Raw genomic sequence first — 457,784 nt, 5'->3', positions numbered from 1 at the left:
TTGTTCATGACCGCCCTGATGATGGCCACGGTGGCTTACTTTGCCCGGCGCAACGGCTGGGGCGGCGACGTGGCGTTCCACTGGGGGCGCCTGGGTGGCGCAACACTGGAAATCCTGCTGGTTCTGGCCTTCCCTATGGCAGTGTGGTTGGCGGTGAAAGCCGGAGCCTCGGTCAACATGGCTACCGGAACAGCCTTTGTCGCGCTCATGGTGCTGGACTGGCGCTTTAACTTCTCGGCGGTACTGGCGCTGATGGCGCCTGTGATCCTGATCGGCGGCATGACCATGGGCTGGTTCACGCCGACTGAAGCGGCAGTGGCCGCGGTGATCTGGGCGCTGTTTCTGGGTCTGGTGCGCTACCGGTCCATGACCCTTCGCACCCTCGCTCAAGCCACTTTCGAGACGATTGAAACCACCTCCTCGGTACTCTTCATCGTGACGGCTGCGTCCATCTTTGCCTGGCTGCTGACCACCACGCAAGCCGCGCAGGCTTTGGCAGACTGGATTCTGTCCATCACCAGCAACAAGTGGGTATTCCTTCTGCTGGCGAACTTGCTGATTTTGTTTGTGGGTTGCTTCATCGACACGATTGCCGCCATCACCATTCTCGTGCCCATCCTGATCCCCATCGTGCTGAAACTGGGCATTGACCCTATCCAGTTCGGCATCATCATGACGCTGAACCTGATGATCGGGCTGCTGCATCCGCCGCTGGGCATGGTGTTGTTTGTGCTGGCTCGTATTTCCAAGCTCTCGGTCGAGCGGACCACCATGGCCATCCTGCCTTGGCTGGTTCCGTTGATCGTGGCGCTCATAGCCATCACTTACGTTCCCGCCATCACCCTGTGGTTGCCGCACCAGATGGGCCTGCTGAAATGAACCCGGTCATTCGCATTCACCCGGCGGACGATGTGGTGATCGCCCGGCAGCAGTTGCTGGGCGGCACCCGCATAGCCACGGAAGGCATCACCATCTCCGGCCTGATTCCGCCGGGCCACAAGGTGGCGGTGCGTGCCATTGCGGCGGGCGAACCGGTGCGGCGCTACAACCAGATCATCGGCACTGCCACGCAGCCCATCGCTGCGGGCCAGCATGTGCACACCCACAACCTCGCATTCAGCCGTTTTGACCGCGGCCACGCCGTGGGGGGTGATGTGCGGCCCGTGACCTATGTGGACACCCCGGCCAAGTTTGAAGGCATAAAGCGCGGTGATGGGCGTGTGGCCACCCGCAACTACATAGGCGTGCTGACCAGCGTGAACTGCTCGGCCACCGTGGCCCGCGCCATTGCCGACCACTTCCGCCGCGACATCCACCCCGAAGCACTGGCGGCATTTCCGAATGTGGATGGCATCGTGGCCTTGACCCACGGCGCCGGTTGCGCCACCGACAGCGAGGGCGAAGGCCTTCAGGTGCTGCGTCGTACCCTGGCCGGCTACGCCCGTCACGCCAACTTTGCGGCCGTGATCGTGGTGGGCCTGGGCTGCGAGACCAACCAGATTCAGGGCCTGCTGGCGCAAGAAGGCTTGCGCGAGGGCGCCAAGCTGGTGACCTTCAGCATCCAAGACACCGGCGGCACTGCCAAAAGCGTGGCCCGGGGCATCGAGGTCGTCAAAGGCCTGCTGGCCGAGGCCAACGCTGTCAAGCGCGAGCCAGTGCCCGCCAGCCACCTCATCGTGGGCCTGCAGTGCGGCGGCTCGGACGGCTACTCCGGCATCAGCGCCAACCCCGGCTTGGGCGCGGCGGTAGACCTGCTGGTGCACTATGGCGGCACGGCCGTCTTGTCTGAAACGCCAGAAATCTATGGCGGCGAACACCTGCTGCTGCAGCGCGCGGTGTCGCAAGCCGTGGCCGACAAGCTCGAAGCCCGCTTGCAGTGGTGGACTGACTACTGCGCCCGCCACCACGCCGAGATGGACAACAACCCCTCGGCGGGCAACAAGGCAGGCGGCCTCACCACCATTCTGGAAAAGTCTTTGGGCGCCATCGCCAAAGGCGGCACCACACCCATGGTCGATGTGTACGAATACGCGCAACCCATCACTGCCAAAGGCTTTGTCTATATGGACACACCGGGCTACGACCCCGTGTCGGCCACCGGACAGGTGGCGGGTGGTGCGAACCTGATTTGCTTTACCACCGGCCGGGGCTCGGCCTACGGCTGCGCACCTTCGCCCTCACTCAAGTTGGCCACCAACAACGCGCTGTGGGCCAAGCAGGAAGAAGACATGGACATCAACTGCGGCACTGTGATCGACGGCAGCGAGACCGTGGAGCAGTTGGGCGAGCGCATTTTTCAGGAGATGCTGGCCGCAGCCTCGGGCCGCAAGACCAAGAGCGAGCTGCATGGCTACGGCCAGAACGAATTTGTACCCTGGGCGCTAGGCGCCGTGATGTAAACCTCATTCCCGAACCCCATGAAAATCATTTCCGCCAAAGTCATCATTTGCGCACCGAGCCGCAACTTTGTCACCCTGAAAATCGAAACCGATGAGGGCCTGACCGGCATCGGCGATGCGACGCTCAACGGTCGCGAGCTGGCCGTAGCCAGCTACCTGACTGAGCACGTCATTCCCTGCCTGATAGGCCGTGACCCACAGCAGATTGAAGACATCTGGCAGTACCTCTACAAAGGTGCCTACTGGCGCCGCGGCCCTGTCACCATGAGCGCCATTGCCGGCGTGGACACCGCGCTCTGGGACATCAAAGCCAAGGCCGCCAACATGCCGCTGTACCAGTTGCTGGGTGGCAAGAGCCGCACCGGCGTCATGGTCTACGGCCACGCCAATGGCAAAGACATCAGCCAAACCGTGGAAGAAGTGCTGCGCTACAAGGAGATGGGCTACAAGGCCATTCGCGCCCAGAGCGGCGTGCCCGGCCTGGAGAAGGTGTATGGCGTGGGCCGCGGCACCATGTTCTACGAACCTGCCGATGCCGACCTGCCCAGCGAGCACGACTGGTCCACCGAGAAGTACCTGCGCCACACGCCCGAGCTGTTTGACAAGGTGCGCGCTGCCGTGGGCCCGGACATCCACCTGCTGCACGATGTGCACCACCGGCTCACCCCCATCGAAGCCGGCCGCTTGGGCAAGGACCTGGAGCCCTACCGCCTGTTCTGGATGGAAGACGCCACACCTGCCGAGAACCAGGAGGCCTTCCGCCTGATCCGCCAGCACACCACCACGCCGCTGGCGGTGGGCGAGATTTTCAACACCATCTGGGACTGCAAGGACCTGATCGAGAACCAGCTGATCGACTACATCCGCACCACCGTAGTCCACGCCGGTGGCATCACCCACCTGCGCCGCATTGCGGACTTGGCGGCGCTTTACCAGGTGCGCACCGGTTCACACGGCGCCACCGATTTGTCGCCGGTGTGCATGGGCGCTGCGCTCAACTTTGACCTCTGGGTCCCCAACTTCGGTATCCAGGAATACATGCGCCACACCGACGAAACGGATGCCGTGTTCCCCCACGCCTACAGCTTCAAGGACGGTTTCATGCACCCCGGCGAAGCGCCCGGCCATGGTGTGACGATTGACGAGGAACTGGCGGCCAAGTACCCCTACCAGCGTGCCTATCTGCCGGTCAACCGGCTGCAACACGACGGTACGCTGACCAACTGGTGATGCGGGATATGAACCGATTGAATGACACCACGCTCGCAGCCCTGCCAGCCGCCGTGGACCGCCCGGCCTACGACCGCCGGGCGCTGAAAACCGGCATCGTCCATCTGGGCATAGGCGCGTTCATGCGCGCCCACATGGCGGCGGCCACTGAGGCTGCCATTGCTGCGGGTGATTTGCGCTGGGGCATCACCGGCGTGTCGCTTCGCCAGCCCGATACGCGCGATGCCCTTGCACCTCAGGACGGGCTCTACACACTGGCCATTCGGGATGCGGACGCCCAGGGCCAGCCCCGCCAGCGCCTGCAGGTGATTGGCGCGGTGCTGCGCATGCTGGTGGCCCCCGAGAACCCACAGGCGGTGCTGGATGCGATTGCCGCCCCCGACACGCGCATCGTGAGCCTGACGGTGACCGAAAAGGGCTACTGCCATGACCCGGCCACCGGTACCTTGCGGTTGGACCATCCGGATATCGTCCATGACCTGGCCCACCCGAAAACACCCCGCTCCGCCGTGGGCATGCTGGTCTATGGTTTGCAGCTGCGCCACACACTGGGCCACGGCCCGTTGACGCTGATGTCACTGGACAACCTGCCGGCCAACGGGCGTGTGCTGCGTGCTGCCGTGCTGCGGTTTGCTGAAGAAATTGATAGCAAACTATCCTTATGGATAGAGCGCCAGTGCTGTTTTCCATGCTCCATGGTGGACCGCATCGTGCCCAAAACCACCGATGCCGATCGTGCCGCGGTGAGCGCTGCGCTGGGCTGCGCTGATGCCTGGCCCGTGCTGGGCGAGCCGTTTTTTGACTGGGCGATTGAAGACGAGTTTGCGGCAGACCGCCCGGACTGGACATTGGGCGGTGCGCGCTTTGTGCCCGATGCCGAGCCCTTTGAGCGACTCAAGCTGCGCATGGTGAACGGCACCCATTCCAGCCTCGCCTACCTGGGCGCGATGGCTGGCTGGCAGACGGTGGACAAGGCCATTGCACAGCCCGCCCTGAGCAGCCACATCGAAGCGCTGATGCGTGACGAGATTGAACCCACCCTGCCCGCTTTGCCCGGCTTGGATGTAGCCACCTACCGCCACAATCTGTTGGCCCGCTATGCCAACCCCGCCTTGGCCCACCGTACCCACCAGATCGCCATGGACGGCTCACAAAAGCTACCCCAGCGCCTGCTGGGCACGCTGCGCGATCGCCTTGCACGTCAACTACCCGTCACACGCATGGCCTTAGGTCTAGCCGCCTGGATGCACTATCTTCGAGGTGTGGACGAACAGGGTCAGGCCTACCGCATTGACGACCCGCATGCGGAGGCACTCTACACTCTCTACCAACAGAACCTCAGTCAGGGCGTGAACACGCAATCGGTAGACGCCATGCTGGCCTATGCGCCGGTGTTCGGCGACTTGGCTGGTAACGCCACGCTCACCGCCGCCTTGATTCCGCTGTTGCAATCGCTACAAACGGTCGGCGTCGCAGCCACCCTGGAAGCGGTCAATCGTGGGGAGCTCACAGCGTGAGCACTAAGCCTGAAGCACTGGACGTGCTGTCCATGGGCGAAACCATGGCGCTGCTGGTCGCCCAAGAGCCCGGCCCACTGGCCGGGGTGCAGAGTTTCACCAAACGCATTGCGGGGGCCGACACCAATGTGGCCATCGGCCTGGCCCGTCTGGGTTTCAAAGTCGGTTGGGTCAGCCGCCTGGGGGCCGATTCGTTTGGCAGCTATGTGCGCACGACCGTCGAGGCCGAAGGTGTGGACACGTCCCAGGTCGAGATTGACCTTCAACGCTCCACCGGTTTCATGCTCAAGTCGCGCAGCGTGGATGGCAGCGACCCATCCATCGAGTACTACCGGCGGGGCTCAGCGGCCAGCCAACTCAGCATGGGGCACCTCAGCACCGACTACGCCCTGCGCGCGCGGCATGTGCACACTACGGGCATTACACCGGCCCTGTCACCGGCCGCCCGTGAGCTCGTGGCCCACGCCATGCAAACCCTGCGCGCCGCTGGGCGCAGCGTGTCGTTTGACCCCAACCTGCGCCCCAGCTTGTGGCCTGATACCGCCACCATGCGCGACACCCTCAACGACCTGGCCCGCCATGCGGATTGGGTGCTGCCGGGAATCGACGAAGGCAAACTGCTGACCGGTCAAAACACCCCGGCCGACATTGCGGCGTGGTACCTGGACCGGGACGCAAAAGTAGTAGTGATCAAGCAGGGGGCGCAAGGCGCCTACTTCCGCACCGCTGCCGGCGAGCAAGGCCACGTGCCCGGCGTGCCCGTGCCCGTGGTAGTCGACACCGTGGGTGCCGGTGATGCCTTTGCCGTGGGCATCATCAGCGCACAGCTGGAAGGCTTGAGCTGGCAACGCGCTTTGCGTCGCGCCAATTGGATTGCTTCACGCGCCCTGCAAGTGGTCGGGGACATGGAAGGCCTGCCCACCCGTGCTGAACTCATTGCACAGAATCTGGAATAAACCCGAGGAAATCGACATGTTGACCGTTGTTTGCGAAACCCCCGGCACCCTGCGTGCCCATGACACCCCCAAGCCAGAGCGTGCAGAAGGAGATGTACTGCTGCGCGTGAAACGCGTGGGCGTATGCGGCACCGACCTGCATATCTTCACCGGCAACCAGCCCTATCTGAACTACCCCCGCGTGATGGGGCATGAGCTCTCAGGGATTGTGGAGGAAGCGCCCGAAGGCGGCTCGCTGCAAGCCGGCGACACCGTGTACGTGATGCCCTACCTGTCCTGCGGAACCTGCATTGCGTGCCGCGCAGGCAAGACCAACTGCTGCACCCGCATCCAGGTGCTGGGCGTACACCGCGACGGTGCCTTCACGGAGTACTTGAGCGTGCCGCAGCAATTTGTGCACAAGGCCAATGGTGTCACGCTGGACCAGGCTGCGATGGTGGAGTTTCTCGCCATCGGTGCTCATGCAGTACGCAGGGCTCAGGTCCAAAAAGGGCAGCGTGTGCTGGTCGTGGGCGCAGGCCCCATTGGCATGGCCGCCATGATTTTTACCAAGTTGCGCGGGGCTGTGGTGACGGCCCTCGACAGCCGGCAGGACCGGCTGAACTTCTGCACCAGCGCATTGGGCGTCAGTGCCGGTGTCACCTTGGGCGATAGTGACGAGGCTGAACTGGCCACGCTCACCAACCAGGAGTTCTTTGACGTGGTGTTTGATGCCACTGGCAACCCCAAGGCCATGGAGCGCGGGTTTAAATTTGTGGCCCACGGTGGCACGTACACATTAATCTCCGTCGTAGCCTCCAACATTACCTTCTCCGACCCGGAGTTCCACAAACGGGAGATGACGCTGATGGGCAGTCGTAACGCCACCACCGAAGACTTCCAGACCGTATTGGAAGCCATGCGTGCGGGTCTGATCCCGACCGCATTGAACACCCACCGCATGCCCCTGGCCGACGTTCCTGAAAAGTTCAAAGACCTGTTGAACCCTGCAGCAGGTGTCATCAAAGCCATCGTGGAGTGCTAACGCAGATGCGCAAGCCTGGCTACCTGTTGGGGCTGCTGGCCACCCTGGGGCTCTGGGCGTGCAGCTCACAGCCTGAGCGCGTGCCAGGCCCTCAACCTGTCCCTGCAGAAGCCACGTCAGCAAGGCCCTCGACGCCACCCACGCCCCCAACAATTGCCAATCTAAAGAGCTATCGCATAGAACCGGCTGAGTCCAGCTTGCGCATTCTGGTGTACCGGGGCGGCACCATGGCGCGACTGGGGCACAACCATGTCATCAGCTCTGCCGACTTGCAAGGGCAAATATGGCGCGGAGCCACTGCAGAGAGCTCCGGGTTTGAGATGGAGGTCCCGGTCAACACCCTGATCGTCGATGACAACGCTGCCCGGTCCGAAGAGGGAGAAGACTTTCCCCTCAACGTGAGTGAAGATGCCAAAGCGGGCACCAAGGCCAACATGCTGCGCCCCACCCTGCTGGATGGTGAGCATTTCCCGAAGATCAGTTTCCGCGCCATCCGCATCACCGGAAGCGCTGCCAGCCCCGACGTCGTGGCCAGCATGCGTATCAAGGACCAGACGCGCGAGATACGGCTGCCCGTCTCGCTGAAAGCGCCTTGGCAATTCAGGGCAGTTTTGAGATCCGCCAGTCGGATTTCGGCATCACCCCCTTGAGCATCGCCATGGGAGCGCTGACGGTGCAGGACACGGTCAAGATCAAGTTCCGGCTGGTGGCCAAGGCGACCCCCACATCGCCCTGAAACTCTAGATTTGCAACTTGTCCCGGAGGTCGTAATACCAGGCGCCCAGCGCGGTGAGCGGCACCCTGAACCACCGCCCGCCCGGGAAGGGGTAATGCGGCAGATTGGCAAAGGCATCGAAGCGGTTGGCTTGGCCTTGAATCACCTCGCTGATTACCCGTCCGATCAAATGGGTGAAGGTAACCCCGTGCCCTGAGCAGCCTTGCGAGTAGTAAATATTGGAACTCAGGCGCCCCACTTCCGGCAGACGCGACAGGGTCAGCAGGAAGTTGCCCGTCCAGCCATAGTCGATGCGAACATCTTTCAATTGAGGAAATGTTTTCAGCAGCTTGGGCCGGATGATGGACTCCACATGCTGCGGGTCCCGGGCGCCGTAAATCACGCCACCGCCATACAGAAGGCGCCGGTCACCGGAGAGGCGGAAATAGTCCAGCAGAAAGTTGCTGTCCTCGACGCAGTAGTCGCTGGGCAGGATTTCAGGGAAGCGATCTCCCAAGGGCTCCGTCGCAATCACCTGGGTACCACAAGGCATGGACCGCGAGGCCAGCTGAGGCTCCAGCCCGCCGATATAGGCGTTGCAGGCTACGATGACAAAGCGGGCTTTTACCTGACCTTGTGCGGTGTGCACCACGGCAGGGTCGCCGCGCTCAATGCGCAGCACCGGCGAGCCCTCGTGCACGACACCCCCCAGTGACTCGAATGCAGCAGCTTCGCCTTGAGCCAAGCGCAGTGGATGCATGTGTCCGGCACTGTGATCGAGCAAAGTGGCGCGGTAGCGCCCGGTGCCGATGGCGACTTCGCTTTCAGTCGCGTCCAAAAGGCTCAGCTGCTGGTGACCGTAGCGCTCCCAGAGCTGTTTGTGGTGCTCCAACTGCTTGACCTGCTTGGCAGTGATGGCGGCAAACATGCCACCCGGTTTGAAGTGACAGTCAATCTGGTACTTGTCAATCCGCTCGCGGATGATTTTGGCACCCTCGAAGGCCATGCTGCCCAGGACTTGCGCGGTGGTGCTGCCATAGCGAGCCTCAATCACATCCATGTCCCGCGAGTAGCTGTGCACCAACTGGCCACCATTGCGGCCTGAAGCGCCCCAACCCACTTTGGCCGCTTCCAGAACCACCACTTTGAATCCGGCTTCGGCTAAATGCAATGCTGACGACAAGCCGGTGTAGCCGGCACCGATGACGACGACATCGGCTTCGACACTCCCCCTCAAGGGAGCACGCTCCGGTTGGGGCAGACCGCTGGCGGCGTAATAAGAAGGGGCGTGCGCGGCCGACGCCGCCGCTTGGACAGACTGGGACATAAACAACCTCAATGTGGGGATCAGGCGTCGATCCGGAGCCAGGTGGTCTTCAGCTCGGTGTACTTGTCAAAGGCGTGCAAGGATTTGTCACGCCCGTTACCGGACTGCTTGTAGCCACCGAAGGGCACCGTAATGTCGTCTTCGTCGTACTGGTTCACATGCACAGTGCCGGCCTTCAGGCCGCGGGCTACCCGATGCGCGCGGTCAATCTGGCTGCTCCAGACACTGGCCTGCAAGCCATACACACTGTCATTGGCCAAAGCCAGCGCCTCCGCCTCGTTGGCAAAAGGAATCACGCCAAGCACCGGACCGAAGATCTCTTCGCGTGCAATCTTCATGTCGTTACGCACACCCTCGAAGATCGTGGGCTCCACAAAATAGCCACCCGTCTCGGACCGCACACGCCGGCCGCCGAAAGCAATGTTGGCACCCTCAGCCTGACCTTGATGGATGTAACCCAACACGGTGCTCATTTGCCCCGCGTCTACCAAGGCACCCATTTCCGTGGACTCCTGTAGCGGGTCACCAGGCAGGTATTTGCGGGCTTCGTCCTGCAAGGCCGCCATGAACTCGGGCACCACATCCTGTTGCACCAACAGGCGGGTAGGCGCATTACAAGACTCGCCCTGGTTGTAGAACACAGAGCCTGCTGCAGCCCGGGCAGCAGCGGCCACGTCTTTGGCATCATTGAAAACCACAAAGGCGGATTTGCCACCCAGCTCGTTGTACACCCTCTTGAGGTTGGACTCAGCAGAACACGCCAGCATGCGCCGGCCAATGCGGGTGGAGCCGGTGAAACCAATAGCATCCACATCCATGTGTAGCGCAAGGGCCTCGCCCGCCTCATGGCCATAACCGGTCACCACATTGAAGACGCCTGCGGGCAAACCTGCCTCCAGCGCCAATTCGGCCAATCGCAGGGCGGTATAGGGGGACTTTTCGCTGGGCTTGAGCACCACGCTGTTTCCCGCAGCCAAAGCAGGGCCCAGTTTCCAGGCGGCCATGATGAGCGGGTAGTTCCATGGGACGATGGCACCGATGACACCCATGGCCTCCCGGGTGATGAGTGCCAAGGCAGTGTCTGCCGTGGGTGCAATTTCGTCGTACAGCTTGTCGACTGCCTCACCGTACCAAGCGATGCAGTTGGCCGTGGCAGGCACGTCAACCGCCAGGCTGTGAGAGATAGGCTTGCCCATATCCATGGTCTCCAGCAATGCCAACTCATCACGGGCCGTCATCACCAGCTCCGACCAACGCTGGAGAACCTTTTTGCGGGCCTTGGGCGACTGCCCTGCCCAACGCCGATCAGCAAACGCCGCGCGGGCTGCCGCCACAGCGGCATCAATGTCAGCTTTTTGTCCACGGGCGACGGTGCCCAAACCCAATCCGTTCAACGGCGAGTGCTTCTCAAAGGTTTGGCCGTCCTTGGCGGGAACACGCTCGCCATTGATAAAGAGCCGCCCATCGGTGACCAGTGAAGCGGCACGCGCATGCCAAGGGGAAGTGGAATCGGGTGTAGTCATGGCAATACCAACTCTGTGAAAGTGGCCTCTACGATACTTTCGACAAGAAGCTACTGAAGGAGCCACTTTGCGTTTGTCGGGCAGACCACTTCCACTACATCCCTTGGGATGATGGAACTAGGAGCGAGGCACCAAACAGAAGGTATCTACCAGCCGCCAAGTGGCCTTATTGACACCCGGAGCCTCAGTCCAGGCCGGCCGTACATCACCGGCGGGGCCGGCCTGATCTGAGGAGTTACGTTGCCATTGCTTGGGGACGTTGTCGCACCCGAAAAAGTAACCCGTCAAGGTGCCTTCAGCATCAATACGGAAGCGCAGAAATCCCTTGTAGTCCTCGCAGGCAAGCGGGGAAAAGGCGTTGTTCCACATCCATCCCGCACGCGCCATCACCCACAAGTAGACCCCCGTAATCAGCCCGCCGCCGATGCTGCCTGCAATCAGGTAAACGAACCCTGCCAAGATCGCATGCATCGGACTTCCTACCGTTGCAGGGACCATGGCAACGAGCCCATGAATACCCAACAGTGCGAGAGTGTGTCCAGCAAAGTGCAGGACCGGTGAGACCCATTTTGCGAACAAGCCTGATTCTTCTCGCGCCAAACCCAGGCACAGGCCCAGCAACGCGAGGTAAGCCATCGATGTAAACGGACCGCCAAAAACTGTCACTACGTAGATCGCACCGAGCAGCAGGGAAAAAAGAACATTCCCGCGCCAGATCCCGCTCATCAAGCTCCCGTCCCGAATGGACAAAGAGTTCCATGCGAACTTGAACAGAGACAACACATTGCCCCGGCTCAGGGCCCGTGAATCTGCCGGATCAGGGTAGGCACACTGGCGCACATAGCTCGCGCCGGCACCGCCCGTAGACCCGACCGTGCCGATATGGGTGGCAGTACGCAACTCACTGCTGATGGCATCAGGATCTGACGCTTGGCACTTGAGTTTGGCTTGTGTCAGCGCCCTCGCATGGGTGGGGTGAAGAAAGGCACCACCCGATCCGCATGTCAGGAGCATGTCGTCCTGACGCGCATCCAGGGGTTCGCTGGACTCCCGGCTGTAATGGTGCACGTCACCGGCCAATCGCATGCGGATGTGTATTCCTTTGGCCTCCAACATGGCCTCGAGGCGCTGGTAGCGTTTGGGGTAGCCCTGCAGGGCGGAGTCGCCGATCGGACGGGTCCAGTAAGGTTCGGGATAAATCAGAACGAGTTGATCGCCGGCTTGAATTTGTTGGGAGGGGTTGTCCTCTCCGCCGATGGCATCCCCAGCCAGGCGTCTGAATGCCTCGTACTGGCCACGATCAATGTCACCCGCCAATGCGAAGTCCAGCCCCAGTACCCACCAACGGTGTGGCAGACGGGTGGCGAAGTAAGAACGTGTTTGCGGCGTTTTCAGCCCGCACACTTCGCCGTTGTTGCGATGAACAAAATAGCGCTTGAACGTGGAGATGCTGTCAAACCAATCATGGTTCTGCGGGATGGCATATGCGCTGCGACCATCCGGGTCAGCCCCTTGCGCGCTACGCGCACCCTCAAACATTTCAAGGAACCGGTATTGGTACTCCTGAACATTTGCACTGGGATAGCAGAGATCACCACCGAGGTACAAAATCTTCCCTCTGGGAAAAACCACGGTCCCGGATGCGCCTGTTTCTTGTGGCGCAAGCTCTTCCGCCAACAGAGCTCGCGCCACCGTGAACGTCGCATTGCCGCCATCCCCTGTGTCCGACACGAAGTCAAACCAGAAGTTGCCGTCGGGCCCCGTCTCGTGGGCGTGGTCTACGGGTTTGAACGTACCGGACCAGAGGTCTCTGGGGTCTGCATTCCGGATGACGTCTGAGGACGACAAAAGCTCCCTCGCGGACTGCAGCAACACAAAGGGATTGAACCAAGCAACAGGCCACCGTTTGTGTGGCTCGACGCCGACGCCGAATTTGTAATTGCCCATGCACTGACTCCCTCTTTGTGGTCACACCGCTCTTGATGGCGGCTGTATTCAACCACAGGGCCCCACAACGGGCAATGTGAACTCAGGACTCAGGGGGGCTGGGCCTTAGCGATCAAACGAATCATGGGCACCCGCACTGCCTTTGCGCCAGTAGCCTGAGGCCTTGATCCACCGCGGATTGACGCGGCACTCAATCATGAGGTACTCACGCAGAGCCTTCGCCTGCACCGACTCACATGCCACCCAAGAGTAGAAAACACCGGGTAGCAAGGTCATTTCCCGCAAGGCAGCCAGCAATGGTTGGCTGCCTGCGGCGCTGCTGCCACGATGGACCCATTGAACCTTAAGATCCGCCGCACTCGACAGTTCCATCTGCCCCTCCGGACCTTCCACCTCGAGCAAGACGAGGGCCTTGGTAGCCGGGGGCAGCTCTTCCAGTCTTCTTGCTATGGCAGGGAGTGCCGTATCGTCACCGATGAGCAAATGCCAATCAAAAGCTGTAGGCACGATGAACGACCCTTTGGGACCGCCCACTCCAATTTTTTGGCCGACCCGGGCTTGCTCGGCCCACCGAGTTGCAGGACCACCCGGAGTGTGAAGTGCGAAATCAATTGCCAGCGTCCGGCCTTCTGCATCGAAATGCCGAGGGGTGTAGTCCCGCATCACGGGACGGGCACCTTCCCCCCAAACTGGCCCCTCAGGTCCCACTTCCGGCAGGTTAAGAATACCGGTGTCCGGGTCTGGAAAAAACAACTTCACGTGATCATCAAAGCCCGAACTGATGAAACCGTCGAGATCAGCACCCCCCAAGGTCACACGGGTCAAGAAAGGAGTTAGCCGGTCTACTGTGACAACGTCCAACAGCCTGAATCGAAGGGGATACCGAACCCGCTGTGGATGCAATTCAGGGCCATTGGAGGGGAGGTGTAGCTCGAGGGGCGCAAGTTGCGAATTCATCAGATTTTCTCCACTTGCTGTGCTGCTTGATCCAAGACAGCGGCAAAGGCATTGGCTTGCTCCACATTGAGTGGCTCTGAGGACAGTCGCATACGGATAGCCATTTTCAGATTCTCAAGGGCCCGGGTGACCTGAGGCGGGCGTCCTGCCCTAGCACCAGCACCATCCACAGATCCATTCAATCAGGCCAACATGGCATCTGCCAGTGTGCGGTTGTCTTCCAAATACGCTTTGCCATCTTCGGTGATGCGGTAGCTTTTGCGTCCACCCGCGTCTGCGCTTTGTCCCACAAGATAGCCCTGTTCTTCCAACATGGTCAGAGTCGGGTACACCGTACCGGGACTGGGGCTGTAGCTACCACTGAGCTTGTCCTCAATGGACTTGATGAGTTCGTAACCGTGGCTGGGCTTTTCGCAGACCAAGTGCAGGAGCACAAACTTCAGGCCTCCGTGACTGAACAAGCGCCCACCGCCACGACGTCCATCGAGCTCACCGTCGCCTGAACGGCCCCGCCCACGCCCTGAGCCTCCACCCATGTCTAAGGAGCGGATATGCAAAGCGTGGTGTTGAAAATGAAATCTCATGAAGAATCTCTCAGTTTTAATTTAGACTGTATTACGATATATCTAAATACAATCTATATCAAGACTTGCAAGTGACCTTTGCCAAACCTTTACACATTGAATTTAGCTTTGCCCAAACAAAAAAACCGCCGGGTCCTGACAGTGCAGGAAGCCGGCGGCCGTGTGGGCTAGGGCAATTCGCCCTGCTCTTTACTCTTTGCGTTCAATCAAGCGGTTGATGCGCAATGCGGCCAAAGTGCAAATGGCACCTGACAACAAATAGAGTGAAACGGCACCCAGACCGAAACGCGCTGACAAGCCAAGCGCGACCAGAGGGGCAAAGCCCGCACCCATCAGCCATGCCAGATCAGCGGACAAGGCCGCACCCGTGTAGCGGAAACGGGGCGAAAAGTTGGAAGTCACGGTTCCCGATGCCTGTCCGTAGGAGAGGCCGAGAAGGATAAAACTGGTCAACAGAAAGATGTTATTTCCCACCGTACCCGCGCCCAGCAACCAGGGAGTCGCGAAGCTAAACAAACCGATTAACACAGCCATAGTGCCAAGCAGAATGCGGCGCCCCACGCGGTCAGCCAACCAGCCGGAAAACATGATGGCAATGGCCGCCAGCATGGCACCAATAATCTGCACCTCCAGCACATCCCCAATAGATTGCTCTGAGTACATGGCAATCCACGAAAGCGGGAACACGGTGGCCAGGTGGAAAAGTGCAAAGCTCGCCAAAGCTGCAAAGGCACCCAACAGCACGTTGCCGCCCTCTTCCCGCATGACTTTCGTCACGCTCACAGGCTGGAGCTCCAACTCCTGCAAACGCTCAGCGTAGGACTGGCCGACCACCAAACGCAGCCGGGCAAACAGGGCCACCACATTAATGGCAAACGCAACGAAGAAGGGGTAACGCCAGCCGAAACTCAGAAATTCAGCAGAAGTCAGATTGCTGTGCAGATAGGCAAACAGGCCAGCCGCCAACACAAAACCGATGGGTGCGCCCAATTGGCCGACCATGGAAAACCAACCACGGCGGTCCTTGGGGGCACTCATGGCGAGCAGAGATGGCAATCCATCCCAGGAACCGCCCAGGCCCAAGCCCTGGCCGATGCGCAGAATGATCATCGCCACGATGGCGGTCGTTCCCGCCGCCGCATAGCTGGGCAGGAAGGCCATGCCGGCAGTACTGGCTCCTAACATGAAAAGCGCCAAGGTAAGTTTGGTGCCACGACCCCAGCGCCTTTGGACGGCCATGGAAATGGCGGTTCCGACCGGGCGGGCTACAAACGCCAGCGAAAAGATGGCAAAAGCCATCAACGTACCGTCCAAACGCGACAAAAAGGGAAAAAGCAGGCCCGGAAACACCAGAACACACGCGATTCCGAACACGAAAAAGTCGAAATATTCTGACGAGCGACCAATGATGACCCCGACGGCGATTTCGCCCGGCGTCACATCTTCATCGGTGTGGGCACCAGCCAGGGACACAGAACTCTCGTAACCTGACCCGGCAAGGGCCGCAGAAGCTGGTTGGTACATAAAGGCAGATTTCTCAAACAACAGACACGCCACCGTTGTACACCCAAGCGATGCGGGTTTCCGTCCTTTCCCGCCAAGTTAAGGGTCAGGAAAACCCTGATTGCCAGCACCCCGTCAAACACTTTGATCTTGGACAAAATGTCCAATGGACAAATTTGCTAGCGAAATTACAGTCGGAAGCCCATTCCTTTGTACCCAACCAAGGCGCTCTGTCCAAGGGCGCAGCAAGCATGTTCAAACTCAAGGCTTTCCGCAAGCTCAGCTGGCTCGCCGCCATGGCCATGGCGGCCGGACTTACCGGCTGCAGCAAGGCTGTTGTACTCAATCCTGCAGGCGATATCGCTGCGCAGCAAGGTCAAATGGTGATCACCGCGACCTTGTTGATGCTGATCATCATCGTCCCCGTGATTGCATTGACACTGTTTTTTGCCTGGAAATACCGCCAGAGCAATACGGAAGCCGAATACGACCCTGAATGGCACCACTCGACCTCCCTGGAACTGGTGATCTGGACAGTCCCGCTCCTCATCATCATTGCCCTGGGCGCCCTGACCTGGATCGGCACCCACAAACTCGACCCTTACCGCCCCTTGGACCGCATTGATGCACAGCGCCCATTGCCCGCTGACGCCAAGCCCATGGAAGTGCAAGTGGTGGCGATGGACTGGAAATGGCTGTTCTTTTACCCCGAGCAAGGTATTGCCACGGTGAATGAACTGGCAGCACCGGTGGACCGCCCCATTTTGTTCAAGCTGACCGCAACATCGACCATGAACGCGTTTTATGTGCCGGACCTCGCCGGCATGATTTACGCGATGCCTGGCATGCAAACCGAGCTGAACGCCGTGATCAACCGCCCGGGTGTGTTCAAGGGCATGTCCTCCCACTACAGCGGCGCAGGCTTCTCCGGCATGACCTTCAAGTTCCACGGACTGAGCAACGAAGACTTCGCTGCCTGGGTCAACAAGGCCAAGACCGAAGGCAAGACGCTGGACAAAGCCACTTACACAAACCTGGTGAAACCCAGTGAGCGTGATCCGGTGCAACGCTTCAGCACCGTGGAAGCCGGTCTGTACGACAAGGTGCTTAACCGCTGCGTGGAAGACGGAAAGATGTGTATGCACCACATGATGGCCATTGATGCACGGGGCGGTAACGCTTACGTGAAAGCCATGGGTTTGAGCATGCCGCAAGACGTTTGCACCGTGCAAAACGCCGACCAGGTCATCGCTGCCCTGGAAACCCGCAACGCTAACCGCGCCGTCGTCCAACAATGATTTTCCGCACCGGCTGCCTATCGTGGCAGCCGGCGCTTTGCCAAAGAGACTATCTATGTCCTCCCAAACTCTCACTGATACCCACTGGGCCCTAGGCCGGCTGAGCTGGGATGTTGTGCCCATGGCGCACGAGCCCATCATCCTCTGGACATTCATCATGGTGTCCCTGGGTGGTCTTGCCGTCCTGGCAGCCATGACCAAGTTCCGCCTCTGGGGCCCGTTCTGGCGCGACTGGGTGTGCAGCATCGACCACAAGAAGATCGGCATCATGTACATGGTGCTGGGCTTGGTCATGTTGCTGCGTGGCTTTGCCGACGCCGTGATGATGCGCCTGCAGCAAGCCATGGCCTTCGGCGACAACATGGGCTACCTGCCACCCCACCACTACGACCAGGTGTTTACCGCGCACGGGGTGATCATGATCTTCTTCGTGGCCATGCCTTTGGTCACGGGCCTGATGAACTATCTGGTTCCGCTGCAGATCGGTGCACGCGACGTGTCCTTCCCGTTCCTGAACAACTTCAGCTTCTGGATGACCACCGCCGGTGGTGTACTGGTGATGTTTTCTTTGTTCCTGGGCGAGTTCTCCACCTCCGGCTGGTTGGCTCTGTCCAATCTCGGCGCACAGAGCCCCAGCACCGGGCTGGATTACTACATCTGGGCCTTGCAGATCGCCGGGGTAGGTACCACGCTCTCGGGCATTAACCTGATCGTCACCATCATCAAGATGCGTGCGCCCGGCATGAGCCTGATGAAAATGCCGGTGTTCACCTGGACCGCCTTGTGCACCAACGCGCTGATCGTGGCCTCTTTCCCGGTACTCACGGCTGCTCTGGTTTTGATGTCCCTCGACCGCTACGTCGGCACCAACTTCTTCACCAACGAGCTCGGCGGCAACCCCATGCTCTACGTGAACCTGATCTGGATCTGGGGCCACCCTGAGGTGTACATCCTGATCCTGCCGGCCTTCGGCGTGTTTTCTGAGATCGTGGCCACCTTCAGCCGTAAGCGCCTGTTCGGCTACACCTCCATGGTGTATGCCACCGTCTGTATCACCATCTTGTCGTACCTGGTGTGGTTGCACCACTTCTTCACCATGGGATCAGGCGCCAGTGTGAATACCTTCTTTGGTATCACCACCATGATCATCTCCATCCCCACAGGAGCGAAGATCTTCAACTGGCTGTTCACCATGTACAAGGGCCGCATCCGCTTTGAGCTGCCCATGATGTGGACCGTGGCCTTCATGATCACCTTCGCCATCGGCGGCATGACCGGCGTTTTGCTGGCAGTGCCTCCGGCTGACTTTGTGCTGCACAACAGCCTGTTCCTGATCGCCCACTTCCACAACGTGATCATCGGCGGCGTGGTGTTTGCCATGTTTGCCGGTATCAACTACTGGTTTCCCAAGGCCTTCGGCTACAAGCTGGATCGAACCTGGGGCGTGCGCTCCTTCTGGCTGTGGGTGGTGGGCTTCTGGGTAGCGTTCACACCGCTCTACATCCTGGGCTTGATGGGCGTGACCCGCCGCGCCAACCACTTTGAAGATCAATCCCTGCAAATCTGGTTTGTCATCGCAGCAATCGGCGCTGCCCTGATCGCCGCCGGTATCGGCTGCTTCCTGATCCAGTTGCTGGTGAGCTACCTCAAACGCGAAGAACTGCGCGACTGGACCGGCGACCCATGGGGTGGCCGCACGCTGGAATGGGCGACTTCGTCCCCTCCGCCGGACTACAACTTTGCCTTTACGCCCGTGGTTCACGAAATTGACGCCTGGTGGGACATGAAGAAGCATTCCTACCAACGCCCTTTGACTGGCTTTGAATCCATCCATATGCCTTCCAACACGGCAGCCGGTGTGGTGATTTCCGGCTTGTCTCTGGTATTCGGTTTCGCGCTGATCTGGCACATGTGGCTGCTGGCCGGCGTGTCGTTTGCCGCCCTCCTGATTGCAGCCATCGTTCACACCTTCAATTACCACCGTGACTTCTACATTCCCGCAGCCCAAGTGACTGCCACCGAAGAAGCCCGCACACTTCAATTGGCCCGCCATGTCTGATATCCGTACCTCCCACGGCGCCGCAGCCGGCGCGCTCAGCTCCCGCGAGTACCACCTCGCCCATGAGCCACATCCAGAGAACGGCACCCTGCTGGGCTTCTGGCTCTACCTGATGAGCGACTGTCTCATCTTTGCAGCCCTGTTTGCAACTTACGGCGTGCTGGGCCGCAGCTACGCCGCCGGCCCCAACGGCGCGGAACTGTTCGACCTGACACTGGTGGCCATCAACACCGGCTTCCTGCTGTTTTCCTCCATTACCTTCGGCTTTGCCATGCTGCGCAAGCAACTGGGCGATGTGAAGGGAACATTGATCTGGCTGGCGGTGACGGGTTTGCTCGGACTGTGCTTTCTGGGCCTGGAGCTGTACGAGTTCCACCACCTGATCCAGGAAGGTGCCGGACCCCAGCGCAGTGCGTTCCTCTCGGCGTTTTTCACGCTGGTCGGTACCCACGGCTTGCACGTCACCTTCGGCCTGATCTGGCTGGTAGTACTGATGCTGCAGATCAAGCAGCACGGCCTGACCCCGGCCAACAACCGTCGCCTGATGTGCCTGTCCATGTTCTGGCACTTTCTGGACGTAATCTGGATCGGCGTTTTCACCTTTGTGTACCTGATGGGAGTGCTGTAAATGAGCGCACATAACTCACACGCTTCGGACAATCACGGCGACGCCCACGGGGACGACGGGCACCACGCTGCCAATGAACCCCACAGCACCTTCTCGGGCTACATGACCGGTTTTGTGCTGTCGATCATCCTGACCGCCATCCCCTTCTGGCTGGTCATGGCCAAAGTGATTACGGATCGCCCCACCGCCGTGCTGGTGCTGGGTGGCTTTGCGGTCGTCCAGATCCTGGTACACATGGTGTACTTCCTGCACATGAACGGCAAGATTGAAGGCGGCTGGACGCTGCTGTCCACCATCTTCACCGTGGTGTTTGTGGCCATTGCGATCACCGGCACTTTGTGGGTCATGTTCCACATGAATGCCAACATGATGCCCACCCACACGGACATGCCCGCCGCCATAGAGCACAGCGCCCAGCCCGAAGCTGCGACCAAAGCCGCTCCCTGATTCCCCAGGGCAGCACCGTGACAGACCACGACTCTGCGCCTGAGCGCCCCCACAGAAAGTGGCAATTGGCGGTGCTCACCCTGGTGGGCATGGCCCTCTTTGCGGGCTTTATGGGGCTCGGGGTCTGGCAAATGCAACGCCGTGCCTGGAAGCTGGATTTGATTGAACGGGTCACGGAGCGCTTGAAAGCCCCGCCAGCAGATTTGCCTGCAGGAGCGGAATGGCCGGGCCTCCAGCCTGCGGACTTCGAATACCGGCACGTGCAGGTGCAAGGCCGCTGGCTCCAGAGCAAAACAGTGCTGACACAAGCCACTACCGCCCTGGGGCAAGGCTTCTGGGTCATCACCCCTCTGCAGCAAAAAGATGGAACAGTGGTACTGGTCAACCGCGGGTTCATTCCGGCCAAGCTACGCAGCCAGTGGCTGGAGGCGCCAGAGGCAAGCAATACCGCGGACGAATTAGCGCAGGTCCGAGGCCTGCTGCGCAAAACAGAGCCTGAAGGAGGCTTTTTGCGTCATAACGATCCGCAGGGTCAAAAATGGTATTCCCGCGATGTGGCCGCTATTGCGGCCGCCCGGCAACTGCCTGCGACCGCACCCTTTTTTATCGATGCCGGCCTGCCGGATGCCACATTGCATGCGAACCCGGAAGCCGTCTCCGTCAGCACCGGCCCATGGCCGCGTGAGGGCCTGACTATCGTGAAGTTCAGCAATAGCCACTTGGTCTATGCATTGACCTGGTTCGGTTTGGCAATGATGGTCGTAGGGTCCGGGGTGTTTGTGGCACGCTACGAGCGCCGTCTGCGCGCGGCAAGCAACAATACCCCCCCCCATGGACACCAGCCTTAAAGCCCCTCCCGGTCCCCAGCCTGCCAAGGCACGGCTGGCGGACGCCTCAGCGGGGCTGAAAAACCTGCACCAGCTTATCCAGCTGCGCTGGATTGCAGTGGTCGGACAGCTGCTCACCATTGAAGCCACGCACTACAGCCTGAGCATGCACCTGCCCTTGCAGCCCATGCTGGCCATCGTAGGCGGCATGGTGCTGTTCAATCTGGCCTGCTTGTTGCGCTGGCGCGCCCGCAAGCCCGTGCATGAGGTCGAGTTGTTTATCGGCCTGCTCGTGGACGTGGCCGCCCTGACCGCCCAGCTTTACCTGAGCGGGGGCATCAGCAACCCCTTTGTGTTTTTGTACCTGTTGCAGATCGCCGTCGGAGCCATGCTGCTGCGCGGCGGGTACATAGGCTCCATCGTGGTCGTGACCTCGGCCTGCGTGGCCTTGCTGGCCAATTTCAGCATTCCTCTGCCACTTGCCCCCAACCTGCATGAGGGCCTGGCCAGCCCCTACGTCATGGGTCTGCTGGTGTGCTTTCTGCTCAATGCCATTCTGGTGGTGATTTTCATCACCCGCATCAACCACAACCTGCGCCGTCGCGATGCGCGCTTGGCCGCGGTGCGCCAGCGCGCGGCAGAAGAAGAACACATCGTGCGCATGGGCTTGCTGGCTTCAGGCGCTGCGCATGAACTGGGCACCCCACTAGCCACCCTGGCAGTCATTCTGGGCGACTGGAAACACATGCCTGCCTTGGTGCGTGACCCGTCACTCAAAGAAGATATCGCGGAAATGGAGGCCCAGGTCCAACGCTGCAAAAGCATCGTGAGCGGCATTCTGCTGTCGGCCGGCGAGGCACGCGGCGAACACTCCAGCCAGACCACCGTGCGTGCGTTCCTGGACACCTTGGTCCAGGAATGGCGGAGCACACGATCGGTGGACACCTTCCTGTATGACAACCAGGTCGACGAAAACACTGCGATGGTGGCCGACACCACCTTGGAACAAATGGTGTTTAACGTGCTGGACAACGCGCGGGATGCCTCACCGCATTGGGTCAGCCTGGAAGCCAGCCGGGATGGGGATGCACTGCGCATCGTCGTGACAGACCGCGGTCCGGGCTTTACGCCGGAGGTGCTGAGCCACATAGGGGTGCCCTACCAATCCACCAAGGGACGTCCGGGCGGCGGGCTGGGGCTTTTCTTGTCCATGAATGTCGCGCGCACACTGGGGGGAAGCCTGAGCGCCGAAAATAGGGTGGAAGGCGGTGCCAGAGTCACCATTACCTTGTCCCTGCCCGATATTTCCCTGCCGGAACCTGAAAAGAACAACACCCATGGACACTGAACGCCTCTTGCTCATCGTGGAAGACGACGAAGCGTTTGCCCGCACCCTCACCCGCTCCTTCGAGCGACGGGGCTACCGTGTGCTGCATGCCGATGGACTGGCCGGCGTGGAAGCCCTTTTGCCCGGCCATACGCCCGCCTATGCAGTGGTCGACCTCAAGCTCAAGGGTGAAGCCAGCGGCCTGGCGTGCGTGCGGGCACTGCACGCCCATAGTGCGGATATGCGCATCGTAGTGCTCACCGGCTTTGCGAGCATTGCCACCGCGGTGGAAGCAATCAAGCTGGGCGCCAGCCATTACCTGGCCAAGCCCTCCAACACCGATGACATCGAAGCCGCATTCGGCCAGGAAGAAGGAAACACCGAGGTAGCGCTGACCAACCGCTCCAGTTCCATCAAAACGCTGGAATGGGAACGCATTCACCAGGTGCTTGCCGAAAGTGACTTCAATATTTCTGAAGCAGCCCGCCGACTGGGAATGCACCGCCGAACCCTGAGCCGCAAGCTCGACAAGCAGCGGGTGTGAGGCTCATTCAGGCATACAAAAAGCCGCGCAGCGCCCGTGGGATCTGCGCGGCCAGCTACTGAAACAGTAGCGCTTCAGCCCAACTTCAGACGCGTGGAACCGGTGTACCCGAGTTCACACACAAGGCCATGTTGAGTGCCTTGACCGCGGTTTTGTAGTCGCCGCGCTCAATCACGAACTGCATGTTCACCTGGCGCAGGGTTTGCGACACGCAGTTCACGTTGACTTGCGCGTCCGCCAATGCCTGAGCGGCCTTGGCTAGGACACCGGGAATGCCGATATTGGAGCCGATGGTGCACACAATGGCGCTGGGCTTGACGGTAACCACCTGGTACAGCTCTTCCAGTTCGGCCACGAGTGCGTCTGTCACCTGGTTGTCCCACACCAAGTGGGCAATCGAGTTGGCATTGGTGGCCTTCAGGATGTAGCTGATGTCGTGCTTGCAGAACACTTGCATCAAGCTGGCGTCAAAGCCCACGGTGCCCACCATGCTGGGGTCGTGGATCTCAATCAGGGTGACCTTGTCGGTACCGGTCACAATTTCCACGCGGGCGCGCTCGCCCACGAAGTCCTTAGTGATCAGGGTGCCGGGGTGGTCCGGCTCAAACGTATTCTTCAGGCGGATGGGGATGCCCGCCAACTCCATGGGCTTGGCCGCCTTGGGGTGGATAGCTTCCATGCCCACGTCGGCCAACTGATCGGCCACGTCGTAGTTGGTAGCGCCCACCACGATGGCATTTTCCAGGCCCACGAGGTTGGGGTCGGCAGATGACAGGTGGAATTCTTTGTGAATCACGGCCTCGGCAGGGCGCACTTCGACAGCGATCTTGCTGAAGGTGACTTCGGAGTAGCCGCGGTCGAACTCGCGCATGATGCCTTCAGTCCCCTTGGTGTAGCCGGTGGCCACGATCACGCTGTTGGCCAGGTCCAGATCCTTGAAGCTGTTGGCAATACGCTCGTCGATGCTCCAGGCTTCGTTGTCATCGAAGCCGGCCAGGTCCATCAGGACCGCATTTACACCGTTGGCCTTGAGGATTTCCACCGAGTTGAACGCGCTGTGCGACTCTCCGATGGAGGCAAGCACCTCGCGGGCTGCCAAGAGCACATCCTTGCGGCTCAGGTAGCCGCTGGCCAATACGTGGTGCATGGCACCCAGATATTCGCGGGCTTGGGCGATGCGCTGATCAATAAAGGCGTCGGCCACGGCCAGTGGCAAACCGATGTCGGCATAGCCGGCGTTCAGCTTTTTCAGGCTGGCGGCCAAGCCGGTCAGGGCGTCCTGGTAGCCCTTTCCCTCCGCAAACAGGGCGTAAATACCGCGTTCACCCGTCTTTTTGTGCTCCAGCAACTGGTTGGTCACGCCGGAGTAGGCAGACACCACGTAAATGCGGCCGTAAATGCGTTTCGGGTCATGCAGAACGATGTGGCGCAGCACATCACCAAAAGCGGTCATCGAGGTGCCGCCGATTTTCTCGACAGAGATCTTGGAAGAATTTACGTCTGACATGGACAAGCTGGGAAGAGCAAAAAGGGATTGGAGAGCCGGCAAGGAGCTTCTGCCGTGAGTTTGTCAACGGCTGAAAACCCTCTATTTTCCACCACTTTGGGTGGGAGCCCGATTTGCAAACCGGTATTGCGCCGCAAACCTTACCCGTCACTTCAACTTTGTGTACCGAATCGGCACCCAGCGCCCATGGAATATGCGCGAGCAGCTATTAAATGAATAGCACCTCTTCTCCTGACTACGGAGCCCTAAGACCGACCTCATCAAGCGATTGGCCCCGGGCAGGCTCAGCCCGCGTGTTTACGGACCCATGCCACATACGCATCCATCCAAGCTTGCAAAAACTTCTTGCTGCCCTCGCCGAGACCACCGGTGGAATTGAACAGGTCGTCTTTGGCCTGAATAAACGCCTCCGGCTGCCCCATGGTGGGCACATCCAAGTAGGCCAGCACATTGCGCAGGTGTTGCTGCGCCATCGCCGTGCCCGCTGCGCCGGGTGACAGACCGATCACTGCGGCTGGCTTGCCCGCCCATGTGCTCTGGCCGTAGGGGCGCGAGGCATGGTCAATGGCATTTTTGAGTACCCCGGGAATGGAACGGTTGTACTCCGGCGTCACAAACAGCAGGCCTTGCGCCCGGGCGATTTCCGACTTGAGGCGCAGTACCGACTCGGTCTGGTAAGAGTCGTCGTCCTGATCGTAGAGCGGCAGGTCGTCAAGCGGCACCTGCTCGAAGGTGAAATCCGCAGGCGCCAGTGCCGCCAGAGCGTGGGCCAGTTTGCGGTTCATGGATTCGTGGCGAAGGCTGCCCACGATCACCGAAATCAGATATGTGCTCACAGCATGCTCCCAAAAAACACCATGCTGCGCGCCGCCAACCCGTACGTCCGTGCTCTAGCAGACACAGTTTGCTGCCTATCGCACTTTGACTTTGGCACCGTCCAACAACTTGATGTCGGGGTAGACCACCACCCGGGCGTTGACCGCCAGCCCTTCGGGCACCCAAGCCTGAATACCGTTGCGCGCTTTGACGGTGACCTCCTGCAAACGCACATGGCCTGCGTCCAACACAAACACCCCGGAGCGTGCCCCCACCGGAAACAAGGCACTCACCGGCACCATGACCGCGCCCTCCTCCACTTGCACGAGCAAACGCACATCCACCTTGAATCCGTCGCCTAAGCCTTTCCAGACCTCTGGCGGGCTGGTGATGTCTGTAATCACATTCACCCGCTGTTCTTCGACCCCCAGTGCAGACACTTTGGTGAATGCCGCCGGCTCCACGTAGCGCACCTTGCCCTGCAGCACGCCGGGGCCGCCCCAGTTCAACAACTGCACGGGGGTGCCTGGCTGCACTTGGGCAGCCTCTTCGGTCAGGATGTCCACCACCACCTCCAAACGGCCCGGGTCACCAATTTCGACCAGGCCCGCGCCCGCCTGCACCACGCCTTCACTTTGCAGCAGCACTTTGAGCACACTGCCTGCTACCGGCGAACGGACCGTCACCTCGCCCTTGCCACCTGACCTCGCACCCGCCAAGCCGTACGCCTGCAAAGGCGCACGGGCCTGCTCCAGGTTAAATCGCGCAGCTTGCTCCGCCTGCTGCGCAGCCGCCAGTTCGCTCCCCCGCAGTTGTTCGGCCAAACGAATGCTTTCACCTTGCGCGGCAGACACAAAGCCTTGCCGCACCAGCGCGTTGTTGCGCAGCACGTCCTGCCTGCCCTGGTTGAGGGCAGCCGCAGCGGCAGCCACCTGCGCTTGGGCTTGCGCCAAGGCCGCCTGCGCGCCACCCACACGGGCGGCTTGCTCCGCTTGGCTGCGTGCGTCCAGCAAGGCGGGTGCTGAGGGCGACACCACGGCCACAACGTCCCCCGCCTGCACGCGATCGCCCTGCGCCAGCAGAATGCGCGCCAGGCGGCCTGCCACGGTGGTGGACACCACATAGCGCGCGCGCACCCGGGTCTTGCCGTCCTCCTGCACTGCGCGTTCGAACCGGCCTTGCATCACCTGCGCCACCTCCACCTCCATCGCGCTGGGCCAAAAAGCCCAGACCAGACCGGCCAGAAACAGGGCGATGACGGCGCCCCAAAGAAGCTTTTTTTCATGATGGTGGGTAGTTGGGTTGGCCGCGCTATTCGCGGGTTTTGAGGACACTGACCAGGTCCAGCTGGTCGATCCGCCTGCGCACAATCAGCGCACTGATGACACCTGCCACCACTACGCACACCACTGCAAAAGCATAGGTAGCGGGCTGAATGGCGAAGGGAAACGAAAACTCATCGCTGCGGATCATGGTGACAATGCCCAGTGCCAGCAGGTAGCCCAGCCCCATGCCCAGAGGCAGCGCCAAGACGATTTCAATGCCCAGTTCGCCCAGCAAAATGGCAGACACCTCGGTGCGGGTGAAGCCCAGCACCCGCAAACTGGCCAGCTCCCAGGCACGCTCTGCCAAGGCAATGCGCGCGTTGTTGTAGACCACACCGACCGCGATGATGGTCGCGAACACCGTGAGCACCAGGCTGAAAACCAGAATGTTGCGCGCCGTCACGTCATTGATATTGCGGGCCATCACCCGCTTGCTGATGGCCACGCCCACCTTAGGCAACTCTTTCAAACGGTTGAGCAGCTCGGGTTCATGGCCACGCTCCACGGACACCATGATTTGGTTGACGAGGTCCCCCTCACGCAGCACCGAGTTCAGCGACGTGCGCTCCATGTAGGCGTTCATGCCCAGCAGTTCGTGGACCGTGCCGGTCACCGGCAAATGCACCACTTCACGGCGACCTTCTTGCAGTTCCACGCGGAGCATGTCGCCCGGCTTGACGCCTAGCTTGGTGGCCAGGCGGTCGGTCAGCAGCAGGCCTTTCCTGGGTGCGTTCAAGGCTTGCTTGTCGAGGTTGACGATGCGAAACAAGTCCGGCACCTCCGGCTTGCCCTGAATGGCGCCACGGTGATGCCGGTTGCCATTCACCAAGCGCACTGCCACATTGCGTCCGCCCTCCACCGCCGTCACAAAAGGCAAATGGGCTGTGGCTTGCAGCGCACGCGCGGGCGTGGCTTCCAGCAGATTGATGGACACATCCCCGCGTAACACTTGACCGAACTGGGTGTCCATCAACACCGCCACCGCATCCCGCATGAAGGCGCCGGTGATGACGGTGGCCATGGCCATCGCCACCCCCACCGTAGTGAGCAGCGTGCGCAGCCGGTGGCGCTCCATGGTGCGCAAGATCATGCGCAGCGGCGGTGAAAACCAGGCCTTCATGCCCCAGCGCTCCAGCAGCATGGGCTGGTAGCGGCCGGGCGATGGAGAGCGCATAGCCTCTGCAGGTGCCAGCAGCACCGTGGCGCGGATGGCACCCAGCGTGGCCAGCACTGCGGCTGCCAATGCCACCCCGACAGCCACCAGAATAAGCGCAGGTGCCAAGCGGTAATGCAGCGTCGGGAAGCGGAAGGTCTTGGCATACAAGCCCACAAAACCCTGCCCCAAAGCAGCACCGAGTGCCAGCCCCAAGAGCAGACCCAGCACCACAATCACCAGCACCAGCTTGAGGTAGTGCCCGCCGATAGCGAGGTTGCCGTAGCCCAAGGCTTTCAGCGCGGCCACCTGTTCGCGCTGGCTGGCAATCTGCCGGCCCACCACCACATTGAGCAAAAACGCAGCGACCGCCAGAAAGATGCTGGGCAACACCGTGCCCATCACCCGCTGCTGCTTGATCTCGGAATTCAGAATCACATCCGACATCTGCTGGTCCCGCCCATGCGCGTTGATGCCGCCATAGGGGGCAAGCAGCCGGTCCAACTGGTCAATGACTGCCCCCTCACTGGCGCCCGGCCCTAGCCGCACCGTCACCTGGTTAAAGGCACCTTCCATGTTGTAGGCCATGGCCAGCGCTTTGCGGTCTATCCAAAAAATGCCGAAGCCCCGCTGGTCCGGCGAGCCACCGAGGCCGGCAAAAATGTACTCCGGCGACAGGCCTATGCCGACCAGCCGCAGCCGCTCGCGCTTGCCGTTGATCAATGCCGTCACTTCATCCCCGGTCTTGAGCTGGTGAGCCACTGCAAAGGCCTCAGACACCAAGGCATCCATGGCACCACTACCGTGGCTGGCCACCATGCGCCCGCTGCGCAGGCTCACCAGGTTCAAGCGCTGGGGCTCGGCCGGATCCAGCCCGATGATCTGCCCGGCAATCGGGTCCGACACCCCCGGAATGGTGATGGGCACCACCTGCGCCAGCCCGGTCTGTACATGGGCCGCACCGTCGATGGCTTCGAGCTGGCGCTGCAATGCCAAGGGCGCACTTTTGAGGCTGCTGAACACATCTGCAAACCGCGACTCCGCGTAATACACATCGCGCGACCACGACAGTGAGTCAAACGCGCTGAAACTGGTAATAAAGCCCCCTACCCCACTCGCCACCACCAAGGCGATGGTGAGAGCCTGGCTCCACATCAGGCGCAAGTCGCGCAGCAGTTTGCGGTCCAGGGTTTTCATGGCGAGGCACTCACCATGCAAGCTCGGAGGGCGCGACCTTGTGCTCGTTCTGCACGATCTTCTCTATACGCCCGCCGCTCAGGTACAGCACGCGGTCTGCCATCCCGGCAATCGCTGCGTTGTGGGTGATCACGATGGCGGTGGTGCCCATTTCGCGGTTAATGCGCGCAATCACTTCGAGCACCAGCTTGCCCGTCTGATAGTCCAGCGCACCGGTAGGCTCATCGCACAACAGCACCTCCGGTTTTTTGACAATGGCACGCGCAATGGCCACGCGCTGCTGCTCCCCGCCCGAGAGCTGCGAGGGGAAGTGATCCACCCGCTCTGCCAGCCCCACCCGTGTCAGCGCCTCCAGGGCCGGCATCGGGTCTTTGGCAATGTCAGTGACCAGTTCCACGTTTTCACGCACGGTCAGGCTGGGGATCAGGTTGTAAAACTGGAAGACAAAGCCCACATGGTCCCGGCGGTACAGGGTGAGTTCGTCGTCGCTGGCATGGGTCAGGTCATGGTCGGCAAACTGCGCGGTCCCGCTGCTGGGGCGGTCCAGCCCGCCAAGGATGTTGAGCAAGGTGGATTTGCCACTGCCCGAGGCGCCCAACAATACGATGAACTCACCTTTGTAGATGGTCAGGTCTACGTCCATCAAGGCGTGAACCTGAACCTCCCCATGTCATAGGTTTTGGCAAGTCCTTTGGCAGTAAAAACAGCTGCGCGTTCATCGGCAGGTGCGCTTTCGGCAGGAGCAGCGGGGACAGTCGCAGCAGGCTTTGCTGCCACAGGAGTCGTAGCCAAGGCATTCGGCATGGAACCCCCATTGGGAATGTGACGGAATGTAGGCAGTCTGGGCCGCGGCTACCCTCACGTCGGTTCGATGCCGCACGGTTTGCTTAACGTGCAGCCTGCTTCATGGCATACATTCTTTGGTCTGCAATACCCAATAGTGCTTCGACAGTGCTTCCGTCCTCCGGAAAACTGGCGAGACCAAAGCTGAATTCGGGCACCAACAGGGCTCCACTGCCAGTCAGGATCGGGTTCAGACGCAGCTGCTTACGGATCTCCTGGATGGTGTGCTCTATCGCTGGAGCCTTGGCCATTGGATAACAAGCGACGAACTCATCCCCGCCCAGGCGACCCACGATGTCGGAATTGCGGGCTGACTTGCGCAACACTTGCGCAATGTGGGCGATCAATTGATCGCCTGCCAAATGACCCTGCGTATCGTTGACTTGCTTCAGACCATCCACATCAAAAAGACCGATCACCACATGCTCCTGGTATCGCGCAGCACGCTCCAAGGCCACAGCCAACTGATCTTCAAAATAATGGCGGGTCGCTAGGCCACTCAGTGCATCCACCTGATAGCGCTTGATGTTGGCGGAATAGCGCTCTCTGGCCAATAGCACCACCTCAATCTGTGCGCGAAAGCGCTCCACAATTTCAAGGTCTTTTTGGTCGTAGGTACTCGCAATCGACGAGTCCAGATTCAACAAACCGAACAAGCGATCACCGACAAAAATCGGCGCACTGATGACCGATTGGTACCTCCAATCGTCGGGCTTGATGACGGTGGCCACGTCCTCAAAATCCGAGGCTGTGATCAAGCGCGCTTCCTTGAAGTTACCGTGCGTTACTTGGTACAAAAAGCTGTCTTCCAACCGGAGCCTGAACTTGCCAACAAACTCGTCTGAGAAGCCTTTGGATGCAACAAAGGCCAGGTGCCCATCGTCGCCCAACTTGAGTATCGAACCGGTTGTTGCTTCATTGAAAATCCGGAACAGGTAGCCAAGAATGTTGGCGTAAATCAGCCCCAGATCTTCATTGAGCAGGATGTCCCGGTTGACTTGGACATTCATTGCGGCAATGAGGCCCAACTTCCGGGACGACTCATTCACATCCCGCAAGCGCAACACGAGAAAAGTAAGCACCCCGCACAGCAAACCAACAAGGAGTGCCACCTCGATGGCCAGTGGCTTGGAAGCGCCGTCATGCCAAGAAAAAACAAAGAAGCAAGCCAGTCCAGCGGCGGCGAAGGCCGATCCTGTCCAAACCACAGCTTTGTGCCCTTGCACTGCATGCTCCAACGGTTGCTTTTTTTGCAGTATGGCACACCGTGCGGCAACTTACGAGTCGCTTTGTCGGCGCCCCAGAACGGCAAAACAACTACTGCTGCATAGCAATCAGTCGGGCATCTGCCAGCCCGGCGGACCGGTGGTGAACAAAAGCTTGGTACCCGGGTGAACGCACCATGTCCATGAATGCGGCGGCATTCGGGTATTGCACCAGCAGGACATCATCCCAGACCTCGTCGGCAGGAGCCACCAGGGCATGGCAAGCGCGGCCCTGCCATAGCACCATGCCGCCTGCAGCTTGCACCGCTTTCAGGGCATTCGCCGTATAGCGTGCATAAGCCTCACGCCCGGTGCATGGCGTCTCCTTGCGCTCAGGGGTGTACTCGGCCCGCTCTTTAAAGCGCAGCAGGTTCAGCATGGTGACTGGTTTGTCCGGCGCAGTCTTCACAAAGAGCTGGCTGAAACTCTCGCGGCTGGGATCGATAGTAGCCATGTCGTCACTCCTGGGCTTGTTGGGGAAATCGTGAGCGGTGCACCCTGCAAAAATTATTTAGCGGGCGCTGCACCCTCATCGTCGACGGCCTTTTGTACCTCCCGGTAGAAGGCCTCACGCGCGTTGGATGCCTCTAGGTCACGCGCACCCCCTGCCCAGTTGGCGTTGGACACGATGACCAACTTACGCTTGGGGTCGATGAAGATGCCTTGCCCGAAAATGCCGCGAGCAGAAAAACTGCCGTCGTCATACGTCCACCATTGGTAGCCATACCCACGGCCTGGTTGGCGGATGTCTGTGCGCTTGGTGGTAGCATCCGCCCACCAGCCATCGGGCACGATACTTTTGCCACCTGCCATGGCGCCACTCAAAATGAATTGGCCCATGCGGGCGTAATCACGTGGCGACGCCTGGATGCAGCAGCCCCCGATTTCCTGACCGGTTTTGCTCAATATCCAGGTGCCTTGCTGCTCCATACCTGCCGGCCCCCACACTTTTTCGGCCAGATAGGTGGCCAAGGGCTTGCCAGTAGCTTGCTGCACAAGGGTGCCGACCAGATTGGTCTCGCCAGTGCTATAGAGCCAACGGGTTCCCGCTGGCACATCACGTGGGAGCTTGCGCATGTAGCTCACCAACGCATCCACGCCTTCTTCCGGCTTGTGGTTGTTGAACTTTGCAACATCCGACTGGGGGTCAGAATAATCTTCGTTCCACTTTACGCCGGAGGTCATGGTGAGCAAATGGCGCACGCTCACCGCATCGTAGGCCGAGCCTTTGAGGTCCGGAATGTAGAGGCTGACTTTGTCGTCCAGACTCTTGATGAAGCCGTCCTTCACTGCGGCGCCGACCAAAGTGGAAGTAAACGACTTGGCCACCGAAAAGCTGGTCCAACGCCCTGTTGCGTCAAAAGCCAGGCCGTAACGCTCCAGGCGCAATTTGCCGTCATGCAAGATCAAGAGCGCAGCACTGCGCTGGGCGGTCATATATGCGTCGACATCGCTTGTGAGTTTCAGCGGCGCACCCGCGGGCAATGCAGAAGGTGTGCCGCCAGCTTGCACCACCCGTGATTTGGCGAGAAAAGGCAGCCGGTCCAGCGCGCGAAAGGCAGCATCTCTCTGGGCTTGAGTCCAGAACAGCAGATCGCGGTTGGTCGGCACCGTCGCCAACAACCCGCGGGTTTCCTTGTCCAGACTGAACCAAGCGCCCACGCCGGCCACCCCCAGAACTACCAAAGTGCCGAGCACCATTTTCTTAAAGGCCAAAACAAAACTCCCGGAACGCGCGATCACGCGAATAAGGGAAATGTTGCACTGGCCTTAGACATCTGACCTTGAGACAAACCCTTGCCGAGTCCTGCTGGTGACAGGCACTACCCGGCAACAGAGCCCTGCAGATGCCCTCGCAAGGCGTGGGGTTCCGACCTTACGTGCGCTACGTTTTTTTCCAGACCGAATGCACAATTCTGCCCTCCACTCTTACCTGAATCGCTATGAAAGACTCTGCGTTGTTGATCGGTATCTCGGATGCCATCGGATTTGTAGCAGGCGCCCAAATAGGCTTATGGCTGGGCCAATCGATGGGGTTTGATGCCTTTGCGGGAGGGTTTGGCAACAACGCGTTGGTGGGTATGGTTTTGTTGGGCTTGGGTGGCGGTCTGGGCTTGCAACTGGCGAGCCGTTGGCGAAGCTGGCGCGCAGCCAGAAAGAGCGAATAACCCTTCGTGATTGATGTTTCCGAGCGGCGGCGTACCCAAAAATCGCCAGTAAAAGGCCCCACTTTTTCCAAGCCTTAACCTTCGTGGGGGAGTAAGAAATCCGTCAGACGCGGTTTTGACACTGCAGCCGTCCATGGCATCGCCGTGGATGCTGAGAACCGCCCTAACTAAACAAAACGGAGACTCCCCATGAGCATCAGCCCTGCCAGTGCCGCGTCGATTGAAGACCGCAAGCGACCCATGACGCGCGATGAAAAACGCGTCATCCTCGCGTCTTCAGCCGGAACCATTTTTGAGTGGTACGACTTCTACCTCTATGGCTCGCTTGCAGCGATCATCGGGGCCCAGTTTTTCTCATCCTTTCCGGAAGCCACACGCAACGTGTTTGCCTTGTTGGCGTTTGCCGCCGGCTTTCTGGTGCGCCCCTTCGGCGCGCTTTTCTTCGGCCGATTGGGTGACATGATCGGGCGCAAACAAACCTTCCTCATGACGATTTTGATCATGGGGATCTCGACCTTTGTGGTCGGCTTGCTTCCGGGCTACAACACCATCGGTTGGGCCGCGCCCGTCATCCTGATCCTGCTACGCATGCTGCAAGGCCTTGCCTTGGGTGGCGAGTACGGCGGTGCGGTGGTGTATGTCGCCGAGCACGCGCCGCCCGGACGTCGTGGCTTCTTCACCAGCTGGATTCAGACCACCGCTACCTTGGGCCTTCTGCTGTCCCTAATGGTGATCCTCACGGTGCGCACCATTGTTGGCGAAAAAGAATTCGCCGAGTGGGGCTGGCGCATTCCATTCCTGCTGTCGATCTTCCTGCTGGGCATCTCGGTATGGATCCGCTTGCAGATGGAAGAGTCGCCTGCGTTCAAGAAAATGAAAGCGGAAGGAACCAGCTCCAAAGCACCCATTGCCGAAGCTTTCGGTCAGTGGAGCAACGGCAAGTTTGCGCTGATCGCCTTGTTCGGTTTGGTCGCAGGTCAGGCCGTGGTCTGGTACACCGGCCAGTTCTATGCCTTGTTCTTCCTGCAAACCATTTTGCGGATTGACATGTTTACCGCCAACGTGCTGATCGCCTGGTCACTGATTCTGGGTACAGCCGGGTTCGTAATTTTTGGTTCTCTGTCCGACAAAATCGGCCGCAAGAAAATCATTCTGGCGGGTTGCTTCCTGGCGATCGTGACCTACTTCCCGGTGTTCAAAACCATCACGCAAATCGCCAATCCGGCATTGCATGCTGCGCAGCAGAACACCAAGGTCACCATCATCGCTGACCCCAACGACTGCTCGTTCCAGTTCAACCCCACCGGCACTGCCAAGTTCACCAGCTCTTGCGATGTGACCAAAGCGCTGCTGGCCCGCAGTTCCGTGAACTACTCGGTGCAGTACACCGCTGGAGCGATTCCCGCCAAGGTGCAAATCGGTACTGCTGAAGTGGTGGGCTATGAAATCGCCAAGCTCACTGGCGATGACGTCAAGGCCACGCCTGCTGCCTTTGCAAAGTCGGTGAACGAAGCATTGGCCGCCGCGGGCTACCCTGTGCCCGGCAAGCCAGCACCCGGCATTCTCAAGATGGAAGGCTTCTTTGACATCTTCAATGCCCAGGTGTTCCCGCTGGTGCTGATCCTTACCTACCTCGTGCTGTTGGTCACCATGGTGTACGGCCCGATTGCTGCTGCCTTGGTAGAGCTGTTCCCCACCCGCATCCGGTATACGGGCATGTCATTGCCGTACCACATCGGCAATGGCTGGTTTGGTGGATTGATGCCAGCAACCGCGTTTGCCATGATCGCGCAAACCGGTGACCCCTATTACGGCTTGTGGTACCCCGTGGTGGTGGCCGGCATGACCGTGGTGATTGGCCTGCTGTTTGTTCCAGAGAACAAAGACAAGGACATCTTCGCCGAGGACAGCCGCCGGTAAGACAAAGATCTGGCGGCTATCAATGAAGCCCCGGACAAACCAGGATCCGTCCGGGGTTCTTCAGGCGACATGGACAGAAAAAAGCCCGAGCCGTTGCCGGTTCGGGCTTTTTTTGCTGACTACCCTTTTTTATTTACTTCTTCGCTGGCGGCACATCCGTGCAGCTGCCGTGCGCAATCTCCGCCGCCATGCCGATGCTTTCGCCTAGCGTGGGGTGCGGGTGGATGGTCTTGCCGATATCCACGGCGTCTGCGCCCATTTCAATAGCCAGTGCGATTTCACCGATCATGTCGCCCGCGTGAGTGCCGACCATGCCGCCGCCCAAGATCTTGCCGTGGCCGTGCGCTTCCGGAGAGTCATCAAACAGCAGTTTGGTGACGCCTTCGTCGCGGCCATTAGCAATCGCGCGGCCGGAGGCGGTCCAGGGGAACAAGCCCTTCTTGACCTTGATGCCTTGGGCCTTGGCCTGGTCTTCGGTGAGGCCGACCCACGCCACTTCGGGGTCGGTGTAGGCCACGCTAGGAATGACGCGGGCGTTGAATGCAGCAGCGGCCAATTCTTTGTTGCCTTGCAGTTCACCGGCAATCACTTCAGCTGCCACGTGGGCTTCATGCACCGCCTTGTGCGCCAGCATGGGCTGGCCCACGATGTCACCGATGGCGAAGATGTGCGGCACGTTGGTGCGCATTTGGATGTCGACGTTGATGAAGCCACGGTCGGTCACCGCCACACCGGCTTTCTCGGCGCTGATCTTCTTGCCGTTGGGCGTGCGGCCCACGGCTTGCAGCACCAAGTCATACACCTGCGGCGCGGGGGCCGTGCCACCCTCCTCTGCCGGCGCAAACGTCACTTCGATGCCTTCAGGCAAGGCGCGTGCAGACACGGTCTTGGTCTTGAGCATGATGTTGTCGAAGCGCTTGGCATTCATCTTTTGCCAGATCTTGACCAGATCGCGGTCGGCACCTTGCATCAGGCCGTCCATCATTTCCACCACGTCCAGGCGGGCGCCCAGCGTGCTGTAGACGGTGCCCATCTCCAGGCCGATGATGCCGCCACCCAAAATCAACATGCGCTTGGGCACTTCCTTGAGCGCCAAGGCGCCGGTGGAGTCCACCACGCGCGGGTCGTTGGGCATAAAGGGCAGGCGCACAGCTTGGCTACCGGCCGCGATGATGGCGTTTTTGAAGGCGATGACCTTCTTTGAGCCGGTCTTCTCTTGGGCTGTGCCGCTGGTTTCTTCCACTTCGAGGTGGTTGGCACCCACGAAGTTGCCGTAGCCTCGCACGGTGGTGACCTTGCGCATCTTGGCCATGGCAGCCAAGCCACCGGTCAACTTGCCGATGACCTTTTCTTTGTGGCCGCGCAGCTTGTCAATGTTGACCACGGGCGCGCCGAAGTCCACACCCAGGTCCGCCATGTGGCTGACTTCGTCCATGACGGCTGCCACGTGCAGCAAGGCCTTGGAGGGGATGCAACCCACGTTCAGGCACACGCCGCCCAGGGTGGCGTAACGCTCAACCACAATGACCTTGAGGCCCAAATCCGCAGCGCGGAAGGCCGCGGAGTAACCGCCGGGGCCGCCACCGATGACGACCACGTCGCACTCCAGATCTGCACTGCCGCCGAAGCTGCTGGCCGCGGGAGCCGGCGCAGCAGGAGCCGCTACAGAAACAGGAGCTGCTGGCGCAGATGTGGCGGGCGCTGCAGCTGGTTTTGCATCGGGAGCTGCGCCTGCAGCTTCGAGCAACACGACCACAGAGCCCTCTTTGACCTTGTCGCCCAGCTTGACTTTGAGTTCGGTAACCACACCACCGGCGCTGGACGGAATTTCCATGGAGGCCTTGTCGGACTCCACGGTGATCAGGCTTTGCTCAGGCTTGATGGTGTCGCCCACTTTGACCAGCAGCTCGATGACCGCGACTTCGTCGAAGTCTCCGATGTCCGGAACCTTGATTTCTACGATTGCCATATTCAGGTTCCTGTCTTAGAGCAGCACGCGGCGGAAGTCACCCAGGATCTGGCCCAGGTACACGTTGAAGCGCGCCGCAGCTGCGCCGTCGATCACGCGGTGGTCCCAGGTCAGCGACAAGGGCAACATCAGGCGTGGCTGGAAGGCCTTGCCGTCCCACACAGGTTCCATCTGGCTCTTGCAGACGCCAAGGATGGCGACTTCAGGCGCGTTGATGATGGGCGTGAAGTAACGGCCACCGATACCACCCAATGAAGAGATGGTGAAGGTCGCGCCACTCATATCGGCAGGGCCGAGCTTGCCGTCACGAGCCTTCTTGGCCAGCTCACCCATTTCCTGGCTGATCTGGAAGATGCCTTTCTTGTCGGCGTCCTTGATCACGGGCACCACCAGGCCGTTAGGCGTATCGGCCGCAAAACCGATGTGGTAGTACTGCTTGTAGATCAGCGCATCGCCGTCTAGCGAGCTGTTGAATTCGGGGAACTTCTTGAGCGCAGCCACGCAGGCCTTGATCAGGAAAGCAAGCATGGTGACCTTGATGCCGGACTTCTCGTTCTCTTTGTTGGTCGAGACGCGGAAAGCTTCGAGGTCGGTGATGTCGGCGTCGTCGTGGTTGGTGACGGCAGGAATCATGACCGCGTTGCGCAACAGGTTGGCACCGCTGATCTTCTTGATGCGGGACATTTCCTTGCGCTCGATCGGGCCGAACTTGGCAAAGTCCACCTTGGGCCATGGGATCAGGCCCAGGCCGGCGCCGTCGTTGCTGCCGGACGCCTTGGCTTGCGCAGCAATCGCCAAGGTCTGCACTGCGCCGCTCATGACGGAGCGGGTGAAACCCTGCACGTCCGCCTCGGTGATGCGGCCCTTGAGACCGGAACCCTTGACTTCGTTCAAAGGCACGCCCAGTTCCCGGGCGAACTTGCGCACGGAAGGGGATGCATGGGGCAAACCGAGGGTGGTGCCACCGGGCAAATGCGCAGGCACGGCCAAAGCTGCAGGTGCTGCAACGGCAGCAGCTACTGGAGCGGTTGCTGCTGAGGCAGCTAGCGCAGCTGCGGGAACTGCCGCCGGCGCAGGTGCTGCGCCAGCCACTCCTTCGAGCACAACGACCAAGTCACCGATGTTCACGGTGTCACCCAGCTTGACCTTGATTTCCTTGACCACACCGGCGGTGCTGGAAGGAATCTCCATGGAGGCCTTGTCAGACTCCACGGTGATCAGGCTCTGTTCCACCTTCACGGTGTCGCCGACCTTGACCAGCAGTTCGATAACAGCCACGTCCTTGAAGTCGCCAATGTCGGGCACGCGCACCTCTACCGGGCCGGAGGCTGCAGGCGCTGCCACCGGAGCTGCTACAGAAACAGGAGCTGCTGGCGCAGATGCTGCGGGCGCTGGCGCCGCTTTTGGCTCTGCAACCGGAGCTGCAGCAGCACCAGCAGCTTCCACCATCACGACCACAGAGCCTTCCTTGACCTTGTCGCCCAGGGCGACCTTGATTTCCTTCACCACACCGGCGGTGCTGGAAGGAATCTCCATGGAAGCCTTGTCGCTCTCCACGGTAATCAGACTTTGCTCCACCTTCACGGTGTCGCCCACTTTGACCAGCAGTTCGATGACCGCGACTTCGTCGAAGTCACCGATATCCGGGACTTTTACTTCTACCAATGCCATGTTGTTGTCTCCGGAGTTCTTAGGCGTACAGGGGGTTGACCTTGTCGGTATTGATGCCGTACTTGGTGATGGCTTCTGCCACCTTGGCCACAGGCACGGTTCCGTCTTCGCTCAGCGCCTTCAGGGCGGCAACCACGATGTAGTGGCGGTTCACCTCAAAGTGCTCACGCAGCTTGCTGCGGAAGTCGGAGCGACCGAAACCGTCGGTGCCCAGCACCTTGTACGTACGGCCCTTGGGCACGAACGGACGGATTTGCTCGGCGTACGCTTTCATGTAGTCGGTCGACGCGATCACGGGGCCGGTGGACTTGTTCAGCTGCTCTGCCACGAAAGGCACGCGTGGCGTTTCCAGCGGGTGCAGCAGGTTCCAGCGGTCAGCGTCCTGGCCGTCGCGGGTCAGTTCGTTAAAGCTCGGGCAGCTCCACACGTCAGCGCCAATGCCCCAGTCTTGTTCCAGCAATTCTTGCGCCGCAATGCTTTCGCGCAGGATGGTGCCGGAGCCCAAAAGTTGCACGCGAGGTGCCTTCTTGGTGAGAGCAGGGCCCGCCTTGCACTGGTACATGCCCTTGATGATTTGCTCTTCCGTGCCGGGCTGCAGGCCGGGCATGGGGTAGTTTTCATTCAACAGGGTCAGGTAGTAGAAGACGTTATCTTGCTTCTCGACCATGCGCTTCAAACCGTGGTGCAGGATCACGCCGACTTCGTGGGCGAAGGTCGGGTCGTAAGAGATGCAGTTCGGGATGGTGCCGGCCATGATGTGGCTGTGGCCGTCTTCGTGCTGCAAGCCTTCACCGTTCAGGGTGGTACGGCCTGAGGTGCCGCCCAACAAGAAGCCACGCGCTTGCATGTCGCCAGCCGCCCAGGCGAGGTCGCCGATACGCTGGAAGCCGAACATCGAGTAGTACACGTAGAACGGCACCATGATGCGGTTGCTGGTGGAGTAGCTGGTGGCAGCGGCAATCCAGCTGCTCATGCCGCCGGCTTCGTTGATGCCTTCCTGCAGGATCTGACCGGCCTTGTCTTCCTTGTAGTACATGACCTGGTCTTTATCGACCGGGGTGTACTGCTGGCCCGCGGGGTTGTAGATACCCACTTGGCGGAACAAGCCTTCCATACCGAAGGTACGGGCCTCATCCACCAGAATCGGCACCACGCGGGGGCCCAAAGCCTGGTCGCGCAGCAACTGGGTCAGGAAACGCACATAGGCTTGGGTGGTGGAAATCTCACGGCCTTCGGCAGTGGGTTCGATCACAGCCTTGAAGGTTTCTAAGGACGGCACGGTGAAGCTCTCGTCCGCCTTGGTACGACGGTGCGGCAAGTAGCCGCCCAAGGCCTTGCGGCGCTCGTGCAGGTATTTCATTTCCGGGGTGTCGTCTGCAGGCTTGTAGAACGGCACCTTGGGCAACTCGCTGTCAGGCACGGGGATGTTGAAACGGTCGCGGAAGGCCTTGATGTCTTCGTCGGTCAGCTTCTTGGTCTGGTGAACGGTGTTCTTGCCTTCACCAGCCTTGCCCATGCCGAAGCCCTTGACGGTCTTGATCAACAAGACAGTCGGTTCGCCCTTGTGGTTCACAGCCTTGTGGAAGGCGGCGTACACCTTCTTGGAGTCGTGGCCGCCACGACGCAGATCGAAGATTTCTTCGTCCGACATCTTGGACACCATTTCCAGGGTGCGGGGGTCTTTGCCGAAGAAATGCTTGCGGACGTAGGCACCATCATTGGCCTTCATGGCCTGGTAGTCGCCGTCCAGCGTTTCCATCATGATCTTCTTGAGCGCGCCATCTTTGTCGCGTGCCAGCAAGGGGTCCCAGCCGGAGCCCCACAGAAGCTTGATCACGTTCCAGCCGGCACCGCGGAACTCGCCTTCGAGTTCTTGCACGATCTTGCCGTTGCCGCGCACTGGGCCGTCCAAGCGCTGCAAGTTGCAGTTGATCACGAAGACCAGGTTGTCCAAGCCTTCACGGGCAGCCAAGCCGATGGCGCCCAGGGATTCCACTTCGTCCATTTCGCCGTCGCCGCAGAACACCCAGACCTTGCGGTTTTCTGTGTTGGCAATGCCACGGGCGTGCAGGTATTTCAGGAAACGGGCCTGGTAAATCGCCATCAATGGGCCCAAGCCCATGGACACAGTGGGGAACTGCCAGAACTCGGGCATCAACTTGGGGTGCGGGTAGCTCGACAGACCCTTGCCATCCACTTCCTGGCGGAAGTTGAGCAATTGCTCTTCGGTCAGGCGGCCTTCCAGGTAGGCGCGGGCATACACACCGGGGGACACGTGACCCTGGATGTAGAGGCAGTCGCCACCGTGGTTTTCGCTTTCTGCGTGCCAGAAGTGGTTGAAGCCGGCGCCGAACAGGCTGGCTAGCGATGCGAAAGAACCGATGTGACCACCCAAGTCCCCACCATCTGCGGGGTTGTGGCGGTTGGCCTTCACAACCATGGCCATGGCATTCCAGCGCATGTAGGCGCGCAGGCGCTCTTCAATTTCCAGATTGCCGGGGGAGCGTTCTTCGTCTTGGGGCTCAATCGTGTTCACGTAGCCGGTGGTGGCTGAGAAAGGCATGTCGATGCTCTTCTGGCGTGCGTGCTCGAGCAGTTGCTCCAGCAGAAAGTGCGCGCGCTCGGGGCCTTCGGCCTCGATCACAGCGCTGAGCGCGTCCATCCATTCGCGGGTTTCCTGGCTGTCCATGTCGGACGTGCCCAAGGGATTCTGGGGAACTGCTGCCATCGAAGTCTCCTATTTACTTTGGCGTAATTTAGTGCGGTACGCCTAGTTTCTCATATTTGTTTTGAAATTTCAAATCATGCTTATTCATTTCACATATTGAAATATTTATGCTGCTTTGCAGCACTTGGAAACAGTGCGCCACCAGACCCTCCTCTACACTCGGGCAATGCCTTTTTACAAAGTGATCTCATTGCCCAAGCCGCTGGCAATTCCAACGGTGGATGGCGCCAAACGCTGGTGGCACCGGCTGACCCCGCACCGCCAGGACCGGGTAGCCATGTTGGCCCCACTGGCCGCGGTGTTATTGTTTTTTGCGGCCATCGTGGCCGCCTTGGGTTACCTGCGGCTGGAAGAAATGGACCGCGAGCAGGAAGCCGTGCAGCGCGACGTCGAGTACACCCAGCAACGCCTGCGCCTGCGCCTGCTCGAGCGGCAGGAACAGATCACCCGCATCGCCCGCGAACTCGCCAACCGTGAAATTGATACCAACGACTTCAAGTTACGCGCAGCTAACTTGCTGGATCAGTACCCCGAAGTCCAGGCCATGGCGTGGGTAGATGAGAAAAAGCGCACCCGCGCCAGCCAGGGCATGGGAGCCAATGCGATCGGGCCGTACCACATTCCGGGTGATGTGCTGCTCAAGGATGACCGCGATACCGGTTACTCCCTTACCCGCCAGCTCAACCAGCTCCTGTACATCCAACCTCCTTTGGCCAAAGATGAAGCGCCGCTGCTGCAAATGTTCATTCCCCTTAACAACAAGGGGCGTTTCTCGGGTGTTCTGATCACTGAGTATTCCATCGACGGGCTGTACCGCTATGGCGTACCGTCTGAGGTGTCTGCCCGTTATGCGATTTCGCTGCAGGACTCCGCCGGGCGGCTGCTGGCCGGTACCAGCATTCCGGGCCGCAAGCTGGTCAGCCGCTTCCTGCCTTGGGCCAGCCCGGGCAATGAGTACTCCATGCCCGTCTCGCCGGTCGGCTCGGGCCTGGTCATTCGCGCTCAGGCTTACCGTGCGTCTTTGGGCGTGATTGGCAGCGGCTTGTTCTGGCTGGTGAGTGCCTTGAGCGTCTTGACAGCCTGGATGCTGATTGCCAACTGGCGCCACACCCGCAGGCGTTTGCAGGCTCAGCAAGCGCTCATGTCGGAAACCAATTTCCGCCGTGCCATGGAGAATTCCATGCTCACCGGCATGCGAGCCATGGACTTGCAGGGACGCATCACCTACGTGAATGCGGCCTTCTGCCAGATGACGGGCTGGACCGAGTCCGACCTGGTGGGGCGAACAGCCCCCTTCCCCTATTGGCCTGACAGCGAACGTGAACACGTGGCTGCAAGGCTGGAGGAGGAGCTGACCGGCAACGCTACCCCCGGCGGGATACAGGTGCGCGTGAAGCGAAAAGACGGCAGCCTGTTCGACGCCCGCTTGTATGTCTCTCCGCTGATTGACGCCATGGGCACCCAAACCGGCTGGGTGACCTCCATGACCGACATCACCGAGCCCAACCGGGTTCGGGAACAGCTCACTGCTTCGCACCAGCGATTCACCACCGTGCTGGAGGCACTGGACGCGTCCATCTCCGTGGCCCCTTTGGGCAGCGACGAACTGCTGTTTGCCAACAAACTCTACCGGCAGTGGTTCGGCGTACAAGCCGGCGGCCACTTGCAGCTGGTGGCGGAGGCGGGCATGCCCAACAGCCCGACCAACGACGACTCGGATGACAGCGTCGACTCCTTCGCCGGCCTGCCGACCACTACCTTGCCTGACAGCGATCCTGAAAGTGCAGAGATTTTTATTGAGGCGTTAGGCAAGTGGCTCGAAGTGCGCACCCGTTACCTGAGCTGGGTGGACGGCCGCTTGGCCCAGATGGTGATTGCCACCGACATCACCACCCGTCGCCTTGCCGAAGAGCAGGCCGCCACCCAAGCCGAGCGAGCCCAAACCGCCAGCCGCTTGATCACCATGGGCGAAATGGCCTCCAGCGTGGCGCATGAGTTGAACCAACCTCTCACCGCGATCAACAACTACTGCAACGGCATGGTGTCGCGCATCAAAGACAAGCAGATCACCGAGCCGGACTTGCTGGTCGCGCTGGAAAAGACTGCAAAGCAGGCACAGCGCGCGGGTCAGATCATTCAGCGCATCCGCAGTTTCGTAAAACGCAGTGAGCCCAACCGCACGCTGTCTGAGGTGTCCACCATGGTGGCCGAAGCGGTGGAGTTGGCTGAAATAGAGTTGCGGCGCTTCAACGTGCGTCTGAACCACTACGTCGCGGCCCGCATTCCGCAGGTCATGGTGGACCCGATCCTGATTGAGCAAGTGCTGGTCAACCTGCTGCGCAATGCGGCTGAATCCATAGACTCTGCGCTGCGTCAAACCTCGGACCGTATCGTGGAGCTGCGCGTATTGCCAAAGCGCATAGACGATAAACCTGTTGTGGAATTTTCGGTGCAGGACACCGGCAAGGGACTGGCGCCCGAAGTCATGGCCCGCCTGTATGAAGCGTTCTATTCCACCAAGGCTGATGGCATGGGCATAGGACTATCCCTATGCCGATCCATCGTCGAGTCCCACCTGGGGCGGATGACCGCTGAGAACATCTACAATGGAGATGACGTTGTGGGCTGCCGGTTTTCATTCTGGGTGCCCTTGAACGACACCGGTACGCTGACCTACTCGGAGCCACCGGCCCCCCAACCCAACCTCGGATAACTGAATGAGCTTGATCCCCAAAAAAGGAACGGTTTACGTCGTAGACGATGACGAAGCAGTGCGCGATTCGCTGCAATGGTTGCTGGAGGGCAAGGGGTACCGGGTTCGGTGTTTTGATTCTGCTGAGTCTTTCCTGAGTCGCTATGACGCGCGTGAGGTTGCCTGCTTGATCGTCGACATCCGAATGGGTGGCATGACGGGCTTGGAACTGCAGACCCGCCTAATCGAAGCCAAGTCTCCCCTGCCTATCGTCTTCATCACCGGTCACGGCGACGTGCCCATGGCCGTGGACAGCATGAAAAAAGGCGCCATGGATTTCATCCAGAAGCCCTTCAAGGAAGACCAACTGGTCAGCCTCGTGGAGCGCACGCTCGACCACGCCAAGGACACCTTTGCCGACTACCAGTTGGCCGTCAACCGTGACGCCCTGCTCTCCAAGTTGACCTTGCGTGAAAGCCAAGTGCTGGAGCGCATCGTCGCGGGCCGCCTGAACAAGCAAATTGCGGATGACCTGGGCATCAGCATCAAGACGGTGGAGGCGCACCGCGCCAACATCATGGAAAAGCTCAGTGCCAACACGGTGGCCGACCTGCTGAAAATTGCACTCGGCCAGAACGCCCCGAAAACCTGACGCTACAAACTTTATCGCTACCCGCGCCCGCTCTGCCTCCGCTGCGGGCGTTTTTACTTCAAGATCAAGAATGACTGCTTCCACTACCGCCCAGATCATCGACGGCAATGCCCTCGCCGCCCAACTCCGCTCCGACGTCGCCCGCCGCACCGAAGCACTAAAGGCCCGTGGCCTGACGCCGGGTCTGGCTGTGGTTCTGGTTGGCGACAACCCTGCTTCTCAGGTCTATGTGCGCAACAAGGTGAAGGCGTGCTCGGACGCGGGCTTGCATTCGGTGCTGGAGAAGTACGACGCCAGCATGACCGAAGCCGAGTTACTGGCCCGGGTGGAGGCACTCAATAACGACCCGTCCATCCACGGCATCCTGGTACAGCTGCCCTTGCCCGCACACATTGATGCCAACAAGGTCATCGAATCCATCGCCCCGACCAAAGACGTGGACGGCTTTCACATCGCCAGCGCCGGCGCGCTGATGGTCGGACAACCCGGTTTCTGGCCCTGCACCCCTTACGGCTGCATGAAGATGCTGGAGAGCATCGGTTATGACTTGCGTGGCAAGCATGCCGTGGTGATCGGCCGCTCCAATATCGTGGGCAAACCCATGGCCATGATGTTGCTGCAAAAAAGCGCCACGGTCACCATGTGCCACAGCGCAACACCCGACCTCAAAGCAATGACCTTGCAAGCCGATGTGATTGTGGCGGCGGTGGGCAAGCGCAATGTGCTGACAGCCGACATGGTCAAGCCAGGTGCCGTGGTCATCGATGTGGGCATGAACCGCAACGACGAAGGCAAACTTTGCGGCGATGTGGACTACGCGGGCGTCAGCCAGGTGGCCGGGTACATCACCCCGGTGCCCGGCGGCGTGGGCCCCATGACCATCACCATGCTACTGGTCAACACCATGGAATCTGCAGAGCGCGACGCCGCCGCGCGTGGCCTTGTTTAATCACGCTTCGCCCGCATCTGCACAGTTCTGAATCGCACACCTCCGGCACCATGAATCCACTGCTCCAAAACGCCCCGCTCCCTCTTTTCGACCGCATCACACCAGCTGACGTCGGCCCGGCGGTAGACGAACTCCTTGCCAAAGCCGATGCTGCTCTGGAGCAAGTAACGGCAGCATCTTTTCCGGCAGAGTGGACGGCCATCGCGTCGGTGCTGGATGTGGCAACCGAACGCTTGGGTTTAGCTTGGGGTGCCGTAAGTCACTTGAACAGCGTGGCAGACAGCCCCGAGCTGCGTGCCGCGTACAACGCGGCCCTGCCCAAGGTGACTGAGTTCTGGACCCGTCTCGGTGCCGACGAACGCCTGTTTGCCAAGTACAAAGCCATCGACACAGCCCGGCTGAACGCAGAGCAGTTGCAAGCACACAAAAATGCCGTACGCAACTTCGTACTGGGCGGCGCCGACCTGCAGGGCGCAGAGCGCGAACGGTTTGCCGAGATCCAGGAAAAGCAGGCTGAACTGGGGCAAAAATTCAGCGAAAACACGCTCGACGCCACGGACGCCTTCAGCTACTACGCCACTCTGGCTGAACTGGACGGTGTACCTGCCGATGTGGTGCAAGCTGCCCGCAGCGCTGCAGAAGCTGAGGGTAAAGAAGGCTACAAACTCACGCTCAAAATGCCGTGCTACCTGCCGGTAATGCAGTTCGCTACCAGCAGCACCCTGCGCGGCATGCTCTACAGGGCCTATGCGACCCGCGCATCCCAAGAAGCTGCCGAAGAGTTCCGTAAATTCGACAACACCGAGGTCATCAACGGCATTCTGGCCCTGCGTAAAGAAGAAGCCCAGCTGCTGGGTTACCCCGACTTCGCAACGCTGTCGGTGGTGCCCAAGATGGCAGACTCTCCTGACACCGTCATCCGCTTCCTGCGGGACCTGGCCCGCAAAGCACGCCCCTTCGCAGAGAAGGACGTGGCCGACCTGCGCGCGTTTGCCAAGGATGAATTGCAGCTCAACGACCCGCAGCCATGGGACTGGCCGTACATCTCCGAAAAGCTCAAAGAGGCCCGTTACGCCTTCAGCGAGCAAGAGGTCAAACAGTACTTCACCGCCCCCAAGGTGTTGGCCGGCTTGTTCAAAATCATCGAAACCCTGTTCGATGTGGAAATCAGCCCGGACTACGCACCGGTCTGGAACCCCGGCGTGTCGTTCTACCGCATTGAGCGGGTCGGCCCTCAAGGCCGCAACCTGATCGGACAGTTTTACCTGGACCCGACCGCCCGCAGCGGCAAGCGTGGTGGCGCCTGGATGGACGATGTGCGCACCCGTTGGCTGCGTCCGGACACCGGCACCCTGCAAACTCCGGTCGCCCACTTGGTCTGCAACTTTGCCGACGGCGTCGAAGTAGACGGCGTCAAAAAACCGGCCCTGCTCTCTCACGATGATGTGACGACACTGTTCCACGAGTTCGGCCACGGCCTGCACCACATGCTGACCCAGGTGAACGAGCGGGATGTATCCGGCATCAGCGGCGTGGAGTGGGATGCAGTGGAGCTGCCCAGCCAGTTCATGGAAAACTTCTGCTGGGAGTGGAATGTGCTCCAACACATGACCGCCCACGTGGATACCGGAGAACCCTTGCCACGCGCACTGTTCGACAAGATGCTGGCCGCCAAGAACTTCCAGAGCGGCATGCAAACCCTGCGCCAAATTGAGTTTGCTTTGTTTGACATGCTGTTGCACTCCCAGCACACGCCCGGCCACGACATCATGCCGCTGTTGAAACAAGTGAGGGATGAAGTTGCCGTGCTGCAATCGCCGGCTTGGAGCCGCACCGCGCATACGTTCAGCCACATTTTTGCCGGAGGCTACGCGGCAGGCTATTACAGTTACAAGTGGGCAGAGGTACTGAGCGCAGATGCCTACGCGGCCTTTGAAGAGACCGTGGGAGCTGATGGCAGCGCAAATCCGGAAACCGGTAAACGCTACCGCACAGCCATTCTCGAAGCCGGGGGCAGCCGGCCCGCCATGGAGTCCTTCAAGGCTTTCCGCGGCCGTGAACCCTCCATGGACGCTCTATTGCGCCACCAAGGCATGTCTGTCCAATAATCGGGCTGATGCAACCGACTCCATCGCTTCAAACCTTAAGGATCACGACCATGGCTTCACGCACTTCAATGGCACTGGGCTTGGCACTGCTGGTGATGGCAGGTGTCACACAGGCTCAAGGCGTCTACAAAATCGTAGGGCCGGATGGCAAAGTCACGTTTTCCGACAAACCTCCTACCGCGGCCCAAAGCGCAGCCGGCACTGCAACACCAGTCACACCGGGTGGCAATGCCGCAGGTGCAGATCTGCCATTTGAATTGCGGCAGGTCGTTTCCAAATACCCGTTCACCTTGTACACATCGGCCCAGTGCGCCCCCTGCGACTCAGCACGCACGTTGCTGAAATCCCGCGGTGTGCCCTTTAGCGAAAAGACAATTGCAACCGCAGAGGACAGCGAAGCCCTGCAACGCCTTTCTGGCGAGTCCACCTTGCCTTATGCCACCATAGGCGCACAAAAGCTTAAAGGATTCTCCGATACAGAGTGGACCCAGTACCTGGATGCGGCTGGCTACCCCAAGAATCCGATGCTGCCCAAGTCCTACCGTTACCCGGCAGCCACGCCGTTGGTCGCCGTGCAGAAAGCCCCCACCCCCAAAGCGGAACCTGTGGCCAAGCCTGCTGAAGTTGCACCACCACCAGCCCCGTCGGCGCCATCACCGTCCAATCCGGCCGGTATTACGTTCTAGGCGAAAAATTGCAAAAAAAAGCCCGATACCAGTCGGGCTTTTTTTTGGGCGATAAGCCCCTGGATGCAGGCAAAGAAAAAGCCCCAAGCAGTGAACTGCATGGGGCTCTGACTTGGCGGAAACGGAGGGATTCGAACCCTCGATGAGGCTCTACACCCCATACTCCCTTAGCAGGGGAGCACCTTCGGCCACTCGGTCACGTTTCCTGACAGCCAATATTATCTCACGACTCAGACCCGTTTTTTTTAACTCAGGGCTGAAAGTCATGCCTTCACGGCAAGATCCCCCCCAGTTCGATGTCTGCAATGGTCTTTATTGTCCGGAATGAAATGAAGCCACTTGCCATTCGAGCGTAGCGCCTCGCCGCGTCACGAATCCATTTCCCACTTTAAGGTGAATGCGGTGACCCCGCGTCGTGCACGCTTGCACCTGCTTACGCAACTCCAACAACTGGGAAGCCTGGGGAATCACGCCATGCCCGAGTTTCAGCCAGCGCCGCAGTACATTCGACTGCCGCGCAGGCGAGAGCGCTTGCAGACTGCGAATGTTAGGCCGACCCGGCGCCTCACGCTCCACCGCGCGCCAATCCTCATCGGCCATTTCAGCCAAAAGAGCTTCCGCCTCCGCAGCGTGGCGGGCACTCCGGGCAAAAGTCTCCAGAAACTGTGGAAAAACCCGCTGCAATGCGGGCAACAACTCAGAGCGGATATGGTTGCGGGTATAGCGATGGTCAGCGTTAGTGGGGTCCGAGACCCAGGGCTCATTGTTGGCTACCAGCCATCGTTTGAGCGCGTCACCGGCGACCTGTAGCAATGGACGGAAGAAATGGACCTTGCCGCGCTGCCATTGAGCGGGCATACCGCTAAGGCCAGCCAGACCTGCGCCTCTGCCAAGAGCCAGCAACATTGTCTCTACCTGATCATCAGCATGCTGGGCAATTGCTATAGATTTAATAGCTACTCCCGCACATTCCATCTGCGCCAGGGCATCAAATGCTTTGTAACGTGCAATGCGGGCAGCATCCTCAGGGCTTTGCCCGGGAACGGCATGGGCATGCACTGCCTCCACATGCAGCGGAATACCGAGACGACTGCACACGCTTCGGCAATGGGCTTCAAAGTCAGCAGCCGCCGCTTGCAGCCCATGATTGACGTGAATGGCCACCACCTGCCCCGGCCATTGCCGGGCACAAGCCACCAGCAAGGCCGACGAATCCGCGCCACCGCTGTAGGCCACCCCCAAAGGCAAAGCGGGCTCAAAGGCCCGCATCGCTTGGTCAAATGACTGTGTCATGCAACACGGTCTGGCATTTACTTACCGGCAGCCTTGGTATCTGTAAAGCGGCCGTAACTCTGTAAACGCTCATAGCGACGATCGACCAATTCTTTGACTTTGAGATCGCTAATCTGGCGATAAGCATCCGACAACGCGCGCTTGAGGAAGGCAGCAGCTTGCTTGGTGTCGCGATGTGCGCCACCTACCGGCTCGTTCACGATCTTGTCGACCAGCCCCAAAGCCTTCAAACGGTGGGCGGTGATGCCCAATGCATCGGCAGCTTCCTGCGCTTTGTCGGAGGTTTTCCAGAGAATAGAAGCGCAGCCTTCCGGGCTGATCACCGAGTAGACCGAGTACTGCAACATGATGACCTGATCGGCCACCGAAATCGCCAATGCGCCACCGGAACCACCTTCGCCGATGATGGTAGTGATGATGGGTACTTCCAGCTGTGCCATCTCAAAAATGTTGCGGCCAATAGCTTCTGACTGACCGCGCTCTTCGGCGTCAATGCCGGGGTACGCACCAGGAGTATCCACGAAGGTGAACACCGGCAATTTGAACTTTTCGGCCAGCTTCATCAAGCGCAGGGCTTTGCGGTAGCCCTCGGGCTTGCTCATGCCGAAGTTGCGCAGACCGCGCTCTTTGGTGTCACGGCCTTTTTGTTGGCCGATGACCATGCAAGGCGTGCCATTGAAACGAGCCAAGCCGCCCACGATGCTCAAATCGTCTGCAAAGTGGCGGTCTCCGTGCAGTTCGACGAAATGGGTGAAGATTTCGCCAACGTAGTCGAGGGTGTAGGGGCGCTCAGCGTGACGAGCGATTTTGGTGATCTGCCAAGGGGTCAGGTCACTGTAAATGTCTTTGGTGAGCTGCTGGCTCTTCTTGCTCAGCTGATCGATTTCGGCAGAGATATCCACTGCCGATTCATTCTGGACGTAGCGCAATTCTTCAATCTTGCCTTCAAGCTCCGCAATGGGCTGCTCGAAATCGAGGAAAGTCTTTTTTGCCAACGTTTTTCTCCTTCTTGCGGTGCTGGCACAGCCTGTGCCGGCACCCGTTAGTACGCGACCGGTAACGGGTCGAGAGACCGCCAAATATACCAAGTTGCAACGCTGCAATATGGCGCCCAGGCGGCGGCGACCTCGCGCGCATCGCTGCGGCTCACCACATCGCCCGAAAAATAGTTTTGGCTGATGCCGGTGATCAAACCGTCGTCATCCAAGGGCAGCACGTTCGGACGCATCAAATGGAAGATCAAAAACATTTCCGCCGTCCAGCGGCCGATACCGCGAATGGACACCAGCTCGGCGATGATTTCCTCATCTTCCATGCTGTCCCAGTCTTTGACGTGCAAGGCTCCGTTGTCGAAATGCAAGGCCAAATCCACCAGATACTCCACCTTGCGGGCACTCAAACCAGCGGCGCGCATGTCGTCCACTTTTAGCTTAAGCACGTTGGCCGGTGTCAGCTTTTTGGGCAAGACGGCGAATCGATCCCACACGGTTTGGGCCGCCTTGACGGAAATCTGCTGCCCGATGATGCTACGTGCCAAGGTCACGAATGCATCACCGCGGGTCTGCAAACACGCGTCCCCGAACTGGGGGATCAAGCGCTTCATCACCCGGTCTTTCTTCATCAGGTGCTTGCAGGCTTCTTCCCAGAAATAGGGCGTAGTAACCACGTCAGCAGCGGCTGTGGGGGCAACGGCCATTACTGCGCTACCTCCCATGTGGTACCGGCCGCAGAATCCTTCAACACAATGCCCTGGGCAAGCAAGTCTTTGCGAATCGCGTCAGCTAGAGCGAAGTCCTTGGCCGCTTTGGCTGCAGCACGGTCAGCAATACGTTGCTGGATTGTGGCTTCATCCAGCCCCGCACCCGATTGCAAATAGGCATTGGCATCAGCCTGCAGTAGCCCGAGACAAGCGCCAAGTGCCTTTAACAAGGACGCTGCCTCCACAGATTTGGAGCGGTTTACCTCCCCTGCAAGGTCAAACAACACAGCCACCGCCTCAGGGGTGCCGAAATCCTCATCCATCGCGGCCTTGAAACGGGCGGCAAACGGGTTACTCCAATCAATACTGATGTCTGTTGCTTGTACTTGACTGAGCGCTGTGTAAAGGCGCTTTAAAGCCTGACGTGCGTCGTCCAGATGGGCGTCGCTGTAATTCAAAGCGCTACGGTAATGGGCCCGCACAATGAAAAAGCGCACAGTTTCTGCGTCGTATTGGCGAAGCACATCGCGAATGGTGAAGAAATTCCCCAGCGACTTGCTCATCTTCTCGTTGTCGACCCGCACAAAGCCGTTGTGCATCCAGAAGTTCGCCAAGGCTTGCCCGTGAGCCCCTTCACTCTGGGCAATTTCGTTTTCATGGTGTGGAAATTGCAGGTCTGCACCACCACCATGAATATCAAAAGTTGTACCCAAGGTTGCGCAACTCATGGCCGAGCATTCGATGTGCCAGCCCGGACGACCGGTACCGAACACACTTTCCCATTTGGCTTCCGGGGGCTCTTCCGGCTTAGCCGACTTCCACAGCACAAAATCCAGCGGGTCTTCCTTGCCATCCAGCACAGCTACACGCTCGCCTGCACGCAGTTCGTCGAGCGACTTGCCGGAAAGCTTCCCGTAACCCTCGAACTTGCGGACCGAGTAATTGACATCGCCATTGCTGGCGCGGTAGGCCAGCCCTTTGGCCTCCAGCTCGCCGATCAAGGACAACATTTGAGGCACATATTCAGTGGCACGGGGCTCCACCGACGGTGGTTCGATGTGCAAGGCACCAATATCCGCGTGCATGGCGGCAATCATCTCGTCGGTCAGTTGGCGGATGGTGATGCCACGTTCCACCGCTCGCCGGATGATTTTGTCGTCAATGTCAGTGATATTGCGCACGTAGGTCACTTGCATGCCGCTGGCCTTCAGCCACCGCTGAACCACATCAAACGCCATCATCATCCTTGCGTGGCCGATATGACAGAGGTCGTAAATGGTCATACCGCAGACGTACATCCGCACATGGCCGGGCTCAATCGGGGTAAATGGCTGCAACGAACGCGTCAGCGTGTTGAAAATGCGCAAACTCATGGGCTTCAAAGACCTGAACACAAAAACAGCGAGCCCGCTACAACACCAAGTGTCATATAGGGGCTCGTTAGGAATCTAAACGGGGGGTTGCCGCGGGGCGGGACGCAAACCCCTCAGCTACAATGCAGCGCAGTATAAAGCCCCACGACGAGGGCTTCTCCCAGCGCAAGAATTCAAAGGCAATATGAAGCACGCCCCCACCAAGGTTTTTACCGCAATCCGTTGGATCGCACTGGCTGCCACACTCTCTTTTGGAGTTGCACACGCCGATGACTACTCCGACGTAGCGCAACTGGTCCGCAACGGGAAATTGCCGGAAGCCATGACCAAGGTGGACCAGTTTTTAGTCGCGAAGCCGAGGGATCCCCAGATGCGCTTCCTCAAAGGCGTCATCCAGCGCGATTCAGGCAAAACATCTGAGGCGATTGCAACATTCACCCGCCTGACCGAAGACTACCCTGAGCTCCCTGAGCCCTACAACAATTTGGCAGTGCTGACGCGGGCCAGAGTCAGTACGACAAGGCACGCACGGCCTTGGAAATGGCTATCCGCACCAACCCCAGCTACACCACTGCCCATGAAAACCTGGGTGACGTGTACGCCAAGCTGGCCAGCCAAGCCTACGGCAAAGCATTGCAACTAGACAGCAGCAACGCTGCGGTCGCCCCGAAATTGGCCCTGATCCGCGAGCTCTTCAATCCCGCAGCAGCCAAAGGACAGCGTCCCACAACAGCGGCAACCTTGCCTGCAACGCCAGCTACCACCGGCAACGTACCTTCTGCGCCAGCTGTGACTAAACCGGCCCCTTCCCTGCCTGATACCCCGGTCGCCAAGGCACCTCCCACCTTGCCGGCGACAGTGACCAACAACAAACCAGCGGCCGTACCAGCAGCGGCACCGGCTCCTGTTGCCTCATCCACTCCTGCATCCGCGGCTGCACCTGCAGCGCCAGCACCGGCCAAACCCGCTCCGGCGGAATCCAACAGCAATGCAAACGCCCAGAAGGACGTGGAAAATGCGGTCCGGAATTGGGCCAAAGCTTGGGCCGCACGTGATGTAAAGGGCTATCTTGCTGCGTACGGCAAAGACTTCGCCACACCATCCGGTACCAGCCGCGCTGCCTGGGAAGACGAGCGCCGCCAGCGAATAACCAGCAAGTCCAAAATCAGCGTGAAGCTGGAAAACCTGAACATCAGCGTAAACGGGAACAAAGCGACAGCCAAGTTCCGTCAGGATTACAAGGCCAACGAATTGGCGGTGTCCAGCCGCAAATCCCTGGATCTGGTCAAGGCCGGTGACCGCTGGGTCATCGTGCGTGAATCCGTGAACTGAAGTCCAGACTTCCCTGACCAAGGTGTTCATGAGTCCTTTTCTTGCGCTGCGCAGCAGCTGCTTGTCGCGTCTGGCCTTGCCGCTGGCGACGATGGCGTTCTTTGGCCTTTCCGCTGACATGGCAGCGGCCAACGGCCGCAACGACAAAAGGGAAGCCAAGGCAACCGTAGTCAAACAGGCGCCCCAATCGTTGGACGCGGGTGGTGTAGCGGAAGCCAGACTCATTGAAATCTACAACCTCATTGGCCAGGGAGCAGGCAAAGATGCCTTCTTGAAGGCTGAACAGCTGGCCACCGATTTGCCGAACTTCCAGTTGGCACAATTGGTATACGGCGATTTATTGGTTGCAAGAACACGCCCTGTCAGCACCCTGGGCGATGTACCTTCTGCGATGGCCAAAGATGGCAGCAATACGCTGAAGGAACTCCGCGAAGAATCGCTGAAACGCGTCAAGGCACTCAAAGAGCGCCCCGTGCCCGGAACCATTCCTGTCCAGTTCCTGCAACTTGCCCCCAGCACGCGCCATGCTATTGCCGTGGATGCCTCCCGCTCGCGTTTGTATCTGTTTGAGAACACTCCCACCGGCTTGGCGCTGATGGCTGATTACTACATTTCTGTAGGCAAGGCCGGCACATCCAAAACTGTGGAGGGTGACCAAAGAACTCCATTGGGCGTGTATTACATCACCAGCAACCTCGACCCGAAGTCGCTAAAAGATTTTTACGGCTCCGGGGCTTTGCCTATCAGTTATCCCAACGTACTGGATGCAAAGCGCGGAAAAACCGGCAGCGGTATCTGGCTGCACGGTACACCACCCACCCAATTTTCACGCCCGCCCCTCGCCACTGACGGTTGTGTGGTTCTCGCAAACCCGGATCTGGACCACATCATCCGGACTGTCGCAGTCCGCGCAACTCCTGTGGTGATTGCTCAACAACTGGAATGGGTGACCCCGTCCAAGGCAAAAGCAGCAAGCAATGGCTTTGAAGAGGCGCTTTTTGCCTGGCGAAATGCCAAAACGGCGGGGGATGTGAACCAGGTTCTCTCTCATTACACCCAGGACTTCAATAGCAACGGCAAGTCACTTTCTCAATGGACCCCTCTGCTCCGTGGCGAGATGGAAAAAACCAAAGGACGAACCATTCAGCTCAAGGATGTGTCTTATCTACACTGGGTAGACAGCTCCGAGACCATGGTTGCCACGTTTGGCGAAGTCGCTGAAGGGTCCCGCATCGGTTGGACCAAGCGCCAGTACTGGACGCGGCAAAACGGTCAATGGAAGATTTTTTACGAAGGAGTCCTTTGATGGCCTATCGATTGCAAGCATTCGCTCGTTCTTTATTCGTTTTACTCGCCATGGGAGTGGCATGCGTTTCGTATGCACAGGAACAAACCACCAAAGTCGTATTTCAGACCACGGCCGGAAACTTCACCGTGGAGCTCTATCCTGACAGAGCGCCCAAAACGGTTGAAAACTTTGTGCAATATGTGAAAGACAAGCATTACAACGGCACCATCTTCCACCGCGTGATTCCCAACTTCATGGTCCAGGGTGGAGGGTTCACCTCCGCGATGCAGCAAAAGGCGACCCGCGCGCCTGTTCCGCTTGAAGCGAATAACAAACTAAAAAATGACCGTGGCACCATCGCCATGGCACGTACCTCAGACCCCAACAGCGCAACGGCACAGTTCTTCATCAATGTGGTGGACAACCAGAACTTGAATGCACCACGTCCGGATGGTTACGGGTACACCGTATTCGGAAAGGTGATTCAAGGCATGGACACCATCGACAAAATCCGTACAGTGCCCACGACCAGTGCCGGCATGTTCCAAGACGTCCCTCAAACCCCCATCGTTATCAACTCAGCCACATTGGCTCCCTAAATCATGAGCAATCCTCAAGTCGAACTCCATATCGCCGGCTACGGTGTCATCACCCTTGAGCTGGACCAAGACAAAGCACCCAAGTCCACCGCCAACTTTCTGGCCTACGTGAACAAAGGGCACTACAACAACACCATCTTCCACCGTGTGATCCCCGGATTCATGATCCAAGGCGGCGGCATGGAGCCCGGCATGGCCCAAAAGACCACGGATGCTCCCATCGAAAACGAAGCCAACAACGGCCTCAAAAACGCCATCTACACCGTGGCAATGGCCCGCACTGGCGATCCGCACTCCGCAACTGCCCAGTTCTTCATCAACGTGGCAGACAACGGATTTTTGAACCACACCGCCCCCAGCATGCAAGGTTGGGGCTACGCAGTCTTCGGAAAAGTAGTGTCCGGCACCGATGTGGTCGACAAAATCAAGGCCGTCAAAACCGGTCGCAAGGGTTTCCATGATGACGTGCCCAAAGAAGACGTCATCATCGAAAAAGCCGTCGCGCTGCAAACCTCATGCCGCCAGTGGAACTGAACGCCCCGCTCCACTGGCGGCAAGTGGATTTCATTTCTGATCTCCACCTCCAAGCATCCGAGCCCGGCACCCATGCGCTATGGGTGCAGTTCATGCAAAACACCACCGCAGATGCCCTGTTTATTCTTGGCGACCTGTTTGAAGTCTGGGTGGGTGACGATGTTTTAGATAACCCGGAAACCTTTGAAGCCGCTTGCGCAGAGACGATCAGGCTGACGGCAACTCGCCTGCCTGTCTACTTACTGCACGGCAATCGGGATTTCTTGATGGGCGCACGGCTCGCACAGGCCGCTAACGCCACACTGCTGCGAGACCCAACCACCTTGCACTTTGCAGGCAAACGGACGGTTTTGACTCACGGCGATGCTTTGTGCCTGGACGACAAAGACTACCAAGTCTTCCGCAGCATGGTGCGCTCTGACGCATGGCAGCGGGAATTTCTATCCAAACCTCTGTCGGAACGGCAGCACATTGCGGCTGACATCCGCGCACGCAGCGAAGCACAAAAGACCTCTGGGTTTGAATATGCCGATGTGGACGATCTCGCCGCTTGCGAACTGCTGAACTCGGCGTTTGCAGACGTCATGATCCACGGCCACACCCACCGGCCCGCAACCCACACTCTGGCTGGTGGGCATGCCCGTTGGGTGCTCAGTGATTGGCATATCCATGGTGCGCACCACCGGGCGGAAGTTCTGCGCTTGCAAGTTCCAGCGACCGGAGGTGACGCGGTGTTCGGCCGACTGCCACCCGGAGATTGCGGGCCCATGTCCTAGCCGGCTGCCGGCTCTACTTCGTCGATCTGCCACGGGTCCAGGAACTGCTCGGCATAACGCAAATAAACGCGCTCCTGCACAAATACGTCGAACAAATCGGGGTCGATATGCCCGGTATCCCGAAACTTGGTCATGATCTGCATGGCCTGTGAGAGCTTCATCCCCGGCTTGTAGGGTCGGTCTTTGGCGGTCAGTGCTTCAAAAATATCGGCGATGCCCATGATGCGGGCCTGGACAGACATCTGGTCCCGCGTCAGGCCCTTGGGGTAGCCTTTGCCATCCATACGCTCATGGTGGCCGCCTGCATATTCCGGCACATTGCGCAGGTGCTTGGGCCATGGCAGCTGCTCCAGCATTTTGATGGTGGCCACTATATGGTGATTGATGATCTCCCTTTCGGCGGCCGTCAGCGTGCCGCCACGGATGCTGAGGTTTTCCATCTCATCTGCAGAGAGGAACTCGGACTCCAACCCGTCCGGATTTCGCCAAGTTGTCTGCGTGCCAATCGAGCGAACACGCTGTACCGCAGCATCGCTCATGTACTCGGTTCCACGATTGGCCTGGCGGAGGAATTCACGGTCAGCGTCCCAGGCGTCGATATCGGCACGTGCTTGGGCCAACAGGGCTGCCTCAGCGGCGGGGTCTTTGACGTCGCGCAGCGCCAGTTGGGCGCGCAAGGCCTCCAGCTCACGATCTCTTTTGATGACCTCAAACCGCGTATCCACCAGCGCAATGCGGTCAAACAGGGTTTGCAGTTTGGTGGCTTTATCCACCACGTGCACCGGCGTGGTGACTTTGCCGCAATCGTGCAACAAACCTGCAATCTTGAGTTCGTAGCGATCCCGCTCCCCCATCTGGAAGCCGGCTAAAGGCCCATCACGGGTCTGATCCACCGCTTGAGCCAACATCATGGTCAGCGCGGGTACGCGCTCACAATGGCCTCCGGTGTAATGAGACTTTTCATCGATCGCCACGTTGATCAAGCTGATAAACGACTCAAACAGCGACTCCAGCTGCGTCATCAGCCCCCGATTGGTAATGGCAATGGCTGCTTGGGACGCCAAAGACTCTGCCAGGCTCTGGTCTGAGGTGCTGAAGCTGCGCACCTGTCCGTTGACAGGATCCGTAGCATTAATCAACTGCAGAACCCCGATCACGTCCCCCTCATGGTCTTTCATTGGTACCGTTAAGAAGGACTGGGAGCGATAGCCGGTGCGCTCATCAAAGCGCCGTGTGCCGGAAAAGTCGAACTCGGCAGCGGTGTAAGCATCAGCGATGTTCACCGTCTGGTTATGCAGCGCCGAATAGGCCGCCACGAGGGAGTCGTTCGGGCGCCCGTCCACATCATGCAAAGGCAGATCGGGAAAATCAATCGGCTTGCCGGAAACCCCGCCCATCGCCATATTGAGAGAGGCCGTCCGGATGATTTCAAAGCGAAGCGCGGCGCGGTCGTCCGTGACACGGTACAAGGTCCCGGCATCCGCATGGGTGATGGATTTGGCCGCCAGCAGAATGCTGTCCAACAAACGGGCAATATCCCGCTCGCGGGACAGCGCCGTACCGATCTCGTTGAGCTGCTCCAATCGGCGCAGCAGGTCATCTACAGAGTCCACACAACCCCCTCTCAAGAGTGCCCTCCCTCGGGGGCCGGACTGATTGTTTCACAAGCAGCCCGGTTATCCAACCGCCGGAATCAGCGTTTGAGCAGCACTTTGAGTACGTTTTGCAAGCGGCATGCCTGCGCAGCGTCAAACTCGGCAGAAAACACCTTGGACGTGTCTTCAGCCCAAGTTTGTGCAGGCGCAGGATCGTTACGGCGGGTCAGCAATTGCAGCTGCAAACCGCGGCGAGCATCCAGATGCTCCGCCGGTGTGGGGACCTCTGCTGCCATTTCCAGGCGCAACAGGTGTTGTGCTGCAGCTTCGGCCTTGACCGAAGCCCCGGCACCCAATGCCTTGGACCATGCTGTACGGGCCTGCGCTGCCGCACGACCACCCAACTCTTGAGCCGGGGGCAACAAGGCCGCGTCACGCTTTTCCCAGGCGGTGAGAACCTGTACCAAGGCCTCACCATGCGCTTGTGCAGCCAGCTTTTTGAGCGCCTGTTGGGCGTTTTCAAGCGCATCCCGTTGGGCGCGGAACGCTGTATCGCCCAAACGGGGGGCGCTGGACTGGGGCGCACGGCTGCGATCGCCAAAGCCAGCGCGGTCATCGCGGCGGGGGCCACGGTCACCGAAACCGGGCTTTCCGCCGTCACGCGCATCACGCCCACCCCGGCCTGCGTCTTTGCGGTCACCCCACTTGGAAGCGCGTGGATCCACCGGCGTTTCTTTCTTCATACCGGGACGATCGTCGCCACGCACCGCCACCACAGGCTTGGGTGCGGGCTTGGGCGCAGCAGCCGGGGCAGCGGGTGCGGCATCTTCAGCTGACTCCACTTCAGCTGCTGAATCTGCTACGTTTTCTGTAGCTGCTTGCGCAGTATCCACGCGCGCTAGAGCCTGATTTTCCACTTGTGCAAGGGCTTGGGCAGCCTGCTCATTCGCACCCGCAGCGGCGACGTCGGCCTGGGCTTGTGCTTGTCCATGGAGCGCGGCATCCAATGCCGCCATGGCCGCACGGATGGCGTGCGCATCGCCGGACGCATTGGCGGCTTCCAGCGCCTTGGCGGCTTCCAGCACCACGCGGTCGCGGGCGCCCAGTGCAGCTTCCGCCTTCTCACGCTCCGCGCTCTTGCGGTTGAAGGCTTCGTCAATCGGCTTGCGGAACGCATCCCAGAGCTTTTGCTCCTGACGGCGATCCACAGGAATGGCGTGCGCCTGCGCTTGCCAGCGTTGCTGCAGGGATTTGACTGCATCAATCCGCAACACCGGCATGGCGCCCAGTTGCTTGGCCTCTTCAATCATGGCCTGACGGGCAGCCAGGCTTTGGGCCTGCACAGCCTCCAGCGGAGCTGCAGCCTCGGCAAAAGCGGCCTTCCACAAGGGTTGCAGCTCTGCAAACATTTTTTCACCCACGTGCCCGGCATCACGCCAGCGGTCGGAGAACTGATGCAGGATGCGGTTAAAGCCCTTCCAGTCATCGTCCAAGGCGGTGCGGTTGGCCGCCGCCCAGCCTTTGATTTCTTCAATCAGGGACAAACGCTGGGCACGGTGTTCGGCAGATTCGGCCTTGACCTTTTCCAACCAGCCTTCCACCACTTTGTAGGCTTCGTTGCAAGCTTCATCAAAGCGTTTCCACAGTGCGTGGTTGGGCACGCCGCCCTGGTCGGTTTGCTTCCATTGGTCGCGCAGGGAACGCAAGGTTTCCTGCAACTTGCGCCCACCGATGGCCTGGCCTTCGGGACGCTTGAGCAGGCCCTCGGCCTTACCCACCAGCTCTTCGCGGATCTGGTCGGCACGCCAGCGCTGCCAACCTTCGAGCTCGCCGGCGGCTGCCAATGCGGCATGGGCCTGGTTCTCGAGCTTGGTATCAATCAGCTTGCCGAATTCCTTGAGCGCATTGCGCAAGGCACCTGCAGCGCCGGCGCTGGCCTTGCCATGGCCCTCGCCAACTTCTTGTTCTACCGTGGCCAGTGCGGCTTTGACGGCAGCATTGGCGCGGGCGCGCAGCTCGGGGTCCACTTTGGGCTTGGCCACTTTGGGCTCGGCCACGAGGGGAACACCGCGGGCTACGCGGATTTCATCCGCCCAAACGGGGACGGGTGGCAGAGGTGCCGCAGCATCTTGGGCTGCAGCCATAGCCACGGCGAGTGCCGCCTGAAAGGCATCCCACACCACCAGGAGCTGGCCTTTGGAAGCATCCAGCAAGGCCGGGAATTTGACATCTACGCTCACCCAGTTGGTGTTGGACACCAGTCCGTCGGCCTGACCCTGCCAATGCTGCACATCGGTGCGCAAGGCGTCCAGTGCGGTTTGTGCATCGGCCAGAGGCTTGGTGGACAACACTTCTATGCGCTGGGCGAGCAATACCGCTGCCTCGCGCTGCACTTGTACCTGATGTTGGAGGTCTTCAATTCCCCGCACGCGCTCGGCGAGCTGGGCCTTGAGAGTCAACAGAGGCTCTTTGCTCAACGGGGCACCGGCTTTGGCTGCGTCACGCTGCCAAGCCAATGCATCCGCAATATTCAGTTTGCCCGTGTCAATCAAGGCTTGCGCCTTAGCTGCCCACTCAGCGCCTAGCACTTCTTGGCCCTTGGCCCGGCGGGCTTCGTCCAACTTCTCGCGCACGAGCTTGGCTGCGCCCTTGTCTTTGACACTGAGTTCTTTGAACACATCGGCCAGTTGCTCAGGTGCGGGTTGGGTCAGCAACCACTCCCGGATACGGGATGCCCGTTCCCCCGCCGTGGCGGCGGTAAATGCACCGCCGGTCAGGCGGTCCAGGGTAGCGGTATCAATGGGTTTGGCAGTTTGGTTCGACGTCACAGCGGGCTCAGAAAGTAATTGGTGTGGAATAAGCAACCGCGTATTTTCGCTGGGTTTTGCTTGCTTGCCCGATGTTTTTGCCCAGACGGCTGCGGGAGCATGCTTATGCCCGGGGCTGAAGTCATAGCATTCAAACACTTTACAGCTGTAGCGCTCATGGAATATGAGCAAACAGCTACATTTTTAATAGCAAACATCTAGACTGAAGGACTGGAGTTCCTATGCAGGCACAGATGAACTTTCCTTGGAAGACAGAAGTGTCTCCATATATAAGTGCACGTACAAGATGAGCGCTAGTCAAAGAGCGGCTTTGGGGAGGGTTCGTTTCAAGACCGTATTGCCCAAAAGAAAGCCCAGCGCATGGACTCCAAGTCCTCTGCACCGGGCTCGATGGCGACCCCAAGGGCCATGCCATCCGGTTTGCCGCGGATGAGTTGGATGTCAACCAGCGGACTTGAAGGCAATCGATTGCCTCCGACAAAGGCCGGGGCCGCTTTATCACACACGATGAGTGGACTGGCTACTGCCGGCATTCCACCTGCAACTGCAGGCTATGGAACGATAGGCACACCGTGAGACGAATGCAAAAATGAAAATCTATGCGCAGAAGCTTTCCGATTGTCTGGTTAAGCAGCGCCCACCAAAAGCCTCTAAATCGCCTTCCCCAGAGGGAAAAAGGCATTTTTACAAACTGTCAAGCATATAGATTTCATTTGATATGGTTGACTTGACATATAAAGCCCTCCTAGAATCCGCCCATTCTTAAATCCCGACTAGGGATTACCCGCCCCGCTGCCGAACCCGGCATATTCAAATCGCTGCACATGTCGAGACGACGCCGCAGGATATTGATAGCGTACCAACCCAAACGAGGTGACTGAACTGCCAGCGCTCCGAAGAGCCTTGCAGCCAAGCCTCCCCGCCAAAGAAGGAAGAGCTATGACAGCGACTACCCGACTGACCAAAGGCATTCGCACTGTTGCGAACGATATTGCCCAAGGCTTTTTTGAGATTTCCCACAACGGCTTCGCCCTCCTCGGCTTGGCTGTGATGTTTGCCATCATTGCACTGACCGTTCGCCCAGAACTCCGCCAGGAAGGCGAAGTCCGCCTGATGGGCTGGCTGCAAGACCGCCACATCCAAGCTACAGGCCTGGAAGTAGAAGCCGACGCAGTAGAGCGTGCAACAGCCAGCAACCCCCAAGACTTGCCCAAACAGCAAGCGGCGGTGGCCTACTGGCTGAGCAAGAAGTACAACGTCGCGCCAGAACCACTGAGCGCCCTGGTGGCTGAAGCCTATGAAACTGGCCAACGCTCCAAACTGGACCCCACTCTGATTCTTGCCGTGATGGCCGTGGAATCCGGTTTCAACCCTTTTGCCCAAAGCCACGTAGGCGCGCAAGGCCTGATGCAGGTGATGACCAAGGTGCACAGCGACAAGTACGAAGGCTTTGGCGGCAAGATGGCCGCCTTTGACCCGGTTACCAACTTGCGCGTGGGCGCCAAAGTGCTCAAAGAGTGTATTGCCCGCGCTGGCTCCATCGAGGGTGGACTGAAGTTCTATGTGGGCGCAGCCAACATGGAAGCAGATGGTGGCTATGCTGCCAAAGTGCTGGCTGAGCACACCCGATTGCTGAGCGTGGCCGCCGGAAAACCTGTTCCGATGATCGCCCCCACACCTGTTAAGGCTCCTGCAACTCCTGCGCCCGATGCGGCTCCCGCTGTGGAAAACGTGGCGAGCCTGATCCATTCGTCCTGATCAATCGCCGGGCCTTGCCCGGCTCGGTTAAACTCTCACCCGCACGCGACTGGCGATAGGCGCCGACTTCTTCAGGAAGCCGGTTGCTGACGTGGGACACCACTGGGAAGCGTGCCGCATGACCTGCGCGGTTTGTGCGATCAGCCGTTCGCCTGGGCAGCCCTGTTGTCACCATTGACCCACAGGCCCGATCTCCTCAAAGGACTGCCATGTACGACCGCAACATTCTTGTTGAACAAGCCGACCCCGAACTCTGGACCGCCATCCTTGCCGAAAACGCGCGCCAAGAACACCACATCGAGCTGATTGCCAGCGAAAACTACGCCTCGCCTGCCGTCATGGCAGCCCAAGGCAGCCAGCTGACCAACAAATACGCCGAAGGTTACCCCGGCCGTCGCTACTACGGTGGCTGCGAGCATGTGGATGTGGCCGAGCAACTGGCCATCGACCGTATCAAGCAAATCTTTGGCGCTGAAGCGGCCAACGTACAGCCCCATTGCGGTGCATCGGCCAACGAAGCGGTGTTCCTCGCCTTCCTGAAACCCGGCGACACCATCATGGGCATGAGCCTGGCTGAAGGCGGTCACTTGACCCACGGCATGCCTCTGAACATGAGCGGTAAGTGGTTCAACGTGGTTTCCTACGGTTTGGACGCCAATGAAGCCATCGATTACGAAGCTATGGAGCGCAAGGCACACGAAACCAAGCCCAAACTGATCATTGCCGGTGCATCGGCCTATTCTTTGGCCATCGACTTCGCCCGCTTTGCAAAGGTTGCAAAAGACGTTGGCGCCATCTTTATGGTGGATATGGCCCACTACGCCGGCTTGATCGCTGCAGGCGTCTACCCCAACCCCGTCCCCCATGCCGACGTGGTGACCTCCACCACCCACAAAAGCCTGCGAGGCCCTCGTGGCGGTATCATCTTGATGAAGGCCGAGCACGAGAAAGCCATCAACAGCGCCATCTTCCCCGGCCTGCAGGGCGGCCCCTTGATGCACGTGATCGCCGCCAAGGCAGTCGCTTTCAAAGAAGCACTCACCCCCGAGTTCAAGGCGTACCAAGCCCAGGTGGTGCGTAACGCCAAGATCGTGGCAGAAACCCTGACAGCACGCGGCCTGCGTATCGTCAGCGGTGGCACTGAAAGCCATGTGATGCTGGTGGACCTGCGCTCCAAGGGCATTACCGGCAAAGAAGCGGAAGCCGTTTTGGGCGCCGCCCACATGACCATCAACAAGAACGCCATCCCCAACGACCCTGAGAAGCCCATGGTGACCAGCGGTATCCGGGTGGGCACTCCGGCCATGACCACACGCGGTTTCAAAGACGAGGAAGCCCGTGCCACGGCCAACCTGATTGCCGATGTGCTGGACAACCCACGCGACGAAGCCAACATTGCTGCCGTTCGCGCCAAAGTCCATGCCCTGACCTCGCGCTTCCCGGTTTACAAGTAAGTAAGGTCAATTCACAATGAAGTGCCCATTCTGCAGTCATTCCGAAACCCAAGTGGTGGAGACGCGGATTTCTGAAGATGGGGACTTCATCCGCCGCCGGCGCCAGTGCGGCGCTTGTGACAAACGCTTCACCACCTACGAGCGGCCGGACGTCAATTTTCCGGCCATCGTCAAAAAAGACGGCCGTCGCATCGAATTCGAACGCGCCAAACTGCTTGCTTCCATGAACCTGGCCCTGCGCAAAAGGCCGGTAAGCACCGAGCAGATAGACAGCGCCATCGAGCGCATCGAAGAAAAACTCCTGAATCTGGGCCTGCGCGAAGTCCAGAGCACCCGCATCGGCGAACTGGTGATGCGCGAACTCAAAAAACTGGACAAGGTCGCCTACGTGCGCTTTGCCAGTGTCTACCGCAGCTTTGAGGACATTGATGAATTCAAGACGCTGGTGGATGAAGTGAGCAAGTAAACCTTAATTATTCAGCATCACATCCAAGAACCCACTTTAGCGCCGGTATTGTCGAGTCCTTGATTACCGTCTCCTACTTGCGAACTACCTGTTTTGGGACTCGCTTGAATATAGTAGGTTCCATTTCCACATCCAGCGGTCCCGAGCGTACTGTCGGTATACACCGCAATATCGTAAAACTGACTCGTCTGCGTCAACGCTGCACCGCAGGTATTCCCTCCAGCAACAGTTACATACCTTCCGTTGCTTGAATAATATCGCTCAAGTGCCTGGCTGTACGTTAGGATTATTCGTTGAACATCGACCCGTCTACCCTTCTGAATGCTCTTTTGATAAGAAGGCAAAGCTATCGCAGAAAGTAGTCCAATAATTGCCACAACAATCATTAACTCAATCAAAGTGAAGCCGTATTCATTTAGTGTCTTCGTTTTCATGACTAACACCCATTAATCAGCAGGACAAATATAAACTATTGTTTGAAGCAATACTGTTGTGTTTGAATTCAATCCAACACCACGTCCCATTATGCTATAGGGTGAGCAATTAACTTTTGCAAATGCGGCATTTGTCAATGCATTAACTAAAAATTTCGCTGTAGTCTTTTGCTCCGTGGCCGTTGTAGCTGTGGCAGCATTAGTGTCAGACCATGTATTCGGAAGTGTGTTTCCGGAATAAGCAGCTGCTGTACCAGCCAGCGATGTATTACTGCACACGGTCTCTAAGCACGTGGTCGCGTTCGCGCGGAGAAGAGCCTGCCCCTGCGTCAGTGCCTGCTCTGCAGCTAAAAAAGCTTGGTTCCGTTCCCGATAGTTACCCAGTATACGTTCACCCATTGTTGCGCCACGCATGCTACCTAACGCGAAAATACTCATTGCAACCATTAAAATCATGGCCACAATCAAGACAAAACCATCTTGCTTAGCTTTCAATTTACTTTGCATAAATCTATTTATTCCTCATTGAAATAGTGGTGTTAAATAGCCTATACAGACGTTTGTCGGTTTGAGAATTTGCAATATCCCCCCCCGCGCAATTCTTCACATTATCAGATCTAGAGATAGAGGCATCTGTAGCTTGCGTCCTTAACACATAGCAGACCCTGACAGCCATAATCTGCTCAGATGTTTCCCCAACAGCGAGCGCTGAAGCATACTTATCAACTACGCAATCTCTCGGCCTAGTACCTGTATCGGCACCACACCCATAATCAGAATTTGTAACGGGCCCGGTGTCGATACCGAGTGACACGTTAAAGTCGATCAACTCAGTACCTGTACCGCTTCCAGATGTTGCTGGTGCGATCCAATTGGTCGAACCACCTCCTGTAACTGAACATTGCATGGCCGAAGAGGAATTTTGAATCGTGAGGGTTTGAGCAGAGTCTGCAGCGGGCACGCTGCCATCACACAAAATTTGGTTAGCACCGTCAGCAGTGAACTTCAACGTGATAACGTTATTTGCAACTGAAATACGATCGTTAGCTAGAGACGTAAGCGGGGAAGTGCGATACCCCGCTTGTGAAATAGTTCGCTGCAGCATACTCAAAGCAAATCTTCCATCTTCAGTTAGACGGTTTTGCATAGATTGAATTCTATTCGTCTGTTTGGAGCTTATATAAGCTTCTGACGCTGCCAGCACAGCAACAAATGAAATAGCTACAGCGATGAGCAACTCAACAATCGAAAACCCAAGATTTTTATTCATATCACTCAATCACTACGGTGTAGCTCGATGAAACGTTAGATTTACTATCATCAAGCCAAGTTAGCGTGAGGGTATAACGGAAAAATGAAGATGTACCGCTTTGCACTGCCGTGAGTGTGTAAGTTGAATCAGGTGGGAGCTGAGAAACACGCAAACTGTTCCAAGAGGTCATCTCTGAGTTCATTAGAGTTTGATAAGTGGCTCTATCAGAATCTTGATTGCTACAAGTCGGAGCGCTGTCATCATTTTGAATACACTTCGAAAAATCTGGCGGCATAACTGGCTGGGTGATGGCATCAGACGTAGCCAAATATGGTGTCCTTAGAGCTTTCACTCTCTCGGCTAGATCAACACCTAAATCAACGGCCACACCACGGTAATAAGAACTACCGGTCATTGCAATCGATGTGGCCTGCATACCGACTATCCCCAGTAAGCTAAATCCTACAATTACAACAGCGATCAATACTTCAATTAATGAAGCACCTCTTTCAAAAGAATTTTTCATTTTACTATGTACACCTAAGCGCAGTATTAATGAACTTACCAACACTGCCAGACAGGTTAACATCGATCTGTTGTTGATACTGTCCTGGGATACAAAACTTAAAAGTCGTAGCGGCCGATGAACTACCCAGAGTTCCAGAAAACACAAGCTGTGTAGGCGCCACCGAACTGTCTATGGTTAAATTTGATGGCGCTACGACTCTATCTATTATTGTGGTACCAGTTATAACCAACCAACCTTTAGCCCAATATGTTTTCGCCGCTGCAATGTCGGAAACGTTTACAGCCGGTGCACAGACTGTAGCTGTTGATGGGCTTTGGGCCGGGCAGATCGTTACATCAGCGCGCCTTTTCACGGCTTCGGATCGGGCTTGTGCAATGCTAGTAATCAATGAATCAGTTTGAGAAGACAAACGCGAACTTTGAATCAGCGATGTCATATTGGGGACTGCGACTACCAAAAGCACCCCCGCGATTGCGATAGTTACCAGTAGCTCTACAAGAGTAAATCCACTGCTATATTTTAGGTTAGTCATATAGCTACTTTATCTCACGCCACAAGGTAGGTGACATCCGAGCAGCAGGACTAGGTGCACCTAGCAGCTTCTCACATTCAAGAGAATCATTTCCCACCGTACCGGAGCAGCTTAAACCTTTGCCGGAGGATGATTGCTTCTTAATCACGGAACCTTTGCTAGCAGTGCCATTACCTGTATAAACACTTTGTGAGTTCGACTCTCGCAAAGCAATCACTGAACCTGCATCCCCGTAAGTATTATCCGCAGAAGATGGATCGCTTGGTCCAACTAAAACAGAGGTTGAAGATACATAACTTATTTCAGTTGGAATACCATTCTTGGAGTAACCACTTACAAATGAAGTACCGCTAGAGAAGGGCAGTTTATCAGCGGAAGTTGATCGATTATCTCCATTCAAATCAATGAAACTATACTCCGTTCCATTGGATTTATTATCTTTTCGAGTTACCGATCCCGTCAGGGGATTCAGTCCAATAATCCAACCTGAGCCACCAGGAAGGCACTTCTCGGCAGAAATTGGAATTCCAGTACCAAAGAGAACTTTATCGTCGAATACTAGCGGCGTAGATACCAAGCGTTCACTGGATGTTGGCAATTTAATTGCCCATCCCAAATTGGTATTTGTCTGTGAAGTTAAATCAATAGTGTTCTGACTTACCTTACGATAGGTTCCATCACGGATGGTATTTGTAGAAGAATCCGTATAGACATCGGTGAAACTTTGCTGCACCAGGGAGGTTGAGGAAAAAGTAAATGGAACAGTGATTGGTTCCGCCTCCATCTTATCGAGTATTCCGAAAAGATACTGCTCAGTTGTATCAGTACGATCAGTATTCGTCAGAAGCTGCCCAGTGCCAAACAGGATCATATTTCCAATGGGCGCACTATCAGATGCCCTGTAAACAGGAAGGATTGCAGGACGTACAGTTATTGGCCGCCCAGATCCTGCATTAAATATTGGAGTTGTCACTACCTTAAAGCTTGCTGGATCAGTGGCAGTAAGATCGAATCTCCAGAGTTTTCCGTCCACGTCTCCTGCATAGACATAATCCAAAATTCCATCCTGTCCCACATCGACACCAGAGGGGCCAGACAATCCCCTGCTGCTTGGAACTTTTATCTCCTTGATTAGAGCTCCGGTATCAGCGTTCAAGATAAAAAGAGCCGATTCTTTCGAACTGGTTTTTTGGCCACCAGTGGCGACGTCGTCATAGTCACTCTGATATCCATTTGAAAGAATAACAGCTGGCACAACAGTATTTTGTGTCGTTCGCACATTATATATAATTGGCGCCCCGAAAGAGTAACCCATATTGGACGCCTGAATATCACTCCACTCCCATTTCACTGCTGCAGAGGTACCTAGAGCCGCTGAATTTGTTGAATCGATGGCAAAATAACCTTGCCCCCCCTGACCAAGACCGCCCACTAGAATCGTCTTCCAAGAGTTATTCAACTTTACATCAGCAAATTTCAAAGCACCGTTGACACTATAGACATGGGGTGTGCCTGTGCCATAGTCGCTTTTTGTCAACGAGGCAAGACTTGGATAAACCGTAGACGGTACATATCCAAAAACTTCGCGCATGTTATCTCCTGCGCCTGCACTTGATTCATCTATAGCAAAACCATGGAGCATTCCATCATTGGCTCCCACGTATACTAAATTCCGATTGGCATTAGTAGAAGTGAAACTGTTATAAGTTGAGTCGTTTGTTGCACCAAACGGTTTGGACACTACTACGGGTTGGCCATCAATGATGTCCCCTAGCCTTACCACACCGCCAGCTGTAATACTGTTTCGACTGCGAAAACCAGCAATTCCTTCAACACCTCTTACGAAGTTGATTACGTCGTTTCTCTCGGCAGCAGTAGAACCTAAACTTGCTAACTGTCCCGCCGTCATCAAACCAGTGTTTGAAGCCTTGAATTCAAAAGCCGTTGTTTCATTGTCATTGAGGGCAGAAGTAACGATTGTCTTTGATGTATATAAATTTCTTCCAGTTGTTGCCGTAGGCACAGGAATGGTAGCCTTGGGATTCGGCGAACAAGAAAGTCCTAATCCGGTAAGTGGATCCAAATTAAAGCAGCGCAATTCGCCATACCAACCATTTGGGTTGAAGACAGGTTGGAATACTTTATTCCCAGATTGACTTGTTTCAGATTGCGTTGCCACCCCGCCAGCGTTGGATGTTGAGGAAACAATATCATCAACTGCATTTTGAAGAGACCTTGCAAGCGCGACGTTATCACCAGCAGTATAGTATTTCCCTTTTCCAACAGTTGCTGCCGCCTTCAAAACGGGCACATTGATAGCGAAGCCAACGGTGTATGTTTGTAGATTTTGTTTTCTAAACTTAGGGTCATCAAAACTCTTACCATCTAAATCAACACCGCCGACTTTAAAGTCTTTGTCGTAGGCATACATAGCTACATCCCTAAGCCCCCGAGGGAACTGTCCGCCCGACACAAAAGCGTTATTTACAGTTGAACCCTCTAATTTCGCTGGACATGTCAAATAGGAGGAGACATTGTTTGTATTTGTGCAAATACCAAATGAACGAGTTTCTGCTACGTTTTGCGCATCATAAGACGTGTAATCAAATCGTGCTCGAACTCCATCACCAGGCAATTCATCATCACCAAAAGGCTCGCCGTCAGTGATAACTATCGCGAAATTCTTCTGACATCTATACTGTATTGGGCTGGTGTAGTTGCCAATGATTTTTCCATAGTAGGATGGCTCTCCTGCAAAATACCTAGTCAACTCCAGCATTGCTTCAGCGAGCGGTGTATTTGTGTTAGCTCCCAATGCATTAATAGAAGCTTCTAATACGGCTTGAGAAGAACCAACGGGAGCTTGAAGTCTTCCACCACGCGCGCCGGCATTTCTATCGAATGCAAATACCCCCCACCTCAAATCAGGGTTTGCCGCAATTAGCGCCTTACCAACATTTCGAGCAGTTTGGATTTTAGGTACCCCACCAACAGAGTCGGCCATACTGCCAGAGTTATCAATGTGCAACATCACATTTGGCGTGACCGATGTTGACAATGAAGGAGGGAGTGAGGGATAAGCCTGCGCAAATGCACGCCCGTAAAGTACCACAGGCAACAAAACCACTAACTTGTAAACTCTATATTTGGCGAACATTAGACTACTCCGACATGGCGCAATTGACCGACGATGAGATGCTAGCGGTTTTACTCTCGACAAAGTCTCTTGAATGACCAACGGAACCGGCTAGCTGGATAGCCGGTATCAACAGCACGTCTTTACAAAGTCCCATTCAAGATGCAACCTTCAATTTCAATGGCTGCTTTATTTGCTCTGTCTGAGGGCTTGAGGCGATGCTCCTATGAAGCGAACCCCAACCCAAATGTCTATTGTGTTGTTTTCAAAGATGAATACTGCTTAGGGCTGGGGCATACCCAAAAAGCAGGTGGCCCCCACGCCGAGGTCATGGCCCTGCGCGATGCGGCAGAAAAAGGCCTCTCCGTAGTTGGCGCCACGGCTTACGTTACCCTGGAGCCCTGCTCTCACCACGGCCGCACCGGTCCCTGCTGCGATGCTCTGATTCAAGCGGGCATCAAAAAGGTGGTGGCGACCAACCTCGACCCCAACCCACTGGTGGCCGGCAATGGCTTTGCCAAGCTGCGGGCGGCGGGCGTGGAAGTCGAGGTACTGCCATCGGAGCACCCGCTGGCTATTGAATCCCGCGAACTGAACATCGGTTTTTTCAGCCGCATGATCCGCAAGACGCCATGGGTGCGTATGAAAGTGGCGGCGTCGTTAGACGGTACGACCGCTTTGGACAACGGCGTCAGCCAATGGATCACCGGGCCTGCTGCGCGGGCGGATGGGCACGCGTGGCGCGCACGGTCTTGCGCCATCCTCACGGGCATTGGCACCGTGTTGGCAGACCGGCCCAGGTTGGATGTCCGTCTGGTAGAGACTCCACGGCAGCCGCATTTGGTGGTAGTGGACAGCAAGTTGGAAACGCCGCTGGATGCTCCTTTTTTTATAGCTGGTCGCGCCGTATTCATCTACGCTGCAGCCCCAAATGATGCCAAACGTGCCGCGTTGGAGGCAGTGGGGGCCACCGTCATAATCATGCCCGGAATAGACGCCAATGGACAACCCACCGGCAAGGTGGACCTGGCGGCCATGATGCAGGACTTGGGCCGCCGCGAGATCAACGAGCTGCATGTGGAGGCCGGCTTCAAGCTCAATGGCTCGCTGGTCCGTGAAGGGTTAGTGGACGAGTTTGTGGTGTATGTCGCCCCCAGGCTGCTGGGCCAAGGCGCAGGCATGTTCCAACTGGGCCCTCTCACCGAATTGAGCCAAGGCGTAGAGCTGGAGTTCAAATCCACCGAGATGCTCGGCCCGGACCTGCGCGTCGTGGCGCGCGTGCAGGGGCGCGACCGGTTCTAGGGTTTTGCGGGCGGGGGGCGTTCTGCCCTGCCCTTTCCCTGCGAAAATCAGCGGATGTTCACAGGCATCATCACCGGCGTAGGCCGCATTTCCGCCGTCCAGGCACTGGGCGAATCCTCAACTCACGGCAAGCGCCTCACCATTCAGGCCCCTGCGGGTTATCTGGACGATGTGGGCTTGGGCGACAGCATTGCGCTCAATGGCGCCTGCATGACGGTCACCACCTTTGATGTGGCCGCGCAAAAATTCACGATCGACATTTCTGCGGAGTCCCTCAATAGAACAGCCGGCTTGGACGGACTTGGCACCGTTAACCTCGAGAAAGCGTTGCGCGCCAACGATCGCTTGGGCGGGCACATCGTGTCCGGTCATGTGGATGGCATCGGCAGCATCAGCCACTTTGCCCAAGTAGGTGAAAGCTGGGAGCTTCGGGTGATGGCGCCCCCTAGTTTGGCGAAGTTCCTTGCCTACAAAGGCTCCATCACTATCAATGGTGTGAGCCTGACGGTGAACCGCGTGGCGGATCTACCCGGCGGCTGCGAGATAAGTATCAATCTGATACCCCACACGGTTGAAAACACCGCCTTGGGCACTTTGGCCCAAGGCAGCCGCGTCAACTTGGAGATTGATACGGTGGCCCGCTATGTAGAGCGCATGATGTCTGCGCCTGCGGTTTAAAACGTCAGTGCTTTACTGAAACGCAAGCGTTTTATTGAAACGCCAGCGTTTTCACACCACTGGCGGTGCCCAGCAAGCACACCTGGGCGCGCTGGTAGGCGAACACACCCACCGTCACCACGCCAGGCCACTGGCTCACCTCAGCTTCGAAGGCCTGTGGGTCGGTGATCTGCAGGCCGGTTACGTCCACGATGTACTGGCCGTTGTCGGTCACTAGGGGTTTGCCGTCCTTCAGGCGGATGGAACCTTTGCCACCTTTAGCTGCAAACTGGGCGATGACGCGCTGCGTCGCCATGGGGATGACCTCCACCGGCAAGGGAAACTTGCCCAGTGTTTGCACCAGCTTGGACTCATCCGCAATGCACACGAACTTGGCGCTTTGGGCGGCTACGATTTTTTCGCGGGTCAGCGCGGCACCGCCGCCCTTGACCATGTTGCCAGCGCCATCAATCTCGTCGGCACCGTCGATATAGACCGAGAGCTTGTCCACCTCGTTGCTGTCAAACACCTGGATGCCCAGCGCCTGCAGGCGCTCAGTGCTCGCGACTGAGCTGGACACAGCGCCCTTGATCTGGTCCTTGATGGTGGCCAGCGCGTCAATGAATTTGTTCACGGTGGAGCCGGTGCCCACGCCCACGATCTCGCCGGGCACCACGTACTGCAGGGCGGCCTGGCCGACCAGGGTTTTGAGTTCATCTTGGGAGAGTGCAGGTGTGGTCATGAGGAAAGCCTGAAAGGTCCTGAGGGACAATGGAGGGAGTTGAAATCTGAAAGCAGGAATTATCCGATGTCTCTGGTGCCCTACGCCCTCGCCCGCCGCGTTTTGTTCAATCTGGACCCCGAAGTCGCCCACGACATCACCATGGCAGGCCTTGCTGCCAGCCAGGGCAACCCGCTCAAACTGGCCTACTGCAACAGCCGGGTGGACGACCCGGTCACCATCGCCGGCTTGCAGTTTCCCAACCGCGTGGGCATGGCCGCCGGCCTGGACAAAAACGCCCGCTGCATTGACGGCTTGGGCGCCATGGGCTTTGGCTTTGTGGAGGTCGGCACCGTCACCCCATTGGCCCAGCCGGGCAACCCCAAGCCCCGAATGTTCCGCCTGCCCGAAGCCAATGCACTGATAAACCGCCTTGGCTTTAACAACCATGGCCTGGATGCCTTCATTGCCAATGTGCAGCGCTCCGCACTGCGCCAGAGCAAAAATCCGTCTCTTCTGTTGGGCCTGAACATCGGCAAAAACGCGGCCACGCCCATCGAGAAGGCCACCGACGATTACCTGATCTGTCTGGACGGTGTGTACCCGCATGCGGACTACATCACCGTCAACATCTCCAGCCCCAACACCAAGAACCTGCGTAGCCTGCAAAGCGACGATGCGCTGGACGCCCTGCTGGGTGCCATTGCCGAGCGACGTGAGCAACTGGCCCAGAAGCATGGCCAGCGCAAACCCGTCTTTTTGAAAATTGCCCCGGATCTGGAAGCTGACCAGGTCGCCGTGATTGCCGCCACACTCAAGCGTTACGGCACCGATAGCAGCGGCAAGGTCAACAACGCCTGGGGCGTGATCGGCACGAACACCACTTTGTCTCGTGGAGCTGTCAAGGGCATGCCACATGCGGAAGAGATGGGCGGTCTGTCAGGCGCGCCGGTGCTTGAGAAAAGCAATGCCGTCATTGGCCAACTGCGTGCAGCGCTGGGTAAAGACTTCCCCATCATCGGCGTGGGCGGCATCATGAGCGCAGCCGATGCGGTGAGCAAAATCAAAGCGGGTGCGGATGCAGTGCAGATTTACACCGGTTTGATTTACTCGGGCCCACAGCTGGTGAAAGGCGCAGCCGTGGCCATCAAAAACTTAAAGAAATAAGCTGCTAGCGCACGTTCCGTTTGCGCGAGCAGCTCCTGATTTCATAGCAATCAGGGTTCAACGGCCATACCCAGTACCTTGGCACCGTCACCGATGGTGCCGATAAAGGTGCCTTTGCCGGTCTGCAGGTCCAGGCTGTAGAGCCGCGTAGTCGCGTGAGACTTCAGCCGGATGGCGGCAAACGCAGCGCCCGACACATCCGCAATGTCCATGCTGGCGTCCACCATGTCGGCCACACCGATCGCCCCCACGGTGAACAACTGGCCGGTATTGAACGACACCACCGGCTGTACGCCCTCCGCCGAGCCCATGGTGACCAAATAGCCGCCATTGCGGTCAATGGCAAAGTTGGTGGTGAGCTTGTCGTCCTTCTTGTTGTAGGTGTAAGCGGCAGCAACCACTTCGGGCTTGGTGCCCGCGCGCTTGTCGGTGGGCGCATAGGCCGGCGCGGGGTCGGTGGCAGCCAGAGCACCGGTGTCGGGGTGCAGGCGCAGGTTCTGGCCGCTAGCCCCCATCACCCGCACCCGGTCAGCCACCGGGTTGAAGTCCATACCGAAGGCATCCCCTTGCAGCGCCACCGCGGGCGCACTTCCGACCGCCTTCATGGCGCCGCTGGCGGTATCCACGGTGTAGAGGCGCCCGGACTTGCTCAGCGCAAACAGCACGCCCTTGGAGATGCGGTAATCCACACCCACCAGGGTGTCACCCGCAGCCAAGCCAGACAGCAAGACGCGGCTCAGCACCTTGGTCGGCTGGCCGGGGTTAATGGTGAGCAGCTCCAGTTTGTCAGTGACAACGTGCAGGGTTTCTTTGCGGGGCGCACCGGCCTGCTCTTGCATGCCAGCACATCCTGCCAAAACAACAAGGGCACACGCAGCTACAGCGCGTATCGAATGAGAAATGGTGAATGACATGTTTTGCTTTCCTTCCTTTTTCGACAATTCAGAACTGCGCACTCGCAAGCCACTTATTCCACGCTGACCAGGCGCTCTACATACGCACCGATAGCCATGGCACTGGTCAGCCCCGGCGACTCGATACCCAGCAGATTGACCCAACCCGGCACACCATGTTCTCCGACCCCTTGGATCAGAAAATCCGCTGCCGGTTCACCGGGCCCCGAAATCTTGGGCCGCATGCCGGCGTAGGCGGCTTGCAAAGCGCCATCCGGCAGCGCAGGCCAGTATTTGCGTATTTCACCGTAAAACACCTCGCCACGTGCAGGATCAACCTCCAGGTCCTCGGGGTTATCTACCCACTCCACATCAGGCCCGAAGCGGGCTTGTCCGCCCATGTCCAGCGTCAGGTGCACACCCAAGCCGGCCGCTTCAGGAACCGGGTAAATGAGGCGACTGAAGGGGCTGCGTGAGGACAACGCAAAGTAACTGCCCTTGGCGTAATGCGCTCTCGGTATCGCCTCCTGCCGCATCCCGCGGCAACGCCGCGCTACCTCACAAGCGTGCAAGCCGGCCGCATTCACCACCGTTTTCGCACGCAACTCCGTGCCGTCCTCCGCTACTAATTCAATAGCACCTCCCGCATATTCGGCGTGCGCCAGCACCGAATTCACGGCCAGAATGCCTCCGGACGCTTCCAGATCCCCCAGCAAGGAGACCATCAGGGCGTGGCTGTCCACGATTCCTGTGGAAGGCGACAGCAAAGCGCCTACGCAGTGCAATGCAGGCTCAAGGCTTCGCGCCTCGGCCTTGTCCAACAGCCGCAGGTCACCGACGCCGTTCGCCGCAGCTTTTGCCTTTAACACCTCAAGTTGGGCAAGTTGGTCGGTCCGCGTGGCTACCAGCAATTTCCCGCACTGTTGATACGGGAGATGCCGCTCCTTCAGGTAGGCGTAAAGCAGTTGTTTGCCCTCCACGCACAAACGGGCCTTCAGGGAATCTTTCGGGTAGTAGATGCCTGCGTGAATCACCTCGCTATTGCGCGCACTTGTCTGGGTGCCAAAACTCTCGCACGCCTCAAGAACCAGCACCTCGCGTCCGGCCAAAGCCAGACTGCGCGCGACTGCCAGCCCCACGACGCCCGCACCGATCACTACGCAATCAACGATATCCATTTCGCTTCAAGGAGTTACCGGTGCTGCACCCACAGTGGCTTTTTCAGACGCTCGGGCCAGGTACGCCTGGGCCTCTGGGGCGTCCATCCCGAAAGTCAGCGCCACCGTGGCTTCCTGGTAGGTGCCGAAGGCGTAGCCCTTCACTTCATTCACCAGGGCGAATCGCAGGTCAAACATGCCGCCATCGCTGCAGCGCATGTCCATGGCCCCCGAATTCACTGCCGTGAAGCGCAAGGAGCCTGCACAACTGGCAATGCTGCCCTCCCCCGCCATCCGGATCGCCCCGGTGCGGTCCGGCCTCAACTGCACATCGCCCTCGAGGCGTTGGCCAGCGATCTGCATCAAGGCAGGTTTGGTGCTTGAGGCCAGATGCCAGCCGACGTGCTCCATGTCTGCGCAGCCTGAGATCAACCCGGCGCACAACAGACTTATGGCCGGCAAACTGCTCCAGCTCCCGGGGACCACCGCTTGTAGTTTCATACCCACTCCTGCATGCCCGCAAAGCGCGAGCCGGTGTACCATCTTAGCGAGGGAGGCGAACGCCAGAGCATCAAACAGTGCGCTTCCTACGGGCCATTTCAACCACAGGGAGCCATTGACTTGTCGACCATTGCATCCAACTCTGTAAAGGCCACCGGGAGCCGCTGGTTCAAGGTTCTGACAGGCCTGCTGGCCACATTGGCTATCGCAGCCGCGGTGTTCTTTGCCGGCCCCCGCAACGCATTCGGCCCTGATAGCCCGTTGCCACGCGCGCAAGCGCCTCAAAACGTGGCTGAGCTGGACACATGGATAAGTGCTCAAGAAGCCAAGGTGAACGGCATCAAGCCCGGCAATGCAAAAGGCATCGTGTGGGCAGGTGAAGCCGGGCAGCGCACACCCTGGTCAGTGGTGTACATCCATGGCTTTTCCGCAAGCCGTCTGGAAACTGCCCCCTTGACCGAACAGGTTGCCAAAGCACTCGGCGCCAATGTGTTCTACACCCGCCTGAGCGGCCATGGTCTTCCCGGTGCTGCCATGGGCCAGGTATCCGTACAAGACTGGCTGGCAGATGCCGACGAAGCGCTTCGTATCGGTCAGCAACTGGGCGAAAAGGTATTGATCATCAGCTGCTCGACCGGAGCGACTTTATCCACTTGGTTGGGCACCCATGACCGCAACGCACAGGTGGCGGGCCACGTGTTCGTATCGCCCAATTTCGGCCCCAAGGACACCCGGGCAGACCTCATCAACGGCCCATGGGGCCACCAGATTGCCTTCGGCATTCTGGGTGAGCAGCGCAACTGGACTCCTGCCAGCGACGCGGAGGCAAATGCCTGGACCAGCAGCTACCCGACCCAAGCACTTTTCCCCATGATGGCACTGGTCAAAGGCGTGCGCGAAGGTGCATTGGAGCGCTTCAGCACGCCGGTTCTGGTGTTTTACAGCGCTGCGGACGAAACGGTAGAGCCCGAGCAAACCAAGGCAGCGATTGCACGCTTCAGTTCCAAAACCAAACAACTGGTGCAGGTCGACTACAGCGAGTCCAAGGGCCAACACGTGCTGGCGGGCGCCATCAAAGCGCCCAATGCCGTTGCCCCCATGGCGAAGACGATTATTGAATGGGCACAAGCATTGCCAGCACCCGCCCTGTGATACCGGCGAAATACCCATGACCAACACCCACGACGACGCTGCCCATCCTGCCGATGCGGTTTTGCGCCTGCCGCTCAAAGCGCTGGGCCTGCGCTCCGGCATGGCTTTGCAGACCCGGCGTCTCGCAGAAGGTGCCACCAAAATTGAAGCCCAGTTTTTCGGAGCGATCGAAGGCAAGGGAGTAATGGTGGGCCCCGCAGGCTCAGACGCGACCCAAACCGAAATGACGCAGGGTGACGTGTGTGTTGTTCGGGGATTTACCGGCCAGCACGAGTTCTCCTTCATCAGCAAAGTGCTGCAGACCTTCGAGAAGCCTTTCGCGTATGCCCTGCTGGCCTACCCGGCACTGGTCGACGCCAAACAGGTCCGACAATCCATGCGCACCAAAGTGTCCTGGCCAGCCCGCGTGCAGTTGGAAGGATCGGATGACAAACGTGACGTAATCCTCGTGGACCTCAGCCCGCAAGGCGCCATGGTTCGATGTGCGACACCACTGGGCGCCGTTGGAGCAGCCCTCAGCCTCAGTCTGGAAGGTCGTATCGATGGCGCGCCCTTGTCACTCGAGATCAGCGCGACGGTATGCCACCACAGCCGCCCACCAGGGCTTGAAAGCTACATCGCGGGTATGGCCTTCAAAAACCTCAGCCGGGAAGACAAACTGGCATTGCACTACCTTACCCAGCCGTCACCCACTGCGCCCGGCTGAAGTAATATTCTGCCGGCGACCCAGCACAGCGTCAGGCAGAAGTGAAAGAGCAAAGAAAAAAGCCTTCTAAGCAGAACTTAGAAGGCTTTTTATTGGTGGGCGATACATGGATCGAACATGTGACCCCTGCAGTGTGAATGCAGTGCTCTACCCCTGAGCTAATCGCCCTTGAAACTTTGATTCCGTATCAAGGAAGCCTCAAATTATATACCAAATTTTCAGGCCATCAGCTTCCAGACGGTTTTTCCTCCGCTGGACTTGTCGAGCTGACTGAGGACATCCTCGTGGGCAGCCATTTCCTGCGCATTGGCTTCGAGCACCGGGAGTTGGATGCTGCGCAAGTCGAGCTGCTCGACCACAATGCCGGCTTCCTGAGGCGCACTGCTCTCCATGATCAGGGCATCCTGCCCGCGCGTCATGTTGATGTAGACATCCGCCAGCAACTCGGCATCCAGCAAAGCGCCGTGCAATGTGCGGCCGGAGTTGTCAACTTCCAAGCGGTCGCACAAGGCATCCAGGCTGTTGCGTTTGCCTGGAAACATTTCCTTGGCCATGACCAAGGTGTCCAGCACGCCTGCTACGCAAGTCTTGAAGGGTTTACGGCCGGTGCGCCCCAGTTCCATGTCAAGAAATGACAAGTCAAAAGGCGCGTTGTGAATGATGATTTCAGCGCCGCCAACGTAGTCCACCAGTTGCTGTGCAATCTCTTCAAAACGCGGCTTGTCGCTCAGAAACTGTGTGGTCAAACCGTGGACGCGCAGCGCTCCCTCGTCACTATCCCGCCCCGGGTTCAAGTAGAAATGGAGGTTGTTGCCAGTCAGCTTGCGGTTGACCAATTCCACGCAGCCAATTTCCACCATGCGATCCGGGTTGTCCGGATGGTTGGCATAGAAGCCGGTGGTTTCGGTGTCCAGAACAATTTGGCGCATGGCTGGCCTCAGTGGTTCTCTTTGGCGTGATTGATCGAGTACTTGGGAATCTGCACCACCAGATCCTGCTGCGCCAGATAAGCCTGGCAGCTCAGACGGGATTGGGGCTCCAAGCCCCATGCCCGGTCCAGGAGATCTTCTTCTGTCTCTTCGGCTTCATTCAAAGAGCCCAAACCCTCGCGCACGATGACATGGCAGGTCGTGCAGGCACAGCTCATGTCGCAGGCGTGCTCGATAGCGATACCGTTTTCCAGCAGCGCTTCACAAATGGAAGTGCCTGGTGCAGCTTTCACTTCCGCGCCGTCCGGGCAGTACTCTGGGTGTGGAAGAATCTTGATGATAGGCATAGGGGTCAATTCGTTCAGATGGATTCGATGTTTTTGCCAGCCAACGCTTTGGTAATCCCGCGATTCATGCGCATGGCCGCAAAGGGTTCAGTCACATCGGCGAGGGCCTTCACAGCTGCTTCGATGACAGCAGGTCCTGTCGCTGCAATGGCTTGCGTCAACTGGAGCATGGCTTGGTCCACCGATGCGCGCTCAGTCTCGTCCAACAAGTCACCGTCAATGTCCAACGCACTGCGCGTGGCCAGCAACAAACGGTCGGCATCTACCCTCGCCTCCACCAGTGCGCGGGCACGCATGTCAGCCTCGGCAGTGCTGAAGCTGTCTTTGAGCATGGCAGCGATCTGGTCATCCGTCAGACCATAAGAAGGCTTCACGTCAATGCGTGCCTCCACGCCACTGACCTGCTCTTTGGCAGACACGTTCAGCAAACCATCCGCATCCACCGTGAAGGTCACCCGGATACGGGCTGCGCCAGCCGCCATGGGGGGAATGCCACGCAATTCAAAGCGGGCCAGGCTGCGGCAATCCGCGACCAAATCCCGCTCGCCCTGGACCACATGCAAAGCCAGCGCTGTTTGGCCATCCTTGTAGGTCGTGAAATCCTGGGCCATGGCCGTAGGGATGGTCTGGTTGCGGGGAACAATGCGCTCCACCAGACCGCCCATGGTCTCTACACCGAGCGACAAAGGGATCACATCAAGCAAAAGCAGTTCACCAGACGGGTTATTGCCCGCCAGTTGATTCGCCTGGATGGCGGCACCCAAAGCGACCACCTCGTCCGGATTCAAATTGGTCAGGGGCTCCTGGCCGAAAAATGCGCCCACTGCGTGCTTGATCTGCGGCATGCGGGTCGAGCCACCAACCAAAACGACGCCTTTGACTTCTTCTTTGCCCAAACCTGCATCACGCAGCGCCTTGCGCACCGCTTGCAAGGTACGGGCGGTGAGTGACTGCGTAGCTGCTTCAAACTCTTCGCGATTCAATGACAAGTCGATCTCGCCGCCGGACAGCTCCACTTCCACAGTGGCAATGTCCTCGCTGGACAAGCTTTCTTTGCACGCTCTGGCTGCTGCCATCAGGACGGCCTGATCCTCGGCGGTATCGGCGGTGAAGCCGCTTCGAACAAGAATGGCTTCTGCCAGCGCACGGTCATAGTCATCACCGCCCAAGGCGGAATCGCCTCCCGTGGACAGCACTTCAAATACACCTTGGGACAAGCGGAGAATGGAGATATCGAATGTGCCCCCCCCCAGGTCATAGATGGCGTAAACACCTTCTGCTGCGTTGTCCAAACCGTATGCAATGGCAGCCGCCGTGGGCTCATTGATAAGCCTCAGGACATTGAGACCCGCCAGCTGGGCCGCGTCTTTGGTCGCTTGGCGCTGGGCATCATCAAAATACGCAGGTACGGTGATCACCGCACCAAAAATGTCATCGTTAAAGCTGTCTTCCGCCCGGAATCGCAAAGTGGCCAGAATCTCCGCGCTGATTTCTACCGGGCTTTTGATGCCGGCAATGGTGCGGATGCGGGCCATGCCCGGCTCATCTACCAATGCATAGGGCAACTTTTCGATATGCGCCACATCCGCTACGCCGCGGCCCATCAGGCGTTTCACGGAGGCAATGGTGTTGCCGGGGTCTGTGGTCTGGCTGGCAAGCGCGTCAAATCCGATTTGCCTGCGGTCTGCATCCAGGTAGCGCACCACACTGGGCAACACCACACGCCCCTCTGCGTCCGGCAAGCACTCCGACACGCCATTGCGTACAGCGGCCACCAAGGAATGCGTCGTCCCGAGATCGATACCGACAGCGATGCGGCGCTCGTGGGGATTGGGAGATTGCCCAGGTTCAGAAATTTGCAGAAGCGCCATGGAGACTCACACTATTCAAATTGATCCAAGCGCTGATTCAGGTCTTGGGCGAACTTATCAATAAACATTAATGCCCGGACACTCGCGACCGCGGATGCAGGGTCACGGTCATAGTCCAAGCACTTTTCGCACTGTGCCAGCAGGTCCTTGCGCGCCGCTTGCACATCGGCCAGCAAAGCTTCAACCGTACCCGCCTCGCTTGCATCATCCAGCGCCTCACGCCACTCCATCTGCTGAATCAGGAATGAAGGCGGCATGGCTGTGTTGCTATGAGCCTGAATGGGAAACCCGGCCAACTCACACAAGTAGGCTGCACGCTTCAAGGGATCTTTCAAACGCTGATAGGCCTCATTGATACGCACCGACCATTGCATGGCAACGCGCTGCGCTGCAACACCATGAGACGCAAACTTGTCGGGATGGGCTTCGCGCTGAAGCTCTTTCCAACGCGCATCAATAGCTACGCGGTCCTGGGCAAATGTTTGCTTCAGGCCGAACAGCGCAAAGTCATCATCGTGCAGATTCACACGCGGAAGGACTCACCACAACCGCACTTGTCACGCTCGTTGGGGTTATTGAAACGAAAACCTTCGTTCAGCCCTTCGCGCACAAAGTCCAGTTGCGTACCGTCGATATAGGCAAGGCTCTTGGGATCTACGAGGACCTTCACGCCGTGGCCTTCGAAGATCACGTCTTCGGGTGCCAGCTCGTCCACATATTCGAGCTGATAGGCCAAGCCAGAGCAACCGGTCGTCTTCACGCCCAATCGCACGCCCACGCCTTTACCGCGCTTAGTCAGATACCGGGTGACGTGCCGTGCAGCAGCCTCTGTCAAAGTGACGGCCATATCAGTTCAGGTGCTTTTTCTTGTAGTCATCCACGGCTGCCTTGATAGCGTCTTCCGCCAGGATGGAGCAGTGAATCTTGACCGGTGGCAGTGCCAACTCTTCCGCGATCTGGCTGTTCTTCAGGGCAGCAGCTTCGTCCAGCGTTTTGCCTTTCACCCACTCAGTGACCAGGGAGCTGGATGCAATCGCAGAGCCGCAGCCATAGGTCTTGAAACGGGCGTCTTCAATCACGCCGGTTTGGGGATTGACCTTGATCTGCAACTTCATCACGTCACCGCAAGCGGGGGCACCCACCATGCCGGTGCCCACAGACTCGTCGCCCTTGTCAAAAGAGCCGACATTGCGGGGGTTCTCGTAGTGGTCAACGACCTTGTCTGAATATGCCATGTGGAATACCTCTTAATTTCAATCAGTGCGCCGCCCACTGGATCGTGGACAGGTCAATACCTTCTTTGTACATATCCCACAGGGGACTCAAATCACGCAGCTTGGCCACGTTTTGCTTGATCGTGTCTACCGCGTAATCAATGTCTGCTTCGGTCGTCCAACGACCGATGGTCATACGCAAGCTGCTGTGGGCCAACTCATCGCTGCGGCCCAACGCGCGCAACACGTAACTGGGTTCCAGCGAGGCAGAAGTACAAGCGGAACCACTGCTGACCGCAAGACCCTTGATACCCATGATCAGCGACTCACCTTCCACATAATTGAAACTCATGTTCAAGTTGTGGGGAACACGCTTTTCCTTGTGGCCGTTGATGAAGACCTGTTCGATCCCCTCCAAGCCGGCCAACATGCGGTCATGCAAAGCCTTGATGCGCTTGTTCTCTTCGTGCATCTCGGCCTTGGCAATAGCGTAAGCCTCCCCCATGCCCACGATCTGGTGGGTCGGCAAGGTGCCACTGCGCATACCGCGCTCATGGCCGCCACCGTGCATTTGGGCTTCCAGGCGGATGCGTGGCTTACGGCGCACAAACAGAGCACCGATACCTTTGGGGCCGTAAGTCTTGTGAGAGGTCAGGCTCATCAAATCGATAGGCAACTGGGACATGTCAATATCCACACGACCGGTCGCTTGTGCTGCGTCGACGTGGAAAATGACGCCCTTTTCGCGGCAAGCATTACCCAAAGCGGTCACATCTTGGATCACGCCGATTTCGTTATTCACGAACATGACGCTGGCCAGAATGGTGTCAGGGCGCATCGCGGCCTTGAAGGCATCCAGATTCACCAGACCATCTTCTTGCACGTCCAGATAGGTCACCTCAAAGCCTTGGCGCTCCAGCTCGCGGCAGGTATCCAGTACCGCCTTGTGCTCGGTTTTCACTGTGATGATGTGTTTGCCCTTGCCCTTGTAGAACTGGGCTGCGCCTTTGATCGCCAGGTTGTTGGACTCGGTAGCACCGGATGTCCAGACAATTTCACGCGGATCAGCGTTGATCAGGGAGGCGACTTGCTCACGGGCTTTTTCCACTGCGGCTTCCGCTTCCCAGCCCCAGGCGTGGCTGCGGGACGCCGGATTGCCAAAGTGGTTGCGCAGCCAGGGAACCATGGCATCCACCACCCGCTCATCGCAGGGGTTGGTGGCGCTGTAATCCATGTAAATCGGGAAATGAGGTGTGGTGTCCATAGCTGGCTCGATGCTGGCTGTCAGTAAAAATCAGGATTTAGAGAAGGCGTTGCCCAGGGCGAAGACCGAGTTGGGCGCATTCACACGAATGGGCTTGACCACAGGCATGGCCGAAATGGCACGCTTGACGGTGGGCTTGTCTTCGATTTGCAGACCCTTGTCCAACTGGTCGTCCACCAGCTTTTGGAGGGTGACCGAATCCAGAAACTCCACCATACGGGTGTTCAGGGAAGCCCACAGGTCGTGGGTCATGCAGCGGGCACCTTCGCCCAGACAGTTTTCTTTGCCGCTGCATTGGGTGGCATCAATCGGCTCATCCACCGACGTGATGATTTCCGCCACGGTGATGTCGGAGGCCTTGCGAGCCAAGGTGTAACCTCCGCCGGGGCCACGGGTCGACTCGACCAGATCATGGCGACGCAGTTTGCCGAAAAGCTGCTCAAGGTAAGAAAGGGAAATTTGCTGGCGCTGGCTGATGGCAGCCAGAGTAACCGGCCCGGAGCTTTGGCGCAGGCCCAGATCGATCATCGCGGTGACCGCAAAACGGCCTTTGGTGGTGAGACGCATCGCTTGCTCCTTCGTGGCAGGGTTGTTGACTAGCGGACTCAAGTATAGCACTAAACCCCGCAGATCACTCGGGTAAGCAGACTGATCAGTCTATTTACCCGATAGGAATAATCAACTTTACAAAATCACGACGTTGTCTGCCCCCGGCGCACCAAAAGCCTGCTCTTTCAGGATGGTCAATTGGTCCCGCACGCGCGCCGCTTTTTCGAACTCCAAGTTGCGGGCATGCTCCATCATCAGCTTCTCCAAGCGCTTGATTTCGCGGGAAATATCCTTCTCGCTCATGTCCTCCACCTGCGCCCGTTGCTGTGCATCGCGCTCCAGGCGCTCGGCTTCCTTGCCGGCCTTTTCGCTGTACACGCCGTCAATCAGATCGCGCACTTTCTTCACGATGGCCTTGGGAGTGATGCCACGCTCCAGGTTGTGGGCAATCTGCTTTTTGCGGCGGCGTTCAGTCTCACCAATGGCGCGCTCCATGGAGTCGGTGATCTTGTCGGCGTACAAAATCGCCTTTCCTTCCAGGTTCCGGGCCGCCCGGCCAATGGTCTGAATGAGTGATCGTTCGGAACGCAAAAAGCCTTCCTTGTCGGCATCCAGAATGGCCACGAGCGACACCTCGGGAATATCCAAACCTTCCCGCAGCAGGTTGATCCCCACAAGGACATCAAAGGTACCCAGACGAAGGTCGCGCAGGATTTCCACCCGCTCTACCGTGTCCACATCGCTGTGCAGGTAGCGCACCTTCACGCCGTTGTCCGTCAGGTAATCCGTCAACTGCTCCGCCATGCGCTTGGTCAGGGTGGTGATCAGCACTCGCTCGTTTTTGTCCACGCGGATACGGATTTCCTGCAGCACATCGTCCACTTGGGTGCCCGCCGGACGCACTTCCACCTCAGGGTCCACCAATCCTGTTGGCCGCACCACCTGCTCCACCACCTGACCGGCATGCTCGTTTTCCCATTGGGCGGGCGTGGCGGACACAAACACGACCTGGCGCATCTTGGTCTCGAACTCTTCAAACTTCAGCGGCCGGTTGTCCAGGGCGCTGGGCAGGCGGAAACCGTATTCCACCAGCGTCGTTTTCCGCGCCCGATCGCCGTTGTACATGCCGCCAAACTGCCCGATGAGCACATGGCTCTCATCCAGGAACATGAGTGCGTCTTTGGGCAAATAGTCCGTCAACGTTGACGGCGGCTCGCCGGGGGCCGAACCACTCAGATGGCGCGAGTAGTTTTCAATGCCTTTGCAGTGCCCCACCTCACTCAGCATTTCCAGATCGAAGCGGGTGCGCTGTTCCAACCGCTGTGCTTCCACCAGCTTGCCGGCCGACACCAGCTCTTTGAGGCGGTCCGAAAGTTCAGTCTTGATCGTTTCCACTGCGGCCAGCACCTGATCGCGTGGTGTCACGTAGTGGCTGCTGGGGTAAACCGTGAAGCAGGGAATCTTCTGGCGAATGCGGCCGGTCAGCGGGTCAAACAGCTGCAGGCTCTCGATTTCGTCATCAAACAGCTCCACGCGGATGGCCATTTCGCTGTGTTCAGCCGGGAAAATGTCGATGGTGTCGCCCCGCACCCGGAAAGCGCCGCGGCTGAAATCCATGTCATTGCGCTGGTACTGCATGCGCACCAGCTGGGCAATCATGTCTCGCTGACCCAGTTTGTCGCCGACGCGCAGCGTCATCACCATCTGATGGTAGCTCTCGGGTTTGCCGATACCGTAGATCGCAGACACGGTGGCCACGATCACCACGTCCCGGCGCTCCAGCAGGCTTTTGGTGCACGAGAGGCGCATCTGCTCGATGTGCTCGTTGATCGCGCTGTCCTTTTCAATAAAGAGGTCACGCTGAGGCACATAGGCTTCGGGCTGGTAGTAGTCGTAGTAACTGACGAAATATTCCACCGCATTCTTGGGGAAGAACTCGCGAAACTCGCTGTAAAGCTGTGCTGCCAGCGTTTTGTTGGGCGCAAACACAATGGCCGGACGCCCCAAACGCGCAATCACGTTGGCCATGGTGAAGGTCTTGCCCGAGCCGGTCACGCCGAGCAGGGTCTGGAACACTTCACCGTCTTCCACACCACTCACCAGTTGGCTGATAGCCTCAGGCTGGTCACCGGCCGGCGGATACGGCTGGTACAGCTCGAAAGGCGAATCGGGATAGCTCACAAACGTGCCCGTACGCACCTGTTCGGCATCGTCGGTTACTGCGGGGGTGGGCTGAGGGAAAGACATGGCGGCAGGCTTCAAAGGGGCAAAGGTGGAACTGTAGACTAGACCGCTCACACGCAGGAAGACGCTATGCCAAACCCCTCATTCCTGGGCACCACCCTCCCCCTGATTCAGGCCCCCATGGCAGGGGTACAGGGCCACGCACTGGCTGCCGCGGTCTGCAATGCAGGCGGCTTGGGCTCCATTCCTGCGGCGATGCTGAGCCAGGAAGCGCTTGAAAAAGAGCTTACGCAGCTCACCGCCCTCACCGACAAACCCTACAACGTCAATTTCTTTTGCCATACCCCGCCCGAGCCTGACCCGGCCCGGGAAGCGCAGTGGCAACAGACACTTCAGCCTTACTACACCGAACTCGGGCTTTCACTTGCCGGAATCGCGCCCGGCCCCGGACGCACGCCCTTTAGCGAACAAGCTGCTGATGTTGTGGAGGCCTTCAAGCCTGCGGTCATGAGTTTCCATTTCGGGTTGCCTCCCAAGACGCTGTTGGCACGCGTCAAAAGCTGGGGCAGCCGGGTGCTGGCATCAGCCACCACGGTGGATGAAGCTCTGTGGCTTCAGGCGCATGGTGCCGATGCCATCATTGCCCAAGGCCTGGAGGCAGGCGGCCACCGCGGAATCTTTTTGAATGGAGATTTGGGCACCCAAATGGGCACCATGGCCTTGTTGCCGCAGATCGTGCGGGCTGTTCGGGTGCCGGTCATTGCCGCCGGAGGCATTGCCGACGAAGCAGGCGTGGCCGCAGCCATGGCGCTCGGCGCGTCTGCGGTGCAAATCGGAACCGCTTATATGTGCTGTCCGGAAGCCACGACGTCGGCCTTGCACCGCGCAGCACTTCAAAGCCCCCAAGCCCGCCACACAGCGCTCACCACCCTCTTCACCGGGCGCCCTGCACGCGGCATCGTGAACCGGCTGATGCGCGAACTCGGCCCTTTAAACCCTGCCGCCCCCGCATTTCCGTTGGCAACCGCGGCCATTGCACCTTTGCGTGCAAAGGCAGAGAGCGTTGGCAACGCCGACTTTTCCCCATTGTGGAGCGGGCAAAACGCCTCTCAATGCGGCAATCTGCCGGCCGCTGAACTCACGCGTGCACTGGCAAAGGGCTTGGTGCGTTAGTTGCGCAGAAAAGGCACCAGCTCGGTGCCCAGTAAAATAGGGAGAACCCGCAGCGCTGACAGCGTTTACGGGCAACCCTCACGACATTCCAATCACAGGACTTATCCATGTCTCTCTTTACCGCCGTCGAAATGGCTCCCCGCGACCCTATCCTGGGTCTGAACGAACAATTCAACGCTGACACCAACCCCAACAAAGTCAACCTGGGTGTGGGCGTGTATTTCGACGACAACGGCAAACTGCCCCTGCTGCAATGCGTGCAAGCGGCTGAAAAGACCATGATGGACAAGCCCACTGCACGCGGCTACCTGCCTATCGACGGTATTGCCGCCTACGACGCGGCAGTCAAGGGCCTGGTTTTCGGTGCTGACTCCGACGTGGTCAAAAGCGGCCGCGTGGCGACCGTGCAAGCCATTGGCGGCACCGGCGGTTTGAAAATCGGCGCAGACTTTCTGAAGAAAATCAGCCCCAACGCTACCGTGCTGATCTCGGACCCCAGCTGGGAAAACCACCGCGCGCTGTTCAGCAACGCCGGCTTCCCCGTGGACACCTATCCCTACTTCGACCAAAGCGCCAACGGCGGTCTGGGCGGCATCAACTTTGACGGCATGCTGGCCAAATTGAGCAGCGCCGCAGAAGGCACCATCGTGCTGCTGCACGCTTGCTGCCACAACCCTACCGGTTACGACATCACCGCCGCCCAGTGGGACCAGGTGATCGCTGTGGTCAAGGCCCGCAAGCTGACCGCCTTCCTCGACATGGCCTACCAAGGCTTCGGCTACGGCATTTCTGAGGACGGTGCTGTTATCGCCAAGTTTGTGGCCGCTGAGCTGAACATTTTTGTGTCCACCAGCTTCTCCAAGAGCTTTAGCCTGTACGGCGAACGCGTGGGCGCCCTGAGCGTGGTCGGCAGCAGCAAGGAAGAAACCGACCGCGTCCTGAGCCAGCTCAAAATCGCGATCCGTACCAACTACTCCAACCCGCCCACCCACGGTGGTGCCATCGTGGCTGCAGTGCTCAACAACCCCGAGCTGCGTGCCCAGTGGGAACAGGAACTCGGCGAAATGCGCGTGCGCATCAAGGCCATGCGCCAGAAGCTGGTTGACGGCCTCAAGGCCGCCGGCGTGGCCAAGGACATGTCCTTCATCACCACCCAGATCGGCATGTTCAGCTACTCCGGCCTGTCCAAAGACCAAATGGTGCGCCTGCGCTCCGAGTTCGGCGTCTACGGGACCGACACCGGCCGCATGTGCGTTGCTGCCCTGAACAGCAAGAACATCGACTACGTCTGCCAGGCGATCGCCAAGGTCGTCTAAGCAAGACAGCGGGGCGCAGGCCCCATACGGGCAGCTATTATTTTGATAGCTGCCCGCGCATATTCCGCGGGCGCTGATGGAGAAAAACGCATGAAGAAACTGGCCTATGCCTTGGGAGCCCTGATGGGGCTGATGTCTTCAACTGCCGGAGCCTGGGGTAACCACACCCTGGCCGCCTACCGGGCCCTGGAGGCGATGCCCGAGGTCGTGAATGCGGCTCCGGTCACGGTGGAACCGCTGGATGCTTTCCTCAAAGCCGAGGAAAAAACCATTGAAGTGCTGCCGGCCAGCCAGGAAGCCTGGGCTGCCGCAAATTTGCAAAGTTATCCGCCCCGCCCTGCCAAACTGGCGTTCACCGCGAACCCGGACCGCAGCGATGAAGCCCGCCGCCTCGCTTTTGCCCATGCACTGCGCATTGCACCGAACAGCCGCTTCGCGCTGTTCATCCAGCCGGACCCCAAGACTGCCGTCTCCCCCGCGCCCCGCCTGCCGTCTGAAGCTGTAACGACCCTGCCCATGCTGGGCAATGCCAGCCAGAAGTTTCAGCCCCTGAAGGCCGGTGACACCGTTGCGCCGCTGGCGGTGGTTGCCAGTGCTGCCGACGAGCCTGACTACGGGCTGGACATCAACCTCTTTGAAGACAGCCCGTCCGAATGGGGCAAGATGTACGGCTTCGGGACCTTGCCCTTCGGCAATCCCTTGCTGGTGTACGGCAGCCAGGCCCCGTTCCACATGGGCTTCATGCACGAAAGCAAGGTGCTGTACACCGCGGCACCCTTCATCAAACGCACCTTTCCGCAATTGCGGGTGTACCAGTACTCCACCCTCGCCTCATTGGCCTTCCGCACCGGCCACCCGTACTGGGGTTGGCGCTTCACCGGCCTGGCGCTGCACTACTTGCAGGACCTGACACAGCCTTACCATGCCAGCCTGTCCCCCGGCGACTCGACCCTCAAGCTGCTGGCCGTGAATGCCATCTCCATGGTGGGCTTTTCTGGCATGAAAAACAACATGGTGACCCTGCTCTCCAACCGCCACCTGGCGCTGGAAAAGTACCAGGCCGAGGTTCTGTTGAATTCTGCATTGGCCAAGCAGGACACAGCAATTGACCAGGCGCTGCGCAACCCCGAGAAAGACAGCAGCTATCCCGAGTGGTACGACAACTACTTGCGCAATGTGGTCTCCGCCCAAGCAGCCGGCTATGGCAACCGCATTGCCCAGACGCTGGTGGCCAGCATGCCGGAGGGCTTTGTGTCCGACCCCTCTTTTGATTTCGGCGCCAACGAAGAAAAAGTCACCATGGTCAAAGAACTGGCCAATGCACAGCCCGAGGCCAAATCCCGCCTGGATGCGCTGGTGGCGGAGTTGCTGTCCAACTTCGGGGCCCACAGCCGCAATGCGGTTCGGGGGATACTGAAGGCCAGTAACCGCTAAAACAGACAACACTGTTATATTGCACTGCAACATTTTCCCGAAAGCGAGTTCTCCATGCTGTACCAGCTCTACGAAACCCAACGTTCCCTGATGGAGCCGTTTTCCGATCTGGCACTGGCAGCGGCCAAGCTCTATAGCAATCCGCTGTCCCTGGCCGGACAAAGCCCGTTCGCCCAGCGCCTGTCGGCCAGCTACGACCTGATGCACCGCTTGGGCAAGGACTACGAAAAACCCGAGTTCGGCCTGCGCACCATTGACGTCGATGGCGTGGACATCGCCATCCATGAGCGCGTGGAGATCACCAAGCCATTCTGTGAGTTGCGCCGTTTCAAACGCTTTACCGATGACACCGCGACCCTGGAAAAAATCAAGGGTCAGCCGGTGGTGCTGATCGTGGCGCCCTTGTCGGGCCACTACGCGACCTTGCTGCGCGACACCGTCAAGACCATGCTCAAGGACCACAAGGTCTACATCACCGACTGGAAAAATGCCCGTTTGGTGCCCCTGTCGGACGGCGAATTCCACCTGGATGACTACGTCAATTACGTGCAGGAATTCATCCGCCACGTGCAAGGCAAGTACGGCAATTGCCACGTCATGAGCGTGTGCCAGCCCACCGTGCCCGTGCTGGCCGCGGTGTCGCTGATGGCCAGCCGTGGTGAGACCACGCCCCTCACCATGACCATGATGGGTGGGCCCATCGACGCCCGCAAGTCCCCCACAGCGGTGAACAACCTGGCCATGAACAAGAGTCACAGCTGGTTCGAGAACAATGTGATTTACCGCGTGCCCAGCAGCTTCCCGGGTGCGGGGCGCCGCGTCTACCCCGGCTTTTTGCAGCACACCGGCTTTGTGGCCATGAACCCCGACCACCACGCCAAGAGCCATTACGACTATTTCAAAGACCTGATCAAGGGCGACGACGCATCCGCCGAAGCCCACCGCAAGTTCTACGACGAGTACAACGCCGTGTTGGACATGGACGCCGACTACTACCTGGAAACCATCCGCGTGGTGTTCCAGGACTTTGCGCTGGTCAGCGGCACCTGGGATGTACGAAGCGAAAAGGGCAAGATCGAACGGGTCAAGCCCTCGGACATCACCACCACGGCTCTCTTGTCGGTGGAAGGCGAGTTGGACGACATCTCGGGCTCCGGCCAGACCCGAGCGGTGCACGACATCTGCAGCGGCGTCCCCAAGTCGCTACAAAAGCACTATGAGGCCATGGGCGCCGGTCACTACGGCATCTTTTCCGGTCGCCGTTGGCGCGAGATGGTGTACCCGCAGGTCAAGGCCTTCATCAAGAGCCACGACAAGCCCGCGAGCGCACCCAAAGCCGTGAAGGTCACTGCGGCAGCCCCGGCAGTGGCTTCTGAAGCAAAAGTGCCTCCAGCGCCCGCCAAGACTGCGCGAGCAGCTACCAAAAAAGTAGCAAGCAAGCGGGTCAGCACCGCCAAGTGAGTACCGTCCCGGAGGCTGCGCCAGCGTTGGCGCAGCAGCTTCTGGACGCACTGCCGCAAACCCAGTGCACCCGCTGCGGTTACCCCGATTGCGCCGCATATGCCGACGCCATGGCACGTGGTGAAGCCCCCATCAACCAATGCCCGCCCGGCGGTGCAGAGGGTATTGCACGTTTAGCTGCCATCACCGGCCAACCCATCATTCCTCTGAATCCGGAATTCGGGCTGGAGGCGCCACGCACCGTGGTGTTCATCGATGAAGACTGGTGCATAGGCTGCACCCTGTGCATCAAGGCCTGCCCCACCGATGCCATCATCGGCAGCAACAAGCGCATGCACACGGTGATCGAGCCTCACTGCACCGGCTGTGAGCTATGCCTTCCCGTGTGCCCGGTGGATTGCATCATGGTGGAAACCGTTTCCGGCGAACGTACCGGTTGGGCGGCATGGAGCCCCGAAGAAGCTGCCAACGCTCGCCAACGCTACGAAAGCCGGCAGGTGCGGCAAGCGCGCGAAACGGAAGACCATGCCCGGGCGATGGAGGCCAAAGCCCGCATGAAGCTGGCTGACCTGCCCGCCCATTCCCAGCACACCGATCCGGCTATCCTGGACAAAAAACGGGCGGTGATCGAGGCGGCCCTCGCCAGGGCGCGCGCCCGCAAAGCCACACCCGGCACAGGCAGTTGAAGCGGGCAGGTGAACCCTGCCGGCTCCGATCAAAGACTGCTCATCAGGCTCTTGTAGACACCGCAGCCCACGTAGACATCGTCTACCTTCAGCACGTAAGACATCTTGGTTTGCACCTGGCCGGTGAGCGGGTTGGCGATCTCGTACTCCACCCAACCCGGATTTGCTTCCGCCTGGTGAATGATGGAGTCGATCAAGGCATTGCCATCAATGCCGGCGACATCCTGCACCCGGGTGCCGACCTTGGCCTGATTGCCTGCAAATGCGAGGTACTGCCCATTGCGATCCAGCACGAACACGTACATGTCACGGTCAAACAAACCGGAGTGCTGGGCCGTCACTTCGCGGATGAAGCTGTCCCGGCTACCGCTGCTGCGACGCAAGTCCAACGCACGGTCCACCAAATGACGCGCCTCGTCCGCAGACCCCTGCTGCAGCTTGAACACCGACACCGCATCGGCCAACACGCTGGCGCGGGTCTGCAGCGCGGTCGCTTGGTTCACCGCCTGTTCCACCATGGAAGCGTTTTGTTGGGTAATCTCATCCAACTGGCGGATGGCGGTGGTGATTTCCGCCAGGCTGGCGCTTTGTTCCGCGCTGGACGCGGAAATCAAGGACATATTGCCCGCGACCCCACGCACTCCGTCAGCAATGGCCGTGATGTTTTTGCCAGCCGTACGTATTTGCTGCACACCCGCCGCGACCTGCGCGGTAGACGTGGTGATGAGCTGGCGGATTTCCTTGGCCGATGCCGCGGAGCGTTGGGCCAGGGAACGTACCTCCGCCGCCACGACCGCAAAGCCACGGCCTGACTCGCCCGCCCGCGCGGCCTCTACTGCCGCATTGAGGGCCAGGATGTTGGTCTGGAAAGCCAAGCCGTCAATCACGCCGACGATTTCATCCATACGGCGGGTGCTGGCTTCAATGGCCTCGATGGATTCAATTGCCTGGTTCATGCCAGCGGCGCCCTGTTCGGCCGTGGTGCGCACCCCTTGGGCCGCACGATCGGACTCCTGCGCCGCATTGGCGTTGTCCTTCACCGTGGAAGCCAGTTCCTGCACGCTGGCCGAGGTTTCTTCCAGATTGGCGGCTTGTTGCTCGGTGCGGTCTGACAGGCTGCGGTTGCCCAGCACCAAGGCGTCCCCGGAATTAGCCACCAACGCCGAGTTGCTGCGCACACTGGCCACCATGACCGAGATGTTGTTCACCATCACGTCCATGGCGTGCGACATGTCGGACAGTTCGTCGTCGCCTCTTATCAGAACCTTGTGTCGCAAATTGCCACTGGCCGTCTGTTCCATGAAACGCAGCACTTGGCGCAAGTCCGACAAAAAGCTGATGTTGAAGGACAGCATCAAATACACCAAGACAAAGGTGGCGATGACGCTGCCGGCAATCAGCAGATAGAAGGTGCGGTTGAGAGATTTTTCCCGCTCCTGCAGCAGCGACACCATGGCCTGATTCACGGCTTTATGGTATTCGCCGATAGCTTCAATCGCTTGGGTGCCCGAGGCGAAGTAGCCTTCAGAATCCCCACCGGGCGCACCCGCCTTGAAGCGCTCTTTGGACAAGCTTACGAACTTGGCCACTGCAGCTTGTGCGGCCTCCCCGCTGGCATTTTTGAAACCGGCGGAAGCAAGAATTTGCTGGGAATACGCGACATCTTTGGCCCAAGCGCTCAGGGCCCCTGCCAGCAGGTTCACCCGTCCGATGGCATCGTCGGTCAGCTCAGGTTTGCTCAAAAAGCCGGCACCGGTTCCGCGCAAGCGACCGATCTGTTCCCGCAAGGGGATCAGCCGGGAGACCGACATGTCCATCAGCAAATAGGTCTGGGGGTCCGGGTCGAACAGCAGGCCCGACTTGTCAGCCACGCCGTACACAAAGCGGGTCAGGTCCTCCACCAGCGCGGTGTGGAAGCCGAAGGCTTGCGGGGCATCTTTGCCGTCCAGCTCCTTGACCAAGGTTTCCAAGCGGCCGCGCAGCTCCTTCCATTCGGGGGGCGCCTCCATACCCTGCTTGTCGTCCAGAAGGCGCTTGAGGTCATTGACCTCCTCTGCCAGCTTGCTGCGGGTCTGGTCGCGGGCGCCGGTAGCAGCCGCATTGCCCAACAACACCATATTGGTTTGCCCCCGGTGGGCCTGGACATTGCGGATCACATCCGTGGTTTGTTCCACCACCTCCACGCCCACCACCTCGGCGCGCGTGATCTGCACATCGTTCAGGGTGCGCGAAATCAATTGCCAGACGATGAACAACAGGGGAACCAAGGCCACCAGAAACACAATGGCCAGCTTGGAACCGAAGCGCATCTTGCGCATGACCCACATGCCGGGGTACAGAAACTTCACAAAGCTCATAACGGGCGTTCCTTGGAAATTCTTCAACTGCTTTGACTTTATCGCTTTTCCACCAATAAATGACAGAAAAATGGGGGGCATTGCCCCCCGTGTTTCCCCTCAAGCATCAGTGCCATACCGGCGCTTCAGCCCAAAGCGGCGATCACATCAGACGGGGCCTGCACCAATTCGATCAACACACCCTCCCCTGCAATCGGGAATTCGTCATTGCTTTTGGGGTGCAAAAAAGTGATGTCGTAGCCCGCTGCGCCTTTGCGTATGCCGCCGGGTGCAAAACGCACCCCTTTGGCCGTGAGCCACTCCACCGCCACGGGCAGGTTGTCGATCCACAGGCCCACATGATTCAAGGGCGTGGTGTGCACCGCAGGTTTCTTGTCGGGGTCCATGGGCTGCATGAGGTCAACTTCCACCTTGTACGGGCCGGAGCCCATGGCGCAGATGTCCTCGTCCACGTTTTCTTTCTCGCTTTGGAAAGTACCCGTGACTTCCAGCCCCAGCATATCCACCCACAAGGTTTGCAGACGTTTCTTGTCAGGGCCGCCAATGGCGATCTGCTGAATGCCGAGGACCTTGAACGGACGCTGGCTCATACAAACTCCACGATGGCTTGGTCGACCGACAGGCTCTCACCCTTGGCAGCCAGCACTTTGCCCACCACACCATCGGCGGCGGCAAACAGCACGTTTTCCATCTTCATGGCTTCGATCACGGCCACTCGCTCACCGGCCTGCACCTTCTGGCCGGGCACCACCGCCACATCCACCAGCAAACCGGGCATGGGCGAGAGCACGTAGCGGCTCATGTCAGGCGGTGCCTTGTGTGGCATCAGCTTGTGCAGCTCGGCCATGCGCGGAGACATGACCAGCGCATCGATGCGGGTTCCGTTGTGCTGCACGCGCAGTGCCAGCGGGTTCTTGGGCGTGCCGCGCTCCACCTGGGCGGTAAAGGCTTTGCCGTTCACCGTGCCGGTGATGGCAATGTCGTTCAGGCGTGATCTGCTACGAATAACATAGCTGCTCGTGCCCACCCGCACTTGGGCAGAGCCTGTTTCGCCTTCAAACTCGTCCACATGCACCGCGGTGTAGCTGTTGTTGCCCGCAGCATCCAGCGTGACCACCACATAGTCTTTGCCTGCGTCCACGGCGTAGCCCGGCAACTGGCCGGACATGCCCGCTGCGCGCTCGCGCGACTTGCGGCGCACAAAGGCGGCCAGCGCGGTGAGGAAAGCTGCGTCGTCATGCGGCACGTCTTCGGCAAAGAAGCCTTTGCCGTAGTTCTCGGCGATAAAGCCGGTATTGAAATCACCGCTCACGAATTTGGGGTGGGCCAACAACGCGGCCTGGAACGGAATGTTGCTGGACACTCCGCGGATCACAAAGCCGTTAAGAGCCTCACGCATTTTGGCAATCGCGTCATTGCGGTCCTTGCCGTGCACGATGAGCTTGGCAATCATCGAGTCGTAGAACATGGGGATCTCGCCACCGTCCTGCACACCGGTGTCCACGCGCACGCCTTGCAAGTGCCCGGTGTCGCCCTGCCACATGGTTTGCTCTGGCGGTGCAAATCGCACCAGGCGGCCGGTGGATGGCAGGAAGTTGCGGAACGGGTCTTCTGCGTTGATGCGGCACTCAATGGCCCAGCCGTCGCGCTTCACGTCGGCTTGCGTCAGCGGCAGCTTTTCGCCCGCGGCCACGCGAATCATCAGCTCCACCAAATCCAGGCCGGTGATGCATTCCGTCACCGGGTGCTCTACCTGCAGGCGGGTGTTCATTTCCAGGAAGTAAAAGTCCTGGTCCTTGCCGACCACAAACTCCACGGTGCCGGCGCTCTGGTACTTCACGGCCTTGGCCAGTTGCACCGCCTGCTCGCCCATGGCTTTGCGGGTGGCGTCGCTGATGAAGGGGCTAGGCGCCTCTTCAATCACCTTTTGGTGGCGGCGCTGGATGGAGCACTCGCGCTCGTTCAAATAGATCACATTGCCATGGCTGTCGCCCAGCACCTGGATCTCGATGTGGCGGGGCTCCTGCACAAACTTCTCGATGAAGATGCGGTCATCGCCAAAGCTGTTGCGGGCTTCGTTCTGGCAGCTGGCAAAACCTTCAAACGCCTCTTTGTCGTTGAAGGCCACGCGCAAGCCCTTGCCACCGCCGCCGGCCGAGGCCTTGATCATCACGGGGTAGCCGATGCCTTTGGCAATCTCCACCGCTTGCTCTGGGCCGCTGATCGCGTCGTTGTAACCGGGGATGGTGTTGACTTTGGCCTCGTTGGCTAATTTCTTCGAGGCAATCTTGTCGCCCATGGCGGCAATGGAATGCGCCTTGGGTCCGATGAAGGCAATGCCTTCGTCTTCGCAGCGCTTGGCAAAAGCTTCGTTCTCACTCAAAAAGCCGTAGCCGGGGTGCACGGCTTGCGCGCCGGTTTGTTTGCAGGCGGCAATGATTTTCTCGGCTTGCAAATAGCTCTCGCGGCTGGGCGCGGGGCCGATATTGACGGCCTCATCCGCCAGCGCTACGTGGCGGGCTTCCTTGTCGGCATCGGAGTAGACGGCAACCGTCTTGATGCCCATTTTCTTGGCAGTGGCAATCACGCGGCAGGCAATTTCGCCACGGTTGGCAATCAGGATTTTGGTGAACATGGTGCTTGTCCTTTTCTTGTTCTTCGGCGATCAGAGTGGAATGTTCCCGTGCTTGCGCCACGGGTTTTCCAGCTTCTTGTCCTTGAGCATGACCAGCGAACGGCAAATGCGTTTGCGGGTCTCGTGCGGCAGGATCACGTCGTCGATAAAGCCGCGCGCGCCGGCCACAAAGGGGTTGGCAAAGCGGGCTTTGTATTCAGCTTCTTTGGCGGCCAGCTTGGCAGGGTCACCCTTGTCTTCGCGGAAGATAATTTCCACCGCGCCCTTGGCACCCATCACCGCAATTTCGGCATTGGGCCAAGCCAGGTTCACGTCGCCACGCAGGTGCTTGGAAGCCATCACGTCATACGCGCCGCCGTAGGCCTTGCGGGTGATCACCGTGATCTTGGGCACGGTGCATTCGGCATACGCGTAGAGCAACTTGGCGCCGTGCTTGATGATGCCGCCGTACTCTTGGCTGGTACCAGGCATGAAGCCGGGTACGTCCACAAACGTGACCACGGGGATATTGAAAGCATCGCAAAAGCGCACAAAGCGCGCGGCTTTGATAGAGCTCTTGATGTCCAGGCAACCTGCCAATACGAGCGGCTGGTTGGCCACGATGCCGATGGTCTGGCCGTCCATGCGCGCGAAGCCGATGATGATGTTTTTGGCGTACTCGGGCTGAATCTCGAAGAAGTCACCATCGTCCACGGTTTTGACGATCAGCTCCTTCATGTCGTAGGGCTTGTTGGGGTTGTCCGGCACCAGGGTGTCCAAGCTCAGGTCTTTGCGGTCGATGGGGTCGCCGCTCTTGCGCACCGGGGCCTTTTCGCGGTTGCTCAGGGGGAGGTAGTTGTAGAGGCGGCGCAGCATCAGCAGCGCTTCCACATCGTTCTCAAACGCCAAGTCGGCTACGCCGCTCTTGGTGGTGTGGGTGAGTGCGCCGCCCAGCTCTTCGGCGGTCACCTCTTCGTGCGTGACGGTCTTCACCACTTCGGGGCCTGTGACGAACATGTAAGAGCTGTCCTTCACCATGAAGATGAAGTCGGTCATGGCCGGGCTGTACACCGCGCCACCGGCGCTAGGGCCCATGATCATGCTGATCTGCGGAATCACACCGCTGGCCATCACGTTGCGCTGGAACACATCGGCATAACCGCCCAAAGAGGCCACGCCTTCCTGAATGCGGGCACCGCCCGAGTCGTTCAGGCCAATCACCGGGGCGCCCACTTTCATGGCCTGGTCCATCACTTTGCAGATCTTCTCGGCATGCGCCTCAGACAACGCACCGCCAAACACGGTGAAGTCCTGGCTGAACACAAACACCAGGCGGCCGTTGATCATGCCGTAGCCGGTGACCACGCCGTCGCCGGGGATCTTCTGCTCGTCCATGCCGAAGTCCACGCAGCGGTGCTCGACAAACATGTCCCACTCTTCAAACGTGCCTTCGTCCAGCAGCACTTCCAGGCGCTCGCGCGCTGTGAGCTTGCCTTTTTTGTGCTGCGCATCGATGCGCTTTTGCCCACCGCCCATGCGGGCCAGCTCGCGCTTGGCTTCCAGTTGTACGAGGATGTCTTGCATGCTTGTCTTCCTTCAGGTCAGAAAATGGGGAGTTATTTGCTATCTATTTAGGAGCTGCTTGCGCAGTGAATTCGAGCGCTGAGAGCAGATTTCGTGCTGCAGTGCTGGCGGCCAACTGACCTGCCTGCACCGCTGCGGTGAGCTGAGGCAGCTGCTCGCGCACCGCCGGGTTTTGCTTGAAGGCCTGCTTCAGGCCTGCGTCAATCCGCTCCCACATCCATGCCAGCGACTGGTTCTGGCGGCGCTGGCTGAACAAGCCATTGGCGCTTTGCAGGGTCTGGAATTCACACACGGCTTTCCAGAAGGTGTCGACCCCCTGCCCCAGCAACGCACTCAGTGAAATCACTTTGGGGGCCCAGTGCTTGTCGCTGTGCGGGTCATTCGGGTTGCCATGCATGCCCAGCAAACGCAGGCTGGAGGTGATCTGGGCTTGCGCGCGGGTGGCGGCATCGGCGTCAATATCGGCCTTGTTGATAACCACCAGATCAGCCAGCTCCATCACGCCTTTTTTGATGGCCTGCAGATCGTCGCCCGCATTGGGCAACTGCATCAGCACGAACATGTCGGTCATGCCCTGCACCGCTGTCTCGCTCTGGCCCACGCCCACGGTCTCGACGATCACGATGTCGTAACCCGCCGCCTCGCAGACCAGCATAGCCTCGCGCGTTTTCTCGGCCACACCACCCAGCGTACCGCTGGACGGGCTGGGGCGGATGAAGGCTTTCTCGTGCATGGACAAATGCTCCATTCGCGTCTTGTCACCCAAGATGGAGCCGCCGGATACCGAGCTGGAAGGGTCAATCGTCAGCACCGCCACGCGGTGGCCTTGGCCAATCAGGTACAAGCCCAGCGCTTCAATGAAGGTGCTTTTTCCCACGCCCGGCACGCCGCTAATGCCCAAGCGGAACGACTTGCCGGTGTGCGGCAAGAGCGCGGTGAGCAGCGCATCGCCCTGCGCCCGGTGGTCCACACGGGTGGACTCCAGCAGGGTGATGGCTTTGGCGATAGCGCGGCGCTGCAGGAGGGACTCGCCCCCCAGCAGACCGGCCTGCACGGCTTCAGGAGTCACCCGAGTGCCTTTTCAATCTGGCTCAGCACATCACGCGCACTCACCGGTATCGGCGTGCCAGGGCCGTAGATGCCCTTGACGCCTGCGGCGTACAAAAAGTCGTAGTCCTGGCGCGGAATCACACCGCCTACGAAAACGATGATGTCGTCCGCGCCCTGCTTTTTGAGCTCGGCGATGATGGCGGGCACCAGTGTCTTGTGACCTGCGGCCAGCGTCGATACGCCGACCGCGTGCACGTCGTTTTCAATCGCCTGGCGAGCGCACTCTTCGGGGGTCTGGAACAGCGGGCCCATATCTACATCAAAACCCAGGTCGGCAAACGCGGTGGCAACCACCTTGGCGCCGCGGTCGTGACCGTCCTGGCCCAGCTTGCTGATCATCACGCGGGGGCGGCGGCCTTGTTTGTCTGCGAAGCTGGCAATGTCGGCTTTCAGGGCGTTCCAGTACTCCATGGTGTCTCCTTGGGCGCTGTCGTAGGCGGCTGCGTATACGCCACTCACCTTGTTGGTGTCGGCACGGTGGCGACCGAATGCTTTCTCCAGCGCATCGCTCACCTCGCCCACCGTCGCGCGCAGGCGGATCGCTTTGATGGACAAGTCCAGCAAGTTTCCGGTACCGGACTCTGCTGCAGAAGTGATAGCAGCCAGCGCAGATTCCACGAGCGCGGAGTCGCGTTTCGCCTTGATTTCTCGGAGGCGGGCGATCTGGCTTTCGCGCACGGCCACGTTGTCGATGTCGCGGGCTTCGATCACATCTTCGTTCTTGAGCTTGTACTTGTTGACGCCCACGATCACGTCCTGGCCGCTGTCGATGCGCGCCTGCTTCTCGGCAGCGGCGGCTTCGATCTTCAGCTTGGCCCAGCCGCTGTCCACGGCCTTGGTCATGCCGCCCATAGCTTCCACTTCTTCAATGATCTTCCAAGCGGCGTCGGCCATGTCCTGGGTCAGCTTCTCCATCATATAGCTGCCGGCCCAGGGGTCGATCACGTTGGTGATGTGCGTCTCTTCCTGAATGATGAGCTGCGTATTGCGGGCGATGCGCGCACTGAATTCGGTGGGCAGCGCGATGGCTTCGTCAAAGCTGTTGGTGTGCAGGCTCTGCGTGCCGCCAAACACGGCGGCCATCGCCTCGATGGTGGTGCGCACCACGTTGTTGTACGGGTCCTGCTCCGTCAGGCTCCAGCCGCTGGTCTGGCAGTGGGTGCGCAACATCAGGCTCTTCGGGTTCTTGGCGTCAATGCCCTTCATGATGCGGCACCACAGCAAGCGCGCCGCGCGCATCTTGGCCACTTCCAGATAGAAGTTCATGCCGATGGCCCAGAAGAAGCTCAGGCGGCCGGCAAAGTCGTCTACGTCCAGACCGGAAGCGATGGCAGTCTTCACATACTCCTTGCCGTCGGCAAGCGTGAAGGCCAGCTCCAGCGCCTGATTGGCACCCGCCTCTTGCATGTGATAACCCGAGATACTGATCGAGTTGAACTTGGGCATGTTCTTGGCGGTGTAGCCAATGATGTCGCCAATGATGCGCATGCTGGGCGCGGGCGGGTAGATGTAGGTGTTGCGCACCATGAACTCTTTCAGAATGTCGTTCTGAATCGTTCCAGATAGCTTGTCCTGGCTCACGCCCTGCTCTTCCGCAGCCACCACATAACCGGCCAACACCGGCAGCACCGCGCCGTTCATGGTCATGGAGACCGACACCTTGTCCAGCGGAATCTGGTCGAACAGTATCTTCATGTCCTCAACTGAGTCAATCGCCACGCCGGCCTTGCCCACGTCGCCCGTCACGCGCGGATGGTCCGAGTCGTAGCCACGGTGGGTGGCCAAGTCAAAGGCGACCGACACGCCCTGCCCGCCGGCCGCCAAAGCCTTGCGGTAAAAGGCGTTGGACTCTTCGGCGGTGGAGAAGCCGGCGTACTGGCGGATGGTCCAGGGGCGCACCGCATACATGGTGGCCTGCGGGCCGCGCAGGTAGGGCTCAAAGCCGGGCAGCGTGTCGGCGTGCTTCAGGCCCGCGGTGTCTGCTGCGGTGTAAAGGGGCTTGACCGCGATGCCGTCCGGCGTGATCCAGTTCAGCGCGTCCACATTGCCGCCGGGGGCGGACTTGGCTGCAGCCTTGGCCCAGGCTTCCAGTGTGGAGGATTGAAATTCAGGCGTCTTGTCGGTCATGGCGGGGTCGCAATCTATGGGTTACCGCTGGCAGGATCAGCGCGGCAAGTTTACATTATTCATAATTATTGATTCAGAATATTGGTTGCAGCTTACAATCGACCAACTTTTTGACTTGGCTCATTTTTTCGTTTTTTCACCCTAAGCCACCGCATGTCCGCCTTGATGTCTGATGCCCGCCCCGCTGTATCGCTGGCCCCTCGCCCTCTGTATGAGGAAGTGGCAGAGCTGCTGCGCCAGCGCATCTTCAAGCGCGAGTTGGAGCCCGGCAGCTGGATTGACGAACTGAAGATTGCCGAAGAGTTCGGCATCAGCCGCACCCCCTTGCGCGAGGCCCTGAAAGTACTGGCCGCCGAAGGTCTGGTGACCATGAAGGTGCGCCGTGGCGCCTATGTAACCGAGGTGTCGCAACAAGACCTGGCCGATGTGTACCACCTGCTCAGCTTGCTGGAGAGTGACGCGGCCGGCGTGGTGGCCACCAAGGCCACCGACGCGGAAATCAAGGAACTGCAGGCATTGCACAAAGCACTGGAGGCAGCGGCCAAACCCGGCAAAGACAAGGCTGCCACCACCGACCAATTTTTCGCAGTGAATGAGAAGTTCCACATGCGCCTGCTGGAGATTGCCAACAATCGCTGGCGCGACCAGATGGTGGCCGACCTGCGCAAGGTCATGAAGCTCAACCGCCACAACTCCCTGCTAAAAACCGGGCGCATTGAAGAATCCCTGGCCGAGCACCGCGCCATCATGGACGCCCTGGCTGCTCGCGACCCTGCGCTCACCGCACAGCGCATGGCCGAACACTTTGCCAACGGGCTGACCGCAGCCGAATAGTCAGGCGCACTACGAGGCCTGCAGCATGGCGGTGACCTGCTCAATCACATGCTGCGCCGTGGGAGATGGCGTGCGGCCCTTGAGCATCACCAGCCCCAAATCGCTGTAGGCTGGCGGGAAGCCCGGTGTCTCGAGTTGCACCAAACGCCCTTCGTTCATTTCAGCAGCCACGGCCGTCACGGGTGCAATCAGCACGCTGTCGGTGGCGAGTGCCACGTGTTTGAGGGTGCGTACATCGTCACACTCCAGAGCAATCGGCAAGGCGTCTGCACTGCTCTGCCCCATCAGCTGAACCAGCAGTGTCTGCATGGCCGCAGGCACCCGCACAGTCGCAATGCCGTGCAACACCATGGCCTCCAGCAGAGCCTTGGGCTTGAGGGGGCCTGCCTCCAGCAAAGAGTGCCCCGCACGCACAAACAGGCCTGCCGGCAGTTGCACCAGTTGCGTCACCTCCAGATCGGGCGTGCGGGGAATGTCGCGTGTATCTGCCAGAAAAAACTCCAGCTCTTCAGCCCGCAAGCGGCTTAGCAGCAGCTCCCAGTTGCCCACACTCGCGCGGATCTGGACGCCGGGGTGGGACTGCCGCACCTGCACCAACAGCGGCGCCAGCACCGTGGCGGCAGGGAACGGCCCTACACCAAACGCCGTGTTGCCCAAGGTGCGGTCCCGGTACAAATTGACATCCCGCAGCAGGCAGCGGCTCTCAAATACCAGCCGGCGTGCCCGCTCCAATACGAACTCGCCTGCCGGTGTGGGCTTCACCTCCAGCGCGCCACGGTCAAACAGGCGCAGATTCAGTGCGGCCTCCGCGGCCTGAATACTGCGGCTCAAAGCCGGCTGGCTCAGATGCAGATGCTCTGCGGCCCGGGCGAAATTGCGCTTGTCGGCCAAGGCGACGATGTGCGTCAGGTGTTTGATATCCATAGCGATCCATTCAATGCATTGAACTCATTGAAATTAGCATTCGAATGCATTGGACGCAATCAAGCAGAACCCGAACAATGGTGCCCGGGCACACACACAAAAACTAGGAGACAAGGCCTATGAACCCCTTACAAAACATTTTGTTGCTCGGCATCCTTTTGACGTTCGCGCTGCTGGAGTGGCGCTCCGGGCGCTACAAGGATTTCGGCGCGACCCGCGACGACACCAAGCTCGAAGCCGCCATGCTGCTGGCGCTACTGGCTTTATTGCAACCGGGCATCTTTTTCATCACGGGGAAGTTGGGCGCGTGGCTCATGCCTGAGCAGCGCAACGCGTGGGCGCATTTGCCGGCGTGGGCGATGTTCGGCATTCTGCTGGTGGCTGACGATTTGACGCAGTACTGGTGGCACCGGCTTTCGCATACGCCACTGCTCTGGCCGCTGCACCGCGCGCACCACACGGCGCACTACATGAGCATCCGCATCACCTACCGCAACAACTTTTTTTACTACGCGATGATGCCGGGCATCTGGATGTCGGGCATCCTGATCTATCTGGGTTTTGCCAATGTGTATCTGGTGTACGTGGTGCTCAAGCTCACCGTCATCATGGGGGCGCACAGCGCGGTGCGCTGGGATGAGCCGTTTTACAAACACCGCTGGCTGCACCCCGTGGCCTGGGTGCTGGAACGCACTATCTCCACCCCCGCCACGCACTGGGCGCACCATGCGCTGACCAATGAAGACGGCATTGGCCACTACAAAGGCAACTTCGGCAATCTGCTGTTTGTGTGGGATCTGATCTTCGGCTCGGCCAAGATCACCCGCCAGTACCCCGCCCGCGTGGGCCTGCAGGACGACCTGATTTACGGCAAAGAGCGCTGGTTCACCGAGATGTTTTACCCCGTCATCCAATCAAAACGCGAACACTCGGCACTGGCACCCGGCGGACGGGCAAACGCTGTGGAAGAGACGGACCCTGCGCGGGTGCTGGCAAAGGGCTGAGCGCCGGGCGCAGCGTTAGCGAGATGCCACCGGTGTCTTGCAGGCGGCACCGTTGGACGCGGCGGCTTGGTTGTTCTGGCACACACGGTTGAGTTCTTTGCTCGCCCAGCGGCTACCCAGGTGCGCAGCGCGCACCAGCAATTGCACGGCATACCAAGGCACGGTCTCAGGCGGGTTTTTCATTTGCGCCGTCGGGGCCTTGGTGGCGGCTTGCGCCCCTGCGGTAGCCGGCCCTTGAGCGGCCTTGCCTTCCAGCAGCTTCACGTAGTCGGCCACCATCTGGTCGGCGTCGGTCTTCTGCAGTTTGTCCAAGGGTTTGGAGAGCCAGGCTTTGGCACCCGCATCCGGCACGTCAGACAGTGTTTTGCCGGTGCCATGCATCATGGAGGCCACATCGTCCGGCACCGCCTTGCCCAAGCCGGATGCGTGTGCAATGTCTTCACCGGTATGGGCAGCGGCCTTCGCGCCCGCTGCCTCGGCACCCGTGACAGCGGCGCCCGTTGCAGCCCCTTTGGAGGCGGCTTGCGCAGCAGCCTTTTCAGCCACGGCCCCTTCCTTGGTGAGCAGCTTGAAGAGAGCAGAAATCAGCGAAGCTTGGGCCGGGGCATGTGCGCCCAAGCCCAATGCCAAGCACAGCGCCACACCTTGCAGAGTTTTCCGGTTCATGCCTTGCTCCTTGAAACACGCATGCCCACCATAGTTTTGGGGATGACGTCTAAGCGATTTTAAAACACATAAACCGAATTAACTATTTATTTAAAACAAATAATATTTCTAAGCCCGCTTGCGGACAAACAAACTCTGCGTTGCCCGCCCGATCAAACCTTGCTCGTCATACAGCGACGACTCGGCCAGCCCTCCGCCGTGGCTGGACAAATGGGTGCGGGCATCCAGGCACACCCACTCGCCGACCGGCTTGCGCAGCAGGTTGATGGTGAGGTCCGAGTTCACAAACACGTGGGTGGACAAATCCAGAATCGCGCTGATGCCGTTGCCGGAGTCGGCCGCCACCGCCACGCGTTGGTACGGGCTGGGCAGCTGCCCCTGAACCAACGGGTGGCTCATGCGGAACCACACCGCACTGGGGCCGGCAAACATGCGCCCTTGGGCGATGCGCGTCTCCACCAGATCGGGGTAGCCCAACTCATGGTGTGCAAAGGGAAAACGCTGCACCGGTGAGGCATCCGGCGTCTTAGGCGCCTGGGGCAAAGGGTGCCCGGGCAGGCCATCGGGCAAGCCCACGTCATCTTCACGCTGGAACAGTGCGGTGGCGCGGATCAGCTCTTTGCCATCGGCCAATGCCACTGCCGAGAAATGGCCTGCATTGCGGCCCACGTAGTCTTCCTGCACGCGCAACTCAATGTCTGCAATCGGAACCGGGCGAAGCAAGTTGGCCGTGAGTCGGGCCAGGTGTTGCAACCCATGGGCTTGTGCTGCAGCCTCCAGCGCATGGCTGACCAGCGCGATCGGCGGGCCGGCGTGTTGCTGCTGCGGGTGCCAGGGGCCACGGGTGAGTTCAGAGGCGCGGAAAAAGTTGCCGCCCAACGCGGTGTAGGCGGCGGTCGCACTGGCCGGGGCGGTGTGGTGCTGTGTGTCTGCCATGCAATATTGCTCCTCTTTTGATAGCTGCTCGCGCATATTCTGCGTGCGCAAGATACCTGTTTGGCTTACAGGCTGTTAACTCAGGTGCACATGGTGCCGCAGCAATAGGCAGCCGCCTGTCACGCCGGTGTCGATTTGTGCCCCTCAAGCCGGCTAGGCGCGCTTGCGCACAGATGGCGGCAAGCAAGGCGCCCACAGTGGGACTGTCTCCCGGAGTGATCCGGTTCTTTTCTTATCTCAAAGGCTGCTCACCATGCAATCCCTCTTCCCTACCGGCTCCCCTCGCATCCAGCGCACCCGCGGTGCTACTTTGGCGGGCTTGGCTCTGTGCCTTGCCGCCCCGTTTGCCATGGCCCCTGCCGCTGCCCAGATGGCGCCCACCCCGGGCTATGCCTACAGCCCGGGCTATGTGGACCTGAGCGTCGGCTCTTCCGACTTCTCCAAGCCCAGTAACGGCTTTGGCATTTTCAGCAGCGACCAGCGCGCCACCGCTTACAGCATCAGCATGGGTAACTACATGTTCAGCCCCAACTGGGGACTGGAAGCGGGCTACACCGACTTCGGCTCGGTCAACCGCGCCGGCGGCCGCACCACGGCGGATGGCATCAACCTGAGCCTGATCGGCCGCATGCCACTCAACCCTGCGTGGAATCTGCTGGGCAAAGTAGGCACCACTTATGGCCGCACCGACGTTTCCAGCGCGCCCACCTCCGGAGTGCAGTCCGGCAGTGAGCGCGATTTTGGCTGGAGCTACGGCGTGGGCGTGGAGCTGCAGTTGGCAGCCCAATGGTCCGGCGTGTTGATGTACGAGGAACACACCATGAAGTTCCCCGGCAGCAGCACCGACCGTATCAGCGCCACCAAGCTCGGCCTGCGCTACCACTACTGATACCGCAGACCGTGAATTCCCCTCAACCCCGACAAGGAACCCCCATGAAAACTGACCTCCAACTCCAACAAGACGTATTGGCTGAACTCCATTGGGAACCCTCAGTCCATGCTGAAAACATCGGCGTAGAAGCCAAAGACGGCGTCGTCACCCTGGCCGGCCATGTCATGACCTACCAGGAAAAATACCACGCTGAAAAAGCGGCCCGCCGCGTGATGGGCGTGCGCGCCCTGGCGGTGGAAATTGATGTGAAGCTGGCCTCCAGCGGCATCCGCAACGACAGCGACATTGCCAACTCCGCCAAAAACGCGCTGCAATGGATGTCCACCCCGCTGGGCAACAAGGTGAACGTTACCGTCGAAAAAGGCTGGATCACCCTGACAGGCCAAACCGAATGGCAGTTCCAGAAACTGGCTGCCGCTGTAGCTGTGCGCTACCTGATGGGCGTGAATGGTGTTTCCAACCAGATCATCCTGCAGCCCGGCACCAAGCTCAGCGCGGCCAAGGCCGACATTGAAGCCGCCCTGGTGCGCCGCGCCCACACGGACGCCGGCAAGATCAACATCGACATTGACGGCAGCACCCTCACCCTGACCGGCAATGTGAGCAACTGGACCGAGCGGGACACCGCCAAAGAAGCCGCCTGGAGCACGCCCGGCGTGACCAGCGTGGTCGACAAAATGACCATGACTTTTTGAGGCTCGCCATGCAAGCGCATACCAACGCCTCGGTGTCCATCTGCAACTCCCACCAGGAGGCAGAAGCCGCCATCCAGACGCTCAAGAAGTTCGGCTTTGACGTAAGGAAACTTTCGCTCATCGGCAAGGGTTACCACAGCGAAGAGCACCCGGTGGGCTTCTACAGCACTGGCGACAAGATCCGCGCCTGGGGCAACACCGGCGCTTTTTGGGGCAGCATGTGGGGCATCCTGATGGCGCCCGCTGTCTTTTTGTTGCCGCCACTGGGCATGGTGGCCATGGCCGGGCCCGTGGTGTCCGTCGTCATCAGCGCGCTCGAAGGAGCTGTGCTGGTGGGGGGCCTGTCGGCCGTGGGTGCAGCCCTGAGCGAGCTGGGCGTGCCCAAGGACCAGGTCATCGTGTACGAGACGGCCCTCAAGGCCGACAAGTACGTGCTGATGGTGCACGGCAGCGACGATGAAGTGGCGCGGGCCAAGTCCATCCTGGCAGGCACCCAATCCATGGAAGTGGCTGAGACGCTACTGAATTAGTAGCGCCCCGCGCATATCAGACGGGCGCCAGAGCCCGATTTGACTCGGAATCATGGGCCAGGGCCATCACCTCGCGGGCACTCAGGTGCTTGAGGCGGTGATCGGTCCAGACCTGCCGCCAGCGGCGGGCACCGGGCAAGCCGTGGCGTAAACCCAGCATGTGGCGCGCAATGCTGTACCAATGGGTACCGTGTTGCGCGGCTTCGCGCTCCATGTAGGCCACCATCTGCGCCTCCACCATCTCGCGGGTAATGTCCCGATCAGGGGCGCCGTAAAACGCGCTATCCCACTCGGCCAACCACCAGGGGTTGTGGTACGCCTCGCGCCCCAGCATCACGCCATCCACATGCTCCAAGTGGCCCGCTACTTCGGCTGTTTGGGTAATGCCACCGTTGATGGCAATGGTGAGGTGCGGAAAATCTTTTTTGAGCTGGTACACCAGCTCGTAGCGCAGGGGCGGGATTTCGCGGTTCTCTTTGGGGCTCAGGCCCTTGAGCCAAGCGTTGCGCGCGTGGGCAATGAACACGTTGCAACCGGCATCGGCCACGGTACCCACAAAGTCGCGGACAAAGCTGTAGCTTTCTTCCTTGTCGATCCCGATGCGGTGCTTCACGGTGACTGGCACATCCACCGCGTCCACCATGGACTTCACGCAGTCCGCCACCAGCGGCGCTTCGTTCATGAGGCAGGCACCGAACGCGCCGCGCTGCACCCGCTCGGACGGGCAGCCGCAGTTGATGTTGATCTCGTCATATCCCCAGTCCTGGCCCAACTTGGCAGCACGCGCCAGATCAGCAGGCTCGCTCCCGCCCAGTTGCAAGGCAACGGGGTGCTCTTCAACGTTAAAGCGCAAATGGCGCGGCACGTCGCCATGGATGAGCGCGCCGGTGGTCACCATCTCGGTGTACAGCAGCGCATGGCGGCTCAATAGGCGGTGGAAATAGCGACAGTGGCGATCCGTCCAATCCATCATCGGCGCTACTGACAATCTCCACGCACTCTGATTCGGACTTTCTCGAGTGAAAACTACTGTTTTAGGGGCTGTTTGATTCACGCTGATTCGCTCACTTTTCCACACATTTTTTGTTTGCAGTGCTACATTTAGTGCTACAAAAACTTCATGTAGCACTGCCATGGGAACAATTGTCTCACGCGCTCGAAAAGACGGTACTTTTGGACACACCGCTCAGATTCGCCTAAAAAGCCAAGGGAAAGTCGCTCACACCGAGTCCCGGACCTTTGACCGTAAATCTGCAGCCCAGGCATGGCTAAAAAAACGTGAAACAGAATTAGCAGAACCCGGCGCGCTGAAAAAACCAAAAGATCCCTTATTCAAAGACGTGATCGACGAGTACAACGCCACAAAGCAAAAGGAGCACGGCAAGACCAAGACGCAAGTGCTCAACACGATCAAAGCATCGTGTTTGGGCGAACTTCGGTGCTCAGAAATCGACAGTCAAGCCATTTGTCGATTCATTGAAAGCATTGATGCCAAGCCGGCCACTCGTGGCAACTACATGTCCCACCTTGCTTCAGTATTTACTGTGGTGAAGCCCTTGTGGGGTTACCCACTAGACAAAGAACAGGCTACTAGTGCTCAAACGGTTCTGACTGCCATGGGCATCACCGGGAAATCAGACAATCGCACACGTCGTCCCACTCTTCAGGAGCTTGACTTATTGATGAATCATTTCTCCGTGAAAGAGCTCAAACGAAGAGACTCGATCCCGATGACACGCATCATCGCTTTTGCAATTTTTAGTACCCGTCGCCAGGAAGAGATCACTCGAATCTTGGCTGAAGATTTGAATGAAGCTGATCTCAAAGTCATAGTGAGAGACATGAAAAACCCAGGTGAAAAAATTGGGAATCATGTCGAAACTCAACTGACCCCTGAGGCTCTTCAACTAATCAAACTTCAAAACAAATCCAAAGGACCCATCTGGCCATACAGCGGCGAATCGATCGGTACATCTTTCAGAAACGCATGTTTATTGCTGGGTATTGAGGGCCTGACGTTTCATGATCTTCGCCACGAGGGCATCAGCAGGCTGTTTGAATTAGGTTGGAGCATTCCCCGAGTTGCACAAGTTTCAGGTCATAGAACCTGGAAGAGCTTGCAGCGCTACACACACATCCGCCAAACGGGCGACAAATACAAGGACTGGCCGTGGATTACAAAAATTCTTGGTGGGGAAGTGCTATCGGAGCAACCAACTTAACAACGAATCGCGACAAGGTCAGGCGCCGAGGTTCTTCAGTCAAAATGTAGACAAAAATCAAAATCCACGGTCACTGGCCGAGGCAGTAAGGGAAGGCCATGTCTACATCAAGCAATTTCAGTTTTCTGGCGCAGCACTCTCCGCTGCTGGCTGATCTGGGCGCCACCGCCGAACGCCTCTTCCCCTTTGACCCCGCCAGCTGCGTACTCAAGCTGCGCATCCTGGCCGAAACGCTCACCCAAGAAATGGCCGCCCGGTTGGGCGTGCGCCTGCAGCAACCAACCCAAGCCGAGCTGCTGCGTGCTGTGGATTCCCGCCTCGGGCTGGACCCACAAGTGCGGCAGATGTTTCACCTGCTGCACCATCGCGGCAACGAAGCTGCCCATCAGGCCGACCACGCCATTGGCTACCGCGAAGGCTTGGAGGCTTTGAAGGTTGCCCGCGAAGTCGCGCTCTGGTTTCACCGCACCTTTGGCAATCAGCCGAACTTCAAACCCGGACCCTTTGTGCTGCCGGACGACCCCAGCCAAAAGCTGAACGCCCTGCAAACCCAGCTGGCCCAACTGCAGCAAGCCCTGCAAGACGCGCAAGCAGCACAAAGCAGCCAGACAGAAGTTACCCAACTGCTCGAAGCCGCCGCCGCGCAAGAGCGCGCCATGGCCCAGCGCGCACAAGAAGAACGCGCCATCTTTGAAGCTCTGGCGCAAGAGGCCAGCGACAACTACGCCCAACTCAAGGCCGACTTCGACCAACGCATCGCCCAAAGCCCCACCCAAACTGAAGCTGCCGCCACCGAGGCCTTTGCCAGCAAAGCCGCCCAGGCCGCCCAGCACGTGCTTATGGACGAAGCCGCCACCCGCCTGCTGATTGACCAGTTACTGATTGACGCCGGCTGGGACGCCAACACCGTGCACAGCACCCACGCCAAAGGTGCCCGCCCCGAGAAGGGCAAAAACAAAGCCATTGCCGAGTGGCCCACCCAAGGCAAGCAAAGCGCCGACTACATCTTGTTTGCCGGGCTCACCCCCATTGCGGCGGTGGAGGCCAAGCGCCTCAACACCAACGTGGCCGGCAAGATCCCCCAAGCCGAGCGCTACGCCCGTGGCCTGCAACTGGCCGCCGAACACCAGCCTGCGTGGGCAACCGAGGGCCGCACCGCGCCCTGGCCCGATGGCGAAGGTGGCAGCTTTCAACTCCCGTTTGTGTACTCGTGCAATGGCCGCCCGCTCATCAAGCAAAGCCCTGAAGCCAGTGGCACCTGGCACCGCGACGTGCGCCAGACCGCCAACCTGCGCAAGGTGCTGCCCGGCTTCCATTCGCCAGATGGCCTGCTGGACCAGCTCACCCGCTCCCGCGCAGACGCCGAAGCCCGCTTGGCCCAAGAGAGCTTTGCCTACCTGCGCCTGCGGGACTACCAGGTCAAAGCCATCTCGGCGGTCGAAGCCGCCTTGGCCAATGGTCAGAGTAACTGCCTGCTCGCCATGGCCACCGGCACCGGCAAAACCCGCACCATCATTGGGCTGATGTACCGGTTTTTGAAAGCAGAGCGCTTTCGCCGCATCTTGTTTCTGGTGGACCGTACCGCCCTGGGCGACCAGGCCATGGACAACTTCAACGAAGCCCCGCTGGAGCAAGACCAGCCCCTGTCCAAGATTTACAACATCGCCGACCTGGGCGACATGGCCGCAGAGGCCGAAACCCGCGTGCAAGTGGCCACCGTGCAAGCCATGGTCAAACGCATCTTTGGCAGCGACAACCCGCCCCCGCTGGACGCGTACGACTGCATCATCGTGGACGAAGCCCACCGCGGCTACACGCTGGACCAAGATATGACCGAAGGCGAACTCGCCCTGCGCGACCCGGCCCAGTACCTCAGCAGCTACCGCCGCGTGCTCGACTACTTTGACGCCGCCAAAATCGGCCTCACTGCCACACCCGCCCAGCACACCAGCGAGATTTTTGGCAAACCGGTCTACACCTACTCCTACCGCGAGGCCGTGGCCGACGACTGGCTCATCGACTACGAACCGCCCATCCGCTACGAGACCCTGCTCAGCAAGCACGGCATTCACTTTGCCAAGGGCGACACGGTGGAGAGCCTGAACCTCAGCACCGGCGAGATTGAAGCCGCCGAGCTTGATGACGAGCTGCACTTTGAGGTGGAAAGCTTCAACCGCCGCGTCATCAACGAAGACTTCAACCGCATCATCTGCGAGCAACTGGCCCAAGAGCTGGACCCACTGGGCGAAGAAAAAACCATGGTCTTTTGCGCCACCGATGCCCATGCCGACATGGTGGTGCGCCTGCTGGGCCAGGCGTTTGAAGGTCTTTATGGCACTCAGTACAACCAGGCCGCCGTGCAAAAAATTACCGGCGCGTCTGACAAAGTAGACCAGCTCATCCGCCGCTACAAGAACGAGCGTTTCCCCAGCATTGCCGTTACCGTGGACCTGCTGACCACCGGCATCGACGTGCCGGCCATCTGCCATCTGGTGTTCATGCGCCGGGTCAAGTCGCGCATCCTGTACGAGCAGATGATTGGCCGCGCCACCCGCCGCTGCGACGACATTGGCAAAACCGTCTTCAAAATCTACGACCCGGTGGACCTGTACGCCACCCTGCAAGACGTAAACACCATGAAGCCGCTGGTCAAAAACCCGCAGGTGGACATGGAGCAACTGCTGGACGAGCTCAACAACCCTGCCGCCTACACTGCACCCGGCAGTGGGTCCGACCGCAGCCACGCGCATGACGTGCTGGACGAGCTGAACCAAAAACTCATGCGTGTGCTGCGCAGTGCCCAGCACAAGGCCGACAAACGCCCGGCGCTGAAAGAGCGGATGGAGACGCTGGAGCAGCAATGGGGCGTACCACCCGCCCAGCTGCACCGCCACCTGCACGATCTGGGCCGCGACCATGGCCCCCGCGCAGTGGCCGACTTTTTGCGCCACAACACCCAATTGCTTACCCAACTGGCCGAGGTGCGCGAACTCATGGGCACGGCCTACCGCCCCATCCTCTCCACCCACCAAGACCAGTTTGTGGCCCGCGAACAAAGCTGGGGCGACTATTACAAACCGCAGGACTACCTAGAGAGCTTTAGCCAGTTTGTGCGCGAGCAAGTCAACCAAAGCGCCGCGCTGGCCGTGGTCGTCAACCGCCCCAAAGACCTCACCCGCGAGCAGCTCAAAGAAGTGCGCCTGCTGCTGGACGGCAAAGGCTTTAGCGAAGCCCGCCTGCAAGCCGCCTGGCGCAGCCAAAGCAACCAGGACATTGCCGCCGGCATCATGGGCTACATCCGCCAGGCCGCGCTGGGCGAGGCGCTGTTGCCGTTTGACGAACGGGTCAAACTGGCCCTGCAAAAACTCTATGCCACCCACGCCTTCACCCCCGTGCAACGCAAGTGGCTGGACCGCCTGGCCAAGCAGCTCACCCACGAACTGGTCATCGACCACACCTTCGTCAACCAAGCCTTTGCCCAAGACGGCGGGGCCAAACAGCTCGACAAACTGCTGGGCGGGCAGCTCGACTTGGTTCTGCAAGAAGTCTCGGCATCACTCTGGCATGCAGCCGCATAGCCCTATTCACATGTATGTAATTCAGCTCTTAGGAAAAGTCGACCAAACCAATGTCAATCCGTTTGGCGAATTCGAGTCAGACCAAATAGTATTTGACTGCTTCGTCCGCACCCCAACGATCGAGGACGGAATAAGACCATCGCCGTACCTAAGTGACGAAGACATCGAAGCGAAATACCCTGTAATGATTTTTGCAGCCCCGCGAGACGAGTTGAAAAGCAATCAACGATTGGACTTTGACTCGACTGATAGCAATTGGTACGAAATCACTCTCAGCAGGCAAGATGGGAATACAGAAGTCACTCTCGGCGGACAAAGTGGTGATCCAGACGCCCCAAGATATTTTCTAAAACAACTAGCGCGCTTGGATGACGCTTTGGCTAGCCGACTGGATGCGCTTCTTGCATGTTTTTTCAATGGATCAGGCGCCGGCGAAAGAATCATAAGAAGTAGGCTATCGGGCGCAACCTCGGCTTCGTCACCATTTGAGGTTTCCATGGTTGATGTGGGCCAAGGAAGCCTAGCTGCGTTGCACAAGGTTGGTGGTGCTCCGCGCCTATTTTTTGACTTGGGATGGCCCACCATTTTCAACAGTTGGACTGCCCCGCTGGCCAAACCTCTGCTTCAACATAACGAAGCGCCAGTTGTACTGTCCCACTGGGACTGGGACCACTGGGGACTCGCTATCGATAAAGCGGGCTGGAGCAAGAAAGATGAGTGCTGGAAAATAAACTGGAACACTGCTGCACTAAACCGTCCTTGGATTGTCCCCGGTGTTGGGCCCAACTGGGGCAATGTGTCTATATGCCCTATCCACTGGCGCCTAGCGCTTGCACTGACCCGTAAGAGGAATTTCTATCGTTGGCCGCACAGCTTATTGGAGTTGCGATGGGCGACGATGACGATTTGCCGAACTACGGGTGGAAAGCCTAAAGACCGTAACCAGCATGGGCTGGTAATGGTCGTGCATCAGAACAGAGGCGTGGTTAATCCGAAGCCAGTCCGAGGGATATTGCTTCCCGGTGACGCAGACTACAAAAACATTCCCTTTCTAACTCCTTCACTAAAGCCAACATTTTTGTTCAGTGGACTTGCCGCGACCCACCACGGTGGACGATTTACTCGAAGCGTCACTCCCATACCAACTGCTCATGCTTGGCTTGCTTTTTCCGTGGGTCACAAAAACAAGTACCAGCATCCAAAAAAGTTGGCTCAAATGCAATACCTCAAGAAGGGCTGGAATTACCAGGCATTGACGTCACAGCGAGTAAATGGACCTGGCGCAAGCCCTGACGTCCCCCCTGACGGAAGTGATCTACTCACTACTAGTGAGACACGAACGCTACCTGCTACAGCTTCTGGTGTGATGTGGCTTGGAAAGCAATGACACCTACCTTAAATTTTCCATTGCACATTGCAAACGCCAGCAACTGAAGAATTGAATCAATAACATGGCCACCCAAGACATCGTCCAGAAACTCTGGAACCTGTGCGACGTGCTGCGCGACGACGGCATCAACTACAGCGACTACGTCACCGAGCTGGTGCTGCTGCTCTTCATCAAAATGGAGCACGAGAACGCCGAAAGCGGCATCTTGCAAGCCCACAAGCTGCCCGACTACGCCCGCTGGCCCGAACTCACCAGCCGCAGCGGCCTGAACCTGCTCAACCACTACCGCGAAACCTTGCTCAAGCTCAGCCAAAGCCCGGACCGGCTCATCAGCGCCATCTACGCCGATGCGCAAACCAGCCTCAAAGAGCCGCGCCACCTGGAGCAGCTGGTCAAAAGCCTGGACGGCATCGACTGGTTCAGCGCCCGGCAAGACGGCCTGGGCGATTTGTACGAAGGCCTGCTGGAGAAAAACGCCTCTGAGACCAAAAGCGGCGCCGGCCAATACTTCACGCCCCGCCCGCTCATTGATGCCATCGTGCAGCTCATGCAGCCCCAGCCGGGCGAAACCGTGCAAGACCCGGCAGCGGGCACGGCCGGCTTTTTGATTGCGGCCGACCGCTACATCAAAGACCACACCGACGACCTCTACAACCTGACCGAGAAGCAACGCAGCTTCCAGCGCAACCAGGCCTTTTTGGGCATGGAGCTGGTGGGCAGCACCCGCCGCCTGGCGCTGATGAACTGCCTGCTGCACGGCATGGAAGGCGACGACGAAGGCGTGGTGCACGTGGGCAACACCCTGGGCCAAGCCGGTGCGGCCCTGCCCAAATGCCACCTGAGCCTGAGCAACCCACCCTTTGGCACGGCCAAAGGCGGCGGCGGCCCCACGCGCGACGACCTTACCTTTGCCACCAGCAACAAGCAGCTGGCGTTTTTGCAGCACATCGTGCGCCACTTGCGCGATGGGGGCCGCGCCGCGGTGGTGCTGCCCGACAACGTGCTGTTTGAAGCCGGCGTGGGCGCCGACGTGCGCCGCGACCTGATGGACAAATGCCGCCTGCACACCATCCTGCGGCTACCCACCGGCATCTTCTATGCGCAGGGTGTGAAAACCAACGTGCTGTTTTTTGAGAAGGTCAGCCAAGCCGCCACCGGCAGCACCAGCGCGGTGTGGGTGTACGACATGCGCGCCAACGCCCCCAAGTTTGGCAAGCGCACCCCGCTCACCGACGCGCACTTTGCCGACTTCATCACTGCCTACGGCACCGACCCGAATGGCAAGGCCGAGCGCCAAGACCAGGGCGAACAAGGCCGCTTTCGCCGCTTCAGCCGTGAGTGGATTGCGTCTGAGCGCGGCGACAGCCTGGACATTGCCTGGTTGAAGGACGACAACGCCGAAGACGCCGCCGACCTGCCCGAACCCGCCGTGCTGGCGCGGGAGGCGGTGGATGAGTTGAATGCGGCGGTGGCGGAGTTGGAAGCGATCTTGGTGGAGTTGGGGGAGGTGCGATGAGCTTGCCGCAAAGTTGGACGACAGCGCCGCTCGGGAAGCTATGTGAAAAACTTTCTGATGGTTCTCACAACCCACCAAAGGCGCAAGAAACCGGAATGCCGATGCTTAGTGCCAGAAACATCAATGATCGGAAAATCACTTTTGATGAATTCCGACTGATCTCACCCGAAGAGTTCGCAGAGGAAGATCGCCGCACGCGAGTAAGTTCTGGCGATGTCCTCCTAACCATCGTTGGAGCCATCGGTCGTACTGCCGTAGTTCCCCAAGGCGCACCACAATTCACATTGCAGCGCAGTGTTGCCGTGTTGAAACCGATTAAAAGTGACTCTCGCTACATCTCGTACGCACTTGAAGCACCGGCACTGCAAAAGTATCTGCAAGACAACGCCAAAGGTACGGCCCAGAAAGGGATATACCTAAAAGCTCTTGCAGGAGTAGAAATTCCTGTTGCTCCAGAACCCGAACAAAAACGCATCGCCGACAAACTCGACACCGTCCTCACCCGCGTAGACGCCGTCAACACCCGCCTGGCCCGCGTCGCCCCCCTGCTCAAACGCTTCCGCCAATCCGTCCTCGCCGCCGCCACTTCGGGGCGGTTGACAGAGGATTGGCGTAATGGATCAATTCCTGAAGTAAAGGAATGGAGTGAGAAAGCGTTGTCAGAAGTGTGTCGCACCATCACGGATGGCGAACACATTAGCCCGCCACTGGCTCCTCATGGTGTTCCGTTAGTGTCAGCAAAGGACGTCCGTGAATGGGGAGTCGATTTCTCAGACACTAAGTTTGTTTCTGAAGAGTTTGCAGATGCATCGAGAAAGCGATGCGGTCCAATTTGCGGCGACGTATTGGTGGTGAGCCGAGGGGCAACTGTTGGCAGAACCTGCTTAGTCAAATCAAAAGAAAAATTCTGCTTGATGGGTAGCGTATTGCTCTTCCAACCAACTGCAACGCTTATCAAGTCTGAGTTTTTGGCACATGTCTTGGCCAGTCCGTTGGGGCTTGAGCAATTAACAAAGGCTTCTGGAGCAACGGCTCAAGCCGCTATCTACATTCGCGACGCCAAAGGGCTAAAAATTCGGCTACCTAGCATCGAAGAACAAACCGAAATTGTCCGCCGCGTAGAAACCCTGTTCGCCTTTGCCGACCGGCTCGAAGCCCGCCTGGCCCAGGCCCAGGCCGCTGCCACCCGCCTCACCCCCGCGCTCTTGGCCAAAGCCTTTAGCGGTGAGCTGGTGCCCCAAGACCCGAACGATGAACCCGCCGCCGAGCTGCTGCGCCGCCTGGCCCAAGCCCCCGCCACCGCCAGCCCGCGCAAGGGCCGCAAGGCCGCTGGCGCGGCTGTTTAAGTGTCAAATTGGCCTCTAGCGCTCGTGGAATATGCGTAAGCAGCTATCAAATAAATAGCATTTCCCTTAATTCACTCCATCAATCATTGTGGGGTTTCCTAAAGCTCCTCTCGAGCCAGTCCATCTTTGAGCGCAACTCAAACGAGCTGGATCAAGCAGCACTTAGCTTTCGTCTGAAGGCTTGTCGTTAGACCTTTGAGGCTTCTTGCGAGGCTCGGGCAAGTCCGATGACTCGTAGACCGCAAGATCACTCAGCTCGCACTGGAAGTAGTGGCACAACCGGTCCAGGTTGTCACTCGTGATGTTTGCACCTCTTGGACTGCTCAGCCTACTCAGTGTGGTGCGATGAATCCCAGTTGTTGCAGCGACCTCTTCTAGAGTGACGCGCCGCCCTTCTCGGTACCCCTTGGCAATTAAGAGTTCTTGAAACTTGAATCTAATCATTTTCAGATGATAGTCGCATAAATACAACATTTCAAGCATTCAAACAACATAAGTTGCATTGATGCATATACAGTTCATTCATCGCATACATGCAACGGAGGAAGTGATGAATCGAAACAGTGTGAACTTTCGGATGAATAACTGGAGGGATACGGAGCCACATTTGGCAAATGACCAGGGCACGCAACGAATCCAGCGGGCTCTCAAAGAGCGAGTTTGGAATGAGGCAACCCAACCTGCGGGTGTAACACCCGGCTTGGTTGATACGACGCAGTTGGACACGCTGACCCAAATTAGTTACGCGTGGTCGGCAGGCTTTTTGGATGGTGAGGGCTGCATCACTCTGGCAAGAGTCCGCCGCACTTGCGGTAACCGGGTGAATTACCGAGTCCGAGTGCACATCTCGCAAAACTGTCTGGACACGTTGAAAGCGTTCCGCGATTTCGGGGGTGAGAACTGCGTGCTTTCGCAACACACACATCGTGAAAGCTACTCCAGGCCAATTTATCAGCTGATTTATGACGGCGTACATGCTTACCGTCTGCTGCAAAAACTGCGTCCTTTTCTCTTCCGTAAAGGGGCAGAAGCAGATGTCATTTTTGAGTATTACCAAACCGGTGAGCCAACGCGTCACTTCGGCTCAAAGGGCGTTCCCCGGCACATCTGGCATATCCGCGAGCGCTGCTACGACGCATTGCGCTGCCTCAAATAAGCACTACCACACGGAAAACAACCATAAAGAGAATCATGGCAACAAAGAGAACCGTTCCTCAAGAAGTGAGCCTTCCATCAGGCTGTCGCGCATCTCGCTCCAAAGCTGAGGTGCTCCGAGAAGCATATCGGCTGCACCACCAAATTGAAGGCCGCGCAGAAAAAGCTCGCAAAGCGGGCGTGCCCAAGCCCAAAGTTGGACAACGGCAGCTGTTTGACCCTAAAGAACTTACAGAGCGCAAAGCTGCGCTCGCAGACCTGACGGGTGACAACTTGAAAGCAATGCTCAAAGCTTTGGAAAAACTCGAGGCTGCAGGTCCATTTAGGGACGTTGCAACTGCCCCGCCGCCTAGCGCTTTGGACAGCTTGAAGAGTGATTTTCCGAATTTCTCCGCAGTGACGGAGACGATTCAAAAACATTTGATTTTGAGCCGCCTGGGCGCAGAGCAGTTACTCAAAATTCCAGCGATTCTTGTCAATGGTCCGCCGGGGATCGGAAAGACTGCCTATTGCAGCCGCCTGGCTGGGCTGTTGGGAGTCCGGTTTGAACAGATCGACTTGTCGACTGGCGGGGCTAACTTCAGTATGACTGGTTTGGACTCGGGTTACAGCTCTGGGCATCCGGGGCGGATTTGGCAATCTCTTCAGCACGACAGCCTGAGTGTGCTCTGGCAACTGGATGAAGTCGAAAAGTGCACCAGTGATGGTCGCTATGGTGGCAATCAATACTTGCTGGGACTGCTCGAGCCCTCATCAGCCCAGCGCTTCATTGACAACTCGACGCTGCTGCCTCTGAACGCGTCTTGGATTTTCTACATCGCTACAAGCAATGACAAGGCAGCCATTGATGGACCCCTGCGATCGCGTTTTCATGTCTTTGACATCGAGGCGCCTAAAGGACGGGAACTGCATGCAGTTGTACACAGCATCCACCGCTCGATTCTGCAAACCGAACCCTGGGCAAAGCACTTCGAGGCTGACCTTGGAGAAGAACTGACCGAAATTTTGAGCGGGCTGTCACCAAGGGAAATCCGTCGCTCTTTAGTTGATGCGTTTGCAAATGCTGCACTTGCTCAACGGACCCACCTGCTTGCAGTTGATGTTCAGTCACAGCAAAAAGGCTCGTCTTTGGATAGTCGTCGAATCGGATTTCTTTGATTTCAATTCACATAGGACAACGAGGAAAACTAAATGGCATTTGCAAACATCATCGGAAATCGCTACGTCGATGACAGCGGTCAGGTCCAAAAATCGTTTCCATTTGAAGAGCCGGTTCCATCTCGCTTTTTGGATCAAGTCGCAATTCTCGAAAGACAAGTAAAGGACGTTCCGACGGGCTGGCACGGAATCTTTTACGATGCGATCAAAGCGCTCAGAGCGGTGAATTGCGCAGGCCGCGATGGAATCGAATTTTCCGAGCCGGTTTTTGGCAGAGGGACATTAACGGTAGCAACATTTGAGGCCACCCACGACACCGCTGTAAGCGGAATTTTGTCCAAACTGTCAAAACGTTCAGAGTGCACTTGCGAGCACTGCGGTCGCACTTACAGCGTCTGCTTTCGAAGACAGTTACAGATCACGCTGTGCGCTCGGTGTTATGTAAGAAGGAGCTTGGAACATAGCCTCCACCGTTTACTTAGGCGAAATCTCTACGTTTCAGCTCCGCTCATCGAAATTGAAGCGCTGCCCCCGAACGTGGTCTTGCTTATCCCAAAAGGGAAGATTAGATCATTGCAACTCGAATCTGTTGACAAGAGCATCGACTACGTGCGCCATGATGACTTGGAGGGTTTGCGACCAGCTTTTGAAGCCATGTCCAGGTACTTGGATGAGACTCCGCCCAAGTGAGAACTTTTGGATGTGAAGCCCATCTCATGTGAAGATCCATTCAGGCGTGATGCGACAGGGACCCTGCCCCGTTGCAATCGGCTTTTTTTGCAGGGAAGGAGTGAAAAGGGACGTCGGGCGCCCGACGTCCTGACAGGTGCAAACCTGTCACCACCCATTGAGGGCAGTTGAGGCCCCAAAATCACATTGCTGCCCTCGTTCGACGCCTAGCGTGATGCTTACTCGTGATTGAGCTCAATCAAATCACGCCCGTACAGACAAAGCGATACAGAGTTTGAATGCCTTCGCGCTTTCGCAGTCGAAACGCAAGACCTTGCTCACTTGGTCATCTGCTCAAAACGGCTTCTTACGATCGCACTTTCTTTCTGAGCTAAGAGCGCGTCAAGCCCCTCCATCTTGCTGGGGCGTACAGGCAGGGCTGCTTGAACTGAATTCATTAAGACTGCGGAACTGCTTGGAGACTTGCCTCGCCCTCCACTTCGAATTCCGTAATATGCGACTGTATCTGCTGAAACCTCTCCAATTGCAGCGGCAATTGTCTCGGCTTTCCAGCCCTCGTCACGCAAATCAGTAACAAGTGCATGTCGGAAAGTGTAGGCAGAAAGCACATACTCTTGATTGCGACTTTTTGCTTGATTGCGACTTTCTGCTTGCTTAGCATCGACTGGCCAAAAAACTTGGTCACTAATTCTTCGCAAATACATTCGAAGAGCATCCGGCTCGGCAGCCACTTTAATTTTTCCAGCACGTTCAACTTTATCAACAAAAGACTTTGGCAATAGCGCACTGTTCAAGCGGAAGAAACGCCAAGGCTGACCCGCAGTTTTGCGTGTTTTACCTCCAAGAATTCGCACTTTTATTCCTTTGGTGCTGAAGCTGACATCTACCCCTTTGCAAAGTTCAGTAGGACGCAATCCGCAGAAGCGAAGCAAAACTGCTGCGTCAGCGTACTGTTCATGATCCGATGTGATTTCCAAAAATCTAGTCCTCCAGCCATCAGGCAAATTTGGAAGATCTCGGCGCTTGGAACGTGATCGCACTCCCCTCCCGCCAACCAGATCCAGACAACTTTGGCGATGAAGCTCATCAAAGTCAGCGAAGGCTTTCATGGCCTTTTGGAGTTCATGGACATGCCTCAGCCAGGTCTCGTTGGTGCCACCAAGGCGCTGACTTGCATCTTGGCTTCTGAGCAGATCTTGAATGCGCTTTATTTGTCTGGCCTTCAGAGCAGCTTTGTACAAGTAAAACGAATTTTTGCTTCTCGCATGGCGCCCCATCACTTGCATAAGAGCCTCTGGTTCATCCTCAAACTGCTCGAGCTCAAGATCGATCTGCGCGCATTTCTTTGCGTAGTCAATCAACGTGGCCTCGCTGGGTTTAGTATCTTTCCTCCTGCTACGCGCCGCTCTATTGAATCTAGTGAGATCACGAGCGAGCCTAACGACTGTGAACCCTCGCTGGATTGAGTCGTACTTATCCTCTGGCCAGAATGTGTGATGGCCTAGCTCAAGAATGCCAGTGCGCCAAGCTTCCAGCGAAAACATTTCCGATGTCGATGTTGATTCAGTCTCGTCATCGTTGAGCGACGAAAACGTGGCATCGAAATCGTTTTTCCGTTGTACGCACTGCACTGCAGCGCGTACATGCGGTGTGCCCGCAACCACAGCGCCAGTCGGGGGCTTGCCCCCGACCGTCACAGTGCTTGCAGGCACCCCCAATGATGGCACTGCGCTACGCGCCCCCGATCCTTTCGAATCGGGTCCGTGCCACATTACCGAACGATCCGAATCTGGTTTAAAAGAGTTCGGTAATGTGAATTCATTCACGTTTTCGAATTCCTTTTTCGATGACGTTTCATCGTCTTCTGACGATGTCTCGAAATGGTTAATTGAACTTGGGTTTCGCATTTTTTCACCCCATCAGAGTTCGTGGATATCGACTGGCTGCTCGCCCATTAATAATGGTCGGTCGCCTTTTAAAGTTGCTTTTTTCGGGTGAGTGCTCGATTCCAGCGAGACCCGAAACTCTCGACGATTCAAGCAACTTTCGATAGCAGCAACTAGGGCAAGTTGTTGTTTATTTGAGGCCTTCAAATGAAGTACGATTTTGGTCGAGTCCTGCTTGGTAACCGTAAGCTCACCAACGAGCTCCTCGCCGCGCTTAATTGAAATTGAATTTGTCGTGTTGCACGGTGCAACACCCTCGGCCGCGGCAACCAGTCTTTTGACGACTGCTGGCCCTTTTAGCCTTTCGGCTTGATCTTTGATAAGCGCAGCTTCAACCAAAACGTTGTCTCGAGATTTTTCAAGGGCTGCTTGAAGTGGCTTTGTATCCGCGTAACGCAAATCGCGTATCGATGTAAATGCGTCGACAATTTGTTTTGGCAAGGAGGCAAGGCTCATAGCGCGGCTAACAACAGATTTGTCACGACCGATTTGCTCAGCAAGTTGGGTCAATGTCAGTTCTGGGTTTTCCGTCATGACATATTGAATCTGCCTTCCAAATTCAAAAGGACTGAGATCTTCTCGCGCTGAGTTCTCTACCAATGCCGGAAAAGTGGAAGCAGCTTGAATTCCTGGAGTAATGACCTGTGCCAGCACTTTTTGTGAGTTAGCCTTTGCAGCCATAACTCGCCGATGACCAGCTACCAACTCATATTCAGCCACTGCCTCACTTTCGGACTCTGTTGTATGCCGAACCACTTGAATGGGTTGGGTATTTCCGCCAGTAGCTGACATGCTTTTGCAGAGTAGTTCGAAAGCTTCGTCTGTGAATGCTTCCGATGCTCGATTCGGTAGCTCACCTATGTAAATCTGTTCAGGTTCCAACCAAAACAGAACATCATCACCAAAGAGAGCGTCTTTGTTGCAACTACTACTCTCTGATTGATCCTTACAGTCACTCGATTCTTCACTAGAGACGTCGCTTGCTGAAATGGGGATGTCAGATGACTGAAAGTGGCTTTCAAATTCAATTGGGATTGCGTCGGACACGGAACTTCCTTGAAGCTCCCAGTGGGCGTTCAATGTCAGGTCCGCACTATTAACGAACCTAACGGAACCCGCTGGAAGTAATCAGAATCCTCGCCATAGCGAGGGCTAGTTCACGACGGCCGCAACGCGTGGTAGCTGCGGGCCCAGGGCACGCGATCCCTGTACGCGCCTAGCCGAATGGATCGGCAAGGTAAGAATTCGGCAGCTCGGGGCAGATATTAGCGAGAACAGTCTGCCTTGTGGCGCAAAAGTGACCGAAAAATCGGAATCAGTTTGATGCTGTCGACAGGTCTCTAATTTGCGTTTCTAAAGCTCGTAAAACGAGGATGAAGCTCACACAAATTCAAAAATTTCTGCTTAAATTTCAACCTAGTGATTTGGCAGGGTTGTCAAATCGGGTGATTGCGCCCCCGAGAAAATCGGCAGTCAAGAAGGTCTAGCCTGCAAAAGTCCGCAGGCCTCCTAGTTCATGATTTGAGCGTCATGCACGAAACATTTGGAGACGCGAGCTCAGCACGGACGTACTCCGTGACGATCTGCTGGACGCGTTATGAATACAGTTTTTTTGTTGATGGCACAGTACAACGCTCAAGCTGTCCTTCCCGTCGAAGTTGTAGTGAAAGACTACTTCCCTCATCTGTCACCAGCCAACTTTCTTCGCAAGGTCTTGATGGGAGAAATCAATATTCCTGTAATCAGGATCGAAAAAAACTCTCAGAAAACAGCCAAGGGCGTGCACCTACAAGATTTGGCAATTTATCTCGACGTTCGTCGCGAGGCCGCCATCAAGGAGGCGAACCAACTTAACTGTCGGCGATAGTAAGTGATAGATGATTACCGAGGAGAGCGGCTTTCGACCCAAAGCGGTCCTCGCGATCATTGAAATGCCACCTTTAAAGCGGACATTCATAAGAAATTTGAATGAACGTTGAGTGCTCCAAAAAGATATCAATCCCCCCGGGGTTAGCAGTTAGCTCGCAGTTGGTCGCCTTTAAGGCTGGCGGCGTCCCTGTATAGATACGATTCATTTCATATTTTTTGCAGTAATCACTACAATAATGTAGTATCAATTGCATGATTTATTGGCTTTTACTAGTTATCAGTCTTCCCACGGAGAACGCAAATGCCCGCATGCGGGCGTGGCGGGCACTTAAAGCGTCCGGTGCGGCGGTTCTCCGGGATGGTGTCTATTTGATGCCTGAGCGCGAGGCTTGTCGCCAGGTGCTTGAAGGCGTTGCCTCCGAAGTGGTTGCGTCGGGTGGTATGGCTTATGTCATGACTACTGTGGGGCCGCAGAACACTGACTTCACTTTTCTATTTGATCGCAGCAGCGAGTTTGCAGCACTGGTGCAGGACATCAAAAAGATGCATTCAAGCCTGTCTGATGACAGCGCCAATGATGTTTCAAAGCAGACCCGCAAGTTGCGCAAGGCGTTTGCCGCTCTCGTAGAAATCGACTTTTTCGGATCCGAAGCTAAAAAGCAAACTGAAGCTGCACTGCTGGAACTCGAAGCGGATGTGGCTCGCATACTTTCGCCGGATGAGCCCCATGCAACTATAGGGGCCATCGCCACACTGAATCGAGCTGAATACATCGGCAAGACATGGGCCACCCGAGCCCGCCCCTGGGTAGACAGACTGGCCTGTGCATGGCTGATTCGCCGGCACATTGATCCACAGGCAAAAATTCTGTGGCTGGCTTCTCCAAAAGACTGCCCTAAAAAAGCGCTGAGCTTTGACTTCGACGGAGCGACGTTCAGTCATACAGGTGCCAAGGTCAGCTTCGAAGTCATGTTGGCTAGTTTCTCCCTGAATACTCCCGCGCTGCAGCAGCTGGGGCACTTGGTCCACTACTTGGATGTGGGTGGCTTGCAGCCTCCAGAGGCATCCGGCATTGAGAGTGTGTTGGCAGGCATGCGGGAAGCAATCACCGACGACGATCAGTTGCTGCACGCGGCGTGCGCCGTTTTCGACGGTCTGCTTCACACTTTTTCCAAAGAGAAATCTACCGATGCAGGCCACTGACAGCAGCCCTACCCCTTCTATCGATAGCCCGAGATACACGCTCTGGCAGTTGGTTCTGTATTTCTTACGGCTGGGTACCCTGGGCTTTGGTGGACCGGTCGCACTGGTGGGCTATATGCACCGCGATCTGGTGGAGGCGCGCGGTTGGATCACCGAAGCAGACTACAAGGAAGGCATCGCCTTAGCCCAATTGGCGCCCGGCCCGATGGCTGCACAAACTGCTATCTACCTCGGCTATGTTCATTACCGCATCTTCGGTGCCACACTAGCCGGAGTGGCATTCGTCATTCCCTCATTTTTGATGGTGGTGGCACTGGGTTGGGCATATACCCAGTTTGGTGGGTTGACATGGATGCAAGCTGTTTTTTACGGCGTGGGTGCAGCAGTTATAGGCATCATTGCCATCAGTGCGCACAAGCTGACTGTGAAGAGCGTGGGCAAAGACAAGTTGCTGCGAATCATTTTTCTGGTTTTGGCTGCAGTCACGGTAATCACAGAGTCAGAGATAGCCTGGCTGTTTTTGGCAGCTGGAATCGTGACTTGGCTCTGGCGCGCTCCTCCCAAACGATGGAGTGGTAGCGGATTGTCTGCGATGGCTCCGGTCGAACTGGCACACACCACCGGGTTTTTGACCACGCTGGACTTCTCACTACTGACGCAAATTGGACTGTTTTTTGCCAAGGCTGGGGCGTTTGTGTTCGGCTCTGGATTGGCAATCGTGCCGTTTCTCTACGGTGGGGTCGTGACCGAGCACCAGTGGTTGAACGAAAAGCAGTTTGTCGACGCGGTAGCCGTCGCCATGATTACCCCCGGCCCAGTGGTTATCACTGTGGGGTTTATTGGCTACCTCGTTGCAGGTTTCCCGGGCGCCTGCGTAGCAGCGCTGGCCACCTTTCTGCCGTGCTATTTGTTCACCGTTATACCAGCTCCGTATTTCAAGAAGTACGGCAAGCTGCCCGCCATCGTGGCATTTGTCGATGGGGTTACAGCCGCAGCCGTGGGCGCCATCACGGGCTCGGTGATCGTGATCGCCAAGCGCAGCATCATCGATATTCCAACAGCACTCATAGCATTGGCCACGATCGCCATCCTCTGGAAATACAAAAAGCTGCAGGAGCCTGTCGTCGTGGCGTCTGCTGCCCTGATTGGGCTCCTTCTCTATCCACTGACACATTCTTAACGCAAGGAAAATCCCATGAAATCCATTTCTGTTGAGGAGTTGGCCCGCCAACTGGAGCAAGGCACTCCGCTCCGATTACTGGATGTCCGTCGTGCCAAAGCAAAAATAGAGTCAGGTGTTCAGATCGCAGGTGCCCAATGGAAGGACCCCGCACTCTGGCTAGACTGGAAAGATGACATCGCCCATGACCTCCCAATCGTCGTGTATTGCGCGCACGGGCACGAGATCAGTCAGGGACTGACTGCTACCCTGAATGCGATGGGGGCGAATGCAAGCCACCTGCAGGGGGGCATCTCCGAGTGGATTGCGCAGAGCCAACCGACGGTCCCCTTTTGATTGGTGTTGTCGGATTTCGTCTACTCTGCAATTGCTTTCATCTACTGAGCCAGTATCTGTGGTCTGCAACATTGATGGTCTGACGAGTAAGTGCGAAAGGTATACGGCTACACTCCGCAGCTCCGTTTGCTCCTCTCAAGATTGAGCTGCCTACATTTGAAACAGAAAGTACAAAAATGCATCGTTCTCACTCTGTGGCGTTGGTCTCTCTCTTTGCTGCCTTGATGGCAGTTCTGGGGTTGATTCCTAAAATTGATCTGGCTTTTGGAGTTCCGATCACTCTGCAAACATTAGGTGTCATGTTGGCGGGTTGCCTACTTGGACCTCGTCTAGCGTTTCAAGCACTGGTGCTTTTCTTGACAGCTGTAGCGATAGGCTTGCCACTACTGTCGGGCGGACGCGGTGGTTTCGGTGTATTTCTGACACCTTCTGCGGGATATCTTTTGGCGTGGCCGTTTGGTGCTCTGGTAACTGGGTGGATCATGCGGGCGATCACCACGGATACACCAGCTCGACTTGCAATCAGCGGCTTCATCGCGTCTTTAGTCGGCGGACTCGTTGTGATTCATGCCAGTGGCGTTGTGGGTCTCGTCAACATTGCGGGGATGACCGTAACTCAAGCGCTGATAGCCACCAGCACGTTTGTTCCCGGTGACATCGTGAAGTGTGTTTTGTGTTCTTTGGTTTGTCACACCGTTGCCCGAGGTCTTCCAGATTGGCGATTCGCAAACTCGAAGGTTTAGTGCTTGCGGTAGCATAAATCCTCAAATCGGATCAATGAGTGCCCAAAAAATCTGCCAATCTAGATGATCAGCTCTCGATTCCGAACAGAGTTTCCGGGTTGCGCCTTTGAAAAAAGACGTGTTCCACTGTAGTTGAATTCTGCAAGAGATTCTCAAGCAAAAAATGCCTTGAGGCTCTGATGCGGCGAAGCGTATGGTTCAGTTTTGTACATTTCTATACAGCGCAACAGTACCGCGGTTGGCTGCTTTCACGGTGTAACAAGCCTGATCAGCACATGCCATCCACTCAGGTACTGTTTTGACCTCTTCCAATATTGGTGCGACACCGACGCTGATTCCAACTTCCAAATTGAAACCATTCCAAGGGACCTTCTGATTCTTCACAGATTGGCAAATCGACGCAGCTACTCTCAGCGCAACCTCTGTTGTGCATTCTCGGAGAAGAATTGCAAACTCATCTCCCCCAAGTCGAGCGACAAGATCCCCACCGCGGACACAGGAAACGAGTGTCAACGCAATTCCCTTTAGAACCGCATCACCGGCAGCATGCCCGTACTGATCATTGACTGGTTTGAAGCAGTCGAGATCCATGAGTAACAAGGCAGAGGGTTGATACGTATTTCTGCCCTCTAATTGTCGTTCAAGTTGTCGAATAAGCGCCGCTCTATTGGCCAGTCCTGTCAGAGCATCGTGATTGGCTTTCCACTCCAAGGCCTCCCGCTCACGCTTTTCGTCTGAAATATCAAAAACAGTCCATATCGTTCCAGCGCTCGCGTCGGTCCAGCTCACAGGTCTGCCAATCAAGCGCCCCCAAAATGTGGTGCGATCCCCTCTGATGAATTCCAATTCGCCTTCAAACTCGCGATGGTTAGAGAAGGCCTCACCAACCATTGGGCCGAGCCTCTCGTACTCCCAGTTGGAAAAGTAAATTATTTGAGCAAGCTGACCAATGAGCTCATCCTCTGTTCGTTTGAGGATTCGACATGCTGCTGGGCTCACCAGTTCAAAGCAACGATTTCGAGTAAGCAAAATAGCAATGGGAGCAGCCTCTAGAACAGACTGGAGTTGAGCAGCTCTCACATCTGATTTCTGATCAATTGCGGCCTTTTCTCTGAGGACCCGCTGAATAAGAAAGCCCAACTCCCCTATCTCGCCAACGGGTTTGGGCCAGCCCTCTTCAATTTTCAATTGGGCATCAAACATTTTGGTCGCCCGAGATTGAAGTATCCGCAAGGGTGCAAGCAACCACCACAAAAGTCCCGCCAGACACAGAGTAAGAGATAGTGTTATGAGTGCGCCGGCTCTCAGTGCTTTCCATCTGGCATGGTCGATGGGCTCCAAAACACTAGCCTTTGATTGAAGTCGCCAAACGATCCAGTTCGCGGTGGTCATTCCTGCGTACGCACCAATATGTTCCGGCAAGGATACGGGAGTTCCTTTGGCATTGATTGGACCGCCTAACTTGGTCCAACTAGTCATCAACGCAGCGACCCTGGGTTCTTGGTCAATACCACGCCCCACTTTGAGAGAGTCTGGATGCCAAACAATATTTGCTTGTGAATCAGTCACCACGACTAAAGGAGCCGAGACTTTGCTCTGAATTTCCGAGGGTGTTCCAATTCCCTGGAGGCCGCTCAATAGCGGATGGCTTCGAATGCGAATGCCGCCTCCAAACACACCAACAGTTAGTCCCTCGTTCAATACGGGTACAGAGACAACAACAACAGGCTCACCACTTAAACGCCCCATCAAAGGTTCCGAAATCACGGGACGGCCTGTAAACAAAACTTCATTAAAGTATGGGCGATCATGCAAGGAGACCTCAGTGGCGCGGAAGCCGCGCTCGTCATGAACGATTCGCATGCGTCCGTCTCTACTTGCAAAATAAACGGTATCAAATGCAGAGGTGAGCAAGGGCCTTTGCTCTAGCAATGCGACCAGCGCTGCGTAGTTGTCTAGTGACTTCACTGGCAACTGGGCGGATACTAGCTCCAGCATGCCAACTAACTGACGTGTCCTCTCGTTGAGCAAACCGGCTGTTCTCTCCACCTCGGATACTTCGGATGCTTGCCGTTCAGCAATCGTATCCTCCTCAGCAAGAGAGACAAGAACAGCAACAGTACACACAACAGCAAAGGTCACTGCCAAGGTACCCAAGACCACAAGTCTCACAGAAAGTCTTTGATGCCATCGGGTGTACTGCATGGTGGACCTTGCTCTCTTCAAGCCTTGCTTAGGAGACAACAAAAAATTGGATGTATCGCTTCATAAAATTGGGCTCGATTTCTGGCTTCCCAATGCAGTCATGAGACCGTGCAGGGTATTCGTTCCAAGCTTGCGCATTCCATTGGCTCTATGGATTTCCACCGTTCTCGGGCTAATGCCTAGAAGTGCTGCAATCATCTTGTTGGACTCTCCCACGACAACAAGGTTGATAACTTCACTCTCACGCCGACTGAGTTCCAGCGAAACACTTTTCACACCGTCCTTTTCAGCGCCCTCAGATGTTTGGCATGCATTGAACAAAAAAGATTCTCTAATGGCCGAAAGTAAGTCCGGAATCCTCGCTGGCTTGAGAAGAAAATTCACTGCACCAGTTTTTATGGCTCTGACTGCTGCGGGAACATCGCTGTAACCGGTCAAGAAGATCACTGGCAACTGAGACTTGAGCTTTCGTAGCGTCAGCAGCAAGTCAAGTCCACTCATACCAGGCGGCATCCTTACGTCTGAGATCACACATCCCGTAAACGTCCCCTCGTACGTTTTAAGAAAAGCCTCCGCCGAACCGAAGGGCTTTACAGAAAAGCCTTCAAGACGCAGCAGTCGTTCCATCGAGGTCAGCACGGCCTCATCGTCGTCAATTAGATAGATTGTCTTTTCAGTCATTTGAAAGGGGCACTTGCATTCGGAACTCTGCTCCAGGATTCAAGTTGCCGTGAAACCATATCTTGCCACCCTGGTCTTCAAATAGGCTCCTGGCAATACTCAGGCCAAGGCCCAAGCCATTCGTCTTTGTCGAGGCGAACTCCGTGAACAAGGCTGCCTGAACTTCCTCTTTCACTCCCGTCCCAGTGTCAGAAACATGGATATTTAGCTTGGATTGAGTGTTCGAGGTGAACACATAGATTTCAGGAAACTTTACGGATTGAGGCTCCAACGACTCGGCTGCATTTGCCAATACATTCATCAGCGCTTTTTCAATCTTGACTTGATCTCCAAAGGCCTGGTGCCGGGTAGCTTTGAGCTCCAAATGAATTCGCGCATCTGGAAATCGTGTCATCGTTCCCCGGGTACATGCTTCGATCAATGCATGTATGTCGTAATCGGTCTCGACCCGCTGGCTGTGGCGCCAACTACTGATCTTTCCAAGTAAATCTTTAAAGATGTCGCTCGCGCGCTTAGTTTGACGTTCGTTCTCAAGAATGATGTGGCGAACTTCCCGCTTGAGGTCTGCATCCTTTAACAAGTGCGTAAGGCTGGACGTGTTGGCCTCCAAAACCATCAGTGGCTGGTTGAGCTCATGGGCTAAAGCAGCCACTGTTTGAGCGGCCACACTTGTCTGCTCAACGAGGGCTTTGTGTTCGGCAGCCAGTCTCGCTTGCTCTCCTAGTTTCTTGTCAGTGATGTCTTGAAAAACAACCGTGACACCGCCGAGGGGTGACTTCGAGCAGTAGTTCCCAAACCATCTTTTCCAAGGTTCATACAGATGCTCGTAGTACGTATGCTCTCCCGCCATCGCGTCTTTGAAGATTTTCTCAAGAGGGCTGCCCAGCACTTCAGGAAAAACCTCCCAAAACACGCGACCAATCAGGTGTGCGGAGCTACGACCTAAGAGTTTTTCGGCATTTTTATTGACATAAACGTACCTCCATTCGTTGTCGAATGAAACTACTCCCTCGCCAATACTCTCAAAGATCGCATGGTATTGGTCTACCTTCTCGTAGAGAGCTGTTACGTCGTCCATCATGCCGCGAATGTGGATGGGTCGCCTGCGAATCTTGTCGTCAGTGAACGCAATGTTGCCGCGAACTCTAAGCCAAGCGAACTGGCCGTTACCGGCTCGGCATTTAATGCATCGCTCGAAAAATGCAAGTCCGTTGAATGAAGGAACCCTTGCAAGGATTTCTACCAGCCAGTTCACATGTGGTTCAACGACGTGAGGGACCAAGCCCCCGATGAGTGGGCGATACGAATGCCTGGAAAGACCCAGTTCGTCAGAGATGGGACCTAGGAAAAGAAGCTCTTCTGTCTCCAAATTCCAGTCAAACATGCCCGAGTTTGGAAGCTCCATGGCAAATCTGAATAACTCCATGGCATCGCAGTCCGACGTTGGATTTGAGTCGGATTCGATTGGCATTCGATCTTTTTTGTTTGGCATGTATCCAGATTGTCAGATTGCAAGGCATCGCGGTTGGCGACGTCCAAAAACTAAGTAGCCGTACGTATTGGATTTAGTGCAAAAACAGTAAATCATGCCGCCAAATGTGAAAACAAAAACCTAGAAGACAAAGTAACGATGTCTGAACCAGCTTCAAACCCAGAAGAGCTGTCTAAAGCACTGTTCGAGATGCGAGACAGCCTCGTAAGGCTCTCACTTGCGCTGAAGGACGCTCTGTTTGAAGCGCATTTGCGGAGTCAAAGCTCTGACACTGATTCGACTACATCACACAGCGATCTTGACGAGCGCAGTCGGCCCTAATCGTTGGTTAACTATGAAAAAAATCAGCATGCAACAAGACGGCGGATTCTTTAGCTACCACGGATGGCTTGCACCCGGAGTAAGGCTTTTTAGACGAATCGGTTTTCCGGCCAAGTCCGCTTGGTTGCTGATTGCCATGGCGATCCCTATGTTGGGACTTTTGGTTCTTTTTTACCAATCCAGCACTGAACTCGCTGACACAACCCGTCTTGAGCGCAAGGGAGTTGCTTACGTTCGTGTTGTGACCCCATTGATTCAAATGATGGGGGGCTACCGGCGAGCAGCTGTCACGAAAGCAACTGACCTTGAAGAGCAGAGATCAAGCGTCGCCAAGCAGCTCTCCCAAATCGTGCAGTTTCAATCTGAAAATTCGGACGCGTTTGCTGGCGACACCGTCAAGTCCATCAAAAAATTGCAAGAGAAGGTTAAAGCGGTATTGGATGCCCCGACACGCGGGACTCCTGACGAAAGCTTTATTGCTCACACAGCTGCGATTGAAGCGGCCTTGGATCTATTGGCGGATGTCTCAGACGACTCTCAGCTCGCCCTTGATCCTGAACTTGAGACTTACCACATGATGAACATCGCTGTGGTGGTCGGACCTCAATATGCTGAATATCTGGCCCGCCTTCGAGGACTTGGGACATTAACTCTGAGTGAGCAGAATGATGCGGTGCCACCGACTCGCTTGATGAACATGCTTAAAAATGAAGCGATCATTCAATACCTAGATCCGTTGTACGAAAACTCGTATCTGAAAGGCATCGGCGAGAACCAGCCCGGCTTCGATATGAAGGGCGTGGACAGAACGCGAGACCTATTTCTTGCATCTTTTGATAAGAATGTTCTACAAACCAAAGGCGGCATTTCTGCTGAGGCGTTCCTGACGCTTGCGAATGATGCGATTGCGAGCCAAGTCAAAATCAATCAGCAAGTCTTAGAGCGGCTGGATTCTGCGCTGCTGGCTCGGATCGATAGGGTCAACCACCACGTGAATCTTGCTCTCTTAGCGTGCGCACTGAGCGTGCTTTTGACCCTCTACCTGTTTTTATCCTTTTATGTGGTCATGAGGGGCGGATTGAAATTGGTAAGCCGCCATTTGAATGAGCTCGCAGAGGGGGATCTCCGAAACCGTCCTCCAGCGCCCTGGGGAAACGATGAACCTGCCGCACTGATTGCAGATTTGAACAAGGTCTACAACTCCATGCACGAATTGATTCGTCGGGTACGACACTCGGCTCGTGAGTTGGCGAATACTAGTGCGGAGGTCTCCCGTGCAAGCCTCGACCTCTCTGCAAGAACAGAAGAGGCTGCATCCAACCTTGGCGAGCAAGCTTCAGCTGTAGAGCAAATTGGATCGAAAGTGAGTGAAACCGCGCAGAGGGCACAAATGCTCTCCAGCATCGCAAAGGAAAACTCCAATGTCGCGGCTGAAGGGGGTCGCATCATTGCAGACGTGGTGCTCACCATGAGTGACATCAATGCCGCGTCCAATCGGATTGGAGACATTATCGGCACGATTGATGGCATCGCGTTCCAAACGAATATATTGGCTCTGAATGCAGCTGTGGAAGCTGCACGTGCTGGTGAATCCGGAAGAGGCTTTGCAGTTGTTGCGACCGAAGTACGCAGCCTTGCAGGACGCAGTGCAGAGGCTGCCAGAGAGATCAAGGCGCTGATACATGCGAGTGTAGAAAAGGTGTCCGCCGGAACTTTGATCGTTGAGGGCGCGGGTCAGACCATGAAGGCATTGGTAACAAATGCCGATCAAATCAATGATCAGTTGGGTAACATTGCAAATGCCACACGCGAGCAGACCCAGGGTCTGGATGAAGTAGTACGCGCAATTCACCAGCTTGATTCGCATACGCAACAAAATGCGGCTTTAGTGGAAGAAACCAGTGCAGCAGCGGGATCCTTGAGTGATCAGGCAACCAAGCTTACCGGGGAAATTGCGCGTTTTGTCGTCGCATGAATTTGAGTTTTTGGGGCCAAAAGAAATAGCTCACCTGTAACAATATTTTTGCGTTCATGCATCGGGCTTGCCCCAATAAGAATAATGTTGTTCAAATTGGATGAAGAATTCAATACGTTATGAATAGAGGTGAGATGAGGGCGCAGCATGGATTCCAACGGTCAACACTTTGAACTCCTGAACAATCTTCATACGGGAGTCGTAGTCCACAGACCCGACAGCAGCATCACATACTGCAACAAAAGAGCTACTGAATTACTTCAGCTAACTGAAGATCAAATGTTGGGCAAAACTGCATTGGACCCAACATGGCATTTTGTAGATGAACGAGGGAATGCGATGCCACCCTCGGGCTATCCCGTCATGATCGTCATCGAAAGTCGGGCGCCAATTGAAGAGATGGTGCTGGGTGTTCGCATTGCTGGGCAGGACACACCCAATTGGCTGCTGGTAAGTGCCTTTCCGGACTTCGCGCCTGATGGCAATGTGAAGCAAGTAGTAGTCAACTTCTACAGCATTCAGCAACGTAAGTTGCTAGAAAACGAACTTGCAGTATCGACAGCGCAAATCGATGACCTCTACAACCATGCACCCTGTGGCTACTTCTCGCTTGACGCAGATGGAAAGTTTTTGCATATCAACGATACAACTCTGCGTTGGTTGGCGACGACGCGGGCTGATGTCATCGGCATAAAAAGTCCTCTGGATTTTTTGCAGGACGAGCAAAAGGAGGGGTTTAAAGCGAGATTTTCAATATTCCGCACGACAGGGCGTATTGACGATGTAGAAATCGACATCATTGCGTTGAATGGCACTCGACGGCGGGTTAGCTTGACAGCAACTGCCGTTTACGGATCGGGGGGGAACTTTTTGATGAGCCGGAGCGTTATTTACGACATAACGACCCTGCATAAAACAAAGCGCGCACTTGAAAGCATGCATTCTGAACAACATGCAATGCTAGACAACGACATGGTTGGAATCGTGAAGTTGCAAGATCGAATTGCGACATGGAAGAACCGTGCGATCGATCGAATTTTTGGCTATGAAGCAAACGAGTTGCTGGGAAAATCATCGAGAGTTCTTTATCAAGATGATGAGCAATTTGAATCTCTTGGGCGTGAAGCCTACCCTGTACTCAGTTCAGGAGGTCATTACCGCACGCAAATGGAAATGCGACGCAAAGATAGCTCGCCCGTATGGATTGATGTCAGCGGCGTACTGCTGTCAGTGGGGGATAAAACCTCTATGTGGTTCATGACAGACATTTCCGAGTTAAAGGCGTACCAGCGGAAAGTCGAGAACCTCGCCTTTCATGACAGTCTTACAGGCTTACCAAACCGACTCTTGTTTGTTGATCGAGCGAGGCAGGCATTTGCTGTCGCTGCGCGTTCAGAAACATTCTGCGCAATTTGTTTTCTAGATCTGGATGGCTTTAAGCCTGTTAACGACGTGTATGGACATGCTGCAGGCGATTTGGTTCTAAAAGAGGTGAGCGATAGGTTGCAAAAGAGCACGCGTCCGAATGACACGGTGTGCAGACTTGGCGGCGACGAATTCATATTGCTACTTACGCAACTTGAGAGTTTCGACGACTACCGACCTGTACTTGAACGCGCATTGTTTGAGTTGTCAAAGCCGATTGAAATTGGGATAGGCCTCAACATAAACGTATCAGCCAGTGCAGGGGTTTCTAGGTATCCGAAAGACGCCTTGGAAATCGACGAGCTGATGAAAATCTCAGATGCTGCTATGTACAAAAGCAAAACCGATGGAAGCCGCCGCTTCGTCGTTCATAACGATGAACGTTCAGACGCCCACCCTAACTAACTGAATGCTGGAAATTGGATGATCCTAAAGGGCACATTGATGCCCCCCCGAATCTAGTCTCTCAGAGGCTTTCCACTAATTGCGCTTTGATGGCGCAAACTGGCCTATCTGCATAGAGTTAGATTAGCTCTAGGCTTACGAGATTGGAACCCAATCAATATAAAGCCCAGCTTGAGTACTTCAATTTAAAACTGCTGTTGTATCAGGGAGAGCGAACGCTCGGGACTTTGGACCCCAAAAGATAGGACCAATTTAAGCGTGAAGGTGTCATGAGTTCAAATACAGGCGCGTCCCACCGACTCTCCAATGCCTGTAAGTGAAGACGAGAGCGGCAGCGCAGGAAACCTAAACTTGGAAGTAAGAAACGGCGTGCGCTAGTTTGTTGGCCTCTTGTCGCAGGCCCTGTGCTGCAGCAGCTGATTGTTCTGCCAAAGCTGCGTTCTGCTTGGTACTTTGATCTAATGCGTTAACAGAAGCAGAGACCTCTGAAATCCCACGAGACTCCTCTTGTACCGAGTGATCGATGTCTTGAATGAAAGTGGTCACGCGCTGAACTTCATGAACTATGTTCCCCACAGCCCGTTCAGCTTCTGACACCAAGGCTGAACCCCCTTCGACTTTATCAATACTGGTTTGCACAAGTGATTTAATCTCTCTAGCAGCTGCGGCAGATCTTTGTGCGAGTGACCGAACTTCGGTAGCCACCACCGCAAATCCCCGCCCCTGCTCTCCTGCCTTTGCGGCCTCTACCGCTGCGTTCAATGCGAGGATGTTGGTCTGAAACGCAATGGAATCGATGACCCCGATAATGTCGCCAATCTTGGATGACGACTGGGAGATTGCATCCATGGTTTGAGAAACTCGATGCATGACATCACTTCCCCCTTGCGCAGCACTACTGACAGACTGCGCAAGCAGTGTTGCCGACTTGGCTGACTCCGCATTGTGTTGAACGGATAGGTTCATTTGCCCCATTGCAGAGGCAGTGCGCTGTAGTTCGCTCGCTTGGTGTTCCGTTCTTGTTGATAGGTCGGAGTTGCCAGACGCGATTTCATTTGAGTCTCTGGAAATCGAATCGCTTGCAGCTCTCACCTGAAGAACCACCTGACGCATACTTGATTGCATACGTCCGATTGCCGACATCAAGCTATCCTCTTCGACGGAGGTGTGCTGTTGTTTCACCGAAAGATTGCCATCTGCCAGCTCACGAAGGTGTTCATTCAGCGCTTCAGGTTCTGCTCCGAAAGTGGCGAGGACATTCCTCTGCAACATGAATCCCAGTAAAGCCGAAATCCCAAGCGAAGCTAGAGCGATAAAAAGCATGGCGGCCTTTTGCCAACCGGTAATGCGCGAAGTCTCCTCTACATAGTTGTTCGTGCGTTTGTCAGTCAACTCCATGTAATCGTGCAAAGCTGCATTGAGCTCATTGAGAGTGGGTGTACAGACAGTCTGGATATCACCAATAGCTTCATCCACCTGCCCCGCCTTGATCTTGTTGACAATGGATTGCGCTACCGGGCTGTACCTAGCCTCAATCTCGGCAATTTTGTTGACTTTGGCCGTGACTTCAGCAGGAACACCAGCCTTTGCAATTGCGCCCTGAAGTTCTGCAAGCGAATCTCGCGTTTCTTTTTGCTTGAGATCGAACTCTTGGAGTGCCAGGGCACTCAACTTTGCATCCTTGAGCAAAACCAAATTCCGAACCGCGATGGCTCTGGCATCCGCCGCCTCCATGAGGCGATTGGTGATTTCAAGTCTATGGAAGATCCCGGTTGTAAAAGTATCTAGCCTTGTTCCGAGAGAGCCAAGGAAGTAATACGAACTTGCTCCCAGAATCAACATGCAGACGTTGATTACCAGCAGTATTCCAAGCAACCGGGACTTAAAAGTTCTAAGCATAGTGCACCGTCATCCTAATCAAAACACTACGATCAATTTGCACTTGCCAAATCTGAATGTGATGTCAGCTCACAGAGACAGACAGGCTCATTTCTGATTCGGAGCTGGCACCATTTCTCGATCGAATCCACTGGCCTTGGCTGATCGAGATCGCCATAGACTCCCATCCTGAACCCGCTTGCTTTTGGAGAATTCCAAAAGTCTCACGAGGTGCAGCACAACAAACATGCCGTTTTTAACATACTTATCATTAAACACAAAACGATTGCTTAACCGAGATCAACTTCTAATAGAAAGCTACAGAAGTGGCAAACCGAGCCCGAGGGGCTAAGTGCCTTGGCAGTTGGAGTCGCGTTGTTGCAGAACCAATGGAGAGTAACAAGCAGTTCGCTTTATTTAAACCGATTGCAATGCTTCCGGCAGATTTGTGCTATATTTAAAAGTGAATCGCTTTTGAATCAAAAGGGTCAAGGTGTCTTAAACTGGCGCGATGACAACGCAGCCAGAGAAAAATAGCGCTTATCTCAAGTTCCTCAATTTAGTGAAGGCCTTGAGAGAGATGCCAACGTTTCCTGTGATGGACGCGACCGAAGAGCGCCTATTGCACCATCTCGAGTCAGCCTGGATGGCAGGTAAGCAAGTGACTGTGTTGGAGGCGATGCAGTTGGACGCTGAGACGTCTCCGGCGACTGTTCATCGCCGACTCAAAACCTTGCGCAAGAAAGGTCTCATCACTTTGACTGTTGATGAAAGCGATAACCGTGTGAAGTACGTGTCTGCCACTGCATTGGCGACGGAATACTTTGCGCAACTCAATAACGCTCTGATAGCAGCAACAAAGGGAACGTGACGTGGGCCAGACGACGAACAAATATGATGGACTTTTTGTAACTTATGTAGCCGTTGCTACTCTTGTTTACTACAGCACTTATTTGTTCAACGGGTGGTTCTTTTCATCCGTGAGTATCGCCCCGCACCTCAGCCTTATTTATCTTCCTGCAGCTGTACGGATGTTATTTGCGTTGGTGCTTGGGTTGCCCGCGGCCATTGGCATGGCACTAGGCACGCTGCTGATCATCTACACAACCCAAGGCAGCTGGACAGTCGTCTGGTACGAGGCCATTCCAGTTTCAGTCATATCTGGCTTTGCACCACTGGTTGCCGTTGTCGTTGGCGTTCGATGGTTAAAACTGCCTGTTGATTTGGGGGGGCTCAAGCCCTCTCATCTCATCAAGTTCACTCTTTTGGGTGCACTTTGCAATTCAATCCCCACGAATGCCTTTTACTGGGTTGCAGGTCACATGGACACTCCCTTGCCAGCAATGGCACAGATGTTCTTAGGTGACGTTCTTGGTACTCTTCTAGTCCTTTGGCTCGCTGCCAGCGTTGTCAAGCTTGTGAATCCAAAACTACCAAGCTGATGCCTAAATGAATCCGGATTGTTGTCCTTAGCAACTGATCCCGTCATCCCGCCCGAATTTCGCGGGCTAAATCTCTCTCCGCTTTAAGCCTCACTAGCGACGTTGCAAGAGCGACGGCGCTAGTAGTAAGCCGTTTTTGTAGCTTTCAAGTGCCGCAAAAAGATCACGCACTTGACAATCCTTATCAATATGCGAATAATTAGCAAAGGCAACAAATAAACTTCTATGTCAAAAGAAACGTTAGATGTGGTTCGAGAAAGTTGGCGGCGAAGCAGGTGCAACGGCGCTGTGTTGGGAACAATTTTTCGCTTTAACTTGGGATCGATAAATCCATGTTTAGTCCGCGCTGACGTCCCACAGTCTGAGCCGACCTTTGACTTGGAACTGTTTCAGGCAGTAGATGCAGTTGTTAACAGTCTGGAGAACAAACAAAAGCTAGTTCAGGCTCTGAGGAATCTGAGTGACATCTTTCAATCTCCCCAACAAAAACGAATAGAGGTTGAACACCTTAGCAAAGCCATTCTTGTGACTATCGAGCAGGTAATGGCTGATGACTTCACCCTACAAATTGGTGCTGCTAGAAGCTTGATGACAGAAACATTCAGACAGTTTGAGCCGACCGCTAAAGAGCCCGTTTGCAAAGATCAATGGATAAGGTACATCAAAAAATCAAATCGATTAAGGGGTGACGGAGGATGAAATGCATGAACTGTAGGAGCGACATAAGAGTGGACCATGGTCGTTGCATGGTTTGTGGCGCCACTATTAAGAAGATACAGCAGATAAACCTGAAGGTTAGCGGGAAGGATAATATAAAGAATAAGAATAACTATACAGTGCTCAGCCATATTTTTGGAACACTGTTCATACTTGCTCTTTGTTTGATACTGGTATATCGATACCTTTAAAGGGAAACGGAATTTGGCAAGCCAAAATAGGTGGTTTACTAAGTGAGTTAAGTCTAGCGATACCCTATTAATGGAACGATGAAGGCAATCAAAAATCGTATCAATACGATCTTGCGCCAATCAGAAGCTCTCAGCCTAGGAGCTAAATTTTTGACTTCTTCGAAGGTACATAAATCCACGTCTGAAGTGGCGGATCTTGCTGCTTAACAGAAGCTGAGTAGCAATAAGCAGACTTGTCTTCTTGAAGGAGTTTACACAGAGGAACTCCCAATTGATCAGAAATTGTAAACAGCACAGCTAAGGATGGATTGGCCTTGCCGGATTCAATAGTTGACAAGTAATTGCGCGCGATATTGCATTTTTCGGCAAATTCAATCTGGGTTAGCTTCTGGATTTTTCTGTTCTCCTCAATACGAAGACCAAGCGCAACCAACAAGTGCTTCAAGATAGTGTTACTCCACAAAAGTATGGATGAAAATCCTAGAGCGGTTGGACAACGGAGAAGTTAAAAACTTGGGTTTTTTTCCGCTACTAGCTATATAGAAATTAAATTAATTGCGAAGTTCTGCTCGCGCCAGCAGCTTTGCGCTTAATGCATCTAAATATCCACAAAGACGCTCAGCATTTATAGGTTTTTCACAACGAACTACACGGCAATTTGCGAAAGAGGAGTCGATCAAGTGTTCCTGATTCGACGCTGTCAAAGCGATCACATCCAGACCCTTTAGGTTAGCGTCATTTCCGATGGCCCGTACGAGATCTAATCCATCTACAGGTTCCGTTACCAGGTCAATTAAGAGCAAATCTGGATGAAGGGCAATGGTGTGATCAAGCGCTTGACTCGCCTTATTGACAATAGTAAGTTGTATCGAGTGACCGATTCGTTCTAACAGCGATTTGAAAATTGTAATTTGAGAGGGGTCGTCTTCAATTAAAAGAATCCGTAACGGCAACCTGCCGGTAATTCCGGCTAAGCCTGTACTTCTTGAATTAAGAAATTGATCGATACTGCTGCGAAAAATACGGCGATGCCCACCGGGTGTGATCCACACATCAAGCTCACCACTAGTGACCATTTTCTGGACAGATGTTGTGGATAAATTCAAAAGTACAGCCGCTTGCTGTGTTGTCATTACGTCTCGTTTATGTTTCATTGATTTGCTTATGTACTTAATGCCTTGAACTGAGCTCGTCAGTAAAATTAAATTTTAGCATTTATATCAATAAGCTTACAATCAACGAATTTTTATTAAAAATAATTTATCAACTTCCCATACTTAATGTTTTTACCGGGTGCTATTCTGAATGACTGCTCTTCGAACTTGAACTCGAAAAATTTGAAATTGCTCAAACGCGGGATAAGCATCGTGGTCTTAAGTGGTGATCAGTAAAACCTGAATTAGACACATTTCAAAAGCCTCTCAATGAAGGTTTGAGATTCAAGCTAAGCAGACCTCAACAAGTACATCTTGAAGATGCCAAGGATTGGACAATTAGTTCAATGGCCAAAAAGCAGGCGTTCACAAGTGGCCGCAACTGGCCCAAAGCGGCTGTTTGGTTGCGATACTTTGACGCATGTAAGACACAAGCGAGTAACAACGCTCAATGCATCACTTGGTATGGCTCCGCATCTGATCGCCTCAACGGTGTAGCCTTAGCCAAGTTCATCCACACAGCAAACGGCAAGTGATTGAACTGCCTCTTGGGCGCCATCCGCAGAATCTCTAGTCGTTCTTGAACCAACTGGATGACGCCACATTCAACCGGAATTTCATCGGGCTCTGCAATTGGTCTGTCTTTGGCATCGCGTCCCAAGACGTACCAGCACTGCCCGCCAAGCTCTAGATAAGCAGCTCGTTTCTCCGGTCGTTTGAGGTCGCCCAGCAAGTCCGCTCTGTTCACTTTGATCTCATGCACCACTGGCTCGAGGTAGGCCTGGACTGAGGAATTGCGGATAGAGAAGACATCCGGCATGCAGTAGCGCCAACTCCCCTGCTCTTCTTCGTGCAAAGTAATCTTCGCTCTCAAACTCAGGTTGGTCCACACCAGTCGCCCCTCCTTGAGCATGTCGTGGGCAACCTTCTCAACGAGCGCTTCGTGAGGGTCTTTGGCTTGTCGGTTGGAGTTTGCAGCAAGTGCGAGGAACTGGATGCCGGCGTCAGTAACTCGCATGCGTTCATGACCACCCTCCTCTTGCAGTCGCTCAAGGAGACCTGCCGCCAAGAGTTCAATCTCCATGACATCCAGACAAGGCCAGCCTGCAGACCGATACATGTCTCTGAGTCTTTTGGCATGGATCTTCTTGAGCCCAATGCCATTGACCACTGCAATGTGCTTTGCACTTCGCAGTTTGTTGGAGTCTTTGCTGGTTTCTGTATTGGTTTCTGTCATGTCTCACGCCCTTGCTACTGGCATGTCATCCCACCGGGTGGTGTAAGCGGGGGTTCTTCGTAGTTGCTTCATCGACCACTCTCTTCGCACTCCATCAAGGCCTGCACTGGCGGTCAGGACGGTGCCTTTACCAAAGCGCTGGTTCAGGGTGTCCATGGCTGTCATGAGTTTGGTTCGGTCTTCTTCGGAGTCGCCATCCTCCAGATCCAGTTCTGCCTGCTGGTTGGTATCGGGTTGTAGGTCCAGCAGCATCACCCCAGCCTTGGCGTAGTTGAATCCTTGTTCGAAGATATGGTTCAGGCCTTGAAGAGCTGCTTTGACGATGCAGGTGGTGTCGGCGCTAGGGCGTCGTAAGGGCGTGACCATGGAGCGGCTGTACTGAGCATCTTTGCGAAACGGGCTTGTACGAATGAAGACAAGTACCTGTCCTGCCTGACTGTGTTGCTTCCGGACCTTCTCCGCCGCTCGAGAAGCAAACTCTGTGACTGCTTCAGCGATGTGATGCTGTTCGGTGATGGGGCGGCCGAAGGATCGGGTACACGCGATTTCTTTCTTGGCAGCTGGGGTGTGATCCAGATCGATACAGGGGGTGCCCTGAAGCTCCCGAACGGTTCTCTCCAGCACCACGGACCACTTGCTTCGCACGATGGCAGGGTCAATCTTCATCAAATCCAGCGCGGTGTGGATACCTTCGGCTTGGAGCTGCTTGCTGATCTGCCGACCCACACCCCAGACCTCGTTCACCGCGGTGGCTGCGTAGACGGCGTCACGCTCCGATGGGTCTAGGGCGGCCAGATTGCAGACTTGCGCGAGCTTGTCGGGGTAAACACCCGGCTTGCGTTCGGCGGTCTTGGCGATGTGATTGGCTAGCTTGGCCAGGGTCTTGGTGGGGCCGATACCGATACCGCAGGGAATGCCTACCCACTGTAGGATGCGGGCCCGGATCTTGTGGCTGCGCTCAACGAGGTCACCTTTGACGCCACTAAGGTCGATAAAGGATTCATCGATGCTGTAGATCTCTTGGGCTGGGCCAAGGCCTGCTGCTAGGCTCATCATCCGGTCGGACATGTCGCCATACAGCGCGAAGTTGGCTGATAGCGCTACGAGACCAGCGTCTTCGGCCAAGTGCTTGATCTGGAACCAGGGGGCGCCCATGGCAATACCCAGCGCTTTGGCTTCGTTGCTTCGGGCAATGGCGCATCCGTCGTTGTTGGACAGGACAACCACCGGCAGTCCATTCAGACTGGGTCGAAAGACTCGTTCACAGGACACATAGAAGTTGTTGCCGTCTACCAGGGCGTACATGGAGTAACCAAGGCAATGTTTCAGGCGGAAGGAAACTGCTTGATGCAGCTGGTAACCACGCCCCAGATCTCTATAGTCTGGCCTTCCTTGGGCACTATGTCCGGATAAGTGGGGTTTGCAGCCTGAAGCTTGACCCGTCCGGCACGCTGGTAGAGCTGTTTGACAGTGAACTCACCATCCACCACAGCGACCACGATCATCTTGTGCCGTGGCTTGATGGCGCGGTCAATGACCAGTATGTCGTTGTCAAAGATGCCGGCATCCTTCATGGAGTGCCCGGAGACACGCTGCAGGAACGTGGCCTGCGGGTGGGTGATCAGGACTTTGGACAGGTCAATGCGTTCAGCTCCCAAGTCTTCCGCAGGGCTGGGGAAACCTGCACAGATGCGCGTGGGGACGAGGTCCAGCATGCAGGGAGACGCGGTGATGGGGACCGGGGGATGGCTAACGCAGTTACTGTACATTTATACAGTTTAGCCACAAGCTAACCTCCCGACAAGCAACGACCTAGAGCTGATCTTTCTTTGCCCAGTGCAGTGGCGGTCAGTCGAAATTTGGAGCGTTTAATTTCAAGCCAAGGCCAAACCCCAAGTTGAAAACCGCAATGAAAAAACAAACTTGGCGCAGCTTTTTTCCACAAAAAGTGAATAACTCCATTCGATACTTCAATTTCGGTGCTACGAAAGTGCTACATCACGATTTCAAAAAGTCGTAAGCCATTGATTTAAATTAGACTTTTTACGACTATCGGCCCAATCCATCATGGGGGCAACGGACAGGCGCCAGAGGTTGGACTCAGACATGTTCTTCGAAATCAAATAGTTGCCTGATTTTCGCAGATCGCCTTTTGGGGAGTCCCTTGCATCCACAAAGGATTGCGGCCTTGAGACTTGCTGTTCATGTTGCCGGAGCGTTGTGGACGGCAGTTGTGAACCCAAAGCGGACCTTCGCACTCCTGGATTACCTGCCCGAAAGCGGACATCCGATCTTATGCAAATGAGGGGGCCTTGCCGAGTTCGCCTATGCAGCGGAAGCAGTCTTCAGGAAGTCCCCCGATTGGGGGATGTTCAAGAGGATTCCGAGGCGTGAAAATTGTTAGTAGGCGTCTCCGTTAGGCGGCTGACGCGATGAAAATCTCAAAGACAGCTAGCATGCTCATGCAACCACCACTTGAATCTTCCGTTCGACCAGTATTTCGCATAAGTGGGGCGCTATTGCTAATGGGGATAGCCATCCTCGTCGCTCTCGATGCTGTGCAGGTCTTTTCATATAAGGGAGTTATCGCTAGTACTTGTGCGAGCGAGACTAGTTCTAGGAGTCGCCTGCTGTGTGAAGTAGGAGATGCAATGCTGAGAATTTTCCCAACTCAAGCCCAAGCCGCTGTTTTGGGTATTGCTATTGGGTGCTTTGCTGCAGCCCAGCTGCTACTAGCCTGGCTACTGATTAAGCCCCTAATTTTGAAGAATTTTCAGCACAGGATTGACCGCTAACAGCATGCAGGCGCCTCAACTGCGACATGAAATCTGCTGCAGGGGTGTTCAACTCCACGAACAACATTCGGAATTGCAATGATTGACAGAGAAGTAAATCCAGTCGAATGGTCTTCATTTATGCAAGAGCTGGAGGACGCCAACGAGCATTTGGCGAAACTCATTGCGGATATCAATGCCGCTCCAGATTACGACAGTGCAAATTTGAGGGTGGACTTGGGACATGTGTTCTCACACCTAAACCGCGCTTGGGCTCGACGTGAATTAACCAGCGACTTTACAGATGAAGAGTGGGAGCGCGCTAGCTTTTTCCCCAATGATCTTGACCCAATATGAGTTCCATTTACATTCGTAACATGCGGCTCCCACCGCCCGTTGCGAAGAGTCGTCGGTGTCTGCTATCAGCCTGATTCAGACATGACGGCAACAGGCTATTTCCAGTCTTCAAGCCCATAGGACATTAGCAAATCTTTGAGGGAGCCAACCTTGCGCATCCTGCGAATTTCCATGTCTAAAGTGGCCACCAAATCCTGAGCGTGCGGGTGCTTTTTGCTGAAGCCCACATACAAGGGACTCGGGCTTTGACAACCTGCGGACACAATCTGGTTCTGCAGCCCTTTCGCAGACAGGACATAGGCCATTTCTGTGTAGTCTTCGAAAATTCCATCCAGTCGTCCCCGAGTCATCATCTCGGCCCGTCGCTCGCTGGGGTTATCCGCAAAAACTTCATGTGTTTTTGGACGATTTTCGGGCCTGCTAAGCCACTCACCAAAATCATTCTGATAAGCGTTCCCCCCGACGACTCCGACGCGTGTCAAACCATCGAGGTCTTGAATCGAACGGTACTTGAACGGACTTGAAGCCGGCACAAAGACGCAACCCTTAGCGACCCCGATAGGCTCACTGCCGATGGCGAGCTGATGTTCTGTCGCTTCTCGCCCATTCGCAGCAATGACGGCTGCTGCTTTCCCGGAATGGGTGTCCAACAAAGCACGCGTCCAAGGCATCACCCTGTAGCTCACAGACTGTCCCTTTGTCGCAAACGCAGATTTCAAGAGTTCAACCACATAGCCGGGCTTCTTTGCGGTGGGCTCGCAGTTGTAAGGGCACCAAGTGTCAGCGACTACCACCATGGTTTGAGCAGTTGCATACCCTGTCGTTAGGAACAAAGCCAGCATTCCCAAGGCGTGACAAAGGCGCTTTTTCAAATCCATGGTGTATCCAGTTTGGATTGCAGGGCCTTGAATCTAACGTAAATACATTCAAAGCATCAATCCCGTGCAAAAGCTCAAGGAGCAGATGGTGTGAGGCGACAGCCGTCGCATCTATGGGTATCCTTGATCGTGTGTGTTTTTTGGTTGAAATCCGATTTGTGAAAAGGGTCTGCACATGGCATATGTCTACACGCTACTTTTGATTGTTGTGTGCCTGTTGGTGTTTATCCAATTGAAGCCAGACACCGCATCTCGCTGGGGTTTGGGATTGGAGCGCAAGCGCAGTGGGTTGGTATTGAAGTCGCAAGCGATTGCAGGCTTTGACATCCCTTACCTGGAGGGCGGCCAAGGCGAGGTGCTCGTACTCGTGCACGGCTTTGGAGGCGACAAGGACAATTTCACGCGCATGGCGCGGTTTTTAACCCCGCACTACCGGGTGATACAGCCAGACCTGCCGGGGTTTGGCGACGCTACACGCGACCCAGCAGCGCGGTATCGCATGGCCGATCAGGTGGAACGCCTGCATGCGTTCTTTCAGGCCTTGGGTGTGCAGAAAATGATTTTCGGTGGCAACTCGATGGGCGGTTTCATTGCTTGCGAATATGCCGCGCGCTACCCCGATCAGGTCAAGGCACTCTGGCTCTTGGATGCCGCAGGCACGGCCACGGCACACGACTCACCCATGTTGCAGCACTACCTCGCCACGGGTGAATCACCCCTCTTGCTACGCAGCCAAGCTGATGTGGCCCGGTTGATCCGCGCCACCATGGCACGGCCTCCCTACTTCCCAGGCTTTTTGAAACGTACGTTGGGTGCGCGCGCGATCGCGGACTACCCCTTGCATAGCGAGATCATCAAAGACCTCAGCCAACATTCGCCCATGCTGGAAACCCGCTACACCACATTACCAACTCCAGCGTTGATTGTGTGGGGGGCGGAGGATGGCATCTTGAACCCGGCCGCATCCCAGGTTCAGGAGCAGCTATTCCCCCGGCATCAGACCATCATCATGCAGGGCATAGGGCACCTGCCCATGCTGGAAGCACCCGCCCAAACCGCCCAAGATTTCATGAAGTTTGCGAAGACGCTGCCAGCTTAATCTTGCCGCACGAATTCCAACGCGCCATCATCAATCGGCTGGTTCAGGAGCAAGGTTTTGTCTACCTCATAAGCATGCGTTACGCGCCAGGGGCCACTGCGGCCCTGACGTGGCAGTTCGTTGACGTCCCGCAGAATGTAGCCCGAGGTCAGTGAACTCATCACATTGCCATCGCCCAATTCTCCGGATGGAGCGCGGGGCGTTGCACGTGCAACGCCCTTGGCATCCATGTAGTTGAGCAGCCGGCAGACGTAGCGCGAAGCGATATCCGCCTTGAGCGTCCACGAAGCATTGGTGTAGCCAAAAATGAAGGCCATGTTCGGCAGGTCCTGCATCAGCACTGCGCGGTAGCTCAGCAGTTGGTGGGTCGCTACCGGTACGCCATCCAAGGTGATTTCCATGCCACCAAAGGTCTTGAGGCGTATGCCGGTTGCAGTCACCACGATGTCAGCATCCAGCGACTCACCCGACTTGAGCAAGATGCCATGTTCTGTAAAGCTTGCAATTTCGTCAGTGACGATAGAGGCCTTGCCCGACTTGATGGCTTTGAAGAGGTCACCATCAGGCACCACACACATGCGCTGGTCCCACGGGTTGTAGCTGGGTGTGAAGTGGCGCATGTCCACCGTGTCCCCCAGTGTTTTCTGGATCGGACGCAACATGAACCTTCGCATGGCATCGGGCCAGCGTTTGGCGCCCTTGTACAGAGCGCGCTGCAAAGCGATATAGGAGGTACGCAAGGCGCCGTAAATCCAGCGTTGCGGCAGGACCTGTCCTAGCCGCGCAATCGCTTTTTCTAACGTGGGTGCGATGAAGTAGTAGGTGGGGGTGCGCTGCAACATGGTGACGTGCGCAGCATCGGCCGCCATGGCCGGAACGATCGTGACTGCCGTGGCGCCACTGCCGATCACGACGACCCGCTTGTCGCGATAGTCCAGGTTTTCGGGCCAGAACTGCGGATGAATGGTTTGCCCTCTAAAGCGATCCAGGCCGGGGAACACAGGCATGTGCCCTTGGTCATAGTCGTAGTAACCGGTACAGCTCACAAAAAAGTGGCAGGTGTAGCAGCGGGTTTCTCCGGTGGATTCCTTCAGGGCCTTGATCGTCCAATGGTTCTGATCGCTGGACCAGTCGGCCCTGAGGATTTTCAAGCCGAAGCGGATATGCCGGTCGACGCCATATTCCTGCGCGGTCTCTTTGACATACTCACGCACCAGCCGGCCTTCAGACAGCACCTTGGGTGACATCCACGGCCGAAAGGCATAGGCGAAGGAAAACATGTCGGAATCAGAACGCACTCCAGGGTAGCGAAACAGATCCCAGGTGCCACCAATCGCGTTGCGCCGCTCCAAGATTGCGTATCGCTTGCCCGGAGATTCCTTCTGCAAATGGCACGCCATGCCGATCCCTGAAATTCCCGCGCCGACAATCAACACATCAAAATGTTCGCTCATAGAACTCCCTGCCGAATACCAAGTGCAATGCTTGCCCATAGTGGGCCATGGCTCCAAAAGCCAGTTTATAACTTTGCCCTGAAAGCCTCTCTGCGCGATCTAACTTCAATGCAAACCCGACGATGAAAGAGGTGGCTACCCGCTGCTGGAATGCTCCCTTTGCAGAGAAAACATAGGGCTGGTTTTAAGCTTTCGCGACTACCAGCCGCTACTGCCTGGGTCGCCCTTGAAGGGCCCCGCTAAATCAGGTGTGATCCATCCGCCATAAAAACCTCCAAGTTGTGCCGACACCTTGGCGCTGCCCACTGTGCAAGCTCATCCTCTGTCATGCGTGGATCTTAGAGGGCGACGCAAGCCTGAATCACTGCGAGACCCAAAGCCCCTCAGGTCATCGCGCAAATTCCAACTAGAAGATCCAACCGGAAAACATGTACACGCTCTTTTCCAAGCTTCCAGGTCGCTCACTGCCCTCAGTGACCCCATTCGTGGGAGTTGTTTGTGAATAAGAAATACTGACAACCTCGCTAGCTCGAATAAACTGGATTCGTCAAATTCGTGAGCCCGTTTAGATACCTCGGAGTCTTCTTGTCATGCTTGGATTCGGTCCCAACCTGCGCGCACTGCTTTTGAGTCTGGCTCTTGCGGTTTCTGGTGCATCAGCCAGCCATGCCAAGTGCTCACGGGTGATTCAAGTGCCGGTGGCTCCGATCGGCCAGAGCGTAATCATCGACGGGGAAAGCATCAGTGGCATTTACCCCGAACTTTTGCGCAGCCTCACCGACAAAGAAGGCTGCAGTTTCACCTTCAATGAGGTGCCTCGGGCGCGGTTGGAAGTGTTGTTTGAGACTGGTCGTGCAGACCTGCTGATACCGGCCAGCAAGACACCAAAGCGCGACGCTTTTGGCACGTTCGTGGCCCTCGTACAAAACCGCCCCACTCTTTTGTCTCTGTCGTCCAACCGCGCGACCATCAAGACGCTGCGGGAGCTGCAGGATGACTCCACATTGAAAGTGGCTTTGGTGCGAGGTTTTGACTATGGTCCTGCATACCAGGATTTGGTGACCTCCCTTGCAAAGCAAGGGAGGTTAATCATGGATGTGGACGCCATATCAGTAGCTCGGTTGCTCAAGGCCGGCAGTGCACACGCAACCATCATGGCTTCGACCATACTGGCCGGAGCCATACAGGATGACGAGCGTGTGCGTGATTTACTGGATCGTCTTCGCATTGAACCGCTTGACGAGCCGCCATGGGGTACCAGCGGTGTCTACATTTCCAACAGTTCGCTCACTCCGCAAGACAGGGCGGCATTGCTGGAGGCATTGGAGCGTGCTGCACGATCCGGCGATGTATGGAAGGCCTTCCTCCGCTATTACAGCCCGGCCATCCTCAAAGGCAGCATCCGCCCGCTCTGAGTCAACTTAAGCTGCAGACGTAAACAGGCTGTCGCGAAACACACAGAGAGTCAGGGTCAGCGGCAGATATATTTCAGCGGACATGGGTCTATCGCCCCTTCCCTGCTTCACCCCTGTTGTGGCGTCAGACTGGGGGGAGGAATATCTCCACCCGGTCACGCCCGCCCTGCTTGGCGAGGTACATCGCACGGTCTGCAAGTTCCACCAGTCGCTTGGGGCTGGGGACGCCTTCGGAATACGCCACACCGATGCTACCCGTCATGGGCCGGCGCAGGCCAATGATGCTCTTGATGGATTCGCGAATGCGCTCAGCCACCACCAGCGCCTCGTTGAGCTTGGTATCGGGCAGGATGACGCAAAACTCCTCACCACCGTAGCGGGCTACATGGTCATAGGCACGAGCCTGGCTCTTGATGGCCAGCGAAACAAACATCAAAGCCTGATCTCCGGCCACGTGGCCAAATGCATCGTTATAGGCCTTGAAGCGATCCGCATCCACCATCAATAGACACAGTGGCGATTTGGAACGCTGGGACCGCGCAAACTCGTTGGCCAGCAACGTGTCAAAGGCACGACGATTCTTCAGGGCCGTGAGTGGATCAGTAAGGGTTTGTTCCTGCAAATCCTGGTTCAGCTCTTCGATGCGGCGCTGGTGGTTTTCAAGTTGTTGCTGGCGCAGTGTTTGCGCTTTGGCTACCAGCTCCAGTTCTGCATTGGCGCGGCGCAAGGCCAGCAACTGCACCACCTGACGGGAGAGCGCCTGGAGGGCCTCTGATTGGCGCTCGGTCAGTTTGCGGGGCACTTTGTCAATCACACAAACGGTACCAAGAGCGGCACCGGAGGGTGTCAGCAGCGGTGCGCCTGCATAAAAACGGATACCGGGGTCTCCGGTCACTAGCGGGTTATCGACGAAGCGCGCGTCCTGCAATGCATCAGGCACTTCCATGACCCGGTCAGGATCTACGATGGCATGGGCGCAAAAGGCCTGACCACGTGGGGTTTCCATGGCACTCAAGCCCAGTCTGGCCTTGAACCATTGGCGGTCTTCATCCACCAGCGAAATCAGGGCGATGGGGGTGTCGCAAATGAACGAGGCCAAGCTGACCACATCGTCATAGGCCTGTTCGGCAGGCGTATCCAGGATATTGAAGCTGCGCAGGTCTTCAATCCGTAGCTTCTCATCCAGGTTGGCGGGGTCGTGCATGCAGGCGGACTTTCCTTGGGTCTGCGTGGGCGATGGGCCGCCTGAAGACGATGTCATTCAGTGTCAGACGACGGCACACCATGGTGCTTTATTGTGCACCAATCCCATCCACAAAGCCCACGTTGAGGCCACTGCCAAAGCCGCTCCTGCTAGGCGTATACCCCAAGTGCCATCCCCCATGCGCGACAGACCTAACCGTAACCAGAGCCAGGGGCCTGCCATCATGGTGAGTGAGGTCCCCAGCGCAAAAAGGGCCATGGTCGCAGCGCCGGATTGCGGCTCCCCTGACAGGGAGGCCAGCAGCAAGGCGGAATACAGCAATCCGCAAGGCAGCAGGGACCACACCACGCCCAAGCCTATGGGAGCCGCAAGCGCACTTCCCGCAGAGACTTTGCGCACGCGGGCCCAGACACTGCGTGCACCGGCTTGCAGCCACAGAGGTTGCCGGCCTGTAAACAGAAGGACGAGCCCGAGAACCGTAGCCGCCACGTGCAGCAAGGACCAGACCGGCCGCAACGCAGCGGATTGCACGGTGAGCCAACCCAAGCCTTGCACCGAAGCAGCCGCAAGTGCCCCCAGCGCTGCATAGCCTATGACTCTGCCCGCTTGGAAACTCAGCATGGCCGTCGTACCTCTGGCGCCTGCGGCCTGCCCTATGCCTGCACAAGCCGCCCCGCACATGGCAAGACAATGGGGCCCGCCCACGAGGCCCATCAACAAAGCGGTAACTGCCAGAGACGACTGCATCCGGGCAGGTTAAATGATTTTGGAGAAGCGGGCGCGGGTACGGTCGGTTTGCAGGTAGCGGTCGAACACCATGGCGACGGCGCGCACAAAAAACCACCCTTGGCTGGTCACTTGGATACCGTTGTCATCCAGCGTCACCAGACCCTGCTCTTCCAAACCGCGCAAGGTATTGAGCTCAGCGGTAAAGTAGGTTTTGAAGTCCAGCAGATACGCAAGATTGATAGATTCAAACTGCAGCTGGCCTTGGCACATGAGCGCCATGATCACCGCACGGCGCACCAGGTCGTCACGTGTAACGGCCATGCCCCGCACGATGGGGAAGCGCCCTTGGTCCAGGTAGTCGTAATACTCTTCCAGCGTCTTGGCATTCTGGCTGTAAGTGGCACCGATGCGGCCGATGGCAGACACCCCCAAGGCAATCAAGTCGCAATCCGGCTGGGTGCTGTAGCCCTGGAAGTTGCGATGCAAGCGCCCCTGACGTTTGGCAATGGCCAGCGAGTCGTCCGGCAAGGCAAAGTGATCCATACCCACATACACATAGCCGGCCCCCATGAAGGATGCCAGTGAGTGCGCCAACATGGACACCTTGGAGGCGGCACCGGGCAGCTCCACTGTGGCGATACGCCGCTGGGGCTTGAAGCGCTCCGGCAGATGCGCATAAGCGTAGAGGGCAATGCGGTCAGGGCGCAAGGCATTCACTTGTGCGAGGGTACGGTCAAAGGACTCGGGGCTTTGGCGGGGCAAGCCGTAAATCAGGTCCACATTGATGGACTCAAATCCACGAGCCCGTGCCGCTTCGACCAAGGCAAATACCTGCTCGGCGGGCTGCACACGGTGCACAGCCTTCTGGACAGCGGGGTCAAAGTCTTGCACGCCGAAGCTCAGTCGGTTGAAACCCAGCTCGGCCAAGGTATCCAGGCGCGATGCATCAACCGTGCGGGGATCCACCTCTATGGAATATTCACCGCCGGCGGCAAAGCTGAAGTTGCGGCGCAGCATCGCCATGAGTTCCCGCAGTTCAGCATCGCTCAAAAAGGTGGGGCTGCCCCCACCCAAGTGCAACTGGCTGACGGACTGTCCCGTTCCCATCAATTTCGTGTGCAACTCCACTTCCCGGGTCAGGTAGCGCAAATACGTAGCTGCCTTGTCATGGTGCTTGGTGATAATCTTGTTGCAAGCGCAGTAGTAGCACAGCGATTCGCAAAATGGGATGTGCACATAGAGAGACAAGGGCAAGGCCAGCGCAGCAGCCCCGGACCGGCGTTGCTGCAAGGCTTGGGTGTAATCGTCCGCACTGAAGGCCTCGACAAAGCGATCTGCCGTCGGGTACGAGGTGTAACGCGGCCCGGAGACATCAAACCGGGTCAATAAATGTTCTGATATGGGTGCGGATGCAATGGCTGCGTTCATGAATACTCCAAGCTAGCGCACAGACTGTGACCGAAGCGCCCGCCAAGCTCCTTGATTTACATCAAGGAGTTTCAGGATGACCGGGACCATAATTGACTTGCATCAGGGGAACACCATGCTTGAACACGCAACACCTACCGCCAAGTCTCTCGACAACCATACGTCCATCGCGATCACGCCGGTCGGCACAGCGGCATTGAACCCCCACACCATCAAAGTGGCTTGCTCCAACTGCAACCTGCGCGAACTGTGCATGCCTTTGGGGTTGAGCGCTGCAGAGCTGGACAAGATTGACGACGTAGTGGCCAGCCGCCGCAAGATCAAACGCGGAGCAACCCTCTTCCGCAACGGAGAAAAGTTCACCAGCCTGTTTGCCATTCGCACCGGCTTCTTCAAAACGTGCGTTGCTTCTGAAGACGGCCGCGACCAAGTGACCGGCTTCCAGATGGCCGGTGAGATCGTAGGGCTCGATGGCATCGTGAACGACCACCACACGTGCGATGCAGTAGCCCTCGAAGATGCCGAAGTCTGCGTCATGCCCTTTGACCGCATTGAAGAGCTCTCGCGGGAAGTGAATTCGCTGCAGCGCCATGTCCACAAGATCATGAGCCGCGAAATCGTGCGTGAAAACGGCGTGATGCTCCTTCTGGGCAGCATGCGAGCCGAAGAGCGACTGGCTGCGTTTCTGCTGAACCTGGTTCAGCGCCTGCATGCCCGCGGCTTCTCGCAAAGCGAGTTGGTGTTGCGGATGACCCGCGAAGAGATTGGAAGCTACCTGGGTCTGAAGCTTGAGACCGTGAGCCGCACATTCTCCAAATTCGTGGAAGACGGCATTGTGGAAGTCAAGCAGCGCCATGTGCGCATCCTGAACACAGAGGCTCTGAAGGACATCGTCAACCCCAAGGTCTGCAACTGAGCGGGGCTCAAACTCCTAGTCGTTGACCTCGGCGGCACTCATATTGAGCAAGGCTGTCAAGGCGCTGGAGGCCAGCGTCACCCCCCAGAAAACGAAGAACGCCAAGGTGTAAATCCCTTGGCGTGAAAGCGGTAGCGCTGCATCGTGCCAATGCAGATCGTGCGGGTCAATGAATGCAAACACCACGATCTCCAGTACGCCGGCCGCCAGAAAAGCGGGCCAGACGACTGCCATCCATTTACCTGTCGGCATACATCGCTCCTGAAAATCCGCTTTAGCGCGGTGCAGTGGTGGGCACTACCCCTGTCGCTGCATGGTTTCGCGCCTGCATGGCTGGGGCCAGGCTCTCAGGCTTGGCCGCCAAAGACTTGTTGATGTCCAAGCCGGCCTGGTAGTAATTTTCATCGACGATGGGGTCCATGCCACGCACGGCAATGTAGAAGGTCAGGAAACTCGCCACCACCACGATGAGCGGACCGGAGACTACCAGCCACACATGACCGAACTTCCACCAGGGTGCTGGTGTGTTGGACGAAGTTGTAGGGTTGGACATAAGCAGTCTTTCTTAACGCGGAACAATAAATACGGACTTTTCAGTCACTACGGCAGACGCGGGGGCCGATTTCACCGTGAAATGGATGGGGTGCGAACCGGAAGCCGCACCTTCGTAGGGAAGCTGCACGCGGACGGCGATCCAACGCGATTCGGTAGGGCCGACCTCCATGCTGACATCGGTCGACACCGTTAACCCCGGCAGACCTTCGACGCTGACTTCATAGGTTTGCGGAGTTTCCCGGGTATTCATGATTTGCAGGCGGTACACATTCTCCAGACGACCGCCCGACACAATGCGGGCCAAAGTGCCGCGGTCGCGCTCCACATCCACTTTGAATGGCGGTCGCAACAACAGGCTGGTCAGCATCGCGATTACCACGGCCAGCAGGATGCCGGTGTAGATCAGCACTCGAGGTCGAAGCACATGGCGCAAGGTTTGGGAATTGGTCCAGTGCTGACTCAAGGCGTTCTGTGTAGAGTATTTCACCAAGCCACGGGCATAGCCCATTTTGTCCATTACGGTGTCACACACATCGGCACAAGCACCACAACCAATACATTCGTATTGCAAGCCTTTGCGGATATCAATACCGGTCGGGCAGACTTGCACGCACAAGCTGCAGTCCACACAGGCGCCCAGATTCAAGGTTGCGATGTCGGCCTTTTTGGAGCGGGCACCCCGTGGCTCCCCGCGCTCCTGGTCATAGGTCACGATCAAGGTGTCTTTGTCAAACATGGCGCTTTGGAAGCGCGCATAAGGACACATGTATTTGCAGACCTGCTCGCGCATGTAGCCCGCATTGCCGTAAGTGGCAAAGCCGTAGAACAACACCCAGAAGGTTTCCCAAGGGCCCATGGACAACGCCATGAATTCAGCGCCCAGACTGTGGATGGGTGTGAAGTAACCCACGAACGTGAATCCGGTCCACAAGCCAACGGCAATCCACATCAGCTGCTTGGCTGCTTTGCGCCAGACTTTATCGAGATTCCAAGGACCTGCGTCACGCCGCATGCGGGCAGAGCGGTCTCCTTCCGCCAGCTTTTCCAACCAAAGGAAAATTTCGGTGTACACCGTTTGCGGACAGGCATAGCCGCACCACAAACGCCCTGCTACCGCCGTAAACAAAAACAAGGACAGTGCGGAGATCACCAGAATGCCGGTGAGATACACAAAGTCCTGCGGGTACAGCACAAGGTTGAAGATATAGAACCGCCGAGCCCCGAGATCAAACAGCACCGCTTGGCGCTGCCCCCACTCCAACCATGGCAATCCATAAAACACCAACTGGGTCAGGAAGACCAACGCCCACCGCCACTTCGAGAAGTAGCCCGACACGCTGCGCGGATAAATCTTCTTGTGCGCTTCGTACAGGGCAATCGTCTCCTCGTCGGCACCGGGTGGCGGGGCAATAGGCCCCTTGTCCGGTGACGCGACGATAGGAATGATTTTCTTCTCTGCAGTGGAGGCGGGTACGCTCAAGGAATGTCCTTTGCTTGGCAGCCGGCTTTACTTGGCCGCACCAGTGTTGGAGAAACCCCAGACATAGGACGCCAGAACCTTGATCTGCGCGGGAGACAGTTTTTGCGCCTGCGCGGGCATCTGGTTGACCTTGCCGTTGTTCACCATGGCGATGATGGCGTTTTCGCCATAGCCGTGTAACCAGATGTCGTCGGTGAGGTTCGGTGCACCGAGCGCCTGGTTGCCCTTGCCGTCTGCACCGTGGCAGGCTGCACAAGCTGCGAACTTGGGCTTGCCCAGAGCAGCGCGCACCGAGTCGTTAGGGCTTCCCGACAGGCTGAGCACATAGTTCGCTACGTTCTTCACGTCATCTGCGGTACCAACGGCTGCTGCCATGGGTGGCATCTGGCCGATACGACCCTGGTTCAGTGTCTCGATGATCTTGTCGGGTGTACCGCCGTGCAGCCAGTCAGCATCGGTCAGGTTGGGAAAGCCTTTGGAGCCATGGGCGTCCGAACCGTGGCATTGGGAGCAGTTGTTCATGAACAAACGCTCGCCGATGGCATGGGCCTGAGGGTCCTTGGCCATGTCTTCAGGCGTCATGCTGTCAAAGCGCGCATAAATGGGCGCGATGTCGGCTTCACCCTTGGCGATTTCGGCTTGCAGCTGGCCGGTCGAAGTCCAGCCCAGCTTGCCGGCGGAATTGCCCAAGCCGGGGTAGAAGGCCAGATACACGCCGGCAAACACGATGGTGATGACAAACAAGCCTACCCACCAACGGGGCAAAGGATTGTTCATTTCACGCAGGTCGCCGTCCCAGACGTGACCGGTAGTGTTGTCATTGGCGGTCATGGCCTTGGCTTTGCCGCTGAACCACAACAGGAACAGACAGGCCACGATGCCGATGACCGTGACGGCGGTCACGTAGACCGACCAGAAGTTGCTTGTGAAGTCACTCATTTTGATTCCTTTTGGGGCTCAGTCCTGCTCGAAAGGCAGGTTGGCGGCCTCTTGAAAGTCGCTGGAACGGCTCTTGGACCAGGCCCAGCGAACAATGGCGATAAAGACCACGAAACTGATAACCGTGGTGATAGAGCGCAGGTTGTTGACATCGATGTCCATGGTCATCCCCTTACTTCAGTGCCAGGCCCAGAACCTGCAGGTAAGCGATGGTGGCTTCCAGCTCGGTCTTGCCCTTGACTTCTTCCGAGGCCTTGGCGATCTGCTCGTCCGTGTAAGGCACACCCACTTTGCGCAAGGCGCGCAGGTGCGATGGCAGGGACTCGGCATCCACCAGGTTTTTCTCCAACCAGGGGTAGGCCGGCATGTTGGACTCAGGCACCACATCACGTGGGTTGGTCAAGTGAATGCGATGCCATTCATCGCTGTACTTGCCGCCCACACGGGCCAGGTCCGGACCGGTACGCTTGCTGCCCCACTGGAAGGGGTGGTCATACACCGACTCGCCTGCCACGGAGTAGTGGCCGTAACGCAGTGTCTCGGCCCGGAAGGGGCGGATCATCTGCGAGTGGCAGTTGTAGCAACCTTCACGTATGTACACATCACGCCCGGCCAATTGCAAGGCGGTGTAGGGCTGGATGCCCTGGAGGGGCTCTGTGGTGGATTTCTGGAAGAACAGCGGAACAATTTCCACCATACCGCCTGCCAGCAACACCAGCAGGATCAGCACGATCATCAGAAAGTTGCTGGTCTCGATCTTCTCGTGCGACAGACCGGATGTACTTTTTTCGTTTGCCATACAAAGGTCCTTTTAAGCGTGGGCTGCTGCGGGAATGGCCACGGTATTGGCGCGTCCTGCAGTAGCAGTCATCAGGGTGTTCCAGAGCATGATCAGCATGCCGCCGAGGTACAGCAGGCCGCCCAACAAGCGCAACACATAGAAGGGGTAGGTCGCTTTAACCGACTCCACGAAGGTGTAGGTCAAGGTACCGTCAGGGTTGATGGCGCGCCACATCAGGCCTTGCATCACACCGGCAATCCACATGGCAGCGATGTAAATCACGATACCGATAGTGGCAGTCCAGAAGTGCAACTCAATCGCTTTGACGCTGTACATCTGCTTGCGGCCGAACAGGCGGGGAATCAGGTAGTACATGGAACCCATGGTCACCAGACCCACCCAACCCAAGGCGCCGGAGTGCACGTGGCCCACAGTCCAGTCGGTGTAGTGGCTCAGGGCGTTCACGGTCTTGATGGACATCATGGGGCCCTCGAAAGTGGACATGCCGTAGAAGGACAAGGACACGATCAGGAAGCGAAGGATGGGGTCGTCACGCAGTTTGTGCCACGCGCCGCTCAGAGTCATTACGCCGTTGATCATGCCGCCCCAGCTGGGTGCCAACAGAATCAGCGAGAACACCATGCCGACAGACTGGGTCCAGTCCGGCAAGGCGGTGTAATGCAAATGGTGTGGACCCGCCCACATGTAAGTGAAGATCAGCGCCCAGAAGTGGACGATGGACAGGCGGTAGCTGTACACAGGCCGTTCTGCCTGCTTGGGAATGAAGTAGTACATCATGCCCAGGAAGCCGGCGGTCAGGAAGAAGCCCACAGCATTATGGCCGTACCACCACTGAACCATGGCGTCTTGCACACCAGCGTAGGCGGAATACGATTTCATGAAGCCTGCGGGGATCGCTGCACTGTTCACCAGGTGGAGGATGGCCACCGCAATGATGAACGCACCAAAGAACCAGTTGGCTACATAGATGTGCTTGACCTTGCGGGTTCCGACGGTTCCGAAAAACACCACCGCGAACGACACCCAGACCAGTGTGATCAGGATGTCAATCGGCCATTCCAGCTCCGCGTATTCCTTGCCGGAGGTGTAACCCAATGGCAGAGAAATGGCTGCTGCCAGGATCACCAGCTGCCAACCCCAGAAGGTGAATGCGGCCAGCTTGTCGCTGAAGATGCGCACGTGACAGGTGCGCTGCACGACGTAATAGGCAGAAGCGAACAAGCCGCAACCGCCGAACGCAAAAATCACTGCATTCGTATGCAGCGGGCGCAAGCGCCCATAGGTGAGCCACGGAATACCGAAGTTGAGTTCGGGCCAGGCGAGTTGGGCGGCGATGATCACGCCCACCAACATGCCGACCACCCCCCAGACCACGGTCATGATGGCGAACTGGCGCACAACGGTATCGTTGTACACCGTCGCCTGCTGATTTGGAAATGCCATATTTACCTCTTCTTGGATTACTTCAAAGCAAGTGTCTGCCGGGCTTTACAAACGCGGGTTGACCCAAATCAACCGGCAGAGAAAAAGCGGGGAACCTTTTTCAGGGTTCGCGCAAAATGCGCTCACCCTCGGATTCGATGTCCTCGAACTGGCCGCGGTCAATGGCCCACCAGAGACCTGCCAGAATGAAAAACACCAGCACCACCGACAGGGGAACCAACAAATACAAGATGTCCATGACTACTCCTGGGTGAGTGGAAAGAGAGGCGCCGTGTGCGTTGCCGCAGGGGCAGGCGAACTCAAAGGCGCGGAGAGGCGCAAGGCGTTCAACACCACCAGCAAGGAGCTGCAGGCCATGCCCAAACCGGCCAGCCATGCTGGCAAATAGCCGGCTACGGCCAAAGGAATGCAAGCTGCGTTGTAGGCCAAGGCCCACCAAAGGTTCTGGCGCACCACCTGCATGGTTTTGCGGGCCAGCATCCATGTGCTGCTCACGCTGGCCAACTTGTCACCCATGGCTACGAAATCAGATCGCGATTGCGCAATCGGCACCGCGCGCCCGAAGGCAAATGACACATGCGCGCCTGCCAGCACCGGCCCGTCGTTCAAACCGTCGCCCACCATGGCCACCACGTGCCCGTCAGCCTGCAGCTGCTGCATATAGGTCAACTTGTCCGACGGCGAGCACGCGCCACGCACATGAGCGATGCCCAATCGGCTGGCCATGGTGCGGGCCGCTTCTACACGGTCGCCGGATAAGAGATGCACCCCTATTCCCATGCTTTGCAAGGTGCGCACCACCTGCACGGCATCTTCACGCACTTCTTCTTGCAAATGGAAGCTGGCCACCCAGCCTGAAGCATCGCTCAAGTGCACGACCGGACCTTGTGCCTTAGCCGATAACAACTCTGGCGGAACACCGCCACAAAACGATGCGCCCCCCAAGCGGAAGCGCCCCTCCACGAGACCATCTATCGTCAATTCCATGCTGATATCCGCTTCTACCCCCTGCCCCGCCACTTCGTGCGAGTTGTTTACGTGCAGGGGGCATATGCCTTCGCGCTCCGCAGCCAGCACCAACGCCCTTGATAGCGGATGCAGGGACTGCGACAGTCCGGCGGCAGCGGCCAAGGCTGAAGCCCGGTTAACGCCAGCACGACAGGCGACCGATTGCAGAGCCATAGCATCGCGGGTCAGTGTCCCGGTTTTATCAAACACCACGGTATCGGCAGCCGCCAGAGTTTCCAAGGCGGGCAAGCTGCGGACCAGGAGCCCGTTGCGTGCCAGATTTCCAGCTGCCGCGAGCATGGCCGCTGGAGTCGCAAGCGACAAAGCACAAGGGCAGGTCACCACCAACACCGCGACCGCCACCATCAGGGCATGGGCAGGGTCGGTCGGCCACCACCAGATGGCGGCACCTACAGCAGCGAGGAGCACGCCGATCAAAAAGGGTTTAGCCCAACGGTCGGCCATCTGCGCCGCGCCGGGCTTGGTGAGGGAGGCACTTTCCATGAGGGCCAGAATCTGGGCAAAACGGGTGGACTCCCCCAAGGTTTGCACCCGCACCAGCACAGTGCCCAACAGGTTGTGGCTGCCTGCAATGACGCCCTGCCCCAAACCGCGCTGCAGAGCATGCGACTCACCGGTCAGCAAGGATTCGTCCACCAGGGTGTACCCCTGCTCGATCACACCGTCAGCCGCAAAGGTCTCCCCGGCGTGCACCTGCATCAGGTCACCCACCACCAGCCGACGCACCGCCACACGCTCATAACTGCCGTCGGCAGCCCTTCGCTGCACGCTGTCGGGCATGCGGTTCATCAGCGCCTCCAGCGCACCTGCGGTACGGTCGCGCAAGCGCAGCTCCAGCCAGCGGCCGGTCAGCAAAAAGAAAACAAACATGGTGAGCGAGTCGAAATACACCTCGCGTCCGAATAGCCCGGCCGGATCAAAAGTACCCGCTGTGCTGGCTGCAAACGTGATCCACATCCCGATGGCCACGGGCAGGTCCATGCTGATACGGGCGTGGCGTACGTCCGCCCATGCCTTGCGGAAAAACGGACCGCAAGAGAACAGGATGACCGGCAGCGACAAGACCCACGAGGCCCAACGCAGCAATTGCTCGTACTCGCCGGTCAGGTCGCCGGGGCGTGCCTGATAGGCAGGCCACGCATACATCATCACTTGCATCATGCACAGGCCGGCCACCAGCCACTGCCAGAGTGCCTTGCGGGATTCGGCCTTGCGGCGCTCCAAGGCGAACACATCGTTCGCAGGCACCGCGCGGTACCCAGCAGCTTGCACCGCGTGCATCCACTCAGAAGGCTTGACCTGGTCTTGCGACCAGCGCACTTGCGCGCGCTGACTGGCTGCGCTTACCCTGGCTTCCTGCACGCCGGGCACGCTGCGCAATGCATCCTCTATCGTCATGGCACAGGCAGCGCAGTGCATGCCCTCGATCACGACATTCGACTCCCAGCAACCGGGCGCTGTGCCCGACGCGCGGCTGAAGGCAGTCCACTCAGCCGGACTATCGACGACGGCAAGCGAATCCCTGTCCAAAGGCAGAGAAGTGGGAGCATTGGCCGGAGTGCTGATCATTGCAAAGGATTCTGAGTCGGTGGAGCAGAACGAACCTTGATGCAAATCAAGTCTTTCAGGGATGGACGGCGTAACCTGAATGCTCACAACACAGGAGCCTCACCATGTACCAACGTATTCTTGTCACCACCGACGGCAGCAAACTCTCGCAAAAGGCCGTAAGCACCGCGATTTCCCTGGCCGGTCTGTGCGGCGCCGAACTCATCGCGCTCAAAGTGGTGCCCCGCTACCCCCAGACCTACTTCGAAGGCGGTATCGCTCTTGCCGGTGACGATATCAAGCAGGTGGAAAAAGCCTGGAGCGACGCTGCCCAGAAAGTGGTCGACGCCGTCAAAAAGACCGCAGAGTCCAAGAAAGTGGTAACCAAAGCCGTCGTAGTGCGATCCGATGTGGTCTCAGACGCGGTTTTGGCCACCATCAAGAAGCACAGTTGCGATCTGGTCATCATGGCGTCTCACGGTCGCAAGGGCATCAAGCGACTGCTCTTGGGCAGCGAAACCCAGCACGTGCTCACCCACGCAACCATTCCTGTGCTGGTTTTGAAGTAAATGTGGCTCTAGCGCCCGTGCAATGTGCGCGGACTGCTCCTGAAATCAGAGCAGTTTAGAAGGGGTGAAAGAGAACTCTTCCTCTTCCTGGTACCGGTCGCGAATCGCCAAGACGTCGTCAAACCCGTCCAGGAAGGCTTGCACACATTGCGGATCAAAGTGAGTGCCGGAGCCGGCGTTTAGAAAGTCCACCGCCTGCTCCAGGGACCAGGCTTTTTTGTAGGGACGCTCCGAGGTCAAAGCATCAAACACGTCTGCCACCGCGACGATGCGGCTGAAGATCGGAATAGCCTCGCCCTTGAGGCCTTGCGGGTAGCCGCTGCCGTCGTACTTTTCATGGTGGCCCAGCGCGATTTCCGCCCCCGCCTGCAGCACCCGTGAGTTGCTGTTTTTCAGCAGTTCGTATCCGAATGCAGCGTGCTGCTTCATGATCTCAAACTCGGCGGCATCCAACCGGCCGGGCTTCAAAAGGATGTTGTCGGTAATGCCCACTTTGCCGATGTCGTGCATGGGGGCAGCTTCCAGCAACAGCTCCTGTTCTTCCGGCGGCAAACCCAGCTTCTTGGCAATCAGCTGGGAATAGTGCGCCATGCGCAGGATGTGCGCGCCGGTTTCCGGGTCGCGGAACTCAGCGGCCTTGCACAGGCGAAAAACGGTATCCCGCTCACGCTGCAAAATTACTTCTGTGGCTTTGCGCACTTCGGACGACAGCCACTCGGCGTGGTCGGCCAATTTGCGGCGTGCGCTGCTCAAGCTCAGCATGTTTTTGGCGCGAGCCAGGAACTCGACCTTGTCGACCGGCTTGGCCAAAAAGTCGTTGGCACCCGAGTCCAGTGCACGGTAACGCACCTGCTTCTGGTCATTGGCCGTGATCATCAGGATGGGCACGTCCACGCAATTGGGCAGCGCCCGGAAGCGTTGGATGAATTCCAGACCATCGATGTCCGGCATCATGTAATCCACGATCACCAAGTCAGGGGTGTGCGTCGCAGCCCATGCCAGTCCGTCCAAGGGGCTGGCGAAGCTGTAGCTCTGACAGTTGTCCAGCTTTTTGATCAGCGCGCCGAAAAGAATCAGATTGATTTCGGTATCGTCAATGATCAGTACTTCCTGCATGGTCACAGTATCGCCTTAAATCTGACCGCCGAACCCGGCAGACCGGTTGCGCAAAATCACCATGAGGCGCTCTACCTCATGTATCAGAGGCTCCACGACACCGCCTACTGAAGCCTTGTCCGCAAAAGCAGCCATGGCCTCCAGGCGATGCGCGAGATTACTGGCAGGTGCAGCACCGAAAAGGGCGAGAGTTCCCTTCAGGGCATGCGCCACGTGCAGTAAACCGTTGAAGTCACCCGCTGAAGCCAAGTTACCCAACCGTTCTTTGTCTTTGGGCCATTGCTCCATGAAGGCATCCGCCACGATATCCACCATTTCCTGATCCGCCTCACTCAAAGCTTGGGCGTAATCAAAATTGCCTTGGTCCAGCATCGCCAGGATGGAGGGCGAAATATCCCCACTCTCTTCGGCATCAGGCTCTTCGGGCGCAGCGTGAGAGAGTTGCAAGATTTTCTGTTGCAGCTCCTCCGACTTGATGGGCTTGGCAATGTAGTCATCCATGCCGGCTTCGAGGCAGAGATTGCGGTCCGACTCCATGGCATTGGCCGTCATGGCAATGATGGGAATGCGTCGGCCGCGCTCATTGGCCCGGATATGGCGGGTCGCTTCCAGCCCATCCATCACCGGCATCATCATGTCCATCAGGATCAGGTCGTACGGCCGTTTGGGCAGCATGTCGAGTGCAATTTGTCCGTTGCCGGCCACGTCCACATGATGCCCCCAGCGCTGCAGCAAGGTAACCGCCAGTTTCTGGTTTATGGCATGGTCCTCTACCAGCAGGATGTCCAGGACCGGATGGGAGTCACGGATGGAGTGGCGGGTGACCAGCACCTCAGGCCGCACCTTGTGCATTTGCAAGACGCCTGAAACCATCTGCAGCAAGTCCTGCCGCGCAATCGGTTTGGACAGGTAGCCCGCAATACCCACCTGGCGTGAACGTTGACCGTCGCCTTTCATGCCGGCGGACGACAGCAGCACCATGGGCAAGCTGCTGCAATTGGGGAGGCCACGGACCAAGGGCGCAGTTGAGAATCCGTCCATCTCAGGCATTTGCCCATCCAACAACACCAGATCGCAGGGCACCTGCGCATTCGCGGCGGTTTGTTGACTCAGCCAATCCAGCGCCGCGCGGCCGGAATCCGCCTGGCTGGTGCGGGCCCCGAAGGAGTGCAGCATGCCGCAGACCACTTCGCGGTTGACCAGGTTGTCGTCGACCACCAGGATGTGCAGGCCATCCAACCGGATCAAGGCTGCGGTCTCTACAGGCGCAGAAGTATCTTTGACCAGCGCCACGGTGAAGTGGAACACGCTGCCCTGCCCCGGTGTGCTTTCCACCCAGATCGTTCCACCCATGCCCTCGACCAGGCGGGCACAGATGGTCAAGCCCAATCCCGTGCCACCGTACTTTCGGGTGGTGGAGCTGTCCTCCTGGGAGAACGCATCAAAAATACTGCCCAATTTGTTGGCAGGAATGCCGATACCGGTGTCGCTCACAGCGAGGTGAAGCAGGGGCTTTCCGTTGGACGCCACTTCCTGGCGGATACGCAACACCACTTCGCCGCGCTCGGTGAACTTGATGGCGTTGCCCAATATATTGACCAGCACCTGGCGCAAGCGGCCCGGGTCGCCGACCAGTGCGCGCGGCACATCTGGGGCCACGTCCCACACCACTTCAAGCCCTTTGTCATGGGCGCGCAGCACCACGGTCTTGAGGGTGTCGGCCACCGTGCGTTCCAGGTTGAAGGGAATGGACTCAATGTCCATCTTGCCGGCTTCAATCTTGGAGAAATCCAGAATGTCGTTAATCACCCGCAGCAAGGCTTCGGACGAGGACTTCACGATGTTCAGGTATTCCTGTTGTTCTGCGTCCAGTGTGGTGTCCAGCAGCAGCTCGGTCATGCCGATCACCCCGTTCATGGGCGTGCGGATTTCATGGCTCATGTTGGCCAGGAAGTCAGACTTGGCGTGGTTGGCCGCCTCCGCCGCGTCCTTGGCCTTTTGCAACTCTTCGGAGATGTGACGGGCTTGGGTGACATCGGTCAGGAAGCCGTTCCACACAATATGGCCGTTCGCCTTGTGCTGCGGTTGAGACTCGCCACGTACCCAGAAAATCTCCATGGTCTGGGCATTGACCATCCTGAAATCCATGCCCCAAGGAGCACCAGCAGCGGAAGCTTCGACCAGTGACTGCGCCACCGAGGTGCGATCTTGCGGGTGTACACACTGCAAAAACGCATTGGAGTCGGTGGTCATCACCTCGGTGCGCACCCCCATCATGGTTTCGGCGGCATGGCTCATGAAGGCAATCTTGAACAAGCCACCTTTGGTCACGAAATACTGGAATACCGCCACCGGTATGTGCCGGGTCACCTCCCGCAGGCGCTCGTCAGCCTCTTTGGCCAGCGTGACGTCCTGCCAGATACCCGTAAAAATGGTGGCACCATCCTGCCCGGTTTCAGGCTCGGGGCTGACCTCGGTGCGGATCCAGCGAATTGTCTTGTTGGGCAATTGAATGCGGTATTCGCCCTGCCACGCCTCACGCCGCTGGGCTGCCAGATAAATGCCGTCGCGCACCAGGGGCCAGTCTTCTTCCAGCACCTGCCTCGAGGCGGACTTGGGGTCATCCAGCAGCTGTTGCACGCTGATGCCCCGCACTTCCTGGACCCGGTCATTCACAAAGGTGTAGCGCTGACCGCGTTCGCTTACATGGACCTGGAACACCACGCCGGGCAGCGTGTTGGTGATGTGCCGCAGGCGCGCTTCGGCGGCCTTGATGTTCACTTCCATGCGCTTGCGGGCCGTGATGTCCGTGCGGATGGCGATGTACATATTGGGCTTGCCGCTCTCGTCCTTGAGAGGCACGATGGTGGCGTCCACCCAATAAAGCTGGCCGGACTTGGAGCGATTGCAAATTTCACCCCGCCAGACTTTTCCCGACGAGATGACAGCCCACAGGTTGGTGAAATACACCTTGTCCTGCACGCCCGAATTGATCATCCGGTGGTTCTGGCCCAGTAACTCCCCGCGGGAGTAACCACTGAGCTGGCAGAACTTGTCGTTGGCGTAAACGATGTCACCCGCCGCGTTCGTGGTGCTCACGATGGCGTGCTGATCCAGCGCGAACTTCTGGTTGGCCAAATCGGTCAGGGCGAACTGCAGGTCCTTCTGGCTGTCTTCCTTCTGGCGCACCAATGTGCCCATCAGCTCCGACAAGGATTCCAGAGAATCGTCGATCAGGGGCGGATGATCCGGATCTACCTGCGCCATCAGTGCCGATGCCGTGGCGCGCAGGGAGTCCATGGCACGCGTGCGGCTTTCCAGTTCATCACGCAGGCGCGTGTTGCTGGCGGTCAGGTCGACAGAGCTGAGTTCGAGGCTGCGGCTTTTGAGCTCGAGGTCCCGGTCGTTCTGCAGGTAAGCCTCTTCCACTTGATGCAACAAAGGCCCGAGGCCTTTGATCGCCTGCAAGGCAGCCGGGGACAGCGGTACGCCCTCTTGCAAACCTCCAAGCTCCTGCTGCACAGTGGCCCAAGCCTGCGGGTCCAACCCCAGGTTCCGTTTGACCTGCCTGGCCAGCAATTTGTGATGCAAGGGACGCCCCGCCTCTGTCATGCCGATTCCGAAAAATAGGTAATGGTCATCGTCTGGTTATGCAGGAGACACTGCGCCCCATTGTGCGCCGGACTGATTTCACCATACGAATAAAAACCGGCCAGAGTCGGTCCTTTTCCTACAACGGCAGCCACGGCCTCCACTTCCTCATCCACACGCCCACCCATGACCAGCTTGCGTCCCACGCAGCTCACCATCAAGGCCAGTCCGTCAGCCTGTTGGATCTTCAGTCCCTGGGCAGCTTGCTCTGCACCATTCACCAGCGCGTCAGTGCCTGCCTGCATCATGCGCAAGTAACCGCCCTCCTCCACGTCGCCGGCCAGCGTGATGCTGCCCTCGGCCTCATCGATACCGAGAATGGTGCGCAACAAACCTTCCTCTTTCCCGCCTGCCGACACCACCGAGAACGGGAACAGCAATCCGGACGCAGGCAAATCTTTGGCGTGCTCCCCGAGATAGCGTTTGTAGGTCGCCAACGCCGGCTCGCCATCCAGGGTGAAAAGTACATTGCGACGGGCTTTGGTCACCCGCCGAGCAGGGCCGAAGGCTGACCAGCCGCCATACACCCCGTGAGACACCTGCAAGTCGCTGCCATACAAGCCAGCACACACCAGCCGGGTAGCACTGACGCCCGTGTGATCCAGCACCACGGTTCGCACGAAGGCTGCGCCGTCGCCGGCCAGACCGCCCACAATCGGCACGTCCGCGCCCAGCACGTGCGACATGCCGAGGATCAATGCGCTGCCATTGATCTGGACGCCCTGCCCGAGCACGACCACGGCACGCAGACCATCACGCGGCAAACCGGACGCCAGGCGAACACCCGCGTCAAAGGAATCGTCCATGTCTTTGAGGTCTGTGGCGGCGGGCTGCATGCAGGTGGAGTCCCAGCGGACGGCTGTCAGCGCCAGAGAATCGTCGGCCACCCCGTCGCCGGAAATTTCGCCGGCTGTGGAGCACCCCATCAGGACGGCACCGGCGAAGGCCTTGCTCAGTTCGGGTTGGGCAGATCGCAACAGGTCTTCATTGCCGAAGGCCAGCACCCATTGGGGCCCGGATGCAGCCATGGCAGACAAGCCCTCCGCAGCTGGAGAACTGGTGCGCCATGTGGCTTGAGATACTTGCATGCGTCGGCTCCGGTATGTTGGAATTTGCAGCCCGTAACCATGATACGACGCTTGGGAGACAAATGCATAGAAATTGGCATTTATCTCACACTTAACAAATTTACCGTATTCTAAGCCGCCTTGTACTGGTCGCGCAAAAGATTCTTTTGCACCTTGCCCATGGCGTTGCGCGGCAAGGAATCCACCACCACGCAGCGTTTAGGGACCTTGAAGTTGGCCAACATGCCTTTCAAGGTGGCAACCACCTGTGCACCGTCCACCTGGTGACCGGCCTTGGGCACCACGACGGCCACGCCCACCTCACCAAAATCGGCATCCGGCACACCCACCACTGCGCTTTCGTCCACACCGGGGAGGTTGTTGATATAGCCCTCAATCTCGGCCGGGTAGACGTTGTAACCACCACTGATGATCAGGTCCTTGCTGCGGCCGACGATGGTCACATAGCCCTTGGCATCGACATGGCCTACGTCCCCGGTTTTGAAGAAGCCATCGGCGGTGAATTCCTGCGCTGTTTTTTCCGGCATCTGCCAGTAGCCCTGGAACACATTGGGGCCCTTCACCTCGATGCCGCCGGTGTCACCCGCCTTGACGTCACGGCCGGACTCGTCACGTACCCGCAACTGCACACCCGGCAGTGGTTGCCCTACGGTGCCCACCACCCGTTCGCCGTCTCCCGGTTTGCAGGGGTTGGACGTCAACATCACGGTCTCCGACATGCCGTAGCGCTCCAGAATCGTATGGCCAGTGCGCTCCTGCCATTGGCGGTGCGTATCCACCAGCATGGGGGCGGAACCCGATATGAAGAGACGCATGTTCCGGGTGGACTGGGTGTTCAGCCCCGCTTCGGCCAGCAAGCGCACATACAGCGTGGGCACGCCCATGAACACCGTGGCCCGGGCCATCATGCGCAAGGCCGTTTGCGGCTCGAACTTGGCGCACCAGAGCATCTTGCTGCCATTGATCAGCGCGCTATGAATGGCCACAAACAAGCCATGCACGTGGAAAATAGGCAAAGCGTGGATCAGCACATCGCCATCCTTCCAGTCCCAGTACGTTTGCAGTACGCGGGCATTGCTCAGCAGATTGCCATGGCTGAGCATGGCGCCCTTGCTGCGGCCGGTGGTGCCGCTGGTGTAAATGATGGCGGCCAGATCGTTGGCAGCGCGCGGCACCGGCGTGTGGGTGCGGGGAAATTTGGATGCCCGCTCCAGCAGCGTGCCGGTGCGGTCGTCATTGAGCGAAAACACGTGCTGCGTGCCGGCCAGAAACGCCATTTTGCTCAGCCACCCGAAGTTGCGGCCTGCACACACCAGCACCGCCGGCTTGGCATCGCTGATGAAGTAGTCCATCTCCGCGCTCTGGTAGGCCGTATTGAGCGGCAGGTACACCAAGCCCGCCCGCAGCGTGGCCAGATACAGCACCAGTGCCTCCACTGATTTGTCCACCTGTACCGCAACGCGGGTACCCGCCGGCAGGTCCAGAAAGCCGAACAGGTTAGCCACCATGGCGGTGGCCTCGTCCAGGTCGCGCCAGGAATAGTGCAGGCCACTGTCTGTCTCTACCGCAACAGCATCCAGGTCAGCGGGGAATGCCGCACGCAGCGCGGTGAAAAGGTTGTGGTCGGTGGAGAGAGTGTTCATAACGGGATCTCAAACGTTCATGATTACGTGGGAAAGATGGCAGTGCGGGACCGGGCTAGAACACCGGCGGGCGCTTGGCCAGAAAGGCGGCAATGCCTTCCCGGTGTTCAGCGGAGTCGGCGTAGGCGTAAGGGTTGACTCCAGCCTGCTCATTTGCTATCAATTCAGGAGCTTCTTGCGCATATTCCACGGGCGCCAGAGGCCGATTTAATGCCCGAAGTGTCTGTTTGTTCAAGCGGGCGGCCTGTGGCGCCAAAGCGGCGATGCGAACGGCCACATCGCGGCAGGCATCGTCCAGCGTGTCTGGCGTGTGCACGCGGGTCAAAAAGCCATGAGCCAGCATGGCGGCAGCGTCAAACACCTCGGCGGCGAGCAGCATGGCGCGTGCCACGGTGGCGCCCGCCACCTGCCCCACCAGCGCAGCTTCCCGCGGCGCCATGGGAAAACCCAAACGCGCAATCGGCGCACCGAATCGGGCGGTGTCAGCCGCCAGGCGCAGGTCGCAGCAACTGGAGATTTCCATGCCCGCGCCCATGCAGTTGCCCTCGATGCGCGCGACGATGGGCACATCGCAATCCAACATCGCCTGCAAACCGCCCCACACTTCTTGCTCATGGAAGTGGCGCAGCTGCGCCTCGTCAAAGCGGAAGGACGGGTACTCGGCAATGTCGCCTCCGGCACAGAAGTGCCCTTGGTCACCCTGCAACAGCACACAGCACACACTGGTGTCCTGCTGCACCGCAGTAAAAACCGCCTTCAACTCCGCCCACATGCTGCGGGACATGGCGTTGAACTTGCCCGTGTGGGTCAAGGTCAGCCGCCAGACCCCGGGGGTGCCGAAAGCGTCCCTCTCGATTGCAATACCACCCGCCATGTCGCCCCTCAGTCGAGTTTGGCGCCGGAGGCCTTGACGACTGCCGCCCAGCGCTTGATTTCTGCACTCACAAAAGTGCCGAATTGCGCAGGGGTGAGCTTGCCGAACTCGGCACCGTTGTTGGCCCACGCGGTTTTGATCTCGTCGGCCGCGGAAAGGCGGTTCACCTCTTCCACCACACGCGCCTGGACATCGGCGGGTGTACCCTTGGGTGCCCACAAGCCATACCAGGTGGTCACGGTGTAGTTGGGCAAGCCGAGTTCGGCCGCGCAGGGCACATCGGGGAAGGCCGGGCTGCGCTTGGTGCCGGACACCATCAGCGCCTTGATGCGTCCACCCTTGATGTGGTTGGCGGATGAACCCAATCCGTCAAACATCATGTCCACACTGCCTGCCATCAAGTCCTGCAGAGCCGGACCGGCGCCGCGGTAGGGAATGTGGGTGATGAAGGTGCCCGTCTGCTGCTTGAACAATTCGCCTGCCAGGTGGTGGGAGGTGCCGCCGCCTGCGGAGCCATAGTTCATCTTGCCGGGGCTGGCTTTGACCTGCGCCAGAAACGCCTTGTAGTCTCCGGGTACGTTTTTGGGATTCACCACCAGCACCTGGGGCACGTTGGCCACCAGCGCGAGGGGGATGAAGTCTTTCTCGATATCGTAGTCCAGCTTGGGGTACATGCTGGGCGCAATCGCGTGGTGCACCGCGCCCATGAACAAGGTGTAGCCATCGGGCTGCGCTTTGGCCGCAATGCCGGCCCCCAGGGTACCGCCTGCACCGCCGCGGTTGTCAATGACCAGCTGGGTACCGGTGAGCTTGGAAAACTGCGCCGACATGGGGCGCGCAAAAGCATCGGTACCGCCACCGGCAGGGAAAGGCACCACCAGCGTGACCGGCTTGGCGGGCCACTTGGCCTGCGCGAGAGCGCTTGCCGGAGCCAGTGCCCAAGCAGCGGCGGCCGCGGAACCTGCGCCCAGCAGACTGCGGCGGCTTAGCGCTGCATCGGGTTGAAATGGAAAAAGCGTGTTGTCATTAGCCATGTTTGTCTCCTGCTCGTATTAATGGAAGTACCGTTCGCACACACTAAAAAAACAGATTGCTCACCGCGCTGGCCACCGGAATGCGCCCACTTGCCAGCCCTTCCCGGTGCTTGTCGAGCCGCTTGAGGTCGTAGAGGTAATTCACCATCAGTCCGTAGGACTGCTTGATGCCTTTGGACGACGGATCTCCCGCCCAGTTCAGCCGCTCGACCCGCGCACCGTTACCCAAGTGAAAGCGCGCCACCGGGTCCAGCGGCTTGCCATGCACAGTCTCGCGGCCCAGATACTGCGCAGCGCAGCGCATCAGCATGTGCTGCACTGGTGAGCCGGGCTTGAGAGACAGGGGTGACTCGGCCGCCGCCAGAAAGTGCGCGGCCGTCACGGGCTCGAAACCGGAGGCGCGGCCCAACTCTTCGCGGGTTTTGTCGTCCAGTTGCTCGAGCTGGGCCGTTGCGTTCTTCTGCAACCAGCTGGGGAAGCCGGGAATGGGCGAGAGCGTCGCGAAGGTCTTGAGCTGGGGAAACTCTGCCTTGAGGGTTTCGACCACGCGCTTGATCAGCGAGTCCCCGAAGCTCACGCCACGCAGCCCGTCCTGGGTGTTGCTGATGGAGTAAAAAATGGCCGTCGTGGCAGCGTTCAGGTCAGCCGCGTCGGCGGACTCGTCCAGGAGCGGTGTAATGCAATCGGTGAGCGCATCCACCAGCGCCACTTCCACAAAAATCAGGGGCTCATCCGGCAAGCGGGGGTGGAAAAAGCCGTAGCAGCGGCGATCCGAGTCCAGACGGTTTTTCACGTCTGCCCAGCTCTTGATGTCGTGCACCGCTTCGTACTTGATGAGCTTCTCAACCAGCGAAGCCGGTGAATCCCAGCTGATACGCCGCAGCTCCAGGAAACCCACATCAAACCAGGTGGAGAACATGTATTCCATCTCCACGTCCAGCGCCTGCAAGCGCTTGTCGGTTTTGACGGCGGACTGCATCTCTGCCCGCAGGTTGACCAGAAAGCGAATGCCGGTGGCGTCTGCACTGAAGCGCTGCAAGAGGCGCCGGCGTGGAGAGACGGTAGCGCGGCGGTAGTGCACCTCGGCGGCTGCCTCGTCCGGCGTGCCCAAGGCGGCCGCAAACTTGGCTTGAGCGGCCTGGGCCTTGACCGGGTCGGCGACAAACATTTCGCTCATCAGCAACCAGAGGTCCAGCCGCCGGGCGGGTGTGGCACCGGCGTACCAAGCCATCAGGGCTGCGGCGCGACGACCACCTTCGACCTCACTGACCCGCTCATCGATAACGGCTTGCAGCTCCTGCAGGATGCGGCGCAAGACGCGGGGTGACAAGGCCTCATCCCCCTGGCGCAGCGTGGCCTGCAGGCGCTCGCGCGTGCTGCGGGCACCGGCACGCTTGGTTACCGGAGGCGCCCCCTCGCTTGCTACTTTTTTAGGAGCTGCTTGCGCAGATCCCGCGGGCGCCGGAGCCGTATTTTCCTTAAAGCTTCGCGGCAGCAGGCGGGCCACATTGCGGTTGATCCAGGAGTCCTGAGTCATGCGAGTAACCTGCTCTTTCCGTGGCGGGCCAGCTCCCGCAAGGCATCACGCTGGCGCATCAAATGGTTGCGCATGGCGGCATCGGCCGCATCGGCATCCCCGGCACGAATGGCGGCAAACACGGCCAAGTGCTCACTCAGGCTCTGCTCCAAGCGGCCGGGGGCATGCAGTTGCTGCAGGCGGGCCAGCTTGAGGATCTTGCGCAAATCCGCAATCACCTGGGCCAGCCAGCGGTTGTCCGCCAACGTGATGATGGCCTCATGGATGCTGTAGTTCGCGGCGTAGTAGTCAGGGATGCGGCGCGCCGCTGCGTGGGCCTGCAGACTGTCATGCAAAGTATCCAGCGCGGCAATGTCTGCAGCAGTGGCTTTGCGGGTGGCCTCGAAGGCGCAACGCCCTTCTAGCAGTGCAATCACCGGAAAAATCTCGTCCAGATCCTGTTCGGTAACCTCGCTGACAAAACTACCGCGGCGGGGCTCATGGCGCACCAGGCCCTCCGCGGCCAGTACCTTAAGTGCCTCTCGCAGCGGTGTGCGAGAAATCGCCCACTCGGTACATAGCGCGGCTTCGTCAATAAACGCGCCCGCGTGCAAAGCCCCTTCAAAGATGCGGGAGCGCAGCCGGTCGGCTACGTCGTCATGCAGTGAATTGGGGACGGCTCGCATGGGTTGGGTCGGGCTCCACAAGGCTGATAAGTGCTACGTAATTTTTCATAATTACGTGTAATTACAAGCAATGGTAAAGAGATGCCGTTCTTTTGTGCCCCGTATTTACCCTCGGGGCGCGACCCGGTTTGTCTTGGATATCAGTGGGACCTGCGAGCTGCCCATGCCCACAAGGCTGCGCCGCCCGCAATCATGGGCACGCACAGCCATTGGCCCATGCTCATGCCGGTTTGCTGCTGCAGCCACAAGAGATGCGCATCCGGCTCCCGGAAGAACTCGGCAATGAATCGGAACACGCCATAGCCGAACAAAAAGGCCGAAGCCACCTGCCCCTGCTTGCGCGGTTTGCTGGCGTACCACCATAGCAGCACAAAAAGCAGCATCCCTTCGAGCAAGAACTGGTAAATCTGTGAGGGGTGCCGCGGCAACGGGCCACCATCATGGAACAGCATGGCCCACGGCAAGGACGGATCGGCGACCCGACCCCACAGCTCGCCGTTGATGAAGTTACCCACCCGGCCAGATGCCAAGCCGGTAGGCACGCAAGGCGCCACAAAGTCCGCCACCTGCCAGAAGGGCTTGTTACGGGACACCGCAAACCAGAACATGGACGCAATCACGCCCAGCATGCCGCCATGAAAACTCATGCCGCCCTGCCAGACGAACAACACCTCCAGGGGATGGGCGGCGTAATACGCGGGCTTATAAAACAGGCAGTACCCGATGCGCCCGCCGAGCACTACGCCCAATACGCCCAGGAACAGAATATCCTCAACATCCTTGAACGACCAGGCTCCACTGCCCTGCACTGCCGCAAACGGCGCGTGACGCAGTCTGCGGGACCCCAGAAACAAAAAAAGCCCGAAGGCCACGAGGTAGGTCAGCCCGTACCAGTGCACGGCGACCGGCCCGAGCTGCAATGCAACCGGGTCAATTTGGGGATGGATCAACATGGGGAAACAAATGCGCCCGGAGCCTGTGAGGGCTCCGGGCGGGTGGGTTTAGTCAAGCAAGGACAGGTCGCGCACAGCGCCCTTGTCGGCAGACATGACCAGCTTGGCGTAGGCCTTGAGGGCAGCAGTCACCTTGCGTGGGCGGGGTTGGGCAGGCTTCCAGCCGAGCTTGTCCTGCTCTACACGGCGTGCTGCCAGCTCTTCATCAGAAACCAACACATTGATGGAACGGTTGGGGATGTCGATGCGGATGCGGTCGCCATTGCGAACCAAACCGATGGCACCACCTGCAGCTGCCTCCGGTGAGGCGTGGCCGATGGACAGCCCTGAGGTACCACCCGAGAAACGGCCATCGGTCAGCAGGGCGCAGGCCTTGCCCAGACCCTTGGACTTGATGTAGCTGGTGGGATATAGCATTTCTTGCATGCCGGGGCCGCCCTTGGGGCCTTCATAACGCACGATAACCACGTCACCTGCCACGACCTTGTCGGCCAGGATGTTGGCCACGGCTTCGTCTTGCGACTCCACCACATGGGCAGGGCCTTCAAACACCAAGAGGCTGTCATCCACACCGGCGGTTTTGACGACACAGCCGTTCAGGGCGATGTTGCCGACCAGTACCGCCAAGCCGCCTTCTTTGCTGAAAGCATGTTCGAACGAACGGATGCAGCCTTCTGCGCGGTCGGTGTCCAAGCTGGGCCAACGGGCCGCCTGGCTGAACGCGACCTGGGTGGGAATACCACCGGGGCCAGCCATGTAAAAGGTCTTGACCGTGTCCGATGGGTTACGTGCAATATCCCACTGATCGAGCGCGTCCTTCATGGTCTTGCTGTGTACGGTGGGCACGTCAGTGTGCAAGCGGCCTGCGCGGTCCAGCTCACCCAGAATGCCCATGATGCCGCCTGCGCGGTGCACGTCTTCGATGTGGTATTTGTTGGTGTTGGGGGCTACCTTGCACAGCTGCGGCACGATTTTGGACATGCGGTCGATATCAGCCATGGTGAAGTCGATTTCCGCTTCCTGCGCAATCGCCAGGATGTGCAGGATGGTGTTGGTGGAGCCACCCATGGCAATGTCCAGCGCGATCGCATTCTCAAACGCCTTGAAACCCATGGAGCGCGGCAGGATGCTGCTGTCTTCCTCTTCGTAGTAGCGCTTGCACAACTCCACCACCAGGTGACCGGCGCGCTTGAACAGTTGCTCGCGGTCAGCATGCGTGGCCACCACGGTGCCGTTGCCGGGCAAGGACAATCCCAGCGCTTCTGTCAGGCAGTTCATGGAGTTGGCCGTGAACATGCCGGAGCAGGAACCGCAGGTCGGGCAGGCAGAGCGTTCCACTTCAGCCACGTCGGCATCACTGACCTTGTCGTCAGCCGCCATCACCATGGCGTCAACCAAGTCGAGCTTTCTGAACTCGATTTTCTGGGTCGTAGGGTTCAGCAGCTTCACCTTGCCAGCCTCCATCGGGCCGCCGGACACAAACACCACGGGGATATTCAGTCGCATGGCGGCCATCAACATGCCGGGGGTGATCTTGTCGCAGTTGGAGATGCACACCATGGCATCGGCGCAATGCGCGTTGACCATGTACTCCACCGAGTCGGCAATGACGTCGCGGCTGGGCAGCGAATACAACATACCGTCGTGGCCCATGGCAATGCCATCATCCACGGCAATAGTGTTGAACTCTTTGGCCACACCGCCCGCAGCCTCAATCTCACGCGCCACCAACTGGCCCAAGTCCTTCAGGTGTACGTGACCAGGCACGAACTGGGTGAAGGAGTTCACCACGGCAATGATAGGTTTGCTGAAGTCGGCATCCTTCATACCGGTGGCGCGCCACAAAGAGCGAGCGCCCGCCATATTGCGGCCGGCAGTGGATGTCTTGGAACGGTAAGCTGGCATGGTGATTAATTGAGATTCGGTTGAACGGTGAGAAAGCGGTAGTAATTATCCCCCAGCCCCTGTCATCGGCGTTTTTTAGACCCTTGAAGGCCCATGGCTTCCCGCTGGCGGTCAATGCGGGCCTGTTTGCGCGCATTTTCTTTGTCCATGGCCTTACGCTTGGTGTAACCCGAGCTGTCCGCCCATGCCCACCAGGCAATTGCCAATGCAAAAGGAATCAATACCTGCCACCATGCCCAGTTGGCTACCGGTTCGATGAGCATGTATTTCATCACCAGAAGAATCAAACCCAAACCCAAAAAGTACATCGTCGTTGCTCCAATGCGTTGCCCCTGTTTCTGCTGGGGGGTCAACGTGCGTTACTACAATCCCGTTGTGGAGATGGTATCCAAACCCGAGAGGCTCGTGATGAAACAATTTTTCTTGCGCAGTGTGACAGTAACCCTGATGGCAATGGCGCCTGCAGCGTGGGCAGACCAAGCCTTGGCCACAGCCAAAAACTGTATGACTTGCCACATGGTGGACAAGAAGGTCTCGGGCCCTTCATTCAAAGAAGTGGCCGGCAAATACAAGGGCGACAAAGCTGCCGCTGACCGCTTGGCCACCAAAATAATGAAAGGTGGCAGCGGCGTATGGGGCACCGCTTACATGCCTGCCAACGCCCAGGTGAATGAAGCCGAAGCCAAGAAACTGGCCGCTTGGGTGCTATCCCTGAACTGATCACTCAAGCACCAAGGAAAAAAAAGCCGCTGTCACCAGCGGCTTTTTTTGTGCCCGGCAACGGGCAACTTGAAAGTTGCCCGTTCGCAAGGAGGCATCAGTAGGCTTGACCCAACTGATCCAGAATCGCCGGGTTTTCCAGCGTGCTGGTGTCCTGCGTGATGGACTCGCCCTTGGCCAGCGAACGCAGCAATCGGCGCATGATCTTGCCGGAACGGGTTTTAGGCAAGTTCTCGCCGAAGCGGATGTCCTTGGGCTTGGCAATCGGGCCGATTTCCTTGGCAACCCAATCACGCAACTCTTTGGCAATCGCCTTGGCCTCGTCGCCTTCAGGACGGGAGCGCTTGAGCACCACGAAGGCGCAAATGGCTTCACCCGTCAGGTCATCAGGACGGCCCACCACCGCGGCCTCGGCAACCAGATCGGATTTGGCAACCAACGCAGACTCAATTTCCATGGTACCCATACGGTGACCGGACACGTTGAGAACGTCGTCGATACGACCGGTAATACGGAAGTACCCGCGGTCCGCGCTACGCACTGCGCCGTCGCCGGCCAAGTAATAGCCTTTGAGCTCGTCAGGAAAGTAGCTCTTTTTGAAACGCTCAGGATCGTTCCAGATCGTGCGGATCATCGAGGGCCATGGGCGCTTCACCACCAGAATGCCACCGGATCCATTGGGCATTTCGTTGCCGCTTTCATCCACGATGGCCGCCATGATGCCGGGCAAAGGCAAAGTGCAACTACCGGGCACCAAAGGTGTGGCACCTGGCATGGGGCTCATCATGTGGCCACCGGTTTCGGTTTGCCAGAAGGTATCCACAATCGGGCACTTTTCGTGACCCACGTTTTTGTAGTACCACATCCAGGCTTCGGGGTTGATGGGCTCACCCACTGATCCCAGAATGCGCAAGGACGACAGGTCAGAACGATCCGGATGCACAGCGGCATCAGCCTCTGCAGCCTTGATCAACGAACGGATTGCCGTGGGCGCTGTGTAGAAGATGGTGCACTTGTGGCGCTCAATCATTTGCCAGAAGCGACCTGCATTCGGGAAAGTTGGCACGCCTTCAAAAATGATCTGGGTGGCGCCAGCGGCCAAGGGGCCGTAGGCCACGTAGGTGTGGCCAGTAATCCAGCCGATATCGGCCGTGCACCAGAACACATCTTCCGGCTTCAGGTCAAACGTCCAGTCCATGGTGAGCTTGGCCCACAGCAGGTAGCCGCCGGTGGAGTGCTGCACACCCTTGGGCTTGCCGGTTGAACCCGAGGTGTAAAGGATGAACAAGGGGTGCTCAGCGCCTACAGGCACGGGGGCGCAGTCAGTGCTCTGGCCGGCCAGTGCTTCATCAAAGGTCTTGTCGCGCCCTGCCACCATGTTGCATGCGGTCTGGGTGCGCTGGTACACATACACCGTCTTGATGGACTCGCAGCCACCCATGGCAATGCCCTCGTCCACAATGGATTTCAGAGGCAACTCTTTGCCGCCGCGCATCTGGTAGTTGCTGGTGATGACAGCCACCGCGCCTGCGTCAATGATGCGCTCCTGCAATGCTTTCGCAGAGAAGCCGCCGAACACCACACTGTGGGTGGCGCCGATACGGGCGCAGGCTTGCATGGCGATCACGCCCTCCAGCGTCATGGGCATGTAGACCAGTACGCGGTCGCCTTTCTTGATGCCATCGGCCTTCAAGGCGTTGGCAAATTGACTGACTCGGGCAAGCAGCTCTTTGTAGGTGGTCTTGGTGACTTTGCCGTCATCGGCTTCGAAGATCACGGCCACTTTGTTTTCTGTGGGCGTGCCGATGTGCTTGTCAAGGCAGTTGGCAGAGGCGTTCAGCTCGCCATCGTCAAACCATTTGTAGAAAGGTGCATTGGATTCGTCGAGTGTGCGTGTGAATGGCTTGTTCCAAACCACATTGGCTTTGGCCAGTCGGGACCAGAAACCTTCAAAATCTTTCTCAGCCTCCGCACACAGGGCGTTGTAGCCCTCCATGCCCGAAATGCGGGCCGCTTTGACGGTGGCTTCGCTGGGCGGGAATACCCGGTTTTCAACCAGGACGGACTCAATGGCAGAGGTGGAAGCGCTCACGGGTTTGTCTCCTCGGAATTATTAAAAACTGCGCGAATGGTTATCCCATGCACTTACAAATCACTGACTGACGCAGGTCAAGCCCGGCCGTCAGGATGGCGAGAGAGTCATTCGCTAAACTCAAGAGGTTCGCGTTTCTCCGCTTTCCACTTCTCCAAAGAGACAGACCATGACCACCTCCATCCGCCAGGCTGACCTGATCGAATCCGTGTCCGCCGCGCTGCAATACATCAGCTACTACCACCCCGCCGACTACATTGCCCACTTGGCCCGCGCCTATGAGCGCGAGCAGAGCGCTGCCGCGAAAGATGCCATCGCCCAGATCCTGACCAACAGCAAAATGAGCGCCACCGGACACCGCCCCATCTGTCAGGACACCGGCATCGTGAACGTGTTCCTCAAGGTCGGTATGGACGTGCGCTGGGAAGGCTTTACCGGCAGCCTGGACGACGCCATTAACGAAGGCGTTCGCCGGGGCTACAACCATCCTGACAACACCCTGCGCGCCTCGGTGGTGGCGGACCCAGAATTCCTGCGCAAGAACACCAAAGACAACACACCTGCTGTGATCTTTACCGAGATCGTCCCGGGCAATACCGTCGAAGTGACCGTGGCAGCCAAGGGAGGCGGTTCTGAGAACAAGAGCAAGATGATCATGCTCAACCCCGGCGACAGCGTTATCGACTGGGTGCTGAAAACTGTGCCCACCATGGGCGCAGGATGGTGCCCACCCGGCATGCTGGGAATCGGCATCGGTGGCACCGCGGAGAAGGCGGTGCTCATGGCCAAAGAAAGCCTGATGGATGACCTGGACATGTACGAGTTGCAGGCCAAGTCGTCCCGCGGCGAAGCGCTGGACAAGGTGGAGGAAATGCGCCTTGAGTTGTACGAGAAGGTCAATGCCCTGGGCATAGGCGCTCAAGGCCTGGGCGGCCTGACCACGGTGCTGGATGTGAAGATCAAGATGTACCCCACCCACGCCGCCAGCAAGCCGGTGGCCATGATCCCCAACTGCGCGGCTACCCGCCACGCCCATTTTGTGTTGGATGGTTCCGGCCCCGTCTACATCGACCCGCCAAGCTTGGATCTGTGGCCCAACGCCAACTGGACACCCGACACCCAGAAGAGCAAGCGCGTGGATTTGAACACCCTGACGCCCGCTGAAGTGGCCAGCTGGAAACCCGGCCAGACGTTGCTTCTGAACGGCAAGATGCTGACGGGCCGCGACGCCGCACACAAGCGCATACAAGGCATGCTGGCCAAGGGCGAAAAGCTGCCTGTGGACTTCACCAACCGTGTCATCTATTACGTGGGTCCGGTAGACCCCGTGGCAGGCGAAGCGGTGGGCCCCGCCGGCCCTACCACGGCCACCCGCATGGACGGCTTTACCGAAATGATGCTGGCGCAAACCGGCCTGATCGCCATGGTGGGCAAAGCCGAGCGTGGACCGGTCGCTATTGAATCCATCAAGAAGCACCAGAGCGCTTACCTCATGGCCGTGGGTGGCGCCGCCTACCTCGTCTCCAAAGCCATCAAGCACGCCAAGGTGGTGGGCTTTGAAGACCTGGGCATGGAAGCCATTTACGAGTTCGACGTGGTCGACATGCCCGTCACTGTGGCGGTGGACTCAGGTGGCACCAGCGCGCACATCACCGGCCCCGCGGAATGGCAAAAGAAAATTGCGACTGGCGAATTCAAAAACATCCCTGTGACTTCGCGCTAAGCCTTTGTCCAAGCTCAGCAACTGCCCCATCGGGGTATTTGACAGTGGGGTGGGTGGCCTGAGCGTCCTGCGGGCGCTCAGGGCCGAGCTGCCCCATGAAAAGTTTGTCTATGTGGCTGACAGCGGCCATGCGCCCTACGGGGAGCGCGATGACGACTACCTGATCGAGCGATCCCACACCATTGTTCGCTGGTTCAGAGACCGCCACCAGATCAAAGCATTGGTAGTGGCGTGCAATACGGCAACCGCAGCGGCCATTCACGTCCTGAGGGAGGCCCACCCCGAGCTACCCATCATCGGCATCGAGCCGGCATTGAAGCCGGCAGTGGTACAAAGCAAGACCAAGGTCATCGGCGTGATGGCGACGCGCAGCACGCTCAATAGTGAAAAGTTCAAGCGGCTGCTTACATCGCTGGAGAACCAGGCCACCTTCGTTCTACAGCCCTGCTCCGGCCTAGTACCTGCCATCGAAGCTTTCGATGCTATCAAAATAGGAGCTGCTTGCGCACAATATACGGGCGCCATAGGCCCTTTTGGCTCAAATGCGGGAGAAATCGACACCTTGGTACTGGGGTGTACCCATTACCCCTTCGCAGAGAGTTCCTTGCGCGCGAGTACTGGTGAGGCAGTCGCTTACCTGGAGGGAGGGGCGCCAGTGGCAAAGCAGACCCGGCGATTGTTGGAGGCTGCAAACCAGCTCCACGATGAGGAGCCGGAAAAAGCAGCTGACGTCGCGTTCTACAGTTCAGGCGAACCGTCTGCACTGGCATCAGCGGCGCTGCGGTGGCTAGATTTGGAGGCTGTAGTGCTACCGCTAGGTACTTAAACCCGTACCGTGGCGTGCCCGGAGGGGATCGAACCCCCGACCCACAGCTTAGAAGGCTGTTGCTCTATCCAACTGAGCTACGGGCACAAAGAACAAAGGCCCCAAAGCAGTACAACTTCAGAGCCTTTGATTTTGAAAGAATGGTCGGGGCGGCGGGATTCGAACTCGCGACCCTCTGCTCCCAAAGCAGATGCGCTACCAGGCTGCGCTACACCCCGACAGCTGGTATTCTAACCCGATTCAAGGGCTATTTTGGCCACCACGCTGATTTTTTGCAATCCACCTGATGTCTGTTTCCGCCCCTCCCCTGCCATGGCTGCAGCCGGCTGATCCGTTTCCCTCCATTTTCGAGGCGTGGGGGGACGATACGCCTGCGCCCGGGCTATTGGCTGCTGGTGGCGCACTGGACGCGGCTACCTTGTTGGATGCGTATGGACACGGAATCTTTCCGTGGTTCAGCGATGGACAACCGACTCTATGGTGGAGCACCAATCCACGCATGACTCTCCACACCCACGAATTCCGGCTGCACCGGTCGCTGCGGAAAGTCATCAAAAAATTCCGTAACACGCCAGGCGCGGAGATCCGGGTGGATCACGACTTTGGAGGGGTCATCGATGCGTGCTCTGGCAGCGAGCGAGCCGGTCAAAGCGGGACTTGGATCGTTCCAGAGATAAAAGCTGCCTATTTGGAGCTGCACAAACGCGGGCACGCTCACAGTGTGGAGACATGGCAGGACGGTGTCTTGATGGGAGGGCTGTATTGCGTTTCCATAGGTCGTGCGGTTTTCGGAGAGTCTATGTTTGCGCGACAGACAGATGCATCCAAGATCGCACTGACAGCATTGGTGAGCATGTCGATGGCACAAGGTGTTGATTGGATCGACTGCCAGCAGGTGACTGATCATTTGGCATTCATGGGAGCGCGGCCGGTTGACCGGAGCATTTTCTCGAACTACTTATCGGATGCAACAGCCCAACCCGGAATCGAATGGAAGTTTCAGCCCCTATACTGGGATCAGCTGTTGTCAGCCTGCGCAAACCCCACATGACGGATCTGACCGACCTTCCTCTCCAGACGCTGCAGTTTTACGCTACAGCGCCTTACGACTGCAGCTATCTGCCCGATCGTCAGGCACGATCCCAAGTAGCGACTCCCAGCCACATCATCGACACGGCAACTTATTCGAGCTTGGTTGCGAAGGGCTTCCGTCGTAGTGGCATGTTCACTTACCGCCCTTATTGCGATGGCTGCCAAGCCTGCACGCCCCTGCGGATTTCCGTGAACGAGTTCAAGCCAGACAAAAGCCAACGTCGTGCTTGGAAGCAGCACGCTGACTTGCAGGTTCGCGTGTTGAATCTGGGGTTCTCACGTGAGCATTACGACCTCTATCTGAAATACCAGGTGACCCGGCATGCAGGCGGAGGCATGGACGAAGACAGTATCGACCAATACGTGCAGTTCTTGCTCCACAGCAGGGTGAACTCCCGCTTGGTTGAATTCCGGAAAGCGCCTGCTACTCCTGACGCGGTCGGCGAACTCAAGATGGTCTCCATACTCGATGTTCTAGACAACGGTATCTCGGCTGTTTACACTTTTTTCGCCCCGGAAGCCCAGACCAGCTACGGCACCTTCAACGTGCTCTGGCAAATTGAGCAGGCGCGGCAATTGGGCTTGCAATATGTTTACCTCGGCTATTGGATCACTGAGAGCCCGAAAATGGATTACAAGGCACGGTTTCGCCCTCACGAACTACTGGTAAACGGTAGTTGGAAAACACTCGCCGAGCCTGAGGAACCATGAATGATCCTTTGACGGGTTAACATCCAGCAAAGCACCACCATGACAAAAAAAGAACACGACCCACAATCCGCGCCGGCTGTCCAGGTTCTGGAACGCATGTTCACCTTGATCGATGTGTTGGCATCGCGTGAAGATGCGATTCCATTGAAGGAAATCAGTGAGAGGGCCGGCCTGCATCCTTCAACGACCCACCGCATCCTCAACGACTTGGTGTCCGGTCGTTTTGTGGATCGCCCTCAGTCGGGCAGCTACCGTTTAGGCATGCGTCTTTTGGAATTAGGTAACTTGGTGAAAGCCCGACTCAACGTGCGGGACGCTGCCTTAGGCCCTATGCGCGAGCTTCACAAGCTGACACAGCAGCCCGTCAATCTGAGCATGCGCCAAGGAGACGAAATCATTTATGTGGAACGCGCCTACAGTGAGCGCAGTGGCATGCAAGTGGTGCGTGCTATCGGTGGCAGAGCACCACTTCACTTGACCTCCGTGGGCAAACTGTTTCTGGCAGCCGATGACCCGCTGCGCATACGCTCCTACGCCAGCAGGACGGGCCTGCAAGGGCACACCAAAAACAGCATTACCGAACTGGATTCATTAGAGCGTGAGCTTGCAAAGGTCCGGCAATATGGCCAAGCCAGTGACAATGAGGAACTCGAATTGGGTGTCCGTTGCATGGCCGCAGGCATCTACGACGACCAAGGCAAATTGGTCGCAGGCCTGTCGATTTCAGCGCCTTCCGGGCGATTGGAAGACGACTGGCTGCCCAAGCTGAAAGAAACCGCCCGTCACATCTCCGAGACATTGGGCTTCAGGCCGAATCTGCGCTGACCCTCAAGAAAAAAGGGCCTGTCTTTACAGGCCCTTTTTTAGTTCGTCGCGATGCGACTGTCGAAGCCGCGTAGGGCCAAGGGTGAAGACTTGGTGGCAGTTGCAGGATGCCCCGTTTCGACCCACTTGCGAACCCGTTCAGCATCTGCAATACGAGTCAGTTTGCCTGCAGAGTCCAGGAAAACCATGATCAGCTTGCGACCCGCAATTTTGGCCTGCATAACCAAACATTGTCCGGCTTCTGTGATGTAACCAGTCTTCTGCAAGCCGATTTCCCAAGCCGGATTTTTCACCAAGCGATTGGTATTGTTGTATTGGAGAGTACGGTTGCCCACTTCCACCTGGTATCCAGTGGATGTCGACAACTCACGCAATGTGGCATCGCTGTAGGCGTAGTTGACCAAAGTAGCCAAGTCCTTGGCGCTGGACTGATTGCGGCTGTTCAATCCTGTGGGCTCTACGTACTGGGTATCGGTCATACCCAAGATACGGGCTTTCTGATTCATCAGGCCTACGAAATGCTGCAGTCCACCGGGGAATGTACGACCCAAAGCATGGGCAGCCCGGTTTTCGCTGGCCATCAGAGCCAAGTGCAGCAACTCACCACGGGACAACTCGGTGCCCACACGCAAGCGTGAGGAACTGCCTTTTTCAGTATCTACGTCTGCCTGTGTGATTTCGATGGTTTCGTCCATCGACAATCGTGCCTCGCTCACAACGACACCCGTCATTAATTTGGTGATGGAGGCGATGGGCAACACGGCGTTTTCATTTTTGCTGAACAGAACCTCTTTGGTGTCCTGATCAACTACGAAAGCCACACTGGACTTCAAGTCCAACGCATCCTGCTTACCGTGCAATCCCGCGAGTTGCCCATAGGAAGGCTTGGGAGCAACTGCAACTATTTTGGCAGTCCTAGGACTTTTGGCAATTTGCTTCTTATTGCGAGTCGATTTGACGTTGGCCTGCACTTTGGTCGCCGTGGCTTTCGCTACCACTTTTTTCTGCTTGGTCGTCGCAGCTGCATCCTGAGAAAGCAACAGCGACGAGACCAAAAAGCCTGCGACGCCCAGTTGAATGAGTATGCGTTTCAACGTATTTCCTTTGAAAAAAGCGTCTTCACACGGGATGCAAACGCTTTTTGTGATGTTTGCCGGCAGTTTAATCAAAAAACTCTAAATAGATCAACTACTTGCAGGCTAAACCTCAACTATTTTTCAAAAGACTGTACTCAACCTTGAGCAGCAACTCTGTCAGCCTTGTTCTGAAGCTTGTTCAGGGCACTCAAATAAGCCTTCGCAGAAGCCACCACGATGTCGGGATCAGCGCCGACTCCGTTAACGACCCGGCCACTATTTTGCAAACGTACCGTGACTTCACCTTGGCTTTCTGTTGAACCACTGATGGCATTCACAGAATACAAGACCATCTCAGCACCACTCTTGACGAGCGACTCAATGGCCTTGAGAGATGCGTCCACAGGACCATTTCCATCGGACTCGCCCTTCATTTCCTTGCCACCAGCAGTAAACACGATGGCCGCACGGGGACGTTCGCCGGTTTCACTGTGCTGGGACAGAGATACGAAGCCATATTGCTCACTCTCCAACGACACGCTTTCGTCACCGACAAGAGCCAAAATATCTTCGTCAAAAATCTCGCTCTTGCGATCAGCCAGCTCTTTGAACCGCGCAAACGCTGCATTGATTTCCGACTCGCTGTCGAGCTGAACACCCAGCTCCTGCAAACGCTGTTTGAACGCATTGCGACCACTGAGCTTTCCGAGCACCAGCTTGTTGGCGGTCCAACCCACGTCTTCAGCGCGCATGATTTCGTAGGTATCCCGCGCTTTCAGGACGCCGTCCTGGTGAATGCCCGACGCGTGGGCAAATGCGTTGGCCCCAACCACTGCCTTATTCGGTTGCACCACGAACCCGGTCGTCTGGCTGACCATACGACTTGCAGCCAGGATGTGCTTGGCATCGATACCCAGCTCCAGACCAAAATAATCCTTGCGGGTTTTGACCGCCATGACGATTTCTTCCAAGCTGCAATTGCCGGCCCGTTCGCCCAAACCATTGACGGTGCATTCGACCTGGCGTGCCCCCCCGATCTTGACGCCTGCCAACGAGTTGGCGACAGCCATGCCAAGGTCGTTATGGCAGTGCACCGACCAGATCGCTTTGTCCGAATTAGGTATGCGTTCCCGCAAATTCTTAATGAAGTTACCGTACAGCTCTGGCACTGCGTAACCCACGGTATCCGGCACATTGATGGTGCTCGCCCCTTCAGCAATCACGGCCTCCAGAACACGGCACAAAAAATCAGGGTCACTGCGGTAGCCATCTTCGGGGCTGAACTCGATATCTGCCACCAAATTCCGCGCAAACCGTACGGACTGCTTGGCCTGCTCCAGCACCTGCTCAGGTGTCATACGCAGCTTCTTTTCCATGTGCAAGGCAGAAGTTGCAATGAAAGTGTGAATACGTGCGCTGTTGGCGCCCTTGAGGGCCTCGGCTGCACGGGCGATGTCACGGTCATTGGCGCGCGACAACGAACACACGGTCGAATCCTTGATGGAACTTGCGATCAGTTGAACAGCCTCAAAATCGCCGTTCGAGCTAGCTGCAAAGCCAGCCTCAATGACATCCACTCGCAAGCGCTCCAGTTGGCGCGCGATACGCAACTTTTCGTCGCGCGTCATGGATGCACCGGGCGACTGCTCACCGTCACGCAAGGTCGTGTCAAAAATGATCAACTTGTCTGTCATCGCTTCTTCTCCAATACAGATTTACATGTGCAAGCCGCGTTCGTCCGGCTCGTCGGTAGAGGTGCTGATCACGCTTGTCTGCACGCCGCGAGCTTTTCTGACGGCATAGATCACATAGCCGCTCAGACCATAGACCACAAAAACTCCAAAAATGACGGTAGGCGGATCAATGTTGATAACCGCGATTCCCAAAGCAATCAGAACGATCACGGCGAATGGCACGCTCTTCTTCATGCTGACATCTTTGAAGCTGTAGAAAGGCACGTTGGTCACCATGGTCAGGCCGGCATACAAAGCAAAAGAGAAGGTGACCCAAGCGATAGAAATGCCCCAGACCGACTCGGTTCCCTTGAAGCCCAACTCGGTCATCAGCCAGATAAAGCCAATGACCAACGCTGCTGCTGCCGGTGAAGGCAAGCCTTGGAAATAGCGCTTGTCCACAACGGCGGTATTCACATTGAATCGGGCAAGTCGAAGCGCAGCGCAGGCGCAGTAGACAAAGGCAGCGATCCAACCCCAACGTCCCAGCTCCTTGAGAGCCCAGATATACGAAATCAACGCAGGAGCCGCACCAAACGACACCATGTCGGAAAGAGAATCCATCTGCTCACCGAAGGCACTTTGGGTATTGGTCATGCGCGCTACGCGGCCATCGAGACTATCCAGAACCATGGCCAAAAAGATGCCGACACAGGCCAGATCGTATCGGCCATTCATCGCCATCACGATGCCGTAAAACCCGCCAAACAGAGCTGCCAGGGTGAACAGATTGGGCAAAACATAAATGCCCTTGCGTCGCTTCACAATGACCACAGCGTCAGCGCTTGCAACTTTTGATTCAGAACCATCATGCATAAATTCTCCTTGCCAGCCACACACGACCAAGCGATCCAGATTGGAGCACTCCGTGCCGGCACGATTGGGGTGCAGTGTAAAGCAGTGCAATGAAGCCCTTCTGAAGAACACCCACCAACGCAAAAGGCCACCGGAGTGGCCTTTTGGTATACCTGCAACTGCTTAGTTGCGGGTCTGGTCCACCAACTTGTTCTTGGCGATCCAAGGCATCATGGCGCGCAATTGCGAACCCACCACCTCGATGCTGTGATCAGCGGTGTTGCGACGGCGCGCTGTCATGCTTGGGTAGTTCAAACGACCTTCCTGGATGAACATCTTGGCGTAGTCACCGTTCTGGATGCGCTTCAATGCGTTGCGCATGGCCTTGCGGGACTCTTCGTTGATGACTTCAGGGCCTGTCACGTACTCACCGAACTCCGCATTGTTGGAGATGGAGTAGTTCATGTTGGCAATGCCGCCTTCATAGATCAGGTCAACGATCAACTTCAGTTCGTGCAAGCACTCGAAGTACGCCATTTCAGGTGCGTAGCCGGCTTCCACCAGGGTCTCGTAACCCATCTTGATCAACTCAACTGCGCCACCGCACAACACAGCCTGCTCACCGAACAAGTCGGTTTCAGTTTCTTCCTTGAAGTTGGTTTCAATGATGCCGGCCTTGCCGCCACCGTTGGCCATCGCGTAGCTCAGAGCCAGATCACGGGCTTTACCGGACTTGTCCTGGTGTACAGCGACCAAATGAGGCACGCCGCCACCTTGGGTGTATGTGTTGCGCACGGTGTGGCCAGGAGCTTTGGGAGCCACCATCCAGACATCCAGGTCGGCACGAGGCACGACTTGGTTGTAATGGACGTTGAAGCCGTGTGCAAACGCCAAAGAAGCGCCTTGCTTGATGTTGGGAGCCACGTTGTTGGTGTACACCTCGGCGATTTGCTCGTCGGGCAACAGGATCATGACGACGTCAGCAGCCTTCACTGCATCGTTCACTTCCATCACGGTCAAGCCGGCTTTGCCGACTTTGTCCCATGAAGCTCCGCCCTTGCGCAGACCGACCACGACCTTCACGCCGCTGTCGTTCAAGTTTTGCGCGTGTGCATGGCCTTGGCTGCCGTAACCGATGATGGCAACTGTCTTGCCCTTGATCAGGCTCAGGTCACAATCCTTGTCGTAAAAAACTTTCATTTTTCTCTCCGAAATAAATATTGGCGAAAAGCGCCCTGTTGCAAAAACTACCTAAGCTCGGGGCGAACGGTAAACACTGTCGCCAAACAATCCCTGTGTGTTGAGCCAGCCGAAGCACACACAGGAAAAACTTCATCAAACCCGCAGAATGCGCTCGCCGCGACCGATGCCGCTGGAGCCGGTTCGCACCGTTTCCAGAATGGCGGTGCGCTCGATGGCTTCCAGGAACGCATCGTTCTTGGATTGATCGCCTGTGAGTTCGATGGTGTAACTCTTTTCCGTCACATCGATGATGCGGCCACGGAAGATGTCGGCCATGCGCTTCATCTCTTCGCGCTCCTTGCCCACCGCACGAACCTTTACCATCATGAGCTCACGCTCGATGTAGGCACCTTCTGTGAGATCCACAACCTTCACCACCTCAATCAGGCGGTTCAGGTGCTTGGTGATTTGTTCGATCACGTCATCCGAGCCAGTGGTCTGAATGGTCATGCGCGACAAGCTCGGGTCCTCTGTGGGAGCCACGGTCAGGGATTCAATGTTGTATCCGCGGGCCGAAAACAAGCCCACGACACGCGACAAAGCGCCGGGTTCGTTTTCGAGCAAAACTGCAATGATGTGTTTCATAAGTACCGATTCCTCTTTTCGCTGCCCTCCCCGTGCGGCGGTAACCGCACAGCTTGGCAGACAATAGATTCTTCAAAAATGATAGCAGCTCGCGCACACTGGATGTGCGCTAGAGCACTAATTGACGTAAATCTGCTTAGAGATCCTCCGACCCGAGCAGCATCTCTGTGATGCCCTTGCCGGCCTGGACCATGGGGAACACGTTTTCAGTGGGATCTGTGCGGAAGTCCATGAACACTGTGCGGTCCTTGAGTTTGCGGGCCTCGCGCAATGCGGGTTCCACATCCTGGGGGCGCTCAATCAGCATACCGACGTGACCGTAGGCTTCCGCCAACTTCACGAAGTTCGGCAACGCATCCATGTAACTGTGGCTGTAGCGGCCTTCGTACTCCACTTCCTGCCACTGACGCACCATCCCGAGGTAACGGTTGTTCAAGGAGCAGATCTTGATTGGCGTGTTGTATTGCAGGCAGGTGGAGAGCTCCTGGATGTTCATTTGTACCGAGCCTTCGCCGGTAATGCAGAACACCTCGCTTTGCGGCTTGGCCAGCTTGATGCCCATGGCATAGGGAATGCCCACGCCCATGGTTCCCAGACCACCGGAGTTAATCCAACGACGGGGCTCGTCAAACTTGTAGTACTGCGCAGCCCACATCTGGTGCTGGCCAACATCAGACGTGATGTAGGTGTCCGCGTCTTTGGTCATGTTCCAAAGAGTTTCCACGACAAATTGCGGCTTGATCACATCGCCGTTGCCGGGGTTGTACTTCATGCAATCGCGCTTGCGCCATCCTTCAATCGTGTCCCACCACGCGCCCAATGCGTTCGCGTCAGGCTTGGTCGAACCCTCACGGATCATCGCGATCATTTCGTTGAGCACGTCCTTCACATCGCCCACGATCGGGATATCGACCTTCACCCGCTTGGAGATGCTGGATGGGTCAATGTCAATATGAATGATCTTGCGCTCATTCTGGGCGAAGTGCTTGGGGTTGCCGATCACGCGGTCATCAAAACGGGCGCCAACCGCCAAGAGTACATCGCAGTTCTGCATGGCATTGTTGGCTTCGACGGTACCGTGCATGCCCAGCATGCCGAGGAACTTGCGGTCACTCGCAGGGTACGCACCCAGACCCATCAAGGTGTTGGTGCAGGGGTAGCCCAACATGTCCACCAGAGTGCGAAGTTCGTTGGATGCGTTGCTCAGCAACACGCCGCCACCGGTGTAAATGTAGGGGCGCTTGGCGGTCAACAACAGTTGCAAGGCCTTGCGGATTTGTCCGCCATGGCCCTTGCGCACTGGGTTGTAAGAACGCATTTCCACGCTCTCAGGGTAGCCGTGGTAAGGCACCTTCTTGAATGACACGTCCTTGGGGATATCGACCACCACAGGACCGGGACGGCCACTGCGAGCGATATGGAACGCCTTCTTCATGACTTCCGCCATGTCTTTGGCGTCCTTCACGAGGAAGTTGTGCTTCACGATGGGGCGTGTGATGCCGACTGTGTCGCACTCTTGGAAAGCATCCAGTCCGATCGCGTGCGTAGGCACCTGACCGGAAATAATCACCATGGGAATGCTATCCATGTAAGCAGTGGCAATGCCGGTCACGGCATTGGTCAGACCCGGCCCGGATGTCACCAACGCCACGCCGACATCACCGGTGGCGCGTGCGTAGCCGTCGGCAGCATGCACGGCTGCTTGCTCGTGGCGTACCAGAACGTGCTGGATTGTGTCTTGCTTGTAGAAAGCGTCGTAAATGTGCAGAACTGCACCACCGGGGTAACCCCAGATGTATTTGACGTTTTCGGCTTGTAGCGCTTTGACAAGGACTTCCGCGCCCCTCAACTCGGGAACGGCGGCGGATTTGGATGCAGATGCGGCCGAAGCGATTTCGGCTTTAGAAATTTCCATGATGAACCTTTGTGAATTTCTCTGACGAAAAACCTTGGGTGCCCCTTCGCAAACACTTGTGGAGTCGCGTCGGGACTTAAGGTCAAAGCCATGGGCGCATTGAATGTTGCGCCGGACCAGGACCCGTTTGCCTTTTAATTGCACCGGTATTATGGCATTTGTTTAGACACGCCCTTTCGAACAACGGTTTGCAATCCTTGCCGGAATGCAATAATCACGGGCTACTCCGCCAGAAATTGCGTTGAGACAGTCTGTCAGACTTTTGTTTATGCCTTCAATGGTCCAGTCACTTGGCAACCGAAAAAGAACTCTCTGATTTCCTGAAAAGTGTCGAAAGACGGGCCTTCAAACGGGCGGCATACCATGTCCGCAACGATGAATCCGCTTTGGATATCGTTCAGGACAGCATGATGAAACTGGCCGAACACTACGGCCACAAGCCGGTTGAAGAGCTCCCCATGCTGTTTCAGCGGATTTTGTCCAACAGCACCCTGGACTGGTTTCGCCGGCAAAAAACTTACAGCGCTCTTTTTTCTACATTGAGTGATTTCGAGTCGGGAACTGAGGACGAAGACTTCAATCTATTGGAGTCCTTGGTGACAGACCAAGGCGGAGAGCAATCGGAAAGTGCGGAAACGCAGACCGAGCGCGCACAAACCTTGCTTTCGATAGAAGAAGAAATTTTGCGGTTGCCGCCACGTCAACGGGAAGCCTTCCTTATGCGTTACTGGGAGGATATGGATGTTGCGGAAACGGCTGCCGCAATGGGTTGCTCACAAGGCAGCGTCAAGACACACTGCTCCAGAGCGGTGCAGGCCCTGGGAAATGCGTTGAAAGGAAAGGGAATTCGGCTATGACAACAAGAAAATCGCACCATTCCGGTGCCGACATACAAGAAGCTGTTGCACGCGCGATTACCTCACGCTTGAACGAGAGCGCCAACGCTTTACCCCACGACATCTCGGAGCGGCTGAAGGTGGCTCGCATGCAGGCTTTAGCCAAGCGCAAGCTGGTCGCTGAGGCAGTTTCAGACAGCGTCGTGCTCGCACAGGCCGGTCAGGCGACCATGGGAATGCGTTCCGGCTTCCGGAATTGGATGACTCAACTAGGTTCCTGGTTGCCTTTGTTGGCGCTGATCACTGGTATGGTCGTGATCGGGATAGCGCAAGACGATTGGACGGCCCAAGAAATTGCAGACGTGGATACCGAATTGCTGACCGATGCCCTGCCCCCTGCGGCTTACACCGATCCAGGATTTGCACAGTTTTTACGCAACAACCAGGAAAAGTAAGCGCCGCTGCCTTTACATTCCTTTTTTCTGACAGCCATGCAACGCCTCCCCTTTCACGCCACTGCCAAGAACGTCGCGTTGACCGCAATTTGCGCAACGGCGATGCTTGGTGCGCCTGAAATGCCATGGGCCCAAAATGTGCCCGCGCCAGTCGCTCAGGCTGGCGCTGCAGCCCCTGCAATTACGTGGGCGAGCCTCACGAACGCACAAAAGACGGCACTTGCACCGCTTCAGACGTCTTGGGAGACACTCACAGACGGACATCAGCGCAAGTGGATTGCCTTGTCGCAGAACTTCGGCAATATGTCTGCTGGCGATAAGGAAAAGCTGCACAGCCGCATGGGCGAATGGGCGGCCCTCAAGCCGAAAGAGCGTCAGCAAGCGCGACTGAATTTTGCGGAAACCAAGAAAACGCCCGCTGCAGAGCGAGCTGCCAACTGGGAGGCTTACCAAGCCTTGAGCCCCGAAGAGAAAGAGGCATTGGCAAAAAAGGCTAACGCTAAGCCCGCAGGTGCTGCAATTGCGGCCAAAGCACCCTCCCCTCAAAAGTTGACTCCAGTTCCTTTGACGCGCAACTCGCCAGACACCCAAAGAGAAAAACTGGCAGCCCAACAGCCTGTGGACCGCAACACGCTGCTGCCTTTGGCGCCTGCAGCCAAGCCCACCAGCACCAACTAAGGACCTTGGTTACCCGACATCTATGCGCGGGCGATACTGGGGTGCCTACAATCTGGCCTTCATTTCTACGAAGGTCGCTACTTTGATGACAATCGCGTTGGACACCCCCGGTCTGTGGCGCCGCATGGCGTGCTGGGTTTATGAAGGCATTCTGCTTTTCGGGGTTGTATTCCTGGCCGGATACCTGTTCGGCACCCTCAGTCAGACGCGTTATGCGTTGGACAACCGGCACGCCCTGCAAGCCTTCTTGTTTGTGGTGCTGGGCATTTACTTCGTCTGGTTTTGGGCCCACGGGCAGACGCTGGCCATGAAAACATGGAATATCCGAGTAGTTGGCCGTGACGGGAAAAAGATTACGCAACTGCGCGCTTTGGGACGCTACGTGTTGAGCTGGGTATGGTTCCTCCCGCCCTTGCTGGCGGTATCGCCCTTTCACCTGTCGGGTGGTGAGATCGTCGTCATCTGCCTGGGCTGGTTTGCTGTATGGGCAATCTTGAGCCGCTTTCACCCTCAACAGCAGTTCTGGCACGACGCATGGGCTGGCACTCGTCTCGTCACCTCTGCCCCCCTCAGCCGCTGAACGGCGACCCAAAGGCCTCATGGAATCCACGCCTGAAAATCACATTGATCCTGCGGTCAACCCGCAAAAACAACGTCGGGGCTTGAGCCGCATTCTGCATGCGACGCGCTACTCATGGGCTGGCTTGCAAGCCGGGTGGAACGAGCCCGCATTCCGGCAGGAATGTGTTCTGGCATTGGTGCTGCTACCGGCATCCCTTTATGTGGGCCAAAGCTGGCTAGAGAGCGCCGTCCTCGCGGCAAGCGTCATTGCAGTGATGGTGGTGGAGTTACTGAACACCGCGGTCGAGTCCGTCGTCGACCGGGTAGGCCCCGAGTGGCACCAGCTGTCCAAACGGGCCAAAGACATAGGCAGTGCAGCCGTGCTGCTAAGCCTGCTGCTCTGCGCCGTCATCTGGTGTGCGGCGCTTTGGCAGCGCTTTGCTGTTTAAGCGTTTAGCTTAGACAGCGGATTCATCCTGCTCGCCAGTACGGATGCGGACTACACGCTCCACGCTGGTCACAAAAATTTTCCCGTCGCCAATTTTGCCGGTGTGAGCTGCTTTGACGATGGCGTCCACGCAGCGGTCCACGTCATCAGTTTTCACAACCACTTCCACCTTCATCTTGGGCAGAAAGTCCACGACGTACTCCGCACCGCGATAGAGCTCGGTATGGCCTTTCTGGCGGCCGAAGCCTTTGACTTCGGTCACAGTCAGGCCGGTCACGCCGCATTCAGCGAGCGCTTCACGGACTTCTTCCAACTTGAAGGGTTTGACGATGGCGGTAATTTGTTTCATCTGCGTGTCCATTGTAAAAATCAGGCCCGAAAACGGTTGGTAATAGGATAACGCCAATCCTTGCCGAAGCTGCGGTGGGTAACACGGATTCCTACCGGCGCCTGGCGGCGTTTGTACTCATTGATCTTGATGAGCCGGGTGACGCGCTCGACATCTTCCGTCCGGTAACCTGCGGCGATGATGGTCTCCATACTCTCGTCGTTCTCCATATAGCGCTCTAGGATACCGTCCAGCACCTCGTAAGGCGGCAGGCTGTCCTGATCCTTCTGATCCGGGCGCAACTCGGCACTGGGCGGACGCGTGATGATGCGCTCAGGAATCGGGGAGGCGCAGGTGCCATAGGGGTCATGGGCGTTGCGCCACCATGCCAGCTTAAACACCGTAGTTTTGGCCAAATCCTTGATGACCGCAAAGCCGCCGGCCATGTCGCCATACAAGGTGCAATAGCCGGTGGCCATTTCAGATTTGTTGCCGGTCGTCAGCACGATGCTGCCGAACTTGTTGGACAAGGCCATCAACAAAGTTCCGCGGATACGGGCCTGGATGTTTTCTTCGGTCGTGTCTTCCGCGCGGCCGGCAAACTCACCTGCCAACGAGGCCTTGAAGGCTTCGAACTCCGGAACGATGGAAATTTCGTCATAGCGTACGCCCATACGAGCCGCCATGTCGCGGGCATCGATCCAGCTGATGTCAGCGGTATAGGGCGAAGGCATCATGATGGCACGCACCTTGTCGGCCCCCAGCGCGTCCACCGCAACGGTCAGTACCAAGGCGGAATCGATGCCACCCGACAAACCCAGCAACGCACCTGGGAAGCCGTTCTTGCCCACGTAATCCCGCACCCCCAGCACCAGCGCGTCCCACAGGTCCGCCTCAGCAGACCGCTCAGGCTCAACAACCGCTACCAATTTGATAGCTTCTTGCGCACGCGCCACCTGCGCTACAAACAGATTTTCCTTAAAACTCGGAGCCCGACCGGTGACTGCACCCTGTGCATCCAAGGTGAAGGAGTGGCCTTCAAAAACTACCTCATCCTGACCACCTACCAAATGGGCATAGACCAAAGGCAAGCCCGTGGCACGGCAGCGCTCACCCATGCGTGCTTCGCGTTCATAGCCCTTGCCCACATGGAAAGGTGACGCGTTGATCACCGCCAGCAGCTCGGCACCTGCTTCTTTGGCCAAACGGGCAGGCTCTTCAAACCAAGCGTCTTCGCAAATCAGCAAGCCCACTTTCACGGCACTTGCGCCCTCGCCCGCTTCAAACACACACACACCTTGGCCGGGGCTGAAGTAGCGACGCTCGTCAAACACTTGGTAGTTCGGCAATTCACGTTTGGCGTAGTGGGCGACCACCTGCCCTTCGCGCAACACACTGGCCGCGTTGAAGCGACTCTGGATGGCGACCGAGCGGGTGCGGCTGTCACCTCCGGTGGGGTGACCGACCACCACGCTCAAGCCCTTTAACCCGGCGAGCTGCCGCGCCACCGATTTCACGGCATCATCACAAGCTTGGATGAAGGCGGGGCGCAAGAACAAGTCTTCAGCGGCATAGCCGCAAATGGACAATTCAGGCGTCAACACCAGCCGCACACCTTGGTCGTAGGCGTGGGTGGCCGCATCGACGATTTTCTTCACATTACCGTTCAGGTCACCGACGATGAAATTGAGTTGCGCAACGCACAGTTTGAGAGTCATGAACCAGCAGATCGAAGTTCACAGCCTGAGGGCGTTTGCAGTCGCCGTGTGGCTGTCGCGCCGGGGGCGCTAAATGGGTAGCGCTGATTATGTCATCCGGGTGTCAAACGCACCCTCTGAGGTGGATTCCCGCACATGGGATGCGCTGCTGGCCATACAAGCCCACCCAACCCCTTTCATGCGCCACGCTTACTTGGCCGCCATGGCTGAGAGCGGCAGCGCCACGGCCGCGACCGGCTGGAGCGCCCACTTCATCACCCTGCACCGGGACGACTCCCTTTGCGCCGCCTGTGTGGTCTACCTGAAAGACCATTCGTATGGCGAATACGTGTTCGACTGGGCCTGGGCTAGCGCCTACCAGCAGCACGGCCTGGAGTACTACCCCAAGGCCGTGATTGCCGTACCTTTCACCCCCGTGCCCGGCGCCCGTCTGCTGGCGGTGGATGCACAGGCCCGCGCAGCGCTGCTGCAGGCGGTGCAGGCGTGGTGCGAATCGGTGAACGTGTCATCGGCCCACATGCTGTTTGCCGCCGATACAAACATGCAGACTGCTAAGGATGCCGCATGGATGGCACGGCACACCGTGCAGTTTCACTGGCACAACAGCATGCCTGGCTATGCGGACTTTGACCATTTCCTGCAGTCCATGAACCAGGAGAAGCGCAAGAAAATCAAGCAGGAGCGTCGCAAGGTGGCTGAGGCTGGGGTCACGTTCCGCCACAGCCAAGGCGCAGACATCAGCGCTGCAGATTGGGATTTCTTCTACCGCTGCTATGCCCAGACCTACCGCGAGCACGGCAACCCGCCCTACCTGACGCCCGACTTCTTCCGGCGCATGGCCGCAAGCATGCCCGAACATTGGCTGCTGTTTGTGGCGGAGCGCGAAGGCAAGCCCATTGCTAGCAGTTTGATAGCTGTTGGCGCACGTTCCACCGGCGCTACAGGCCTATTTGATACAGAAGACCGGGTTGCGTACGGCCGCTATTGGGGCGCCGTGGAGCAGGTGGACTGCCTGCACTTCGAGGCTTGCTACTACCAGCCATTGCAATGGTGTATTGCGAATGGCTACCGGCGCTTTGAGGGCGGCGCCCAGGGCGAACACAAGATGGCCCGCGCCCTGCTCCCCGCCAAAACCAGCAGTGCCCACTGGCTGCAGCACCCTGCGTTTGCGGATGCGGTGCAGCGCTTTCTGGAGCGTGAAGGCGAAGGTATCCAGAACTACTTGGAGCACCTGGAGCAGCGTACGCCGCTCAAGAAGCCGGCTTAAAAAGTCTCCCAATCATCATCCCCGCCCGCAGGCGTGACGCGGCTGCTGGTCTTGGGGGGCGAGATGGCCTGAGCAGTCAGCACCGGCGGTGCTTTGGCCGGTGAGGCTGCTGGTTTGGCGGCTGGCTTGGGGGGAGTTTTGGAAGAACTTGCGGCGGCCGCGGCCCTACGCTCGGGCCCAGCAAAGTTCAGCTTTTGGGGCGGGTTGGACCGCACTGCTGCTTTGGGCATAGGGCTTGCCAATGCGTGACTACCACCGCTGGACGGGCTGCTGCTGGAATAACCGCCGTGGCTTTCGTTGCCCAGTTTGAATACCGCCACCACCTGCACCAGATCATTGGCCTGACTCTTCAAGCTGCTGGCAGCCGCTGCCATCTCTTCCACCAAGGCGGCGTTCTGTTGCGTAGCCTGGTCCATCTGGGTGACTGCTTCTCCAACTTGAGAGACACCTGCACTCTGTTCTGAGCTGGCTGCGCTGATTTCTCCCATGATGTCTGTCACCCGGCGGATGCTGCTCACCACTTCGGTCATGGTTTCACCGGCTTTGTCTACCAGGCTGCTTCCTTGCTCTACCCGCTCTACGCTGGCGTTGATCAGGGTCTTGATTTCTTTGGCAGCTTCGGCAGACCGTCCTGCCAATGAGCGGACTTCAGAGGCTACGACTGCAAAGCCCCGGCCTTGTTCCCCGGCACGTGCTGCTTCTACCGCTGCATTCAAAGCAAGGATGTTGGTCTGGAAGGCAATGCCGTCAATGACGCTGATGATGTCTGCAATCTTGCGGCTGGATTCGTTGATGCCTTTCATGGTCTCCACGACCTGGCCCACGACTTCTCCGCCTTGAATAGCCACGGTAGAGGCATTCATGGCCAGTTGATTGGCTTGACGGGCGGAGTCAGCGTTTTGTTTGACGGTGGAGCCGAGCTCTTCCATCGAGGCTGCGGTTTCTTCCAGCGCGCTGGCTTGTTGTTCGGTGCGGGCGGAGAGGTCGTTGTTACCTTGGGCGATTTCGGCGCTGGCGGTGGCTACTGCGTCGGCGCTGGAGCGCACTTGCTTGAGCACACCCTGGGTCTTCTCTACAAACTGGTTGAAGCCGGTAGCGATTGCAGCCAACTCGTCATTGCCGGACGTTTCAATACGGCGAGTCAGGTCGCCCTGGCCGGAACCGATGTCCTGCATGGCATCTTTGAGCACCACCAGGCGCGCCAGCACCTTGGTCAGGACGGCACCGATCAGCAAGACCGCGACCACGGCAATCGCCAGACTGCCCACAGCTGAGGACCACACCATGGCGGTAATGCCGCCCATGGCTTCCTGGCGCTTGAGCGCGATCACCAGAAACCAGTCGGTCCCGGCAATGGGCGTGGCGTAGGCCAAGCGGCTTTCACCGGAGATTTGGATGTCCCGAACTGCCTCTGCCTTGCTCAAGGCCTCCAGTCCGTTGCCTCCAAGATCAGGCGCAATATCGGTGACCGGCTTGAGCACCAAGGCCATATCCTCGTGCACCATGATCTTGCCGGCTTTATCGACGATGAAACCGTAGGTGCCCGGCGTCGGCCGGATAGAGGCCACATTCCGCACTACACCGTCCATAAACACATCAACCGCTGTCACCGCCTTGACTGCCCCACCCTCGCGGATGGCAGCAGAGAAGGTGATTACCAATTTTTTGGAACCGGCATCTACATAAGGAGGCGTCAGCGCCGGGCCTTGTGATGCAGCGGCCAACTGGTACCAAGGGCGTGCCGTCGGGTCGTAATCCGGTGGCAGATTTTGCTTTTCGGAGAAGGCCGTGCGCTTGTCGGCATAACCGATGTAGGCCGAGTCGACATCGCCCGCCACTTTGGCTTCTTCCAGAAACTTCAGTGGATCTGCTTCATTGACAGCAAAGCCGAAGGCCTTGACCACCTGATGCCGACTGGCAATCCACTCCGCCACACCGGTGGCATGCGAATGGGCCAGAGCGCGAGTCTGGTTGTCGAGCGACTCCAATGCATGCGAGCGGGCCGTGTAAACATTGGTCGTAGACAAGCCCGCAAGCCCAACCAGCACGAGCAAGCCGACCAGGCCCACAATCTTGCCGCGCAAGGAACTCAAAAAAGAGAATGGCATCGTCTACTCCAACAAAAGTTAACTACTGTTTTGGCCTGCGCAACTGCACGCAAGAAGCGTGCATTGCCTGACCTTACAGGGTCGCGGTCATCATGCCCATCTCGGAATTACTCATCAGAGCGTCCATGTTCATCACGATCAGCATGCGCTCGCCCAAGGTCGCCAGCCCCACGATAAACCGGGACTCCAATGCGGATTCAAATTGCGGTGCAGGTTTGATGGCTTGGGCATTCAGCGTGACCACGTCCGATACACCGTCCACCACCGCGCCGACCACCATGCCACGGATGTTCAGGATGATGACCACGGTGAAGTCGTTGTAATCCACCTTGGCCAGATTGAGCTTGAGTCGCAAATCCACAATCGGCACGATGACGCCGCGCAGGTTGATAACACCCTTCACAAAACTCGGCGAGTTGACCATCTTGGTGGGCACCTCGTAAGACCGGATTTCCTGCACACGCAGGATATCGATCGCATATTCCTCACTGCCGAGCCGCAAGCTCAAATACTGGCCGGAATCGGCGCCGGACGATAAAGCGGATGATGATTCGTGCGATTTGTCGAACAACGAAGAAGTGTGGGCGGTTTCCATCGGCGTACCTCAAAAATCAATTTAAATGTTTTTTAACATTTTTATCGATTCATGATACACCGGCTCCGGAATAATGCAAAGGCGGAAATACACCTTGAATCCGCCCCCGCGTCGCGCCTGAGGAGCCGCACCTAAAGCGCGCGGGTATCCGTGCCCATGGCCCGGAATGCTGCTAACTTCTTGGAAAGCAAAAGCCCCCTGAATCATCAGGGCTGCAGGAGACACAACAAGCCATGGCAAGCAAAGCCCCTTTGTCAGAACCCACACCCCACCCTGCTGCACCCGGCTGGCACTTGATTGCGCTCGAGTTGCGCGCGCCGTGGGAGCTTTGGTCGGTGCTGCCCAGCTGGCCGGTGTTGTCCAAGGCCCCCGCCGGCGACGGCCACCCCGTGCTGGTTTTCCCCGGCCTGACGGCCAGTGACGGATCCACCTTGCCTCTGCGGGCCTACCTGAAGAACCTGGGCTATGACGTGTCCGGCTGGAACCAGGGCTACAACTTCGGCCCGCGCGCTGGCGTTTTGGAGACTGCGCGCCAGCAAATCCTGGAGCTCGCGCAAAGTACCGGCCGAAAAGTCAGCCTGGTCGGCTGGAGCCTGGGCGGAATCTACGCCCGCGAATTGGCCAAAGAGTTGCCGGACCAGGTACGCGCGGTGATTACGTTGGGAACGCCCTTTGGCGGCTCCCACACCAGCACCAATGCCTGGAAGCTCTATGAACTCACTGCCGGACACAAGATCACAGACGCGATTGAGCAGTTTGACTTGGCTGGCGCGCCCCCTGTGCCTACCACCTCGGTGTATTCACGCAGCGACGGTGTCGTGGCTTGGCAAGCAAGTCTGCAGGCCAAAAGCCGCAAGCAGCCTCATACCGAAAACGTGGAAGTGTTTGCCAGCCATATCGGCCTGGGGCTGAACCCCAGCGCATGGTGGGTGGTGGCAGACCGGCTTGCGCAGGCGGAGGGTAAATGGCAAGCATTTCAGCCCGGTAGCTCACTGGCGCGCCTGCTTTTTCCTGACCCGCAACGCTGAACCGTGCGGAGTTCAGACGAAAAAATAGCGTCCCGGGATTTCCCCGGGACGCTATTTTTTTGATAGCTGCTCGCGCACACTGGACAGGCGCTAGAGGCCTGAAACACGCTGAATGTCGTGTTTCAGGTCAGTGCCGCTTACTGCTGGTTGTAGGCTGCGATGCCGTCCAGAATTTCCTTGTGGGCTTCGTCCACACCGCCCCAACCTTGGACCTTGACCCATTTGCCGGTGTCCAGATCTTTGTAGTGCTCAAAGAAGTGCTCGATGGCCTTCAGACGCACGGGGTTCAGGTCATCCAGCGTCTTCCAACGGGAATACAGGGGCAGGATCTTGTCAGTAGGCACCGCCAGCACTTTGCCGTCCAGGCCGCCTTCGTCTTCCATCTTCAAGATACCGATGGCACGGCAAGGAACCACCACGCCGGGTGGCAAGGGCACGGGGGTGATCACCAACACGTCCACCGGGTCGCCGTCACCAGCGATGGTCTTGGGCACGTAGCCGTAGTTGGTGGGGTAGTGCATGGCCGTATTCATGAAACGGTCCACAAAGATGCAGCCGGAGGCCTTGTCCACTTCGTACTTGATGGGGTCGCCGTTCATCGAGATCTCGATGATGACGTTGAACGATTCAGGCACTTTGTTGCCAGGGGTGACATTGTCTAGGGACATGCAATCTCTCTTTGTTTGAGTTGAAACAGGAAACGTACGGATTAACCCTGATTTTACTGACTTGGCACTTTCGAATTCACCGCTTGGCCGACAAAGCACGCTACATTGATTGTGTTGGCCAATCACCTCCCTCTGCCATGCAGGGTTGGAGCACTGAGGAAGCAACGCAGCGGGGACAACGCTGGCGTTGCTCCCATCTTTGCGAAACAACCATAGAGGAGTATTTCTATGACGGGCAACACAGCGCTATTTCTGGCGCTTGGCTGTGGGTTGATTGCCGTGGCTTACGGCTTTTGGGCACGCAGCTGGATTCTTTCCCAGGACGCAGGCAACGCACGCATGCAAGAAATTGCGGCGGCCATTCAAACCGGCGCCGCAGCCTACTTGGCAAGGCAATACAAAACCATTGCCATCGTCGGCGTGGTGCTCACCATCCTGATCGGTATCTTTTTGGACAGTCTCTCTGCGGTGGGCTTTGTGCTGGGCGCGGTGCTCTCCGGCGCCTGCGGCTTCATCGGCATGAATGTGTCGGTGCGTGCCAATGTGCGCACGGCGCAGGCTGCCACCAAGGGCATTGGCCCCGCCTTGGACGTTGCATTCCGCGGCGGCGCCATCACCGGCATGCTGGTGGTCGGCCTGGGCCTGCTGGGTGTGACGGGCTTTTATTGGTTTCTGGTGCCGGACGGCGCCGTTACTGCGGCCAAACTCAACCCGCTGATCGGGTTTGCCTTCGGCTCGTCCCTCATTTCCATCTTCGCGCGCTTGGGCGGCGGCATCTTCACCAAAGGTGCGGACGTAGGCGCGGACCTCGTAGGCAAAGTGGAAGCCGGAATTCCGGAAGACGATCCGCGCAACCCCGCCGTGATTGCCGACAACGTAGGCGATAACGTGGGTGACTGCGCCGGCATGGCTGCTGACCTGTTCGAGACCTATGCAGTCACGCTGATCGCCACTATGGTTTTAGGAGCACTTCTCGCAAGTGGGGCGGGCGCCAACGCCGTTTTATATCCGCTGGCTTTGGGGGCTGTTTCTATCGTGGCGTCCATCATCGGCTGCTTTTTCGTGAAGGCATCGCCCGGCATGAAAAACGTGATGCCCGCGCTGTACAAGGGGTTGGCGGTAGCCGGTGTGCTGTCCCTGATTGCGTTCTATTTTGTGACGCAATCGATGATTGTCGACAACGCCTTGGGCGGCACCGGAGCTGCAGGCAAACTGTTCGGCGCCTGCGCCGTAGGCCTGGTGCTCACCGCAGCACTGGTCTGGATCACCGAGTACTACACGGGCACCCAGTACGCGCCTGTTCAGCACATCGCCCAGGCATCGACCACGGGGCACGGCACCAACATCATTGCGGGTTTAGGTGTTTCCATGCGCTCCACCGCCTGGCCGGTGATCTTTGTGTGTATGGCCATTTACACCGCCTATGCACTGGCCGGCTTGTATGGCATTGCGATTGCAGCAACGTCCATGCTCAGCATGGCCGGTATCGTGGTGGCACTGGACGCCTACGGCCCCATCACCGACAACGCAGGTGGTATTGCCGAGATGAGCGAATTGCCTGCCAGCGTGCGGGACATAACCGACCCCTTGGACGCCGTAGGCAACACCACCAAAGCGGTCACCAAAGGCTATGCCATAGGCTCCGCCGGCCTGGCCGCCCTGGTGCTGTTTGCGGACTACACCCACAAGCTTGATGCTTACGGCAAGCACATCAGTTTCGACTTGAGCGATCCGATGGTCATCATCGGCTTGTTCATCGGCGGGCTGATCCCCTACCTGTTCGGCGCCATGGCCATGGAGGCCGTGGGTCGTGCCGCAGGTTCTGTGGTGGTTGAAGTGCGCCGCCAATTCAAGGAGATCAAGGGCATCATGGACGGCAGCGGCAAGCCGGAGTACGACACCGCAGTCGACATGCTGACCACCGCCGCGATCAAGGAAATGATGATCCCCAGCCTGCTGCCCGTAGTGGTGCCTATCGTGGTCGGGTTGGCGCTCGGCCCGGCTGCGTTGGGTGGCTTGCTCATGGGAACCATCGTGACCGGCTTGTTTGTGGCCATCTCCATGTGCACCGGCGGTGGCGCTTGGGACAACGCCAAGAAATACATCGAAGACGGGCACCACGGCGGCAAGGGCTCCGAGACGCACAAGGCCGCCGTAACCGGTGACACGGTGGGCGACCCCTACAAGGACACCGCGGGTCCAGCCGTCAACCCGCTGATCAAGATCATCAACATCGTGGCCTTGCTGATCGTGCCACTCATGATGAAGATCCACGGCGGTTGATTCGCGCTGTCACCAGCCAGACAGGGCCCGCATGCCAAGCGCTGCGGGCCTTTTTGTTGGACGTGTAAAGACATCTGCCTTGCGATAACATGCAACACATTCGCTAACTCGGCGTCTACAAAGAGACTGACGTGAAAATTCTTGTGATTGACGACCACGCATTGGTGCGTGAAGGTTTGCATCAAGTCCTGAAGGGACTGGATGAAGATGTGACGGTGTTGCAGGCAGGGACCTGCGCGCAGGCGTTCGACCAAGCTGCAGACCACCCCGATCTGGATCTGGTGTTGCTGGACTATCACTTGCCGGACATGACGGGCCTTGCCGCGCTCGATATCTTCGGCCAGCGCCATCCCGAGCTGCCGATCGTCATGTTGTCCGGATCTGCCAACACGCAGATCATGCGTCAGGTGTTACAGAACGGCGCTTCCGGTTTTGTCACGAAATCCACCCTGAGTGATGAGCTCTTGCATGCAGTGCGGCTGGTGCTCAACGGTGATGTGTACTCACCCCGTGAGCTGGAAGGACGCTCCGATTTCTGAGCCCTGGAAGCGGCAACCGACAAGGCCCCGTTGACCCAGCGCCAGGAATTGGTCCTCCGTGAATTGCTCGACGGACGTTCCAACAAGGAAATAGGCACCACGCTCAACGTGTCGGAAGAAACGGTGAAGACCCATGTGGCAGCCATCTTGCGCCACTTTGACGTACAAAACCGCACACAGGCTGTCGTGGCCGCCGCCCGCAGCGGCTACCGCCCCGCTACCGCCGCCTAGGATTTTTCCTGAGTTTCCGGGGCGCTGTTAATCGCCAAGCGCCGCAAGAGGCTACGCAATTTTGCGGGCCTCACAGGCTTGTGCAAAAGCGTCAAGCCGGCGGCTTTGGCAGATTGAATCAGCTCCGCATCCGTGTCACCACTCATCAGGCAGGCTGGTATATCCCGCCGGGCATGAGACCTGACCATGGCGATGACATCCATGCCGTTGCGGTCTTCACCGAGACGGAAATCCGTGAGAACAAGATCTGGCGCGGGGTAAGCATTCACAAAATCCAGGGCCTGCTGTACACCGGCCGCCGCATTCACCACACAGCCCCAGGAGCGCAGAAGCTCCTGCAATGCCTCCAGCGCAAAGCCATCATCTTCCACGATCAGGATGCGCATCCCTTCCAATTCGCCGAAACCTGCAGGCTCCGACAAAGGGTTGGACGTCACCGGAATTGCACGTGGCAAGGCGCGCGGAACGCGAATGGAGAAGCGGGTGCCACAGCCGAGATCGGACCGCAAGGACACGGTATGGCCTAACAGCTTGGCAGTCCGCTCCACGATGTTCAGCCCCAAGCCAAGCCCTTGCGTGCGGTCCCGCCCGGAGTTCCCCACCTGATAGAACTCGCGGAAGATTTCACGCTGGTGCTCGGGCGAAATGCCAATGCCACTGTCTGACACATCGAAACGCAGTTGGGCTCCGCCCTCGATCACACGACAGGTAATCAAAACGGTACCCCGTTCTGTGTAGCGGATGGCATTGTTGGCAAGATTCATGAGCATGCGCTGCAAGAGCACAGGGTCACTCAAAAACCACTCGCCGGAGGCCCGAACCCTCAGGCGCAAACCCTTGCCTTCGGCCAAAGGTAGCAAAGCTTTGCGAAGCCCTTGAAGAATGTCCTCCACCGGTGCAGCGACCCGTTGCACCTGCACCGCGCCAGCGTCCAGACGGGAGACATCCAGCAGCCCGTCCAACAAGTCCTGCATGGATTGAACAGAGGCCTCCAGGCTACCCACCACCTGGCGGGTTTCCGCATCCAGACGCAACTGGCCCAAGCGCGCCACAAACATGCCCAATGCGTGCGTTGGTTGCCGCAAATCGTGGCTGGCAGCGGCAAGAAAACGGGACTTGGCCAAAGTGGCAGTCTCCGCCTCTTCTTTCTTCAGGCGCAGTTCCCGGGTTGCTGCCTCTACCCGGTACTCCAACTCCTCACGCCCCCAGGCCAAGCGCTGTGCCATCTGATTCAGCCGGATCTGCAGGTCAAACAATGGGTCCGATGGCAAGGCTTCTGAACTTGGCGACAAGTCACCTTCACCAATGCGTTCGATCGTGCGGGATACCCGCATCACCGGCCCGATCACCCCTTCGCCCAGTCGCAAGGCCAACAAACCGCCCAGAAGCAGACCCGCCATCCCGATGACCACTGCTACGAGCAGCGTTTCCCGACCGCGGGTATCGAGACGCTCGCGCGACACTTCAAGAACCACGTACCCGAGAACGGAGCTCCCACGGGCTGCCGTTCTAGGGCTGAAAAAGTCGTCCAGTGAGACATTGCTGCTGGAGACACTCTCCCAAATCACGTCTACACCCAGTGTTTTTTGCAGGGCGATGTAATTCGCCCCTACTGCTTCTGACAGCTCGCCATACCGGCTCTTTCCGGTTTTGGCCAAAAGCTGTCCATTGGCGTCAAAAATGGCGATGGAACGCACATCCGCCTCGTTCTGCAAGCCTGCCGAAATCGCCTGCAGGCTTGCCACGTTGCCGGAAAAAAGTCCGTACTCGCTGGACATGGCAATCTGGTGAGCAATCAGTTTGGCACGCATGATGTGGGCTTCATCCAGATCGGAGACCCGCGTCGACCAGAACACTGCCATCAAGGACACCACAACCAGAAACACCGGCGCGAGTGCGGCCAGAAGCATGCGGAACCGGATACCTCGGAAGGTCATGGTCGCTTCTCCCACCGACGCAGACGCTCTGTGAGCGATTGCTCATCCAGATTCAAACCCAGTGAGCGCGCCACATGGTCATTGAGCACAATGGTGTAGTCTGAGGGGTATTGAGAACTGACAGCACCACTACCCTGCTGAAGCGCCCGGGCCATCTGTACAGCTTGCTGACCGATCTGCTTGGGCGTGCTGTGCAAAGAGAGCAGCGCCCCCGCTCTTACATAAGCGGGTGAGAATGCCACGACGGGGACCCGGGCACGGTAGGTGGCCAGCAACACATTCGAAATGCTTGAACCGTTGTAGACCTGCGGATCTGGCACGGCCAACAACACATCCGTGTCGTCCAACACTGCTTTCAGACCTGAAAAAAGATTGTTGGTACCGCCCACGTAGCCGCTCACCAGTTCCATTCCACGCGCTTGAAGGCCGGCGAGCAAACTGCCCGCTTGCATGCCGGACTCCGCACCCCACAACACACCCACCTTTTTCGCATCCGGCAGTGCCAGTTTCAGCAACTCGACCTGACGCGGGAACGGTTGTTCCAGATACAACGCAACCACAGGCGTGGATGGCCTTTTGGCTTGTTCCCTGACAATCCGCTCAAACCCCGCCTTTGGAATCAAGGCCGCAATCACAGGAACACGAAGATCCTTGGCGAGTACCTTCTGGAGTGCCTCGCTACCCAATGTGACAATGATTTTGGCGGCGGACAGCGAAGGTGCATCAAGAGCGGACGCATCTGTCAGAAACAAAATCTGAGCTTCCGATTTATCAACGCCAGGTCGCAACCAGTCTGCTGCAATGGTCTGCGCTGCCTCCGAGTAGCCCGGACTTCTGTCACCGCTAACTACGACCAACTCTGTGGCGCCCGCAAACCCCACGCCCATGCAACACGCGAGCAGCGTGTACATGATTTGCAGAAGTATGCGGCGCATGGGCACTATTGCTCTACCTGCAAAGTGACAAACGCGCGGCGGTCAAACATGAATTTCCAATCGCCATCACGATAAGGTTTGTCCAAGTTTTGGAGTGTCAGCGAAACCTCCGCCTTGTGGCGCCCGAGCAGAAAGGGTTTGGAAACACGCACATCCGTGCGGGCGACGCTGTAGAGTTTCTCTTTGTCTGACATCAGCGCTATATCTTCAGACTGCGCGTGCATCGCCGACCAGACGTACCCGCCCGAAGTTGTGAGCTGGCCGCTGATCGACATGGCATAGCGGGCTGCGCTGTGTGTCACGCGGAAGCGCTCAGCCCCCTCTACGTTGGTCCACGTCTGGGTAAAGAACACCAGTGCAGAGGAACTAGGCCGCCATTGGAGCTGGTGTTCAGCGCCCGAAATGCGGTAGTTATCAATATTGAGGTAGTCGTCCGGATCAGAGTCATTGGCTTTGGCGGGTCGTTCAATGCCATCGGATATCCGCTCGTCGAACAGCCTCACATCACCCGCGAGGCCATAAGCGGGCACGCTCAAGTTGTAGCCCAACTCCCGGGTCGCAATCTTCTCGGGCACCAGGTTTCCGCTGCTTAACACGGTGGTTTGCAAAAGCGTGTGACTCGCGTCGTAGTAACGCACGGCCGCATACTTCTCATAGGCGCTAGGAGGACGAAAGGCTGTCGAGACCCCCGCGCGCAAGGTGTGACCCGGGGTCACATGCCAATTCAACATGACCCTTGGTGATGCAGAGCCCCCGCCCAACTCACTTTGCTCCAGCATGACACCACTATTGAGCAACAAGGTCGGCTGGATACGCCACTCTGCATTTCCAAACAGTCGCTGGAAATTGCTGGTCACGGATCCACGCATATCGAAGCTGGATGGCGAGTCAATCACTTCTTTGCGCAACTCCAGGCCCCACACCGTGCGCAAAGACGGGTTCCATCGGGCGGTGTGTTGCAGCGTCATCGCCTGGTTGACTTCAAAAGCGCTGAAGTCCACGGGCACACCTTGGTAACTGGCAGGTGCCTGGCTGTCGTAATAGGGGAAACGGTCTCTATGGGTATTTTCCGTTTGTGAAAAACTAACTTGCAGGTCCTGGTCCGCAGCCAAAGGGAGTTGCAGGTCTGCTTGAACGAACTGCGAGCCCAGGAATCGGCTACGTGACACATTTCCGGGAGACGTTGCCTCACCCCGTCCTGCATCAATTCCCAAACTGCCGGCCCGAATTTCCAATGAGGACGCAGGAGCCAGACTGATGGCACCCGAGAAGTTCAATCGCGAGACCCGATTCACCCCGTAGGCCCCGCGCAAGCCCATATCGCCACGGCTGTCTATGCTCAGGCGATATGCGTTGTCCTGATCTCCCCAGCCCAGCCCAGCATAGGCGTCGGCGACGCCGCCATCTCCGCCAGTGAGCCTGGCCCGGCCACCTGCCGTTTCGCGCACATCTCTGGACACGATGTTGATCACACCGAGGAACGCCCGCGCTCCGTAAGAAGCCGAATTGGAACCCCGCAGCACTTCTATGCGCTCGATATCGTCAATAGCAAGCGTTTGGAGTCCCAGTCCTGCCGACCCTTGAAGGTGGCCGGAATACACCGAACGCCCGTCTACCAGCACTTGAATACGGTTGGCCCAATCATCATTGCGGCCGTGGTAGCTCGCCATGGGTGCATCCGTCTCGAAGGATGTGGTGGTCTGAAAGCCCGGCACCAATCGGAGCAAGTCCGCGACATCACGTGCTCCGGTCATCCGGATGAACGCACGGTCCAGCACCGTAACAGCACCGGGAGCCTCATCGACAGGCTGAGCAAGCCGGGACACCGACAGAACAACCGGCATTTCGTCCAGAAAGTCTTTCTCTGAGAGCGAAGCAGGCTCCGCCTGCTGGGCCGCAACCCAGGGAGATAGCAATGTCAGTAATATGGCGAACGGTAATTGTTTCATGGGAGTTCAACCCAACGACGATTGCTATTATTTTGCAAGCTGATTTTGCCCTGTCTGCGGGCCTCACAGCACACAACATTGATAAATCTGCATGGCCAGCCGCAATCCACGTGTTTTTCCTTTGATCGATGAACGCTCATCAGGCATTCCTGTACCCGCCACAGCGGCCACCGGCATGCCCCACCCCGGAATGCTCGGTTCAGTCAGTGACACATTGGGGCGCCCCCTGCGCGATTTGCGTATCAGCGTCACGGACCGCTGCAACTTCCGCTGCAGCTACTGCATGCCCAAAGAGGTGTTCCATAAGGACTACCCCTATCTTCCGCACAGCGCCCTGCTGAGCTTTGAGGAAATCACGACCTTGGCAAAGCAGTTTGTCGCGCTGGGCGTACAAAAAATCCGTCTGACCGGTGGTGAGCCACTGCTGCGCAAAAACATCGAGACCTTGATCGAGCAGCTCGCGGCCATCACAACGCCAGAGGGCCATGCCCTGGACCTGACCCTTACGACCAACGGATCCCTTTTGGCAAAGAAAGCCCGCTCTCTCAAAGATGCGGGTTTGCAACGGGTCACGGTCAGTCTTGATGGACTGGATGACCGCATTTTCAAAGCCATGAATGATGTGGACTTCCCGGTCGCCGATGTATTGAACGGCATCGAAGCTGCCCACTCCGCAGGGCTGGGGCCCATCAAAGTCAACATGGTGGTCAAACGCGGCACCAATGAGCAGGAAATCTTGCCCATGGCACGCCATTTCCGTGGCAGTGGTGTGGCCTTGCGCTACATCGAATACATGGATGTCGGGGCGACCAACGGCTGGCGTATGGATGAAGTGCTGCCATCTCAGGACGTGCTGAAACGACTGCGCGATCACCTGCCGCTGATACCTCTGCCAAGCTCCCAGCCCGGAGAAACCGCCCAACGTTGGGGCTATGCAGATACCAACGGCATGCATGACCGTTCAGCGGGTGAAATCGGACTGATCAGCAGTGTGACGCAGGCATTTTGTGGCGACTGCAATCGGGCGCGGCTATCCACTGAGGGGCAGCTTTATTTGTGCCTGTTTGCAGGCCGGGGACACGACCTCCGGTCTTTGGTACGTAGCGGTGCGTCACCCGAGCAACTTCAAGAGGCCATCGCCAGCATCTGGGGGGCCCGCTCGGACCGTTATTCCGCTTTGCGGGGATCCGGCTCAAACGACAACAGCGCCGGCCCAAAACGGGTGGAAATGAGCTACATCGGCGGGTGATGTGCCGCCGGGCAGCACTCAGGCGCGTTGACGCAATGCCAGCTCCACGCCGCGATTAGCCAACCCGTCGGCCCGTTCATTGCCGGGGTCACCCGCATGACCTTTCACCCAGCGCCAATCGATGGTGTGGCCGGCACCGCTGACCAAGGCGTCGAGACGCTGCCACAAGTCCACATTTTTGACAGGCTGTTTGGAGGCCGTCTTCCAGCCCTTGGCCTTCCATCCTTGCAGCCACTCAGTGATGCCTTTGAGCACGTACTGACTGTCTATGTGCAAGGTGATCTGGCACGGCCGTTTCAATGCAGACAAGGCCTCTATTACCGCCATCATTTCCATCCGGTTGTTGGTGGTCCCCAGTTCACCTCCGAATAGCTCTTTTTCTGTGCCATCGGCAGAGCGCAACAACACGCCCCATCCACCGGGTCCGGGGTTACCTTTGCAAGCACCGTCGGTGTACACCACCACTTTTGTCAACACTTCTGTCACACACTGTCCTTATTTAGTTTTCGTTCCGGGTCTTGTGAGTCTGTTGAGTCACAGGGACTGCGGCTGTGCTGCGTTTGGCTGCTGCTTTCCAGGCACCGCCCAGCAATCGCATGCCTCGGACGCGCTTGGTGGCGACCACAAAATATGCTGCGCCAAAAATGGGCCACCACCGCCCCCCTATCCGGTCCAGCCACGAAAAGCGGCGCAACCATTCCGGGGAGTCAACGGCAGGCCGGTAGCAACCGAAGCGCCCGGCTTCCACCTCAAAGCTCAGTAATCGCAGCCAATCCCTCAACCGCCAATAGCCAATCAGGTCGCCCCAGCCCGGCAAGAACACCCGCCCCCACCCCAAGCGCTGGTACCAGCGGCTGCGCCGTTGTCGCCAACCCCATAAACTGGCGGGGTTCAATCCGCAGATCACTACCTTACCCTCGGGTACCAACACCCGCTCAACCTCGCGCAGCGCCGCATGCGGATCGGGGCTAAATTCCAACGCATGGGGCAGCACCAGCAAGTCCATGCTGTTCGCAGGGAAAGGCAAGGCGGTAAAGTCCGTGTAGAAATCCACGACAGCACATTGCTTGCCGGCCTGCTCTGCGGGCTCCTGAATGGTGAACCACCGGTGCGGCATGCGATTGGTGCGCAGGGCCTGCAGTTCAGGCACCCCCAACTGAAGAGCGTGGTAGCCGAACAGGTCGGCTACCGCTTCATCCAGTTGGGCCTGCTCCCATTCCAGCAGGTAAGCACCTGCGGGGGATTGGAACCATTCCTGCAAACCTATAATTTGGTCGCTCATGACGTTACTACCACTGCCCGCATTGACTGACAACTACATATGGATGTTGCACAACGGGCAAGAAGCTCTGGTGGTCGATCCCGGGGAGGCGCAACCGGTGCTTGAAGCCCTGGAACGCGAGTCCCTGACACTGCACACCATTTTAGTCACGCACCACCATGGCGATCACACAGGGGGCGTGCCAAATTTGCGCGAAGCCACTGGAGCGTCGGTGTATGGTCCGGCTCATGAAAAAATGCCAGAGCCGATCACTCGCTTGATGGAGGGCGATCGGGTACATGCCTTGGGCTGGGATTTCACTGTGATCGATGTGCCCGGACACACTGCAGGACATATCGCTTTTTTTGCAGCGCCAGCAGCCGCCAAACCCCTGCTGTTTTGTGGAGACACCCTGTTCAGTGCGGGGTGCGGACGGCTTTTTGAGGGAACACCTGCCCAGATGTTGGACTCTCTCCACAAATTGTCGAGCCTTCCGGACGACACCCGCGTGTGCTGCACCCACGAATACACCCTGAGCAATTTGAAATTCGCACTTGCCGTGGAACCCGGCAATCAAGCGCTGGCGGATTACGACATGCATTGCCGCTCCCTGCGCGCCAACAGCACACCAACCCTTCCTTCCAACATGTTGTTGGAGCGCAATATCAATCCTTTTTTACGCACTCACCTGAGCAGTGTGGCTGACGCAGTTCAGTCGCACGACGCGGCAGGTGTTGCAGCCGCAGGCGTGTTTGCCACCCTGCGCCAATGGAAAAACACCTTTCAATGAATCTATTTCACATTGCCACCGCAGGTTTGCTGGTGCTGTTGACCGGATGTGCGGGGACCATGAACTCCCCGATGCCGGCAGAGAACACACCGCCCGGAGTCGCCACCACCAGTCCCAACACTACGGCTGCCAAGCCTGCGGTCAGCGACGCCGACAGTTTGAACTTGCGCCCAAGCCGTGAAATAGCGCGGCCCAAACCTGTGCCACCGTCAGCCACCACAGCGCGCGGGGAATCCGTGCCACTGACAGCCATTGAAATGGCCCAAGGCTCCCGCAATGTGGCGGCCATTGCGCCCCCTGCTGATTTGTGGGAGCGCATACGGCGTGGTTACGCCATGAATGATTTGGAAAACGATCTGGTGCGGGACCGCGAACAGTGGTACTCCTCTCGCCCGGACTACATTTTCCGGATGACCGAGCGGTCCAAAAAGTACCTATTCCACATTGTTGAGGAACTGGAAGTCCGCAACATGCCCACCGAACTGGCCCTGCTGCCCTTCATTGAAAGTGCGTTCAACCCGCAGGCAGTCTCCAGTGCCAAGGCAGCGGGCATGTGGCAGTTCATGCCTGCTACCGGCAAGTATTTCGAACTCAAACAAAACACATTCAGGGACGATCGACGCGATGTGCTGGCCTCCACGCGCGCGGCCCTCGACTACCTGCAAAAGCTTTACAGAATGTTCGGAGACTGGCATCTCGCACTCGCGGCTTACAACTGGGGCGAGGGAAGTGTGTCTCGCGCAATTGCCAAGAACTCCAAGGCGGGACTCCCCACCAGCTACAACGACTTGAACATGCCGATGGAGACGCGTTTTTACGTGCCCAAGCTGCAAGCCGTGAAAAACATCGTGTCCAACCCGGGCAAGTACAGCTCGAAGCTGCCGCTGATTGAAAACCACCCCTACTTCCAAAGCGTCACGATCCGGCGCGATATAGACGTGGCTCTGGCCGCCAAACTGGCCGAAGTGGGCTTGGACGATTTCAAGGCGCTAAATCCGTCCCTCAACCGGCCCGTGATCCTGGCCGCCGGCACGCCGCAAATTTTGCTGCCTTGGGACAACGCAGAGGTATTCCAGTCCAACCTCGAGAGCTATAGCGGTCGTTTGGCCAGCTGGACTGCCTGGGTGGTACCTACCACCATGCGACCGGCTGAGGTCGCCAAAAAGGTAGGGATGAGCGAAGCGGACTTGCGCAGCATGAACAACATCCCTCCTCGCGTGGTTGTGCGCGCTGGTTCGACATTGTTGGTTCCCCGCAGTAACCACATGCCGGACGTTACCGAGAAAGTGGCAGACAACAGCCAGCTCTCCTTGGCGCCTGAAGTGGTGCTCAAGCGCAGCACGGTGAAAGCTGGACGTGGCGAGACGGTCGCCAGCATCGCCCGCAAGTACAAGACTACGGCCGCCAACGTGGCGGAGTGGAACAAAGTCAGCACCTCTGCCGGATTCAAGCCCGGGCAGAGCGTAGTGCTTTTTCTCCCGGCACACGCCAAAGTCGTAGCATCGTCAAGCCCGAAGACTGGCGGGGCAGCAAAGTCTGCCAGCACGGCCAAAGGCAGAGCCTCAAAGGACAGTCAAGCCAAAAGCAAGTCCGGTGGTACCAAAGCCGAAGGTAAAACGAGTAAATCCGGCAGTAAATCCGCGGCCTCTGGAAAAACTGAGAAGCACTCCAAAGAGAGCAAAAAGAAAGAGAAATAAAAAAAGGGCGCACAGCGCCCTTTTTTTTCTTTTGCCATCAGTGCCGGTTAACGGTAGCCCACCAACAAAATGGCCACGTTTGCCAGAAAACCTGCAAACCAAACCGCTGAGCGGACGTTGGCCATGCCGGAGACATACATCATGATGTACAGCAGGCGCAGGACAATGAACAGGAAAGCCAGCACGTCCAGACGCGCTTGTGGGGCGCCCAGCTGGTGCGCAATGATTACCGCACCGATGAAGAACGGCAACGCTTCGAAGCTGTTGGCCTGCGCACCATTGGCGCGGGCACGCCAGTCCGTCTGACGGGCCAGCCATTCGCGGGGATTCACGTTGTCGTAACCCCCTTGCTTGCGCGGCACGCCAATTCGGCCGGACTTCGCGATACCGGCACACACGATCGGCAATATCGCCGCAATCAGGACACACCAATAAGCGACGGTGAAATGGGCGTATTGCATGAACAAACTGTCTTTCAGTAAAAAGTAATCAGAAAACACCTAACGGCGGTCGACCAGCGCATGGGCAATGGTGCCAAGGTCCACATACTCCAGCTCACTGCCCACCGGCACGCCACGCGCCAGTCGGGTCGGACGCAAGCCCCGTGCCTTGAGTCCTTCGGCAATGACATACGCCGTGGCCTCACCCTCGGCTGTGAAGTTGGTCGCCAGGATGACTTCTTGCACCACACCATCACACGCGCGGTCAAAGAGCTTCTTGAAGCCAAGGTCGTTCGGTCCCACCCCGTCCAAGGGACTGAGTTTGCCCATCAGCACAAAGTACAAGCCCTTGTAAGCCCCGGTGCGCTCCATGGCACTCTGGTCGGCAGGCGTTTCCACCACGCAGAGCTGGCTGCGATCACGCCGTTCATCCAGGCAGGTGGAGCACACCGCATCCTGCGTAAAGGTGTGGCAACGCTCACAGTGGTGCACAGTGTCTGCCGCCTGCTGGAGCGCGCGGGACAGAAACTGCGCCGCGGGCCGGTCGTGCTGCAGCAAATGAAATGCCATGCGCTGTGCCGACTTGACACCCACGCCCGGCAGGCCCCGCAGGGCCTGGATCAGCGTGTCGAGCGCGTTGGTGTCAGACATGGCAAATGGCTGTGGGCCGTGTTCAGAACGGGAACTTCATGCCACCGGGCAGACCCGGCATGCCAGCGGTGATCTTGCCCATTTTTTCAGCCGATGTTTCTTCCGCTTTGCGCACTGCGGCGTTGAAGGCAGCTGCCACCAGGTCTTCGAGCATGTCTTTGTCATCGGCCAGCAGGCTGGGGTCGATGGCTACGCGCTTGACATCGTGCTTGCAGGTCATGGTGACCTTGACCAGACCGGCACCGGACTCACCGGTGACTTCGATGTTGCCCAACTCGTCCTGGGCTTTCTTCATGTTGTCCTGCATGGCCTGGGCTTGCTTCATGAGGCCCGCGAGTTGTCCTTTGTTGAACATGGTCTTCCTTAAGAGAGGTGAGAGAAAAGAAAAAGGTGATCGCCCGTCACAGGGGCTTGATGGATCCGGGCACGATTTTCGCGCCGAAGTCCCGCATCATGGCTTGAACAAAAGGGGCTTCCAGAATTATCCGCTCCGCAGCCTGCTGTTTTTCTGCCGAAGCGGCGGCGTTGCGTCGTGCCGGGCTGTCGATCACCCGCCCGACTTCGATAGCAAGCTGCACCGGATACCCTGCAGCATGCAAGGCATTGGTCAGGCGTTCGCGGGTGCTGGGCTGATTCAGGGATTCGCGCTCCAGACGCAACAGCCACTGGTCGGTATCCCGCGCGATCAGTTGAGACTGCAAGGCCAGCACGCGCACCATGGCCGTAATGGCTTCCGTCTCAATCAGTTGCGAGACCGTCTGGTGCCAGAAGTCACCTTCCTCGGTGGGCTCAAAGCCGGTAGCCGACAAGGGTTCATCGAGGGCACTTTCCTGCAACTCCTGCACCGGAATTGCTACGATTTTAGTAGCTGGCGGCGCAGAAGCAATGGGCGCCAGCGGCACATTGGATTCGTAGTCTTCATCTATGTCGTCGACCCAGGGCGCCTCAAACGCATCGTCTACCGGGTCATCCGCCACCATGACGTCATCTTCCTCCGCACCTTCAGGCACATGCACCGGACCGCTTTCGCGCACCGCCAAGACCTGGCCTGGTGGCACCACGGGCGGGAAGTTTTGCGGCGCGGCAGCTGCAGGGGCGGGAGGCGCGCTCGCAGGTGGAGCCACCGGGGTGTCTTCCCAGGGTTGAACCGCTTTGGGTGCCGCAGGCGCAACAGGCTGATTGGCTGATTTTGCAGGCGCGGAATATGCCGATTCCGCGGGGAAAGAGGGCGTTGCGGGCGTACCTGATGCAGTAGAACCCTGCGCAACCAGGCTCGAGGAAGCGGCGGAACCCTCAACAGGTGCCGCGACACGCTGTCGCTCAGGAATCGCTAGAGTTTTTTTTTCAGCCGAGGGCTTGAATGCCAATAGGCGCAGCAACACCATGGTGAGTGCCGCGTATTCATCCGGCGCCAGGCCCAGGTCTGCGCGGCCATGCAGGCAGATGCTGTACAGCAACTGGGTTTCATCAGCAGACATGGCAGCAGCCAGGCGGGCGGTATCCACCGCTTCGGGGTCACCCTCATCCAATGCGCCCTGCCCTACTGCTTGTGCCACGGCCATGCGCTGCAGCACGGTGGACATTTCCTCCAGCGTGGAGGCAGCACTCAAGCCATTGAGGCGCAAGGTCTCAGCGGTGTCGACCACCGTTTTGCCATCGCCTGCGGCGAGCGCCTCAATCAGCCGGAATACATACGAGCGATCCACACTACCCAACATCTGACGCACGGTGGCTTCTTGCAACTGGCCGGAGCCAAAGGCTATCGCCTGGTCGGTCAGGCTCAGGGCATCGCGCATGGAGCCGCGGGCGGCACGGGCCAGCAAGCGTAGGGCTTGGGCTTCGGCGCTCACTTGCTCCACGTCCAACACTTTGGTCAGGTGCTCGCGGATGGTTTCCGGCGCCATGGGCCGCAGGTTGAACTGCAAGCAGCGCGACAGCACAGTCACAGGCACTTTCTGCGGATCGGTGGTGGCGAGTACAAATTTCAGGTACTCGGGTGGCTCTTCCAGCGTCTTCAACATGGCGTTGAAGGCGGTGTTGGTGAGCATGTGCACCTCGTCGATCATGAAGACCTTGAAGCGTCCCTGCACCGGCTTGTAAACGGCCTGCTCGAGCAAGGCCTGCACTTCATCCACGCCCCGGTTGGACGCGGCATCGAGCTCGGTGTAATCCACAAAGCGTCCGCTATCAATATCGGTACAGGCCTGGCACACGCCACAGGGCGTCGCCGTAATGCCACCTTGCCCGTCCACGCCCTGGCAGTTCAGCGACTTGGCCAGAATGCGCGAAACGGTGGTCTTGCCTACGCCGCGCGTACCAGTGAACAAATAAGCATGGTGCAGGCGCTGGGTCGTAAGTGCGTTGGTCAAGGCTTGCACCACGTGGTCCTGCCCCACCATTTCAGTGAAATTGCGGGGGCGGTACTTGCGGGCGAGCACGAGATAGGACATGCGGGGATTCTACGGGCTAGTCAGGGGTACAATAGGCGTTGACGGGCCTTCCCGCATGGTGAAGCGGCCAACCGGGTCAGGTGGGGAACCAAGCAGCCCTAACTGTGGAGCCAGTGCCGGGGTCAGGCTCGTCAACTAACAACTTCCCCCTCTCAGTGCGCCACTTCGTTATGGTTCTGGGTTTCATGCGTTGGGCGCTGGCCCTGTGTCTTGTACTGAGTGGGTCTGCAGGCGCCCAAGGTAGTAGCGCGTCTGCCACGTTCCCCGTTATCGCCATCAATTCCGAGAATGTCGCGCACACCGACATCGGTGCCCGCATCGCTTATCTGCAGGACGACACACGTCAACTGCAAGTTAACCAGGCCATGGCCGATGGCCAGCCTTGGATGCCAGTAGCCCGCACCAGCCCCAACTTCGGCTTTACCAACAACGCTTACTGGTTCCGCTTCGCGCTCGACAACCAGACCGGCAAGCCGGTGACGCGTTTCATCGAACTCCCCCGCCCTTTTCTGGACGACGTGCGCTTGTTCCACTTCGTGGATGGCCGCATCATCACCCGCTATTCGCTGGGCGACGAGCAACCGTTTGTCCAAAGGGTGATGCAGCACCAGAACTTTGTCATGCCCCTGAATCTGGAACCCGGGCGCAATCAAGTCGTACTGCGGATCGCCTCCACCGGCACCGTGGAAGCTCCTTTGCGACTCTGGCAGCCTGCTGCCTTTTATGAGGCTGCTTCCAAAGAAAACCTGCTGGCTGGTGCCGTGTTCGGCATGCTGCTGGTGATGATTGTTTACAACCTGTTTGTGTACCTCTCCACCCGGGACGCGAACTACATTTACTACATCAGCTTCGTCGCAAGTTACCTGATGTTCTGGGCCACCTTGAATGGCTATGCCTTTGCGCTCGCCTGGCCGGAGGCCATCCGCTGGAACAGCGTGGCTGTACCCTTCTCCATCGCATGGGCCTGCCTGTCTGCCAGCCTGTTTGCTGACAACTTCCTCAAGTTGTACCGGTTTTCGCCGCCTGCCCATCGGGTCATGCAGGGCATGGCGCTGGTCAGTGCCGGGCTGATGCTCGGCTCGTTTGTGCTGCCCTATGTGTGGATCATCCGGGCCACCTCAGCCTTCATTCTGGTGGTGTCGTGCGCTGCCTTGTCGATCGGGTATTGGCGCTGGTGGTTGGGTGCACGCTTTGCACGGTTCTATTGCCTCTCCTGGACTGCGGTGTTCGTCGGAGTCAGCGTGCTAACCGCGAGCAAGTTCGGCTGGTTGCCTGCGAATTTTTGGGTGGACAACGCATCGCAAATCGGCATTTTGTCCCTGGTCGTGCTTCTGTCCTTCACCCTCGCCGACCGGATCAACACCGACCGCAGCTTGCGCATCAACGCCCAGGCCGTGGCGCTGGCCCACGCCAAAAAAGCGCGAGCTTCGCAACAGGCCATGCTGCAGGCGACCGCAGATGCCAATCGCGAGCTGGAAAATCGTGTCCAAGCCCGCACCAACGAACTCCATGCCGCCATGGATCAACTCCGGCTGGCCAATGATCAGTTACAGCGTTTGTCCATGACCGATAGTTTGACCCAGGTCGGCAACCGCGCTTTCTTCGACCAGTCCCTGGTCACCGAGCACAAGCGCGCGAGCCGGCTCAAGCAACCTCTGGCCTTGTTGCTGCTGGACATTGACCATTTCAAGGCCATCAACGACACCTACGGCCACCCCGCAGGGGACGCCTGCCTGAGGACCTTGGCAGACTACATGCGGCAAAAAGTGCAGCGCGCCGGTGATCTGCTGGCCCGCTACGGTGGCGAGGAATTTGCCGTGCTGTTGATCAACAGCACGCTGGGCGATGCCCTGGATCTGGCGGACGAATTCCGGGCGGATATTGCCGGCTTGGAAGTGGTGTTTGAAGGTCGCACCTTGCGCTTCACCGCCAGCATCGGTGTGGCCAGCGCCATACCGGACATGCAATTCACACCGTCCCAGTTTGTAGGCGATGCGGACAAGGCCCTCTATGAAGCCAAGCATGGTGGACGCAACTGCGTGCGTGCCGCAGCGCCGCGACTCGCCGGCTTGACCAGCAGTGCGTTGCCGGCCTGAAAGGCCGGAGTACTATCGATTCAGGAGCGTCCTGCGCAGATTCGACGGGCGCCGCAAGGCGCTTTGATCAAGAACGCAGATAGTCCAACGCACCCTGCCCCGCCTGCTTGCCACTGGCAAAACAGGCTTGCAACAGGTAGCCGCCGGTAGGAGCTTCCCAGTCCAGCATTTCGCCGGCGCAAAACACACCGGGCACCTGCTCCAGCATGAGCTGAGGCGTCAGCACCTCAAACAACACCCCCCCCGCACTGCTGATGGCCTCGTCAATCGGGCGTGCCGCCTGCAGCGTGACGGGTAGTGCCTTGATGGCTGCGGCCAGCTTGTCGGGATCGTTTACCGCCTCTTTGCCCAGGCACTCGTAAAGAATGGCGCTTTTGATGCCGTCCAGATGCAAGCGGCTCTTGAGGTGGCTGGACAGGCTGCGGCTACCGCGCGGGTGGCGCACTTCGGCCAGTACCTTCTCGGCGGGCATGTCAGGCAACAAATCCAAATGGAAAGTAGCGCTGCCATGGCGCACGATGTCGTCGCGCAGCAAGGCCGATGCCGCGTAAATCAAGCTGCCTTCCACACCGCCCTGCGTGGCCACAAACTCGCCCTTGCGCGAGAACACCACGCCCTGCGAATTGGTAAAGCTGAGTGCCACCGACTTGAAGGGTTGACCGGCAAACTTTCCGCTGAAAAACGGTGTCCACCCGCCCTGCACATCGAAACCGCAATTGGCCGGCACCAAAGGTGCCACGGCTACGCCACGGGCTGCCAGCAAAGGCACCCAGGCGCCGTTCGACCCCAGGCGCGCCCAACTGCCGCCACCCAGCGCCAGCACCACGGCGCGGGCTTGCACCACTACCGGACCGGTAGGCGTGTCGAACACCAGCGCTTGTTGGCCCGGCTCGGCGGATGCGCCCTGCGCCCAACCTGTCCAGCGATGGCGCATGTGGAACTGCACCCCGCCGCCTGCTGCGGGGTGGCGCAAGCGGTGCAACCAGGCGCGCAACAAGGGCGCCGCCTTCATGTCCTTGGGAAACACCCGGCCCGAACTGCCCACAAAGGTTTCCACGCCCAAGCCATGGGCCCATTCACGCAGCGAGGTGGAATCCAGTCCGGCTAGCAAGGTCTCAATGGCGCTGCGCCGTTCGCCATAGCGGCCGGCGAACGTGTCGGCGCCTTCGGAGTGGGTGAGGTTCAGGCCACCCTTGCCGGCCAGCAAAAACTTGCGGCCCACCGAGGGCATGGCGTCGAACAGGTGCACGGTCACACCGGCATCGCACAGCACCTGGGCAGCCATGAGTCCGGCAGGGCCGCCGCCCACAATGGCAACGTCCACGTGCAGGGCTTGGGATTCAGAACGGGGAGAGGTAGGCAGATCAGTCAAAGGAGTCCATCACAAAATTTCAATCAAGCGGCCTTGCGGCGTCAGGAACGCGGTGTGCACACCCTCCCCCGGATAAATCTGGGTCAGCGCGGCGCGGTATTCACGGAGTTGGGCGCACAGTTCGGGCTGGTCTTGCGGGCTGGCCGAGGACTTGAAGTCAAGCACCCACCAAGCTGCAGTGTCGCGGCGCTGCACCAAGCGATCCAGGCGCAGCGTTCTGCCACCGTGGGTCAATGCGACTTCGTTGGCATGCCACGCCAATGCGCTGCGCCGCCACGCCCACGCGCCTTCCCCACCGAGTATGCCTTGCGCCATGCGCTGGGCTTGCTGCATCTGCGCTTCGGTGAGCGAAAAAGTGCGTGCAGCCTGCGCACACTGCTCAGGCGTCCATGCATCTGCGTCTGGTACCTGGCCCTCGCGCAGCGGCAGCCATTCCAGCAAGCGGTGCATGGCTTGGCCGATACGGGACTCCAGACTTTCCGGCTCAGTCACCGCTATCAATTCAGGAGCTGCTCGCGCATATTCCATGGGCGCTAGAGGCACTTTTCTCTTCAAACCTTCAGTGGGGAGCTCCCACAAAGCGAAGGGCTCAGCAGTGTCCGATTCGGTCGACTCCGCACTGTCTACCCCCTCGAGAGCCGTGGAAGGCGCAACGTCTGCCGCAAGCTCCTGCAAGCGCTTCCACCAGCTGCCCTCGCGCTCGCGGTGGGGCGCGGTGCTGGAGAGCACCAGGGTGGACTGGGTGCGGGTGAGCGCTACATACAAAGCATTGAGTTCCTCCCGCGCGCGGGCGGTTTGCTCCAGCGCCAGGGTATCCACCACACAGGCAGGTGGGCGGGACTCGCTGGCCAGAAACACAAACTTGCGGGGGTAAGCAGCCTCGCCCGGCCAATCCACGAGCACCCCCATGGATTCGGGCCGGGTGCCTTCGGCATCGGTGTCCAGCAATATCACCAGCGGCGCCTCCAGCCCCTTCGCGCCGTGGATGGTGAGCAGGCGCACCGCGCCTGCGTCGGCCCGCACCGGCGCGGGAATGCCGCCGGCACGCAGCGCGCGCACCAGGGTGTAGGCGGTGCTGTAGCGCCCGCCGTCCACCTGCAAGGCGGCATTGAGCAACGCGCGCACATTGGCCAAGACGCTCTCCCGCAGCACCGCCGGGCTGGCGGCGGCGAAGCGGGCCAATACGTCACCGTCGTCATAGATGGCGCTCAGCGCATCGTGCACAGGCAAGCTCTGTACCCAGCCCTGCCAGCGGGTGAGGGACCGGGCTGCCGACAGCATGCGCTGGCTCAGGGGCAAGCCGCCCTCCACGTCCGGGTCGGCGGCGGCGAACTCACACAACACCGCCATCCAGCCGGGTACGAGCGCGTCGGGGTCTGCCGCGCGTGCCTGGCGGCGGGCTGTCTGGTGCAAGAGGCTCAAGTCCACCAGATCTTCATCGCTCGCACCAAACAAAGGCGACTTGAGCGCACGCGCCAGTGACAGGTCGTGCGCGGGCGACACCAGCACATCGAGCAAGGCCACGAGGTCTTGCACTTCGGGCATCTCGCCCAACTCGTTTTTCTCAGGCTGCTGAGCCGGAATGCGCAGTGCCGCCAGCTCTTGCTGCATCAGCGTCAAGCGTTCGCGCTTGCGGGCCAGCACCATGATGTCTTGGGGCCGCAATTGCCCGCCGCGCCCGCTGAGCTGCCCAGCCAACCACCGGGCGGCCTGCCGGCACTCCAGGGTTTTGAGGGTGTCTTCGGACTCGTGGCGAGGTGTGGTCAGGCTGTCGCGCCAGACCAGGTCCTCAGACCCATCTTCTTCGGGTTTGGCGGTGCGCTCGATGCGTGGCAGCTTCCACACCGAGCCGGCGTCCACCGACTCGGAAGTGTGCGGCCGGTAGTCTTCAAACTCGCCGGCATCCTGCGCGCCCAGCATGGCCGTGTTCACTAGGCCGATGATGGCCTGCGCATTGCGCCGCGTGTGGTCGCAGCTCAGTACATCGCCTTGCAAGCCCTCCACCACAAACGCTTTGGCCGCGCGGAAGACTTGGGGCTCGGCACGGCGGAAGCGGTAAATGCTCTGCTTGGGGTCGCCCACAATAAACACCCCGGGGCGGTTGCCCGCGCCGCTGTAGCCCTGCAACCAGGTGCTCAATGCCTGCCATTGCAAGGGGTTGGTGTCCTGAAACTCGTCGATCAGCAAGTGCTTGACCCTCGCATCCAGGCGCTCCTGCAGCCAGCCTGAAATCTCTTCGTCCGAAAGCAGGCGCAATGCGGCCTGCTCCAGATCGCCCATGTCGATCCAGCCCCGCTCGCGCTTGAGGGCGGCGTAGTCTTGCAGCAAGCCCCTGCTGAGACGGGCCATGCGCTGCTGGTGCAGCCAGGCCTGGTGCTGGTCTATGGCGGCTTTGGTTTCGGCCAGCAAGGCTTGGGCTTCGCGCACGGTCTCAATTCCGACGACCTTTTCGCTCAGTTTGCGAGGAGTGCCTTTGTCGGTGAAAAGGGCTTTGAAAATGGCGGTGGCATCGCGCGCGGTCAGCGCTTTCTCCAGCTCCGAGCCTGCTTCTGTGCAGGTCTTCAGGCTGCTGGCACCCAGCGCTTTGGCACTGGCCCAGAGCAGCTGTTGCACCACGTCGCTGAACAAACGGTCCTGGGGCTGCGACCAATTGGCCATGGCCGGAAACTGCTGCGTGAATTGCAGCACCGAGGCATCGACCACGCCCTGTTCGTCAGCCAGGGCAAACTCGGTGCGCTTGTGGATGGCGGCTTCCAGCGCCTTGAGCGTGCCGTGGCGCCCGTATACACCCACCGCCTCCAGGTAGTCGGCACGCGCCGCCGCATCTTGGGCAATGCGGGTGTGAAAGCGGCGCCAGACCTGGGCGATGGCCTTGGCATCGTTCTCCAGCAGCTCGTACTGCGTGGGCAAGCCCAGCTGGTGCAACATGCCCAGCGGCGCGCTGCGCAACAGGGCCGCAAACCAGCTGTGGAAAGTGCGCACCTGCACCGGCCGGCCGGCAAGCAGCAAAGCCTCATGCAAGCTGCGCAGCTTGGCCAGCTGCTCCGCACCGGGATCGCCCTGCACACCGCGCAACTGCAGTTCGCGGCGCAAGGTGGAGTCATCGGCCCGGGCATAGCTGCGCAGCCAGTCATAGAGGCGCTCGCGCATTTCACCGGCAGCTTTTTTGGTGAAGGTGATGGCCAGAATCTCATGCGGCGCTGCGCCGTCAAGCAAGGCGCGCACCATGCGGGACACCAGCATCCAGGTCTTGCCGGCGCCGGCACAGGCCTCCACCGCCACACTGCGGCGGGGGTCGCAGGCGATGGCATAAAAGTCAGCCCGTGCAACGTGGCGGCCATTCACCTCATAAGCGGCGGTGTCGTGCACGGCACTCATGACGGGCTCCAGAAATCTTTGCGGCACAAGCCACGCGCCTGGCAGTAGTCACAGGCCACGCCATCCCCCAGCGCCGGCAAGGGCTCTCCGGCCGCCAGGCGGGTCATGTCAGAGGCAATACCTTCCACCAAGGCGTCACGGGCCAACACAATGTCTTTTTGCTCTACGGGCATAGTCCCGTCCCGCTCGCCCACGTTGATGTAGGCGGCCTGCAAGGTGTCGTGGGGCAGCAGCGCAGCGTAAAAGGCGATCTGGGTGTCTTCCAGCGGGTTCTTGACCCGCTCTTTGGTTTTGGCCGAAGGCTCGGTTTTGTAGTCCAGCACCATGGTCGCTCCATCGGTGCCGGTGTCCGTGCGGTCTATGCGACCCATAAGCATGACGCTGCCCACAGCCTGGGTGTGCGCGGTCTCGCCACTGGCATAGGTCCAGCCCTGGGCATCGTGCTTTTCCAGCCACTGCAAGTAGCCCTCGCGCACATTAGGCCAAGCTGCGGCGAAGGGCAAAAACTCTCCATCGGGCAAACCCATGGATGCGGTCACCGAGTTCGCACAGGTTTCCAGCAAAACGCCGCGCTGCTCAAGCCCGCTCAAAGGCTCTGTCTGCAAAGCGCTGTGAAACTCCTGCAGCACCGCATGCAGCCAGAGCCCGAAGTCCCGCTTGTCCACATCGGACTCCAACTCGTCCACCGTCTTGAGACCGAGTTGCCGTAGCGCAAAAAAGCGGTAGGGGCAAGTGCGCAAATCCTCGTAGGCACTGGCTGATAGTTGACGCACCGGAATGCGGTCACCGTGCGGCTGAGGCGGGAGCACAGTCGCGGGCATGACCTGCCTGGATGTTCGTGGATCACTCGCCAGCGCCTCTGCCACACCGGGTTGCAGGCGCAACCATTGCACCAGTGGGCTGGCCGCGATGTGTTCACCGGTGTCGTCACTGCTGCGCCACAGTACCTCGACCGCTGGCGCCTGCAAGGCCTGGCGCCAGGATGCGCGCAGACGGGACTCCAATTCAGCGCGTGAGGGCATGCCCAGTGCCGCACGCTGCGCGGGAGTCCAAATGCCTGCCGGCTCTGGGGACGGATTCAAACGCACCTCGTCGCAGCCGGCCAACACCACGGCGGCAAAGGGGCGGGCCAGCATCTGGCTCATAGGCAGAATGACGACTTGCTCTTCATCGGGATATGCGGGTTGGAAGCTGTGAGCCTCCAGCACTTGATTCACCCAGGACGAAAAGGCGCTCAAGTCCATGCGGGTGCCGGCCCACAAGGCTGCATCCACGTACTCCGCCCAAACCTGTGGCTCCGGTGGCGTTATGCGTAGTACCTCCAGGGCCATGGCTCCGGCTTCATCGGCCTGCAAGGCCTCCCACCATCCACAGGTCTGCAATACCGATTGCATGCGTGCCAGCCATGCGGGCAAGGGGCGGCTGCCACTCAACTCAGTGCGCACCTGATCGATACGGACACACATGGCGCTCAAAGCCTCAGAGTCCTTGACGGGTTTGCAGCCGGACACATGGCGCCAGTCGCGCACCTGCTCTTTGCGCAAAGCTTGTTCCAAAGCCTGTAGAACCTCAGCAAAAGCTGGCGCTTGCTTGAACGCATTCAATACGGCATCCGTGCTGGCATTCCACACCGCGGCCCGCAACAAGGCCATGAGCGCCGCTCCGGCCCGGCTGGTCGATAGTTTCCAGCCGTTCTCATCCCGCATGGCAATACCTGCAGACTCCAGCATGGCGCGCACCCGGCGCGTCAGTGCACGGTCTGAAGACACCAGCGCCAAGGGATAGCGATCAGCCGCCACATGCCCAATGGCACACGCAGCCGCCCGCTGGGCTTCGTCTTCGGCATCGGCACAGGCATGAAGATGCAAATGATCCGACGCCAGGTTCAACGTGGTGCCTGCATGGGGTTCGGCGTCGTCCAACCGAAACAACTCCGCCTTGCTGCCCCAGTGCGCCTTGAGTGCGCCGGAAACCGGGTCGGAGGCCAGCCCTTGCACCAAAGCGACGGCATCCCAAGCTTCCAACACATCTTTATCAAACAACACATCGGTGGAATAGGAAGACACCGCCGCCCACTCCACAGCAACCCGGGCAACCTGGGCCTCCCAAGCAAGCGCTTGGCTTTCCATGCCCACCGACACGGCAACGCGCGCCTGCGAGGCCCATTCCCCGCGCCCCTGCGGACCTGCAGCCGCAGCCCAAGGTGCGAGTTGCTGTGCCGCTTCTGCCAGCAGGCCAGCGAGTGAAGATTCATCCCCCATGCCTGCCCGGGCCAGCAGATGTTGAGCTGTCAGCGTGTCCAGTGCCATGTCCTGGCTGATATCGGTAGCTTGGAGGCTACGCGCGGACAAGGATGCCAGCCAATTCGAGGTGGTTTCAAACCGGGGAGAAAAACCTTGCGGATGTAGATCCGACCACACCCTGCGTGCCAAGGGCAGTAGTTGGGCATAGGGCAGCAACACCAGCGTGCGGCCGGGGTGGGCGCCGGAATCAGCGATCCAGCGCTGAAGCCGAACCATCAACCCACTGCCGGGTGCTGACCACAAGGCCATCGCAGGATGACTGGGCACATAAGCAAAGGCCCGCAGCCCCCGGGCTGCATCGCTTTTGGCTATGCCAGCGATAGTTTGCGGGGCGACATGGGGGGGCTTGGTTTCTGTCACAATGCCGCAACTTTAGCTGCATTAGCACTCTTCCAAAGGAAACTCCATGGCCAGCGAACTCATCAAACACGTCACCGACGCCACATTTGAAGCCGATGTATTGCAGTCTGCGCAACCCATCCTGGTGGACTACTGGGCTGAGTGGTGCGGCCCCTGCAAAATGATCGCGCCCATTCTGGACGAAGTGTCTGCTACCTACGAGGGCAAGTTGCAGATCGCCAAGATGAATGTGGACGAAAACCGCGACATTCCAGCCAAGTTCGGTATCCGTGGTATCCCCACATTGATGTTGTTCAAGGACGGTCAATTGGCTGCTACCAAGGTAGGCGCACTCAGCAAAGCGCAACTCACTGCCTTCATCGACCAGCAACTGGCCTGATCCGCCTTTCGCCCCAGCGACCGTGACACTGCAGCACGGTCGCAATTTCCTGTCATAATATTTGTGTTCACCCGCCGGATTGAAGGCGGTCAGCCAGATCAGGCTCAGGACACCGAGGCCAAGCACAAGGTCTTGCCTCAACCCCCACTCCCCTGAATTTTTCGAACCAACCCTGGTTTCCTTGCCGATTTCCGGTTAACGCCCTGACGGGACCCACTCCATGCATTTAAACGAACTCAAAGCACTGCACGTGTCCGAAGTGCTCAAGCAAGCCGAAGAACTTGAGATTGAAAACACCGGCCGCATGCGCAAGCAGGAGCTGATGTTCGCAATCATCAAGAAACGGGCCCGTGCCGGCGAGCAGATCATTGCCGACGGCGTGCTGGAAATCCTGCCGGACGGCTTCGGCTTTCTGCGTAGCCCCGATACCAGCTACACCGCCAGCACGGACGACATCTACATCAGCCCCAGCCAGGTGCGCCGCTTCAACCTGCACACCGGGGACATGATTGAAGGTGAAGTCCGCACACCGAAAGACGGTGAGCGTTACTTTGCGCTGAACAAGTTGGACAAGGTAAACGGCGGACCGCCTGAAGGCAACAAGCACAAGGTCATGTTTGAAAACTTGACCCCCTTGTTCCCCAAGGTGCAAATGCGCTTGGAGCAAGATGGCCTCAAGACCGACGAAAACATCACCGGCCGGGTCATTGACATCATTGCCCCTATCGGCAAAGGCCAGCGCGCCCTGCTGGTCGCCCCGCCCAAGAGTGGCAAGACCGTGATGATGCAGCACATCGCCCATGCGATTTCTGCCAACTACCCCGACAGCCACATGATGGTGCTGCTAGTCGATGAGCGCCCCGAAGAAGTGACCGAAATGCAGCGCACCGTCAAAGGCGAGGTGATTGCCTCCACCTTCGATGAACCCGCAGCACGTCACGTGCACGTGGCCGAAATGGTGATCGAGCGAGCGAAGCGCTTGGTAGAACTCAAAAAAGACGTGGTGATCTTGCTGGACTCCATCACCCGCCTGGCCCGGGCCTACAACAACGTGGTTCCATCTTCCGGAAAAGTGTTGACCGGTGGTGTGGATGCGAATGCGTTGCAGCGCCCCAAACGATTCCTGGGTGCGGCCCGTAACGTCGAAGAAGGCGGCTCACTCACCATCATTGCGACCGCACTGGTGGATACCGGCAGCCGTATGGACGAAGTGATTTTTGAAGAGTTCAAGGGCACCGGCAACAGCGAAGTGCATTTGGACCGTCGCCTGTACGAAAAGCGGATTTTCCCTTCTATCCAGCTGAACCGCAGTGGTACCCGCCGCGAAGAATTGCTGTTGCAGCCGGAAATTCTGCAAAAGACCCGCATCCTGCGACAGTTCCTCTACAACATGGACGAAATCGAATCCATGGAAATGGTGCTCAAGCAAATGCGTGCCACCAAGAACAACAGCGAGTTCTTCGACATGATGCGTCGGGGCGGCTGATTCGGACTAAGCTATAATTTAGGGTTTTCGCGACAAGTACGCCGAGTTTTTATATTGCGCAGGGTTTGCGCAAGGACCGGCGCGGCTAGCGCAACTGATGGAGAAGAGTATGAAAGAAGGCATTCACCCCAACTACCGCGAAGTTTGCTTCCAGGACATGTCCAACGGTTTCAAGTTCGTGACACGTTCTTGCGCAAACACCAAGGAAATGATCAAGATGGAAGACGGCCGCGAGCTGCCACTCTTCAAGTTGGATACCACCAGCGAATCCCACCCTTTCTACACCGGCACGCAAAAGTCGGTGGACAACATGGGCGGACGCGTGGAAAAATTCCGCAACCGTTTCGGCAAGACCGCAGCGAAGTAATCTCAGTTCAGGCTCCGGCCTGGGTTGGTATAAAAGCAGCACGGAATCCCGGGCTGCTTTTTTTTTGATTTAAACCTGTTTCCCCACTGATCCGCGTGAACCTACCGAACCCCGCCATCGTTGCGCAAGCCTCTGTCAGGCGCCTCCCGCGTCCCGCACTGATTCTGTTGTGTCTGGCCTTTGTCGGTGCAGGCTTTATCGGTCGTGATGCATGGCGGACAGCCGACTTAAGCGCCCTGGGATTCATGGCAGCGCTCGCACGCGGGGACGCATCCTGGATCCACCCGACGCTACTCGGCATCAAGCCGGATTTCCCTGCACTCCTCCCTTACTGGATTGGAGCCTTGGTCTTGAATTGGACACCAGCAGGATGGCCGGCAGACTTCTGGGTTCGGGTTCCCTTTGCGCTCTTGTTGACATTGGCTTTTGTCGGAACTTGGTACGGCAGCTATTACCTCGCGCGCACTCCTGCAGCCCAGCCAGTCGCTTTCGCGTTCGGCGGAGAAGCCAAACCTACCGACTATGCGCGAGCCATGGCAGATGGAGGCCTATTGGCATTTTTGGCATCCCTGGGTCTGGCGCAACTCGGACACGAAACCACACCTGCACTCGCGCAACTGGGATTCAGCGCGCTCCTGTTTTTTGCGCTCAGCGCACTTCCCTACCACCGCACTGGACCCTACGTCAGTGCAGTCTTGGGACTAGCCGGCTTGGCTTTGAGCGGGGCACCTGCCCTGTCACTAATGTTCGGGATGGGCGGCGCTTGCATTCACGCCATGGACAAACGCACGGGTGCAGGAAATGACGCAGTCAAAAGCTACATCACCCTCGAAGCCATAGGCCTCGCGACGGTCTCCGTCATCACTGCCGTCTTTGCTTGGAAGCTGGGACTTTGGAGTTGGAAGGTGGAGTGGCCCGCCCTGACTTGGGCCTATTGGAATGGACACATTCAATTACTCCTCTGGTTCACATGGCCTGCCTGGCCCTTGGCGCTTTACAGTGTCTGGCGTTGGCGCAAGCAGTTGTTCAATCTGAACATCAGCCGGCACCTCTCGTTGCCATCCTGGTTTATCGTGACCAGCGTAGGCACCATGCTGCTCTCAGGAGCTCCGGATCGGACTTTGCTATTGGCACTCCCCGCTTTCTCTGCCATGGCTGCCTTTGCATTGCCTACCCTACGCAGACAAGTTGCGGCATTGATCGACTGGTTCACGTTGTTGTTCTTTACAGGGTGTGGAGTGATTATCTGGGTCGTTTGGATTGCGATGCAAACCGGCACCCCGCCGCAACCGGCAGCGAACGTGGCCCGCTTGGCACCGGGCTATGAGGCGAGCTTCCAGATACTGCCCTTCTTGTTTGCATTGGGTGCCACTTTGGCCTGGGGATGGTTGGTTCGTTGGCGGGCAGGACGTCATCGCGCAGCGATCTGGAAAAGCCTGGTGCTTCCCGCTAGCGGGGCGTCGCTATGCTGGCTATTGTTGATGACCTTGTGGATGCCCTTGCTGGACTATGCGCAAAGCGCGCGCACCATGGTGCGGCAAGCAACACAAATTGTTGCCCGTGACCAATGTGCCCAAGTACTGAACCTCGATACCGCGCAAATTGCGGCGCTCCAGTGGTACGGTCAGCTCAATCTGCGCCCTGCCACTGAAGCCGCAGCATGCGAATGGCTGCTGACAGAACCAGGAGCAAACTCCGAAATTGCATCCATCGTCGACCGATCAGTATGGGCACCGCACACTTTGGTGCAGCACCCTGTGGCCAACTCGGAAATGTTCTGGATCATGAAGCGCCGCTAAACGACCGGAACCTTGGCGAACCTAGGACCTATTGAGGGCGGACGCGTGCCGCCCTGAACCGCAGGGTGAAGGTAGAGCCCCGTCCGGGAATGCTTTCAATCAGCAATTCAGCACCATGGCGCTGTGCCACGTGTTTGACAATAGCAAGACCCAGCCCCGTCCCTCCCGTATCCCTCGAGCGGCTTCTGTCGACCCGATAAAACCGCTCGGTCAAGCGAGGTATATGTTCAGGCGCGATTCCCGGCCCCGTATCTTGGACCGATAGTTCGCCTTCGCCTTCAGCCGTTTTATGCCAATGGACCCGGATACTCTTATCTGCCGGTGTGTAACGGATGGCATTGCCGATCAAATTGAATACCGCACTGTGCAATTCAGACGGTGAACCGGTGACCGCCACGGCATCCGACACCAGAAACTGAATGTCCTGAGGCTTGCCCCAGACCAACGACGACAGGTTATGGGCTTCCTGCTTGCACTGCTGCAACAGCTGCACCATGTCCACGAGATCTGAGCCTGAAGGCGCAGGGCTCCCCTCCAAGCGGGAAAGCGTCAACAAATCGTTGACCAAGCTCTGCATGCGGGTCGCTTGCTGGGACATCAAATTCAAGTAGCTCTGCCGCTCAGACTCATCCAGGGGAAGCGTCTGGAGGGTTTCAACAAAACCAGCGAGCACCGTCAAGGGCGTACGGATTTCGTGAGACACATTGGCCACGAAATCCCTGCGCATGGCCTCGGCCTGTTCCAGGGCCGTAATGTCACGGGACAGCAAGAGGTTGCACCCCTCCCCGTAGGGATGTAGGTGCACAGACAAACGCACAGGCTTCGAACCTGTGCTTTCGCGGCCCGGCATCACCAGGCCTTGTGAGAAATCTTGACCGGAATAATAGGTAGCGAAACCAGGGTCGCGAACCAGATTCCCGAAATGCTGAAGCATGTCACGACGAGCATCAAAGCCGAAGTGCTGCCCTGCCATCTGGTTAAACCATTCGATGCGACCATTTGCATCCAGCAGAACAACACCGTTCGGAGAGGCTTGCAGCGCAGCCAAAAAATCCTGGAGCTTGGTTTCACCTTCGGCCACGCGACGCTCGCGGGAACGCATCTGACGGCGCGTGCGGTCTGCCACCTCACTCCAGAAGCCATACCCGAGGGTCAACTCCGTGGACTTGCCCGACTGCAGCCAGCGCATGAGCTTTGCACCACGCACCGCATCGATCAATAACCAGAGAAAACTGCCCACGAGAATGCCGACCACAGCACCCCAGACGGGAGAATACTGACCGGCAAGCAGATAGCCGAGGACACCCCCCAGCGCCTGCAAAAGCAGGAACGACAGAACTCGAAAAAACATTCGTGAACTGTAATCGCTCAGGCGCTCGCCCGGGCAGCAGTCTGCACAACAGTTTGAACCGGAATGGCGGGCTTTGCCGTCAAGCGATAGCCTGCACCGCGCACCGTCTCCACCATTGAACCGGCATGCGCCAAAGCTTCACGTAAACGTTTGACGTGCACGTCCACAGTTCGCTCTTCGATGTAGACATGATCGCCCCAGACGTTGTCAAGCAGTTGCGCCCGGCTATGTACCCGCTCAGCATGTCCCATAAGGTAATGCAACAGCTTGAATTCTGTAGGTCCCAGCTTGAGGGCCGTTTCTTCGAAAGACACGCGATGAGTGGCGGGGTCCAGCGTCAAGCCGGCGATAGTCAGCGCTTCGCCGGTGCTCTCCGGCGTACGGCGGCGCAAGACTGCGCGTACACGGGCCAGCAACTCCTTCGTGGAAAACGGTTTCGCAATGTAATCATCCGCCCCTGCGTCCAAGCCGGCAACCCGATCCGCCTCATCCCCACGGGCTGTGAGCATGATGATGGGGACCTCTTTGGTCCTTGGATCAGAGCGCCAGCGCTTGGCCAAGGTCAAGCCGCTTTCGCCGGGCAACATCCAGTCCAGAAGGATCAAATCAGGCACGCCCGCATCGATCTCACGCTGCGCAGAGTCACTGTCCATAGCCCAACGAGGCCGGAACCCGTTATGCCTAAGATTCACTGCAATCAACTCAGCAATGGCCGATTCATCTTCGACCACCAGAACGGCGGGCATGGTTTTCATTTGACGACAGACTCGATTTTTTCCATGGTCGAGTGACGCACATCTTCACCCTTGACCACGTAGATGATGAACTCGGCGATGTTCTTGGAGTGATCGCCGATACGCTCGATCGCCTTGGCCAGGAACAACAAGTCCAAGCTGGGGGAAATCATGCGTGGGTCTTCCATCATGTAGGTCACCAGCTTGCGCACGAAGCCATCAAACTCGGCATCGATCAAGTCGTCTTCTTTGAGAATAGACACTGCAGCGTTCACATCCAAGCGGGCAAACGCATCCAGCGCCTTGTTCAACAAACCGGAGGCCAGGTCGGCGGCGACGCGCAGCTCCAAGGAAGGCAATGAACGGGGTGCGCCACTGTGAATGATGGAACGCACCATGCGGGCGATCTTCTCCGCTTCATCCCCCACACGCTCAAGGTTGGCGGTGGTCTTGGAGATGGCAATCAACAAACGCAGATCGCGGGCAGTCGGTTGGCGGCGGGCGATGATGCTGGAGAGATCACGATCGATTTCCAGTTCCATGGCGTTCACGCGGGCTTCGCGGGCTGTGACTTCGTCAGCCACTTCCACGCTGAACTGCGACAGTGCGTAGATTGCCTGGCGGATCTGGGATTCAACCAATCCACCCAGCTCCATCACTTGCGACGAAACCGAGGTCAGTTCGCTGTCGAACTGGGTTGATAGGTGTTTATCTGGCATGGGGTCCTCTCCTTGCTTAGCCGAAGCGGCCTGTAATGTAGTCTTCTGTTTCTTTGCGGGTCGGCTTGAAGAACATTTGTTCTGTAGGACCGAACTCGACCAGATCGCCCAAGTACATGTAAGCGGTGTAGTCGCTGCAACGAGCCGCTTGCTGCATGTTGTGGGTCACGATCACCACGGTGTAATCGTTCTTCAATTCCACAATCAGCTCTTCCACCTTGGCAGTAGAGATAGGATCCAACGCAGAGCAAGGTTCGTCGAGCAACAAAACCTCCGGCTTGATCGCAATGCCGCGGGCAATGCACAAACGTTGCTGCTGACCGCCCGAGAGGCTGGAGCCGCTTTGGTGCAACTTGTCTTTCACTTCAGTCCACAGCGCGGACTTGCGCAAGGCCCATTCCACGCGCTCTTCCATGTCGGTGGAGCTGAGGTTTTCGAACAACTTCACGCCGAAGGCGATGTTGTCGTAAATGGACATCGGGAACGGTGTGGGCTTCTGGAACACCATACCCACCTTGGCACGCAGCAAGGCCACGTCTTCCTTGCTGGTTAGCAGGTTCTGGCCGTCCAACAGGATCTGGCCTTCCGCGCGCTGCTCGGGGTAGAGCTCAAACATGCGGTTGAAAATGCGCAACAAAGTGGACTTGCCGCAACCGGAGGGGCCGATGAAGGCGGTCACGCGCTTCTCCGGGATCTCCATGTTGATGCCCTTGAGGGCGTGGAACTTGCCGTAGTAGAAGTTCAGGTCCTTGACAGAAATCTTGGACTTGGTGGGGGCGCTAGGTGTGTTCAACATACAGGTAATCCTTTAAACGTCAGTGCGCGGTGCGCATCAGGCTTTGGAGCGGGTCAGCACCCGCGCCAGAATGTTCAGTCCCAAAACAGCCAGGGTGATCAGGAACACGCCTGCCCAAGCCAGCTGTTGCCAGTTTTCATAGGGGCTCATGGCGAACTTGAAGATGGTCACCGGGAGGCTGGCCATGGGCTCGCTCAAGGAAGACGTCCAGAACTGGTTGCTCAGCGCCGTGAACAACAAGGGCGCTGTTTCGCCGGCAATGCGGGCGACCGCCAACAACACACCGGTAATCACACCGGCACGGGCCGACTTCAGGGTGATGCTCAGAATCACTTTCCACTTGGGCGCGCCCAATGCATAGGCCGCTTCACGCAAACCTGCTGGAACCAACTGGAGCATGTTTTCCGTGGTGCGGATCACGACCGGGATCACGATCAGGGACAAGGCCAGAATGCCTGCGTAGCCGGAGAATGACTTGAACCGCGATACCACCACGGCATAGACAAACAAGCCGACCACGATAGAGGGCGCAGACAAGAGGATGTCATTGACAAAACGTACTGTGGCTGCCAGCCAGCTCTTGCTGTCGAACTCGACCAGGTAAATGCCTGCCATCACGCCGATAGGAGTGCCTACGCAAGTAGCCAGAACCACCATCAACAAAGATCCGTAGATGGCGTTGGCCAAACCACCGGCCTCATTGGGCGGCGGAGTCATTTGCGTCAGGGTAGCGATCGACAAGCCACCCAGTCCCAGGCGGACGGTTTCCCACAGGATCCAGAACAGCCAGAACAAGCCGAAAGCCATGGCAGCCAAGGCCAGAGCCGTTGCGACAACGTTGACACGCTTGCGATACGCAAAGCGCGCGGTGCGGATTTCAGACAAAGTTGCGCTCATGACTTGGCTCCTTCCGACTTGCGCAATTGCGCCAGCAGAAGCTTGGACAAAGAGAGAATCACAAAGGTGATAAAAAACAGCACCAGACCCAAGTACATCAATGAAGCTTGGTGCAAGCCTTCACCGGCTTCGGCGAATTCATTGGCCAGTGCAGAGGTAATGCTGTTGGCTGCCTGGAACAGGCTGAGCGAATCCAGTTGGTTGAAGTTGCCGATCACAAAGGTCACTGCCATGGTTTCGCCAATGGCACGCCCCAAGCCCAACATGATGCCGCCAATGACACCAGTCTTGGTGTATGGCAAAACGACCTTGGACACGACTTCCCAGGTTGTGGCTCCCAGACCGTAAGCGGACTCTTTGAGCATGGGTGGGGTCACTTCAAACACATCACGCATGACGGATGCAATGAAGGGAATGATCATGATGGCCAGAATAATGCCGGCCGACAAAATGCCGATACCTACTGGCGGGCCGGAGAAAAATGCGCCGATATAGGGCACGCCAGCCGTCCAGGCTTGAATGGGTTGCTGCACATAGGTGGCCAACACCGGGCCGAACACCAAAAGCCCCCACATGCCATACACGATGGACGGTACGGCAGCCAACAATTCAATGGCAGTGCCCAAGGGACGCTTGAGCCACGCGGGTGACAACTCTGTCAAAAACAAAGCAATACCGAAGCTGACGGGGACCGCAATCAAAAGTGCGATCAACGAAGTTGCCAAGGTGCCGTAGATCATGACCAAGCCACCGAAATCCTCTTGTACAGGGTCCCAAGTGGTGCTGGTCAAAAAGGAGAGTCCGTACTTGCTGATCGCCGGCCAGGCGCTCATGGTCAGAGTAACCAAAATGGACACCAGCAGGACCAGGGTGACTAGAGCGGAGGCCTTGGCCGCCCAACCGAACATGCGGTCAGCCAGGGGCCCTGAACGGGCACGTTTCATCGGGGGTGGTTTTGTCATGACGCGGGAAGATTGTTGAACAGTGTTCTGACTCGGGGAATCCCCATGGACGAGTGTAGATGACATGGGGATTTCCTCCGTCAGTGTCAATTCAACAGCTGCTTACTTGAAAGCGATGGGCTTGCCAGCGCCATCCTTGATTTCGCCCCAGGACTTCTGGATGGCGGCAACCACAGCTGGAGGCATAGGCACGTAATCCAAATCTTCAGCAGCCTTGGCACCGTTGGTGTAAGCCCAGTTGAAGAACTTGAGGGTCTCAGAAGCGTTAGCTGGCTTGTCTTGTTTCAGGTGCATCAAGATGAAGGTAGCGCCGCTGATAGGCCATGCATCCTTGCCGGGCTGATTGGTCAGAATCTGGTAGAACGTCTTGGTCCAGTCAGCACCTGCAGCCGCTGCCTTGAAAGTGTCATCTTCAGGCTTCACAAAGTTGCCGGCAGCGTTTTGCATGATGGCGTAGTTCAGCTTGTTTTGCTTGACGTAGGAGTACTCCACGTAACCCATGGAATTGGGCAGGCGTGCCACGAATGCAGCCACACCTTCGTTGCCCTTGCCACCTGCGCCTACAGGCCAGTTCACCGCTGTACCTTCACCCACTTTGGACTTCCACTCGGCGTTCACTTTGCTCAAGTAGTTGGTGAAGATGAAGGTGGTACCGGAACCATCCGCACGGCGCACTTGGGCGATAGGAGCGTCTGGCAGATTCAAGCTGGGGTTCAAAGCCTTGATAGCAGGATCATTCCACTTGGCCACTTTGCCCAAGTAGATATCGCCCAACACTTGGCCGTTGAGCTTCAGGGTGCCGGGTTCGATGCCCTTCACGTTAATCACGGGAACCACACCACCCAAAACGGTGGGGAACTGCATTTGACCCTTGGATTTCAAAACGTCGTCAGTCAAGGGAGCGTCAGAGGCGCCGAAATCCACGGTCTTGGAGTCGATTTGTTTGATACCACCACCGGAGCCGATGGACTGGTAGTTCACCTTCACGCCAGTGGCCTTGTTGTAGTCAGAAGCCCACTTGGAATAGATGGGTGCAGGGAAAGAAGCGCCTGCACCGGTGATTTCCTGAGCAGAGGCGAAACCGGAAGCAGCCAGAGCAGCACTTACTCCGGCAGCCAAGGCGATGCGTTGAAATGTCAATGTCATGGGAAGCCTTTAGACGTAGGGTTGGAAAATTCGAACAGGTTGAACTTTAAGAATCTTTTATGACAAGTATGTGACGAAGCGCATCCAATGCAAAGGGGCAAACAAAGGAGCTTCGCCAAGCCCGATTTTCAAACTTTTGTCACAAAACTGACGCAAAAGATACTTACGCTCTGCGGTTTTCAACCTTGGAGCCCGCCATGTCCGTATTCGACCTCTCCCGCCGCACACTCATCGTCGCAGCCACTGTCCTGGCCGGCTTGAGCGGTTGCGCCACCGTGTCCCAGCCCGTCAGCGTGGCTGACACCATCGCCCGCACCCCTTCTCTGAGCACCCTGAACTCCCTGGTGTCCAAAGCCGGACTTACAGAAGCGCTCAAAGGCGCGGGCCCATTCACCGTGTTTGCGCCCAGCAACGACGCATTCAAGGCTGTGCCAGCCAAAACCCTGGACGAACTGGCCGCCAACCCTGAAAAACTCAAGGCCGTACTGACATTCCACGTGGTGCCGGGCAAGCTGGCTGCTGCGGACATCAAAAACAGCAATGTGAAATCGCTGAATGGCGCAGTTCTCGCAGTTTCCAAGGCCGGAACTTTTGTCACCGTAGAGAACGCTGCCGTGACCGACGCTGACCTGCTTGCCACCAACGGCGTGGTGCACGTGGTCGACACCGTGTTGTTGCCGCCGGCGAAATAAGTCTTTAAGCAACAAGCAAATGAGCTGCTGGCGCACATAGAACGTGCGCCAGCAGCTATTCTTTTTATAGCAATCCAATTACTACATGTTCCAGACGTCGTACCGCCTGACCCGCCGCTCCCTGCTCGCCCAAATTACCCTGGGCAGTTCTTCCCTTGCAGCGCCTGCCGCTTTTGCGCAGGGCAACAAGGCAGCTTCCGCTTCCAATGGCCCCGTGGTTGTGCAAGTGGTGGACGTGTCAGCCTCACAAATCGACGTTTCCCGGGACTTTCTGGTCGGATCCCGCGCTGCCTGGCAGGACCTGAATGCGCGCGGGGGTATCCGCAACAAGGCGGTGCGTCACATGGTGCTGGAAGTGGATGGCAGCGCCAAGTCCTTGCGGGGCGTGGCGGACGCGCTCAAGGGCATGAACGAATGCGTCGCTGCCGTCGGCACTGTGGGCGACAAAGTGGCTGCCCAGTTAGCTGCTGTTCTGCGACGGGAACTGCCCGATTTACCCCACGTAGCGCCTTGGCTGCACAACCCCGGTGATGGCGCCGATAACACCTTCAGCATTTTTGCCACACGGCAGGAGCAGATTGCCTACGCCATCAAGTCGCTCTCTGTCATGGGCGTGCAGGAAGTAGGCGCCGTATATGGCAGCACCTCGGAATTGGCCACCTACCGCGAAGACGTGGAGCGTGCCGCCGCCGAGCTCAAACTCAAGGTCCGCACCTACGCGCCCACGACCACCCTGGACAGCTTGGCCACCACTCTCAATGCCCAAAGCCCGCGCATCCTGATTTTTCTGGGCGGCACGCCGGAACTGGCCCAATTCGCCCAAGTTATCGAAAAGCAGGCCGCTCAGCGCTACATCGTTGCCATGTCGGATGTGAATGTGGTCGCTTTGCAGCAATTTGGCGTGTCACGCTTCACCCCCGTGATCGCCACCCAGAGTGTGCCGGCCGTGAACAGTAACCTGCCCATCGTGCGCAACTACCGCGAAGTGCTGGGCCGCCTGTATGACGAGCCGCCCACCGCCCAAAGCCTGGCCGGCTTTGTGTCGGCACGCTACTGTGCTGAGATGCTCCAGACGGTAGAAGGCAGCCTGAACCGCCCCAATGTGTTTCAGGCCTTTGCCAAACGCCAACCCCTGGAACTCGCGGGTTTGCGACTGAACCCGGACACCCGCAAACGCACCGGTGTCCTCGTCACCCAAAGCATGTTGGGCGCAGACGGCAAAATAGTGGGCTGAATTTCTACCCCCGCTTTGTGCAGGGGTACCATGCACACCACGCCGATTAATCTTTTCACCTGACTTATTCATGAACAACGGAAACCGCCTGGCTGCAGTGGACTTGGGCTCCAACAGCTTCAGGCTCGAAATCGGACGGGTGGACCACGGCGAATTCCAGCGCACCGAATACCTGAAAGAAACCGTGCGCCAAGGGGGCGGGCTCGACGAAGAGCGCAACCTCACCCCGGCCGCCATGCAGGCCGGATGGGAATGCTTAGCGCGTTTCGGGGAGCGTTTGGCGGGCTTCAAGCCGCACGAAGTCAAAGCCGTTGCCACCCAAACCTTGCGTGAAGCCCGCAACCGCGACGTGTTCCTGGAAAAAGCCAACGCCGTGCTGGGTTTTCCGATCGACGTGATCTCCGGCCGGGAAGAAGCCCGTCTGATTTACCAAGGCGTGGCACACATGCTACCCGCCAGCGATGAACGCCGACTGGTCATTGATGTGGGAGGCCGCTCCACCGAACTCATTCTGGGACAAGGCCTGGTGCCTGGCACCATGGAGTCCTACCGCGTGGGCAGCATTGCGTGGTCCAAACGCTACTTCCCGGACGGCACCTTCTCCCGCAAAGCATTTGAGATTGCCGAAGTCGCCGCCAAAGCAGTATTGGACGAAGCATTCGATGCCTACCACCCGGACCTGTGGGACACCGCATACGGTTCCGCAGGCACCGTGGGCGCCATTGGCGATGTGCTGGTGGCCGCCGGCTGGCCTGAAGGCGTACTAACCCAGGAGGGCTTGGACTGGCTGCTGGAGCGACTGGTAAGCGCGCAAAGTGCGGACCGCCTGCGTATCGCCGGCATGCGCGAAGACCGCCGCGCCATCATTGGCGGTGGCCTGAGCGTGATGCGGGCCATTTTCAGCCTCTTGGGCATTTCAGAAATGCAACAAGCGACCGGTGGTTTGCGCCACGGCCTGATCTGCGACTTGACTGGCGGCGCTCGCGACTACGGCGACTTGCGTGCCAAGAGTGTGCAACGGCTGGCTGCCAAATTCAGTATCGATACTACCCACGGCGCTCGCGTGGGCAAGGTCGCTACCCAATTGCTGCAACAGGTACTTGGCACCTACGAAGCGGCGGAACCGGAGCGGCTGCTGCGCAAATTGGCCTGGGCTGCGGAACTGCACGAAATCGGCAGCCATATCTCGCACAGCGACTATCACAAGCATGGGGCCTACATTCTGGATAACGCAGATGCTGCCGGCTTCTCGCTGTCAGAGATGCACCGCCTGAGCCTGCTGGTGCTGGGGCACCGCGGCAAGCTGCGCAAACTGGAACCGGTGCTCACCCAGGATGATTTGGTGCTGCAACTGATTTGCCTGCGCTTGGCAGTGATTCTGTGCCACGCACGACGCGACCCGGACCTCAAGGGCATGACCCTGGCAGCCGGACCTGCAGGCAGCCACGAGGTGCATTTGAATTGCCGTACGGCTTGGGCGACTGCTTACCCGCAAAGTGCCCACCTGTTGCGGGAAGAAGAGCTCGCATGGCAGAAAACGCCATGGACTCTGCACATCAGCGGAATCTAGGCCAGCACTGTTTCGTGTAAACCGGTAGTGGACAGTTTGGCCTCGTGCTTGGCCATGGCGGCCAGGTTGGCCACGTCCTCCGCACGGGTGAAGTGCTGACCGTCAACCACCACAGCACCGATGGACAAAGTGGTACATGGGAAAAACCGTCGTACCCCGTGCCTGTCCTCGGCTTCGATGCCCCCCGCCGCACGCGCTTTGTCGTCAAACAGGGCGCGGGCCCGCTCGGCAAACTCGGCCACCAGACGTTCGCAGCGTTCACGCCAGTCGGTACTCTGGAACAACAAAATAAAGTCATCGCCCCCCACGTGCCCCAGGAAATCCCGCTGGGAATCACATTGCTCCATGGCGATACGGGCAAGCAGACGAATCATCTCGTCGCCCCGCCAATAGCCGTAATAGTCGTTGTAAGGCTTGAAGTGATTCAAATCCGCGTAACAAGCCACAAAGCACGCCTGCTTCTTGAGAAGGCGTTCGATATGCTGGGTGATGGGAATATTTCCCGGCAAAAACGTGAGTGGATTGGCGTGCCGGGCGGCTTCAATGCGCGTCTCGGTCACCGAGCGCACCAGCTGGTCTCCGGTGCCCAAGCCCACATAGCGACCGTTCTCTGTAGCAATAAAACCATCACTCAGGTAGCGCTGATCCTGTGAGGTCAAAATGCCCACCAGCTCATCCACGCTGTGTTCCCGCTCAATCAGGCGGGGCTCAGGGTTGGCGTGCACCACACAGGGTTTGCGGCCCCACACCTCGCGGTAATACAGCTTGGTGTATTCGTTCATGAACTGTGCCCTGTTGATAATGCCCACAGGACGCTCGCCCTGCAGCACTGCCACCGCATGCAAAACCGGGTTTTCCAAAAATATCCGTGCCAGCGTGTCATTGTTGGTGTCGGGCGTCACGGTAGGCGCCTTCAGCAGCGACAGGCTGCGCAAATGCCCACCCTGCGAAATGCGGCCCAGCTCCGGCAGTACTACCACCTGACGCTCTGCCAATACACGCCGGGGCTCTTCCGGCAAAGTTTGTAGCGGACTCCCCTCAGGGCGCCCCAGAAAATAGCCTTGGCCGTACTCAATGCCCACGTCTCGCAGCACCCGCAAGTCTTCGGCGGTTTCAATGCCCTCCGCGACCAGGGCGGTACCAAAGATGTTGGCAATTTGCTGCAGCGCTTGGATGGTTTTGAGCTTGTCACCATGGGCGCTGATGTTGCGGGTGAAGTACTTGTCAATCTTCACTACCTCCGGCTTGATCTGGGACCAAAGACGCAAGCTGGAACGGCCATCACCGAAATCATCCAAGGCGAGAGACAAGCCCGCAGACCGGACCTCATTCACCACCTCGGCCAGACGATCCATGTTCTCCACACGCTCGTGCTCGGTAATCTCCAACACCAGCATGCGGGGGATCACATGGAAATCCTGAATCCAAAGCAGCAAGCCTTCGCGCCCACGCGAATCAAAGGCCTTGATCAGCGCCTCGGCACTGATGTTCACAAACAAGCGTCCCGCGGTTTTGAGGCGCCCCCAGCTGCTCAGGGTTGCAGCAACACAGGCGGTCTCCAGTTCATAGGAAAGACCTTCCTGGACCGCGGCAATCAACAACTTGTCCGGAGTGTGCAGAGCACTGCCTTGAGGCCCACGGATCAGAGCCTCATGTGCATAAACAGCCCCATCATCCAATTTAATGATGGGTTGGAAAACGGGGTACAACGCATTGCGTTGCAGTATTGCCTCCAGGGGTCTTGGCCCGCTGTTGGTAGGCATGTTGCCCTTGACCAAACGCAACTGGGTTGACTGCATGGCGAGCTTCCAAACGACGTAGGGGCCGCGATTTTCCCGCCGATGAATGACAGTGAAGTGACAAAACCTCTTCATCCCTGCCCGATTCATGTTGAATCCCGGGTGCTTTCATTCACACAAAACGTGAAACGGTATAAACTGTATATACCGTTTAGCAAAGGAGTTCCCTGCATGACAACTACCGAACAAAATCCAACTATCACCCCCACAGTTACTGCTGAGCAAAGTGCTGCACCTGCAAAAACTGCAGCGAAGCCGGTAGCCAAAGCAGTGCCAAGCAAGCCTGCTAAAAAAGACATCGCCAAACCTGCGACCAAGCCTGTCAAGAAAGTAGCTGCAAAGCCCGCTGCAAAAGCTCCCGCCAAAGCGGCCCCACAGGCCGTTGCAAAGGCAGCACCCAAAGCTGCCGCTAAACCAGCTACGACGCCAGTAGCTGCCAAAGTCACTACCAAGCCGGCCGCTAAAGCTGCCAAGCCTGTTGCAAAGCCAGTGACCAAACCTGTGGCAAAGCCAGCAGCCAAGGCGGCCACCCCAAAAGTGGAAAAAGCGAAGAAACCCAAAATGGTTCGTGACAGCTTCACCATCCCCAAGAATGAATATGACGTGCTGGATGTGTTGAAAATGCGTGCCGCCAAGCTGGGCAGCCCGGTCAAGAAGACCGAACTGATCCGCGCCGGCATGAAAGCCATCGCCGCCCTGGGCGACGCAGGTTTCAAGGCTGCCCTTTCCGCAGTGCCCAGCCTGAAAACCGGCCGCCCTGCCAAAGGCAAAAAGGCCTGATTCAGGCCTTTGCTGAGTGCGCTGACGGGGTCACAGCACCTCGGGTGACTGCACCGTCACCACCACCGTTTGCCCGACGCCGTCGCGCTCCCGGTGGCGCAGCCACCAGAGTGCGCCCTTCTTCACGGCGCACTCGCTCTCGTTCAAACCCAGCAGACGGGAAATCGTCTGCCCCAATGTCGGTTGGTGGCCGACCACCACCACACATCCTTTGGCATTGGGCCACTGCACCAAGCGCAATAAATCATCCACATTGCTGAGCGGCGCCAAGGAAGAGTGCGTCTTGTACTTGCGCTGCAAAGCCATGGCCGTTTGCTCGGTGCGGGTTGCCGGGCTGGCCCAGATCCTCGCGCCATCCGGCAGTTGCCGGTCCAGCCATGCTGCCATGCGAGCAGCTTGCTTTTCGCCTTTGCTGGTCAGTGAGCGCAGCATGTCGTCACCGACCAGATCAAGGTCTATGGCCTCTGCGTGCCGCCACAAAATCAGGTCCATGCCTTGGTTCCCCCCTCAGCGTTTCTCGAAGCGGCCGTAGCGGTCCATCAGCGCTTTTTGAGCGCTATGGGCGTTGCCCTGCTCCACCGAGCCATTGCGGTAGTACAGCCCGTCCGCGTGCATGTCCCAGGCGTCCACGCCGTCATGCAAATAGGCCACAAGGCATTCATCGACCAAGCGTTGCCGCAAGCCTTCATCCGTGACCGGCCACGCCACTTCTACACGGCGCACCATGTTGCGGTTCATCCAGTCTGCACTCGAGAGGTACAGCTCGTCCACGGCATCGATACGGAAGTAAAACACCCGTGAGTGCTCCAACAACCGGCCAATGACCGAGCGGACCCGGATGTTGTCGGTGTAGCCCGGCACTTGCGCCGGGAGAATGCAGGCGCCCCGCACGATGACGTCAATCTTGACACCCTGCTGACCGGCAGCGATCAGGCTTCGGACCAGTGCCTCGTCCGTCAGCGAGTTCATCTTCGCCACGATGCGAGCGTCTTTCCCGGCCGCTGCGGCACGGCCCAGCACGTCGATCTTGGCAATCGTGTTGCGGTGCAAATGGAAAGGGGCCATCCACAGTTTGGACAAACGCGGCAGCTTGCTCTGACTGGCCATGTGCACGAACACATGCTCCATATCGGTGGTGATGGAGGTATCGGCAGTCAGGTGGCTGATGTCGGTGTACAGACGCGCCGTGCGCGGGTTGTAGTTACCGGTGGACAAGTGTCCATAGCGCTTGAGGTTTTTACCCTCACGGCGGGTGATCAGCATCATCTTCGCGTGGGTTTTGAGGCCCACCACCCCGTACACCACTTGGGCGCCAATGGACTCGAGCATCTCCGCCCAGTTGATGTTGGCTTCTTCGTCAAAGCGGGCTTTGAGCTCCACCACCACTGTCACCTCTTTGCCGCGGCGCACGGCCTCCCGCAGCAACTCCATCAGCTCGGAATCTGAGCCCGTGCGGTAGATGGTTTGCTTGATGGCGAGCACCTTGGGGTCGTTCACCGCTTCGCGCAGGAAAGACAGCACACCATCGAAGCTTTCATATGGTTGGTGAATCAGGATGTCCCGCTCTTTGAGCTGCTCAAAGATGGAACGCCCAGGATGCATCTGAACCGGAAAGTTAGGCTTGTACGGTGCGAAGCACAAATCGGGACGTTCAGCCAGGTCAATCAACTGCGTCAAGCGCACCAGGTTCACCGGGCCATGTACCCTGTAAAGCGCCTTGGCTGGCAACTCAAACTGCTTCAGCAAAAAGTCTGCAAGGTGCTCGGAACAACCTGCAGACACCTCCAGGCGAACAGCCTGCCCGTAGTGCCGGTGCTCCAGTCCTTGACGCAGCGCCATGCGCAGGTTCTGCACGTCGTCCTCGTCCACCGCCAGATCAGAATGCCGCGTCACGCGGAATTGCGAAAACTGCCAGACCTCCCGTCCGGTAAAGAGCTCGGCCAAGTGCGCACGGATGACGCTGGAAAGTGACACAAACGAGGCCTTGGCCCCCGCCACCTTGTCAGGCATGCGGATAAGGCGCGGCAATACCCGCGGTACTTTCACAATCGCGATTTCGTTTTCGCGACCGAAGGCGTCTTTGCCGGTCAAACGCACAATGAAGTTGAGCGATTTGTTGGCTACCTGCGGAAAGGGGTGCGAAGGGTCCAGCCCCACCGGGATCAGCAAGGGGCGCACTTCTTTTTCAAAGTACTGCTTCACCCAAGCACGCTGCGCCGCATTGCGCTCGCCGTGCGACATGATGCGGATGCCTTGTGCCTCGAAGGCCGGCATCAGTTGTTCGTTGTACAGCGTGTACTGGCGGCTCACCAGCTTGTGCAGCGAGTCAGCCAAACGGTCAAAGCTGGCCACCGAGTACTGGCCTTTTTCGTCGCGGGCACGTGCGGCGCTCAAATGCGGTTCTGCGCGGACTTCAAAGAACTCGTCGAGGTTGCTGGAGACAATGCACAGGAAACGCAGGCGCTCCATCAGCGGCACGTCTTCACGCACCGCCCAGTCCAGCACGCGCTCGTTGAAAGCTAAAAGACTAAGGTCGCGGTCCAACAGACGAGGGTCTGCAATGGAGGAGCGATCCTGAAAAGAGGTCCACATAGCGTTTTTCAAATGACTGATAGATGTCAGATTTTTGACGCTTCAGATGACATATTTATGACGTCTACCGCACCAACCGCTGCGCGCTGAAGACGTGTGCCGGCGCGGGCAGGAACCAGATGGCCCGCAAACATGAGCGAAGCATACGCCCAACTGAACTGCAGGGCCCGGCTGCGTGCTTCATGGCGTGGGACGCTGAGCGCACCATACCAGGCTTGCTGCAAATCACTGTGCGTTACGCCGCCCTGTGGTGGCACACCCACCACTTCGGTCGGGCCCTCCACCGGGTAGGCGGCTACCGGTGTGCCGCAGGCCATGGCCTCCAACATCACCAACCCGAAGGTTTCGTGCTGGCTGGGCATGACAAATACATCGGCCGCGGCATACACCTGCGCCAACTCGGCACGTGGCAACACCCCCAACCAACGCACCATGGGATAGCGCTCGCGCAGGTCTTTTTCCAACGGCCCGACGCCGCATACGACCTTGGTGCCCGGCACATCGAGCTTCAAAAAGGCTTCGATGTTCTTTTCATACGAAGCCCGGCCTACAAACAAGGACACGGGTCGTGCCATCGCGCCCAGAGGCGCGTACACCTGCGGAGCATCCTGGTAGTTGAAGAGGTGGGTATCCACTCCATGCGTCCAGCTCTGCAAATTGCGAAAGCCTTTGTCATGCAGCAGGCGCAGCATGGCGGAGGTCGGCACCAGCACACCGGAAGAAGGTTTGTGGAAATGCCGGAACAGCGCATAGCCGATCCACAAAGGCACTTTGAGTGCAGCCTTCAGAATCTCGGGAAACCGGGTGTGATACGCCGTAGTGAACGCCAAGCCGCGCTTGCGGCAGTAACTCCGTGCAACCCAACCCAGCGGGCCTTCGGTGGCCAGGTGGATGGCATCTGCATTGGCGGCGTCCAGCATTTCAGCCAGGGGCTTGGCCGGGCGCACCGCGATGTCGATGCCGTCGTGGCCGGGGCAAGGCCGGGTGCGGAACAAACCGGGGTGGATGACTTGCACCGCATGCCCCAAGGACTCCAGCTCGCGCACCAGCTCAACCAGCGTGGTTACCACGCCGTTCACCTGCGGGAGCCAGGCATCCGTTACCAGAACCAATTTCATGCCACGGTTCCCTGCAAGGGTGCAGGCAACAAGGCAGCTGCCGGTTTGGCGGGTGTGTCGCCCCATTGGACCAATTCCAATTGACCGTCCATATGCTCTACCAGCGCGGTGCGGCTCTCCACCCAGTCACCATCGTTGCAATACAAAGTGCCGTCAATCGTGCGCATTTCAGCGCGGTGGATATGGCCGCACACCACGCCGTCGTGCCCCCGGTTGCGGGCCTCTTGTGCAACGGCCTTTTCAAAGTCCGTCACGTAATTGAGGGCCATCTTCACTTTGTGTTTCAAGTAGGCCGAAAGCGACCAATAGGGCAGCCCCAGGCGGGCACGCCAATGGTTCAAATGGCGGTTCATCCGCAGGGTGAATTCGTAGGCATAGTCACCGGTGTAGGCCAGCCACTTGGCGCGCTGAATCACCGCGTCGAAATAGTCGCCATGGGTGACCCAGAGCTTTCGCCCGTCGGCGGTGGTGTGCACCGTGTCATCGTGCACTTCGATGCCGCCGAACTGGTGGCCCACAAACGCGCGGGCAAACTCGTCGTGGTTACCGGGAATGAACACCACACGGCAACCCTTGCGGGCGCGGCGCAACAGCTTTTGCACCACATCGTTGTGGGCCTGGGGCCAGAACCAGCGGCGGCGCAATTGCCAGCCGTCAATGATGTCGCCCACCAGATACAGGTTATCGCTGGGGTGGTGCTTCAGGAAGTCCAGCAGCGGCTTGGCTTGGCAACCAGCCGTGCCCAAATGGATGTCTGACACAAACACCGCGCGGTAGCGGCGGTGGCCCACATCATCGTCGGTATCGGGGCCTTCGGCGCCCGTCACCAATCCATGCAAGTTGGCTCCCAGGGCGTCGAATGTGCTGCGCATTACGCCCCCAGGAAGTGCTTGCGGTAACGGGCCGGCAGGTCTGCGATGCGCATGAGCATCGGCAGGTCTGCGGTATTGAAATCCGGGTCCCAGGCAGGCGCGCCCAGCACTTTGGCACCCAAGCGCAAGTAGCCTTTGATCAATGCAGGCGGCTCCACGTCCAGTGTGCTGTCCAGCTGTTCAATCGGCAATGGCAAGCGGGGACGCACGTGGTAGTCAATCGGTGCCAGGTGGGTGGCTTGCACCTGGCGCCAGATGCTGGCTGCAACATCGCCGCTCACCACACCGTTGTGCAGCATGGGGATGCTGGCGCAGCCGATCATGGAGTCCAGCTGGTTGCGCACCATGAACTCCGCCAACGCGCCCCATAGCGCCATGATGACGCCGCCGTGGCGGTGATCCGGGTGCACGCAGCTGCGGCCCAGTTCCACCATGCGCTCACGCAAGGAACGCAGCCGGGTCAGGTCGAATTCGGTGTCGCTGTAGAAGCTGCCCACGCGCTTGGCCTGGGCAGGGGTCAGCACGCGGTAGGTGCCTATCACTTGACCGGTGGCCTGGTCGCGCACCAGCAGGTGCTCGCAGAAGTTGTCAAACAGATCGACATCATGTCCGGCCAAGGGAGTGTTCAGGCGGGCACCCATCTCGCCGGCAAACACATCAAAACGCAGGCGCTGGGCGGCACGCACATCGTCCTGATGGCGGGCCCACTGCACTTCAATGCCGGTGGCGCGCTCGGCCAGTTTCAGGGCAATGGGTACCGCTGCTGCCGGCATGGCGGGTGCCTGGATGGTGGGCGAAGCCAGCGTGGGCGTGGTGTGGATGGCGGTACTTGTCATTGTTATCCCCTTCTGTGAGTGCGGTTTCAATGAACATGAAGTGTGGTCAGACGCCATGACCCGGACGTGGCAGTTGCGTGAAGTTTTCGTGACATGCCATTCGTCAGGTCGATCAATTCAATATTTCAAGTATTATTGAAATATGAACACTGACATCGATGCCGCTTCGAACGAAGCCCGGACTCTCAAAGCCCTGACCGCCCTGGCGCAGGCCCAGCGCCTGCGCATCTTCAAGGCACTGGTGGTGGCCGGGCAGGACGGTTTAACCCCCGGCGTACTGGCGGAGCAACTGGGCTCCACGCCCAGTGGCCTGTCGTTTCACCTGAAGGAACTGGCCCACTCTGGCCTGATTGACAGCGAACAGCGCGGACGCAACCTGATTTACCGCGCCAACTTCGCCCGCATGAACGGCGTGCTGGCCTACCTGACCGAGCACTGCTGCCAGGGCGCTGCCTGCGAGGTGAGCATCACGGCCAATGCTTGCACCACCTGCTAGAGATAGCAAATATCAAATCTGCTTCCAGCGCACATAAAACATGCGCAAGCAGCTCCTGAATTCATAGCAAAACTTTCATTTACGTTCCACTCGCAAAGGAAGCCACCATGTCTGCCAAACCCCTCAACGTACTCTTTTTGTGCACCCACAACTCGGCCCGCAGCATCCTGGCCGAGGCCACTCTCAACCACATAGGTGGCGGCCGCTTTCAAGGCTTCTCGGCAGGCAGCAGCCCGCGCGAGAACCAGCAGCCCAACCCCATCGGCCTGCAAACCCTGCGCAACGCCGGCATCAACGTGGAAGGCCTGCGCAGCAAAAGCTGGGACGAGTTCGCCCTGCCCGACGCCCCCCACATGGACCTGATCATCACCGTCTGTGACAACGCCGCCGGCGAAGTCTGCCCCTTCTGGCCCGGCAAACCCGCCACCGCCCACTGGGGCTATGCCGACCCGTCCGCGGGCGACGGCAGCGATGCCGAAATGGCTGAAGCCTTCAAAAACACCCTGCACGCCATCCATCGCCGATTGGAGCTGTTGGTTAACCTGCCGGAAGAGAAGCTCGATGCCATGGTGCTCCAGCGCACGGCCAAGGAGTTGGCAACAGCATGAGCGAACCGACTCCACTGTCCAAGCAACTGCTTGCAGAGTTCACAGGCACCGCCGCCCTGCTCTGCGCCGTCATAGGCTCGGGCATCATGGCCCAGCGCATTAGTGGTGGCAACGACGGCGTAGCGCTCTTGGCCAACACCCTGGCCACCGTGTTCGCACTCTACGTCCTGATCGAAAGCCTGGGCCCCATCAGCGGCGCGCACTTCAATCCGCTGGTAACCCTGGTCATGTGGTCAAAAAGGCAGCTAGCGCACGCCAATAGTGCGCGAGCAGCTACGCTTTTTATAGCAGCCCAACTCTCCGGCGCGGTGGCGGGTGCAGCCCTGGCCAACGCCATGTTCGAGCTGCCGCTGCTGCACTTCAGCCAGCACCTGCGCGGCGGCTGGGACGCTGCCGGCCAACTCACCGGCTGGGGCCAATGGGTCGCCGAGGCGGTCGCCACCGGGGGGCTGCTGTTCACCATCCTGCGCGCACCCGAGGGCAAAGCGCCCGCACTGGTGGCCTGCTACATCGGCGCGGCCTACTGGTTCACTGCCAGCACCTCGTTTGCCAACCCGGCGGCCGTCATGGGCCGCATGTTCAGCGACACCTTTGCCGGCATCGCCCCGGCCAGCGCTATCGGCTTTTTGCTGGCGCAAACCGTGGGCGCGGCCCTCGGCGTCGCCTTGGCCCACGCACTTTCCCCCAAGAAGACTTCTGTATGAGCATCACCATTTTTCACAACCCCGCCTGCGGCACCTCGCGCAACACATTGGCCATGATCCGCAACAGCGGTGTGGAACCCACAGTCGTTGAGTACCTGAAAACCCCGCCCACCAAAGCTCGCCTGCAGGAATTGCTGGCGGCCATGGGCACCGGCCCCCGCGAGCTGCTGCGCGAAAAAGGCACGCCGTATGCCGAGCTGGATCTTGCTAACGAAAAGTGGACCGACGACGAGCTGCTGGACTTCATGCTGGCCCACCCCATCCTCATCAACCGCCCCGTGGTGGAAACACCCCTGGGCACCCGCCTGTGCCGCCCGTCGGAGCTGGTGCTGGACATCCTGCCCCAGGCCCAGCAAGCCGCCTTCACCAAAGAAGATGGCGAAGCGGTGGTGAATGACAAAGGCCAACGTGTCTGATTTGCTGAGCACCCTGCCCCAGCTGGAGGCCGCGCACTTCCGCCTGCTGGATGCCGCCGCGCTGCGCCCGGCACCGTCCACCCATGCGCCCCGCATCGCGCTGCTCTACGGCTCGCTCCGGCCCCGGTCCTTCAGCCGGCTGCTAACCGAAGAAGCCGCCCGCCTGCTGCAGGCCATGGGGGCTGAGACCCGCATCTTCAACCCCAGCGGCTTGCCCCTGCCCGACGACGCACCCGACACCCACCCCAAGGTGCAAGAGCTGCGCGAGCTGACGCAGTGGAGCGAGGGCATGGTCTGGACATCGCCCGAGCGGCACGGCGCCATGACCGGCATCATGAAAACGCAGATCGACTGGATACCGCTCAACAGCGGCGCAGTGCGTCCCACCCAGGGCAAGACGCTGGCAGTCATGCAGGTGAGTGGCGGTTCGCAGAGCTTCAACGCCGTCAACCAGATGCGCGTGCTCGGCCGCTGGATGCGCATGGTCACCATCCCCAACCAAAGCTCGGTCGCCAAGGCGTTTATGGAATTCGGCGACGACGACCGCATGAAGCCATCCAGCTACTTTGACCGCGTGGTCGATGTGATGGAGGAGCTGATGAAGTTCACCCTGCTCACCCGCGACGCGACGCCCTATCTGGTGGACCGCTACTCGGAGCGCAAAGAGAGCGCTGAGCAACTGATGAAGCGGGTAAATCAGCGTGGCCTGTAAGCCATGAACGCACTTCAGCTCCTGCAGCACCCCACCCGCCACCTGTTCTTCACCGGCAAGGGGGGCGTGGGCAAAACCTCGCTGTCCACCGCCTGCGCCATCGCGCTGGCCGACAGCGGCAAGCAGGTACTGCTGGTGAGCACCGATGCAGCGAGTAACTTGGACGAGATGCTGGGCATCACCCTGGCCAACACCCCGGTGCATGTACCTGGTGTGCCCGACTTGTCGGTGCTCAACATCGACCCCGACAACGCGGCCCAAAGCTACCGCGCCCGTGTGCTGGCGCAGATGGACCCTACCAGTACGGAGGCCGAGCGCAGCCAGGTGCAAGAGCAGTTGTCCGGTGCCTGCACCACCGAGATTGCCGCATTTGACGAATTCGCCAACCTGCTCAGTGGCGACGCTGCAGGCTATGACCATGTGGTGTTTGACACCGCGCCCACCGGCCACACATTGCGCCTCTTGAGCCTGCCCAAAGCCTGGACCGGCTTTCTGGCAGATAACGACCGGGGCGCGTCCTGCCTCGGGCCGCACTCGGGCCTGAAGATGCAGGAAGCCCGCTTTGCCCAAGCCTTGCAGACCCTGAGCGACGCAGCGCAAACCACCGTGGTGCTGGTCACCCGGCCGGATGCGGGTGCGATTGCCGAGGCCGCGCGCACCTCTCTGGAGCTGCAAGACTTGGAGCTACATAACCAGCGCCTGGCCATCAACGGGGTGTTTCATGCCAGTGCCCCGGGTGATGCGGTGGCGACAGCCTTTGAAGCACTGGGTGCCCAAGCCTTGGCCGCCATGCCGGCGCACTTGCAAGCCTTGCCGCAAGACCAGATTGCGCTGCGGGCGTTTGACACCGTGGGCCTGTCTGCTCTGCGTGCACTTCTGTCTAACAAAGAACCAGTAGCTCGGGTGCAACCCGCAGCGGCGCATGCAGGTATCCACCCTACCCATACCCTCTCTGCGCTGACCGACGCACTAGCTACCCAGGGCCGTGGACTCATCATGGTCATGGGCAAAGGCGGTGTGGGCAAAACCACCATTGCCGCTGCCATCGCCGCAGGATTGGTGCAACGTGGTCACTCGGTGCACCTGAGCACCACCGACCCCGCCGACCACCTGCAAGTGACGGTGGATGGCAAGCTGCCCGGCCTGAAAGTGGACCGCATAGACCCCAGGGCAGAGACGGAAAAGTACATCGCCAAAGTGATGGCTGCCAAGTCACCCGGCTTGGATGCTGAGGGCATTGCGTTGTTGCGCGAAGACCTGCAGTCCCCCTGCACCGAAGAGGTGGCCGTGTTCCACGCGTTCTCGCGCATCGTGAGCGAGGCGCGCAGTGCCTTCGTAGTGCTGGACACCGCGCCCACTGGCCACAGCCTGCTGCTGATGGACGCCACCGGCGCTTATCACCGCCAGATGCTGCGTGAGTACGGGGATGCCAACCCCGGCCGCCTGGTCACTCCGCTGATGCGCCTGCAAGACCCCAACCACACCAAGATCGTGCTGGTGACATTGCCCGAAATCACGCCCGTGTCGCAAGCGGCCGCGCTGCAGGACGACCTGCGCCGCGCCAAGATTGAGCCCTATGCGTGGGTCATCAACAAAAGCATGTCCGCAGCCGGCACACGCGATCCGCTGTTGGCAGCACGACTCGCCGGAGAAGAAAAGCAGATGGCCCGGATTGCCCACGGTCTGTCTCAGCACAGCTATGTCGTGCCCTGGATGGCCGAGCGGCCGGTGGGGCTTGCCGCACTGGGCACATTGACTACGCTATCAAAAACATAGCTTTTCGCGCATATTCATCGGGCGCTACAGGCAACATTTATTCAAAATCTGGCAGCTGCCTTGCGGAAACCCAGTCGCTTCAAACGCAGCGCCGCCGCACATGCCAGCGTCACACCGAGCAGCACTTCCGCCCAGATCGTGAGGTTGGTTGCCAGCGTGTGCTCCGAGCACAGGCCCAGGGTGTAGTGCAACAGACCATCTACGCCCAGCAAACCATAAACCACCAACAAAACGGCTGCCCACCGACACAAGCCCAAGCGGCTGGCGATCAAGGACAGGCCGCCCACTGCGGCTACTGTCAACCAGGCCAGATACACCGACTCCCGCGTCATCCACACCGGCAAGCCGGGATAGAACGCGATGTATTCGGCGTTATGCGCAAAGTGCGTGAGGCTGGCAAGGGTGTAAAGGGCAAACAACAGTTGCATGGGAAAAATCGCTTTCAGGCAGATGCCATCACTCAGCCGAGTCGTGGGGCCAGCATCAAGGCGTAGAGCCAGATCAGACTGAATCCAACAGGCAGCAGCAAGGGTGTGATCCGCACCAGCCCATGCACGCGGGCACCGACGACATGGCCAAGGGCGTTCGTACGCTGCGGCACGGTGGTGCGTTCGTAAACATCGAGCGCCAACAACTCGGCAGCAGATAGCTCCAGCTCGCCACGAGCACGGCGAATGAGGTGGGTCTGCTCCCGCAGATACATATCTTGGGCCCAGGTGGCTGCGTAAATGGAGGTGAAGATGATCCCCGACAGCACGATGGCGGCAATCGGCAGGGCCCAATGAAAGAAACCGGGCCAGCCGAAGTGGGCGTTCCAGGAGGTGGCGTAGGCAGTCAGCAAAAAAGCCTGTGAGGTCACATACCAGGTCACTCTGCTGGCGATGAGGGTGTTTTCAGCTTGTACCGCGTCTTGCAAGGATTTCAAAGCATCCGCCACGGTCAAGGATTGGCTGCTGGACATCGGGTGTGCTGCGCTCAGTGGTCTTTGTTCGTGATGACCTTGTCACCCCTGCGCGGCTTGCCCGCGCGACCGGCTTTGGACCAGTCGTAGTCCTCGCCGTCCGGGGTTTTTCCGTCCACCACGGCGTCGACGCCCTGCTTGCCCACGTTTTGCGGGTTCTCGCTGGCCATGGTCACAAAGGTGTAGCCGGCATCGCGCTTTTCCTTAGTGATCTGCAAGGCCTGTACCAGGTCAGCGGTCTCAGCGCCGTGGGATTGGCCCTCGGTGTCGGTCCAGTAGATTTTGAACATGGGGAGCCCTCTTCCATTCAGCGTTTGGCTGGTCAGTCCAGCCACTTTTGCATGAAGCCGGCCTGCCCCATCGCGGGGTCCAGTTCGTAGTAGGCAAAGCCCACTCGGCGATACAGCTTTTCGGCGCCCGTGTTGCCCGACAGCACTTCCAGCGTGAGCTTGCAGGCGCCGCGCTCGCGTGCGATGTGCTCTACCAAGTCCAGCATCTGTTCCCCGATGCGTTGGCCGCGGTAGCCCGCCAGCACGGCTACATCGTGCACGTTGACCAGTGGTAGGCATTTGAAGGTCGAGAATCCTTCGATGCAGTTCACCAGACCCACGGGCACGGAATCGTCGGTAGACGCAAAGGCCAGCACGCTGTAGGCCTGTGGACGCGCCGCCAATGCCGGCACCAACTGCGCCTTTGCAAAGTCGCTCAGGGGCTCACCGCCACCCATGGGGTCGCTGGCGTATGCGTCCAGCAGCATGACCAGCGCCGCTGCATGTACAGGGTTGGCGTAATTAGCACGCACGACGCGAATAGGGTGACTCATGACTCAGGCCTTCAAGGTGTCTGCAATGCGCTGGGCGCAGCTTTGGGCCAATGCCGCGTTGCGAGCTTCGACCATCACGCGCACCAGTGGCTCGGTGCCGCTGGCGCGGATAAGCACACGGCCGCTGTCGCCCAAAGCGGCTTCAGCGGCTTTGGTTTCTTCGGCCATGCGGGTGTTGCTCTTCCAGTCCTGACCGGGGGTCAGACGCACATTGATCAGGGTCTGGGGGAACAGGGTCACGCCGGCCAGCAACTCGGCCACGGTCTTGCCGCTACGCGCGCAAGCTTGCAGCACCTGCAAGGCGGATACCAGCCCGTCGCCGGTGGTGTGCTTGTCCAGCGCGAGCAAGTGACCAGAGCCCTCGCCACCCAAGATCCATTTGTGCTTTTCCAGCTCTTCGAGCACATAACGGTCACCCACCTTGGCCCTCACGAACTGCACACCACGGGCCTTGAGGGCCACTTCCACCGCCATGTTGGTCATAAGCGTGCCCACTACACCGGGCACATGTTCATCGCGGCCCAGGCGGTCGTCCGCCATCAAATACAGCAGCTCATCGCCGTTGTAGAGGCGGCCATTCGCATCCACCAGCTGCAGGCGATCGGCATCGCCGTCCAGCGCCACACCAAAGTCTGCGCGGTGATCTTTGACCGCCTGCACCAGCGCTTCGGGGTGGGTGGCGCCCACGCCTTTGTTGATGTTGAGCCCATCCGGCGAGCAGCCGATGGCAATCACTTCGGCACCCAGCTCGTGAAAGACTTTGGGCGCAATGTGGTACGCCGCGCCATGGGCCGCGTCCACCACGATCTTCATGCCCTTCAAGGTCAAGTCATTGGCGAACGTGCTCTTGCAGAACTCGATGTAGCGGCCGGCTGCATCGTCAAGCCGGCGGCTCTTGCCCAAATGGGCGGATTCCACCCACACGGGTGGTTTCTCAAGGGCAGCTTCCACCGCCAGCTCCCAGGCGTCAGGCAACTTGCTGCCTTTTGCACTGAAGAACTTGATGCCATTGTCGGCAAACGGGTTGTGGCTGGCACTGATCACCACGCCCAATGAAGCACGTTGCGCGCGGGTCAAATAAGCAACGCCAGGTGTGGGCAAGGGGCCCAAAAGCACCACGTCCACCCCCGCAGAGTTGAAGCCGCTTTCCAGCGCGCTTTCCAGCATGTAGCCGGAAATGCGGGTGTCCTTGCCGATCAGCACCGTGGGGCGTGCCTCGGTTTCCTTAAGCACATGGCCTACGGCATGCGCAAGCCGCAGCACAAAGTCGGGGGTGATGGGGGCTTGGCCCACGGTGCCGCGTATGCCGTCGGTGCCGAAATATTGTCGTCCCATGATGGAATTCCTGTTCTGTTATGTATTTGCGGGAGCAGCTGTGGAGCGTGGGGGCATTTCTTCAGCCTGCATGGCAGCCAGCACCCGCAGGGCGCTGACCGTATCACGCACATCATGCACGCGCACCACATGCGCGCCGTTCTGCACAGCCAGCACCGCTGCTGTGACGCTGGGCGCACGGCGCAGTTCGATGTTCATGCCGGCCGCTTGCGCCAAAGAGGCGTGAGTGACCGCCGCCAGCGACGATTTGCGGGACCATCCCGCCAACACCACATAGCCTTGAGGAACGGCCTGTGCCTGGCGTGCGAGGAGTGAAAAATTTTGTTGCACCGTTTTGCCGAAACCAATGCCCGGATCGAGGCAAATTCGAGCCTGATCAATGCCTAGCGCACGCAGATCCTGCGCGAGCAGCTCTAAAAATGATAGCACTTGGGGCACCACGTCACCTTCCATGGGCGCGACCTGCATGGTCTGTGGGTCACGGTGCATGTGCATCAGACACACGCCGCAATTGGGGTGCGCTGCGATGACGTCTTTGCCGGTCTTGTCCTGTGCATCGCCCGCCCAGCGCAACGCCCACACGTCGTTGATGATGTCGGCGCCCAGGTCCAGCGCAGCCTGCATGACGGCCGGCTTATAGGTATCCACTGACACCGGCACCCCGAGAGTGACCGCATGTCGGATCACCGGCAAAACGCGGGCGAGCTCTTCCTCTTGCGAGACTGGAGGCGCGCCAGGGCGGGTGGACTCTCCACCAATGTCCAGAATGTCTGCACCATCCTTGAGCAGAGTCTCGCAATGCGCCATTGCCGTCTGACTAGTCGCATGCAAGCCGCCATCAGAAAACGAGTCCGGCGTGACGTTAACAATCCCCATGACGCGTGGGCGGCTGAGGTCAAGCGAGAAACGGGTGGTTTGCCAATGCATAGCGTTTGATTATCCCCAATGACAACAGGGCCCGAAGGCCCTGTTGTCACGTGATTGCTAGCGAATCAAGCCGCGTTGGGTGCGGGGTCTGCCGCTACGGCAGGGGCGCCACCACTGCCGCCACCGCTGTTGGGCGGAGTACGGGGCGTCCAGTCCTTGGGAGGACGGGGCTCGCGGCCGGCCATGATGTCGTCCAGTTGGTCGCTGTCGATGGTTTCCCACTCCAGCAGGGCCTTGGCCATGGCGTGCATCTTGTCCTGGTTGTCTTCAATCAGCTTGCGGGCCAAAGAGTATTGCTGGTCGATGATGCGGCGCACTTCCGAGTCCACCTTTTGCATGGTCTGCTCGCTCATGCTGGTGGTTTTGGTCACGCTGCGCCCCAGGAACACTTCGCCTTCATTCTCAGCATACACCATGGGGCCCAAGGCGTCGGTCATACCGTAGCGGGTCACCATGTCGCGAGCAATCGATGTCGCGCGCTCGAAGTCGTTGGAGGCACCCGTGGTCATCTGGTTCATGAACACTTCTTCGGCAATACGGCCGCCGAACAACATGCTGATTTGATTCAGCATGTATTCGCTGTCATAGGAGTAACGGTCTTGCGCAGGCAGGCTCATAGTCACACCCAGGGCACGGCCGCGGGGAATGATGGTGACCTTGTGCACCGGGTCGCACTTAGGCAACATCTTGCCGATCAAGGCGTGGCCGGCTTCGTGATAGGCCGTATTCTTGCGCTCTTCTTCGGGCATGACCATGGACTTGCGCTCAGGTCCCATGATGATTTTGTCCTTGGCCTTTTCGAAGTCCTGCATTTCGACCAGTCGCGCATTGCGGCGCGCGGCCATCAGGGCGGCTTCATTGCAAAGGTTGGCCAGATCAGCGCCACTCATGCCGGGGGTGCCGCGGGCAATCACGCTGGCGCTCACGTCCTGGCCCAAGGGTACTTTGCGCATGTGAACGTTCAGAATCTGTTCACGGCCACGGATGTCGGGCAGTGTCACGTAGACCTGACGGTCGAAACGGCCGGGGCGCAGCAAAGCGGCGTCCAGAATGTCAGGGCGGTTGGTAGCAGCCACCACGATCACGCCGACGTTGGTCTCAAAGCCGTCCATCTCCACCAGCATCTGGTTCAGGGTCTGTTCGCGCTCATCGTTGCCGCCACCCAAGCCAGCACCACGTTGACGGCCTACGGCGTCAATTTCATCGATAAAGATGATGCAGGGTGCATTCTTTTTGGCGTTCTCGAACATGTCGCGCACACGGGATGCACCCACGCCAACGAACATCTCCACGAAGTCGGAGCCAGAAATGCTGAAGAAAGGCACCTTGGCTTCACCGGCAATCGACTTAGCCAGCAAAGTCTTGCCGGTACCGGGAGGGCCCACCAATAACAAACCGCGAGGTATGCGTCCGCCGAGTTTCTGAAACTTGCTGGGGTCCTTTAGGAAGTCGACGACTTCCTTCACTTCCTCTTTGGCTTCGTCACAGCCTGCCACGTCGGCAAAAGTCACGGTATTGGTATTTTCGTCCAACAAACGGGCCTTGCTCTTGCCGAAGCTGAAAGCTCCGCCTTTGCCGCCGCCTTGCATCTGCCGCATGAAGTACACCCACACGCCGATCAACAGCAACATGGGGCCCCAGCTGACCAGCAGGGTCATGAGCAAAGAGCCTTCTTCGCGGGGCTTGACGTCAAATTTCACGCCGTTGTTGATGAGGTCACCCACCAGACCGCGGTCCAGGTAAGTGGCCGTGGTGCGTACCTTGCGGTCGTCAGCTGTGACGGCCAGGATCTCGGTTCCGCCCTGCCCTTCCTGGATGATGGCGCTCTTGATCTGCTTGTTCCGCACCTGCTCCAGGAAATCGGAATAGCCGACCGTGCCCGACGCTGCCGTGCGTGAGTCAAATTGCTTGAACACGGTGAACAGCACCAAGGCGATCACCAACCACACTGCAACTTTAGAAAACCACTGATTATTCAAGCGAAGCTCCAATAAGGACGCGAAGGCCCGTGCTCCGCGTACATGGGACCCATTTTAGGCCTTTCAAGCAAGCGGCACCGTTTTTTACGCTATCGCGGCCATAGAAACTGCATGGGTTTAGTCAACTCAGGCTCAAAAACCCTTGAGCCCCAGCCCGATAAGAAAGGTTTCTGACGAACGGTCGCGCGAGGCTTTAGGTTTGAGCGGCTTGACCGTGACAAACGCCTGCTTGAAACGCTGCACCACCTCGTTGTAACTGCCGCCATGAAACACCTTTGCGACCAAAGCCCCTTGGGGCTTCATGTGGTTCTGGGCAAATTCAATAGCCAGCTCAACCAGGTATTCCACCCGCGCGGCATCAGCCGACGAAATACCTGAGAGGTTAGGCGCCATGTCCGACACCACCAGATCCGCCTTCTGCCCGCCCAGGGCCGCTTCAAGCTTCGCCAAGGTTTCGACTTCCCGGAAGTCACCCTGGATAAAGGTCACCCCCTCAATGGGTTCCATCGGGAGCAAATCCAGGCCGATGATGGTGCCGTTCATTTCACCGACCGCCGCACCTTGAGGCGACATGCGGCGGCGCAGGTACTGGCTCCATGCACCTGGGGTGCACCCCAAGTCCACCACCAACTGCCCCGGCTTGACCAGGTGCAGGGCTTCGTCAATTTCCTTGAGTTTGTAGGCTGCGCGGGCGCGATATCCCTCTTTGTTTGCGAGCTTGACGTAAGGGTCATTGATATGGTCGTGCAACCATGCCTTATTGACCTTTTTGTTGCCCGCCTTGTTATCGGGCTTGTTACTTTTGCTCTGCGTTTTCATTGCGTTGATAATACCCACATGCCTCAAATCCAATTGACACCCGCTCAGCGCAAAGAACACCGCGCTGAAGCCCACCACCTGGACCCCGTGGTTCTGGTCGGTGGCGATGGCCTGACTGCCAACGTAAAAAAAGAAATCGACGCTGCCCTGAACGCCCACGGACTGATCAAAGTCCGCGTGTTTTCTGATGACCGCACTGCCCGCGACGAGATGTTCAAAACCCTGGCGGAAGAACTCAATGCTGCGCCCATCCAGCACATCGGCAAACTGCTGGTGCTCTGGCGCCCCAAGCCGGCCAAGGAAAAAGCGGTTGACGAAGACCGCATGCCCGGCCCTCGTGACTTCAAGGTCTTGAAGTTCGGCCGCCCAGGCACCCGCCCCGAAGTCAAGACACTGCGCGTACTGGGTAACCAGCGCCTCACACCCGGCGGCAACATCAAGCGCGCCAAGCCGAAGCCAAAGACCAGCGTCAAGAAACGCAGCCAGACCTGATACGGATTTTTCTACTGATAACCGGAGCCCAAAGCTCCGGTTTTTTTATGCCTGAACGTCGCTCCCGGCATTCGCAGGCAAGAGTGCACTGATCATTTTCTTGAACACCACCAGCGCGCACACCCACTGCGCGAAGTACATCACGCTACCCAAGCGGTGCCACAAGGCCAAGTTTTCTCGGGCAACGATGCGGGGTGCCACTGCCAGCTCCACCAACAAGGCCAGCAACACACCACCCACTACAAAAAGTGTAGCTGCCCGCGCAGATTCCACGGACACCAACAGGCGATTTGACCTGAAAGTCATCAGAAGCATGGCACCGGAAGCCACTGAAATCCAAGTCTGGGCACTAAAGAGTTTGGCCGCCATCTGGCCGGCCATGGCCGGGGTAGGCAGGTGCACAAACAACATGGGCACCACCATAAAACCCAGCATCGTCAGGCTCATGGCCCACGCTGCCGCCAACCAGACCGGGAGTTGCCGCATCAGATGTAGTGAACCGCAACGACCTCGTAGGCGCGCTCGCCACCGGGGGCTTGCACGACGGCGGTATCGCCAACTTCTTTGCCGATTAGGGCTCGGGCAATCGGACTGCTGATGTTGATCAGACCTTGCTTCAGATCCGCCTCGTCTTCCCCGACGATCTGGTACTTGACCTGCTGGCCACTGTCTTCGTCTTCCAGCTCGACCGTGGCACCGAACACCACACGTCCGTCGGCCTGGATGGTGGACGGATCGATCACTTGGGCGGCAGACAATTTGCCTTCGACCTCCTGAATGCGGCCTTCAATAAAGCCTTGGCGCTCTTTGGCGGCATCATAGTCCGCGTTTTCACTCAGGTCGCCCTGCGCACGGGCTTCGGCAATCGCCTGGATTACCGAGGGACGCTCTACGGTCTTGAGTTTGTGCAGCTCGGCCTTGAGCATTTCAGCGCCGCGCTTGGTAATGGGATAGGTTGCCATGGTGTCTCTAGCCAGGTTTTATGGAGCCTCAAAGTACAAGGACAGTGCGGCGCTTGCGCGCGGCACTGTCCTATGCGGTTGGCCTCGATTATGCCAAGTTATTGGGCTCCCACGCTTGCCACTTCGTTGGCTGCGCTGCCCCACCGAGGGGGCCGCGATTTACCTTGGGACGACCCGGCGGTAAAACCTGAAAAGTTTAAGCAGTGAGTTCTGCGTGCATTTCCTGCACAGAGATCACGCCCAAGCTGTCCAGATACTTCATGCCCTCTACGGCAGCCTCAGCACCCGCAATGGTGGTGTAGGTGGTCACGCGGGCCAGCAAGGCGGAAGTACGGATCAAACGCGAATCGGCAATCGCATTGCGGCGCTCTTCCGCAGTGTTCACCACCATGGAAATTTCTTCGTTCTTGATCATGTCCACGATGTGTGGGCGACCCTCGGTCACCTTGTTGACCACACCGCAGGTCACACCAGCAGCGTTAATGGCCGCCGCGGTGCCTTTGGTCGCCACCACTTCAAAGCCCAGGGACACCAGTTTTCGCGCCACTTCGACAGCGCGGGGCTTGTCAGTCTGCTTCACCGAGATGAAAGCCTTGCCGCCGCGTGGCAACTTGGCGCCCGCACCCAACTGGCTCTTCACAAAGGCTTCGCCAAAGGTCTTGCCCACACCCATCACCTCACCGGTGGACTTCATCTCAGGTCCGAGGATGGTGTCCACACCGGGGAACTTGACGAAGGGGAACACGGCTTCTTTCACGCTGAAGTACGGCGGAGTCACTTCCTTGCTGATGCCCTGGCTCGCCAAAGACTGGCCAGCCATGCAACGTGCAGCCACCTTGGCCAATTGGATGCCCGTGGCCTTGGAGACAAATGGCACGGTGCGGCTGGCGCGAGGGTTCACTTCCAACACGTAAATGACGTCTTTGCCGTCCACGTTCTGGATAGCGAACTGCACGTTCATCAAACCAACCACGTTCAGGGCACCGGCCATGGCTTTGGTCTGGCGCTTGATCTCGGTCACGGTGTCTGCATGCAGGCTGTAGGGCGGCAAGGAGCACGCGGAGTCGCCGCTGTGCACGCCGGCTTGCTCGATGTGTTCCATCACGCCACCGATGAAGGTGTCGCCGGTCGCATCACGGATGCAATCCACATCGCACTCAATAGCGTCGTTCAGGAAGCGGTCCAGCAAAACGGGGCTGTCGTTGCTCACCTTCACGGCTTCGCGCATGTAGCGCTCCAGGTCGCGCTGCTCGTGCACGATTTCCATCGCGCGGCCACCCAGCACATAGCTGGGGCGGACGACCAGCGGGTAACCCAGAGCAGCTGCCTTTTCCAGCGCTTCAGCTTCAGTACGGGCAGTGGCATTGGGCGGTTGGCGCAAGTTCAGGGCGTGCAGCAGCTTCTGGAAGCGCTCACGGTCTTCGGCTGCGTCGATCATGTCGGGTGTGGTGCCGATGATGGGCACTCCGTTGGCTTCGAGGTCCAGCGCCAACTTCAAAGGCGTCTGACCACCGTACTGCACGATCACGCCGACCGGCTTTTCCTTGTCTACGATTTCCAGCACGTCTTCGAGAGTCAGGGGTTCAAAGTACAGACGGTCAGAAGTGTCGTAGTCGGTCGATACGGTTTCGGGGTTGCAATTGACCATGATGGTTTCGTAACCGTCTTCGCGCATGGCCAAGGCAGCGTGCACGCAGCAATAGTCAAACTCGATACCCTGGCCGATACGGTTGGGGCCACCGCCAAGCACCATGATCTTCTTCTTGTCGGTTGGCGCAGCTTCGCACTCGGAGCCATCTGCCTCGTACGTGGAATACATGTAAGCCGTGTTAGTGGCGAACTCGGCGGCACACGTGTCCACGCGCTTGTAAACCGGGCGTACCCCCAAAGCGCGGCGCTTCTCGCGCACGGCCTTGTCGGTGGTCTTGAACTGGCGGGCCAAGCGGCGGTCCGAGAAGCCTTTTTGCTTCAAAGCACGCAGTGTGGGCGCATCAATCTTGTCCAGCGCAGAGCCGCTGGCCGGCTGGGGCAGACGTTCGATTTCGAGTTCCAGCTTCACGATCTGCTCGATCTGCACCAAGAACCATGGGTCGATTTTGGTCAACGCAAACACTTCGTCCACGCTCATACCTTGGGCGAAGGCATCGCCCACGTACCAGATGCGCTCGGGGCCGGGTTCGCCCAACTCTTTTTCCAGCACTTCACGGTCTTGGGTCTTCTCGTTCATGCCGTCCACGCCCACTTCCAGGCCGCGCAAGGCTTTCTGGAAAGACTCCTGGAAGGTACGACCCATGGCCATCACCTCACCCACCGACTTCATCTGCGTAGTCAGGCGGCTGTCGGCAGCGGGGAATTTTTCGAACGCGAAACGCGGAATCTTGGTGACCACATAGTCGATGGAAGGCTCGAACGACGCGGGGGTAGCACCACCGGTGATGTCGTTGCGCAGTTCGTCCAGCGTGAAGCCCACCGCCAGCTTGGCCGCGACCTTGGCAATCGGGAAACCCGTCGCCTTCGAGGCCAGTGCGGAGGAACGCGACACGCGCGGGTTCATCTCGATCACCACCATGCGGCCGTCTTTGGGGTTGATGGAAAACTGCACGTTCGATCCACCCGTATCCACACCGATTTCGCGCAGCACAGCCAAAGAGGCGTTACGCAAAATCTGGTATTCCTTGTCAGTCAAGGTCTGTGCGGGTGCCACGGTAATGGAGTCGCCGGTGTGCACGCCCATGGGGTCCAGGTTTTCGATCGAGCAAACGATGATGCAGTTGTCCGCCTTGTCGCGCACCACTTCCATCTCGTACTCTTTCCAGCCGAGCAAAGATTCTTCAATCAGCAGCTCGTTGGTAGGCGAAGCCTCCAAGCCGCGCTTGCAGATGGTTTCGAATTCTTCGGAGTTGTAGGCGATACCGCCACCGGTACCACCCAAGGTAAAGCTGGGGCGAATCACGGTGGGGAAGCCCAGCGTCTTTTGCACCGCCCAGGCTTCTTCCATGCTGTGGGCAATACCTGAGCGCGCAGAACCCAGACCGATTTTGGTCATGGCGTCTTTGAACTTGAGGCGGTCTTCCGCCTTGTCGATGGCTTCAGGCGTTGCGCCGATCAGCTCGACCTTGTACTTGTCCAACACGCCGTGGTGCCAGAGGTCCAGTGCGCAGTTCAGCGCGGTCTGGCCGCCCATGGTGGGCAGGATCGCGTCAGGCTTTTCCTTGGCGATGATCTTCTCCACCGTTTGCCAGGTGATGGGCTCGATATAAGTCACATCCGCCGTGGCCGGATCGGTCATGATCGTGGCAGGGTTACTGTTGATCAGAATGACCTTGTAGCCCTCTTCACGCAAAGCCTTGCATGCTTGCACGCCGGAGTAATCGAACTCACAGGCCTGCCCGATGATGATGGGGCCGGCGCCGATAATGAGAATGCTTTTGATGTCGGTACGTTTTGGCATGGTGGACTCTTAGCTTTTGGGCTTTTTACTTTTTAATCAAATCAATCGGGGTCAGTTCAGGCTGGCGGTTGCCAACTTGGCGCCGAACCAGACAAACAGGCCACCCACAGCACTGGACAAGGTGGCGCTCAGCCGCTTCCGACGGCTGAAACCTTGGGCCAGGCGGGCGCCTGCAAAAATCAGGGCAGACAGATACATAGCACTGAACACCATGATGATGGCGCTCAGAATCAGGAATGGCACAGCCGGGGTGTCGTAACCGGGATCGATGAACTGCACGAAGAAGGAAAGCAGGAACAGAATCGCCTTGGGGTTCAGCAAGCTGATCACCAGCGCCCGCTTGAAAGGCTGTTGCAAGTTGCTTGCGGCTTCTGCGACGGCAGCTTCGGCCGCAACCGGAGCCTCGCTGCGCCATTTGCGGATGGCTGCGATCACGAGGTTGACACCTACCCAAGTCAGGTAGGCAGCACCCGCGTACTTCACCACCATGAACAAGGCAGGGTAAGTACGCAACAAACCTGCTGCCCCCAGCGCAGTGAGTAGCAGCAAGATGGTGTCACCTACAAACACGCCCATGGCGCCCTGGTAGCCGGCCTTGACTCCGCGCACGGTAGCCACTGACAGCACGAACAATGAATTCGGCCCGGGCAACAAAATGATGCCCAAAGCGCCTATCACGTAGGTCCAGAGATCAGTGACGCCGTAGAAGCTCATGCTGCTCAGCCTGCCTTCTTTTCCATCTCTGTGATGAAGCGGTCAAACAGGTAGCCGATGTCGTGCGGACCCGGCGATGCTTCAGGGTGCCCCTGGAAGCAGAAAGCCGGCTTGTCAGTGCGCTCCAGACCCTGCAAGGTGCCGTCAAACAAGCTGACGTGCGTGGGGCGCAGGTTGGCAGGCAGGGACTTCTCATCCACCGCAAAGCCATGGTTCTGACTGGTGATGGACACGCGGCCGCTATCCAGATCCTTAACTGGATGGTTGGCACCGTGGTGGCCGAACTTCATCTTGAAGGTCTTGGCACCGCTGGCCAGCGCCATGATTTGGTGGCCCAGGCAAATGCCAAAAGTAGGAGTACCTGTTTCGATCAGTTCTTTGGCCGCGGCAATCGCGTAATCGCAAGGCTCTGGGTCGCCAGGGCCGTTGGATAGGAAGATGCCGTTTGGCTGGAGCTTGAGCACATCAGCAGCGGAGGTTTGCGCAGGCACCACAGTGACCTTGCAGCCGCGCTCGGCCAACATGCGCAGAATGTTTTTCTTCACACCGAAGTCATAGGCCACGACATGGAACTTGGGAGCCGTTTGCTGGCCGTAGCCTTGGCCCAGGGTCCATTCAGCCTCCGTCCACGCATAGCTGCTGGCGCTGGAAACCACCTTGGCCAAATCCAAGCCCGCCATGCTGGGCGCGCCTTTGGCGGCAGTCACGGCTTTTTCAATGGCTTCCTTGGTCACCGTTTCGCCGGCAGCCAATGCCATGATGCAGCCGTTTTGCGCGCCTTGCGTGCGCAGCTGGCGGGTCAGCTGGCGGGTGTCGATGTTGGCAATCGCCACGGTGCCTTCAGCGACCAGGTACTCGGTCAGCGTCTGGGTCTTGCGGAAGTTGCTGGCCACCAATGGCAGGTCCTTGATGATCAAGCCGGCGGCGTGGACCTTGTTGGACTCCACGTCTTCGGGGTTGACACCGTAGTTGCCGATATGGGGGTAGGTCAGGGTGACGATCTGCTGGCAATAGCTGGGATCGGTGAGGATCTCCTGGTAGCCGGTCATGGAGGTGTTGAACACGACTTCACCGACGGTAGAGCCTGCGGCTCCAATGGAATTGCCAATGTAGACCGTGCCGTCTGCGAGCGCCAGGATGGCGGGTGGGGTGGTTCCCTTGAGAGACAAAAGCACTGGTTTCTCCGAATGTTTTACGGGTACGCCCAAACGCGCTCAAGACAGGCTCTTGGCGGGTGCCGCGCGGGAGGTGACTCCTGGCGGGTGCTTTTTACGAGGGAATGTGCAGAGGTGCGCTTGGGACGGCTGTTTTCTGGAAAGCCTCTGATTATAGCCGAGGGCAAACCCGAATTCAGTTTCAGGCAAGCTTCAAGCTGCTTGCATGCAAGCAAATGGCCGCTGCCGCTGCCACATTGAGGGACTCTTCCCCGCCCGGCTGACCAATGCGCGCGAAAACCGAGGCTTTGGCCATGAGCGCCTCGGAGACGCCCTGCCCTTCGTGCCCCATGGCCCATGCACAGGGGTGAGGCAAGTCCAGCTTTTGCACCAGATCGCCTTGGTGTGAACTTGTCACGACCAAGGGCACTTTCAACGCATCCAAGTCTTGCAGCTCCAGCCCCTCGATCAATCGAAGGCCAAAGTGCGCGCCCATCCCTGCCCGCAATACTTTGGGGCTCCAGAGCGCGGCCGATCCTTTGAGCGCGAGCACCTGACGAAAACCGAAGGCCCCTGCACTTCGCAGGATGGACCCCACGTTCCCGGCATCCTGCACCCGGTCGAGAATGACGGTGGCGGCCATAGGTTCGATGCCTACAACCTCCGGCAAATCCACCAAAAAACCGACCTTGGCAGGCGACTCCAACCCACTGATTTCGCGGAACACGGCGTCCGGAATTACTACCGTTTTGATAGCTGCTCGCGCATATTCCACGGGCGCCAGTGGCATAAATGACTCAGAAACCACCAGCACTGATGGGACTACACCCCGCGCCAGTGCGGCACTGCACAAGTGGTCACCCTCAATCCAGAAGCGCCCCGCCTTGCGGTACGCAGTGTTGTCGGTGCTGAGCTTGCGCAGCTCCTTGAGGAGCGTGTTCTCGCGGGAGCTGATGAGGATGGGTTCGGTCATAAAGGCTTCAGAGCACGCGGATCACCGGCGCAAAGGTTTTGCGATGCTCCGGGCAGGCACCGTGGGTCTGCAAGGCGGCCAGGTGTTCGGCAGTGCCATAGCCCTTGTGGGTGGCAAAGCCGTATTGGGGGTATCGAGCGTCCAACTCGGCGCACCAACGGTCGCGGGTGACCTTGGCGAGGATGGAGGCAGCAGAAATGGCGGGCACCGTGGCATCGCCCTTGACGATGGCTTCAGCCAACACATCCAGTACCGGCAGGCGGTTGCCATCGACCAGCACCTTGGCCGGCTTGAGGCGCAGACCTTCTACCGCGCGACGCATGGCGAGCAAAGTAGCTTGCAGGATATTGATCTCGTCGATCTCTTCCACACTGGCCTGTGCGATGGAGCAGCACAGGGCTTTGGCGCGAATTTCGTCAAAGAGCTTTTCTCGGCGCGCAGCGCTGAGCTTCTTGGAGTCGTTCAATCCCGCAATCGGACGCAGATCATCCAGAATGACAGCAGCAGCCACTACCGGCCCGGCCAAGGGGCCGCGACCGGCCTCATCCACTCCGGCTACCAGTCCCGGAATGTCCCAGCTGAAGGCCACTTGCCGCACCTTGGCAGCGACGGTGCTTTTAGCTTTGGAGGACTTTTTCAATGGCATCGGTGGCAAGGGCGGCGGTGTCGCGCAGCAACTCGGTGTGCAGCGCTCGGAAGGTGGATTCGAGAGCAGCTATTTTCGCAGGCTCTTGACGCGCCGCATCCAACCATTGCAGAACGCCGGCCGCGATTGCTTCCGGAGTGGCTGCATCCTGCAGCAGCTCAGGCACCACAAAGTCACGGCACAAGATATTGGGCAAGCCCACCCAGGGCTGCAACCGCTTGCGGCGCATGATCTGCCACGACAACCAGGACATGTGGTACCCGATCACCATGGGGCGCTTGAACAAGGCGGCCTCCAAGGTGGCGGTGCCGCTGGCAATCAGGGTGACATCACAGGCGACCAAGGCCGTGTGGGACTGCCCTGTCAGTAGCTGCAAGCGCCCGGCCATGCCACTGCGCAGCGCAATCGCTTCTATTTCAGGCAGCAAACCGGGAACTGCTGGCACTATGAATTTGATAGCTGGTCGCGCAGATTGGATAAGCGCTGCAGCCCTAAAGAACCTGGAAGCCAAGTGACGGATTTCCGACTGGCGGCTGCCCGGCAGAATGGCTACCACCTCGTCAGTGTCGGATAGGCCCAGCCCGCGGCGCGCGGCTGCCCTGTCCGGCTCCATCGGAATGACATTGGCCAAAGGATGTCCCACATAGGTCGCGGCGATCCCATGTGAGGCGAGCAATTCCGGCTCGAAGGGAAAAATGCAAAGCACATGGTCGGTGCTGCGGCGCAATTTTTCCACCCGCTCCGGGCGCCAGGCCCAGATAGAGGGGCACACGAAATGCACCGTCTTGACCCCCTGAGCCTTGAGGCGGGCCTCCAGATCAAGATTGAAGTCAGGCGCATCGACGCCAATGAACACATCCGGCTTATGGGCCAAAAGCCGATCACCCATTGCAGCGCGGATACCCACGATTTCACGGTAACGTCGCAACAGCTCCCAGCTGAAGCCATGCACTGCCAACTTGTAGTGTGGCCACCAAGCTTGGAAGCCCAGCTTGGCCATCTGCGGGCCGCCTATGCCGTGAGCGATCGCTCCCTGCCAGCGTTGACGCACGCCTGCCAGTAGCAGCCCCGCCAGCAAATCGCCGGAAGCCTCGCCCGCCACCATCGCGATGACAGGCGCATCCTTCGCACAGGGGCTGCTGTCCATCACAAGCAGTGAACGCTAACGCTCAGCGCACGATGCCGCGGTTCGCGGATACGCCAGCCAGGAAGTCGTTCATCATCGCCACGTCAGGCGCAGTTTCAGGGCGCTCCAAGGCCATGGTGGCAATGCGCTCTTTGGCCTGCTCCAGCGTTAGGTCGTCCCGGTACAAAGCTTTATGAATCGCCTTCACGCCGGAAATGCGCTCCGGGGTCCAGCCACGGCGACGCAGACCTTCGAAGTTCATGGACCGCGCGCCGGCCGGCTGGCCTTGGCACATCACAAACGGAGGCAGGTCCGCGAACAGCAAGGAGCACATAGCGCTCATGCTGTGCGCGCCCAAACGGACAAACTGGTGCACCACGGTGAAGCCACCCAGAATCACCCAGTCGCCCACATGCACGTGGCCGGCAAGCTGGGAGTTATTGGCAAAAATCACGTTATTGCCCACCATGCAGTCGTGTGCAAGATGAACGTAGGCCATGATCCAGTTGTCGTTTCCCACTTTGGTAACGCCGGCATCCCCGGGGGAGCCGATGTTGAAGGTGCAAAACTCACGAATGGTGTTGCGGTCGCCAATGATCAGTTCGCAGGGCTCACCGGCGTATTTCTTGTCTTGCGGAATCGCCCCCAGGGAGTTGAACTGGAATATCCGGTTGTTCTCACCGATGGTGGTGTGCCCCTCGATCACGCAGTGCGGTCCCACCGTGGTGCCGGCACCGATTCGCACATGAGGCCCGATGACGGTGTAAGGACCGACCGTGACCGAGCTGTCGAGCTCAGCATCGGGCGCTACGATGGCGGTAGGGTGAACGTTTGACACGCCCCACCCCTTAGCTGATAGCGCGCATAGCGCAGGTCAACTCGGCTTCGCAAGCCAACTCGGTGCCCACCGTAGCACTGGCCTTGAACTTGAAAATTCCGGCCTTCATGCGCAACATTTCCACATTCAAGTGAAGCTGGTCACCCGGCTCAACAGGACGCTTGAAGCGGGCGCCGTCGATGCCAGCGAAGTAATAGACCATCTGGTCGTTGGGCGCAGTGTCCAGGGCATCAAATGCCAATAGCGCTGCTGCCTGAGCCAATGCTTCGAGCATCAACACACCCGGCATCACCGGCCGATGAGGGAAGTGGCCTTCAAAAAAAGGTTCGTTGATGGTGACGTTCTTCAGCGCCTTGATGGTCTTGCCTTTGTCCAACTCCAGCACACGATCCACCAACAAGAAGGGGTAGCGATGCGGCAGTTGCTTCAAAATTTTGTGGATATCCATCATGGCTTGTTCTCTTTTTCTAAGGTTTTAATTCGGTCGCGCAAACTATGAAGCTGCTTCAAAGAAGCTGCGTTGCGTTCCCAGTTTGCATTTTCATCGAGCGGAAAGATGCCGGTGTAGTTGCCCGGCTTGTTAATCGACTTGCTGACCACGGTAGCTGCCGAGATGTGCACACCGGAAGCCAGGGTGAGGTGCCCCAGAATGATTGCGCCGCCACCTACCGTGCAGTGAGACCCGATGGTCGCAGAACCTGCGATACCGACACAACCTGCCATGGCGGTATGCGCCCCTATGCGCACGTTGTGACCGATCTGGATCAGGTTGTCCAGCTTCACACCATCTTCGATGATGGTGTCACTCAACGCACCTCTGTCGATGCAGGTGTTGGCACCGATTTCCACGTCGTTTCCGATGCGGACTGCACCCAGCTGTTCAATTTTTTCCCAGCGCCCGCCGTCAGGCGCAAAGCCGAAACCGTCCGCACCGATAACCACCCCCGAATGCACGGTGCAACGGTCCCCGATATGGCAATCCTCGCCCAAGGTGACACGGGACTTCAATACGGTGCCCTCACCTACCGTTGCGCCGGCCTCGATGACACACAAAGGTCCGATGCGGGCCGTTGCAGCAATATGGGCCTCGGGGTCTACAACCGCGCTGGGATGAATGCTCGGAATACCGGAAACATCACGCGCCGTCCGCTTCCGCCAAAGCTGCGTCAAACGGGCGAAATATAGGTACGGATTGGGTGTAACGATGCAAGGCCCACGGGCCGATGCCAATGCCGCCATAGCGGGGCCCACAATCACACAGCCCGCATGCGACTGTGTAACTTGCTGCTGGTATTTGGGGTTACTGAGAAAACTGATGTCTTTGTCGGTAGCTGACTCCAAGGGAGCCAGTCCGGAAATCAACACATCGCCAGACCCGACAAGCTCGCCACCCAGTTGTTCAACGAGCGCAGCAAGAGAAATTGATTTCACATGAACGGCCGGAGTCGTCAAGGCTTACTTGGCACCGGCGTTGAGAATTTTCAGAACCTTTTCGGTAATGTCATGACGGGCGCTGCTGTAAACAACTTCTTGAAGCACCAGATCATATTTTTCACCTTCTGCCACTTGCTTCACGGCGCGGTTTGCCGCGTCCAGCACTTTTTGCAGCTCTTCGTTGCGGCGACCATTCAAATCTTCCTGGAACTCGCGTTGTTTGCGTTGAAAGTCGCGGTTTTGCTCTGCAAATTCTTTCTGGCGTGCTGCGCGTTGCGCTTCCGACATGGCGGGTGCATCACGTTCAAACTTTTCACTCATGGTCTTGAGCGATTGCTGCAGGTCCGTCAAATCTTTCTGTCGCTTGGAAAATTCTTGCTCTAGCTTGGCTTGTGCTGCCTTTGCGGGTGCCGACTCTGTGGTGATCCGTTGCGTGTTGATGTAGCCTACTTTGGACTCCTGAGCAAAACTGCTACCCAAAGCCAATACCAACGCAGCCGCCAACGCCCATTTCACTTGTGCTGTTTTCATTAAAAGGTTGTTCCGATTTGAAATTGAACGTTTTGCATTTTATCCACGTCGAACTTGGACAAGGGACGGGCAATGGCAAGACGCAATGGACCCACCGGAGATATCCAACTAATGCCCACACCGAATGAAGCGCGCATGTCGGACAACTGAATCGCCTCGTCCACACCATAGATGCCACCAGCGTCTACAAATGCAAAGCCCCGCAATGTACGGTCATTGCCTCCACCTGGAAGCGGAGACAGCAACTCTGCGTTGAAAACCACTTTCTTGGCGCCGCCTGTAGCGGTAAGAGACGAGGCGCGTTGTGCCGCAGTGGTCAAACTACCCTGCTCAAATCCGCGTACCGAGCCCAAGCCACCCAAGTAGTAGTTCTTGAATACCGGATATGAACCGGAACCGGTGGCGGCTCCCATGGACAACTCCGTATTGAATGCAGCAGTCACCCTTCTGGTAACGGGAATGAATTGCTGAAACTGGGCTGTGCCACGCACATATCGCATGTCCCCCCCCACACTCCACTCGGCATTCGTCCGCATAACGCGACCTGAGCTGGGTACCAATGCGCCGTCACGCGTATCCCTGGACCAACCTACAGTGAGCGGGACAGCCGTTGCGCTGTAGCCGAACTCATTGGCGTAGTCCTGATACACCGTTGGCAAATAGGTGCCAGGAATGATCCGGGTCTTGTCCGCGCCGAGGCCGAAGTAAACGGTGTCCGAGTCCGAAAATGGAACCCCAAAACGTACCCCAACGCCAGTTGTTTCGATCGCGTACGTATCCACGTCGTCGTAGGGTCGGGAAGTGCGTTGGTACAAATCAAAGGTGCGGGAAACGCCATCGTCGGTGAAGTACGGATTGGTGGTGCTCAACACCACGGTACGGTTCGCCTTGCTGGTATTGACTTCGATACCCAAAGAGTTGCCCGACCCGAATGCGTTTTCCTGCTTGAAACCAAAGGAAAGTCCCAATCCGTCCGCACTGGAAATACCTGCTCCCAAGCTGATGCTGCCCGTGGGCTTCTCTGCGACCGTGACCGTCAGGTCAACCTGATCGGGAGATCCTGCCACTTCCTGAGTATCAATACCTACATTGGTGAAATAACCCAACCTATCCACACGATTGCGAGATTGCCGGATCTTTTCTCCGTCGTACCAAGCCGCTTCCAGTTGCCGGAACTCACGGCGAATGACTTCATCGCGGGTGCGATCGTTACCTGCAACGTTAATCCGACGGACATAGACCCGGCGGGACGGCTCGCCTACCAATGTAATTTCAACACGATTCGTGGCGCGGTCAATGTCTGTGCGCGCTTCGGCTCGCGCAAAGGCGTAGCCGAAATTGGCGAAGTAATCCGTAAATGCCTTGGTCGTCTGAGCCACATCCGTAGCGTTGTAGGGCTCACCTGCCTTGATGGTCACCAGTGACTGGAACTCTTGCTCTTTCCCCAGGAAATTGCCGGCTAGCTTGATCTTCGAAACTGCGAATTGCTCACCTTCGGTGATGTTGACTGTGATTGCAATATCTTTTTTGTCCGGCGAGATCGCCACTTGGGTCGAATCGACCTTGAATTCCAGAAACCCGCGCGCAAGGTAATAGGAGCGCAGGGTTTCGATATCCGCATTGAGCTTGGTGCGCGCATAACGGTTGGATTTGGTGTACCAGCTCAACCAGTTTCCGGTATCAGAGTCAAAGAGCCCCCGAAGTGTGCTTACGGGAAAGCTCTTGTTCCCGACAATATTGATTTCGCTGATTTTTGCAGTGTCACCTTCAGCGACAGCAAAACTGACATTCACACGATTGCGCTCAATTGGTGTCACCGTGGTAACGATATCCACAGCGTACATGCTTTTGCTGATGTATTGCTTTTTGAGTTCTTGCTCTGCCCTATCAACCAATGCTTTGTCGAACGGTCGACCTTCGGACAATCCGATGTCCCGCAAAGCACGTTTCAGGACGTCTTTGTCAAACTCACGATTACCAGAAAAATCGACATCCGCGACATTGGGGCGCTCCTCCACAATAACGACCACAACACCATCTTTGCTCTCGATCCGTACGTCCTTGAAAAGCCCGAGCGCAAACAAGGAGCGGATAGAGGCTGCTGCTTTCTCGTCGGTGTAGGTATCCCCCACACGCACAGGAATGGACGCAAACACTGTCCCAGCTTCCACACGCTGAAGGCCTTCCACCCGGATGTCACGAACCGCAAACGGCTCAAGCGCCCAAGCAGATTGCAGCAAGACAGCGAGCAAGCCGCTGCAAGCAGCAAAACGGACGCTGCGACGACGATATTTCATAGTACTCAAGTTGAATCTCCGGGGGTCAGGTCAAGCAAAAAGGGACTTAACCAAAGATATGCAAAACATCGTTATAGAAGGCGACTGACATCATCACCAGCAACAACGCAACACCAGCACGCTGAAGCACTTCCCACCATTTTTCGGGCACCGGACGACCGGTCATCCCCTCCCAAAGATAATACATCAGGTGCCCTCCATCCAAGACCGGCAAGGGAAGCAGGTTCAACACCCCGAGACTGATACTGATGAGCGCCAAAAAACTCAGAAACTGCAGGAGGCCCAAGGCAGCAGATTTACCGGCATAGTCAGCAATTGCCAATGGCCCGTTCAAATTCCGAAGTGATACCTGACCGGTGATCATTTGGCCCATTGCGACCAAAGACATGCGGGAAATGTCCCACGTTTTCTCAACGGCCCGCGCAAGGCCTTCGGTAAATCCGTACTGAACAGACACAGTGTCAGGGGCGCCACCAATAAAGGCACCAACCCGACCGACGACCTCTTCGCCCTGTCTTTCGGCTTTTGGGGTCACAACAATGGTCACAGCTCGGCTTGCCCGCATGACTTGCCAAGTCATCGGTATTTCTGGAGAGTTACGGATCAGCGCTCGAAGCTGATTGGCATCGCGTATGGGTGTTCCATTTACTGCTGATACCAAGTCACCAGGCATCAGCCCCGCTACAGTGGCACGCCCCTCCGCGCTCAAGTCACCCATAAGCGGTTTGGAGAAAGGAGCGAGCCAGCCTATCTTCTGAAAAAGCGCTGCATCGGCGGCACTGCCCCCCAGCGAGCTTAAATCCAGCGAACGCAACGTACTGTCAGCAGGCGCATTGCCACCAGACTCATTGAGTTTCAAATACAAAACTTTGCGATCCAGGCTGGCCGTTGTGAGCCACCATCGGAACTCTTCAAAGGTTTGGATCGGGATCAGCGCGTCTTGCGAAACACCCACCTCCAAAATCCGCTCTCCGCCTACCCAACCAGCCTTCTCTGCCAATGAAGACGCGACCGGTGTCGGGAGAACTGGAGTGGCTAATGTGACTGACTGCCAATTCACAAGGGAGTAAAGACCTATCGCCAACAACAAATTAGCAAGAGGGCCGGCTGCCACGATGAAAGATCGACGGCGCAAAGATTGCCTGTCAAAAGCCTGAGATGCTTCCGACTCTGCGATTGGCCCCTCACGTCCATCGAGCATCTTGACGTAGCCACCAAGAGGAACGGCACTCAGGACGAAGTCTGTACCAGTCCGTGGAGATGACCATCCCCATAGCCTCGGGCCAAATCCGATGGAAAACTTGAGCACCTTGACCCCACAAAGGCGGGCTGCATAGAAATGCCCCCATTCGTGCACGGCAACCAGCAAACCAATGGCAACGAGGAAAGCCAGAACTGTTTGCATAGAGACACTATTGCCTATTTACTGCAGAAGTGATGTGCAAATGTTCTCAGCCAGACGCCGGGCTTCTGTATCCAGGGCCATCAAAGACGATAAATTGTCAGGGGACACGAAATCCAACTGGTTCAAGGTGCGAGTGTTCACGATGTGGATTTGATCGAAACTTATACGGCGATCCAAAAATGCAGCAACAGCAATTTCATTTGCTGCATTCAACACGACTGTAGATCCTGCTTGCCCCATTAAAGTTTCCCAAGCGAGTTTTAACCCGGGGAATCGTGCTTGGTGCGCCTCCGAATGAATGGATTCAAAGGTCAGCGACGCCATGGTGGAAAAATCCAATGCAGAAGACCCCGATGCAACCCGATGCGGCCAAGCCAATCCATACGCGATAGGGCCGCGCATGTCGGGGGTACCCAATTGGGCAACCACTGAGTTATCGACGTACTGCACCATGGAGTGCACCACACTTTGTGGGTGAATAATGACGTCAATCTGTCGGGGAAGCACATTGAATAGAAACTTAGCCTCAATGACCTCCAACGCTTTGTTCATCATGGTCGCAGAATCCACTGAAATTTTGCGCCCCATGACCCAATTGGGGTGAGCGCAGGCTTGTTCAGGTGTCGCCTCACGGATTTGAGATTGGTTCCATGTTCGGAAAGGACCGCCCGATGCCGTCAAGATCAGTTTGTCAATAACGGATGGCCAATGATCCCGATTATCCGGAAGCGACTGGAAAATGGCCGAGTGCTCGCTATCAATGGGCAACAAAACCGCTCCACCTTGCTTTACGGCCGACATAAACACTTCACCGCCAACTACTAGAGCTTCTTTATTTGCCAAAAGCAATCTTTTCCCGGCGGTTGCCGCAGCAATACACGACGACAAGCCTGCGGCCCCAACAATCGCCGCCATCACCATATCTACATCGGCATGTGCTGCCACCTCATCCAGTGCGGCTGGTCCCGCGAGCACCTCCGTCTTTGCACCGGATTGCTTCAGGCGTGCCTGAAGCTCCATCGCATGATTGGGGTTCACCATGACCGCAAATTGCGGCCGGAACTCCATGCATTGGGCATAAATCACCTCAACGTTGGACGAAGCAGTGAGCGCGAAGACAGAAAAACTTTCGGGATGGCGTCTCAATACATCCAGGGTATTGACCCCGATAGACCCTGTCGATCCCAACACTGTAATTTTTTTCATAGGGGACCCGATGAAAAAGACTGCATAAGCATTGCTAGCGGCACTACGGGCAACAACGCATCAACTCGATCCAGTACACCGCCATGGCCTGGCAAAAGTTGACTACTATCTTTTGCGCCCGCTGCACGCTTCACCAAGGACTCCAGAAGATCGCCAGAGATACTCATGGTTCCAAGAAAGAGAACAGCAAGAACCATGACAGCCCAATGCCAGGCGACTAGAACACTGTAAATGCTGAGAGAGTCCATCATCCAAGTACGGTCGATGTAGACCCAAAAAACAGCAAGCAACAGCACACCAACGATTCCGCCTAGGGCGCCTTCGCGGGTTTTTCCCGGACTGATGTCGGGTGCCAACTTATCTTTGAAAAAACGCCCCCCCAAAGAGCGCCCCACAAAGTAAGCGGCGATATCAGCCACCCAAACCAACGCCAGAACCGAAAAGAGGAAGTTGATTCCGCGCGCCCGCGCCAACACAACCGCGAGCCATGCTGCACACAAAACAGCGAAGCCGATCAATTGGCGCAGAGGTTGATGGAGGTCTATCCAAGCGGTTACACCGGCACGAATCAATGCGCCGCCACCCGCAACCCAAAGAACTGCAATCGCCAACCAGATCCACTGCAAGACCAAAGCAGAGGGTTGGAACACCCACAAAGCACCACAGGCTAGTGCACACCCTGCCCCCGCAATAACAGAGTGTGTTTGGCTTGCTCCATTCAACCGGAACCATTCCCAAGCTCCGCACGCCATCAATGCGCCAGCAACCCAGGCAAATGCGAAGGTGTGCGGATAAAAAACTGCAGGAACCAAGACAGCCAACAGGGCGATCGCAGTAAGGATGCGCAAGCGCAGCATAGAAAACCCTTCAGATGGAGCAACGCGCGCTTAGCGAACCTGCTCAGAAGTCTTACCAAATCGCCTTTCACGGCTATTGAACTCGGTCAACGCTGTATCAAGATCAATTTCACTGAAATCCGGCCACAAAACAGGACTGAAGAAAAACTCAGCATATGCAGACTGCCACAGCAAAAAGTTGCTGATCCGGTACTCACCGCCTGTACGAATAAACAAATCGGGATCCGCACTAGGTGACAAAGCCATCGCACTGGAAAGACTATCCTCCGTGATGTCCTCTCCGCGTTCAGCCAGCGCGCGGGCTGCCTGGACGATGTCCCATCGTCCGCCATAGTTAAAGCAGACATTAAGTGTCAACCCCGTGTTGGAGGACGTTTCCAACTCAGCCAGGTGAAGTCCTTGCCGTACTTTCTCTGATAGTCCGGATCTGCTACCCACGAACCTGAGACGAACACCTTCCTGCTTGAGCTGCGAAACTTCTCGGGCAAGTGCTCCGGCAAGCAAATCCATAAGGCCCGATACCTCGTCTGCTGGACGATTCCAATTCTCAGAGGAAAAAGCAAAAACCGTAAGAGTTGCTATGTTCCTGGGGGGGCAGGCTCTGACTATCCGCTTAAGCGTGTCCACACCCTGCTTGTGTCCTGCCAAGCGGGGAAGAAAGCGCTTGGATGCCCATCGCCCGTTTCCATCCATAACGATGGCGACATGCAAGGGGCTCGGTGAAACTGAAGCCGACATGCGGTTCAGCGTTACACCGCCATGATGTCTTGCTCTTTGGAAGCCACCAAACGATCAATCTCGGTAATGTGCTTGTCGGTCGTCTTTTGCACATCTGCCTCACAACGCTTTTGATCATCCTCGGACGCTAGCTTGTCTTTGACCAGCTTCTTGACTGCCTCGTTGGCGTCACGGCGCAAATTGCGGACAGCAACTTTGGCACCTTCACCTTCACCGCGGACGACCTTGGTCAGTTCCTTGCGACGCTCTTCAGTCATCGCGGGCATTGGGACCCGAATCAACTCACCCATGCTGGAAGGATTCAAGCCTAAATCCGAGTCGCGAATAGCTTTTTCAATCTTAGGAGCCATGTTTTTTTCCCACGGCTGTACGCTGATGGTACGAGCATCAATGAGAGAAAGGTTGGCAACCTGACTCAATGGGACCATCGAACCATAGTAATCCACGTGTACGGTATCCAACAAAGCAGGATTCGCTCGACCTGTGCGGATTTTGGTGAGATTGTTCTTGAGGGATGCGATGGACTGATCCATCTTTGCATCCAAAGTCTTCTTAATTTCTTCAATGGACATAGATTATTTTCTCCTATGCGATCACTTGGCCTGCACTCAGGTTACACATGCACCAAAGTGCCTTCGTCTTCACCCATCACCACTCGCTTCAGCGCTCCGTGTTTGAAGATAGAGAAAACTTTGATCGGCAGCTTTTGATCCCGGCAAAGGGCGAATGCAGCTGCGTCCATGATGCCCAAGTTTTGGGTCATCGCGTCATTGAACGTAATCTTCGAGTAGCGGGTTGCCGACGGATCCTTTTTGGGGTCCGCTGTGTAAACACCATCAACTTTCGTCGCCTTCAACACCATCTCGGCACCAATCTCTGCTCCGCGCAATGCTGCGGCAGTATCCGTAGTGAAAAATGGGTTACCGGTACCCGCAGCGAAAATCACCACCTTGCCTTCTTCGAGGTATTGCAAGGCCTTGGGACGGACATAGGGCTCTACCACTTGCTCGATGCCGATAGCGGACATGACACGTGCTGTTAGTCCAGCCTTGTTCATCGTGTCGCCCAGCGCAAGTGCGTTCATCACCGTCGCGAGCATACCCATGTAATCAGCAGTCGCACGGTCCATACCGACAGAACCACCCGCAACACCACGGAAGATATTGCCGCCACCGATCACAACGGCAACCTCTACACCCAATCGGGTGACTTCCGCAATTTCATCAACCATGCGGACAATGGTGTCCCGGTTGATACCGAACTGGTCATCGCCCATCAATGCCTCGCCGGACAACTTGAGCAAAATTCTCTTGTAAGCAGGTTTGGATTGGCTCATGGACGACTCCCGTTCGGTGACTAACAACTTTTCTATGAGATCAAGCAGACTGCTTGGCCGCAGCCACTTGCGCAGCAACTTCAGCAGCGAAATCGTCTACCTTCTTCTCAATGCCCTCGCCCACCACATAAAGAGTGAAACCCTTCACAGTAGTAGAGACGGCCTTGAGCATTTGCTCCACGGTCTGCTTGTCGTTCTTGACGAAAGGCTGGTTGAACAAAGAAACCTCTTTCAGGAACTTCTGGACGCCACCTTCGATGCGCTTTGCAACGATCTCAGCGGATTGCACAGGCTTGCCTGCAGCGGTTGCGATCGCTGCGTCTTCCGCGGCCTTTGCTGCCGCCACAGAACGCTCACGCTCAACCAACTCTGCGGGAACCTGGTCAGAGGACAAAGACACCGGCTTCATCGCCGCCACGTGCATGGCAACATCCTTAGCGGCGGCTTCATCACCTTCAAACTCAACCACCACACCGATACGTGTACCGTGCAGATAAGAAGCCAATTTGCTGGAACCATCAAAACGTTGGAAACGGCGGAAGGTCATATTCTCACCAATCTTGCCGATCAAGCCCTTGCGGACATCTTCCAAGGTGGGACCGAAACCGTCTTGCTCATAAGCCAGTGCACCTAGCGCAGCAACGTCGGCAGGATTGTTCACCGCCACCAGATTGGCCGCGGCATTTGCCAGTGCCAGGAAGCTGTCGTTCTTGGTAACAAAGTCAGTTTCGCAATTGACTTCGATCAATGCACCCACGCCATTTGTGATGCTAGTCGCAACAACGCCTTCAGCCGTCACACGTGCAGCGGCTTTGCCAGCTTTGCTGCCCAACTTGACACGCAGAATCTCTTCCGCCTTTGACATATCGCCGTCAGCTTCGGTCAAAGCTTTTTTGCATTCCATCATGGGCGCATCGGTCTTGCCACGCAGTTCTGCCACCATGCTCGCTGTAATTGCTGCCATTTGTATTCTCCGAATTTCAACAGTTTAAATAAGGGCTAAAAAAAAGGGGCAACGAAGCCCCCTTTTTCGGGTGCAGAAGTGCTTAAGCGGAAGCTTCGCTCACTTCAACGAACTCATCATCGCCTTCAGCGGCAACCGCCTTGACAACGTCATCCACAGCGTTCGCGCGGCCTTCGAGAATCGCATCAGCAATTCCGCGAGCGTACAAAGTCACTGCCTTGGAAGAGTCGTCATTACCGGGAATCACGTAGTCAATACCCTCGGGAGAGTGGTTGGAGTCCACCACACCGATCAAAGGAATGCCGAGCTTGCGTGCTTCTGCGATCGCAATCTTGTGGTAACCCACGTCAATCACGAAAATAGCGTCAGGCAGTGTGTTCATATCTTGAATACCGCCGATATCTTTTTCGAGCTTCTCCAGCTCGCGAGCGAACATCAACTGTTCTTTTTTGCTCATGCTGTCCAAACCGGCTTCCTGCTGGACTTTCATGTCCTTCAGGCGCTTGATGGAAGTCTTGACAGTCTTGAAGTTGGTCAACATACCGCCCAACCAACGCTGATCCACAAAAGGAACACCGGCGCGCTGAGCTTCAGCCGCCACGATTTCGCGGGCTTGGCGCTTGGTACCCACCATCAAAATGGTGCCGCGCTTTGCCGACAGCTGGCGCACGAACTTGGCAGCCTCCTGGAACATCGGGAGCGATTTTTCCAGGTTGATGATGTGAATTTTGTTGCGGTGACCGAAGATGAACGGGGCCATCTTGGGGTTCCAGAAGCGGGTTTGGTGACCAAAGTGGACACCTGCTTCCAGCATCTCGCGCATTGTTACTGCCATATTTAACTCCGAAGGTTAGGTCTGAAATCCACCCCGCTGATCGCCCTCAGACAGCGCTGAAGGAAACACCTTGTGGGGGTGGTTTGTGAATACCTTGGCGGGTACGCCCACCAAAGCCAGTCGAGTATAACACGCACCGGCTTCCAGTGACCCACACCTTCAAGTGCGCCAATTGGGTCTACGCATTGTGCATTTCCGTCAAACCACCCGAAACCTATGAAAAAATAAGGGCAGGCGAAAGACGCATACGAATTTGAAAGTTGAAATGAAAATAGCCATTGTGGGCGCGGGAGTTGCAGGAATAACGACTGCCCATGAATTAGCCGAAGCCGGCCATGCTGTGACCGTATTTGAGAAAAATGGTGCCGCCAGTGAATCCTCAAGCTTTGCGAATGGCGGCATTCACTGCAACAGCTTTACTTTGCCACTCTCGGCTTCCACATTTGGTGGGCACAAGTTGCGCCGTTTTTGGCAAAACACCCGCCAGATGTCGCATTCGTACTGGGCGGCACCGGCCAATTTTCGTTGGCTGTGGGCACAAAGCTCAGCGGCAGAGGCTGCCAAGGTGCGCGCGATTCAGTCATTCGGACAACAAATGGCACGCCTGGGGATGGAGGTAACAGACACATTGATCTCGCATCACCAGTGGGAGGTAGAACAAAGTGAGGGGCAACTGATATTGCTTAGCAATGAGGAAGAACTGAATGGATATTCGGCGAGGCTCCAATTTTTGAAGGACGCTGAACAAAACTACCGGATACTGGTCAGGGAAGAAATGGAAGCCCATGAGCCTGCGCTACATGGAGCAGACAAAATATTCAAGGCGATACACCTGCCCGGGGATCGTGTAATGAACTGCCGCCAGTTCTCGCTTCTGGTCAAACAGGCGGCTCAACGCAACGGGGTAGACTTTCACTTTGATACTGAAATCACGGGTCTACAAGCACAAGGCAAGCCCCAGGTTCGCCTCAAAACCGGGGACACTCAGTCTTTTGATCATGTTGTGATTTGTACTGAGTCCCTTCCAAGGGAGGATGTTCTGAAGACTGGCCTTCAGACATCTACCGCACGGATCGACAGCTACGCCCTGAGTGCGGCCATTCGCGAACCTTTGAATGCACCGCGTAGCGCAGTGCAGGACTGCAGGTCAGGCATTACGATCGCTCGCATCGGCAAGAGATTGCGAGTGTGCGGTGGAGCGGAATTGAACAAGTCAGGTACAAATGAACACGATAAACGCGTTGTGAACAAGCTGTTTCGTACGCTGGATCAATACTTTCCAGGCGCAGCGAATTACCCGGCAGGGACACAAATCTGGCGCGGCAGCCGCACATTTACCTTGGACGGCCTGCCATTGGTAGGCAGTGCTGGACTACCCGGCGTTTGGCTCAATCTGGCGCACGGAGCCAATGGCTGGACACTGGCAACAGCCAGCGCAAGGTTACTATCCGAACAAATTGCAGGCCAACCCACCAGCTTGCCGAGTGAACCGCTAAGTCCGCAACGCTTTATCCGATAGATTTTGCGAACCTTGTCCTCCGGCAGGCAAAGCAGCACAGGGAAAGAGACGTCATGAGCCCAGAACTGTCACAACGACTTGCCGCCGCGGTGGACGGAATGCCTGCCTTTCCGAAAAGCGTCCAACGTATTTTGGAACTGACCAGGGACGTCAACAGCACACCCAAGGATCTGGTTGATGTCATAGACAAAGATCCGGTGGTCACGGTAAAAATCTTGAAGGTCGTCAACTCTGCGTACTACAGCCTGCCACGGCAAGTGACCTCCATCGGTCATGCGGTGGTCTACCTTGGCTTCAACACGATCAAAAATCTGGCGTTGAGTATCGCGGCCATTGGCATGCTTCCAAAAGAAAACCAAGCGGGTTTCGACGTTCAGCAGTATCTTTTGCATTCATTGGCCACAGCGAGCATCGCCAAGCAACTTGCGTTGAAGGTGGACGATGCAGACCCAATGGATTGCTTCATTGCCGGCCTACTGCATGATTTTGGCAAGATGGTTTTTGCCCAATTCATGCCGCAGGAATTCAAAGCCGCTTTGGCATTAAGTGCGGCAGACAACAGCTCTTTGCACACGGCCCTGCAAACCACTATCGGCGCAGATCACGCAGTAGTCGGTGCCATGCTGGTAGAGAAGTGGCGATTCGCACCTGCCTTGGTGGACACCATCAGGCACCAAAGAACAGACAACCTGAAAGACACCGACATGATTGCCTGCGTTTTTGGCGCCAATCAGATCAGCAAACGCTTGGCTTTTGGCTTTGCCGGCAACCACTGCATTGACGAGCTTCCAGCACCACTTCAGAAGCGCTTAGGTGGCAATCTGGAGCAGGTCATCGCCTCTTTGGGTGATCTGACAGGCTTGTTTGAAGAAGCACAAGTATTTGCGAAGTTGTAAAGGACAGGCTTATGAAAGTCAGGTTTTGGGGAGTACGCGGTTCCATAGCTTCGCCCGGTCCCAAAACCGTGCGGTACGGCGGCAATACGACCTGCATTGAAATCCGTACAGACAACAACGAATTGATCATTCTGGACGCAGGCACCGGCATCTTCCCACTCTCCCAGACCCTGCTGGCAGAAATGCCGGTAACCGCCAATGTGCTAATTACCCACTCTCATTGGGATCACATTCAGGGGCTTCCATTTTTTATCCCGAATTTCATCCCTGGAAACACCCTGCGATTGCATGGTGGCTTCGACCCGGTCTCCGGCAAGGGCATCGAGCAAGTGATGGCGGTACAACTGCAATACAGCTACTTTCCGGTGCGTGAGGAAGAAATGAAAGCCCGCATCGAGTACGTCACGCTCATGCCTGACCAGCCTATCCAGATTGGAAGTGCCACCGTGACACCGTGCCTCCTGAATCATCCGGTAGTGGATTTCGGCTACCGCATCGAATGCAACGGAAAGTCTGTGTTCTTCACCGGCGACCATGAGCCCCCCTACAACATCTACGAACTCGGAGATGAAGGGTTTGCTGACTACCAAGCTTTTGTCGATGAGAAGAACAAGTCCATTCTGGAGGCTATCAAGGGAGTGGATGTGTACATCGCTGACACCTCATACACCGATGCCGAGTACCCTGCCAAAAAAGGATGGGGGCATGGCACTTTCAGTACCAGCATTGCTTCGGCCCATGCAGCGGGGGCCAAAGTGCTTTTTTGCACACACCACGAACCGACCCGCAGTGACGACGCCCTGGAAATGGCTTTTGCCGAAGCATTGGAACAAAACGCCCACTTGAGCACGGGCATGGATATCCGGCTTGCCCGAGAGGGCGACACCTATGAATTCTGAGTGGATTCTTTCCACTCGAGGCCCCAAGACTTTTGCGCGCCTGCCCATACTCGGCGCAACCGCATCTCGGACTCTTGAGAAAAACGCGATACAGAACCACCTGCCAGGCTACCTGATGCAACGGGCCGGCCTCGCTTTGGCAAAGCTTTCGCTAGCCGTAGCACCACATGCACACGTTTTTTGGATCGCCTGCGGACGCGGCAATAACGGCGGCGATGGATTAGAGGCCGCCATCCATCTGCACCAGTGGGGCAAAGAAATCCATGTCAGCATGCCAGCCGCAGACAAGCCCTTGCCCACTGACGCTGGACTGGCCCTCGCAAGGGCACGACAAGCAGGCTTGGCCATACATGACCACGCTCCGGATCACTGGGATGCATGCATTGATGCATTGCTGGGTATCGGACTGACTAATGCGCCCACCGGGACATACGCTGATTGGATAGGCCTCATCAATTCGCGATCATGCGACGTGATATCCGCCGACATTCCCAGCGGACTGATGGCTGATACCGGTGATGCACCCGGCGCCTGTGTGGCGGCCACGCACACCTTGTCGATGTTAAGTTTGAAACCGGGCTTGTTGACATTTCAGGGGCGGGATGCCTGCGGTAGTGTCTGGCTCAACACATTGGGAGTAGATGCTTCCACGGAGTCGACAGCGTGGCTGAACCACTTGCCCGTTGTTCACCAACGCCCCCATCTCTCCCACAAAGGCAGTTTTGGAGACGTTGCCATTGCCGGCGGAACGCTGGGCATGCAAGGCGCCGCTGTATTGGCGGCTCGGGCAGCATTGCAGTCCGGTGCTGGCAGGGTCTACTTGGTTTTGCTGCCTTCTGCACAAGGAAGCACTTCGGTCGACGTACCCGCGGACATCATGCAGCGACATGCAGACGCACTGCAGCCACAACAGTTGACACTGGTCGTCGGCTGTGGCGGTGGCGAAGAAATTGCACACACTCTTCCACGTTGGCTCATGGAGTCCAAGCACTTGGTTTTGGACGCCGACGCGCTCAACGCCATTGCGGCGTCCGCCGACCTCCAAAAACTGCTTCAGGGTCGCGCCGGAGATACCACAGTGATCACCCCTCACCCCTTGGAGGCAGCACGTTTGCTGGGCTGCAGCGTCGGTGAAGTGCAAACAGACCGCTTACGATCCGCGCAACTTCTAGCGAATCAGTTCAAGTGCACCGTGATTCTCAAAGGTTCCGGGAGCATCATCGCAGCGCCAGATCGCGTACCGCACATCAACCCCACCGGAAACGGCAAACTGGCCATCGCCGGCACGGGTGACGTACTTGCTGGTATGACAGGCGCCGCACTGGCGCGCCACGCAAGTGCGTGGAAAGCGGCATGCGCAGCCTGCTACCACCACGGTGCGCTAGCTGACCAGTGGATGAAGCCCACGTCGCTCACTGCCAGCGGACTGCTGGAATCCATATAAAAATAGCTGCTAGCGCTCATGGAATATGCGCCAGCAGCTACCATTTTAATAGCAAATAGTCATCAGGCTATCTGCGCTTCTTGGTAGTCTTCTTTGTTGTGGGACTCACCTTCTCGGCACTTCGGCTGCTGCGCGAAGACTTCGCGGTACTTCGCTGTTGGCGAACCTTGCCTTTGAAGGCGGCGCCCGCACCGGCGTCCGAATCTGAACGCCCCGCGAAGTCAGCGCGACCCGGCTTGATGTCGCGGCCGACGCCCTTTTCAGGAGGCAGTCTGGGAATGGATCCGGCCCCTTCTTGCACCAAACGGAAATCGATCTTCCGCCCATCGAGGTCCACTCGGCTCACTTGGATACGGACCCGTGTACCGATCGCGTAGCGGATACCCGTGCGCTCACCTCTCAGCTCCTGGCGGGCTTCGTCGAACCGGAAGTACTCGCCCCCCAGCTCAGTGATATGAACAAGCCCCTCCACGTACATGGCGTCCAAGGTCACGAACAGGCCGAAGGTTGTCGCTGAGGACACGACACCTGAATACTCTTCGCCCAAGTGCTCGCGCATGTACTTGCATTTGAGCCATGCCTCCACATCGCGGCTGGCTTCGTCAGCGCGGCGCTCGTTCGCACTGCAGTGCAAACCGGCCGCCTGCCAGGCAGTGCCTTCCGCATTGAGTTTTTTGGGTTTGGTTTCCGGATTGGCCACCCGCGACGCCAGATTCTTCTCCAGGCGTCGGGCAAGCTTGGCGTGTGCCTCACCCGGAGTCGGCAGCGCTGGCAGCTGGTATTTGCTCTTGGCGAGGATCGCTTTGATCACACGGTGCACCAGCAAATCCGGATAGCGCCGGATCGGGCTGGTGAAGTGGGTGTAGGCATCAAATGCCAAACCAAAGTGTCCGCTGTTGATAGGCGTATAAATCGCCTGCGACATGGAGCGCAAGAGCATCGAGTGGATCTGCTGCGCATCTGGCCGGTCTTTGGTGGCTTCTGCGATCGCTTGAAATTCGCCAGGGGCAGGCTTGTCGCTGATCGACATGCCGATGCCGCTCGCCTTCAGGTAATTGCGAAGCATCTCCTGCTTTTCAGGCGTAGGACCTTCGTGAACGCGGAAGAGACCTTGGTGCTTGTTCTGGGCAATGAAGTCTGCACTACAGACGTTCGCAGCCAACATGGCCTCCTCAATCAAACGGTGCGCCGTGTTGCGGGTACGGGGAACGATCTTCTCGATGCGCCCGTTTTCATCACAAACAATCTGCGTCTCAGTAGTCTCGAAATCCACAGCGCCCCGTTTATGGCGAGACTTGAGCAATGCCTGGTAGACACCATGCAAATTCAACAGATCCTGCACACGTTCCTTGCGTTTGCTTGCTTCAGGACCACGCGTGTTACCGAGAATGGCAGCCACCTCTGTGTATGTGAAACGTGCGTGACTCCACATCACTGCGGGATAAAACTGGTAAGCATCGACCTCGCCGTCTTCGGTGACGAACATGTCGCACACCATGCACAGTCGCTCGACTTCCGGGTTCAGCGAACACAAACCGTTGGACAGTTTCTCCGGCAACATCGGAATGACGCGGCGTGGAAAGTACACGCTGGTCGCGCGGTCATAGGCATCCACATCAATGGCATTGCCTGTCTCCACATAATGACTGACATCCGCAATCGCCACCAATAAACGCCAACCTTTCAGTGCCGTCTTGCCACGACCTTTGCTGGCGGGCTCGCAATACACCGCATCATCAAAGTCGCGGGCATCTTCACCGTCGATGGTGACCAAAGGAATATCAGTCAGGTCAATCCGGTGCAACTTGTCTTGGGGGCGTACCTTGTCCGGCAGAGTCCGCGCAAGCGCTACGCAGGCATCTGAAAATTCATGCGGTACGCTGTATTTGCGCACTGCGATTTCAATCTCCATGCCGGGGTCATCCACCTCGCCAAGCACTTCCTTGATACGCCCCACCGGCTGACCAAACAGGGCGGGAGGTTCGATAAGTTCCACCACCACCACTTGCCCCGGCTTGGCCACACTGGTGGCGCCTTTCGGGATCAATACGTCTTGCCCATAACGCTTGTCTTCAGGCGCCACCAGCCAGACACCGCTTTCCTGCAACAACCTGCCGATGATGGGCTGTTTGGAACGCTCTGTGATTTCCACCACCCGCCCTTCGGGGCGTCCCTTTCGATCGCTGCGAACGATGCGGACCTTGACGCGGTCTTTGTGCAGCACGGCCCGCATTTCATTGGGGGGAAGGTAAATGTCGGGAGCACCGTCATCGCGGGACACGAAGCCGTGTCCATCACGATGCCCCTGAACAATTCCTTCAACTTCTTCCAGCAAACTGCTGTTTTGGCCTAAATGTTTGATATACTTCTCTCTTTCCTGAGATGCCCAGATGGCGGAATTGGTAGACGCACTAGTTTCAGGTACTAGCGAGTAACATCGTGGAGGTTCGAGTCCTCTTCTGGGCACCAACAATGGTAATGTAGTTAATGAAAAGCCGCTGTGAAAACAGCGGCTTTTTTTTGCCTGTGTGATTCGTGCCACTGACCGTTTGATGCATCAGTCAGTGGCCCAAAAATCAAATGGGAAGTGCGACCAAATCGTGACCTTGCGCACTCACAATACGGGCCTTGGTGAACTCGCCCACCTTGAGAGTCTTGCTGATTTTTTCGGGTGGCAACAGACGCACCACGCCATCAATTTCAGGGGCATCCGCATAGCTGCGACCGACACCGCCCTTGCGACCCAAAGCCGGCGCGGAATCCACCAGCACTTGCATCACAGAGCCGACACGGCGCTGCAACCGGGCCGCAGACACTTCTTCTGCAACCTGCATGAATCTGGCGCGGCGCTCCTCCCGCACTTCCACGGGCAACATGCCCGGCAAATCATTGGCAGTCGCACCATTCACGGCGCTGTAGGCAAAGCAGCCCGCGCGGTCAATCTGGGCTTCACGCACAAAGTCGAGCAAGTGCTCAAACTCTTCTTCTGTCTCGCCGGGAAAGCCCGCAATGAACGTGCTGCGCACCACCAACTCCGGGCACGCTTCACGCCACTGCTGCAAACGCTCGAGGTTCTTTTCACCGCTGGCCGGCCGCTTCATGCGACGCAACACATCAGGGTGACTGTGTTGCAAGGGAACGTCCAAGTATGGCAACACACGGCCTGTTGCCATCAAGGGGACAATCTCATCCACGCTCGGATAGGGGTACACATAGTGCAAACGAACCCAAGCACCATAAGGCTCGGCAAGTTCACCCAAGGCTTGAACCAGCTCGAGCATGCGGGTCTTGACAGGCTTTCCATCCCAGAAACCCGTGCGGTACTTCACATCCACACCGTAAGCCGATGTGTCTTGACTGATGACTAACAGCTCTTTCACACCGCCTTCAAACAATGCCCGAGCTTCGCTCAGTACATCTCCAATGGGACGGGACACCAAGTCGCCGCGCATGCTGGGGATGATGCAGAAGGTGCACCGATGGTTACACCCTTCGCTGATCTTCAAGTATGCGTAGTGCCGTGGCGTGAGCTTGACACCTGCAACACCAAAAGACTGCGGCACCAAATCCAGAAACGGATCATGCGGCTTGGGCAGATTCAAGTGCACCGCATCCATCACCTCTTGGGTTGCATGCGGGCCGGTAACAGCAAGCACTTTGGGGTGCATCTGGCGAACCATGTTTTCCCCGCCATCGGTGGTCTTTGCGCCCAGGCAACCCGTCACGATCACGCGCCCATTTTCGGCCAACGCCTCACCGATGGTGTCCAGGCTTTCTTTGACCGCATCGTCAATAAATCCGCAGGTGTTGACGATGACCAAATCCGCGCCCTGGAAGGTTTTGGATGTTTGGTAGCCCTCGGCGCTGAGCTGGGTCAGGATGAGTTCGGAGTCGGTCAAAGCCTTGGGGCAACCCAGGCTCACAAAACCGACTTTGGGGGCAGCTTGCGCTGTCTGGGTGGGGGTCAAAATATCAGTCATATAGCGAAGTTCCGGAGCCCGCCTCCCAGACACCGGCCCTAGCGTTTAGCGCTTGAGGCCGAATGTGCCGAGGAATTGCTCGGTTTGTTTTTGCATTTGTTCCTGCATCTGCTGGAACATATTGTTGCCCATGACGCCCTGCACCATGGGGGCTTGCATCTCCATGAGCGCCTGCATGTTCTTTTCCAAGTACCCACCCATCATGCCCTGCATCGCATGTCCGTAAAAACGGATGATGTTGGACAACACAGGAGTGGTAAACATGGGCGAACCATTGGCCTCTTCTTCCAGGATGATTTGCAGCAGAATGCTGCGCGTCAAATCATCGCCGGTCTTGGCATCCACCACCGCAAAGATCTCACTGTCCATGACCAACTGTTTAATTTCAGCCAGTGTGATGTACGTAGAAGTATCAGTGTCGTAAAGCCGGCGGTTAGGGTACTTTTTGATCACCCGCTGCGACGACTTGGAATCTTTTGTGGAGTTTTTTTGCATTGCGATCGCTCGGCACGAAGTGTGGGAGCCAAGTTAGTGTTGCACTGCAGCACATTCTAGAGAGGGACCGGCTGATGCTGACCTAGGATTACCCTAGTGATAAGAGACGTCCGGAAAATTTGGTAGGCGCAATTGGACTCGAACCAACGACCCCCACCATGTCAAGGTGGTGCTCTAACCAGCTGAGCTATGCGCCTACATTTATCCGAGAGGCCGAAGTATAGCAGCATAAAAACCGCATCCCGGACAAACCACGATAGAAAGTTCAAAAAACCAGCATTCACGCTGAGCCATAATTGACGTTTACGTAAACGTCAATCCCTTTCAGTTTTACTACAAGGAGTACTTCATGGATATCGCAGGAAAAGTCTTCATCGTGACCGGCGGCGCATCGGGCTTGGGCGAAGGCACCGCACGCATGCTCACGTCCAAAGGCGGCAAGGTTGTCATTGCGGACATGCAAGTTGAGAAAGGTGAGGCAGTCGCCAACGAATTGGGCGGCGCTTTCGTGAAGTGCGACGTCAGTAATGACGCCGATGGTCAGGCTGTGGTTGCCAAGGCCTTGTCGCTTGGCAAACTTATGGGGTTGGTGAATTGCGCCGGCATTGCACCGGCCGAAAAGACGGTGGGGAAAAACGGCGCCCATGCCCTCGCCTCATTCAGCAAAACCATCACTGTGAACCTGATCGGCAGCTTCAACATGATCCGCCTGGCTGCCGAAGCCATGAGCAAAAACGACCCCGAATCCACGGGCGAGCGCGGCGTCATGATCTCCACAGCATCAGTTGCAGCTTACGACGGACAAATCGGCCAAGCGGCCTACAGTGCGTCCAAAGGTGGTGTGGTGGGCATGACCCTTCCCATTGCACGCGACCTGGCACGTAACGGCATCCGCAATATGACAATCGCCCCCGGCATCTTTGGGACGCCTATGCTGTTCAGCATGCCTCAGGAAGTGCAGGATTCATTGGCTGCTGGCGTTCCATTCCCTTCTCGTCTGGGTACTCCGCAGGACTACGCCAAACTCGCGATCCACATTTTTGAGAACGACATGCTCAATGGCGAAGTGATTCGATTGGACGGAGCCATTCGCCTGGCACCGAAGTAAGTCGGGTTCCTGTGTAGAAGAAGACTTCTCGCTCCGGGCGTACAACCTTTATCGGTGCGCCCGGATAGAAGACACCATCCCCAAAATGAAGATCGCACTAGCCAGCCATTGCAAGGCTGTAGGCCAGTCTCCGTACACCAGAAACGCATAGACGAGTGCGAACAAAGTTTCAGAGACGATAAGTTGTCCGCACAAACTGGCACTCAATCGCCGGCTGGCAAAATTCCACAGCACGGCCGCGATCCATGCTGAACCGATGCCCGTTGCTATACAAACCATAGCTGCCCGCGCAACATCTGCGTGCTCCAGCAGGTCTTCGACAGGTGTTCCCAAGGCCACCCATAGCAACCACGCCGCCAAGCCCGCATTCACGCCCATCCAACTCGTCCAGTCCCTCAAGTTCACATTCGTGTGTTGCTTAAGCCATGCCGAATTGATGATCGCAAAGGCCACCCAAAAGACCATGGCCAACAAGCCATAGAGCACCCCGCGCCAGAATATCCAACCGTGTATTTGAACGTCGCTGCCGCTGCTTTCAGCCGCCATCATTGTGGTGACACCTGCCAGTGTGAGTAGCAAGCCCGGAATCAGGCTGCGCCAGCGCAACCCCACAGGCTTACCGAGCAACATGACCCACACGGGAATGGTCCCGATGATCATGGTGGGCACTTCCACACCCGAATCCCGGATGGCGTAAACCAGCAGCAAGTAGTAGCCGGAGAAACCCAAGACGCTTAGCAGCAGTGCAGTTCCCGCTTGCTTCAGGGTAGGCAGACGTGAACTTCCATTCAACAGGCCAATGCCAATCATGCACAGCGATGTGAGACCGAAAACCACAAAACGCCCGGCGGTGAGATCCACCGGCGACAAACCTGGTGCCATTGCAGGCGCCACAAACACCAAGCCCCACAAGGCACCGGCCGCCAGACCAGCAATTACCCCGGCTAGCAAACAACCACCATTGCGTCAGTGCTGCTGCCTATATTCAGGCAAGTCTCAAATTCCAAATCCATCATCCGCCGCAATCACCGCTCCATTGATAAAGTGGCTTTGGTCCGAGCACAGAGTCACCAACATGGCGTCCAAGTCGGTAGGGTGGCCGATGCGCTTGCGCGGCAGCATTTGCACCAGTTTCTGCCCGCTTTCAGTCTGCCAATGATGGTGATTGATCTCGGTGTCGATGTAACCCGGGCACAGCGCGTTGACATTAATCCCGAACTTGCCCCACTCCAGCGCCTGGGCCTTGGTCATCTGGATCACCGCCGCTTTGCTCATGCAATACACCCCGATCTGGGGCAACACCCGCAGACCCGCCATGGACGCGATGTTGATGATCCGCCCGCCGGTGTAACTGCCGGGCGCCGATCCTTTGGCACGGGCCAGCATGCGTTTGCCGACTTCCTGGGCCACAAAAAAGGCACCCTTGACGTTGGTGTCAAACATGAAGTCGTAGTCTTCCGGACTCACGTCCTGCAAGCGCTGCGTAGTGCTCACCCCGGAGTTGTTGATGAGGATGTCAATAGAGCCCACTTCCGTCTCGGCATGGGCCACCGCAGACTTGATCGAATCGTGGTCGGTTACATCCAATTCGATGACATGGGCGTCACCGCCCTGCCCCTCAATTTCGGCGCGCAAGTCTTTGAGCTTGTCGATGCGGCGGCTGGCCAACACGACCGCGGCACCGGCTGCCGACAAGGTGCGGGCAAACTGCGCCCCCAGCCCGCCGGAAGCACCTGTGATGAATGCAATTCGCCCGGAAAGATCGATGCTGTAAGCCATTTAGAGTGCCTCCACAAATTAAAAAAGAACGGTCGTTCTTTTTTTGAAAATCAGCGAATAAAATCTGCTGCCGGTCGCGTGCGCTCCAGCGCGCGAACGCTGACAAGAAGACCACCCATTATTAAGCGAGACTCCCCATGACAAACCAGGAAATACTGGCTCAATTCGGCCCCCGTGAATCCATGGAATACGACGTGGTCGTCGTTGGCGGAGGCCCCGGCGGTCTGGCAACAGCGATACGCCTCAAACAGCTGGCGGCCGGGAAAGGCACCGATGTTTCGGTGGTCGTACTCGAAAAAGGCTCTGAGCCCGGCGCACACATTTTGTCCGGCGCGATCATGGACCCCAAAGCGCTGACCGAACTGATTCCCGACTGGAAGGCCTTGGGCGCCCCCCTGAACCAGCCGGTGACTGACGACGCCTATATTTTCTTGAGCGAGAAGTCCGGCTTTCGCGTGCCCAACATGGTGCTGCCGCCCTTCGCGCACAACGATGGCAACTACATCATCAGCCTGGGCGCTGTCACCAAATGGCTCGCAGAGCAAGCGGAGAGTCTGGGCGTGGAAATCTTCCCCGGCTTCACTGCGGCTGAAGTGCTTTACAACGACGATAGCTCTGTCAAGGGTGTGGCCACCGGCAACATGGGGGTGGGCAAAGACGGTGAGCCGATGGAAAGCTTCCAGCTCGGTATGGAGCTGCTGGGCAAATACACCGTGTTTGCTGAAGGCGCCCGCGGCCACTTGGGCAAACAGCTCATCGCCAAATACAAGCTTGACGAGGGTCGCGACCCGCAAAGCTTCGGCATCGGCATCAAGGAGTTGTGGGAAATCGACCCCAGCCGCCACAAGCCCGGCTTTGTGATGCACACCGCCGGCTGGCCCATGGAGTCCGACACCTACGGTGGCGCCTTTTTGTACCACCTCGAGGGCAACAAAGTCGCTCTGGGCTTTGTCACCGGCTTGGGCTACAGCAACCCCTACCTCAGCCCGTTTGAAGAGTTCCAGCGCTGGAAGACTCACCCGAATGTGCGTTACTACTTCGAGAACGACAAAGGTGAAATCACCGGCAAACGCCTGTCTTATGGCGCTCGCGCCATCAACGCAAGTGGCATCAATGCCCTGCCCAAAACGGTATTCCCCGGTGGCTGCCTGGTCGGCTGCAATGCAGGCTATCTGAACGTTGGTCGTATCAAGGGCAGCCACGCCGCCATCAAGACCGGCATGCTGGCCGCAGAAGCGGCTTATGACGCCGTGGTGGGCGGACGCCAGCACGACGAGCTGATCGCTTACCCCGAAGCGTTTGAAAAGAGCTGGCTGCACACCGAACTGAACAAAGACCGCAACTTCAAAAACTGGTTCAAGTACGGCCTGACCACCGCGACGCTGATGAACGGTTTTGAACAATTCGTGCTGCGCGGACACATCCCTTGGACCCTGCGCCGCGACAAGCCCGACCACGCTTACCTCAAGCCCGCAGCCGAGTGCAAGCCCATCGTCTACCCCAAACCGGACGGCAAGCTCACCTTCGACCGCTTGAGCAGCGTGTTCATCAGCAACACCAACCACGAAGAGCAGCAACCCGCGCATTTGACACTCAAGGACGCCTCGGTGCCTGTGAACATCAACTTGGCCAAGTACGCGGGCCCCGAAGCCCGCTACTGCCCGGCCGGTGTGTATGAGTTCGTCAAGAACGAAGACAACACCGACCGCTTGCAGATCAACGCCCAGAACTGTGTGCACTGCAAGACCTGCGACATCAAAGACCCGACCCAGAACATCGTCTGGGTCACACCCGAAGGCGGTGGCGGACCCAACTACGCTGGCATGTAAACCACGCTTCACAAAAAAACGGGACCTCAGGGTCCCGTTTTTTTATACCATGGTCAATTGACAACTAGACCGACCGGTCTATAGAATTCCGTATGGCCACTCACAACCCACCACCACCCATTACCGACAACATCCCCGCCCCCACAAGGGACCGGCTGATTGCTGCGATGCTGAATGCCCTGCGACGCACCGGCTTTCATGGTGTGGGCTTGAGTGAGCTTTTGTCAGAAGCCGGTGCCCCAAAAGGGGTGATGTACCACCACTTCCCCGGTGGCAAGTCGGAATTGGCCATTGCCGCGATCGACCTGGTGGTCGGCCAGATCACCGGAGGACTGGCAAAGCTCATGCAACGACATGCGGACCCCGCAGATGCTTTGCAGGCATGGATGGCATCCGCCCAGAAACTGCTGGCTAGCAGCGGCTACCAGCAAGGTTGCCCGCTGGCCTCTATGGCCTCGGAATCGACACCGGAAGACATCGCCATTCGGGAGGCCTTGGCAAAGGGCTTCACCCATATTCGCGAGCAGCTTGGCATGGCTTTGGAAAACGCCGGAGTCGCCCCTACCCGGAGCGCCAACCTTGCGGCATTGATGGTGTCTGCGTATGAAGGCGCCCTTATCCAGGCCCGCGTGGCCGGGCAGGTGGACGCCATGCAAAACACCACCGACGCACTGGTGGACTTGATTCGTCTGAGCATCGCATCCAAACCATGAATTCCCAGCTCGCCATGAAAGCCCACCAGCCCATGAACACACCAGAGTCACTGACACTCACAACCCGCGACGGTTATACGTTGCAAGCCCTGCGTTACACCGCAGTAGGCCCTCTGCGCGGGCATCTGGTGGTCGCAGGTGCCACTGGCGTTCCGCAGTTGTTTTACAAGAACTTCGCACTCTTCGCTGCACAGCAGGGCTACACCACTCTGACGGTGGACTATCGCGGCATAGGCCTCTCCAAACCGGCTGCTCTGCGCGGCTTTCAGATGGACTATCTGGATTGGGCTTTTCACGATGTTGCAGCTGCGGTAGACGCTATGGCGGATGACACCGTTCCTCTGTTCATGGTGGGGCACTCGTTCGGTGGCCATGCATTCGGCCTGCTCCCCAACCACGACAAGGTCGCGCGGTTTTATACCTTTGCCACCGGGGCGGGCTGGCACGGCTGGATGCCACGTGCCGAGCAATTCAAGGTGCTGCTGATGTGGCACGTTATCGGCCCGCTGCTCACCCGCTGGAAGGGCTATCTGGCCTGGAGCAAGCTCCAGATGGGCGAGGACTTGCCACTAGGCGTTTACCGGGACTGGAAGCGCTGGTGCAAGTTTCCGCGTTACTTCTTTGATGACCCCGGCATGCCGCATGTGGCAGGTTTGTTCGGGCGGGTGCGCACCCCCATCATCGCGGCCAATGCGACCGATGACCTTTGGGCGCCACCCGCGTCACGCGATGCCTTTATGGCCGCCTACAGCAACACCACCGTGAGCAAGGTGGACATCCACCCCGGTCAACAAGGCATAGGGCCCATCGGCCACATGGGCTACTTCCGCAAACAGGCACAGCCTTTGTGGAGCGACGTGCTACGTTGGTTCGGCGAGCATCAGACTTCCCGCTGAATTCACAGTGCGGCGGCGCGGGCGTCCAGCTCGGCGATGCACGCTTCCATTTGCGCCCTGCACTGCTCCATCAGGGCAGGCATGTCGTCTAGCGTCATGCCCGTGGTGGGAATGGGTGCCAGTGTCTTGACGATGATGTTGCCGCTGTTCCAGCGGTTCAGGCGCATGGTCTTTTTGTAGTTGCTGCAACACAGCGGCACGATGGGCACGCCAGCGTTAATGGCCATCTGGAAGGCGCCCTTTTTGAACGGCAGCATGCCCCGGCCGAGGTTGCGGGTGCCTTCGGCAAACACCCAAATCGAAGTATCCCGCTCCTGCATCACCGCCGTGGTGTGCAACATGGCCGCTTTGGCTTTGACTGCGTTACCGCGGTCGATCAGGATGTTGCCGGCCAACCAGTAAATCTGGCCGAAAAAGGGAATCCACTTCAAGCTCTTTTTGCCCAGTGAAACCGTGCGCAGTGGCACCGCGCAACCCAGCACAAACAAGTCCCAGTTGGATTGGTGGTTGGCCACGATCACAAAGGGGTTGGGCTGGGTTTTCAAGCCTTCGGTCTCCAGGCGCATCTTCAGGCCCAGAATCTTCAGCGCGGGGACTGAAAACATCCACCCTGAGAGCCGGGAATTGTCGGGATTGAAGGGCCGGGAAAAACAGATCAGAAGGTTGACCACAGAGGCCAACAGGAACTGGATGCTGATCAGCACCAGCCGGAATAGATAGAGCATGCAATGAAGATTAAAACCGGCAAATGCCTGCCGAATGGTAACAAGTGGCCCGCCGGCGCTGTGGCTGGTTTAGAATCCATCCCGTTCAGGAGAGAGCCCTTTTTCGGGGCCGCCGAAGGCGCAGGACGGCTGATTGCAGCGGTCTGAACGCTCAGGCAAAAGGACTGATCCCTGCCGGCAAGGCTTGCTCTGCCGGCAACACCCCACTGGAGAGAGTTTGCACCGCACAGCGGCCTGCAAACCACCGAAGGAGCAACCCGCAGTCTGCGCACCCCACCCCGTGCACGCAGGCCCGGCGAATCTCTCAGGTAAAGCGGACAGCGGGGGCAGCACCGGATGGGCGCAGACTTGCGTGCATCCGGGTTTGGATTGCCCCTCCGGCGCCTTGCGCCGGGACTGTTTGGATCGCCGCCATGTCCGCTTCTGACACAACCTTGTTAACCACGCCGCTCAACGCATTGCACATAGAGCTGGGCGCCCGCATGGTGCCGTTCGCCGGCTACTCCATGCCGGTTCAGTACCCAGCAGGCCTGATGGCCGAACACCACCACACCCGCAAGGCCGCTGGCCTGTTTGACGTATCCCACATGGGCCAGCTGCGACTGAGCGGCCCGGACGCCTGCGCGGCGTTTGAGAGCCTGATGCCGGTAGACGTGATCGACCTGCCCTTGGGCAAGCAGCGCTACGGCCTGCTGCTCACCATCGAGGGCACCATCATCGATGACCTGATGTTCTTCAAAAAGGCGCAAGACGAACTCTTCGTCATCGTCAACGGTGCTTGCAAGGTGGGTGATATCACCCACATCCAAGCCAAGATCGGCAGCCGCTGCCAAGTCACCCCCCTGCCCGACTACGCGCTGCTGGCCCTCCAAGGCCCCCAGGCGGTAACGGCGCTGGCCCGCTTGGCGCCTGGTGTGGAGAAGCTGGTGTTCATGACCGGTGGAGACTTCATAGTTGATACCGGCACCCAAAAGATCAACGTGTTCCTCACCCGCAGCGGGTACACCGGTGAAGACGGTTTTGAGATCTCGGTCCACAACGAGCACGCCGAAGCCCTCGCACGCGCCCTGTTGACGCAACCCGAAGTGCAGCCCATAGGCTTGGGCGCCCGCAACTCCCTGCGCCTGGAAGCGGGCCTGTGCCTGTATGGCAACGACATTGACACCAGCACCACACCGGTCGAAGCCAGCCTGAACTGGGCCATCCAGAAGGTGCGCCGCACCGGTGGCGCACGCGCAGGCGGCTTCCCCGGCGCTACAAAAATACTAGCTGCTCTCGCAGATTCCACGGGCGCCAGCGGCACAAAAGGCACTAAAAAACGGGTGGGCCTGATTGCCCAGGAGCGCATTCCGGTGCGCGAGCACACCGAGCTGCAAGACGGCGCGGGCAACCGTATCGGCGAAGTCACCAGCGGTCTGCTCGGCCCCACCATCAACCAGTGCGTGGCCATGGGCTACATCGACGCTTCGCTGGCGGCTTTGGGCACCCCGGTGGTAGCCATCGTGCGCGGCAAACCGGTGCCCATGGTGGTGAGCGCCATGCCCTTTGTGCCCACGAACTACTACCGCGGCTGATCCAAGGCTGCTAGAGACTGAAAACTGCAGATTCAGCCGCTACAGTGGCGTCTGGCAGGTTCCAGTTCCGGTGGTTCAACCCTTTACCGCAAACCCTTTTTTCAAGTTTCAGGAGAACGTTATGTCTATCAAGTACACAGCCGATCACGAATGGCTCCAGGTCGAAGGCGATATCGCCACTGTCGGCATCACCCACCACGCGCAGGATGCGCTCGGCGACGTGGTGTTTGTGGATCTGCCCGCCGTGGGCGCCAGCATTGACGCCAAGGCCGTGGCCGGCGTGGTCGAGTCCGTGAAGGCGGCCGCCGACGTGTACATGCCCGTGACCGGTGAAATCCTTGAGGTCAACGAAACCCTGCGCGACGACCCCTCGCTGGCCAACACCGACCCGCTGGGTGCCGGCTGGTTCTTCAAGGTCAAGCTGGCCAACCCGGCCGAACTCGAAGGCCTGATGGACGAAACCAGCTACACCGCTTTCGCCGCCAACGCTTAAAGCCGCTTTGCAGGCCCTGCCTGCAAAATCCCCGGGAGCCGGCCCTGAACCAGCAGGCTACCCGTTTGTGTGAACTGCCCACCACCGAACGCCACCGCCATGTCCACTTCTGCCACAACCTCCACGCCCACCTTGGCCCAGCTGGAAAACGCCAGCGAATTCCAGGCACGCCACATCGGCATCTTTGCGGATGACGAAGCCGTCATGCTGCAAGCCATCGGCGAAAAGTCGCGCAGCGACCTGATTGCCAGCATCGTGCCCGCCAGCATTGCGCGCAAGAGCGCCATGGCGATTCCGGCGGCCATCACCGAGGCAGCTGCGCTTGCAGAACTCAAGGCGGTTGCAGGCAAAAACAAGGTGCTCAAGAGCTTCATTGGCCAGGGCTACTACGGCACCCACACCCCCGGCGTGATCCTGCGCAACATCCTGGAAAACCCGGCCTGGTACACCGCCTATACGCCCTACCAGGCCGAGATCAGCCAGGGCCGGATGGAAGCGCTGGTGAACTTCCAGACCATGGTGTGCGACCTGACCGGCATGCCGATTGCCAACGCCTCCATGCTGGACGAAGCCACAGCCGCCGCTGAGGCCATGACACTGGCCCGCCGCTCGGTCAAGGCCAAAGGCAATGTGTTCGTGGTGGCGGGCGATGCGCACCCGCAAACCATCGAGGTCATCCAGACCCGCGCGGCACCACTGGGCATCACCGTCAAGCTGGCCAACTCCCAGGAAGAATGGGATGCACTGATTGCCGGCGACGACTACTTTGCCGTGCTGGAGCAATACCCCTCCACCAGCGGCCGCTTAGGTGAAGAAGGCGAGGATGTCAAAACCGTGCACCGCAAGGGCGGCGCCTACATCGTGGCGGCCGACCTGCTGGCCCTTACCCTGCTGGTGCCTCCTGGCGAATGGGGCGCGGGCGACCCCACAGGTGCGGCCGACATTGTGGTGGGGACCACCCAGCGCTTTGGCATGCCCCTGTGCAATGGTGGCCCGCACGCCGCCTACATGGCATGCCGTGACGAGTTCAAACGCTCCATGCCCGGCCGCTTGGTCGGTGTGAGTATTGATACCCACGGCAACCCCGCCTACCGCCTGGCCCTGCAAACCCGCGAGCAGCACATCCGCCGCGAAAAAGCCACTTCCAACATCTGCACCGCGCAGGTGTTGCCGGCGGTGGTGGCCAGCATGTACGCCGTGTACCACGGACCGGAAGGGCTCAAGCGCATCGCCACCCGCGTTGCCACCCTCACGGCCATTCTGGCCAAGGGCCTGGAGCAACTGGGCATCAATACCGGACGCCCTGAGACTTTCGACACGCTATGCCTCAAGACCGATGGCGCTACTAAATCCATAGCTGCCCGCGCAGTATCTGCGGGCGTTAACGTGCGAATTGCATGGGATGACTACATCTGCATCTCGCTGGATGAGACCACCACCCGCGACGATGTCGAGCTGCTGTGGAGCCTTTTCGCCCAACCGGGCCAGACACTGCCCACGGTCGAAGCGCTGCAAGCCGGCGCACAACCTTTGATCCCCGCCGCCCTGCGCCGCACTTCTGCTTTCCTCACCCACCCGGTATTCAACACCCACCACAGTGAGACCGGCATGCTGCGCTACATCCGCATGCTGAGTGACAAGGACTTGGCGCTGGACCGCAGCATGATCCCGCTGGGCTCCTGCACCATGAAGCTCAACGCGACCAGCGAGATGATCCCCATCACCTGGCCCGAGTTCGCCAATATCCACCCCTTCGCACCCGCCGACCAGCGCGAGGGCTATGCCGAGCTGGACGCGCAGTTGCGCGCCTGGCTGTGCGCCGCCACCGGCTACGCGGGCATCAGCTTGCAGCCCAATGCCGGCAGCCAGGGCGAATACGCCGGCCTGCTCGTCATCAAGGCCTACCACGAGGCCCGTGGCCAGGGCCACCGCAATATCTGCCTGATCCCCAGTAGCGCGCACGGCACCAACCCTGCCAGCGCCATGATGGTCGGCATGACCGTCGTTGTGACCAAGTGCGACGACAACGGCAACGTGGACATGGCCGACCTGCAGGCCAAGTGCGAGCAGCACAGCGCCAACCTGGCGGCGGTGATGATCACCTACCCCAGCACCCACGGTGTGTTTGAAACCTCGGTCAAAGAGCTGTGCGCTTTGGTGCACCAGCACGGCGGCCGGGTCTATGTGGACGGCGCCAACATGAACGCGCTGGTCGGCACCGCCGCCCCAGGCGAGTTCGGCGGCGACGTCAGCCACCTGAACCTGCACAAGACCTTCTGCATCCCCCACGGCGGTGGCGGCCCCGGGGTGGGCCCCGTGTGCGTGGTGGAAGACCTGGTGCCTTACCTGCCCGGCCATGCCACGGGTGGTGTGCCCGGCACCGGTGCGGTGAGCGCCGCACCTTTGGGCAACGCAGCCGTGCTGCCCATCAGCTGGATGTACTGCCGCATGATGGGCCCGGACGGCCTGCAGCAAGCCACCGAAGTCGCCATCCTGAGCGCCAACTACATCAGTGCCCGCCTGGCTGACCACTACCCCACGCTGTACGCATCGGCCAACGGGCATGTCGCCCACGAGTGCATTCTGGATTTGCGCCACTTCAAGGAAACCTGTGGCGTCATGGCTGAGGACGTGGCCAAGCGCCTGATGGACTATGGCTTCCACGCGCCCACGCTGTCCTTCCCCGTGCCCAACACCTTGATGGTGGAGCCCACCGAGAGCGAGACGCTGGCCGAACTGGACCGCTTCATCGACGCCATGATCGCCATCCGAGGCGAAATTGCGCAAGTCGAGGGCGGTGTCTGGCCCCAGGACAACAACCCCTTGAAGCATGCTCCCCACACCGCTGCCAGTGTGATTGGCGCCGCGTGGGATCGCCCTTACAGCCGTGAGGTTGGAGCCTTCCCTGTAGCGACCTTGAAGGCGGCCAAATACTGGCCGACGGTGGGCCGGGTAGACAACGTGTATGGCGATCGCAACCTCTTCTGTAGCTGCGTGCCAGTGGCGGATTACGCCAGCGCATAAAGGTAGGTCTCACACCACTAACCATGGTTTTCAGGGCGGCTGTGCATTGCATGCCGCCGCCCTTGCCGGGCTGGCCCCGGCATCGCAGCGGGAGAGCCTGCCGCCCACCAGGGCAGCAGCGCCGAAGGAGCAACCACCCCGGAAACTCTCAGGCACCCAGGACCGCTGCGATCGTTTGCACTCTGAAGAGCTGCCGCGCATTTGTCCGCCGGCACACCGCAGGAGCAAGCCGGCTGCCCACCAGGCAGTGGGTGAATCTCTCAGGTCTCAAACAGAGGGGGCTCGCCTGGCACACAGTGTGCACAGGCGTGTTCCCTTGTTTGCGACACACAGAGAGAGCTCACATGAAACATATTGCCATCATCGGCGGCGGCATCACCGGCGTTACCAGCGCCTACACCCTGGCCAAGGCCGGCTACAAGGTCACCCTGATCGAGAAGAACCGCTACGCGGGCATGGAAACGTCCTATGCCAACGGCGGCCAGCTCTCGGCTTCCAACGCCGAGGTCTGGACACACCCCAGCACCCTCGTGAAGGGCCTGAAGTGGATGTTCACCAAGGACGCTCCCTTGCTCATGAACCCCGCACCCACCTGGCACAAGCTGAGCTGGATGACCGAGTTTGTGGCCTCCATCCCCAAGTACCGCGAGAACACCGAAGCCACCACCCGCCTGGCCATTGCAGCACGCGAACACCTGTTTGCCTGGGCGCAGGCGGAGGGCATTGACTTCGACCACCAGCGCAAAGGCATCCTGCACATCTATCGCAACAAGGCAGGTTTTGAACACGCGGGCAAGGTCTCCACCATGCTGGCAGCTGGGGGACTCGCTCGCCGCACAGTCACACCTGAAGAAATGCGCGCCATCGAGCCCACCCTGCAAGGAACCTACTACGGTGGCTACTACACCGAGAGCGATTCCACCGGCGATATCCACAAGTTCACTCACGGCCTGTCGCAAGCCTGTGCGCGCTTGGGCGTGACCACGCTCTACGGCCACCAGGTCGCCAGCGCCAGCACCGACGGCACGGTAGCCACCCTCGAGCTGCAACACGAAGGCAGCACTGAGACCCACCGGTTTGACGGCGTGGTGGTATGCGCCGGCGTGCAAGGCCGTGGCATTGCCGCGCAGCTGGGCGACCGGCTGAACATTTATCCGGTCAAGGGCTACTCCATCACTGTGCAACTGAACGACGAAGCCAGCCAGCAAGCCGCGCCTTGGGTCAGCCTGCTGGACGACGAGACCAAGTTAGTGACGAGCCGCTTGGGCGCAGACCGCTTCCGCGTGGCAGGCACTGCCGAGTACAACGGCATTGACTACGACATCCGCGCCGACCGCATCCGCCCGCTGATTGCATGGGTGAACCAGCTGTTCCCTGGTGTGAACACCCGCCGCTGCGAACCCTGGGCCGGCCTGCGCCCCATGATGCCCAACATGATGCCCCGCGTGGGCCGCGGCAAGCGCAACAACGTGTTCTACAACACCGGCCACGGCCACTTGGGCTGGACGCTCTCGGCCATCACCGCCCACCAATTGGCCGGGCATGTGCACCAGCAGCTGCCGGCCTGATCTACCATTTCTCACCGACCTTAGGAAACCAGCATGGCAGTCTCCGTATTCGACCTGTTCAAAATCGGCATCGGTCCCAGCAGCTCGCACACGGTGGGGCCAATGCGGGCCGCCCGCCTGTTTGTGGGCCGCCTGCAGCACGAGGGGCTGCTGACGCGCACCGCCGCTGTGCGATGCTGGCTGCATGGCTCGCTGGGCGCCACCGGGAAAGGCCACGCCAGCGATGTAGCGGTGCTGCTGGGCCTCTCCGGGCTGGAACCCGACACGGTGGAGGTGGAGCAGATTGCCCCCACGCTGGCCGGCATCCGCGGCAACAAGAGCATCCAGCTCGCGGGGCAACACGCGATTGCCTTCAACGAAAAAGAAGACCTGCTTTTCATGCGCGCGCCCCTGCCCTTCCATGCAAACGGCATGCGGCTGGTGGCGCTCGACGCTGCAGGTCAGGAACTGGCGAGCCGCATCTACTACTCCGTAGGCGGCGGCTTTATCGTAAGTGACGAGGTAGCCGCCGACGGCAGTCGCCAAAAGGTGATTGCGCCGGACGCCACCGTGCTGCCCCTGCCCTTCACCAGCGGCGAAATGCTGCTGGAGGTGGCACGCCGCGAGGACTTAAGCATTGCCGAGGTGATGCGCCGCAACGAGCAGCACTGGCGCAGCGATGCCGACATCGACACCGGCCTTCTGCGCATCTGGAATGTGATGCAAGACTGCGTGAAGCGCGGCTGTGCGACCGAGGGCGTGCTGCCGGGCGGCTTCAAGGTCAAGCGCCGTGCCAAGGCCCTGCGTGATGCGCTGGTGTCCAAACCTGAGGAGGCCTTGCGTGATCCGCTGCAGGTGCTGGACTGGGTCAACCTCTATGCCCTGGCCGTGAACGAAGAAAACGCCGCAGGCAGCCGCGTAGTCACCGCACCCACCAACGGGGCAGCAGGCATCATCCCCGCCGTGCTGCACTACTACAGCCGTTTTGTGCCGGGCGCGAGTGATGCCGGTGTGATCGACTTTTTGCTGACCGCTGCGGCCATCGGCATCCTGTACAAAGAGAACGCCTCCATTAGCGGCGCTGAGGTGGGCTGCCAAGGCGAAGTGGGCGTGGCCTGCAGCATGGCCGCCGCCGCCCTTTGTGCGGTGATGGGCGGCACACCCGAGCAGGTGGAGAACGCCGCCGAAATCGGCATGGAGCACCACCTGGGCTTGACGTGTGACCCGGTGGGCGGGCTGGTGCAGATCCCATGCATAGAGCGCAACGCGATTGCGTCGGTCAAAGCCATCAACGCCGCCCGCATGGCCCTGCGCGGCGACGGCAGCCACTTCGTAAGCCTGGACAAGGTCATCAAGACCATGCGCGAAACCGGCGCGGACATGAGAACCAAATACAAAGAGACGGCCCGCGGCGGGCTTGCGGTGAACATCGTGGAGTGCTGATCGGCCGCGACTGAGCGCCTTGGCGAAGGCACAATCCCGGTTTACTTCAGGGGAGTCGGGTCATGCTCAAAAGTGCGTTGTTTGCGTTAACGACAGCCGTTGTTTTGACGGGCTGTGCGAGCCTGCCAACGAGCGCACCCGACGGGTCAGTGGGTGTGGACGGCGTAGCGTGCGTAGGCACCCCGCAGGTACCTGCGCAAGGCGTGCAGGCCTCCGACAACCCGGCCTTGATGGCCATTGCCCGGCTTCCCAGCGACAAGGGCGGCGTGTGCGAAGCCAAGGTGCTGGCCGTCACCGCACCCGTGGTGCTCTACCGGGTGTTTGATGCTGACAAGCCCTACACCCAATTGGGCAGCTGGTGGTCCCTGCAGCCGCCTTCGGGCACCAAAGAGCAGTACCGCGCGGACAACGCCATCTGCCCGGAATGGAGCCCTTTGAACAAAGTGGTGTCCTGCCAGGTGCGCCCCGGCACTCAGCTGGTGATAGGAACCACCCAAAGCGCGCAGTGTGCCGATGGCAGCATCTACCCCAAAACGGCGCAAACCCAAGTGTTTGTGCCCAACGACAGCCGCGCCGGCATCGTGCATGTGGGCGCGTGCAGCGCGTTGAGTGACTGGCCTTGAGGGCTCCGATCAGGTATGTGATTTGCCGACAAAATGAATCCCGTGAACCGCGACTTGAAAAAAAGTTTATCTCTGAATCAAGTTAGTAGCCATGCGAGACTCCCACGATACATACGCTGTTGCTTTGTTGAAGGCTTGGTTCAAGGAACACCAAGGGCTTTTCAACACTTACAACTTCAAATCTGAATTCAAAGCCACTGCCAATGGCTCTGCTCTGGTCCGATTGGAATCAACGCAATACATGACAGAGGTCTGTGTGTGGGATCACGCCTCTTGCATGGACGTACAAATCTTGGAGATTGCCACCGAGATAAGTTCATTTCCCCACGTAGGCGAATGCACTACGAGACAAGAGTTCGAGAGTGAACTTTCAAAGATGCTCGTCTGGGCGAAAAGTAACGGAGATGTTGGTCATTAATGTTTTCGTCTATAGCCATACTGACGTTGACGAAACTGCTCCGAAATCAATAGCTGCCCGCGCATATTCCATGAGCGACAGAGGCCGAAATCATTTAAAACTTCGCCTCAATAATCCCTTGGCCTGATCAATCGCACCAGGCGCTTTTACACGCTAAGCCAGCGCGTTGCGCACGATGGCGGCGCGCAGGCGGGTCAGCTCTTCCACGCCCAGGATGTCCCGCAGTTGGGCCACCACGCGGCTGACGGCTGCGACATCGGTGATGGGTTCGCCATCCCACTCAGTGCCCATGTGTTCGGTGCCCAGCACTTCGGCGAACTGGCGGTAGGTTTCTGTCATGCGCTGCACACTGCCTTCGCCTTCGGGGAACAGACGCTCGGCGCGGTCGTTGGCGCCTATGCGGCGCAGGGCGCGTTCAAAGGGCTCCAGCCGGGCCTCTACATCGCGGGTGATCCAGAGCACGTATTTCTGTTTAATTTGCAGCAGCCGGTCGGAGTGGTCCAGGGCTTCCTGTGTGGGTCCTTCGCGGAACAGGGTGCGCAATGCGGACAAAACTTCGGCCACATATTCCTCGCAGAAGGCAACGTGCTTATCAAAGGCGGTAGACGCCATGTGCGAGCCTGCCGCCAGAGAAAACCGCTGCTGGGATTCAGCGAGCTGGCTCTCCTGCTGGCGCTTGGCCTGCTCGCGCAGGATGTCCACCACCACCGCCGACAGCGCGCCGAAGATGGGCACGGCCGCCAGCGTTTGCACCAACTCGCCATGCGGCAGCAATAGCACTACGACGAGCGCGACGAGGATGACGGCCAAGAGAGCCAGAATGTGTTTGCGTTGCATACGTGCGGGTACAAGCTTTACCAAAGCACGACTGTAGCGCGACAGCCAACATCTGCTTGCAAGCGCATTACACAGCTTTACCCACGTTTGCCGGAGCTGCAAACCTGCTTCACAGCCGGCGAGCACCATGAAGGTCCCTTCACTTAGGAACCTCTCCATGAAAAAACTGTTGATCACGTCTTTTGTTCTTGGCTCTTTGGCTGCAGGCTCAGCGTTTGCTGCTGGCCCTGCCGGCGGCACGGATCTGTCCGGCTTCAGCATCGGCACCAATGTCGAATTCTCCCGCGGCACGGTGAGCGCCAACGACGGCAGCTCAGACGGAAGCGCCACCACCAGCGCCGGCATCAATGCCCGCTACGACTGGTCGCTGACCCCTACTTTCGCAGTGGGCTTGGGCGCAAGCTACAGCACCGGTAACCATGCGTTCGGCAGCTACGCCAACGGTACCGCCGCCACTGTGAACAACCGCTACTCGCTGGATATCGTGCCCACGGTGGCCTTGTCCAACAACTACCAGCTCTACGGCAAGTTGTCATCCATCTACGGCACGGCCGCCAGCACCGATGGCGTGGCCACCAGCAATGTGCAGGGCGTGGGCTACGGCATCGGCGTGCGCAAGATGCTGGACAAAAACCTCTTTGTGCAAGCCGGCTATGACCTGAACAAGTTCAACGACATCACCTACAGCAACGGCACAACGGCCGCACTGCAGGAAAACGTTTACAGCATCGGTATCGGCTACAAGTTCTAAGGTCCGTCAGACCTTGAACTGGTCCACGGCGCGTTGAAGGTCCTGCACCCGTTGGCGCATGGCCTCAGCCGCCGCAGCCGTATGGTTGACCTGCTGGTGGTTGCTGCGCGTGTCTGCGCGCATCTGAACCACCGCGCTGCTGACCTCCTGCACGCTGTGACTTTGCTGCTGACTGGCCGCCGAAATTTCGCCCAGGATTTCGGTGACCTGGCGCACAGCGTTCACGATGTCTTGCATGGTGTTGCCGGCGCGGCCCACCAGCTGGGAGCCGCTTTCCACCTGTTCTGCCGAATGGCTGATCAGTTGGCGGATTTCTTTGGCAGCCTCCGAGCTGCGCCCGGCCAATGAGCGCACCTCGCTGGCCACCACGGCAAAGCCGCGGCCTTGCTCTCCGGCGCGGGCAGCTTCTACGGCTGCATTGAGCGCGAGGATGTTGGTCTGGAAGGAGATGCCCTCAATCACCGCAATGATGTCGACCACCTTGCGCGAACTGTCGGTAATGGCCTGCATGGTGCTTACCACTTCCCCCACTACCTCACCGCCACGCTGGGCAATGCCGGATGCGCTCACCGCGAGGGTGCTTGCGCTTTGGGCGCGTTGTGCATTTTCGCGGACGGTCGAAGTCAGCTCTTCCATGCTGGCTGCCGTTGAGTCCAGCGCATGGGTCTGCATCTCGGTGTGTTGCAAAAGGTTGGCGCTGGCGTGCGCAATGTCGCCGCTCGATGCCGTCAAGGGTTGCGTGCTGTCCTTGATGCGGGTTACCAGGTCGGTGAGCGTGTCTTCCATGGTGCCCATGGCGTCCAGCAGCCTGCCGAATTCGCCCCCGCGGGTGTTATCAAAGTCGTGGCTCAGATCACCGGCAGCCACCGTCTCGGCAATGTGAATGGCATCGGCCAAGGGGCTGGAAATACTTTGCACCTGCCGGAACGCGGAAAACACCCCTAACAACACCGCCAGCACCGCAAACAGCACCATGCTGCTTTGCGCATCACCCGCCAGCGTTTTGAATTGGGGGGCTTGCGCCACCACGGCATTGAGGGCGGAGTAACCGCTGTACAGAACCGCCAGTGTCAGCGCGAGCACCAGCGCATAAGTCAGCGCCATGCGCCGGCTCAAGGTCATGGAATCAAAAACGGGCATAAGCGTTCCGGTAGTAAAGGTGGAGTACGAGGCCCCGACCACCACAGTGTAGGCACAAGGCTGCAAGCCTTAACCCCGAAAAAAGCGGGGTTTACCCGCAGCCTATGGGGGCCAAAAAATCAGGTGACTGCGGCCCAAGCGACCCTACATTGCCGACAATGGTGTTTTTTCATTCGCACGAGAAAACTCCCTATGCAAGCGCCCCATGCCCCCCTGCCCAAGTGGTCCGTCGCCTGGCCTCTGATTGCCTGGTGTCTGCTGGCCAGCAATATGGCCGGACTGGCTGGCGGCTGGTGGGTTGCTTTGCTGGCCGCCGGGTTGGTAGGCGCGGTACTCTCCGCAGTGCACCATGCCGAAGTGGTGGCCCATCAAGTGGGTGAGCCCTACGGCACCTTGGTGCTGGCGTTGGCCATTACGGTCATTGAGGTGGCACTGATCGTGTCCATGATGCTGGCCGGCGGTCCGCAAACGACCGCGCTGGCGCGCGACACCGTGTTCGCGGCCGTGATGCTGATCCTCAATGGCATTGTCGGCCTGTGCCTGCTGGCGGGTGGCAGCAAGCACCGTGAGCAGACCTTCGGCCAACTGGGCGTAAGCGCGTCGCTCACCACATTGGCCGCCATTGCGGTGCTGACACTGGTCTTGCCCAACTACACCACCAGTGTGGTCGGGCCGGTGTACAGCGCCAGCCAGCTGGCCTTTGTGGCGGTGGTGTCTCTGGTGTTGTATGGCACCTTTGTGCTGGTGCAAACCGTGCGCCACCGCGACTACTTTTTGCCCCAAACCGGTGAGGAAGCCCATGCCGCGCCCCCGGGCGTCAAGGTGGCAGCCATGAGCAGTGGCCTGCTGCTTCTGGGTCTGGTTGCAGTCGTTCTTTTGGCCAAAGCCCTGGCGCCCACCATTGAAGCTGCCGTGGACCGGGCCGGTGCTCCGAAAGCCGTGGTGGGCATCATCATTGCCATGGTGGTGCTGCTGCCCGAAGGGCTTGCCGCGTTCCGGGCAGCCCAGGCCAACCGGCTGCAAACCAGCCTGAATCTGGCGCTGGGCTCTGCCTTGGCCAGTATCGGCCTCACTATTCCGGCTGTAGCCATCGTGTCTTTGGCGACCGGCTGGACCCTGACACTCGGGCTGGATGTGAAGTCCGTGGTGCTGCTGTTGCTGTCTTTGTTCGTGACCAGCTTGTCATTGAGCACGGGACGTACTACCGTATTGCAAGGCACGGTGCATCTGGTGCTGTTGGCAACTTACCTGTTCACCACTATCGTGCCCTGAATCGGCCAAGGCTTGACCAATATCAATCTGACAAGCCGACGCACCGCTACATTGGCCCTGATGGGAGTCCGGATGCCAAACTTTTGCAGAGCCCTGATCATTGCCACTGCGGCACTGATGCTGCTGGCCGGCTGCTCACCCGGGGAACCGGAGCATGCTCTGACCTATAGCCAAGGGGCCCGTGAGGGCACGGTGCCTGTCTACCGGTTTGCGGTTCACCCACTGCATAGCCCGCACAAGCTGCTGCAAACTTACCAACCCTTGATCGACTACCTCAACGCGCATCTGATCAATGCGCATCTGGAGGTGGAGGCCTCCAGAGATTACAGAGCCTTTGAGGTCAAAGTCGGAGAAGCCGGGCCCGCATTCCTATTGCCCAACCCGGTGCAAACCCTTCTCGCGCGTCAGAGGGGTTATCAAGTGTTGGCCATGGCTGGCGACGCCGAAGACTTCAGGGGCATTTTCATTGTGCGCAAGGATGCAGGCATACGCCAGCCGCAAGACCTGAAGGGCAAGACAGTCAGTTACCCCTCGCCGACCGCATTGGCGGCCGCCATCATGCCGCAGTATTTTTTGTACAAGCAGGGTGTTGATGTGCAGCGGGATCTGAAAAACTCCTACGTAGGCTCTCAGGAGTCTTCCATCTTGAACGCCTACCTCGGCACTTCGTCCGCTGCGGCAACATGGCCACCCCCTTGGCGCATGTTCCAGAAAGACCACCCTGCCGAGGCTGCCCAGATGATGCAGATCTGGGAAACGCCCCCCCTGATCAACAACTCGGTAATGGCCCATGAATCGGTGCCTCTGCCCGTTCGCCAACAAGTCAAAGCACTACTGGTCGGGTTGAAAAAAGTGCCTGAAGGCGCAGCCATACTGGCGAATCTGGAGACTGCAGCTTTCTATCCTGCGGACAACCAGAGCTACGATGTAGTGCAAACCTATCTGCAAACTTTCGAGCAAAACGTGCGGCCGGTACAACTCCAATTGAACTGATGCGACTCTCTCTACGCCAACTGCTTCTGGGAAGCCTGCGCCGCCAGCTCATGGTGGGCATGGCGCTGGTGGTTCTGCTAATGATGCTGTTGCTGATGTGGGAACTGGCCCAACGCCAACACAGCGAGGTCAAAATCCGGCAAACCGAGCAGGCCACCACCATGGCCGAGAGCATTGCTTTGTCTTCCAGTGTCTGGGTGGCATCCCGCGATCTGTCCGGATTGCAAGAGATTGTGGACAGTGCTGCCGCATTTCCGGACATCCGCTACGTCATCGTTCTGGACAGGCGTGGGCAGGTCTTGGCCCATTCGGACGCTGCGCGTCTGGGTCAGTACATGAACGACCTGCCGGAAGAGCCCAACACTCAAACCTTGCAAGACGCCAGTACTTTGCTGGATCTGGTCAGTCCGGTCATGCTGGACGCCAGACACCTCGGCTGGGTGCGTATCGGGATGGGGCGCACCCAGTTCAACACACAGGTCGAGCGCATGCTCCAAAGCGGGCTTTGGTACCTTGCCAGCAGCATCGCACTGATTGGTCTGTTCGCATCGATCACGGGCCTGTATTTCACCCGCCGCCTGAACGCCATCAGCAAGGTGGCTGACGCGGTGCAAGCCGGCGACACCGGCCGGCGCGTCGACATCAAGGGCAGCGACGAAGCGGCCCGGCTCGCGCAGGAATTTAACGCCATGCTGGACACCTTGCAGCAACGCGAGCAGGAACTGGTGCAATCCCGGGATGCACTGCGGATTGCAGCCACCGCTTTTGAGTCCAACGATGTCATGTTTGTGTGCGACGCCGATTGGCGGATCCTGCAGGTGAACTCAGCGTTCCAGCGGGTAACCGGTTACCTGCCGGAAGAAGCGATCGGCAAAGCACCACGGGACCTCATGGGCTCCGGGATTCAGACCCAGGAGTTCTATGAGGTCATGAACGAGAGCATCCGCTCCAACGGGAGTTGGCAGGGCGAGGTCTGGGACCGACGCAAGAACGGAGAAACCTACCCTGCATGGACCACCATCACGGCAGTGCGGTCCGAAAGCGGAGACGTTACCCACTATGTGGCCAATCTGTCCGACTTCAGTGCGCGCAAAGCCGCTGAGAACGAAATCAAAACACTGGTGTACTTTGACTCGCTGACCATGTTGCCCAACCGGCGCATGCTCATGGGTCGCCTGGAAACTGCCATGCACGCAGCCCTGAGCACAGGCCACTTGGGCGCCCTGCTGTTTGTGGATCTGGACGACTTCAAGACGCTCAACGACACACTGGGGCACCACCAGGGCGACATCCTGTTGCAGCAAGTGGCCAACCGCCTGCAGTCCTGTGTGCGGGAAGCTGACACTGTGGCACGCTTGGGCGGCGACGAATTTGTGGTGATGCTTGAAGGCTTGAGCAAAGACGTGGCCGAGGCTTCGACACAAGCGGAGGCTGTAGCGGGCAAAGTCATGCAGGCCCTGAACCAGCCTTATGACCTTGGCACACTGACCCGCAGCAGCACACCCAGTGTGGGCATCACGGTGTTCGGCAAGCAGCAGGAATCCCTGGATGAGCCTCTCAAGCGGGCAGACCTAGCGATGTACCAGGCCAAGGCTGCAGGACGGAACACCTCGCGTTTGTTTGACCCCAAAACACAAGCCGCGGTGACCCTGCGTGCGGACCTGGAAGCTGCTCTGCGCACCGCCCTGGAAGAGGAACAGTTTGTCCTCTACCTGCAGCCCCAGATCTCCGAAGACGTGCGCGTTACCGGTGCCGAGGCCTTGATCCGCTGGCAGCACCCCACGCGGGGTCTCGTGATGCCCGGCGAGTTCATTGCCGTGGCAGAAGACTGCGGAATGATTGTTCCTATCGGTAACTGGGTGTTGAACACGGCTTGCAAGCAATTGGCTTTGTGGGCCACCCAACCGGCCTTTGCCCACATGACGATCGCAGTCAATGTGAGTGCCAAGCAGTTCCACCAGCATGACTTCGTAGAGCAGGTGCTGGATGCGCTTTCGCGGCATGGCGCCCAAGCAAGCGGCCTCAAGATCGAGATTACCGAGAGCATGTTGATTGCCAACGTCGATGATGTGATTGTGCGCATGGAGGAGCTTCAGCACCATGGCGTGGGCTTTGCCATGGATGACTTCGGTACCGGTTATTCATCCCTTACCTACCTCAAGCGCCTGCCGTTGGATGTGCTGAAAATCGACCAGAGCTTCGTGCGGGACGTACTGGTAGACACCAATGACGCGGCGATTGCCAACATGATCGTCGCGCTGGCAAATAGCATGGGCCTGAGCGTGATTGCCGAGGGCGTGGAAACGGTGGAGCAAATGCAGTATCTGGCACGGCATGGCTGCCATGCATACCAGGGCTACCTGTTCAGCAGACCGGTGCCTGTGGAACGATTCGAAACTTCTCTGGCGGACTTTTTGAGGCCGCTACAACCAGCCGAAACGATCACGCAGGTGTAGCAACCCGGTGATTGAGGCGCCACACGCGGATGGCACACCCCATCGCGCCCACGGCCATCACCGCAGTAGCCCAGAAAACACTCTGCAGCCCCCATCGGGCGCTGAGCTGTCCGCCCACCAGACCACCGATCACGCCCGGCACGCCATAGCCGATGACGGTGTACAGCGCTTGCCCACGCCCGCGCAAGCTGCCGGGAAAGTGGTGCGACACCAAAGCGATGCAAGCACTGTGATGCGCCGCAAATGTGAGCGCGTGCAGCGCCTGCATGACTGCCAGCAGCCAGAGTACCGAGGCCATGGACGCAGTAACTCCCATGCGCAATGCCATCACTCCGGCACACAAAACCAACCATCCACTCAGGCTCAGCCGCGGCATCCAACGACTCTGGGTAAAAAACCAGCCGATCTCGACCGTGACCGACACTGCCCACAGCACCCCGATCATGGTTTTGGAATAGCCCAGCGAATCCAGATACAGCGAGAAGAAGCTGTAGATGCCCATGTGGGAAAGAATGTGAAAAAACACCGAGGCAAAAAACCAACGTACCACTGGCTGGGCCAACACCGGAAGGATGGGGGCCGACGTTGAGCGCGATGCCGCGTGCTGCTCTTTAACATCAGGCATGCGGAATGCAAACACCAGCAAGGCTGCCAGACTCAAAGACACGATGAGCGGAAAGCTGGCCATGCCCACATGCTCATACCAAGCACCTGCGGCCATCACAGCCAACATGAAGCCCAGCGAACCCCACAAACGCACCCGGCCGTATAGCTTGGTGTCAAACACCCCTCCCCTGATCACCACATGGGCCACTGCCGCCTCAGTCATGGGCATCATGCCGCTGGTTTGCAGGTAGATCACTAACAACACCAGCCCCAGCCACCAGAAGCCGCCGTTCCACCAGAGCCCCGCAGAAGCGAATAGCGCCAGACCGGCACCCCATTGCATCAACCTGGCGCGCTCACCCGTGCGGTCGCTCAGCGCACCCCAGGCATAAGGGGCAAACATGCGGGTCGCGGCTTGAATGGAAGTGAGCACACTGATGGTCACCAGGCTCAGGCCTAAACTCTTCAACCACAGCGGCAAAAACGGGTTCATCAGCGCGCCGTGTGCGCAATACACGGCGGAAAGCGCGGCAAAGGGCAAGACCTGCCGCATGCCTGGTGCGGCGGCCTGCTGAGGCGTATCGCTCAAATGCTGCCAGGAATGGGCGTGAGCGTAGGCACCACATCGCCACATTGGGCGCGGTGGCGCAGTGCGTGGTCCATCACCACCAAAGCCAACATGGCCTCGGCAATGGGGGTGGCACGTATGCCTACGCAGGGGTCGTGGCGGCCTTTGGTCACCACCTCGGTCGGAATGCCTTGGGAGTCAATCGAGGCGCGTGGCGTGATGATGGAGCTGGTGGGCTTGATGGCAATGCTCACCTCTAAGTCCTGCCCGGTGGTAATGCCGCCCAACACACCACCTGCGTTGTTGGTGGCAAAGCCTTCAGGAGTCAGGGAGTCGCCATGCGTGGTTCCGCGCTGGGCCACGCTGGCGAAGCCGGCGCCAATTTCCACGCCCTTGACGGCATTGATGCCCATCATGGCGTAGCCGATGTCGGCGTCCATCTTGTCAAACAAAGGTTCGCCCAAACCCACCGGCACGTTGCTCGCCTTAACGCGGATGCGGGCACCGCAGGAGTCGCCGGCTTTGCGCAGGGCGTCCATGTAGTCCTCAAGAGCCTGCACATCGGCCACGGGGGCGAAAAAAGGGTTGTTGGGCACGTGATCCCACGACTCGAACGCGATAGGCAACTCACCCACTTGGGTCATGCAGCCACGAAATTCGGTGCCATATTTTTCTTTGAGCCATTTCTTGGCCACAGCACCTGCTGCCACCATGGGCGCCGTCAGGCGGGCGCTGGAACGGCCACCGCCGCGCGGATCGCGGATGCCGTATTTCTGGAAGTAGGCGTAGTCCGCGTGGCCGGGGCGGAAGGTGTCGAGGATATTGCCGTAATCCTTGCTGCGCTGGTCGGTATTCTGGATGAGCAGCGCAATCGGGGTACCCGTCGTTTTGCCCTGGTACACACCGCTCAGGATTTGCACCGCATCCGGCTCGTTGCGCTGGGTGACGTGGCGGCTGGTGCCTGGGCGGCGGCGGTCCAAATCGATCTGGATGTCAGCTTCTGAGAGCTCCATGCCCGGGGGGCAGCCATCAATGATGCAGCCGATGGCCGGGCCGTGGGATTCACCAAAGTTGGTGACCGTGAATGTGTGTCCGAAGGTATTGCCGCTCATAGTGCCCCGATTATCCCCGACGCGGCTGTCGGACCCGGTAACCGGGCTGGAACAGTTTATGCATCGTGCTGCGGTGCACCATTTCAGTGTTTCACCGCTTTTTGAACCAGGAGTGAGCCATGCTAGACCGCACTGCAACCAAGTTCTCCCATGTCAAACCTGAGGACACGCAATTTGTGTCCGGGGGGCTGCGTGATTTTTTCCTGTACCGGGATCTGGGCATCGCCGAAGCCACGCACGGAAAAGTGATTGCGCACCTGGTCAAAGCCAATATGGCACCAGAAAAAGGCACCGGCTGGCACCGGCATGAGGCGGACTTTCAAATCGTCATCATGACCAAAGGCTGGGCGCGCTTCATGTACGAAGACAAAGAAACCCTGGTGCAAGCCGGCGATGTGATTCACCAGCGCCCCGGTATCCGCCACTACCTGTTCGACTATTCCCCGGACATGGAGTACCTGGAAATCGTGTCCCCGGCGGACTTCAAATCGATTGATGTGGAGCCGGTCTGCGAGATCCCTGCGCCAACCCCGTGGCCGGAGCAAAAGGCAGCCTGAAGACGCAGGGCGCCAAGACTTAAAACTCGGCGTCCAATTCGTCAATCTCGTCCGGCTCCGCCCGGGCGGCTTCCACCCACTCTTGCATGGCCGGCAAAGCCATCATGAGCTTGCAGTACGCGGCGGCCGGTTTGTCCAGCTTGACGTCATAGGTCATGAAGCGGGTGACCACCGGTGCATACATGGCGTCGGCAATGCAGGGTTGTTTGCCGAAGAGGTAGGGCCCGCCGTAGTTTTCCAGGCATTCTTTCCAGATGGCCAGCACCCGGTCAATATCGGCCTGCGCGCGGGACCAGACCTTGAAGTCAGGGAAATGCGCTTTGATGTTCATGGGCAATGCACCACGCATGGACGCAAAGCCGGAATGCATTTCACCACTGACCGCGCGGCAATGGGCTCGCGCTTTGATGTCGGCCGGCAACAGGCCGGCTTTGGGCTTGATTTCGTTTAGGTATTCACCGATGGCCAGGGTGTCCCACACTGTCACGCCGTTGTGCTGCAAGGTAGGCACCAGCATGCTGCTGGAGAGCAGCAGCATTTCGGCGCGCATGGCCGGATCGTCGGGGGAAATCACTTTTTCCGAGAAATCCAACCCCGCCAGCTTGGCCATCAGCCACCCGCGCAGGGCCCATGCACCGTAGTTTTTGCTGCTGATGGTAAGAATCGCTTTGGCCATGGTGCTGCTTTCGGGGTTGTCGGTGTACCCCATGCCGTGCAAGGGTTGTGCCAAGCACTGCAGCCATAGTCTGATCCGCGGTCTTGGCGCGCAAATTGCCTAGGAATGAACACAAGGCTTTTGCCGCACCAAGACAGGACTCTCATGCTGTACCAGGCCTACCAGAACCAAACCGACCTGAGCTCCCCCTTGCGCCTCATGGCCCAGGGCATGAGCGCCATGCTGTGGATGAACCAGACCGAGGGCAGCTGGCTGCGCAAAATGTCCGCCGGCATGGAGGTGATCTCGCGCATGCGCCTGACCCATTCGCGGCCCGACTACGGCATTGACTCTGTGACGGTGGACGACGAGGTCTACCCGATTGAAGAAGAAACGGTCTTGAGCCTGCCCTTCGGCAGCCTGCTGCACTTCCGCAAAACTGCGGCTCTGGCGGAACCTCAGCCCAAAGTGCTGCTGGTGCCCCCCCCCTGTCAGGCCACTTTGCCACCCTGCTGCGTGAAACTGCCCGCACCCTGCTGCAGCACCATGATGTTTACATCACCGACTGGCACAACGCCCGCGATGTGTCGCTGCGCCACGGCCCTTTCGGACTGGACGATTACATCGACCACATGATCCGTTTCACCCAGACGATTGGCCCCGGTGCTCACCTGGTGGCGGTGTGCCAACCCTGCGTGGCAGCGCTGGCTGCCACCGCCCTGATGGCCGAAGACGATGACCCGGCCCAGCCCCGTAGCCTCACGCTGATGGCCGGCCCGGTGGACTGCCGGGTGAACCCCACCGAGGTGAACAAGTTGGCGGTGAGCAAGCCGATTGACTGGTTTGAGAAGAACCTCATCAGCCACGTGCCCCTGCCCCACAAGGGCTATATGCGCCGCGTGTATCCCGGCTTTGTGCAGCTCAGCGCCTTCATGAGCATGAACCCGGAGCGGCACAAGCAGTCGTTCAAAGACCTGTACCAGCACCTGGTGAACGGCGATGTGGAAAAGGCCAATGTGATCCGCGTGTTTTACGACGAGTACCTGGCGGTGAATGATCTGCCGGCCGAGTTCTACCTTGAGACCGTGGAGAAGGTCTTCCAGACCTACGACTTACCGCTGGGCAAGCTCAGCTACCGCGGCAGGCTGGTCAACCCGGCGGCCATCCGACGCACCGCCTTGATGACGGTGGAGGGAGAGCGCGATGACATCTGTGCAGTGGGGCAGACCGTAGCTGCGCAAGACCTGTGCAGCAGCATTCGCCCCTATAAAAAAACACACCATGTGCAGACCGGTGTGGGGCACTATGGTGTGTTCAGTGGTCGCAAGTGGAACCAGCAAATCTACCCGCGGGTGCGGGAGATGATTCACGCCAGCGAAGGCTAAAGCATTGCCCCCACGCTCCGCCGCTGAGCGGGTCGCTGCCCCCCAAGGGGGCTAGGTCGCCTTGGGGCGGCCCGGCGGCGAGCTCTTACGTGTTCTCAGCTTCCGGCTTTTCAGCCTCGCCCTCGGGCCAGTCGCGGATGTAGGCCTTCAGCATCTTGTTTTCGAAGTTCTGGCTGTCCACCACGGCGCGGGCCACGTCGTAGAAGCTGATCACGCCTTGCAACATGCGGTTGTCGATGACCGGCATGTAGCGGGCGTGGCGCTCCAGCATCATGCGGCGCACTTCATCCATCTCGGTTTCCAGAGTGCAGGTCAGCGGGCCGGGGTCCATCGCGCGGTACACGCTGGTGCTGCCGAAGGTGCCACCGTTTTTGACAGCTGCTTGGATCACTTCGCGAAAAGTCAACATGCCCACTACCAAGCCATGTGACATCACGACCAACGAGCCGATATCTTTCTCCGCCATCAGCTGGGCCGCATCCGCCAGAGAGTCCTCCGGCGTGGTCGTGTAAAGCGTTCCGCCTTTTACGCGCAGGATATCGCTGACTTTCATGGGGACTTCCTCGTGACACTGGGGTTGAATTTGTATAGCAAATATAGCCCACAATGCGCGGGTTTCATCAAGGTTTCATCACTGGAGACACCTATGGCTGGTTACGCAGACCCCGGCTTCGACACCCTAGCGCTTCACGCAGGTGCCGCACCGGACCCCACCACCGGCGCGCGCGCGGTGCCCATCCACCTGAGTACCTCGTTTGTGTTCGAGTCCAGCGAGCATGCGCAGTCCCTCTTCAACCTGGAGCGCGCAGGCCACGTGTACAGCCGCATCAGCAACCCCACCAACGCAGTGCTCGAGCAACGGGTCGCCGCGCTGGAGTGCGGTATAGGCGCCATCACCACAGCCAGCGGCCAAGCCGCTCTCCACCTGGCCATTGCCACCCTCATGGGCGCGGGCGGGCACATTGTGTCGTCCAGCGCCTTGTATGGCGGCTCGCACAACCTGCTGCACTACACCTTGTCCCGCTTCGGCATTGAAACCACCTTTGTGAAGCCCGGTGATGTGGATGCCTGGCGCGCCGCGGTACGGCCCAACACGCGCCTGTTTTTCGGGGAAACCGTGGGCAACCCCGGCCTGGATGTGCTGGACACGCCCACCATCGCGCAAATTGCGCACGAGGCAGGTGTGCCGCTGCTGGTGGACTCCACCCTCACCTCGCCATGGCTGGTGCAGCCCTTCACTCAAGGGGCCGATCTGGTCTACCACTCGGCTACCAAATTCTTGAGCGGACATGGCACCGTGATTGGCGGCGTGGTGGTGGACGGTGGCAGCTTTGACTGGGCGCGCGCGTTCGAAGCGAGCGGCAAATTTGCAGAGTTGGCAGCGCCCTACGAGGGCTTTCACCAAATGAATTTCAGCGAGGAAAGTACCGTGGGCGCCTTTTTGCTTCGCGCGCGTCGCGAAGGCCTGCGCGACTTCGGCGCCTGCATGAGCCCGCACAGCGCCTGGCTGATTCTGCAAGGGATTGAGACCCTGAGCCTGCGCATGGCCCGTCACATCAGCAACACCGAAAAGGTGGTGCAGTTCCTGGCCAGCCAACCCTTTGTGAGCCGCGTCGGCCACCCGTTGCTGGAAAGCCACCCCAGCCACCAACTGGCGCAAAAGCTGCTGCCTAAAGGCGCAGGCTCTGTATTCAGCTTCGACCTCAAGGGCAACCGCGAGCAGGGCAAAAAGTTCATTGAAACCCTCAAAGTATTCAGCCACCTGGCCAATGTGGGCGACTGCCGCAGCTTGGTCATTCACCCGGCCAGCACCACCCACTTCCGCATGGGCGATGAGGCGCTGGCTGCGGGCGGCATCACGCAGGGCACGATCCGCCTGTCCGTCGGGCTGGAAGACGCGGATGACTTGATTGACGACCTCAAACGCGCGCTCAAAGCCGCAGAAAAGGCAGGTGCTTGATATGTGCCCCCACGCTCATCACTTCGTGTATTCGCTGCCCCCCATGGGGGCGCTGGCCTCCTTTGGGGCGGCCCGGCAGGAGGCCACATGCAACTACTAGTCAACGGCGCCAACACTTACTGCTACACGGGCGGCAAACCCTTCGATGCGGCCAAACCCACGGTGGTCTTTATCCACGGCGTGCTCAATGACCACAGCGTCTGGATTTTGCAAAGCCGCTACCTCGCCCACCACGGCTACAACGTGCTGGCCGTGGACCTGCCCGGCCACTGCCGCAGCGGCGGCGAAGCACCTGAGACTGTGGAGCAAGCCGCCGCTTTTATCGTGGCGATGTTGGATGCTGCGGGCATCGCCAAAGCCGCTCTGGTGGGCCACAGCTGGGGCTCGCTGATTGCGCTGGAGGCCGCCAGCCGGATGGGCGCACGCGCCACCCACCTGGTGCTGGTGGGCACGGCCTACCCGATGAAGGTATCCCCTGCCCTGCTGGAAACTTCACTCCATGAGCCGACGAAGGCGCTCACCATGATCAACGTGTTTTCGCGGAGCACGCTGGCAGCGCCCCCCTCAGCGCTGGGCCCGGGCACCTGGGTCTATGGCGCCAGCATGGCACTGGGCCGGCGGGTGCTGGCCAGTAACACAACGGCCAACGTGTTCCACCGCGGCTTCAAGGCTTGCGACAGCTACGCAGGTGGCGAGGCGGCCATGGCACAGGTGCTATGCCCGGTGCTGTTTGTGCTGGGTGATCAGGACCAGATGACATCGCCCAAAGCCGCGCAGACGTTGGTGCAAGCAGCCAAATCAGCAGGCGTGCGCACAGAGACCGTGCGGATCGCGGTAGGCCACCACCAGATGACCGAGGCGCCAGAGGAAACTCTGTCGGCCTTGCGACAGTTTTTGGGCAAACCCTAGGGCGCACCCTCTTGCCGGCCCGGCCGGCGCGGTAGAGCATGAGGGCTGCATTGACAACGGAGCCCCCATGCCAACCGACACATCCGTGGACCCCCGCAGTTTCCAGAGCTTTGCCGAGTTCTATCCGTTTTACTTGGGCGAGCACAGCAACACCACTTGCCGCCGCCTGCACTTTGTGGGCTCCACCCTCAGCTTGGCGTGCTTGGGCATGTTGATTGCTACGGGCAAGCCTCAATATTTTGTGTATGCGCTACTGTGCGGCTACGGCTTTGCGTGGCTGGGCCACTTCGGTTTTGAGAAAAACAAACCCGCCAGCTTCAAGCGCCCGCTCTACAGCCTGATGGGAGATTGGCGCATGTACGCAGATATCTGGACGGGGAAGATCAAGTTCTGACCTTGCTTTGAACATACGACTTTTGCGCCAACGATAGTTGTATCCAAGGTTTTCACAGCGCCTTGGCAGAAACTTGCCGATACAAATTCAAGTTCCGACGAAAGAGCCATGGAGCGATGATGACGCCATGACTTTATTGCCCAAAACTCTCATCACCGTTGCCACTATGGTGACCATCCTATTCACCAGCGGCTGCGCCAGTTTGTCTGCGCGCGACCGCAACACCATCACGGGTGCCGGAGTGGGTGCAGTCGCGGGGGCAATCCTCACTGGAGGCAGCAGCGTGGGAACCGTTGGTGGAGCAGCGGTAGGGGGCTATATCGGTAACCAAGTCCGCAAATAAGGATTTGACGCGACCTCAGTTCGAGGTCGCAGCACCACAATTGCTACTCTTTTTGTAGCGCTTCGCGCACAGTGGTCGTGCGCCAGCGGCCGATTTTCCATAAATTAGCGGTAATGGGCTCGGGGGCCAGCAGCAGGCGCTGCATCAAGGGTTCCAGCACTGTTTGATTCAAATCGGCCAACAGCACGTAGCGGGCCTGTCCATCGCGGTCATTGGTCTCTTGCAATTGGCCGACCCAATCCAGCTCCTGCAGGGTCTGCAGCACCGGCTCCAGGCGTTGTGAATCCACTTGCAGGGCCAAGCGCAGGGTCGACAAGATCTGCCCGCGGTCTTCGGCGCGTTTAGCAGCATCGAGCATGTGCAGCACTTCCAGCGCCAACTGAAACTGCCAGCCGTGGCCCAGTTTGCGGCGCGGCACACCCGCCAACAGGCTGGGCAGGTAGGCAGTAAGCGCGGCACCCAACAGCACAATGACCCAGGCGATATAGATCCAGATCAGCAAAATCGGCACGGTGGCAAATGCGCCGTATACCGCCGAGTAGGTAGGCACCTTGCTAAGGTACAGCGCCAACCCCTTGCGCGCCAGCTCCATGCCAGTAGACACAAACAGGCCACCCATCCACGCATGTCCCCAGCGCACATGGGTGTTGGGCACGTAATGAAACATGGCCGCCGTGCCAGCTGCCACCAGCACGAACTGCAAGCTGTCGAGCAACAGGGTCAGCCCGCCGGGCAAGCCACCCACCACACCTTTGGACGCGGTGATGGCATACGAGGTGATAGACAAGCTGGCCCCCAGCAACAAAGGCCCCAGGGTCACTGCGGCCCAGTAGATGAGCACCCGCTGCCCGAAGGGCCTGCGCTTCTTCACGCGCCAGATGCTGTTGAGCGTACGGTCTATGGTGAAGATCAGCGCGAGCGCGGTGCCTAAGAGGATGGTCAGGCCGGCCACGCCGAGGCGGCTGGCTTTGCCGGCAAACTGGTTCAAGTAGCCCAGCACTTGGCGGGCGATGTTGTCGGGCACCAGGCTCTCGATCAGCCACTTTTGCAGCACGTCCTGAAACTTGGCAAACATCGGGAAGGCGGTAAACACCGCCAGTGCCACGGTAATGAGGGGCACCAGTGCGATGGTGGTGGTAAAGGTCAGGCTGCTGGCAGTGAGACCCAGGCGGTCTTCGCGGAAGCGCTCGCGCAGGGTGATGGCAGCGTCCCGCCAGGGGATGCTGGCAATGTCCCGCAACCAGGAAGTCAAAAGGGGTTTGGCTTGCATGGCCCGCATCATGCCACCGCCGCAATCCAGCGGGTGTGTCGGGCTGTAAGCCTCAGCGCTCCAACATCACCGGATGGTTCTTCCAGCGCAGGAAGCTGGCCCGAAGAATCTCATCCAGCACCCCGGTTTTTTTCAGGATAGCCAAGCGCGCATCGATCTGCTCGAGCTTATCGGCGCACTTGCCGTTGCGGGTCAGGGCGAGGTAATTGGGAGTGTCCACCAGAAACGGTTCTTTGGCCACGAAGTTGGCCTCATCCCCGCGCTTGAGGATCAGGGCCATGCCGGTGTAGTAGCCGGTAATGAAGTAGTCCGCCCGCCCCAGCAACATCAGGCTGAAGCTGGCATCGGGCCGGTTGACCTCCTGCACGTTGAGCTTCTCTTTGATGTATTCGTCCAAGCCGTTGCCAAACACATTCCCACGGGCCATGGCACCCCGCATGCCGATCAGGTCCGCCTTGTCGCGGTAGACCAGCGGCAGGTCCTTGGAGGTGAATGCGGCCACCGGGTTTTGGAGCGCAATGGTTTTGGGGTAGAGCAAAAAGGTTTCGCGCTCGGGCGTTTTTTTCAAGGTGACCACCATGTCCACCTCGCCACGCTCAGCCAGCGCCATCACCCTCGGAAAGGGGCCCACGCTGCGGATCTCAAAGTCGATCTTCAGATCACCAAGGACGCGCTTGGCGATCTCGATGCTGGCGCCTTGCAGCGTTTCGCCGTCATACCAATGCAGAGGCGGATAAGCGGGGTCTGATGTCACCACCATGCGGGTGCACTGGGACTGTGCCAAGAAACTGCACGTCACCAACCAGACCGCCAGCAAGCCTTGTGCGACTTTTCGCCAGATCATGTAATCCCTTTGTCCCACTGGGGACACATCGCACAGTAATCGCGCAGGACGGCCTTGGCAATAGGGCAATCCGCGGGAAAGCTTAGATCAAGCCCCCTATTCAGACCCATTCAGCCGTTTGGCTTAAGCTACGCGGCTATCCATAAACCGGCGCCCACCCCGTGCAAGCTGCTACCCCCGCCTCCTCTGTTGTCATCGCCCGCTGGGCAGCCGTCATCAGCCTGATTGCGCTGATTCTTCTGGGCCTGGTGTGGGAGCTGTGGTTGGCCCCCACCGGCCGCGGGACGCTGGCCCTGAAGGTATTGCCCCTGTGCATACCGCTGGCCGGCCTGCTCAAGAGCCGCATGTACACCTACCGCTGGCTCAGCCTGATGGTGTGGCTGTACTTCACCGAAGGCGTGGTCCGCGCCTGGAGTGACAAGCCGCCAGGCAACTGGCTGGCGCTGCTGGAAGTGCTGCTGTGTATCGTGCTGTTTGTGGCTTGCACCTTCCATATCCGCCTGCGCCTGAAGCACGCCAAGGCGCTCCCTGCCAACCCCGAAGAACCCACCACCCGCCCTGCCCCATGATGGACATCGAAGCCCTGCGCGCCACGCTGCGCACCCTTGTCGGTGAAGCCTATGTACTCACCGACGGCGACCTCACTGCTTACGAACAAGATTGGCGCAAACGCGAGCGCGGCCGCGCCTTGGCCGTGGTCCGCCCCGGCACGACCGAAGAAGTAGCCGCAGTGGTCAAAGCCTGTGCAGCGGCCGGCGTGAGCCTGGTGCCTCAGGGTGGCAACACCGGCATGGTGGTGGGCTCCATCCCCGATGCGTCGGGCACCCAGGTACTGCTGAGCCTGCAGCGCTTGAACCGCATCCGCGCCATCGATGCTGCCAACCTGACCGTGACGGTAGAGGCCGGCTGCGTGCTGCAGACGCTGCAAGAGGCGTGTGAAAAAGAAGGCTTCTTGTTCCCTTTGAGCCTGGCCGCTGAAGGCAGTTGCACCATTGGCGGCAACCTGGCCACCAATGCGGGCGGCACGCAGGTCGTGCGCTATGGCAACACGCGCGAGCTGTGCCTGGGCCTGGAGGTAGTGACGGCGCAGGGCGAGGTCTGGAGCGGCCTGACAGGCCTGCGCAAAGACAACACCGGCTACGACCTGCGCCACCTGTTCATCGGCTCCGAGGGCACGCTGGGCGTGATCACCGCAGCCACCTTGCGCATGTACCCCCTGCCCGCGGCCCAACTCACCGCCTTTGCCGCCGTGCCCTCGCTGGACGCGGCCGTGCAACTGCTGGGGCTGGCGCACCAGCACCTGAACGCCGGCCTGACCGGCTTTGAGGTGATGGGGGACTTTGCGTTGAGCCTGGTGCGCAAACACTTTCCGCAGCAAAACGTGCCGTTTGGCGGACTCAGCCCGTACTGCGTTGTTTTGGAGAATTCCGACCACGAGTCTGAAAGCCACGCGCGTGAGCAATTCGAGCGGTTGCTGGAGGCCGCATTGGACCAAGGCTGCGTACTCGACGCCGTGGTGGCAGAAAACATTGCCCAAGCCCGCGCGCTGTGGCACATCCGCGAAAGCATCCCTCTGGCGCAAGCCCAGGAAGGACTCAACATCAAGCACGACATATCGATTGCCGTGTCGCGCATTCCGGCCTTTGTGACCGAAGTGGATGCGTCGCTGGAGCAGTACTTCCCCGGTGTGCGCTTGGTCAATTACGGCCACTTGGGCGACGGCAACTTGCACTACAACGTGCAGGCCCCGGACGGCGCAGATGCAGAAGCCTTTTTGCGCGACCAGGAAGGCCCCATCAACACACTCGTGTACGAGGTGGTGGACCGTTTCAATGGCTCCATATCCGCCGAGCACGGTATCGGCAGCCTGAAGCGCGAGAAGCTGGCGCACCACAAATCGCCAGTCGCCTTGAACGCCATGCGGGCCATCAAGGGCGCGCTGGATCCGAAAAATCTCATGAATCCAGGCAGAGTGCTATCAATTGAGTAGCTGCTCGCACATATTCCATCGGCAATAGGGGCCTGTTTTATATAGACTCAGGCCGACTCCTCTTCATTTTTCAGGATCCCGTCGTGGCACACATCATTCTTCTGGCCATCGTCTATCTGTCCTTCATCAGCTTGGGGCTGCCGGACGGCATTCTGGGCGTGGCCTGGCCGGCCATCCGTGCGGACATGGGCCAGCCGTTGGCGGCAGTGGGCGCCATCACCATCACCATGACGATTTGTTCGGCCACGGCGAGCTTCTTTGCGGGGCCGATTGCCAAACGCATGGGCACTGGTGCCGTGGTGGCCAGCAGCTGCCTGATGACAGCGCTGGCGCTATTGGGCTTCTCGGTGGCCCCTTCTTTCGGTTGGCTGGTTGCACTTGCGGTGCCACTGGGCTTGGGTGCTGGCGCTGTGGACGCCAGCTTGAACCACTTTGTGGCGGCGCACTACTCCTCCCGCCACATGAACTGGCTGCACGGTTTCTGGGGCGTGGGCGCCACCACTGGCCCGCTGATCATGGGCCTGGCACTGGCCAGCACCGGAGGCTGGGCGCTGGGTGTACGCAGCATCGGCCTGATGCAACTGACTCTGGCTGTCGTACTCTGGGCGACCTTGTCACTCTGGGCCAAAGAGCACTCCAAACCACCTGCCGGTGAAGACGCCCATGGAGAGGCGGCCTTCCAACCCGTACGCCCGCTGGCCACCTGGTTGGCCCCTACCTTGTTCTTGTTTTACGTGGCAGCGGAGATGGGTACCGGCCTGTGGGCGGCCAGTATTCTGGTGACCGACCGGGGCCTCACGCAGGCGCAAGCAGGCATTTGGGTGTCTGTGTATTTCGGCTCCATCACCGCAGGGCGATTTGCAGTGGGGCTGATTGCCAACCGCTTGGGTAACCGCAAATTGGTGCGGCTGGGCATTGCAGTGGCTGCGCTGGGCGCTCTGGTGTTTGCCCTGCCCGGTGTATTCGGCAGCGCCGCCAGCTTCGGGCTGGTGCTTATGGGCTTGGGCTGTGCGCCGGTGTTTCCGTCGCTGATGCACGAAACCGCGCGCCGCTTTCCGGAAGACGTGGCCCGCACCGTCATCGGCCGGCAAATGACCTTTGCCTATGCCGGTGGCTCGGTCATTCCCGCCGGCTTCGGGCTACTGGCGACCTGGGCCGGGTTGGGCGCGGTGATGCCGGTGGTGGTGGTCATCCTGCTGGCGCTGCTGGCACTGGCGGTAGCGCTGGACCGGATGACCTGACCCGATCAGCATCGATCAGGTACGGGCCAGCTTGCGGGCCAGCTGCTCGAGCCGGCCTTTGTAGCTCTCGGCATCAAACGGACGACGGGCGCTGCCGCTGTCCACCGCGGCTTGCGCCACGCGCAAGGACACGGTTTGCAGCAGGCGTTTGTCCAGCAAGGTGGGCAGCAGCTTGTCTTTGCTGAAGGCAGCGTCTTCACGCGCCAAATCCGCCAGCGCCAGCACGGCGGCTTTCTTCATGTCTTCATTGATCTGCGGGGCACCCACGTCCAGCGCGGCGCGGAACAGGTAGGGGAAGCACAGCGCGTTGTTCACCTGGTTGGGGTAGTCCGAGCGGCCGGTGGCGGTGATGGCATCGCGCGAGGCGGCAATCACCAGCTCGGGGCGGATTTCGGGCTCGGGGTTGGCCAGCGCAAACACCACCGGCTTGGCGGCCATGCTGCGCACCATGTCCTGGTTCACCACGCCGGGGCCCGAGAGGCCCAGGAACACGTCGGCACCCGCCAGCGCATCGGCCAGTGTGCGGGCGGCGGTGTCACGGGCCCAGGCGGCTTTCTCGCCGTCGTCACCCTTGGCACCACGGCCGGTGTAGATCACGCCCTTGGAGTCGCATACGGTGATATGGGACTTTTTGGCGCCCAGGCTCGCCAGCAGCTCCAGACAGGCGTTGGCCGCCGCGCCCGCACCGTTGCACACCAACGTGACCGCATCCAGCGACTTGCCTTGCAAGTGCAGCGCATTGATCAGGCCGGCGGCCACCACGATGGCGGTGCCGTGCTGGTCGTCATGGAACACGGGGATGGACAAGCGGGCCCGCAGAGCACGCTCGATCTCAAAGCACTCGGGCGCCTTGATGTCTTCCAGGTTCATGCCACCAAACGTGGGGTGCAGGCTGGCAATGGTGTTGATGAGTTTTTGCGGATCGGTCTCGTCAATTTCGATGTCAAACGCGTCGATGCCGGCAAAGCGCTTGAACAGCACGGCCTTGCCTTCCATCACCGGCTTGCCCGCCAGCGCGCCGATATTGCCCAGGCCCAGTACGGCGGTGCCGTTGGTGATGACGGCCACCAGGTTGCCCTTGGCGGTGTACTCGTAGGCCAGTGCCGGGTCGCGCTCAATCTCCAGGCATGGTACGGCCACGCCGGGCGAGTAGGCCAGTGACAGGTCGTCTTGGCTGCCCACGGGCTTGGTCACATGGATTTCAATCTTGCCGCCGATATCATCCGAGTGCCGTGCGCGGTGGTAGGCCAGCGCGGCTTCATGCAGGCTGACGCTGCCGTCGGCGCCCACGAATTGCTGTTGTTGTTCGGAACCTGTGGCCTGGGCGGCCGCCATCTGGGGTGCGGAGGTAGACATGCGTGAAATGCGTTTCTGCAGGGATTGCGATAGGCCGGGTCCGGCGGAGCGCCAGATTCTGCGCGCGTTGTTGCCGCACAGCCAGCGAAAATTGCCCGAATTCCATGCGGAAATGTGTTCACCACATGCGCGCACGGCATACCCCTGACGGACCTACAATTTCAGCCATGACCAGCCCCACCACCCTCTGCCCTGTGCGCAGCCAGTACGAAGACTTCATGCGCCACGTGCACACCACGGGCGTTTTCAAATCCGACCGCACCGGCACCGGTACGAAAAGCGTGTTCGGTTACCAGATGCGCTTTGACCTTAACGAGGGCTTCCCGCTGGTCACGACCAAGAAAGTGCACCTGCGCTCCATCATTCAGGAGCTGCTGTGGTTCCTGACCGGGTCGAGTAACAACAACTGGCTCAAAGAGCGCGGCGTCACCATCTGGGACGAATGGGCGAATCCTGAGACCGGTGACTTGGGCCCGGTCTACGGTGTGCAGTGGCGCAGCTGGCCCACGCCGGACGGCGGCCACATCGACCAGATTGCGGATGTCATCAAGACGCTCAAAAGCAACCCCGACAGCCGCCGCATCATCGTGAGCGCCTGGAACGTGGCGGAGTTGAGCAAGATGGCCCTGATGCCATGCCACGCCTTCTTCCAGTTCTATGTGGCGCCGGCCACCGAACCGGGTGGCAAAGGCCGCTTGAGCTGCCAGCTTTACCAGCGCAGTGCGGACATCTTTTTGGGTGTGCCATTCAACATTGCCAGCTACGCCCTGCTTACCCACATGGTGGCGCAGCAGTGCGACCTGGACGTGGGCGACTTCATCTGGACCGGTGGCGACTGCCACATCTACAGCAACCACACCGAGCAGGTGGAGCTGCAGCTGAGCCGCGCGCCCATGGCCTACCCCACGCTCAACATCAAACGCAAGCCGGAGAGCATCTTCGACTACCAGTTTGAAGACTTTGAAGTGTTGGGCTACGAGTGCCACCCCGCCATCAAGGCACCGGTTGCGGTGTGATGGCAGGCACGATGAGTACAAGCATCCGAGGCCCCCGCCTTCACCTTATTTACGCCCGCGCCGCCAACGGCGTGATCGGCATCCACGGCACCCTGCCCTGGCATTTGCCCGAAGACCTGGCCCACTTCAAGCGGACTACGCTGGGCTGCCCGGTCATCATGGGCCGCAAGACCTGGGACTCGCTACCACCGAAGTTCCGTCCCCTGCCCGGCCGCGCCAACATCGTGGTGACACGCCAACCGGATTGGAGTGAAACCGGTGCCCAGCGCGCATCCGAACTGCGCGAGGCGCTACAACTTTGTGAGCAGGCAACCGATGTCTGGGTCATCGGTGGTGCGCAGCTCTACGCCCTGGCGGAGCCTGTAGCGCACACGGCGGTGGTTACCGAGATAGAGAAAGACTTTGAAGGTGACGCCTTCGCCCCCACCTTGGGCGAAGCGTGGCAGGAGACTGCCCGCGAGCGCCATGTGGCAGCCAGCGGGCTGCCTTTCAGTTTTGTAACTTACACACGCAGTTAAGGAGATTCGCACATGTCAGGCGGAGGCTTTCACGTCCACGGACCCCACGACCACGAGCTGGAGCACGCCACCCAAGGAGGACATGGGGGCGGCCACGGCGGTGAGCACGGAGGCCACAGCGGCGGCATGATCAACCAGATCGCCATGTTCACGGCCATCATCGCCACCGTGGGCGCCATCTTTGCCTACATGGGCGGCGCCACCCAGGCCAATGCCGGCCTCTACAAAAACAACGCGGCCTTGAAAAAGACCGAAGCCTCCAACCAGTGGAATTTTTTTCAGGCCAAGAGCACCAAACAGTCCCTGGCCGAACTGGCCCGCGACCTGACCGCCAAGCCGGAAGACAAGACCAAATACCAGGCCAAGATTGACCGTTACGAAGGCGAAAAGGCCGAGATCAAAACCAAGGCCGAAGCCTTGGAAGCCGAGGCCACCGAGTGGGACCACCGGAGCGATGAGCAAATGCACCAGCACCACCGCTGGGCGCAAGCCACCACCGTGCTGCAGGTCGCCATTGCACTGGCCGCCATTGCGCTGCTGACCAAGAAGAAGTGGCTGGAGTGGGCCATGTTCGGCGTGGGCGGCGTGGGTGTTGCCGTGGGCGCACTGGCTGCGCTACATATTTAGGAGCTGCTTGCGCAGATCAGACGGGCGCTAGCGCCCGTTTTTATTTGGAAACAACCATGAAACTCGCTACCTGGAACATCAACTCTTTAGGCGTGCGCCTGCCCCAAGTGCTGGACTGGCTGGCCGCCAATCCGGTGGATGTGCTGGCCCTGCAAGAGCTCAAGCTGACTGACGACAAATTTCCCGCGGATGCGTTTGAGGCTATCGGCTATCACGCCCAGTGGTTCGGCCAGAAGACCTACAACGGCGTGGCCCTGCTCTCCCGCACACCCGCCAGCGACGTTATCAAGAACATCCCCGGTTTCGACGACGATATGTCTCGCGTGATCACCGGCACCGTGGATGGTGTGCGGGTGATTGGCGCGTATTTCCCCAACGGGCAGGAGCCGGGCAGCGACAAGTTCGAATACAAGATGGAGTGGCTCTCCGCCCTTCGCCGCTGGGTCAAAGATGAGCTCGCCACCCACCCGAACCTGGTGCTGATGGGCGACTACAACATCACCTTTGACGAGGACGATGTGTGGGACCCGGTGAACCTAGAAGGCACCATCCACTGTACCGAGGAAGAGCGCTACCACCTGCGCGCCCTGATAGCGCTGGGCCTGTGCGACAGCTACCGGTTGTTCCCCTACCCGCCCAAAAGCTTCAGTTGGTGGGACTACCGGGATGCGGGCTTTCGCCGCAACCGCGGGCTGCGCATTGACCACATTCTGGTGAGCAACGCCCTCAAGCCTCAGGTGACAGCCTGCACCATCGACAAGACCCCCCGCAAGAACGAGCGCCCCAGCGACCACGCGCCGGTGGTAGTGGACATCAGCCCGGCAGCCTGAGCAAGCTCCACCCACAAAAAAGCCGGCGCACGCGCCGGCTTTTTGCTATCGAATCAGGAGCTACTCGCGCTTATCTATTGGGCGCCAGCGGCTCTTTTTACTTCAAACTCACTCCAGGCCCAGCTCCTGGATCTTGCGGGTGATGGTGTTGCGGCCGATACCCAGCTTTTGCGCGGCTTCAATGCGGCGGCCCTTGGTATTGGCCAAGGCCGCCAGAATCAGGCGCGATTCAAAACGGCGGGTCAGGGTGTCCCACACCTCGGGCTGACCGGAGCCGAGCAAAGCCACCGCCTCGGTCTCCAGCTCGGCCTCCCAGCCTTCCAGCGGTCCATGGGCCGCTGCCGCGCGTGCCAACACATGCGAGAGGTCTTCCGACTCGTGGCTCGCGGATGCGTGGGCATGCGCATCCAGCGGCACATCTTTGAGCTGCGCCTCAGGGGCTGCAGTGAGCACGGGCTTGGCCACCAAAGGCTCGCCGGTTTCCGCACGGCCCAGACTCACCTCAGGCGGCAGGTCCTTGCGCTCAATCACCTGCGCTGGCGCCATCACGGTCAGCCAGTGACAGATGTTTTCCAGCTGGCGCACGTTGCCGGGGAAGCTGAAGCCCTCCAGCCAGGTCAGTGCCGAATCCGAAATGCGCTTGGGCTCTACGCCCAATTGCTTGGCGCTTTGCTGCAAGAAGTGGCGGGTCAGCATGGCCACGTCTTCCTTGCGCTCGCGCAGGGCCGGCAGGCGCAGGCGGATCACATTCAGGCGGTGGAACAAGTCTTCCCGGAATACGCCGTCCTTGACGCGTTGCTCCAGGTTCTGGTGAGTGGCAGCGATGACACGCACGTTCGATTTGACGGCACTGTGCCCGCCCACGCGGTAGAAATGGCCGTCGCTCAAGACGCGCAGCAGACGGGTCTGCAGCTCGAACGGCATGTCGCCGATTTCGTCCAGAAACAGCGTACCGCCATCGGCCTGCTCAAAGCGGCCACGGCGCATGGTTTGCGCGCCGGTGAAGGCACCGCGTTCATGGCCGAAGAGTTCGCTCTCCAACAGGTCTTTGGGAATGGCTGCAGTGTTGATGGCCACAAACGGGCCATCGGCGCGCGGGGAATGCTTGTGCAGCGCACGGGCCACCAGCTCCTTGCCGGAGCCGGATTCGCCGGTGATCATCACCGTGACGTTGCTCTGGCTCAAGCGGCCGATGGCACGGAACACGTCCTGCATGGCGGGCGCCTGACCCAGCATTTCGGGGGACTCGGCCATGCGCTCTTCGGCTACTTCCTCGCGCTGGCTTTCTTCCACCGCACGGCGGATGAGCTCCACTGCTTTGGGCAGGTCGAAGGGCTTGGGCAGGTATTCAAAAGCGCCGCCCTGGAAGGCACTGACCGCGCTGTCCAGGTCCGAGAAGGCCGTCATGATGATGACGGGCAGGCCGGGGTGTTTGGCCTTGACTTTTTCAAGCAGGTCCAGACCGGAGCCTCCGGGCATGCGGATGTCGCTCACCAGGATCTGCGGGCCTTCATCGTCTGCTGCGGTGCTCAGCGCAGTCAGTACATCGCGTGGATTGGAAAAACTGCGTGTGGGCAGGTGCTCACGCAGCAGTGCCTTCTCCAGCACGAAGCGGATGGACTGGTCATCATCTACGATCCAAATCGGCTTCATGTTGTGCGGCACCCTATATTCTTTGTCTATCTGTTACGGTAACGGAATCAAGATTTTGAAGTCCGTACGGCCCGGCACGCTGTCCACTTCAATCAGACCGTGGTGTTGCTGAACAAAGGTTTGCGCCAGTGTGAGCCCCAGTCCGGATCCGCCATCCCTGCCCGACACCAGCGGGTAAAAAATGCGGTCTCTGATCGAATCTGGCACGCCAGGTCCGTTGTCAATGACATGCAATTCCAATGCCAACCGGTAACGCTGTTTGCCGAAGGTGATCTGCCGTGTCACGCGGGTCTTGAATGTCACACAACCGTCACCCGCAGCAATGCGCTCGGCCAGGGCCTGGCAGGCGTTGTGGGCAATGTTCAGCACGGTTTGAATGAGCTGCTCGCGGTCACCCCGGAACTCGGGGATGGAGGTATCGTAGTCCCGCACCACGCGCAAGCCTTTGGGGAACTCGGCAAGGATCAGGGAGCGCACGCGCTCACACACCTCGTGAATATTCACATCGCCCACCAAGTGAGGCCGGCGGTGCGGCGCCAGCAGGCGGTCTACCAGGCTCTGCAGGCGATCCGCCTCATGGATGATGACCTGCGTGTACTCGGTGAGCTCCGGAGACTCCATCTCCATCTCGAGCAGTTGCGCCGCGCCACGAATGCCACCCAAAGGGTTTTTGATTTCGTGGGCGAGGTTCCGGATCAGCTCCTTGTTGGTCTGTGCCTGTTCAGCCAGACGTTCTTCGCGGTCCTGGCGGGTCTGCTGCTCCTGGGGCACCATTTCCACAATGATGTCATTGGAGAGTTCCGTACGCGTCACGATCACGTGCACGGGCATGGCATCGAGCCCGTTGCGCTTGAGCAAAGCGTCGTAACGCAAAGCCGCGAACGCGTTGTCGAGCGCGCCCTCCAGGGCACTGTGCAACTGCGCCGGTTCGGTAAACACCTCAGCAAAGTTGGAACCTATGATGGTCCGGCGCGAGATGCCCAAGGCATCCTCCAGGGCTGCGTTCGAGAACTGCACCGAAGCATCGGCCGTGACCACTGCCACGAGCGTGGCCAGCAAGTCAAAAGAATGGAAGCGCTCCATGGGGCTTGTCCGGTGGATGAAATGAAGGATTTGCCGTCAGCATAGCGGCCACGGGGCCACGCGCAGACGGGCTTACTGCTTGACGGTCGCCGCAGGCAAGCGGCCGAGTTCGCGGCGGATACCGGCGATGTCACTCTCATTGCGGGCCAGTGAGGCCTTGAGCTCCGCCACACGGTCCAGGTATTTCTGGTGGTTGCGAGCTTCGGGACCCAGCTTTTCAGGCTCGCCGTTGTTGTATTCCTTTTGCAGCTCGATTTGGCGGGCCTCGGCTTTTTTGAGCTCGGCTTCCAGAATCAGGCGGGCATCGGAGTCTTTGGCGCGCTGGTCGGCACTGTCTATCCGCGGTGCGGAGCTCGGTGCAGACGCCACTTTCACACCGCCTCCACCCCCGGCAGGCTTCTGCCCTTGCACCACCGTGACATTGCCGCCTGAAATGAGCTTGCAGGTTTTGGCCTGGGCTTCAGTGACGGTGTTGGTGTATTCGTTGCCGCAACGGTAGATGCGCTCCTGCGCTGCTACGCCCGAGATGGCGCCTGCAGTGAGCAAAAGAATCAGGAGTGTGGGTTTCATGCTGTGTCGGTGTCCGCGCTATCTTTTCGTGAGCGCTGGGATTCAGTATGCGCTAAAAAGTGCCCAAGAACAAAACACCCGAGTATCCCCGACTTGGGGGAGGCTATCTGTGAGCAAGTGTTCCATGAAAAAAGGACGGCTCACGCCGTCCTTTTTCGCTTGTCTCAGTGCTTTGCAGCGCCGGGATTACAGGCTGTAGTACATGTCGTATTCGACAGGGTGTACAGACATGCGGTAGCGGGTCACTTCTTGCATCTTCAGGTCGATGTAGGCATCGATCATGGAGTCAGTGAACACACCACCCTTGGTCAGGAACGCGCGGTCCTTGTCCAAGTGCTCCAAGGCTTGATCCAAGCTGTGGCAGACGGTTGGTACCTTTGCATCTTCCTCGGGAGGCAGATGGTAGAGGTCCTTGGTGGCTGCTTCGCCGGGATGAATCTTGTTTTCCACGCCGTCCAGACCCGCCATCAACAAGGCTGCGAAGCCCAGGTATGGGTTCATCAATGGATCGGGGAAACGTGCTTCCACGCGACGGCCCTTGGGGTTCGCCACGAAAGGAATACGGATGGAAGCGGAACGGTTCTTGGCAGAGTAAGCCAACTTGACCGGAGCTTCGAAGTGAGGAACCAGGCGCTTGTAGCTATTGGTACCGGGGTTGGTGATGGCATTCAGGGCACGTGCGTGCTTGATGATGCCGCCGATGTAGTACAGCGCGAAGTCAGACAGACCTGCATAGCCGTCGCCGGCGAACAGGTTCTTGCCGTCTTTCCACACGGACTGGTGCACGTGCATGCCGGAACCGTTGTCACCGTGGTAAGGCTTGGGCATGAAAGTAGCTGTCTTGCCGTAAGCATTGGCCACGTTGTGCACCACGTACTTTTGCAACATCGTCCAGTCAGCGCGCTCAACCAAAGTGGAGAACTTGGTGCCGATTTCGTTCTGGCCAGCGCCCGCCACTTCGTGGTGGAACACTTCAACCGGGATGCCCAGGGACTCGAGGATCAGGGACATCTCAGCGCGCATGTCTTGCGTGCTGTCAACGGGAGGAACGGGGAAGTAGCCACCCTTGACGGTGGGACGGTGACCGCGGTTGCCGCCTTCGAGCTTGGAACCGGTGTTCCAGGGAGCTTCGTACTCTTCGATTTCGTAGAAGGTGTTGTTGGCATCAGTAGACCAACGCACGCCGTCGAACAAGAAGAACTCTGGCTCGGGACCGAAGTAAGCGGTGTCGCCCATGCCGGAAGCCTTCAAGTAGGCTTCTGCGCGCTTGGCGATGGAACGTGGATCGCGGTCGTAGGACTTGCCGTCGGCAGGTTCCACCACGTCGCAGTTCATGATCAGGGTGGTTTCTTCGAAGAAAGGATCGATGTTGGCTGTGCCTGGATCGGGCATCAACAACATGTCGGAAGCTTCGATACCCTTCCAGCCGGCGATGGAGGAGCCGTCGAATGCGTGGCCGGAGGTGAACTTGTCTTCGTCAAAATGCGAAACAGGCACAGTGGTGTGCTGCTGCTTACCACGGGTATCGGTGAAACGGAAGTCAACAAATTTGACTTCGTTCTCTTTCACCATCTTCATCACATCTGCGACGGTCTTGGCCATCAAATACTCCTGTTGCACGGTTGTAAAAAGATTTGCCCTGCTGTTAATGCAGCTTTTGTGCCAAAGCACGCACCAAAGCAAATTCGACAAACCGCTCTATTTTGCATCGTTAAAACGTGCTTTTGCACCCCTGCCAGAACAAAGAAACTGCCTGGAGCCCAGATTAGCAACTCGAACGCACCGAAAACGTGCATATCAAAATACGCACCAAAACAATGCGGATTGATTAACGCACCAATTCGGGGCCTAAAGGCATTTCCAGTTTTCGCAGACCCTCCAGCATCTGCGCATAGGCGGCGGGCAGATCCTGCGGGCGACCTTTCACCCCTAGCTCAATGTGCTTGCCGTACTGCGGGTGATCCACGCTGGGCAGGCTGAACACCTTCACCGGGTGCTGCTGCTCCAACTGCTCCATGAGCGGGGTTAGCAAAGACTCCATGGCGCCAAACACGATGACCGACTGCTCGCGCCAGGCATCGGTTTGGAACCATGCACTGCAATGGGTATCGAGCACCCACTCGACCATGGGCCATGCCATCACAGGAAAGCCCGGCACAAAGTGGACAGCCCCCTGCCCCTTGCCTGGATGGCTGAAGCCGGGAATCTTGTTGTATGGGTTGGGAATGATGGCCGACCCGGCGGGAAACATGCCCATCTGCAGGCGGTGCACATTGTCCGGCCGGTCGGGTTCGAAGGCGGTACCTTGCTCACGGGCCACGTCCTGCATACGCTCCATGATCAGGGCGCGGGCCGCTTCGCTGAGCGCCAGACTTTTGCCGAGTGCGTTGGCTGCACATTGGCGGGTGTGGTCATCCGGTGTCGCGCCGATTCCACCAAAAGAGAACACGGTGTCGCCGGAGGCGAATGCCGCTGCCAATGTCGCTGTGATCCGCTCGGGGTCATCCCCCACGTAGTGCGCATAGGCTAGAGGCAATCCACGCGCGCCCAGCAGTGCAATGGCTTTGGACAAATGCTTGTCGGCCCGCTTGCCGGAGAGGATCTCGTCCCCGATGATGATGACGCCGAATTTCATAAAAGCTCCATATCCACGGTGTCCACCACCAAGGGCATTTGGGTCGTGGCGGTGTCAGGCGAGCGCTGGGCCCGCAGGCTCTGCAATGCACTCAGTCCATAGTGGGAAAACCAGAGTGACGAGAAGGCAAAAATAAGGGTGTACAACCAAATGGACAGCGGCACCAGAAACGGCGCTAGCGCCACTGCCATGAAGCCCAGAGACCACACCAGGCTTGGCGCAGCGCCCATGTACCCGGTCACCACGCCCATGCCCAACAGCCACCAGCGGTGGCGCTTGAAAATCTCACGGCGCTCCTCCGCGCTGGCATGGTCTGCCAAGGCGTCAAACGCCATCACGCGGTAGGTCAACCAGCCCCAGATCAGTGGCGGCAAAATCAGCACTAGGGGTGGCACCAGCCAGAGCGGCATGGACAGCATCAGCGCAAGCAAGGCAGCGATGGTAGACATGGCAGCCCAACCCACGCTGGCGAAATAGGAGGCCCCGGCCGCCTTTTCCAAGGTGGGAAAGCGGCGCTTTGCGACCAATTGCACGATCATGGGTGCCATCAGCGTGGCCACCACGAACAGACAGCCCACCAGCACGAGCGGGGTGAGCATCAGGATCACGATCAGGGGAACCAGTACGGTTTTGAGTTTTCCGGCCCCCACCGACTCCAGCCAGCTCCACATCATTTGCAGCCAGTCCATGGATTCGAGCAACTGGGTCACCCAGGCGAGCAAGCCGTCCAGGTAAAAGTAGCCCAGGCCTGCGGTCACGCCCACCATCAGCACCAGGGGCAACAGCGACCACAGCATGACCTTGGGGTGCAGGCAGTACACCAGCGATCGCCAAAAGGCATCCAAGACGGCATTCATGGGCTTACTCCTTGGATTGCACGGCGGCAATTTCCTCCGCACTCAGCCAGCGCCATTGGCCCGGGGCCAGGTCGTCGGGCAAGGACACCCCGCCAATGCGGGACCGGTGCAAACCCTCCACACGGTTGCTGACGGCTGCCAGCATGCGCTTGACTTGGTGGTATTTGCCCTCAGTCAGGGTCAGGCGCAAGTGAAATTCGCTCACCGCTTCGCAGGCTGCTGCACGGACCGGTTTGGGGTCATCGTCCAGCACCACGCCACTCAGAAGTTTGTTGACCTGCTTGTCATCCAGAGGGTGCTTCACCGTCACCTCGTACACCTTTGGCACATGGTGCTTGGGTGAGCTCATCCGGTGGATGAATTTGCCGTCATCGGTGAGCAACAGCATGCCGGTGGTGTCCTGGTCCAGCCGCCCCACGGCTTGCACGCCCTGCACCGCCGCTTTCTGAGGACGCAGGCGCAATGGGCTGGGCAAAAGGGTGTAGATACTGGGGTAAGTGGAAGGCTTTTGCGAACACTCGGTACCAGCGGGCTTGTGGAGCATCAAGTAGGCCCGCTCGGCGTAGGGCCAGTCCACACCCTGCACCCTGAAACGCAAGCCTTCCGCTACAAATTCAGTAGCTGCTTGCGCAATGGTGACGGGCGCTGGACCCTCATTGGGCATATAAACCTGAACCAGGCCCTGCTGGATCAATCCGGCACACACACGGCGCGTGCCAAAACCTTGGGTATAGAGTATTTCCTGAAGCTGCATGACCGTAGTATCGCAGTGACTTCCGCTAGACTTGAAGCCTACCCTTCCAACCGGAATCTGTGCCATGACCGACGATTTGGTGTTCAGTGACGAGCTAGAGGCAGACGTTCAAACCAAGGCAGCCGCTCCATGGCAGGTTTTGGTGGTGGACGATGAGCCGGCCGTGCATGAAGTGACCAAGCTGGTGATGTCGGACTTTGAGATGGACGGCCGCGGTTTGCAGTTCACCCACTGCTACAGCGCTGCCGAAGCCCGGGCTTTGCTGGCCCAGCGCAACGACATCGCGTTGATTCTGCTGGATGTGGTCATGGAGTCCGAGCATGCCGGGCTGGATCTGGCCAAGTACATCCGTGAAGACCTGGGCAACCTTAATGTGCGCATTGTGCTGCGCACCGGTCAACCCGGGCAGGCGCCCGAAGAACAAGTAATCCGCGATTACGACATCAACGATTACAAGGAAAAAACAGACCTCACTCGCCGCAAGCTGATCACCGTGTTTTATGCCGGCTTGCGGGCTTACCGGGATTTGATGCGTATTGAAAACGCTCGTTTGGGCCTGATCCGCTCGATTGAAGCGATTTGCGAGGTATGCGACTCCAACAACCTGCGCAGCTTTGCCTCAGCCGTGTTGGCACAACTCAACTCCCTCTTGGGCCTCAATGGCGAAGGGCTGTGCGCCAGTAGAGTATCGGCTTACACCGCCAATGCGGCACACGGTCAGCTCAAAGTACTGGCTGTTACCGATGCCTACTCACGTTTGATGGTCGATGACCAGGTCGCCAACTTGCCGGTTGCGGTGCAAACCGCCATCCGGGAGTCACTTTCTGCCAAAGCCAGCCGCCATGGCGAGCGCTTTTACGCCGGCTATTTTTGCACCAAAGCCGGCAGTGAGAGCCTCATTTACATGGAGTTTCCGGACCCTATCAATACCCAAGCCCGTGAATTGCTGGAGCTTTTCTCCCGCAATGTCGCCATTACGTATGACAGCCTTTTGCTGCGGGAAGAAACCGAAAGCACTCAAAGAGACACCATTTCGGTGTTGGGCAACGCCATCGAGCGGCGAGACAGCGTATCGTCACGGCACTTGGAGCGGGTTGGAGCGATTGCCGCATTGTTAGCCAAGCTCACTGGCAGCAATGAAGCGGAAGCAGAACTGATCCGCACCGCTGCCACCCTGCACGATGTCGGCAAAGCCTGCATCCCCGACCAGATCCTGACCAAAGCCGGGCCGCTGACAGATGAAGAATGGAACGTCATGCGCACCCATTCCAGCGAGGGACACTTGCTCCTCTCGCGATCCGCCTCCCGGGTGCATGCACTTGGCGCCCTCATCGCCAGCGAGCACCATGAACGCTGGGATGGCAGCGGCTACCCCGCCGGCCTCAAAGGGGACGCCATCAGCTTGGTGGGGCGCATTTCTGCAATCGCAGACGTGCTTGACTCGCTTGTGAGCCCCAGCAGCTACAAACCCGCTTGGGAACTCAGCACTGCGCTGGACTACCTGCGACAAGGGGCCGGCACCCATTTTGACCCGATGCTGGTCAGCGTGCTGCTATCGCACCGGGCCGATGTCGAGCATATTTACCAAGGCTAATTGAAGTGGCTAGTCAATAGTCTGGCTCACCCACTCCCCCCTCTTTCGGACCGATAGCGGGGATTGCAAAAGACGGATAAACTTTTGCAAGCACTAAAGGCTTCACAGAAAGCCTCACATTCAGGGTGAAGTCATGTTCCTTTATTTTTTGGGCGGGTTGATAGTCGGCATCGCAGCCGCCTATTGGCGCAACCGTTACGTGCAGAGGCAACGGCGCCGGATCCCGTCTGTCTGGCCGCTGAAGGTGCGCCCCATGGTCAATAGCCGTGAGCGCAAAGTGTGGCTCTGGCTGACCAAAGTGATGTTTGACCAGCAGGTGCTGGTCAAGCTGCCAGTGACCCGGTTTACCGTTCCCTCCCAGCAAACAGAAGCCACGCATTGGTACAAGCTGCTCAATGGCGTCTACTGCACCTTTACCGTATGCGGGCTGGACGGGAAAGTCATCGGCTGTGTTGATGTGCCGGGCCCCGGCGGCTTGTCCCTAGGGAACCAGACCCTCAAGCACACCCTGCTGGAGCAATGCAATGTGCGTTACTGGGTGGTAGATCCGGACAACCTCCCCCACCTGACCCAAATCCGCACGGCGTTTCTGGGTGAGCATGCTGCGATGGTCGCCAACGACAAGCAACTGGATACCCGTTTCCAGAACGTTCGCGAACATTTGCAGGCCGCAGTGACCCGCAGACGCCAGAGCAAATCCGCCGAGGGCAGTACCTCCGGATTCACACCCCTCTCCAGCGGAGAATTTCAGGAAAGCCGCCTCGCTTCCGGCTGGGAGCTGAACTCGTTTGTAAGCCCCCTGGACAGCCGGATGGACAAGCTCCAATAGGAGAAGCGACTAAAGCCGGTTAAGGTCTGCCCGGAGTTCGCGGGCCTTTTCCATCAGGCCTTCTTTGGTCACCGGGTCCATTTTTTTCAACTGTTGGTAGGCCATCCCGATACGGGCGTTGTGCCCGAGCTTGGGCGTGTGTCGCTCGTAAAACTCCCAGTAGAGTGCATTGAACGGGCAAGCATCCGGGCCAGTTTTGAGCTTTTTGTTGTACCGGCACCCGGAGCAATAGTCCCCCATGCGGTCGATATAGGCGGCGCTGGACACGTAAGGCTTGGTGGCCAGCCCACCGCCGTCAGCAAACTGGCTCATGCCAACGGTGTTGGGCAACTCTACCCACTCAAAGGCATCGATGTAAATGCCCAAGTACCACGCGTGCAAGGCCGTCGGATTCAAGCCGGCCAGCAAAGCAAAGTTGCCAATGACCATGAGCCGCTGTATGTGGTGTGCATGGGCCATTTCCAAGGACTGGGTAATGGCGGCTGACATGCACGCCATGTGCGTCTTGCCCGTCCAGAACCACTCGGGCAAATCGGCACTGTGTTCCAGAAAATTGTTAGATTCGTACCCCGGCATCTGCGCCCAATACACGCCGCGTACGTACTCACGCCAACCGAGTATCTGCCTTATAAACCCCTCGGCCGCAGGGAGAGGCACCCCACCGGATCGCCAAGCTGACTCCACACGCCCTACCACTTCACGCGGCGACAGCATTTTGGTGTTCAGCGCAAAAGACAGCATCGAGTGAAACAGCCTTTTGGCTTCCCGGCTCATGGCATCCTGGTAGTCACCGAAATGCGGCAGTGCATGGGCGATGAACGCCTCCAGTTGATGCAGTGCCTCATCCCGGTCCAGAGGCCACCTGATAGCGTTCGCCCCTGGAAGGCCAAAGGTCTTCACCTCCGCCGCCTGAATCTCTTTCCAAAGTAAGCCGTGGTCATGGCTGGGCCTGAAATCGATCGGCTCAACGGGATCGCCTTTCCAAGCTTTTCGATTTTCCGCATCGAAGTTCCACTGGCCGCCCTCAGGCTCGCCATCAGAATCCAGCAACACCCGATGGCGTACGCGCATCTGGCGGTACATGGTTTCCATGAGCCAGCGTTTACCGGGTTTGAACATCTGCCTCGTCTCCAGCCGTCCGGTAAGGAAATGCTCGCTCGATACCATGCGGCTGGTATGGGTGCCGGAGGCATCGGCCATGGCGGCGTATTCACGGAGCAATGCGTCCAGACGCCACTCATCCGGTTCCTGGTATTCAAAATGCGTTGCAGCCAATGAATGGACTAACTTTGCGATGTCTTCTACCATCGCGTTTTCACTTTCCGGCTCACTAATCGAGATGTAGTGCACGCGATGGCCATCCGCCCTGAGCTTGGCGGCCATGGCGCGCATGGCGGCAAAGATAGAGATGACTTTTTGGGCGTGGTGAAGCACATAGTCCGTCTCCTGGCGGACTTCCATCATTAAATACACCACCTGCGGGTCAACCGCTGCAAACCAGCTGTGTTGCGGGTTGAGCTGATCCCCCAGAATCAGGCGAACGGTGTGGGCAGATGCCTCTGGTGCACTCATGACCCGGCGCTCCATAAAGCACGGTAGGCGCCATCGGGGTCATGGTCAGCCGTTTGCTTGGCCACGTTAAAGCGACGCCCCCCACGCGGGTCAGTGCCCAAACCGGCGATGTACAGCCAGTTCCCCTGGTTGGAGTACACATCAAAATCCAGCAACTGCGACTCGAACCACGCCGCGCCAGCGCGCCAATCGCAACCCAGTTCATAAATCAGGAAGCTGGCCACCACCTGCCGCATCCGGTTCGACAAGTACCCGCTGCAAGCCAACTCACGCATGCCCGCATCCACCAGATCGCAACCGGTGCGCCCTTGTGTCCACAAGGTGAATGAGCGCCGGTGGTGTGGCACTCGCTCTGACTTCGCGGCCTCCAGCAAGCCCTTCGGGCGATAGAGGCCGGCACCGTATTGCAAATGCAGCCAACGGAAATAGTCCCGCCATAGCAGCTCAAACCATAACCAATAGCTGCCATCCGTGGTGCCATGCTCTCTTTCATGCGCTTTAAGGGCAGCCATTAACTCCGGGGCTGACACTGCCCCCAGCGCCAACCACGGCGACCATTTGCTGGAGTAGGCCATGCCGGTCAGGCCATTGCGCGTCGCTTTGTACTGCGCCACCCGGCCGGACTCCAGATAGTGTTGCAGATACGCATGGCCACCTCCACTGCCCGCCAGCACCTCATCAAGATGCAGAACTTCGTCGTTGGCACCAGAAGATCCGGAACGCCACTGAAATGCACTGCGGGGATCGGCCACAAATTTACCGGCAGCTGCCCCATCCACAAAGTCTTCGGCGAATGACACAGCGTCGCAAGCGAGGTCATAGCCCGTCACATTCACGGGAGCCGGCAAAGGGGTGCGGAATGGAACCTTGGCCCGCTCGACCTCGTTACGAAAACGGGTAAACACGCCCGGCAGATCGGTCACGGAAAAGGGAAGATCCTCCGCCTTAAACAAAGTGCCTTGCCAGACACTGTGCACCACAATGCCGGACGCGCGCAGTGAAGACAACTGAGCTCTTTCATAGGGAGCCGCGATCTCTTCGCATACCAACGCGACGGCGCCGCTGGCTTCAAACAAACGCACCAGAGCCTCCATGGACCCACCCCGAAGAACGAGCAGCGAGACGCCCAGCGCATCCAACTCCCTCCGCAGTTCCTGCACAGTCGCAGCCCACCATGCTTTGCGGGAAGGGCTGAGGCCCGGAATGCCCCAAGCAGCCTCCCGAGCAGACAAGACCGGAGCAAAAGTAACAGCGAGCACCGGACGCCCCATTGCACATGCACGCGTCCAGGCAGGGTTGTCTTGCAGGCGCATGTCAGACCGGAACCAGTAAATCACCGGTGCGCCAACGTCAACAAGGCTCATAACTTCTTGGCTCCTTGTTGTCGGCATCGGTCTGAGCAGTATTTGACCTCGTCCCAGACTTTTTCCCACTTCTTGCGCCATTGAAAGGGCAAGCCACACGCCACGCATGTCTTGCGGGGCAAGTCGGATTTCTTCCGCATTTTCATAACAGTTCCAATTGGGTGTGATCCGACGCAGACCTCTTGTCAGCACCGCGCGAAGATCGGAATGTTCGCGATCCGTGCTTGTGCACGATGCCGGCCTTTGCCGCCCGCACACTGGGTTGTGCTCGCAGTTCAAACAAGCGTTTTTTGGCGGCACGGGTTGCAGCCTCCAAATCCACCGAGGGCTGCGGAATGTCGGGCTCCGGACCATCCACTGTCAGCCCGAGGCGGCTTTGCATGCCCAAGGGCATGCGCCAGGGCTCGAATAACCAGGCATCCGGCACTTTGCGCATGGCGGGTAACCATCGCCTGACGAATTGGCCATCGGGGTCTTGGTCACGTGCTTGCTTGATGGGGTTGTAAATGCGCGGAATATTGATGCCCGTCGTGCCCGACTGCATCTGCAATTGGCTCCAATGGATGCCGGGCTCATAGTCCAAAAACTCTCTGGCCAGCCATTCGCCTACCGGGCGCCAGTGCAGCCACAAAGGATAGGCCGCAATGGACACAATCATGGCCCGCATACGAAAGTTGACCCAACCGGTTTCGCGCAGCATGGCGATGCACGCATCTACCAAAGGCCAACCTGTACGGCCTGCCATCAGCACCTTGAGATGCTCAGGGTTGTGCTCGGCCTCCCGCAGGCCGTCATAGCCCCGGTGCATGTTCCTGAATTCGATATCAGGCTCGGATTCAAGCTTTTGAATGAAGTGACAATGCCAGTGCAAGCGGCTGGTGAAAGATCGCAAACCCGCCTGATGGCGCTTACGCCCCTCTCCTCTGGCCCCTTGCACTTCTTGTACAGCCTGCACCACCTCACGGACACTGAGGCAACCCAAAGCCAGATAAGGGGACAGGCGTGAGCAGGCCTCGCTGGCAGAAAGGGGCGAAGAAATTCCGCCCCGATACCTCGCACTGCGGTCTGTCAAGAAACTCTGCAAAACTTGCTCAGCGCGCGCCCTGCCACCGACTTGCCGTTGAGGCTTGTCAGTCCCTTCTAGGCCAAGACTGGTTGCCACCGGTGGCTTGGACGCATCCCAGGGCAACTCCACGCTGACCGCATGCAACGAACCATCTAGGCTGACCTGCGACCCGGACATGTGCTCGGTCCATTGCAGATGCCACACATCGCGGTTGACGACTCCTCGCACCACGCCGAATTGTTTGTATTGATGCCAGTCCACTCCCTGCGCCTTGCACCAACGGGAGACCGCCCGATCCCGGGCATAGCTGGCATCATTGCCGGTTTCCTCGTGCGAATAGATCGCCATAAATGGCGCCTTTGCGTGCAATCTAGCCAATACTTCTGGCGCATCCCCTGCGACGAGTTGCAATCGCAGACCTAGCTCTTTGAGCTGCACCCACAGGTCCCGCAGACACTCCAGCGCGAAGTGATAGTGCTGGGTGGACGCGTCGGGTTGCGCCCACAGCGTGGGCTCTATGCAGTAGAGACACAGCACGGGCCCTGACTGGAGGGCCTGCTTCAATGGCGCGTGATCGTGCGTCCGGAGGTCCCGCTTGAACCAGACAACGCTGTAAGACATAAATGCGCTACCGGCATCCCAGCAAGATGGCTGGCAGGCGAGTATCGCGAAACTGCGTTAACCCTGCACGTGAAGCGCACAAGTCCGACTACTGCGTTCAGCGTTGGGGAATCTTCAAGCTCGCCTGAATGTCGTGGTCAAACTGCTGCACTGCAGTTTGGGTCAAGGCGTCGGTACACCACGCTGCAAGACTGGCGGGCGGCAAGGTCACAGCAGCTGCACCCACCGCCACCAGTTGCGCCAGCACTTCGGGCGTCTTGATGCTGGCAGCCAGCAGTGCGGGCCCGTTGGCTTGCACGCGAATACAGGCCTCCATCAGTGCCCAGACGTTGCGTCCGTCATTGGCCAAGCGGCCTACGTAAGGCGCCACGTACTGTACGCCCTTACTCTGGGCCCACAGCAGTTGAACGGCGTTAGATAAACCGGTCAGCAGAATGTCCTGCTGCTCAGCCTTTACCGCGTCAATGCAAGCCTCCCAATCGGAGGCGCAGGGCAGCTTGATCGTCAACAGCACGTTGCGAGCTTGGGCTGCCGGCTGGAGCGCTTTGAGCCACTCTCGCGCCTGCTCGGCATTGCTCTGGGGCAACTGCAACATCAGCTCGGACATGCCGTGATCAGCTGCCGCCGAAATCAAGCCCAAATAAGTGGACAGACTGACAGGAAGACCCGCCTGAAACACGAGGGTGGGGTTGGTTGTAACGCCTCGAACCGGCGGACAACCCGCCGGCAAGGCCCACGTGTCCACGCGGGCTGAATCCAGATAAATTTTGACCATGCAACTCTCTCATGAAGGCCGGGCTTTACCGGCCAAGGCCTCAGAGAATAACGCCTTTACAAAACATCGCGTTGCCGTAGGCAGTGGCTTCACCGCTCTGGACAATCACGCTGGCGCCTTTGATTTTTTCGTAAAACGCGAAGCGCTCCACCGCCTCCACACGGTTTGCGGGCAGGCCGTCGCGCCCCAGCAAGTCGACTACCGAACTTTGCGCGGCCGTCCTGTGGCCTTCGGGGCTGTTGCACACCTGCATGTATGCAGCAGGACACGCCACATCCTCAGCCAGCGGGAATACAGAAAGCACTGCTTTGCTGACTCGCTCCAGGCTGTGGCCCGGCAAGCGGACCAGCGCCTTGCCCTTGCCCAGAAAATCTGCCGTGAAGTTGGCATCCACCACGGCCACCCATTCGCCATGCCCCATCGCAGACAAATGCATCAGCAGTTCCGGCGTCAACAGGGGGTCCAGTCCTTTCAGCATGCCACCGCCTCCTCAGAGGTCAAGGTGGCGGGATCGATCGCACCGGTAATCAAGCCGACGATTTCCTCGGGGTTAGTCTCTCGGGTCAATCGGCTGCAGATGATGCGCCCTTGGCGGAACACCCAGATACGGTCCACCAGATCGAAAACCTGGCGCAGGTTATGGCTGATGATGATCAACGGAATGCCCTGCTGCTTTAAACCCTTGATGATTTGCTCGACGCGCGCTGTTTCTGCAACGCCCAGAGCCGCGGTTGGCTCGTCGAGAATGATCAGCTTTTTGGCAAAACCAGCCGCACGTGCAATAGCCACACATTGGCGTTGGCCGCCGGACATGCCACGCAAGCTTTCGGACATATCCTGGATCTTTACCCCGGTCGTGGACAACATGGATGCCGATTGCTCCCGCATGGCTTTGTGGTTCAACACGGACAAAGGCCCCAGTGACAGGCGGGTGATCTCGCGGCCCAAAAAAATGTTCGCAGGCACGTCAAGATCCTCAGCCAGCGCGAGGGTCTGATAGACCGTCTCAATGCCTTGATCCCGTGCGTCCAACGGCGAGCTGAAATGCACGCTTTGCCTGTCCAGCGTGATGTCGCCGGAATTGGGCTGCTCCACACCCGTGATCAAACGCACAAAGGTACTTTTGCCTGCACCGTTGTCTCCCACGATAGCGGCATGCTCGCCGGGCAGAAGGCGGAAGTTGGCGTCTGTCAGGGCCTTTACGCCGCCGTAGTGCTTGGTCAGATTCTTGATCTGGAGAACTGGTTGGGAAGTTGTCATTGGGGACTCATTTCGGGAAATTGGGCGTAAGCATGCCAGAGACGCACTCGTCATCGTATTAGTAAAACTACTAGATTTAATTAAATGAAACTCTGCTGTAATTCGGTCCCAGCAAGCCATGGAATCCACCTCGGCTGCTAATTCAACCTACAACGGAGATAACGAATGATCACCAAACGCATGCTGGGCCGCTTGACCATCGCCATGGCCACCGCCGGCCTGATGTCTGCCGCCATGGCAGAAACCACCATCGCCTACATCACCAATGGCAACACCAACGAAGGTTGGACGTTGATCAACGGCGGCGCCAAGAAAGCCGGTCAAAAGGCCGGTGTGAAGTTCATTGAATTAGCAGCAGAAAAAGGCGAACTCTCCAAGCAGCTCGCCATCGTGGAAGACATGATCACCCGTAAGGTGAATGCCATCGCCATCGCCCCCGTGGACAGCGCAGGCATCGCCCCCGCAATCAACAAGGCACTGGCTGCCGGCATCAAAGTGGTGGCGGTGGACACCGGCATCAGCGGCGCCAAGATCACTTCTTACGTGGCTACTGACAACATCAAGGCCGCCATGGTGCAAGGCGACTGGACTGCTGAACAAATCAAGGACGGCGATACCGTCATCTACGTGACTGGCGACCAAGGCCAATCCACTGGTCAGGAACGCAAGAAAGGCTTCCTGGACGGTCTGAATGCCAAGCGCAAGAACGTGAAAGTGGTGGAAGTAGCCACCACCTGGGACCAGACCATGGCCCAAAACGGTGTGGAAACCGCACTGCGTGCGAACCCCACAGCCAAGGTGATCGCCTGCGCATGGGACGGCGGCGCCTTAGGTGCCAAGGCTGCATTGATGGCAGCGGGCAAGAAGGCCGGCGACGTCAAGATCGCTGGTTTTGACGGCTCCCCCGGCGGTCTGGACATGATGAAACAAGGCTGGCAGTCTGCCAACGCCGCGCAAATGTTGGCCAAGATCGGTCAGGTCGGCGTGGAAACCGCTATCGCTGCAGCTGAAGGCAAAAAAGTGGAAGCCCGTATCGACACCGGCTCCTTCCTGGTATTGCCCTCTAACGTGGACCAGTTCGCCAAGGACTCCGGAGTAGTCCAGTTCATGAAGGTGAAATAAGCTTTCGGTGATCCTGCCCGATGGCATGCCATCGGGCACAGACGACCGCTGCATGGCGGTCGTCATTTTTTATTTGAGGAATTGATTTCATGAAGTCCATCACCCGCCAGGAATGGTATGGAGCCCTTGTCGCCGTATTGGTCCTGGGTGCTTTGCTTACCGTTGCATCGCCCTATTTTCTGACCACCGGCAATTTGTCCAACATTCTGGTGCAGGCCTCTGTCATCGCCCTGTTGGCGGGTGGCCAGACCTTTGTGATCCTGACCGGCGGTGTCGACCTTGCGGTGGGCGCCCTAACCGCACTGGCAGGCGCAGTGGCGGGCCACATGATGATCAAACTCGGGCTTGATCCCTACCTATGTATCGCAGCAGCATTTGCCATTGGCGCCGCTGTGGGCCTTTTTAACGGCTACTTGGTTGCCTTTGTCGGCATCCCTTCATTTATCGTGACCTTGGGTGGCCTGACCTTGTGGCGCGGCCTGGCCTTTGAGTCCACCGGCGGCTTCGACAACTCCGGTATGCCCGACCCCATGCCCTTCATCGGTTACGGCCAGCTTTTGGGCGTGCCGATGCCAATCTGGATTACCGGTATCTTTTTCGTGGTGATGGCATTCATTCTTTCCAGCACAAAGCTGGGGCGCTATGTGTATGCCATGGGCTCCAATGAAATGGGTGCACGACAAGTAGGTATCAATATCCGCTGGTACAAGCTAGGCGTGTATGTGGTGTCCGGTTTAAGCTGTGCTCTTGGTGCGCTGGTGCTGATGGCCCGCATGGATTCGTCCAGCGGCAAAATGGCACAGATGTTCGAGCTGGACGCCATTGCGGCGGTCATCCTGGGCGGCACCTCTCTCTTTGGCGGACGTGGCAGTATCTGGGGCAGCCTTTTGGGCGCTGTGTTGATCACCATGATCCGCAATGGCATGAACTTGATGGAAATTTCGCAGTTCAAACAGATGATGGCCATCGGTGCGGTGGTGATCGTGGCTGTGTGGATTGACGTGATCCGTCGTCAACGACTTTTGAAAAAATGACAGCATCTATCTGGGTACTCGGTGAAGCATTGATGGACTGCCTCTCGCAGCCTGAGGGGACTTTGCGCCCTTTTATGGGCGGCAGCCCATACAACATGGCGCGTGCAGCGGCACTGCGCGGTGCGTCGGTGGGCTATGTGAACCCGCTGTCCACTGACCGCTTCGGGCAACAACTGGGCCAGCAACTGCAACAAGACGGGGTCCAAGTGCTGGCCGGTGAGAGCCGTTTGCCGACCTCGCTCGCCGTGGTGCAGATTACGGACGGCCAGCCTAGCTATGGCTTCTATCGCGAAGGCATCGCGGACCGGGATTACACCGTCGAGAGCGTGCTGGCCATGCTCAAAGCCCACCCGCCCGGCGTGCTACACACCGGGTCCCTGCTGTTGGTGCCGCCCGAGCACACCAAGGTGCTTGCGATCCTCCAAGGCGCCAAAGACTTAGGCTGGATCATCAGTGTGGATGTGAACCTGCGCCCCAAACTCGCAGCTGATCTGGCTGCTTATGTGGAAGCAGTGAAGCAAGTGGCCAAGCTGGCCGACTGGATCAAAGCCAGCGACGAAGATCTGGAGTTGCTCGGTGTACATGCCCCAAGCCGGGCAAAAGGTCTCCAGATTGCAGCACTGTTCCGTGACCAAGGCGCCAGCCGCATCGCCTTGACCTTTGGCGGACAAGGAGCCTGGCTGGAAGTGGACGGCGCTTTTGCAGATGCAGACGTACCACGCACGACCGTGGTCGACACGGTAGGCGCAGGCGACACGTTCTGGGGAAATTGCCTGGGCGACTGGGTCCTCAATGCCGATGGCAAAGGACGCGTGAAGCAAACCTTGACGGAAGCCATGCAGGCTGCGGCCATCAACTGTTCCAGGGCGGGCTGCCAGCCCCCCACTTACTCAGAAACCCAAGCGCTTCTGTAAACCGACAAGGCCTGATTCGTCAGGCCTTGTTTTTGAGCTTGCCGCGTGGCATCATCGCAGTCGTCACCTTAGCGCGCACCGGCTCCCCGCTGGACAAGGGCTTGGGCGCAGTACTGTCCTTCTTGGGCTTCTTGGACTCTTTGTTGGATTTTTGTTGACCTTTGGCCATGGGAGAGTCCTTGTTCGGGAGTGGTATGGTGCGAGGCAGTCTAACCGCCTAAACACCCCACCGTGGCTTTTCTTTTTGACCGCTTTGCCGCGGAAGCACAGCTGATCTCCATCCGCGCTCAAGGCGCCGGTGGCCAGAACGTCAACAAAGTTTCCAGTGCCATCCATTTGCGATTTGATATTCCGGGCTCTTCACTGCCGGACACCATGAAAGAGCGCTTGCTGCAAAGCGCTGACAGCCGCATCACACGGGAAGGGGTCCTGATTCTCAAAGCCCAACAGCACCGCACACGCGAACTGAACCGCCAGGATGCCTACGAACGCTTGCGCGCCATCCTGGAGGCCGCTGCCATTGAGCCTCTGCTGCGTAAGGCGACGCGGCCCACCTACGCATCCCGCGTGCGCAGGCGGGAAGACAAAGCCCAACGTAGTGGCATCAAGCGAGCCCGCAGCAACCGCGGAGAAGAGTAGTCATCATCAGAAGGGCCGTCGGAAACGCTATCAAAAAAGGAGCTGCTCGCGCATATTCCATGAGCGCTAGCAGCCCGTTTGGCACAAAAAATCCACAAAAGAAAAAAGCCGCTTGCTGTTTGCCAGCAAGCGGCTTTTTCATTGAGAGTGGTGGAGCTGGGGGGATTTGAACCCCCGTCCGCAAAACTTCCTCGAGCAGATCTACATGTTTAGCGGTCTGATTTAAGTCTCGCCACCGGAATCGCGCAGTCGCACGCTATGCCGGACGCCAGTACCCTACTTTCTCGCCTCTCACCAAGGTACCCGGTAAAAAGCCAGCCGATGTGAATGACCTTACAGCCTGGACAGCTTGCGCCACCCTTGCCCGGCCCATCGGCCTGCCGTTGTAAGGCTCACTGGTTATTAAGCAGCGAGTGCGAAACGTTCGTCGTTTGCAGTTAGTTTGTTTGAATCTGTTTTACGAGCGCATTCAGCTCGACATGCACCACAGCGATTCCAATCCACGTCGAAACCAGTGCAGCCCCTCAGTCCCTATTTTAGGCGCTCGTCAGACTTTGCAAGAGCAGGGTAGGAGATTTAATTTCCAGGTCAGCACCCCATTCAGCCGTGTCCGCCTTGGCACCCAGGTATCCATAGCACGCGGCCACAGAATACATACCCGCAGCACGCGCCGCCAGGATGTCACGTTCATCGTCGCCCACGTAGACACATTGCGACGGATCAAGCTTCAAGCGGCGTGCAGCCTCCAAGAGAGGCTCGGGATGCGGCTTCGCATGGGGCGTTGTATCTCCGCTGATGACAACCGAGGCATTCGCGAACAATGGCATTTGAGCGGCCAAGGGCTCGGTGAACCGTTTTGATTTGTTGGTGACTACACCCCACAATACTCCGCGGGTTTCCAACTGGCTCAACATGTCCTCAACGCCCTCGAACACATAGGTGCGTTCGGTCATGCAGCGTTCATAGTTCACGAAAAACTCTTCACGCATCGCCTCGAACCCGGGGGAATCCGGATTCATTCCAAACGCTACGCTCAACATTCCTCGCGCACCCGCACCTGCCATGGGTCGGTAAGCAGCATCTGGCAAGGAGGGCAAACCGCGGTCAGTTCGCATTTTGTCGGCTGCAGCCCCCAAGTCCGGCGCACTGTCGATCAACGTGCCGTCCAAGTCGAAAAGTACCGCTTTTACTTCACCCACCGGTGTTTTCAAGCTCATGCCGCAGGTTTCCGGGTAGCAAACAAATAATTCACTTGCGTGTTGTTATTCATGGAATAGCGACGGGTCAAGGGGTTGTAGCTCAGCCCCTTGGTCGCTTGAAGCTCCAGGCCAGCCTCACGGCAATAGTGCGCCAGCTCACTCGGGCGGATCATCTTTGCGTACTCGTGCGTGCCTTTGGGCAGCAAATTCAACACGTATTCAGCCCCGACGATGGCCTGAATGAACGACATGGGGTTGCGATTCAATGTCGAAAAGAACACCCACCCTCCCGGTTTGACCATGCGGGCGCAGGCCTCAACCACAGAAGCCGGGTTGGGCACATGCTCCAGCATTTCCATGCAAGTAACTACATCCATGCTTCCAGGCGCTTCAGCGGCCAGCGCTTCTGCGCTGACTTCACGGTAGGTGACATTAGGGGTTTCAGCTTCCAAAGCATGAAGCTGGGCGACCTTCAATGCCTTGGTGGACAGATCAATACCCAGCACTTTGGCACCTTGCCGGGCTGCTGAGTCGGCCAAAATCCCGCCACCGCAGCCGACATCCACCATGGTCTTGCCTGCCAGGGGCACTAAAGTTTGAATCCACGCCAACCGCAGGGGGTTGATCTGATGCAAAGGCTTGAACTCACTTTCCGTGTCCCACCAACGATGGGCGAGCTCAGAAAATTTGGCAAGTTCAGCAGGATCGGCGTTGAGTGTGGTTTGCATGGCTTGATTATGTAGGGGCAAGAAAAAACCCGCCGGAGCGGGTTTTTTCGAATCGTTCAAGAGAACAGATTACTTGGAGCGTGTGCCAACCACTTCGATTTCCACGCGACGGTTCTTAGCGCGGCCTTCTTTGGTCTTGTTGTCAGCAACAGGTTGCTTCTCGCCCTTGCCTTCTGTGTAAACGCGGTTCTTTTCGATGCCCTTGGACACCAAGTAAGCCTTCACAGCTTCGGAACGTGCAACAGACAGTTTCTGGTTGTAGGAGTCGTCGCCAGTAGCGTCGGTGTGACCCACAGCAATGATGACTTCCAGATTGATGGCCTTGACCTTGGAAACCAGGTCGTCCAGCTTGGCTTTGCCTTCAGCCTTCAACACAGATTTGTCGAAATCAAAGAAAGCGTCAGCGGCGTAAGTCACTTTGCTTGCGGCGGCTGCGGCAGCAGGAGCTGGGGCAGGTGCAGCAGCGGCGGGTGCAGGAGCTGCGGCAGGTGCGGGAGCAGGAGCTGCTGCGGGTGCAGGAGCGGCAGCCTTAGGAGCAACGATTGCGCCATCGCAACCAGCAGCAGCAGTAGCTGGAGTCCAGCTTGCATCGCGCCAGCATTGGCCGTCAACGTTTTTCCACACGTCGCCGGAAGCGCTGCGCCAGTTGTGGATTTCTTGAGCGCCAGCGGCAGATGCCAATACGGCGGTAGCGATCAAGGCTGCTACTTTGTTCAATTGTTTCATGAGACCTTCCTAGTTACGGCAAAGACTGCAGCAAGCTGCGATTAATTTTGTGACGCCCCAAGGCTGATGCACCAAAGACGTTCTCGACATTGTGCCATAGCGTGCGCACCGATTTGAAGCTCGTTGGTAACCCCGGAGTAACGAGGGCCGCACATGGCAAATTTGTTGCAATGAAGCGACATGCCCGCGGCCGTAGAATCCAAGGTTGTCCTCGACATTGATAGACAGATACCCAACATGACCCAGTTCGCCAAAGAAACACTGCCCATCAGTCTTGAAGAGGAAATGCGCCGCAGCTACCTCGACTACGCCATGAGCGTGATCGTGGGTCGGGCGCTGCCCGATGCCCGTGACGGCTTGAAGCCCGTGCACCGCCGTGTGCTCTATGCGATGCATGAGCTCAACAACGACTGGAACCGTGCTTACAAGAAGTCTGCACGTATCGTTGGCGATGTGATCGGTAAGTACCACCCGCACGGGGACCAATCGGTGTACGACACCATCGTCCGTATGGCGCAGGACTTCTCGATGCGTCACATGCTGGTGGATGGTCAGGGCAACTTCGGGTCCGTGGACGGAGACAGTGCTGCGGCCATGCGTTACACCGAGATTCGCTTGGCAAAAATTGCCCACGAATTGCTGGCCGATCTGGACAAGGAAACCGTGGATTTCGGACCCAACTATGACGGTTCCGAATCAGAGCCCTTGGTGATGCCCACCCGCATTCCCAACCTGTTGGTCAACGGTTCGGGCGGTATTGCCGTAGGTATGGCCACCAACATCCCCCCCCACAACCTCAATGAGGTCGTGGATGCATGCCTGCATTTGCTGAAGAACCCGGAAGCCTCTATCGACGAGCTGATGGACATCATTCCGGCACCTGACTTCCCTACCGCCGGCATCATCTATGGCATTCAAGGTGTGAAAGACGGTTACCGCACGGGTCGTGGCCGCGTGGTCATGCGCGCACGTTGCCACTTTGAAGACATCGACAAAGGCCAGCGTCAGGCCATCATCGTGGACGAGCTGCCCTACCAGGTCAACAAAAAGACCTTGCAAGAGCGCATGGCAGAGCTGGTGCACGAAAAGAAGATCGAAGGCATCAGCCACATCCAGGACGAGTCCGACAAGTCCGGCATGCGCCTGGTCATCGAACTCAAGCGCGGTGAAGTGCCTGAAGTGGTGCTCAACAACCTGTACAAGCAAACCCAGCTGCAGGACACCTTCGGCATCAACATGGTGGCATTGGTGAACGGCCAGCCCAAGCTGTGTAACCTGAAGGACCTGATCGAAGTCTTCCTGAACCACCGCCGTGAGGTGGTGACACGCCGCACCGTGTTCAACCTGCGCAAAGCCCGCGAGCGCGGCCACGTGCTGGAAGGCTTGGCGGTGGCTCTGGCCAACATCGACGACTTCATCCGCATCATCCGCGAATCGCCCACCCCACCGGTGGCAAAAACCGAACTGATGAACCGCCCTTGGGACAGCAAGCTGGTACGCGAAATGTTGACCCGCACCCGTGCTGACGGTGGCGTGGTGAACGCAGACGACTACCGCCCCGAAGGCCTGGAAAAAGAATTCGGCATGGGCAACGACGGCCTGTACCGCCTGTCAGAAACGCAAGCGCAGGAAATTCTGCAAATGCGCTTGCAACGCCTGACCGGCCTGGAGCAAGACAAGATCGTTGCCGAGTACAAAGACGTGATGGCAGAGATCGAAGACCTGCTGGATATCCTGGCCAAGCCCGCACGCGTGGCGGTGATCATTGGCGAAGAATTGGGCCATGTGAAACAGGAATTCGGCCAGACCAAGATCGGCGCGCGCCGCAGCCTGGTCGAACACTCCTCGTTCGACCTGTCTACCGAAGACCTGATCACCCCCACCGATATGGTGGTCACGATGAGCCATAGCGGCTACATCAAGAGCCAGCCCTTGCATGAGTACCGTGCCCAGAAGCGCGGCGGCCGGGGCAAACAGGCCACCGCCACCAAAGAAGACGACTGGGTGGACCAGCTCTTTGTAGCCAATACCCACGACTACATCCTGTGCTTCTCCAACCGCGGCCGCTTGTACTGGCTCAAGGTTTGGGAAGTGCCGCAGGGCTCGCGCGGTTCCCGCGGCCGCCCCATCGTCAACATGTTCCCCTTGCAAGAGGGCGAAAAAATCACGGTGGTGCTGGCACTCACCGGCGAAAAGCGCACCTTCCCTGCCGACCAGTATGTGTTCATGTCCACCAGCATGGGCACGGTTAAGAAGACTGCGCTCGACGAATTCAGTAACCCGCGCAAGGCCGGCATCATTGCCGTGGACCTCGACGAAGGCGACTTCCTGATCGGCGCAGCACTGACCGACGGCAAGCACGACGTGATGTTGTTCAGCGACGGCGGCAAGGCTGTGCGCTTCGACGAAAACGATGTGCGCCCCATGGGTCGTAACGCCCGCGGCGTGCGCGGCATGATGCTCGATGAAGGCCAGAGCGTGATCGCCATGCTGGTCGCTGAAGACGAGCAACAAAGCGTGCTCACTGCCACCGAAAACGGCTACGGCAAGCGCACCAATATCACCGAATACACCCGCCATGGCCGCGGTACCAAGGGCATGATTGCCATCCAGCAATCTGAGCGCAACGGCAAGGTCGTGGCCGCAACCTTGGTGCACGCCGAAGACGAAATCATGCTGATTACCGACAAGGGCGTGTTGGTACGCACCCGTGTGAGCGAGATCCGTGAAATGGGTCGTGCGACCCAGGGCGTGACGCTTATCGGCCTGGACGAAGGCTCCAAGCTGAGCGGTCTGCAGCGCATCGTGGAAAACGACGCCAACCCGACCGATGCAGGTGAAGGCGACGACACAGCCGCCGGTACCGAAGGAGATGCGCCCGCCGCTGAGTAACTATCATTTTGATAGCTACTCCCGCACACTCCATAGGCGCCAAAGCACGATTTCATCCCAAAAGCCACTGATGCAACGACCCTACAACTTCTCGGCCGGACCGGCCGCCATGCCAGCCGAAGTGTTGGAACAAGCCGCTGCTGAAATGCTGAACTGGCCCGATGCCAACGGCCGTCTCAGCGGCATGGGCGTGATGGAAATGAGCCACCGTGGCAAAGAGTTCCTGAGCATCTATGAGGCTGCAGAGGCTGACCTGCGTGAGTTGCTGGCGGTGCCTGCGAACTTCAAGATCCTGTTCATGCAGGGCGGGGGTCTGGCCGAAAACGCCATCGTGCCCTTGAATCTGAGCCGCCTGCGTGCCACCAGTGGCAATGGTGCCGCGGACTTCGTGGTCACCGGTAGCTGGAGTGAAAAGTCGCTCAAGGAAGCGGGCAAATACTGCAGCGCCCACTTGGCCGCTACGGGCAAGGCTGATGGCTTTACCGCCATTCCTCCTGCGGCCAGCTGGGAGCTGCGCGATGAGGCCAGCTATGTGCACATCTGCAGCAACGAAACCATCAACGGCATCGAGTTCCAGAGCCTGCCCGACCTGAAGGCGCTGGGGTCTAAAGCCGAGCTGGTGATTGACTTCTCCTCCCACGTCGCATCCCGTCCGGTGGACTGGAGTCACGTGGGCTTGGCTTTTGGCGGCGCACAAAAGAACCTTGGCCCCGCGGGCCTGACCCTGGTGGTGGTGCGCGAAGACTTGCTGGGCCATGCCCAGAGCATTTGCCCCAGCGCGTTTGACTACAAAACCGTGGCCGACAACGGCTCCATGTACAACACCCCGCCCACGTATTCGATCTACATGGCGGGATTGGTGTTCAAGTGGCTCAAGCGCCAAGGTGAGAATGGGCTGACAGGGGTCGCCGCAATGGAAGCCCGCAACATCGCCAAGGCCGAGTTGCTGTACGAGACCATCGACGCATCCGGCTTCTATATCAACGGCGTGGCACGCAATGCCCGCTCCCGCATGAATGTGCCCTTCTTCCTGCGCAATGAAAGCCTGAACGATGCGTTCCTGGCCGGCGCCAAAGAAGCGGGCTTGCTGCAGCTCAAAGGCCACAAGTCGGTCGGCGGTATGCGCGCCAGCATTTACAACGCCATCCCCCTGGAAGGCGTGCAGGCGCTGGTGGCGTATATGCGCGAGTTCGAGCGAACCCACGGCTGAGGCACACATGGCACGAACACTCCCCGAACTCCGCGTCCTGATTGACGCCCTGGACCTTGAACTTCTTACCCTGCTGAACCGCCGTGCTGCCTTGGCGAACGAAGTGGGCGAAATCAAAAAAGTGGAAGGCTCCGCGGTCTTCCGCCCCGAGCGCGAAGCACAGGTCATCCAGACCTTGCAGTCTGCCAACGATGGCGCGCTCAAGAACAGCAGCGTCGCCGTGATCTGGCGCGAAATCATGTCTGCCTGCCGGGCGCTGGAAGCACCGCAACGCGTGGCCTATCTCGGCCCCAAAGGCACGTTTAGTGAAGAAGCTGCACTGCGCTTCTTCGGCTCTAGCATCACCCATGTGCCCTGCGCCAACTTTGACGAGGTGTTCCACGCCGCGACCGCTGGCTCTGCCGAATTTGGCGTGGTGCCCGTTGAAAACAGCACCGAGGGCGTCGTCACGCGCTCGCTCGATCTGCTGCTGAATTCCCCGCTGCACATCGTGGGCGAAATCAGCCTGCTGGTGCGCCACCATTTGCTGCGCACTACCGCCTCGTTGGAAGGCATTGAAGTGGTGCTCGCGCACCCGCAAGCCTTGGCGCAATGCCAGCAATGGCTCAGCACCCATTTGCCCCATGCCGAGCGGCGGGCCGTCTCCAGCAACGCCGAGGGCGCACGCTTGGCGGCCTCCAACCCCGCTTGGGCGGGCATTGCGAGCGAACGTGCGGGGTCCGAGTTCGGCCTGCATACGGCGGCACATGCCATCCAGGACGAGGCGTTCAACCGCACCCGTTTTGTCGTGGTGTGCCTGCCCAGCGTGCTGCCGGCGCCGCAAGCGTCAGGCAAGGACTGCACCAGCCTGGTGGTTTCGGTGCCCAACAAGCCGGGCGCGGTCCACGACATGCTGGTGCCCCTCAAACAACACGGCGTATCCATGACACGCTTTGAATCCCGCCCGGCCCGCAGTGGCCAATGGGAGTACTACTTCTACATCGATTTGCAGGGTCACCCTTCGCAGCCCCATGTGGCCGCTGCGCTGAAGGATCTTGCCGGTCTGTGTGCCTTCTACAAGGTGCTGGGCACCTACCCTTTGGCAGACTGAGCGGACTGCAGGACACCCACTATGTTTGAACAACTCGGTCTGATTGGTTGCGGTTTGATGGGCGGCTCCTTCGCCCTGGCGCTCAAGCGCGCAGGGCTGGTAAAGCGCGTCGTCGGCTACAGCAAATCGCCCTCCACTACCGAGCGTGCCCGGCAGATGGGTGTGATCGACATCGAAGCCCCCTCTGCGCTGTTGGCGGTGTCTGGCGCCGACATTGTTTTGATCGCGGTGCCCGTGTCTGCCACTGAAGCTACTTTCAAAGCCATCAAACATCTGGTCACCCCCAGCATGCTGATCATGGATGTGGGCTCCACCAAGCGCGACGTGATCGATGCCGGCCGCCGCGGCCTGCGTGAGCACATCGGGTCCTTCGTGCCGGCCCACCCTATTGCAGGCAAAGAACTCTCGGGGGTGGAGCACGCCGACCCCGACCTGTACGCCGGCAAGCAAATCATCTTGACCCCGATTGAACGCACGCTGACTGTGCAACTGCAAAAGGCCGTCGATGTCTGGACCGCACTCGGCTGCCGGGTGCTGAAAATGTCGCCCGAGCAGCATGATGCCGCTTTTGCGGCGGTGAGCCACTTGCCCCATTTGATTGCCTTTGCGCTCATGAACGGCATCACCAGCCAACCCCAGGGACAGGACTACCTGTCGCTGGCCGGACCAGGCTTTCGGGACTTCACACGCATCGCTGCGGGCGACCCCAAAATCTGGCGCGACATCATGATCTCCAACCGCGAAGAGCTGTTGGCGCAAAGCAAAGTTTTCCAGCGCACCCTGCAAGCCATGGAGCTGATGATTTCCAGTGGCAACGGCGACGCGCTGGAGGGCCTGATCGAACAAGCCAGCAACACGCGCGCCAACTGGACCATGGCGACCAAGCTCAACAAATAATGTTCTCCACCGCATTTCTCGACCTGCCACCCTTGGCCCACGCCGCTGGCGCGGTCACGCTTCCCGGCTCCAAAAGCATTTCCAACCGCGTGCTGCTGCTCGCCGCCATGAGCGAGGGCACCACGACCATCCACGACCTGCTGGACTCAGACGACACCCGCGTGATGCTGATCGCACTGCGTACCTTGGGATGTGCAGTAGAGCAGTCGGGCGCCATCGTCAAGATCACCGGTTTGGGCGGGAAGTTGCCCAACGGCTCGGCCCAACTGTTCCTTGGCAATGCAGGTACTGCCATGCGCCCATTGACCGCCGCACTCGCGGTGGTCGGAGGCGACTTTGAACTCAGCGGCGTGCCCCGCATGCACGAGCGGCCCATTGGCGACCTGGTGGACGCTTTGCGCCAGCTGGGGTGCGCCATTGACTATTTGGGCAACGAGGGTTACCCGCCATTGAAGCTGGGCACGCCAGCCTTGCAGCTCGACGCACCCATCAAGGTGCGTGGCGATGTCTCCAGCCAATTCCTGACCGCCCTGCTGATGGCGCTGCCGCTGGTGGCATCCAAAGACATCGTGATCGAGGTAGTGGGCGAACTGATTTCCCGCCCCTATATTGAAATCACCCTGAATCTGTTGGCACGCTTTGGCGTGAAGGTCCGGCGTGATGGCTGGGAGCGGTTCACCATTCCAGCGGGCGCCAAGTTGCGTTCGCCCGGTGACATCCATGTGGAGGCCGATGCTTCCAGTGCTAGCTATTTCATAGCGCTTGGCGCACTATCCACGGGCGCCAATGGCCACAATGGCATCAAAATTCAAGGTGTAGGCGCCGACTCCATCCAGGGCGACATCCGCTTCATGGAAGCCGCACAGGCCATGGGGGCGAAGATCGAAAGCGGCCCGAACTGGCTGCACATTCAGCGCGGGGCGTGGCCACTCAAAGCGATCGACCTGGATTGCAACCACATCCCCGACGCCGCCATGACGTTGGCGGTCATGGCACTGTATGCCGATGGCACCACCAACCTGCGCAACATTGCCAGCTGGCGCGTGAAGGAAACTGACCGGATTGCCGCAATGGCCACCGAGCTGCGCAAGTTGGGCGCCACCGTCGTCGAAGGTCAGGACTACATCCAGGTCACGCCTCCGGCCGGTATTGCCGACTGGAAAGCTGCGAGCATCCATACCTATGACGACCACCGCGTAGCCATGTGCTTCTCATTGGCTGCTTTCAACCCCGCCCAAGTGCCGGTGCGGATTGAAGACCCCAAGTGCGTAGCCAAAACATTCCCGGATTACTTTGAAGCTCTCTTTTCTGTGGCCACGGCAGATACACGGAACATTCCGGTGATCTGCGTCGATGGCCCAACGGCCTCCGGCAAAGGTACCTTGGCTGCGGTTCTGGCAGAAAAATTGGGTTACCACTTCCTGGACTCCGGCTCGCTCTACCGCATTACCGGCCTGGCGGCCAGCCGTGCGGACATAGCATTGGAAGCGGCCAATGAAGCGGCTATCGTGGCTCTGCTGCAAAGCCTGCCCATTCACTTTGAGGGCAGCCATATCTGGCTGGCCGACGAAGATGTGAGCGACGCGATTCGCACCGAAGAAGCGGGCATGAACGCCTCCAAAGTGTCTGCTTTCCCGGCCGTTCGTGCCGCTTTGATTGATTTGCAGCGCAATTTCCGCAAACTTCCGGGCCTGGTTGCCGATGGCCGCGACATGGGCACGGTCATCTTCCCGGAAGCCCCTTTGAAGGTCTATTTGACGGCCAGCGCGGCCTGCCGTGCGGAGCGTCGCCATAAGCAGTTGATTTCAAAGGGAATTCCCGCTACACTCGACGGTCTTCGTGCTGACTTGGAGGCGCGCGACGCCCGGGACTCCTCCCGGACTGTTGCCCCCCTGAAGCCTGCGCAAGATGCCTTGTTGCTTGATAACTCGGATTTGACAGTCGAAGCGTCTGTTCAAACCGTGCTGGACTGGTGGCAGAGCAAACAGCCTTTCTAGCCCCGGCCTGAAAAGCAACCTGGCCCCCATTGCTTCCCTCGCGCGTCAGCGCACCGGTTCACACCAGAAGCTGTGGGGTTCAACAACTTAACCCCGCGGTACCAACCGCAAAACTCATGTCTGAATCTTTCGCAGCCCTATTTGAAGAATCGCTACAACGCTCGGAAATGCGCACCGGTGAAGTGATCACCGCTGAAGTCGTCCGCATCGAGCACAGCTTCGTCGTTGTCAACGCCGGCCTCAAGTCTGAAGCCTACGTGCCAATCGAAGAATTCAAGAGCGACAAGGGCGAAATCGAAGTCCAAGTAGGCGACTTCGTGTCTGTGGCTATCGACTCCGTCGAAAACGGCTACGGCGACACCATCCTGTCCCGCGACAAGGCCAAGCGTCTGGCTTCCTGGATGAGCCTGGAAAAGGCCCTGGAATCCGGCGAATTCGTGACCGGTACCACTTCCGGCAAGGTCAAGGGCGGTCTGACCGTTCTGGTCAACGGCATCCGTGCATTCCTGCCCGGTTCCTTGGTCGACACACGTCCTACCAAGGACCTGTCTCCGTACGAAAACAAGACCTTGGAATTCAAGGTTATCAAGCTGGACCGCAAGCGCAACAACGTGGTGCTGAGCCGCCGCGCTGTGGTGGAAGCCTCCATGGGCGAAGAGCGCGCCAAGCTGATGCACACCCTCAAAGAAGGTTCTGTGGTGCAAGGCGTGGTCAAGAACATCACCGAATACGGTGCGTTCGTGGACCTGGGCGGTATCGACGGCCTGTTGCACATCACTGACATGGCATGGCGCCGCGTCCGTCACCCCTCCGAAGTGGTGACAGCCGGTCAGGAAATCACTGCCAAGATCCTGAAGTTCGACACCGAAAAGAACCGCGTGTCTCTGGGTCTGAAGCAAATGGGCGATGACCCATGGATGGGCGTGAACCGCCGCTACCCACAAGGTACCCGCATGTTCGGCAAGATCACCAACATCGCCGACTACGGCGCGTTTGTGGAACTCGAACCCGGAATCGAAGGTTTGGTGCACGTGTCCGAAATGGACTGGACCAACAAGAACGTGGCTCCTTCCAAGATTGTTGCCCTGGGTGACGAAGTCGAAGTCATGGTTCTGGAAATCGACGAAGACAAGCGTCGTATCTCCTTGGGCATGAAGCAGTGCAAGGCCAACCCATGGCAAGAATTTGCCCAGAACACCAAGCGCGGCGACCGCGTGAAGGGCCCGATCAAGTCGATCACCGACTTCGGCGTGTTCGTTGGTCTGGCTGCCGGTATCGACGGCCTGGTGCACCTGTCTGACCTGTCTTGGAACGAATCCGGCGAAACCGCCGTGCGCGAATTCAAGAAGGGCCAAGAAGTTGAAGCTATCGTGTTGGCTGTGGACGTGGACCGCGAGCGCATCTCCTTGGGTATCAAGCAGTTGGATTCCGATCCTTTCACCACTTTCGTGTCCGTGAACGATAAGGGCCAGACCGTTACCGGTAAAGTCAAGACCGTGGACGCCAAGGGCGCTGAAATCGATCTGGGCGACGACATCCTGGGCTACCTGCGTGCTTCCGAAATCAGCCGCGATCGCGTTGAAGACGCACGCAACGTGCTGAAAGAAGGCGACGAAGTGACTGCTGTGGTGGTGAACGTGGATCGCAAGACCCGCAACATCCAGTTGTCCATCAAGGCCAAGGACATGGCTGACCAGAACGAAGCCATGCAATCCCTGAACCAGAACACTGGCTCCGCCGGTACTACCAGCCTGGGCGCTTTGTTGCGTGCCAAGCTGGACAACAACAACTAATCTGTTGTTGCTGACCTGATTGAACGACCGGCTGCTTGACTGCACCGGTCGTTTTTTCTTACCCCAACCATTGCTCCTTGCCATGACCCGCTCCGACCTCGTTGAAGAACTGGCCAACCGTTTCAGCCAGCTGACCCATCGCGACGCCGAGTTCGCCGTGAAAGCCATTCTGGATGCCATGAATGACGCACTGGTCCGTGGCCACCGTATCGAAATCCGCGGTTTCGGCAGCTTCTCCATCAACCGTCGCCCTCCCCGCATGGGACGCAATCCCCGCAGCGGCGAAAGCGTGGCCATTCCCGAAAAGCGGGTACCTCATTTCAAGCCCGGAAAAGCTTTACGTGAAGCGGTGGACACACGCACTGCGGAGCTGGAATCCAAGGCAAAACCCTGAGTAGAATCCCTCGACAACGAGGAGATGAATGAAACAGATCGCATGGCTCTTTAAGTGGCTACTTAAAGCGGCCATTTTTTTTACCCTGTTCGCCTTCGCCCTGAACAACCAGGGTGACGTCACGGTGCACTTTTTCTTCGGCACCCGCTGGACGGCGCCCATGGTGCTGGTAGTCCTGAGCGCATTTGCTGCAGGCCTGCTGATTGGAGTGCTGGGCATGGTGCCCCGCTGGTGGCGACACCGCAAAGCCGCACGCCGCGCCCGATCTGATGCCGACTCCGCACGTGCCACGCTGGCCGCTGAAACCAACGCTTCCCCGATAGCGCCCCCGCATGGACTTTGATATTTCCCTTTTGCTGATCAGCCTGCTGCTGGCCTTTGTGCTGGGCTGGCTGGCGTCGCGTCTCGACTTGCGACAACTGCGCATCGAAAACCGCCAGGCACCCAAGGCCTATTTCAAGGGCTTGAACTTTCTGCTGAATGAACAGCAGGATCAGGCGATCGACGCTTTCATCGAAGCCGTACAAAGCGACCCCGACACCTCAGAGCTGCACTTTGCACTAGGCAACCTCTTCCGTCGCCGCGGCGAGTACGAGCGCGCCGTGCGCGTCCACCAGCACCTGCTGTCACGCGGCGACCTCAGTCAGGACGACCAGCACCGGGCCCAACATGCGCTCGCCTTGGACTACCTCAAGGCAGGCCTGTTGGACCGTGCCGAAGAAGCCCTGCTGAAGCTCGAAGGCACCCGATTTGAAGCTCAGGCCCGTTTGGCGCTCTTGGCCAACTATGAACGCTCACGCGATTGGGAACATGCCGCAGGCATCGCTCGCAAGCTCGAAGCCTCCGGTCAAGGCAGCTTCACCGGCCGCCTTGCACACTATCTCTGCGAGCAAGCTGCCACACTGATAGCCAAAGCGGACTCTGCAGGTGCCCAGTCCCTTCTGCAACAGGCCATAGACAGCGCACCTCAGGTTCCGCGCCCCCGCATGGACATGGCCGCACTGCTAACGAAGTCCGGGCAAGCTGCCCAGAGCTGCCGGGTCTTGACGGACGCACTGCATGCCTCGCCTCCCGCCATTCCGCTCATTGCCCCCTTGCTGGCCCAGAGCGCCATTGCATCCGGCCAAATCGCTGAGACATTGGAACTGCTGAAGGCCACCTACCAGGAGGTGCCATCGCTGGATGTGCTGGACGCCATCGTGAGCCTGGAGGCCAGTACAACCGAACTCACCCCCACGGCACGCGACTGGTATGCCCGCCATCTCGAAAAAGAACCCTCCCTGGTCGCAGCCACCAAATGGATTGCCGGCGAGAAGCTGGAACGCGAAGCCTTTCATCCGCAGGTCCAGCGTGCGCTGGACCATGCCGTCAAACCCCTGACCCGCTACCGCTGCGCGGCCTGCGGCTTTGAAGCCAAAGTCCATTTCTGGCAGTGCCCCGGTTGCCAAGCGTGGGACAGCTACCCCGCGCGGCGGGTCGAGGAGCTTTGAACCCATTATGAGCATGACCAAAAACAAACTCTCGGCATCGCGCGTTCTCGTGGTCGGCGATGTCATGCTGGACCGCTACTGGTATGGCGCGGTGGACAGGATTTCTCCGGAAGCCCCCGTGCCGGTCGTACGCATCACTCACGAGGAAGAGCGCTGTGGCGGTGCGGCCAACGTGGCCTTCAATGCAGCAACCCTGGGCGCACAAGCGTCGCTGCTGACCGTAGTGGGCGATGACGAAGCCAGCCATAAGCTGGAAGCCTTGGTCGCCAAGACCGGCATACGCACCCACTTCGGGCGTGATGCAGACCTCAAGACCACGGTGAAGTTGCGGGTAATCGGGCGACAACAACAGCTGATCCGACTCGACTTTGAAAACACGCCCAAGAGCGAAGTGCTGGCAACCCAAACAGCCACCTTCACCCGTTTGCTGGCCGAGCACGATGCCATCCTGTTTTCCGACTATGGCAAGGGCGGCCTGGCTCACGTGAGCGACATGATTGCCGGTGCCCGTGCGGCCGGCAAGCCCATCTTCATTGACCCCAAGGGCAGCGACTATTCGCGCTACCAGCAAGCGACCGTTATCACCCCCAACCGCGCCGAACTGCAACAAGTCATTGGCGCCTGGACCAGTGAAGACGATCTGCACGCCAAAGTTCACGCACTACGCAAACAACTCCAATTGGATGCAGTGCTGTTGACCCGCAGTGAAGAAGGCATGACCCTGTTTGATGCAGACGGACATTTGCACGTCAGCGCACAAGCGCGCGAGGTGTTTGACGTCACCGGCGCAGGTGACACGGTGATTGCCACCATGGCCAGCCTGGTGGGCGCCGGCATGACCCTGCGCGAAGCTGTGCCCCTAGCCAATCGCGCCGGCGGCATTGTGGTCGGAAAATTCGGCACCGCCACGGTGTCTTACGAGGAGCTTTTTGCATGACACGCATCGTGGTTACCGGCGCGGCCGGTTTCATTGGCAGCAACATCATTGCCGGACTCAATGCCCGCGGCATGACCGACATCATTGCGGTGGACGACCTGAAGCAAGGCGACAAATTCCGCAACCTGGTCGATCTGAAGATTGCCGACTATGTCGACATGGACACCTTCTATGACGAGTTCGCCGGCGGCCACTACGGCCAAGTCGAAGCCGTGTTCCACGAAGGCGCCTGCAGCGACACGATGGAGCAGGACGGCAAGTACATGATGGCCAACAACTACACGCTCTCCTGGCACCTGTTCCAGGCTTGCCAGAAGCGTGGTGCACGGCTCTTGTACGCCTCCAGCGCGGCCACCTATGGCGGATCTGACACTTTCCGTGAAGACCCTGCCTTTGAAGGTCCGCTCAATGTCTACGGCTACTCCAAGCTGCTGTTCGACCAGCGCATGCGCCGCGAGTGTGGTGTGAACTTTGAACGCACCAAGGCAGGCCGTACCCACCAGGTCGTGGGCTTTCGCTATTTCAATGTGTACGGCCCACGTGAGCAACACAAAGGTCGCATGGCCAGCGTCGCATTCCACCAGTTCAACCAGTTCAATGCCGAGGGCAAAGTGAAGCTCTTCGGCGAATACGGTGGCTACCCGCAAGGCGGCCAGATGCGCGACTTTGTGTTCATTGACGATGTGGTGGCCGTGAACCTCTGGTTCTTTGACAACCCCGCTCAAAGCGGCATCTTCAACCTGGGTTCCGGCCGCGCACAGCCGTTCAATGATGTGGCCAGCTCTGTGGTCAACGCCATGCGGCGCCTGTGCGGCGAGTCCGCATTGCCCTTGGATGACATCGCCCAGCAGGGGCTGGTGGAATACGTGCCTTTCCCCGATGCCTTGCGCGGCAAGTACCAGTGCTATACCCAGGCCGACCTGAGCGCCCTGCGCGCCACCGGCTGCGACCACCAGTTTGCGGATGTGCAAACCGGCGTCAGCCGCTATGTGGACTGGTTGGCCAGCCGTAAAGCCTGAAAACCTAACGACCCGACCGATGTCGCAGGCCCACGCACCCACAACCCGCTCAGCGATCCGTCGCCTACTGTGTGGCGCAGTGCTGCTGGCATGCGGGGCAAGCCAGGCACTCGAACTCAATGAGGCCACCGAGGCCCAACTCGACGGCTTGCGCGGCCTGGGCCCCAGCAGCACCGCACGGATACTGCAGGCCCGAGCGGCGGGTCCATTCCAAAGCTGGGCGGACTTCATGGCACGCGTCAAAGGCATCAAACCTGCTACGGCCGCCAAGTTCTCTGCGCAAGGGCTGACCGTCCAGGGTGCGACCTACACACCGGAGTCCAAATAATGCATCCCGTGATTGCCATTTGTATTGGCGCTTGCACCGGTGCCCTTGCGCGCTGGCAACTGGGCTTGTGGCTCAACCCGGTCGCCACCGCCGGTACTGTGCTGCCTTGGGGCACGCTGGCAGCCAATCTGATTGGTGGTTACCTGATCGGTGTGTGCGTTGCCGTGTTCCAGGCCATGCCGCAGCTGGACCCGGCCTGGCGCCTTGCGCTAGTGACGGGCTTTCTGGGCGCACTCACAACTTTCTCGAGCTTCTCGGCCGAAGTCGTCGCCATGCTGGGGCAGCAACGGTATGCGTTGGCACTGGGCACCGCCGGCGTGCACCTGCTGGGCTCTTTGGCGCTGACGATTGCCGGCATGCGCTCTGCTACATTTTTGATAGCTGCTCGCGCATGATTCAAGAGCGCTAGCGAGTCTTTTCTTTTTAAAATCCTAGCGCACCCCCATGCACATCATGGTTTACCCCTAGGCCCGCCCGTCAGGGTTTCTTCAGCCCTAAATGCAGGGCTAAGGCTTAGACTCCGTTGGTTCTTACTGCGAGCCTGCGCTTTCGTAGTCAAGGCATTGGATAACTACAAACGGAGACACCATGGCACCCCTGCTATCACTGTCCAGGCTGATCGATACGGTCAGTACTTGGGTCGGAAAACTCACCATGTGGCTGATTCTGGCCACTACCTTGATCAGCGCTGGCAATGCGCTGGTGCGCAAAATCTTCAACAACAGCTCCAACGGCTTGCTGGAAATCCAGTGGTATCTGTTTGCAGCCGTTTTCATGCTGGGCGCAGGCTATGGCTTGCTGAAGAACTCGCATGTGCGAATTGACTTTATCTCCACCAAACTGAGCGACCGCGCCCGTAATTGGATCGATATTGGCGGGATTATTTTGGTTCTGTTTCCCCTCTGTGCCATCAGCATTTCTCTAGGCTGGCCCTTCTTCATGCAGGCCTTGGCGAGCGGCGAAATGTCACAAAACGCAGGCGGCTTGATCCGCTGGCCTGCCTATGCCTTGATTCCTTTGGGCTTTGCGCTGCTGATGATGCAAGGCGTATCTGAATTGATCAAGCGCATCGCTTTCCTGACCGGCAATGGTCCGGATGTATTGAGCAGCGAAGAGTCCAAATCTGACGACCAAAAGAAGCTCGAAGAGCTCGAGGCCCAAACCGCCAAGCTGTTGGCCGGAGACAAATAATGCAAACCACTCTCTTGGCACAACAGTTTGTGCCCTTGATGTTCATCACGCTGTTCATCGTTCTGCTGACCGGCTTTCCTGTGGCTTTCGGCCTAGCCGCTACCGGCTTGGCGTTAGGCTTTGTCGGTATTGAGGCCGGAATATTCCCGGCGGCCTTGTTCCAAGCATTGCCGCTTCGCATATTCGGCATCATGCAGAACGACACGCTGCTGGCGATTCCGTTCTTCACTTTCATGGGGATTATTCTGGAACGCTCCGGCATGGCCGAAGACCTGCTGGAAACCGTGGGCCAAGTGTTCGGCCCCGTGCGCGGTGGCGTGGCGATTGCCGTGATTCTGGTGGGCGCCTTGTTGGCTGCTACTACCGGTGTGGTGGCTGCCGCTGTGATTTCCATGGGCCTGATTTCCCTGCCCGTGATGCTGCGCTACGGTTACAGCCGGACGATTGCGACTGGCACGATTACCGCCTCGGGCACTTTGGCTCAAGCGATTCCACCGTCGCTGGTGTTGATCGTGCTGGCCGACCAGTTGGGCCGCTCCGTGGGCGACATGTATTCCGGTGCATTGATTCCCGGCTTGCTGCTGGTCGGCCTTTACATCGCATTCATTGTGGCTGTGGCGATTTTCAAACCTGCCATGGTGCCCGCGTTACCACCTGAAGCCTTGCTGTACAAGGAAGACAACGGAGCTTCGGGCCACAAGTCTTTGCTGGCTCTGGTGCTGGTGTGCGCGGGCGTGGGTTACGCATGGGCGCAAGTGCATGATGGCCTGCTGACCAAGTGGCTGGAGCGCGCGACGCCCTCTGCCGGCGATGAAATCGTCATTCTGTCGCTGACTTTGGCTTCCCTCACCGGATTGGCATTGGCCATCATCAACCGCGTCACCAAGCTGGGCTTGTTGTCCAAACTGGCAGAGCAGGTCACCTTTGTGCTGATGCCACCGCTGATCTTGATCTTCCTGGTGCTGGGTACCATCTTCTTGGGCGTTGCCACTCCCACCGAAGGCGGTGCGATGGGTGCTTTGGGTGCGCTGATTCTGGCTTTCGGCAAACGCCGCTTGGACATGCCATTGATGAAGCAAGCGTTGGAGAACACCGCCAAACTGGCGTCGTTCGTGCTGTTCATTTTGATCGGCTCCACTGTGTTCAGCTTCACCTTCAACGCGGCTGACGGCCACATCTGGGTCGAGCACTTGTTCGACAAGATTCCCGGCGGCGCCTGGGGCTTCCTGGTGGTGGTGAACGTGCTGGTGTTCATCTTGGGCTGTTTCATCGACTTCTTTGAAATCGCCTTCATCGTGATCCCCTTGTTGGCACCGGTGGCTGAGAAGATCCTGCCCGGCCTCGTGCCCGGCATGACACCCGACCAGGCCATGATCTGGTTCGGCGTGATCATTGCGATGAACTTGCAGACCTCCTTCCTGACTCCGCCCTTCGGCTTTGCGTTGTTCTACTTGCGCAGTGTGGCCGCCAAGTTCGACTACAAAGACCGGGTAACCGGCAAGCTGATTCCCTCGGTCAAAACTGTTGAGATCTACAAAGGCTCTATTGCGTTCATCATCCTGCAGTTGATTATGGTGGTGGCCGTTATCTCTTTCCCGGCTCTGGTAACAGGCGGCATCGAGAAAGTGGAGTCGCTGAGCGCTGACCAGATCATGCAGCAGCTCGATACGCCCAAAGCAGAGGAAGCGGCTGATCCTCTGGCAGGCATGGACAACGGCTCCAAGGATGCATCAGCAGCCCCCGCTGACTCTGCGAAGGAAGAGGACCCGATGAAGGCCTTGGAGGATGCCGCCAAAGAGGCATCCAAAAAACCTTAATCCTGCGTTGACATAAAGACGGGACCGTCGCCAGCCTAAACGCTGCCACGGTCCCTTTTTCGTCATTGGCGTCCATCAATCCAACTTCACTATTTCTCTAGCACATGACTGATCCAAGCACCGTACAGATTGTGGGGGCCGTGATATTCGGCCTCGCCGTGATTCACACGTTTTCCACCAAGTTTTTTGAACACCTTGCGCACACCCGCCCCAACCACGCGGGGCTTTGGCACCTGCTGGGTGAAGTGGAAGTCGTCTTCGGCTTCTGGGCCATGGTGTTGATGTTTGCCATGCTGGGTTTGGTGGGCACCAAAGAAGCATCGCAGTACCTCGATAGCAGGAACTTTACGGAGCCCTTGTTCGTATTTGCCATCGTGGTGATTGCGGGTAGCCGCGCGGTGCTGCACATGGCAAAAAAAGGAGTGAGTGCAGTCGCCAGCATCGTCCCGCTCAAAGGGGGCATGGCGTTTTACTTTGTGGCGCTTTCTTTTGTTCCGCTGCTGGGCTCGTTTATTACCGAACCTGCCGCCATGACCCTGGCGGCCATGATGCTCAAAGAGCGCATTTTCGGTGTCGGGCTGTCTAACCGTTTGAAATACGCCACCCTGGGCGTCTTGTTCGTCAATGTCTCCATCGGCGGAACCCTCACATCCTTTGCAGCGCCACCTGTTCTGATGGTGGCTGCGAAATGGAACTGGGACAGCTGGTACATGCTGACCCACTTCGGTTGGAAGGCAGCCATCGCAGTGTTCGTCAATGCGCTCGCAGTCACCCTGCTTTTCAAAGACCAGCTGGTGCAACTGCCCAAGACCTCGTCAGCCCGTGATTTCGAGATTCCCTTCAGCGTCATGCTGGTGCACGTGCTGTTCCTCGCCGGCGTCGTGACATTCGCCCACCACCCTGCAGCGTTCCTGGGCTTGTTTTTGTTTTTCATCGGCTTCGCACAAGCCTACCCGCGCTACCAGGACAGCCGCTTGCTGCTGCGTGAAGGTTTGCTTGTCGCATTTTTCCTTGCAGGCCTGGTGGTGCTGGGCGGGCAACAACAGTGGTGGCTGGAGCCCCTGCTGCGCGGCATGGATTCGTCCACCGTCTACTACGGCGCCACCGCATTGACGGCCATTACCGACAATGCAGCTCTGACCTACCTGGGTTCCCTGGTGGAAGGATTGAGTGATGAGTTCAAGTACGCTCTGGTTGCAGGTGCGGTGACTGGCGGTGGCTTGACTGTGATTGCAAACGCCCCCAATCCTGCGGGCTTTGCCATTCTGCGGGGCAATTTTGAAGACGAGACCATTCACCCGGTCGGCCTCTTCCTGGCAGCTTTGCCAGCGACCATCGTGGCAATTGTGGCGTTCAGGTTCCTCTAAGAAAGCAGGCTTCCGGAACAAAAAATCCGGAGGCTGCAATTGCGCTTAGGAGCGCGCATAAAAAAAGCCCCGCATTGCGGGGCTTTTTGCTTGTCAGAACGAAGTTCTGATTACAGCTTTTGCGCTTGCATGAAGCTGTCAAAACGCGCTTCAGTAAAGCGGAACCACAGGTTCTGGTCCTTGCGGAATGCTGAGTAGTCGTCGTAGACCTTTTTCCAATTGGGGTTCTTGGCACTGATTTCTTCGTACAAGGCCATAGATTCTTTGAAAGCCAGGTCCAGTACGTCTTTGGGGAAAGGCATGACCTTGACTTTGGCGCCCACCAGTTCCTTCAAGGCCTTGGGGTTACGCGCGTCGTACTTGGCTTGCATTTCCACGTGCGCATAGGAGGCAGCAGCTTCAACGATGGCCTTGTTTTCTGGCGACAGAGCAGCAAAAGCTTTGTCGTTAATGAAAAAGTCGAGCTCTGGGCCGCCTTCCCACCAGCCGGGGTAGTAGTAAAAGGGAGCGACTTTGCCGAAGCCCAGTTTCTGGTCATCGTAGGGGCCAACCCACTCTGCTGCGTCGATAGTGCCCTTTTCCAGCGCTGTGTAGATTTCTCCGCCGGGGATGTTCTGTGGAACACCGCCCATACGCTCAATCACCTTGCCTGCGAAGCCACCCACGCGGAACTTCAGGCCCTTAATGTCAGCAGCGGACTTGATTTCTTTACGGTACCAGCCGCCCATCTGGGCTCCAGTGTTACCGCCTGGGAAGTTCACGATGTTGTACTTGGCGTAGAACTCACGCATCAGCTTGCCACCGTTGCCTTCGTACATCCAGGCAGTCATCTGACGGCTGTTCAGGCCGAAAGGAATGGCGCAACCCAAGGCGAAGGTTTCGTCCTTGCCGAAAAAGTAGTAAGGAGCAGTGTGGGCCATTTCCACAGTGCCGTTTTGGACGCCGTCCACCACACCGAAGGCGGGCATCAATTCACCGCCAGCGTGGGTAGTGATCGTGAACTTGCCACCGGACATTTCGCCCACTTTTTTGGCGAACACATCAGCGGCACCAAAAATGGTGTCCAACGCCTTGGGGAAACTGGAGGCAAGGCGCCAGCGGATGGCAGCTTGTGCGTGCACGGCGGGAGCTGCACCAGCAGCCAAAACGCCGGCAATACCTGCGTTTTTGATTATTGAACGACGATCCATTCGCTTTTCTCCGGTAATTGAGTTGTAACCAGCTTGAAGCGCAGTTCTTCCGCGCATCAAGGACTGTGTAAGTCAAGCGCGATTGTAGGAATGCGAATAACCCTACTCGTGGGGGTTTTCCCTCGGCAACAGGCTCTTTTGTGTAGACGTTCAGCTTCCTGCAAGCCAAGCCTCGCGGGCTGCGGGCTTGACTGACATCAGTCTTACACCACACGCACCAAATGCGTCAGCAAATGGCCGAATCTTTGGCGCACAGACGCTTGGATGCCGGCGGCATCCAGCCCCTGCATTTGCAGCAGATATGCAGGGTCACCATGCTCAATAAACTCATCCGCCAAGCCCAGCTGAAGGACTGGGATGGACAGCTTGGCTGCCTGCAGCGCTTCAAGAACTGCGCTGCCTGCGCCTCCCATGGTGGCGCCCTCTTCCACCGTCACCAATGCACTGTGCGTGGCCGCCACTTGCAGCAGCAACTCGGTATCCAAAGGCTTGGCCCAGCGCATATTCACCACTGTGGCGCCCAATGCTTCAGCAGCCACCAGCGCCGGATACAGCAAAGTGCCAAACGCCAGAATGGCGATGTTGCCACCCTGCTTGCGGATCTCACCTTTGCCAAAAGGCAAACCTTCCAAAGAACTGCTGACTGCCACTCCGGCGCCACTACCACGCGGGTAACGCACGGCCACCGGATGGTTTTGCGCATATGCAGTGCTGAGCAACTGGCGGCATTCGTTTTCATCAGCGGGGCAAGCAACGCTCATGTTGGGAATGCAGCGCAGGAAAGGAATGTCATAGGCACCGGCGTGGGTGGCTCCGTCAGCACCTACCAGGCCTGCGCGGTCCAGCGCAAACACGACTGGCAGATTTTGCAGCGCCACGTCATGAATCAACTGGTCGTAGGCACGCTGCAGGAAGGTGGAATAAATCGCCACCACCGGCTTGAGACCCTCGGTGGCCAGACCACCTGCAAAGGTCACTGCGTGTTGCTCAGCGATGCCCACATCGAAGTAACGCTGGGGGAAGCGCTTTTCAAACTCCACCATGCCTGAGCCCTCGCGCATGGCGGGAGTAATGCCCACCAAGCGCTCGTCAGCGGCCGCCATGTCGCACAACCACTGGCCGAATACCTGGGTAAACGTGGTTTTGGCAGGCGTGGTGGATTTCACCAGCCCCACGGCGGGGTCAAACTTGCCCGGGCCGTGGTAGGCCACCGGGTCCGCCTCAGCCAGCTTGTAGCCTTGGCCTTTTTTGGTCACCACATGCAGGAACTGCGGGCCTTTGAGCTGCTTGATGTTCTCCAGGGTCGGAATCAGCGAGTCGAGGTCATGCCCGTCGATGGGGCCTATGTAGTTGAAGCCGAATTTTTCAAACAGCGTGGCCGGCACCACCATGCCCTTGGCCTGTTCTTCGAGGCGCTTGGCCAGCTCAAACAGAGGAGGCGCGCCCTTGAGCACGCTCTTGCCCACGCTTTTGGCAGCCGCATAAAACTGGCCACTCATTAACTGGGCCAGGTAGCGGTTCAGCGCGCCTACAGGCGGGCTGATGCTCATGTCGTTGTCATTCAGGATCACCAGCAAGCGGCAGTCCTCGACACCTGCGTTGTTCAGGGCCTCAAAGGCCATGCCGGCAGTCATGGCGCCGTCGCCAATCACGGCGACTGAGTAGCGGTCTTCACCCTTGATGCGGGAGGCCAGCGCCATACCCAGTGCGGCAGAAATCGAGGTGCTGGAGTGGGCAGTGCCAAAGGTGTCGTACTCGCTCTCATCACGGCGGGGAAAGCCGGACAAGCCGCCGAACTGGCGCAGGCTGTCCATGCGGTCGCGACGGCCGGTCAGAATTTTGTGCGGGTAGGTCTGGTGACCCACGTCCCAGACGATGCGGTCATCCGGCGTATTGAACACGTAATGCAATGCCACCGTCAGCTCCACCGTGCCGAGGTTGGAGCTCAGGTGCCCACCCGTGCGGGCCACGCTGTGCAACAGGTAGTTGCGCAACTCGTCCGCCAGCGTCCGCAATTGCGGACGCTGCAACTGCCGCAAGGCGGCCGGATCGTCGATGGTGGCCAACAAGGGCGTTGTGGAGGGATTGCTGGATGACATTTGCTATTCTTTTAGTAGCTACTCACGCACATTCCATGAGCGCCAGAGGCCGATTTCATATAAATAATTGCTCGCCTGTCTTTCAATGGGCGCGGTGCACCACCATGCCGGCCAGCGCCCGCAGGGCAGCGGTATCGGGCAGACCGCTGGCATCGAGCGCGTCCAGCGCCTGGGTGTACAGGCTCAGCGCGTAGTCGCGGCTGGCTTGCAGGCCCATCAGGGACACATAGGTGGGTTTGTCGTTGTCGGCATCCTTGCCGGCGGTCTTGCCCAACGTCGCAGAATCTGCTGTCACGTCCAGTATGTCGTCCACTACCTGGAACGCCAGGCCAATCGCGGCGCCATAAGCCTCCAAACCGGACAGCACCTGTGCAGTAGGTTGGGCACATTGGGCACCCATGACGACGCTGCCTTGCAGCAAGGCACCAGTTTTGAGCTGGTGCATTTCGCGCAACTGGTTCTCCGTGAGTGGCAGGCCCACGCTGGCCAGGTCGATCGCTTGGCCACCGGCCATGCCGGAACTGCCGGCCGCGCGCGCCAACAAGCCGCACAAACGGGCCTGCACAGTGCAGGGCACAGAGCCATCCAAGGGGGTCAAAAATTCAAAGGCCAGCGCCTGCAAAGCGTCGCCAGCCAGCAAGGCACTGGCCTCGCCGAACTGCACATGCACAGTCGGCTTGCCACGGCGCAGCACATCGTTGTCCATGCAGGGCATGTCGTCGTGCACCAGCGAGTAGGCGTGAATCAGTTCCACCGCGCATGCAGCCCGCAAAGCCGCGGCATCACAGCCATGGCCCAATTCCGCCACCGCCTCGTGGGCGGCCAACACCAACAGGGGCCGCAGGCGCTTACCACCGTCCAGCACGGCGTAGCGCATGGCGTCTACCAAGGCAGCCGGGGCCCCATGGTCCACACCCTGCGGTGCATCTGCGGTGATCCAGGCTTCCAAGGCGCGCTCCACGCGGTCCAGGCGCTCGCGCATCCAGGTGTCCAGTTCAAAATCAACTGTCATGTCTGCGGCCTGGCTCATTGGGCTTTCCAAGGTTTCAGCACACCGTCGTCCAACACCTTGATCTGGTCTTCCACCGCCTGCAGCTTGTCGCGGCAGTGCTGCAACAGCGCGGCACCGCGTTGGTAGTTGGTCAGCAGCTGGTCCAGGGGCAGGTCGCCGGACTCCAGGCGCGCGACAAGCCCTTCCAGTTCGGCCATGGCCGCTTCATAGGTGGCAGGGAGCGCGGTGGCGTCGGGTTGGGATGGGCTGGCCTTGGGCATGGGTGGAGCAATCTGAAGCAAACCGCGATTTTAGGCGCATAGCGAATGGGCAACTGTCTCTAAGGCAGAGTGCCTGATACGGGGTGCGGGTACAATCGCCCCTCCCGCTTCCGGCCACCCGCTTCTAGACTGGCCGGCTCCCATTCACCGCGCACTTTGGTGCATCCCCCTGTGGGGAGTCTTTAGGTCAGGTCACCCATGTCTGATTTAAGTCTTCAACTGCAGCAGGCGAACAGCCAACTACCAGTTTCGAGCTACTTTGACCCGGCGCTTTACGCGCTTGAAATGCAAAGTATCTTTCAGCAAGGGCCCCGCTATGTGGGGCACTCTTTGAGCGTCCCCCACGTCGGGGACTACTACGCCCTGCCCCAGGAAAACGGGGGCCGAGCGCTGGTGCGCAATGCAGCAGGCATTGAACTCATCTCCAACGTCTGCCGCCACCGCCAGGCCATCATGCTCAAGGGCCGTGGCTCACTCACGCACAGCGGCAACCAGATCCAAAGCGGCAACATCGTCTGCCCGCTGCACCGCTGGACTTACAGCGGCGCCCACGCCGGCCACAACGGCAGCCAGAGCGGCACGCTGATCGGCGCCCCCCACTTCGCCCACGACCCGTGCCTGAACCTCAACAACTACAAGCTGCAGGAATGGAACGGCCTCCATTTTGAAGACGACCGCGCCAATGGAGGCGTGGACGTGGCGGCCCAACTGGCGAACATGGGCCCGCGTGCCGACCTGAGCTTTGAGGGCTATGTGCTCGACAAGGTGGAGATGCACGAGTGCAACTACAACTGGAAAACCTTTATTGAGGTGTATCTGGAGGACTACCACGTAGGCCCCTTCCACCCCGGGCTGGGCCAGTTTGTGACCTGTGAAGACCTGCGCTGGGAGTTCAAGGACAACTACTCGGTGCAAACCGTGGGTGTGGCCAACCGCCTGGGCAAGGCCGGCAGCCCGACCTACGAGCGCTGGCACAAGGCCCTGCTGGGCTACCGCAACAACGTGCCCCCGCAGTACGGCGCCATCTGGCTCACCTACTACCCCCACATCATGGTGGAGTGGTACCCGCATGTGCTGACCGTGTCCACCCTGTTCCCCATGGGCATAAACAAAACCATGAACATGGTGGAGTTCTACTACCCCGAAGAGATTGCCGCCTTCGAGCGCGAGTTTGTGGAAGCCCAACAGGCCGCCTACATGGAAACCTGCATCGAAGACGACGAAATCGGCGAACGCATGGACGCCGGCCGCCGCGCCTTGTTTGACCGGGGCGACAACGAAGTCGGCCCCTACCAGAGCCCCATGGAAGACGGCATGCAGCACTTCCACGAGTGGTACCGGCGCAAGCTGGGCGGCGCAGTCGGCGGCTGAACACTTACTATTAAAAGCATAGCTGCTCGCGCACATTCCATGGGCGCTAGCAGCTCTTTTTATTACTAAACACCTATGCAAGCTCTGTGGATGGTCCTGGCCTCGTTCTGGTTCGCGCTGATGGCGGTGGGCATCAAGTACGCGTCCAATAGCTTTGGCACCTTTGAGCTCGTGTTCTACCGGGGCCTGGTCAGCATTGTGTTTATGGGCATCGTGGTGCGGGCCAGTGGTTCCAGCCTGCGCACCCCGGTGCCGCTGATGCACGTGTGGCGCAGCACCATCGGTGTGGTATCTCTGGGCAGCTGGTTTTACGCCATTGCCCACCTGCCACTGGCCACTGCCATGACACTTAACTACATGAGCGGCGTCTGGGTGGCTGCTTTTGTAGTGGGCGGTGCCCTGCTCTACGGCAAAGAGCAACCACAGGGCGCGCTACTGGGCACGGTGCTGATGGGTTTTGTGGGCGTGGTCATGACACTGCGCCCCACCATCGACCAGAACCAGCTGTTTGCCGGCCTGATCGGCTTGCTCTCCGGCCTGGGCGCTGCACTGGCCTACATGCAGGTAACGGCGCTGGGCAAGGTCGGCGAGCCGGAAGAGCGCACCGTGTTTTACTTCTCGGTAGGCAGCGCAGTGGTTGGCGCTGTGGGCATTGCCTTCACGGGTTTCACCCCATGGAGTGAGGTGGATTGGCGGGATGCCGTCTGGGTCATTCCCATCGGCGTGCTGGCGTCCTTGGGTCAATGGTGCATGACCCGCGCCTACCGCAAAGGCGCCACGTTGGTGGTGGCCAGCATGCAGTATTCGGGCATTGTGTTCGGGGTGATCTTCAGTTTGGTGCTGTTTGGCGACCAGATTCCGACGCTGGGCTGGATAGGCATTGCCGTGATCGTGACCAGCGGCGTGCTGGCGACCGTGCTGCGGACGCGCTTGCTACCGAATACGCCGGCTGAGGAGCACTAGGCCAGCCTTAACTGAGACTGGAGCGGATAGCTTCCAGATATGTGCGCACCGATTGTTGTGTGGTGAGCCCGATGGCTATCTGCAAAGCAGCCTCGACCTCTGCCTTGGAGCTATCGCTTCGCAAGCGCAACAAATGCGCTTTGGCAACCCACCAGGGCTGGAACGACTTGGTCACGGACCTGTCCATCGCGTCCAGTTGCGCGAGCCCTTCGCTCACATTGCCTGACTCGCCCATGGCCACTGCGCCCGCTACCAAGGCTCCCTGCGTGGGGTAATGCGCATTGATTTGTCGGTAGAGCAAATCAATGCCTCGCCACGGCGTCTTTCCCGTAAAGAGACGTTGACAATGGGCCGACTGGACGGCGGCCTCCAGCTGAAAAGGACCCGGCCGCCTTTGCTGGGCCGCAATCCACAGCAGCTGATCCGCTCGCACGATCGCTTCGCGATTCCAACGCTGGGTGTCCTGCTCGGCCAAAGGAATGAACTCACCGGACGGCCCCGTCCTGGCATCCCGTCGCGCGTCACAAAACATCATCAAGGCTTGCAATCCCCGGGCTTCCGGCTGATCCGGCAAGAGAGCGCACACAATGCTGCCCAGATACAGCGCCTCTTCCCGCAGATCCGTAATCCGGGTCTCTGCGCCGTCCACCGCGTCCAAAGCCAAACCGAAGGCGCCGTAAATGGACTCGAGCACAAACCCCAGCCTCTCGGGCAACTCCGCCCTCTCGGGATCTTCAAAACGGATGGCAGTATCACGAATTTTTTGCTTGGCACGCACCAGCCGCTGCGCTAGGGTTGCGGGCGAAACCATCAAGGCAGGCGCCATGTCCGCCACCTGCAATCCAAGAACCACCTGCAGCATCAGCGGAATCCGCACCTTTTCATCAATCGCCGGATGGGCACACACAAACATGAGCTTGAGCCGTGCATCAGGTACCACAGGGCGCTCCTCCTGAATGGCCTCTTGCTCAAGGAGCACCGTGACCGCAGGATCAAAGCGGACCTGGTCATGGCGGGCAACCTGCAGCAACTGGCGCTTGGCAACAGTCAGGATCCAGGCATCCGGCGATGCGGGTACCCCACTGACAGGCCATACCTCCAAGGCTTTCAACAATGCATCATTCAAGGCATCTTGCGCGGCGGCAATGTCGCGCCACTGCCATGCCAGGTAGGACACCAAACGGCCATACGACTCCCGGGCCGCCAGCTCGGCGGCCCTGAAAGCAGCGCGGGAATCAGCCGACACTCAGTTCGGCGGGGCCATGACCAACACCGGCCGTACTTCGGTCGTACCGGTCAAAGAACTGGGGCTGCGTGCGGCCCACTCCAAAGCGTCATCCAAGCTCGGAACCTCAATAATGAAATAGCCGCCGATATGCTCTTTGGTATCTGCGTAAGGTCCGTCGTGGATGACGCGCTTGCCATTGCGCAATTGAACCTGGGTACCGGTGTTGGGGTCCTGCAGACCATTGCCTTGCACAAAAATTCCGGATTGGCCCATCGCGCCAATATAGGCATTCCATGCGCCCCAGTAAGCGGGTGCAGTCTCAGGGTTGGCACGTTGGGCCAAATCTTCCGCGGTCTCTTTGTGAATCAACATGAATTGCATGGTTTTCTCCTGAAAAAAGATGAGTTCAATATAAGTAGGGTGAAACGAGTAAATGCGCGACTACCAGCTGGCGCGGCGGATTTGCCGCATGGAAACCCACAGCAAACCTGCAGCAATGAGCACTACGGTGGTGAGAATGGCGACCTGCCCCATTCCGAAAGACTGGAAGACACCTTGCGTGATGTCACCCACATAGAGCACCAAATATACGACCAGAGAAACCGCAAACACAGGGCGTGACCATGGCGAACGCAATAGCAACAACAAGCAACCCAGCGCACCACCGAACACGCCGGTAGCAAAGGCGACCGTCATCCAAGACGGCAAGCTGACATACAGCTCCGCTTGTTCCTTGGTCATTCCGTTGCTCATCAGGCTGCCCACTGAGCCTTGCACGGTGGGCAGAAACTGGATGATTCCAAAAATATTCCAGGCCAGCCCCAAAATGGCCACGGGCCAGAACCATTTGGGCAGAGCCCGTTGCGCGTTGTCTTCAGACATGAGTGATCTCCAAGGTGAGAGCCCGAGCATTATTGCGTTGGCTCATTCATGTGATGCTTGGATGAAGCTCCAATCGACAAGGTGCTGAAAAAAGTTTTCGGTTTCGCTTAAATTGGCTGGATTGGACGATGTCCCAAGCGAGGCTAGACTCAAGTCCATCCCGATTTACAAAGTTTTCCGGACCTTTTGTCGGCAACTTGGCCCCCCTTTTTGTTAGACCAGCCGCCTCCCAACCCCATGCCCTACACCACCCTGATCTCCGTCGCCCAACTCCAAGCCCTGCAAGCCAGCGCCACGCCTGCCGTCGTTTTCGACTGCAGCTGCGACCTTATGCGGCCCGAAAAGGGTCCCGCTCAATATGCCGAGAGCCATATTGCCGGCGCCCTCTACGCCCATCTGGACAACAACCTGAGCGCCAAGGGCGACCCGGCTTTGACCGGCGCGCAGTCCGGCGGACGGCACCCGCTCCCTGCGCGTGAAAAGTTCGCGGCCTGGCTGGGTAGCGTGGGCGTCAAAAACACCGACCAGGTGGTGGTGTACGACCGCCAAGGCGCCAATTACTGCGGCCGCTTGTGGTGGATGCTCAAGTGGTTGGGCCATGCAAATGTGGCCGTGCTGGACGGCGGCTTCCAAGCCTGGCAGGCAGCGGGTGGTGCGGTGAGCAGCGGTGATGAACCTGCGCGCGCACCCTCTACCTTTGCGGTGGCCGACCCGCTGGTGGCTTTGCGCAGCAGCGACCAGGTGCTGGCCCATCTGGGCAAGCCTACCCAGCATGTGCTGGATGCGCGTGGTGCCCCGCGATTCCGGGGTGAAACCGAGCCAATTGACCCGGTGGCCGGCCACATCCCCGGCGCCTTGAACCGGGTTTTCAGCAACAACTTGGGCGCTGATGGCTTCTTCAAACCGGCCGCTGTGCTGCGTGGTGAATTCGAGGCCTTGCTGGGGCAGCGGCAAGCGGAGCACGTGGTGCACCACTGCGGCAGCGGTGTCAGCGCTGTGCCCAATATCCTCGCCATGGAGATTGCCGGCTTGCAAGGCAGCGCCTTGTTTGCCGGCAGCTGGAGCGAGTGGTGCAACCGTCCGGGCTTCCCGGTAGCGCAAGGCTGAGACCCCGCTTACACTGCGGCCTCATGATCCTGCCGAGCCTCAGCCTTCCCGCCAAGCGCCTGGCCGCCGACCTGATGGTGGTGCTGGGCGTGGTAGCGGCGGGTCTGCTGAGTACGGCTGCGGTCTACAGCAACTTGCGGGAGGCCGAGGCCCTGCGGATCTACGAGCAGCGTAGCGCACTGGCCGAAACCGTACTCGGCGCCCTGGACCACGACGCGACCAGCACCATCGAAGCCGTGCGCGGTGCGGCCCTCATGGCCGAAATGCAGCCCGCCATGACCCGGGCCCAGTTTGACCTGTACGCCAACCGCCTCAAGATCGCGCACCCCACGGTCGCAGCCCTCGAGTGGCAAAAAATGGAAGCGTCGGAGGGCTTTGTTTTCCCGACAAACCTGAAAGAGTGGACGCACCAGGCCCGCCCCCTGTTGGATGAGGCCCAGAAAGACGCGCGGGTCGTAGGCACACCCATTGCCACCGGTGCATTTGCTGCCGTCACACCTTTGGCAGAAGGCGCCAAGCCTGCCGTGATCATCACCGTCCCGGTGTACCAGCGCAGTGCGGACACGGACAGCATCAGCCGCCATATCGGCTTCATCAATGCGCTGGTGGATGTGGGTACGCTGGCCCGGAACGCAGCCTATCAGGCAGAGGCCGCAGGCAATGAATTGATCGTCCGCGACAGACAGACCGAGAGTGATGCCCCCTTGTTCACCTCGATGGGAGCCGCGGCACATACGCCGGGGCACGACAAAGACAGCGCCCACCGGGAAAGCGCAGATTACGCCCTGGAGTTGAACTTCGGTTCCCGCAATTGGGAACTGTTGCTGCACCCCAAACCCGAATTGCTGAATTCCGGCTGGGTACATCAGGCCACCTTCGCACTGGTGTTGGGCTTGTTGGTCACCGCCCTGCTCACCATTTTGTTGACACGCAGCCAAATCAACCGCAGACGATCTGAAACCGCCATAGCGCACGAACAGGCCTTGCGGGATGAATTGCTGGCAGAGCAATACCGCCTGAAAGAGGTGGTGGAAAGCACGGGCGTTGCCATCTGGGAATACGACCTGGTCCATCGCTTCCTTAGCGTCAGTGAGCGCTGGCACGTGGTCAGCGGCTACAGCCGCGAGGAACTGGGTGACAACGTGCTCACGAGTTGGCTGGGCATGGTGCATCCCGAGGACCGACCCCGCATCAGCGCGACCTTCGCGGATCTGACGAAGTTGCAGGGCGACCGTTTTGAGTACGAATACCGCATGCGCCAGAAAGACGGTCAATGGATGTGGGTCCAATCCCTGGCCCACATCGTGGCGCGTGATGGAAATGGCCAACCGATCAAAGTTGCCGGCATCAACTTGGAGGTCACCCAGCAAAAGGAGGCGGAGATCCGCATCCATGCCCTCAACGCCAGCCTTGAGGCCCAGATGCAGGAGGCCATGGCGCGCAGTGAAGCACGCGCCACGCTGGGCACCCTGATTGCCAGTGTGTCGCACGAAATGGCGACACCCATGGGCAACAGCATGATGACGGCCAGCACACTGGTCGCCCAGGCCAACCAGTTTGAGCAGCAAATGGTGGCGGGCACCTTGAAGCGCTCGGAATTGGCGCAGTTTGTCGGCCAAGTGCAAAGCGGCAATGAACTGCTACTGCGCAACCTGGAACGCGCGGTGGCCCTGCTCAAGAATTTCCGTCAAGTGGCGGCCGACCAGGCCAGCGAGCAGCGCCGCACTTTTGACCTTCAACAGGGCTTGCGCGAGATTCTGGACACGCTGGCGCCCAGTCTCAAACGCCAAAGCCACACGGTACTGCTGGAAGCGCCCGAGGGTATCCGCATGGACAGTTACCCCGGTCCGCTGGGCCAGGTCCTCATCAACCTCATCAACAACGCTTACCTGCATGCCTTCGAAGGCATGGAACACGGCGAAGTCCACATCAGTGCCACTGCCGATGAGACCCAAGTCACCCTCGTTTGCACCGATAACGGCCGCGGCATTGCCCCGGATACCTTGGAAAAAATGTTCCAGCCCTTCTTCAGTACCCGCATCGGCCGCGGCGGCACAGGGCTGGGTATGTCCATCGTCGAAAACCTGGTGAAAGCAACCCTGGGCGGCACCCTGGAAGTGCAGTCCACGGTGGGCCACGGCACCACCGTCACCATCAGGCTGCCGCGCAGCGCACCCGAACCCCGGCAGGAAGAGGAAGGTGCCTGAAGCGCCCCACTCCGCTCTTTCTTTAAAAGCCGAAACCTGAGCCGGCCCCCAGCAAGGTGGCGATACCCAAGACGGCAAAAATGGCTGCCGCAATCGAGTGCACCAGCTTCATCGGGATCTTGTTGGCGAGCTTGTCTCCGGCAAACACTGCTGGCACGTCGGCAATCAACATGCCCAGGGTGGTGCCGATGACCACCATCACCGGTGTCGCGTAGTGGGCGGCCATGGCCACGGTAGCGATCTGTGTCTTGTCGCCCATCTCGGCCAGGAAGAACGTAATCAGCGTGGCACCGAACACTCCGAATCGTCCGGCAATCCGGGTTTCTTCGTCTTCAATCTTGTCGGGAATCAGCGTCCAGATGGCCATGCCCAGAAAGGACGCACCAAGCACCCAGCGCAGCACGCCGGGGCTGATGGCGGAGGTGATCCAGGCCCCCAAAGCTCCGGCCAACCCATGGTTCACGATGGTGGCGGCCAGAATGCCCAGCACGATAGGCAATGGCTTTTTGAAACGGGCCGCGAGGATGAAGGCAAGGAGTTGGGTTTTGTCACCGATTTCGGCCAGAGCGACCACACCGGTAGAGACGAGAAGGGATTCCATAAGCACGAGTTCCAAGGCCGGTAGAAGACAAATGACCACGGCACATCACCGGCCAAGGCGGATGTGCGGTGGTCAAAGGTCTTGCCAAGACTGAACTGCTGGCGCCAGGGTCTGCGGACCCAGTGTGTTGACGCAAGCCTCTTGCGACGCAAGAGAGGCTACTCCCCAATGACAGAAGCCCTATTGTACCGGCTTCCCCTCCGCGGCGGGTTTCTCGCGCAACACCCAGCGCTTCAAGCGGCCCAAGAGATGTTCCAGATCGTCCACTACCGTGAACACCGATGGGATCACCAAGAGGCTGAGCACGGTGGACGTGATCAGCCCGCCGATCACCGCCACCGCCATCGGGCTGCGGAAGCTGCTGTCTGCAGCACCCCAGCCCACGGCCAGAGGCACCATGCCGGCGCCCATGGCGATGGTGGTCATCACAATCGGCCGCGCACGCTTGTGGCAGGCGTCAATGAGCGCGTCAAACCGGCTCATGGGCGCCGCAACGGGGTGACCATCACTGCCATCGCTACCCCGGCGCGCCAGGATCGCGTACTCCACCAACAAGATGGAATTCTTGGTCGCAATGCCCATGAGCATGATGAGCCCGATGAGCGAAGGCATGGAAAAGCTCTGGTTCACCACCAGCAAGCCCACAAACGCGCCACCCAAGGACAGTGGCAGCGCCGCCAGAATGGTGAAGGGTTGCAAGAAGTCCTTGAACAACAGCACCAGCACGATGTAAATGCACAGCACCCCGGTCAGCATGGCCAGGCCGAAGCTGGCAAACAGCTCACCCATGACTTCAGCGTCACCCAACGCCAACTGCTTCACGCCGGGCGGCAGGTTGGTGATCGAGGGCAGTTTTTGCACGGCCTCAGTCACATCGCCCAGTGGCGCGCCGGAGAGCTCGACTTCAAAGGTGATGTTGCGTGAGCGGTTCAGGCGGTCGATCACCGCCGGGCCACCGGCCACTTCGAGCGTCGCCACCTGACTCAGCATGACAGGGCCTTTGACGCCTGGCACCGCGAGTCGGCCCAGCAAGTCCAGGTCCTGTCGCGCGGAGTCATCCAGCTTCACAACAATCGGCACTTGCCGCTGGCTGAGGTTGAGCTTGGCCAGTGATGTGTCGTAGTCACCCACCGTCGCAATGCGCAAGGTCTCGCCAATAGAGGCACTGGTGACACCCAAGTCAGCAGCCTTCGCGAAGTCGGGGCGCACTGCGATTTCAGAGCGGATCAAACTCGCGCTGGAGGTGATGCTGCCCAAGCCGGGAATGGTGCGCAAATCGCGCTCCACCGCAGCGGCAGCACTGGCCAAGGCCAAGGGGTCTTCGCCGGTCAGCACCAGTTGGTACTTCTCGCCACTGCCGCCCAAGCCCACCTTGCTGCGGATGCCGGGCACTTCGGCCATGGCCGCGCGGATGGCGTTTTCAATGCCTTGCTTGCGCGGGCGCTTGCCACGCTCGGTCAGCAGCACGGTGAGCGTGGCCTTGCGGACCTCCGTGGTACCCGGAGGCGCGAACGGGTCAGAGCCCGCTGCACCACCACCGATGGTGGTGTAAATGCTCTGGATGTGATCAACCTTGCCCAGCAACTGGCGGGCATGCTCCGCCGCATCGCGCGTTTGCTTCAAGGTCGAGCCCGGTGGCAACTCGATGTACACCTGCGTCTGCGAGTTGTCATCCGGCGGGATGAAGCCGGTAGGCAACAGGGGGATCAGCATGATGGAGCCCACAAAGAAAGCCGCTGCGGCACCCATGGTGATCCAGCGGTGGCTCAGCGCCCATTTGCTGGCGCGCATGTAGGCGCCCATCCAGAACGGGTCTTTGTGTTCGCGCGGGCTGCGCTTCATGATGTAGGCGGCCATCATGGGCGTGAGCACCCGGGCCACTACCAGCGAGGCAAACACCGCCAGTGCTGCCGTCCAGCCGAACTGCTTGAAGAACTTGCCGGGAATACCGCTCATGAACGCGGTGGGTAGAAACACCGCAATCAGGGTGAAGGTCGTCGCCACCACGGCAAGGCCGATCTCGTCCGCCGCTTCCATGGCCGCCTGGTAAGGCGTCTTGCCCATGTTCAGGTGGCGTTCGATGTTCTCGACCTCCACAATCGCATCGTCGACCAGCACGCCGATCACCAATGAGAGCGCGAGCAGCGTCACGGTATTGATGGTGAAGCCCAGATACGCCATGCCGATAAAGGCCGGTATCGCGGACAAGGGCAAGGCCACCGCAGACACAAAGGTCGCACGCCAGTTGCGCAGGAACAGCCACACCACAATCACCGCCAGCAAGGCGCCTTCGTAGAGCATGGTCATGGATGCATCAAACTCTTCGGCTACGGGCTTCACAAAGTCAAAGGCCTGGGTCAGCTCGATGTCGGGGTGCTGGGCCTTGAGTTCGTCCAAAGCTGCATTCACTGCGGCTCCGACTTCCACCTCGCTGGCACCTTTGCTGCGGGTGATCTCAAATCCCACCACCGGCACGCCGTTAAGCAGCGCGGCTGCGCGGGGCTCGGCAATCGTGTCTTTGACGGTGGCTACTTGGTCGAGGCGCACACGCTGTCCGTTGGACAGTGTCAACTCCAGATTGGCCAGCTCTTCAGCGGTTTTGACAGTGGCCAACGTGCGCATGGGCTGCTCGCTACCACCCAGATCGGCGCGGCCACCTGCGCTCTCGGTTTGCACCTGTTTGAGTTGGCGCGAAATGTCCGCAGCGGTAGCGCCCAGACCTTGCAGCTTCATGGGGTCGAGGGCGACCTCCACCTCGCGGGTCACCCCACCCACGCGCACCACTGAGCCCACGCCTTTCACGCCCAGCAGGCGGCGTGAAACGGTGTTGTCGACAAACCAGCTCAGCGCTTCGTCATCCATCTTGGACGAGCGGATCGTGAGCGCCAGAATGGGCGCGCCCGACAGGTTCACCTTGTTGATCACCGGATCGCGCACATCGCTGGGGAGCTCACTGCGCACGCCTTGCACGGCGCTGCGCACTTCGTCCAGCGCTTCTTGCGTGGGCTTCTCCAAGCGGAACTCGGCGGTAATCGAGACACCACCGTCCTGCACCTTGGTGTAGATGTTTTTCAGGCCCTGGATGGACGCAATCGCGTTTTCCAGCTTGCGGGCCACTTCGGTTTCCAGCTGGGCCGGCGCCGCACCGGGCAGGCTGGCCGAGATGGTGATGTTGGGCAGCTCCAGGTCAGGGAACTGCTGCACCTTCATGCTGTTGAAAGCCAGCATGCCGGCGAATGTCAGCATCACAAAGAGCATGACCGCCGGTATGGGGTTTTTGATCGACCACGAGGAGACATTCATCGGATTTGCTCCTTATTTCGTAGCTGCTTGCGCAGGTGCTACGGGCGCCACAGCCGCTTTTGGCTTGGAATCTGCAGCGTCCACCACCTTCACGGAGTCGCCTTCACTCAGGAAACTGCCGCCGCTGGCCACCAGCTTGTCCTCGGGCTTCACGCCGCTTTGGATTTCGATCTGCTCACCCACCACGCGGCCGGTCTGCACCTTGAGTTGGCTGACCTTGTTGTCGCTGCCCACGCGGTACACGTAGCTGAAACCGTCGCGCACTACGACTGCGGTTTGTGGCACGGTAAGTGCGCCGGTGCTGCCCAACTCAAACTCACCACGGGCATACATGCCGGGCTTGAACGCGCCACCCAGCGACTGGCCGGCCGTCGACGCAGCCAACAAGTCCACATACACCAAGCCATTGCGGGTAGCAGCATCCACGGTGGGCGCCAGCATGCGCACCTTGCCTTTGGCCTGCACGCCACCCGGCGAGGTGACCAGCACCGTCATGCCGGGTTTGATGCGGGCAAATTCAGCCGAGGTCACTTCACCCCGCCACTCCAGCCGCCCTTGGCGGATGAGCTTGAACATCTCGGTGCCAGCCCCCACCACCGCACCCACACTGGCGCTGCGGGCCGAGATGATGCCGCTGTCGGGCGCGAGCAATTGGGTTTGCTTCAGGCGCAGCAACTGGGCGTCCAGCTGCGCCTGGGCAGATGCCACACGCGCCTTGGCAGTGGCCTCTTGCGTAAGGTACTGGTTGATCTGCTGGGCGCTGATGGCGCCGGTGCCTTGTACCGCACGCGCACGGTCGCCGTTGGCCAGCGCTTCCGCCGCATTGGCTTGCGCCTCATTCAGGCTGGCACGTGCCAGTGCTACATCGGCTTGCACGCTTTCAGAGGCAAAGGTCGCCAGCACCTGGCCGCGCTTCACGCTGTCGCCCACACCCGCATGCAGCTCGGCCACACGCAGGCCGCTGGCCTCTGAGCCCACACTGGCTTCTTGCCAAGCGGCGACACCACCGTTGGCCGACAGCTTGACAGGCAGCTGGCTGCTCTTGGCTTGCACCGTGGACACGGTCAGCGCCGCTTTGGGCGCAGCAGCGGCCTTGGGGGCATCAGCCGCCTGCGTGCGGGTGGCAAACAGGCCGAGGCCGGCAAGGGTCAGCACACTGGCGGTCAGGAGACCCAGGGTCAGGGGTTTGAAGTGAAATTGGTTCATGGCTTTGCTCTCAAAGAGGTGACAACAAAAAATCGGGGGGTTATGCGGGAGGTATGCGGGAGTTGTGCGCGACTTATGAGGGAGTTAGGGGCGTGGCTGATCGGCGGCGCTTGAGGTGGCGTCCGCGTTTAGGCGGTCCGGCTCGAAGCCGCCACCCAAGGCGCGGTAGAGCGACACCCAGGCGCGGTTACGCTCCAGTCCCAGCGAGAGTTGGGCCGACTCCGCAGCCAGCGCATTGCGACGTGCGTCTTCCAGCTCCACCAAGCTGGCCAAGCCCTGGCCGTAGCGGGCCTGGGTGGCTGCGAGCGACTCGGCGTAGCCGGCGGTGGCCACAGCGGCATCCTGCTTGCGGGCATCGGTGCTTTGCAGGTTGACCAGTGCTTCTTCTACTTCGCGCACGGCCTGGCGCACCTTGCCGCGGTAGACCGAGACGCTTTGCGCATAGGCCGCTTCGGCAGACACCACATTGGCTTTGCGCTGACCACCGTCAAACAGTGGCAATGTGACCGCCAAGGGACCAAAGGACCAGGTATCCAGATTCGTCTCGCGCCCCATGCTGCTGTAGCGCAGCGCACCCACCGAACCGCTCAGGGTCAGGCGCGGGTAGCGCTGGGCTTTGGCACTGCCCACCTGGGCGCTGGCGACGATCACGTCGCGCTCAGCTGCAAACACATCGGGACGTTGGGTCAGGGTTTGTGCGGGCACGCTTGCTATGAAAACAGGAGCTGCTTGCGCACGCTCCATGGGCGCTGCAGCCAGTTTTTGTCGGAGATCCTGCTCGGGCAAGCCCGTCAGGGCCACCAAGGCTTTCACATCCAAGTCGCAGGCAGCCTGTTGTTGGGTCACGCGGCTGCTGCCATCGGCAGCGCTGGCACGGGCCAAGGCAGCCACAGAGGGCGCTGCAAAACCGGCTTTGGCATTGAGCTCGGTCAGGCGTGCGGTTTCCTGGCGGGACGCTGCGTCTTTGCGCGCCACACCGAGCAACTGGGTGCAGGTGGCGTAGCTGTAATAAGTGGTGGCTACTTCGGCGGCTACTGACACACGGGCGTCGTGCCACTGGGCCTGGGTGCCCTGAAACTGCGCGTCCGCCGCATTGCTGACGGCGCGGTTGGCGCCCACCAGATCGAGCTCCCAGCTGGCTTGCAGACCTAGCGATTGGGTGGTGGCCACCGGCACATCGGGCTGGCTCACGCCACGGCTGGCGCTGACGCTCGCATCCAGCTTGGGCAGCAAAGCGGCGTTGGCGGTGGTGCGCTGCGCGCGGGCGGACTCCACCCTCGCCAGTGCCTGGGCCACATTGGGGCTGACGGCTTGTGCGGCATCGATCAGTTCCACCAACAGCGGGTCGCCTTGCTTCTGCCACCACTGGGCAAGCGAGCCTACGGTCCCTTGGTGGGGCAAAGGAGCCTGCCATTGCAAGGCAGGAGCAGCATCGACTTTGGCGGGCGGCATGACGATGGCACATCCGCTGAGTGCCAATGCCACTGATACGGCAGTGAAGGTTCGTAAATGCATGGGGTTCATGGGGCTTGAAGTGAGATGAATTCAGGGGAATGGGCGGGAGCCGGAGCTTTGGCGCGGCGTCGCAGCGCTTCTGCGTCCACCAGCACCAGGGCATAGGAGACCAGACGGTCCAGATAGGCATCCAGCGCCTGCGGCGTGTTGACCAGGGCGGGGCGGATCTGGGTGTACAGGTCATTGCCCACATGGAGCATGACGCCCAGACCACTGATGGTGAAGGCGAGCCTATGGATATCGTCATCCGCTTCAGCGAGCCCGACATGGCGGCAAAGCCCGCGGGTCAGGGCCATGTGGGCGGGGGCAATATTGGTGTCAATCTCTTGTTGCCAGGCGCCGGTAGGCTCCAGCATTTCGCGAAAGCAGAGCTTCATGTACTGCTGCTGGGTGACATGGCCCTGCTTGAGCGGCTCCAAAAAGCTGGACAACAAACCGCGGATCGCCTGCTCCAGCGACACATCGGTGCCCTCCAGTGCTTCGGGGGGCAACGGCGGGTTGGTGCGTGGGTCGGAAAACACAGCGCGGTACAGACCGGCCTTGTCACCGAAGTAGTAGCTGATGGACGCCACATTGGCCTGCGCAGCCAGGGCAATTTCGCGGATGGAGGTCTTGGCAAAACCCTGCTCCGCAAACAGTTGCAACGCAGCATCCAACAGGCGGTTGCGCGCTTCTACGCCATCACTGCGCGTGGGTTTGGCGGAAACGGACTCAGGTAAAGGAATCGACATAGGTGCCGATTCTAAGCATATAAATCAAACGTTTGATTAAATTATGATGACAAGCAGGGTTTTTCGCTCAGCAAAACAAGGACTCGCGGAAAACGCCTCCTGTCTGCAAATGGCACTCCATCGCTTGCGCCTGCAACACCACCACACCGGATTGGGCGGGCTCAAGCTCCAAGGAAAGTGGCATCTCCCACCGGGACGGTACGGACATCCGGAGTTGTGGCGATTGACCCTGCACGCGCAAACTTCCAGCCCGCACGCGCCCGAACAAGGTGGTGGTAGCGGCAGGCGTGCAGCGCTGGAGCACCAGCTCCACTCCCTGCATGAACCCGTTTACCGGCGTATCACCAGGTACCTGCCGGGTCGCAGAAACGGCAGAAAAGATCACATGAAGATCGTCACCACGCCAAAGAGTTTGGCGGATTTCGGAGTCCGCGAACTCCATCTCAAACTCAGCCGGAACGTCCATAGGTCAGGACGGACTTAGTGAGCGTGCGCTATGCTGCTGACGAGCGCGACCATTCCAATGCCCACACCCAACCACACAATTTGTGCCGCAGTTTCCCGTGCGGTGAGCCGTTTTTGAAGCTGGGGAATCAAGTCCGCCAGCGCGACATAAATGAAACTGCTGGACGCCACCGCCAGAAAATAGGGAAGGTAGTCTTGCAGCTGGTCGACCAGCCAGTAACCGGTTATACCGCCCAACGCAGTCACTGCACCTGCCAGCGTGACCTTGATCAGGGCTGCCCTCTTGTTGCTGGAGCCTGCCCGCAGGACCATCAGGTCGCCCATATGGTGCGGCACTTCGTGGGCCAGCACCGCCAAGGCGGCAATAGCACCCAAGCGCAAATCCGCCACAAAGGCCGAGGCAATCAACACACCGTCTCCGAAGCAATGTACGCTGTCGCCGGTAAGCACCGCCCAACTGCCCGCGGGCTTGTCCGCGCCATGGCTGTGCCCGTGATGGTGGCCATGGTGAGCATGTCCGTGATCGTCATGCGCCTGGTGCCCATGCGCCGCAGGGCCGTGGTGGTGCTCGTGGCCGTGGTGCCAGAGCTCGGCTTTGTCCAGGAGAAAGAAAAAGACCAGCCCGACCAGAAGCACCAGAAACAAATCATGGGCGCCGGCCTGGCTTTCAAACGCTTCGGGCAGCAAATGCATGAAGGCGGTAGCCAACAAGGCCCCCGCCGCCAGACTCAACATATGCTGGGTGTAGCGGGCCAAAGCACCGAAACTCAGTGCCGCAGCCAGCCACACACTCCCTATGCCGGCCACGAGTGTGCCGGCCACTATCGCCAGAAGAATCAAACAACGCCCTTTGCTTTGAACCAGGCCAATGCGCGCTTGAAGCCGTCAGCGGCTTCTTTTTCGCGATAGCTGGGGCGGTAGTCGGCATGGAAGGCGTGGCCTGCATCGGGGTACACCACGAACTGCGACGCCTTGGCAGCCTTGTTGCCTTTTTTGCCGGCTGCAGCCAAGGCCTTCTTCATTTCGTTCACGGTGTCCAACGGAATGCCGTTATCTTTGCCGCCATACAGACCCAACACCGGTGCGTTCAAAGAGCCGGCAATGTCGACTGGGTTCTTGGGGGTGAGCTCGGAGGGGGTGCCCACCAAACGCCCGTACCATGCCACTCCGGCCTTCACGTCTTTATTGTGCGCAGCGTAGAGCCAGGTGATACGTCCACCCCAGCAGAAGCCTGTGATCGCCAGCTTCTTGAGGTCGCCACCGTTGTCGGCGGCCCAAACCAAGGCGCCATCCAGATCAGCCATGACCTGCTCATCCGGCACCTTGGAGACGACTTCTGCCAGCAACTTGCCGATGTCGGTGTACTTGGAAGCATCGCCTTGGCGGGAATACAAGTCAGGGGCAATGGCCAGGTAACCGGCTTTTGCAAAACGGCGGCAGGTGTCAGCGATGTACTCGTGCACGCCGAAGATTTCCTGAACCACCAGGATCACGGGCAGATCGGTTCCGCCAGCGGGTGCTGCGTAGTAGAACGGAACGGTGTAGCCGTCCACGTCATAAATCTGCTCACCGGAAATGAGGCCATCGGCGGAAGTCTTGATCGCGGTCTGCGCCATGATGGGCATCGCAGTGGCTGCGTAGCCCACGCCGAGTGCGGCCTTCAGGGCGGTGCGGCGTGTGGCACCAGCTTCCGTGCTGCGACCGGGGCGCAGGGAATCCAATTCATTCTTTAAATTTTCCAGCATGCGTGTCTCCATGTTTTAAGAAAACCAATCACAAGTGTAGGCACTTGCGAGGCAACACGCAGACTACAGGAAAACCAAGGCGACCACTATTAGAACGTTTCCCAATCGTCGTCTCCACCGGCCGGAACAGTGCGGTTTGAGGCGGTGGCGACAGGTTTTTGCAAGCTTGGAACGGGTGCCGGAGCAGGCTTGGGAGCCGATGGCTTGGGTGCAGATGCTTTTGCGGTAGAGGCGCGAGCCTGAGGGCCTGCAGCCTGACCACTGCGGCGCTCAGGCCCCTTGAATGTTGGGCTGGGCTTGCCGGAACGCACGGGCACCGAGGCCAGTGGTGTGCCGCCCTGGTTACCCGAGACCTTGAAAACGGCCACGGCTTGTTTCATGCGGTCTGCTTGTTCGCGCAGGCTTTCCGCCGCTGCCGCACTCTCTTCCACCAGCGCAGCGTTTTGCTGGGTCATCTGGTCGAGATTGCCAATAGCCTGGTTCACGCCGGCGATACCACTGCTCTGCTCGTTGGCGGCCGAGGTGATTTCACCGATCACATCCGCTACGCGGCGCACTGATTGCACGATCTCTTCCATGGTGGAGCCAGCGTCCGTCACCAGCTGGGTACCGGACTCCACTTTTTCCACCGAGGTGTTAATCAGGGCCTTGATTTCTTTTGCAGCTTCAGCGCTACGGCCTGCCAGAGAGCGCACTTCAGACGCCACCACCGCGAAGCCGCGGCCTTGCTCACCCGCGCGGGCCGCTTCTACCGCCGCGTTCAGCGCCAGGATGTTGGTCTGGAAGGCAATGCCGTCAATCACGCTGATGATGTCGGAGATCTTTTTGCTACTGGCATCAATCTCTTGCATGGTGTGCACCACCTGGCTCACCACCTCGCCACCGCGCTGGGCGACGCTGGAGGCACTGGCCGCCAAGCCACTGGCTTGGCGGGCGCTGTCTGTGCTGTGCTGCACCATCTGGGTAATGCCGTCCATGCTGGAGGCGGTGGCCTGCAGGTTGCCGGAGGTTTGTTCGGTACGCTGCGCCAAGTCGTTGTTGCCGGTGGCAATTTCAGCACTGGCAATCGCAATGCTGTCGGTACCACCACGGATCTCGGACACCATGCGTCCGAGGGAAATGTTCATCGCCTCCAGGGAATGCAGCAGCTGACCGAACTCGTCAGTGCGGTCGGAATGCACCGAATGCGTCAGATCGCCCTCAGCGATGCGCGCAGCCAGATCATTGGCCATATTCAGAGGCTCGCGGATGGAACGCACCAGCCAAGTCGTACCTGCAAAGATGGCTGCCACGATCACGGCCAGACTCACCAGAATGCCAGTGGTATTGGTCGCCCGCTTGGCCTCAATTTCCACCTGCAACTTTGCCGTCTGTTCTTTTTGAAGTTCAATGAATCGCTGCTGCTCAGCCAAATACACCTTCAAGGCGGGTTCGTACTCGGTGGTGAAGGCCTGCATGGCTTCTGCATCCTGCCCGGCTTTCTTAAGGTCACGTGCCTTGCCGCGAGAAGATAGAACCAGTTTGCGGGCGTCAGCCACTTTCTTCAGCTGGGCTTTGTCTTCCTCGGTCTGGGCCATGCCCTCGATCTTGGTTTGCAGTTCCGTGATCTGGTTGGAAGTGGCCGTCACCACGTCCTTGAATGCGTCATTCAACGCATTGCCGGAACTCAACAGAATGGCCGTATTGCGAGCCGAGTTCGTGGAGGTCAAACCGTTCCACTCCGTAGCGATTTGCACCAAATCCTGCGCTATGGCCTGCTTTTGGCGACCTTCACTCAAAATCGCAGAACTGCGCATGAGCCCGATCACGGCGACCATACAAATGGCCACGATGATCAACACGATAAAAGACCAGAGCTTGGTCGCGATTTTGATTCCGCTGAGTCCCATACGACGCCCCTGTTTAATTAATTAGCTCAATTATCCACAAAATTTTCACACTTTCAACAAATTTTAAACAAAAGTGTGTTCCCAGCCATACTCGGCGCTAATGGGCCTTGTCCCAATTAGGACCTACCCCTACTTCCGCCAACAAAGGGACCTTGAGCTCTGCGACGCCGGCCATCAGGCTTGGTATCTCGGTACGCACCCAATCCACCTCGTCTTGCGGAACCTCAAAGACCAGTTCGTCATGCACCTGCATGATCATCTTGGTGGACTTATTCTGCGCATCCAGTACCTGCTGCACTTTGACCATGCTCAACTTGATCAAATCTGCCGCTGTGCCCTGCATGGGCGCGTTGATAGCCGCACGCTCCAGCCCCGCCAACTGCGCGCCCTTGGCGTTTTTGATGCCCGCCAATTGCAGCCGGCGGCCGAACACGGTCTCCACATAACCCTGACGCTTGGCCAGTTCGCGGGTGGACTCCATGTAGGCCTTTACACCGGGGTAGCGCTCAAAGTAGCGTTGGATGTAGTTTTTGGCAGCTGTGTTGTCGATACCCAAATTGCGCGCCAAACCGAAGGCGCTCATACCGTAGATCAGCCCGAAATTAATCACCTTGGCATAGCGGCGTTGCTCACTGCTCACTTGGTCCACCGGCACACCAAACACTTCAGCCGCCGTGGCACGGTGCACGTCCAGTCCGTCATGGAAGGCGCGCAAAAGCGCCGGGTCGTCACTGATGTGCGCCATGATGCGCAGTTCAATCTGGCTGTAATCGGCACTGGCAATCACGCAGCCGGGCGCAGCCACAAAGGCTTCGCGCACGCGGCGGCCTTCAGCGGTGCGGATCGGAATGTTCTGCAAGTTGGGGTCGTTGCTGCTCAAGCGCCCGGTCACCGCCACGGCTTGCGCGTAGTGCGTGTGCACACGGCCGGTGCGGGGCAGTGCCAGTTGCGCCAACTTGTCGGTGTAGGTGCCTTTGAGCTTGGCCAGGCTGCGGTGCTCCAACAGCTTGGCCGGTAGCGGATAGTCTTCCGCCAGTTTTTCCAGCACTTCTTCATCGGTACTGCGCGCACCGGTGGCGGTCTTCTTCACCACCGGCATGCCCAACTTGTCAAAGAAGATTTCGCCTAGCTGCTTGGGGCTGCTCAAGTTGAAAGGTTGACCGGCAATTTCATAGGCCTCGGTTTCCAGTTGCAGGATGCGCTGGCCCAGTTCGTGACTTTGGGCCGCCAGCGTGGGTGCGTCGATCAGTACCCCATTACGCTCAATGCGGTACAGCGCTTCGCTGCTGGCGATCTCCAGCTCGTAAATGAACTTCAGCTTGTCGTTGGCCTCGATCTGCGGCCAGAGTACCAGGTGCACATCCAGCGTCTGGTCCGAGTCTTCGCAGGCGTATTCGGCGGCCTTGGCAATGTCCACTTGGTCAAAGCTGATTTGGTTTGCGCCCTTGCCGCACAAGTCTTCAAAGCTGATTCCGCTGCGCCCCAGGTGGCGCTCGGCCAGACTCGCCAAGCCGTGGGGCTTGTCGGCTTCCAGCACATAGCTCTGCAGCATGGTGTCGTGGGCGTAGCCCTGCACTTCGATGCCATGGTTGGCAAACACATGGCGGTCGTACTTGATGTGCTGGCCCAGCTTTAAAGCTTGCGGGTTTTCCAGCCAAGGCTTGAGCTTGGCCAGCACCACGTCGCGGTCCAACTGCTCAGGCGCGCCGGGGTAACGGTGCGCCACCGGGATGTAAGCGCCTTTGCCCGGCTCGGTGCTGAAACTGATACCCACGATCTCGGCACGCATTTCATCCAGCGAGGTGGTTTCGGTATCCAATGCCGTCAGCGGGGCCGCGTGTATGCGCTGTATCAGGGCGTCCAGCGCCTCATACGAAAAGATGGTCTCGTATTCCACCGTGCTCACGCGCGATGCAGGCGCAGCCGCTTCACCGGCTGGCTCATCAAACAAGCCCGGCTCGGCTGTGCGCGCAGAGGGCGCAGGAGCGGCAGCCGAAGTTTCAGCGCCACCTACGGACTTCGCCAGCCCCTTGAAACCGTACTTCTCATAAAAAGCACGCAGAGCGCCCGTATCCTGTGCGCCAGCAGCTATCGAATCCATAGCAGGCAAGCCATCAACCCAACCCGTGAGGTCGCAGTCGGTCTTGATGGTGAGCAGCGTGCGACCGGTGGGCAACCAGTCCAGCGCTTTGCGCAGGTTCTCCCCCACCACACCGCCGATATTGGCGGCGTTGTCCACCACACCTTGCAGCGAGCCGTACTGCTGCAGCCATTTCACCGCCGTCTTGGGACCGACCTTGGCCACGCCAGGTACGTTGTCCACCGTGTCGCCCACCAGGGTCTGGTAGTCCAGCATCAGGCGGGCGGGCACGCCGAACTCGGCCTCCACTCCAGCCAAGTCGCGGCGCTTTCCGTTCATGGTGTCGATGATGGTGATGTGCTCATTCACCAGCTGCGCCAAATCCTTGTCGCCGCTGCTCACAATCACCTCAATGCCTTGCGAAGCGGCAGTGGCCGCCAGCGTCCCGATCACGTCATCAGCTTCCACACCGGGCACGTCCAGTACCTTCCAGCCCAGCAGGCGCACGATTTCATGGATGGGCGCGATCTGGCTGCGCAGATCGTCGGGCATCGGGTCGCGGTGGGCTTTGTACTCGGGGTAAATCTCGTCGCGGAAGGTCGGGCCTTTGGCATCGAACACGCAGGCCACATAGTCGGCCGGGTACTCCTTGCGCAGGCTGTTCATCATGTTGATCATGATGCGCACCGCACCGGTTTTCTGGACGGTGCCGTCCGGCAGCGTCACGCTCATGTTGTCCCCGCCGGCAAAAAAGGCGCGATACAAATAGCTGGAGCCATCCACCAGCAACAGGGTTTTCTTGGATTCGGTCATAAAAGGTATTGTGCCCCGCGCAAGCACTCACGGCCCCCACGCTCCGCCGCTGCGCGGGTCGCTGCCCCCTCAGGGGGCTAATTCGTCTTGGGGCGGCCCGGCGACGAATTGCTCTCCCAAGTTGCGCCACTTCGCCGGTCATTGCCCCACCTACAATTGCGCCATGGCGGTTTACACAGAGGTCTCGCTCGACGAGGCCAGCACTTTTCTTTCCTCCCTGCAATTGGGCACTCTCCAAACCATGGAGGGCTGCTCCGGTGGCATTGAGAACACCAACTATTTTGTCACCACCGACCAGGCGCCTTACGTGCTGACCCTGTTCGAACGGCTGACAGCGCAGCAGTTGCCGTTTTACCTGCGGCTGATGAAGCACCTGGCGTTCCACGGCATTCCCGTGCCGGACCCGGCCGCCAACCGCGATGGCGATGTGTTGCACAGCCTGAACGGCAAACCTGCCGCCGTGGTGAACCGACTGAAAGGCAAAAGCGAATTGAGTCCGGGCGTGGAGCACTGTCGCCAAGTCGGCGCCATGCTGGCGCGCATGCACCTGGCCGGCCGGGAATTCGGCATGCAACAGCCCAACCTGCGGGCGCTCCCCTGGTGGAACGAAACCGTGCCCGTCGTGCTCCCCCACCTGGAGGTCCCTCAGGCTGCACTCATCCAGAGCGAGCTGGCCTACCAGAACCATGTCGCCGCGCAAAGTGCCTATGCCGCCCTGCCCCGCGGCGCCATCCACGCAGATTTGTTCCGCGACAACGTGATGTTTGAAACCCTGGACGGCGAACCCCGCCTCAGCGGCTTCTTTGACTTTTACTTTGCCGGCACCGACACGTGGTTGTTTGACTTGGCAGTCTGCCTCAACGACTGGTGCATAGACCTGCCCACCGGCCGCGCCGACCTGGAGCGCAGCCGCGCCTTCGTGCAAGCGTATGAGAGCGTGCGCCCCTTGAGCTCCCAGGAGCGCGAGCTGCTTCCGGCCATGCTGCGGGCCGGAGCTTTGCGTTTCTGGCTCTCCCGCTTGTGGGACTGGTACCTGCCGCGGGAAGCCTCCATGCTCAAACCCCACGATCCCACGCACTTTGAACGGGTGCTCCAGCAGCGCATCGCGCATCCGCTCACACTGGACACCCTGATGAACCCGGAAACCCAGACCGCATGAAACTCCAGATCGTTCCCGCCCGCCAAGGTGTTGTGTGGTTTCAGCAAGGTGTGCGCACCTTCATGAAACAGCCACTGGCATTCACAGGCCTGTTTTTCATGTTCATGGCCGCCATTTCGCTGCTCAGCCTGTTGCCGGTGATCGGCACGCCGATTGCGCTGGCCCTGCTGCCGGCAGCCACTCTGGGCCTGATGGCCGCGACAGAGATTGCAGACAAAGGCCAGTTCCCCATGCCGCAAGTGCTCATTGCGGGTTTCCGAGCGGGCAAAGAACGACTGCAGTCCATGGTAGTGCTCGGTGTGCTTTATGCGGTGGGCTTCATTTTGCTCATGGGCATCTCTGCCACGATGGACGGCGGCCAGTTCGCCCGTGTGTATTTGCTGGGCGGCGAGCTCACCCCTGAGGTGGTGCTGCAAGGTGACTTCCAGACCGCGGCGCTGGTGGCCATGGTGCTCTACCTGCCGCTCTCACTGCTGTTCTGGCATGCCCCCGCACTCGTGCACTGGCATGGCATCAGCCCGGTCAAGAGCCTGTTCTTCAGCGCAGTAGCCTGCCTGCGCAACTTCTGGGCCTTCACCGTGTTTGGCATGGTATGGATGGCCGCTTTCCTTGGCGTAGCCACCGGGGTTGCCATCGTGGTCAGTTTGCTGGGTAATGTGGAATTGATCAACGCCATCCTTTTCCCGGTGGGTCTGGCCATGGCCGCCATGTTTTTCACGTCGTTCTATTTCACTTACCGGGACTGTTTTGACACGCCCACAGAGGAAACACCATGACACAGCACACCCTCCAAGGCCGCAGTGATGCGGAAGTCACCTGGTTCCAGCGCCGCAGCTTTCTGCAGGCAGCTGCCGCTTGGACTGCCATGGGGGGCGCTGCGGCAGCCCACGCGCAAAGCCGCAGCAACATCGTCCAACTGGTGGGCGACGCCTTGCTCAATGGCAGTCGTCTGCGGCCGGAGCAAGCGATCCAGAGTGGTGACCAGATCACCACAGGGCCCGCATCGAACCTGATTTTTGTGATCGGCAACTCCTCCTTCCATGTGCGCCAGAACAGCACACTCACCGTGGAACGCGGAGCCACTTTGAGTACGGTGGGCATGTTGCGCCTGCTCACGGGTGCTGTGATCAGCGTGTGGGGCAGAGGGAATGCGCGCAGCATCGTGACCCCTACTGTCACTGCGGGTATCCGTGGCACCGGCGTGTACACCGAAGTGTTTGCCGACCAGGACAACCGCAGCTATTTTTGCAATTGCTACGGCACCGTAGACATGGCTGCGGGGCGGGACCGGCTGGTCAGCCGCTCGGACTACCACCAGGCTTTCTGGGGCGAAGTGCAGCCCAAAGACGGACGTTTGCTCACCCCTGCCAAGGCCATCAACCACACCGACGAAGAGCTGGAATACCTGGCCAAGCTGGTGGACCAGCAAACCGCCTGGCAGCGCCTTGGCAAAAAAGGCGTGAAGGACGGCAAGGGCTATATGGACGACAAGCCCGGCCAGATGCACCCGGCCGCGGTCAACCCAGGGGCCTGAATGCGCCCCTCAGCCTGCCCGATCAGGGTTTGGCATTGCGGTAAGCGGCCAAGGCCTTGGAAAGGTCCTGGTATTCCTCGCACTGGCGGTTGCCGCAGATTTTTTCCAAACTCGCCAGATGCTGCTCCGCCATCTCGGGCTTGCGGTCCATGAGATACGCCTCGCCTATGTATTCGTGCGCCCCTTTGTGCTGAGGGTTGAGCTTGAGCGCCGTCTTGTAATGCTCAAACGCTTGCGCAAGATCAGGCTTGTCTTGCTTGCGGAAAGTGTAGGCCAGAAGATTGTGGGCATCGGCATTGCCCGGCTCATCGCGCAGCACCAGCTTCAGGTCGTATTGCGCCCGGCTCCAGCCTTTGCGGGCAATGGCTTCCCGGGCCGTGGCCATGCGCTCGCTCACGGTGGGCGCTGTGATGGTCGGGGTATCGGCGGCATACAACGGGGCAGCAAGGCTCAGGGCCAGAGCCAACAAGACTGTTTTCATCAAGTTCTCCTTCAAGGGTGAAGGCAGATTACCGGATTCCTGCCAACGTTGCCGGTCAAGGGTTTGTCACTCTACTGTCACATCCAACAGATACAAACCTGCCTGCAACCTGCCGCCCGGCAGAGCCATTTTCTCCATTTACTGAGCAAGCACCATGGCAAAAGATTTTTCCTTGATGGAAGACAGCAACCGCTCTTCCAACCCCAGTATTCACGAAGTGTCTGACCCCGCACGCCGCACCATCCTGCGCGGTGGTTTGGGCGCTTTGGCAGGCAGCTTCTTCGCGCCTTTGAGCGCCATCGGCGGTGCTGCAGCACTGACCGGATGCGCGACTACCGGCATGGCCGGCGGTGCGTTGCTCGGCTTCAAGAGCGTGGCTGTGTCGACCGCCGACACCGTCTCCGTTCCTGAAGGCTACACCGTGCAAGTGATTGCGCCTTGGGGTGACCCCGTGGGTATGTCCGGCGAAAACACTGCGTTCAAGGACGATGCCAGCAATACCGCTGCCCATCAGGAAACCCAGTTCGGCATGAACCACGACGGTATCCATTACTTCGCACAGGAAGGCTCCAAGAGCGGCCTGCTGGCCATGAACCACGAGTATGTGGACCACGGCCTGCTGTTCACCGACGGCACCGACAACTGGAACCTGGAAAAAGTGCGCAAGCCCCAGGCCGCCCATGGCGTGTCGATTTTTGAAGTGGAAGAAAAAGGCGGCAAGTGGGAAGTGGTCAAGCCCTCTCCCTGGGCACGCCGCATCACCGCCAACACCCGCATGGAACTCAGCGGCCCTGCGGCCGGTCACGCCATGCTCAAGACAGCGGCAGACCCCTCCGGTCGTGTGGTGCTGGGCACCATCAACAACTGCGCCAGCGGCATCACGCCCTGGGGCACTTACCTCACCTCGGAAGAAAACTTCATCAACTATTTCAGCGGTGGCGACAGCCTCACTGAACACGACAAGCGCTGGGGCCTGAAAAAAGGTGGCGGCGGCTACAACTGGCACCAGCATGACGCCCGCTTTGATGCCACCAAGACTCCCAACGAACCCAACCGCTTCGGCTGGATCGTGGAAATCGACCCCTACAACCCCAGCTCCACCCCCATGAAGCGCACTGCCATGGGCCGCGCAGCCCACGAAGGCGCCACCGTAGCTGTCACCAAGGACAACCGTGCCGTGGTGTACATGGGTGAAGACTCCCGCTTTGAGTACATCTACAAGTTCGTCAGCCGCGACGCCATCAAACCCGGCGGCGCTGCTGCCAACGCCACCCTGCTCGACCACGGCACCTTGTACGTGGCCAAGTTCAATGCAGACGGCAAGGGCCAGTGGATTGCTTTGACCCACGGCCAAGGCCCGTTGACAGCTGCCAACGGCTTTGCCGACCAGGGCGAAGTGCTGATCAAGGCACGCCAGGCCAGCGACCTGTTGGGCGCTACCAAGATGGACCGCCCCGAGTGGATCGCCGTCGACAAGCAAGGCTGGGTCTACACCACGCTGACCAACAACAGCAACCGCGGTGGCGACAAACAGCCCGGCGTGGACGCTGCCAACCCCCGCGTGAACAACACCCAGGGCAACATCATCCGCTGGAAGGAAGACGGCGACTTCGCTGGCACCACGTTCGCCTGGAACCACTTCATCTTGGCAGGCGACCCATCCCTGGAGCGCGCAGATGCCAAGGGCAACATCAAGGGCGACATGTTCTCCTGCCCGGATGGTTTGTGGGTCGATGGCCGCGGCGTGCTGTGGATTCAGTGCGATATGTCCACCTCCGCCATGGGCAAGGGCGACTTGAAGAACTTCGGCAACAACATGATGCTGGCCGCCGACGTGCGCACTGGCGAAGCCCGCCGCTTCCTGGTGGGACCTGCCGGTTGCGAAATCACCGGTGCTACCGGCACACCGGACGGCAAGACCATGTTCGTCAACATCCAGCACCCCGGTGAACCTGCCAACGAAGTGAGCGACCCCAAGAACCCGCGCGCCGTGTCTAACTGGCCCGAGAAAAAGGCCAACGGACGCCCACGCTCTGCCACCGTAGTGATCCGCAAGGCCGACGGCGGCGTGATCGGTACCTGATAGTCAACGGTTCCAAGGGAGCCTGAGCTAGCGGACTGCGGCAACGCAGTCCGCTATTTTTATGATAGCTGCTCGCGCACATTCCACGGGCGCCAGAGGCATATTTCGCCTCATACCGGCAGAACTCAAGCCCCCGCAGGCTTGATCTTCAGGCAGTTGTTCTCGCCAATGCGTGGGGCGCCCACCTTGGCGCGGGCTTCATCGGTGAGTTCGCACGCCACCAAGATGCCGTAATACATGCGGCGCCAGTACACATCGTCGCCGGGCGCATCTTTTTGCAGATTGGCGATGAAGATGGTTTCCACCTGCCGCAGCACGTCCTTACGCTGAGCGGAAGTCCAGTCATTGCGCAAGGGCTGCTCCAGAAACAGGCGCTCCAACTCGGGCACATCGCGACTGTGGCCCCACAAAGTCGGGCTGGAGGCGAGCACCACTTTTTCATTCAGCACCACACGGATGAGCATGGCGCGGTAGGTGCACTCACGCTGGTCGGGGTGAAAGGTTTCCACCGTGGCTTTGAGCGTCTTGAGCTGGTTGGCCATCATGGACGGCGACATGTATTTCATGGATGCCGCGCGCCGCTCCAGCTCAGGCACCGGCATGCGCGTCATGGGCGTGTCGTAGATGGCGAGCTGGGAACATTCGGGCACCTCGCCTTCTGCCGCTGCTGCGGTAGCAGGCTTGGCGGGCAGCACAGCGGCCCCCTTGCCAGAGGCCGGGGTTGCAGGCTGTGCGGGCATCTGCAAGGTCACGGGCGGGGCAACCGGGGCCAGCGGGGCCGAGGCGCCGCCCTTGGCGGGCACGACGGGCCGGGGTGCGGCAGGCACTTCATCCGGCGGCTCTGGAACCGGCCGGGTCACGGTGGGTGTACTGGCGGCAAGACCGGGTGGCAGGGCCATGCTGCCATCCGGCAGGCGCTGCCCGTTGGCAGGCATTGCAGATTTGCGCTGGTCCAGAGCCACCCACAAGGCAGCCCCTGCCAACGCAAGCGCCAGCCCTCCCACCGCCATGGCAACCCATGCGCTGGCACGGATTTGCAAAAAGGTTTTGCGGCCGGGCCGGGGCAGTTGCACCGGGTCGCGCTGCGAGGCACCTCCGGGGGTGCCGCTGTTCAAGCCGCCCGGCAGCGTTGGGTTGGCGCGGGCGCGCCGCACCACCGGCACCGGCACACCCCACCACTGCGGCACTTGCAGGGCTTTGAGCGCTTCCACCAAGGCCTGGGCGCTGGCAAAGCGCCCTGAGGACTCTTTGGCACAGGCCTGCGCGATGACGGCGTCCAGCGCGGGGTAGTCGCGCAGGGGCTGCACCTCCACGACGGCCGGCACCGGGTCGTTGAGTTGGGCCCACATGAGCTGCGAGGTGGTCTCGCGGGTAAAGGCTTCGCGGCCGGTGACAGCCTCAAACAGCACCAGCCCCAGTGCATAGATGTCGGTGCGCGCATCGATGGTGCCGGCCGCAATTTGCTCAGGGGCCATGTAACGCGGCGTGCCGGCCACGCCGCCGTCGATGGTGAGCTTGGTGCCCACCTCGTCCACCAGCCTCGCAATGCCGAAATCCAGCACCTTCACATGCAGACCCGCCAGGTCGCGCCGCACCCGGATGTTCTCGGGCTTGATGTCGCGATGCACCACGCCCTTGGCATGGGCAAAGGCCAGCACTTCGGCCACCTTGCAGGTCAAGGCAGTAGCGTCTTCAAACGACAGCGCGCCTTCGCGGTCCAGCAAGGCCGAGAGGTCTTCACCCTCCACATACTCAAAGGCCAGATACAGCTGCCCGTCGCTGTCCACACCCGAGTCCAGCAATTGGGCTGCGCCGGGGTGGCGCACTTCCAGGCTGAGGGCCGCTTCGCGCTCAAAGCGGCGGCGCAGTTGGGCATCGTCGGACAGGTGCGCCGGCAAGAACTTGAGGGCGACCTGGTTGCCCACACCGATCTGCTTGGCCAGATACACCGCGCCCATGCCGCCGCTGCCGATTTTGCGCAGCACCTGGTAGCGGCCCGCCACCACCTGCAGAGAGGGGCGGGACGAAGCGGCTGCGCCTGCGGGGTCAGTCATGGGGCTAGGTCAGCGCGTGGGCGAGCGCTATCAGAGCGCGTAGTCCCGCTCGACTTTGGCAATGCGTGTCTTGAAGGCTGCGTACCATTTTTCGTGGCCCAACTGCTGCGCGACCTGGTGCTCGGCATGGGCCTTCCAGGCACGGATGGACTCGAGATCTTTCCAGTACGACACGGTGATACCCAGCCCGTCGCGCGCGGACTCTACGCCCAGAAAACCGGGCTGCTGCGCGGCGAGTGCCACCATCTTTTCGGCCATGTCGCCATAGCCCTCATCGACGGCGGTACGCAGGCTGGTGAAGATGACGGCGTAGTACGGCGCCGGTGGGGTGTTCGCAATGTCCAGGCTCATCGGGATCTCCAGAAATTCAAGGTACCGGCGTGAGTTTGGCCACGCTCAGGGCGAGCCACTTGGTGCCGTGGCGGGGGAAGTTGATCTGGGCACGCGCATCGTCGCCCGCGCCTTCCAGCGTGAGTACGGTGCCCTCGCCGAACTTGGCGTGGAACACCTTTTGCCCCTTGCGCAGGCCGGTGGGCTCTTCTTTGCGTACCACTTCCTTCTGCGGGGCTGAATACGCGCCAAATGTGCCTCCAGCCCCCGTGGAATATGCGCGAGAAGCTCCTGAATTCGTAGCATAGCCTCCGCCACCCCAGCTGTTGCCGGAGCCGCCATAGCCTCCCCCGCCGAAGCCGCCGCCCATGCCACCACCTGCGGGCATCGCCTGCTGCTTGGGTGTGAGGTACTTCAGGCATTCCTCCGGCAGCTCGTCAAAGAAGCGGCTCTTGAGGTTGTAGCGCGTCTGCCCATGCAGCATGCGCGTCTGCGAGTGACTGAGGTACAGGCGCTTGCGCGCGCGGGTGATGGCCACGTAGGCCAGGCGGCGCTCTTCCTCCAGACCGTCGTGGTCGCTCATGGAGTTCTCGTGGGGGAACAAGCCCTCTTCCATGCCGGTGATGAACACGCAGTCAAATTCCAGGCCCTTGCTGGAGTGCACGGTCATGAGCTGGATGGCGTCCTGCCCGGCAGCGGCCATGTTGTCGCCCGCTTCGAGCGCGGCGTGGGTCAGGAATGCTTGCAAGGGCGAGAGGGTTTCGCCGGTGTCGCCGAATTCATCCGGTGCAGTTTCCAGCGCCTCGCCGCTCAAGCCCTGGCTAGCCGGGCTCTGGCTCAGCAAGGCCTCGGGGCTGCTGACCAGCGGCGCCATGCCGGGGGCTTCGCGGCCGAAGCCTTCTTGCATGACAAAGCTCTCGGCGGCGTTGACCAGTTCGTCCAAGTTCTCGACGCGGTCCTCGCCTTCGCGCTCGTTGCGGTAGTGCTCCAGCAGGCCACTGTGCTCCAGCATGAGCTTGATGATGTCCTTGAGGTTCAGGTCGGCGGTCTGCTCGCGCATGACGTCCAGCTTGGCCACAAAGCCGGCAATCACGGCGCCGGGGCGGCCGGTCAGCGTGCTGACCGCATCGTGCAGCGAGCAGCCCGTGGCCCGGGCCAGGTCTTGCAATTGCTCGATGCTGCGCGCTCCGATGCCGCGTGCAGGAAAATTCACCACCCGCAGAAAACTGGTGTCGTCGTTGGGGTTCTCCAGGAGGCGCAGGTACGCCAGTGCGTGCTTGATTTCAGCGCGCTCAAAAAAGCGCAGGCCGCCATACACACGGTAGGGAATGCCGGCATTGAACAGCCCGGTTTCAATCACGCGGCTTTGCGCGTTGCTGCGGTAGAGCACGGCGATCTCCGAGCGAGGCACATCGTCGCGGATAAGCTGCTTCATCTCGTCCACCATCCACTGCGCCTCGGCAAAGTCGCTGGGCGCTTCATAAACCCGCACCGGCTCGCCTGCGCCCTGGTCGGTGCGCAGATTTTTCCCTAAGCGGCGGCTGTTGTGGCTGATGAGCGCGTTGGCGCTGTCCAGAATGTTGCTGTAGCTGCGGTAGTTCTGCTCCAGCTTGATCTGCTGGCGCACTGCAAACTCGCGCACAAAGTCCGTCATATTGCCGACGCGCGCGCCACGGAAGGCGTAAATGCTCTGGTCGTCATCGCCCACCGCCAGCACCGAACCAGCGCCAGCATCACTGCCGCCCTGCCCCACGCCGGCAATCATCTTGATCCAAGCGTATTGCAGCTTGTTGGTGTCCTGAAACTCGTCAATCAGGATATGGCGAAAGCGCCGCTGGTAGTGCTCGCGGATAGGCGCGTTGTCGCGCAGCAGCTCGAAAGAGCGCAGCATCAGCTCGCCAAAATCCACCACGCCTTCGCGTTGGCACTGGTCTTCGTAGAGCTGGTAGATCTCGATCTTCTTGCGCGTGTCCGGATCGCTGGCCACTACGTCCTTGGGGCGCAGGCCTTCTTCCTTGCAGTTGCCGATGAACCATGCCATCTGCTTGGGCGGAAAGCGCTCGTCGTCGATCTTGTACTGCTTACACAGCCGCTTGATGGCACTGAGCTGATCTTGCGTATCCAGAATCTGAAAGGCCTGTGGCAGGCCGGCGTTCTTAAAGTGCGCGCGCAAGAAGCGGTTGCACAGGCCGTGGAAGGTACCTATCCACATGCCGCGCACATTCACCGGCAACATGGCACTTAGCCGCGTCATCATTTCCTTGGCGGCCTTGTTGGTGAAGGTAACGGCCAGAATGCCGCCCGGCGACACGTAGCCGTTCTGCAAAAGCCAGGCAATGCGGGTGGTGAGTACTCGCGTTTTGCCGGAACCCGCCCCCGCCAGAATGAGCGCGTGCTCGGCAGGCAGGGTCACAGCGGCCAGCTGCTCCGGGTTCAGGTTGTGTAACAGGGGGGGAGTGGAGCCAGCGGCGGCGAAGGAATGCATGGGGTGATTGTAGAAAGGCGGCGAGCCCGCACCCGCGGCATACACGATTCCCTTGTGCGCCACATTTTGGCGGCCATAAGCAAATTCATATACCGCGCCGGCCGCAACCTTTCTACAATCAAGCACCGGGCCCAAGCAATTGGCACCCGGTTTTTTTATGGCCGGTGCCAGTCCAAGTGCTCAGTGTTTTGGTTTGAAACTTTGGATAGGAGCTTGGGAACCATGGAAATTTTTGACTACGACAACATCCTCTTGCTGCCCCGCAAATGCCGGGTGGAGAGCCGTTCTGAATGCGATGCCGGCGTCGAGCTGGGCAGCCGCAAATTCCGCCTGCCGGTAGTACCCGCCAACATGAAAACCGTGGTGGACGAGTCCATCTGCGAATGGCTGGCGCGTAATGGCTACTTTTACGTGATGCACCGCTTTGATCTGGACAACGTGAAGTTTGTGCAGGAGATGCACGCCAAGGACCTGTTTGCCTCCATCTCGCTGGGCGTGAAGAAGCCGGACTATGCCACGGTGGACCAGCTGGTGGCGCTGGGCCTGACGCCCGAGTACATCACTATCGACATCGCCCACGGCCATGCCGACAGCGTGCGCGACATGATCATTTACCTCAAGAAACACCTGCCCGGCAGCTTTGTGATCGCCGGCAACGTGGCCACACCTGAGGCGGTGATCGACCTGGAAAACTGGGGTGCGGACGCAACCAAGGTCGGCGTGGGCCCGGGCAAGGTCTGCATCACCAAGCTCAAGACCGGTTTCGGCACTGGCGGCTGGCAGCTCAGCGCGCTCAAGTGGTGTGCCCGTGTGGCGACCAAGCCCATCATTGCCGACGGTGGCATCCGCAGCCATGGTGACATTGCCAAGAGCATCCGCTTCGGCGCCAGCATGGTCATGATCGGCTCCCTGTTTGCGGGCCACGAGGAGTCGCCCGGCAAAACGGTGGAAGTCGATGGCGCCATGTTCAAGGAGTACTACGGCTCGGCCAGCGACTTCAACAAGGGCGAGTACAAGCACGTCGAAGGCAAGCGCATCCTGGAGCCGATCAAGGGCAAGCTGGCCGACACGCTGATTGAAATGGAGCAGGACGTGCAAAGCTCCATTAGCTACGCCGGTGGCAAGAAGCTCATGGACATCCGCAAGGTGAACTACGTGACCCTGGGCGGCGACAACGCGGGCGAACACCTGCTGATGTAAGCCCCTGCCGTGAAGGCTGTCAGCACCTCGACAGCCTTCACGGTACAAACCCTCTCCCCCCCTCGCGGGGCGGCGCTATTCTCAGGTGCAGGAGCACACTGACACCATGAAAATAGCACTTCTCGGCATCGGTCTCATGGGGTTCCCCATGGGGCGCCGCCTTTGTGAAGCCGGCCATACCGTCCACGTTTGGAACCGCACCCCCGCCAAAGCGGAACGCCTCATCGCCTTCGGCGCCATCGTTCACCCCACAGCCGCCCATGCCGTCGCTGAGGCAGACATGGTCATCACCATGCTGGACCACGGCGGCATCGTCAGCCATGTGCTGTTTGAATTGGGCGCGGCAGACGCCATCAAACAGGGGACACTTCTGGTGGACATGTCTTCCATCAAACCCGTAGAAGCCCGCGACCATGCCGCCCGCCTGAGCGAGCGCGGTGTGGACTATCTGGATGCACCTGTCTCCGGCGGCACACTGGGGGCCGAGCAAGGTACGCTGGCCATCATGGCCGGTGGCAAGGCCACCAACTTCGAGCGGGCCATGCCGGTGCTCAAAATCTTCGGGCGCCCCACCCATGTGGGGCCCATCGGCTCCGGCCAACTCACCAAGCTGGCCAACCAGATGATCGTGGGCGCCACCATCGGCATCGTGGCAGAAGCCCTGCTGCTCTGTGAACGCGGCGGCGCGAATATGGGCAAGGTGAAAGAAGCCATCACCGGCGGCTTTGCGGACAGCCGCATCCTGCAGGTCCACGGCCAGCGCATGGTGGACCGTGACTTTGCACCCCGCGCCCGCATGACGGTGCAGATCAAAGACTTGCGTAACGCCTTGGCCACGGCCTCTGAGGTGGGTTTTGATGCGCCGATTACTACCTTGTTTGAAAAGTTATATGCCGAAGGCATCGAGCACGGACTGTCTGACCTGGACCACGCCGGCTTGTTTGTCGAGCTGGCCAGCCGCAACGGCATGTCCTGACACAGCACCATCACCGGTCTGCACATCGCCAAGTGCCGACGTAAAAAAGCCCCGCCGGCTCGCGCCGCGGGGCTTTTTGTTATCTACCGATGGGCAGATTAGTCGAAGTTGCGTGCGGGACGCTTCTTGGCATCGCGGGGCACAAAGACCTTGCCGCCGTTACCGGGCTTGGCAAAACCAGCGGGCTTGCCGAAGGCAGGCTTGCGCGCTGCGAAGTCACCACGCGGTGCACCGAAGTCACCGCGAGGGGCGCCGAAATCGCCACGGGGTTGGAAGTCACCACGGGGAGGACGCGCATCACCGCGGGGCGCATCGCCACGGGGCGCGCCCTGGCCGGCAAAGCGGTCGTTGAAACCACCTTTGCGTTCGTAGCTGAAGCCTTCGCGGGAAGCGCCACCGAAGTCACGGGAGTTTTCACCGAAACCACGACCGCCGCCTTCAGGGCGTCCGCCGAAACCGCGCACTGCGCCATAACCTTCACGGGGAGCGCCATCACGCTGACCACCGCCGAAGCCGCCTTCACGTGGGCCGCCGAATTTGCGTTCGCGAGGCTGGAAGTCGCCACCGCGGCCACGACCACCGAAGCTGGGGCGGGACTCAGGAGCGCGCTGCTGGGGTTCTAGGCCGGGAATAGTCTCTGGCTTGATGGGCTGGCGGCTGTAAGCCTCGATGTCAAAAATCTTGCGACGGTCGCGGAATTCGGCGAATGTCACTGCCAGACCATCACGACCTGCACGACCGGTACGGCCGATACGGTGGGTGTAGTCCTCAGCCTTCATGGGCAAACCGAAGTTGAACACGTGGGTGATGGTGGGCACGTCGATACCGCGGGCTGCCACATCGGTAGCCACCAGAATCTGCACCTGACCTTGGCGCAAGGCCATCAGGCGGCGGTTACGCAGGCCTTGGCTCAGGGCACCGTGCAGGGCCACAGCGGAGAAGCCGTCTTGCTGCAGGTCGTTGGCCAAGCCATCGCACTCGATCTGAGTGCTGGCAAACACAACCGCCTGGTTGATGGTGGTGTCACGCAGCCAGTGGTCCAACAGCTTGCGCTTGTGCTGGGCATTGTCAGCCCAGAACAGCACTTGCTTGATGTTGGCGTGCTTTTCCTGGGGGCTGTCGATGGTCACGCGCTGGGGTTCGCGCATCACACGGGCGGCCAGTTGCTGGATGCGGGGTGCGAAGGTCGCACTGAACATCATGGTCTGCTTGCGGTCGATGGTGAGCTGGTTGATTTCAGCCAGGTCATCGGCAAAGCCCAGGTCCAACATGCGGTCGGCTTCGTCCACCACCAGGAACTGAACTTGGTCCAGCTTGATTTGCATGGAACGTTGCAGATCCAGCAAACGGCCGGGAGTGGCCACCACGAGATTGGCGTTTTGCAGCTTGGCGATTTGCAACTGGTAAGGCATGCCGCCCACGATGTTGGCGACGCGCAGGCCACGGCAGTGCTGCACCAGGTCAATCGCGTCGTGCGCCACTTGCTGGGCCAGTTCGCGTGTGGGGCAAACAATCAGGGCGCCAGGAGTAGGTGCCTTGAAATTGCGGGGGTTGGTGGGGTCCTTGCGCTTGGCACGCTTGGGAGCGGGCTCGCCTTTGGCGGCTGCATCAGCGCAGGCTTGTTCGTACTCAGCGCGCTCAGCTTCTTCAGCTTCGGCTTGCTGGGTCAACAAGGTGTGCAACACAGGCAACAAGAATGCGGCAGTCTTGCCGGAACCTGTCTGGCTGGACACCATCAGGTCGACAAACTTGCCGGCCTTCTCGGATCCCACACCAGCCATGGCCAAAGGGATAGCCTTTTGCTGCACGGTGGTGGGTTGGGTGTAGCCCAGGTCTTTACAGGCTTGCACCAAAGCAGGTGCCAGACCCAGTTCTACGAAGCCGTTGGGGGCTTCGGGAGCGGCAGCTTCCACAGCCTCAGCAGGCACGTTGGATTCCACAGAAGTTGCGGAAACGGAAAGGTTTTCGGCAGGCGCGAATTCGCCTGTCACTTCAAAAGCGTCAGTCATATTTTTTCTCACACGAAAGCGCCGCAGGTTGTGCGGCTGCTCCGTCAATGGTTAAAAAACATCAACCATCAAACGGAACCTGCTCTGACCCGCAAAGGGGTGTGTTTCAGTGCTGGGGGCGTATATCGCTTTTAAAAAGCGTGCCCGGTGAATGAAGGGAGATGTACAAATCTCGCAAGCCGCCAACGTGGCGTTACCTGCGAAGCCCTCGATTATGGCATGAATTCGGGTTTCTACCTAATTTAATTTCAAAAAGTGCTCACGGTAGTGTGCTAGCTCTTCGATGGATTCATTCACGTCGGCCAAGGCTGTGTGTTTCTGCTGCTTTTTGAATGAATCAGCGACCTCGGGCTTCCAACGCTTTGCCAGCTCCTTGAGGGTGCTCACATCCAGGTTGCGGTAGTGGAAAAAAGCCTCCAGCTTGGGCATGTACTTGACGAGAAAGCGACGGTCCTGCCCGATAGTGTTGCCGCACATGGGTGAAGCGCCAGCGGGCACATAGGGGGTCAGGAAGGCAATCAGGGCAGCCTCTGCTTCGGCTTCTGTCACTGTGGAAGCCTTGACCTTGTCGATCAGTCCACTCTTCCCGTGAGTGCCCTTGTTCCAGGCATCCATTTTGTCGAGCTGGGCATCGGACTGATGAATGACGAACACCGGGCCTTCGACCCGCTGACCAAGGTGCGGGTCGGTCACGATGACGGCGATTTCCAGCAGACGGTCGGTCTCGGGCTCCAGTCCGGTCATTTCGCAGTCCAACCAGACCAAGTTTTTATCGGATTTGATGAGCACGGGCGCAATGGGGGAGTTTGATTCAGCCATGCCGCCATTGTCGCCGATGACCTAAACTCTGCCGCCATGCAAGACACCCCGTTTGAATTCTCGCCGTCCCTGTGGATGACCATCTTTTTCGCCATCACGCTGGTCGCCAGCGTGATGCTGAAATTCTGGCTGGCCACCAGGCAGGTGCGCCATGTAGCCCGCCACCGCGACGCAGTGCCTGCGGCGTTCGCCAAGCACATCCCATTGGCAGACCACCAGAAAGCCGCGGACTACACCATCGCGCAGGCCCGCTTGGGGCTGCTGGAACTGGCATGGGGCACTGCCGTACTGATGGGCTGGACCCTGTTGGGCGGCTTGCACGCACTGAACCAGACCTTGCTGGCATGGTTCGACGGTCGATTCAGCAGCGCCCTGCCGCAACAATTGGCTTTGTTGGTGGGCTTTTCCGTCATCGGCTCGGTGATCGACCTGCCCTTTTCTTTGTATCGCACCTTTGTGCTGGAGCAGCGTTTCGGATTCAACCGCATGACCGCCAAACTCTGGCTGGTCGATGCGGTCAAAGGCCTGTTTTTCAGCGCGCTCATCGGTCTGCCTCTAGCAGCTTTAGCCTTGTGGGTCATGGGCGCCACCGGCAGCTTGTGGTGGCTGTGGACCTGGAGCCTCTGGATGGGTTTCAGCCTGTTGATGATGCTGGTCTACCCCACCTGGATTGCACCGCTGTTCAACCAGTTCAAGCCTCTGGAAGACGCTACCTTGAAGGAACGCGTATCCGCCCTGATGGCCCGCTGCGGCTTCACTTCCAAGGGGTTTTATGTGATGGACGGTAGCAAGCGCAGTGCCCACGCCAATGCGTACTTCACCGGTTTCGGAGCTTCCAAGCGCGTGGTGTTTTATGACACCTTGCTGGCGCAATTGAGCCCTGACGAAGTGGATGCCGTATTGGCCCATGAGCTCGGCCACTTCAAACACGGCCACATCGCCAAGCGCATGGTGTCCCTGTTCGGCTTGAGCCTGTTGGCATTTGCACTGCTGGGTTGGGTCAGTCAGCAGGCATGGTTTTACACAGGGCTGGGTGTAGGCCCGAACATGACAGGTAGCAACGATGCACTGGCCCTGCTCTTGTTCATGATGGTCCTGCCGCTGGCAGGCAGCTTCATCGGCCCTTTGTTTGCGCAGCTCTCCCGCAAGCATGAGTTCGAAGCGGACGCGTATGCCGTGGCCCACGCCAATGGTGCGGCGTTGTCGTCCGCGCTGCTCAAGCTTTACAAGGACAATGCGTCTACTCTCACCCCCGATCCGGTGTACGTGAAGTTTTACTATTCCCACCCACCGGCACCGGAGCGGCTGGCCCGTATGCCTGCAGCCACACCCGTCATTGCCACTGCTTGAATTGACAAGAATATGCCTTCAGCACCCGTCAGAACTGCGCTAACAGCTACACAAATCATAGCAAGCCTAGCCAAAACCGAGGGCTGGAAGCTCCACGGTGACGGCGCGGATGTCGCCATCGAAAAGACCTACCGGTTCGAGAACTTTCTCAAGACCATGGCTTTTGTGAACGCGATTGCGTACATCGCGGAGCAGCAGGATCATCACCCCGAACTGTTGCTCACCTACAGCAGCTGCAGCGTACGCTTCAACACCCATGACGTGCAGGGCGTATCGCGGTCTGACTTTGAATGCGCCGCCCTGGTAGATGCACTCATAGGTGCACCTGCAAGCACTACAGGTGCCAGCACATGAGTACCGCCCTTTGAATCAGCACCTGCTTGAACCGGGCTTGGTCGTGGCAGGACACGGCCGCCATGTGTGGGTCGAAACACCCGATGGCCGGCGCCTGATCTGCCATCCGCGCGGGAAGAAAAGCGTGACGGTGGTGGGCGACCAGGTGCTCTGGAAAGCCACGCAGGATGAAGGCACCATAGAGAAGGTGCTGCCCCGGCGTAACCTGTTTTACCGGCAGGACGAAATCCGCACCAAGTCATTTGCCGCGAACCTCGACCAGGTGCTGATCCTGATTGCTGCAGAACCCGAGTTTTCTGAGAGCCAGCTTTCACGGGCCTTGATTGCCGCAGAGGCCGAGCGCATCCGCCCCATCATCGCCTTGAACAAGAGCGATCTGGCAGAACCCTTCGGACGCGCATGGGACCGGCTGGGAATCTACCGCGACATGGGCTACACCCTGCTGCCCTTGGCACTCAAGCCGAAGGCGGAGGGTGCGCCTGCGACCGAACTGGCGCTGTTGCTGGAGTTGATGCAAGGCAAAACCACGCTGGTACTCGGCCCCTCAGGCTCCGGCAAAAGCACTCTGATCAACCGTCTGCTGCCGCATGCTGACGTTTTGACCAATGAAATTTCGACCGCCCTGAACTCGGGCAAACACACCACTACAAGCACCAGTCTGTATTGGGTGGACGAGGCCAAAACCACGGCAGTGATTGACTCCCCGGGCTTCCAGGAGTTCGGACTCAATCACATTGACCCCATGCATCTGGCCGGCCTGATGCCGGACATCAAAGCCCACGCGGGCGACTGCAAGTTTTACAACTGCAGCCATCTGCATGAACCCGGCTGCGGTGTATTGAATCAAATGAAAGAAGCCCCTGGCGCCGGTGGAATCGCCACGAACCGCTACAAAATTTATAGCGATTTATTTGCAGAGTTATCTCAGACACGGTACTAGCCCGGAAGAAGGGCCGGTCGGAGCTTGACTGTATCTAGCCTATCAGGCGCGCCGTCGAAAGCAGAGCAAGAAACACCATCCACATCACGACAGTGCGCCAGACAAGGCCCACTACCGCTCGCAGGTGCGCGGGTTCGGGTGTGAGAGCGCCGCTGTCCATTTCTTCGCCGAGGCGGACATTCACAGCACCCGCAGTGGCAGCCAATACCACGCCATCGTTGTCCAAGGGATGTACAGCCTCATGGCGACGCCAGCTGTCGACCGCATCCTCAAAACTTCCAACAAAGGCAAAACTCAGGGCAGTAACACGGGCCGGTAGCCAGTCAATGGCTTCCCATGCACGCAAGGCCCGCTCTCGCACAGCGTCGCTTACCGGTGGCAGCTCAGGCTTAACCGGGCGTTTGGCAAACACGGCCAAGTATTCGGTAACGCGGTAGAACACTGCGCCGGCCGGGCCCAAACCCAAGGCTGCGAGGATGGAATACCAGACAAACACGCCGAACACATGTCGGTGGGCACTCAAGACAGAGTGCTCAATCACATGCCTGACAATTTCACTGCGGGGCAGTTCGCTGGCGTCCATGCGCTTCCAACGGGCCAGCGCGGCACGGGCAGCGACCTCGTCGCCAGCCAGTAAAGCATCGCGAATCTGAGTGAAATGGTGGCTGAACTGCCGGAAACCAAGTGTGGCGTAAAGAATCATCACATTCCACACCGCAGCAGCAATCCAGCCCAATTGCCAGAGCAACAGCCAATGCACCGCCAGTACCAGCAGCGCAGGCCCCAAGGCTGCCAAGCACCAAGCCAACCAGGCATGCGGCTTGGCACCTGCATCGAAATTGCGCAGCACCCAACGCACCCAGTTACGTACCGTGTTGTGTACCGGATTGATCTGCGGCAGGGGCTTGGCCTGTTCCAGCAACAGCGCCAGCAAGATGGAGATAAAGCTCATGGAACTATCATACCCAGCGATGTACCGGCTCAGGCACGGAGAAACTGGTAGAAGTTGCGCAACATGCCCGCCGTGGCGCCCCAGATAAACCACTCCATCCCCTGTTCGCTATACGGCATGGAGTACCACTCCCGGCTCGCCCCCTCCCACTCCACACGGTGGCGGCGGTGATTGGCGGGGTTCATCAAAAAGCCCAAAGGCACCTCAAACACATGGGCCACTTCGTCTGGACTGGGTGCGAGTTGAATGGAAGGCTCCACCAGCGCAACGACCGGTGTCACGATAAATGCGCTACCCGTGGTGTAGTGCGGCAGACTGCCCAGCACTTCGACCGATGAGGGGAGCAAGCCCACCTCTTCTTGCGCTTCGCGCAGGGCAGTGGCAACTGCGTCCACATCGGTGGCATCCGCCTTGCCACCGGGAAACGCAATTTGCCCCGAATGGCTGGACAGGTGAGCAGTACGCTGTGTGAGCAACACCATGGGCTGATCCCGCAACACAATCGGAATAAGCACCGATGCGTGCGACGGCTCCCGCTCAGAAAACTTGTGCTCTGCCCTGACCTCGGGAGACCATTCCGGTGGCAGCCTGAAACGCCGCCGCAAAGCGTCCGGTACCAAGTCGGCAGGGGGTACTGCGGTGAGATGACTGTCCACGCCCACCACGGGGACTTGGCGTGGATCAAAAGCCGGCAGGGTTCGGGTGAACTTGGTGGTCAATTTGGAATCCCATGAAAAAAGCCGCCACAGCTTGTCACCGGGGCGGCTTTCATGAAGAGCTTGCGGCAAATTACGCTGCAGTCTTCTTTGCTGGCAGCTTTTCCTTGATACGAGCAGACTTGCCGCTACGGTCACGGAGGTAGTACAGCTTGGCACGGCGCACGTCACCACGACGCTTGACTTCGATGCTGGCGATCAGAGGGGAGTAGGTTTGGAATGTACGTTCCACGCCTTCGCCGCTGGAGATCTTGCGCACGATGAAGCCGCTGTTCAGGCCACGGTTACGCTTGGCGATAACCACGCCTTCGTAAGCCTGCACGCGCTTGCGGTTACCTTCAACCACATTCACGCTCACGATGACGGTGTCACCGGGTGCGAATTCAGGGATTGTTTTGCCGAGGCGGGCGATTTCTTCCTGCTCGAGCGCTTGGATGATGTTGCTCATAGTTTCCTTCGTGATCTTGCTCGCGCCGGCACCGGAATTGGCGCCAATAGCAGAGCCTTGAGGCTTGTTATCTGGCCGGGCAGAGGATCGGTTAGCCAGCCATTATAACAAGTTCAATCTTTGGGCTGCAAAAGACGTTCTTCAGCGGCGGTAATGTGGCCTTGGGCTCTCGCTTTGTCGAGGATGTCAGGCCGGTGCAAAGCCGTCAGTTGCAAACGCTGGGCACGCCGCCATTCTTCAATCCGCGCATGATGTCCGGACATCAGCACGGGCGGCACAGGCACGCCTGACCACTCTTCCGGACGGGTGTAATGCGGGCAATCCAATAGACCATCAAGTGCGGGATTGAAACTGTCTTGGTGATGGCTATCAGCGTCTGACAATACACCGGGCTGCAAGCGCGCCACTGCATCCAGAAGTGCCATGGCAGCGATTTCTCCACCGGACAACACAAAGTCACCCAGGCTGATCTGCTGATCCACATACTTTTCGATGAAGCGCTGATCTATGCCCTCGTAGCGGCCACACAGCAAAATCGCGCCCGCACTGCGGGACCATTGCTCGACTGCGCCATGGTGTAGCGGTGCCCCGATGGGCGAGAACAACACGACGGGAACAGCATCCTGACGCTGAGCCCGGATCGCCAAAAGCGCAGCCTCCAGAGGCTCAGCCATCATCACCATACCGGGACCTCCGCCGAAAGGTCGGTCATCAACTCTACGGTAATTGCCAGACGCAAAATCGCGGGGATTGTGAAGATGCACATCTACCAAGGCACTCTCGTACGCCCGGCGTGTGATGCCGGCTGTCAGCAAGGGCGCAAACAGCTCAGGAAAAAGCGTGATGATGTCGAAGCGCACTGCAGGCGCCTCAATAGTCCAGTTGCCAGTCCACGCGGATGGTCTTGTCGGTCAGGCTGACGTCGTCCACATAAGCAGAGACGAAGGGGATCATCCGTTCGACCGGTTTGTCATCCTGCATGGCCTCAATGACCAAGACAGTTTGCGGGCCGGTTGACATCAACTCACGGACGATGCCGAGCGCTTGGGCTTCGCGATTGACGACTTGCAGACCGATGAGATCGACCCAATAAAACTCGTCTGCAGCAGCTTTTGGAAATGTGGCGCGAGAGATGAAGATGCGGGAGCCTTTGAGGGCTTCGGCCCCATTCCTGTCATCGATGCCGGCCGCACAGGCAACCACCGAATCAGAATGGACTTTGGATTCTTTGACGGCCATCAGCGCTGTGCCGGAAAAAGGCTTGTTACCTTTTTCAGTGGGCAACAAATACCACTGGCGGGCAGAGAAGAGTGCCTCAGGATTGGCACTGTAGGGCAGGACTTTGAACCAGCCTTTGATACCCCAAGCGTCCGCAATGCGACCGACTTCGATGGCGTCTGCCGGCAATTCGGCGACTTCGAGTCCTGTGAGCATGGGTGGGAATATCAACCGGCGTACGGGCACAAGCGCCGCACGCCGGCTAAACCATTAAGCAGCTTTTTTAGCAGCTTGGTTGATCAGGCGTTCCACGGTAGGAGATGCCTGTGCGCCAACGCCCTTCCAGTAGGTCAAGCGATCTTGCGCAATACGGATGCTTTCTTCGTTTTCCTTGGCGATGGGGTTGTAGAACCCGATACGCTCGATGAAGCGGCCGTCGCGACGGGTGCGCTTGTCAGCAACAACGATATTGAAAAACGGGCGGGCTTTTGCACCACCACGAGCGAGTCGAATGACGACCATGATTTATCCTTTGGGCAGCTGAGAGAATTCAGCCTAAGTATTCAAAGTTCGATTCAAAGTTTGAGACACGCAACTGACCACCCGGCCAGTGACACTCTGAATAGCCCTCCATTATACCGTTTTCTCATTCATGACCAAAATCCGACCCAGTACCGAATCCGATATCAGCGCTATTACCGCCATTTATGCACACCATGTACTGACCGGCACGGGTACTTTTGAAACCACGCCGCCCAGCGAAAGTGACATGCAGGGACGACGGGCCGACGTCCTTTCCAAAGGACTGCCCTACCTGGTGGCAGAAGTAGACGGAGAGGTCATAGGTTTCGCCTATTGCAACTGGTTCAAGCCACGGCCCGCTTACCGCTTTTCCGCGGAAGACTCCATTTACCTCGCTCCGAACGCACACGGTAAGGGACTTGGAAAACTCTTGCTCATTGAACTGATGTCGCAAGCAGAGCGCTGTGGAGTTCGCAAGTTGATTGCGGTTATCGGCGACTCCGCCAACGCTGGCTCGATTGGCGTCCACACCAGCTGCGGCTATGACAAAGTGGGCGTGATTTCAGCCTGTGGCTGGAAGTTTGACCGCTGGCTGGACATCGTGTTGATGGAAAAAACCATTGGAGCCGGCTCATCCACCCCGCCAGTGGATCCTGTCGCATGAAAAACAAAACTGTCGCTGTCTGGCTCACGCTGACGCTGGGGGCCTTGGGCTTGCATCGGCTCTACCTCGGGCGCTACGACTGGATTGCCAAGTTATCCCCCTTACCTACCCTCTTGGGCACCTATGGCGTACTGCGGGCCCGCAATCTGGGGGTAGACGATCAGCTGAGCTGGGCGTTGATCCCTCTGCTGGGCTTCATGCTCGCGGCTTGCGCGCTGAATGCATTGATTTTCGGACTCATGAGTCTTGAAAAGTGGAACGCCCGGTACAACCCGGAGCAACCCGATAGCCCCCAAGGCGGAACCAATTGGCTCACCGTGGGTGGCTTGATCGTCGCTCTGGGCTTGGGCACCACCATTTTGATGGCGACCCTCGCCTTCAGCATTCAACGCACTTTTGAGTACCAGATGCAAGAAGACAAAGCGCCCGACACGGGCGCGTTGATCAAAAAATCTGCAGACTGACCCAGTAAGCGATTGCCGCGACAAAAGCCGCAGCCGGGATGGTCAACACCCAAGCCCACACAATGTTTCCAGCAACGCCCCAGCGCACCGCACTGGCGCGTTGGGTGGAGCCTACCCCGACGATAGCGCCGGTAATGGTGTGGGTGGTAGATACCGGTATACCCAAAGCAGTGGCAAGGAACAGTGTCATTGCGCCACCGGTCTCCGCACAGAAGCCACCCACCGGTTTCAGCTTGGTGATTTTCTGACCCATAGTGCGCACAATCCGCCAGCCACCAAACATAGTGCCCGCACCAATCGCTATGTAGCAAGACACAATGGTCCAGGTGGGTGGCGCAGCGTCGCTGGCGGAAACATACCCCGTCGCAATCAGCATCATCCAGATGATGCCGATCGTCTTTTGCGCGTCGTTACCGCCATGACCCAGACTGTAGGCACCTGCGCTCAAAAGTTGCAAACGCCGGAACCATTTATCGATGCGCGAAGGCCGTGCGCGCCGGAAAATCCAGGCGACTGCCACCATCATCATGGAGCCCAAAGTGAAACCCAGTAGTGGCGACACAAAGATGAACGCTACCGTTTTCATAATGCCGGCGGAGATCAAGGCCCCTGCTCCAGCCTTGGCAATCACCGCGCCGACAATGCCACCAATCAGCGCGTGGGAAGAGCTGCTGGGAATACCGTAGTACCAGGTAATCACGTTCCAAGTAATAGCGCCCACCAACGCACCGAACACCACATGGGTGTCCACGACGCCGGGCTGCACAATGCCTTTGCCCACGGTGGCCGCGACGCTCAGGTGGAAAATGAAAATGGCTATGAAGTTGAAGAAGGCGGCAAAAATCACCGCCTGACCGGGCTTGAGTACCCCGGTGGACACCACGGTCGCAATCGAGTTCGCTGCATCATGAAAACCATTCATGAAGTCGAACATCAGCGCGAGCGCCACCAACAGGGCTACGACCCACAGGGCTGTCTGGACTTGTTCCATCGTATTGAACCTGCGCGGTGGATCAGGAGTTCTCGAGGATGATGCCCTCGATCACATTCGCCACGTCTTCACACTTGTCAGTGATCGTTTCCAGCAGCTCGTAAATGGCTTTGAGCTTGATGAGTTCACGCACATCTTCCTGCTCGCGGAACAGCTTGCTCATGGCGGTGCGCATCACGCGGTCGGCATCCGACTCCAGACGGTCGATTTCTTCGCAGGTTTTCAAGGCTGCCTCGGCGGTGGCGTGATCGGCGATATCCGCCAACAGCTTTACCGCATCACGCAAACGCTCGCAGCACTTCACGCTCAGGTCGGTCAAACGCACGATCTCTTCCGTCATCACGCGGACGTCGTACAGCGCCATGGTTTCAGCAGAATCCTGAATCAGGTCCGCCACATCATCCATGGTGTTGATCAGGGAGTGGATTTGCTCGCGGTCGATGGGCGTGATGAAGGTGATGTGAATCGCCTTGTTCACCTCATGGGTCACGCGGTCTGCTGCACGCTCGGCGTCGTCCACTTCCTGGTTGTATTTCGCGCGCAGATCAGCGTCGTTGTAGTTAGCCACCAGCTTGGAAAAAGCCTGGGCGGCCTCCACGATACGATCCGCATGCTGATTGAACATCTCAAAAAAATTGCCTTCACGAGGCAACAACTTTCCAAACAACATGCGGAGCTCCTAACGGTTAAATATGACAGTCTCGTGACTGATTTAAGAATGTCCGCGAGTTTAACCGGCTACAGCCCTACAGGTTTCAGGGAGTTACACCCGCCCCCAGAGCCACCCAAAGACCCCATAAAAAAAGCCCCGCAACCGGAGTTGCAGGGCTTTTGCTGCGAATGGCGCGGGGGCGCCAAAGCGACTGATTACTTCACAGTGGCAGCAGACTCGGTGTAGTCGCTGATCTTGTCGAAGTTCAGGTACTGGTACACCTTGTCGCTGGCGGCCGTCAGCACGCCCATGTCCGCCAGATACTCTTCCTTGGTAGGAATGCGACCCAGCTTGGAAGCGATAGCTGCCAGTTCGGCCGAGCCCAAGTACACATTGCTGTTCTTGCCCAGACGGTTGGGGAAGTTGCGGGTGGACGTAGAGAACACTGTGGCGCCCTCTTTCACCTGCGCCTGGTTGCCCATACACAAGCTGCAGCCCGGCATTTCCATGCGCGCACCGGCACCACCCAGCACACCGTAGTGGCCTTCGTCGCTCAGTTGCTTGGCGTCCATCTTCGTAGGCGGTGCAATCCACAGCTTCACGGGGATGTCGCGCTTGCCTTCCATCAGCTTGGACGCGGCACGGAAGTGGCCGATGTTGGTCATGCAGGAGCCGATGAACACTTCATCGATCTTGGCGCCGGCCACTTCGGCCAAAGTCTTCACATCGTCCGGGTCGTTGGGGCATGCCACGATAGGCTCATGGATGTCGGCCAGGTCGATGTCGATAACGGCTGCGTACTCTGCATCGGCATCGCCCTTGAGCAACTCAGGGTTCTTGAGCCAGGCTTCCTGTGCCGCAATACGGCGACCCAAAGTGCGCGCATCCGCATAGCCATTGGCAATCATCCACTTCATCATGGTGATGTTGCTGGTGACGTATTCGATGATGGGCTCTTTGTTCAGGTGCACGGTGCAACCTGCAGCAGAACGCTCAGCAGACGCGTCAGACAACTCAAACGCCTGTTCAACCTTCAGATCTGGCAAACCTTCGATTTCGAGGATACGGCCGGAGAAGATGTTCTTCTTGCCCTTCTTCTCAACCGTCAACAGGCCGGCCTTGATGGCATACAAAGGAATCGCGTTCACCAAGTCACGCAGGGTCACGCCGGGCTGCATCTTGCCCTTGAAGCGCACCAACACCGATTCAGGCATGTCCAAAGGCATCACACCTGTAGCGGCAGCAAATGCCACCAGACCGGATCCTGCGGGGAAGCTGATGCCAATAGGGAAACGGGTGTGGCTGTCGCCACCAGTGCCCACGGTGTCAGGCAACAACATGCGGTTGAGCCAGGAGTGGATCACACCGTCACCGGGACGCAATGACACGCCGCCACGGGTGCTGATGAAGTCGGGCAGCTCGTGGTGCATCTTCACGTCCACGGGCTTGGGGTACGCCGCGGTGTGGCAGAACGACTGCATCACCAGGTCTGCAGAGAAGCCCAGGCAAGCCAAGTCCTTCAGCTCGTCGCGGGTCATCGGGCCGGTAGTGTCTTGGGAGCCGACAGAGGTCATCTTGGGCTCGCAGTAGGTACCGGGGCGCACGCCTTGACCTTCGGGCAAACCGCAAGCGCGACCGACCATCTTCTGTGCCAGGCTGAAACCCTTCTTGGTGTCAGCAGGGTTCTGGGGCAAGCGGAACAAGGTGGAAGGCTTCAGACCCAAAGCTTCACGGGCTTTGGCAGTCAAGCCACGGCCGATGATCAGGGGAATACGGCCACCGGCACGTACTTCGTCAAACAGCACATCGCTCTTGACTTGGAACGAAGCGATTTCCTTGCCGTCTTTGAAGGCCTTGCCGTCATAGGGACGCAGTTCCACCACGTCGCCCATGTTCATCTGGTTCACGTCCAGCTCGATAGGCAGCGCGCCCGCATCTTCCATGGTGTTGTAGAAGATGGGAGCGATCTTGGTGCCCAGGCACACGCCGCCGAAACGCTTGTTGGGCACGTAAGGAATGTCTTCACCGGTGAACCACAGCACGGAGTTGGTGGCGGACTTGCGGCTGGAGCCGGTACCGACCACGTCACCCACATAGGCCACGAGGTTGCCACGGGCGCGCAGGTCTTCGATGAACTTCACAGGGCCGCGCTTGCCATCTTCCTCAGGGGTAATGCCATCGCGCTTGTTCTTCAGCATGGCCAATGCGTGCAATGGAATGTCAGGGCGGCTCCAGGCGTCAGGCGCAGGAGACAGGTCGTCCGTATTGGTTTCGCCGGTGACCTTCAGGATGGTCACGGTGATGCTCTGGGGAACTTCAGGGCGGCTGGTGAACCACTCGGCATCGGCCCAGCTTTGCAGCACGGCCTTGGCGAAGGTATTGCCCTTGTCGGCCTTTTCCTTGACGTCGTGGAACTGGTCGAACATCAACAGGGTTTTCTTCAGGCCTTCGGCAGCTTCTGCAGCCACGGCGGCATCGTCCAGCAGATCCACCAGCGGGCTGATGTTGTAGCCACCCAGCATGGTGCCCAACAATTCGGTTGCGCGGGCGCGGGAGATCAGAGCGCACTTTTCAGTGCCGTGAGCCACAGCGGCCAAGTAGCTGGCTTTGACTTTGGCAGCATCATCCACACCCGCGGGCACGCGGTGGGTGATCAGTTCGACGAGCGTTGCCTCTTCGCCTGCGGGGGGCGCCTTCAGCAGCTCGATCAACTCGCCGGTCTGCTTGGCAGACAAAGGCAGGGGGGGAATGCCCAACGCAGCGCGTTCAGCCACATGGTCTCGGTAAGCTTGCAACATCTTCACTCTCCTTCAAAAACAATAAAAACACACTCCAGCGCCCGCACTATCTGCGCGAGCAGCTACTTATTTCATAGCAGCACCATCTTGTGGCGCGGGCAATGGCTCCAGCAAGTTGGGTGCCGGGTTCTTCTCCATCGCCAGTGCCACGGCCTGCTGCTCGGCACTCATACAGGCGTCCGCCAAACGCCGGCCTTGCCTGTGATCCATCAACATGGATTTGTTGGCCAACTGCAACCAGACGGCACCCCGTGCTGCATCTTCCAGCCGGATCGCTCCGGTCGAAGTAGCCACGGGCACCATCACAAACCGCTGCTTGCCGGATTCCACGGCGAAATGCCCCGCATGTTCGGGGTGCGCCTGCACAGACACTTTCTGGGCCAGCTCACAGGGCAATACGCCGGTCGCAACCCTGGGAGCTACTGCCAATTGTTCTTCGCTCAAGACCACCGGCTTGTCGACAGCCTTGGCAGGCCCCAGCACGCGAGGGCTCTTCTTGGAGCTGGCAGCCTGCGGCGCAACGCTGCTGGCGGAGGCGAAGCCGGTCCAAAGCACACTACACAGCATGGCAGTCACCAGCCAGACAAATTTCATCATGCGGCCTCCTTCACGAGGGGCGATTCGAAATAGGCAGCCACATCGGACGGCACGGCCACACCGGTTGCGTGCGCACGCTCCAGCACCTGCCAGAAAAACCGGTAACTGGCCCGGTCGTGCAAAACGCCACCAGCGGAAACAGGGCCCCAATCGGCCGCTGCAGCGCGGGTCACGATGTCTGCTGCCTGCTCCACAGCTCTTGCGTCCGGGGCAAACGCTTGAACGATAGGCCGGATCTGGTCCGGATGAATGCTCCACATGCGGGTGTAGCCCAAGGCTTGGGCGGCATATCGGGCTGCACGGCTCAAGGCTTGTGCGTCTTTGAACTCAGTCACCACGCAATGCGATGGCACCTTGCCAAACGCATGGCAGGCGCTGGAGATATCTGTCTTGGCACGCACGACCAAGGGATGATGGAACTGGTCCAAGGTATCGCCATCGGTGGATGCCCGAACCCCCATCGCTGTCGCGGGGATGGCGCCGCCATGGCTGGACACAAAGTCCATCAAACCGAAACTTATGGACTGCACGCGCGCATGGGCCGCAATCTCAAAAGCGCGATGCACCGCTGCCGGGGATTCGATCAATACATGCAATGGAATCGCAGCAGCCACAGGCCCCAGCGCATCGATAGCGCGGACTGCAACCTCCACATCGGCGGCAGACTCCACCTTGGGCAGCATGATGTAACTCAGGGCATGGGCAGCAGCGCCGACCACACACGCCACATCCTGCAGAAACGCAGGGTGGTCTACCGCATGCAAGCGCGCACCCACACGGCGGCGCAAGCCATTTGCTACCAAATCAGGAGCTTCTTGCGCAGAATTGGCGAGCGCCGCAACCATATTGGCATGATCAAGCTCTCCACCGACGGGCGCACCGTCTTCGCAGTCCAGCGTCACATCAAAGACGCAAGCGCCGAACTCCTGGGTCATGTCCGCCTGCATTTGCAGGCTCTTGACCATGCGGGCTTCTACGCCGCTGTAATGGTCACACACCGGCAGTACACCCGCAGCACCCTGCGCACCTAAAAGGATGTCGCGAGGATGCTTCACGGTGGGTGCCGGTGCGTGGGCCAAGGATTACAGCAGGTGTTTCACGCCGTCTTGTTCGCCTTGCAGTTCAGCCAAGGTCTTGTTGATGCACTCTTGCGAGAACGCGTCAATTTCCAGGCCTTCGACGATCTTGTATTCGCCGTTCGCGCAGGTCACGGGGTAACCGAACATGACTTCCTTGGGAATGCCGTATTCGCCGTTGGAAGGAATGCCCATGGTGACCCACTTGCCGTTGGTGCCCAGAGCCCAGTCACGCATGTGGTCGATGGCTGCGTTGGCAGCAGATGCTGCGGACGACAAGCCACGTGCGGCGATGATGGCCGCGCCACGCTTGCCCACGGTGGGCAGGAATGTTTCGCGGTTCCAGGTTTCGTCGTTGATCATGTCTTTCACAGACTGGCCAGCGATGGTGGCGAACCGGTAGTCGGCGTACATGGTGGGTGAGTGGTTGCCCCACACGGCCAATTTTTCGATGTCTGCCACGGCCTTGCCGGTCTTGGAAGCCAACTGGCTGGCAGCACGGTTGTGGTCCAGGCGCAGCATGGCGGTGAAGTTCTTGGCCGGCAGATCCGGCGCGGCCTTCATGGCGATGTAGGCGTTGGTGTTGGCGGGGTTGCCCACGACCAGCACCTTGACGTTGCGGGAAGCCACAGCGTTCAGTGCCTTGCCTTGGGTGGTGAAGATGGCGCCATTGATGGCCAGCAGTTCAGCACGCTCCATGCCGGGGCCGCGTGGGCGGGAACCCACCAACAAAGCGTAGTCGGTGTCCTTGAATGCGGACATGGGATCGGAATGGGCTTCGATACCAGCCAACAGCGGGAATGCGCAGTCTTCCAACTCCATGATCACGCCCTTGAGCGCGTTCTGGGCCTTCTCGTCGGGGATTTCCAGCAATTGCAAGATCACGGGCTGGTCTTTGCCCAACATTTCGCCGGAGGCGATGCGAAACAGAAGTGCGTAACCGATTTGACCTGCTGCACCTGTTACGGCAACGCGGACGGGTTTCTTGCTCATGGTAAAACTCCAGGAAGTGTTGAGAAAACGGCGACTGAGCAGCGCCCGCAACAAGCCGTGCTGCGCTGCAGAATGCCCGAGAGTTTACCCTCGAATTTAGTGCCGGGTCAATTTGTCTTATGTCTTATATAAGATATGATTAGCGAAATTTTTCGAGCCTGACTCGTCGCTGACAGAAACCCCGCATCCATGCCTGCAAACACCCTCTCTGCGAACGACAGCGCTACAGGCGCATCGGTCGACCCGGGCGCGCAATCCGGGGCATCGGGCACACCGGCATTCAGTCCGCTCTATCAGCAAATCAAGGCCCTCATCTTGCAAAGCTTGCAAAGTGGGGAATGGAAACCAAGTACGGCCATTCCCAGTGAGCAAGAGCTTGCCGGCCGGTACAAAGTCAGCCAGGGCACGGTGCGTAAAGCCATTGATGAGCTCGCCGCCGAAAACCTCGTCGTTCGCCGCCAGGGCAAGGGTACGTTTGTCGCCACCCATGCTGAACGGCACATTCAATACCGCTTTTTGCGACTGGTCCCTGAGGCGGGCGACCCATCCAACGAAGGGCCGGCCCAGCGCCGCATCATCGATTGCAAGCGCACCCGCGCCAGCGCCGATGTGGCGCGCGCCTTGTCTTTGCGATCGGGTGATGCGGTATTGCAAGTGCGGCGCGTGTTGTCTTTCGCAGGCACTCCTACCATTCTGGAAGACTTGTGGCTCCCCGGCGGCCCTTTCAAAGGGCTGACGGCAGAGCGCCTGACCAGCTATGACGGTGCGATGTATGCGCTTTTTGAAACAGAATTCGGCGTGCGCATGGTGCGTGCCGAGGAAAAGATCAAAGCCGTGCTTCCGGACCCCGAGCAGCGAGATCTGCTCCAAATCGGTGCAAGCACCCCCTTGCTCAGTGTTGAACGCACCGCGTACACCTACAACGATTTACCTATGGAGCTCCGTCGGGGCTTGTACTTGACCGACACACACTACTATCGAAATGCGCTAAATTGATGCGTTGCACCATGCAAGTCCAATGTCAGATTGGTGCGGTGCAATAGAATTTTGGCCTGCGATTCCCAGAATTACAAACACGTTACATCCAAGAAAGCCCATCCATGACTGAGCTCAACTCCCAACCCAAGCGCGCGCGGCCTGAATTCCGCAACATCAATGCGCTGAGTGACCTGCCCACCTATCGCCTCCCCCCCGCCGGATGGGTTTCCATCCTGCACCGCATCAGTGGCGCCATCATGTTCATCCTGATGCCTTTCATTATCTGGATGTTCGACACATCCGTATCCTCGGAAATCTCATTTGCAAAGTTCACCAGCGTCTTTAGCGTTGGAGTCGGCTTTATCCCCGGCTGGTTTGTGAAGCTGGTGGCTCTGGCCATCATCTGGGCGTATTTGCACCACTTCATCGCAGGCATGCGCCACTTGTGGATGGACATCAACCATGCTGTGAGCAAAGAATTCGGTCGCAGCTCCGCCATCTTCACTCTGGGTCTGGGCAGCTTGCTCACCCTGGTGCTGGCCCTCAAGCTCTTCGGCGCCTACTAACAACGAGAAAAGGAAAACCAAATGGCAGTGAATTACGGATCCAAGCGCGTCGTCGTTGGCGCGCACTACGGCCTGCGGGACTGGCTGGCGCAACGCGTCACCGCCGTCTTGATGGCTTTGTTCACCATCGCCCTGCTGGCGCAAGTGATTTTGTTCAAAGGCCCCATCGGCTACGACAAATGGGCCGGCATCTTCTCCCAGCAGTGGATGAAGTTCCTGACCTTCGCGGTCATCATCGCCATGCTGTACCACGTATGGGTGGGTGTGCGCGATATCTGGATGGATTACGTCAAACCCGTCTCCATCCGCTTGTCTCTGCAAGTGTTCTCCATTGTTTGGCTGGTCGGCTGCGCCGGCTGGGCTATCCAGGTTCTGTGGCGTCTCTGATCCCCTCCAACAGGCACTAATACATGTCTTACTCCGTCTCTAAACGCAAATTCGACGTCGTGATCGTCGGCGCCGGTGGCTCCGGCATGCGCGCTTCCCTGCAGCTGGCACGTGCCGGTCTGAATGTGGCCGTTCTGTCCAAAGTGTTCCCCACCCGCTCCCACACCGTGGCAGCACAAGGCGGCATCGGTGCCTCCTTGGGCAACATGAACGACGACAACTGGCACTACCACTTCTATGACACCGTCAAGGGCTCCGACTGGCTCGGCGACCAGGACGCTATCGAGTTCATGTGCCGTGAAGCTCCCAAGGTGGTGTACGACCTGGAGCACATGGGTATGCCTTTCGACCGCAACCCTGACGGCACCATTTACCAGCGCCCCTTCGGCGGCCACACCGCCAACTACGGCGAAAAGGCTGTGGAACGCGCATGCGCTGCCGCTGACCGTACCGGTCACGCCATGTTGCACACGCTGTACCAGCAGAACGTGGCAGCCAAGACCAGCTTCTTCGTGGAGTGGATGGCACTGGACCTGATCCGTGACGCCGAAGGCGACGTGGTCGGTGTCACCGCCCTGGAAATGGAAACCGGCGATATCCACATTCTGGAAGCCAAGACCACCCTGCTGGCCACCGGTGGCGCAGGTCGTATCTTTGCGGCCTCAACCAACGCCTTCATCAACACCGGTGACGGCCTTGGCATGGCAGCGCGTGCTGGCATACCGTTGGAAGACATGGAGTTCTGGCAGTTCCACCCCACCGGCGTGGCTGGTGCCGGCGTGTTGCTGACCGAAGGTTGCCGCGGCGAAGGCGCTATTCTGCTCAACAGCAACGGCGAACGTTTCATGGAGCGCTATGCGCCTACCCTGAAAGACTTGGCTCCGCGTGACTTCGTGTCCCGCTCCATGGACCAGGAAATCAAGGAAGGCCGTGGCTGCGGTCCGAACAAGGACTATGTGCTCTTGAAGCTGGACCACTTGGGTGCAGAAACTATCCACAAGCGCCTGCCATCGGTGTATGAAATCGGCGTGAACTTCGCCAACGTGGACATCACCAAAGAACCTATCCCAGTGGTGCCCACCATCCACTACCAGATGGGTGGTATTCCCACCAACGTCAATGGCCAGGTGGTGGTGCAAAACGGCGACGTGCACAACCAGGTTGTCAACGGTTTGTACGCAGTGGGCGAATGCTCTTGCGTTTCGGTGCACGGCGCCAACCGCCTGGGCACCAACTCCTTGCTGGATTTGCTGGTGTTCGGCCGCGCAGCAGGCAATCACATCGTCAACTACATCAAGGGCAGCAAAGAGCATAAGCCATTGCCAAAGGACGCCGCAGACCGCACCCTGGCGCGCGTTTCCCGCCTGGACAATGCCGGCAGCGGTGAGTACGCCCAGGACGTTGCTAACGACCTGCGCGCTTCCATGCAGCAACACGCCGGCGTGTTCCGTACCCAGAAGAGCATGGACGAAGGCGTGGTCAAGATCGCCGAGCTGCGTGAACGCGTCAAAGCCCTTAACCTCAAGGACAAGTCCAAGGTATTCAACACAGCTCGCATCGAAGCGCTGGAAGTCGAAAACCTGATCGAAGCGGCCGAAGCAACTATCGTGTCGGCAGCTGCTCGCCACGAAAGCCGCGGCGCCCACACCGTTGACGATTACGGCGATACCCCTGAGCACCCGAATGGCCGTAACGACCAAGACTGGCACAAACATACCCTGTGGTACAGCGAAGGCAACCGCCTGAGCTACAAGCCCGTGCAGATGAAGCCTTTGACTGTGGACTCCGTTCCACTCAAAGTCCGTACTTTCTAAGCGTAGACCCTTCGCGAGAACCTGAACATGACCAAACGTACTTTCTCCATCTACCGCTACGATCCAGACAAGGATGCCAAGCCTTACATGCAGGACATCGAGGTAGAACTCGACGGTTCCGAGCGCATGCTGCTGGACGCCTTGATGAAGCTCAAAGCCATCGATCCTTCCATCTCCTTCCGCCGCTCATGCCGCGAAGGTGTCTGCGGATCGGATGCCATGAACATCAACGGCAAGAACGGTCTGGCTTGCCTGACCAACATGCTGACCTTGCCCGGCAAGATCGTCCTCAAGCCCCTGCCCGGTCTGCCCGTGATCCGCGATCTGATCGTGGACATGACCCAGTTCTTCAAGCAGTACAACTCGATCAAGCCTTACCTGATCAACGACACTGTGCCTCCCGAGAAAGAGCGTCTGCAGTCCCCCGAAGAGCGTGAAGAACTCAACGGCCTGTACGAGTGCATTTTGTGCGCCAGCTGCTCGACCAGCTGCCCCAGCTTCTGGTGGAACCCCGACAAGTTTGTGGGTCCGGCCGGCTTGCTGCAGGCCTACCGCTTTATTGCGGACAGCCGCGATCAAGCTACCGGTGAGCGCCTGGACAATCTGGAAGATCCTTACCGCCTGTTCCGTTGCCACACTATCATGAACTGCGTCGATGTGTGCCCCAAGGGTTTGAACCCCACCAAGGCCATCGGCAAGATCAAGGAAATGATGGTCCTGCGTGCCGTTTGATACAGACCAAGGTGCACACGCGTGACTGAAGCATTGATTGATAAACGGGGTTTGAGCAAGCTGCAATGGCGTTGCCGGCGCGGCTTGCTGGAAAACGACTTGTTCATCGAGCGCTTCTTCCGCCGGTACAGCGATACGCTGACTGTGCGCCATGCCGATGCCCTGTCGGCGCTGATGGACTTGAGCGACAACGACCTGCTGGACGTCCATCTGGCACGAAAAACGCTGTTGCAGGTGGACGCTGCCCTCGATCGCGCAGACGTCCATGAAGTTTTAAAAATGTTGAGAGAACCTCTCTGAAAGGCGAAAGATGAAACTAGCTGATAACAAAGCCACCCTGTCGTTCAGTAACGGCAGCCCCAGCGTGGAAATGCCCGTGTACCAGGGCAACATCGGACCGGATGTGATCGACATCCGCAAGCTTTACGCCCAGACCGGCATGTTCACATATGACCCCGGTTTTCTCTCAACAGCTTCCTGCCAGTCCGGCATCACTTACATCGACGGCGACAAGGGTGAACTGCTGTACCGCGGCTACCCTATCGAACAGTTGGCCACCAACGTCGACTACCTCGACACCTGCCACCTGTTGCTGAAGGGCGAATTGCCCAACAAAACCGAACAAGTGGCGTTCCACAAACTCGTGACCAACCACACCATGGCCAACGAGCAGATGCAGTTCTTCCTGCGTGGCTTCCGCCGCGACGCGCACCCTATGGCCGTATTGACCGGCTTGGTGGGCGCACTGTCTGCGTTCTACCACGACAGCACCGACATCAATAACCCCGAGCACCGCGAAATCGCCGCGATCCGCCTGATCGCCAAGATGCCTACGCTCGTGGCCATGGCCTACAAGTACGGCGTGGGCCAACCTTTCATGTACCCGCAGAACGACCTGAGCTATTCCGGCAACTTCCTGCGCATGATGTTCGGCACTCCTTGCGAAGAGTACAAGGTCAACCCCGTGATCGAACGTGCGATGGACCGCATCTTCATCCTGCACGCAGACCACGAGCAAAACGCGTCTACCTCCACTGTGCGCCTGTGCGGATCTTCCGGCACCAACCCGTTTGCAGCCATTGCCGCCGGTGTGGCTTGCTTGTGGGGCCCTGCCCACGGTGGCGCCAACGAAGCCTGCCTGAACATGCTGGAAGACATCCAGCGCCAAGGCGGCGTGTCCAAGGTCGGCCAGTTCATGGAACAGGTCAAGGACAAGAACTCCGGTGTCAAGCTCATGGGCTTCGGTCATCGCGTGTACAAGAACTACGACCCCCGCGCCAAGCTCATGCAGGAAACCTGCAACGAAGTACTGGAAGCCTTGGGTCTGGAAAACGACCCCTTGTTCAAGCTGGCCAAGCAGCTGGAAAAGATTGCTCTGGAAGACGACTACTTTGTTCAGCGCAAGCTGTACCCCAACGTGGACTTCTATTCCGGCATCGTGCAACGCGCCATCGGCATCCCTGTGAACTTGTTCACCGGTATCTTCGCTTTGGCTCGTACCGTCGGCTGGATTGCCCAGTTGAACGAGATGATCGGCGACCCTGAGTACAAGATCGGCCGCCCACGCCAGTTGTTCACCGGCTCCGTCAAGCGCGACGTCAAGCCACTGGACCAGCGTTAAGCCCTCTCGGACCTACCCTGAAAACCCCGCCGCCTGCAAAGGCCGCGGGTTTTTTTGTATCCAATCCAGCTCTAGCGCACATGGAATCTGCGCGAGTTGCTACTTTTTTCATAGCAATTTACAACCCATCGACTGCTGCATGGCGAGAAGAAGCCTTTCCCAGTCAAGATCTATGGCATCTCGAAATGCGATGACTAATCCCGTAGCAAGTGGGAAAATACCGACTTCACATCGCCGATCACGATGCCGTCTCTAAATGCCGTACATTGACCGCCCCCTCACCCGCCGGATGGACCTGACATCGCTACAGATGTTTGTGGCTGTCTGCGAGACAGGTAGCATCGGCAAGGCTGCGGAGCGCGAATTCATTGCCCCCTCGGCACTCAGCAAGCGGCTCAGTGATCTGGAGCTGGCGCTAGGCAGCCAGCTGCTACAACGCCATTCACGCGGTGCCCACCCTACCCCAGCGGGGCAAAGCCTGTTGCACCACGCCCGCAGCGTGTTCTTCAGCCTGGACCGCATGCACACCGAGCTCACGGAATATGCAGACGGCGCCAAAGGCCAGGTGCGGGTACATGCCAGCATCTCGGCCACGGTGCAGTTTCTGCCGGAAGACCTGGGCGCCTTCATCCGTGCCCACCAAGGCATCAAGATTGATCTGGAAGAGCACTTGAGCACCGAAGTCATTCGTGCCGTTGAGGAAGGTGCCGCCGATTTCGGTGTCTGCAATACGGCGGACGGTGTGGGCGAATTGCAGACCCTGCCCTACCGGCAGGACCAACTGGTGCTTATTGTTCCCCGCACCCATGCGCTCGCCCGCGAGCCCTCAGTCGCGTTCGCGGACACCTTGGCGCTGGATCATGTGGGCCTGCACTCCAACAGCTCCATCTATGTCGCCATGCGCCAGGCGGCCACAGCGCTGGGCCAGAGCATCAAACTGCGCATCCAGGTCACCGGGCTCGATGCCATGTGCCGCATGATTCACAACGGCCTGGGCGTGGGCGTCATGCCCCTGCGCGCATTCACCCTGATGCACAACGCAGGTGAACTGGCCGCAGTTCCCCTCACCGACCCCTGGGCCCACCGCCGCATTGAGCTGGTGGCCCGCGACTTCTCGACCCTGCCGCGCAGTGCGCGCATGCTGATCGACCACCTAAAATCGTCTCTCTAAAGGAAGCAAAAATGGCACGCACGCTCTACGACAAACTCTGGGACGACCACGTCGTTCATACCGAAGACGATGGCACCTCCATCCTCTATATCGACCGCCATCTGGTCCACGAAGTGACCAGCCCCCAGGCGTTTGAGGGGCTGCGTGAAGCAGGTCGCAAGGTCTGGCGCATCAGCTCTATCGTCGCCACCGCCGACCACAACACCCCCACTACTGGCTGGGAACTGGGCTACGACGGCATTACCGACCCGACCAGCAAAGAACAGGTCACGACACTGGACAGCAATATCAAGGAATTCGGGTCTGCAGCCTACTTCCCGTTTCTGTCCAAGCGCCAGGGCATCGTGCACGTCATGGGGCCTGAAAACGGCGCCACCCTGCCCGGCATGACCGTGGTGTGCGGCGACTCCCATACCTCCACGCACGGTGCGTTTGGGGCCTTGGCCCATGGCATCGGTACCAGTGAGGTCGAGCACGTGATGGCCACGCAAACCCTCTTGGCCAAAAAAGCCAAGAACATGCTGATCAAGGTCGAAGGCAGCGTCGCTCCCGGCATCACCGGCAAAGACATTGTGCTGGCCATCATCGGCAAAATCGGTACCGCAGGCGGCACCGGCTACACCATCGAATTCGGCGGCTCCGCCATCCGTGCGTTGAGCATGGAAGGCCGCATGACGGTGTGCAACATGGCCATTGAGGCCGGCGCCCGCGCCGGACTGGTGGCCGTTGATGAAAAGACGATCGACTACGTCAAGGGCCGCCCCTTGGCACCCGGCGCCAACGCCGCGTCGCCAGAAGCCGCAGCGGTGGAATGGGACCAGGCTGTCGCCTTCTGGAAGACCCTGCACTCCGACGCCGGCGCGCATTTCGACACCGTGGTCGAGCTGGACGCCACCCAAATCGTGCCGCAAGTCACCTGGGGCACCTCGCCCGAAATGGTGCTGGGTGTGGACGCCATCGTGCCGGACCCCGACAAAGAAAAAGACGCGAGCAAGCGCGGCGCCATTGAGCGGGCACTCACCTACATGGGCTTGGAGCCCGGCAAGGCCTTGAACGATTTGTTCGTGGACAAAGTGTTCATCGGTTCCTGCACCAATAGCCGCATTGAAGACATGCGTGAAGCCGCTGCCGTGGTGAAAAAGCTCGGCCAGAAAGTGGCCAAGAACATCAAGCTGGCCATGGTCGTGCCAGGTTCCGGCTTGGTGAAAGAGCAAGCTGAGCGCGAAGGCCTGCATGAGATCTTCAAGGCTGCCGGCTTCGAGTGGCGCGAACCCGGTTGCTCCATGTGCCTGGCCATGAATGCCGACCGCCTCGAGCCTGGTGAGCGCTGCGCCTCCACCAGCAACCGCAACTTTGAAGGCCGCCAGGGTGCCGGTGGCCGCACCCACCTGGTGAGCCCCGCCATGGCCGCTGCAGCAGCCATCCATGGACACTTTGTCGATATCCGCAAGTTCGCCTGACCCATTGAAAGGACTGAATATGAAAACCGCACTTATCGCCGCATGCGCAGCCACCCTGCTGTTGCTGTCTGGATGCAACACAGTCAAAGGCATGGGCCAGGACATTCAAAAGGCCGGCGAAAAAATTGAAGGCGCTGCCAAGAAATGAAAAACTTTACTGTTCACCAAGGGCTGGTTGCGCCCATGGACCGCGAAAACGTGGACACCGACGCGATCATCCCCAAGCAATTTCTCAAATCCATCCGCAAGACGGGCTTCGGTCAGAACCTGTTTGACGAATGGCGCTACCTGGATGCGGGCTACCCCGGCCAGGACCCCGCCAGCCGCAAGCCCAACCCGGACTTTGTGCTGAACCAACCCCGCTATGCCGGCGCATCCATCCTGCTGGCGCGCAAAAACTTCGGCTGCGGCTCCAGCCGCGAGCACGCGCCCTGGGCGATTGACCAATATGGCTTTCGCGCCATCATCGCGCCCAGCTACGCCGACATCTTCTTCAACAACTGCTTCAAAAACGGCCTGCTGCCGATCCAGCTGAGCGAAGCCCAAGTAGACCAGTTGTTCAACGAAGCACTGGCCTTCCCCGGCTATCAGCTCACCATTGATCTGGAGCGCCAGGTCATCGTGAAGCCGCAGGGCGAAGAAATTCCGTTCGACGTACAGGCCTTCCGCAAGTACTGTTTGCTCAACGGCTTTGACGACATCGGCCTGACCCTGCGCCATGCCGACAAGATCAAGGCGTTCGAAGCCCAACGTTTGGCCACAAAACCCTGGCTGGCGCAGACCATGTCTGCGTGAGCAGCTATCAAATTCATAGTATTCAAAGGACATCATGAAAATTGCAGTCTTGCCGGGTGACGGCATCGGCACCGAAATCGTGGCGGAAGCCGTGAAGGTTTTGAACGCTCTGGACCTCAAGCTGGAAATGGAAACCGCACTGGTGGGCGGTTGCGCCTATGAGGCCCATGGCCACCCCTTGCCCGAAGCCACACTTAAGCTGGCCAAGGAAGCGGATGCGGTGTTGTTCGGCGCCGTGGGCGACTGGAAGTACGACAAGCTGGAGCGCCAGTTCCGCCCCGAGCAGGCCATTCTGGGCTTGCGCAAGAATTTGGGCCTGTTTGCCAACTTCCGCCCCGCGATTTGCTACGAGCAGCTGGTAGGCGCCTCCAGCCTTAAGCCCGAGCTGATTGCGGGCCTGGACATCCTCATCATCCGCGAACTGACTGGCGACATCTACTTCGGCCAACCCCGCGGCCGCCGCATTGCGACTGATGGCCACTTCCCCGGAGCCGAAGAAGCGTTCGACACCATGCGCTACAGCCGCCCCGAGATCGAACGCATTGCGCACGTAGCGTTCCAGGCGGCCCAGAAGCGCAACAAGCGCGTCACCAGTGTCGACAAGAACAACGTGCTTGAAACCTCGCAGCTGTGGAAAGACGTGATGGTTGAAGTGGGCCAACAGTACCCCGACGTGGAGTTGGACCACATGTTGGTGGACAACGCCGCCATGCAACTGGTCAAAGCACCCAAGAAATTTGACGTGCTGGTCACCGGCAACATGTTCGGCGACATCCTGTCCGACGAAGCCTCCATGCTGACCGGCTCCATCGGGATGCTGCCTTCCGCCAGCCTGAACAGCAGCAACCAGGGCCTGTATGAGCCCAGCCACGGCAGCGCACCGGACATCGCCGGCAAAGGCATTGCCAACCCGCTGGCCACCATCCTGAGCGCCGCGATGATGCTGCGCTTCAGTCTGAACCAAGCGACTGCTGCACAGCGCATTGAAGCCGCCGTGAAGAAGGTGCTGGAGCAAGGTTTGCGCACAGCCGACATTTACAGCGAAGGCACTACCAAGGTCAGCACCAAAGAGATGGGCGACGCGGTGCTCAAGGCTCTCGCCTAAAGACCGTGAGGCGAGGGTCTGTTGCGCAACAGGCCTTCGCCAAGCAAAATCATTTCAGTCCGCGCGGAGCAAAAAATTCTTGTTTTGCGCTACAATAAATCCATGTTTGTCGCACGCCCCATCTCTTTGAGCTTGTTGACTGCCCCCAAGGCAGCCAAGGCCGCGCGCGCAATCATTTCCAAAACCACGACCATTAAGGGCTGATCCAGCTCCGGTATCGTCGTGCGCCCCCGGCCAGACGAGCCGGAGCAAACAGCCCAGGTCGGGCATCGTTTGTTTACATTGAAAGGGCGTTGATATGAGCAAGTTGGTAGGTTTGGTCGGCTGGCGCGGCATGGTCGGCTCGGTATTGATGGATCGCATGGCGCAGGAAAAAGACTTCGATATGATCGAACCGCTTTTCTTCTCCACCAGCAACGCAGGCGGCAAGGCTCCAGCAGAGGCCAAGAACGAAACCACGCTGCAAGACGCTTACAACATCGACGCCCTCAAACGCTGCGACATCATCATCACTGCCCAAGGCGGCGACTACACCACCGAAGTGTTCCCCAAGCTGCGCGCTGCCGGCTGGAATGGCCACTGGATTGACGCTGCGTCCACCCTGCGCATGGAAAAAGACGCCGTCATCATCCTGGACCCGGTCAACATGCCCGTCATCCAAGACGCGCTGGCCAAAGGCAGCAAGAACTGGGTGGGCGGCAATTGCACCGTGAGCTGCATGCTGATGGGCGTGGGCGCACTTTACAAGGCAGGCTTGGTCGAGTGGATGAGCACCCAGACTTACCAAGCTGCTTCCGGCGGCGGTGCACAGCACATGCGTGAGCTGCTGACCCAATACGGCACTTTGAATGCCGAAGTCAAAGCCCTGCTCGACGATCCCAAGAGCGCGATTCTGGAAATCGACCGCAAGGTCATTGCCAAACAGCGCGCACTGACCGGCACGGAGACCGCCAACTTTGGCGTGCCACTGGGTGGCTCCCTGATTCCCTGGATCGACAAGGATCTGGGCAACGGCATGTCCAAGGAAGAGTGGAAGGGCATGGCCGAAACCAACAAGATTCTGGGCATGGGTGAAGGATTCGGCAGCTCCGCCATTCCCGTAGATGGTTTCTGTGTGCGCGTAGGCGCCATGCGCTGCCACAGCCAAGCCCTGACCTTCAAGCTAAAAAAAGACGTGCCTGTGGCCGACATCGAAGCCATGATCGCTGCAGACAACCAGTGGGTCAAAGTGGTGCCCAACACCCGTGAGGCAACCATTCAGGATCTGACACCTGTAGCGGTGACCGGCACCATGACTATCCCCGTGGGGCGAATCCGCAAGCTGGCCATGGGGCCTGAATACGTTGGCGCTTTTACCATCGGTGACCAGCTGTTGTGGGGTGCCGCGGAGCCGCTGCGCCGCATGCTGCGCATCCTGCTCGACGCGTAACAGAGAGTTACACGTCGTTGCCCCTAGGCAACATGCGCGAGCGCGACAATAGGCAATCGGGGCAAGCTTTGGAAGTTAAGAGCTTTCTTAGCTTGTCTCCGTAAGACATTGATGTTATGGTACTTTTTACGTTTCAAGTATCGGGTTTGTTTGCCTGAAAACCGATAAGTACATTGCCGCTCGCCTGAGCACCGGAGGCCTATAAATTGATCGCAAAGACACATCGTTGGCAGAGGACCGCCATTGCGGCTGCAGCCATTGCGCTACTCGGCTTGTCCGGAACCGGGGCCTACGCGCTTTCGCTGGGCCGATTGACGGTCCAGTCGGCGTTGGGCGAACCGCTGCGTGCTGAAGTTGAAGTTCCTGACATCACGGCAGAAGAAGCCGCCTCGCTGAAAGCAGCTGTTGCCCAACCGGAGGCTTTTACTGCCGCCGGCTTGGAATACAGCGCCGCACTCACCAGCTTGCAGGCCACCCTCCAACGCCGTGCAGACGGTCGCGCTTACCTGCGGCTGACCAGTGACCGCACCGTCAATGACCCTTTTGTCGATCTGATTTTGGAAGCCACCTGGGCATCCGGCCGCATCGTACGGGACTACACGCTCTTGTTGGATCCACCCAGCCTGAAAAAGGCCGCACCGGCGCCAACGTTGGCCCAAGCCCCTGCAGCAGCCGGTGCGCCTGCAGTTGCTGCGCCCGCCGCTTCTCCAGCAGCCCGAGCCACATCAACTGAACCTGCCCGTCAGGCCGCACCCGTGCGGCCTGCTGCACCGGCCGCCGAAGCACCCGCACCCAAACCCGCCTCTGGCGATGAAAAACAAATCACGGTCAAGCCGGGTGACACGGCCGGCAAGATTGCCAGCGCCAACAAGCCTGCAGGTGTGTCGCTCGACCAGATGCTGGTCGCGCTACTGCGCTCAAACCCGGATGCGTTCGTCAATGACAACTTGAACCGTGTCCGCGCCGGCGCGGTCATGACAGTCCCATCCGCGGAAAGCGCAACTAGCGTCTCCCCGGCTGAAGCTTCCAAAATCGTTGTAGCGCAGAGCAAGGACTTCAACGATTTCCGCCGCAATCTGGCAGGAAATGCGCCACAAGCAACCGTGAGCGCAGCGGACCGCAAAGCCAGTGGTTCGATTGAAGCCAAGGTGGATGAAAAGAAACCTGCCTCGCCCACGCCAGACAAGCTGACTCTGTCCAAAGGCGGTGTTTCGTCCAAGGCGGATGAAGCCAAGATTGCCAAAGAGCGTGAGGCCAAAGACGCTGCTGCACGCGAAGCCGAGCTGGCAAAGAACAAGAAAGAACTGGAATCTCTGAAGGCAGCAGCCAATGCGTTGCCAGCCAAGCCTGCGACACCTCAAGCCCCTGCGGCTGTCACCGTTCCGGTTGCGGCGTTACCTGCAGCATCCGAGCCAGCCAAATCTGCTCCGGCCGTTGCTGCCCCAGCTTCTGCACCAGCGCCTGTCGCTGCGGCCTCTGCGCCCCAGACCGCTGCCTCTGAAGCACCTGTTGCAAAGGCGCCAGCCCCTGCCAAGGCAGCAGTTCCAGCGCCTGCAGTAGAAGAGCCATCTTTGCTGGACACTTTGCTCGAAGACCCCCTGGTACCCGCTGGCGCAGTTGGATTGCTGGCACTTTTGGGTGGTTTTGCCGCGTACCGCGTCCGTCAACGCAAGAAGAATGCGTCGCAAGTGGATAGCGCCTTCCTGGAAAGTCGCCTGCAACCCGACTCCTTCTTCGGCGCGAGTGGTGGTCAGCGGGTAGACACGAACCAGAACGGCCCTGTCAGTGCGTCCTCCATGGTGTATTCAGCAAGTCAACTGGACGCCGCCGATGACGTGGACCCCGTTGCAGAAGCGGATGTTTACCTTGCCTACGGTCGCGACTTGCAGGCTGAAGAAATCCTCAAAGAAGCTGTCCGGTCCAACCCCGGACGTTTGGCAATCCACACCAAGTTGCTGGAAATTTTTGCCAAGCGCCGGGATACCCGCAGCTTTGAAAGCACGGCGACCCAAGCCTACAAGCTGACCGGGGCTACCAGCCCCGAGTGGACCCGCATCTGTGAAATGGGCCAGAGCATTGATCCAACCAACCCTCTGTACCAGCCAGGCGGCGCTCCTTCCTCCATGGGTGGTGCGGCCATTGCAGCTGGACCAATTTCCGGTTTTGGCGGAAGCACCGTGGCCCAATCAGCTCACGCAGAGCTTGAACCGGATCTTGGCGGCGGTGTCGATCTGGATCTGGATCTGGATTTCTCCTTGGATGACGAACCAGCAGCCAGTGCCATCAGCGATGTAACCGGCGGAACAATCACTTCAGGCACTGAAGACACCGTCAAGATGGAAGCTCCTGTTGCTGACAATGCATTGGACATGGATTTTGATCTGGGCGAAGACGAACCCAGCCAACCCCAGCCCAGCTTTGAGCCTGTGAACCAGATGCCAGAGATTTCCTTGTCTTTGGATGACCTTGAGGTTCCATTGGATGCTGGCAGCACCAATCCGCTGCGCTTCGAACCCACAGGCCCTGCCCCTGTGGAACCTGCGCCCGCTGCAACTGCAAACCAACTCGCCGATACAGGCCTGATGGAATTCGACCTCAGCTCTTTGTCCATGGAGCTCGACAACCCTGCCGAATCCCCAGCCTCTGCGCCTGACAGCCTGAGCGAAGACCCACTGGGAACCAAGCTGGCACTCGCCGAAGAATTCATCTCGATTGGCGACGAAGATGGTGCACGTGCTTTGATCGAAGAAGTGATGTCGGAAGCCACGGGTGATATGCGAGCTAAAGCACAAAAAGCTCTGGCGCAACTGAGCTAAGCGATTTATGCGGCTAACGATGACGACTGAGGGTCTGTGCGCGTAGTTTTAGGCGTCACGTACAACGGCCAGGGATACCAGGGTTGGCAAAGCCAATCCTCCGGTCAGACGATTCAAGACAAACTGGAAACCGCGCTGGGCAAATTCACTGCCCAGCGCGTTTCCACTTTGTGCGCCGGCCGCACCGATGCAGGAGTGCACGGACTGATGCAAGTGGTGCACTTCGACACGGATACAGACCGCGACACTTACTCCTGGATCCGTGGTACCAACGCCAATCTGCCCAAAGACATTTCGGTTCAGTGGGCGGTAAAAACCACTTCGGAATTTCACTGCAGGGCCTCGGCCATTTCTCGACGGTATGCCTATGTGCTGCTGGAGTCTCCAATACGACCCAGCGTCGAAACAGGCAGGGTTGGCTGGACTTTCAACAATCTGGACGAGATGTCCATGCGCAAGGCGGCCGACTACCTGATCGGCGAGCACGACTTCACTTCCTTTCGAGCCGCGCAGTGCCAAGCGCTGAGTCCGGTCAAAAATGTGATGCGTATTGACTTCCACAAGCGCGGCGCCTACTGGCGGATCGAGTTTGAGGCCAACGCGTTTCTGCACCACATGATCCGCAACATCATGGGCTGTCTGGTGCAAATCGGCCAAAGGAAAAAGCCCCCTGAGTGGATGGAAGAAGTGCTGGCCGCCCGTAGCCGCAAAGTGGCAGCCCCCACCTTCTCACCGGATGGTTTGTACTTTCTCGGCCCCCGCTATGACCCCCAATGGGGCATGCCGGAGCGCACGCCTGCGTATGATGCGTTGCCATGAACGCAAGCACTACGCACACCGACACTTATATCCGTACCCGAATCAAAATTTGCGGCCTGACCCGCGAACAGGACGTTGACGCCGCGGTCGCCGCCGGCGCGGACGCCATCGGTTTCGTGCTTTACGCCAAGAGCCCTAGGGCCGTCACTGCCGAACGCGCGGCCGAGCTGGCCAAACGGCTGCCGCCCTTCGTGACGCCTGTGTTGTTGTTCGTCAACGCATACGCTACAGAAATAGGAGCTGCTTGCGCACTTGTGGCGGGCGCTACCGTGCAATTTCATGGAGATGAATCCGCCGAGGATTGCCAGTTGGCTACTGGTGATGCTGCCCGCCCTTATCTTCGCGCCGCGCGTATTCCCTTGGGCGAAGACGCACAGGCCTTCGACCTCGTACAATTTGCCCACGATTATTCGAACGCCCAAGCCATTCTGCTAGACGCCCATGTGGACGGCTACGGTGGTGGTGGCAAAACATTCAATTGGTCACTTCTTCCTCCAAGCGTCAACGCTCACCTCGTCTTGAGTGGTGGACTCACCAGTGCAAACGTGGGCGATGGCATCACGTCGGTACGGCCGCGCTGTAAGTCGCTGGCTGTAGACGTGAGCTCCGGCGTAGAAGCCGAAGACGCTGACGGCAAGCCCCAGAAGGGCATCAAAGACCCCGAAAAAATACGCCAGTTCGTTGCCGCCGTGCGCGCGGCGGACCGGCATCTTGCAGGAATGTAAACACCATGTTCGATTACCAACAACCCGACGCCAAAGGTCACTTCGGCAAATATGGCGGCAGCTTCGTCTCCGAGACACTGACCCACGCCATCAACGAGCTCAAAGATGCGTACGCCAAGTACCAGCACGACCCCGAGTTCCTGGCGGAATTCAAGTCAGAGCTCGCGCACTTCGTCGGCCGCCCTTCCCCCGTGTACCACGCAGCCCGCATGAGCCGTGAAATGGGCGGTGCACAAATCTTCCTGAAGCGCGAAGACCTGAACCACACCGGTGCCCACAAGGTCAACAACACCATCGGCCAGGCCATGCTCGCCAAGCGCATGGGCAAGCCCCGCGTGATTGCCGAAACCGGCGCCGGCCAGCACGGCGTGGCTACCGCCACCATTTGCGCCCGCTACGGCCTGGAATGTGTGGTGTACATGGGCAGTGAAGACGTGAAGCGCCAAAGCCCCAACGTCTACCGCATGAAGCTGCTGGGCGCCACCGTAGTGCCTGTGGAAAGCGGCAGTAAGACGCTGAAAGATGCGCTCAACGAAGCCATGCGCGACTGGGTCGCCAATGTGGACAACACCTTCTACATCATCGGCACCGTGGCGGGCCCCCACCCCTACCCCATGATGGTGCGCGACTTCCAGAGCGTGATCGGCAATGAGTGTCTGGTGCAAATGCCCGAGATGTTGGCAACCGCCGGCTGCAAAACCGAGCAACCTGACGCGGTGATCGCCTGCGTGGGCGGTGGGTCCAACGCCATGGGCATATTCCACCCCTACATCCAGCACGACCAGACCCGCCTGATTGGGGTGGAGGCAGCGGGCGAAGGCCTGGAGAGCGGCAAGCACTCCGCGTCCATCCAGAAGGGTAGCCCCGGCGTGCTGCACGGCAACCGCACTTATGTGCTGCAAGACGACAACGGCCAAGTCACTGAGACCCACAGTGTGAGCGCGGGTCTGGATTACCCTGGCGTGGGCCCTGAGCATGCGTTCCTGGCCGACATCGGCCGCGCGGAGTATGTGGGCATTACCGACAAGGAAGCGCTGGACGCCTTCCACTATCTGTGTCGCACCGAAGGCATCATCCCCGCACTGGAATCCAGCCATGCCGTCGCCTACGCCATGAAGCTGGCGAAAACCATGCGCCCTGACCAAAGCATTCTGGTGAACCTGTCCGGACGTGGCGACAAGGACATCGGCACCGTCGCCGATCTGAGCAATGCCGACTTCTACTGCCGCCCCAGCTGCCGTGGTCAATCCGTCAAAGGTGGCGAACAACCCGTGCAGTTGGTCAAAGCAGGAGGTGCAGCATGAGCCGTATCGCTGCAACCTTTACGAGCCTGAAAGCCCAAGGCCGCAAGGCGCTCATTCCCTTCGTCACCGCTGGCTACCCCTATGCAGATGTCACTGCCGAGCTGATGCACGCCATGGTCGCGGGCGGCGCGGATGTGATTGAGCTGGGCGTACCGTTCTCGGACCCCAGCGCCGACGGCCCGGTGATCCAGAAAGCGGGCGACAAGGCTTTGGCCTTCGGCATCGGCATGGTGCAGGTGATTGCCATGGTGCGCGAATTCCGCAAAACCAATAGCAGCACCCCCGTGGTACTCATGGGCTACGCTAACCCGGTGGAACGCTACGACCAGAAGTTTGCCCGCGAAGGCGTCGCTAGCGCTTTTGTGAAAGACGCGTCTGAAGCGGGCTTAGACGGCGTACTGATCGTGGACTACCCGCCCGAAGAATGCGAGGCCTTTGCTGCCGACTTGCGGGCCCACCACATGGACCTGATTTTCCTCTTGGCGCCTACCAGCACCGACGAGCGTATGCAACAAGTGGCCCGCGTAGCCAGCGGCTATGTCTACTACGTGTCGCTCAAGGGCGTGACGGGCTCCGGCGCTTTGGACACCAATGCAGTGGAAGCCATGTTGCCCCGCATCCGCCAGCACATCAGCACCCCTGTGGGCGTGGGCTTCGGCATTCGCGACGCGGCGACCGCCAAGACCATCTCCAAGGTGGCAGATGCGGTGGTGATAGGCAGCAAGATCATCCAATTGCTGGAAGACGCTCCACGTGCCCAAGTGGGGCCTGTGGCGCAAGCCTTCCTGCAGGAAATCCGCACTGCATTAGACCAAGGCTGATCCTGAAAATCGGCGGGGGCGGTTTGACGGATAATCGCCCCCTGTCTGTTGGAAGCCCATTCGGGCACTGCACTGGAGAAATCCCATGAGTTGGTTGGAAAAACTGCTACCCCCCAAGATTCAACACACCGACCCCAACGAGCGCCGCAGCGTGCCCGAAGGCCTGTGGATCAAGTGCCCCAGCTGCGAAGCCGTGCTCTACAAAACCGATCTGGAGCAGAACCAGAACGTGTGCCCCGGCTGTGGCCACCACCACCGCATTGGTGCGCGTGCGCGTCTGAATGCCTTTCTGGACAACGAAGGCCGGTTTGAAATCGGCCAAGAAGTGATTCCTGTCGATGCATTGAAGTTCAAGGACAGCCGCAAATACCCAGAGCGTCTGAAAGAGGCACTGGAAAACACCGGCGAGACAGATGCCCTGATCGTTATGGGCGGTGCGGTGCACGGCGTGAGCCTGGTGGCAGCGTGCTTTGAATTTGAATTCATGGGCGGCTCCATGGGTTCGGTGGTCGGCGAGCGCTTTGTCCGAGGCGTGGAGACTGCCATTGAGCAGAAAGTGCCTTTTGTCTGCTTCACCGCCACCGGTGGCGCCCGTATGCAGGAAGGCTTGTTGAGCCTGATGCAAATGGCCAAAACCAATGCCGCCCTGACCCGTTTGGCGAAGAAGGGCCTGCCCTACATCAGCGTGCTGACTGACCCCACCATGGGTGGTGTGAGCGCGGGTTTTGCCTTCCTGGGTGATATCGTGATTGCGGAGCCCAAGGCCCTCATCGGCTTTGCCGGCCCCCGCGTGATCGAGTCCACCGTGCGGGTGACTTTGCCCGAAGGCTTTCAGCGCTCGGAATTCCTGCAAACCAAGGGTGCGATCGACTTCATCTCCGACCGCCGCGAGCTGCGCAAGACCATTGCCGAGACTTTGGCGATGTTGCAACGCCAGCCTGCGGACTCGGTGATGTAAGCCTTACCGGCACACTCCAAAAAAAGAGGCCCATCGGGCCTCTTTTTTTTATCACGCCACTGCAGAGAGCAGCCCGTACTGCACATCGCCCAGCACGATGGTGAATATCTGTAGCAACACCAGCAGCACCAGCGGCGACAAATCCACACCGCCCACCAAGGGCAACACCTTACGGATGGGCGCCAATACGGGGGTCACCAGACGCTCCATGAGGTCGGACAAAAAAGACTGGGTCTGCACCCAGCTCAGCACTGCGTACACCAGCACCATGGCTGTCAGGCCGGACAGGCTCAAACGCACCAGCCCCAGCAGGGCCAGCACGACGATAGACATGGGCGTGACGCCAAAGCCATTCAAGGACCACAGAACCGCGAAGTGGGCCAGCTGAATCAAAAAAGCAGCCGTCAGGCTGGCCATGTCCCAACGGCCCAAGGCAGGAATCACACGCCGCAAGGGCAAGACGATCCAGTCCGTCAAGGCAAAAACAAATCGTCCCAATGGATTACCCGATCGGGCGGAGAGCGGAATGCGCTGATGCTGCATATATAGGCGCATCAGGGCGGTTGTGGTTAACAAACCGGATACGACTTCCAACAACAGGGCAACGATTTTGTAGAGCATGGGCCATCCAAGTGAAGTGCGAGCGCATCATAGCGGCAGGCCGCCCTCTTACAATGGAGGGTTACGGCCAAAGCCCCGTGAGGGGTGCCGAATTCCCACCCGAACCCAAAAGTCACTCCATGTCTGACCAAAACCAAGTCGCTCCCGCACCGCAAGACGAAAACCAGTTGATCCACGAGCGCCGCGAAAAGCTCAAGGTACTGCGCGAGCAACAGGTGGCCGGCCAAGGCGTGGCCTTCCCGAACGACTTCC

The 457,784-nt window shown here is 58.6% G+C and carries 414 protein-coding genes, 6 tRNA genes, 2 other RNA genes, 3 pseudogenes and 6 riboswitches (2 of these 431 running past the window's edge); of the genes and pseudogenes, 193 read left to right on the top strand and 232 right to left on the bottom strand.

The features are described from left to right. The 7 genes in view from ACOAP0_RS18500 to ACOAP0_RS18470 are tightly spaced (at most 32 nt apart) and all read left to right on the top strand, a layout consistent with a single transcriptional unit that may run on beyond the window. Positions 1-879 carry the 3' portion of a TRAP transporter large permease gene (locus tag ACOAP0_RS18500; protein WP_087493661.1) on the top strand. It extends 528 nt beyond the left edge of the window, so only the last 879 of its 1,407 coding nucleotides appear in the window; its start codon lies beyond the left edge, outside the window; its stop codon occupies positions 877-879. Then, positions 876-2,399, top strand: a complete 1,524-nt coding sequence (locus tag ACOAP0_RS18495; RefSeq protein WP_498377619.1) for a UxaA family hydrolase — start codon at positions 876-878, stop codon at positions 2,397-2,399. Before ACOAP0_RS18500 ends, ACOAP0_RS18495 begins: the two co-directional genes overlap by 4 nt. 18 nt (positions 2,400-2,417) lie before the next feature. Next, positions 2,418-3,629, top strand: a complete 1,212-nt coding sequence (manD, locus tag ACOAP0_RS18490) for a D-mannonate dehydratase ManD (protein WP_498377618.1) — start codon at positions 2,418-2,420, stop codon at positions 3,627-3,629. Between the two features lie 8 nt (positions 3,630-3,637). Then, positions 3,638-5,146, top strand: a complete 1,509-nt coding sequence (locus tag ACOAP0_RS18485) for a mannitol dehydrogenase family protein (RefSeq protein ID WP_498377617.1) — start codon at positions 3,638-3,640, stop codon at positions 5,144-5,146. Between the two features lie 32 nt (positions 5,147-5,178). After that, entirely contained in the window at positions 5,179-6,102 is a 924-nt protein-coding gene (locus tag ACOAP0_RS18480) for a sugar kinase (protein WP_498377807.1), read from the top strand. A 16-nt stretch (positions 6,103-6,118) separates the two neighbouring features. Then, entirely contained in the window at positions 6,119-7,126 is a 1,008-nt protein-coding gene (locus ACOAP0_RS18475; protein WP_498377616.1) for a zinc-binding alcohol dehydrogenase family protein, read from the top strand. A gap of 5 nt (positions 7,127-7,131) precedes the next feature. Further along, positions 7,132-7,776 carry a YceI family protein gene (locus ACOAP0_RS18470; protein ID WP_498377615.1) on the top strand — a complete coding sequence of 215 codons (645 nt, stop codon included), beginning with the start codon at positions 7,132-7,134 and terminating at the stop codon, positions 7,774-7,776. Positions 7,777-7,866: 90 nt separating this feature from the next. On the opposite strand, the gene ACOAP0_RS18465 is transcribed toward ACOAP0_RS18470, so the two are convergent. The 7 genes from ACOAP0_RS18465 to ACOAP0_RS18435 form a co-directional block, all read right to left on the bottom strand. Further along, positions 7,867-9,168, bottom strand: coding sequence for an NAD(P)/FAD-dependent oxidoreductase (locus tag ACOAP0_RS18465; RefSeq protein ID WP_498377614.1), 1,302 nt, complete (start codon positions 9,166-9,168; stop codon positions 7,867-7,869). A gap of 20 nt (positions 9,169-9,188) precedes the next feature. Beyond that, positions 9,189-10,691 carry an aldehyde dehydrogenase gene (locus ACOAP0_RS18460; RefSeq protein WP_498377613.1) on the bottom strand — a complete coding sequence of 501 codons (1,503 nt, stop codon included), beginning with the start codon at positions 10,689-10,691 and terminating at the stop codon, positions 9,189-9,191. 117 nt (positions 10,692-10,808) lie between these two features. Next, positions 10,809-12,638: a hypothetical protein gene (locus ACOAP0_RS18455; protein WP_498377612.1), complete on the bottom strand. Its 1,830-nt coding sequence runs from the start codon at positions 12,636-12,638 to the stop codon at positions 10,809-10,811. Positions 12,639-12,743: 105 nt separating this feature from the next. Then, positions 12,744-13,595 (bottom strand): siderophore-interacting protein, encoded by an 852-nt coding sequence (locus tag ACOAP0_RS18450; RefSeq protein ID WP_498377611.1) that lies wholly within the window; start codon positions 13,593-13,595, stop codon positions 12,744-12,746. Continuing rightward, on the bottom strand, positions 13,595-13,765 hold the full coding sequence (locus ACOAP0_RS18445) for a hypothetical protein (protein WP_498391522.1): 171 nt from the start codon (positions 13,763-13,765) through the stop codon (positions 13,595-13,597). The genes ACOAP0_RS18450 and ACOAP0_RS18445 overlap by 1 nt, the downstream gene beginning before the upstream one ends. 12 nt (positions 13,766-13,777) lie before the next feature. Then, a complete protein-coding gene (locus ACOAP0_RS18440) occupies positions 13,778-14,179 on the bottom strand; it encodes a PadR family transcriptional regulator (RefSeq protein WP_498391501.1) in 402 nt (133 codons plus the stop codon). 189 nt (positions 14,180-14,368) lie between these two features. After that, entirely contained in the window at positions 14,369-15,703 is a 1,335-nt protein-coding gene (locus ACOAP0_RS18435; RefSeq protein ID WP_481874092.1) for an MFS transporter, read from the bottom strand. Between the two features lie 230 nt (positions 15,704-15,933). On the opposite strand from ACOAP0_RS18435, the gene cyoA reads away from it, so the two are divergent. The 7 genes from cyoA (at position 15,934) to ACOAP0_RS18400 (ending at position 22,812) form a co-directional block, all read left to right on the top strand. Then, positions 15,934-16,980, top strand: coding sequence for a ubiquinol oxidase subunit II (gene cyoA, locus ACOAP0_RS18430; protein WP_498377609.1), 1,047 nt, complete (start codon positions 15,934-15,936; stop codon positions 16,978-16,980). A gap of 55 nt (positions 16,981-17,035) precedes the next feature. Further along, a complete protein-coding gene (gene cyoB / locus ACOAP0_RS18425; RefSeq protein WP_481874094.1) occupies positions 17,036-19,039 on the top strand; it encodes a cytochrome o ubiquinol oxidase subunit I in 2,004 nt (667 codons plus the stop codon). Next, positions 19,032-19,667 carry a cytochrome o ubiquinol oxidase subunit III gene (gene cyoC / locus ACOAP0_RS18420; protein WP_498377608.1) on the top strand — a complete coding sequence of 212 codons (636 nt, stop codon included), beginning with the start codon at positions 19,032-19,034 and terminating at the stop codon, positions 19,665-19,667. The genes cyoB and cyoC overlap by 8 nt, the downstream gene beginning before the upstream one ends. Then, positions 19,668-20,114: a cytochrome o ubiquinol oxidase subunit IV gene (gene cyoD / locus ACOAP0_RS18415; RefSeq protein WP_498377607.1), complete on the top strand. Its 447-nt coding sequence runs from the start codon at positions 19,668-19,670 to the stop codon at positions 20,112-20,114. 89 nt (positions 20,115-20,203) lie between these two features. Further along, positions 20,204-20,962: an SURF1 family protein gene (locus ACOAP0_RS18410; protein WP_498391521.1), complete on the top strand. Its 759-nt coding sequence runs from the start codon at positions 20,204-20,206 to the stop codon at positions 20,960-20,962. Next, positions 20,946-22,289, top strand: coding sequence for an ATP-binding protein (locus ACOAP0_RS18405; RefSeq protein ID WP_498377806.1), 1,344 nt, complete (start codon positions 20,946-20,948; stop codon positions 22,287-22,289). Before ACOAP0_RS18410 ends, ACOAP0_RS18405 begins: the two co-directional genes overlap by 17 nt. Beyond that, positions 22,279-22,812: a response regulator transcription factor gene (locus ACOAP0_RS18400; RefSeq protein ID WP_481874099.1), complete on the top strand. Its 534-nt coding sequence runs from the start codon at positions 22,279-22,281 to the stop codon at positions 22,810-22,812. The genes ACOAP0_RS18405 and ACOAP0_RS18400 overlap by 11 nt, the downstream gene beginning before the upstream one ends. Positions 22,813-22,897: 85 nt before the next feature. Here ACOAP0_RS18400 and ACOAP0_RS18395 read toward each other — a convergent pair whose 3' ends face one another. The 8 genes and pseudogenes from ACOAP0_RS18395 to ACOAP0_RS18360 form a co-directional block, all read right to left on the bottom strand. Continuing rightward, positions 22,898-24,319: an aspartate kinase gene (locus ACOAP0_RS18395; protein WP_498377606.1), complete on the bottom strand. Its 1,422-nt coding sequence runs from the start codon at positions 24,317-24,319 to the stop codon at positions 22,898-22,900. A 284-nt stretch (positions 24,320-24,603) separates the two neighbouring features. Then, positions 24,604-25,155 (bottom strand): NADPH-dependent FMN reductase, encoded by a 552-nt coding sequence (locus ACOAP0_RS18390; protein WP_498377605.1) that lies wholly within the window; start codon positions 25,153-25,155, stop codon positions 24,604-24,606. A gap of 75 nt (positions 25,156-25,230) precedes the next feature. Then, complete coding sequence (locus ACOAP0_RS18385) at positions 25,231-26,469, bottom strand: efflux RND transporter periplasmic adaptor subunit (RefSeq protein WP_498391500.1); 1,239 nt, start codon at positions 26,467-26,469, stop codon at positions 25,231-25,233. Then, positions 26,447-28,810, bottom strand: coding sequence for an ABC transporter permease (locus ACOAP0_RS18380; protein ID WP_498377603.1), 2,364 nt, complete (start codon positions 28,808-28,810; stop codon positions 26,447-26,449). Before ACOAP0_RS18380 ends, ACOAP0_RS18385 begins: the two co-directional genes overlap by 23 nt. Positions 28,811-28,820: 10 nt before the next feature. Beyond that, positions 28,821-29,614 (bottom strand): annotated as a pseudogene (locus ACOAP0_RS18375) (ABC transporter ATP-binding protein). Between the two features lie 83 nt (positions 29,615-29,697). After that, positions 29,698-30,879, bottom strand: a complete 1,182-nt coding sequence (locus tag ACOAP0_RS18370) for a GGDEF domain-containing protein (RefSeq protein ID WP_498377600.1) — start codon at positions 30,877-30,879, stop codon at positions 29,698-29,700. A 91-nt stretch (positions 30,880-30,970) separates the two neighbouring features. After that, positions 30,971-31,372, bottom strand: a complete 402-nt coding sequence (locus tag ACOAP0_RS18365) for a DUF1330 domain-containing protein (protein WP_498377599.1) — start codon at positions 31,370-31,372, stop codon at positions 30,971-30,973. Positions 31,373-31,425: 53 nt separating this feature from the next. Continuing rightward, a complete protein-coding gene (locus ACOAP0_RS18360; protein WP_498391498.1) occupies positions 31,426-32,634 on the bottom strand; it encodes a serine hydrolase domain-containing protein in 1,209 nt (402 codons plus the stop codon). Between the two features lie 227 nt (positions 32,635-32,861). Here ACOAP0_RS18360 and ACOAP0_RS18355 point away from each other — a divergent pair, with 227 nt between their 5' ends. Both ACOAP0_RS18355 and ACOAP0_RS18350 read left to right on the top strand, forming a co-directional pair. Further along, positions 32,862-33,086 (top strand): hypothetical protein, encoded by a 225-nt coding sequence (locus tag ACOAP0_RS18355; protein WP_481875466.1) that lies wholly within the window; start codon positions 32,862-32,864, stop codon positions 33,084-33,086. Positions 33,087-33,275: 189 nt separating this feature from the next. Then, positions 33,276-35,006 (top strand): MFS transporter, encoded by a 1,731-nt coding sequence (locus ACOAP0_RS18350; protein WP_198301875.1) that lies wholly within the window; start codon positions 33,276-33,278, stop codon positions 35,004-35,006. A gap of 133 nt (positions 35,007-35,139) precedes the next feature. Here ACOAP0_RS18350 and lpdA read toward each other — a convergent pair whose 3' ends face one another. From lpdA to aceE, 3 genes are read right to left on the bottom strand one after another with little or no spacing between them, the layout of a single operon-like run. Then, positions 35,140-36,975 (bottom strand): dihydrolipoyl dehydrogenase, encoded by a 1,836-nt coding sequence (gene lpdA / locus ACOAP0_RS18345; RefSeq protein ID WP_498377596.1) that lies wholly within the window; start codon positions 36,973-36,975, stop codon positions 35,140-35,142. A gap of 15 nt (positions 36,976-36,990) precedes the next feature. After that, complete coding sequence (gene aceF, locus ACOAP0_RS18340; protein ID WP_498377595.1) at positions 36,991-38,646, bottom strand: dihydrolipoyllysine-residue acetyltransferase; 1,656 nt, start codon at positions 38,644-38,646, stop codon at positions 36,991-36,993. Positions 38,647-38,665: 19 nt separating this feature from the next. Beyond that, positions 38,666-41,374: a pyruvate dehydrogenase (acetyl-transferring), homodimeric type gene (gene aceE / locus ACOAP0_RS18335; RefSeq protein WP_498377594.1), complete on the bottom strand. Its 2,709-nt coding sequence runs from the start codon at positions 41,372-41,374 to the stop codon at positions 38,666-38,668. A gap of 166 nt (positions 41,375-41,540) precedes the next feature. On the opposite strand from aceE, the gene ACOAP0_RS18330 reads away from it, so the two are divergent. The 5 genes from ACOAP0_RS18330 to ACOAP0_RS18310 all read left to right on the top strand — a co-directional run bounded on the left by ACOAP0_RS18330 (position 41,541) and on the right by ACOAP0_RS18310 (position 48,461). Beyond that, entirely contained in the window at positions 41,541-44,087 is a 2,547-nt protein-coding gene (locus ACOAP0_RS18330; RefSeq protein WP_232459890.1) for a PAS domain-containing sensor histidine kinase, read from the top strand. 4 nt (positions 44,088-44,091) lie between these two features. Continuing rightward, positions 44,092-44,718 (top strand): response regulator transcription factor, encoded by a 627-nt coding sequence (locus ACOAP0_RS18325; RefSeq protein ID WP_498391497.1) that lies wholly within the window; start codon positions 44,092-44,094, stop codon positions 44,716-44,718. Between the two features lie 70 nt (positions 44,719-44,788). Beyond that, on the top strand, positions 44,789-45,667 hold the full coding sequence (gene folD / locus ACOAP0_RS18320) for a bifunctional methylenetetrahydrofolate dehydrogenase/methenyltetrahydrofolate cyclohydrolase FolD (protein ID WP_498377593.1): 879 nt from the start codon (positions 44,789-44,791) through the stop codon (positions 45,665-45,667). A gap of 50 nt (positions 45,668-45,717) precedes the next feature. Then, the gene (locus ACOAP0_RS18315; protein WP_498377592.1) at positions 45,718-47,775 is read left to right on the top strand and encodes a M3 family metallopeptidase; all 2,058 of its coding nucleotides are present in this window, start codon (positions 45,718-45,720) and stop codon (positions 47,773-47,775) included. Between the two features lie 50 nt (positions 47,776-47,825). Continuing rightward, on the top strand, positions 47,826-48,461 hold the full coding sequence (locus tag ACOAP0_RS18310) for a glutaredoxin domain-containing protein (RefSeq protein WP_498377590.1): 636 nt from the start codon (positions 47,826-47,828) through the stop codon (positions 48,459-48,461). Positions 48,462-48,574: 113 nt separating this feature from the next. Here the strand turns inward: ACOAP0_RS18310 and ACOAP0_RS18305 are convergent. The 5 genes from ACOAP0_RS18305 to cysS all read right to left on the bottom strand — a co-directional run bounded on the left by ACOAP0_RS18305 (position 48,575) and on the right by cysS (position 52,826). Then, a tRNA-Ser gene (locus ACOAP0_RS18305) sits at positions 48,575-48,667 on the bottom strand. A 106-nt stretch (positions 48,668-48,773) separates the two neighbouring features. Beyond that, on the bottom strand, positions 48,774-49,754 hold the full coding sequence (tilS, locus tag ACOAP0_RS18300; protein ID WP_498377589.1) for a tRNA lysidine(34) synthetase TilS: 981 nt from the start codon (positions 49,752-49,754) through the stop codon (positions 48,774-48,776). A gap of 17 nt (positions 49,755-49,771) precedes the next feature. Beyond that, the gene (locus ACOAP0_RS18295) at positions 49,772-50,749 is read right to left on the bottom strand and encodes an acetyl-CoA carboxylase carboxyltransferase subunit alpha (protein WP_498377588.1); all 978 of its coding nucleotides are present in this window, start codon (positions 50,747-50,749) and stop codon (positions 49,772-49,774) included. Positions 50,750-50,796: 47 nt separating this feature from the next. Then, the gene (locus ACOAP0_RS18290; protein ID WP_087493623.1) at positions 50,797-51,450 is read right to left on the bottom strand and encodes a DNA-3-methyladenine glycosylase family protein; all 654 of its coding nucleotides are present in this window, start codon (positions 51,448-51,450) and stop codon (positions 50,797-50,799) included. Then, positions 51,450-52,826 (bottom strand): cysteine--tRNA ligase, encoded by a 1,377-nt coding sequence (gene cysS, locus ACOAP0_RS18285; RefSeq protein ID WP_498377587.1) that lies wholly within the window; start codon positions 52,824-52,826, stop codon positions 51,450-51,452. The genes ACOAP0_RS18290 and cysS overlap by 1 nt, the downstream gene beginning before the upstream one ends. Positions 52,827-53,010: 184 nt before the next feature. Here cysS and ACOAP0_RS18280 point away from each other — a divergent pair. From ACOAP0_RS18280 to ACOAP0_RS18260, 5 genes and pseudogenes are all read left to right on the top strand, one after another. Then, positions 53,011-54,158: pseudogene (locus ACOAP0_RS18280) on the top strand (L,D-transpeptidase Cds6 family protein). A 28-nt stretch (positions 54,159-54,186) separates the two neighbouring features. Beyond that, on the top strand, positions 54,187-55,464 hold the full coding sequence (locus ACOAP0_RS18275; RefSeq protein ID WP_498377586.1) for a L,D-transpeptidase family protein: 1,278 nt from the start codon (positions 54,187-54,189) through the stop codon (positions 55,462-55,464). Between the two features lie 50 nt (positions 55,465-55,514). Continuing rightward, a complete protein-coding gene (locus tag ACOAP0_RS18270) occupies positions 55,515-56,045 on the top strand; it encodes a peptidylprolyl isomerase (RefSeq protein ID WP_498377805.1) in 531 nt (176 codons plus the stop codon). 3 nt (positions 56,046-56,048) lie between these two features. Then, positions 56,049-56,579: a peptidylprolyl isomerase gene (locus tag ACOAP0_RS18265; protein ID WP_498377585.1), complete on the top strand. Its 531-nt coding sequence runs from the start codon at positions 56,049-56,051 to the stop codon at positions 56,577-56,579. After that, on the top strand, positions 56,561-57,355 hold the full coding sequence (locus ACOAP0_RS18260) for a UDP-2,3-diacylglucosamine diphosphatase (RefSeq protein WP_498391496.1): 795 nt from the start codon (positions 56,561-56,563) through the stop codon (positions 57,353-57,355). Before ACOAP0_RS18265 ends, ACOAP0_RS18260 begins: the two co-directional genes overlap by 19 nt. Here ACOAP0_RS18260 and ACOAP0_RS18255 read toward each other — a convergent pair. Beyond that, positions 57,352-58,968: an HD domain-containing phosphohydrolase gene (locus tag ACOAP0_RS18255; RefSeq protein ID WP_498377582.1), complete on the bottom strand. Its 1,617-nt coding sequence runs from the start codon at positions 58,966-58,968 to the stop codon at positions 57,352-57,354. The genes ACOAP0_RS18260 and ACOAP0_RS18255 overlap by 4 nt on opposite strands. 80 nt (positions 58,969-59,048) lie before the next feature. Further along, a complete protein-coding gene (locus ACOAP0_RS18250; RefSeq protein ID WP_498377581.1) occupies positions 59,049-61,778 on the bottom strand; it encodes a DUF349 domain-containing protein in 2,730 nt (909 codons plus the stop codon). A 939-nt stretch (positions 61,779-62,717) separates the two neighbouring features. Here ACOAP0_RS18250 and ACOAP0_RS18245 point away from each other — a divergent pair. The 3 genes from ACOAP0_RS18245 (at position 62,718) to nrdR (ending at position 65,456) form a co-directional block, all read left to right on the top strand. Next, positions 62,718-63,536 carry a lytic transglycosylase domain-containing protein gene (locus ACOAP0_RS18245; RefSeq protein WP_498377580.1) on the top strand — a complete coding sequence of 273 codons (819 nt, stop codon included), beginning with the start codon at positions 62,718-62,720 and terminating at the stop codon, positions 63,534-63,536. Between the two features lie 35 nt (positions 63,537-63,571). After that, positions 63,572-63,701: riboswitch (ZMP/ZTP riboswitch) on the top strand. 44 nt (positions 63,702-63,745) lie between these two features. Further along, on the top strand, positions 63,746-64,990 hold the full coding sequence (gene glyA, locus ACOAP0_RS18240; protein WP_087493613.1) for a serine hydroxymethyltransferase: 1,245 nt from the start codon (positions 63,746-63,748) through the stop codon (positions 64,988-64,990). A 16-nt stretch (positions 64,991-65,006) separates the two neighbouring features. Beyond that, the gene (gene nrdR, locus ACOAP0_RS18235) at positions 65,007-65,456 is read left to right on the top strand and encodes a transcriptional regulator NrdR (RefSeq protein ID WP_087493612.1); all 450 of its coding nucleotides are present in this window, start codon (positions 65,007-65,009) and stop codon (positions 65,454-65,456) included. A 17-nt stretch (positions 65,457-65,473) separates the two neighbouring features. Here the strand turns inward: nrdR and ACOAP0_RS18230 are convergent, their stop codons facing one another. Genes ACOAP0_RS18230 through ACOAP0_RS18205 form a run of 6 tightly spaced genes read right to left on the bottom strand, consistent with a single transcriptional unit; the run spans position 65,474 to position 71,360 of the window. Next, positions 65,474-65,890, bottom strand: coding sequence for a type IV pilin protein (locus tag ACOAP0_RS18230; RefSeq protein ID WP_498377579.1), 417 nt, complete (start codon positions 65,888-65,890; stop codon positions 65,474-65,476). 12 nt (positions 65,891-65,902) lie between these two features. Then, positions 65,903-66,397, bottom strand: coding sequence for a pilus assembly PilX family protein (locus ACOAP0_RS18225; protein ID WP_498377577.1), 495 nt, complete (start codon positions 66,395-66,397; stop codon positions 65,903-65,905). A gap of 4 nt (positions 66,398-66,401) precedes the next feature. After that, entirely contained in the window at positions 66,402-67,160 is a 759-nt protein-coding gene (locus ACOAP0_RS18220) for a PilW family protein (RefSeq protein WP_498377576.1), read from the bottom strand. Position 67,161: 1 nt separating this feature from the next. Beyond that, positions 67,162-67,668 (bottom strand): hypothetical protein, encoded by a 507-nt coding sequence (locus ACOAP0_RS18215; protein WP_498377575.1) that lies wholly within the window; start codon positions 67,666-67,668, stop codon positions 67,162-67,164. Between the two features lie 4 nt (positions 67,669-67,672). Beyond that, positions 67,673-68,203 (bottom strand): GspH/FimT family pseudopilin, encoded by a 531-nt coding sequence (locus ACOAP0_RS18210; RefSeq protein WP_498377574.1) that lies wholly within the window; start codon positions 68,201-68,203, stop codon positions 67,673-67,675. Positions 68,204-68,207: 4 nt separating this feature from the next. Beyond that, positions 68,208-71,360: a pilus assembly protein gene (locus ACOAP0_RS18205; protein WP_498377573.1), complete on the bottom strand. Its 3,153-nt coding sequence runs from the start codon at positions 71,358-71,360 to the stop codon at positions 68,208-68,210. Between the two features lie 159 nt (positions 71,361-71,519). On the opposite strand from ACOAP0_RS18205, the gene ribD reads away from it, so the two are divergent. Together ribD and ACOAP0_RS18195 are read left to right on the top strand one after the other, a co-directional pair. Further along, positions 71,520-72,641 (top strand): bifunctional diaminohydroxyphosphoribosylaminopyrimidine deaminase/5-amino-6-(5-phosphoribosylamino)uracil reductase RibD, encoded by a 1,122-nt coding sequence (gene ribD, locus ACOAP0_RS18200; protein ID WP_498377572.1) that lies wholly within the window; start codon positions 71,520-71,522, stop codon positions 72,639-72,641. Positions 72,642-72,695: 54 nt separating this feature from the next. Then, a complete protein-coding gene (locus tag ACOAP0_RS18195; protein WP_498377571.1) occupies positions 72,696-73,319 on the top strand; it encodes a riboflavin synthase in 624 nt (207 codons plus the stop codon). A 31-nt stretch (positions 73,320-73,350) separates the two neighbouring features. On the opposite strand, the gene rpiA is transcribed toward ACOAP0_RS18195, so the two are convergent. Beyond that, positions 73,351-74,040 (bottom strand): ribose-5-phosphate isomerase RpiA, encoded by a 690-nt coding sequence (gene rpiA / locus ACOAP0_RS18190; RefSeq protein ID WP_498377570.1) that lies wholly within the window; start codon positions 74,038-74,040, stop codon positions 73,351-73,353. 66 nt (positions 74,041-74,106) lie between these two features. On the opposite strand from rpiA, the gene ACOAP0_RS18185 reads away from it, so the two are divergent. Beyond that, positions 74,107-75,186: a quinone-dependent dihydroorotate dehydrogenase gene (locus ACOAP0_RS18185; protein WP_498377569.1), complete on the top strand. Its 1,080-nt coding sequence runs from the start codon at positions 74,107-74,109 to the stop codon at positions 75,184-75,186. 50 nt (positions 75,187-75,236) lie between these two features. On the opposite strand, the gene ACOAP0_RS18180 is transcribed toward ACOAP0_RS18185, so the two are convergent. From ACOAP0_RS18180 to ACOAP0_RS18170, 3 genes are all read right to left on the bottom strand, one after another. After that, the gene (locus tag ACOAP0_RS18180) at positions 75,237-76,025 is read right to left on the bottom strand and encodes a DUF4394 domain-containing protein (RefSeq protein ID WP_498377568.1); all 789 of its coding nucleotides are present in this window, start codon (positions 76,023-76,025) and stop codon (positions 75,237-75,239) included. Positions 76,026-76,153: 128 nt separating this feature from the next. Further along, positions 76,154-77,257 carry an NAD(P)/FAD-dependent oxidoreductase gene (locus ACOAP0_RS18175; protein WP_498377567.1) on the bottom strand — a complete coding sequence of 368 codons (1,104 nt, stop codon included), beginning with the start codon at positions 77,255-77,257 and terminating at the stop codon, positions 76,154-76,156. A 6-nt stretch (positions 77,258-77,263) separates the two neighbouring features. Beyond that, complete coding sequence (locus ACOAP0_RS18170) at positions 77,264-77,737, bottom strand: hypothetical protein (RefSeq protein WP_498377566.1); 474 nt, start codon at positions 77,735-77,737, stop codon at positions 77,264-77,266. 120 nt (positions 77,738-77,857) lie between these two features. Here ACOAP0_RS18170 and ACOAP0_RS18165 point away from each other — a divergent pair, with 120 nt between their 5' ends. Together ACOAP0_RS18165 and ACOAP0_RS18160 are read left to right on the top strand one after the other, a co-directional pair. Continuing rightward, the gene (locus ACOAP0_RS18165) at positions 77,858-78,889 is read left to right on the top strand and encodes an alpha/beta hydrolase (protein WP_498377565.1); all 1,032 of its coding nucleotides are present in this window, start codon (positions 77,858-77,860) and stop codon (positions 78,887-78,889) included. Positions 78,890-78,905: 16 nt separating this feature from the next. Next, positions 78,906-79,595 (top strand): PilZ domain-containing protein, encoded by a 690-nt coding sequence (locus ACOAP0_RS18160; RefSeq protein ID WP_498377564.1) that lies wholly within the window; start codon positions 78,906-78,908, stop codon positions 79,593-79,595. A gap of 93 nt (positions 79,596-79,688) precedes the next feature. Here the strand turns inward: ACOAP0_RS18160 and ACOAP0_RS18155 are convergent. The 10 genes from ACOAP0_RS18155 to uvrB form a co-directional block, all read right to left on the bottom strand. Continuing rightward, a tRNA-Val gene (locus ACOAP0_RS18155) sits at positions 79,689-79,763 on the bottom strand. 50 nt (positions 79,764-79,813) lie between these two features. Continuing rightward, positions 79,814-80,524, bottom strand: coding sequence for a DNA polymerase III subunit epsilon (gene dnaQ, locus ACOAP0_RS18150; protein ID WP_498377563.1), 711 nt, complete (start codon positions 80,522-80,524; stop codon positions 79,814-79,816). An 8-nt stretch (positions 80,525-80,532) separates the two neighbouring features. Beyond that, positions 80,533-80,871 carry an ISC system 2Fe-2S type ferredoxin gene (gene fdx, locus ACOAP0_RS18145; protein WP_087493596.1) on the bottom strand — a complete coding sequence of 113 codons (339 nt, stop codon included), beginning with the start codon at positions 80,869-80,871 and terminating at the stop codon, positions 80,533-80,535. Between the two features lie 14 nt (positions 80,872-80,885). Continuing rightward, a complete protein-coding gene (hscA, locus tag ACOAP0_RS18140) occupies positions 80,886-82,742 on the bottom strand; it encodes a Fe-S protein assembly chaperone HscA (RefSeq protein WP_498377562.1) in 1,857 nt (618 codons plus the stop codon). Between the two features lie 11 nt (positions 82,743-82,753). Next, entirely contained in the window at positions 82,754-83,269 is a 516-nt protein-coding gene (gene hscB, locus ACOAP0_RS18135; protein WP_498377561.1) for a Fe-S protein assembly co-chaperone HscB, read from the bottom strand. Further along, the gene (gene iscA, locus ACOAP0_RS18130; RefSeq protein ID WP_087493593.1) at positions 83,266-83,589 is read right to left on the bottom strand and encodes an iron-sulfur cluster assembly protein IscA; all 324 of its coding nucleotides are present in this window, start codon (positions 83,587-83,589) and stop codon (positions 83,266-83,268) included. Before iscA ends, hscB begins: the two co-directional genes overlap by 4 nt. A 1-nt stretch (position 83,590) precedes the next feature. After that, a complete protein-coding gene (iscU, locus tag ACOAP0_RS18125; protein WP_087493592.1) occupies positions 83,591-83,977 on the bottom strand; it encodes a Fe-S cluster assembly scaffold IscU in 387 nt (128 codons plus the stop codon). Between the two features lie 22 nt (positions 83,978-83,999). Then, positions 84,000-85,220, bottom strand: a complete 1,221-nt coding sequence (locus ACOAP0_RS18120; protein WP_498377560.1) for an IscS subfamily cysteine desulfurase — start codon at positions 85,218-85,220, stop codon at positions 84,000-84,002. A gap of 30 nt (positions 85,221-85,250) precedes the next feature. Next, on the bottom strand, positions 85,251-85,787 hold the full coding sequence (gene iscR, locus ACOAP0_RS18115) for a Fe-S cluster assembly transcriptional regulator IscR (RefSeq protein ID WP_498377559.1): 537 nt from the start codon (positions 85,785-85,787) through the stop codon (positions 85,251-85,253). Positions 85,788-85,904: 117 nt separating this feature from the next. Then, positions 85,905-88,016, bottom strand: coding sequence for an excinuclease ABC subunit UvrB (gene uvrB / locus ACOAP0_RS18110; protein ID WP_498391495.1), 2,112 nt, complete (start codon positions 88,014-88,016; stop codon positions 85,905-85,907). A 66-nt stretch (positions 88,017-88,082) separates the two neighbouring features. On the opposite strand from uvrB, the gene ACOAP0_RS18105 reads away from it, so the two are divergent. The 5 genes from ACOAP0_RS18105 (at position 88,083) to rsxB (ending at position 94,023) form a co-directional block, all read left to right on the top strand. Beyond that, a complete protein-coding gene (locus tag ACOAP0_RS18105) occupies positions 88,083-89,126 on the top strand; it encodes an NAD(P)H-dependent flavin oxidoreductase (RefSeq protein WP_498377557.1) in 1,044 nt (347 codons plus the stop codon). 107 nt (positions 89,127-89,233) lie between these two features. Beyond that, complete coding sequence (locus ACOAP0_RS18100) at positions 89,234-90,442, top strand: amino acid aminotransferase (protein WP_498377556.1); 1,209 nt, start codon at positions 89,234-89,236, stop codon at positions 90,440-90,442. Between the two features lie 90 nt (positions 90,443-90,532). Further along, on the top strand, positions 90,533-91,876 hold the full coding sequence (locus ACOAP0_RS18095; RefSeq protein ID WP_498377555.1) for a hypothetical protein: 1,344 nt from the start codon (positions 90,533-90,535) through the stop codon (positions 91,874-91,876). Positions 91,877-91,930: 54 nt separating this feature from the next. Continuing rightward, positions 91,931-93,337 (top strand): polyhydroxyalkanoate depolymerase, encoded by a 1,407-nt coding sequence (locus tag ACOAP0_RS18090; RefSeq protein WP_498377554.1) that lies wholly within the window; start codon positions 91,931-91,933, stop codon positions 93,335-93,337. Next, entirely contained in the window at positions 93,334-94,023 is a 690-nt protein-coding gene (gene rsxB / locus ACOAP0_RS18085) for an electron transport complex subunit RsxB (protein ID WP_498377553.1), read from the top strand. Before ACOAP0_RS18090 ends, rsxB begins: the two co-directional genes overlap by 4 nt. Positions 94,024-94,052: 29 nt before the next feature. Here the strand turns inward: rsxB and ACOAP0_RS18080 are convergent, their stop codons facing one another. The 6 genes from ACOAP0_RS18080 to scpA form a co-directional block, all read right to left on the bottom strand. After that, positions 94,053-96,380 carry a methyl-accepting chemotaxis protein gene (locus ACOAP0_RS18080; protein ID WP_498377552.1) on the bottom strand — a complete coding sequence of 776 codons (2,328 nt, stop codon included), beginning with the start codon at positions 96,378-96,380 and terminating at the stop codon, positions 94,053-94,055. A gap of 125 nt (positions 96,381-96,505) precedes the next feature. After that, the gene (locus ACOAP0_RS18075) at positions 96,506-96,970 is read right to left on the bottom strand and encodes a VOC family protein (protein ID WP_498377551.1); all 465 of its coding nucleotides are present in this window, start codon (positions 96,968-96,970) and stop codon (positions 96,506-96,508) included. Beyond that, positions 96,967-99,015, bottom strand: a complete 2,049-nt coding sequence (locus tag ACOAP0_RS18070; protein WP_498377550.1) for an acetyl-CoA carboxylase biotin carboxylase subunit — start codon at positions 99,013-99,015, stop codon at positions 96,967-96,969. The genes ACOAP0_RS18075 and ACOAP0_RS18070 overlap by 4 nt, the downstream gene beginning before the upstream one ends. Before the next feature lie 30 nt (positions 99,016-99,045). After that, positions 99,046-100,578 (bottom strand): acyl-CoA carboxylase subunit beta, encoded by a 1,533-nt coding sequence (locus ACOAP0_RS18065; RefSeq protein ID WP_087493582.1) that lies wholly within the window; start codon positions 100,576-100,578, stop codon positions 99,046-99,048. A 43-nt stretch (positions 100,579-100,621) separates the two neighbouring features. Beyond that, positions 100,622-101,647, bottom strand: coding sequence for a methylmalonyl Co-A mutase-associated GTPase MeaB (gene meaB / locus ACOAP0_RS18060; RefSeq protein ID WP_498377549.1), 1,026 nt, complete (start codon positions 101,645-101,647; stop codon positions 100,622-100,624). Continuing rightward, a complete protein-coding gene (gene scpA / locus ACOAP0_RS18055) occupies positions 101,644-103,815 on the bottom strand; it encodes a methylmalonyl-CoA mutase (RefSeq protein WP_498377548.1) in 2,172 nt (723 codons plus the stop codon). Before scpA ends, meaB begins: the two co-directional genes overlap by 4 nt. Before the next feature lie 153 nt (positions 103,816-103,968). On the opposite strand from scpA, the gene ACOAP0_RS18050 reads away from it, so the two are divergent. Continuing rightward, positions 103,969-104,649, top strand: coding sequence for a GntR family transcriptional regulator (locus tag ACOAP0_RS18050; RefSeq protein ID WP_232459887.1), 681 nt, complete (start codon positions 103,969-103,971; stop codon positions 104,647-104,649). 9 nt (positions 104,650-104,658) lie between these two features. On the opposite strand, the gene ACOAP0_RS18045 is transcribed toward ACOAP0_RS18050, so the two are convergent. Beyond that, complete coding sequence (locus tag ACOAP0_RS18045) at positions 104,659-105,573, bottom strand: LysR family transcriptional regulator (protein ID WP_498377547.1); 915 nt, start codon at positions 105,571-105,573, stop codon at positions 104,659-104,661. A 119-nt stretch (positions 105,574-105,692) separates the two neighbouring features. On the opposite strand from ACOAP0_RS18045, the gene ACOAP0_RS18040 reads away from it, so the two are divergent. Next, positions 105,693-106,577, top strand: coding sequence for a sterol desaturase family protein (locus tag ACOAP0_RS18040; RefSeq protein ID WP_087493578.1), 885 nt, complete (start codon positions 105,693-105,695; stop codon positions 106,575-106,577). A gap of 15 nt (positions 106,578-106,592) precedes the next feature. On the opposite strand, the gene ACOAP0_RS18035 is transcribed toward ACOAP0_RS18040, so the two are convergent. After that, positions 106,593-107,243: a hypothetical protein gene (locus ACOAP0_RS18035; protein WP_498377546.1), complete on the bottom strand. Its 651-nt coding sequence runs from the start codon at positions 107,241-107,243 to the stop codon at positions 106,593-106,595. Between the two features lie 108 nt (positions 107,244-107,351). Then, positions 107,352-108,179 carry a thioesterase family protein gene (locus ACOAP0_RS18030; RefSeq protein ID WP_498377545.1) on the bottom strand — a complete coding sequence of 276 codons (828 nt, stop codon included), beginning with the start codon at positions 108,177-108,179 and terminating at the stop codon, positions 107,352-107,354. A gap of 253 nt (positions 108,180-108,432) precedes the next feature. Between ACOAP0_RS18030 and ACOAP0_RS18025 the strand changes: the two genes are divergently transcribed. The 3 genes from ACOAP0_RS18025 to ACOAP0_RS18015 are packed head-to-tail and all read left to right on the top strand — an operon-like array spanning position 108,433 to position 110,296. Beyond that, positions 108,433-109,068, top strand: coding sequence for an outer membrane beta-barrel protein (locus ACOAP0_RS18025; RefSeq protein WP_498377544.1), 636 nt, complete (start codon positions 108,433-108,435; stop codon positions 109,066-109,068). Positions 109,069-109,112: 44 nt separating this feature from the next. Further along, positions 109,113-109,766, top strand: coding sequence for a BON domain-containing protein (locus tag ACOAP0_RS18020; protein ID WP_087493574.1), 654 nt, complete (start codon positions 109,113-109,115; stop codon positions 109,764-109,766). A gap of 8 nt (positions 109,767-109,774) precedes the next feature. Next, on the top strand, positions 109,775-110,296 hold the full coding sequence (locus tag ACOAP0_RS18015) for a DUF1269 domain-containing protein (protein WP_498377543.1): 522 nt from the start codon (positions 109,775-109,777) through the stop codon (positions 110,294-110,296). 16 nt (positions 110,297-110,312) lie between these two features. Here ACOAP0_RS18015 and dusA read toward each other — a convergent pair whose 3' ends face one another. Then, a complete protein-coding gene (dusA, locus tag ACOAP0_RS18010) occupies positions 110,313-111,350 on the bottom strand; it encodes a tRNA dihydrouridine(20/20a) synthase DusA (protein ID WP_498377542.1) in 1,038 nt (345 codons plus the stop codon). Positions 111,351-111,429: 79 nt separating this feature from the next. On the opposite strand from dusA, the gene ACOAP0_RS18005 reads away from it, so the two are divergent. The 5 genes from ACOAP0_RS18005 (at position 111,430) to ACOAP0_RS17985 (ending at position 120,348) form a co-directional block, all read left to right on the top strand. After that, entirely contained in the window at positions 111,430-112,518 is a 1,089-nt protein-coding gene (locus ACOAP0_RS18005) for a tyrosine-type recombinase/integrase (protein ID WP_498377541.1), read from the top strand. Between the two features lie 98 nt (positions 112,519-112,616). Further along, positions 112,617-116,096: a type I restriction-modification system endonuclease gene (gene hsdR, locus ACOAP0_RS18000; RefSeq protein ID WP_498377540.1), complete on the top strand. Its 3,480-nt coding sequence runs from the start codon at positions 112,617-112,619 to the stop codon at positions 116,094-116,096. Positions 116,097-116,106: 10 nt separating this feature from the next. Next, positions 116,107-117,483 carry a ComEC/Rec2 family competence protein gene (locus ACOAP0_RS17995; RefSeq protein WP_498377539.1) on the top strand — a complete coding sequence of 459 codons (1,377 nt, stop codon included), beginning with the start codon at positions 116,107-116,109 and terminating at the stop codon, positions 117,481-117,483. A gap of 64 nt (positions 117,484-117,547) precedes the next feature. Then, positions 117,548-119,002 (top strand): class I SAM-dependent DNA methyltransferase, encoded by a 1,455-nt coding sequence (locus ACOAP0_RS17990; protein ID WP_498377538.1) that lies wholly within the window; start codon positions 117,548-117,550, stop codon positions 119,000-119,002. Next, a complete protein-coding gene (locus tag ACOAP0_RS17985) occupies positions 118,999-120,348 on the top strand; it encodes a restriction endonuclease subunit S (protein ID WP_498391494.1) in 1,350 nt (449 codons plus the stop codon). Before ACOAP0_RS17990 ends, ACOAP0_RS17985 begins: the two co-directional genes overlap by 4 nt. A 162-nt stretch (positions 120,349-120,510) precedes the next feature. On the opposite strand, the gene ACOAP0_RS17980 is transcribed toward ACOAP0_RS17985, so the two are convergent. Continuing rightward, a complete protein-coding gene (locus ACOAP0_RS17980; protein WP_498377804.1) occupies positions 120,511-120,792 on the bottom strand; it encodes a helix-turn-helix domain-containing protein in 282 nt (93 codons plus the stop codon). Positions 120,793-120,853: 61 nt separating this feature from the next. Here ACOAP0_RS17980 and ACOAP0_RS17975 point away from each other — a divergent pair, with 61 nt between their 5' ends. The 3 genes from ACOAP0_RS17975 to ACOAP0_RS17965 are packed head-to-tail and all read left to right on the top strand — an operon-like array spanning position 120,854 to position 123,351. After that, a complete protein-coding gene (locus ACOAP0_RS17975; RefSeq protein ID WP_498391493.1) occupies positions 120,854-121,504 on the top strand; it encodes a hypothetical protein in 651 nt (216 codons plus the stop codon). A gap of 35 nt (positions 121,505-121,539) precedes the next feature. After that, positions 121,540-122,661, top strand: a complete 1,122-nt coding sequence (locus ACOAP0_RS17970) for an AAA family ATPase (RefSeq protein WP_498377535.1) — start codon at positions 121,540-121,542, stop codon at positions 122,659-122,661. A gap of 33 nt (positions 122,662-122,694) precedes the next feature. Further along, entirely contained in the window at positions 122,695-123,351 is a 657-nt protein-coding gene (locus ACOAP0_RS17965; RefSeq protein WP_498377534.1) for a hypothetical protein, read from the top strand. Positions 123,352-123,668: 317 nt separating this feature from the next. Here the strand turns inward: ACOAP0_RS17965 and ACOAP0_RS17960 are convergent, their stop codons facing one another. Both ACOAP0_RS17960 and ACOAP0_RS17955 read right to left on the bottom strand, forming a co-directional pair. Beyond that, positions 123,669-125,258, bottom strand: a complete 1,590-nt coding sequence (locus tag ACOAP0_RS17960; RefSeq protein ID WP_498377533.1) for a site-specific integrase — start codon at positions 125,256-125,258, stop codon at positions 123,669-123,671. A 12-nt stretch (positions 125,259-125,270) separates the two neighbouring features. After that, complete coding sequence (locus ACOAP0_RS17955; RefSeq protein ID WP_498377532.1) at positions 125,271-126,344, bottom strand: ParB/RepB/Spo0J family partition protein; 1,074 nt, start codon at positions 126,342-126,344, stop codon at positions 125,271-125,273. A 550-nt stretch (positions 126,345-126,894) separates the two neighbouring features. Here ACOAP0_RS17955 and ACOAP0_RS17950 point away from each other — a divergent pair. The 5 genes from ACOAP0_RS17950 to ACOAP0_RS17930 all read left to right on the top strand — a co-directional run bounded on the left by ACOAP0_RS17950 (position 126,895) and on the right by ACOAP0_RS17930 (position 130,628). Further along, complete coding sequence (locus tag ACOAP0_RS17950) at positions 126,895-127,164, top strand: pyocin activator PrtN family protein (RefSeq protein ID WP_498377531.1); 270 nt, start codon at positions 126,895-126,897, stop codon at positions 127,162-127,164. Between the two features lie 254 nt (positions 127,165-127,418). Continuing rightward, positions 127,419-128,369 (top strand): chromate resistance protein ChrB domain-containing protein, encoded by a 951-nt coding sequence (locus ACOAP0_RS17945; protein ID WP_498391492.1) that lies wholly within the window; start codon positions 127,419-127,421, stop codon positions 128,367-128,369. Next, positions 128,356-129,549, top strand: coding sequence for a chromate transporter (locus ACOAP0_RS17940; RefSeq protein WP_498377529.1), 1,194 nt, complete (start codon positions 128,356-128,358; stop codon positions 129,547-129,549). The genes ACOAP0_RS17945 and ACOAP0_RS17940 overlap by 14 nt, the downstream gene beginning before the upstream one ends. Before the next feature lie 15 nt (positions 129,550-129,564). Further along, on the top strand, positions 129,565-129,885 hold the full coding sequence (locus ACOAP0_RS17935; protein ID WP_498377528.1) for a rhodanese-like domain-containing protein: 321 nt from the start codon (positions 129,565-129,567) through the stop codon (positions 129,883-129,885). Between the two features lie 176 nt (positions 129,886-130,061). Continuing rightward, the gene (locus tag ACOAP0_RS17930; protein WP_498377527.1) at positions 130,062-130,628 is read left to right on the top strand and encodes a biotin transporter BioY; all 567 of its coding nucleotides are present in this window, start codon (positions 130,062-130,064) and stop codon (positions 130,626-130,628) included. Positions 130,629-130,826: 198 nt separating this feature from the next. Here ACOAP0_RS17930 and ACOAP0_RS17925 read toward each other — a convergent pair whose 3' ends face one another. From ACOAP0_RS17925 to ACOAP0_RS17915, 3 genes are read right to left on the bottom strand one after another with little or no spacing between them, the layout of a single operon-like run. Beyond that, positions 130,827-132,833, bottom strand: coding sequence for a sensor domain-containing diguanylate cyclase (locus ACOAP0_RS17925; RefSeq protein ID WP_498377526.1), 2,007 nt, complete (start codon positions 132,831-132,833; stop codon positions 130,827-130,829). A gap of 60 nt (positions 132,834-132,893) precedes the next feature. Then, positions 132,894-133,514 (bottom strand): response regulator transcription factor, encoded by a 621-nt coding sequence (locus tag ACOAP0_RS17920; protein ID WP_498377525.1) that lies wholly within the window; start codon positions 133,512-133,514, stop codon positions 132,894-132,896. Then, positions 133,507-135,006 (bottom strand): two-component system sensor histidine kinase NtrB, encoded by a 1,500-nt coding sequence (locus tag ACOAP0_RS17915; protein WP_498391491.1) that lies wholly within the window; start codon positions 135,004-135,006, stop codon positions 133,507-133,509. The genes ACOAP0_RS17920 and ACOAP0_RS17915 overlap by 8 nt, the downstream gene beginning before the upstream one ends. Positions 135,007-135,340: 334 nt before the next feature. Between ACOAP0_RS17915 and ACOAP0_RS17910 the strand changes: the two genes are divergently transcribed. Together ACOAP0_RS17910 and ACOAP0_RS17905 are read left to right on the top strand one after the other, a co-directional pair. Beyond that, positions 135,341-137,302, top strand: coding sequence for a methyl-accepting chemotaxis protein (locus ACOAP0_RS17910; RefSeq protein WP_498377523.1), 1,962 nt, complete (start codon positions 135,341-135,343; stop codon positions 137,300-137,302). 147 nt (positions 137,303-137,449) lie between these two features. After that, on the top strand, positions 137,450-139,132 hold the full coding sequence (locus ACOAP0_RS17905) for a sensor domain-containing protein (protein ID WP_498377522.1): 1,683 nt from the start codon (positions 137,450-137,452) through the stop codon (positions 139,130-139,132). Positions 139,133-139,477: 345 nt separating this feature from the next. Here ACOAP0_RS17905 and ACOAP0_RS17900 read toward each other — a convergent pair whose 3' ends face one another. After that, a complete protein-coding gene (locus ACOAP0_RS17900) occupies positions 139,478-141,031 on the bottom strand; it encodes a methyl-accepting chemotaxis protein (protein ID WP_498377521.1) in 1,554 nt (517 codons plus the stop codon). 490 nt (positions 141,032-141,521) lie between these two features. Here ACOAP0_RS17900 and ACOAP0_RS17895 point away from each other — a divergent pair, with 490 nt between their 5' ends. From ACOAP0_RS17895 to ACOAP0_RS17885, 3 genes are all read left to right on the top strand, one after another. Further along, the gene (locus tag ACOAP0_RS17895; protein WP_498377520.1) at positions 141,522-141,881 is read left to right on the top strand and encodes a winged helix DNA-binding protein; all 360 of its coding nucleotides are present in this window, start codon (positions 141,522-141,524) and stop codon (positions 141,879-141,881) included. Between the two features lies 1 nt (position 141,882). Further along, positions 141,883-142,452, top strand: coding sequence for a hypothetical protein (locus ACOAP0_RS17890; protein ID WP_498377519.1), 570 nt, complete (start codon positions 141,883-141,885; stop codon positions 142,450-142,452). Positions 142,453-142,830: 378 nt separating this feature from the next. Then, positions 142,831-143,151 (top strand): hypothetical protein, encoded by a 321-nt coding sequence (locus tag ACOAP0_RS17885; RefSeq protein ID WP_498391490.1) that lies wholly within the window; start codon positions 142,831-142,833, stop codon positions 143,149-143,151. Positions 143,152-143,502: 351 nt separating this feature from the next. Here the strand turns inward: ACOAP0_RS17885 and ACOAP0_RS17880 are convergent, their stop codons facing one another. The 5 genes from ACOAP0_RS17880 to ACOAP0_RS17860 all read right to left on the bottom strand — a co-directional run bounded on the left by ACOAP0_RS17880 (position 143,503) and on the right by ACOAP0_RS17860 (position 147,466). Next, entirely contained in the window at positions 143,503-143,805 is a 303-nt protein-coding gene (locus ACOAP0_RS17880; RefSeq protein WP_498377517.1) for a helix-turn-helix domain-containing protein, read from the bottom strand. Between the two features lie 106 nt (positions 143,806-143,911). Next, complete coding sequence (locus tag ACOAP0_RS17875; protein ID WP_498391488.1) at positions 143,912-144,493, bottom strand: response regulator; 582 nt, start codon at positions 144,491-144,493, stop codon at positions 143,912-143,914. Positions 144,494-144,962: 469 nt separating this feature from the next. Beyond that, positions 144,963-145,751 (bottom strand): hypothetical protein, encoded by a 789-nt coding sequence (locus ACOAP0_RS17870; protein ID WP_498377515.1) that lies wholly within the window; start codon positions 145,749-145,751, stop codon positions 144,963-144,965. A 3-nt stretch (positions 145,752-145,754) separates the two neighbouring features. Beyond that, positions 145,755-147,056 (bottom strand): Y-family DNA polymerase, encoded by a 1,302-nt coding sequence (locus ACOAP0_RS17865; protein WP_498377514.1) that lies wholly within the window; start codon positions 147,054-147,056, stop codon positions 145,755-145,757. Positions 147,057-147,076: 20 nt separating this feature from the next. Beyond that, the gene (locus tag ACOAP0_RS17860) at positions 147,077-147,466 is read right to left on the bottom strand and encodes a LexA family protein (RefSeq protein ID WP_498377513.1); all 390 of its coding nucleotides are present in this window, start codon (positions 147,464-147,466) and stop codon (positions 147,077-147,079) included. A gap of 1,158 nt (positions 147,467-148,624) precedes the next feature. Between ACOAP0_RS17860 and ACOAP0_RS17855 the strand changes: the two genes are divergently transcribed. After that, on the top strand, positions 148,625-148,882 hold the full coding sequence (locus ACOAP0_RS17855) for a hypothetical protein (RefSeq protein WP_498377512.1): 258 nt from the start codon (positions 148,625-148,627) through the stop codon (positions 148,880-148,882). Between the two features lie 95 nt (positions 148,883-148,977). Here the strand turns inward: ACOAP0_RS17855 and ACOAP0_RS17850 are convergent, their stop codons facing one another. Next, entirely contained in the window at positions 148,978-149,760 is a 783-nt protein-coding gene (locus ACOAP0_RS17850; protein ID WP_498377511.1) for a substrate-binding periplasmic protein, read from the bottom strand. Positions 149,761-149,935: 175 nt separating this feature from the next. On the opposite strand from ACOAP0_RS17850, the gene ACOAP0_RS17845 reads away from it, so the two are divergent. Further along, positions 149,936-150,859 (top strand): alpha/beta fold hydrolase, encoded by a 924-nt coding sequence (locus ACOAP0_RS17845; protein ID WP_498391487.1) that lies wholly within the window; start codon positions 149,936-149,938, stop codon positions 150,857-150,859. Here the strand turns inward: ACOAP0_RS17845 and ACOAP0_RS17840 are convergent. After that, on the bottom strand, positions 150,856-152,313 hold the full coding sequence (locus ACOAP0_RS17840; protein WP_498377508.1) for a flavin-containing monooxygenase: 1,458 nt from the start codon (positions 152,311-152,313) through the stop codon (positions 150,856-150,858). The genes ACOAP0_RS17845 and ACOAP0_RS17840 overlap by 4 nt on opposite strands. A gap of 590 nt (positions 152,314-152,903) precedes the next feature. On the opposite strand from ACOAP0_RS17840, the gene ACOAP0_RS17835 reads away from it, so the two are divergent. Continuing rightward, complete coding sequence (locus ACOAP0_RS17835) at positions 152,904-153,728, top strand: substrate-binding periplasmic protein (RefSeq protein WP_498377507.1); 825 nt, start codon at positions 152,904-152,906, stop codon at positions 153,726-153,728. Positions 153,729-153,852: 124 nt separating this feature from the next. On the opposite strand, the gene ACOAP0_RS17830 is transcribed toward ACOAP0_RS17835, so the two are convergent. The 3 genes from ACOAP0_RS17830 to hemN are packed head-to-tail and all read right to left on the bottom strand — an operon-like array spanning position 153,853 to position 157,089. After that, positions 153,853-154,989 carry a GGDEF domain-containing protein gene (locus tag ACOAP0_RS17830; protein ID WP_498391486.1) on the bottom strand — a complete coding sequence of 379 codons (1,137 nt, stop codon included), beginning with the start codon at positions 154,987-154,989 and terminating at the stop codon, positions 153,853-153,855. 6 nt (positions 154,990-154,995) lie between these two features. Further along, positions 154,996-155,679, bottom strand: coding sequence for a sulfite exporter TauE/SafE family protein (locus ACOAP0_RS17825; protein WP_498377505.1), 684 nt, complete (start codon positions 155,677-155,679; stop codon positions 154,996-154,998). A 9-nt stretch (positions 155,680-155,688) separates the two neighbouring features. After that, positions 155,689-157,089 carry an oxygen-independent coproporphyrinogen III oxidase gene (hemN, locus tag ACOAP0_RS17820; RefSeq protein ID WP_498377504.1) on the bottom strand — a complete coding sequence of 467 codons (1,401 nt, stop codon included), beginning with the start codon at positions 157,087-157,089 and terminating at the stop codon, positions 155,689-155,691. 196 nt (positions 157,090-157,285) lie between these two features. On the opposite strand from hemN, the gene fnr reads away from it, so the two are divergent. Continuing rightward, positions 157,286-158,005, top strand: coding sequence for a fumarate/nitrate reduction transcriptional regulator Fnr (gene fnr / locus ACOAP0_RS17815; protein WP_087497099.1), 720 nt, complete (start codon positions 157,286-157,288; stop codon positions 158,003-158,005). 15 nt (positions 158,006-158,020) lie between these two features. On the opposite strand, the gene ACOAP0_RS17810 is transcribed toward fnr, so the two are convergent. From ACOAP0_RS17810 to ACOAP0_RS17770, 9 genes are all read right to left on the bottom strand, one after another. Next, the gene (locus tag ACOAP0_RS17810; protein WP_313878306.1) at positions 158,021-158,257 is read right to left on the bottom strand and encodes a hypothetical protein; all 237 of its coding nucleotides are present in this window, start codon (positions 158,255-158,257) and stop codon (positions 158,021-158,023) included. A gap of 22 nt (positions 158,258-158,279) precedes the next feature. Continuing rightward, a complete protein-coding gene (locus ACOAP0_RS17805) occupies positions 158,280-158,558 on the bottom strand; it encodes a FixH family protein (RefSeq protein WP_087493538.1) in 279 nt (92 codons plus the stop codon). Positions 158,559-158,570: 12 nt separating this feature from the next. Beyond that, positions 158,571-160,040 carry a cytochrome c oxidase accessory protein CcoG gene (gene ccoG / locus ACOAP0_RS17800; protein WP_498377503.1) on the bottom strand — a complete coding sequence of 490 codons (1,470 nt, stop codon included), beginning with the start codon at positions 160,038-160,040 and terminating at the stop codon, positions 158,571-158,573. Positions 160,041-160,067: 27 nt separating this feature from the next. Further along, positions 160,068-160,979, bottom strand: a complete 912-nt coding sequence (ccoP, locus tag ACOAP0_RS17795; protein WP_481873809.1) for a cytochrome-c oxidase, cbb3-type subunit III — start codon at positions 160,977-160,979, stop codon at positions 160,068-160,070. Between the two features lie 18 nt (positions 160,980-160,997). Further along, positions 160,998-161,141, bottom strand: coding sequence for a cbb3-type cytochrome oxidase subunit 3 (locus ACOAP0_RS17790; RefSeq protein WP_087497098.1), 144 nt, complete (start codon positions 161,139-161,141; stop codon positions 160,998-161,000). A 10-nt stretch (positions 161,142-161,151) separates the two neighbouring features. Further along, positions 161,152-161,778 (bottom strand): cytochrome-c oxidase, cbb3-type subunit II, encoded by a 627-nt coding sequence (ccoO, locus tag ACOAP0_RS17785; protein WP_087493535.1) that lies wholly within the window; start codon positions 161,776-161,778, stop codon positions 161,152-161,154. Positions 161,779-161,790: 12 nt separating this feature from the next. Continuing rightward, a complete protein-coding gene (gene ccoN, locus ACOAP0_RS17780; protein ID WP_087493534.1) occupies positions 161,791-163,224 on the bottom strand; it encodes a cytochrome-c oxidase, cbb3-type subunit I in 1,434 nt (477 codons plus the stop codon). Between the two features lie 100 nt (positions 163,225-163,324). Continuing rightward, a complete protein-coding gene (gene ccoS / locus ACOAP0_RS17775) occupies positions 163,325-163,462 on the bottom strand; it encodes a cbb3-type cytochrome oxidase assembly protein CcoS (protein ID WP_087493533.1) in 138 nt (45 codons plus the stop codon). Between the two features lie 2 nt (positions 163,463-163,464). After that, positions 163,465-165,822 carry a heavy metal translocating P-type ATPase gene (locus ACOAP0_RS17770; RefSeq protein WP_498391485.1) on the bottom strand — a complete coding sequence of 786 codons (2,358 nt, stop codon included), beginning with the start codon at positions 165,820-165,822 and terminating at the stop codon, positions 163,465-163,467. A gap of 104 nt (positions 165,823-165,926) precedes the next feature. Here ACOAP0_RS17770 and ACOAP0_RS17765 point away from each other — a divergent pair, with 104 nt between their 5' ends. Next, entirely contained in the window at positions 165,927-166,370 is a 444-nt protein-coding gene (locus tag ACOAP0_RS17765) for a universal stress protein (RefSeq protein ID WP_498377501.1), read from the top strand. A 45-nt stretch (positions 166,371-166,415) separates the two neighbouring features. On the opposite strand, the gene ACOAP0_RS17760 is transcribed toward ACOAP0_RS17765, so the two are convergent. The 11 genes from ACOAP0_RS17760 to ACOAP0_RS17710 form a co-directional block, all read right to left on the bottom strand. Further along, entirely contained in the window at positions 166,416-167,486 is a 1,071-nt protein-coding gene (locus ACOAP0_RS17760; protein ID WP_498377500.1) for an HD domain-containing phosphohydrolase, read from the bottom strand. Positions 167,487-167,501: 15 nt separating this feature from the next. Then, a complete protein-coding gene (locus tag ACOAP0_RS17755) occupies positions 167,502-171,098 on the bottom strand; it encodes a response regulator (RefSeq protein ID WP_498377499.1) in 3,597 nt (1,198 codons plus the stop codon). Beyond that, the gene (locus ACOAP0_RS17750) at positions 171,095-172,225 is read right to left on the bottom strand and encodes an FIST signal transduction protein (protein ID WP_498377498.1); all 1,131 of its coding nucleotides are present in this window, start codon (positions 172,223-172,225) and stop codon (positions 171,095-171,097) included. The genes ACOAP0_RS17755 and ACOAP0_RS17750 overlap by 4 nt, the downstream gene beginning before the upstream one ends. A gap of 110 nt (positions 172,226-172,335) precedes the next feature. Beyond that, positions 172,336-173,868 carry a malonate--CoA ligase gene (locus ACOAP0_RS17745; protein ID WP_498377497.1) on the bottom strand — a complete coding sequence of 511 codons (1,533 nt, stop codon included), beginning with the start codon at positions 173,866-173,868 and terminating at the stop codon, positions 172,336-172,338. A gap of 55 nt (positions 173,869-173,923) precedes the next feature. Further along, positions 173,924-174,742, bottom strand: a complete 819-nt coding sequence (locus tag ACOAP0_RS17740; protein WP_498377495.1) for an enoyl-CoA hydratase/isomerase family protein — start codon at positions 174,740-174,742, stop codon at positions 173,924-173,926. 8 nt (positions 174,743-174,750) lie between these two features. Continuing rightward, entirely contained in the window at positions 174,751-175,776 is a 1,026-nt protein-coding gene (locus ACOAP0_RS17735; protein WP_498377494.1) for a Bug family tripartite tricarboxylate transporter substrate binding protein, read from the bottom strand. 43 nt (positions 175,777-175,819) lie between these two features. Continuing rightward, on the bottom strand, positions 175,820-177,313 hold the full coding sequence (locus ACOAP0_RS17730; RefSeq protein WP_498377493.1) for a malonyl-CoA decarboxylase domain-containing protein: 1,494 nt from the start codon (positions 177,311-177,313) through the stop codon (positions 175,820-175,822). Then, positions 177,310-177,978: a GntR family transcriptional regulator gene (locus ACOAP0_RS17725; RefSeq protein WP_481873821.1), complete on the bottom strand. Its 669-nt coding sequence runs from the start codon at positions 177,976-177,978 to the stop codon at positions 177,310-177,312. Before ACOAP0_RS17725 ends, ACOAP0_RS17730 begins: the two co-directional genes overlap by 4 nt. 140 nt (positions 177,979-178,118) lie before the next feature. Continuing rightward, the gene (gene lgt / locus ACOAP0_RS17720) at positions 178,119-178,931 is read right to left on the bottom strand and encodes a prolipoprotein diacylglyceryl transferase (RefSeq protein WP_498377492.1); all 813 of its coding nucleotides are present in this window, start codon (positions 178,929-178,931) and stop codon (positions 178,119-178,121) included. Between the two features lie 48 nt (positions 178,932-178,979). Further along, positions 178,980-180,836, bottom strand: a complete 1,857-nt coding sequence (gene ilvD / locus ACOAP0_RS17715) for a dihydroxy-acid dehydratase (RefSeq protein ID WP_498377491.1) — start codon at positions 180,834-180,836, stop codon at positions 178,980-178,982. A gap of 62 nt (positions 180,837-180,898) precedes the next feature. Continuing rightward, a complete protein-coding gene (locus ACOAP0_RS17710) occupies positions 180,899-181,144 on the bottom strand; it encodes a TIGR04438 family Trp-rich protein (RefSeq protein WP_087493520.1) in 246 nt (81 codons plus the stop codon). Between the two features lie 100 nt (positions 181,145-181,244). Between ACOAP0_RS17710 and ACOAP0_RS17705 the strand changes: the two genes are divergently transcribed. Further along, positions 181,245-181,556: a c-type cytochrome gene (locus tag ACOAP0_RS17705; protein WP_498391484.1), complete on the top strand. Its 312-nt coding sequence runs from the start codon at positions 181,245-181,247 to the stop codon at positions 181,554-181,556. Positions 181,557-181,653: 97 nt separating this feature from the next. On the opposite strand, the gene acs is transcribed toward ACOAP0_RS17705, so the two are convergent. Further along, positions 181,654-183,648, bottom strand: a complete 1,995-nt coding sequence (gene acs / locus ACOAP0_RS17700; protein WP_087493518.1) for an acetate--CoA ligase — start codon at positions 183,646-183,648, stop codon at positions 181,654-181,656. Positions 183,649-183,817: 169 nt separating this feature from the next. Between acs and ACOAP0_RS17695 the strand changes: the two genes are divergently transcribed. Together ACOAP0_RS17695 and murI are read left to right on the top strand one after the other, a co-directional pair. Next, on the top strand, positions 183,818-185,371 hold the full coding sequence (locus ACOAP0_RS17695; RefSeq protein WP_498377490.1) for a fumarate hydratase: 1,554 nt from the start codon (positions 183,818-183,820) through the stop codon (positions 185,369-185,371). 4 nt (positions 185,372-185,375) lie between these two features. Then, entirely contained in the window at positions 185,376-186,197 is an 822-nt protein-coding gene (gene murI / locus ACOAP0_RS17690; protein WP_498377489.1) for a glutamate racemase, read from the top strand. 10 nt (positions 186,198-186,207) lie between these two features. Here the strand turns inward: murI and ACOAP0_RS17685 are convergent. Next, positions 186,208-186,284, bottom strand: a tRNA-Arg gene (locus tag ACOAP0_RS17685). 54 nt (positions 186,285-186,338) lie between these two features. Then, positions 186,339-186,415, bottom strand: a tRNA-Pro gene (locus ACOAP0_RS17680). Positions 186,416-186,483: 68 nt separating this feature from the next. On the opposite strand from ACOAP0_RS17680, the gene aat reads away from it, so the two are divergent. Genes aat through ACOAP0_RS17665 form a run of 3 tightly spaced genes read left to right on the top strand, consistent with a single transcriptional unit; the run spans position 186,484 to position 188,825 of the window. Continuing rightward, a complete protein-coding gene (aat, locus tag ACOAP0_RS17675) occupies positions 186,484-187,248 on the top strand; it encodes a leucyl/phenylalanyl-tRNA--protein transferase (protein WP_498377488.1) in 765 nt (254 codons plus the stop codon). Beyond that, the gene (locus ACOAP0_RS17670) at positions 187,245-188,000 is read left to right on the top strand and encodes an arginyltransferase (RefSeq protein WP_087493515.1); all 756 of its coding nucleotides are present in this window, start codon (positions 187,245-187,247) and stop codon (positions 187,998-188,000) included. The genes aat and ACOAP0_RS17670 overlap by 4 nt, the downstream gene beginning before the upstream one ends. 39 nt (positions 188,001-188,039) lie before the next feature. Continuing rightward, positions 188,040-188,825 carry an IclR family transcriptional regulator gene (locus ACOAP0_RS17665; protein WP_300474362.1) on the top strand — a complete coding sequence of 262 codons (786 nt, stop codon included), beginning with the start codon at positions 188,040-188,042 and terminating at the stop codon, positions 188,823-188,825. Positions 188,826-188,863: 38 nt separating this feature from the next. On the opposite strand, the gene ACOAP0_RS17660 is transcribed toward ACOAP0_RS17665, so the two are convergent. The 6 genes from ACOAP0_RS17660 to ACOAP0_RS17635 form a co-directional block, all read right to left on the bottom strand. Beyond that, positions 188,864-189,919 carry a serine hydrolase gene (locus ACOAP0_RS17660; protein ID WP_498377487.1) on the bottom strand — a complete coding sequence of 352 codons (1,056 nt, stop codon included), beginning with the start codon at positions 189,917-189,919 and terminating at the stop codon, positions 188,864-188,866. 137 nt (positions 189,920-190,056) lie between these two features. Further along, positions 190,057-191,595 (bottom strand): 2-isopropylmalate synthase, encoded by a 1,539-nt coding sequence (locus tag ACOAP0_RS17655; protein WP_498377486.1) that lies wholly within the window; start codon positions 191,593-191,595, stop codon positions 190,057-190,059. A gap of 21 nt (positions 191,596-191,616) precedes the next feature. Next, entirely contained in the window at positions 191,617-192,450 is an 834-nt protein-coding gene (gene pssA, locus ACOAP0_RS17650; RefSeq protein ID WP_087493512.1) for a CDP-diacylglycerol--serine O-phosphatidyltransferase, read from the bottom strand. A 162-nt stretch (positions 192,451-192,612) separates the two neighbouring features. Then, positions 192,613-193,629, bottom strand: coding sequence for a ketol-acid reductoisomerase (ilvC, locus tag ACOAP0_RS17645; protein ID WP_087493511.1), 1,017 nt, complete (start codon positions 193,627-193,629; stop codon positions 192,613-192,615). 135 nt (positions 193,630-193,764) lie between these two features. Further along, the gene (gene ilvN, locus ACOAP0_RS17640; protein ID WP_087493510.1) at positions 193,765-194,256 is read right to left on the bottom strand and encodes an acetolactate synthase small subunit; all 492 of its coding nucleotides are present in this window, start codon (positions 194,254-194,256) and stop codon (positions 193,765-193,767) included. 136 nt (positions 194,257-194,392) lie between these two features. Further along, positions 194,393-196,171: an acetolactate synthase 3 catalytic subunit gene (locus ACOAP0_RS17635; protein ID WP_498377485.1), complete on the bottom strand. Its 1,779-nt coding sequence runs from the start codon at positions 196,169-196,171 to the stop codon at positions 194,393-194,395. Positions 196,172-196,461: 290 nt separating this feature from the next. Here ACOAP0_RS17635 and ACOAP0_RS17630 point away from each other — a divergent pair, with 290 nt between their 5' ends. The 5 genes from ACOAP0_RS17630 to ACOAP0_RS17610 all read left to right on the top strand — a co-directional run bounded on the left by ACOAP0_RS17630 (position 196,462) and on the right by ACOAP0_RS17610 (position 199,150). Further along, complete coding sequence (locus ACOAP0_RS17630) at positions 196,462-197,028, top strand: RNA polymerase sigma factor (RefSeq protein WP_087493508.1); 567 nt, start codon at positions 196,462-196,464, stop codon at positions 197,026-197,028. Beyond that, positions 197,025-197,462 (top strand): DUF3619 family protein, encoded by a 438-nt coding sequence (locus ACOAP0_RS17625; protein WP_498377484.1) that lies wholly within the window; start codon positions 197,025-197,027, stop codon positions 197,460-197,462. The genes ACOAP0_RS17630 and ACOAP0_RS17625 overlap by 4 nt, the downstream gene beginning before the upstream one ends. Positions 197,463-197,498: 36 nt before the next feature. After that, positions 197,499-198,140: a DUF3106 domain-containing protein gene (locus ACOAP0_RS17620; RefSeq protein ID WP_498377483.1), complete on the top strand. Its 642-nt coding sequence runs from the start codon at positions 197,499-197,501 to the stop codon at positions 198,138-198,140. A gap of 85 nt (positions 198,141-198,225) precedes the next feature. Beyond that, a complete protein-coding gene (locus ACOAP0_RS17615; protein ID WP_498377481.1) occupies positions 198,226-198,720 on the top strand; it encodes an RDD family protein in 495 nt (164 codons plus the stop codon). Positions 198,721-198,739: 19 nt separating this feature from the next. Further along, complete coding sequence (locus tag ACOAP0_RS17610; protein ID WP_498377480.1) at positions 198,740-199,150, top strand: diacylglycerol kinase; 411 nt, start codon at positions 198,740-198,742, stop codon at positions 199,148-199,150. Positions 199,151-199,159: 9 nt separating this feature from the next. Here ACOAP0_RS17610 and ACOAP0_RS17605 read toward each other — a convergent pair whose 3' ends face one another. Then, positions 199,160-199,498 (bottom strand): P-II family nitrogen regulator, encoded by a 339-nt coding sequence (locus ACOAP0_RS17605; RefSeq protein ID WP_087493503.1) that lies wholly within the window; start codon positions 199,496-199,498, stop codon positions 199,160-199,162. A 20-nt stretch (positions 199,499-199,518) separates the two neighbouring features. Next, on the bottom strand, positions 199,519-201,195 hold the full coding sequence (locus ACOAP0_RS17600) for an NAD+ synthase (RefSeq protein WP_498377479.1): 1,677 nt from the start codon (positions 201,193-201,195) through the stop codon (positions 199,519-199,521). Between the two features lie 73 nt (positions 201,196-201,268). Between ACOAP0_RS17600 and ACOAP0_RS17595 the strand changes: the two genes are divergently transcribed. Then, on the top strand, positions 201,269-202,462 hold the full coding sequence (locus ACOAP0_RS17595; protein WP_498377478.1) for a GNAT family N-acetyltransferase: 1,194 nt from the start codon (positions 201,269-201,271) through the stop codon (positions 202,460-202,462). Here ACOAP0_RS17595 and ACOAP0_RS17590 read toward each other — a convergent pair. Both ACOAP0_RS17590 and ACOAP0_RS17585 read right to left on the bottom strand, forming a co-directional pair. Beyond that, complete coding sequence (locus ACOAP0_RS17590) at positions 202,459-204,570, bottom strand: methyl-accepting chemotaxis protein (protein WP_498377477.1); 2,112 nt, start codon at positions 204,568-204,570, stop codon at positions 202,459-202,461. The two genes, ACOAP0_RS17595 and ACOAP0_RS17590, sit on opposite strands and share 4 nt — an antisense overlap. Positions 204,571-204,643: 73 nt before the next feature. Then, positions 204,644-205,165: a chemotaxis protein CheW gene (locus ACOAP0_RS17585; protein WP_498377476.1), complete on the bottom strand. Its 522-nt coding sequence runs from the start codon at positions 205,163-205,165 to the stop codon at positions 204,644-204,646. A 233-nt stretch (positions 205,166-205,398) separates the two neighbouring features. On the opposite strand from ACOAP0_RS17585, the gene ACOAP0_RS17580 reads away from it, so the two are divergent. Further along, on the top strand, positions 205,399-206,193 hold the full coding sequence (locus ACOAP0_RS17580; RefSeq protein WP_498377475.1) for an esterase/lipase family protein: 795 nt from the start codon (positions 205,399-205,401) through the stop codon (positions 206,191-206,193). 137 nt (positions 206,194-206,330) lie between these two features. Here ACOAP0_RS17580 and ppa read toward each other — a convergent pair whose 3' ends face one another. Then, complete coding sequence (gene ppa, locus ACOAP0_RS17575) at positions 206,331-206,861, bottom strand: inorganic diphosphatase (protein WP_087493497.1); 531 nt, start codon at positions 206,859-206,861, stop codon at positions 206,331-206,333. Positions 206,862-207,089: 228 nt separating this feature from the next. On the opposite strand from ppa, the gene ACOAP0_RS17570 reads away from it, so the two are divergent. The 3 genes from ACOAP0_RS17570 (at position 207,090) to ACOAP0_RS17560 (ending at position 209,914) form a co-directional block, all read left to right on the top strand. Continuing rightward, positions 207,090-209,144 carry a sodium-translocating pyrophosphatase gene (locus tag ACOAP0_RS17570; RefSeq protein WP_087493496.1) on the top strand — a complete coding sequence of 685 codons (2,055 nt, stop codon included), beginning with the start codon at positions 207,090-207,092 and terminating at the stop codon, positions 209,142-209,144. Positions 209,145-209,275: 131 nt separating this feature from the next. Then, positions 209,276-209,683, top strand: a complete 408-nt coding sequence (locus ACOAP0_RS17565; protein WP_498377474.1) for a response regulator — start codon at positions 209,276-209,278, stop codon at positions 209,681-209,683. 30 nt (positions 209,684-209,713) lie between these two features. Continuing rightward, positions 209,714-209,914 carry a response regulator transcription factor gene (locus ACOAP0_RS17560; protein ID WP_498377473.1) on the top strand — a complete coding sequence of 67 codons (201 nt, stop codon included), beginning with the start codon at positions 209,714-209,716 and terminating at the stop codon, positions 209,912-209,914. On the opposite strand, the gene ACOAP0_RS17555 is transcribed toward ACOAP0_RS17560, so the two are convergent. The 3 genes from ACOAP0_RS17555 to ACOAP0_RS17545 are packed head-to-tail and all read right to left on the bottom strand — an operon-like array spanning position 209,911 to position 214,735. Beyond that, positions 209,911-211,851 (bottom strand): ATP-binding protein, encoded by a 1,941-nt coding sequence (locus tag ACOAP0_RS17555; RefSeq protein WP_498377472.1) that lies wholly within the window; start codon positions 211,849-211,851, stop codon positions 209,911-209,913. The genes ACOAP0_RS17560 and ACOAP0_RS17555 overlap by 4 nt on opposite strands. Then, a complete protein-coding gene (locus tag ACOAP0_RS17550; RefSeq protein ID WP_498377471.1) occupies positions 211,848-212,786 on the bottom strand; it encodes an ABC transporter substrate-binding protein in 939 nt (312 codons plus the stop codon). Before ACOAP0_RS17550 ends, ACOAP0_RS17555 begins: the two co-directional genes overlap by 4 nt. Before the next feature lie 5 nt (positions 212,787-212,791). Then, positions 212,792-214,735, bottom strand: a complete 1,944-nt coding sequence (locus ACOAP0_RS17545; protein WP_498377470.1) for a TonB-dependent receptor plug domain-containing protein — start codon at positions 214,733-214,735, stop codon at positions 212,792-212,794. Between the two features lie 91 nt (positions 214,736-214,826). On the opposite strand from ACOAP0_RS17545, the gene moaA reads away from it, so the two are divergent. Next, entirely contained in the window at positions 214,827-215,984 is a 1,158-nt protein-coding gene (gene moaA, locus ACOAP0_RS17540) for a GTP 3',8-cyclase MoaA (RefSeq protein WP_498377469.1), read from the top strand. A gap of 18 nt (positions 215,985-216,002) precedes the next feature. Here the strand turns inward: moaA and rnhA are convergent, their stop codons facing one another. Together rnhA and ACOAP0_RS17530 are read right to left on the bottom strand one after the other, a co-directional pair. After that, positions 216,003-216,458: a ribonuclease HI gene (gene rnhA / locus ACOAP0_RS17535; protein WP_087497459.1), complete on the bottom strand. Its 456-nt coding sequence runs from the start codon at positions 216,456-216,458 to the stop codon at positions 216,003-216,005. Between the two features lie 25 nt (positions 216,459-216,483). Further along, positions 216,484-217,266 carry a class I SAM-dependent methyltransferase gene (locus ACOAP0_RS17530; protein ID WP_498377468.1) on the bottom strand — a complete coding sequence of 261 codons (783 nt, stop codon included), beginning with the start codon at positions 217,264-217,266 and terminating at the stop codon, positions 216,484-216,486. On the opposite strand from ACOAP0_RS17530, the gene gloB reads away from it, so the two are divergent. After that, complete coding sequence (gene gloB / locus ACOAP0_RS17525) at positions 217,265-218,035, top strand: hydroxyacylglutathione hydrolase (RefSeq protein ID WP_498377467.1); 771 nt, start codon at positions 217,265-217,267, stop codon at positions 218,033-218,035. The two genes, ACOAP0_RS17530 and gloB, sit on opposite strands and share 2 nt — an antisense overlap. Positions 218,036-218,042: 7 nt before the next feature. Here the strand turns inward: gloB and ACOAP0_RS17520 are convergent, their stop codons facing one another. Next, the gene (locus tag ACOAP0_RS17520; RefSeq protein WP_498377814.1) at positions 218,043-218,324 is read right to left on the bottom strand and encodes a hypothetical protein; all 282 of its coding nucleotides are present in this window, start codon (positions 218,322-218,324) and stop codon (positions 218,043-218,045) included. Here ACOAP0_RS17520 and ACOAP0_RS17515 point away from each other — a divergent pair. Then, positions 218,236-219,732: a transglycosylase SLT domain-containing protein gene (locus ACOAP0_RS17515; RefSeq protein WP_498377803.1), complete on the top strand. Its 1,497-nt coding sequence runs from the start codon at positions 218,236-218,238 to the stop codon at positions 219,730-219,732. The two genes, ACOAP0_RS17520 and ACOAP0_RS17515, sit on opposite strands and share 89 nt — an antisense overlap. Positions 219,733-219,779: 47 nt before the next feature. Here the strand turns inward: ACOAP0_RS17515 and ACOAP0_RS17510 are convergent, their stop codons facing one another. The 4 genes from ACOAP0_RS17510 to dnaX are packed head-to-tail and all read right to left on the bottom strand — an operon-like array spanning position 219,780 to position 223,273. After that, entirely contained in the window at positions 219,780-220,193 is a 414-nt protein-coding gene (locus ACOAP0_RS17510) for an MAPEG family protein (protein WP_087497457.1), read from the bottom strand. A gap of 39 nt (positions 220,194-220,232) precedes the next feature. Continuing rightward, positions 220,233-220,823, bottom strand: coding sequence for a recombination mediator RecR (recR, locus tag ACOAP0_RS17505; RefSeq protein WP_313866210.1), 591 nt, complete (start codon positions 220,821-220,823; stop codon positions 220,233-220,235). A 22-nt stretch (positions 220,824-220,845) separates the two neighbouring features. After that, complete coding sequence (locus ACOAP0_RS17500; RefSeq protein ID WP_087497087.1) at positions 220,846-221,178, bottom strand: YbaB/EbfC family nucleoid-associated protein; 333 nt, start codon at positions 221,176-221,178, stop codon at positions 220,846-220,848. A gap of 46 nt (positions 221,179-221,224) precedes the next feature. Beyond that, positions 221,225-223,273, bottom strand: a complete 2,049-nt coding sequence (gene dnaX, locus ACOAP0_RS17495) for a DNA polymerase III subunit gamma/tau (RefSeq protein ID WP_498377466.1) — start codon at positions 223,271-223,273, stop codon at positions 221,225-221,227. 40 nt (positions 223,274-223,313) lie between these two features. On the opposite strand from dnaX, the gene ffs reads away from it, so the two are divergent. After that, positions 223,314-223,409, top strand: an RNA gene (gene ffs / locus ACOAP0_RS17490) — signal recognition particle sRNA small type. Positions 223,410-223,428: 19 nt separating this feature from the next. Then, positions 223,429-225,369: a sensor domain-containing diguanylate cyclase gene (locus ACOAP0_RS17485; RefSeq protein WP_498377465.1), complete on the top strand. Its 1,941-nt coding sequence runs from the start codon at positions 223,429-223,431 to the stop codon at positions 225,367-225,369. Between the two features lie 67 nt (positions 225,370-225,436). On the opposite strand, the gene ACOAP0_RS17480 is transcribed toward ACOAP0_RS17485, so the two are convergent. Genes ACOAP0_RS17480 through ACOAP0_RS17470 form a run of 3 tightly spaced genes read right to left on the bottom strand, consistent with a single transcriptional unit; the run spans position 225,437 to position 232,782 of the window. Further along, the gene (locus ACOAP0_RS17480) at positions 225,437-226,741 is read right to left on the bottom strand and encodes a TIGR03862 family flavoprotein (protein WP_498377464.1); all 1,305 of its coding nucleotides are present in this window, start codon (positions 226,739-226,741) and stop codon (positions 225,437-225,439) included. Between the two features lie 9 nt (positions 226,742-226,750). After that, the gene (locus tag ACOAP0_RS17475) at positions 226,751-230,119 is read right to left on the bottom strand and encodes a UvrD-helicase domain-containing protein (protein ID WP_498391483.1); all 3,369 of its coding nucleotides are present in this window, start codon (positions 230,117-230,119) and stop codon (positions 226,751-226,753) included. Beyond that, complete coding sequence (locus ACOAP0_RS17470) at positions 230,116-232,782, bottom strand: PD-(D/E)XK nuclease family protein (RefSeq protein ID WP_498391482.1); 2,667 nt, start codon at positions 232,780-232,782, stop codon at positions 230,116-230,118. The genes ACOAP0_RS17475 and ACOAP0_RS17470 overlap by 4 nt, the downstream gene beginning before the upstream one ends. Before the next feature lie 46 nt (positions 232,783-232,828). Between ACOAP0_RS17470 and trxA the strand changes: the two genes are divergently transcribed. The 4 genes from trxA to ACOAP0_RS17450 all read left to right on the top strand — a co-directional run bounded on the left by trxA (position 232,829) and on the right by ACOAP0_RS17450 (position 236,813). Next, entirely contained in the window at positions 232,829-233,161 is a 333-nt protein-coding gene (trxA, locus tag ACOAP0_RS17465; protein WP_087497083.1) for a thioredoxin TrxA, read from the top strand. 220 nt (positions 233,162-233,381) lie between these two features. Continuing rightward, complete coding sequence (rho, locus tag ACOAP0_RS17460; protein WP_087497082.1) at positions 233,382-234,647, top strand: transcription termination factor Rho; 1,266 nt, start codon at positions 233,382-233,384, stop codon at positions 234,645-234,647. A gap of 109 nt (positions 234,648-234,756) precedes the next feature. Further along, positions 234,757-235,014, top strand: coding sequence for a type B 50S ribosomal protein L31 (locus ACOAP0_RS17455; protein ID WP_066705893.1), 258 nt, complete (start codon positions 234,757-234,759; stop codon positions 235,012-235,014). A 95-nt stretch (positions 235,015-235,109) separates the two neighbouring features. After that, a complete protein-coding gene (locus ACOAP0_RS17450; RefSeq protein ID WP_498377460.1) occupies positions 235,110-236,813 on the top strand; it encodes a hypothetical protein in 1,704 nt (567 codons plus the stop codon). Positions 236,814-236,841: 28 nt separating this feature from the next. On the opposite strand, the gene phoR is transcribed toward ACOAP0_RS17450, so the two are convergent. The 7 genes from phoR to pstS form a co-directional block, all read right to left on the bottom strand. Beyond that, a complete protein-coding gene (phoR, locus tag ACOAP0_RS17445; protein WP_498391481.1) occupies positions 236,842-238,164 on the bottom strand; it encodes a phosphate regulon sensor histidine kinase PhoR in 1,323 nt (440 codons plus the stop codon). Between the two features lie 17 nt (positions 238,165-238,181). Further along, complete coding sequence (gene phoB, locus ACOAP0_RS17440; RefSeq protein ID WP_087497079.1) at positions 238,182-238,919, bottom strand: phosphate regulon transcriptional regulator PhoB; 738 nt, start codon at positions 238,917-238,919, stop codon at positions 238,182-238,184. After that, positions 238,916-239,617, bottom strand: a complete 702-nt coding sequence (phoU, locus tag ACOAP0_RS17435; RefSeq protein ID WP_087497078.1) for a phosphate signaling complex protein PhoU — start codon at positions 239,615-239,617, stop codon at positions 238,916-238,918. Before phoU ends, phoB begins: the two co-directional genes overlap by 4 nt. A 16-nt stretch (positions 239,618-239,633) precedes the next feature. Further along, positions 239,634-240,413, bottom strand: a complete 780-nt coding sequence (gene pstB, locus ACOAP0_RS17430) for a phosphate ABC transporter ATP-binding protein PstB (protein WP_087497077.1) — start codon at positions 240,411-240,413, stop codon at positions 239,634-239,636. Between the two features lie 36 nt (positions 240,414-240,449). Further along, positions 240,450-241,310 (bottom strand): phosphate ABC transporter permease PstA, encoded by an 861-nt coding sequence (gene pstA / locus ACOAP0_RS17425; protein WP_087497076.1) that lies wholly within the window; start codon positions 241,308-241,310, stop codon positions 240,450-240,452. Then, positions 241,307-242,272: a phosphate ABC transporter permease subunit PstC gene (gene pstC / locus ACOAP0_RS17420; protein WP_087497075.1), complete on the bottom strand. Its 966-nt coding sequence runs from the start codon at positions 242,270-242,272 to the stop codon at positions 241,307-241,309. The genes pstA and pstC overlap by 4 nt, the downstream gene beginning before the upstream one ends. A gap of 102 nt (positions 242,273-242,374) precedes the next feature. After that, positions 242,375-243,418, bottom strand: a complete 1,044-nt coding sequence (pstS, locus tag ACOAP0_RS17415; protein WP_087497074.1) for a phosphate ABC transporter substrate-binding protein PstS — start codon at positions 243,416-243,418, stop codon at positions 242,375-242,377. A gap of 197 nt (positions 243,419-243,615) precedes the next feature. On the opposite strand from pstS, the gene ACOAP0_RS17410 reads away from it, so the two are divergent. The 3 genes from ACOAP0_RS17410 to ACOAP0_RS17400 all read left to right on the top strand — a co-directional run bounded on the left by ACOAP0_RS17410 (position 243,616) and on the right by ACOAP0_RS17400 (position 246,914). Continuing rightward, positions 243,616-244,110: a fasciclin domain-containing protein gene (locus ACOAP0_RS17410; RefSeq protein WP_498377457.1), complete on the top strand. Its 495-nt coding sequence runs from the start codon at positions 243,616-243,618 to the stop codon at positions 244,108-244,110. An 85-nt stretch (positions 244,111-244,195) separates the two neighbouring features. Then, positions 244,196-245,344, top strand: a complete 1,149-nt coding sequence (locus ACOAP0_RS17405) for an ABC transporter substrate-binding protein (RefSeq protein ID WP_498377456.1) — start codon at positions 244,196-244,198, stop codon at positions 245,342-245,344. 70 nt (positions 245,345-245,414) lie between these two features. Further along, the gene (locus ACOAP0_RS17400; RefSeq protein WP_498377455.1) at positions 245,415-246,914 is read left to right on the top strand and encodes a Ppx/GppA phosphatase family protein; all 1,500 of its coding nucleotides are present in this window, start codon (positions 245,415-245,417) and stop codon (positions 246,912-246,914) included. Here the strand turns inward: ACOAP0_RS17400 and ACOAP0_RS17395 are convergent. Beyond that, on the bottom strand, positions 246,911-248,713 hold the full coding sequence (locus ACOAP0_RS17395) for a GGDEF domain-containing protein (protein ID WP_498391479.1): 1,803 nt from the start codon (positions 248,711-248,713) through the stop codon (positions 246,911-246,913). The two genes, ACOAP0_RS17400 and ACOAP0_RS17395, sit on opposite strands and share 4 nt — an antisense overlap. Positions 248,714-248,884: 171 nt before the next feature. Between ACOAP0_RS17395 and ACOAP0_RS17390 the strand changes: the two genes are divergently transcribed. Next, a complete protein-coding gene (locus ACOAP0_RS17390) occupies positions 248,885-249,493 on the top strand; it encodes a hypothetical protein (RefSeq protein WP_498377453.1) in 609 nt (202 codons plus the stop codon). A 30-nt stretch (positions 249,494-249,523) separates the two neighbouring features. On the opposite strand, the gene ACOAP0_RS17385 is transcribed toward ACOAP0_RS17390, so the two are convergent. From ACOAP0_RS17385 to ACOAP0_RS17365, 5 genes are read right to left on the bottom strand one after another with little or no spacing between them, the layout of a single operon-like run. Next, positions 249,524-249,985: a SixA phosphatase family protein gene (locus ACOAP0_RS17385; RefSeq protein WP_313866194.1), complete on the bottom strand. Its 462-nt coding sequence runs from the start codon at positions 249,983-249,985 to the stop codon at positions 249,524-249,526. Between the two features lie 15 nt (positions 249,986-250,000). Next, on the bottom strand, positions 250,001-252,085 hold the full coding sequence (ppk1, locus tag ACOAP0_RS17380; protein ID WP_498377452.1) for a polyphosphate kinase 1: 2,085 nt from the start codon (positions 252,083-252,085) through the stop codon (positions 250,001-250,003). Positions 252,086-252,111: 26 nt separating this feature from the next. Further along, on the bottom strand, positions 252,112-253,203 hold the full coding sequence (locus tag ACOAP0_RS17375; protein ID WP_498377451.1) for a glycosyltransferase family 4 protein: 1,092 nt from the start codon (positions 253,201-253,203) through the stop codon (positions 252,112-252,114). Further along, positions 253,200-254,075, bottom strand: coding sequence for a UDP-2,3-diacylglucosamine diphosphatase (locus ACOAP0_RS17370; protein ID WP_313866191.1), 876 nt, complete (start codon positions 254,073-254,075; stop codon positions 253,200-253,202). Before ACOAP0_RS17370 ends, ACOAP0_RS17375 begins: the two co-directional genes overlap by 4 nt. Next, positions 254,075-254,848, bottom strand: coding sequence for a GNAT family N-acetyltransferase (locus tag ACOAP0_RS17365; protein ID WP_313869372.1), 774 nt, complete (start codon positions 254,846-254,848; stop codon positions 254,075-254,077). The genes ACOAP0_RS17370 and ACOAP0_RS17365 overlap by 1 nt, the downstream gene beginning before the upstream one ends. 205 nt (positions 254,849-255,053) lie before the next feature. Between ACOAP0_RS17365 and ACOAP0_RS17360 the strand changes: the two genes are divergently transcribed. The 6 genes from ACOAP0_RS17360 (at position 255,054) to arsA (ending at position 259,623) form a co-directional block, all read left to right on the top strand. Continuing rightward, entirely contained in the window at positions 255,054-255,407 is a 354-nt protein-coding gene (locus tag ACOAP0_RS17360; RefSeq protein ID WP_313866190.1) for an ArsR/SmtB family transcription factor, read from the top strand. A 107-nt stretch (positions 255,408-255,514) separates the two neighbouring features. Further along, positions 255,515-256,015 carry an arsenate reductase ArsC gene (locus tag ACOAP0_RS17355; RefSeq protein WP_498377450.1) on the top strand — a complete coding sequence of 167 codons (501 nt, stop codon included), beginning with the start codon at positions 255,515-255,517 and terminating at the stop codon, positions 256,013-256,015. Then, positions 256,012-256,719 (top strand): aquaporin, encoded by a 708-nt coding sequence (locus ACOAP0_RS17350; RefSeq protein ID WP_498377449.1) that lies wholly within the window; start codon positions 256,012-256,014, stop codon positions 256,717-256,719. The genes ACOAP0_RS17355 and ACOAP0_RS17350 overlap by 4 nt, the downstream gene beginning before the upstream one ends. Continuing rightward, positions 256,716-257,135 (top strand): arsenate reductase (glutaredoxin), encoded by a 420-nt coding sequence (gene arsC, locus ACOAP0_RS17345; protein WP_498377448.1) that lies wholly within the window; start codon positions 256,716-256,718, stop codon positions 257,133-257,135. The genes ACOAP0_RS17350 and arsC overlap by 4 nt, the downstream gene beginning before the upstream one ends. After that, positions 257,113-257,847: an arsenical resistance protein ArsH gene (gene arsH, locus ACOAP0_RS17340; protein WP_498377447.1), complete on the top strand. Its 735-nt coding sequence runs from the start codon at positions 257,113-257,115 to the stop codon at positions 257,845-257,847. Before arsC ends, arsH begins: the two co-directional genes overlap by 23 nt. Before the next feature lie 3 nt (positions 257,848-257,850). Then, on the top strand, positions 257,851-259,623 hold the full coding sequence (arsA, locus tag ACOAP0_RS17335; protein WP_498377446.1) for an arsenical pump-driving ATPase: 1,773 nt from the start codon (positions 257,851-257,853) through the stop codon (positions 259,621-259,623). Positions 259,624-259,664: 41 nt separating this feature from the next. Here arsA and ACOAP0_RS17330 read toward each other — a convergent pair whose 3' ends face one another. The 8 genes from ACOAP0_RS17330 to ACOAP0_RS17295 all read right to left on the bottom strand — a co-directional run bounded on the left by ACOAP0_RS17330 (position 259,665) and on the right by ACOAP0_RS17295 (position 266,467). Further along, positions 259,665-260,051 (bottom strand): hypothetical protein, encoded by a 387-nt coding sequence (locus ACOAP0_RS17330; RefSeq protein ID WP_498377445.1) that lies wholly within the window; start codon positions 260,049-260,051, stop codon positions 259,665-259,667. Between the two features lie 32 nt (positions 260,052-260,083). Further along, entirely contained in the window at positions 260,084-260,584 is a 501-nt protein-coding gene (locus tag ACOAP0_RS17325; protein WP_498377444.1) for a hypothetical protein, read from the bottom strand. A 14-nt stretch (positions 260,585-260,598) separates the two neighbouring features. Continuing rightward, complete coding sequence (locus ACOAP0_RS17320) at positions 260,599-260,874, bottom strand: hypothetical protein (RefSeq protein WP_498377443.1); 276 nt, start codon at positions 260,872-260,874, stop codon at positions 260,599-260,601. 32 nt (positions 260,875-260,906) lie between these two features. After that, positions 260,907-261,407: a GNAT family N-acetyltransferase gene (locus tag ACOAP0_RS17315; RefSeq protein WP_498377442.1), complete on the bottom strand. Its 501-nt coding sequence runs from the start codon at positions 261,405-261,407 to the stop codon at positions 260,907-260,909. Between the two features lie 3 nt (positions 261,408-261,410). Then, the gene (gene glmM, locus ACOAP0_RS17310; RefSeq protein WP_498377440.1) at positions 261,411-262,742 is read right to left on the bottom strand and encodes a phosphoglucosamine mutase; all 1,332 of its coding nucleotides are present in this window, start codon (positions 262,740-262,742) and stop codon (positions 261,411-261,413) included. A gap of 18 nt (positions 262,743-262,760) precedes the next feature. Next, positions 262,761-263,669 carry a dihydropteroate synthase gene (gene folP / locus ACOAP0_RS17305; protein ID WP_498377439.1) on the bottom strand — a complete coding sequence of 303 codons (909 nt, stop codon included), beginning with the start codon at positions 263,667-263,669 and terminating at the stop codon, positions 262,761-262,763. A 65-nt stretch (positions 263,670-263,734) separates the two neighbouring features. Next, positions 263,735-265,648: an ATP-dependent zinc metalloprotease FtsH gene (gene ftsH / locus ACOAP0_RS17300; RefSeq protein ID WP_498377438.1), complete on the bottom strand. Its 1,914-nt coding sequence runs from the start codon at positions 265,646-265,648 to the stop codon at positions 263,735-263,737. Between the two features lie 132 nt (positions 265,649-265,780). Then, on the bottom strand, positions 265,781-266,467 hold the full coding sequence (locus ACOAP0_RS17295) for an RlmE family RNA methyltransferase (RefSeq protein WP_498377437.1): 687 nt from the start codon (positions 266,465-266,467) through the stop codon (positions 265,781-265,783). Positions 266,468-266,485: 18 nt separating this feature from the next. Here ACOAP0_RS17295 and ACOAP0_RS17290 point away from each other — a divergent pair, with 18 nt between their 5' ends. Continuing rightward, a complete protein-coding gene (locus ACOAP0_RS17290; RefSeq protein WP_087497050.1) occupies positions 266,486-266,959 on the top strand; it encodes a YhbY family RNA-binding protein in 474 nt (157 codons plus the stop codon). 45 nt (positions 266,960-267,004) lie between these two features. On the opposite strand, the gene ACOAP0_RS17285 is transcribed toward ACOAP0_RS17290, so the two are convergent. The 21 genes from ACOAP0_RS17285 to rpsB all read right to left on the bottom strand — a co-directional run bounded on the left by ACOAP0_RS17285 (position 267,005) and on the right by rpsB (position 288,426). Next, entirely contained in the window at positions 267,005-267,445 is a 441-nt protein-coding gene (locus ACOAP0_RS17285) for a DUF4149 domain-containing protein (protein WP_498377436.1), read from the bottom strand. After that, positions 267,445-267,921 (bottom strand): transcription elongation factor GreA, encoded by a 477-nt coding sequence (greA, locus tag ACOAP0_RS17280; RefSeq protein WP_087497048.1) that lies wholly within the window; start codon positions 267,919-267,921, stop codon positions 267,445-267,447. The genes ACOAP0_RS17285 and greA overlap by 1 nt, the downstream gene beginning before the upstream one ends. A 196-nt stretch (positions 267,922-268,117) precedes the next feature. Further along, a complete protein-coding gene (gene carB, locus ACOAP0_RS17275) occupies positions 268,118-271,372 on the bottom strand; it encodes a carbamoyl-phosphate synthase large subunit (RefSeq protein WP_498377435.1) in 3,255 nt (1,084 codons plus the stop codon). A gap of 51 nt (positions 271,373-271,423) precedes the next feature. Further along, complete coding sequence (leuE, locus tag ACOAP0_RS17270) at positions 271,424-272,086, bottom strand: leucine efflux protein LeuE (protein WP_498377434.1); 663 nt, start codon at positions 272,084-272,086, stop codon at positions 271,424-271,426. 5 nt (positions 272,087-272,091) lie between these two features. Beyond that, the gene (carA, locus tag ACOAP0_RS17265; protein ID WP_498377433.1) at positions 272,092-273,261 is read right to left on the bottom strand and encodes a glutamine-hydrolyzing carbamoyl-phosphate synthase small subunit; all 1,170 of its coding nucleotides are present in this window, start codon (positions 273,259-273,261) and stop codon (positions 272,092-272,094) included. 181 nt (positions 273,262-273,442) lie between these two features. Beyond that, positions 273,443-274,213 (bottom strand): TrmH family RNA methyltransferase, encoded by a 771-nt coding sequence (locus tag ACOAP0_RS17260; RefSeq protein ID WP_498377432.1) that lies wholly within the window; start codon positions 274,211-274,213, stop codon positions 273,443-273,445. A gap of 7 nt (positions 274,214-274,220) precedes the next feature. Beyond that, positions 274,221-274,859 carry a ribonuclease HII gene (rnhB, locus tag ACOAP0_RS17255; protein WP_498377431.1) on the bottom strand — a complete coding sequence of 213 codons (639 nt, stop codon included), beginning with the start codon at positions 274,857-274,859 and terminating at the stop codon, positions 274,221-274,223. Further along, on the bottom strand, positions 274,831-275,964 hold the full coding sequence (gene lpxB / locus ACOAP0_RS17250; protein ID WP_498377802.1) for a lipid-A-disaccharide synthase: 1,134 nt from the start codon (positions 275,962-275,964) through the stop codon (positions 274,831-274,833). The genes rnhB and lpxB overlap by 29 nt, the downstream gene beginning before the upstream one ends. 64 nt (positions 275,965-276,028) lie before the next feature. Beyond that, positions 276,029-276,823 carry an acyl-ACP--UDP-N-acetylglucosamine O-acyltransferase gene (gene lpxA / locus ACOAP0_RS17245; protein WP_498377430.1) on the bottom strand — a complete coding sequence of 265 codons (795 nt, stop codon included), beginning with the start codon at positions 276,821-276,823 and terminating at the stop codon, positions 276,029-276,031. A 10-nt stretch (positions 276,824-276,833) separates the two neighbouring features. Beyond that, positions 276,834-277,274 carry a 3-hydroxyacyl-ACP dehydratase FabZ gene (gene fabZ / locus ACOAP0_RS17240; RefSeq protein WP_087497042.1) on the bottom strand — a complete coding sequence of 147 codons (441 nt, stop codon included), beginning with the start codon at positions 277,272-277,274 and terminating at the stop codon, positions 276,834-276,836. After that, positions 277,271-278,245 carry a UDP-3-O-(3-hydroxymyristoyl)glucosamine N-acyltransferase gene (gene lpxD, locus ACOAP0_RS17235; protein ID WP_498377801.1) on the bottom strand — a complete coding sequence of 325 codons (975 nt, stop codon included), beginning with the start codon at positions 278,243-278,245 and terminating at the stop codon, positions 277,271-277,273. Before lpxD ends, fabZ begins: the two co-directional genes overlap by 4 nt. 33 nt (positions 278,246-278,278) lie before the next feature. Next, complete coding sequence (locus tag ACOAP0_RS17230) at positions 278,279-278,788, bottom strand: OmpH/Skp family outer membrane protein (RefSeq protein ID WP_498377429.1); 510 nt, start codon at positions 278,786-278,788, stop codon at positions 278,279-278,281. Then, a complete protein-coding gene (gene bamA, locus ACOAP0_RS17225) occupies positions 278,788-281,085 on the bottom strand; it encodes an outer membrane protein assembly factor BamA (RefSeq protein ID WP_498377800.1) in 2,298 nt (765 codons plus the stop codon). The genes ACOAP0_RS17230 and bamA overlap by 1 nt, the downstream gene beginning before the upstream one ends. A 46-nt stretch (positions 281,086-281,131) precedes the next feature. After that, positions 281,132-282,490 (bottom strand): RIP metalloprotease RseP, encoded by a 1,359-nt coding sequence (gene rseP, locus ACOAP0_RS17220; protein ID WP_498377428.1) that lies wholly within the window; start codon positions 282,488-282,490, stop codon positions 281,132-281,134. A gap of 18 nt (positions 282,491-282,508) precedes the next feature. Further along, positions 282,509-283,696 (bottom strand): 1-deoxy-D-xylulose-5-phosphate reductoisomerase, encoded by a 1,188-nt coding sequence (gene ispC / locus ACOAP0_RS17215; RefSeq protein ID WP_498377427.1) that lies wholly within the window; start codon positions 283,694-283,696, stop codon positions 282,509-282,511. Next, positions 283,693-284,553, bottom strand: a complete 861-nt coding sequence (locus ACOAP0_RS17210) for a phosphatidate cytidylyltransferase (protein ID WP_087497036.1) — start codon at positions 284,551-284,553, stop codon at positions 283,693-283,695. The genes ispC and ACOAP0_RS17210 overlap by 4 nt, the downstream gene beginning before the upstream one ends. A gap of 30 nt (positions 284,554-284,583) precedes the next feature. Beyond that, positions 284,584-285,291, bottom strand: a complete 708-nt coding sequence (gene uppS / locus ACOAP0_RS17205; RefSeq protein WP_087497035.1) for a polyprenyl diphosphate synthase — start codon at positions 285,289-285,291, stop codon at positions 284,584-284,586. A gap of 11 nt (positions 285,292-285,302) precedes the next feature. Beyond that, a complete protein-coding gene (gene frr / locus ACOAP0_RS17200) occupies positions 285,303-285,863 on the bottom strand; it encodes a ribosome recycling factor (RefSeq protein ID WP_087497034.1) in 561 nt (186 codons plus the stop codon). A 41-nt stretch (positions 285,864-285,904) separates the two neighbouring features. Beyond that, positions 285,905-286,627, bottom strand: a complete 723-nt coding sequence (gene pyrH / locus ACOAP0_RS17195; protein ID WP_087497033.1) for a UMP kinase — start codon at positions 286,625-286,627, stop codon at positions 285,905-285,907. 40 nt (positions 286,628-286,667) lie between these two features. Continuing rightward, entirely contained in the window at positions 286,668-287,591 is a 924-nt protein-coding gene (gene tsf, locus ACOAP0_RS17190; RefSeq protein ID WP_498377425.1) for a translation elongation factor Ts, read from the bottom strand. An 82-nt stretch (positions 287,592-287,673) separates the two neighbouring features. After that, on the bottom strand, positions 287,674-288,426 hold the full coding sequence (rpsB, locus tag ACOAP0_RS17185) for a 30S ribosomal protein S2 (protein WP_313866162.1): 753 nt from the start codon (positions 288,424-288,426) through the stop codon (positions 287,674-287,676). A 253-nt stretch (positions 288,427-288,679) separates the two neighbouring features. Here rpsB and ACOAP0_RS17180 point away from each other — a divergent pair, with 253 nt between their 5' ends. From ACOAP0_RS17180 to ACOAP0_RS17165, 4 genes are read left to right on the top strand one after another with little or no spacing between them, the layout of a single operon-like run. Further along, entirely contained in the window at positions 288,680-289,945 is a 1,266-nt protein-coding gene (locus ACOAP0_RS17180; protein ID WP_498377423.1) for an NAD(P)/FAD-dependent oxidoreductase, read from the top strand. Positions 289,946-289,998: 53 nt separating this feature from the next. Further along, positions 289,999-290,841, top strand: a complete 843-nt coding sequence (locus ACOAP0_RS17175) for an HDOD domain-containing protein (protein WP_498377422.1) — start codon at positions 289,999-290,001, stop codon at positions 290,839-290,841. Positions 290,842-290,852: 11 nt separating this feature from the next. Continuing rightward, positions 290,853-291,740 (top strand): MBL fold metallo-hydrolase, encoded by an 888-nt coding sequence (locus ACOAP0_RS17170; RefSeq protein WP_498377420.1) that lies wholly within the window; start codon positions 290,853-290,855, stop codon positions 291,738-291,740. Beyond that, the gene (locus ACOAP0_RS17165) at positions 291,730-293,184 is read left to right on the top strand and encodes an NAD(P)H-hydrate dehydratase (protein WP_498377419.1); all 1,455 of its coding nucleotides are present in this window, start codon (positions 291,730-291,732) and stop codon (positions 293,182-293,184) included. The genes ACOAP0_RS17170 and ACOAP0_RS17165 overlap by 11 nt, the downstream gene beginning before the upstream one ends. A 67-nt stretch (positions 293,185-293,251) precedes the next feature. Here ACOAP0_RS17165 and rnr read toward each other — a convergent pair whose 3' ends face one another. Beyond that, positions 293,252-295,519: a ribonuclease R gene (gene rnr / locus ACOAP0_RS17160; RefSeq protein ID WP_498377418.1), complete on the bottom strand. Its 2,268-nt coding sequence runs from the start codon at positions 295,517-295,519 to the stop codon at positions 293,252-293,254. A gap of 49 nt (positions 295,520-295,568) precedes the next feature. Here rnr and ACOAP0_RS17155 point away from each other — a divergent pair. Next, positions 295,569-295,653: transfer RNA gene (locus tag ACOAP0_RS17155), tRNA-Leu, on the top strand. A 107-nt stretch (positions 295,654-295,760) separates the two neighbouring features. Here ACOAP0_RS17155 and rimO read toward each other — a convergent pair. From rimO to ACOAP0_RS17140, 3 genes are all read right to left on the bottom strand, one after another. Then, positions 295,761-297,164, bottom strand: coding sequence for a 30S ribosomal protein S12 methylthiotransferase RimO (gene rimO, locus ACOAP0_RS17150; RefSeq protein ID WP_498377417.1), 1,404 nt, complete (start codon positions 297,162-297,164; stop codon positions 295,761-295,763). Between the two features lie 45 nt (positions 297,165-297,209). Further along, on the bottom strand, positions 297,210-297,659 hold the full coding sequence (gene phaR / locus ACOAP0_RS17145; RefSeq protein ID WP_087497024.1) for a polyhydroxyalkanoate synthesis repressor PhaR: 450 nt from the start codon (positions 297,657-297,659) through the stop codon (positions 297,210-297,212). Between the two features lie 120 nt (positions 297,660-297,779). Continuing rightward, positions 297,780-297,856: transfer RNA gene (locus ACOAP0_RS17140), tRNA-Val, on the bottom strand. 152 nt (positions 297,857-298,008) lie between these two features. On the opposite strand from ACOAP0_RS17140, the gene ACOAP0_RS17135 reads away from it, so the two are divergent. Next, positions 298,009-298,767, top strand: coding sequence for a 3-hydroxyacyl-CoA dehydrogenase (locus ACOAP0_RS17135; RefSeq protein ID WP_498377416.1), 759 nt, complete (start codon positions 298,009-298,011; stop codon positions 298,765-298,767). Positions 298,768-298,815: 48 nt separating this feature from the next. Here ACOAP0_RS17135 and ACOAP0_RS17130 read toward each other — a convergent pair whose 3' ends face one another. Then, positions 298,816-299,718, bottom strand: a complete 903-nt coding sequence (locus tag ACOAP0_RS17130) for a DMT family transporter (RefSeq protein ID WP_498377414.1) — start codon at positions 299,716-299,718, stop codon at positions 298,816-298,818. Between the two features lie 45 nt (positions 299,719-299,763). Continuing rightward, the gene (locus ACOAP0_RS17125) at positions 299,764-300,546 is read right to left on the bottom strand and encodes an SDR family oxidoreductase (RefSeq protein WP_498377413.1); all 783 of its coding nucleotides are present in this window, start codon (positions 300,544-300,546) and stop codon (positions 299,764-299,766) included. Positions 300,547-300,683: 137 nt separating this feature from the next. Here ACOAP0_RS17125 and ACOAP0_RS17120 point away from each other — a divergent pair, with 137 nt between their 5' ends. The 3 genes from ACOAP0_RS17120 to ACOAP0_RS17110 all read left to right on the top strand — a co-directional run bounded on the left by ACOAP0_RS17120 (position 300,684) and on the right by ACOAP0_RS17110 (position 303,984). After that, positions 300,684-302,375 (top strand): electron transfer flavoprotein-ubiquinone oxidoreductase, encoded by a 1,692-nt coding sequence (locus tag ACOAP0_RS17120; RefSeq protein ID WP_498377412.1) that lies wholly within the window; start codon positions 300,684-300,686, stop codon positions 302,373-302,375. 92 nt (positions 302,376-302,467) lie between these two features. Continuing rightward, positions 302,468-303,088, top strand: coding sequence for a TetR/AcrR family transcriptional regulator (locus tag ACOAP0_RS17115; RefSeq protein ID WP_498377411.1), 621 nt, complete (start codon positions 302,468-302,470; stop codon positions 303,086-303,088). Then, positions 303,085-303,984: an alpha/beta hydrolase family protein gene (locus tag ACOAP0_RS17110; protein ID WP_498377410.1), complete on the top strand. Its 900-nt coding sequence runs from the start codon at positions 303,085-303,087 to the stop codon at positions 303,982-303,984. Before ACOAP0_RS17115 ends, ACOAP0_RS17110 begins: the two co-directional genes overlap by 4 nt. 2 nt (positions 303,985-303,986) lie before the next feature. On the opposite strand, the gene ACOAP0_RS17105 is transcribed toward ACOAP0_RS17110, so the two are convergent. After that, complete coding sequence (locus ACOAP0_RS17105; RefSeq protein WP_498377409.1) at positions 303,987-304,709, bottom strand: 1-acylglycerol-3-phosphate O-acyltransferase; 723 nt, start codon at positions 304,707-304,709, stop codon at positions 303,987-303,989. Positions 304,710-304,785: 76 nt separating this feature from the next. Then, positions 304,786-304,886: riboswitch (glycine riboswitch) on the top strand. Between the two features lie 19 nt (positions 304,887-304,905). Beyond that, a riboswitch (glycine riboswitch) is annotated at positions 304,906-305,040 on the top strand. A gap of 82 nt (positions 305,041-305,122) precedes the next feature. Between ACOAP0_RS17105 and gcvT the strand changes: the two genes are divergently transcribed. The 7 genes from gcvT to ACOAP0_RS17070 all read left to right on the top strand — a co-directional run bounded on the left by gcvT (position 305,123) and on the right by ACOAP0_RS17070 (position 313,831). Continuing rightward, positions 305,123-306,283, top strand: a complete 1,161-nt coding sequence (gene gcvT, locus ACOAP0_RS17100; RefSeq protein WP_498391478.1) for a glycine cleavage system aminomethyltransferase GcvT — start codon at positions 305,123-305,125, stop codon at positions 306,281-306,283. 121 nt (positions 306,284-306,404) lie between these two features. Continuing rightward, positions 306,405-306,776, top strand: coding sequence for a glycine cleavage system protein GcvH (gcvH, locus tag ACOAP0_RS17095; RefSeq protein ID WP_498377407.1), 372 nt, complete (start codon positions 306,405-306,407; stop codon positions 306,774-306,776). 99 nt (positions 306,777-306,875) lie between these two features. Then, the gene (gene gcvP, locus ACOAP0_RS17090) at positions 306,876-309,800 is read left to right on the top strand and encodes an aminomethyl-transferring glycine dehydrogenase (RefSeq protein WP_498377406.1); all 2,925 of its coding nucleotides are present in this window, start codon (positions 306,876-306,878) and stop codon (positions 309,798-309,800) included. A 78-nt stretch (positions 309,801-309,878) separates the two neighbouring features. Further along, positions 309,879-309,975: riboswitch (glycine riboswitch) on the top strand. After that, a riboswitch (glycine riboswitch) is annotated at positions 309,976-310,085 on the top strand. A 59-nt stretch (positions 310,086-310,144) separates the two neighbouring features. Then, positions 310,145-311,368, top strand: a complete 1,224-nt coding sequence (locus ACOAP0_RS17085) for a D-amino acid dehydrogenase (protein WP_498377405.1) — start codon at positions 310,145-310,147, stop codon at positions 311,366-311,368. A 33-nt stretch (positions 311,369-311,401) separates the two neighbouring features. Beyond that, a complete protein-coding gene (locus ACOAP0_RS17080) occupies positions 311,402-312,790 on the top strand; it encodes an L-serine ammonia-lyase (RefSeq protein ID WP_498377404.1) in 1,389 nt (462 codons plus the stop codon). A gap of 62 nt (positions 312,791-312,852) precedes the next feature. Continuing rightward, positions 312,853-313,413 carry a hypothetical protein gene (locus ACOAP0_RS17075; protein ID WP_498377403.1) on the top strand — a complete coding sequence of 187 codons (561 nt, stop codon included), beginning with the start codon at positions 312,853-312,855 and terminating at the stop codon, positions 313,411-313,413. 91 nt (positions 313,414-313,504) lie between these two features. After that, the gene (locus ACOAP0_RS17070; protein ID WP_498377402.1) at positions 313,505-313,831 is read left to right on the top strand and encodes an immunity protein TriTu family protein; all 327 of its coding nucleotides are present in this window, start codon (positions 313,505-313,507) and stop codon (positions 313,829-313,831) included. A 153-nt stretch (positions 313,832-313,984) separates the two neighbouring features. Here ACOAP0_RS17070 and ACOAP0_RS17065 read toward each other — a convergent pair whose 3' ends face one another. After that, positions 313,985-314,668 carry a hypothetical protein gene (locus ACOAP0_RS17065; RefSeq protein ID WP_498377401.1) on the bottom strand — a complete coding sequence of 228 codons (684 nt, stop codon included), beginning with the start codon at positions 314,666-314,668 and terminating at the stop codon, positions 313,985-313,987. A 157-nt stretch (positions 314,669-314,825) separates the two neighbouring features. Here ACOAP0_RS17065 and ACOAP0_RS17060 point away from each other — a divergent pair, with 157 nt between their 5' ends. After that, positions 314,826-315,419 carry an outer membrane beta-barrel protein gene (locus tag ACOAP0_RS17060; protein ID WP_498391477.1) on the top strand — a complete coding sequence of 198 codons (594 nt, stop codon included), beginning with the start codon at positions 314,826-314,828 and terminating at the stop codon, positions 315,417-315,419. Positions 315,420-315,425: 6 nt separating this feature from the next. On the opposite strand, the gene ACOAP0_RS17055 is transcribed toward ACOAP0_RS17060, so the two are convergent. Continuing rightward, a complete protein-coding gene (locus tag ACOAP0_RS17055) occupies positions 315,426-316,559 on the bottom strand; it encodes a methyl-accepting chemotaxis protein (RefSeq protein WP_498377399.1) in 1,134 nt (377 codons plus the stop codon). A 192-nt stretch (positions 316,560-316,751) separates the two neighbouring features. Here ACOAP0_RS17055 and ACOAP0_RS17050 point away from each other — a divergent pair, with 192 nt between their 5' ends. The 3 genes from ACOAP0_RS17050 to ACOAP0_RS17040 all read left to right on the top strand — a co-directional run bounded on the left by ACOAP0_RS17050 (position 316,752) and on the right by ACOAP0_RS17040 (position 321,280). Further along, positions 316,752-317,831 (top strand): calcium:cation antiporter, encoded by a 1,080-nt coding sequence (locus ACOAP0_RS17050; protein WP_498377398.1) that lies wholly within the window; start codon positions 316,752-316,754, stop codon positions 317,829-317,831. 72 nt (positions 317,832-317,903) lie between these two features. Continuing rightward, positions 317,904-318,824, top strand: a complete 921-nt coding sequence (locus tag ACOAP0_RS17045; RefSeq protein WP_498377397.1) for a PhnD/SsuA/transferrin family substrate-binding protein — start codon at positions 317,904-317,906, stop codon at positions 318,822-318,824. Continuing rightward, positions 318,824-321,280 (top strand): EAL domain-containing protein, encoded by a 2,457-nt coding sequence (locus ACOAP0_RS17040; protein ID WP_498377396.1) that lies wholly within the window; start codon positions 318,824-318,826, stop codon positions 321,278-321,280. The genes ACOAP0_RS17045 and ACOAP0_RS17040 overlap by 1 nt, the downstream gene beginning before the upstream one ends. Here ACOAP0_RS17040 and ACOAP0_RS17035 read toward each other — a convergent pair. Both ACOAP0_RS17035 and aroC read right to left on the bottom strand, forming a co-directional pair. Beyond that, positions 321,267-322,475, bottom strand: a complete 1,209-nt coding sequence (locus tag ACOAP0_RS17035; RefSeq protein ID WP_498377395.1) for an MFS transporter — start codon at positions 322,473-322,475, stop codon at positions 321,267-321,269. The genes ACOAP0_RS17040 and ACOAP0_RS17035 overlap by 14 nt on opposite strands. After that, positions 322,472-323,566 carry a chorismate synthase gene (gene aroC / locus ACOAP0_RS17030; RefSeq protein WP_498377393.1) on the bottom strand — a complete coding sequence of 365 codons (1,095 nt, stop codon included), beginning with the start codon at positions 323,564-323,566 and terminating at the stop codon, positions 322,472-322,474. Before aroC ends, ACOAP0_RS17035 begins: the two co-directional genes overlap by 4 nt. 119 nt (positions 323,567-323,685) lie before the next feature. Here aroC and ACOAP0_RS17025 point away from each other — a divergent pair, with 119 nt between their 5' ends. Continuing rightward, on the top strand, positions 323,686-324,123 hold the full coding sequence (locus ACOAP0_RS17025; RefSeq protein WP_087497003.1) for a cupin domain-containing protein: 438 nt from the start codon (positions 323,686-323,688) through the stop codon (positions 324,121-324,123). Positions 324,124-324,142: 19 nt separating this feature from the next. On the opposite strand, the gene ACOAP0_RS17020 is transcribed toward ACOAP0_RS17025, so the two are convergent. Beyond that, complete coding sequence (locus ACOAP0_RS17020) at positions 324,143-324,799, bottom strand: glutathione S-transferase (RefSeq protein WP_498377799.1); 657 nt, start codon at positions 324,797-324,799, stop codon at positions 324,143-324,145. 144 nt (positions 324,800-324,943) lie between these two features. Between ACOAP0_RS17020 and ACOAP0_RS17015 the strand changes: the two are divergent. Beyond that, positions 324,944-326,163 (top strand): annotated as a pseudogene (locus ACOAP0_RS17015) (polyhydroxyalkanoate depolymerase). Between the two features lie 85 nt (positions 326,164-326,248). Here the strand turns inward: ACOAP0_RS17015 and ACOAP0_RS17010 are convergent. Next, the gene (locus tag ACOAP0_RS17010) at positions 326,249-326,716 is read right to left on the bottom strand and encodes a CBS domain-containing protein (protein ID WP_322561987.1); all 468 of its coding nucleotides are present in this window, start codon (positions 326,714-326,716) and stop codon (positions 326,249-326,251) included. 93 nt (positions 326,717-326,809) lie between these two features. Between ACOAP0_RS17010 and ACOAP0_RS17005 the strand changes: the two genes are divergently transcribed. From ACOAP0_RS17005 to ACOAP0_RS16990, 4 genes are all read left to right on the top strand, one after another. Beyond that, complete coding sequence (locus ACOAP0_RS17005; protein WP_498377391.1) at positions 326,810-328,123, top strand: O-acetylhomoserine aminocarboxypropyltransferase; 1,314 nt, start codon at positions 326,810-326,812, stop codon at positions 328,121-328,123. Between the two features lie 87 nt (positions 328,124-328,210). Next, the gene (locus ACOAP0_RS17000) at positions 328,211-329,032 is read left to right on the top strand and encodes an alpha/beta fold hydrolase (protein ID WP_498377390.1); all 822 of its coding nucleotides are present in this window, start codon (positions 328,211-328,213) and stop codon (positions 329,030-329,032) included. A 67-nt stretch (positions 329,033-329,099) separates the two neighbouring features. Continuing rightward, entirely contained in the window at positions 329,100-329,426 is a 327-nt protein-coding gene (locus tag ACOAP0_RS16995; RefSeq protein ID WP_498377388.1) for an Mpo1-like protein, read from the top strand. A gap of 127 nt (positions 329,427-329,553) precedes the next feature. Beyond that, the gene (locus ACOAP0_RS16990) at positions 329,554-329,769 is read left to right on the top strand and encodes a YMGG-like glycine zipper-containing protein (protein ID WP_498377387.1); all 216 of its coding nucleotides are present in this window, start codon (positions 329,554-329,556) and stop codon (positions 329,767-329,769) included. 43 nt (positions 329,770-329,812) lie between these two features. Here ACOAP0_RS16990 and ACOAP0_RS16985 read toward each other — a convergent pair whose 3' ends face one another. Next, a complete protein-coding gene (locus tag ACOAP0_RS16985) occupies positions 329,813-331,039 on the bottom strand; it encodes a YihY family inner membrane protein (RefSeq protein WP_498377386.1) in 1,227 nt (408 codons plus the stop codon). Positions 331,040-331,091: 52 nt separating this feature from the next. Further along, positions 331,092-331,883, bottom strand: coding sequence for a substrate-binding periplasmic protein (locus ACOAP0_RS16980; protein ID WP_498377385.1), 792 nt, complete (start codon positions 331,881-331,883; stop codon positions 331,092-331,094). A gap of 161 nt (positions 331,884-332,044) precedes the next feature. Between ACOAP0_RS16980 and ACOAP0_RS16975 the strand changes: the two genes are divergently transcribed. From ACOAP0_RS16975 to ACOAP0_RS16965, 3 genes are all read left to right on the top strand, one after another. Continuing rightward, entirely contained in the window at positions 332,045-332,452 is a 408-nt protein-coding gene (locus ACOAP0_RS16975) for a DUF2069 domain-containing protein (protein ID WP_313866127.1), read from the top strand. Further along, the gene (locus ACOAP0_RS16970; RefSeq protein WP_498377384.1) at positions 332,449-333,873 is read left to right on the top strand and encodes an FAD-binding oxidoreductase; all 1,425 of its coding nucleotides are present in this window, start codon (positions 332,449-332,451) and stop codon (positions 333,871-333,873) included. Before ACOAP0_RS16975 ends, ACOAP0_RS16970 begins: the two co-directional genes overlap by 4 nt. 83 nt (positions 333,874-333,956) lie before the next feature. Continuing rightward, the gene (locus ACOAP0_RS16965; RefSeq protein WP_498377383.1) at positions 333,957-335,114 is read left to right on the top strand and encodes an MFS transporter; all 1,158 of its coding nucleotides are present in this window, start codon (positions 333,957-333,959) and stop codon (positions 335,112-335,114) included. Positions 335,115-335,129: 15 nt separating this feature from the next. Here ACOAP0_RS16965 and ACOAP0_RS16960 read toward each other — a convergent pair whose 3' ends face one another. Continuing rightward, a complete protein-coding gene (locus ACOAP0_RS16960) occupies positions 335,130-336,470 on the bottom strand; it encodes a malic enzyme-like NAD(P)-binding protein (protein WP_498377382.1) in 1,341 nt (446 codons plus the stop codon). A 167-nt stretch (positions 336,471-336,637) separates the two neighbouring features. On the opposite strand from ACOAP0_RS16960, the gene ACOAP0_RS16955 reads away from it, so the two are divergent. The 4 genes from ACOAP0_RS16955 to ACOAP0_RS16940 are packed head-to-tail and all read left to right on the top strand — an operon-like array spanning position 336,638 to position 339,461. Then, positions 336,638-337,486 carry a thymidylate synthase gene (locus ACOAP0_RS16955; RefSeq protein ID WP_498377381.1) on the top strand — a complete coding sequence of 283 codons (849 nt, stop codon included), beginning with the start codon at positions 336,638-336,640 and terminating at the stop codon, positions 337,484-337,486. Positions 337,487-337,497: 11 nt separating this feature from the next. Continuing rightward, positions 337,498-338,004: a dihydrofolate reductase gene (locus ACOAP0_RS16950; protein WP_498377380.1), complete on the top strand. Its 507-nt coding sequence runs from the start codon at positions 337,498-337,500 to the stop codon at positions 338,002-338,004. 12 nt (positions 338,005-338,016) lie between these two features. Next, entirely contained in the window at positions 338,017-338,631 is a 615-nt protein-coding gene (locus ACOAP0_RS16945) for a DUF4337 domain-containing protein (RefSeq protein WP_498377379.1), read from the top strand. A gap of 56 nt (positions 338,632-338,687) precedes the next feature. Then, entirely contained in the window at positions 338,688-339,461 is a 774-nt protein-coding gene (locus ACOAP0_RS16940; RefSeq protein ID WP_498377378.1) for an exodeoxyribonuclease III, read from the top strand. A 108-nt stretch (positions 339,462-339,569) separates the two neighbouring features. Here ACOAP0_RS16940 and ntrC read toward each other — a convergent pair whose 3' ends face one another. From ntrC to ACOAP0_RS16905, 7 genes are all read right to left on the bottom strand, one after another. Next, positions 339,570-341,114, bottom strand: coding sequence for a nitrogen regulation protein NR(I) (gene ntrC, locus ACOAP0_RS16935; RefSeq protein WP_498377377.1), 1,545 nt, complete (start codon positions 341,112-341,114; stop codon positions 339,570-339,572). 33 nt (positions 341,115-341,147) lie between these two features. After that, entirely contained in the window at positions 341,148-342,197 is a 1,050-nt protein-coding gene (gene glnL / locus ACOAP0_RS16930) for a nitrogen regulation protein NR(II) (protein ID WP_087496988.1), read from the bottom strand. Between the two features lie 72 nt (positions 342,198-342,269). Continuing rightward, positions 342,270-342,767: a hypothetical protein gene (locus ACOAP0_RS16925; RefSeq protein WP_481873448.1), complete on the bottom strand. Its 498-nt coding sequence runs from the start codon at positions 342,765-342,767 to the stop codon at positions 342,270-342,272. 186 nt (positions 342,768-342,953) lie between these two features. Further along, on the bottom strand, positions 342,954-344,369 hold the full coding sequence (gene glnA, locus ACOAP0_RS16920) for a type I glutamate--ammonia ligase (protein ID WP_087496986.1): 1,416 nt from the start codon (positions 344,367-344,369) through the stop codon (positions 342,954-342,956). A gap of 226 nt (positions 344,370-344,595) precedes the next feature. Then, a complete protein-coding gene (locus ACOAP0_RS16915; RefSeq protein ID WP_498377375.1) occupies positions 344,596-345,402 on the bottom strand; it encodes a competence/damage-inducible protein A in 807 nt (268 codons plus the stop codon). Continuing rightward, a complete protein-coding gene (locus ACOAP0_RS16910; RefSeq protein ID WP_498377373.1) occupies positions 345,399-346,259 on the bottom strand; it encodes an EI24 domain-containing protein in 861 nt (286 codons plus the stop codon). The genes ACOAP0_RS16915 and ACOAP0_RS16910 overlap by 4 nt, the downstream gene beginning before the upstream one ends. 4 nt (positions 346,260-346,263) lie before the next feature. After that, on the bottom strand, positions 346,264-347,013 hold the full coding sequence (locus ACOAP0_RS16905) for a 16S rRNA pseudouridine(516) synthase (RefSeq protein ID WP_313878423.1): 750 nt from the start codon (positions 347,011-347,013) through the stop codon (positions 346,264-346,266). A 64-nt stretch (positions 347,014-347,077) separates the two neighbouring features. Between ACOAP0_RS16905 and ACOAP0_RS16900 the strand changes: the two genes are divergently transcribed. Beyond that, positions 347,078-348,607: an HD domain-containing phosphohydrolase gene (locus tag ACOAP0_RS16900; RefSeq protein ID WP_498377371.1), complete on the top strand. Its 1,530-nt coding sequence runs from the start codon at positions 347,078-347,080 to the stop codon at positions 348,605-348,607. 133 nt (positions 348,608-348,740) lie between these two features. Continuing rightward, the gene (locus ACOAP0_RS16895) at positions 348,741-349,436 is read left to right on the top strand and encodes a hypothetical protein (RefSeq protein WP_498377370.1); all 696 of its coding nucleotides are present in this window, start codon (positions 348,741-348,743) and stop codon (positions 349,434-349,436) included. 9 nt (positions 349,437-349,445) lie between these two features. On the opposite strand, the gene ACOAP0_RS16890 is transcribed toward ACOAP0_RS16895, so the two are convergent. The 7 genes from ACOAP0_RS16890 to ACOAP0_RS16860 form a co-directional block, all read right to left on the bottom strand. Next, positions 349,446-351,008, bottom strand: coding sequence for a cryptochrome/photolyase family protein (locus ACOAP0_RS16890; RefSeq protein WP_498377369.1), 1,563 nt, complete (start codon positions 351,006-351,008; stop codon positions 349,446-349,448). Beyond that, positions 351,005-352,372 carry a DASH family cryptochrome gene (locus tag ACOAP0_RS16885; RefSeq protein ID WP_498377368.1) on the bottom strand — a complete coding sequence of 456 codons (1,368 nt, stop codon included), beginning with the start codon at positions 352,370-352,372 and terminating at the stop codon, positions 351,005-351,007. The genes ACOAP0_RS16890 and ACOAP0_RS16885 overlap by 4 nt, the downstream gene beginning before the upstream one ends. Then, the gene (locus ACOAP0_RS16880) at positions 352,369-352,512 is read right to left on the bottom strand and encodes a DUF2256 domain-containing protein (protein WP_498377798.1); all 144 of its coding nucleotides are present in this window, start codon (positions 352,510-352,512) and stop codon (positions 352,369-352,371) included. The genes ACOAP0_RS16885 and ACOAP0_RS16880 overlap by 4 nt, the downstream gene beginning before the upstream one ends. 2 nt (positions 352,513-352,514) lie before the next feature. Continuing rightward, positions 352,515-354,059 (bottom strand): FAD-binding domain-containing protein, encoded by a 1,545-nt coding sequence (locus ACOAP0_RS16875; protein WP_498377367.1) that lies wholly within the window; start codon positions 354,057-354,059, stop codon positions 352,515-352,517. Between the two features lie 97 nt (positions 354,060-354,156). Beyond that, positions 354,157-354,834: a transaldolase family protein gene (locus ACOAP0_RS16870; RefSeq protein WP_498377366.1), complete on the bottom strand. Its 678-nt coding sequence runs from the start codon at positions 354,832-354,834 to the stop codon at positions 354,157-354,159. A 40-nt stretch (positions 354,835-354,874) separates the two neighbouring features. Further along, on the bottom strand, positions 354,875-355,312 hold the full coding sequence (locus tag ACOAP0_RS16865) for an RbsD/FucU family protein (RefSeq protein WP_481873438.1): 438 nt from the start codon (positions 355,310-355,312) through the stop codon (positions 354,875-354,877). Further along, on the bottom strand, positions 355,306-356,094 hold the full coding sequence (locus ACOAP0_RS16860) for an ATP-binding cassette domain-containing protein (protein ID WP_498377365.1): 789 nt from the start codon (positions 356,092-356,094) through the stop codon (positions 355,306-355,308). Before ACOAP0_RS16860 ends, ACOAP0_RS16865 begins: the two co-directional genes overlap by 7 nt. A 165-nt stretch (positions 356,095-356,259) precedes the next feature. Between ACOAP0_RS16860 and ACOAP0_RS16855 the strand changes: the two genes are divergently transcribed. From ACOAP0_RS16855 to ACOAP0_RS16845, 3 genes are all read left to right on the top strand, one after another. After that, positions 356,260-357,216, top strand: coding sequence for a sugar ABC transporter substrate-binding protein (locus ACOAP0_RS16855; protein WP_498377364.1), 957 nt, complete (start codon positions 356,260-356,262; stop codon positions 357,214-357,216). 89 nt (positions 357,217-357,305) lie between these two features. After that, positions 357,306-358,250 carry an ABC transporter permease gene (locus ACOAP0_RS16850; protein ID WP_498377363.1) on the top strand — a complete coding sequence of 315 codons (945 nt, stop codon included), beginning with the start codon at positions 357,306-357,308 and terminating at the stop codon, positions 358,248-358,250. Beyond that, positions 358,247-359,164 (top strand): PfkB family carbohydrate kinase, encoded by a 918-nt coding sequence (locus ACOAP0_RS16845; RefSeq protein WP_498377362.1) that lies wholly within the window; start codon positions 358,247-358,249, stop codon positions 359,162-359,164. The genes ACOAP0_RS16850 and ACOAP0_RS16845 overlap by 4 nt, the downstream gene beginning before the upstream one ends. 19 nt (positions 359,165-359,183) lie before the next feature. Here the strand turns inward: ACOAP0_RS16845 and ACOAP0_RS16840 are convergent, their stop codons facing one another. Then, complete coding sequence (locus tag ACOAP0_RS16840; protein ID WP_498391474.1) at positions 359,184-359,333, bottom strand: hypothetical protein; 150 nt, start codon at positions 359,331-359,333, stop codon at positions 359,184-359,186. A 62-nt stretch (positions 359,334-359,395) separates the two neighbouring features. Here ACOAP0_RS16840 and arfB point away from each other — a divergent pair, with 62 nt between their 5' ends. Further along, positions 359,396-359,803, top strand: a complete 408-nt coding sequence (arfB, locus tag ACOAP0_RS16835) for an alternative ribosome rescue aminoacyl-tRNA hydrolase ArfB (RefSeq protein WP_481873436.1) — start codon at positions 359,396-359,398, stop codon at positions 359,801-359,803. A gap of 148 nt (positions 359,804-359,951) precedes the next feature. Here arfB and ssrA read toward each other — a convergent pair. The 4 genes from ssrA to ompA all read right to left on the bottom strand — a co-directional run bounded on the left by ssrA (position 359,952) and on the right by ompA (position 362,456). Further along, positions 359,952-360,327: a transfer-messenger RNA gene (gene ssrA, locus ACOAP0_RS16830) on the bottom strand. 12 nt (positions 360,328-360,339) lie between these two features. Next, the gene (gene gph / locus ACOAP0_RS16825; RefSeq protein ID WP_498377360.1) at positions 360,340-361,020 is read right to left on the bottom strand and encodes a phosphoglycolate phosphatase; all 681 of its coding nucleotides are present in this window, start codon (positions 361,018-361,020) and stop codon (positions 360,340-360,342) included. Further along, on the bottom strand, positions 361,017-361,730 hold the full coding sequence (ubiG, locus tag ACOAP0_RS16820) for a bifunctional 2-polyprenyl-6-hydroxyphenol methylase/3-demethylubiquinol 3-O-methyltransferase UbiG (protein ID WP_087496968.1): 714 nt from the start codon (positions 361,728-361,730) through the stop codon (positions 361,017-361,019). The genes gph and ubiG overlap by 4 nt, the downstream gene beginning before the upstream one ends. 69 nt (positions 361,731-361,799) lie before the next feature. Then, positions 361,800-362,456 (bottom strand): outer membrane protein OmpA, encoded by a 657-nt coding sequence (gene ompA / locus ACOAP0_RS16815; RefSeq protein ID WP_087496967.1) that lies wholly within the window; start codon positions 362,454-362,456, stop codon positions 361,800-361,802. A 237-nt stretch (positions 362,457-362,693) separates the two neighbouring features. Here ompA and gyrA point away from each other — a divergent pair, with 237 nt between their 5' ends. The 16 genes from gyrA (at position 362,694) to ACOAP0_RS16735 (ending at position 380,878) form a co-directional block, all read left to right on the top strand. Next, positions 362,694-365,348, top strand: coding sequence for a DNA gyrase subunit A (gyrA, locus tag ACOAP0_RS16810; RefSeq protein ID WP_498377797.1), 2,655 nt, complete (start codon positions 362,694-362,696; stop codon positions 365,346-365,348). Positions 365,349-365,418: 70 nt separating this feature from the next. Continuing rightward, positions 365,419-366,558 carry a 3-phosphoserine/phosphohydroxythreonine transaminase gene (gene serC / locus ACOAP0_RS16805; RefSeq protein ID WP_498377358.1) on the top strand — a complete coding sequence of 380 codons (1,140 nt, stop codon included), beginning with the start codon at positions 365,419-365,421 and terminating at the stop codon, positions 366,556-366,558. Between the two features lie 7 nt (positions 366,559-366,565). Further along, a complete protein-coding gene (pheA, locus tag ACOAP0_RS16800; RefSeq protein WP_498377357.1) occupies positions 366,566-367,648 on the top strand; it encodes a prephenate dehydratase in 1,083 nt (360 codons plus the stop codon). 21 nt (positions 367,649-367,669) lie between these two features. Further along, complete coding sequence (locus ACOAP0_RS16795) at positions 367,670-368,545, top strand: prephenate dehydrogenase (RefSeq protein WP_087496964.1); 876 nt, start codon at positions 367,670-367,672, stop codon at positions 368,543-368,545. Further along, entirely contained in the window at positions 368,545-370,542 is a 1,998-nt protein-coding gene (locus ACOAP0_RS16790; protein WP_498377355.1) for a bifunctional 3-phosphoshikimate 1-carboxyvinyltransferase/cytidylate kinase, read from the top strand. The genes ACOAP0_RS16795 and ACOAP0_RS16790 overlap by 1 nt, the downstream gene beginning before the upstream one ends. A 116-nt stretch (positions 370,543-370,658) precedes the next feature. Continuing rightward, the gene (gene rpsA / locus ACOAP0_RS16785; protein WP_087496962.1) at positions 370,659-372,335 is read left to right on the top strand and encodes a 30S ribosomal protein S1; all 1,677 of its coding nucleotides are present in this window, start codon (positions 370,659-370,661) and stop codon (positions 372,333-372,335) included. A gap of 82 nt (positions 372,336-372,417) precedes the next feature. Next, positions 372,418-372,729 (top strand): integration host factor subunit beta, encoded by a 312-nt coding sequence (locus ACOAP0_RS16780; protein ID WP_087497444.1) that lies wholly within the window; start codon positions 372,418-372,420, stop codon positions 372,727-372,729. A 28-nt stretch (positions 372,730-372,757) separates the two neighbouring features. After that, positions 372,758-373,072: a LapA family protein gene (locus ACOAP0_RS16775; protein ID WP_087496961.1), complete on the top strand. Its 315-nt coding sequence runs from the start codon at positions 372,758-372,760 to the stop codon at positions 373,070-373,072. Continuing rightward, on the top strand, positions 373,062-374,219 hold the full coding sequence (gene lapB / locus ACOAP0_RS16770) for a lipopolysaccharide assembly protein LapB (protein WP_498377353.1): 1,158 nt from the start codon (positions 373,062-373,064) through the stop codon (positions 374,217-374,219). The genes ACOAP0_RS16775 and lapB overlap by 11 nt, the downstream gene beginning before the upstream one ends. A gap of 7 nt (positions 374,220-374,226) precedes the next feature. Then, complete coding sequence (rfaE1, locus tag ACOAP0_RS16765) at positions 374,227-375,156, top strand: D-glycero-beta-D-manno-heptose-7-phosphate kinase (protein WP_481873429.1); 930 nt, start codon at positions 374,227-374,229, stop codon at positions 375,154-375,156. After that, positions 375,153-376,175: an ADP-glyceromanno-heptose 6-epimerase gene (gene rfaD / locus ACOAP0_RS16760; protein WP_498377352.1), complete on the top strand. Its 1,023-nt coding sequence runs from the start codon at positions 375,153-375,155 to the stop codon at positions 376,173-376,175. The genes rfaE1 and rfaD overlap by 4 nt, the downstream gene beginning before the upstream one ends. A 19-nt stretch (positions 376,176-376,194) precedes the next feature. Next, positions 376,195-376,503: a ComEA family DNA-binding protein gene (locus ACOAP0_RS16755; protein ID WP_498377351.1), complete on the top strand. Its 309-nt coding sequence runs from the start codon at positions 376,195-376,197 to the stop codon at positions 376,501-376,503. Further along, positions 376,503-376,898: a fluoride efflux transporter CrcB gene (gene crcB, locus ACOAP0_RS16750; protein ID WP_498377350.1), complete on the top strand. Its 396-nt coding sequence runs from the start codon at positions 376,503-376,505 to the stop codon at positions 376,896-376,898. Before ACOAP0_RS16755 ends, crcB begins: the two co-directional genes overlap by 1 nt. Before the next feature lie 193 nt (positions 376,899-377,091). Beyond that, positions 377,092-377,694: a TRAP transporter small permease subunit gene (locus ACOAP0_RS16745; RefSeq protein ID WP_498377349.1), complete on the top strand. Its 603-nt coding sequence runs from the start codon at positions 377,092-377,094 to the stop codon at positions 377,692-377,694. Further along, the gene (locus tag ACOAP0_RS16740) at positions 377,694-379,511 is read left to right on the top strand and encodes a TRAP transporter large permease (RefSeq protein ID WP_498377348.1); all 1,818 of its coding nucleotides are present in this window, start codon (positions 377,694-377,696) and stop codon (positions 379,509-379,511) included. Before ACOAP0_RS16745 ends, ACOAP0_RS16740 begins: the two co-directional genes overlap by 1 nt. 104 nt (positions 379,512-379,615) lie before the next feature. Beyond that, the gene (locus ACOAP0_RS16735; protein ID WP_498377347.1) at positions 379,616-380,878 is read left to right on the top strand and encodes a putative Na+/H+ antiporter; all 1,263 of its coding nucleotides are present in this window, start codon (positions 379,616-379,618) and stop codon (positions 380,876-380,878) included. A gap of 110 nt (positions 380,879-380,988) precedes the next feature. Here the strand turns inward: ACOAP0_RS16735 and ACOAP0_RS16730 are convergent, their stop codons facing one another. From ACOAP0_RS16730 to ACOAP0_RS16715, 4 genes are all read right to left on the bottom strand, one after another. Continuing rightward, a complete protein-coding gene (locus tag ACOAP0_RS16730; protein ID WP_498377346.1) occupies positions 380,989-382,068 on the bottom strand; it encodes a TRAP transporter substrate-binding protein in 1,080 nt (359 codons plus the stop codon). Positions 382,069-382,271: 203 nt separating this feature from the next. Next, positions 382,272-384,167 carry a 1-deoxy-D-xylulose-5-phosphate synthase gene (gene dxs, locus ACOAP0_RS16725; protein WP_498377344.1) on the bottom strand — a complete coding sequence of 632 codons (1,896 nt, stop codon included), beginning with the start codon at positions 384,165-384,167 and terminating at the stop codon, positions 382,272-382,274. Between the two features lie 82 nt (positions 384,168-384,249). After that, positions 384,250-385,179 (bottom strand): polyprenyl synthetase family protein, encoded by a 930-nt coding sequence (locus ACOAP0_RS16720; protein ID WP_087497443.1) that lies wholly within the window; start codon positions 385,177-385,179, stop codon positions 384,250-384,252. Positions 385,180-385,193: 14 nt separating this feature from the next. Next, positions 385,194-385,439 (bottom strand): exodeoxyribonuclease VII small subunit, encoded by a 246-nt coding sequence (locus tag ACOAP0_RS16715; RefSeq protein WP_087496949.1) that lies wholly within the window; start codon positions 385,437-385,439, stop codon positions 385,194-385,196. Between the two features lie 198 nt (positions 385,440-385,637). On the opposite strand from ACOAP0_RS16715, the gene ACOAP0_RS16710 reads away from it, so the two are divergent. Next, positions 385,638-386,810 (top strand): aromatic ring-hydroxylating oxygenase subunit alpha, encoded by a 1,173-nt coding sequence (locus tag ACOAP0_RS16710; protein WP_498377343.1) that lies wholly within the window; start codon positions 385,638-385,640, stop codon positions 386,808-386,810. A 75-nt stretch (positions 386,811-386,885) separates the two neighbouring features. Further along, positions 386,886-387,773: a DMT family transporter gene (locus ACOAP0_RS16705; RefSeq protein ID WP_498377342.1), complete on the top strand. Its 888-nt coding sequence runs from the start codon at positions 386,886-386,888 to the stop codon at positions 387,771-387,773. Between the two features lie 7 nt (positions 387,774-387,780). Here the strand turns inward: ACOAP0_RS16705 and ACOAP0_RS16700 are convergent, their stop codons facing one another. The 3 genes from ACOAP0_RS16700 to ACOAP0_RS16690 are packed head-to-tail and all read right to left on the bottom strand — an operon-like array spanning position 387,781 to position 389,883. After that, positions 387,781-389,019 carry an RNA polymerase sigma factor gene (locus ACOAP0_RS16700; RefSeq protein ID WP_498377341.1) on the bottom strand — a complete coding sequence of 413 codons (1,239 nt, stop codon included), beginning with the start codon at positions 389,017-389,019 and terminating at the stop codon, positions 387,781-387,783. After that, positions 389,020-389,382 carry a YciI family protein gene (locus ACOAP0_RS16695; protein WP_498377340.1) on the bottom strand — a complete coding sequence of 121 codons (363 nt, stop codon included), beginning with the start codon at positions 389,380-389,382 and terminating at the stop codon, positions 389,020-389,022. It abuts the gene before it with no gap. A gap of 60 nt (positions 389,383-389,442) precedes the next feature. Continuing rightward, entirely contained in the window at positions 389,443-389,883 is a 441-nt protein-coding gene (locus ACOAP0_RS16690; RefSeq protein WP_498377339.1) for a hypothetical protein, read from the bottom strand. Positions 389,884-390,120: 237 nt separating this feature from the next. Here ACOAP0_RS16690 and ACOAP0_RS16685 point away from each other — a divergent pair, with 237 nt between their 5' ends. Together ACOAP0_RS16685 and ACOAP0_RS16680 are read left to right on the top strand one after the other, a co-directional pair. Beyond that, positions 390,121-390,990: a sulfurtransferase gene (locus ACOAP0_RS16685; RefSeq protein WP_498377338.1), complete on the top strand. Its 870-nt coding sequence runs from the start codon at positions 390,121-390,123 to the stop codon at positions 390,988-390,990. A 23-nt stretch (positions 390,991-391,013) separates the two neighbouring features. Continuing rightward, a complete protein-coding gene (locus ACOAP0_RS16680) occupies positions 391,014-393,197 on the top strand; it encodes an ATP-binding protein (protein WP_498377337.1) in 2,184 nt (727 codons plus the stop codon). A 22-nt stretch (positions 393,198-393,219) separates the two neighbouring features. Here ACOAP0_RS16680 and ACOAP0_RS16675 read toward each other — a convergent pair whose 3' ends face one another. The 10 genes from ACOAP0_RS16675 to polA all read right to left on the bottom strand — a co-directional run bounded on the left by ACOAP0_RS16675 (position 393,220) and on the right by polA (position 407,545). Next, a complete protein-coding gene (locus tag ACOAP0_RS16675) occupies positions 393,220-393,798 on the bottom strand; it encodes a TMEM165/GDT1 family protein (RefSeq protein WP_313869291.1) in 579 nt (192 codons plus the stop codon). Positions 393,799-393,804: 6 nt separating this feature from the next. Beyond that, a riboswitch (yybP-ykoY riboswitch) is annotated at positions 393,805-393,977 on the bottom strand. A 1-nt stretch (position 393,978) separates the two neighbouring features. After that, entirely contained in the window at positions 393,979-397,101 is a 3,123-nt protein-coding gene (locus ACOAP0_RS16670) for an efflux RND transporter permease subunit (RefSeq protein WP_498377336.1), read from the bottom strand. 12 nt (positions 397,102-397,113) lie between these two features. Beyond that, positions 397,114-398,307 (bottom strand): efflux RND transporter periplasmic adaptor subunit, encoded by a 1,194-nt coding sequence (locus ACOAP0_RS16665; protein ID WP_498377335.1) that lies wholly within the window; start codon positions 398,305-398,307, stop codon positions 397,114-397,116. An 84-nt stretch (positions 398,308-398,391) separates the two neighbouring features. Beyond that, positions 398,392-399,831 (bottom strand): efflux transporter outer membrane subunit, encoded by a 1,440-nt coding sequence (locus ACOAP0_RS16660; protein WP_498391473.1) that lies wholly within the window; start codon positions 399,829-399,831, stop codon positions 398,392-398,394. After that, positions 399,828-400,553, bottom strand: a complete 726-nt coding sequence (locus ACOAP0_RS16655) for a CerR family C-terminal domain-containing protein (protein ID WP_498377333.1) — start codon at positions 400,551-400,553, stop codon at positions 399,828-399,830. The genes ACOAP0_RS16660 and ACOAP0_RS16655 overlap by 4 nt, the downstream gene beginning before the upstream one ends. Positions 400,554-400,620: 67 nt before the next feature. Then, positions 400,621-401,019, bottom strand: coding sequence for a hypothetical protein (locus tag ACOAP0_RS16650; RefSeq protein WP_498377332.1), 399 nt, complete (start codon positions 401,017-401,019; stop codon positions 400,621-400,623). Positions 401,020-401,033: 14 nt separating this feature from the next. After that, on the bottom strand, positions 401,034-401,858 hold the full coding sequence (locus ACOAP0_RS16645; protein WP_498377331.1) for a ZIP family metal transporter: 825 nt from the start codon (positions 401,856-401,858) through the stop codon (positions 401,034-401,036). Next, complete coding sequence (locus ACOAP0_RS16640; protein ID WP_313869284.1) at positions 401,855-402,763, bottom strand: dienelactone hydrolase family protein; 909 nt, start codon at positions 402,761-402,763, stop codon at positions 401,855-401,857. Before ACOAP0_RS16640 ends, ACOAP0_RS16645 begins: the two co-directional genes overlap by 4 nt. A gap of 89 nt (positions 402,764-402,852) precedes the next feature. Next, positions 402,853-404,652: a methyl-accepting chemotaxis protein gene (locus ACOAP0_RS16635; RefSeq protein WP_498377330.1), complete on the bottom strand. Its 1,800-nt coding sequence runs from the start codon at positions 404,650-404,652 to the stop codon at positions 402,853-402,855. Positions 404,653-404,749: 97 nt separating this feature from the next. Continuing rightward, positions 404,750-407,545 carry a DNA polymerase I gene (polA, locus tag ACOAP0_RS16630; protein ID WP_498377328.1) on the bottom strand — a complete coding sequence of 932 codons (2,796 nt, stop codon included), beginning with the start codon at positions 407,543-407,545 and terminating at the stop codon, positions 404,750-404,752. Between the two features lie 163 nt (positions 407,546-407,708). On the opposite strand from polA, the gene ACOAP0_RS16625 reads away from it, so the two are divergent. The 3 genes from ACOAP0_RS16625 to ACOAP0_RS16615 are packed head-to-tail and all read left to right on the top strand — an operon-like array spanning position 407,709 to position 410,238. Continuing rightward, positions 407,709-408,704: a homoserine kinase gene (locus ACOAP0_RS16625; protein ID WP_498377327.1), complete on the top strand. Its 996-nt coding sequence runs from the start codon at positions 407,709-407,711 to the stop codon at positions 408,702-408,704. Further along, a complete protein-coding gene (locus ACOAP0_RS16620) occupies positions 408,701-409,480 on the top strand; it encodes a BPSS1780 family membrane protein (protein WP_498377326.1) in 780 nt (259 codons plus the stop codon). The genes ACOAP0_RS16625 and ACOAP0_RS16620 overlap by 4 nt, the downstream gene beginning before the upstream one ends. Then, positions 409,477-410,238 (top strand): FecR family protein, encoded by a 762-nt coding sequence (locus ACOAP0_RS16615; RefSeq protein WP_087496932.1) that lies wholly within the window; start codon positions 409,477-409,479, stop codon positions 410,236-410,238. Before ACOAP0_RS16620 ends, ACOAP0_RS16615 begins: the two co-directional genes overlap by 4 nt. A gap of 22 nt (positions 410,239-410,260) precedes the next feature. Here ACOAP0_RS16615 and ACOAP0_RS16610 read toward each other — a convergent pair whose 3' ends face one another. Next, positions 410,261-410,719 (bottom strand): tetratricopeptide repeat protein, encoded by a 459-nt coding sequence (locus ACOAP0_RS16610; protein ID WP_498377324.1) that lies wholly within the window; start codon positions 410,717-410,719, stop codon positions 410,261-410,263. A 154-nt stretch (positions 410,720-410,873) separates the two neighbouring features. Here ACOAP0_RS16610 and ACOAP0_RS16605 point away from each other — a divergent pair, with 154 nt between their 5' ends. After that, a complete protein-coding gene (locus ACOAP0_RS16605; RefSeq protein ID WP_498377323.1) occupies positions 410,874-412,802 on the top strand; it encodes a PhoX family protein in 1,929 nt (642 codons plus the stop codon). Positions 412,803-412,927: 125 nt separating this feature from the next. On the opposite strand, the gene ACOAP0_RS16600 is transcribed toward ACOAP0_RS16605, so the two are convergent. From ACOAP0_RS16600 to ACOAP0_RS16590, 3 genes are read right to left on the bottom strand one after another with little or no spacing between them, the layout of a single operon-like run. Continuing rightward, positions 412,928-414,856: a serine/threonine protein kinase gene (locus ACOAP0_RS16600; RefSeq protein ID WP_498377322.1), complete on the bottom strand. Its 1,929-nt coding sequence runs from the start codon at positions 414,854-414,856 to the stop codon at positions 412,928-412,930. A gap of 30 nt (positions 414,857-414,886) precedes the next feature. Beyond that, entirely contained in the window at positions 414,887-415,201 is a 315-nt protein-coding gene (locus ACOAP0_RS16595) for an antibiotic biosynthesis monooxygenase family protein (protein WP_430962578.1), read from the bottom strand. Between the two features lie 22 nt (positions 415,202-415,223). Beyond that, on the bottom strand, positions 415,224-417,671 hold the full coding sequence (locus ACOAP0_RS16590; RefSeq protein ID WP_498377321.1) for a UvrD-helicase domain-containing protein: 2,448 nt from the start codon (positions 417,669-417,671) through the stop codon (positions 415,224-415,226). A gap of 222 nt (positions 417,672-417,893) precedes the next feature. Here ACOAP0_RS16590 and ACOAP0_RS16585 point away from each other — a divergent pair, with 222 nt between their 5' ends. Further along, positions 417,894-418,871, top strand: a complete 978-nt coding sequence (locus ACOAP0_RS16585) for a GMP reductase (RefSeq protein WP_087496927.1) — start codon at positions 417,894-417,896, stop codon at positions 418,869-418,871. Positions 418,872-418,977: 106 nt separating this feature from the next. After that, positions 418,978-419,847 (top strand): NAD(P)-dependent oxidoreductase, encoded by an 870-nt coding sequence (locus tag ACOAP0_RS16580; protein WP_498377320.1) that lies wholly within the window; start codon positions 418,978-418,980, stop codon positions 419,845-419,847. A gap of 98 nt (positions 419,848-419,945) precedes the next feature. On the opposite strand, the gene ACOAP0_RS16575 is transcribed toward ACOAP0_RS16580, so the two are convergent. Both ACOAP0_RS16575 and orn read right to left on the bottom strand, forming a co-directional pair. Further along, a complete protein-coding gene (locus tag ACOAP0_RS16575; protein WP_498377319.1) occupies positions 419,946-421,856 on the bottom strand; it encodes a DEAD/DEAH box helicase in 1,911 nt (636 codons plus the stop codon). 237 nt (positions 421,857-422,093) lie between these two features. Next, complete coding sequence (gene orn, locus ACOAP0_RS16570; RefSeq protein ID WP_087496919.1) at positions 422,094-422,675, bottom strand: oligoribonuclease; 582 nt, start codon at positions 422,673-422,675, stop codon at positions 422,094-422,096. Between the two features lie 36 nt (positions 422,676-422,711). Between orn and ACOAP0_RS16565 the strand changes: the two genes are divergently transcribed. From ACOAP0_RS16565 to rsgA, 3 genes are read left to right on the top strand one after another with little or no spacing between them, the layout of a single operon-like run. After that, on the top strand, positions 422,712-424,025 hold the full coding sequence (locus ACOAP0_RS16565) for a M48 family metallopeptidase (protein WP_498377318.1): 1,314 nt from the start codon (positions 422,712-422,714) through the stop codon (positions 424,023-424,025). Positions 424,026-424,037: 12 nt separating this feature from the next. Continuing rightward, a complete protein-coding gene (locus ACOAP0_RS16560) occupies positions 424,038-424,379 on the top strand; it encodes a 4a-hydroxytetrahydrobiopterin dehydratase (protein WP_498377317.1) in 342 nt (113 codons plus the stop codon). Positions 424,380-424,389: 10 nt separating this feature from the next. After that, positions 424,390-425,319, top strand: a complete 930-nt coding sequence (gene rsgA, locus ACOAP0_RS16555) for a ribosome small subunit-dependent GTPase A (RefSeq protein WP_498377316.1) — start codon at positions 424,390-424,392, stop codon at positions 425,317-425,319. A 34-nt stretch (positions 425,320-425,353) separates the two neighbouring features. Here the strand turns inward: rsgA and ACOAP0_RS16550 are convergent, their stop codons facing one another. The 6 genes from ACOAP0_RS16550 to rpsP form a co-directional block, all read right to left on the bottom strand. Then, complete coding sequence (locus ACOAP0_RS16550) at positions 425,354-426,271, bottom strand: cobalamin biosynthesis protein (protein WP_498377314.1); 918 nt, start codon at positions 426,269-426,271, stop codon at positions 425,354-425,356. Positions 426,272-426,300: 29 nt separating this feature from the next. Then, complete coding sequence (locus ACOAP0_RS16545) at positions 426,301-426,990, bottom strand: CoA pyrophosphatase (protein WP_498377313.1); 690 nt, start codon at positions 426,988-426,990, stop codon at positions 426,301-426,303. A gap of 70 nt (positions 426,991-427,060) precedes the next feature. Further along, on the bottom strand, positions 427,061-427,435 hold the full coding sequence (gene rplS, locus ACOAP0_RS16540; protein WP_087496913.1) for a 50S ribosomal protein L19: 375 nt from the start codon (positions 427,433-427,435) through the stop codon (positions 427,061-427,063). A 113-nt stretch (positions 427,436-427,548) separates the two neighbouring features. Next, on the bottom strand, positions 427,549-428,295 hold the full coding sequence (gene trmD / locus ACOAP0_RS16535; protein WP_498377311.1) for a tRNA (guanosine(37)-N1)-methyltransferase TrmD: 747 nt from the start codon (positions 428,293-428,295) through the stop codon (positions 427,549-427,551). Between the two features lie 10 nt (positions 428,296-428,305). Further along, positions 428,306-428,869, bottom strand: a complete 564-nt coding sequence (rimM, locus tag ACOAP0_RS16530; protein ID WP_498377310.1) for a ribosome maturation factor RimM — start codon at positions 428,867-428,869, stop codon at positions 428,306-428,308. Between the two features lie 54 nt (positions 428,870-428,923). Continuing rightward, positions 428,924-429,175: a 30S ribosomal protein S16 gene (gene rpsP / locus ACOAP0_RS16525; RefSeq protein ID WP_087496910.1), complete on the bottom strand. Its 252-nt coding sequence runs from the start codon at positions 429,173-429,175 to the stop codon at positions 428,924-428,926. 130 nt (positions 429,176-429,305) lie between these two features. Here rpsP and ACOAP0_RS16520 point away from each other — a divergent pair, with 130 nt between their 5' ends. Then, positions 429,306-429,839: a GNAT family N-acetyltransferase gene (locus tag ACOAP0_RS16520; protein WP_498377309.1), complete on the top strand. Its 534-nt coding sequence runs from the start codon at positions 429,306-429,308 to the stop codon at positions 429,837-429,839. After that, on the top strand, positions 429,836-430,303 hold the full coding sequence (locus ACOAP0_RS16515) for an NINE protein (protein WP_498377308.1): 468 nt from the start codon (positions 429,836-429,838) through the stop codon (positions 430,301-430,303). Before ACOAP0_RS16520 ends, ACOAP0_RS16515 begins: the two co-directional genes overlap by 4 nt. On the opposite strand, the gene ACOAP0_RS16510 is transcribed toward ACOAP0_RS16515, so the two are convergent. The 6 genes from ACOAP0_RS16510 to ACOAP0_RS16485 form a co-directional block, all read right to left on the bottom strand. Beyond that, a complete protein-coding gene (locus tag ACOAP0_RS16510) occupies positions 430,284-431,294 on the bottom strand; it encodes an inorganic phosphate transporter (RefSeq protein ID WP_087496907.1) in 1,011 nt (336 codons plus the stop codon). The genes ACOAP0_RS16515 and ACOAP0_RS16510 overlap by 20 nt on opposite strands. A gap of 22 nt (positions 431,295-431,316) precedes the next feature. Next, positions 431,317-431,964, bottom strand: a complete 648-nt coding sequence (locus tag ACOAP0_RS16505; RefSeq protein ID WP_087496906.1) for a DUF47 domain-containing protein — start codon at positions 431,962-431,964, stop codon at positions 431,317-431,319. Positions 431,965-432,161: 197 nt separating this feature from the next. Further along, a complete protein-coding gene (gene acnB, locus ACOAP0_RS16500) occupies positions 432,162-434,744 on the bottom strand; it encodes a bifunctional aconitate hydratase 2/2-methylisocitrate dehydratase (protein ID WP_498377307.1) in 2,583 nt (860 codons plus the stop codon). Between the two features lie 66 nt (positions 434,745-434,810). Continuing rightward, positions 434,811-435,341, bottom strand: a complete 531-nt coding sequence (locus ACOAP0_RS16495) for a hypothetical protein (RefSeq protein ID WP_498377306.1) — start codon at positions 435,339-435,341, stop codon at positions 434,811-434,813. Continuing rightward, positions 435,338-436,396 (bottom strand): HpcH/HpaI aldolase/citrate lyase family protein, encoded by a 1,059-nt coding sequence (locus ACOAP0_RS16490; RefSeq protein WP_498377305.1) that lies wholly within the window; start codon positions 436,394-436,396, stop codon positions 435,338-435,340. The genes ACOAP0_RS16495 and ACOAP0_RS16490 overlap by 4 nt, the downstream gene beginning before the upstream one ends. 27 nt (positions 436,397-436,423) lie before the next feature. Next, complete coding sequence (locus tag ACOAP0_RS16485) at positions 436,424-437,410, bottom strand: malate dehydrogenase (RefSeq protein WP_087496903.1); 987 nt, start codon at positions 437,408-437,410, stop codon at positions 436,424-436,426. 189 nt (positions 437,411-437,599) lie between these two features. Here ACOAP0_RS16485 and ACOAP0_RS16480 point away from each other — a divergent pair, with 189 nt between their 5' ends. The 19 genes from ACOAP0_RS16480 (at position 437,600) to accD (ending at position 456,911) form a co-directional block, all read left to right on the top strand. After that, positions 437,600-438,406: a GntR family transcriptional regulator gene (locus tag ACOAP0_RS16480; protein ID WP_087496902.1), complete on the top strand. Its 807-nt coding sequence runs from the start codon at positions 437,600-437,602 to the stop codon at positions 438,404-438,406. 104 nt (positions 438,407-438,510) lie between these two features. Beyond that, entirely contained in the window at positions 438,511-438,954 is a 444-nt protein-coding gene (gene sdhC / locus ACOAP0_RS16475; protein ID WP_087496901.1) for a succinate dehydrogenase, cytochrome b556 subunit, read from the top strand. A 21-nt stretch (positions 438,955-438,975) separates the two neighbouring features. Beyond that, the gene (sdhD, locus tag ACOAP0_RS16470) at positions 438,976-439,341 is read left to right on the top strand and encodes a succinate dehydrogenase, hydrophobic membrane anchor protein (RefSeq protein WP_087496900.1); all 366 of its coding nucleotides are present in this window, start codon (positions 438,976-438,978) and stop codon (positions 439,339-439,341) included. Positions 439,342-439,364: 23 nt separating this feature from the next. Further along, positions 439,365-441,155 (top strand): succinate dehydrogenase flavoprotein subunit, encoded by a 1,791-nt coding sequence (sdhA, locus tag ACOAP0_RS16465; protein WP_087496899.1) that lies wholly within the window; start codon positions 439,365-439,367, stop codon positions 441,153-441,155. Positions 441,156-441,182: 27 nt separating this feature from the next. Beyond that, complete coding sequence (locus ACOAP0_RS16460) at positions 441,183-441,887, top strand: succinate dehydrogenase iron-sulfur subunit (protein ID WP_087496898.1); 705 nt, start codon at positions 441,183-441,185, stop codon at positions 441,885-441,887. 21 nt (positions 441,888-441,908) lie between these two features. Further along, complete coding sequence (locus tag ACOAP0_RS16455) at positions 441,909-442,187, top strand: FAD assembly factor SdhE (protein WP_498377304.1); 279 nt, start codon at positions 441,909-441,911, stop codon at positions 442,185-442,187. Between the two features lie 10 nt (positions 442,188-442,197). Continuing rightward, the gene (locus ACOAP0_RS16450) at positions 442,198-443,508 is read left to right on the top strand and encodes a citrate synthase (protein ID WP_498377303.1); all 1,311 of its coding nucleotides are present in this window, start codon (positions 442,198-442,200) and stop codon (positions 443,506-443,508) included. A gap of 256 nt (positions 443,509-443,764) precedes the next feature. Next, positions 443,765-444,679, top strand: a complete 915-nt coding sequence (locus tag ACOAP0_RS16445; protein ID WP_498377302.1) for a LysR family transcriptional regulator — start codon at positions 443,765-443,767, stop codon at positions 444,677-444,679. 11 nt (positions 444,680-444,690) lie between these two features. After that, positions 444,691-446,139 (top strand): 3-isopropylmalate dehydratase large subunit, encoded by a 1,449-nt coding sequence (leuC, locus tag ACOAP0_RS16440; protein ID WP_498377301.1) that lies wholly within the window; start codon positions 444,691-444,693, stop codon positions 446,137-446,139. A gap of 19 nt (positions 446,140-446,158) precedes the next feature. After that, entirely contained in the window at positions 446,159-446,287 is a 129-nt protein-coding gene (locus ACOAP0_RS16435; RefSeq protein WP_087496893.1) for an entericidin A/B family lipoprotein, read from the top strand. Next, positions 446,284-446,934: a 3-isopropylmalate dehydratase small subunit gene (leuD, locus tag ACOAP0_RS16430; protein ID WP_498377300.1), complete on the top strand. Its 651-nt coding sequence runs from the start codon at positions 446,284-446,286 to the stop codon at positions 446,932-446,934. The genes ACOAP0_RS16435 and leuD overlap by 4 nt, the downstream gene beginning before the upstream one ends. Before the next feature lie 34 nt (positions 446,935-446,968). Continuing rightward, positions 446,969-448,039, top strand: a complete 1,071-nt coding sequence (gene leuB, locus ACOAP0_RS16425) for a 3-isopropylmalate dehydrogenase (protein WP_498377299.1) — start codon at positions 446,969-446,971, stop codon at positions 448,037-448,039. 298 nt (positions 448,040-448,337) lie between these two features. Then, positions 448,338-449,468 carry an aspartate-semialdehyde dehydrogenase gene (gene asd, locus ACOAP0_RS16420; protein ID WP_498377298.1) on the top strand — a complete coding sequence of 377 codons (1,131 nt, stop codon included), beginning with the start codon at positions 448,338-448,340 and terminating at the stop codon, positions 449,466-449,468. Positions 449,469-449,674: 206 nt separating this feature from the next. Then, positions 449,675-452,284: a motility hub landmark protein FimV gene (locus ACOAP0_RS16415; protein WP_498377297.1), complete on the top strand. Its 2,610-nt coding sequence runs from the start codon at positions 449,675-449,677 to the stop codon at positions 452,282-452,284. Between the two features lie 36 nt (positions 452,285-452,320). Then, on the top strand, positions 452,321-453,103 hold the full coding sequence (gene truA / locus ACOAP0_RS16410) for a tRNA pseudouridine(38-40) synthase TruA (RefSeq protein WP_498377296.1): 783 nt from the start codon (positions 452,321-452,323) through the stop codon (positions 453,101-453,103). Continuing rightward, the gene (locus ACOAP0_RS16405; RefSeq protein WP_498377295.1) at positions 453,100-453,828 is read left to right on the top strand and encodes a phosphoribosylanthranilate isomerase; all 729 of its coding nucleotides are present in this window, start codon (positions 453,100-453,102) and stop codon (positions 453,826-453,828) included. Before truA ends, ACOAP0_RS16405 begins: the two co-directional genes overlap by 4 nt. 5 nt (positions 453,829-453,833) lie before the next feature. Next, a complete protein-coding gene (gene trpB, locus ACOAP0_RS16400) occupies positions 453,834-455,132 on the top strand; it encodes a tryptophan synthase subunit beta (protein ID WP_498377293.1) in 1,299 nt (432 codons plus the stop codon). Beyond that, positions 455,129-455,953: a tryptophan synthase subunit alpha gene (gene trpA / locus ACOAP0_RS16395; protein WP_498377292.1), complete on the top strand. Its 825-nt coding sequence runs from the start codon at positions 455,129-455,131 to the stop codon at positions 455,951-455,953. The genes trpB and trpA overlap by 4 nt, the downstream gene beginning before the upstream one ends. A gap of 85 nt (positions 455,954-456,038) precedes the next feature. Then, the gene (accD, locus tag ACOAP0_RS16390) at positions 456,039-456,911 is read left to right on the top strand and encodes an acetyl-CoA carboxylase, carboxyltransferase subunit beta (RefSeq protein ID WP_498377291.1); all 873 of its coding nucleotides are present in this window, start codon (positions 456,039-456,041) and stop codon (positions 456,909-456,911) included. 51 nt (positions 456,912-456,962) lie between these two features. On the opposite strand, the gene ACOAP0_RS16385 is transcribed toward accD, so the two are convergent. Continuing rightward, positions 456,963-457,532 carry a YggT family protein gene (locus ACOAP0_RS16385; RefSeq protein ID WP_498377290.1) on the bottom strand — a complete coding sequence of 190 codons (570 nt, stop codon included), beginning with the start codon at positions 457,530-457,532 and terminating at the stop codon, positions 456,963-456,965. A gap of 119 nt (positions 457,533-457,651) precedes the next feature. Here ACOAP0_RS16385 and lysS point away from each other — a divergent pair, with 119 nt between their 5' ends. Beyond that, positions 457,652-457,784, top strand: partial view of a lysine--tRNA ligase gene (lysS, locus tag ACOAP0_RS16380; protein WP_498377289.1) — the 5' portion only. It continues 1,415 nt past the right edge of the window; the window shows 133 of its 1,548 coding nt (coding positions 1-133); it begins with the start codon at positions 457,652-457,654; the stop codon falls past the right edge of the window.

The organism is Curvibacter sp. Hmag1.1 (assembly GCF_059769165.1).
This window is presented reverse-complemented; position numbering and strand designations above follow the sequence as displayed.

What these genes read in the sequence shown, in the direction of transcription:
- ACOAP0_RS18495 (WP_498377619.1), top strand. Translation starts at nt 876, where the DNA reads ATGAACCCGGTCATTCGCATTCACCCGGCGGACGATGTGGTGATCGCC.
- manD (WP_498377618.1), top strand. Translation starts at nt 2,418, where the DNA reads ATGAAAATCATTTCCGCCAAAGTCATCATTTGCGCACCGAGCCGCAAC.
- ACOAP0_RS18485 (WP_498377617.1), top strand. Translation starts at nt 3,638, where the DNA reads ATGAACCGATTGAATGACACCACGCTCGCAGCCCTGCCAGCCGCCGTG.
- ACOAP0_RS18480 (WP_498377807.1), top strand. Translation starts at nt 5,179, where the DNA reads ATGGGCGAAACCATGGCGCTGCTGGTCGCCCAAGAGCCCGGCCCACTG.
- ACOAP0_RS18475 (WP_498377616.1), top strand. Translation starts at nt 6,119, where the DNA reads ATGTTGACCGTTGTTTGCGAAACCCCCGGCACCCTGCGTGCCCATGAC.
- ACOAP0_RS18470 (WP_498377615.1), top strand. Translation starts at nt 7,132, where the DNA reads ATGCGCAAGCCTGGCTACCTGTTGGGGCTGCTGGCCACCCTGGGGCTC.
- ACOAP0_RS18465 (WP_498377614.1), bottom strand. Translation starts at nt 9,168, where the DNA reads ATGTCCCAGTCTGTCCAAGCGGCGGCGTCGGCCGCGCACGCCCCTTCT.
- ACOAP0_RS18460 (WP_498377613.1), bottom strand. Translation starts at nt 10,691, where the DNA reads ATGACTACACCCGATTCCACTTCCCCTTGGCATGCGCGTGCCGCTTCA.
- ACOAP0_RS18455 (WP_498377612.1), bottom strand. Translation starts at nt 12,638, where the DNA reads ATGGGCAATTACAAATTCGGCGTCGGCGTCGAGCCACACAAACGGTGG.
- ACOAP0_RS18450 (WP_498377611.1), bottom strand. Translation starts at nt 13,595, where the DNA reads ATGAATTCGCAACTTGCGCCCCTCGAGCTACACCTCCCCTCCAATGGC.
- ACOAP0_RS18440 (WP_498391501.1), bottom strand. Translation starts at nt 14,179, where the DNA reads ATGAGATTTCATTTTCAACACCACGCTTTGCATATCCGCTCCTTAGAC.
- ACOAP0_RS18435 (WP_481874092.1), bottom strand. Translation starts at nt 15,703, where the DNA reads ATGTACCAACCAGCTTCTGCGGCCCTTGCCGGGTCAGGTTACGAGAGT.
- cyoA (WP_498377609.1), top strand. Translation starts at nt 15,934, where the DNA reads ATGTTCAAACTCAAGGCTTTCCGCAAGCTCAGCTGGCTCGCCGCCATG.
- cyoB (WP_481874094.1), top strand. Translation starts at nt 17,036, where the DNA reads ATGTCCTCCCAAACTCTCACTGATACCCACTGGGCCCTAGGCCGGCTG.
- cyoC (WP_498377608.1), top strand. Translation starts at nt 19,032, where the DNA reads ATGTCTGATATCCGTACCTCCCACGGCGCCGCAGCCGGCGCGCTCAGC.
- cyoD (WP_498377607.1), top strand. Translation starts at nt 19,668, where the DNA reads ATGAGCGCACATAACTCACACGCTTCGGACAATCACGGCGACGCCCAC.
- ACOAP0_RS18410 (WP_498391521.1), top strand. Translation starts at nt 20,204, where the DNA reads ATGGCCCTCTTTGCGGGCTTTATGGGGCTCGGGGTCTGGCAAATGCAA.
- ACOAP0_RS18405 (WP_498377806.1), top strand. Translation starts at nt 20,946, where the DNA reads ATGGACACCAGCCTTAAAGCCCCTCCCGGTCCCCAGCCTGCCAAGGCA.
- ACOAP0_RS18400 (WP_481874099.1), top strand. Translation starts at nt 22,279, where the DNA reads ATGGACACTGAACGCCTCTTGCTCATCGTGGAAGACGACGAAGCGTTT.
- ACOAP0_RS18395 (WP_498377606.1), bottom strand. Translation starts at nt 24,319, where the DNA reads ATGTCAGACGTAAATTCTTCCAAGATCTCTGTCGAGAAAATCGGCGGC.
- ACOAP0_RS18380 (WP_498377603.1), bottom strand. Translation starts at nt 28,810, where the DNA reads ATGAAAACCCTGGACCGCAAACTGCTGCGCGACTTGCGCCTGATGTGG.
- ACOAP0_RS18365 (WP_498377599.1), bottom strand. Translation starts at nt 31,372, where the DNA reads ATGGCTACTATCGATCCCAGCCGCGAGAGTTTCAGCCAGCTCTTTGTG.
- ACOAP0_RS18355 (WP_481875466.1), top strand. Translation starts at nt 32,862, where the DNA reads ATGAAAGACTCTGCGTTGTTGATCGGTATCTCGGATGCCATCGGATTT.
- ACOAP0_RS18350 (WP_198301875.1), top strand. Translation starts at nt 33,276, where the DNA reads ATGAGCATCAGCCCTGCCAGTGCCGCGTCGATTGAAGACCGCAAGCGA.
- lpdA (WP_498377596.1), bottom strand. Translation starts at nt 36,975, where the DNA reads ATGGCAATCGTAGAAATCAAGGTTCCGGACATCGGAGACTTCGACGAA.
- aceF (WP_498377595.1), bottom strand. Translation starts at nt 38,646, where the DNA reads ATGGCATTGGTAGAAGTAAAAGTCCCGGATATCGGTGACTTCGACGAA.
- aceE (WP_498377594.1), bottom strand. Translation starts at nt 41,374, where the DNA reads ATGGCAGCAGTTCCCCAGAATCCCTTGGGCACGTCCGACATGGACAGC.
- ACOAP0_RS18330 (WP_232459890.1), top strand. Translation starts at nt 41,541, where the DNA reads ATGCCTTTTTACAAAGTGATCTCATTGCCCAAGCCGCTGGCAATTCCA.
- ACOAP0_RS18325 (WP_498391497.1), top strand. Translation starts at nt 44,092, where the DNA reads ATGAGCTTGATCCCCAAAAAAGGAACGGTTTACGTCGTAGACGATGAC.
- folD (WP_498377593.1), top strand. Translation starts at nt 44,789, where the DNA reads ATGACTGCTTCCACTACCGCCCAGATCATCGACGGCAATGCCCTCGCC.
- ACOAP0_RS18315 (WP_498377592.1), top strand. Translation starts at nt 45,718, where the DNA reads ATGAATCCACTGCTCCAAAACGCCCCGCTCCCTCTTTTCGACCGCATC.
- ACOAP0_RS18310 (WP_498377590.1), top strand. Translation starts at nt 47,826, where the DNA reads ATGGCTTCACGCACTTCAATGGCACTGGGCTTGGCACTGCTGGTGATG.
- tilS (WP_498377589.1), bottom strand. Translation starts at nt 49,754, where the DNA reads ATGACACAGTCATTTGACCAAGCGATGCGGGCCTTTGAGCCCGCTTTG.
- ACOAP0_RS18290 (WP_087493623.1), bottom strand. Translation starts at nt 51,450, where the DNA reads ATGGCCGTTGCCCCCACAGCCGCTGCTGACGTGGTTACTACGCCCTAT.
- cysS (WP_498377587.1), bottom strand. Translation starts at nt 52,826, where the DNA reads ATGAGTTTGCGCATTTTCAACACGCTGACGCGTTCGTTGCAGCCATTT.
- ACOAP0_RS18275 (WP_498377586.1), top strand. Translation starts at nt 54,187, where the DNA reads ATGAGTCCTTTTCTTGCGCTGCGCAGCAGCTGCTTGTCGCGTCTGGCC.
- ACOAP0_RS18270 (WP_498377805.1), top strand. Translation starts at nt 55,515, where the DNA reads ATGGGAGTGGCATGCGTTTCGTATGCACAGGAACAAACCACCAAAGTC.
- ACOAP0_RS18265 (WP_498377585.1), top strand. Translation starts at nt 56,049, where the DNA reads ATGAGCAATCCTCAAGTCGAACTCCATATCGCCGGCTACGGTGTCATC.
- ACOAP0_RS18260 (WP_498391496.1), top strand. Translation starts at nt 56,561, where the DNA reads ATGCCGCCAGTGGAACTGAACGCCCCGCTCCACTGGCGGCAAGTGGAT.
- ACOAP0_RS18245 (WP_498377580.1), top strand. Translation starts at nt 62,718, where the DNA reads ATGACAGCGACTACCCGACTGACCAAAGGCATTCGCACTGTTGCGAAC.
- glyA (WP_087493613.1), top strand. Translation starts at nt 63,746, where the DNA reads ATGTACGACCGCAACATTCTTGTTGAACAAGCCGACCCCGAACTCTGG.
- nrdR (WP_087493612.1), top strand. Translation starts at nt 65,007, where the DNA reads ATGAAGTGCCCATTCTGCAGTCATTCCGAAACCCAAGTGGTGGAGACG.
- ACOAP0_RS18230 (WP_498377579.1), bottom strand. Translation starts at nt 65,890, where the DNA reads ATGAAAACGAAGACACTAAATGAATACGGCTTCACTTTGATTGAGTTA.
- ACOAP0_RS18225 (WP_498377577.1), bottom strand. Translation starts at nt 66,397, where the DNA reads ATGCAAAGTAAATTGAAAGCTAAGCAAGATGGTTTTGTCTTGATTGTG.
- ACOAP0_RS18220 (WP_498377576.1), bottom strand. Translation starts at nt 67,160, where the DNA reads ATGAATAAAAATCTTGGGTTTTCGATTGTTGAGTTGCTCATCGCTGTA.
- ACOAP0_RS18215 (WP_498377575.1), bottom strand. Translation starts at nt 67,668, where the DNA reads ATGAAAAATTCTTTTGAAAGAGGTGCTTCATTAATTGAAGTATTGATC.
- ACOAP0_RS18210 (WP_498377574.1), bottom strand. Translation starts at nt 68,203, where the DNA reads ATGACTAACCTAAAATATAGCAGTGGATTTACTCTTGTAGAGCTACTG.
- ACOAP0_RS18205 (WP_498377573.1), bottom strand. Translation starts at nt 71,360, where the DNA reads ATGTTCGCCAAATATAGAGTTTACAAGTTAGTGGTTTTGTTGCCTGTG.
- ribD (WP_498377572.1), top strand. Translation starts at nt 71,520, where the DNA reads ATGGCTGCTTTATTTGCTCTGTCTGAGGGCTTGAGGCGATGCTCCTAT.
- ACOAP0_RS18195 (WP_498377571.1), top strand. Translation starts at nt 72,696, where the DNA reads ATGTTCACAGGCATCATCACCGGCGTAGGCCGCATTTCCGCCGTCCAG.
- rpiA (WP_498377570.1), bottom strand. Translation starts at nt 74,040, where the DNA reads ATGACCACACCTGCACTCTCCCAAGATGAACTCAAAACCCTGGTCGGC.
- ACOAP0_RS18185 (WP_498377569.1), top strand. Translation starts at nt 74,107, where the DNA reads ATGTCTCTGGTGCCCTACGCCCTCGCCCGCCGCGTTTTGTTCAATCTG.
- ACOAP0_RS18180 (WP_498377568.1), bottom strand. Translation starts at nt 76,025, where the DNA reads ATGCAAGAGCAGGCCGGTGCGCCCCGCAAAGAAACCCTGCACGTTGTC.
- ACOAP0_RS18175 (WP_498377567.1), bottom strand. Translation starts at nt 77,257, where the DNA reads ATGGATATCGTTGATTGCGTAGTGATCGGTGCGGGCGTCGTGGGGCTG.
- ACOAP0_RS18170 (WP_498377566.1), bottom strand. Translation starts at nt 77,737, where the DNA reads ATGAAACTACAAGCGGTGGTCCCCGGGAGCTGGAGCAGTTTGCCGGCC.
- ACOAP0_RS18160 (WP_498377564.1), top strand. Translation starts at nt 78,906, where the DNA reads ATGACCAACACCCACGACGACGCTGCCCATCCTGCCGATGCGGTTTTG.
- dnaQ (WP_498377563.1), bottom strand. Translation starts at nt 80,524, where the DNA reads ATGCGCCAAATTGTTCTGGACACCGAAACCACCGGCTTCTATGCCAAC.
- fdx (WP_087493596.1), bottom strand. Translation starts at nt 80,871, where the DNA reads ATGCCTATCATCAAGATTCTTCCACACCCAGAGTACTGCCCGGACGGC.
- hscA (WP_498377562.1), bottom strand. Translation starts at nt 82,742, where the DNA reads ATGGCGCTTCTGCAAATTTCTGAACCTGGGCAATCTCCCAATCCCCAC.
- iscA (WP_087493593.1), bottom strand. Translation starts at nt 83,589, where the DNA reads ATGGCCGTCACTTTGACAGAGGCTGCTGCACGGCACGTCACCCGGTAT.
- iscU (WP_087493592.1), bottom strand. Translation starts at nt 83,977, where the DNA reads ATGGCATATTCAGACAAGGTCGTTGACCACTACGAGAACCCCCGCAAT.
- ACOAP0_RS18120 (WP_498377560.1), bottom strand. Translation starts at nt 85,220, where the DNA reads ATGGACACCACACCTCATTTCCCGATTTACATGGATTACAGCGCCACC.
- iscR (WP_498377559.1), bottom strand. Translation starts at nt 85,787, where the DNA reads ATGCGTCTCACCACCAAAGGCCGTTTTGCGGTCACCGCGATGATCGAT.
- uvrB (WP_498391495.1), bottom strand. Translation starts at nt 88,016, where the DNA reads ATGTCTTTCCCTCAGCCCACCCCCGCAGTAACCGACGATGCCGAACAG.
- ACOAP0_RS18105 (WP_498377557.1), top strand. Translation starts at nt 88,083, where the DNA reads ATGCCAAACCCCTCATTCCTGGGCACCACCCTCCCCCTGATTCAGGCC.
- ACOAP0_RS18100 (WP_498377556.1), top strand. Translation starts at nt 89,234, where the DNA reads ATGTCTCTCTTTACCGCCGTCGAAATGGCTCCCCGCGACCCTATCCTG.
- ACOAP0_RS18095 (WP_498377555.1), top strand. Translation starts at nt 90,533, where the DNA reads ATGAAGAAACTGGCCTATGCCTTGGGAGCCCTGATGGGGCTGATGTCT.
- ACOAP0_RS18090 (WP_498377554.1), top strand. Translation starts at nt 91,931, where the DNA reads ATGCTGTACCAGCTCTACGAAACCCAACGTTCCCTGATGGAGCCGTTT.
- ACOAP0_RS18080 (WP_498377552.1), bottom strand. Translation starts at nt 96,380, where the DNA reads ATGAGCTTTGTGAAGTTTCTGTACCCCGGCATGTGGGTCATGCGCAAG.
- ACOAP0_RS18075 (WP_498377551.1), bottom strand. Translation starts at nt 96,970, where the DNA reads ATGAGCCAGCGTCCGTTCAAGGTCCTCGGCATTCAGCAGATCGCCATT.
- ACOAP0_RS18070 (WP_498377550.1), bottom strand. Translation starts at nt 99,015, where the DNA reads ATGTTCACCAAAATCCTGATTGCCAACCGTGGCGAAATTGCCTGCCGC.
- ACOAP0_RS18065 (WP_087493582.1), bottom strand. Translation starts at nt 100,578, where the DNA reads ATGCAAGACATCCTCGTACAACTGGAAGCCAAGCGCGAGCTGGCCCGC.
- scpA (WP_498377548.1), bottom strand. Translation starts at nt 103,815, where the DNA reads ATGACCGACAAGACGCCTGAATTTCAATCCTCCACACTGGAAGCCTGG.
- ACOAP0_RS18050 (WP_232459887.1), top strand. Translation starts at nt 103,969, where the DNA reads ATGTCCGCCTTGATGTCTGATGCCCGCCCCGCTGTATCGCTGGCCCCT.
- ACOAP0_RS18045 (WP_498377547.1), bottom strand. Translation starts at nt 105,573, where the DNA reads ATGGATATCAAACACCTGACGCACATCGTCGCCTTGGCCGACAAGCGC.
- ACOAP0_RS18040 (WP_087493578.1), top strand. Translation starts at nt 105,693, where the DNA reads ATGAACCCCTTACAAAACATTTTGTTGCTCGGCATCCTTTTGACGTTC.
- ACOAP0_RS18035 (WP_498377546.1), bottom strand. Translation starts at nt 107,243, where the DNA reads ATGAACCGGAAAACTCTGCAAGGTGTGGCGCTGTGCTTGGCATTGGGC.
- ACOAP0_RS18030 (WP_498377545.1), bottom strand. Translation starts at nt 108,179, where the DNA reads ATGGCAGACACACAGCACCACACCGCCCCGGCCAGTGCGACCGCCGCC.
- ACOAP0_RS18025 (WP_498377544.1), top strand. Translation starts at nt 108,433, where the DNA reads ATGCAATCCCTCTTCCCTACCGGCTCCCCTCGCATCCAGCGCACCCGC.
- ACOAP0_RS18020 (WP_087493574.1), top strand. Translation starts at nt 109,113, where the DNA reads ATGAAAACTGACCTCCAACTCCAACAAGACGTATTGGCTGAACTCCAT.
- ACOAP0_RS18015 (WP_498377543.1), top strand. Translation starts at nt 109,775, where the DNA reads ATGCAAGCGCATACCAACGCCTCGGTGTCCATCTGCAACTCCCACCAG.
- ACOAP0_RS18005 (WP_498377541.1), top strand. Translation starts at nt 111,430, where the DNA reads ATGGGAACAATTGTCTCACGCGCTCGAAAAGACGGTACTTTTGGACAC.
- hsdR (WP_498377540.1), top strand. Translation starts at nt 112,617, where the DNA reads ATGTCTACATCAAGCAATTTCAGTTTTCTGGCGCAGCACTCTCCGCTG.
- ACOAP0_RS17995 (WP_498377539.1), top strand. Translation starts at nt 116,107, where the DNA reads ATGTATGTAATTCAGCTCTTAGGAAAAGTCGACCAAACCAATGTCAAT.
- ACOAP0_RS17990 (WP_498377538.1), top strand. Translation starts at nt 117,548, where the DNA reads ATGGCCACCCAAGACATCGTCCAGAAACTCTGGAACCTGTGCGACGTG.
- ACOAP0_RS17985 (WP_498391494.1), top strand. Translation starts at nt 118,999, where the DNA reads ATGAGCTTGCCGCAAAGTTGGACGACAGCGCCGCTCGGGAAGCTATGT.
- ACOAP0_RS17980 (WP_498377804.1), bottom strand. Translation starts at nt 120,792, where the DNA reads ATGATTAGATTCAAGTTTCAAGAACTCTTAATTGCCAAGGGGTACCGA.
- ACOAP0_RS17975 (WP_498391493.1), top strand. Translation starts at nt 120,854, where the DNA reads ATGCATATACAGTTCATTCATCGCATACATGCAACGGAGGAAGTGATG.
- ACOAP0_RS17970 (WP_498377535.1), top strand. Translation starts at nt 121,540, where the DNA reads ATGGCAACAAAGAGAACCGTTCCTCAAGAAGTGAGCCTTCCATCAGGC.
- ACOAP0_RS17965 (WP_498377534.1), top strand. Translation starts at nt 122,695, where the DNA reads ATGGCATTTGCAAACATCATCGGAAATCGCTACGTCGATGACAGCGGT.
- ACOAP0_RS17960 (WP_498377533.1), bottom strand. Translation starts at nt 125,258, where the DNA reads ATGCGAAACCCAAGTTCAATTAACCATTTCGAGACATCGTCAGAAGAC.
- ACOAP0_RS17950 (WP_498377531.1), top strand. Translation starts at nt 126,895, where the DNA reads ATGAATACAGTTTTTTTGTTGATGGCACAGTACAACGCTCAAGCTGTC.
- ACOAP0_RS17945 (WP_498391492.1), top strand. Translation starts at nt 127,419, where the DNA reads ATGATTTATTGGCTTTTACTAGTTATCAGTCTTCCCACGGAGAACGCA.
- ACOAP0_RS17940 (WP_498377529.1), top strand. Translation starts at nt 128,356, where the DNA reads ATGCAGGCCACTGACAGCAGCCCTACCCCTTCTATCGATAGCCCGAGA.
- ACOAP0_RS17935 (WP_498377528.1), top strand. Translation starts at nt 129,565, where the DNA reads ATGAAATCCATTTCTGTTGAGGAGTTGGCCCGCCAACTGGAGCAAGGC.
- ACOAP0_RS17930 (WP_498377527.1), top strand. Translation starts at nt 130,062, where the DNA reads ATGCATCGTTCTCACTCTGTGGCGTTGGTCTCTCTCTTTGCTGCCTTG.
- ACOAP0_RS17925 (WP_498377526.1), bottom strand. Translation starts at nt 132,833, where the DNA reads ATGCAGTACACCCGATGGCATCAAAGACTTTCTGTGAGACTTGTGGTC.
- ACOAP0_RS17920 (WP_498377525.1), bottom strand. Translation starts at nt 133,514, where the DNA reads ATGACTGAAAAGACAATCTATCTAATTGACGACGATGAGGCCGTGCTG.
- ACOAP0_RS17915 (WP_498391491.1), bottom strand. Translation starts at nt 135,006, where the DNA reads ATGCCAAACAAAAAAGATCGAATGCCAATCGAATCCGACTCAAATCCA.
- ACOAP0_RS17910 (WP_498377523.1), top strand. Translation starts at nt 135,341, where the DNA reads ATGAAAAAAATCAGCATGCAACAAGACGGCGGATTCTTTAGCTACCAC.
- ACOAP0_RS17905 (WP_498377522.1), top strand. Translation starts at nt 137,450, where the DNA reads ATGGATTCCAACGGTCAACACTTTGAACTCCTGAACAATCTTCATACG.
- ACOAP0_RS17900 (WP_498377521.1), bottom strand. Translation starts at nt 141,031, where the DNA reads ATGCTTAGAACTTTTAAGTCCCGGTTGCTTGGAATACTGCTGGTAATC.
- ACOAP0_RS17895 (WP_498377520.1), top strand. Translation starts at nt 141,522, where the DNA reads ATGACAACGCAGCCAGAGAAAAATAGCGCTTATCTCAAGTTCCTCAAT.
- ACOAP0_RS17875 (WP_498391488.1), bottom strand. Translation starts at nt 144,493, where the DNA reads ATGACAACACAGCAAGCGGCTGTACTTTTGAATTTATCCACAACATCT.
- ACOAP0_RS17870 (WP_498377515.1), bottom strand. Translation starts at nt 145,751, where the DNA reads ATGACAGAAACCAATACAGAAACCAGCAAAGACTCCAACAAACTGCGA.
- ACOAP0_RS17865 (WP_498377514.1), bottom strand. Translation starts at nt 147,056, where the DNA reads ATGTACGCCCTGGTAGACGGCAACAACTTCTATGTGTCCTGTGAACGA.
- ACOAP0_RS17860 (WP_498377513.1), bottom strand. Translation starts at nt 147,466, where the DNA reads ATGCTGGACCTCGTCCCCACGCGCATCTGTGCAGGTTTCCCCAGCCCT.
- ACOAP0_RS17855 (WP_498377512.1), top strand. Translation starts at nt 148,625, where the DNA reads ATGATTGACAGAGAAGTAAATCCAGTCGAATGGTCTTCATTTATGCAA.
- ACOAP0_RS17850 (WP_498377511.1), bottom strand. Translation starts at nt 149,760, where the DNA reads ATGGATTTGAAAAAGCGCCTTTGTCACGCCTTGGGAATGCTGGCTTTG.
- ACOAP0_RS17845 (WP_498391487.1), top strand. Translation starts at nt 149,936, where the DNA reads ATGGCATATGTCTACACGCTACTTTTGATTGTTGTGTGCCTGTTGGTG.
- ACOAP0_RS17840 (WP_498377508.1), bottom strand. Translation starts at nt 152,313, where the DNA reads ATGAGCGAACATTTTGATGTGTTGATTGTCGGCGCGGGAATTTCAGGG.
- ACOAP0_RS17835 (WP_498377507.1), top strand. Translation starts at nt 152,904, where the DNA reads ATGCTTGGATTCGGTCCCAACCTGCGCGCACTGCTTTTGAGTCTGGCT.
- ACOAP0_RS17830 (WP_498391486.1), bottom strand. Translation starts at nt 154,989, where the DNA reads ATGACATCGTCTTCAGGCGGCCCATCGCCCACGCAGACCCAAGGAAAG.
- ACOAP0_RS17825 (WP_498377505.1), bottom strand. Translation starts at nt 155,679, where the DNA reads ATGCAGTCGTCTCTGGCAGTTACCGCTTTGTTGATGGGCCTCGTGGGC.
- hemN (WP_498377504.1), bottom strand. Translation starts at nt 157,089, where the DNA reads ATGAACGCAGCCATTGCATCCGCACCCATATCAGAACATTTATTGACC.
- ACOAP0_RS17810 (WP_313878306.1), bottom strand. Translation starts at nt 158,257, where the DNA reads ATGCCGACAGGTAAATGGATGGCAGTCGTCTGGCCCGCTTTTCTGGCG.
- ACOAP0_RS17805 (WP_087493538.1), bottom strand. Translation starts at nt 158,558, where the DNA reads ATGTCCAACCCTACAACTTCGTCCAACACACCAGCACCCTGGTGGAAG.
- ccoP (WP_481873809.1), bottom strand. Translation starts at nt 160,979, where the DNA reads ATGAGTGACTTCACAAGCAACTTCTGGTCGGTCTACGTGACCGCCGTC.
- ACOAP0_RS17790 (WP_087497098.1), bottom strand. Translation starts at nt 161,141, where the DNA reads ATGGACATCGATGTCAACAACCTGCGCTCTATCACCACGGTTATCAGT.
- ccoO (WP_087493535.1), bottom strand. Translation starts at nt 161,778, where the DNA reads ATGGCAAACGAAAAAAGTACATCCGGTCTGTCGCACGAGAAGATCGAG.
- ccoN (WP_087493534.1), bottom strand. Translation starts at nt 163,224, where the DNA reads ATGGCATTTCCAAATCAGCAGGCGACGGTGTACAACGATACCGTTGTG.
- ccoS (WP_087493533.1), bottom strand. Translation starts at nt 163,462, where the DNA reads ATGGACATCTTGTATTTGTTGGTTCCCCTGTCGGTGGTGCTGGTGTTT.
- ACOAP0_RS17770 (WP_498391485.1), bottom strand. Translation starts at nt 165,822, where the DNA reads ATGATCAGCACTCCGGCCAATGCTCCCACTTCTCTGCCTTTGGACAGG.
- ACOAP0_RS17765 (WP_498377501.1), top strand. Translation starts at nt 165,927, where the DNA reads ATGTACCAACGTATTCTTGTCACCACCGACGGCAGCAAACTCTCGCAA.
- ACOAP0_RS17760 (WP_498377500.1), bottom strand. Translation starts at nt 167,486, where the DNA reads ATGCAGGAAGTACTGATCATTGACGATACCGAAATCAATCTGATTCTT.
- ACOAP0_RS17755 (WP_498377499.1), bottom strand. Translation starts at nt 171,098, where the DNA reads ATGACAGAGGCGGGGCGTCCCTTGCATCACAAATTGCTGGCCAGGCAG.
- ACOAP0_RS17750 (WP_498377498.1), bottom strand. Translation starts at nt 172,225, where the DNA reads ATGCAAGTATCTCAAGCCACATGGCGCACCAGTTCTCCAGCTGCGGAG.
- ACOAP0_RS17745 (WP_498377497.1), bottom strand. Translation starts at nt 173,868, where the DNA reads ATGAACACTCTCTCCACCGACCACAACCTTTTCACCGCGCTGCGTGCG.
- ACOAP0_RS17740 (WP_498377495.1), bottom strand. Translation starts at nt 174,742, where the DNA reads ATGGCGGGTGGTATTGCAATCGAGAGGGACGCTTTCGGCACCCCCGGG.
- ACOAP0_RS17735 (WP_498377494.1), bottom strand. Translation starts at nt 175,776, where the DNA reads ATGGCTAATGACAACACGCTTTTTCCATTTCAACCCGATGCAGCGCTA.
- ACOAP0_RS17730 (WP_498377493.1), bottom strand. Translation starts at nt 177,313, where the DNA reads ATGACTCAGGACTCCTGGATCAACCGCAATGTGGCCCGCCTGCTGCCG.
- ACOAP0_RS17725 (WP_481873821.1), bottom strand. Translation starts at nt 177,978, where the DNA reads ATGCGAGCCGTCCCCAATTCACTGCATGACGACGTAGCCGACCGGCTG.
- lgt (WP_498377492.1), bottom strand. Translation starts at nt 178,931, where the DNA reads ATGTTGATCCATCCCCAAATTGACCCGGTTGCATTGCAGCTCGGGCCG.
- ilvD (WP_498377491.1), bottom strand. Translation starts at nt 180,836, where the DNA reads ATGCCAGCTTACCGTTCCAAGACATCCACTGCCGGCCGCAATATGGCG.
- ACOAP0_RS17710 (WP_087493520.1), bottom strand. Translation starts at nt 181,144, where the DNA reads ATGTACTTTTTGGGTTTGGGTTTGATTCTTCTGGTGATGAAATACATG.
- ACOAP0_RS17705 (WP_498391484.1), top strand. Translation starts at nt 181,245, where the DNA reads ATGAAACAATTTTTCTTGCGCAGTGTGACAGTAACCCTGATGGCAATG.
- ACOAP0_RS17695 (WP_498377490.1), top strand. Translation starts at nt 183,818, where the DNA reads ATGACCACCTCCATCCGCCAGGCTGACCTGATCGAATCCGTGTCCGCC.
- aat (WP_498377488.1), top strand. Translation starts at nt 186,484, where the DNA reads ATGTCTGTTTCCGCCCCTCCCCTGCCATGGCTGCAGCCGGCTGATCCG.
- ACOAP0_RS17670 (WP_087493515.1), top strand. Translation starts at nt 187,245, where the DNA reads ATGACGGATCTGACCGACCTTCCTCTCCAGACGCTGCAGTTTTACGCT.
- ACOAP0_RS17665 (WP_300474362.1), top strand. Translation starts at nt 188,040, where the DNA reads ATGACAAAAAAAGAACACGACCCACAATCCGCGCCGGCTGTCCAGGTT.
- ACOAP0_RS17655 (WP_498377486.1), bottom strand. Translation starts at nt 191,595, where the DNA reads ATGACAGACAAGTTGATCATTTTTGACACGACCTTGCGTGACGGTGAG.
- pssA (WP_087493512.1), bottom strand. Translation starts at nt 192,450, where the DNA reads ATGCATGATGGTTCTGAATCAAAAGTTGCAAGCGCTGACGCTGTGGTC.
- ilvC (WP_087493511.1), bottom strand. Translation starts at nt 193,629, where the DNA reads ATGAAAGTTTTTTACGACAAGGATTGTGACCTGAGCCTGATCAAGGGC.
- ilvN (WP_087493510.1), bottom strand. Translation starts at nt 194,256, where the DNA reads ATGAAACACATCATTGCAGTTTTGCTCGAAAACGAACCCGGCGCTTTG.
- ACOAP0_RS17635 (WP_498377485.1), bottom strand. Translation starts at nt 196,171, where the DNA reads ATGGAAATTTCTAAAGCCGAAATCGCTTCGGCCGCATCTGCATCCAAA.
- ACOAP0_RS17625 (WP_498377484.1), top strand. Translation starts at nt 197,025, where the DNA reads ATGACAACAAGAAAATCGCACCATTCCGGTGCCGACATACAAGAAGCT.
- ACOAP0_RS17620 (WP_498377483.1), top strand. Translation starts at nt 197,499, where the DNA reads ATGCAACGCCTCCCCTTTCACGCCACTGCCAAGAACGTCGCGTTGACC.
- ACOAP0_RS17615 (WP_498377481.1), top strand. Translation starts at nt 198,226, where the DNA reads ATGACAATCGCGTTGGACACCCCCGGTCTGTGGCGCCGCATGGCGTGC.
- ACOAP0_RS17610 (WP_498377480.1), top strand. Translation starts at nt 198,740, where the DNA reads ATGGAATCCACGCCTGAAAATCACATTGATCCTGCGGTCAACCCGCAA.
- ACOAP0_RS17605 (WP_087493503.1), bottom strand. Translation starts at nt 199,498, where the DNA reads ATGAAACAAATTACCGCCATCGTCAAACCCTTCAAGTTGGAAGAAGTC.
- ACOAP0_RS17600 (WP_498377479.1), bottom strand. Translation starts at nt 201,195, where the DNA reads ATGACTCTCAAACTGTGCGTTGCGCAACTCAATTTCATCGTCGGTGAC.
- ACOAP0_RS17595 (WP_498377478.1), top strand. Translation starts at nt 201,269, where the DNA reads ATGGGTAGCGCTGATTATGTCATCCGGGTGTCAAACGCACCCTCTGAG.
- ACOAP0_RS17590 (WP_498377477.1), bottom strand. Translation starts at nt 204,570, where the DNA reads ATGCCATTCTCTTTTTTGAGTTCCTTGCGCGGCAAGATTGTGGGCCTG.
- ACOAP0_RS17585 (WP_498377476.1), bottom strand. Translation starts at nt 205,165, where the DNA reads ATGGAAACCGCCCACACTTCTTCGTTGTTCGACAAATCGCACGAATCA.
- ACOAP0_RS17580 (WP_498377475.1), top strand. Translation starts at nt 205,399, where the DNA reads ATGGCAAGCAAAGCCCCTTTGTCAGAACCCACACCCCACCCTGCTGCA.
- ppa (WP_087493497.1), bottom strand. Translation starts at nt 206,861, where the DNA reads ATGTCCCTAGACAATGTCACCCCTGGCAACAAAGTGCCTGAATCGTTC.
- ACOAP0_RS17570 (WP_087493496.1), top strand. Translation starts at nt 207,090, where the DNA reads ATGACGGGCAACACAGCGCTATTTCTGGCGCTTGGCTGTGGGTTGATT.
- ACOAP0_RS17555 (WP_498377472.1), bottom strand. Translation starts at nt 211,851, where the DNA reads ATGACCTTCCGAGGTATCCGGTTCCGCATGCTTCTGGCCGCACTCGCG.
- ACOAP0_RS17550 (WP_498377471.1), bottom strand. Translation starts at nt 212,786, where the DNA reads ATGCGCCGCATACTTCTGCAAATCATGTACACGCTGCTCGCGTGTTGC.
- ACOAP0_RS17545 (WP_498377470.1), bottom strand. Translation starts at nt 214,735, where the DNA reads ATGAAACAATTACCGTTCGCCATATTACTGACATTGCTATCTCCCTGG.
- moaA (WP_498377469.1), top strand. Translation starts at nt 214,827, where the DNA reads ATGGCCAGCCGCAATCCACGTGTTTTTCCTTTGATCGATGAACGCTCA.
- gloB (WP_498377467.1), top strand. Translation starts at nt 217,265, where the DNA reads ATGACGTTACTACCACTGCCCGCATTGACTGACAACTACATATGGATG.
- ACOAP0_RS17530 (WP_498377468.1), bottom strand. Translation starts at nt 217,266, where the DNA reads ATGAGCGACCAAATTATAGGTTTGCAGGAATGGTTCCAATCCCCCGCA.
- ACOAP0_RS17520 (WP_498377814.1), bottom strand. Translation starts at nt 218,324, where the DNA reads ATGGCCGCCACATTGCGGGAGCCTTGGGCCATTTCAATGGCTGTCAGT.
- ACOAP0_RS17510 (WP_087497457.1), bottom strand. Translation starts at nt 220,193, where the DNA reads ATGCAATACGCCCATTTCACCGTCGCTTATTGGTGTGTCCTGATTGCG.
- recR (WP_313866210.1), bottom strand. Translation starts at nt 220,823, where the DNA reads ATGTCTGACACCAACGCGCTCGACACGCTGATCCAGGCCCTGCGGGGC.
- ACOAP0_RS17500 (WP_087497087.1), bottom strand. Translation starts at nt 221,178, where the DNA reads ATGTTCAACAAAGGACAACTCGCGGGCCTCATGAAGCAAGCCCAGGCC.
- dnaX (WP_498377466.1), bottom strand. Translation starts at nt 223,273, where the DNA reads ATGTCCTATCTCGTGCTCGCCCGCAAGTACCGCCCCCGCAATTTCACT.
- ACOAP0_RS17475 (WP_498391483.1), bottom strand. Translation starts at nt 230,119, where the DNA reads ATGAGTGCCGTGCACGACACCGCCGCTTATGAGGTGAATGGCCGCCAC.
- trxA (WP_087497083.1), top strand. Translation starts at nt 232,829, where the DNA reads ATGGCCAGCGAACTCATCAAACACGTCACCGACGCCACATTTGAAGCC.
- rho (WP_087497082.1), top strand. Translation starts at nt 233,382, where the DNA reads ATGCATTTAAACGAACTCAAAGCACTGCACGTGTCCGAAGTGCTCAAG.
- ACOAP0_RS17455 (WP_066705893.1), top strand. Translation starts at nt 234,757, where the DNA reads ATGAAAGAAGGCATTCACCCCAACTACCGCGAAGTTTGCTTCCAGGAC.
- phoR (WP_498391481.1), bottom strand. Translation starts at nt 238,164, where the DNA reads ATGTTTTTTCGAGTTCTGTCGTTCCTGCTTTTGCAGGCGCTGGGGGGT.
- phoB (WP_087497079.1), bottom strand. Translation starts at nt 238,919, where the DNA reads ATGAAAACCATGCCCGCCGTTCTGGTGGTCGAAGATGAATCGGCCATT.
- phoU (WP_087497078.1), bottom strand. Translation starts at nt 239,617, where the DNA reads ATGCCAGATAAACACCTATCAACCCAGTTCGACAGCGAACTGACCTCG.
- pstB (WP_087497077.1), bottom strand. Translation starts at nt 240,413, where the DNA reads ATGTTGAACACACCTAGCGCCCCCACCAAGTCCAAGATTTCTGTCAAG.
- pstA (WP_087497076.1), bottom strand. Translation starts at nt 241,310, where the DNA reads ATGAGCGCAACTTTGTCTGAAATCCGCACCGCGCGCTTTGCGTATCGC.
- pstC (WP_087497075.1), bottom strand. Translation starts at nt 242,272, where the DNA reads ATGACAAAACCACCCCCGATGAAACGTGCCCGTTCAGGGCCCCTGGCT.
- pstS (WP_087497074.1), bottom strand. Translation starts at nt 243,418, where the DNA reads ATGACATTGACATTTCAACGCATCGCCTTGGCTGCCGGAGTAAGTGCT.
- ACOAP0_RS17410 (WP_498377457.1), top strand. Translation starts at nt 243,616, where the DNA reads ATGTCCGTATTCGACCTCTCCCGCCGCACACTCATCGTCGCAGCCACT.
- ACOAP0_RS17405 (WP_498377456.1), top strand. Translation starts at nt 244,196, where the DNA reads ATGTTCCAGACGTCGTACCGCCTGACCCGCCGCTCCCTGCTCGCCCAA.
- ACOAP0_RS17400 (WP_498377455.1), top strand. Translation starts at nt 245,415, where the DNA reads ATGAACAACGGAAACCGCCTGGCTGCAGTGGACTTGGGCTCCAACAGC.
- ACOAP0_RS17395 (WP_498391479.1), bottom strand. Translation starts at nt 248,713, where the DNA reads ATGCAGTCAACCCAGTTGCGTTTGGTCAAGGGCAACATGCCTACCAAC.
- ACOAP0_RS17390 (WP_498377453.1), top strand. Translation starts at nt 248,885, where the DNA reads ATGACAACTACCGAACAAAATCCAACTATCACCCCCACAGTTACTGCT.
- ACOAP0_RS17385 (WP_313866194.1), bottom strand. Translation starts at nt 249,985, where the DNA reads ATGGACCTGATTTTGTGGCGGCACGCAGAGGCCATAGACCTTGATCTG.
- ppk1 (WP_498377452.1), bottom strand. Translation starts at nt 252,085, where the DNA reads ATGTGGACCTCTTTTCAGGATCGCTCCTCCATTGCAGACCCTCGTCTG.
- ACOAP0_RS17375 (WP_498377451.1), bottom strand. Translation starts at nt 253,203, where the DNA reads ATGAAATTGGTTCTGGTAACGGATGCCTGGCTCCCGCAGGTGAACGGC.
- ACOAP0_RS17370 (WP_313866191.1), bottom strand. Translation starts at nt 254,075, where the DNA reads ATGCGCAGCACATTCGACGCCCTGGGAGCCAACTTGCATGGATTGGTG.
- ACOAP0_RS17365 (WP_313869372.1), bottom strand. Translation starts at nt 254,848, where the DNA reads ATGCCGGCAGCAGCGGTACCCATTGCCCTGAAACTGGCCGAGCGCGCC.
- ACOAP0_RS17360 (WP_313866190.1), top strand. Translation starts at nt 255,054, where the DNA reads ATGAACACTGACATCGATGCCGCTTCGAACGAAGCCCGGACTCTCAAA.
- ACOAP0_RS17355 (WP_498377450.1), top strand. Translation starts at nt 255,515, where the DNA reads ATGTCTGCCAAACCCCTCAACGTACTCTTTTTGTGCACCCACAACTCG.
- ACOAP0_RS17350 (WP_498377449.1), top strand. Translation starts at nt 256,012, where the DNA reads ATGAGCGAACCGACTCCACTGTCCAAGCAACTGCTTGCAGAGTTCACA.
- arsC (WP_498377448.1), top strand. Translation starts at nt 256,716, where the DNA reads ATGAGCATCACCATTTTTCACAACCCCGCCTGCGGCACCTCGCGCAAC.
- arsH (WP_498377447.1), top strand. Translation starts at nt 257,113, where the DNA reads ATGACAAAGGCCAACGTGTCTGATTTGCTGAGCACCCTGCCCCAGCTG.
- arsA (WP_498377446.1), top strand. Translation starts at nt 257,851, where the DNA reads ATGAACGCACTTCAGCTCCTGCAGCACCCCACCCGCCACCTGTTCTTC.
- ACOAP0_RS17330 (WP_498377445.1), bottom strand. Translation starts at nt 260,051, where the DNA reads ATGCAACTGTTGTTTGCCCTTTACACCCTTGCCAGCCTCACGCACTTT.
- ACOAP0_RS17325 (WP_498377444.1), bottom strand. Translation starts at nt 260,584, where the DNA reads ATGTCCAGCAGCCAATCCTTGACCGTGGCGGATGCTTTGAAATCCTTG.
- ACOAP0_RS17320 (WP_498377443.1), bottom strand. Translation starts at nt 260,874, where the DNA reads ATGTTCAAAATCTACTGGACCGACACCGAGGGCCAATCCCACGGCGCT.
- ACOAP0_RS17315 (WP_498377442.1), bottom strand. Translation starts at nt 261,407, where the DNA reads ATGAGTCACCCTATTCGCGTCGTGCGTGCTAATTACGCCAACCCTGTA.
- glmM (WP_498377440.1), bottom strand. Translation starts at nt 262,742, where the DNA reads ATGGGACGACAATATTTCGGCACCGACGGCATACGCGGCACCGTGGGC.
- folP (WP_498377439.1), bottom strand. Translation starts at nt 263,669, where the DNA reads ATGCATTGGCAAACCACCCGTTTCTCGCTTGACCTCAGCCGCCCACGC.
- ACOAP0_RS17295 (WP_498377437.1), bottom strand. Translation starts at nt 266,467, where the DNA reads ATGAAAACGCAGAGCAAAAGTAACAAGCCCGATAACAAGGCGGGCAAC.
- ACOAP0_RS17290 (WP_087497050.1), top strand. Translation starts at nt 266,486, where the DNA reads ATGCCTCAAATCCAATTGACACCCGCTCAGCGCAAAGAACACCGCGCT.
- ACOAP0_RS17285 (WP_498377436.1), bottom strand. Translation starts at nt 267,445, where the DNA reads ATGCGGCAACTCCCGGTCTGGTTGGCGGCAGCGTGGGCCATGAGCCTG.
- greA (WP_087497048.1), bottom strand. Translation starts at nt 267,921, where the DNA reads ATGGCAACCTATCCCATTACCAAGCGCGGCGCTGAAATGCTCAAGGCC.
- carB (WP_498377435.1), bottom strand. Translation starts at nt 271,372, where the DNA reads ATGCCAAAACGTACCGACATCAAAAGCATTCTCATTATCGGCGCCGGC.
- leuE (WP_498377434.1), bottom strand. Translation starts at nt 272,086, where the DNA reads ATGAGCTTCTACGGCGTCACTGATCTCTGGACCTACGTGATAGGCGCT.
- ACOAP0_RS17260 (WP_498377432.1), bottom strand. Translation starts at nt 274,213, where the DNA reads ATGACCGAACCCATCCTCATCAGCTCCCGCGAGAACACGCTCCTCAAG.
- rnhB (WP_498377431.1), bottom strand. Translation starts at nt 274,859, where the DNA reads ATGCCATTGAAAAAGTCCTCCAAAGCTAAAAGCACCGTCGCTGCCAAG.
- lpxB (WP_498377802.1), bottom strand. Translation starts at nt 275,964, where the DNA reads ATGGTGGCGGGCGAGGCTTCCGGCGATTTGCTGGCGGGGCTGCTACTG.
- fabZ (WP_087497042.1), bottom strand. Translation starts at nt 277,274, where the DNA reads ATGATGGATATCCACAAAATTTTGAAGCAACTGCCGCATCGCTACCCC.
- ACOAP0_RS17230 (WP_498377429.1), bottom strand. Translation starts at nt 278,788, where the DNA reads ATGAAAACAGCACAAGTGAAATGGGCGTTGGCGGCTGCGTTGGTATTG.
- bamA (WP_498377800.1), bottom strand. Translation starts at nt 281,085, where the DNA reads ATGAAATATCGTCGTCGCAGCGTCCGTTTTGCTGCTTGCAGCGGCTTG.
- rseP (WP_498377428.1), bottom strand. Translation starts at nt 282,490, where the DNA reads ATGCAAACAGTTCTGGCTTTCCTCGTTGCCATTGGTTTGCTGGTTGCC.
- ispC (WP_498377427.1), bottom strand. Translation starts at nt 283,696, where the DNA reads ATGAAAAAAATTACAGTGTTGGGATCGACAGGGTCTATCGGGGTCAAT.
- ACOAP0_RS17210 (WP_087497036.1), bottom strand. Translation starts at nt 284,553, where the DNA reads ATGCTGCGCTTGCGCATCCTTACTGCGATCGCCCTGTTGGCTGTCTTG.
- uppS (WP_087497035.1), bottom strand. Translation starts at nt 285,291, where the DNA reads ATGTCGGCTTCAGTTTCACCGAGCCCCTTGCATGTCGCCATCGTTATG.
- frr (WP_087497034.1), bottom strand. Translation starts at nt 285,863, where the DNA reads ATGTCCATTGAAGAAATTAAGAAGACTTTGGATGCAAAGATGGATCAG.
- pyrH (WP_087497033.1), bottom strand. Translation starts at nt 286,627, where the DNA reads ATGAGCCAATCCAAACCTGCTTACAAGAGAATTTTGCTCAAGTTGTCC.
- tsf (WP_498377425.1), bottom strand. Translation starts at nt 287,591, where the DNA reads ATGGCAGCAATTACAGCGAGCATGGTGGCAGAACTGCGTGGCAAGACC.
- rpsB (WP_313866162.1), bottom strand. Translation starts at nt 288,426, where the DNA reads ATGGCAGTAACAATGCGCGAGATGCTGGAAGCAGGTGTCCACTTTGGT.
- ACOAP0_RS17175 (WP_498377422.1), top strand. Translation starts at nt 289,999, where the DNA reads ATGAGCCCAGAACTGTCACAACGACTTGCCGCCGCGGTGGACGGAATG.
- ACOAP0_RS17170 (WP_498377420.1), top strand. Translation starts at nt 290,853, where the DNA reads ATGAAAGTCAGGTTTTGGGGAGTACGCGGTTCCATAGCTTCGCCCGGT.
- ACOAP0_RS17165 (WP_498377419.1), top strand. Translation starts at nt 291,730, where the DNA reads ATGAATTCTGAGTGGATTCTTTCCACTCGAGGCCCCAAGACTTTTGCG.
- rimO (WP_498377417.1), bottom strand. Translation starts at nt 297,164, where the DNA reads ATGACTGATATTTTGACCCCCACCCAGACAGCGCAAGCTGCCCCCAAA.
- phaR (WP_087497024.1), bottom strand. Translation starts at nt 297,659, where the DNA reads ATGCAAAAAAACTCCACAAAAGATTCCAAGTCGTCGCAGCGGGTGATC.
- ACOAP0_RS17135 (WP_498377416.1), top strand. Translation starts at nt 298,009, where the DNA reads ATGGATATCGCAGGAAAAGTCTTCATCGTGACCGGCGGCGCATCGGGC.
- ACOAP0_RS17125 (WP_498377413.1), bottom strand. Translation starts at nt 300,546, where the DNA reads ATGGCTTACAGCATCGATCTTTCCGGGCGAATTGCATTCATCACAGGT.
- ACOAP0_RS17120 (WP_498377412.1), top strand. Translation starts at nt 300,684, where the DNA reads ATGACAAACCAGGAAATACTGGCTCAATTCGGCCCCCGTGAATCCATG.
- ACOAP0_RS17115 (WP_498377411.1), top strand. Translation starts at nt 302,468, where the DNA reads ATGGCCACTCACAACCCACCACCACCCATTACCGACAACATCCCCGCC.
- ACOAP0_RS17110 (WP_498377410.1), top strand. Translation starts at nt 303,085, where the DNA reads ATGAATTCCCAGCTCGCCATGAAAGCCCACCAGCCCATGAACACACCA.
- ACOAP0_RS17105 (WP_498377409.1), bottom strand. Translation starts at nt 304,709, where the DNA reads ATGCTCTATCTATTCCGGCTGGTGCTGATCAGCATCCAGTTCCTGTTG.
- gcvT (WP_498391478.1), top strand. Translation starts at nt 305,123, where the DNA reads ATGTCCGCTTCTGACACAACCTTGTTAACCACGCCGCTCAACGCATTG.
- gcvH (WP_498377407.1), top strand. Translation starts at nt 306,405, where the DNA reads ATGTCTATCAAGTACACAGCCGATCACGAATGGCTCCAGGTCGAAGGC.
- gcvP (WP_498377406.1), top strand. Translation starts at nt 306,876, where the DNA reads ATGTCCACTTCTGCCACAACCTCCACGCCCACCTTGGCCCAGCTGGAA.
- ACOAP0_RS17085 (WP_498377405.1), top strand. Translation starts at nt 310,145, where the DNA reads ATGAAACATATTGCCATCATCGGCGGCGGCATCACCGGCGTTACCAGC.
- ACOAP0_RS17080 (WP_498377404.1), top strand. Translation starts at nt 311,402, where the DNA reads ATGGCAGTCTCCGTATTCGACCTGTTCAAAATCGGCATCGGTCCCAGC.
- ACOAP0_RS17075 (WP_498377403.1), top strand. Translation starts at nt 312,853, where the DNA reads ATGCTCAAAAGTGCGTTGTTTGCGTTAACGACAGCCGTTGTTTTGACG.
- ACOAP0_RS17070 (WP_498377402.1), top strand. Translation starts at nt 313,505, where the DNA reads ATGCGAGACTCCCACGATACATACGCTGTTGCTTTGTTGAAGGCTTGG.
- ACOAP0_RS17065 (WP_498377401.1), bottom strand. Translation starts at nt 314,668, where the DNA reads ATGCAACGCAAACACATTCTGGCTCTCTTGGCCGTCATCCTCGTCGCG.
- ACOAP0_RS17060 (WP_498391477.1), top strand. Translation starts at nt 314,826, where the DNA reads ATGAAAAAACTGTTGATCACGTCTTTTGTTCTTGGCTCTTTGGCTGCA.
- ACOAP0_RS17055 (WP_498377399.1), bottom strand. Translation starts at nt 316,559, where the DNA reads ATGCCCGTTTTTGATTCCATGACCTTGAGCCGGCGCATGGCGCTGACT.
- ACOAP0_RS17050 (WP_498377398.1), top strand. Translation starts at nt 316,752, where the DNA reads ATGCAAGCGCCCCATGCCCCCCTGCCCAAGTGGTCCGTCGCCTGGCCT.
- ACOAP0_RS17045 (WP_498377397.1), top strand. Translation starts at nt 317,904, where the DNA reads ATGCCAAACTTTTGCAGAGCCCTGATCATTGCCACTGCGGCACTGATG.
- ACOAP0_RS17040 (WP_498377396.1), top strand. Translation starts at nt 318,824, where the DNA reads ATGCGACTCTCTCTACGCCAACTGCTTCTGGGAAGCCTGCGCCGCCAG.
- aroC (WP_498377393.1), bottom strand. Translation starts at nt 323,566, where the DNA reads ATGAGCGGCAATACCTTCGGACACACATTCACGGTCACCAACTTTGGT.
- ACOAP0_RS17025 (WP_087497003.1), top strand. Translation starts at nt 323,686, where the DNA reads ATGCTAGACCGCACTGCAACCAAGTTCTCCCATGTCAAACCTGAGGAC.
- ACOAP0_RS17020 (WP_498377799.1), bottom strand. Translation starts at nt 324,799, where the DNA reads ATGGCCAAAGCGATTCTTACCATCAGCAGCAAAAACTACGGTGCATGG.
- ACOAP0_RS17010 (WP_322561987.1), bottom strand. Translation starts at nt 326,716, where the DNA reads ATGAAAGTCAGCGATATCCTGCGCGTAAAAGGCGGAACGCTTTACACG.
- ACOAP0_RS17005 (WP_498377391.1), top strand. Translation starts at nt 326,810, where the DNA reads ATGGCTGGTTACGCAGACCCCGGCTTCGACACCCTAGCGCTTCACGCA.
- ACOAP0_RS17000 (WP_498377390.1), top strand. Translation starts at nt 328,211, where the DNA reads ATGCAACTACTAGTCAACGGCGCCAACACTTACTGCTACACGGGCGGC.
- ACOAP0_RS16995 (WP_498377388.1), top strand. Translation starts at nt 329,100, where the DNA reads ATGCCAACCGACACATCCGTGGACCCCCGCAGTTTCCAGAGCTTTGCC.
- ACOAP0_RS16990 (WP_498377387.1), top strand. Translation starts at nt 329,554, where the DNA reads ATGACTTTATTGCCCAAAACTCTCATCACCGTTGCCACTATGGTGACC.
- ACOAP0_RS16985 (WP_498377386.1), bottom strand. Translation starts at nt 331,039, where the DNA reads ATGCAAGCCAAACCCCTTTTGACTTCCTGGTTGCGGGACATTGCCAGC.
- ACOAP0_RS16980 (WP_498377385.1), bottom strand. Translation starts at nt 331,883, where the DNA reads ATGATCTGGCGAAAAGTCGCACAAGGCTTGCTGGCGGTCTGGTTGGTG.
- ACOAP0_RS16970 (WP_498377384.1), top strand. Translation starts at nt 332,449, where the DNA reads ATGATGGACATCGAAGCCCTGCGCGCCACGCTGCGCACCCTTGTCGGT.
- ACOAP0_RS16960 (WP_498377382.1), bottom strand. Translation starts at nt 336,470, where the DNA reads ATGTCTACCTCCGCACCCCAGATGGCGGCCGCCCAGGCCACAGGTTCC.
- ACOAP0_RS16955 (WP_498377381.1), top strand. Translation starts at nt 336,638, where the DNA reads ATGACCAGCCCCACCACCCTCTGCCCTGTGCGCAGCCAGTACGAAGAC.
- ACOAP0_RS16950 (WP_498377380.1), top strand. Translation starts at nt 337,498, where the DNA reads ATGAGTACAAGCATCCGAGGCCCCCGCCTTCACCTTATTTACGCCCGC.
- ACOAP0_RS16945 (WP_498377379.1), top strand. Translation starts at nt 338,017, where the DNA reads ATGTCAGGCGGAGGCTTTCACGTCCACGGACCCCACGACCACGAGCTG.
- ACOAP0_RS16940 (WP_498377378.1), top strand. Translation starts at nt 338,688, where the DNA reads ATGAAACTCGCTACCTGGAACATCAACTCTTTAGGCGTGCGCCTGCCC.
- ntrC (WP_498377377.1), bottom strand. Translation starts at nt 341,114, where the DNA reads ATGAAGCCGATTTGGATCGTAGATGATGACCAGTCCATCCGCTTCGTG.
- glnL (WP_087496988.1), bottom strand. Translation starts at nt 342,197, where the DNA reads ATGGAGCGCTTCCATTCTTTTGACTTGCTGGCCACGCTCGTGGCAGTG.
- ACOAP0_RS16925 (WP_481873448.1), bottom strand. Translation starts at nt 342,767, where the DNA reads ATGAAACCCACACTCCTGATTCTTTTGCTCACTGCAGGCGCCATCTCG.
- glnA (WP_087496986.1), bottom strand. Translation starts at nt 344,369, where the DNA reads ATGGCCAAGACCGTCGCAGATGTGATGAAGATGGTGAAAGAGAACGAA.
- ACOAP0_RS16915 (WP_498377375.1), bottom strand. Translation starts at nt 345,402, where the DNA reads ATGAAATTCGGCGTCATCATCATCGGGGACGAGATCCTCTCCGGCAAG.
- ACOAP0_RS16910 (WP_498377373.1), bottom strand. Translation starts at nt 346,259, where the DNA reads ATGAATGCCGTCTTGGATGCCTTTTGGCGATCGCTGGTGTACTGCCTG.
- ACOAP0_RS16905 (WP_313878423.1), bottom strand. Translation starts at nt 347,013, where the DNA reads ATGCAGCTTCAGGAAATACTCTATACCCAAGGTTTTGGCACGCGCCGT.
- ACOAP0_RS16900 (WP_498377371.1), top strand. Translation starts at nt 347,078, where the DNA reads ATGACCGACGATTTGGTGTTCAGTGACGAGCTAGAGGCAGACGTTCAA.
- ACOAP0_RS16895 (WP_498377370.1), top strand. Translation starts at nt 348,741, where the DNA reads ATGTTCCTTTATTTTTTGGGCGGGTTGATAGTCGGCATCGCAGCCGCC.
- ACOAP0_RS16890 (WP_498377369.1), bottom strand. Translation starts at nt 351,008, where the DNA reads ATGAGTGCACCAGAGGCATCTGCCCACACCGTTCGCCTGATTCTGGGG.
- ACOAP0_RS16885 (WP_498377368.1), bottom strand. Translation starts at nt 352,372, where the DNA reads ATGAGCCTTGTTGACGTTGGCGCACCGGTGATTTACTGGTTCCGGTCT.
- ACOAP0_RS16880 (WP_498377798.1), bottom strand. Translation starts at nt 352,512, where the DNA reads ATGCGGAAGAAATCCGACTTGCCCCGCAAGACATGCGTGGCGTGTGGC.
- ACOAP0_RS16875 (WP_498377367.1), bottom strand. Translation starts at nt 354,059, where the DNA reads ATGTCTTACAGCGTTGTCTGGTTCAAGCGGGACCTCCGGACGCACGAT.
- ACOAP0_RS16870 (WP_498377366.1), bottom strand. Translation starts at nt 354,834, where the DNA reads ATGGTCAAAATTTATCTGGATTCAGCCCGCGTGGACACGTGGGCCTTG.
- ACOAP0_RS16865 (WP_481873438.1), bottom strand. Translation starts at nt 355,312, where the DNA reads ATGCTGAAAGGACTGGACCCCCTGTTGACGCCGGAACTGCTGATGCAT.
- ACOAP0_RS16860 (WP_498377365.1), bottom strand. Translation starts at nt 356,094, where the DNA reads ATGACAACTTCCCAACCAGTTCTCCAGATCAAGAATCTGACCAAGCAC.
- ACOAP0_RS16855 (WP_498377364.1), top strand. Translation starts at nt 356,260, where the DNA reads ATGATCACCAAACGCATGCTGGGCCGCTTGACCATCGCCATGGCCACC.
- ACOAP0_RS16850 (WP_498377363.1), top strand. Translation starts at nt 357,306, where the DNA reads ATGAAGTCCATCACCCGCCAGGAATGGTATGGAGCCCTTGTCGCCGTA.
- ACOAP0_RS16845 (WP_498377362.1), top strand. Translation starts at nt 358,247, where the DNA reads ATGACAGCATCTATCTGGGTACTCGGTGAAGCATTGATGGACTGCCTC.
- ACOAP0_RS16840 (WP_498391474.1), bottom strand. Translation starts at nt 359,333, where the DNA reads ATGGCCAAAGGTCAACAAAAATCCAACAAAGAGTCCAAGAAGCCCAAG.
- gph (WP_498377360.1), bottom strand. Translation starts at nt 361,020, where the DNA reads ATGAGCTTGAAAACACCGGTGGGTGAAGTAAAAGCGGTACTTTTCGAC.
- ubiG (WP_087496968.1), bottom strand. Translation starts at nt 361,730, where the DNA reads ATGCAAACCACACTCAACGCCGATCCTGCTGAACTTGCCAAATTTTCT.
- ompA (WP_087496967.1), bottom strand. Translation starts at nt 362,456, where the DNA reads ATGAAACAATTGAACAAAGTAGCAGCCTTGATCGCTACCGCCGTATTG.
- gyrA (WP_498377797.1), top strand. Translation starts at nt 362,694, where the DNA reads ATGACCCAGTTCGCCAAAGAAACACTGCCCATCAGTCTTGAAGAGGAA.
- serC (WP_498377358.1), top strand. Translation starts at nt 365,419, where the DNA reads ATGCAACGACCCTACAACTTCTCGGCCGGACCGGCCGCCATGCCAGCC.
- pheA (WP_498377357.1), top strand. Translation starts at nt 366,566, where the DNA reads ATGGCACGAACACTCCCCGAACTCCGCGTCCTGATTGACGCCCTGGAC.
- ACOAP0_RS16795 (WP_087496964.1), top strand. Translation starts at nt 367,670, where the DNA reads ATGTTTGAACAACTCGGTCTGATTGGTTGCGGTTTGATGGGCGGCTCC.
- ACOAP0_RS16790 (WP_498377355.1), top strand. Translation starts at nt 368,545, where the DNA reads ATGTTCTCCACCGCATTTCTCGACCTGCCACCCTTGGCCCACGCCGCT.
- rpsA (WP_087496962.1), top strand. Translation starts at nt 370,659, where the DNA reads ATGTCTGAATCTTTCGCAGCCCTATTTGAAGAATCGCTACAACGCTCG.
- ACOAP0_RS16780 (WP_087497444.1), top strand. Translation starts at nt 372,418, where the DNA reads ATGACCCGCTCCGACCTCGTTGAAGAACTGGCCAACCGTTTCAGCCAG.
- ACOAP0_RS16775 (WP_087496961.1), top strand. Translation starts at nt 372,758, where the DNA reads ATGAAACAGATCGCATGGCTCTTTAAGTGGCTACTTAAAGCGGCCATT.
- lapB (WP_498377353.1), top strand. Translation starts at nt 373,062, where the DNA reads ATGGACTTTGATATTTCCCTTTTGCTGATCAGCCTGCTGCTGGCCTTT.
- rfaE1 (WP_481873429.1), top strand. Translation starts at nt 374,227, where the DNA reads ATGAGCATGACCAAAAACAAACTCTCGGCATCGCGCGTTCTCGTGGTC.
- rfaD (WP_498377352.1), top strand. Translation starts at nt 375,153, where the DNA reads ATGACACGCATCGTGGTTACCGGCGCGGCCGGTTTCATTGGCAGCAAC.
- ACOAP0_RS16755 (WP_498377351.1), top strand. Translation starts at nt 376,195, where the DNA reads ATGTCGCAGGCCCACGCACCCACAACCCGCTCAGCGATCCGTCGCCTA.
- crcB (WP_498377350.1), top strand. Translation starts at nt 376,503, where the DNA reads ATGCATCCCGTGATTGCCATTTGTATTGGCGCTTGCACCGGTGCCCTT.
- ACOAP0_RS16745 (WP_498377349.1), top strand. Translation starts at nt 377,092, where the DNA reads ATGGCACCCCTGCTATCACTGTCCAGGCTGATCGATACGGTCAGTACT.
- ACOAP0_RS16740 (WP_498377348.1), top strand. Translation starts at nt 377,694, where the DNA reads ATGCAAACCACTCTCTTGGCACAACAGTTTGTGCCCTTGATGTTCATC.
- ACOAP0_RS16735 (WP_498377347.1), top strand. Translation starts at nt 379,616, where the DNA reads ATGACTGATCCAAGCACCGTACAGATTGTGGGGGCCGTGATATTCGGC.
- ACOAP0_RS16730 (WP_498377346.1), bottom strand. Translation starts at nt 382,068, where the DNA reads ATGGATCGTCGTTCAATAATCAAAAACGCAGGTATTGCCGGCGTTTTG.
- dxs (WP_498377344.1), bottom strand. Translation starts at nt 384,167, where the DNA reads ATGTCATCCAGCAATCCCTCCACAACGCCCTTGTTGGCCACCATCGAC.
- ACOAP0_RS16720 (WP_087497443.1), bottom strand. Translation starts at nt 385,179, where the DNA reads ATGACAGTTGATTTTGAACTGGACACCTGGATGCGCGAGCGCCTGGAC.
- ACOAP0_RS16715 (WP_087496949.1), bottom strand. Translation starts at nt 385,439, where the DNA reads ATGCCCAAGGCCAGCCCATCCCAACCCGACGCCACCGCGCTCCCTGCC.
- ACOAP0_RS16710 (WP_498377343.1), top strand. Translation starts at nt 385,638, where the DNA reads ATGTCTGATTTAAGTCTTCAACTGCAGCAGGCGAACAGCCAACTACCA.
- ACOAP0_RS16705 (WP_498377342.1), top strand. Translation starts at nt 386,886, where the DNA reads ATGCAAGCTCTGTGGATGGTCCTGGCCTCGTTCTGGTTCGCGCTGATG.
- ACOAP0_RS16695 (WP_498377340.1), bottom strand. Translation starts at nt 389,382, where the DNA reads ATGCAATTCATGTTGATTCACAAAGAGACCGCGGAAGATTTGGCCCAA.
- ACOAP0_RS16690 (WP_498377339.1), bottom strand. Translation starts at nt 389,883, where the DNA reads ATGTCTGAAGACAACGCGCAACGGGCTCTGCCCAAATGGTTCTGGCCC.
- ACOAP0_RS16685 (WP_498377338.1), top strand. Translation starts at nt 390,121, where the DNA reads ATGCCCTACACCACCCTGATCTCCGTCGCCCAACTCCAAGCCCTGCAA.
- ACOAP0_RS16680 (WP_498377337.1), top strand. Translation starts at nt 391,014, where the DNA reads ATGATCCTGCCGAGCCTCAGCCTTCCCGCCAAGCGCCTGGCCGCCGAC.
- ACOAP0_RS16675 (WP_313869291.1), bottom strand. Translation starts at nt 393,798, where the DNA reads ATGGAATCCCTTCTCGTCTCTACCGGTGTGGTCGCTCTGGCCGAAATC.
- ACOAP0_RS16670 (WP_498377336.1), bottom strand. Translation starts at nt 397,101, where the DNA reads ATGAATGTCTCCTCGTGGTCGATCAAAAACCCCATACCGGCGGTCATG.
- ACOAP0_RS16665 (WP_498377335.1), bottom strand. Translation starts at nt 398,307, where the DNA reads ATGAACCAATTTCACTTCAAACCCCTGACCCTGGGTCTCCTGACCGCC.
- ACOAP0_RS16660 (WP_498391473.1), bottom strand. Translation starts at nt 399,831, where the DNA reads ATGAACCCCATGCATTTACGAACCTTCACTGCCGTATCAGTGGCATTG.
- ACOAP0_RS16655 (WP_498377333.1), bottom strand. Translation starts at nt 400,553, where the DNA reads ATGTCGATTCCTTTACCTGAGTCCGTTTCCGCCAAACCCACGCGCAGT.
- ACOAP0_RS16650 (WP_498377332.1), bottom strand. Translation starts at nt 401,019, where the DNA reads ATGGACGTTCCGGCTGAGTTTGAGATGGAGTTCGCGGACTCCGAAATC.
- ACOAP0_RS16640 (WP_313869284.1), bottom strand. Translation starts at nt 402,763, where the DNA reads ATGCTGGAAAATTTAAAGAATGAATTGGATTCCCTGCGCCCCGGTCGC.
- ACOAP0_RS16635 (WP_498377330.1), bottom strand. Translation starts at nt 404,652, where the DNA reads ATGGGACTCAGCGGAATCAAAATCGCGACCAAGCTCTGGTCTTTTATC.
- polA (WP_498377328.1), bottom strand. Translation starts at nt 407,545, where the DNA reads ATGACCGAATCCAAGAAAACCCTGTTGCTGGTGGATGGCTCCAGCTAT.
- ACOAP0_RS16625 (WP_498377327.1), top strand. Translation starts at nt 407,709, where the DNA reads ATGGCGGTTTACACAGAGGTCTCGCTCGACGAGGCCAGCACTTTTCTT.
- ACOAP0_RS16620 (WP_498377326.1), top strand. Translation starts at nt 408,701, where the DNA reads ATGAAACTCCAGATCGTTCCCGCCCGCCAAGGTGTTGTGTGGTTTCAG.
- ACOAP0_RS16615 (WP_087496932.1), top strand. Translation starts at nt 409,477, where the DNA reads ATGACACAGCACACCCTCCAAGGCCGCAGTGATGCGGAAGTCACCTGG.
- ACOAP0_RS16610 (WP_498377324.1), bottom strand. Translation starts at nt 410,719, where the DNA reads ATGAAAACAGTCTTGTTGGCTCTGGCCCTGAGCCTTGCTGCCCCGTTG.
- ACOAP0_RS16605 (WP_498377323.1), top strand. Translation starts at nt 410,874, where the DNA reads ATGGCAAAAGATTTTTCCTTGATGGAAGACAGCAACCGCTCTTCCAAC.
- ACOAP0_RS16600 (WP_498377322.1), bottom strand. Translation starts at nt 414,856, where the DNA reads ATGACTGACCCCGCAGGCGCAGCCGCTTCGTCCCGCCCCTCTCTGCAG.
- ACOAP0_RS16590 (WP_498377321.1), bottom strand. Translation starts at nt 417,671, where the DNA reads ATGCATTCCTTCGCCGCCGCTGGCTCCACTCCCCCCCTGTTACACAAC.
- ACOAP0_RS16585 (WP_087496927.1), top strand. Translation starts at nt 417,894, where the DNA reads ATGGAAATTTTTGACTACGACAACATCCTCTTGCTGCCCCGCAAATGC.
- ACOAP0_RS16580 (WP_498377320.1), top strand. Translation starts at nt 418,978, where the DNA reads ATGAAAATAGCACTTCTCGGCATCGGTCTCATGGGGTTCCCCATGGGG.
- ACOAP0_RS16575 (WP_498377319.1), bottom strand. Translation starts at nt 421,856, where the DNA reads ATGACTGACGCTTTTGAAGTGACAGGCGAATTCGCGCCTGCCGAAAAC.
- orn (WP_087496919.1), bottom strand. Translation starts at nt 422,675, where the DNA reads ATGGCTGAATCAAACTCCCCCATTGCGCCCGTGCTCATCAAATCCGAT.
- ACOAP0_RS16565 (WP_498377318.1), top strand. Translation starts at nt 422,712, where the DNA reads ATGCAAGACACCCCGTTTGAATTCTCGCCGTCCCTGTGGATGACCATC.
- ACOAP0_RS16560 (WP_498377317.1), top strand. Translation starts at nt 424,038, where the DNA reads ATGCCTTCAGCACCCGTCAGAACTGCGCTAACAGCTACACAAATCATA.
- ACOAP0_RS16550 (WP_498377314.1), bottom strand. Translation starts at nt 426,271, where the DNA reads ATGAGCTTTATCTCCATCTTGCTGGCGCTGTTGCTGGAACAGGCCAAG.
- rplS (WP_087496913.1), bottom strand. Translation starts at nt 427,435, where the DNA reads ATGAGCAACATCATCCAAGCGCTCGAGCAGGAAGAAATCGCCCGCCTC.
- rimM (WP_498377310.1), bottom strand. Translation starts at nt 428,869, where the DNA reads ATGCTCACAGGACTCGAAGTCGCCGAATTGCCGGCAGACGCCATCGAA.
- rpsP (WP_087496910.1), bottom strand. Translation starts at nt 429,175, where the DNA reads ATGGTCGTCATTCGACTCGCTCGTGGTGGTGCAAAAGCCCGCCCGTTT.
- ACOAP0_RS16520 (WP_498377309.1), top strand. Translation starts at nt 429,306, where the DNA reads ATGACCAAAATCCGACCCAGTACCGAATCCGATATCAGCGCTATTACC.
- ACOAP0_RS16515 (WP_498377308.1), top strand. Translation starts at nt 429,836, where the DNA reads ATGAAAAACAAAACTGTCGCTGTCTGGCTCACGCTGACGCTGGGGGCC.
- ACOAP0_RS16510 (WP_087496907.1), bottom strand. Translation starts at nt 431,294, where the DNA reads ATGGAACAAGTCCAGACAGCCCTGTGGGTCGTAGCCCTGTTGGTGGCG.
- ACOAP0_RS16505 (WP_087496906.1), bottom strand. Translation starts at nt 431,964, where the DNA reads ATGTTGTTTGGAAAGTTGTTGCCTCGTGAAGGCAATTTTTTTGAGATG.
- acnB (WP_498377307.1), bottom strand. Translation starts at nt 434,744, where the DNA reads ATGTTGCAAGCTTACCGAGACCATGTGGCTGAACGCGCTGCGTTGGGC.
- ACOAP0_RS16495 (WP_498377306.1), bottom strand. Translation starts at nt 435,341, where the DNA reads ATGATGAAATTTGTCTGGCTGGTGACTGCCATGCTGTGTAGTGTGCTT.
- ACOAP0_RS16485 (WP_087496903.1), bottom strand. Translation starts at nt 437,410, where the DNA reads ATGAGCAAGAAACCCGTCCGCGTTGCCGTAACAGGTGCAGCAGGTCAA.
- ACOAP0_RS16480 (WP_087496902.1), top strand. Translation starts at nt 437,600, where the DNA reads ATGCCTGCAAACACCCTCTCTGCGAACGACAGCGCTACAGGCGCATCG.
- sdhC (WP_087496901.1), top strand. Translation starts at nt 438,511, where the DNA reads ATGACTGAGCTCAACTCCCAACCCAAGCGCGCGCGGCCTGAATTCCGC.
- sdhD (WP_087496900.1), top strand. Translation starts at nt 438,976, where the DNA reads ATGGCAGTGAATTACGGATCCAAGCGCGTCGTCGTTGGCGCGCACTAC.
- sdhA (WP_087496899.1), top strand. Translation starts at nt 439,365, where the DNA reads ATGTCTTACTCCGTCTCTAAACGCAAATTCGACGTCGTGATCGTCGGC.
- ACOAP0_RS16460 (WP_087496898.1), top strand. Translation starts at nt 441,183, where the DNA reads ATGACCAAACGTACTTTCTCCATCTACCGCTACGATCCAGACAAGGAT.
- ACOAP0_RS16450 (WP_498377303.1), top strand. Translation starts at nt 442,198, where the DNA reads ATGAAACTAGCTGATAACAAAGCCACCCTGTCGTTCAGTAACGGCAGC.
- ACOAP0_RS16445 (WP_498377302.1), top strand. Translation starts at nt 443,765, where the DNA reads ATGCCGTACATTGACCGCCCCCTCACCCGCCGGATGGACCTGACATCG.
- leuC (WP_498377301.1), top strand. Translation starts at nt 444,691, where the DNA reads ATGGCACGCACGCTCTACGACAAACTCTGGGACGACCACGTCGTTCAT.
- ACOAP0_RS16435 (WP_087496893.1), top strand. Translation starts at nt 446,159, where the DNA reads ATGAAAACCGCACTTATCGCCGCATGCGCAGCCACCCTGCTGTTGCTG.
- leuD (WP_498377300.1), top strand. Translation starts at nt 446,284, where the DNA reads ATGAAAAACTTTACTGTTCACCAAGGGCTGGTTGCGCCCATGGACCGC.
- leuB (WP_498377299.1), top strand. Translation starts at nt 446,969, where the DNA reads ATGAAAATTGCAGTCTTGCCGGGTGACGGCATCGGCACCGAAATCGTG.
- asd (WP_498377298.1), top strand. Translation starts at nt 448,338, where the DNA reads ATGAGCAAGTTGGTAGGTTTGGTCGGCTGGCGCGGCATGGTCGGCTCG.
- ACOAP0_RS16405 (WP_498377295.1), top strand. Translation starts at nt 453,100, where the DNA reads ATGAACGCAAGCACTACGCACACCGACACTTATATCCGTACCCGAATC.
- trpB (WP_498377293.1), top strand. Translation starts at nt 453,834, where the DNA reads ATGTTCGATTACCAACAACCCGACGCCAAAGGTCACTTCGGCAAATAT.
- trpA (WP_498377292.1), top strand. Translation starts at nt 455,129, where the DNA reads ATGAGCCGTATCGCTGCAACCTTTACGAGCCTGAAAGCCCAAGGCCGC.
- accD (WP_498377291.1), top strand. Translation starts at nt 456,039, where the DNA reads ATGAGTTGGTTGGAAAAACTGCTACCCCCCAAGATTCAACACACCGAC.
- ACOAP0_RS16385 (WP_498377290.1), bottom strand. Translation starts at nt 457,532, where the DNA reads ATGCTCTACAAAATCGTTGCCCTGTTGTTGGAAGTCGTATCCGGTTTG.